Source organism: Halomonas sp. B23F22_10 (assembly GCF_043496975.1).
Lineage (GTDB): Bacteria > Pseudomonadota > Gammaproteobacteria > Pseudomonadales > Halomonadaceae > Halomonas > Halomonas smyrnensis.
This window is the reverse complement of the sequence record NZ_JBIEKF010000004.1, coordinates 55341-507867: the sequence shown is the minus strand read 5'-3', so window position 1 is coordinate 507867 and position 452527 is coordinate 55341. Positions and strand designations below refer to the sequence as shown.

The following is a 452527-nucleotide window of genomic DNA, read 5'->3' as shown; positions in this document are numbered from 1 at the left end:
CGCTGCAGCACCTGCAGATGGCCCGGCTGCGGGCGCTGGAGAACGGTCGTCCGGTGATCCGCGCCACCAGCAACGGCGTCACCGCGCTGATCGATGACCGGGGCCGGGTCATCAACCGTGCGCCGCAGTTCGAGGTCGCGACCCTGACCGGCGAGGTCACGCCGATGCAGGGCCTCACGCCCTTCTCGCGCCTCGGCAGCTGGCCGGTGTGGCTGCTCGGAGCGCTGCTGGTGCTGCCCGGCCTCAGGCGTCGCAAGGCGTAAGCTCGACGCCACCACGAAGCCCAGAACGACGACACCCCGCTGCCAGGCAGCGGGGTGTCGTCGTTTCGAGCGTCAGAAGGCGGCGGCGTCAGGCCTGGGGCTCGCCCAGCACCTCGGGGATGGTCATGCGCACGAAGCGCCCGGGCGCCGGCTCGAGGATGTCCAGCTCGCCGTCGCCCGGCTGTCGCGCCGGCACCATCTTCTCGGCGTCGGCGTAGCCGTTGTCGGTCATCCAGGCCTGCCAGTTCGGCCACCACGAGCCCTCGTGGGCCTCGGCCCCTTCCAGCCACTCCTCCGGGGTCGGCGGCAGCGCGTCGTTGGTCCAGAAGCCGTACTTGTTCTTGTGCGGCGGATTGACGATACCGGCGATATGGCCGGACCCGCCCAGCACGAACTTCACCGGCCCCTTGGGCAGCAGCGCCCCGTAGTAGGTGCTGTTCCACTTGGCGATGTGATCGTCGCGGGTGGAGACGAAGTAGCTCGGCACCGAGATCTTGCGCAGGTCGATCTTCACCCCATCGAGCTCGATGCCGCCGGGCTCGACCAGGCGGTTCTCGGCATAGAGATGGCGCAGATACCAGCCGTGGGTGGCCGCCGGCAGGTTGGTGCCGTCGGTGTTCCAGTACAGCAGGTCGAAGGGTGCCGGGATATCGCCCTTGAGGTAGTTGTTGATGTAGAAGGACCAGAACAGGTCGTTCTCGCGCAGCAGGTTGAAGGAGTAGGCCATGATGCGCCCGTCCAGGTAGCCGTCCTGCTCGAGCTTGGCCTCGATGCCGCTGAGCACCGGCTCGCCGAGGAAGACGCCGATCTCGCCGGGATCGCGGAAGTCCCACAGGCTGGTCATGTAGGTCGCCGACTTGACCTTGCGCCCACGCCGGGTGCTGGTCAGGTAGGCCACGGTGGAACCGGCCAGGGTGCCGCCGACGCAGTAGCTCAGCAGGTTGACCGACTTCTCGCCGGTGGCCTGCTCGATCGCCTCCATGGCGCTGATCGGGCCCAGCTGCATGTAGTCGGCCCAGGTCAGGTCACCCTGCTCGGGGCCGGGATTGCGCCACGAGATCAGGAACACGGTGTGGCCCTGGTCCACCAGCCACTTGACCAGCGAGTTGTCCTGGCGCAGGTCGAGGATGTAGTACTTGTTGATCCAGGGCGGCACGATCAAAAGCGGCGTCTTGAACGTCTGCTCGGTGGTCGGCGCGTACTGGATCAGCTGGATCAGCTCGTTCTCGTACACCACCGAGCCCGGCGTGACGGCGATGTTCTCGCCCACGGTGAAGGCGCTGCGGTCGGTCATGGTGACATTCAGCCCCTCGGCGGAGGCCAGCAGGTCCTGGCGCAGCCGGGCCAGCCCCTCGACCAGATTCTCGCCGCGGGTCTCGATGGTGCGGCGCATGACCTCGGGATTGGTGGAGACGAAGTTGGTCGGCGCCATGGCGTTGACCAGCTGGCGCGCGTAGAAGGCCAGGTTGCGCTTCTGCTCGGCGGACAGCCCGTCGAGGCGCTCGATCAGCTCCTCGACCCAGCGCGAGAACAGCAGGTACTGCTGCATGATGACGAGATAGTGCGGGTCGCTGGTCCAGGCCTCGTCCTGGAAGCGGCGATCGCCCCTGGCCGGGGTGATCAGCGGTTCCACGGACTCGCCGGCCAAGGCGCGCATGCCGTTCTGCCACAGCTGGAACTGGTCCTGCACCAGGCGCGCCTGGGTCTCCCACAGCAGGGTCGGATCCTGCATCAGCGATTCCGCCCCGGCCTGGAAGGCCTCGCGCATGTGGGCATAGACGGACTGGGCCGCGTCGTCCGGCACCATTCGCGGAATCAGGTCCTCCAGGAGGGCCTTGTACTCCTCGCCGATCGCCTGGATCTGGGTATGCCAGGCCTCCAGTTCGGCCTGCGAGAATGCTTCACTCCCTGGCTGCATTGACACCTCCTGTCGCGCTGCCATAAACGCACGACCACCGCCCCTCGCACCACGGGGCGGTGGCCATCACATAGCGGGTCGAACGATCAGCTGGCGCTACCGCCGCTGCCGCGCTTGCGCGTGGCCTGGCTCGTGGACTTGGCCGGCGCCGGCTTCTCGGCGGCGGGCTTCTCCGCCGCGGCAGGCTTCTCGGTTGCCGTGGGCTTGGCGGCCGCCGCGGCAGGCTTGGCCGCCTCGGCGGCCTGGCCGGCCTGCTCGGCAAAGGCCTGTCCGGATTCGGTGTAGAGCTGCTCGAGCTCGGCCTTGAACTTGAGGCTCATCTCGCCGAGCGTGCGGGCATCCTCCAGCATCTGCTGGGAGAGCGCGTTCATCATCTCGGCCTGGCGGGTGCCGAAGTCGCGCAGACTTTCGGCATCGTTGATCTCGGTGGCATCGCGCAGGCGCTCGGTCCCCATCTGGCTGTAGCGCTTGAGGGACTCCATCTGGTACTCGCTGACGCGCTCCATGTTCTGAAGCATCAGCGAGTTCAGCTTGCGCATGGGCTCGAAGAACTGGCGGGTCTGTTCGTTGAAGGCATCGAACGTCTTGTCCTGCATGGTCGCTCCTCCCGAGGGAATGCTGACGAAAGCCGTGCTGCACTGCACAAAGACTAGTCTTGCATGCCTGCCGTTGCAAGCGCATGACAGGCGTCAAGTTCCGCAGGAAAAACGCGCGAGCCGCGCGCGGCATCAGCCCTCGCGCTTGCTCCGGGAGCGGGCGCTGGCGGCCGAGGCTCCGCCGCCCGAGCCACCCTCGGCACCACCGCTCGGGTCACCCCCGGCGCCGCCGCCCTGCTCCCCGCCACGGTTTCCCGCGGCGGCCTTGCTGAGCATGTCGAGCATCATCTGCTGGTAGTTGCCGAAGCTGGCCAGTCCCTGGGACAGCCCCTGCTGGAAGCCGGGCTGCTGGAACATCGACTGCTGCAGGAAGGGCTGCATCAGGCTCATGGGGTCGTAGCCCTCGACGCCGGATTCCATCTGCTTCTGGATGCGCGCCAGCAGCTCCTGCTGGAAGGCCTCCACGTCGGGCAGGCCCAGGGCGCGGCGAAACTCGTCCGGGGTCAGGTCGAACTCGACGTTGATCTTCATATGACCGCCTTGTCGAAGATGGGTGGCTGTGCCGATCAGTGTAGCAGTCGTAGCCTCAGGACAGCCGCGGCGTGCTCACGCTGACGTCGGCGTTCTGGCCGCGATGGCGCAGCAGATGATCCAGCAGGGTCAGGGCCATCATGGCCTCGGCGATCGGCGTGGCGCGAATGCCCACGCAGGGATCGTGGCGCCCCTTGGTGACCACCTCCACCGGATTGCCGTCCAGATCGATGGACTGCCCCGGCGTGGTGATGCTGGAGGTCGGCTTGAGCGCCAGATGCGCGACGATCGCCTGGCCGCTGGAGATGCCGCCCAGCACACCGCCGGCATGGTTGGAGAGAAAGCCCTCCGGGGTCATCTCGTCGCGATGCTCGCTGCCGCGACTTGCCACCGCGGCGAAGCCGTCGCCGATCTCCACGCCCTTGACCGCGTTGATGCTCATCAGCCCGTGGGCCAGCTCGGCGTCCAGCCGGTCGAACACCGGCTCGCCGAGCCCCGGCGGCACGCCTTCGGCGACCACCGAGACCTTGGCCCCCACCGAGTCCTGATCGCGACGCAGCTGGTCCATGTAGGCCTCGAGCTCAGGCACCCGGTCCGGATCGGGGCAGAAGAAGGGGTTCTGCTCGACGGCCTCCCACTGCTTGAAGTCGATGGCGATGGGGCCGAGCTGGCTCATGTAGCCGCGGATGGTGATGCCCTGGCTCGCCAGGTACTTCTTGGCGATGGCCCCGGCCGCCACGCGCATGGCGGTCTCGCGGGCGCTGGAGCGTCCGCCGCCGCGATAGTCGCGGATACCGTACTTGTGCTGGTAGGTATAGTCGGCGTGGGCCGGGCGGAACTGGTTCTTGATCTTCGAGTAGTCCTTGGAGCGCTGGTCGGTGTTCTCGATCACAAGGCCGATCGAGGTGCCGGTGGTCACGCCCTCGAAGACGCCGGACAGGATGCGCACCCGGTCCGGCTCCTGACGCTGGGTGGTATGGCGCGACGAGCCGGGACGCCGACGGTCGAGGTCGCGCTGCAGGTCCTCCTCGGTCAGCGGCAGGCCCGGCGGGCAGCCGTCGACGATGGCGCCGAGCGCCGGGCCGTGGCTCTCGCCGAAGGTGGTGACGGTGAACAACTTGCCGAAGGTATTGCCGGACATGGGCGTGCCTCTTGACTGCTCAGCTGAAGGACGCCGCATGGGCGTCGAGTTCCGCGGCGGTGAGGGCAAACACGCCCTGGCCGCCGCGCTCGAATTCCAGCCACAGGAAGGGCACCTCGGGGAAGGCGGCCTCCAGGTGGCGATCGGAGTTGCCGACCTCGACGATCAGCACGCCGTCGTCGGTCAGATGGTCGCGGGCCTCGCGCAGGATGCGCCGCACGATGTCCAGGCCGTCGTCGCCGGCGCCCAGCGCCAGGCCCGGCTCGTGGCCGAACTCGGCGGGCATGGTGGCCAGGTCGCGCGCGTCCACGTAGGGCGGGTTGGAGACGATCAGGTCGTAGCGCTCGCCCTGGAGGCCGGCGAACAGGTCCGACTCGACGGCCCGCACCCGGTCGGCGACCTCATGGCGGGCGATGTTCTGCCGCGCCACCGCCAGCGCCTCGGGGCTGATGTCGGCCAGGTCGACCTCGCAGGTCGCCAGGTACAGGGCGGTGGCCAGGCCGATGCAGCCCGAGCCGGTGCACAGGTCGAGCACCCGCGCCGGCGGCTCCATCGGGAACCAGGCGCCGAAGCCGTGCTCGATCAGCTCGGCGATCGGCGAGCGCGGAATCAGCACCCGCTCGTCGACGCTGAACGGCAGGCCGGCGAAGAAGGCCTCGCCGAGCAGGTAAGGCAGCGGGCGACGGCTGGTGATGCGCTCGCGCACCAGGGCCACGATGCGCGCACGCTCCATGGGCAGCAGGCGGGCATCCTGCACCCCGGGATCGATGTCCCACGGCAGGTGCAGGGCGCCGAGCGTCAGCGCCACGGCCTCGTCCCAGGCGGAGCCGGTGCCGTGCCCGTAGTGCAGGCCGGCCAGGTGAAACTCGCTGGCGGTCCAGCGCAGGCAGTCCCTGAGCGTGATCAGCCCCTCGGCGAGGGCCTCATCGGAGAGCGTCAGGGTCGAAGCGGACGAGGAAGCGGAAGGTTCGGCCACGAGACATCCTGTGGTTGACGGTTGGAAAGCGGCAAGGCCCGTGATTGTAACCGCGGCGGCGGTTCACAGCCACGTCAGGGCCGGTATACTCGAGTCTCTCGCGACGCGCCCGCCGAGGCCGACGCGTCGTCATCGCCTCGTTTCCCCTGCCACCGCCAGAGAGCCTCGAGAGAGCCCCATGAGCCGACGCCGCCACCGCCCCGACGACGACGAGATCAGCGCCTTCCGCCAGGCCCTGAGCGACGCCGGCGTGCGTCCGCTCGCGAGCAACCGTGCCGACCCGGGGCGCCCCCGGCGCGCCGACGAGGCCGCCCGGGCGCGGCGCGAGGCGGCCACCTCGGCCAGCGAGGACGCCGCCAGCGGTCGCACCTCCGACGGCCGGGTGGAGGCGGTGCGCCCCTCGGAGTATCTGGATTTCTTCCTGCCGGACATGCCCTATCGCGACCGCCAGCAGCTCAAGCGCGGCCAGCTCGCCTGGGAGGCGGGGCTCGACCTGCACGGCTACACCCTGGAGGAAGCGCGCGCCGAGCTGGAGACCTTCCTCGCCGATGCCGCCGCCAACCGCGCCCGCTGCGTGCTGGTGGTGCATGGCAAGGCCTGGACCGGCCAGGCCGATTACCCGGTGATCAAGAGCCACGTCAACGCCTGGCTGCGCGAGTGGCCCAGCGTGCTGGCCTTCTGCTCGGCCACCGAGGCCGACGGCGGCACCGGCGCGGTCTACGTGATGCTGAGGCGCCAGCGCGACGGCCGCTGAGGCGCTATTCCTCCTCGCCGCGGTCGTCCGCGGACAGCGGCCGCGCCTCCACCATCTCCGGCCCGGAGACCCGGCCGAGCCCCTGCTCGCGGCGGTCGAGCGCCTCCCGGGCCAGATGCCGCCCCAGCGCGATCAGCGCCTCGGCACGATGGAATTCGTAGGCCCCGCACACGGTCTTCGGCACCTCAATCAGCACGTCCGGCGGATAGCCCGCCACCTTGTACTTGGCCAGCGCCGCCTGGGCGATGTCGAAGGACGCCAGGATCATGTCCAGCCGCCCCCAGGCGCGGCGCCCCGGCTCGGGCTCCACGGCATCGGCGGGCTCGCCCTCGCCGCCGTTGCCGAACAGACGCCGGGTGGCACCGCGCACGCCCTCCATCCAGCCGCCGAAGTCGACCGCGCCCTTGTCCCGCGCCACCTCGCGGGCCTGCTCCTCGGCCGCCTCCTCCGGCGGCAGCAGCGCCTCCAGGGTGACCGGCTGGGAGCTCTGGGCGGTGACGTTGACCGCCATTACCAGATCGGCGTGGGTGGACACGGTCGGCATGATCGGCAGCGGATTAAGCAGCCCGCCGTCGACCAGCACCTGGTCGCCGCGATGGACCGGGGTGATCACGCCGGGCACGGCGATGGAGGCGCGGATCGCCTCGAGCAGCGGGCCGTCCTGGAACCACACCTCGCGCTGACGGATCAGGTCGGTGGCCACGGTGGTCACCGGAATCGACAGGTCCTCCAGGCGGATATCGCCGATCAGCTCGTCGAGCTTGCTCATCACCTTGCTGGCCTTCATGGCCCCCATCGGGCTCCAGGAGACGTCCACCAGCCGCAGCACGTCGAAGTAGTCGAGCCGACACACCCATTCCTTGTAGCGATCGAGCTGCCCGGCCGCGTAGACGCCGGCGACCAGCGCGCCCATGGAGCACCCCGACAGCGCCACCACCTCGTAGCCGCGCGCCTCCAGCTCCTCGATCACGCCAATATGGGCATAGCCCCGGGCGCCGCCGCTGCCCAGCGTCAACGAGACCCGCCGACCCTCGCTTTGCCGTCTCGCGTTCATCGCTCGCCCCCCGTCACGCCTGGCCGGCCACGATCGCCTCGACCACCGCCGCCACCCGGTCCGGTTCCAGGTGCAGGTGATGCCCGCCCGGCAGCACGCGCCGCTGCAGGTCGCCCACCGCGGCGCGGGCCCGCTGCGCCCGTTCCCGCTCGCCGAGGATCCCCGCCTCCCCCTCCACGCAGAGCACCGGGCAGCGGATCGCCGCCAGCATGGCCGTCGCCTGCTCGGGCGTGAAGCGCACCGGCGACGCCCGCAGCAGGCGCGGGTCGGTGCGCAGACGCAGATGGCCATCGCCCTCCCCGGCCAGGTTGCGCCTCACCAGCGGGCGGGCGGTCTCGGCGTCGATCGGGGTGACGCCGCCGGCCACCCGGGCCGCCACGGCACTCTCTTCATCAGGATAGCGCGGCGCCCGCGACACCGGCCGCCGATGGGCCCGCAGCCCCTTGCGCAGCTGCATCGGCGCCTCATCGGCCTCGGTGGTCAGCACGCCGAGCCCGTCGATCAGGCGCAGCACCGCGACGCGCTCCGGCATGGCCGCGGCCAGCAGGCAGGCCACGCCGGCGCCCATGGAGTGGCCGAGCAGCGTGGTCCGCTCGAGGCCCAGGGCCTCCATGACATCGAGCACGTCGTGGCAGTAGTCCCAGAGCGCCACGTCGGCCGCGCCCGGCGGCGGCGACGAATGGCCGTGGCCGGCGAAGTCCAGCGCCACCAGGCGAATGCCCAGGCGCTCGACCAGCGGCGGGGCGAGCCGCGAGAAGCTGGCGGCGTTGTCGAGCCAGCCGTGCAGCGCCAGCCAGGTCGGCGCCGATGCGTCTCCCCAGGCCAGGGCGGCGAGGCGGCCGTCGGCCAGCCGCAGCGCTTCCGGCGCCGTCATGGCGAGGTCTCCAGCATCTCGTCGATCATCGTGATCAGGGCACGCCGGGTGGCGTCGGGATGCTCCATGGGGAACATGTGGCCGCCCGGCACCTCGGCCAGACGCACGTTGCGACGCTTCAGCCGCCGACAGCGGTGCGGCGTCAGCAGGTCGGACTCGCCGCCGGCCAGCACGCCCACCGGCACCCGCAGCAGATCGGGCAGCTCGTCCAGGTGGTCGGGCAGATGACGGAACACCGCCACCTCGATATCGGGGTCGAACAGCAGCACCACGCGGCCGTCGTCCAGGGTGCGGGTGCCGCCCTCCACGTAGTCGTCGAGGGCCTGGTCGGTGAAGTGCCGGAACAGCCGCCGACGGCGCAGATAGTCGCGCATCGCCTGGGGGCTCGACCAGCTGTCGCGGCGGCCGACAGTGCGGCCCGCCGGCGTGAAGCGGTCGGTCAGCCCCAGGCGCTTGACCGCCTTCATCGCCAGGGCATCGAAGCCCAGCATCAGCGGCGGGTCGAGCATCACCACGCAGCGGAAGCGCTCCGGCGCCTGCTCCGCGGCCATGGCCATCAGCACGCCGCCCATGGAGTGGCCGACGCCGATCACCGGCTCGTCGAATGCGGCGAGATGCTCGAGCAACTCGTCACGCAGCGCCAGCCAGTTGTGGCCGACCGGGAAGTCGGGATGGTGGCCGAGCCGGTCCAGGGGGTGGAGGTCGAAGCGCTCGGCCAGCGGCGCCAGCAGGCTGCGGTAGCTCTGGCCCGGGAAGCCGTTGGCGTGGGCGAAGACCAGCGGAAAAGGGGCATCGGGGGCGTGTCGGCGCATGGCATCATCCGTGTCGAGGCGCGGGGCGCGAGTGGCGATGGCAGGCTAACGAGAATACCATGGTCCGCCAAGTCGTCTTTCGGCCACCCCCTCCAACGGAGTCCCGCGTGAATCCCCACAAGCCGCCCCGCGATACCCGCCTGCGCAACCGCCTGTTCTTCGCCACCGTGATCGCCGCCATCGCCGTCGGCCTGTGGCTGGCGCGCTGAGGCGAGCCAGCCTCACACGCCCCTCCCCATATCTCGTCAGCTGTCGCGATAGCGGGCGTACATGTCGCGCGAGCGCTCCAGATGCTGCTGCATGGCCGCCCTGGCCGCCGGGCCGTCGCGCTCGAGGATGGCTTCCAGGATGCGCACGTGCTCCTCGTTCACCCGCTCGAGATAGCGCGCCGTGCCGCGCGGATCGATGTCGGCGCTGAGCAGCTTGGCCCGGGGGATCATGCTGTCGCTCAGCGGCTCGTAGAGGCGGTCGAAGCAGTCGTTGTGGGTCGCCTTGATGATCGCGTGATGGAAGGCGAAGTCCTCGCGGCGCGCCTGTGAATGCGCCGCCTGGGCGGCGACGAATTCGGCGTGGCGCCCCTCCAGCCGCCGACGATCCTCGTCGTCGTGGCGCAGGGCGGCCAGCTCGGCGGCCCGCGGCTCCAGCGTCAGGCGCAGCTCCAGCACCTGGAGGATATCCTCCACGGTACGCGGGCTGACATGCACCGCCGGGCGCGCCTCGGCCGCCTCGTTGCGCAGCACCGTGGTGCCGACGCCGCGCCGGGTCTCGACCAGCCCCAGCGACTTGAGATGCGTGATCGCCTCGCGAATCACCGTCCGGCTGACCCCGAAGGCGTCGCACAGCTCACTCTCGGTGGGCAGCTTGCTGCCCACCGGCGCCTCGCCGGAGACGATGCGACGTTCGAGCTGTTCCACGACCGCCTGGGACAGGCTGCCCGCTCGATTGACGCGCTGAACCTCCCAAGATCTCGTCATTGCTGCATCCTTTGTCATCGATCCTCAGGTACGTTGCCAGGCCGGGTTGCCACGGCGGCGAACGGCCGTGCCATTGATAATACATCATACCAAAATCCCCCTGCGCATCGCTCCCTGCTCAGCCCTCGGCGGCCTCTCGCAGTCGTGTCAGCTCTCGATACAGAGACGCCGAGATCGTCACGCCATGCTCCCGGCTACGCCGACGGGCCTCGTGACGACGCTGGGACGGAAGCCGGGCGCCCTGCGCCAGCACACCCTCGAACAGCGCCTCGGCATGCTGCAGCTGGCGCTCCATGTCGTCACCGAGCAGCCGGCGCGGATCGATCGCCACAATCAGCTCCCCGTGCCAGGGCCGCCCTGCCCCGTCATCGTCGGCCGGCCGCGTCTCGTGCCCCAGCAGATCGCCGATCAGCGGCCCGGCCAGCAGCTCGACCATGATCGACAGCGCCGATCCCTTGTGCCCCCCGAACGTCAGCATCGCCCCCTGAAGCGCACGGGCCGGATCGGTGGTGGCGCGTCCATCCGGATCGACCGCCCAGTCATCGGGGATCGCCGTCCCGGACCGGCGGCAGAGCTCGATCTCGCCACGCGCGACCCGGCTGGTGGCGAAGTCGAAGGTAAAGGGCGCCTTGCCCGGGCGCGGCCACGAGAAGGCGATGGGATTGGTGCCGAGCAGCGGTTGCTGCCCGCCCGCCGGCGCGACGAAGGCGTGGCTGGGGGTCATCGCCAGCGCCACCAGCCCCTCCTCCGCCAGGGACTCCACCTCGGGCCACAGCGCCGAGAAGTGAAAGGCGTTGTTGAGCGCCAGAAGTGCCACGCCGTGCGTGCGGGCCTTGTCGATGAGGACCGGACGGGCATGCTCGAAGGCCAGCAGTGAACAGCCCCTTCCGGCGTCGACGCGCACAACGCCGGACGAGGCCTCCGTGACTTCGGGCGTCGCATCGGGACTCACGCCGCCGCGACGCAGCGTCTCGACGCAGCCGATCAGGCGATAGACCCCGTGGGAGTGACACTCGTCGCGCTGTGCCGCCACCACGCTGCGGGTGATGGCAGCGGCATGCGCCTCGTCGAATCCGTGCCGGATCAGCAGCTCGAGGCTCAGCGTTTCCAGGGCGTCCAGCGACAGGGTGATGGTCTCGTCCATGAAAGGTTTCCCCCTCTTTCATTGTCGACTCGTTATCGGCTCGTTCGCGGCGCCCGGGCCTGATGCCCGAGCGCCGGCGGCTTTCCCGTGATAGCGCGAGCGCTCCTCAGGCCTCGCGTTTTCCGTCGACCAGGCGGCTGACGCCGGCCGGGTTGCCGTCGCGCAGGGCCTCGGGCAGCAGGCCCTGGGGCAGGTTCTGGTAGCACACCGGACGCAGGAAGCGATGGATCGCCGCGCTGCCCACCGAGGTGGTACGCGCGTCGGAGGTGGCCGGATAGGGCCCGCCGTGGACCATGGCGTGGCACACCTCGACGCCGGTCGGCCAGCCGTTGGCCATCACCCGGCCGGCGCGACGCTCCAGCGTCGGCAGCAGCTTGCGGGCCGCGTCCAGGTCGGCGTCGTCCATCTGCAGGGTGGCGGTGAGCTGGCCTTCCAGGGACTCGGCCACGCGCGTCACTTCGTCCAGGTCGGCGCACTCGACCACCAGCGAGGTGGCGCCGAAGACCTCGGCCTGCAGCGCCTCGTCGCTCATGAAGTCCTCGGCGGCGGCCACGAACAGCCCGGTCTGGCAGGCGTTGGGGCCGTCGCCGGCGGCGCCGCGGGCGACCTCGCGGGCCTTGCTGCTGGCGACCAGGCCGTCGACGCCCTGCACGTAGGCGTCATGGATGCCCGGCGTGAGCATGGTCTGGGCCGCGGAGCCCTTCACCGCCTCGGCGGCGGACGCCACGAAGGCGTCGAGCGCCTCGCCCTTCACGGCGATCACCAGGCCGGGGTTGGTGCAGAACTGGCCGGCGCCCATGTTCAGCGAGCCGATAAAGGCCTCGCCGAGTGCCTTGCCGCGCGCCTCGAGCGCTTCCGGCAGCAGGAATACCGGGTTGATCGAGCTCATCTCGGCGTAGACCGGGATCGGTTCGGGGCGCGACTGCGCCGCCTGCATCAGCGCGGTGCCACCCGAGCGAGAGCCGGTGAAGCCCACCGCCTTGATGCGCGGGTCGCGCACCAGCGCCTGGCCGAGCTCGCGGCCGGAGCCGTAGAGCAGCGAGAACACGCCCTCGGGTAGCTCGCAGCGGGCCACGGCGCGCTGCACGGCGCGGCCGACCAGCTCGGAGGTGCCGGGGTGGGCGGCGTGGGCCTTGACCACCACCGGGCAGCCGGCGGCCAAGCTTGAGGCGGTGTCGCCGCCGGCCACGGAGAACGCCAGCGGGAAGTTGGAGGCGCCGAACACGGCCACCGGGCCCAGGGCGATGTGGCGCTGGCGCAGGTCGACCCGCGGCATCGGCGCACGCTCCGGCAGGGCCGGATCGAGGCGCACGTCGAGCCACTCGCCGGCGCGGACGACCTTGGCGAACAGGCGCAGCTGGCCGCAGGTGCGGCCGCGCTCGCCCTCGAGGCGCGCCCGGGGCAGGCCGGACTCGGCCATGGCGCGAGTGATCAGGTCATCGCCGATGGCCTCGATCTCGTCGGCCACGGTCTCGAGGAACGCGGCGCGCTTTTCCAAGCCGGTCTCGCGGTAGGCGTCGAAGGCGGCCCAGGCCAGCGCGCAGGCCCGTTCCACCTCGGCCCGGCCGCCGGCGGGATAGCCCGGGGACAGGGTCTCGCCGGTGGCGGGATCGACGGCGTGGATCGCGGTGCCGTCGCTGGTCACGGCCTGCTGGCCGATCAGTTGCTTGCCTTCCAGGGTCATGTTGCCTCCTGTCATGGGGCGCCGGCTCGCGGCGCCGTTCAACTCGGGTGAAGCGATGGCGCCGCATCGCTCAGTCATCGGGATGGCCGAGGGCCACGAACTTGCCGCCCTGATAGACCACCGCGGGGTCGTCCGGATCGATCTCGCCGGCTTCGGCCTCGACCTCCGCGCGCCAGGGCTCGGAGCTGTCGCGGGGCGTCCAGCCAAGGAACGCCGCCTGGCTGTTGTCCCACCAGCGCTCGGCGTTGGCGGAGACGCCGTAGACCACCGTGTAGGCCAGCTTCGGCGCGGCGAAGGCACGCTCGAGCAGGGCCACGAAGTCCTCGACGCTCAGCCAGGTCGCCAGCATCCGGGTGTCTGCCGGCCTGGGAAAACAGGAGCCGATGCGCACGCTCAGCGTCTCGACGCCGAACTTGTCGTGGTAGAGGCTGGCCAGGTCCTCGCCGAAGCACTTCGAGACGCCGTAGAGGGAGTCGGGACGATGCGGCACCCGACCGTCGATGCGCGTGGTGCGCGGGTAGAAGCCGATGGTGTGGTTGGAGCTGGCGAACACGATGCGCGGCTTGCCCAGATTGCGCGCCGCCTCATAGAGGTTGTAGGCGCCGATGATGTTCGACTGGAGGATGCCCTCCCAGGGTTTCTCCACCGATACGCCGCCCAGGTGAATCACGCCGTCGCAGTCCGCCACCAGCGCATTGACCGCCGAGGCATCTGCCAGGTCGCAGGGCACGAGTTCCTCGTGCTCGGCCGCCTCACCCAGGTCGGCGACGTCCGACAGCCGCACCTTGTGGGCCAGGCGCGATAGATGGGGACGAATGGCCTTGCCCAGGCCGCCGGCGGCGCCGGTGACCAGAATTCGATTCAGCATCAGGTTGTCTCCTTCGCGTTCGCGTCGCTCCTGTCCCCGAAGGGCGGGAGCGAATGAATAAAACAGGGGCAGCGTCGAATATCGACGTCAGTCAACGCCGAAGTCGTACAGCGCGGCCGGGTTGTCGACCAGGATCCGGTGTCTCGCCTCGGGGCCCGCCCATTCCAGCAGCAGGTCGAGCTGCTCGGCATCGTCGGGATACTGCGCGCGCGACACGCCCACGTGCGGCCAGTTGCTGCCCCACAGGATGCGCTCCGGCGCATGGGCGATGACGCGCCGGGCGACGGCGCCGACATCGCCGTAGTGTGGCCCGCCTTCCAGGCTGGTCTCGTAGCCGGCGCAGATCTTGAACCAGGCGTTGCCGCGGTCGAGCAGCCGCAGGATCTCGTCGACGCGCCGGTCGTCCGCCGGCACCGGATCGATGAACTTGCCCAGGTGGTCGATGATGTAGTCGCTCTCGATGCGGCGCAGCGCCTCCCGGTAGTCATCGAGATGGCGGCCGTTGAACTGCACCATCAGATGCCAGCCCAGCGGCCGGATGAGCCGCTCGACAGCGGACATTTGCTCGATCGTCACGGCGCCGCCAGGCAGCTGCATGATGCGCGCGCCGCGCACGCCTCGCGCGTGCCAGGCCTCGAGCTCGCGGGGCGAGGTCTCCGGCGTCACCGCCGCCACCCCGCGCGCGCTTTCGGTGCCGAGCTCGCCGAGCGCCTCGAGCAGCGCCCCGTTGTCGTCCTGATAGGCGTTGGACTGGGTGACCACCACCCGGTCGAGTCCCAGGCGCCGCTGCACGCGGCGATAGTCGTCGACCGTGGCAAGCTCCGGGATCGCCGGTCCGCCGGGCCGGGCCGGATGGCCCGGCAGATAGAGGTGGATATGGCAGTCGGTGGCGCCGGGCGGCGTCTGCAGCCGGGGCGCCGGACCGTCGAGCGGCCGAGTGTTGGCGGCGACCTCGGTCATGCGCCCTCCTCCTCGAGCGCGAACCGCTGCAGGGCGTCACGGTCGATGGCGATCCCCAGCCCCGGCCCGTCGGGAATGCGCATCACGCCGTCCCGATGCTCCAGCGGGGTCTCGACCACGGCCTGACGGAAGGGGTTGGTGGTACGGTCGAATTCCATGATCGGCTCGATGGGGCGACGACGCGGCGGATTGGGCGGCAGCGCGGCCATGCACTGCAGGCTGGCGGCGATGCATACCGCCGTGCCCCAGACGTGCGGCACCAGGCGCACGCCGAACATCGCCGCCATGTCGGCCACGCGGCGCATCTCGCTGACGCCGCCGACGCCGCAGACGTCGGGCTGGACGATATCCACCGCCCGGGTCGACAGTGGCTCGAGCATGGCGTAGCGGCCGTGCCAGTTCTCGCCGCTGGCGACGGGGATCGGCTGGCCCTGGCGCACCGCGCGATAGGCGTCGAGCTGCTCTGGCAGTACCGGCTCCTCGAACCAGTCGATGCCGAAACGCTCGGCGCGCTTGCCGACCTCGATCGCCTCGAGCACGTCGTAGCCGTGGTTGGCATCGATCATCAGCCGCCGTTCGGGGCCGATGGCCTCACGCACGGCGGCGATGACGCGCAGGTCTTCCTCGACGTCGAAACCGATCTTGATCTTGACGCCATGGAAGCCCTCCCGGGCATGGCCGGCCACTTCCTCGGCGACGTCCTGCACCCGGTCCACCCCGTCGCGGCGGAACGAGCCGGTGGCATAGGCGCGGACTTCCTCGCGGAAGCGCCCGCCCAGCAGCTCGCTGACCGGCGCGCCGTAGCGCTTGCCCTTGATGTCCCACAGCGCGATGTCGATACCGCTCAGGGCCGTCATGGTCAGGCCGCGCTGCCCCTGGTCGCGCATCCGGTTATAGAGCTCGAGCCACAGCTTCTCGGTCTCGAGCGGATCGGCACCGATCATCGCGCCGGCATAGAGCCCGACGATGGTGGCATTGGCCCTGGCCGGGCCCAGGCACTCGCCCCAGCCCACGGTGCCATCGTCGCAGACGATCTCGACCAGGCAGTGCTGGCGTCGCTCGAAGCGCATCGAGGCGCTCTCGAAGGCCTGGTCGAGCTTGTAGTCGAGGATGTGCGTTTGCACGCGTTCGATCTTCATCAAGGCGTCCTTTCGAGTGCGAGAAGCGTTACTGGAAGAGAGAGGGCAGCAGCAGCGACACCGCCGGCACATAGGTCACCAGCATCAGCACCGCGAACAGCGCCAGATAGAAGGGCCAGATGGTGCGCACCGCCTGCTCGATCCGGATCTTGCCGATCACGCTGCCGACGAACAGGCAGGAGCCCACCGGCGGCGTGCACAGCCCGAGCCCCAGGTTGATCATCAGGATGATGCCGAACTGGATCGGATCCATGCCGAACTGGGTGGCGACCGGCAGGAAGATCGGCGTGCAGATCAGGATCAACGCGGCCATGTCCATGATCATGCCCAGCCCGAGCAGCAGCAGGTTGAGCATCAGCAGGATCACGTAGGGATTGTCGGAGATCGCCAGCAGCGCGTGACTCAGCATCTCCGGCACGCTGTACAGCGCCAGCAGGTAGGAAAACGCCGAGGCACAGCCCACCAGGATCATCACCAGCGAGGTCGTGCGCACCGACTGGTAGACGGCCTGCTTGAACGATTCCCAGCGCAGCTCGCGATAAACCAGGCCGGTGATCACGATGGCGTAGATAGCCCCGAAGGCGCCTGACTCGGTCACCGTGAGGATGCCGGACAGCACGCCGCCGACGATGATCACCGCCGTCAGCAGGCCGGGCAGCGCCGCGGCGAAGCTCACGGCCAGCGCCTGCCAGCCCGGGAAGGCCTCCCCGGCGTAGCCCCGCTTAACGGCCACCACGTAGGCCGCGACGGCCAGGGCCAGGCACATCAGGATGCCGGGGACGATGCCGGCGATGAACAGCTGGGTCACCGAGATGCCGCCCCCGGCGGCCACGGCATAGAGAATCATGTTGTGGCTGGGTGGAATCACCACCCCCGCCACCGACGAGGTCACGGTCACGTTGACCGCATAGTCGGCGTCGTAGCCCTTCTCCTTCATCACCGGCACCAGGATCGAACCCAGCGCCGAGGTATCGGCGACCGCCGACCCCGAGATGCCACCGAACAGCATCGACGACGAGACATTGACCATGCCCAGTCCACCGCGCATGCGACCCACGGCCGCCGAGGCCAGACGCACCAGCCGGTTGGAGATGCCGCCGTGGAGCATCAGCTCACCGGCGAAGATGAAGAAGGGGATCGCCAGCAGCGAGAACACCGAGATGCCGGAGAGAATGCGCTGAAAACCGACGAACAGCGGCAGCCCCTCGTAGAGGAAGGTGACGACCGATGCCAGGCCCACGGCGAAAGCCACCGGCGCACCGGCGATCAGCCCCAGAAAGAAGATGCCGAAGAGGATCGTGAGTCCCATGGATTACCTCCCGGTAGGCGCGACGAGGCGCTGGACGATGTTGACGACGGCGAACAGCATCATCAGCCCTCCGCTGATGACCAGCGGCAGCGCGCGCCAGCTCTCGGAGAGCCCGATCATGGGGATCGGCCGCTGGAGGTTGTCCAGCACCATGATGCCGCCCTGCCAGGCCATGGAGGCCCCGAACAGGACCACGAAGAGATCGGCCAGATGGCACATCAGTGCACGAGGCAGGGCCGGCAGCCCGTCGCGAATGAACTCGATGCTGAGATGGCTCTTGTTGCGCACCCCGGCGGCGGCGCCCAGGCAGGTCACGTACACCACGATCAGCAGCGACGACTGCTCCACCCAGGTGGGGGTGTCGTTGAGCACGTAGCGACCGAAGACCAGCCAGCCGAAGGACGCAATCAGGAAGACCAGCATCACCCCCGACACGACGATGCAGGCGTGGGCGATGCTATCCAGCCCGGCGTCGACCGCCGAGCGCGTGCCGGCGTCCTCCCCGGCCTCGCGCGTATGATCAGAGTAAGCGCTCACGTTGTCGGATCCTTGCGGGTAGCCCCGGCCTGACGCCGGGACCCTCGTGGGAGAGGACAGGATCATTCCTGCGCGCCCTGAATATCCTCGACCAGCGTCTCGAGGTCGGGATGCGATGCGACGAATTCATCGTAGATCGGCTGCATCTCGGCCTGGAACGCCGACTTGCCTGCCACCTCGTTGATCGCCACGCCGTCATCGAGCACCCGCTGGCGACTGGTCTCGGCACGTTCCTCCCACAGCCGGCGCTGCTCCACGGCCGCGTTCTGCGCCGCTTCACGCACGATGCCCCGATCCTGTTCGGACAGGTCGTCCCAGCTCGACTTCGCCACGCACAGGCATTCCGGCAGGATCAGGTGTTCGGTAAGTGAATAGTACTGCGCCACCTCGTAGTGGCCGCTGGACTCGAAGGAGGGGTAATTGTTCTCGGCGCCATCGATGACACCGGTCTTGAGCGACTGATAGACCTCGCTGTAGGCCATCGGCGTGGCGTTGCCGCCCATCTCGTCGATCATCTGCACGTAGAGGTCATTGTTCATGACCCGGACCTTGAGCCCCTCCACGTCCGCCGGCGTCTCGACCGGATGATCGGTGTTGTAGAGACTGCGCGCACCGGAACCGAACCATGACAGAGCCACCAGGTTCTTCTCTTCCAGCGCCTCGGCGAAGCGGTCGCCGATCTCGCCGTCCATCACCCGGTACATGTCGTCGGGGCTCTTGAAGATGAACGGCAACGACAGGATGTTGGTCGCCGGAACGATCGGCCCCATCGGCCCCATGTTGAAGTTGGCGAAATTCAGGGCCCCGTTGCGGGTCTGCTCGATGGCATCCGGCTGATCGCCCAGCACGGCATTGTGATAGACCTTGGGCTCGATCCGTCCGTCGGTCTTCTCGGCCACCTCATCGGCGAAGCTTTCCAGCGCCACGCTGTTCGGATAGGAAGGCGGATGGATGTTCCAGCCGCGCCACTGTTCGGCCAGGGCCGAGGTCGAAGCGGCCGATGCGGCCCCGACCAGGGCGACGAGTGTCAGGGTCTTGCTGAGATTGATGGTCTTGTTGGTCAGCATGACAAGCTCCTTGAGTGCAGGGTGAGGTGGCGTGTGGTGGTCAGGCGTCTTGCAGTCGGCGGGCGACGTGCACCAGCTTTTCCAGCTGTTCCTTTTCTTCCGGGGCGGGCATCTCGAGCGGCGCGCGCACGCTGCCGGCGGGACGCCCGATGATCTCGGCGCCGGCCTTGATCAGGCTGACGGCGTAGCCGGCCTTGTGGTCGCGCAGATCGACGAAGGGCAGGAAGAACTCGCGGGAGATGCGCCGCACGGTATCGGTGTCGCCGGCCCGCAGCGCCTTGTAGAAGGTCACCGCCATGTCCGGCACGAAGTTGAACACCGCACTGGAGTAAGTGTTCACCCCGATGGCCAGGTAGGCCTCGGCCATGATCTCGGCGGTCGGCACCCCGCCGACGTAGGCCAGGCGATCGCCGACGGTCTTGATGATCCGGTTCAGGGCCTGCATGTCGCCCTTGCCGTCCTTCAGCCCGATCAGGTTCGGGCAGGCATCGGCCAGGCGCTTCACCGCGTCCGGCTTCATGATGCCGTTGCCGCGGTTGTAGTAGATGACGCTGATGGAGGTCGAATCGCAGATCCGGCGCGCGTACTCCACCAGGCCATCCTGGGGGCACTCGGTCAGGTAGGGCGGCATCAGCAGGATGCCGTCGGCGCCCTCTTCCTCGGCGATACGGGCGAAGGCGCTGCCGGTCGCCACGCTCAGGCCGGCGCTGGCGATGACCGGGAGCTTGCCATCGACGACCTTCACCGCCAGGCGCACGATCTCGCGGAATTCGTCCTGGGACAGGTTGAAGAATTCCCCGGTGCCCCCGGCGACGAACACCGCCGAGATCTCGTGGCTGATGAACCACGCCAGGCGCTGTCGATAGCGCTCGGCATCGAAGTCCCCGTCGGCGTCGAAATCGGTGATCGGGAAGGACAGCAGCCCGTCACTGATCGCTTGTTTGACATCTTCGCGTGTAAAGGTCACCGGATCGCCCTCTTGTCAGTCTCGGAACGACATGAGGACGCCTCCACCCTCATGTCATACATCATACAAATGACAACCTAGCGGGCTGCCAACTGACTGACAACCGCCGCTATGGTAGATTTAGACCAAAGTTGCAGCCGCCAACCGCGGGCCCTCAACGGGTTCGCATCGCCACCCAAGGCGTCATGACGCCGCCCCGCCCCTTCCCGCCCTGGACGCAGCAATGTCATTGATCGACATCTTCCTCTCGACCCTGAACATCACCCTGCCGGTGTTCGCCATGGTCTTCATCGGCATCGGCCTGAAGCGCTTCCACTGGATCGATCAGGCCTTCGTCAACACGGCCTCCAAGCTGGTCTTCCGCGGCACCCTGCCGACCCTGCTGTTCTTCGGCATGGCCGGCGCCGACCTGGAGGCCACCCTCGATCCCTGGATGCTGGTGTTCTTCGCCCTGGCCACCCTGCTGAGCTTCGCCGGCAGCTGGGGCTGGGCGCTGCTGCGGGTGCGGCGGCCGCTGCGCGGCGTCTACGTCCAGGGCGCCTTCCGCGGCAACTGCGGCATCGTGGGGCTGGCCCTGGCGGCCGGCATGTACGGCGACGCCGGGCTGTCGCTGGCCGGCCTGCTGCTGGGCGTGGTGATCCTGACCTACAACGTGCTGTCGGTGATCGTGCTGGCCACCTACCAGCCCCGTGAGGAAGGCGGCAAGGGCGTCGACTGGACCAACATCGTGCGCAACATCGTCACCAACCCGCTGATTCTCGGCGTGCTGGCGGGCGTGCCCTTCACCATCCTCGAGGTGTCGCTGCCCGCCTGGCTGACCACCACCGGCGACTACTTCGCCTCGCTGACCCTGCCCCTGGCGCTGATCTGCATCGGCGCGACCCTGTCCACCCGCGCGCTCAAGAAGGGCTATCGCACCACCGTCAGCGCCAGCCTGGCCAAGATGGTGGTGGTACCCGCCGTGGCGACGCTGCTGGCGGTGCTGGCGGGCTTCTCGGGCCCGACCCTGGGCGTGCTGTTCCTGTTCTTCGCCAGCCCCACCGCGGCGGCCGCCTTCGTGATGGCCAAGGCCATGGGCAACGACGAGACCCTGACCGCCAATATCATCGCCATGACGACGCTGATGGCCAGCGTCACGGTGACGCTGGGGATCTTCAGCCTGCGCGCCACGGGCCTCATCTAGCGGATCGCGCGCTCGGCACAGCGGCAGAAACGACGACGGCGCCCCGCGGGGCGCCGTCGTCGTTTCCAGCGTCGGGAGCAGCGGATCAGCGGCAGGCGCCGGCCACGGTGCCCTCGACCACCTCGAACTGCTCGATCCCGCCGCCCTCGGCGGTGGCCTCCGCCGGCAGCGGGTTGGCATGGGCGCGCTTGAAGTCGTCGCTGCCCACCCAGGCGCGGAAGGCCGCCTGGCTCTCCCACTCGGTCTCCACCACGTAGGGGGCCTGGTTGCCCTGGGGGCGCAGCACGCGCATGGCGACGAACCCCGGCTGCTTGTCGATCTCGCCGGCGCGGGCCCGGAAGCGCGCCTCGAACTCGTCCTCGAAGCCCGGATTCACGTGGATGCGGTTGTTGACGATGTAGCTCATGGTTCGGCGCGTCCTTCTCTCAGGTGATGTCGGCGGGTGACGTGAAACGACGCAGCCGCGCGCAGCCGGCGGCCCGCACCTCGGCGTCGAGCTCGGCGACGGCGGCGGTGGGGAAGCCGAGGCCACGATCGCCGCGCCCCTCGACCAGCAGCCCGGTGAGCGCGCCGACCAGCGGCATGTGGCTGACCAGCAGCAGCGGGCAACCGTCGTCCTGCTCGAGCAGCCAGTCGACCACCGCCTGGGGCGGATCGTCCGGGGTGATGCAGGGCAGCGTCTCCACCGGCACGTCGAGCGCCTCGCCCACGCGCTCGGCGGTCTGCTGCGCCCGTCGATACGGACTCGCCGCCAGCCGCAGGCGCGCGAGATCGAGATCCTCACGCCCGGCCAGCCAGGTGCCCATGCGGGCGGCCTCGGCGAGGCCCCGAGCGGTCAGCTCACGGCAGGCATCGGGACTGCCCGCCCCCGCCTCGCCGTGGCGCATGATCAGCAGCGGCTCAGCCATGCGGGCCTCCGGTGTCGCGATGGTCCTGCTGGACGTTCTCGCGCGAGAGCACGAACTCCACGTCGCTGCTCTGCTCACCACGCATCAGCAGCCGCGCCATCTCACGCGCGGGCACGCCCTCGAACAGCACCTGGTAGAGCCCCTCGGCGATCGGCATGTAGACGCCCTCCGCGCGGGACTTGTCGCGCACCAGGCGCACGGTGTTGACGCCCTCGGCGACCTGGCCCAGCGCCTCGACGGCCTCGTCGAGGGTGCGCCCCTCGCCCAGCGCGAAGCCGACCCGGTAGTTGCGCGAGCGGCTGGAGGAGCAGGTGACGATCAGGTCGCCGACCCCGGCCAGGCCGAGGAAGGTCATGGGATTGGCGCCCTGGGACACGGCGAAGCGGCTCATCTCGGCCAGCGCCCGGGTCATCAGCATGCTGCGGGTGTTCTCGCCCATGCCCAGCGCCGCGGCCATGCCGGCGGCGATGGCATAGAGGTTCTTGAGCGCCCCGCCCAGCTCGACGCCGTAGCGGTCGTTGCTGGCATAGACGCGGAAGTAGTCGCAGCCCAGCGCCGTCTGCACCCGGGTGCGGGTCAGCGGATCATCGCTGGCGATCACCGTGGCGGTCAGCTGACGTTCGGCCACCTCGGTGGCGAGGTTGGGGCCGGAGAGCACGCCGATGTGCACGAAGCCGGTCTCTTCCTCGAGCAGCTGACTCATCAGCTTGAAGCCGTCCTCCTGGATGCCCTTGGTGGTGCTGACCAGTATCTGGGAGGGCGTCAGCCAGGGCAGCGCCTGACGGACCACCTGACGGAAGGCCTGTGACGGAATCGCCACCAGCACCAGGCCGGCACCGGGCAGCACGTCCTCGAAGGCGCTGGAGGCCTTCACGGCGGGATTGATGGCGTAGTCGGGCAGGTAGCGGCCGTTGCGATGCTCGCGGTTGATCTGCTCGACCAGCGCGGGGTCGCGCAGCCACTGGCGCACCTCGAAGCCGTTGTCGGCGGCGATGCTGGCGAGCGCGGTGCCGAAGCTGCCGCCACCGAGCACCGCCACCCGCTGACTGCGATCATCGCTGCTGCGATCAGGATTGCTGCGATCGTCGGACATGGTCGCCCCGGGAGTGGAAATGGTCCGGCGATTGTAACGAAAAACGCCCCCAGTGGGGGCGTCTTGGAACCTGGCGTCGGGCCGCCGGGGCGGCCCGAACGAGCCGATCAGTCGATCAGCGGCACCAGGGTGTCGATGCTCGACCGGGCATCGCCGTAGAGCATCCGCGTGTTCTCCTTGAAGAACAGCGGGTTCTCGATGCCGGAGTAGCCGGTGCCCTGGCCACGCTTGCAGACGAACACGTTCTTGGCTTCCCAGACCTTCAATACCGGCATGCCGGCGATCGGGCTGTTGGGGTCTTCCTGGGCGGCCGGATTGACGATGTCGTTGGAGCCGATGACGATCACCACGTCGGTGCTGGCGAAATCGTCGTTGATCTCATCCATCTCGAGCACGATGTCGTAGGGCACCTTGGCCTCGGCCAGCAGCACGTTCATGTGCCCCGGCAGGCGGCCGGCGACCGGGTGGATGCCGAAGCGCACTTCCTTGCCGGCGCTGCGCAGCTTGCGGGTCAGCTCGCTGACCGCGTTCTGCGCCTGGGCCACCGCCATGCCGTAGCCCGGCACGATGACCACGCTGTCGGCGTCGTTCAGCGCGCTGGCCACACCGGCGGTGTCGATGGCGACCTGCTCGCCCTCGATCTCCGCCGCCGGGCCCTGGCTGCCGCCGAAGCCGCCCAGGATCACGTTGACGAAGTTGCGGTTCATCGCCTTGCACATGATGTAGGAGAGGATCGCGCCCGAGGAGCCCACCAGGGCGCCGGTGACGATCAGCAGGTCATTGGACAGCGTGAAGCCGATGGCCGCCGCGGCCCAGCCGGAGTAGCTGTTCAGCATCGACACCACCACCGGCATGTCGGCGCCGCCGATGCCCATGATCAGGTGGTAGCCGATGAAGAACGCCAGCAGGGCCAGCAGCAGCAGGGTCCAGACGCCCGCTCCGTTGAGGTAGAGCACCGCCAGACCCACGGAGGCGGCCGCGGCAGCGGCGTTCAGCAGGTGGCCGCCGGGCAGCTGCTTCGGCTTGCCGTCGACCTTGCCGGCCAGCTTGCCGAAGGCGATCACCGAGCCGGTGAAGGTCACCGCGCCGATGAACACCCCGAGCACCACCTCGATCTGCAGGAAGGTGAGCTCCGCCGGCGTCTTGTGCGCCACCAGGGCGGCGAAGGCGGAGAAGCCCTCGGTACCCTGCTCGGCGAGCTGGGCGGCCAGCACCCGGCGCCGCTCCAGATCGGCATTGAAGCCGACGAACACCGCGGCCAGGCCGACGAAGCTGTGCAGGGCCGCGACCAGCTGCGGCATCTCGGTCATCTCGACCTTCTTGGCCAGATAGGCGCCGATGACGGCGCCGATGGCCATCATCGGCAGCATCCACCAGTAGCCGCCGATGCCCGGCCCGAGGCCGGTGAAGAAGACGGCCACGCCCATGCCGATGATGCCGTACCAGACGGCACGCTTGGCCTTCTCCTGGTTGCTCAAGCCCCCCAGCGAGAGGATGAACAGTACGCTTGCCGCGATCGAGGCGGCGGATACGAATCCTTGACTCAACATCTCTTGATCTCCGGCCTCAGGACTTCTGGAACATGGCGAGCATACGGCGCGTGACCTGGAAGCCCCCCACGATGTTGATGGTGGCGATCAGCACCGAGATGCCGGCGAGCAGGCTCACCAGGACACTCCCCGAGCCGATCTGCAGCACCGCCCCGAGCACGATGATCCCGGAGATGGCATTGGTCACGGCCATCAGCGGGGTATGCAGCGAGTGGCTGACGCCCCAGATCACCTGGAAGCCGACGAAGCAGGCCAGCACGAAGACGATGAAGTGCGACATGAACGACGCCGGCGCCACCTGGCCGAGCAGCAGCATCAGCGCGCCGCCGATGCCCAGCAGCGTCGCCTGACGCTTGGTCTGGGAGACGAAGGCGGCGTGTTCGGCGGCCTTCTTCTCCTCCGGCGTGGGCTCCGGCTCCTTCGGCTTGGGCTTGGCCGCGGCGATCGCCTGCACCTTGGGCGGCGGCGGCGGGAAGGTGATGTCGCCTTCATAGGCCACCGTGGCGCCGCGGATGACGTCGTCGTCCATGTTGTGATCGATGACGCCATCCTTCTCCGGCGTCAGGTCGGTCAGCATGTGGCGGATGTTGGTGGCGTAGAGCAGCGAGGCCTGGGTCGCCATGCGCGACGGGAAGTCGGTGTAGCCGACCACGATCACGCCGTTGTCGGTGACCACGCGCTCGTCGGGCACGGTCAGGTCGCAGTTGCCGCCCTTCTCGGCGGCCAGGTCGACGATCACCGAACCCGGCTTCATGGCCTTGACCATGTCCTCGAGCCACAGCTTGGGCGCGGGTCGACCGGGAATCAGCGCGGTGGTGATGACGATGTCGACGTCCGGGGCCTGCTCGCGGAACAGGGCCAGCTGCTTCTCGCGGAACTCGGGGCTCGACGGCGCCGCATAGCCGCCGCTGCCGGAGCCGTCCTGGCTGTCCTCGAAGTCGAGGAACAGGAACTCGGCGCCCATGGACTCGATCTGCTCGGCCACTTCGGGGCGCACGTCGAAGGCGCGCACCACCGCGCCCAGGCTGGTCGCGGTGCCGATGGCGGCGAGCCCCGCGACGCCGGCGCCGACGATCAGCACCTTGGCCGGCGGCACCTTGCCCGCGGCGGTCACCTGGCCGGTGAAGAAGCGCCCGAAATGGTTACCGGCCTCGATCACCGCGCGATAGCCGGCGATGTTGGCGGTGGAGGACAGGGCGTCCATCTTCTGGGCCCGCGAGATGCGCGGCACCATGTCCATGGCGATGACGTTGGCGCCGGTGTCGCGGCAGCGCTCGAGCAGCGGCTCGTTCTGGGCCGGCCAGAAGAACGAGATCAGGGTCTTGCCCTTCCCGAGGTAGCCGACCTCCTCCTCGACGGGCTCGCGGACCTTGACCACCACCTCGGCGGCGTTCCACAGGGCCTCGGCACCGTCGACGACGGTGACGCCGACCGACCGGTAGGCGTCGTCATCGAAACCGGCGGCCGCACCGGCGCCGCTCTCGATCAGGCATTCGTGTCCCAGCTTCTGGATCTGTTGCGCGCTTTCCGGGGTCAGGGCGACACGCGCCTCCCCGGAGGCATGCTCCTTGGGTGCACCAATCTTCACGTTGGATCTCCCGTTTTGGCGTTATTGAAACTTTCAAAACACCGCAGTCTTGCCCAGCCAGATCGGAATCTCAACCCGCATGACGGCCATGGGAGCATCGCTGTCGGAAACGATATGTCGTTGAAAATCGGCCGTTTCATAGTGACGTTGACGTAAAGGTCAAGTGACGAAGCGCGGCACGACGGCACCTCCCTCGGCCAGGGCTGATCGGACGCCAAGTAACAAGCAGGCGACGATCCACAACAGCCGGCATGCAGAAAAAAACGCGCCGACCACCTCGGAGGTGATCGGCGCGTGCAGGATGCCGCCCCGTCGGGCGGCACCGAGGCTTCGGGCTGCGCTATCAGGCGCTCAACAGGGCGTTGAGGCGCTTGACGTAGGCCGCCGGGTCGTCGAGGTGGCCGCCCTCGGCGATGATCGCCTGGTCGAGCAGGATCCGCGACAGATCGGCGAAGCCGTCGCCCTCGACGCCCTCGAGGCGCGCCACCAGGGCGTGCTCGGGGTTGAGCTCGAGGATCGGCTTGACCTCGGGCAGCGGCTGGCCGGCGGCTTCCATGATGCGGCGCATCTGGTAGCCCATCTCGTGCTCCGGCAGCACCACGCAGGCCGGGGAGTCGGTCAGGCGATGAGTCACCTTGACCTCCTGGACCTCGTCGCCGAGCGCTTCCTTGACCCGCTTGACCAGGTCTTCCTTGGCCTTGGCGGTCTCTTCCTGTGCCTTCTTCTCGTCCTCGTCCTCGACCTCGCCGAGGTCCAGGTCGCCCTTGGCCACGTCGACGAACTGCTTGCCCTCGAACTCGGTGAGGTGGCTCATCAGCCACTCGTCGATGCGGTCGTGGAGCAGCAGGACCTCGATGCCCTTCTTGCGGAAGATCTCCAGGTGCGGGCTGTTCTTGGTCGCGTTGAAGCCGTCGGCGACGATGTAGTAGATCTTCTCCTGCCCTTCCTTCATGCGCCCGATGTAGTCGGCCAGCGACTGGTCCTGGGTGGCGCTGTCGGTGTGGGTGCTGGAGAAGCGCAGCAGGCCGGCGATCTTCTCGCGGTTGGCGTGATCCTCCGCCGGGCCTTCCTTCAGCACGCTGCCGAAGGTGTTCCAGAAGGTCTGGTAGGCCTCGGGATCCTTGGCCAGCTTCTTGAGCATGTCGAGGGAACGCTTGGTCAGCGCGCTCTTGATCTTCTCGACCTGCGGGTCCTGCTGCAGCAGCTCGCGGGAGACGTTCAGCGACAGGTCGCGGGTATCCAGCACGCCCTTCACGAAGCGCAGGTAGAGCGGCAGGAACTGCTCGGCGTCGTCCATGATGAAGACGCGCTGAACGTAGAGCTTCACGCCGCGGGCGCCGTCACGCTCGTAGAGGTCGAACGGGGCGCGGCCCGGCACGTAGAGCAGGCTGGTGTACTCGAGCTTGCCCTCGACCTTGTTGTGGCTCCAGGTCAGCGGATCGCTGAAATCGTGGGCCACATGCTTGTAGAAGGCCTTGTACTCGTCGTCGGTGAGCTCGCTCTTGGGGCGCACCCACAGCGCGGTGGCCTCGTTGACGGTCTCCCAGCTGACGGTCTCGCTGCCCTCGATCTCGTTGCCGTCCTCGTCGCGGGCGGTCTCGACCTTGGGCATGCGCACCGGCACTTCGATGTGGTCGGAGTACTTGCGCACCAGGTTCTGCAGGCGGAAGTCGTCGGCGAACTCGCCGGCGTCTTCCTTGAGGTGCAGCACGATCTCGGTGCCGTGGACCTCGCGCTCGATGTCGGCGACGCTGAACTCGCCCTCGCCGCGGGAGTGCCACTCGACGCCTTCGCCCTGGTCGGTGCCCGCCTTGCGGGTGCGCACGGTGACCTCGTCGGCGACGATGAAGCCGGAATAGAAGCCGACGCCGAACTGGCCGATCAGGCGGGCGTCCTTCTGCTGCTCGCCGGAGAGCTGCTTGAGGAACTCGGCGGTGCCGCTGCGGGCGATGGTGCCGAGGTTCTCGATCACCTCGTCGCGATTCATGCCGATGCCGTTGTCGCGCACGGTCACGGTGCCGGCCTCGGCGTCGTGCTCGATCTCGATACGCAGCTCGCTGTCGCCCTCGTAGAGGGCGTCATTGTCCAGCGCGGCGTAGCGCAGCTTGTCGCAGGCGTCGGCGGCGTTGGAGATCAGCTCGCGCAGGAAGATCTCCCTGTTGGAATACAGGGAGTGGATCATCAGGTGCAGCAGTTGCTTGACCTCGGTCTGGAAGCCGAGAGTCTCTTCACGAGTAGCAGTGGTCATCTCTTGCGGACCCCTTGTCGACGGTTCGGCGGTGGCGAGGCCACCCATGGCTTGGATACCGTCGATATGGGGACCGGCGAAGGTTTTTCAACCGTCTTTCTCGCGCCAGGCGCGATAGTCCTCCAGCGCCCGGTCGACCCGGGTCAGCAGCCAGCCGACGATCATCGCATCATCGGCCAGCCCGACCACCAGCAGCACGTCCGGGATCAGATCCAGCGGCGAGACCAGGTAGATCAGGGCGACCAGCATCCACAGCAGCGCCGACCAGGGCACCGGCCGATAGCGCCCGCGCACCACGTCGGCCAGCATCGGCGGGAACCAGCGCAGGGCGCGGCGCATGCGCAGGAAGACGCCGGCGCGTCGCTTGATGCGCGTGAGCGGCGGGGAACCATCGGGGCGGGCCATGGGCGCTCTCCTTGCCGAGTCTCGGATTCACCACTACAGAATGAGGACAGTTCCGGCCGAATGCCAGCCGTCGGCCCCGAGCGACACTACTCAAGCGCCGCGCCATGGGCGACCATGGGAACCCGCTCAACGCACCCCCTTCGAGAGGCGACACGATGCCCAGCACCCCGTTCCGCATCCCCTGGAAGCCCCTGCTGACCGCCGCCCTGCTGTGCCTGCCGACCGCCGGCCAGGCCCAGTCCGGCGACGACGCCATGCGCGATGCCCTCCAGGCCGCGCGCGACAAGGACTGGCAGGCCATCGACCGGGCCGCCATCGCCGACCACGCGCTGGCCGGCTATGTCGATTATCACCGCCTCAAGGCACGACTGCCAGGCGCCACGACCCGCGAGGTGCAGGCCTTCATCGACGCCAACGCCGACTCGCCGCTGGCCGACTGGATGCGCGGTCAGGCCATCTCGGCCTACGGCGAGGCCGGCCGCTACCAGGACCTGCTGGCGGTGGCCGATGGCGAGCCCGGCGGCACCGCGCGCCAGTGCCACTACTATGCCGCCCTGCTCGGCAGCGATCCGGCCACCGCCGCCGAGGGCGGCCGCGCGCTGTGGCGGGCCGGCCACTCGCAGCCGGACGCCTGCGATCCGCTGTTCAACACCCTGCGCGCCCGCGGCGAGATCGGCCCGGAGCAGGTGTGGGAGCGTCTCACCCTGGCCTGGCAGGCCGGCGAAACCGGCATGGTCGGCTACCTCGGCCGCCAGCTGAGCGACGACTGGGCCGGTGCCCGCGCCGCCCTGGAACGCCTCGACGACGACCTGTCGGCGATCACCCGGGTGCCGAGCTGCATCGGACCGGACTGCCGCGGCAGCGGCGCGCTGTTCGCCGCCGCCATGCACGACTATACCCGCGCCGACACCGAGGCGGCACTCGCGGCCTGGCGCCGGCTGTCGCCGCAGCTCGGCATCGACGAGGCCCATCGCCACGAGATCGAGCATGACCTGGCCTTCTATTCGCTGGTGCGCGACGTCGGCCCCAACCGTGACTGGGTCGACGGCGTGCTGCCGCGCCTCGACGACACCGACCTCACCGTGCTGCGCATCCGGGTCGCCCTGGCCGACCGCGACTGGGGCGGCGTGCTGGCCTGGGCCGATCGCCTGCCCGCCGAAGAGGCCAGCGATGCCCGCTGGCAGTACTGGCAGGCCCGCGCCCTGGAACAGCTCGGCGACGACGACGGCGCAAACGCGGCCTACGCCCGCGCCGCCGAACAGCGCAGCTTCTATGGCTTCGCCGCCGCCGACCACCTCGACCAGCCCTACGCTCTGAACCGGGCCGACACCTCGGTCGACGAGGCCCGTCGCCAGGAAATCGCCGCCCTGCCGGCGGTCCAGCGCACCGAGGCGCTGCTGCGCATCGGCGAGCCGGGCCTGGCCAACAGCGAGTGGTATGCCGCCGCGGCTCGCGTCTCCCCCGACCGGGCCATGGCGATGGCCGACTACGCCTCGCGCCGCGACTGGCCCGCCCGGCTGGTCCAGACCACCATCGCCGCCCAGCTGTGGGACGCCCTGGAATGGCGCTTCCCCGAGGCCTATCGCGACGACTTCCTGCAGTGGGGCCGGCGCCACGACGTCGACCCCTATCTGCTGATGGGCATCGCCCGGCGCGAGAGCGCCTACAATCCGGAGGCCCTGTCGCCGGTCGGCGCCCGCGGCCTGATGCAGCTGATGCCGGGCACCGCCAGCCAGGTCAGCCGCAAGCTCGGCATGGCCGACCCGGGCCGCTTCGGAGTGCTCGAGCCCGCAGTCAACATTCGCCTCGGCAGCGCCTATATCGGCGAGATGATCGAGCGCTATCGCGGCAACCGCCTGGCCGCCACCGCCGCCTACAACGCCGGCCCCGGGCGGGTCGACCGCTGGCTGCGCGACGCCCCGCAGCAGTTCGACCTGTTCGTCGAGTCGATCCCCTTCCGCGAGACGCGCCGCTATGTGCAAGCGGTGCTGGCCTACCGGGTGATCTTCGAGAGCCTGGCCAACGACGGCGACACCCGCGGCGTGGCCATGCTGACGCCGGCGGAGCGCCAGGACGACTACGACGGCTCGCTGCTGGCACGCCGCTGAGCTTCCTGCCCGGCCCGTCATCGAGAAGGCCCGCCGAATGGCGGGCCTTCTCACTCAAGGGCGCGATGCCGAACCGGTGGGTCAGCGCTAGGCCGGCGCCCGGGTCAGCGCTATGTCGGCGCCCGGGTCAGCGCCAGCTTGGCCCCGAAGGCCACCAGCACGCCGCCGGTGAGACCGTTGAGCCAGCGCGCGAGCACGGGGCTCGCCAGCCAGCGGCCGGCCCGGCCGACCAGCAGCACCACGGCGATCTGCCAGACGTTGGCGATCACGAAGTGCACCCCGGCGAGCCACAGCGACTTGGCCAGGGCCGGATCGCCCGGGGCGATGAACTGCGGCAGGAAGGCCATGTAGAAGACCACCGTCTTGGGGTTGAGCACGTTGGACAGCAGCCCCTCGCGCAGCGGCCGCCAGGCCGGCACCCGCTGGCGCTCGCCGTCCACCGCCGCCACCGGCAGGCCCTGGCCGCGCCGCGCCTCGCCGAGGCTGGCGATCCCCAGCCAGACCAGATAGGCGGCGCCGGCCAGCTTGAGCGCGGAGAAGGCCCAGGCCGACTGCAGCAGGATCAGCGAGATCCCCAGCGCCGAGACGGTGGCATGCACGAACAGACCGGCGCAGATCGCCAGGCTGGTCAGCACGCCATCACGCACGCCGCCGCGGGCGGTATTGCGGATCACCAGCAGGGTGTCCACGCCGGGGGTGATGCTGAGCAGGGTGATGGCCACCAGGAAGGGCCAGAACTGGGCATCGAACCACATCAGGTCGCCCTCACCCACCGAACACGCCGCGCTTGGCGTGGCGCATGGAGATCTGGTCGTTGAGCGTCCAGAAGTCGTAGAGCACGCCCAGGCCGAACAGTCCCAGGGTGCACAGATAGATCAGCCCGCTGACCCACTTGCCCAGGTAGAAACGGTGCACGCCGAAGGCGCCGAGGAAGGTCAGCAGCAGCCAGGCCAGGGTGTAGTTGGTGGGCCCGGCCTGGAAGCGCAGGTCGGCCTGGCGATCCATGGACGGAATCAGGAACAGGTCGATCAGCCAGCCGATGCCGAGCAGCCCGAGGGTGAAGAACCAGATCGTGCCGGTAACCGGCTTGCCGTAATAGAAGCGGTGCGCACCGAGGAAGCCGAACAGCCAAAGCAGATAGCCGACCACCTTGCTGTGCGTATCCTGCGAAGCGATACGTGTGTGTTCCATGGAAAAGTCTCGTCGATGCCCTTGAGGTCGCTGGACGCCAGGGAACGGAGTGGCTACATTGACCTAGCGGGCGGAGGCACCAGTTTCACTGCGCCACGATGTTGACGCAACCCTGGTGCTGATGCACTATCCGCTGCGTAGGTTAGCAAGTAGAAAGTCGTCAGTTGTACTTCGATTCCTTCGATGCACCCGGTGCGCACTTCTTCTTTGTCTGCCCACGCAAGACGGGCTCGTGCCGTGGTCTCACGGCCAATACGACCCAGCATCAATATTTAGTTTGTTAAGGAAATCGACAATGGCAACTGGCACTGTCAAGTGGTTCAACGACACCAAGGGCTACGGCTTCATCTCTCCGGAAGACGGCGGTGATGACCTGTTTGTCCACTTCTCCGAGATTCAGGCTGAAGGCTTCAAGTCCCTGCAGGACGGCCAGAAGGTCTCCTTCGAAGTGACTCAGGGCAAGAAAGGCCTTCAGGCCTCCAACGTTCGCGTCGCCGAGTAACCTCGACCGACACGACGATCGAACCGCCGGTGTCGCCGGCGGTTCGACAAGAAAAAGGCCCGCCTTCCGGCGGGCCTTTTTCGTGGGCGCTCGCGACATCAGGGCGCGTCGCCGCCGGCGGTCTCGCCGTCCGGCGAGGCGACGCGCTCCTGCTCCGCGCGGGTCGACTCGCGGATCTCGCTCGGCACGCCCTGCTCGGCCTGCTCGAACTGCTCGTCGATCTGGCGGCTGGCTTCCTCGAAGCGGCGCTCGGTCTCCTCGAGGATCGCCTCGACCTCGGGATCGGAGGTCGGCGCGATGCCGTCCGTCGACATCGGCTCGGCGTCGAGGGCGTCGTCCAGCTCGCTCGCGTCCGTGGCGTCCATCTCCGGCAGCGACGCCTCGTCGGGCGTCTGCCGCGAGACCTCCTCGTACTGGCTGTCGATGTTCTGCTTGGCCTCCTCGAAGCGACGCTCGGTGTCCTTCAGGATCTGCTCGACCTCGGCCTCGGTTTCCTGCTCGGAGGGCGGCGCCATCTCGCCCGCGGGCACGGCGTCGGCGGTTTCGGGCTCGCCGGCCGGCGCGGCTTCCTCAGCCGTGGCCTCCGACATGGCGGCCTCGCCCTCGACGGACGCGTCGGCGTCGGCGCCGTCGGCCTGGCTCGGCATCGCGGTGTCGGCCTGGGAGGCACTCCCCTCCTCGACGGCAGGCGCGGGGTTCGTGGCGTCGCCGGCGGGCGCGGTCTCGTCGCTCGGCTCGCCCTCATCGTTGCCGCAGCCTGCCAGGGCAAGCGTGACCGCCAGAACGAGCGGTTTCCAGGGGATCATGGCCTTCCTTCTCTTCGATGGGTGTCACGTGTCATTGCACCAAAGGGGGCCCGGCGCCGCAAGGCGCGGCTCAGCGCGCGAACAGCTGGCCTTCGATGTCGCGGAACGCCTTGAACTCGATGGCATTGCCGCTGGGATCACGGAAGAACATGGTGGCCTGCTCGCCGGGCTCGCCGGCGAAGCGCACGTAGGGCTCGATCTCGAAGCGGATGCCGGCATGGGTCAGCCGGTCGACCAGCGCCTCCCAGTCGTCCATCTCCAGCACCACGCCGAAGTGCGGCACCGGCACGCCGTGCCCGTCGACCGGATTGCGATGCGTGTCCCTGGGCGACTCGCCGAGGGAGGGATCGAGATGGCAGACGAACTGATGACCGTAGAGGTCGAAGTCGATCCAGGTGTCGCTGCTGCGCCCCTCGGGGCAGCCCAGCAGATCGCCGTAGAAACGCCGCGCCTCTGCCAGATCGCGAACCGGCATGGCGAGATGAAAGGGAGTCAACATGCATGCACCTCCATGAGCCAGGATCATGTCATGATGCCCGGCCCGACGCCGGCTGACCAGTCACCGGCGTCGACAGCAGCGGACAGTCGTCCGGCAGCGCCAGCGACAGCGCTCCCGGCGCGACCTCGACCCGAAAGGCGCGGCGATGGCAGGGCTCGCCGTCGAGGGTCAGCGGCAGGTCGGTGTCCGCCTCGACGCTGAGCCAGGCGGTGCGGAAGGTCTCGACGAAGGTGCCTTCTCCGGGGCGGCGCTGCAGCTCGCGACGCATCCGCGCCATGTCGCCGAGCGAGGCGAAGTCGCGCAGGATCAGCACGTCGAGCAAGCCATCGTCGATGCGCGCCTCGGGGGTCAGATGCTGACCGCCGCCGGAGCGGGTGCCGTTGCCCAGCGCCAGCACGAACAGCGACGCCTCCCGCTCGCCCTCCGCCCAGCGCAGCCGCACCGGGTAGGGACGGTACTGCCAGGCCTTGAGGGCACCGATCAGCGAATAGGCCCCGCCGCCGAGCAGCCGCTTGAGGCTCTTGGGCGTCGAGGAACTGATCTCGGCACCGAAGCCGCCGGTGGCCATGTTGAGGAAGTGCTGGCCGTCGAGACTCGGCACGTCGACCGGCCGCAGCGGCAGCGACAGCGCCGCCTGCAGCGCCGCCGCCGGCTCCAGGGACAGCCCCAGGGCGCTGGCCAGGTCATTGGCGCTGCCCAGCGGCATCAGGCCGAGCCCCGGGCGATCCTCTGCCGGCAGGCGCATCAGGCCGTTGACCACCTCGTTGATCGAGCCGTCGCCGCCGCCGGCGATCACCCGGTCGATGCCATCGCGTCCGGCTTGCTCGGCCATGCGTTCGGCGTCCCCCGCCTCCCAGGTGACCTGTACCCGCAGCGCGGCGCCGGCCTCGCGGCAGGCGCTCACCGCCTGGCGCACGGCCGGCAGCTGCGCCGACTTGCCGTTCAGGATCAGCGTTGCCATGGTCTCGCGTTCCTTCTCCTTGATCGTCGTCATGGCCGCTTCACGCTCGGCGGGCATGCTCGATGGATGAGTCCCATTCACTCTATGACTTCCTTACACTGTCTGTCTTCCCGCCCCTTTCCTCGACCATCGCGATACAGGGAGTTGTCATGATCGCACCGGCCTTTCTCCTGGCGGCCTTTCTCGGCGGCCTCGCCGCCATGTGCCTGCGCCTGCCGCCCCTGGTGGGTTTCCTGGCCGGCGGCTTCGTGCTCAATGCGCTGGGCTTCACCCCCACCCCGCTGCTCGAGCTGGTGGCCGATGTCGGCGTCACCCTGCTGCTGTTCAGCATCGGCCTCAAGCTCGATATCCGCACCCTGCTGCGCCGCGACGTCTGGGGCGGGGCCACCCTGCACATGCTGATCTCCAGCCTGACCATGGTGGCGCTGCTCGGGCTGCTGAAATGGCTGAGCCTGCCGCTGCTGGCCGAGGCCGGCTGGTCGACCCTGGCCCTGCTGGGCTTCGCGCTGTCGTTCTCCAGCACGGTGTTCGTGGTCAAGGTGCTGGAAAAGCGCAGCGAGAGCCAGACCGCCTACGGCCGACTGGCCATCGGCGTGCTGATCATGCAGGACATCTTCGCCGTCGTCTTCCTCACCGCCTCCACCGGCAGCCTGCCGAGCCCCTGGGCGCTGGGCCTGCTGCTGCTGATTCCGCTCGCCCCGGCGCTGCGCGCCCTGCTGGACCGCCTCGGCCACGGCGAGATGCAGATGTTGTTCGGCATGCTGCTGGCGCTGGTGCTGGGCTATGCGCTGTTCTCGGCGGTGGGGCTCAAGGGCGACCTCGGCGCCCTGATCATCGGTCTGCTGCTGGCCCCCCACCCCGCCGCCCAGGCCCTGGCGCGGTCGATGTTCAGCCTCAAGGAACTGCTGCTGGTGGGCTTCTTCCTGAGCCTGGGCCTGACCGCCATGCCCAGCTGGGAGCTGCTCGGCACCGCGCTGCTGCTGGTGCTGGCACTGCCGCTCAAGGGCCTGCTCTATCAGCTGGTGTTCATGCGTTTCCGCATGCGCCACCGCACCTCGGTACTGACCGCCCTGAGCCTGACCAACTACTCGGAATTCGGGCTGATCGTCGGCGCCATCGCCACCGCCGAGGGCTGGCTGCCGGAGAGCTTCCTGGTGGTGCTGTCGCTGGCGGTGGCGCTGAGCTTCGCCGCCTCGGCGGTGGTCAACGGCTACGGCGAGCGCTTCTATCGCTGGCTGGAACCGCGCCTGCCCGAGATCGACGAGCACGAGCTGGCGCCCAGCGACCGTCCCATCGAGGTCGGCGACGCCGAGGCGGTGGTGCTGGGCATGGGCCGCATCGGCAAGGGCGTCTACCGGCGGCTGCAGAAGGAGTATGGCCTGCAGGTGCTGGGCATCGACAGCAACCCCAAGAGCATCGAACGGCTCACCGCCATGGGCTTCAACGCCCTGGAGGGCGACGCCGTGGACTCGGAGTTCTGGGACAAGCTGCTGATGTCGTCCGAGGTGCGCCTGGTGGTGCTGGCCATGCCGCACCACGCCGGTAACCTGGCCGCCCTGCGACAGCTGCGCTCGCGCCACTTCCCCGGACGCATCACCGCGGTGGTGGAATACCCCGAGGAGATCGAGCCGATCCGCGAGCTCGGTGCCAGCGCCGTCTTCCACGTCTACGACGAGGCCGGCCGCGCGCTGGCCGACAGCGCCGCCGAGGAGGCCGGGCTGACCTCACGCACCAGCCTGCTCGGCTAGACAGCCGGCAACCACCGCGCCCGCCCCGGCGGGCGTGCTACCATGACGCGCCATCCCCGATGCCCCTTCGTCTCGAGATCTCCCGCGCATGAACGACTTCCTCACCGCGATCGGCCAGTTCATCGGCCATGTCATCCGCTTCATCGTCGATGCGCTCAGCGCCGGCCTGAACGGCCTGGACGACGCCGCCAGCAGCCTGATCGGCGGCATCGCCGGGGGCCTCGGCATTCCCGCCAACCTGCTCAGCCTGCTGGTGCTGGTGCTCGGCCTGTGGCTGCTGTGGAAGGCCTTCTCGGCCCTGCGCCGGCGAGCCGTGGTCGCCACCCTGATCTGGGTGCTGCTGGGCGTCAGCGTGCTGGGCTGGCTGATCAACTAGACCATGCCAGAAAAGTGTCTGCGCTCGGCTATACGGCGTTAAAAATCAGCTCAAAGTCCTCATTTACAGCTCGTAAACTCCGGCTTCTCGCTGATTTTTGCCTTGTCTAGCCTTCGCTCGCCAACTTTTCGGACGAGGTCTCATGACGAGGCTTCGCTGCCGTTGCAGTTCGTCAAACAAAGACGCCGCCCTTCCGGGCGGCGTCTTGTCGTTCTCGCGAGCGAATGTCGCGATTACGCGAGGGCCTTCTCGATCACCTCATACACGTTCGGCGAGAGTTTTTCCTCGCGGATGCGTTCGAGCTCGCCCTTCATGAGTTCCTGGCGGGTCTCGTCGAAGCGACGCCAGCGGGTCAGCGGGGTCACCAGCCGCGAGGCGATCTCGGGGTTCAGGCGGTTGAGCTCGATGACCACGTCGGCCAGCAGCTTGTAGCCCTCGCCGTCGAGGCGGTGGAAGTTGACCCGGTTCTGGGCGAAGGCACCGATCAGCGCGCGGACCTTGTTGGGATTGGTCAGCGAGAAGGCCGGGTGGTCCATCAGGAACTTGACCCGCTCCAGGGCATCGGACTGCGGGCGCGAGACCTGGACGCTGAACCACTGGTCCATGACCAGCGGGTCGTGGGCCCACTTCTCGCCGAAGGCGCGCAGCGCCGGATCGGCCAGGTCGTCGCGGCTGGAGTGCACCAGCAGCGTCAGGGCGGTGCGCACGTCGGTCATGTTGTGGTCGGCCTCGAACTGACGGCGGGCCAGCTCGATGCCCTCCTCGTCCTCGATGCTGACCAGGTACGACAGCGCCACGTTCTTGAGGCTGCGCGCGGCGATCTGCTCGGGCTCCGGGGCGTAGGGGGCGTCGCTGACGTTCTCCTCGTAGAGGCGCCGGAAGTCGTCGCGCAGGGCCGTGGCCAGCGACTGCTTCACGAACCGGCGGGCGGCGTGAATGGCGTCCACGTCGACCAGCGGCTGCTGCTCGGCGATATAGGCCTCGGAGGGCAGGGTGAGCATCTCGGCCAGCACCGCCTTGTCGTCGGTCTGGCGCTTGAGCAGCTCGCGGAAGGCCTCCACCACCCGCGGATCCATGACCTTCTCGACGCCGTTGCGGTGGGCGGCGATGAGGTCGTCCAGCGCCAGCAGCGCCAGGCGCTGGCCGGCGTCCCAGCGGTTGAAGCCGTCGCTGTCATGGGTCTGCAGGAAGGCCAGATCCTCGCGGGAATAGGGGAAGTTGAGCTTGACCGGCGCCGAGAAGCCGCGCGCCAGCGACGGCACCGGGGCCTCCTCCACGTCGGTGAACAGGAACTCCTGCTCTTCCTCGCGCAGGTGGATCACGCCGTCGGTGCCGAGGGTCTCGCCGTCCAGGGTCAGGCGCAGGTCGCGCCCGCTCTTGGTGCCGACCAGGCCCAGGCGGATCGGGATGTGCTGCGGCGCCTTGTCGGGCTGGCCCGGCGTGGCCGGGGTGCGCTGGCGCAGCAGCAGGCGGTAGGCGCCGTTGGCATAGTCGTACTCGCCGTGGGCGTCGATCTCCGGGGTGCCGGCCTGGGAGTACCAGCGCATGAACTGGTCGAGATCCTGGCCGGAGGCCTCCGACATGCAGGCCACGAAGTCCTCGATGGTCACCGCCTGGCCGTCGAAGCGCGAGAAGTACAGGTCGCTGCCGCGGCGGAAGGCCTCGCCGCCCACCAGGTTGCGCAGCATGCGCACGATCTCGGCGCCCTTCTCGTAGATGGTCAGGGTGTAGAAGTTGCCGATCTCGATGTAGTGGTCCGGCCGCACGGGGTGGGCGGTGGGGCCGGCATCCTCGGCGAACTGGGCGGTGCGGAAGAAGGACACGTCCTCGATGCGCTTGACCGGCGCGGAGTTGGTGTCGGCGCTGAAGGTCTGGTCGCGGAAGACGGTGAAGCCCTCCTTCAGCGACAGCTGGAACCAGTCGCGGCAGGTCACGCGGTTGCCGGACCAGTTGTGGAAGTACTCGTGGGCGACGATGCCCTCGACACGCTGGAAGGCGGCATCGGTGGCGGTGTGCGGGTGAGTCAGCACCGCCGCCGAGTTGAAGATGTTGAGCCCCTTGTTCTCCATGGCGCCCATGTTGAAGTCGTTGACCGCCACGATCATGAACAGATCGAGATCGTACTCGCGGCCGTAGGCCTCCTCGTCCCAGCGCATGGCGCGCTTGAGCGAGGCCATGGCGTGATCGGTCTTGCCGAGGTTCTCCTCCTCGACCCAGATCTGCAGCGTCACCTCGCGGCCGCTCTGGGTGGTGAAGCGGTCCTCGACCTTCTCGAGGTCACCGGCCACCAGCGCGAACAGGTAGCAGGGCTTGGGGTGCGGGTCTTCCCAGGTCACGAAGTGACGACCGTTCGGCAGCTCGCCGCGCTCCACCGGGTTGCCGTTGGACAGCAGCACCGGCTCGCGGTCGGCGCGGCCGATCACGGTGGTGGAGAAGGTCGCCATGACGTCGGGGCGATCCGGGTAGAAGGTGATGCGCCGGAAGCCCTCGGCCTCGCACTGGGTGCAGAACATGCCGCCGGACTGGTAGAGCCCCTCCAGGGCGGTGTTGGCCTCGGGGGCGATCTCGACCTCGGTATCCAGCAGGAAGCGCTCCGGGGCCCGCTCGATGCGCAGGCCGCGCTCGGTCAGCGCGTACTCGTCGTCGCCCAGCGGCTGGCCGTCGATGGCGATGGCCTTCAGCGCCAGCTGCTCGCCGTCGAGCTCCAGCGGCTCGCCGGCCTCGCGCTCGGGATGGCGCTCCACGTGCAGGCGCGCCTTGACCCGAGTGGCCGCGGGATCGAGATCGAAGGTCAGCTCGGTGTGGGTGACGCGGTAGGCGGGGGGGCGATAATCGCTCAGGTAGATCGGCTGGGGTTCGGACATCGAGGATGGCTCCTGTGAAGATTGCCGACCATTGTACGGCCCTCTCTGCCTCGACCTCAAAGTGCCGCCCTCAACCCCGGGCGGTTCGGCGGCGCCGCAGCGGCTCAGGCGTCGGCGACCGGCTCCGGCCGGGTCAGTATCCAGCCGGTGAGGGCCCCCAGGCCGAGGATCAGCGCCAGCTTCAGCCACAGCACGCCGATGACGAAGGCCAGGATCACCATCGAGATCAGCAGCATGACGCCGGCGGTCCACTTGGCATGGCGAGGGATGGCCCGCTCGGACTCCCAGGCCACGATGGTGGCACCGAAGCGCGGGTGCGAGCGGATCCAGCCGGCGAAGCGCGGCGAGCCCTTGGACGCCGCCCACACCGCCACCAGCATGAAGCAGGTGGTGGGCATCAGCGGCAGGAAGGCGCCGATCACGCCCAGGGCGAAGCTGATCCCGGCGATGGTCAGGTAGACGATGCGGCGCGCATGGGACATCGAGCGCTCACTCCTTTGGCGACAGGGCACAGATACATTGAAGCCCAAGCCCTCTCCCGCTGCCAATCGCCATCGCCAATGGGGGCAACAGCAACGGGTGATGACAGCGAGCGGCGGGCTCAGTCGCGGAAGTTGTCGAACTGCAGCGCCAGGTCGGGGCCATCCTCGCCGCGCAGCAGGGCCATGACCTGCTGCAGGTCGTCGCGCTTCTTGCCGGTGACGCGCACCTTCTCGCCCTGGATCTGGGCCTGGACCTTGAGCTTGGTGTCCTTGATGCGCTTGACGATGTCCTTGACCTCCTTCTGTTCGAGGCCCTGCTTGAGGCGCACGGTCTGGCGGGCGCGCACGCCCGAGAGCTCGGGGTCGTCGACCTCCAGGCAGCGCGGATCGATGCCCCGGCCGATCAGCTTGTTGCGCAGCATGTCGAGCATCTGGCGCAGCTGGAAATCGACCTCGGCCTCGAGGGTCACGGTCTCGCCCTCGAGCGCGAAGGAGGCGGTCACGCCCTTGAAGTCGAAGCGGCTCTGCAGCTCGCGGTTGGCCTGATCGACGGCGTTGCTCGCCTCGTGCTTGTCGAACTCGGAGACGATATCGAAGGAGGGCATGGTGATTTCCCGATGATGAACGATGCCACCATTCTAAGCATCACAAGCCACGGCGCCTAGCCGGCCCGGGCCTCGGTGCCAACGGCGAGCGGCGTCAGCGCCTTGCTCATGCGCCAGGCCGCACAGCCGTCCTCGTAGTAGTCACCCATCCAGTCGCACGGCGCGAAGCCCGTGCCCCGGTAGAGCGCCAGCGCCGCCTGATTGTCGACCCGCACCTCGAGCACCAGCCAGTCACCGCCCCGCTCCCAGGCCTCGGCTTCCAGCCTTTCGAGCATGCGCCGCCCGAGCCCCTCGCCGCGCGCCTCGGGATGCACGCAGAACGAGTACAGCCGGGTACGCACGCTGTCCTGACGAAACAGCAGGGTGCCATAGCCGAGCAGCCGGCCCGCCGCGTCCTCGGCCAGCAGCGTCAGGGCGTTGGCCCGGTTGAGCAGGTGCCAGAGCTGGCGCCGGGTGAAGCGATCACCGCTGAAGGCCAGCTGCTCGAGGGCATGGAGGGCGGCGAGATCGGCGGCAACCGCCGGACGAAGGATCGCGGGCATGACGAGGCTTCCAGGGACACTACTCGAGGATTCTGGGCACCATGGATGACGCTGTCTTTGGCGTCAGCGATGAAATCTTTTCAGTCGGCGACCGCGACGCGCCATCGCCGGCTCAAGTGCACCGGCGCCGACGGCTGACGCCATCCGTCGCCTGGGGTAGGCTGCCCTTCCCACCACGACACGAGCAGGAACCGAGATGAGCGAACGCGACGAGCGCCACCGCAAGGCCATGCAGACCCTCAAGTCCCGCGTCGACGAGAAGGTCGCCGCCGCCGACGAGCGCCGCGGCCAGCTGCTGGTGTTCACCGGCAACGGCAAGGGCAAGACCACCGCCGCCTGGGGCACGGTGACCCGCGCGCTGGGCTACGGCTACCGCGTCGGCGTGGTGCAGTTCATCAAGGGCCAGTGGGAGTGCGGCGAGCGCGACCGGCTCGAGGACGATCCCAACCTCGAGGTGGCGATCATGGCCACCGGCTTCACCTGGGAGACTCAGAACCGCGAGAGCGACACCGAGGCCTGCCGCGAGGTGTGGGCCGAGGCCGAGCGGATGCTCGCCGACCCCGGGGTCTACCTGGTGGTGCTCGACGAGATCACCTACATGCTCAAGTTCGGCTACCTGGACATCGACACGGTCCGGCAGGCGCTACAGAACCGCCCCGCCGAGCAGACGGTGATCGTCACCGGACGCAACGCCCACCGCGAGCTGCAGGCCATGGCCGACACCATCACCGAGATGACGGAGGTGCGCCACGCCTTCAATGCCGGCCTGGAGGCGCGGCGCGGCATCGATTACTAACGACTCGCCGGTGCCCATGCCGCCTTAGCAGCTCCGCGGTCGCCAGTGTATCGGTCGGCGCAGGATGGCCGTGTTCAGGAAAGCGCGGCATCGCCGCCCACCAGGCCTAGCTCCAGATCGTGCCCACCGGGGTCTCGGGACTGTCGTGGTGGGCGATCTGCGCCTGCAGCAGCTCCGCGGTCGCCAGTGCATCGGTCAGCGCAGGATGGCCCTGTTCAGGAAAGCGCGGCATCGCCGCCCACCAGGCTTAGCTCCAGATCGTGCCCACCGGGGTCTCGGGACTGTCGTGGTGGGCGATCTGCGCCTGCAGCAGCTCCGCGGTCGCCAGTGCATCGGTCAGCGCAGGATGGCCCTGTTCAGAAAAGCGCGGCATCGCCGCCCACCAGGCCTAGCTCCAGATCGTGCCCACCGGGGTCTCGGGACTGTAGTGGTGGGCGATCTGCGCCTGCAGCAGCTCCGCGGTCGCCAGTGCATCGGTCAGCGCATGATGGCCCTGGTAGGGCGGCAGCCCGTAGCGGGCACGGCTGTCGAACAGCCGAATGGAGGCCGGCGGCCGACCGATCCAGCGCTTGAAGCGCGCCACCAGCGACTGCCGATGAATGCGCGCCTCGAGCGACATGGTGTCGATCATCGGATAGACCACGCCCTCCCCCAGCCGCGCCTTGACGGCCACGTCGAGGAAGGGACGCTCGATGTGCCGGTAGTGCACCACCGCCAGCCGGCCGGCCAGGGCATCGAGCAGGTCCTCCAGGATGTCGTCCAGCTCCGGCGCGTGGGCGATATCGGCATGGGTGATGTGGTGGAAGGTCACCGACTCGGCGTGGAGCGTGCGCCGCGGGCGCACGATCCAGTAGCGGCGCTCGGTCATGGCGATGCGCCCCAGGGTAAAGGGCACCAGGCCGATGCTGACGATGGAGTTGCGCCGGGCGTCGAGGCCGGTGGTCTCCATGTCCAGCGCCACCAGCGGGGCCTCGCCGATCGGCGTCTCCGCCGTCGGGGTCCCGGCGGCGAAGAAGCGTGCCAGTCGCGGATCCTGGGCCGCCTCGGCGCGACGCGCCAGGTAGTTCGCCCAGTCGGGAATCTGAGTCCTGCGTCGCATCAGCATCCGTGCACCTCGCTCATTTGGACCGCGAGGGCATCGGGTAGCGGAACTTGAGGAACTTCTGGGCGTGGCTCAGCGCCTGGAAGGCATCCTTGAGGTGATGACGCTCACTGCTCGAGACGTTCTCCGGCTCGATGTTGTTGTCCGGCGTCTGGTCGTGCTGGATGTCGATCACCTGGTGACGAATCCGCGACATCGACAGGAACTCCAGGGCGTAGCGCAGGCGATCGCTGACCCCCGGGGCCAGCAGCTGGGTGCGATCGATGTCGTCGAGCCGGTCGAAGCTGTTCTGGGCACTGGAGCCGCAGGCCAGCGCATGCACCCGGATCAGGTCGACCATCGGTGCGGTGCCGCGGCGCTTCAGGTTGATCGAGTTGTTGTGCTTGCCGTCCTTCTCCATCACGAAGGTGCGGAAGAACCCCAGCGGCGGCGTGCGATTCAGCGCGTTGCGGGCCATCGCCGCCAGGAAGCGCGGATGCCGCGCGGCCTGGTAGGCCACCAGGTCCTGAAGCTGCTCCACCAGCACGTTTTCCCCATAGACGGCGTCGAGATCGAAGAAGATCGAGCTGTGCAGCAGCCGCTCGGGATTGGGGTGCTCGATCCACTCGGTGAAATAGCGTTTCCAGACGGCCAGGGGCTGCCGCCAGCTCTGGTTGGTGGCCATGATGTCGCCCTTGCAGTAGGGATAACCGCAGGCGTCCAGGCCATCGCTGACGAACTGGGCCAGCTCGAGGAAGTAGGCGTCGTGCTGTTCGGGATCGAAGTCGTCGGACAGCACCAGGGCATTGTCCTGATCGGTGGCGATCGACTGCTCGTTGCGGGCCATGGAGCCCAGCGCCATGAAGCAGTAAGGCACCGGCGGCGGCCCCAGCCGTTCCTCGCCCAGTTCCAGCAGCCGACGGGTGAAGCTCCGCCCGATGGTCGACAGGGCACTGCCCACCATGCGCGAGTCGGCGCCCTCCTCGACCATGCGCACGAAGGCCGCACTGACGTCCGGCGCCAACCGCGCCAGACCCTCGGCGTTGGGCTGGTGGAAGATGTTGCTGACCAGGTAAAGGCTGCTCTGGGTCTCGTAGCGGATGATGTCCGAGAGGTGCACGATGCCCACCGGGCGGCGACGATACATCACCGGCAGGTGATGAATGTTATGGCGCAGCATGATCAGCATCGCTTCCTGCACCGACTCGTCGGACTGGATGGCGATGACGTTGCCGACCACCACCTCGCCGACCGGCGTGTCCGGCGACAGCCCCTCGGCCACCACCCGGGTGCGGAAGTCGCTGTCGGTGAGGATGCCGCGAAGCTGCCAGGCGCGCTCCTCGATGTCGCGGAAGGTATAGCGCGGGTTGTCGTCCTCGCCGGGGTCGTCGAGCACCAGCACCGCCGAGGCCTGAAAGTCGGTGATCTGGCGCGCGGCCTTTTGAACGGTGGTCGAGGCATCGACCATCAGCGGGTAGCGCGTGACCAGCTTGCGCACCCGGGTGATCATCATGTCGTTGTTCTTCTTCTGCTCCTCGACCACGCTCTCGAGGCGCGGGCGCAGCAGCTCGACGAAGTCGGCGAAGTCGTCGTCGGCCTGGCAGAGACGCTGGAAGACCGCCTCGGGGATGAAGTAGATCAGCGAGTCTTCCATCGCCCGCACGGGATAGCGGACCCGGTTGTTTCGCAGCAGGCTGAACTGGCCGAAGATCTCGCCCTCGCCTCGGCGGTTGTAGAGCTCGCCACCGCGACGGTAGACCTCCACCGCGCCGCTGCGGATGTAGCACAGCTCGTGGAGCTCCTGATCGAGGGTCAGGATATCGGTGTCGGCCTTGAAATAGGCCACCTCGACGTTGCTCGCCACCTCGTCGAGCAGTTCGTCGGACAGCGTCTCGAAGGGCGGGAAGCGCCCGAGATGCTGGCGGATTTCCAGCAGTTCCACATCCATGGCCCAGTGCCCGCTCGGTAGTTGAGGATAAGCCAAGTCTGAAAGGCGCCGGGGATGGTGTAAAGAGCCGTCATCTCGCCGGTCAAACGCAGAAAGGCCACCCCGAGGGGTGGCCTTTCATCGCACAGGGATGTGGCGGGATGACGGGATCAGGAAGCGGATTCACCGTTGCCCTGCGCCATGCCCTGGACGCGCTGCATCAGCTCGGGGTTCTGCTGGATCGCCTGGCCGATGGCGTTGAAGGTTTCTACCTCGAGGCCGCTGTCCTGGACCGCTTCGACCATCTGGTCGTTGGCTTCCTGGCGGACGTCCTGCTGGGCCTTCTCACCCTCGGCGTTCTGCAGCTGCTGGGTGTAATCCTGGGAGATCACCGCGATTTCCTCGGAGGCGTCAGCGAACTTCTGAAGCTGGGCGTCGGAGAAGTTCTGGGTCGCGGCCTGCGCCTGGCCCTGGCTGGCGGTGGCGTCGGCGCTGTCCTGTGCATACGCCATGGAGCTCATCATGCCGGCACTGAGCAGGGCGGCGGAGAACAGGGCGGTGATACGTTGCATAGATACCTCCGAAAACATTGTCATGCATGCGTGGGCTGCCCCCCTGTGACGATAATCATCGGCGAGGGTTCACCGCCATCGTGTAACAGTTTGAAAAGATGACGCCCCCGATCGGGGGCGTCGTCGCTGATGGCCTGCGCCGTCGCCTAGCCGTAGGCGAGATTCGGCAGCCAGGTCACCAGTGCCGGGAACATGATCACCAGGATCAGCCCCAGCGCCTGGATGCCCAGGAACGGGAAGGACGAACGGAAGATCTGGCCCATGGTGATGTGCGGCGGACACACCCCCTTGATGTAGAACAGGGCGTAGCCGAACGGCGGGCTGAGGAAGGACATCTGCATGTTCACCAGGTAGATGACCCCGAACCACAGCGACACGTCGGCGGGTGCCACGCCGGGCAGGCCGAACACCCCGTCGAAGGAGAGCCCCTTGATCAGCGGCACGAAGATCGGCACCGCCAGCAGCAGGATGCCGACCCAGTCCAGGAACATGCCCAGCGCCACCAGCAGCACCATCATCAGCGCCAGCACCGCGTAGGGGCCGAGGCCGGCGCCGGAGATCAGCTCCTGCACGAAGGTCTGGCCGCCCTGCAGGATATAGAAGCCGACGAAGATGCTGGCGCCGAAGATGATCCACATCACCATCGCCGAGGCGACCAGGGTGGTCATGCAGGCGGCATGCAGATTGGGCCAGGTCAGGCGCTTGTGCAGCGCCGCCACCACCAGCGCGCCGAAGGTGCCGATGCCGGCCGCCTCTACCGGGGTGGCGATACCGGTGAAGATGATGCCCAGCACCAGCACCACCAGCACGATGGGCGCCAGCATGTTGCGCAGCAGGCGCAGCTTCTCCTTCATGTCGACGCGGTCCTCCACCGGCATCGGCGGTGCCACCTTGATGTTCAGCGTGCCGCGCATCCAGCAGTAGAAGCCGTACATGAAGGCCAGCAGCAGGCCGGGAATCAGCGAACCGAGATACAGCTCGCCCACCGACTGCTGGGCGATGACGCCGTAGATGATCGCCAGGATCGACGGCGGAATCAGGATGCCCAGGGTGCCGCCGGCCATGATCGAGCCGATGGCGATCTCCGGATCGTAGTGGCGCTTGAGCATCGCCGGCAGGGCGATCAGGCCCATGGTCACCACCGCGGCGCCGATCACGCCGACCATGGCGGCGAGCAGCGTGGAGGCGATGATGGTGGCGATGGCCAGGCCCGCCTTAAGGCCGCCCATCCACTTGTAGACGACATCGAACAGCTCCTCGATGATCCCGGCCTTCTCCAGCACCGAGGCCATGAAGATGAACAGCGGGATGGCCGACAGCTGGTAGTTGGTCATCATCGGGAAGATGCGCGACGGCATCAGGTTGAGCATGTGCTGATCGCCCACCAGGTAGAGGAAGGCCACCCCCAGGCCGCCGGTGACGAAGGCCAGCGGCAGGCCCGCCACCAGCACCACCATCAGGGTGCCGAACATCACCAGGGTCAGGCCGCCGATGCCCAGCCCGCTGAGGATGTTCTCGAGGCTGCCGGCCAGGCTCTGGTAGTCGGTGACCGCGATGTTGACCATCTCGAACAGCGTCCAGGCGGCCAGCACCGCCCCCAGCGCCACCAGCAGGTGGGCGAAGCCGCGGCCGTGATGCTCGGCGGCACGATGATGGCGGAAGGCCTGGAAATCGCGGATCAGCTGGGCGATGCCCTGCAGCAGCAGCAGCAGCGCGCCGAAGAACAGCATGAACTTCACCGGATAGAACTGGATCGCCCATTCGGTGAAGGAGGTCTCGTTGGCGTAGCTCGAGCCGAAGAACAGCGTGTCGCTCACCGCCTGGGAGAAGAACTTCCAGCCGGTCACCAGCAGCGCGACAGTGAAGATGAAGAAGAAGACCGAGGTCACCAGATCGAGCGCCGCCTTGTTCACCGGCCTGGCCCGCTGATAGAGGATGTCGACGCGCACGTGCCCGCCTTCGCGCAGGGCGAAGGCCCCGGCGATCAGGTACTGCATGCCGAACATCAGGGTCATCGACTCGTGGGCCCAGTTGGTCGGCGAATTGAAGGCGTAGCGCATCAGCACTTCATAGGCGAACACGAAGGGCGCGATCAGCGCCCAGTAGGCCACGTAGCGGCCGAAGAACCCGGAAATGCGATCGATCACGGCGGTGAAGACGTTGCCCGGGGGCCGGTAGCTCTCCACCGGGGCCTCGCCGGGAATCTCTCCGGTGTCGCCGCCGCTGATGGTCCCGCCGCGCCGGAAGCTGCGGTCGACGAGCCACATCACCAGCAGCGGCAGGAAGAACAGGACCGACCAGTAGAGCCAGTGCGGCAGCACGAAATTGATCTCGAGATTCATGAAAACTCCTCCGCGATACCATCGCTTCCCGGCGATGGCGACGGATCATCTAGCCGACGGGATGCAGGATCAGGGCATGGTGACCCAGGCAGGCCGGGGGCTGCGGCGCTCGGCCCACAACCCCCGGCGGGTCGATCAGAGGGATCAGACGTTGAGCTCGAAGTCCTTGATGTCGTCCTCGGTGATCAGCGCCACCGCCGGATCCATCATGGTGTCGAGGTGGGCGCGGAACATGCGCGCGGCATCCGGGTCCTTGTTGGCCCACTTGAACCACAGCGGAATGGACACCTGGCGGAAGCGATCGGCGTCCTCCTCGGAGAGGTGGATGATCTCGACGCCCTTCTCGCGATACTTGGGCCAGGCCTCGGCGTTGGCCTTCTGGATCGCCGCATAGTGCTCGCGGGAATAGGCCGCCACCAGGTCGTGCATCAGATCCTGGGTCTGGGAGGACATGCGCTCATAGACGCGGCGGTTGACCGAGATGTCCATCAGGTCGACCGCCTGGTGCAGGCACGGCGTGGAGGGCGGGCCCATGATGATGTAGTCGGCCACCTGCCAGAAGCCGAGCTCGTAGTTGACCGCCGCCCCGGTGAAGTCGGCGGCGTCGATGGTGCCCTTCTCCAGCGCCGGATAGACCTCGGAGCCGGGCAGCAGCGTGGTCCGCGCCCCCATCTCGGCGAAGGTCTCGGCCACGATGCCGCCGGGCATGCGGATCTTGACCCCGTCGAAGTCGTCGAAGCTGCGCAGCGGGATCTTGGAGTGGATCAGGTTGAGGTCATGGTGGACATAGCCCAGCAGCTCCTGGCCCTGCTTGCGGTACAGCTCCTTGGCGATGCCGAAGCCGCCGTAGGCGCCGAACATCATGTCCCACTGGTGGGGCAGCGACAGGCCCATGGGGAAGGCGGTGAGGAAGACGCCGGCCGGCATCTTGCCGGGCCAGTAGACGGTGAACCAGTTCTGACCGTCGAGCACGCCGTTGCGCACCGCATCGGCGACCTCGAAGGCCCCGGCCACGGCGCCGGCCGGGAACGGCTCGATGCTGACCTCGCCGCTGGTGGCCTCGGCCACGCCGTTGGCCCAGGACTCGAAGGTACGATAGCCGACGGTCCCCGGCTGCCAGGAGGACTGCATGCGGATGCGGATGCCCTGCTGGGCCTGGACATTGCCGATCCAGGGGGCCGCGACCGCCGCCGCGGAGCCGATCGCGGCGGCCTTCAGGAAGTTGCGACGATTGCCGGCACCGCTGCCCGATGTCGCGACGCGATCGGACGAAGTGCGCTTGGGCTGCTGGTCGTCTTGCATGGCGAGGACTCCTCGTTGGTGTTGCGTCCGTCCCGCACGGCGCGATGACGGAGGGCTTGTTGTTGTCTGTTCTGGTTTGACCCCATGCCGCCGGCGCCCGAGGGACGCCGACGACATGGGCAACACGATCCATGTCTCTGGAAATACCTTCCGCATCAAAACGTAGTGTCCCCGGAGGCCGCGGCCAACAGCGACTTTCAACGTACATCGCTCAACGATACGCACCGATAACGGACTAAAACGCTGTTATATATAAGAATTGATGTTCAGAGGCGACGCAGACGTCGTCCCCGCCCTACGACTATTGAACGAGTGACGAGAGGCCAGGACGGGACAGAGCGGGAGGCGGTGGGGCAGGAAAAAGACGACGGCCATCGCCGGGGAAGCGATGGCCGTGAAAGGCCGCTCGGGCGAGCGGCCCTGAGATCACAGCGAACGATCAGCGCGAGAACACCACCATGCGGCGGCCGTGCAGGAACACCCGACGCGCCACGTGGGCGTCGACGGCGGGTGCGGCAGGCATCAGGGGCACTCGATCTGGCGCCCCTGCCCCCTTGGCCTGGTTAGCGCGAGAACACCACCGTGCGGCGGCCGTGCAGGAACACGCGGCGCGCCACGTGGGCGTCGACGGCGCGCGCCAGGGTCAGGCATTCGATGTCGCGGCCCTTGGCCACCAGGTCCTCGGGATCGTCGGCATGGCCGACCGGCTCCACGCCCTGGGTGATGATGGGCCCCTCGTCCAGATCGTCGTTGATGTAGTGCGCGGTGGCACCCACCAGCTTGACGCCCTTCTCGAAGGCCTGGTGATAGGGCTTGGCGCCCTTGAAGCCCGGCAGCAGCGAGTGATGGATGTTGATCGCGCGGCCGGAGAGCTTCTCGCACATGTCGCTGGAGAGCACCTGCATGTAGCGGGCCAGGATCACCAGCTCGGCGCCGGTCTCCTCGACCACCTCCCACACCCGGGCCTCCTGCTCGGCCTTGGTCTCGGCGGTGATCGGGAAGTGGTAGTACGGCAGCCCGTGCCAGTCGGCCAGCGGCTGGAGGTCCGGGTGGTTGGAGACCACCGCGCGAATCTCGATCGGCAGCTGGCCGGTGCGATAGCGATACAGCAGGTCGTTCAGGCAATGGTCCGCCTTGGACACCATGATCACCACCGGCATCCGCGCGTCCGGCGCGGTCAGCTCGAAGGCCATCTCGAACTCGGCGGCGCGGGCGGCGAAGGCGGCCTGGAAGGCCTCGGCATCGAAGTCCGGCTCCAGCGGTCGGAACTCGGTGCGGATGAAGAAGCGCTCGCCGTGATGGTCGTCGAAGGACTGCTGCTCGGTGATGTAGCAGCGGCTCTCCTTCAGGAAGCGGGTCACCACGTCGACGGTGCCCAGGCGGCTGGGGCACTGGGCAGTGAGAATCCAGGTATCGGCGCTCTTGCCGGCGCTGTGGCTCATGGGAGAATCTCCTGACGAAGCAGGCCGGGGAAGCCCCGGCCTGATAGCACAACGGGATGGCGGGGCGCTCAGCGCTCGACGCCGATGGCGTATTCCTCGCCGGCATCCAGCAGCCAGCGATAGGTGTAGTCGGCGAAGCTGCGGCGCACCACCAGCTCCCAGCGCTCCTCGCTCGGACGACGCAGCACCACGGTGGTCTTGGCGAAGATGGTGGTCACGCCCTTGCCGACCGGGAAGTGGCTCGGATGGACGTCATAGACCACCGACTTCATCAGCACCTCGCGGGCGGCCTCGCCCTCGAGCTCGACCAGGGTCTGGCCGCCGCTGACGTTGCTGATCGCGAAGTGGGCGTCGCCCAGCGCCGCGCGCAGGCGGTTCTCGAGCTCGAACTCCTCGCCGCCGGGCACGATCACCAGCCACTCGTCCGGGGAGACCCACTGGATCGAGCGCTTGCCCTCGTCGTCCTGGACCAGGCCCAGGGGCTCGCCGGGCAGGGAGATGCCGAGCACCGCACGCACCGCGCCGTCGAGCACCACGGCGCCGCCGCGCAGCACCAGGTGGCCGAGGAAGGCCCTCTCGCGCATCACCACCCGGCTCTTGGCGGTGGGGGCCGGAGCCCCCGAACGACGATAGCTGTAGGTGAGCGGCGATTCGACCGGGATCTTGGCCTCGGTGCGGGTATCGAAGGTCCTGACCGTTTCAACAGCAGTGTTAGACATTCTGACGCTCTCCCTTGGGGTCGAGGAAGATGGGGCTGACGATCTCGGCCTCGTGGACCTGGCCGTCGACCATGGGCAGATAGACGGTCTCGCCCATCTTCTGGTGACCGCCCTTGACCACGGCCAGGGCGAAGCCGGATGCCAGGGTCGGGCTGTAGTAGCTGGAGGTCACGTGACCCTCCATCGGCATCGGGATCGAGTGGTTCGGGTCGAGCACGATCTGCGCGCCCTCCTCCAGCACCACCGTCGGATCCTTCGGCTTGAGGCCGACCATCTGCTTGCGGTTCTCGCGCGAGGTGTCCGGCCGCGTCAGGGCACGCTTGCCGATCCAGGAGAACGGCTTGTCGTAGCCGATCGCCCAGTGCATGCCGAGGTCTTCCGGGGTCACCGAGCCGTCGGTGTCCTGACCGGCGATGATGAAGCCCTTCTCGGCGCGCAGCACGTGCATGGTCTCGGTGCCGTAAGGCGTCAGGCCGTACTGGTCGCCGTGGGCGAACAGCGTCTCCCAGACGTGCAGGGCGTAGCTGGCCTGGACGTTGATCTCGTAGGCCAGCTCACCGGTGAAGGAGATGCGGAAGATGCGCGCCGGCACCCCGGCCACCTTGCCTTCCTTCCAGTCCATGAACTTGAAGCTGTCCTTGTCGAGGTCGACCTCGGTGGTGACCTCTTCCATCAGCTTGCGCGCTTCCGGACCGGTGATGGTCATGGTCGCCCAGTGATCGGTCACGGAGTTGAAGTAGACGTCCAGCTCCGGCCACTCGGTCTGGTGCCAGATCTCGAGCCACTCGAGCACGGTGGCGGCGCCGCCGGTGCTGGTGGTCATCAGGAAGTGGTTGTCGCCGAGGCAGCTGGTGGTGCCGTCGTCGAACACCATGCCGTCGTCCTTGCACATCAGGCCGTAGCGGACGCGGCCGGGAGCCAGCTTGGCCCACTTGTTGGTGTAGACGCGCCCCAGGAACTCACGCGCGTCCGGGCCCTGGATGTCGATCTTGCCCAGGGTGGAGGCGTCGAGGATGCCGACCTTCTCGCGCACGGCCAGGCACTCGCGAGCCACCGCCTCGTGCATGGTCTCGGTCTTGCCGTTGATCTTGCGCGGGAAGTACCACGGACGCATCCACTGGCCGACTTCCTCGAACGCGGCGCCCTGCTCCACGTGCCACTGATGCATGGCGGTGTAGCGCTCGGGATCGAACAGCTCGCCGCAGTGGCGGCCGACGATGGCGCCGAAGGTCACCGGGGTGTAGTTCGGACGGAACACCGTGGTGCCGACCTCGGGGATCGAGCGACCCAGGACGCGGGCGGCGATGGCCATGCCGTTGATGTTGCCGAGCTTGCCCTGGTCGGTACCGAAGCCCATGGCGGTGTAGCGCTTGACGTGCTCGATGGACTCGAAGCCCTCGCGGGTGGCCACTTCGATGCCGGCCGCGGTGACGTCGTTCTGCAGGTCGACGAACTGCTTCGGCGCGCGCAGGGTCGCCTTCTCGTGGGGCACCTGATAGAGCGCCACGGCGGCGCCGTCACGGCGCTCGGCGACCCGGGGCAGGCCCACGGAGGCGGCGGAGAAGCCGGCCTCGGCGCCGTCGGCCAGCACCGCGCCGGTGGCATAGACGCCTCGCGCGCCCCCGGCGGCGGCGACGCCCTTCACGGTGTTCGGGACGAAGCCGAGCAGCTCCTCGTTCCAGGTCGGACGGCTGCCGGTGTGGGACGCCAGGTGGATGACCGGGCTGTAGCCGCCGGAGCTGGCGATGGTGTCGCAGCTCAGGGTCTCGGCGCTACCGACCACGCGGAAGCCCTGGAGGTCGACCTTGGCGATGCGGGCGGCGCTGACGCGGGCGTCGCCCTTGGCCTCGACGACCGCGGCGCCGGCGATGATGCGGATGCCCTTGGCGCGGGCCTGCTCGACCAGCTCGCCGTCCGGGTTGGCCCGGGCGTCGGCGATGGCGACCACGTCACGGCCGGCCTCGACCCAGTCCAGGGCGGCGCGGTAGGCGTGATCGTTGCTGACGGACAGCACCAGCTTGTTGCCCGGCACCACGCCGTAGCGGCGGATGTAGGTGGAGACGGCGCCGGCCAGCATGTTGCCCGGCACGTCGTTGTTGCCGTAGACCAGCGGACGCTCGTGGGCGCCGGTGGCCAGCACGACGCGGCCGGCACGCACGCGATGCAGGCGTGAACGAACCTGACGCAGGCCATCCTTGAGCGGCGCGGTGTCGGCCAGGTGCTCGGTGCGGCGCTCGTGCAGGGTCACGAAGTTGTGATCGTGATAGCCGTTGGCGGTGGTGCGCGGCAGCAGGGTCACGTTGTCCATGTTGGACAGCGCCTCGACGGTCTCGGCGACCCACTGCTCGGCCGGCTTGTCGTCGAGCAGCTCGCGGGAGTCGAGCAGCGTGCCGCCCATCTCTTCCTGCTCGTCGGCGACGATCACCCGCGCGCCGCTCCTGGCGGCGGCCAGGGCGGCGGCCAGGCCGGCCGGGCCGGCGCCGACCACCAGCACGTCACAGTGCTGGTGCATGTGATCGTAGATGTCCGGATCGCTTTCCAGCGGGCTGCGACCGAGGCCGGCGCCCTTGCGGATGACCTTCTCGTAGGTCATCCACATGGAGGCCGGCGCCATGAAGGTCTTGTAGTAGAAGCCCGGCGGCATGAAGCCACCGCCCAGCTTGCCGACCAGGCCCATCAGGTCGCGCTGGACGTTCGGCCAGCCGTTGGTGCTGCGCGCGGTCAGGCCGTCGTACAGCGCCTGCTGGGTGGCGCGCACGTTCGGCACCTGGCCGGCCTCGCTGACACCGAGCTGGACCAGCGCGTTCGGCTCCTCGGCGCCGGCGGCGAAGATGCCGCGGGGACGCGAGTACTTGAAGCTGCGGTTGACGATGTCGACGCCGTTGGCCAACAGGGCGGAGGCCAGGGTGTCACCGGCATGGCCCTGATACGTCTTGCCGTTGAAGGTGAAGCTCAGCCGACGGCTGCGGTCGATGCGGCCGCCCTGGGCGAGACGGTTCTCTTGAGCGTTGGGCTGGCTCATGCGCGGACTCCTTCACGAAGCGATGCCGTTTCGGCTTCAGCGGACGGCCGGCCCTCGGGGTGCTCGGCGGTGTACGTCGGCTGCTCGCCCATCTTGTAGGTCTCGAGGATCTCGTAGCTCACGGTGTTGCGCGTGATGTTGAAGAACTTGCGGCAGCCCACGGCGTGCACCCACAGCTCGTGGTGGATGCCACGGGGGTTGTCGCGGAAGAACAGGTAGTCGCCCCATTCGTCGTCGCTGCAGTTCTCCGGATCCGCCGGGCGGGCGATGTGCGCCTCACCCTTCGGATGGAATTCCTCTTCCTCGCGGTATTCGCCGCAGTAGGGGCAATGGATATAGAACATGTCGGCTCTCCTCTGCGGAAATCAGTGGGCCACGCCGGCGGCGCCGTGCTCGTCGATCAGCGCTCCGGTATTGAAGCGGTCGATGGAGAACGGGGCGGCGATCGGATGCATCTCGCCCTTGGCCAGGCTCGCCGCGAACACGTTGGCCGAGCCCGGCGTGGCCTTGAAGCCGCCGGTGCCCCAGCCGCAGTTGAAGTACAGGCCCTTGACCTTGGTCTTGGAGATGATCGGGCAGGCGTCCGGGCAGGTGTCGACGATGCCGCCCCACTGACGGTTCATGCGCACCCGCGAGAACATCGGGAACATCTCGACGATCGCCTGCAGGGTGTGCTCGATGGTCGGGTAGCTGCCGCGCTGGCCGTAGCCGTTGTAGCCGTCGATGCCGGCGCCGATGACCAGGTCGCCCTTGTCCGACTGGCTGACGTAGCCGTGCACGTGGTTGGACATGGTCACGGTGTTGAGCACCGGCTTGAGCGGCTCGGAGACCAGCGCCTGCAGCGGATGCGATTCCAGCGGCAGCTTGATGCCGGCCATCTTGGCCATCACGCCGGAGTTGCCGGCGGTCACGCAGCCGACGGTCTTGGCCTCGATGTCACCGCGGTTGGTGTGCACCCCGAAGATCTGGCCGTCGCGGATCTTGAAGCCGGTGACCTCGGTCTGCTGCAGGATGTCCACGCCCAGGGCGTCGGCACCGCGGGCGAAGCCCCAGGCCACGGCGTCGTGACGGGCCACGCCGCCGCGCGGCTGCCAGGAGGCGCCGAGGATCGGGTAGCGAGCGCGCTTGGAGGTGTCCAGCAGCGGCTCGATCTCCTTGATCTGCTCCGGGGTGACCACCTCGCCGTCGACGCCGTTCAGGCGGTTAGCGTTGACGCGGCGCTGGATGTCGCGCATGTCCTGCAGGGTGTGGCCCAGGTTGAGCACGCCGCGCTGGGAGAACATGACGTTGTAGTTGAGGTCCTGGGACAGGCCTTCCCACAGCTTCATGGAATGCTCGTAGAGCGCCGCCGCCTCGTCCCACAGATAGTTGGAACGCACGATGGTGGTGTTGCGCGCGGTGTTGCCGCCGCCCAGCCAGCCCTTCTCGATCACGGCGACGTTGGTGATGCCGTGCTGCTTGGCCAGGTAATAGGCCGTGGCCAGCCCGTGGCCGCCGCCGCCGACGATGATGACATCGTAGGACTTCTTGGGCGTCGGGTTGCGCCACTGGCGCTGCCAGTTCTCGTGGTGGCTCAGCGCGTGCTTGACCAGCCCGAAACCTGAATAACGTTGCATAGGGGTCTACTCCTCAAGGGCCCCGCCGGTTCACCGGCGGGGAACGGGCTCACGCGGTGGCGGTATCGGCCTGTTCGGCGACGGACTTTGCATAGACGGGGTGGCGGGCACACAGCTCGGCCACCTTGCCGCGGACTTCCGCCTCGATGGCGGAGGTGTCTTCCTGCGTCTCCAGCACGTCGAGGATGTCGCAGATCCAGCCGGCCAGGGCCTCGCAGTCGGCCTGGCTGAAGCCGCGGGTGGTCACGGCCGGCGTGCCGAGGCGCAGGCCGGAGGTGACGAACGGGCTCTGCGGGTCGCCCGGCACGGCGTTCTTGTTGACGGTGATGTGCGAACGGCCCAGGGCGGCGTCCGCGTCCTTGCCGGTCACGCCCTGCTTGATCAGCGAGACCAGGAACAGGTGATCGTCGGTGCCGCCGGAGACGACCTCGAAGCCGCGCTCGACGAACACGCTGGCCATGGCCCGGGCGTTGTCGATGACCTGGGCCTGGTAGCGCACGAAGTCCTGGCTCATGGCCTCGCGGAAGGCCACGGCCTTGGCGGCGATGACGTGCATCAGCGGGCCGCCCTGCTGACCCGGGAAGACCGCGCCGTTGAGCTTCTTGTACAGCGCCTCGTCGCCGCTGGCGGAGAGGATCAGGCCACCACGCGGACCGCGCAGGGTCTTGTGGGTGGTGGTGGTCACCACGTGGGCGTGGGGCAGCGGGCTCGGATAGTGGCCGGCGGCGACCAGACCGGCGACGTGGGCCATGTCGACCAGCAGGTAGGCGCCCACGGCGTCGGCGATGTCGCGGAAACGACGCCAGTTGACGACCCGCGAGTAGGCCGAGAAGCCGGCGATGATCAGCTTCGGCTGGTGCTCATGGGCCAGGCGCTCGACTTCCTCGTAGTCGATCTCGCCGGTCTCCGGGTTCAGGCCGTACTGCACGGCGTTGTAGTGCTTGCCGGAGAAGTTCGGCGCGGCGCCGTGGGTCAGGTGACCGCCGTGGGCCAGGCTCATGCCCAGCACGGTGTCGCCCGGGGCGACCATGGCCATGAAGGCCGCGGCGTTGGCCTGGGCGCCGGAGTGGGGCTGGACATTGGCGTAATCGGCGCCGAACAGCGCGCAGGCGCGCTCGATGGCCAGCTGCTCGACCACGTCGACGTGCTCGCAGCCGCCGTAGTAGCGCTTGCCCGGGTAGCCCTCGGCGTACTTGTTGGTCAGCTGACTGCCCTGAGCCGCCATCACCTGGGGGCTGGCGTAGTTCTCGGAGGCAATCAGCTCGATGTGGGCTTCCTGGCGCGCCACCTCGTCTCCGATGGCGGCAGCGATCTGGGGATCGGTCATTGTCAGGTTGTTGTCATTCATTCGTCATCACCCTGGGGTTAGCGTCACAACGTTAAAAGAAGGCGGCGATCGAGGCGTTCTGGAAACGACATCATCATCGTTGAACGAGACACCGCGGTCTCGCTCGTTTCACCTTGGGTACATTGATAGCCAAGCCCGCCGCTCAAAGATTGAATATATGCGACATATTTACCGACAAATTCCCGCCAGAATTTTCAAATAACTGATTTTTAATTATTTAATTTTTTGGCTGTTTTTGTATTTCTACATGCCCTATGCAAAGGGCCGGTGCAGATGCACCGGCCCCGTTGAATGGCCTCGTCGCCCCTGGCCGGCGACGCTGGAACCGACGCCATCGAGGGAACGACGCTCGCCCTCCTCGACCGCCATGATCGGCTCGCCGTCGGCGAGGAAGCGCCTATCCGCTCGCCCCCTCGCGGGAGGCGATATGCAGGAAGAACGGATCCACCGGCGTCTCGCCGCGCTGCGCGGCCTTGCGCAGGGCGGTGGGCGTATCGCCGAAGGCCTCGCGGAAGTGGCGCGAGAAATGGGCGGTGTCGGCGAAACCGCAGCGCTCGCCGATCTCGGTGACGCTCTTGGCGGTGTAGTGCAAGAGCCACAGGCCGTAGCGCAGGCGCAGGTCGCGGGCGAATTTCTGCGGCCCGATGCCCAGTTCCTCGCGAAACTTGCGCTCGATGTTGCGCCGCGACGAGCCCACCCGCCGCGCCAGCTCGTCCACCGTGATCGCCTCGCCCAGGTGCTGCTCGATGATGGTGATGGCGCGGCGCACCAGGCAATCCTCCACCTTGTCGAAGACCACCGGCTGGGGCTGGGGATGCTCGCCGCGTCGCGCCTCGTCGATCAGCATGATGTGCAGGCTCTTCATCGCCCAGGCCTTGCCCAGGTGGCGCTCGACCAGGTAGGCGGCCAGGTCCGCCGAGGCGATGCCGCCGGCGCAGGTCAGTCGGTCGCCGTCGTCGATGAACAGCCGATCCGCCACCGGCTCGATGTCGGGGAAGCGATGGGTCAGGTCGCCGTGGTGGTACCAGCTCACGCAGCAGCGTCGCCCGTTCATCAGCTCCGCCTGGATCAGCGCGAAGACGCCGGTACATACCCCCACCAGCGGCACGCCGGCCTCGGCCACGCCCTGAAGGTAATGGAGCGCCGCCTCGTCCACCGCGTCGTGCTCGTCCTGCACGCCGCCGATGACCACGATGTAGTCGAAGCCGCGAGGATCGCGAAACGGCGAGCAGGGCGTGATGGCGGCGCCGCAGCTGGACATGGCGTCGTGCCCGCCGCTGGTCATGAACACCCAGTGGCAGCGCAGCTGGCGCGAGCGGTCGCCCTCGTCGGCGGCCAGGCGCAGGCAGTCGACGAAGGCCGCGAAGGGCATCAGGGTGAAACGCCGCAGCAGCACGAAGCCGACGGACAGGGGCTCGCTGTCGTGGGAATGACGCATGGGACGGGGACTCTTCGCTCTCGCCGGATCGCCCCTAGTGTCCGGCACGGCGCGGCGCGGCGCAACGCGGGCCCGGCGCATCGGAGCCGGCTCGCTATACTCCCGGAAGACGACCGCTGCCCATGCAGGGAACCCCGGAGTGCCGACGCCCTCACTCGCCTGTTCCCCATCGACGGTGCTCGAAGCCCGTCATCTGACCCGCATCTTCCGCATGGGCACGGTGGAGGTGGCCGCGCTGCGCGGCGTCGATCGGGACCTCGCGGCCGGCGAGCTGGTGGTGCTGCTCGGCCCCTCGGGCAGCGGCAAGTCGACGCTGCTCAACCTGCTCTGCGGGCTGGATATCCCCACCGAAGGCGAGATCCGCTTCCACGGCAACCCGCTGATGGAGATCGGCGATCCGGCCGACCTGGAAGTGGTGGTCGACCTGCTCTCCGAGGACGCGGTGCGCGTCTCCCCGGGCCAGGCGGCCATCCTCGGCGGCTGGGGCGGGCCCGAGCTGGCGGCCAGGGTGCGCCGCATCGAGCCGCTGGGCGTGACCCGCGTCTCGGCGCTGGGCATCGAGGAGCAGCACGTCGACGTGGTGCTCGACCTGAGCGACCCGCCGGCACGCTGGGAGCGCCTCGGCCACGACTATCGGGTCGACGTCGGCATCGTGCTGTTCGAGGGCGAGGTACTGCAGGTGCCGCTCGGCGCGCTGTTCCGCGACGGTGACGACTGGGCGGTGTTCGTCGCCGATGACGGCGAGGCGCGGCGCCAGACGGTCACGATCGGCGCGCGCAACGATCTGGCGGTGCAGATCCGCGACGGCCTGGGAGCGGGCCAGCGGGTGATCGCTATCCCGGCGAGCGGGTCAGCGACGGCAGCGCCATCGTCGAGCGCTGACCGTCGCGACGTTGCCGACACGAATCTCATGGCGTTGCGTCAGCGACGAGCAAGCGCTGCGGTACGTCGCCGCCGTCGTCTCCATCGGACCATGGCCAGCAGCACGACGACGGCCACCACCGGAATGGCTACCAGCCAGCCACCCAGCGTGGCCAGGAGCGGCTTGTCGCCGCCGGCGCGAAGGGTAGCGACTCGCTGTGCGGTCACGTCCAGCGCCGGATTGCCGAAGCGGTCGGCGACGAAGTTGACGACCGCCGCCACCTGCTCATCAGAGTAGTCCCGACCGAAGGCCGGCATGGCGATCTCACCGTCGGCTCCCCGACGATCGATGCCTTTCAGCACCGTCATGACCAGGTTGTTAGGCGATGACGCAGCGGTGGCGGAGGAGTGGTATAGCGAGGGATAGTAGTGGTCCTCGGTTCCGGCACCATTCAACTGATGGCAGCTGGCACAGGAGCTCTCGTAGAGCAGCGCACCATCGGTCATTCCAGCGAAATCACTGCGATCGGCCATCACCTCTGGCAGTGCGCGGCGAGCCTGACGAACGGCGCGCTTGGTCTTATCGGCGCTATCGTCCTGGAACGCGTAGGGCTCGCCGGACGCGTCGCCGCCCCCCTCCTGCGGCGGCGTATGAGTCGAACCAGCGACCGCCGGCACGCTCTTGAGATAGTCCGCCATGGCATGGAGGTCGTCGTCGTCAAGGAAGCGGAAGCTGTTCTCGACCGCTTCGGCCATCGGCCCAGCCGCCACGCCCTTGCCCGTGACATGGCCATTCTTGAGGTAGTCGACCAGCTCTTGATCGCGCCAGCCCCCGATGCCGTTCGTTTCATCGGCCGTGATGTTGGGGGCATACCAGCCTCCCAGCGGCGCACCCGCCAGATACTCATCCTCCTCCGGCGCCATGAAAACGTTGCGCGGGGTGTGACAAGTCCCGCAGTGCGCAAGGTTGTCGACGAGATAGCGTCCTCGGGCCAAGACATGGCTCTCGCCCTCCCGGACAGCAAAGCGTTCATCGTCGGTAAACAGCAGGTTCCAGGCCGCCATCAACCAGCGCTGGTTGAACGGAAAGGCAAGATCGGTATGGCGCCGTGGCGCGCGATCGATCGGCGCCACGCCATCCATGAAATAGCCGTAGAGCGCCCGCATGTCCTCATCGGTGATGCCGGAATAAGCGTCGTATGGCATGGCGGGATAGAGATGGGTCCCTGCCGGCGTCACGCCCTCGCGAACGGCTCGGGCGAACTCGGCCTCGCTCCAGCCACCAATCCCGAACTGCTCGGAGGGCGTGATGTTGGAGGACACGATGTCGCCCAGCGGCGAGGCAATGACGTAGCCGCCGCCGAAGGCATCTTCCTCGTGGTCCGGCGGTGTATGGCAGGCCGCACAGTCGGCGGCCCGCGCCAAGTACTCGCCGCGCGACAGCGAGGCCTGCGATACTCCATCGGCTGCCTCGGCCTGTCCTGCCAGCATCGCCAGCAATAGCGCCAATCCACCGGGAACGAGCCGCCGGCGCAAAGAGAAAACGCTCGTCTCCATGCTCATAGCTCCCTGGCAATGATGTCGGCGGCACGCAGCGAGAGTGCGCACCCGGTCATCGTCGGATTATTGGCTGCGGCGGCCGGCATCACACCGGTCGTCGCCAGAAAAAGGTTGTCGTGATCGTGGGTGCGACACTCGCTGTTGACCACCGAGTCGCGCGGGTCGTCGCCCATGATCACCGTCCCCATCGGGTGATCACGGTTCTCGTACTCAGAGACATTCTTGGCGAAGATCTCGGCGCCCAGCAGGCGCTGGAAATGGTCGAAGTCCTGCTTGACCACCTCCGCCCCTGCCCGGACGTAGTCATTGATGTCGTAGTGGACGTTCATGGTCGGCAGGCCGAAGAAGTCCTTCCTCTCCCGACTGAGCGTGACGCGATTGGTGGGCTCGGGCAGCATCTCGATGTTGCTGGAGAAACCGATGATGCGCGACGACCAGTCGCGGATCTTCTGGTCGAGCTCGGGCCCGATCACCCCCTGACTCAGCAGCTTCTCGGTGATGGAAAAATTGGCCGTGTAGTTCCCGACTTCGTATCGAATGGCCGCATGCCGGGCGCGGAACGACCCATCCCGCCAGTTGAGGATATCGCCCTGCTGCACCGGCCCGCGCCCCGACCACAGCGGCTCGTCGGCCAGCAGCTGAAGCCCGAAGGCGTTGTGGTCCATCAGGTTGCGGCCGACCATGTCGGAACTATTCGCCACGTCCGACATCAGCAGCAGCCGTGGCGTCTCCAGCGCGTGGGCGGCGACGATCACGTAGCGCGACGTCAAGCGCACGCTCTCCTTATCGGGTGTGTAGTAGTGCACCGCGGCGATCTTCTTGCCATCGGAAGACGCCTCCAGCCGGTAGACGACGGCGTTGGGGATCAGCCTCGCACCTTCACGCTCGGCCTTGGTAGAGCTTCGATCGCCGGAATACTGTGCACCGATCGGGCAAATCGGCGAACAGTTGTTGTTGCCGACACAGGCAGGACGATCGCCATAGGGATCGGTCGCTCGACCGTTCGGCTGATAGGTGAAGTGATAGCCGCCCGCGGCAACACGTTCAGCGAGCCGGCGCGAGGCGTAGGACATCGCTTGAGGACGAATCGGATAAGGTTGCCCACGCGGCGGATACGGCTGACCACCCTGGCCAGAATAGTCGGCCTGATCGTCGCCGGAGACGCCCATCTCGACCTCGGCCTTGTAGTAGTAAGGCTCGAGGTCATCGTAGGAAATTGGCCAGTCGCGACCCACCCCATAGGTGGAGTGCAACTTGAAGTCATTGGGCAGATTGCGCCAGCAGGCCCCGCCCCAGTGCCAGGTCGTACCGCCGACCAGCCGCAGCATCCCCGGCACGTAGTTCACCGGCCCACTATTCTCGATATATCCCGGCGTGTAGGAGGTCGGTGCCCACGGTTCGTTGGGATACGGCACATTGCGATTGCCGCCGTTAGTGTAGACGTTGGCGTTGGTGCGGAAATTCTCGAGGATCTTCCAGCGTGGTACACGCGGGCCAGCCTCGAGCAGGATAACCGACTTGCCCTGACGGGCGAGCTCATGAGCGGCCAGACCGCCCATCGCGCCGGCACCCACGACGATCACATCGGCATCGAATTCTTGAGTTGCCATAAGATTCCCTGGAACAGAACGCACAAACGTCGTGCCACAGGGACATCCGGTAGGCAGCGTTCAGATGAATGGAGCGCTTCAGGAGCGCGGCGTGACACCGTGGGGCGGTTCAGCCCAGTGTCCGGGACCACCGCGCGCATAGGTGGGAATGACGGTGACATCGATGGTGGGACGCCACATCAGCGCATCGTGATAGGTCACCATCGTCGAGCTCGCATCGGAGAAGCCATCCACCCTGCCGACACGGCCGAGATACCAGGCACTGACGATATCGACGGCGGTAGCCTTGAGCCCGGGATCCAGCGCAATCGATGAATCGGGATAATCTTCGAAGCGCTCTAGCCCAGACCTTGCAGCGGCCTTGGAAAGAGCCGCAAAGCGCTCGGCAAATTTCTCGTTTCGCTGGCACAGCGCTGCCCAGGCGACATCGGCCAGCTCATCGGCAATATCACTATGGCCGGTCAACAGCCGTGAGAGCGACATGAAGTCACTGGGCGCCACCCGCTCGGTTTCCACGGCCGCATAGGACGATGTCAAAAAGCCGTTCTGCCCCATCAGCCATAGCGCCGGCATAGCGAACACCATGCCTTTCAGCAGGCGTCGGCGCGGCAGGACAGGGGTATCCTCTGAATCATCACCCAACTCTTTGTGCACTCTCACCCCCTGAGACTCCGTGGAACATCGTCTTGAGATCCATCCTGCCAACCTCACCTGCGGCATGATGACGCATGAAGTAAGCATCTCTAAGATATTAACGAAGCCTGATATATAGGTAAAGATCGCTGGCTAACAAAATAACGAAAGCACTATTCCAAGATCTCGAATAATGCGATTTACACACCTTTATTCAAAAACTTCATATAGATATTAAGTAAAACTCTTCCATCAAAAATAGTGATAAAGAATGGCCAGGAGGACAGGATGGACCCCATGGAAAAGCGCCTTTTTCTTATTCCAACCTCAGCCTTTCACGCCTACGCCGAGACGAAAAAGCCCCGGGCCGCTTGGCCAGGGGCTCTTCGTCACCTATCACACAGGATCGCGGGCGACGCTAGTAGTCCACGACCAGGTTGGTCTTGGGCGTGCTGCAGCAGGACAGGATGTAGCCCTCGGCCACGTCCTCGTCGGTGATGCCGCCGTTGTGCTCCATCTCGACCTCGCCCTCGGTCACGGCCACGCGGCAGGTGCCACAGATGCCCATGCCGCAGGCCTTCGGAATGTGCAGGCCCAGCTTGGCGGCGGCGGTGTGCACGGTCTCGCCCGGCTGGATGCGCACGCTCTTGCCGGTGGTGCTGAACTCGACGCTCAGCATGTCGGAAACGTCGAGCTCCTCGGCCTCGGCCTCGGCCTGCTCCACGTTCTCGATGACGTCTTCCTGCACGTCCTGCGGCGTGGCGCCGAAGGCCTCCTCGTGGTAGTGGCTCATGTCGAAGCCGTTTTCCTGAAGCAGGCGCTTGACCGCGTTCATATACGGCGTAGGGCCGCAGCAGAAGATCTCGCGGTCCATGAAGTCCGGCGCCATCAGCTCCAGCATCGCCTGGCTCAGGTAACCGCGGAAGCCGGACCAGGCTTCGCCCAGCTCGTCGCTGCGCTCGCAGACGATGTGCATCTTGAACTCGGGGATCCGCGAGAAGATGTGCTCCAGCTCGCGGTGGAAGATGATGTCCTGGGGCGTGCGCGAGCTGTGCACGAACTGCAGGTCCACCGTGGCGTTGGTGTCGAACAGCCAGCGCACCATCGACATCAGCGGGGTGATGCCCACGCCGCCGGACAGCATCAGCACCTTGTCGGCCGGATAGTCGATGATGTTGAACTTGCCGACCGGACCGTGCACGGCCAGCTCGTCGTTGACCTTGAGGTTGTCGTGCAGCCAGTTGGAGACCACGCCGCCCGGCATGCGCTTGACGGTGATCGAGAAGCTGTAGGGCACCGACGGGGAGCTGGAGATGGTGTAGGAGCGCATCACCTGCTCGCCGTCGATCTCCAGTTCCAGGGTCACGAACTGTCCCGGCTTGAAGAAGAACATCACCGGCTGCTCGGCCATGAAGCAGAAGGTGCGGGTATCCCAGGTCTCCTGGATCACCTTGACGCAACGCACCTGGTGGCGGCCGTTGGTCCAGGTCTGGGTGGTGACGGGATTGACGGGATTGAGATAATTCATTGTCATGATGGTATCGCCTGGGGTCGCCTGGGGCTGCAGCGTGAAGCGCTCGATCCGACGGCGGAGACACCGCCTGCCGTTGGCAGAATTCTGCGCACGCCTGCGCTCCCCCACTTGCCTGTCAGCGACATGGCCATACCCGACAGGTCCACCTGTGCGACATTTCTTCTCCCCCCTGGTCGCTGTTGCATCATCACGCGTCGCCGGTGGACAACCCCCCCCGCTGACGCTGTTTCAAACTCACCTCACCCGCCGCGGCCCCACCGGGGCGTGAATTCGCTAGACCTTGGCCCGCATTTCAACAATCCCGAGGCTGTCACAGCAGCCCAGCAATGAGGAAGCGTCCCACCATGGATTCACTGTCACCTGCCCGCCTGGATGACCCCCTGGCCCCGGCACGCGAGGCCACCGCCGAGATGCTGAAGGAGCGTCAGCACCATTATTCGCTGCCCCAGCCCTTCTACAACGACGAGCGGCTGTTCGCCCTCGACATGCAGGAAATCTTCGAGAAGGAGTGGCTGTTCGCGGGCATGACCTCCGAGATTCCCGCCAAGGGCAATTTCATGACCCTGGAGGTCGGGGACAACCCGGTGGTGATCGTGCGCGGCAACGACGGTGAAGTGCACGCCTTCCACAACGTCTGCCGCCACCGCGGCTCGCGCCTGTGCGTGGCCGACAAGGGCAAGGTCGCCAAGCTGGTCTGCCCCTACCATCAGTGGACCTACGAGCTGGACGGCCGCCTTTTGTTCGCCGGCACCGAGATGGGCCAGTCATTCAACCTCGCCGATCATGGCCTCAAGCCGGTTCACGTGCGCACCGGCGGCGGCTTCATCTTCGTCAGCCTGGCCGACGAGGCCCCGGCGATCGACGGTTTCCTCGAGACGCTGGACCACTACCTGGCGCCCTACGACATGGAAAACCTCAAGGTCGCCGTGGAATCCAGCATCGTCGAGCAGTGCAACTGGAAGCTGGTGCTCGAGAACAACCGCGAGTGCTACCACTGCAACGGCGCGCACCCGGAGCTGCTCAACTCCCTGCAGGAGTTCGACGACACCGACGATCCCCGCGCCACCCCGGCCTACAAGGACCTGGTCGCGCGCAAGCAGGCCGACTGGGAAGCCCAGTGCGTGCCCTACAAGCTGACCCGCCTGGATCGTCGCAACCGCCTGACTCGCACCCCGCTGCTGGACGGCGCGGAATCGATGACCATGGACGGCAAGCGCGCCTGCCAGAAGCTGATGGGCAACCTGCAGAGCGCCGACCTGGGCTCGCTGCGCATCCTGCACCTGCCGAACTCCTGGAACCATTTCATGGGCGACCATGCCCTCGTCTTCCGGGTCATGCCGATCGGCCCGCAGCAGACCGTGGTGACCACCAAGTGGCTGGTGCACAAGGATGCCGTGGAAGGCGTCGACTACCATCCCGAGCAGATGCGCAAGGTGTGGGACGCCACCAACGACCAGGACCGTCGCCTGGCCGAGGAAAACCAGCGCGGCATCAACTCCAAGAGCTACCAGCCGGGCCCGTACTCCGAGACCTACGAGTATGGCGTCATCGACTTCGTCAACTGGTACAGCGAGCGCATGCTGGAGAACCTGGGCCACAGCCGGCCCGACCTGCAGCTCGCCAACGGCTGATCTCGTCCCCGCTCGCGCCCGCCATCGCAAGGACCCGCCTCGGAGGGTCCCTTTCTATCGTCGCCGCGTCGGCGCCGACACGAGCGGCCAGACACCAAGACGCCCCGCCCGGACCTCCGGGCGGGGCGCGTTCGTTCGGCGGCTCGAGAGAGCGGCCGCGGCCCTCAGGCCGGTTCGCCGTCTCCGCTCGGCAGCTCCATCAGATGCTGCTCGATGGCCTCGCGCACCGCGGGCAGCATCACGTCGGTCTGGGCCATCAGCCCTCGCACCAGCGCCTCGAGCCCCGGCACACCGGCCTCGTCATGCTTGAGCCGTGCCAGACGGGCACAGGTCTCGGGGCAGGCATCCCTGGGGATATGAATGTCCAGCGCCACCAGGCGGTCGCGGAAGTCGTCCCCGTCGATCAGGTCGACGATCATCATGGTGGGTTCCCCCTGTTGTTGGTGTTCGGGCTCGGTGGTCTCCGCCGATCGTGACGATGCGGGGCTCGGCGCCCCCGGATAGCGCCAAGATTGGCACTCCGCGGCGACCGCCGCAATGCCGGCGAGCCTGCTGTCCGATGTCGCCTCGGGAGCGTCGCCGCCGCTCTCCCCACCTCTCCCCCCAACGCATGACGGCGCCCCGAGGGGCGCCGTCATGGAGAGAGCCTGACGCCCTCGTACCACGACATCCTATATCCCGGGCGTCTTACTCCCGGAGGTCCTATTCCCGAAGGTCTCAGGCGGCCACGCTGCCGTGCGGGTCGATGACGAATTTCTTGGCCGCACCACCATCGAAGTCGGCGTAGCCCTGCGGCGCCTGGTCCAGGGTGATCATCTGCACGTTGACCGCGTCGGCGATGTTGACCTTGCCGAACAGGATCGCCTGCATCAGCGGACGGTGATACTTCATCACCGGGCACTGGCCGGTGTGGAAGCTGTGCGACTTGGCCCAGCCGAGGCCGAAGCGCATGCTCAGGCTGCCCTGCTGGGCGGCGGCGTCGGCAGAGCCCGGGTCCTCGGTCACGTACAGGCCGGGGATGCCGATCTGACCGCCGGCGCGGGTCACCGACATGGCGGAGTTCAGCACCGCGGCCGGCGCTTCCTGGCCGTGGTTGCAGCCGCAGGCGTGGGCCTCGAAGCCGACGCAGTCGACGAAGGCATCGACTTCGCGCTCGCCGAGGATGACCTCGATCTTGTCGGCCATGTCGCCGTCTTCGGTCAGATCGATGGTCTCGCAGCCGAAGCTGCGGGCCTGGGCCAGGCGGTCCTCGATCATGTCGCCGACGATGACGCAGGCGGCACCCAGCAGCTGGGCGGAGACCGCGGCGGCCAGGCCGACCGGGCCGGCGCCGGCGATGTAGACGGTGGAGCCCGGGCCGACGCCGGCGGTGACGCAGCCGTGGAAGCCGGTCGGGAAGATGTCGGACAGAAGCGTCAGGTCCTTGATCTTCTCCATGGCCTGGTCGGCGTCCGGGAACTTCAGCAGGTTGAAGTCGGCGTAGGGGACCATGACGTATTCGGTCTGGCCGCCGACCCAGCCGCCCATGTCGACGTAGCCGTAGGCCGCGCCCGGACGCGACGGGTTGACGTTCAGGCAGATGCCGGTCTGGCCCGACTTGCAGTTGCGGCAGCGGCCGCAGGCGATGTTGAACGGCACCGACACCATGTCGCCCGGGCTCAGGAATTCAACGTCGCGGCCGCACTCGACCACGATGCCGGTGATCTCGTGACCCAGCACCAGACCTTCCGGGGCGGTGGTACGGCCCCGCACCATGTGCTGGTCGCTGCCACAGATGTTGGTGGTGACGACCTTGAGGATCACGCCGTGTTCGCACTTGCGATTGCCGAGGGCGAGTTCCGGGTAGGCGATGGACTCGACGGCGACCTCGCCCGGGCCCTTGTAGACGACTCCGCGGTTGTTAGAACTCATGTGGCTGGCTTCCTTCATGGTTTTTGTGGACTCACGGTACAAGACCGTCCTCCCGACCCTACCCCTCTCGCCTGGCCGGAACGCTCCTCGAGCGGCTTCGTCATGTCCATCCGCGACCCCCTGAGGCCACTTGCTGTCGACGCACAGCTACAGGTCGCTTTCACGACACTCCTCGAACCGGCCCGACGACAAGAATGGTCGGCGCCGCCCGGCGCGGCACACAACAACAACCGAGGAATACGCATGACTCACGATGACGACCCTGTCCTGTCGGCCGGACAGGACAACAAGCAGATGATGGGGCTGGACTTCCACAACCCCGTGTTCCCGCTGTCTGCGCTGGCCATTCTCGGCTTCATTCTCTACGCGCTGGTCTACCCCGACGCCGCCAACACCCAGCTGGGGGCGGCGCGCGGCTTCGCCATCGAGCACTTCGACTGGCTGTTCATGATCGCCGGCAACGCGTTCGTGGTGCTGTGCCTGGCGCTGATCGTGCTGCCGCTGGGCCGCATTCGCCTGGGCGGCCCCGGCGCCCGGCCGGATCATTCGCTGGTGTCCTGGTTCAGCATGCTGTTCGCCGCCGGCATGGGCATCGGCCTGATGTTCTGGAGCGTGGCCGAGCCGGTCGCCTACTACACCGACTGGTACGGCACCCCGCTCGACGTCGCCGCCCGCACCCCGGAAGGCGCCAGCGCCGCCATGGGCGCCACCATGTTCCACTGGGGCCTCCATCCCTGGGCGATCTACGGCGTGGTCGGGCTGTCGCTGGCCTTCTTCGCCTACAACCGCGGCCTGCCGCTGACCCTGCGTTCGGCCTTCACGCCGCTGCTCGGCGAGCGCACCCGCGGCTGGTTCGGCCATCTGGTGGACATCCTCGCGGTGCTGGCCACCATCTTCGGCCTGGCCACCTCGCTGGGCTTCGGCGCCTCCCAGGCCGCCGGCGGCCTCAACTACCTGTTCGACGTGCCCAACACCCTCGGCACCCAGCTCGCCATCATCGTGGCGGTCACCGCGGTGGCGCTGTTCTCCGTGTGGCGGGGCATCGACGGCGGGGTCAAGCTGTTCTCCAACATCAACATGGTGATCGCCCTGCTGCTGCTGGCGTTCGTGGTCATCACCGGTTCCACCCTGCTGTTCGTCAACGGCCTGTGGGACACCGGCGTGGCCTACCTGACGCACCTGGTGCCGCTGTCGAACTGGATCGGCCGCGAGGACGACACCTGGTTCCACGGCTGGACCGTGTTCTACTGGGCCTGGTGGATCTCCTGGTCGCCGTTCGTCGGCATGTTCATCGCCCGGGTCTCGCGCGGCCGCACGGTGCGGGAATTCCTGATGGCGGTGCTGCTGGTACCGACGCTGGTCACCGTCGTGTGGATGAGCGCCTTCGGCGGCAACGCCCTGGCCCAGTCCGCGAGCGGCGTCGGCGCGCTGGCCGACGGCATCGGCGAGGTGTCGCTGGCGATGTTCCAGATGCTCGAGCACCTGCCGCTGACCACCTTGACCTCGACCATGGCCATCGTGCTGGTGCTGGTGTTCTTCATCACCTCCTCGGACTCCGGCTCGCTGGTGATCGACAACATCACCGCCGGCGGCAAGGTCGACGCCCCGCGCACCCAGCGGGTGTTCTGGGCCACCCTGGAAGGCGTGATCGCCGGCGTGCTGCTCTATGGCGGCGGCGACAAGGCCCTCGGCGCCCTCCAGGCCGGCGCCGTGGCCACCGGCCTGCCCTTCACCCTGGTGCTGCTGCTGATGGCCGTGGGGCTGGTCAAGAGCCTGCGCGAGGAGCAGCGCGCCCTGGGCACCGCCCGGGCCGCCTGATCCGGCGATCCGCTCTCCTTCGACGCCCCCGGCCGGGACCTCCCGCCGGGGGCGTCGGCGTTATCGAGCCCCGTTCCGGCCCCCGCGGGGCTCGACCTCGCCGCCGGTTCCGGGCATGGTGGTAGCACCATGCCCGGGCACCGCTCGGCGCCCGGGGCCACGAGCGTCAAACCCGTCTCACACCGTCAGGAGAAAGAACCCCAATGTCCAAACGACTCGTGTCGGGCCTGATCGGCCTGCTGTGCCTGCTGCCGCTGGCCTCCTCGGCCCTCGCCCAGTCCAGCATGTCCGGCCAGGGCCAGGGCGGCAATTTCGAGAGCGAGCAGTACCAGAGCTGGGAAGTGCGCTGCCCCACCGACGGCCAGAACGCCCCGTGCAGCATGACCCAGCTGGTCACCAACCCGGATGACGACCAGCCGGTGATGCGCGTGATCATCGCCCAGCCGCCCCAGGCCGAGGCGCCGATCATGACCTTCCTGCTGCCGCTGGGCGTGCGCCTGGCGCCGGGCCTGCAGCTCAGCGTGGACGGCGGCGAAGGCGTGCCCTTCCCCTACCAGGTCTGCGACCAGCCGGGCTGCCGCGCCGACCTGCCGCTGGAGCCGTCGCTGATGCAGCAGCTGCGCGGGGGCAGCAACGCCACCCTGAGCCTGATCGGCCCGCGCGGCAATCGCCGCGACCTGAACATCTCGCTGATGGGCTTCACCAACGCCAGCCAGCAGATCTGAGTCGCGCGTCGCGCCACGAAAAAAGCCCCGGTCATCGACCGGGGCTTTTGCTTTGGTGCACTAAAACGGCTGGGGAAAACAAGGAATTATGTCGCGAGCGAAGAGAGGCTGGTCGCCGCTGGAGCACAGCCACCGGAGTGTAGCCTGCTACATGAGGATGGCGACGGTCCGACGCTTCGGCACCACCGGCGGCCAGGATATCGAGCGCAGCAATAAATCCTGTTTTCCCTCAGCGCAGCACGCCCTCTTCCTTCAACAGCTTGAGAATCGCCTCGGCGCCCTCTTCCGCGGTGACGTCGGTGAGCACCTGCCCCCCGCCGCCCTCGGCCTTGGCGGCCGCGGCCTTGAAGCGGTCGCGGGCCGAGGCGGCCTTGACGATCTTCAGGCGCTTGGGCCGCTTGCGGGCCGGCTGGGTCTCCCAGCTCGCCCAGGCCTCGTCCACGGTCACGCTGCCCGGCACCGCGGCCAGGTGGCCGCGACGGGCCGGGCCGTAGGCGCTCTGTCGCGGCGCCGGTGCCGCACCATCGACGGTGACGATGGCCGGCAGGCGCACCTTGAGCCGGCGACGCTGACCGCGGGGCAGCGCCTGCAGCAGGGTGGCGACGCCGTTCTCGACGCTTTCCACCGCCGCCAGGCCGCTGACCACCGGCCAGCCCAGGCGCTCGGCCAGCAGGTAGGGCAGCAGGCCGGAGCCTTCGCCCTGCTCGGCGCGCTCGCCGGTGATCACCAGCTGCGGCGGCGCCTCATTGAGGGCATCGGCGAGCGCGGGCAGCGCATCGGCGCCCTCGGGCTGCTCGACCAGGGTCAAGGCGTCGAAGCCCATGCCCAGGTAGCCGCGCAGGGCCGGCTCGCTGTCCGCTTCCTTGCCGCCGGCGTGCAGCAGCCGGACACTGGCGTCGGCCACGCCGCGGGCCAGCTCCACCGCCCGGGCGTCCTGGTCGGCGCGACGCGCGCGGCCGGTGACGGGATGGCGCCCCACGGAGACCAGTACGGTGATCTCCAGCGAGGCATCGACTCGGGCTTCAGGCCGCATCGCGCTTCTCCTCTCGTTGCTGCTTGACCATGGTCACCAGCGACGCGAGCACCTCGGCCGAGTCACCGATGACCGCCAGGTCGGCCCGCTTGATCATGTCGCAGCCGGGATCCATGTTGATCGCCACCACCTTGTCGCAGGTCTGGATCCCCTGCAGGTGCTGGATGGCGCCGCTGATGCCGACCGCCACGTAGACCCGGGCGGTGACCCAGGTGCCGGTGGCCCCGACCTGGCGATCGCGCGGCATGAAGCCGTCATCGACCGCCACGCGGGACGCGCCCTCGGTCGCGCCGAGCACCTCGGCGGCGGTGTGGTAGCCGTCCCAGTCGCGGATGCCGTTGCCCGCGGAGAGGATGAACTCGGCCTCGGCCAGCGCCACGCCCGCCGGATCGACGGGCACCTGGCCCAGGTCCTCGATGCGCGAGATCGGCGACGGCAGCTCCTGCGGCAGGCTCAGCGCCTCGGCCGCGTGACGGTTGTCGTCGACCGGCTCGGCGCACTCTTCGAGCGCGAGGGTGATGCGCGGCAGCGGCCGCTGGATGTCGAGGGTGGCCGCCGCCCCGCGGGCGGTGCACTGCCAGCCGAGCTCGGCAGTCGCGTCGGGCTCGAGCTGCCACACGCCGGTGGCCGGGCGCTCGCCGAGCCGCGCCGCCAGGCGGCGGCCCAGGTCGGCGCCGCCGAGCTTGGAGTCCGGCACCAGCCAGTGGCGCGGCGTCCAGGCCTCCTCCACCGCCAGCAGCGCGCCGAGGCGAGCCTCCGGGGCGAAGCCGTCGAAGCGGGGATCGTCGAGGGTCAGCAGGCGGTCGACGCCGGCCTCGCCGAAGCCGTGCTCTTTCAGCTCGCCGCCCCCCTCGCGGTTGTACCCGCCGAAGACCACCGCCAGCACCGCGCCCCGGGCGTTCGGATCGGCGTCGGCCAGCTGCCGGGCCAGGCCCAGCAGGTCGCGGTCGTGGCCGGAGAGGCGACCGCCGGCCATGTCCGGCACCACCGCCACCAGGAAGGCCGGCGATTCGATCTCGACCAGCGGCTTGCTCTGGGCGGCCGACTTGGCGGCCGCGCCGCCACCGGCGCCCTGCTGGACGCCGCTGCGGTCGATGCGCTTGATGCCGTTGGGGCCCATGAAGCCCACGGCATGCGGATTGCGGCGGACGATGCCCGCCGGTCCCATCCACTCGCTGGCCGCGCCCTGGCCGGCACTTTGTCCAAGCTCGGCCAGGACTTCCCGATGCTGCGGGTGCAGCCGGTTACGGGCGATCCACGCCTTGCGCGGATCACGACGGACGATATCGCTCATCACGCCACCTCCACGGCCTGGGGCCGGTTCGATGATTGCTGGGCCGCGCCGGCGGACGCCTCGGGCGCCTCGGTCAGGGCGTTGGCGACCAGTTCGGCGATGTCGCGCACCTCGGCGGTGGCATCGACCACGCCCTCGAGCATCGCGGTGCACTGCGGGCAACCCACGGCCACCAGCTCGGCGCCGGTCTCGCCCACGTCGCCCATGCGCATGTCGGGAATCCGGCGCTCGCCGGGGATATCGGTGATCGGCGCGCCGCCGCCACCGCCGCAGCAGCGGGAGCGGAAGCCGGAGCGCTCCATCTCTTTGAGCTCGATGCCGAGCGCCTTGAGCACGTTGCGAGGCGCCTCGTACTCGCCGTTGTAGCGGCCCAGGTAGCAGGGATCGTGATAGGTCACGCCGCCGCCCTTCCAGGGCTTGACGTGCAGGCGGCCGGCATCAAACAGCTCGGCGATGTAGGTGCTGTGGTGACTTACCTCGTACTGGGCCGGCATCCCGGGGCCGCCCAGCTCGCCGTACTCGTTGCCGAGCACGTGGAAGCTGTGCGGGTCACAGGTGACGATGCGCCGGAAGCGATACTTCGACAGGGTGGCGATGTTGCGCTTCGCCAGGCTCTGGAAGGTCGCTTCATCACCCAGACGACGGGCCACGTCGCCACTGTCGCGCTCCTCGTTGCCGAGCACCGCGAAGTCGACGTCGGCGGCGCGCAGCACCTTGACCAGCGAGCGCAGGGTGCGCTGGTTGCGCATGTCGTAGGCGCCGTCACCCAGCCACAGCAGCACCTCGGCCTCACCGCGATCCGCCATCAGCGGCAGCTCGAGGTCGGCAGCCCAGTGCATGCGGGCGTCGGGCGCGAAGCCGCCCGGGTTGTCGGTGGCGATCAGGTTGTCGAGCACCTCGGCGCCCTTGTTGGGGGTGTTGCCGTGCTCGAGGGTCAGGAAGCGACGCATGTCGACGATGGCATCGACGTGCTCGATCATCATCGGGCACTCCTCGACGCAGGCGCGGCAGGTGGTGCAGGACCACAGGGTCTCGGCGTCCACCAGGGCCTTGCCCTCGCGGGCCACGATCGGGCCCTGCGGGGTGCCTTGATGCTCGCCCACCGGCTGGCCCCCAAGTCCTTGTGAAGGGTGCGGGCTGCCGGCGTAGTGGGCGTCGCTGCCGCCGGCCATGCCGACCACCATGTCCTGGATCAGCTTCTTGGGGTTGAGCGGCTGGCCAGCGGCGAAGGCCGGGCACATGGCCTCGCAGCGGCCGCACTGCACGCAGGCGTCGAAGCCGAGCAGCTGGTTCCAGGTGAAGTCGCTGGGCTTCTCGACGCCCAGGGTGGCGTCCTGGTCGTCCAGGTTCAGGGCCTTGAGGCCGGTGGAGCGTTTGCCCTCGCCCCCACTCGTGGAGAAGCGCTCGGCGCGACGGTGGAAGGCCAGGTGCAGGGCGCCGGCGAAGGCGTGCTTCATCGGCCCGCCCCAGGCCATGCCGAAGACCATCTCGCCCAGGCCCCAGACCAGCACGGCGGACAGCGCCAGCGCCAGCACCCAGCTGACGCTCCCTTCGAAAAAGTTGTCGGGCAGCAGGCCCACGGCGGGCAGGGTGATGGCGAAGACGCTCAGCGAGAAAGCCATCAGGCTCTTGGGCAGGCGCATCCACGGGCCCCTGGAGAGCCGGGACGGCGGATTACGGCGACGGCGTGCCACGAAGCAGCTGCCGACGAACATGGTGGCACTGGCGGCCAGCAGCCCCCAGCCGAGCACGCCTTCGGCCAGGCCCAGGCCGTGCACCAGGACCATCAGCACGGCCGCGGCGACGAAGCCGCCGGCGGTGGCGACGTGGGTGTTGGACATGACCTTGTCGCGGGCGACCACGTGGTGCAGGTCGACCAGGTAGCGCCGCGGCACGGAGGCCAGCCCCTTGACCAGCGGCACGGGTGAGGGACGCCCCTGGCGCCACAGGCGCACGCGCCGGACGACGCCGATCGCCGCCAGGCCCAGCGCGGCGAAGATCAGGATCGGCAATAGGATATCGAGCATGACGCTCACCTCATCGGCGAGCCGGAAGCGGCAAGCCGGAAGCTGAAAGAAAGGGCGCAACGCGCGGGGATTCCTTCCAGCTTCAAGCTTCGGACTTCCAGCGAGGGGTTAAAAGTCCTTGCAGAGGCGCAGGGCGTCGTAGATCGCGGCATGGGTGTTACGCGGCGCGGTGCAGTCGCCCAGACGGAACAGCAGGAAGCCGTCGCCGTCCTCGCTCAGGCAGGGCTGCGGCTTGATGTCGTACAGCGCCTCGAGATCCACCTGGCCCTTGTTGCGCGACTCCTGCTTGAGCGCGAAGTAGAGCCCCTCGTCCGGGCGCACGCCGTTCTCGACCACGATCTGATCGACCACGCGCTCCTCCTGCTGGCCGGTGTACTCGTTCTCGAGCACCGCCACCAGGGAATCGCCCTCGCGATAGACCTTATGCAGCATCAGGTCGGAGGTCATGATCACCTCCTTCTCGTAGAGGCTGCGGTAGTAGGTCGGGAAGGTGGTGCCGCCGACCGCCGCACCGGGCTTGATGTCGTCGGTGACGATCTCGACCTTGGCGCCCTTGTCGGCCAGGTAGTCGGCCGCGGACATGCCGGCGAACTCGCACAGGGCGTCGTAGATCAGCACGTTCTTGCCCGGCTCGACCTTGCCGTTGAGCACGTCCCAGGTGCTGACGATCAGGCTCTCCTCGGGGTTCTCGGAGTAGCCCCACTCGGGATGCTGGTCCAGGTACGGCTTGCCGCCGGTGGCCAGCACCACGATGTCGGCCTTGAGGTCCTTGATGGTGGCCTCGTCGGCATAGGTGCCGAGGCGCTGGTCGACGTTGAGGCGGGCCAGCTCGAGCTGGTACCAGCGGGTGATGCCGGCGATCTGGTCGCGCTGCGGCGCCTTGGCGGCGGTGGTGATCTGCCCGCCGATGGCCTCGGCGGCCTCGAACAGGGTCACGTCATGGCCGCGCTCGGCGGCCACGCGGGCCGCTTCCATGCCGCCGGGGCCACCGCCGACCACCACGACCTTGCGCTTCCTGCCTTCGCTCGGCTCGATGATGTGCGGCAGGCCCATGTACTCGCGGGAGGTCGCGGCGTTCTGGATGCACAGCACGTCCAGCCCCTGGTACTGGCGGTCGATGCAGTAGTTGGCGCCGACGCACTGCCGGATCTGGTCGACCTGGTCCATCTTGATCTTGGTGATCAGGTGCGGGTCGGCGATGTGCGCGCGGGTCATGCCCACCAGGTCGACGTAGCCCCCCTCGAGGATGCGGCTGGCCTGGTTCGGGTCCTTGATGTTCTGGGCGTGGATCACCGGCTTGGAGACCACTTCCTTGATGCCCGCCGCCAGGTGCAGGAACGGCTCCGGCGGGAAGGACATGTTCGGGATGACGTTGGCCAGGGTGTCGTGGGTGTCGCAGCCCGAGCCGACCACGCCGAAGAAGTCCACCTGGCCGGTGGCATCGTAGTAGGCGGCGATCTGCTTCATGTCGTCGTGCGACAGGCCGTCCGGGTGGAACTCGTCGCCGCAGATGCGCAGGCCGACCGTGAAGTCGTCGCCGACCTCGGCGCGCACGGCCTTGAGCACTTCCATGCCGAAGCGCATGCGGTTCTCGAAGCTGCCGCCCCACTGGTCGGTGCGCTTGTTGACGCGCGGGCTCCAGAACTGGTCGATCAGGTGCTGGTGCACGGCGGACAGCTCGACGCCGTCCAGGCCGCCTTCCTTCGCCCGGCGCGCGGCCTGGGCGAAGTCACCGATGATGCGCCAGATCTCCTCCTCCTCGATGGTCTTGCAGGTGGAGCGGTGCACCGGCTCGCGGATGCCGGACGGCGACAGCAGGGTCGACCAGTTGAAGCCGTCCCAGCGCGAGCGCCGCCCCATGTGGGTGATCTGGATCATGATCTTGCCGCCGTGCTTGTGCACGGCGTCGGCCAGATTCTGGAAGTGCGGGATGATGCGGTCGGTGGACAGGTTCACCGAGCTCCACCAGGCCTGCGGGCTGTCGATGGAGACCACCGAGGAGCCGCCGCAGATGCACAGGCCGCAGCCGCCCTTGGCCTTCTCTTCGTAGTACTTGACGTAGCGGTCGGTGGTCATGCCGCCGTCGGTCGCGTAGACCTCGGCGTGGGCGGTGCTGACCACGCGGTTGCGAATGGTGAGGTTGCCGATCTCGATCGGCTGGAAGATCGCGTCGAATGCCATGGGTGATGCCTCCTCAGCCCTGCGCGTTGTTCGAGATGTCGGCGATCGGACGGGTCACGAAGACGCCGACGTCGCAGCCTTCTTCGGCGCCGCTCTGGGTCTGCTCGGCGACGGTGCGCAAGTCGCTGCCGCGGGCGGCGAGGATCTGGTCCATGGCGCCGGCGAACCAGCCGGTGAACATGTATTCGATCTTCCGGCCGACCTTGCCCATCTGATAGACGAAGGCGCTGTGCTCGAGGCGCACGCGGCAGGTGCCGGCGTCGAGATCGATGTCCTCGGTGATGAACAGCCCCCAGCCGCGCTGAGAGAGGCGCTTCATGTAGTGTTCGAAGACGTCGACGCCCTCGAGGCCGTGGCATTCGGCCTCCTTCTCGCACCAGTGCCAGGCGCTCTTGTAGCCGGCATCGTAGAGGATCTCGGCGTACTTCTCGGCCCCCAGGGCCTCTTCCACGGCGACGTGATTGTTGATGAAGAAGTGACGCGGCACGTAGAGCATCGGCAGGGCGTCGGTGGTCCAGATACCGGTGTCGGCATCCACTTCGATCGGCAGTTCAGGGGCCATCTTGGTCACGATCTTGTTCCTCGAATCTTGCTGATTATTATCGGGCTTCAATGGGCTCGCAGGAGCGGCTTCGGGCGTTGTTGGCTGTGCGTAAGCGGCTTCGAGCGGTGACGCGGTCGGGAGGGCGACGGGCCGCGACCCGTCGCACCGGGCTCACTCGCCCCAGACGTCCTTCAGGACATTGACCCAGTTCTCACCCATGATCTTGCGCACCTGGCGCTCGCTCATGCCGCGCTTCAGCAGCGCCTCGGTGAGGTTGGGGAATTCGCCGATGGTGCGAATGCCCTCGGGGTTGATGATCTTGCCGAAGTTGGTCAGGCGACGGGCGTAGCCCTTGTCGTGGGTCAGCCACTCGAAGAACTGCTTGTCGTGACCCTGGGTGAAGTCGGTGCCGATGCCGATGGCATCCTCGCCGACGATGTTCATGACGTACTCGATGGCCTCGACGTAGTCGTCGACGGTGGCGTCGACGCCGGCGCGCAGGAAGGGGGTGAACATGGTCACGCCGACGAAGCCGCCGTTGTCGGCGATGAACTTGAGTTCCTCGTCGGACTTGTTGCGGGGGTGTTCCTTGAGGCCGGACGGCAGGCAGTGGGAGTAGCACACCGGCTTCTCGGAGGCCTCGATCACCTCGCGGGAGGTGTGCTCGCCGACGTGGGAGAGGTCGCACATGATGCCGACGCGGTTCATCTCGGCGACGATCTCGCGACCGAAGCCGGACAGGCCGCCGTCGCGCTCGTAGCAGCCGGTGCCGACCAGGTTCTGGGTGTTGTAGCACATCTGCACGATGCCGACGCCGAGCTTCTTGAAGATCTCGACGTAGCCGATCTGGTCCTCGAAGGCATGGGCGTTCTGGAAGCCGTAGATGATGCCGGTCTTGCCCTCTTCCTTGGCCCGGGTGATGTCCGCGGTGGTGCGCACCGGACGCACCAGGTCGCTGGACTCGGCCATCAGGGCGTCGGTCTTGACGATGTTATCGACGGTGGCCTGGAAGCCTTCCCAGACGGACACGGTGCAGTTGGCGGCGGTGAGGCCGCCCTTGCGCATGTCCTCGAACAGCTCGCGGTTCCACTTGGCGATAACGAGACCATCGATGACGATGGCGTCCTGGTGCAGCTCGGCAGGGGTCATGGCTGGGGGCTCCGTAATAGCGCATGGTCACGCCGGCAGCATATCCCCCGCCCCGCGGGCCCCGGCGCCTGGAAACGACCGGAAAAATTCCAAAAGCGTCACGCCCGTCGCGATCGCGACACGCCGCGAATTCGGTGTCGCGTCAGAGACGTTCGAGGTAGGTGGCACCGCCGAGATTGCGCATCTGGCCGCGGATCCAGGCGCTGCGCTGCAGCACGTAGCCGCTGGGGCGCGAGGCGCTCCAGCCGCGGGGATTGGGCAGGATGGCGGCCAGTCGGCTGGCCTGGGCGTTGCTCAGACGCGACGCCGGAACACCGAAGTAGTGACGAGAGGCGGCCTCCAGGCCGAAGACCCCGTCGTCCCATTCGGCGATGTTGAGATAGACCTCGAGGATGCGCTCCTTGGGCCAGAGCGTCTCGATGAGCAGGGTGAACCAGGCCTCCAGGCCCTTGCGCACCCAGTTGCGACCGGTCCACAGGAAGAGATTCTTGGCGGTCTGCTGACTGAGGGTGCTGGCGCCGCGCAGGTCACCGCCGCTGAGGCTGGCCTCGACGGCGCGGCGCAGCTCGATCAGGTCGAAGCCGTGATGGTCGGGGAAGCGCTGATCCTCGGCGGCGATCACCGCCAGCTTGGCGCTGTCGGCCAGCTCGCCCCAGGGGCGCCAGTCCTGGCGGATCTCCAGTGCATCGCCGTCACGCCAGGCCTGCACCTTGCGCTCGAGCATCACCATGGAGCCACCCACCGGCACCACCCGGAACATCAGCACCACCAGTACGCTCAGCCCGATCCCGCCGAGCAGCGCGAGCCCCAGGGCCCGCGCTAGCCATCGCCATCCGTTTCCCATCGCTCCCTGCCCGGCACTCCGTCAGGGGCACACTCCCCGAGGATGGGGATGCGCCCTCCCGGCGCCAGGCGTTAGCTCAGCCTGACGCTGGCGTAGGTCGGCTCCCCTCGGGCCTGGTCCAGGGCGCTCATGGCCGCGGACACCGGCGTGTCGGGCACCGACTCGAAAGAGGCGGACTGTAGCATGACGGCGGCATCCTGGCCCAGCTGCACCGGCACCAGGTCGACGGCGCTGGAGCCCAGACGCTCGTCGCGGGGCGGGATGCCGAAGTATTCCCGATAGCACTTGGAGAAGTGCGGCGTGGAGACGAAGCCGCAGGCCGAGGCCACCTCGATGATCGACATCGGCGTCTGCTTGAGCAGCTGTCGGGCCCGGGTCAGGCGCAGCTTGAGGTAGTAGCGCGACGGCGAGCAGTGCAGGTTCTTCTGGAACAGCCGCTCCAGCTGGCGCCGCGACACGTTCACGTAGCCGGCCAGCTCGTCGAGGCTGATCGGCTCCTCGAGGTTGGCCTCCATCAGCGCCACGATCTCCAGCAGCCGCGGCTGGGTGGTGCCCAGCACGTGCTTGAGCGGCACCCGCTGCTGGTCCTGCTCGTTGCGCACGCGGTCGTAGATGAACATCTCCGAGATGCCGGCGGCCAGTTCGCGGCCGTGGTCGCGGCCGATCAGGGTCAGCATCATGTCCATCGGCGCCGTGCCGCCGGAGGCGGTGGCCCGGTCGCGGTCGATGGAGAACAGCCGGGTGGTCAGGGCGACCTTGGGGAAGGCCTCCTGCATGGCGGCCAGGCACTCCCAGTGCACGCTGGCCTCGAAGCCGTCGAGCAGCCCGGCGCGGGCCAGGGCCCAGGAACCGGTGCAGACGGCACCCAGGCGGCGCGAATGGCGCGCCTCGGACTGCAGCCAGGCGACGTGTTCACGCTGCACGCTGCGCTGCGGGCCCACGCCGCCGCAGACGATCACCATGTCCAGCGCCAGCGGCACGGTGGTGGAGGCATCCGGGGTGATCTGCAGGCCGTCGCTGGCGCGCACCGGGCCGCCATCCAGGGTCAGGGTGTACCAGCGGTAGAGCTCGCGCCCGGCCAGCTGATTGGCCATGCGCAGGGGTTCGATGGCCGAGGCCAGGGAGATGAGGGTGAAGTTGTCCAGCAACAGGAAACCGAGCGTCTGCGGCCCGGCGGCATGACGCGAGGTCTGAGGAGCGCTTGTCATCGTCCATACTCCAGCACGGTGGTGTTGTCATCGTTATTGTCGAGTCAGGCAAGGACATTGCCCTGGAGGCCCGCCTGTCGCGGACAGGCATGCACGCTTAGAAATTTACCGACTGTGTCGTTTTCTGGCATGTCAAATTTGCCTATCGGGAGGCGTTTTCCCGGTACAGCGCGACAATGAGTCGCCGATAGGCATGAAAGCGTCGCTGAGGAACGCGAGGGGGGAACGACAGGCGCCGCCTGCGAGGAGGCGGCGCGTCACGGGCCGCAGAGCGGCCCGACATGGAACCTCCCGGTGCGCCTCGCGGAGCCGCATCGGCGCACGGCTGGCGCGACTCAGTGCCTGGCGTGGAGGTGCTCGGCGTGGTAGCGCAGGTGATCGTCGATGAAGCTGGCGATGAAGAAGTAGCTGTGGTCATAGCCCGGCTGGCGACGCAGGGTCAGCGGATGGTCGTGCTCGGCGCACACCGCTTCCAGGCGCTCGGGGCAAAGCTGCTCCTCGAGGAAGTTGTCGGCCTCGCCCTGATCGATGAACAGCGGCTGACGGGAGGCGCCGCGCGCCACCAGCTCGCAGGCATCGTACTGGGTCCACTGGCTGACGTCCTCGCCCAGGTAGTTGCCGAAGGCCTTGCGGCCCCAGGGACACTGGCTCGGGTTGACCACCGGCGCGAAGGCCGACACCGAGCGGTAGTGCCCGGGGCGACGCAGGGCCAGGATCAGCGCGCCGTGACCGCCCATGGAGTGGCCGCTGATGGCCTCGCGGCCGTTGACCGGGAAGTGCTGACGCACCACCGAGGGCAGCTCCTCGGCCACGTAGTCGTACATCCGGTAGTGGTCCTTCCACGGCGCCTGGGTGGCGTTGACGTAGAAGCCCGCGCCGGTGCCGAAGTCGTAGCTGTCGTCCTCGCCCGGCAGGTTCAGCCCGCGGGGACTGGTGTCCGGGCAGACGATGGCGATGCCGAGCTCCGCGGCCAGGCGCTGGGCGCCGGCCTTCTGCATGAAGTTCTCGTCGGTGCAGGTCAGCCCCGACAGCCACCACAGCAGCGGCACCCGCTCGGTCTCCGCCTGGGGCGGCAGATAGATGGCGAAGGTCATCTCGCAGTCCAGCGCCCGGGAGCGATGGCGATAGCGCTTGTGCCAGCCGCCGAAGCTGCGGTTGGCCGACACCAGTTCGAGCTGTTCGGTCATGGTCATGAGCGACTCCTCATGGAATTCGAGAGCTGCCGGGCGTCGCATTCGCGACACCCGACATCGAAGGCGGATCGTTCACGCCCGCCGCGAGCGCGGCGGGCGCAAATCACCCGCGCGGCAACGGGCAGGTATCGAGTCCTGCGCAAGGGGTCGAGCGAGTATCCCCGCGCGGTCGGGCGCGTGCTAGCCCTGTGCGCGGGGTCGGACGCGTGTTAGCCCTGCGCGCGGGGTCGGGCGCGTGTTAGCCCTGCGCGCGGGGTCGGGCGCGTATCAATAGTGCAGCACGGTGCGGATGCTCTCGCCCTTGTGCAGCAGCTCGAAGGCCTCGTTGATCTGCTCGAACGGCATGTCGTGGGTGATGAAGTCGTCGATGTTCAGCTCGCCCTTCATGTAGCGATCGACGTAGCCCGGCAGTTCGGTGCGGCCCTTGACGCCGCCGAAGGCGGAGCCTTTCCAGACCCGGCCGGTGACCAGCTGGAACGGCCGGGTGGAGATCTCCTCGCCGGCGCCGGCGACGCCGATGATCACGGACTCGCCCCAGCCCTTGTGGCAGCACTCCAGGGCCGAACGCATGACGTTGACGTTGCCGATGCACTCGAAGGAGTAATCGACGCCGCCGTCGGTCATGTCGACGATGACCTGCTGGATGGAGTCGCTGTAGTCCTTCGGATTGACGAATTCGGTGGCGCCGAACTGCTTGGCCAGCTCGAACTTCTCCGGGTTCACGTCGATGGCGATGATGCGACTGGCCTTGGCCATCTGCGCGCCCTGGATCACGGCCAGGCCGATGGCGCCGAGGCCGAACACGGCCACGGTGGAGCCCGGCTCGACCTTGGCGGTGTTCATGACCGCGCCGATGCCGGTGGTCACGCCGCAGCCCAGCAGGCAGATCTTGTCCAGCGGCGCTTCCTTGGAGACCACGGCCAGGGACACCTCGGGCACCACGGTATACTCGCTGAAGGTGGAGCAGCCCATGTAGTGGTGCAGCTTCTGGCCGTCGAGGGAGAAGCGGCTGGTGCCGTCGGGCATCACGCCCTTGCCCTGGGTGGCGCGGACCGCCTGGCACAGGTTGGTCTTGCCGGACAGGCAGAACTTGCACTTGCCGCATTCGGCGGTATAAAGCGGTATGACGTGGTCTCCGGGCTTGAGGCCGGTGACCCCCTCGCCCACTTCCTCGACGACGCCGGCACCCTCGTGGCCCAGCACGGACGGGAACAGGCCCTCCGGATCGGCGCCGGACAGGGTAAAGGCATCGGTGTGGCAGACGCTGGTGGCGGCCATGCGTACCAGCACCTCACCGGCCTTCGGGCCCTCGACGTCGATCTCGGTCAGCTCGAGCGGCTTGCCCGCTTCCAGGGCAACGGCGGCGCGTGACTTCATGATTCACTCCTCTCAATGGGGTTGGCCTTCCCACAGTTTAGGCAAGACCGCATACTCGGATAAACTGCATTAAACGCATGACATTGTTGCCACCTGACAACAATCCAGCGTACCAGCCACCGGAGGACACCCCGCATGCAACGCTGGGACCGCGTCGAGGCCTTCATCGAAGTCGTGCGCCTGGGTACCTTCAAGGCCGCCGCCGAACGCCTCAAGGTCTCGAGTTCCCATGTCAGCCGGCTGGTCAGCCAGCTGGAGAATCAGCTGGGCACGACCCTGCTCTATCGCACCACCCGGCGGATTCGCCTCACCGAGGCGGGACAGCTCTACTACCAGCACTGTCAGCACCTGTTCGAGGGCTTCCGCGAGGCCGAGACCGCGGTCAAGGAACTGCAGGACACGCCCACCGGCCTGCTGAGCCTGACCTGCGCCACCACCTTCGGCGAACGCTTCATCGCGCCGCTGGTGCATGACTTCATGTGCGCCAACCCGCGGCTCGAGGCACGCATGCACTTCACCAATCGCCAGGTGGACATCATCGACGAGGGCTTCGACATCGCCATCCGCATGGGTCGGCTGAAGGACTCCTCGCTGATCGCCAGGCGCCTGTGCGAGCGGCGCGAATACGTGGTCGGCGCGCCCGCCTACTTCACCCGCATCGCCCAGCCCCACAGCCTCTCGGAGCTGTCGCATCACCGCTGTCTGGTCGGCTCGCGGGACTACTGGCGCTTCGACGTCGACGGCGTGCGCCGCGACATCCGCGTCGACGGCCCGCTGAACGGCAACTCCGGTCCGGCGCTGCTCGATGCCGCCCTGAAAGGCCTGGGGCTGGCCCAGCTCCCCGACTACTACGTCGAGGAGCACCTGGCCCGGGGCGAGCTGATCAGCGTGCTCGACGCCTATCGCCACGGCGACACCGCGGTGTGGGCCGTCTACCCCCAGCACCGCCACCGCTCGGCCAAGGTGCAACGCTTCCTCGACTATCTGGTCGCCCATCTCGGCGACACCCTGCCGGCGCGCCGCGGCTGAGCGGCCGCCTGACCGGCATCCGGAAAAAAAAGGCGCGCCACCCGAGTGGCACGCCGGCAAGGACGGCACCCGCCGCCCGACAAAGAGACGGGTTCAGCATTCGATGGCGTTGACCGCCAGGCCGCCCTTGGAGGTTTCCTTGTACTTCTCCTGCATATCGGCGCCGGTATCGCGCATGGTGCGGATCGCCTTGTCCAGCGAGATGAAGTGTTCGCCGTCGCCGCGCAGGGCCATCTGGGTGGCGTTGATCGCCTTCACCGAGGCGATGGCGTTGCGCTCGATGCAGGGCACCTGGACCAGGCCGCCGACCGGATCGCAGGTCAGGCCCAGGTTGTGCTCCAGGCCGATCTCGGCGGCGTTCTCCACCTGCCCCGGGGTGCCGCCCAGCACCTCGGTGAGGCCGGCGGCGGCCATGGCGCAGGCCGAGCCCACTTCGCCCTGGCAGCCAACCTCGGCGCCGGAGATGGAGGCGTTCTTCTTGCACAGGATGCCCACGGCTCCGGCGGTCAGCAGGAAGTCGACCACGCAGCGCTCGTCGGCGCTGGCCTGGAACTTCATGTAGTAGTGCAGCACCGCGGGGATGATGCCGGCCGCGCCGTTGGTCGGCGCGGTGACCATGCGCCCGCCGGCCGCGTTTTCCTCGTTGACCGCCAGGGCGAAGACGTTGACCCAGTCCATGGCGGAGAAGGTCGAGGCGATCAGGCTGCCGTCGTCTTCCATGGCCTCGAGGCGGCGATGCAGGGTGCCGGCGCGGCGCTTGACGTTGAGGCCGCCGGGCAGCACGCCCTCGCCCTCGAAGCCCTTCTGCACGCAGTCCTGCATGGCCTCCCAGATGCGCCACAGCCCGGCGCGGATCTCGGCCTCGCTGCGCCAGGCCTTCTCGTTCTCCAGCATCAGCTCGCTGATGCGCAGGCCATGCAGGCGACACAGCGCCAAAAGCTCGCCGGCGGAGTTGAAGTCGTAGGGCAGCGCGGTGGTATCGCTGTCCAGCTCGCCGCTGGCCGCCTGGGCCTCGTCGACCACGAAGCCGCCGCCCACGGAGTAGTAGATGTTGCGGTACAGCTCCTGGGAATGGCCGTGGGCCACCAGGGTCATGGCGTTGGGGTGATAGGGCAGGCTCTCGTCGTGCCACTGCAGGTCACGCGCCCACAGGAAGGGAATCGCCAGATGGCCGTCGAGCAGCAGGGTCTGGGACTCCAGCAGCTCCTCGATGCAGGGCGTGACGATGTCCGGGTTGATCGACTCGGGGCGCTCGCCCATCAGGCCCATGATGGTCGCCTGGTCGGTGCCATGACCCTGACCGGTGGACGACAGCGACCCGTGGAGATGCACCTCGACCCGCGCCACGCGCTCCAGCAGGTCCTGGCGACGCAGTTCCTGAACGAAGTCATAGGCTGCGCGCATCGGGCCGACGGTATGGGAGCTGGAAGGGCCGATGCCGATCTTGAACAAGTCGAAGACGCTGATGGACATGGGGAGAACCTCGGGCGGGGCCGGATCGTTCCGACGCCGTCTTGTTGTCAGTTACACTAAAGCCTGGTGGCCTTGGCTTGCCTTGGACCTTAATGTTGTCCGCACTGGGGCATGACGACAATCCAGAATATCTCGCCCACGATATAGAATGACTAAACCATGAGCCGACTCCTCAACGCCCAGACCCATGCCTGGCTGAAGGTCTTCGCGGTCAGCGCGCGCCACCTCTCCTTCACCCGCGCGGCGGAGGAGCTGCACGTCACCACCGGCGCCGTCAGCCAGCAGATCAAGCAGCTCGAGGAGCGCCTCGGGTTCAAGCTGTTCCGACGCCTGCCGCGTCGCCTGGCGCTGACCGAAGAGGGCCGGCGGCTGGCCTCGGTGGTCGACGAGGCCTATCAGGCGGTGGGCCTGGAGGTAAAGCGGCTGCGCAGCGGCGTGATGAGCGGCATCATCCGCATGCGCGTGGTGCCCTCCTTCCTCAACAAGTGGCTGATGCCGCGCCTGCCCCGCCTGCAGGCACGCTTTCCCGACATCGAACTGCACATCCTCTCCGAGGACAGCAACATCTCGCTGCGCGAAGGCGAGTTCGACCTGGCGCTGGATCTCAACGACGGCCACTACCCCGGCATGTCGATCACGCCGCTGATGGAGGAGACCATCTTCCCGGTCTGCGCGCCCTCGCTGATGCGCGGCCGGCCGCCGCTGCGCCGCCCCGAGGACCTGGCCTGGTATCCGCTGCTGCACGACGTCACCGCCTGGCGCGGCAGCCACGACTATGGCGAATGGGAACACTATCTGCAGGCCACCGAAGCGCCCTACATCAACGTTCGACGCGGCTACACTTTCAACCGCAACCACCTGACCATGGAGGCCGCGCTGGCCGGCATGGGCGTGGCCATCGCGCGCCAGACGCTGATCACCAGCGAGCTGGACACCGGCGCCCTGGTGGCGCCCTTCGAACAGCGCGTCGCCACCGGCATGCACTACGGCATCGTGCACGCCGCGGGCTCGCTGGACGACCGGCGGATCTGCGCGGTCCACGACTGGCTGCTGGAGGAAGCGCGGCGACAGCATCCCTCACGGCATCCGGTGGTGGCAGACAACGCCCCATCTTGAGACGTATAATTAGCCGCCTTAACATCTCTGCCGATAGAAGCCCCATCCATGCCCGAACATTCCGCCGACCGAATCGGCTTCCGACACCTTTGCCTGCGCGGCTTCGCCTACATGCTGCTGGTGGCCGCCCTGATGCAGGCCGTGCTCCTCGAAGCCACGTACATGCCCGACGTACGCTTCTCCGAAATCGGCCTCACCGAGTCGCTGCAGTCGCTGCTGCTGCTCGCCGGCACGATCCTGGCGATCGTCGCCCGCCGCCTGGACGACCGCCTGCCCCACCTCACCCTGCTGGTCATCGGCCTGCTCGGCGCCTCGCTGATCCGCGAGCAGGATGCCTGGCTCGACGAGTTCGTCTTCGACGGCGCCTGGCAGATCCTGGTGAGCCTGCTGGTGCTGCCGATCCTGTTCGTGGTGATCCGCAACGGCCGCGCCTTCGCCGCCGAGCTCGAGCGCTATGCCACGACCTTCTCCGGCGGCCTGTTCGCCGCGGGCTTCATCGGCACCTACGTGTTCTCGCGCCTCTACGGGCGCGGCGAGATGTGGGAGGCCGTCCTCGGCGAGCAGTACATCCGCGTGTTCAAGGACGCCGCCGAGGAGGTCACCGAGCTGTTCGGCTACACCCTGCTGTGCATCGCCATGATCGAGCTGCTGCTGCTGGCACGCCGCTGGCGGCAGCAGGGTCGAGGATAAGGCTCGGGCCGGGCCCGACCGGCAACCCAAACGACGACGCCCGCGGCCATGGCCGCGGGCGTCGTCGTTTCAGGCGGGGCATTTCAAGCAAGCCATGCCGGGGCCGGCGCACGGCCGACCCGGTCGACGATCACTCGTCGAGGAAGGAGCGCAGCGGCTCGGAGCGGGACGGATGACGCAGCTTACGCAGCGCCTTGGCCTCGATCTGACGGATCCGCTCACGGGTCACGTCGAACTGCTTGCCGACCTCCTCCAGGGTGTGGTCGGTGTTCATGTCGATGCCGAAGCGCATGCGCAGCACCTTCGCCTCGCGGGCGGTCAGTCCGCCGAGCACGTTGCGGGTGGCCTCGATCAGGCCTTCGCCGGTGGCCGAGTCGATCGGCAGCACCATGGTGCCGTCCTCGATGAAGTCGCCCAGGTGCGAATCGTCGTCGTCACCGATGGGCGTCTCCATGGAGATCGGCTCCTTGGCGATCTTCAGCACCTTGCGCACCTTGTCTTCCGGCATCTCGAGGCGCTCGCCCAGCTCTTCCGGGGTCGGCTCGCGACCCATCTCCTGCAGCATCTGGCGGGAGACGCGGTTGAGCTTGTTGATCGTCTCGATCATGTGCACCGGGATACGGATGGTGCGCGCCTGGTCGGCGATGGAGCGCGTGATCGCCTGACGGATCCACCAGGTGGCATAGGTCGAGAACTTGTAGCCGCGACGGTACTCGAACTTGTCCACCGCCTTCATCAGGCCGATGTTGCCTTCCTGGATCAGGTCCAGGAACTGCAGGCCGCGGTTGGTGTACTTCTTGGCGATCGAGATGACCAGACGCAGGTTGGCCTCGACCATCTCCTTCTTGGCGCGACGGGCCTTGGCCTCGCCGATGGAGAGCCGGCGGTTGACCTCCTTGATGTCGGTCACCGGCAGCTGGATCATCTCCTCCTCGAAGGCGATCTTGCGCTGGGAGCGCTGGATGTCACCCTTGAAGACGGCGAGCTTGTCGGCGTACTTGGTCTGCTCGGCCATGAAGTCGTCGAGCCAGTCCTGGCGCGACTCGTTGCCGGGGAAGGCCTTGATGAAGGTCTTGCGCGGCACCTTGGCCTTCTTGACGCACAGCTGCATCACGGCCTTTTCCTGGGCCCGGATCTGCTCGACGCTGATGCGCACCTGACCGACCAGACGCTCGAAGTGCTTGGGCACCAGCTTGATCGGCGAGAACAGCTCGGCGAGACGCGCCAGCTCGGCCTGGGCCTGGGCGGAGGCACGACCGTTGGCGTCGATGGCCTGACGCGCCGACTCGTTCTGCTCGCGGATCTGCTCGAAGCGGGCACGGGCCTCTTCCGGGTCCGGGCCGCCGCCGCTGTCGTCCTCGTCCTCGGCGTCCTCGTCATCCTCGCTGGCCTCGCCCTCGGCGACGACCGGCTCTTCGGGCACGTCCGCCTCGGCGACGCCGGGGATCCCCTCGTCGGGGTCGATGAAGCCGGAAAACAGGTCGGACAGGCGGCCCGGGGCCTCCTCGTCCTGGGTGGCATCGTAGGCCTCGAGGATGGAGTCCACGGCGCCCGGCAGATAGGCCAGGGCCGACATCACCTCGCGGGTGCCTTCCTCGATGCGCTTGGCGATCTCGATCTCGCCTTCGCGGGTCAGCAGCTCGACCGTGCCCATCTCGCGCATGTACATGCGCACCGGGTCGGTGGTGCGGCCCACGTCGCTCTCCACCGCCGCCAGGGCCGCCACGGCCTCCTCGGCAGCCGATTCATCGGTGGAGTGATCGGCCATCATCAGGGTATCTTCATCAGGCGCTTCCTCGACGACATTGATACCCATGTCGTTGATCATGCCGATGATGTCTTCCACCTGATCGGGGTCGGCGATATCCTCGGGAAGATGGTCGTTGACCTCGGCATAGGTCAGGAAGCCCTGTTCCTTGCCGCGCGCGATCAACTCCTTCAGACGTGACTGCTGCTGCGCATTTCCAGCCATAGAAACCCTATCTCGACGAAGAAGAATGAAGCACCTGAAGCACTGAAGCGGAGAAAACTCGATAAGCCGAACAGTATAGCGGGTAAGACCGCCGTTTTGCCAGTTCGGCGTATTTGCGCGGTCATTCAGGTGTGTTAGCGTGTCTGGTTGCGTTCCGCTCAGGGGACGCTATCTATATGGTGATGGTAGGCGGGATTTCAAGGCCGGCGCCAGTTGGCGACGCACCGCGAACCCTCATCCCTTCAGCTCGGTCAGCAGCACCATCAGCCGCTGGCGCTCCTCCTTGGACAGCCGCTCCCCGGCGCGCTCCCGCGCCAGCAGGGCGTCGTACTCCTGCTGCGGCGACTGCCGCTGCCGATGGCGCTGAAAGTAGGCCACCCAGTTATCCAGCTCGGTGCCACGCACTCCGCGCGGCATCTCCAGCGGCTTGCGCGCCAGGCCCGCCAGGCGCTCGCCCTCCGGCGTGCCGTGGAAGTGCGCCAGCAGCACCTGGGCACTGCGGTAGCCGCCGGCCCGAAGCAGGCGCACCACCTCGCGGCACAGCCCGGCGTCCGGATCGTTCTGGTCGCACCAGTCGTCATCCTCGGGCAGCCGCTCGACCAGCGTCGGCTCGTGCACCAGCAGCTGCAGCGCCCGGGCCATCTGGCCCAGCGACGCCTGAGCGCCGGCGGCCGATCGACCGCGCCCCGGCGCCTCACCCTGGGGCGGCGCCGAGTCCGCCCACTCCGGCGGCACTTCCGCGGGCGGCGCCTCGTCGACCACGGCCTCGTCGCGGGACATCAGCGATTCGAAGCTCGACTGGTCGACGCCGGTACGACGCGAGAGTTCCGTCAGCAGCAGCGACTTCATCACCCCGGCGGGCAGCCGGCCGATGGCGCCCAGCACCCGGCTGGCGAAGCGCTCGCGCTCCTCCAGCCGCTCCAGGTCGCGCCCTTCGGCGGCCTGCTCGAAGAGGAACTCCGACAGCGGACTGGCACAGGTGACGCGATCCTCGAAGGCCTCGGGCCCCTCGCGGCGCACCAGGGTATCCGGATCCTCGCCGTCGGGCAGGAACAGGAAGCGCGCCTGGCGGCCGTCGATCATCTGCGGCAGCACCGTTTCCAGCGCCCGGGTCGCCGCCTGGCGCCCGGCGCGGTCGCCGTCGAAGCAGAACACCACCTCGTCGACCATGCGGAACAGCCGTCCGAGATGATCCTCGGTGGTGGCCGTGCCCAGGGTGGCCACCGCATTGCGGATGCCGAACTGGGCCAGCGCCACCACGTCCATGTAGCCCTCGACGATCACCAGTCGCTCGAGGCGCGGATTGGCCTGACGCGCCTCGTAGAGGCCGTACAGCTCGCGCCCCTTGTGAAAGACCGGCGTCTCCGGGGAGTTAAGGTACTTGGGCTTGGCATCGCCCAGCACCCGTCCGCCGAAGGCGATGGTGCGTCCGCGAATATCGCGGATCGGAAACATCACCCGATCGCGGAAGCGATCATAGGTGCGCCCGCTGTCCTCGCGGTGCACCAGCAGGCCGTATTCGATCTGCACCGGCTCGGCGACGCCCTGCTCGCCGAGATGCCGCTTGAGCGACTCCCAGCCGCCCGGGGCATAGCCGATGCCGAAGTCGCGCACGACTTCCGGCGACAGCCCGCGCCGCTCGATGTACTCCCGCGCGCCCTGCCCTTCAGGCATCTTCAGGCGCTCGCGGAAGAAGCTCGCCGAGAGCTCGAGCAGGTTGACGCCTTCCTTGCGCTTGCGCTCGCGCGCCCGGGCCCGCGGATCGTCGGCGCCCTCGCGCGGCACCTCGAGCCCCAGCCGGGCGGCGAGATGCTCCACCGCCTCGGGGAAGCGCAGGTTGTCGTACTCCATCAGGAAGCGCAGCGCGTTACCGTGGGCACCGCAGCCGAAGCAGTGATAGAACTGCTTGTCGGCGCTGACGGTAAAGGACGGCGACTTTTCCTGGTGGAAGGGACAGAGACCGGAATGATTGCGTCCGGCCTTCTTGAGCTTGACCCGCTCGCCGACCACCTCGACCACGTCGACGCGAGCCAGCAGGTCATCGATGAAACGCTGCGGGATCTGACCGGCCATCAGGCAATCCAGTCGGGTTTGAAAGCCAGGCCCCTGAGAACGGGCGAAAAAACAAGCGGCCACCGAACGGCGGCCGCTTGGCGCTCCTCCCGAGCCGATCCGCTAGCCAGCGGACCGGCCCAAGTACGGATCAATAGAGCCGTTCGAAACGCTTGCGCTCACGCTGAAGCTTCTTGGCGTGACGCTTGACGGCGGCAGCCGCCTTGCGCTTGCGCTCTGCGGTCGGCTTCTCGTACTGCTCGCGGCGGCGAACCTCGGACAGAACACCGGCTTTTTCACAGGAACGCTTGAAGCGACGCAGTGCGACGTCAAACGGCTCGTTATCGCGTACTTTAACAGAAGGCATTAAGCACTCACCTACCTTGAAAAACTTGAGTTCGGTTTGAACGCACGCCTTCAGGGACGCTCGCCATGTCCCGCTGACGCCGACGACCACGCGAGGCGGGCCGAAACGATGGAAGGGAGAAACAGGGAGCCTGCCCCTGGGCGCACGACCCAGTCTTGCAGCGCACAGTATTCTAGTCGTCGTACCACGGCCATGCAAACCGTTTCGCGCTCCGCCCCTGCCGCGGAACGACCAAAAGGCGTAGAATGGCGCCCTTTCCGCTGTACCGAGCCATGACCATGCGTGTACTGGGCATCGAGACCTCCTGCGACGAGACCGGCGTCGCCCTCTATGACACCGAGCGTGGCCTCGCGGCCGACGCCCTCCACAGCCAGATCGCCATGCACGCCGAATACGGCGGCGTGGTGCCGGAGCTGGCCAGCCGCGACCACACCCGCCGCCTGCTGCCGCTGATCCAGACCGTACTCGATGAGGCCGGCGTGAGCCGCGGCGAACTGGACGCCATCGCCTACACCGCCGGGCCCGGCCTGGTGGGCGCGCTGATGGTCGGCGCCAGCACCGCCCACGGCATGGCCCGGGCGCTCGACATCCCGGTGCTCGGCGTGCACCACATGGAGGGCCATCTGCTGGCGCCGATGCTCGAGGATGCCCCGCCCGCCTTCCCCTTCGTGGCGCTGCTGGTCTCCGGCGGCCACACCCAGCTGGTCGAGGTCGAGGGCCTCGGCCGCTATCGCCTGCTCGGCGAATCGGTGGACGACGCCGCCGGCGAGGCCTTCGACAAGGCCGCCAAGATGCTTGGCCTGGACTACCCCGGCGGCCCCGCCGTGGCGCGCCTGGCCGAGACCGGCGATCCGTCGCGCTTTCGCTTCCCGCGGCCGATGACCGACCGCCCGGGGCTGAACTTCAGCTTCTCCGGGCTCAAGACCCACACCCTGACCGCGATCCGCAGGCTCGAGGCCGACGGCGAGCTCGATGACGCCGCCCGCGCCGACGTGGCCCGCGCCTTCGAGGAGGCCGTGGTCGACACCCTGGTGATCAAGTGCCGTCGCGCCCTCGACCAGACCGGCCTCAAGCGGCTGGTGGTGGCCGGCGGCGTCAGCGCCAACGCCCGCCTGCGCGAGCGCCTCGGCCTCGAGGCCGCCAAGCGCAGCGCCGAGGTCTTCTATCCGCGCGGGCGCTTCTGCACCGACAACGGGGCGATGATCGCCTATGTGGGAGCGCAGCGACTGCTGGCGGGAGAACGCGACGAGGTCGGCCGGATGCAGGCCGTGCCGCGCTGGCCGATGGACGGGCTCGAGCCGCCGGCCGGAGGCTGACGACCGGGAACCGCCCAACGAAAACCGCCCCCATGGCCAGCGCCTGGGGGCGGTTTTCTTCCAGCGTCCAGGCGCGAAGCGCCGCTCTTCGCGCTGACGACTTACAACCCTGGCTCGTCGCCCCGCCCCAGCTGGCGGATATTCAGCGCATGACGCCCCAGCACCAGCAGCGTGAAGCCGATCACCACCGGCACGTAGTCGGGCGCCAGCCAGATCGCGGCCAGCGGGGCCAGCGCGGCGCTGGCCAGCGACGCCACCGCCGCGGTGCGCACCCGCCAGGCCAGCAGGCACCACAGGGTCGCGCAGCACAGCGCCACCCAGGGGGTCAGCACCAGCATCACGCCGAAGGCGCTGGCCACCGCCTTGCCGCCGCGGAAGCGATACCAGGCCGGATAGCTGTGGCCGAGCAGCACGCCGAGTCCGACCAGCCCCTGGCCCCAGGGCGGCAGCGCCAGCAGCATGGCCAGCCACAGCACCGGCATGCCCTTGACCGCATCGACCAGCAGCGTGGCCAGGGCCAGCCGCGGCCCGTGCAGGCGCAGCACGTTGGAGAAACCGGGGTTGCCGGAGCCGGCCAGGCGCGGGTCCCCGCGGCCGGCCAGGCGACACACCGTGATCGCCCCCAGCCAGGTGCCACTGAGATAGCCCAGCGCCATCAGCGGCAGCACGAGTTCGAGTTGGCTCAGCACGGCCGACCCTCAAGCGGAAAGTGCCCCGATTCTGCCAGCCTCGATGCCGCAGGAACAGCGTCGGCGCTGTCGCCGACCGGTCGCCTCGCGTACAATCGCCGCCCAATCCGGCACTGCCGCCCCCCTTGCCACGGCTCGGAGAGCCCAAGATGGATCTCGTACTGATCGAAGCGCTGGAGGTCGACACCGTCATCGGCGTCTACGACTGGGAGCGCACCCTCACCCAGACCCTGGTTCTGGATCTGGAGCTGGCCACCGACATCCGCCCCGCGGCGGCCGATGACGATATCGCCCGGACCCTCGACTATGCCGCCATAAGCGAACGCATCGCCCGCTTCGGCGCCGAACACAGCTTCGAGCTGGTGGAAACCTTCGCCGAGCGCCTGGTCGACGCCCTGCGTCAGGAGTACGGCATCGCCTGGGTCCGCCTGACCCTGCGCAAGCCGGGCGCGGTGCCGGCCGCCAAGGCGGTCGGCGTGCGCATCGAGCGCGGCGAGCGGAGCGCGACCTGATGCCCCTGGTCACCGTCAGCATCGGCAGCAACATCGAGCGCGAGACGCACCTGACCGCCTGCCTCGACGCCCTGGCCGAATGCTTCGACGGCCTGCGCCTGTCGCGGGTCTACGAGAGCGAACCGGTGGGCTTCGAGGACGGCCGCAACTTCTACAACCTGGTGGCGGCCTTCGACAGCGACTGGTCGGTGGGCGAGCTTCAGGCCTGGTGCAAGCGGCTCGAGTTCGCCAACGGCCGCCGCGCCGACAGCCCCAAGTTCAGCCCCCGCACCCTGGACGTCGACCTGCTCACCGTCGGCGAACTGACCGGCGAGCACGACGGCGTCGCGCTGCCGCGGGCCGAGATCCGTCATCACGCCTTCGTGCTGAAGCCGCTGGCGGAGCTGCTGCCCGACGCCCGCCACCCCGAGGACGGCCGGCGCTACGCCGAGCTGTGGGCGGCCTTCGAGGCCGACGACCAGGCCCTGTGGCCGGCCGACTTCCCGTGGCGCGGGAAGTCCCTGCCGCTCGACGCCTGAGCCGCGCCGGCCCGGGACATCCGGGCCTCAGCCCGCCAGCACCTCATCGATGGCGGCCCGGCGCCGCCGGGCCAGCTCCTCGCCCAGCTCGCGGCCCTGATAGCCTTCCTCGACGAGCCCGCGGGGCAGGATCTGCCCCGCCAGGCGCCAGGCCACGGCCAGGTCCTCGGCCAGGCGCGCGTCTTCCATGCTCACCAGGCTGATCAGCGAGGCCACCCGCTCGCCCTGGCGCCAGGCATTGATGCCATCGAGCCAGGCCATCACCCGCGCCCCGTCCAGTTCGCCCGCCCGCGCCTCGGCGACCAGCGCTCGAGTCGCCGCCGCCTGATCGCCCAGCCGGCGCGGCGCCCGGGGCAGCTTCAGGCGCTCGGCCAGGCGCTCGCGGGCCTCGGCCTCGAGATGCTCGACCAGCCGCGCCCAGCGCCAGTGCGGCGCCTCCTCGTCGGCGATGTCCTCGGGCAGCCGCGCCAGCCGCCCCAGCGCCTCGTCCAGCGCCGCGGCGTCCGCCGCCAGCTCCGGCATCAGCGCCGCCAGGGCGCCGCAGTCGTGCAAGGCCTGGAAGTAGACGTCCGGCCAGGGCTCGCCCAGCGCCTTCTCGGTCTCGGCCCAGACGCGCTCGGCCACCAGGTGGCCGAGCTCCCCGCTCTCCGCCAGCCGGCGCATCAGCTCGCGGGTGGCCGGGGCGATCACGAAGCCGAGCCCGGCATAGCGGGCCAGGAAACGCGCCGTGCGCAGCACCCGCAGCGGGTCCTCGACGAAGGCCGGCGAGACGTGGCGCAGCACCCGGGCCTCGAGATCGTGAAGCCCGCCGTAGGGGTCGACCAGTTCGCCCTCGGGGGTCTCGGCCATGGCGTTGATGGTCAGGTCGCGGCGCACCAGGTCCTGCTCCAGGCTGACCTCGGGGCTGGCGTGCACCTCGAAGCCGGTGTAGCCGTGGCCGGCCTTGCGCTCGGTGCGCGCCAGGGCGAACTCTTCGTGGGTCTTCGGATGCAGGAACACCGGGAAGTCGCGACCCACGGCGCGGAAGCCGCGCCGGGTCATGGCCTCGGGCGTGGCACCGACCACCACCCAGTCGACGTCGGTGACCGGCCAGCCCAGCCGGGCGTCGCGCACGGCGCCGCCGACCCGATAGACGGTCAGGCCATCGAGGGTCGCCATGCTCAGGCCTCCACCCGCTCGGGCAGGCGGTGCTGCCAGTCGGTGAAGCCGCCGTCGAGGCTGTAGACCGTCTCGAAGCCCTGGCCGGCCAGCCAAACCGCGGCCTGCTGACTGGAGTGGCCGTGGTAGCAGACCACCACCAGTGGCGTCTCGCGGGGCGCCTCGGCCAGCAGGGCCGTGACGCTGTCGTTGTCCAGGTGGCGGCAGCCGGGGATATGGCCAGCGGCGAAGCTCGCCGGGTCGCGGATATCCACCAGGGTCAGCGGCGAGCCGGCGTCGAGCCACTCGGCCAGGGTCGGAATGTCCAGGTGCTGGAAGCTCATCGGATCTCCAGGGAACGAAAGAGGAAGGAAGGGCTAGGTTCAGTGGCGGCTGGGCACGCTGATGCGCTCGCCGCTTTCGAGGTCGAGGGCGGTCAGCGCCCCGCCCCAGACGCAGCCGGTATCCAGCGCCTCGGCCCGCACCCGGCTGCCCGGGGTCTCGCCCTCGAGCGCCGCCCAGTGGCCGAACAGCAGCCGCGGATCGTCGTCGCGGGGATACTGGAACCAGGGCGCGAAGCCCGGCGGCGCGCTGTCGAGCCCTTCCTTGGCACTGAAGTCCAGGCTGCCGTCGGCGGCGATGAAACGCATGCGGGTGAAGGTGTTGACGATCGCCCGCAGCCGATCGAGGCCGTCCAGGTCGTCACGCCAGCGAGCCGGCTCATTGCCGTACATCTGCTCGAGGAAGGCGCCGGCACGCTCGCCGCCGAGCCGCTCGGCCACCTCGGCGGCCAGCGGTTCGGCCCGCTCCAGCGCCCACTGGGGCGGCAGGCCGGCGTGGCTCATCAGGGTCTCGCCGTCGCGCACCACCAGCGGACAACTCTGCAGCCAGTCGAGCACGCCCTCGCGATCCGGCGCGGCGAGGATGGCGTCGAGAGTGTCCTTGCGCTTGATCCGTGCGCCGCCGCGGGCCACCGCCAGCAGGTGCAGGTCGTGATTGCCGAGCACCACCCGGGCGGCGTCGCCCAGGGCCATGACCTCGCGCAGACAGGCCAGCGAGCCGCGGCCGCGGTTGACCAGATCACCGGCCAGCCACAGCCGGTCGCGGCGCGGATCGAAGTCGAGGCGCTCGAGCAGGGCCACGAATTCCTCGTGACAGCCCTGGAGATCGCCGACGGCGTAGGTGGTCATGGCGCGTCCTCGCGGTCTCGTTGAAACATCGGGGTGAATCGGCGCTCGCCGAGCGCTTCAGTGCACCTGGTTGGGGCCGGCCAGCCGGAAGGGGGCGACGGCCACCTCGAAGGGGCGCTGGGTGGCGGTGTCGACGCAGGTGAAGGCGCCTTCCATCACGCCCACCGGGCCATCGAGGATCGCCCGGCTGGTGTAGCGGAAGGTCTGGCCGGGGCCGATCAGCGGCTGCTGGCCAACCACGCCCTTGCCGCGCACCTCCTGGGTCTCGCCGCTGCTCTGGGTGATCTTCCAGTGGCGCGCCAGGAGCTGCATGCTGTGGCCGGAGTGGTTGTGCACGGTGATGGTATAGCTGAACACGAAGCGCTCTTCCTCGGGGGCGGACTCGTCCGCCTGGAAGGCCGGCTCCACGTCCACGCGGATCTCGTCGCCCAGGGCCGTTGCCGTCATGCGCTGCCGCCCTCCTCGGCCAGGTGATTGGCGATGCGCACGAACTCCGCCACGCTCAGGGTCTGGGGGCGCCGGCTCGGCTCGATGCCGAGCGCCTCGAGGGCCGCGGCGTCGATCCGCCCCTTGAGGTTGTTGCGCAGCGTCTTGCGGCGCTGGGCGAAGGCCTCGCGCACCACCTCGAACAGCAGCGTCTCGTCGCGGGCGACGTCCGGCCGCTCGGCGCGGGGCGTCAGGCGCACGATGGCCGAGTCCACCTTGGGCCGCGGCACGAAGGACTCCGGCGGCACGATGAACAGCGACTCGACCGTGCAGTAGTACTGGGCCAGCACCGAGAGGCGACCGCGATCGCCGCCGCCGGGCGGCGCCGCCAGGCGGTCGACGACCTCCTTCTGCAGCATGAAGTGCATGTCGGCCACGGCGTCGCCGGCCTGAAGCAGATGGGAGATCAGCGGCGTGGAGATGTTGTAGGGCAGGTTGCCCACCACCCGCAGCGCCGGGCCCTCGCCGCGCAGCTCGCGGAAGTCGAACTTGAGCGCGTCGCCCTCGTGGATCACGAAGCCCGGCTGGTCGAAGAACTGCACGCGCAGCCCGGGAATCAGGTCGCGGTCGAGCTCGATGACCTCGAGATGGCCACCCGCCGCGTCCAGCAGCGGCTCGGTCAGGGCGCCCTGACCGGGACCGATCTCCACCAGTCGCTCGCCGGGGCGGGCGCCGATGGCGCGTACCAGCCGCGAGATGATGCCGGGGTCGCGCAGGAAGTTCTGGCCGAAGCGCTTGCGGGCGCGATGACCCTGGGGGCGGGATGCCATGCGGTCTGTCCTTCTGTTCGAATCGGGGATGCCGCGCTCAGTCACGAGCGGCGCGGCGGGCCATGTCGGCGGCCAGCGCCTCGGCCACCGCCAGGCTGCCGGGATCGGCGCGGCCGCTGCCGGCCAGGTCGAGGGCGGTGCCGTGGTCCACCGAGGTGCGCACCAGCGGCAGGCCCAGGGTGATGTTGGCGGCGCGGCCGAAGCCGGCATACTTGAGCACCGGCAGGCCCTGGTCATGATACATCGCCAGCACGGCGTCGGCCTCGGCCAGGTGGCGCGGGGTGAACAGGGTATCCGCCGGCAGCGGCCCGTCAAGGGCCAGGCCCTCGCGACGCAGCGCCTCGAGCGTCGGCGCGATCACCTCGAGCTCCTCGCGGCCGAGGTGGCCGCCCTCCCCGGCGTGGGGATTGAGGCCGCAGACGGCGATGCGCGGCGCGGCCAGGCCGAACCAGCGGCGCAGGTCGGCGTCGAGGAGGCGCAGGATGCGCGTCAGCCGCTCGGGCGTCACCGCGTCGCTCACCTCGCGCAGCGGCAGGTGGGTGGTGGCGAGCGCCACGCGCAGCGCCCGCGGGCCCTGCCAGTCGGCGCCGGCGGCGTGCAGGGCGCGGTCGGTGGCGAGCATCATCACCACCTCGTCGACGCCGCAGGCGTCGCGCAGGTATTCGGTGTGGCCGGTGAAGTCGGCGTGGCCGGCCTCGCGGATCACCGCCTTGTGCAACGGCGCGGTGACGATCCCCGCCGCCTCGCCCGCCCGGCAGCCGGCGACGGCGCGATCCAGGGTCTCGAGCACGTAGCCACCGTTGCGCACGTCGAGCCCCCCGGGCCGGCTGGGGGCGGCGAGCGCCACCGGCCACACGGGCAAGCGCCCGGGCCGGGTCTCGGGCACCGGCTCACCCGGTGCCAGCTCGACGATCTCGAGCGCCCGCCCCAGGGCCTCGGCCCGTTCGGCGAGCAGTCCGGGGTCGCCCACCGCCACCCGGCGCTGCCCCGGGGCCGCGCCGGTGGCGCCGTCGGTCGCCAGCATCACCGCGAGCTCGGGGCCGATGCCGGCCGGCTCGCCGGTGGTCAGGGCGATGACGGGCGCGTCGCTCATGCGTTCGGCTCGAGGCGCTCGTCGACGAAGGCGCCGCTGCGGATCTCCTGGACCCAGTCTTCCATCTCGTCGTTGGCCTTGCGCTGGAACAGCGCCTGGCGCGCCTGGTCGCGGCTCATGTTGCCGCCCTGCTGTTCGATGAAGCGGTCGACCTCGCGCTCGGAGAGGCTGACCCGGCCGCCGACGCGGCGCTGCTGGAGCTCGCGCATCAGCAGCTCGCGGCGGACCTGGTCGCGCACCACGCCGAGCGACAGGCCGTCGGCCTCCAGGGCATCGGCGAACTGGTCCAGCGTCATGTTGTTGCTCTGGGCGATGGCGCGCACCTGACGATTGAGCTCGGTGTCGTCGACGCTGAGATTGGCCTCGCGGGCCATCTGCAGCTGGATCTCCTCGACCACCAGGCGGTCGAGGATCTGCTGGCGCAGCACCCGGTCCGGCGGCAGGTCGACGCCCTGGGTATTCAGCTGGCGCTTGGTCTGGACGAAGCGATCCTCGAGCTGCGAGGCCATGATGGCGCCGTCGTTGACCACCGCCACGATACGGTCCAGGGGCTCACGCGCCTGGGCCAGCCCGGTCAGGGGCGCGGCCCCCAGCGTCAGGGCCAGCAGCAGGGTGGCGAAGTGTCGGCTGCGCATGTCGGTGTTTCCTCTCGTTCAATATCGAATGTCTCGTCGCGGCCGGCGAGCGGCCGCGACGGAGCGTCGGACAGGGATGTCGCCGCGGCTCAACGCACGCTGAAGTCGGTGCCGCGATAGCCCGGCACGGCGCCGTCGAAGTAGCTCGCCGCCTCGCCGCCGACGCCGCCAAGGCCCTTGAACACGAAGCGCAGGAAGAACCCGCGATCGGTGGTGTCGTCGTCGATGCGGTTCGCGGTGTCCTCGTCGTCGATCCACTCGCGCCACACCAGCTGCAGACCATAGCAGCAGTCGTTCCACTGCACACCCGCCATCTGCTCGAGGCTGCGATCGTTGGTATTGTCGTAGACGTAGCGGCCGATCAGGTCGAACTGCGGCCCGATCTTGAGCGCCCCGGAGACATCGAACTCCTCGCGGTTGTAGCCGAGCCTGTCTTCGGCGTCGTCCTCGGACACGTCGAAGCCCTCGATCTGCCAGCGATAGCCGAGGTTGAGCACGTGACCGGCGTCGGAGCGGTACTGCAGATCCCAGCTCGCGCTCTCGGTGCGCGAGCGGTGATCGTCGTAGAGCCACTGCCAGCGCGTGCTCCACTCGTCGCTCAGCCGCCAGTTCAGGCGCGTGACCAGCGGCGAGCGGTCGCGGGTGGCGGCGTAGTACTCGTAGGAATCCTCGTCCGACGGCAGGGTATCGGGATCGCCGTCCATGTCGATGTGGCGATCCTCGAAGTAGAACGCCTGGCCGAGGCCCAGCGACAGCCGCTCGCGGCCGCTCTCGTCTTCCAGCAGGCGGCTCTCGACGCCGTAGGACAGGCGATTGAGATCGCCCACCCGGTCGCCGCCGGAGAAGCGGTCCGGCGACCACAGCTGGTTCCAGGAGAAGTTGCGCTCGCCGGTGTCAAAATCCGGGAAGTCGGTCTGGTCCTCGGCCGGCACGTAGGCGTAGTTGAGCCGCGGCTCCAGGGTCTGGCGGTAGTCGCCGCCGCCGAGGCTCAGGTCGCGCTCGAACACCAGGCCGCCGTCGACGGAGGTCACCGGCACGGTCAGCGACGGCGTGTCGCCGCGATCGGTCTCGCGATTGTCGTAGTCCAGGTCGTAGGAGCGGTGGGCCAGCTCGACGCGGGGCTCGAGGTAGCCCCAGCTCTGGTCGAAGCGCCAGCCCACGGCAGGGTCCAGCCTGAGCCGGGTGCCGTTGGCCGCCTCGCGTTCCGGGATCTGCCGACGACCGTCCTTGAAGTCATACCCGCCGTCGTCGTCCGTATCCACGTCGCGCCAGAAGTAGGTCAGGTTGGAGCTCCACTCCTGATAGAAGCCGCCGTCCTGGGACCAGCTCGCCTGGGCATCGAGGCTCGGCAGGCGATAGAAGGGCTTGTCGTCCTGATCCAGCGGGTCGTCGAGCTTCTGGTAGCCCTGGGCCTTGGCCTGCAGCTGCCAGACGTCGCCACGATAGTCGAGCTGGGCCAGCCGCGACATGTGATCGGTGTCCTGCTCGGCGAAGTCGCGGCCGAAGTCGTCGAAGTAGGCGCCGTCACTGGCCGCGCCGTAGCGCAGCCGATAGTCGGTGCGCTCATCGAAACGGCCGGCATGGCGGAAGTCCAGGTACCAGCGTTCGTCGCCGTTCTCGAGGTCCGAATAGCCCGAGGCCTCGTCGCCGGCACTCTGGTCGTCGGCGATATAGGCACCCTCGATGGTGCCGGCGTCGGACGGGAAGAGATAGCGATACTGACCGCCCATCAGCAGGCCGCGATCGCTGATCCAGCGCGGGGTGATGGTCGCGTCCTGATCGGGGGCGATGTTCCAATAGAAGGGCTGGGAATAGTCGAGCCCGCTGCCGGTCGCACCGATCGTCGGCCACAGGAAGCCGGTCTGGCGGCGGTCATCGATGGGGAAGCGCACCCAGGGCCAGTAGAACACCGGCACATGACCGACCTCGAGGCGGGCGTGCTTGGCGGTGCCGAAGCCGCTCTCGCGGTCCAGCAGGATGTCGTTGCCGACCAGGCGCCACAGCTCGTTGCCGGGCTCGCAGGTGGTGAAGCTGGCCTCGCGCAGCCGGTAGCGGCCGTCCTCGAGCCGCGCCAGACGCACCGCATCGCCGCGCAGGCGCTGTTCGTGGGCCACGTAGTGGGCGGTATCGATACTCGCCGCATCGCTTTCCAGCGAGAATTCGGCGGCGTCGCCGCGCACCAGCAGGTTCCGGTCGCGCAGCGCCACCGGGCCTTCGGCCTGCACCCGGTCGCGGGACGCCGGCAGATTGACCCGCGGCGCCTCGAGCTGGGTATCGCCGCGGCGCAGCACCACCTCGCCGCTGAGCCGGGTCTCGCCCTCGGCGCCGTATTCGCCGCTGTCGGCCTCGCTGGAGACCTGCCCCTCGGGCGGCGGCGCGAGGCGATAATCGGGCATCACGTAGCGCCCGCGGCACACGGCGTCGGCCGGCCGGTCGGCGCCCCAGGGCTGCCAGTCCAGTTGATCGGCGGGCAGCGGCTCGGGGGGCGCCGCCAGCACGGGGACGGCAATGATCAGGCTCGAGGTCGCCAGACCTGCCAGGGCCGTCCGGGAGGGTCGATTGGCCATGTTCCACGATGTCCTTGGCGGAGTGAATCGGTATTATACAGGCCCCATGCGACCTGTCCCGCCGACGAGTCCCTGTCACGCCGACGCTGTCGGGCCTCAGCATGCGGCGACGCTTCCGGGCCGTCAACCGACGCCCCGCCACCGGACATCGAGAGGTGAAGATGCCAGAGGCCGATGCCCTCGCCCGCCAGACGCCGCTGCGCCGCTGGATCGCGCAGCGCCATGGACTCGACCCCCAGGCCCTGGACCTGCGTCTGGCCGCCGGCGACGCCAGCTTTCGCCGCTACTATCGGCTGACCCTGCCCGACGGCACCACGCGCATGCTGATGGACGCGCCGCCGGACCGCGAGGACAGCGCGCCCTTCGTGGCCATCGATCGGGCCTGGGAAGCCGCCGGCCTCCCGGTGCCGCACCTGCATGCCGTGGACCTCGATGCCGGCTTCCTGGAGCTCGACGATCTCGGCGACACGCCGCTGCAGACCCGCTTCGACGGCGAGAACGCGCCGGCCACCCTGGCCTGGCACGAGCGCGCCCTGGCGCTCATCCATGAGCTTCAGAACCGTGCCGCCCCGGACGCGCTGCCGGCCTACGACGCCGCCCTGCTCGGCCGCGAGCTCGACCTCTTCCCCGAGTGGTGCCTGTCGCGCTGGCTCGACGTCGCCCCGCCGCCCGGCTGGGACGCCCTGCGCGACGCGCTGATCGCCTCCGCGCTGGACCAGCCCGTGGTCACCGTGCATCGCGACTACGACGCCATGAACCTGATGGTGGTCGACGAGGGGCTCTACCTGATCGACTTCCAGGACGCCGTGGCGGGCCCCATCGGCTACGACCTGATCTCGCTGCTGCACGGGCGCTACTGCCGCTTCGACGCCGCGCGGCGCGCCGAGTGGATCGAGGCCTTCCGCGCTCGGGCCATCGCCGACGGCCGCCTCGGCGCCGAGGTCGAGCCGGCCGACTTCCACGCCCGGGTGGCCGCCATGGCCGCCCAGCGTGCGCTCAAGGTGCTGGGCATCTTCTGCCGCCTGACCCTGCGCGACCATCGCGACGGCTATCTCACCCGCCTGCCCCACTTCCTCGCCCATCTCGAGGACGCCCTGGCCGAGCTCGACGGCCACGACGCCGTCAAGGCCTGGCTCGCCGACGTCTTCCGCCCCGCCATGGCGGCGAAGCTGGACGAGGCCGGCATCGACCGGGAGGGCGCGGCATGAGGGCGATGATCCTGGCCGCCGGGCTCGGCACGCGCATGCGCCCGCTCACCGACCATTGCCCCAAGCCGCTGCTGCCGGTGGCCGGCAAGCCGCTGATCGTTCACCACCTCGAGCGCCTGGCCGCGGCCGGCATCCGCGAGGTGGTGATCAACGTCAGCTACCGGGCCGAGCAGATCATCGAGGCGCTGGGCGACGGCCGCGAGTTCGGCGTGACCATCGCCTGGAGCCGCGAGGAGGCCCCGCTGGAGACCGGCGGCGGCATCCGCCGCGCCCTGCCGCTGCTGGGCGAGGCGCCGTTCTGGCTGGTCAACGGCGACGTCTGGTGCGATGTGGCCCCCGACGCGCTGCCACCGCTCGGCGACGACCTGGCGCGCCTGGTGCTGGTGGACAACCCCGATCATCATCCCACCGGCGACTTCCACCTCGACGCCGCCGGTCGAGTGCATCCCGAGGGCGAGCCGCGGCTGACCTACGCCGGCCTGGCGCTGATCGACCCGGCGCTGGTCGCCGACCACGACGACGGCGCCTTCGCCCTGGCCCCGCTGCTGCGCGAGGCCATGGCGGACGGCCGGGTCGCCGGCCATCATCATCGCGGCGCCTGGGTCGATGTCGGCACCCCGGCCCGCCTCGAGGGCCTGGATCGGGCCCTGCGCGCTCGCTCGGGCTGAGCCGGGCGGTGCCAGCTGCTAAGCTGGCGCCACTCCACTCTCTTACTGCTCCCATCTCTCACTGGACCAAGGAAACACCGCACATGAAAGCCAGCGTCAAATGGACAGACGGCCGCCAGTTCGTTGCCGAGGCCGGCAGCGGCCACAGCGTGGTCATCGACGGCCCGCCCGACCACGGCGGCCGCAACACCGGCCCGCGCCCGATGGAAATGCTGCTGATGGGCATGGGCGCCTGCACCTCCTTCGACGTGCTGGAGATCCTCGAGAAGTCCCGGGCCCCGGTCGCCGACTGCGTGGCCAGCATCGAGGCCGAACGCGCCGACAGCGTGCCCAGCGTCTTCACCAAGATCCACATCCACTTCACGGTGAGCGGCCAGGGGCTCAAGGAGAAGCAGGTCAAGCGCGCCGTCGAGCTCTCCGCCGACAAGTACTGCAGCGCCTCGATCATGCTGGCCAAGGGCGGCGTGGAGGTGACCCACTCCTTCACCATCGTCGAGGAGTGAGCGATCCCTCACTCATGAGTCGCCCGTGCGGCGAGGAAAAAAACCGTGGCGGCGGGTGCGCCGCCACGGTGGGCTGTGCATAATACGGCGCTCGATTGCCAGGGGTTCCGGCGCCGTCCGTCGGGATGACAACATCTGCCACTTTTGGGAGGCGCGGACGTGACCGACAATCTCCGACTCCACGGGTTCAACAACCTGACCAGCTCCCTGAGCTTCAACATCTATGACATCTGTTACGCGAAGACAGAGGATCAGCGAAAGGCCTACATCGACTACATCGATGAACTCTACAACGCCGAGCGCCTGACCCAGATCCTCAAGGATGTCACCAACATCATCGGCGCCCACGTGCTCAATATCTCGCGCCAGGACTACGAGCCACACGGGGCCAGCGTGACCATCCTGATCGCCGAGCACGAGCTGGAAGAGGCCGCCCCCGAGCAGCTGGAGCCCGGCCCGGGCCCGCTGCCGGAGACCGTGGTGGCGCACCTCGACAAGAGCCACGTCACGGTGCACAGCTATCCCGAGTCGCATCCGGACAACGGCATCAGCACCTTCCGCCTGGACATCGACGTCTCCACCTGCGGTCATATCAGCCCGCTGAAGGCGCTCAACTACCTGATCCACAGCTTCGATTCCGACATCGTGACCATGGATTACCGGGTCCGCGGCTTCACCCGCGACGTGGACGGCAAGAAGCTGTTCATCGACCACGACATCACCTCGATCCAGGACTATCTGGCCGACGACACCAAGCAGGCCTACCAGATGGTGGACGTGAACGTGTATCAGGAGAACATGTTCCACACCAAGATGCTGCTCAAGGACTTCGAGCTGGACAACTACCTGTTCGGCATCACCCGCCGCGACGTCAGCTTCGAGGAGGCCCGCGACATCGAGGGCCGCCTGCGCAAGGAGATGCTGGAGATCTTCTACTCGCGCAACATGGACTGACCCGCCGCTGCAAGCTGCAAGCTGCAAGCTGCAAGCTGCAAGCCAGGAGCGTGAAATCGTCCGCCGCAAAAGAAAACCCCGAAGGTGGAAGCCTTCGGGGTTTTCTTGTAGCTCGGCGCTTGTAGCTCGGCGCTTAAAGCTTATAAACCGACCGGGTCATCACCTTGGACATCAGCGTCATGCCGGCCTTGACCGGCCCCGGGAAGCGGGCTCCGCCGGCCGCCAGCGCCTGCTCGGCGTGATGGGCCTCGTCGATGGCCATCTGGCGCAGCACCGCCCGGGAGCGATGATCGCCGCCCGGCAGCTCGTCCATATGGGCGTCGAGATGGCGCCCCACCTGCTCCTCGGTGGCGGCCACGAAACCGAGGCTGATGCGGTCACCGATCGCCCCGGCCAGCGCGCCCATGCCGAACGAGGCGGCATAGAACAGCGGATTGAGGCGGCTGGGGTGGCCGTCGAGCTCGTCGAGGCGCGACTGGCACCAGGCCAGGTGATCGATCTCCTCCTGGGCGGCCTCCTCCATCTGCTCGCGGATCTCGGGCAGCTTGGCGGTCAGGCCCTGGCCCTGGTAGAGCGCCTGGGCGCACACCTCGCCGGTATGGTTGATGCGCATCAGGCCCTCGGCGTGGCGGCGTTCCGCCTCGTCCATGGCATCGTCGCGCACCTCCGGGGTGGCGGGCGACGGGCGCGAGGGCTGGGCGGCGCCCGGCAGCAGGGTGCGCAGCACGGCATCGCCCTGGCGCACCAGTTGATCGGCACGGGAATACTGACGGTTCATGACACCCCCTGAATCGATGATGGCCCATTGTAACCGAGTCGCCCCGGGGCGGCAGTTCCCCGAACGCGACGACGCCGCCCGCGGGCGGCGTCGTGAGGAAACGGTATTGAGCGAGGCGAGCTGCACCTGATGCGTCGAACACCGCAAGCCGCGGCAGGCGCCGCGCGCCGACTACCCAGCCGGCCAGGTAAAGCGTCGACCGCCCATCAGGTGCATGTGAATATGATAGACGGTCTGGCCGCCCTGTTCATTGCAGTTCATCACCACCCGATAGCCGTCCTCGTCGAAGCCGGCCTGCCTGGCCAGCTTGGCGGCGGTGAACTGCAGCCGCCCCACCAGCGCCAGATCGTCTTCCTCGATGTCGTTGAGGGTGGCGATGTGGCGCTTGGGCACGATCAGCTGATGCGTCGGCGCCTTGGGGTCGATGTCGTTGAAGGCCAGCACCTCGTCGTCTTCATAGACGATGTCGGCGGGAATCTCGCGATTGATGATCTTGCAGAACAGGCAGTCCATGGCGGGCTCCTCGGCGGATGACGAACGGCGGATGCCGTCAGCGGGAAACGAAGCGAATCAGCGAAAGCGTCGCTGGGCCAGCAGGTGGCGCACCAGCGGCCCCAGGATCAGCTCCATGGCCAGCGGCATGCGCGAGCCCGGCACCACCAGGGTGTGCGGGCGGCTCATGAAGGCATCGGGGATCATCGCCAGCAGGTAGGGGAAGTCCACCGTGGCCGGATCGCGGAAGCGGATCACCACGAAGGACTCGGCGTCGGCGGGGATGTCCTGCACCTCGAAGGGGTTCGAGGTATCCACCGTCGGCACCCGCTGGAAGTTGATGTGGGTACGCGAGAACTGCGGCTGGATGTAGCGCACATAGTCGTCCATGCGCCCCAGGATGGTGTCGATCACCGCCTCTTGGGAGTAGCCGCGATAGCGCATGTCGCGATCGATCTTCTGGATCCACTCCAGGTTCATGGTCGGCGCCACTCCGACCAGCAGGTCGGCGTGGCGCGCGATGTCGTGCTCGGGCGTCACCAGGCCGCCGTGCAGCCCCTCGTAGAACAGCAGGTCGGTGCCGGTGGGCAGCGGCTGCCATTCGGTGAAGGTGCCGACCTGGTAGCCGGCCTCGATCATCGACTTGTCCTCGGCGTGGATGTAGTGCCGATAGGTGCCGGTGCCGTGCTCGCCGTACTCCTGGAACAGCGCCTCGAGCTCCTCGAGCAGGTTGGCCTCCACGGCGAAGTGCGACAGCTCGTCCTTGCGCTCGGGCTCCTCGCGGAAGATCCGCGCCAGCTCCTGACGGGTGTAGCGATGGAAGGCGTCGCCGTCGACGAAGGCGGCATGCAGGTCCTCGCGGGCGAACATGCGCTCGAAGGTACGCTTGACCGTGGTGGTGCCGGCCCCGGAGGAGCCGGTCACGGCGATGATCGGATACTCGCGCGACATCAACTCGCCCCCGCTAGACGCTCGTGCACGAGGTCGGGCACCGCCACCGGGCGGCCGGTGGCGGGGTCCACCAGCATCAGATTGATGCGCGCCGTGGCCACGGGGCGATCGTCGGCGAGCCGCCGGATGCGATGGTAGACGGCGATCGCGCGGCGCCCCGGCGCCGGAATGGCGGTGTCCACCTCCAGCGCCTCGGGCCAGCGCGACTCGGCCTGATACTGCACCGCCAGATCGGCCGCCACGCACGGAAAGCCGCCCATGTCGCCCTCGGCGAGCGAGCGGGCGGCCAGGGCATGGACGCGGGCCTCGTGCATCAGCGACACCACGGCGTCATGGCCGAGGTGCCGGCCGTAGTTCATGTCGGTGATGCGCACCGACAGCGGGTGCCGGTGCAGGATGTCCGCCTCGGGGAACTCCAGTTTCACGCGCTCCATGCCGCCTCCTGGTGGTGAATGTGCGACGTCGTGGGGGATCGGGCTCGCGGGCTCAGCCCTCGCCGCCTTCCCGGGCGATGGCGCGATGCGCGATGTCGCCGCGGTGGAAGGCGTCCTGCCAGCGGATCTCGGCCACGCCCCGGTAGGCCAGATCGCGGGCCGCGGAGACGCCCTCGCCCAGCGCGGTGACGCACAGCACGCGGCCGCCGGCGGTCAGCACCTCGCCGTCGTCGCCCGTGGCGGTGCCGGCGTGGAAGACCTTGCTGCCGGTGGCCTCGGCGGCGTCGAGCCCCTCGATGGCGTCGCCCTTGCGATAGCCGCCGGGATAGCCGCCGGCGGCCATCACCACGCCCACTGCGGCGCGGGAATCCCACTCGCAGGCGTGGCCGGCAAGCTCGCCGCGGGCGCCGGCCAGGCACAGCTCGGCCAGGTCGGACTGCAGGCGCATCATGATCGGCTGGGTCTCGGGGTCGCCGAAACGGCAGTTGTACTCGATCACCCGCGGGTTGCCCTCGGGATCGATCATCAGGCCGGCATACAGGAAACCGGTGTAGGGATGGCCTTCCTCGGCCATGCCGCGCACCGTGGGACGGATCACCCGTTCCATCACCCGCTCATGGACCTCGTCGGTGACCACCGGGGCCGGTGAGTAGGCGCCCATGCCGCCGGTGTTCGGGCCCTGGTCGTCGTCGTAGGCGCGCTTGTGGTCCTGGCTGGTGGCCATCGGCAGCACCGTCTCGCCGTCGACCATGACGATGAAGCTGGCCTCCTCGCCCTGCAGGAAGTCCTCGATCACCACCCGGGCGCCGGCGTCGCCGAAGGCGTTGTCCTCGAGCATGTCGTGGACCGCGGCCTCGGCCTCTTCCCGGGTCATGGCGACGATCACGCCCTTGCCGGCGGCCAGGCCGTCGGCCTTGATCACGATCGGCGCGCCCTTCTCGGCGAGGTACTCGAGCGCCGGCTCCACCGCCACGAAGGTGCGGTACTCGGCGGACGGAATGGCGTGACGGGCCAGGAAGTCCTTGGTGAAGGCCTTGGAGCCCTCGAGCTGGGCGGCGCCGGCGGTGGGGCCGAAGATCGCCAGGCCGGCCTCGCGGAAGCGGTCGACCACGCCGACCACCAGCGGCGCCTCGGGGCCGACGATGGTCAGGTCGATGGCCTGATCGCGGGCGAAGGCGACCAGCCCGTCCAGGTCATCGGCGCCGATCGCCACGTTCTCGAGCCCCGGCTCACGGGCGGTACCGGCGTTGCCCGGGGCCACGTGGACGGTCTCGACCTCGGGCGACTGGGCGACCTTCCAGGCCAGGGCATGTTCGCGGCCACCGCCGCCGATGATCAGAACCTTCATCCGCTGCTCTACCTCACTTACAGGGGGATAACACGGGAAAAACGTCGCCGCATTATGTCAGAAAGCGGCCGCCGGCGCCGCCTTCAGCTTCGATACGCCGACCTATCGAAGCGCCACGCGGGGCGCCGGGGACAGGTCGGAGAGGGGGTTTTTGCCATGGATGGCAAAAGTAGCGCCCAAGGAAGGGGTCACAGCGCCCCTCGGCGACCTGTCACCGGATCAGCCCCGAGAGCATCGATACGCCATCAGGACTCGTCGTCGTCCTTGCGGCCCTTGCCGCCGAGGTTCTGCTGCCAGAAGCGCATGTTCTCCTCGGCCAGCTCGCGCATCATCTCCATCGGCGTGTGGCGCATGGCCTGCTGCCACTGGTCCTGCAGGTGCTTCTGCTGCTCCATCATCAGCTGCGTGCCCTGCTCCAGGTAGCGCGCCAGCGGCAGCGGCTGGGCCATGTTGTAGACGCGAATGAACTGGGCCAGCAGGTCGTTGGAGAACACCTGGGCGTCGCCGTCGGCCTGCTCCTGCTCGATGATAATGGTCAGCAGGATGGTGCGGGTCAGGTCCTCGCCGCTCTTGGCATCCTCGACCCGGAAGGGCACCTCGTCGAGGATCAGCTTGCGCAGGTCCTCGAGGGTCACGTAGCGGCTCTGTTCGGTATCATAGAGCCTGCGGTTGGCATACTTGCGAATCACGCGCACGGCGCTCTCCTCGGTTCGAATCGGGTGGGCGGATGCCTCCTTATGCAGGTATTGTGCACCGCCCCACCCTTCATGCAAGGCATACCGGCACCACGAGGCCCCATGAACCTGATCCTGCTCTCGCCCGACGACATCGAGAACGACCGCCTGGCCCGGGTGCGCGACCCGCGAAGGCTCGCCCATCTGCGCGAGGTCCACCGGGCCCGCGAAGGCGACGCCATGACGCTGGGCATCGAGGGCGGCGCCCTGGGGCGCGGCGAGCTCTTGACCCTGAGCGACACGGAGGCGGTGTTCGACGTCTCCGGCCTCGACCAGGCCCCGCCGGCGCCGCTGCCGGTGCATCTGGTGCTGGCCCTGCCGCGGCCGCGGATGCTGGCGCGCACCCTGGAACACGTGACAGCGCTCGGCGTGAAGGAGCTGACGCTTCTGAACACCCAACGGGTGGAGAAGAGCTACTGGCAGTCGCCGGAGCTGTCCGAGGACAAGATCCGCCGCCATCTGGAGCTGGGCCTGGAGCAGGCCCGGGACACCCGCCCGCCGCGGGTGACCCTGGCCAAGGGCTTCCGCCCCTTCGTCGAGGACGACCTGCCGGGGCTCCTGGCCGGCCGCCGCGGGCTGCTGGCCCATCCCGGCATGTCGGACGCCTGCCCCCGCGGGGTCGAGGCGCCGACGCTGCTGGTGGTAGGCCCCGAGGGCGGCTTCATTCCGTGGGAAGTGGAGAAGCTGGTCGAGGCCGGCTGCCATGGCGTCCACATGGGCCCGCGCATCCTGCGCGTGGAGACCGCGGTCACCGCCCTGCTGGCACGGCTATTCTGACGCCGGCGCGTCCTCGGGCTCGGAGGCCGGCTCGACGGCCGATGACGACGACGCCTCAGCGCCGTCGGTCTTCCCCTTCTCCTCGTTCTCTCCGCTCGCCCCGTCATCGCCGGACGCGTCCTCGTCCGGCCGATGGGGCTTGCGCGGCGCATCGCCGTCGCAGCCGGGCTCGGTCAGATGGGTGCTGGCCACGTCCAGTCGCCCCAGGTGGCCGATGGTGCGGCGCCCCAGCAGGATCGGGTAGGTCATCTCCGAGCGGTCGCGCAGGCTGAACTCCTCCTCGTGGCGCACGCCGTCCACGCACACATCCATCAGCACCACCGGCCGATCGTCGGTGCCGCCGGCGCCGCGCACCGTCAGGCGCCGCACCCGCGGGCGCTCGAGGGTCATGGCGAAGGTCTCGCCCTTGTCCTCGTCATCGAACTGCAGCCGGAAGCGCACCCAGGATTCGCCGTCGCGCTCGAAGCGCTCGATGTCCCTCGCGTCCAGCGACGAGGTCAGCGCCCCGCTGTCCAGCTTGGCCTCGAAGGGCAGGTTCCAGGGCATCAGGGTCACCGACTCGACCCAGCCCACGGTGCGATCCGGCGCCTCGGCCAGGGCCAGCCCCGACCACAGCGCCGCCGCCAGACACCACGCCGCGCGCCTCATGAGCCCACCTCCCGCAGCCGCTCCAGCAGCCCCAGGGTGGCGAAGCCGTCCGGCGTCACGCCGATCTCGCGCTGGAAGGCCCGCAGGCCACGCCGGGTATTGGGCCCGAGGATGCCGTCGGCCTCGCCGACCTCGTGGCCGCGGGCGTTGAGTCGCCGCTGCAGCTCCAGCACCTGGGTGCGCTTGAGCGCCGGCTCCTCGCGGGGCCAGTCGCCCTGGACCGCGGGGCGCCCGTCGATGGCGTCGCCCAGCGTGGCCACCGCCAGCGCATAGCTGGTGGCGTTGTTGTAACGGCGAATGACGCGGAAGTTGTGGCCGACCAGGAAGGCCGGCCCCCGTGCCCCGGCCGGCGCGATCAGCGCGGCCTCGTCCAGTGCGGGCAGCGCCTCGCCGGCGCGCGGGCGCACGCCCCTCGTGGCCCAGTCGTCGGCGCTGCGGCGGGTGGTATCGCCCGTCAGCGAATAGTCGAAGTCGTCCGGCAGCGCGACCTCCAGGCCCCAGGGTTCGTCGGCGCGCCAGCCGGCCTCGGCGAGATAGGCGGCGATCGAGGTCAGGGCATCGGGGACGCTGCCCCAGATATCGCGGCGGCCGTCGCCGTCGCCGTCCACCGCGTGGGCCAGATAGCTCGACGGCAGGAACTGCGGATGGCCCATGGCGCCGGCCCAGGAGCCGACCATGCGCTCGGCGGGCACGTCACCGGCCTCGAGGATGCGCAGCGCCGCCAGCAGCTCGCCGCGGGCGAAGTCGCGGCGGCGGCCGTCATGGGCCAGGGTCGCCAGGGCATCGAGGGTCGAGACCTCGCCCTGATAGCCGCCGTAGCTGCTCTCGATGCCCCAGATCGCCACCAGCACCTCGGCCGGCACGCCGTAGCGATCCTCGGCGCATTCGGCCGTGCGGCGATGGGCCTCGAGCCGATCGCGGCCGGTGCTCACCCGGTTCGTCGACACCGCCCCGTCGAGGTACTCCCAGATCGGGCGCACGAACTCCGGCTGACGCCGATCCAGCTCGATGACCCGGGGCAGGTAGCGCAGCGCGTCGATGCGCGCCAGGGCGGCCTCGCCGAGGCCCTGGTCGCTCGCCAGGCGGCGGAAGTCGCGGCGCCAGTCGTCGAAGTCGCCCACGGCCCCGGGCCGCTCGGCGGACGCCGACTCGTCCGTCATCGCCGTGGCGGCGGCATCGGCCGTGGCAGACGTCTCGGGAGTGGCCGCGGAAGAGGCGGCTTCGGCGCGCGGCGGGGTGAGACCCTGGCAGCCGGCCAGGCCGGCACAGAGCAGCACGAGGAGCAGTAACGGGGGCAACATCGACGACGTTCCTTGACGAAAATGGCCCCCGATGATCGCGCAGAACGCCCGTTCAGGCCAGCAGCAGCAGCCTCGCGATCAGTGCCAAATGGCAGGCCGCCACGACGGCGGTCAGTCGAGTGCGAAGCCGCCGATAGTCGCCCGGCAGCCCCGCGGCGCCGGGGCCCGCCTCGTAGAGGCGCAGGGCGACGAAGCCGGCCAGCAGCGTCGCGGCGGCGGCCGGCGGCGCGAGCAGCAGCGCCGGCCAGGCGACCAGGCTCGGCAGCACGCCCACGACCAGGCGGCGGCCCGCGGGTTCGGGCCCGCCGGCGCCGGCCAGCGCCAGTCCCCAGTGCACCCCGCCGAGAAAGGACAGGATCACCGCGCCATAGGCGAGGAAGGCCTGGATGGCGAGGGTCTGCCCCGGCGGCGATGCCAGGTAGGCCGCCGTCAGGGTCACGACGAACGGCACCAGCCCGGCGACGCCGAGTCCGTTCATGCCGGGGAGGCGGGCGCCCCGCTCCGGGTCATCGCGATCGGCGTTCATGGCGCGACGTCCCGCCGAGCCGGCGTCGCCAGCGAGGGCGGCGGCAGGAAGACCGCGGGATCGTGCTGCCAGGGGCGATGGCGGGCGCTGCCGGGCGGCAGGTCGGCGAGCTCGGGGCACCAGCGGGCCACGTAGTCGCCCCGGGGATCGTAGCGCTCGGCCTGGTCCAGGACGTCGAAGCGATGCGCCCTGGCATGCCGGCCACGGCCGGCGATATAGCCCCAGTTGCCCCAGTTGCTGGCGACGTCATGATCGATCAGGCAGCGCTCGAACCAGGCCGCCCCCAGTCGCCAGTCGACGCCCAGGTCGTGAACGAGATGGCTGGCCACGTTCTGGCGGGCGCGGTTCGACAGCCAGCCGGTCTCGGCCAGCTCGCGCATCCCGGCGTCGACGAACGGCAGCCCGGTCTCGCCACGGCACCAGGCCGCGAACTCCTCGCCCCCGTCGGGCGCCGTGGCGCCGCCATAGAGTCGCCGGCCATCCTGCCACGCGGCCCAGTGGAAATACTCCCGCCACAGCAGTTCGAAGCGCAGCCAGCGGCTCGAGTCGCTGGCGCCGCGCTGCGCCTCCCAGCCGTCCAGGGCATCGTTGACCTGGGCGGCCGAGAGGCAGCCCAGTGCCAGCCAGGGCGACAGCCGGCTGGAAAAGTCGGCGCCGACCAGGCCGTTGCGAGTCTCGGCGTAGTGCGCCACCGCGCCGCTGCCCCACAGGTAATCGTCCAGCCGCGCCAGGCCGGCGCTCTCACCGCCGGCGAAGGAGAAGCCGCCGAGGGGCGAGGCGCTCCACTCGGCCGCCCGCACGTCGACCCAGCGCAGCGGCGGCAGCCCGCGCGAGGCATCGGGCGGCCAGGGCGGCAGCGTCACCGGCTCCGCGCCGGCGCCCTGGGGCGTGACGCCCTCGAGCCGACGCCGGAACCCCGAGAAGCCGGGCGGCAGCGCCGCGACCGGCCGCGGCAGGTCGTCCTCGGTGAACAGCATGCCCCCTTCTAGGCACTCGAGCTCGCACCCCGCGGCGAGGCGCGGCGCCAGCCGCTCGACGGCGCGGGTCTCCTCCCAGCCGGGATCGCGCCGCACCCTCACCCGCCGGGCGCCGAGCTCGGCACTCAGGGCGGCCACCTCCTCGGCCGGATCGCCGATCCGCACCAGCAGGTCGCTGCCCCGGGCGAGCAGGCGGCCGCGCAGCTCGATCAGGCTCTGCCACAGGAAGCCGAGGCGTGCCGGGCCGATGCGCCGCTCCTTCAGCCAGCGCTCATCCAGCACATAGACGCAGGCCAGGTGTTCTCCCAGCGGCGCGGCGAACAGCGGATTGTCGGCCAGGCGCAGGTCCTGGCGCAGCCAGACGAGATCGATGCTCATGACGGCCTCCTCATGCCCCGTCCTCGCCTCGTGAAAGGCGCCTGGCCTCGCGACGGCAGCGGTCGCTGCAATAGCGCACCTCCTCCCAGCAGCGCGCCCACTTGCGGCGCCACCGGAACGGACGGCCGCAGCACTGGCAGGGCTTGGAGGGAAGGTCGGCCTTGCGACGCATGGCTTCACCCGACATGGACAGGATAAAAAAATGGTACAACTTATGTACATGTTATATCCCATGATCGCGAACGCAAGCGGCACGGCCGACGCCGACAGGATTCACCCTGCGGGCCGGCAGGCGGGGGGAATGGGCCGAAGGCGGCGAGCGACTCGCCAACCTGGGGGCGTCGCGAGTCTCGGGGTGACACGCCCCGACGGGGCGAGGCGCGTCTTGCGGGCGGGGGAGTCAGTCGCGGTGGGGCGGCGCGGCGGGCGGCTCGTCGTCCTCTTCGCGCCCGCTGCGCAGGCGATGGGTCAGCGGATCGTAGTGGGGGCGCAGCTCGTCTTTGACGGTGCCGTCCCACAGCCGGGCGCCGACGAAGTAGCCGGCGCGGCCGATGATATGCGCCGCCACCGGTGCCGTCAGCAGGAGGAACAGGATGATCCCCAGGGCCCGGGCCACCACCGCCGTCTCGGCGAAGTGCACCGCCACCGACAGCATGATCAGCGACACGCCCAGCGTGGCCGCCTTGGTGGTCGCGTGCAGGCGGGTCAGCAGATCGGGCAGGCGCACCACCCCCAGGGCGGCCAGCAGCATGAAGGTGGAGCCGGTCAGCAGGCCGGCGGCGGTGAGCACCTCAGTCATCTCGCGGCCCTCCCCGCTCGAGGAACCGGGCGAAGCCGATGGTGGCCATGAAGGCCATCAGCGCCATGACGATGGCCACGTCGAGCAGGATCGCCACGTCGGTGGCGATGGCCACCACGCCGATGATGCCGACGAGGATCGAGGAGAATAGCTCCAGCGCCACGACCCGATCCGGCAGGCTCGGCCCCCGGAACAGGCGCGCGAACGCCAGGCACAGGGCCAGCGACATCACGGCCAGACTGAACAGGATCACGATCGACACGGGACAGGCCTCCCCTCGTCAGTGGAAGAGTTCCAGGGCACGCCGCTCGAGCTCGGCCAGGCTGCGGGTCAGCGCCGGCTCGTCGTCGAGGAACATGGCATGGATGTAGAGCACGCGGCGGTCGTCGGAGACGTCCAGGCTCAGCGTCCCCGGGGTCAGCGAGATCAGGTTGGCGACGAAGGCGATCTCGAATTCCGTGCGGGCCTTCAGCGGCATCGCGATTACCCCCGGCTTCATGTACCAGGGCGGCGTGACGATGTCGTAGGACACCCGCAGGTTGGAGACCACCAGCTCCTTGAGGAAGAAGCCGACGAAGCGGATCAGTCGCGGCAGCCGCTGGGCGTAACCGGCCAGCGCCGGCACCTGGGGCTGGATCAGCGCCAGCACCAGGTAGCCGAACACCAGACCGGCGAACAGGCTGCCGCCGCTGAAGTCGCCGGTCAGCACCACCCAGGCGACGCCGAGCATCAGGTTCCAGGCCGCGCCGATCATGGCTCCCCTCCCGGTACGCCGAGTACCGCCTCGATGTAACGCTCGGGCGCCAGCAGCTGCGCCGCGGAGGCCTCGGCCAGCGCATAGAGCGCGTCGGGCTGCAGCCCGATCGCCAGGGTGCACAGCGCCAGGCCGACCGCCGGCGCGCCCATCAGCCATAGTTCGCGCTGCCCGACCTCCCGGGCGGGCTCGCCCCCGGCCTCGTCATCGGGCGGCGCCTTCCAGAACGCTTCGTTCCAGATCTTGATCATCGAGTACAGGGTGAGAAGCCCCACCAGCAGCGCGATCGCCGTCACCCCGTAGGCCTCGGCCTCGAGGCCCGCCCGGATCACGATGAACTTGGCGAAGAAGCCCGACAGCGGCGGCATGCCGGCCAGCGACAGCGCCGATATCAGGAACAGCACCGCCAGCCAGGGGTGCTGGCGATAGACGCCGCCCAGCGTCTCGAGGCGATAGCTGCCGCGCAGCCGCTGGACGATGCCGCTGATCAGGAAGAGGTTGGTCTTCACGATGATGTGGTGGGCGATATAGAACACCCCGCCGAGGATCGCCAGAGGCGTGAACAGCGCCAGCCCCAGGATCATGTAGCCGATCTGGCTGACGATGTGGAACGACAGGATGCGACGGAACTCGAACTGCGCCGCCGCCCCCAGGACACCGGACAGCATGGTCAGGGCGGCTCCCCACAGCAGGATCTCGTGGGTATAGCCGGGGCTGTGATGGAAGATCAGCGTGAACACCCGGAACAGCGCATAGACCCCGACCTTGGTCAGCAGGCCGGCGAACAGCGCCGAGACCGCGACCGGCGGCGTGTGGTACGAGGCCGGCAGCCAGAAGAACAGCGGGAAGGCCGCCGCCTTGATGCCGAAGGCGACCATGAACATCATCGCCAGCACGTCGACCATGCCGGTATCGTCCAGGGTCGTCAGGCGGCGGGCGATGTCGGCCATGTTGAGGGTGCCCACCATGCCGTACAGCAGGCCCACGGCGACCAGGAACAGCACCGACGACACCAGATTGAGGGTCACGTACTTGATCGCCCCCTCCATCTGCGGCTTCTCGCTGCCCAGGATCAGCAGCGCGAAGGACGCCACCAGCATCACCTCGAACCACACGTAGAGGTTGAAGATGTCGCCGGTCAAGAAGGCCCCGGCCACGCCGGCCAGCAGCAGGTGCATCAGCGGGAAATAGCCGTAGTCCTGGTGCCCACGGCCGACCGAGGCCAGCGAGAAGAGCGCCACCGCCAGGCCGATGATGCCGGTCAGCACGACCATGAGCGCGCCCAGCAGGTCGGCGACCAGGCTGATGCCGAAGGGCGCCGGCCAGCCGCCCATCTGCATCACCTGGATGCCGTCGCGGCTCACCGTCATCAGCAGCCAGACGCCGGTGGCCAGCAGCCCGACGGTGCCGCCCACCGCGATCAGGCGCTGCATCGTGCGGGAGCGCCAGAACACCAGCGACAGGGCCCCGGCGAACAGCGGGATGAGGACGGGGAGCGCGATCTGCGGGGTCACGTGTCGGTATCCTTCATCCGGTCAAGGTCGTCGGCGCGCACGATCTCCCAGGCGCGCCGCACCAGCACCACCGCGAACGACAGCACGCCGAAGGCGATGACGATGGCGGTCAGCACCAGCGCCTGGGGCAGCGGATCGGCCACCGCCGACTCGGGGGCAGCGAGCCCCTCCGGCACCAGCGGCGGCGCCCCACGGCGCATGCCGGCGGTGGCGAAGATCAGCAGGTTGGCGGCGTTGGACAGCAGCATCAGCCCGATCACCAGCTTGACGATGGAGCGCCGCAGCATCATGTAGATGGCGGTGGCGAACAGCACGCCGATGGTCACGGCCATCAGGGGTTCCATAGGCTATCCCTCATCGTGTCGATCGGTGTCCACCAGGGCGGTGATGGCGGTGAGCACCACGCCCACGACCGCCAGGTAGACGCCGATATCGAAGATCAGCGGCGTCGAGGCCTTGAAGTCGATCACCGGGATCGTCCACCAGTGGGCGGTGAAGAAGGGCTCGCCGCTCCACCAGGCCGGCAGCGTCGAGCTCACGCCGAGCAGCAGCCCCACGCCCACCAGATCGCGCGGCGAGACCCGCAGCACTCGGCGCAGGGCGTGACGACCGAAGGCGAACAGGTAGAGCGCGAAGCCCCCTGCCGCCACCAGGCCGGCGATGAAGCCCCCGCCGGGCTCGTCGTGACCACGCAGCAGCAGGAACACCGAGAACAGCAGCTGCAGCGGCAGCAGCAGGCGGGCGGCGACGCTGAGGATCAGGGTGCCGGACTTAACCATCGGGCGGCCCTCCCGAGCGCCCGTCGTCGCGGGCCTCGTACTCGCCGGCGTGGAACCGCAGCATGGCGTAGACGCCCACGGCCGCCAGGGCCAGGACGAAGATCTCGCCCAGGGTGTCCAGGGCGCGGAAATCCACCAGGATGACGTTGACGATGTTGTGCCCGTGCGCCAGCGGCTGGCTGTTGGCGACCATCCAGTCGGAGATGCGCGGCAGGCGCTCCCCGGACAGCACCGAGAGCATCAGCAGCGTGATGAGCCCCCCGGTCAGGGTCGCCACCACCAGATCGCGCAGCCGCTCGAGCGGGGTCGACAGGGTCGCGAAGCGCGGCAGGCGGAACAGCACCAGCGCCAGCAGCACCACGGTGAGGGTCTCCACCAGCAGCTGGGTGATGGCCAGGTCCGGCGCGCTGAACAACACGAAGGTCAGGGCGATGGAGAAGCCCATCACCCCCACCGCCGCCACCGCCGCCAGCCGGGCGCGCATCACGCAGGCGGTCACCGCGCCGGCCACCATCAGCCCGGCGACCACCGCCTCGTGGAAGTGGACCGACAGGCCGAGCTCGATCGCCAGGCCGTGACGGACGAAGAAGGCATGCCCCACCAGCCCCAGCAGCACCAGCAGGGTCATCACCAGGTAGTTGCGCATGTAGCCGTTCTGCAGGAAGCGGGTCTGCCAGGCCGACAGCGACACCAGGCCCGCCATCAGCGCCGCATAGCCGGCCTCGGGGCCACGCGCCATCAGCGGGTCGAGCCGCCGCAGGGCGAGGCGCAGCCGATCCCAGTGGCGATACACCAGCCCCCCCAGCACCAGGCTGGCCACGGACAGCACCAGCGGCAGGTTGACCCCGTGCCACAGCGCCAGGTGCACGCCGGCGTCGGGCGCCCCGATGCCCGCCAGGATGGCGTTGGTCAGGCCGTCCAGCCCGCCCGGCGCCAGCCCCAGCCACAGCGACAGCGACGCCAGCAGCAGCGGGCCGGCGAGCATGGCGAAGGGCGGCTCGTGGGGCGTGCGGGGCGTCTCCCGCCGGGCACCGAAGAAGGGCCGCAGGGTGACGATCGCCGCCACCGCCAGGGTCAGGAAGGCGGCCGGGAAGGCCAGGGCCAGGAGCAGCCAGCGCCAGGCCGTGGCGTCCAGCACCGAGGCGAACATCAGCTCCTTGCCGACGAAGCCCAGCAGCGGCGGCAGCCCGGCCAGCGACAGCCCGGCGACCACGGCCAGGGTGGCGGTCAGCGGCATGACCCGACGCAGCCCGCCCATGGCGGTGACGTCCTTGGTGCCGGTCTCGTGGTCGAGGATGCCGGCGATCAGGAACAGCGCGCCCTTGTAGAGCGAGTGCGCCAGCAGGAAGACCACGAAGGCGCTCAAGGCCCCGGGCGTGCCGATGCCCAGCAGCAGGGTCAGGGTGCCCAGCGCCATCACCGTGGAATAGGCCAGCAGCTTCTTGATGCTGGTGTGATGGATCGCCAGGAAGGCCCCGGTGGCCATGGTCAGGGCGCCGACCAGCGACAGGGTGAGCGTCCAGGTCTCGCTGCCGCCCAACGCCGGATGCAGGCGCGCCAGCAGGTAGATCCCGGCCTTGACCATGGTCGCCGAGTGCAGATAGGCCGAGACCGGGGTCGGCGCCGCCATGGCATTGGGCAGCCAGAAGTGGAAGGGGAACTGGGCCGACTTGGTGAAGGCCCCGACCAGGATGCAGATCAGCAGCGGCGTATAGAGGTCGTGCTGGCGCAGCAGCTCGCCGCGCTCGACCAGGGCCGCCAGCGACCAGCTGTCGCCGGCCACGGCCAGCATGACGACGCCGGCCAGCAGCGCCAGCCCGCCGCCCACCGTCACCAGCAGGCCCTGCTGTGCGGCCTTGCGGGCCGTCGCATCGGTGTGATTGAAGCCGATCAGCAGGTAGGAGGTGACGCTGGTGAGCTCCCAGAACACGAACAGCGCCACCAGGTTGTCGGCCAGCACCAGGCCCAGCATCGACATCATGAAGGCGGTGATCACCACCAGGAAACGCGGCAGGTCGCGATGGCCACGCAGGTATTCGCCGCTGTAGGCCAGCACCAGGGCGCCGATCACGCTGATCAGCAGGGCGAACATCAGCGACAGGCCGTCGATCAGGAAGGTCAGGCTGATATCGAGCCCCGGGGCCCAGGCCCATTCCAGGCGCAGGGCCTCACCGGCGACGATCGCCGGCCACTGGGCCAGCAGCCAGGCGGCGATCCCCGCCGGCAGCGCCGCCATCAGCAGCGGGGTGCGCGAGCCGAACCAGCGATGCAGCAGCGGCGCCATCCCGGCGAGCAAGAAACCTCCCAACACCACCAGTTGCATCGAGCCTTCCTCCCTGGCGTCCGCGCGGGCCCACCGGATAAAACGTGACTCAACCTTAAAGAGCCCGATTTTGAAAGGCAAGGTGGCGCGAGCCGCCGCCCGATACGGTAAGGTATTGCGATTCAACTACTTCATGGGGCTCGATCGGCCCTGGGACGGAGGCGGCGCCTGACCTCTTGCGCGCGGCCGCCCTCTCGGCATGATGACGCTCCGACATAACGCAACCGAGCAGGATGACTGATCGATGACCTTGATGTGGATAGCGCTGCTACCCCTTCTCGGCGTGCTGGTGCCGGCCTTCGGCGCCGGACTGAGACGCCGGGAATGCTCCCTGGCCACCGCCGCCCTGCCCGCCCTGGCATTGCTGCTGATGCTGGCGGAAATCCCCGCCCTGCTCGACGGCGAGACGCTGCGTTTCGCCATCGACTGGATCCCCTCACTGGGCCTGGAGCTGGCCTTCAGGCTGGACGGCCTGTCGCTGCTGTTCAACCTGCTGATCCTGGGGATCGGCCTGCTGATCCTGCTCTACGCCCATTACTATCTGGATCCGGACGAACCCTACGGGCGCTTCTACGCCTATCTGATCCTGTTCATGGCTTCCATGGTCGGCATCGCGATGTCCGACAACCTGTTGCTGCTGTGGATCTTCTGGGAACTGACCAGCCTCTCGTCCTTCCTGCTGATCGGTTTCTGGTCGCACCGCAGCGATGCCCGCAAGGGCGCGCGCATGGCGCTGACGATCACTGGCGCCGGCGGCCTGGCGCTGCTGGCCGGTTTCCTGCTGATCGGCGATATCGTCGGCAGCTACGACCTGGACACCGTGCTGGCCAGCGGCGAGACCATCCTCGCCGATCCGCGCTACCCGCTGACCCTGGCGCTGGTGCTGCTCGGCGCCTTCGCCAAGTCGGCCCAGTTCCCCTTCCACTTCTGGCTGCCCCACGCCATGGCCGCGCCGACGCCGGTCTCGGCCTATCTGCACTCGGCGACCATGGTCAAGGCAGGCATCTTCCTGATGGCGCGCCTGCACCCGGCGCTGGCCGGCAGCGAGCTGTGGACCCTGACGGTCTCGCTGGTCGGCATGACCACCATGCTCTATGGCGCCTGGTTCGCGCTGATGAAGACCGACCTCAAGGGCATCCTGGCGTTCTCCACCGTCAGCCACCTGGGCCTGATCACGGTGCTGCTGGGCATCGGCAGCCCGATGGCGGTGCTGGCGGCGCTGTTCCACATCATCAACCACGCCACCTTCAAGGCGGCGCTGTTCATGGGGGCGGGCATCATCGACCACGAGACCGGCACCCGTGAGCTGTCGCACCTCGGCGGGCTGCGCCGCGCCATGCCGCTGACCGCCGTGCTGACCACGATCACCGGCGCGGCCATGGCCGGCGTGCCGCTGTTCAACGGCTTCCTGTCCAAGGAGATGCTGTTCGCCGAGACCCTGGACACCCCGGTCCTCGGCGGGCTGAGCGGGCTGATGCCGCTGCTGGCGACCGCCGGCGGCGTGCTCTCGGTGGCCTACTCGCTGCGCCTGGTGCACGCGGTGTTCTTCAAGACGCCGAAGCAGGCGCCGCCCAAGGCGCCCCATGAGCCGCCGCGACTGATGAGCGCCCCGATGGCGCTGCTGGCCATGCTGTGCGTGCTGGTCGGCCTGTTCCCCTCGGCGCTGGCCGGCGGCCTGCTCGACCTGGCCAGCCGCGCGGTGCTGCTCGCCCCGCTGGAATTCCACCTGGCGATCTGGCACGGCTTCAACCTGCCGCTGGCGATGAGCGCCGTGGCGCTGCTCGTCGGCGTGGGGCTCTATGCCGCCCACTCGCACCTGCGCCGCTTCCTGCGCGGCTTCAAGCCGGTGGACGCGCGACTGGTGTTCGAGGCCGCCGTGCAGCGCACGGCGAACCGCTCGGAGTCGCTGCTGTCACGCCTCGACAACGCCTCGCTGCAGCGCTACGTGGGCCTGCTGCTGCTGGTCTCGCTGGCGTTCATCGCGCTCGGCCTCGGCAAGATGCCGAGCCTGGCAGGCGACCGGCCCGAGCAGGCGGTGGACGGCATACTGATGACCGGCGCGGCGCTGCTGATCTTCAGCGGCCTGGCCACCGTGGTCACCCACCGCTACCGCCTGATCTCGCTGCTGATGCTGTCGATGGTGGGCCTGCTGGTCTCGCTGACCTTCGCCCGCTTCTCCGCCCCCGACCTGGCCCTGACCCAACTCTCGGTGGAGGTGGTGACCATCATCCTGCTGATGCTGGCGCTGTTCTTCCTGCCCCAGAAGACGCCGCGCGAGTCCTCGATGCCGCGCAACCTGCGCGACATCGCCCTGGCCGGCGCCCTGGGCATGACCATCGCCAGTCTCAACTACGCGGTGCTGACCCGCGACAACGCCAGCATCTCGGGCTTCTTCCTCGACAACAGCGTCTCCGGCGGCGGCGGCCACAACGTGGTCAACGTCATCCTGGTCGACTTCCGCGGCTTCGATACCCTGGGCGAGATCACCGTGCTGGCCATCGCCGGCCTGGCGATCTTCAAGCTGCTCAATCGCCTGCGCCTGTTCATGCCGCACAGTGATACCGAGGGCCGGCTGTGGTGCCCGGATCGCTACCCGATGATCCTGACCACCATCTCCCAGGCGCTGCTGCCGCTGGCGCTGCTGGTGTCCGCCTTCATCTTCCTGCGCGGCCACAACCTGCCCGGCGGTGGCTTCATCGCCGGCCTGATCACCGCCGTGGCGCTGATCCTGCTGCTGATCGCCCGCGGCGTGGAATGGGCCCAGGCGCGACTCGACTTCCCCTATCAGCCGGTGGCCATCGCCGGCGTCGGGCTGGCGACCCTGACGGGCGTGGGCAGCTGGCTGTTCGGCTACCCCTTCCTGACCTCGTCCTTCGGTCACTTCCATCTGCCGTTGATCGGCGACTTCGAGCTGGCCACGGCGATGATCTTCGACCTCGGCGTCTATCTGGCCGTGGTCGGGGCAACGCTGATGATCCTGGCCAACCTCGGCAAGGTCACCACGCTCCACCGGCCGGGCAAGGACGACGCGCCCTCCACCTCCAGCGGCAAGGAGAAACGCTGATGGAAAGCCTCTATGCCATCACCACCGGCGTGCTCAGCGCCTGTGGCCTCTATCTGATCCTGCGGGGCCGGACCTTCCCCGTGGTAGTGGGACTGACCCTGCTGTCCTACGCGGTCAACCTGTTCCTGTTCTCGATGGGCGGGCTGTCCACCCACGGCGCGGCCATCGTCGACGGCAAGACCACCTACGCCGATCCGCTGCCCCAGGCGCTGGTGCTGACCGCGATCGTCATCGGCTTCGCCATGACCGCCTTCGCGGTGATCCTGGCGATGCGCGCCCGGGGCGACATGGGTAACGACCACGTCGACGGCGGCCGCGGTCGCGACGATCGAGAGGAGAACCGTCGATGAGTCCCCACCTGATCGTGCTTCCCGTCGTGCTGCCGCTGATCGCCGGCGTGCTGCTGCTACGCACGCGCCACGGCAGCCCGCGCACCAAGCGCTGGCTCGGCGTCGGGGCCACCCTGGCGCTGGTCGCGGTCTCGGCGCTGCTGGTCGACCGGGCCGCCGGCGGAGAGATCGCCTACTACGCGCTGGGCGACTGGCAGCCGCCGTTCGGCATCGTGCTGGTGCTCGACCGCCTCTCGGCGCTGATGGTGATGCTGACCTCGGTGCTGGCCCTGGGCTGCGTGATCTTCGCCTGCGGCGGCGACGACGAGCAGGGCAGCAACTTCCACGGCCTCTTCCAGCTCCAGCTGATGGGCATCAACGGCGCCTTCCTGACCGGCGACCTGTTCAACCTGTTCGTGTTCTTCGAGGTGCTGCTGCTGGCCTCCTACGCCCTGCTGCTGCACGGCGGCGGCAAGTCGCGCACCCAGGCCGCCGTGCACTACGTGGTGCTCAACCTGGCCGGCTCGTCGCTGTTCCTGATCGCCGTCGGCACCCTCTACGGCGCCACCGGCACCCTGAACATGGCCGACATGGCGGCCCGCATCGCCGAGCTGCCCGCCGAGCGCAGCGGCCTGGTGACCGCCGGCGCCCTGCTGCTGCTGGTGGTGTTCGGCCTCAAGGCCGCCATCCTGCCGCTGTACTTCTGGCTGCCGCGGGCCTACGCGGCAGCGCCGGCCCCGGTGGCGGCGCTGTTCGCCATCATGACCAAGGTCGGCATCTACGCCATCCTGCGGGTCTATTCGCTGGTCTTCGGCGAGCAGGCCGGCAGCCTGGCCGCCCTGCAGCAGCCCTGGGTGTGGTGGCTGGCGCTGGCGACCCTGGCCGTGGCGACCCTCGGCGTGCTGGCCGCCCGCGACCTGCGCCTGCTGATGGCCTATCTGGTGCTGGTCTCGGTGGGCACCCTGCTGGCCGGCGTCGGCATGGGCACGGTCGAGGCCACGTCCTCGCTGCTCTACTACCTGGTCCACAGCACCCTGGTCACCGGCGGCCTGTTCCTGCTGGCCGAGATGATCGGCCTGCAGCGCGGCAAGGCCGGGACACGCATCGTCCGCGGCCGGCCGCTGACCCAGGGTGGCGCGCTCTCGATGCTGTTCCTGGCCGGTGCCGTGGCGGTGGCCGGCCTGCCACCGCTGTCCGGCGCCATCGGCAAGGCGCTGCTGCTGGACGCCGCCACCGCCGAGCAGCAGCCGTGGCTGTGGCCGCTGCTGCTGGCGAGCGGCCTGGGCGCCATCATCGCCCTGTCGCGGGCCGGCTCGACGCTGTTCTGGCGCAGCCAGAAGGGCGAGCGCGACGGCGAGCCGCTGCCCCGCCAGCACTGGATCGGCGTGTCCCTGCTGCTGGCCACCTCGCCGCTGCTGGTGGCGCTGGCCGGACCGGTCAGCGACTACACCCAGGCCGCCGCCGAGCAGCTGGCCGATCCCGATGCCATGGTTCGCACCCTGCTCCCCGACGCTGGAGACGCCTCATGATCCGTCCTCGTTCCTGGCTGCCGATCCCGATGCTGTCGCTGCTGCTGCTGGTGGTGTGGCTGCTGCTGGTGCGCAGCCTGGCCTTCGGTCAGTTCCTGCTGGGCGGCGCCCTGGCCATCGCCATCCCGCTGCTCACCTACCGCTTCTGGGACGTGCAGCCCAACGTCAAGCGCCCCGGGCTGCTGCTGCGCTACGTGCTGCGAGTGCTGGGCGACATCGTGGTCGCCAACTTCGAGGTCGCCTGGCTGATCCTCAACCCGCGTCAGCGTACGCACCCCCACTTCGTGGAGTATCCGCTGATGCTGGAGGAGCGCTTCACCATCACCCTGCTGGCCAGCACCATCAGCCTGACCCCGGGCACGGTGTCGGCCAACGTGCGCATGGACGGCAAGACGCTGCTGATCCACGCCCTGGACGCGGAGGATGACGAGGCGCTGATCGAACAGATCCGCGAACGCTACGAGCGCCCGCTCAAGGAGATCTACGAATGCTAGACATCGCGCTGAAGATCAGCCTGACGCTGGTGATGCTGGCCCTGCTGCTGAACACCTTCCGCCTGACGGTGGGGCCCAGCCTGCCCGACCGCATCCTGGCGCTGGATACCATGTACGTGAACTCCATCGCCCTGATCGTGCTGCTCGGCCTGTGGCTCGGCACCAAGACCTACTTCGAGGCGGCGGTGCTGATCGCCATGCTCGGTTTCATCAGTACCGTGGCGGTCTGCAAGTACCTGCTGCGCGGCGACATCATCGAATAGGAGGGTCCGGCATGACGTTCTACGTGATTCTCGAGGGAGTCATCTCGCTGTTCCTGATCGCCGGCGGGGCCTTCGCCTTCATCGGCTCGCTGGGCATGGCGCACCTGCGTGACTTCTACATGCGCCTGCACGGGCCGACCAAGGCCACCACCATGGGCATCGGCTGCACCCTGGTGGCCTCGATGCTCTACTTCGGCATCGCCGACAGCGAGCCGGTGGTGCAGGAAATCCTGATCGCCCTGTTCCTGTTCATCACCGCCCCGGTAAGCGCTCACTTGCTGGCCAAGACCGGCCTGCACCTGCAGCTCAAGTACGTCGACAAGACCCGCGGCCATCCCGTGGAGCTTCAGGAGGAAGAGGTCGGCCAGACGCCGGTGCCCCACGGCTCCCCCCCCGAGCGTGACCCCATCACCCTCGACAAGCGCCCGAACAGGCACTGAGACACGCCTCTCGGCAACGCGCCCTGCAACGAGAAAGGCGGCCCACCGGGCCGCCTTTCTCTTATGCGAATGTCACGAGGGCGCGAACGCCTCGAGGGGCGGCGCTACAGCCAGCCCGAGAGCTCCTGACGGGCGATGGCCTCCAGCGCATCGACGTGGTCCTCGCGGGCATTCAGGCACGGCACATAGGTAAAGGTCTCGCCGCCAGCCTCGAGGAAGGCGGCGCGGATCTCCTGCTGGACCTCCTCCAGGGTCTCCACGCAGTCGGCGGAGAAGGCCGGCGAGATCACCGCGATGTGCTTGCGCCCCTCGCGAGCCAGCTCGGCGACGCGCTCGACGGTGGCCGGCCCCACCCATTCCTCCGGCCCGAACTTGGACTGGAAGGTGGTCTCGATCGCCTCGTCGGACATCGCCAGCTGCTCCTGGAGCAGCCGGGTGGTCTGATGGCAGTGGCAGTAGTAGGGATCGCCATCGTCGAGGTAGCGCTTGGGCACGCCGTGATAAGAGGCCACCAGCACCTCCGGGGTCGACTCGGCGGCCTCATAGGCCTCGCGTACCGAGGCGGAAAGCGCCTCGAGATAGGCCGGATGCCGGTAATAGGCGGGCACGGTGCGGATCGCCGGCTGCCACTTGAGGCGCATCAGGGTGCGGAAGGCCTGGTCGTTGGCGGTGGCGGTGGTCGGCGAGCCGTACTGGGGGTAGAGCGGGAAGAACAGGATGCGCTCGCAGCCGCGCGCCTGGAGGCGGCGCAGCACGCTGTCGGTGGAGGGGTTGCCGTAGCGCATGCAGAAGTCCACCTCGACCCGGTCGCCATAGGCCGCCTCGAGCCGCTCCGACACCCGGGCGGTCTGTTCACGGGTGATGGTCAGCAGCGGGCTCTCGTCGAGCTCCTGGTTCCAGATGCTGCGGTAGGCCGCGCCGGAAATGAACGGCCGACGGGCGAGGATCACCAGCTGCAGCAGCGGCTGCCACAGCCAGCGCGAATAATCGACGACCCGGCGATCGGAGAGGAACTCGCCGAGGTAGCGGCGCATCGACCAGTAGTCGGTGGCATCCGGCGTGCCGAGGTTGACCAGCACCACGCCGACCTTCGCCCGAGGCAGCGTGGGATGATCGGCGGGCGCGTGCCGAAGCCGTCCCTCTCCCGGTGAGTCCTGCTCGGCATCGGATGAGTGCTCGAAGGCTGCCATGGCGCGCGTTCCCCGTGATCGACATGAGACGAAACTGATAGGCCTAGCCTACCACTGCGGGCATTCGGGCGAAATATGGTTATACTATTGAAGATATTTGTACAACTTATGGTGAACAATGTCCCGTCCCCTGATCCTGGTGCTCGGCGACCAGCTCAGCCATGACCTGCCGAGCCTGCGTGAGGCGCCCCCGGAGGCGGTCATCGCCCTGTGCGAGGTCGCCGAGGAAGGCCGCTACGTGCCCCATCACCCGCAGAAGATCGCCCTGATCCTGGCCGCCATGCGTCATTTCGCCGCCGACCTGCGCGACCGCGGCCTGCGCGTGCACTACAGCGCCCTGGACGACCCGGACAATGCCCAGACGCTGCTCGACGAGGCCGAGCGCCTGGCGCGGCTCTACGAGTGCGACGAGATCCGCGCCGTGCGCCCCGGCGAGTGGCGCCTGTGGCAGGCCATGGGTGAGCGCGCTCACGCCGCCCTGCCCTGGCGCCTGATGGAGGACGATCGCTTCTATGCCACGCCGGAGGATTTCGCCGCCTGGGAGAAGGGACGCAAATCGCCGCGGCTGGAGTATTTCTACCGCGAGATGCGCCGGCGCACCGGCCTGCTGATGGAGGGCGACGAGCCCGCCGGCGGCCGCTGGAACTACGACCACGACAACCGCGAGCCGCTGCCCGAACGCCTCGAGGTGCCCGCCCCACCGCGTCATCGTCGGGATGACGTCACCCGCGAGGTCATGACGCTGGTGGAGGAGCACTTCGGCGATCACTTCGGCGACCTCGCGGGCTTCCACTGGCCGGTGACCCGGCGCCAGGCGCTGGCCGATCTGCGCCACTTCCTCGCCGAGCTGCTGCCCGACTTCGGCCGCTGGCAGGACGCCATCAGCGACGAGGCCCCCTTCCTGTTCCACTCGCGGCTGTCGGCGGCGCTGAACCTCGGCCTGCTCTCGCCCCGGGAGGTGTGCGAGGGCGCCGAGCGCGAGTATCGCGAGGGGCGCGCGCCGCTCAACTCGGTGGAGGGCTTCATTCGCCAGATACTGGGCTGGCGGGAATACGTCCGCGGCCTCTACTGGACACGCATGCCCGACTACAAGCGCGCCAACGCCCTGGGGGCGAATCGCGGCCTGCCGGCCTTCTACTGGAGCGGCGACACCGAGCTTCGCTGCCTCCGGCGCGCCATCGAGATGACCCGCGACAACGCCTACGCGCATCACATCCAGCGGCTGATGGTCACCGGCAACTTCGCGCTGCTGTGCGACGTGGCCCCGTCGGCGCTGTGCGACTGGTACCTGGCGGTCTATGCCGACGCCTGCGAGTGGGTGGAGCTGCCCAACACCCTGGGCATGGTGCTGCACGGCGACGGCGGCCTGATGGGCTCCAAGCCCTACTGCGCCTCGGGCAAGTACATCGATCGCATGTCGGACCATTGCCGGCACTGCCGCTTCGACCCGAAGCGGGTCGTCGGCGACGACGCCTGCCCGCTCAACAGCCTCTACTGGCGCTTCCTCGAGACCCACCGCGACGCGCTGTCGGGCAATCATCGCATGAAGCTGATCTATGGCTCGCTGGATCGCATGTCGGACGACAAGCGCACGGCCATGCGGGCCCAGGCCGAGGCCTTCCTGGCCGGGCTCGAGACCGAACCGGCCTATGGTCGAGGCGTGCACCGGGCCGGCTACCACCCCGCCTGAGCCTCGGACGCACGGCCTTGCCCGGTTCCGCGGAGGCACTGCAGGTGCAACCCACGCGCCACCGACGCCACACGAGTCGGCCCAGGCCACTGGGGAAGGCACGACACACTAGCGATTCCTCAGGCAACGGCTTAGCCTGACGGTCATTGACTTGGCGATCTCACCAGAGGGGCCTCGCATAACCACGATGCTCTGTCGCTTGCGCCCCCCGTGAGTGGCTCACCCCATCCGCCCGTCACTCGGACACGTCCATGACCGCAACTCCAGACAACGATCACCGGACCAGGGAGCCGAGCGCTGCGCCTCGGCCCAACACCATTCCCAAATGGATCGGCGTGGGCCTGTTCATTTACCTGTCCATCTTCGCGCTCAGCTACTCGCAGATGTTCATCGTCCCCGTCGTACTGGCCTTCCTGCTGTCGATGGTATTCAGCCCGGTCAGGCGAGGGTTTGATCGATTCGGCATCTCGCAGGGCCTGTCGGCGATCCTCATCGTGAGCGCCTTGCTCGTCGGCCTGTTCGCGATCGCGGCCACTCTGGCGGTGCCGGTCAATGGCTGGATCAATGACGCCCCGCAGATCGAACGAAAAATAGAATATCGGATGAACGAGATATCGGGGCCGTTCAGTGACCTGTTTGCCGCCAAGGAGAGGCTCGACGATATTGCGGATTCCGACGCTTCGGATACTCAGAAGGTGGAGGTGGAATCGCAAGACAACAGGCTCAGCAACAGGCTCGCATCCCTCATCCCTACCCTTTTCACCCAGTTCATCTTTACCATGGTGCTACTGTTGTTCCTGCTCGCTTCGGGTGACATGTTTTACGAAAAGATCGTGCATGTCATGCCCACTCTGCGCGACAAGAAACGGGCGATTCGCATCGTCTACAAGATCGAGCGCAAGCTGTCCCGCTATCTGTTGACCATCACCATCATCAATGCCGGACTGGGGATCGCCGTGGGCATGGCGATGTGGCTGCTGGGCATGCCAAGCCCGCTGAGTTTCGGCATCATCGCCTTCGTCTTCAACTTCGTCCCCTATCTCGGCGCCCTGGCGGGGATCATCATCGCGGCGGTGGTCGCCTTGGTGTCTCTGGGCGGGGTCGGCTGGCTGGCCATCGTGGTCGGCACCTACTTCCTGCTGACCACCCTCGAGGGGCAGGTCGTCACCCCCTATTTCGTCGGCCGAAGCCTGCGCGTCAATACCGTCGTGGTCTTTCTTGCCATCTCCTTCTTCGCCTGGCTGTGGTCCGTCGTCGGCATGATCGTCGCCGTACCGTTGCTGGTCGCGATAAAGACGCTGAGCGAGCACATCGACGGCCTGGAAGCGCTGGGACATTTTCTCAGCGAGCGTTATGCGGAACGGGAAGGCCCCAACCACGGCTCCGGTCAGAAGGGATAAGCCACAGCAGGAAGACCCGCCGTGTTGTCTGGCATGCTATCGGCGGGAAGCAGAACGCCCCGAGGCATCAGGAACTCGATCTATTGACGGGGGCGCCGAGGAGAAGCGGGAATATCTTGGTAGCCGCCCAGGACAGGCCCAGGGGCACGGAACAAGGGCGCGATGCGTGGTCTTCAAAAGACCAGCGGCATGCGCGAGCTGAGCGCGTCTTGGTAGTGCGCATCGCGGCCGATCATCTCGTCGTGCGCCACGTACTGCACCAGGTAGGCGCGATGGATGCCGGCGCGCTTGAGCTCGAGATAGACGTCGTCGAGGGCGCGGAAGAGCATCGGCTTGCCGCGCTGGGTCAGCAGATGGCGCTGGCCCTCGATGTCTTCCAGCTCGACCTGATAGACGCGGCTGCCGGCATGACTGATCACGCGGATCTCGAAGTTGTCGTGATGGGCCACGAAGGCCTTGAGGTCAGTGAAGTCCATGGTCCCTCCATCGGGATCTTTCAGGGTGAATGCTGACACAGTCTCATGCGGTCAGATGACATGCTGATGACGTTGTCGTATCGCCCTGAGACCGGTGGAGGGCACCGTGGGTTCCGCCCGGCGAGGACCGCCCGGCGTGAACGCCCCGCCGTCCGGCGACGTTACTGGTAATCGGAGGGATCGATCGCCTTGCCCAGCGAATTGCGGTCGACCCACTTGCCGGCCTTGGTCTCCTTGTAGCGGAACACCACCCGGTCGCCGACCGCCACCGGCAGCTCCGAGTCCTCGGTCTGGTAGCTGTAGTCCTCGCCGTCCACCACCAGCTGATAGCGGTAGAGGTCCGGCATGCCCAGCCATTCCTTGAACGGCCCTTCGCGTTCCACGGACTGCAATTCGCCGCGCGCCTCGAGTTTCGGGGTGCGACGCCGGTTACCGCGCTGAAATCCGCCTGCCATGGTGCTTCTCCAGTGTGTGTCTGCTGTTCGAGGGGTGGGGATTATACGGCGCCGATCGCCCCGCTCAAGGGGGTCACTCGCCGAAGGTATCGCCGTAGCTGTCGGGCGCCAGGTCCTCGAAGCGGGTGTACTTGCCGATGAAGGCCATGTGGACCGTGCCGATCGGCCCGTTACGCTGCTTGCCGATGATGAATTCGGCCAGCCCCTGGTTGTCGGGGTTATCCGGATTGTAGACCTCGTCACGGTAGACGAAGCCGATCAGGTCGGCGTCCTGCTCGATGGCGCCAGACTCACGCAGGTCCGACATCACCGGGCGCTTGTTGGGTCGCTGCTCCAGCGAGCGGTTGAGCTGCGACAGCGCCACCACCGGGCAGCCGAATTCCTTGGCCAGGCCCTTGAGCGAGCGCGAGATCTCCGAGATCTCGCCGGTACGGTTCTCGGAGAAGCCCGGCACCTGCATCAGCTGAAGATAGTCGATCATGATCAGCGCCAGGTTGCCGTGTTCGCGCACGATCCGGCGCACCCGCGAGCGCATCTCGTTGGGCGACAGCGCCGCGGTGTCGTCGATGAACAGCTGCTTGTCCTTCAGCAGGTTAACCGCCGAGGTCAGCCGCGGCCAGTCCTCGTCCTCGAGCTGGCCGGTCCGCACCCGGGTCTGGTCGATGCGCCCCAGCGACGAGAGCATGCGCAGCATGATCGACTCGCCGGGCATCTCCATGGAGAACACCACCACCGGCTTGTCGCTCGAGATCACCGCGTGCTCGACCAGGTTCATGGCGAAGGTGGTCTTGCCCATCGAGGGGCGCCCGGCGACGATCACCAGGTCCGAAGGCTGCAGGCCGGAGGTCATGTCGTCCAGGTCGCGGAACCCGGTCGACAGGCCGGTCATCTCGCCCTGCATGTTGAACATCTCGTCGATGCGATCCACCGCCTTGGCCAGCAGGTCGCTCATGCCAACGGGGCCGCCCTCCTTGGGCCGCTCCTCGCTGATCTGGAACACCAGCCGCTCGGCCTCGTTGACCAGCTCGTCGGCGGGCCGCCCCTGCGGCGCGAAGGCGCTCTCGGCGACCTGGTTGGCGGCGTGGATCAGCTTGCGCAGGGTGGCCCGCTCGCGAACGATATCGGCATAGGCGCGGATATTGCTGGCCGACGGCGTGTTGCGCGCCAGCTCCGCCAGCGTGGCCAGGCCGCCCACGGTCTCGAGCTGATCGCGCCCCTCCAGCGCCTCGGACAGGGTCACCACGTCCAGCGGACGCGCCTCCTCGGCCAGCGTCGCCATGACGTTGAAGATCAGACGATGCTCGTAGCGATAGAAGTCGTTGGCCACCAGCCGGTCGGCCACGCTGTCCCAGGCCTGGTTGTCGAGCATCAGCCCGCCGAGCACCGATTGCTCGGCCTCCAGCGAGTGGGGCGGCACCTTCAGCGCCGCGGTTTCCTGATCGAGCTCGAGGGATTCGTTCATAGGGGCAGGCACCTCCGCAACATGGGCCGACACATTCTACCTCGAAGGACGCCTGACGCAGCAGGCGGAGTGACGTGCCGCAGGCAAGCAAAAAAGGGCGCGAGGATTTCTCCTCGCGCCCCTGGCGTCCGCGGGGGAGTCGGGCTTATTCGGCCACGACCACCACGCGCACGGTGGCGTCGACTTCGGCGTGCAGGTGCAGCGCGATGTCGTATTCGCCGGTCTGACGGATCGGACCTTCCGGCATGCGGACTTCGCTCTTCTCTACCTCGAAGCCAGCGGAAGTGATGGCGTCGGCCAGGTCGCGCGGACCGATGGAACCGAACAGCTTGCCTTCGTCGCCGGCCTTGGCGACCAGAGACAGCTCGATGTCGTTGAGCTGTTCGGCGCGGGCTTCGGCTTCGGCCTTGCGCTCGGCGGCCTGAGCTTCGAGCTCGGCACGCTGGGCCTCGAAGGCTTCGATGTTGTCCTTGGTGGCCGGCACGGCGAGGCCGTAGGGCACCAGGTAGTTGCGGCCATAACCGGGCTTGACGGTGACCTGGTCACCCAGACCGCCCAGCTTGCCAATCTTGTCGAGCAGAATGACTTCCATCTCGTAAACCTCTTGTCAGTCGCTGCGGCCGAGTCGTCCGCGAATATCCACGAACGCGTCGATAAGGGCCGCAAGCAGCACGATGAGAATCATGGGCCAGGTGGTGATCAGCAACACATAGAAGGCGACCAGCCACAGCCCGTTCATTCCCTTCAATCCGATAACACCATGCACCAGCGCGATACCGGCCACCAGCAGTGGCACCCAGAGCATCAGGCCGAGGCCGGGCAGCACCAGCAGCGTGCCGATGACGAGAAACGCCATCAGCACCAGCAGTTCGCGGGGAGCCAGGCGCAGGGCGTGGAACTCCTCGCGGAAGCCGCCGGGGTTGTAGAGCCCCGCCTGCCAGTTCCTGGCCAAGGCCAGGCAGGCCACCGAGGCCAGCAGCACGATGAGCCCGGTGACGCCACCGATCAGCATCTCGGCGAGCCGTTCGGTCTCGAGCCCCTGGCGCGAGAGCTCGTCGAGCATCGAGGCGAACTCCGGCGACCCCTGGCGCAGCTGCTCCAGCAGGGGCCCCGTGCCACCCGGCGGCAGGAAGATGCCCAGCTGGATCATCGCCGCCCCGGCGAGGGCGCCGATCACCAGCGTTTCGCTCCAGCGCATGCGCGAACGCAGCACCACCGCCATCAGCGTGACCAGCAGGGTGCAGGCCAGCGGGATGACGTCGCCCCGGGTCCACCACCAGCCCGCCGGCAAGGCGGCGGCGATGATCACCGGCGTGGCCGGCGCCAGGCCGCGGCGCAGCGTGACCAGTCCGGCGATCGCCGCGCCCAGCCAGAACAGCCAGGGGACCAGCGTGGCCGCGGCCGCCCCGGCGACTGCCTGGGGCGTACCGCGCATCATCCAGCGGGCGACGGGCAGCATCACGCTTGCGTCTTACTGGTGGCTATCGGTGTAGGGCAGCAGCGCCAGGTAGCGAGCCCGCTTGATGGCGGTGGACAGCTGACGCTGGTAACGGGCCTTGGTCCCGGTGATGCGGCTGGGGACGATCTTGCCGGTCTCGGTGATGTAGGCCTTGAGGGTGTCCAGATCCTTGTAATCGATCTGCTTCACGCCTTCAGCGGTGAAACGGCAGAACTTGCGGCGACGGAAAAAGCGTGCCATGGGAAAGACTCCTTAGCGTGCGATGTGTGGCTTAGGCGGACTGGGCGGGACGTGACGGCTTCTCGTCACGACGGGCGCGCTTCTCTTCCGCCGGCTTCATCATCGGGGAAGCCTCGGTGACGGCTTCCTTGCAGCGCACGACCAGGCTGCGGATGATGGCGTCGTTGAAGCGGAAGATGTTCTCGATTTCCTCGAGAGTCTCGCCGCGGCACTCGACGTTCATCAGCACGTAGTGAGCCTTGTGGATCTTGTTGATCGGGTAGGCCAGGTGACGGCGACCCCAATCTTCGAGGCGATGCACGGTACCGCCGTTCTCGGTGACGATGCTGGTATAGCGCTCGACCATCGCCGGAACCTGCTCGCTCTGGTCCGGGTGGACCATGAACACGACTTCGTAATGACGCATGGGTTCTCCTTGCGGTTTGACAGCTTCCAGAGAGGCGTGAGGCCCCAGGGGAAGCAAGGAGGTGATTATCGAAATACACGATGCCCGTTCGTCGGACGAACGGGCGCCAGTATTCTAAAGAGTGAACGCCAGGTGCGCAAGCGCCCGGCCATCGTTCGCGGCGTCTCCGGCGCCGCTCACGCCGACGAGGTGCTGCCGCCCCGCTGCCGCACCGCCTCGAACAGGCCGATGCCGGTGGCGACCGAGACGTTGAGGCTGGAAACGCTGCCGGCCATGGGCAGCTTGACCAGCTGGTCGCAGGCCTCGCGGGTCAGCCGGCGCATGCCCTTGCCCTCGGCGCCCATCACCAGCGCCGTGGACCCGGCCAGATCGGCCTCGAACAGGCTCGCCTCGGCCTCGCCGGCGGTGCCGGTGACCCACACGCCGAGCTCCTTGAGCTTGCCCAACGCCCGGGCCAGGTTGGTGACCTGATAGACCGGCACGCTCTCGGCGGCGCCGCAGGCGACCTTGCGCACCGTGGCGTTGAGCGGCGCCGACTTGTCCTTGGGCACCACCACGCCGTGGGCACCGGCGGCGTCGGCGCTGCGCAGGCAGGCGCCGAAGTTGTGCACGTCGGTGACGCCGTCGAGCACCAGCAGCAGCGGTGCCTCGGTGTTCGACCAGCCCTGCAGGCGATGCCACAGCGCGGCCTCGGCCTCGAAGGCCAGCGGCGGGCAGAAGGCCACGATGCCCTGGTGGGCGGCGCCCTGGGCGAGGCGATCCAGGTCGTCACGGGGATGGGCACTGACCCGCGCGCCGCGCGCCCGGGCCAGGTCGACCAGCTCGGCGAGACGGCCGCCGGCCTCCCCTTCCTGCAGCCACAGCTCGCGCGGGGCCTCGCCGCGATCGAGCAGTGCCCGCACCGCGTGCACGCCGTAGACGGCGTCCAGGCCGTTCGGCATCCTGGGCCCGCGGCGCGGCGCGGGCTTCTTCTTCGCTTTCATCGACATCTCGGCTTTTCTCGACATCCCGGCATCGGCCTCAGCGACGACGCTGGCCGCGGCGTCGACGCTTGTTGCCGCCGTTCTTATCGCCGTCGCCCGCGGACTGGCCCTGGGCGCCGCCCTGACCGCCGCCCTTGCCCTGCTGGCCACGCGACTTGCGCGCCTTGCGCTGCGGCTTGGGCTGGTCGTCGGCCAGCTCGAAGTCGATCTTGCGATCGTCCAGGTCGACCCGCGCCACCTGCACCGAGACCCCGTCGCCGAGGCGGTAGCTCATGCCGCTGCGCTCGCCCTTGAGGCGGTGTTTCTCGGCCTCGTAGTGGTAGTAGTCGGAGGGCAACGAGGTGACGTGCACCAGGCCCTCGACGAAGAACTCGTCGAGGCGCACGAAGATGCCGAACTGGGTCACCGAGGCGATGGTGCCGCTGTAAGTCTCGCCGAGCTTGTCGGACATGAACTCGCACTTCAGCCAGCTCTCGACGTCGCGGGTGGCGTCGTCGGCGCGGCGCTCGGTCATCGAGCAGTGCTCGCCCAGCTCGAGCATCTGCTCGAAGGTGTACGGGCACCACTTGCTCGGCGGCTCCACCGGCGCGCCCTCCTCGCGCAGCACGGTCGCGGTCTGGCGCGGCCCGCGGATCACCGAGCGGATCGCCCGGTGCACGATCAGGTCGGGGTAGCGACGGATCGGCGAGGTGAAGTGGGCGTAGGCCGGATAGGCCAGGCCGAAGTGGCCCTCGTTCTGCGGCGAGTAGACCGCCTGACTCATGGAGCGCAGCATCACCGTCTGGATGATGTCGGCGTCCTCGCGGCCGCGGATGGTCTCGGCCAGGGCCTGGTAGTCCTGCGGCGTCGGCTCGTCGCCGCCGGGCAGCGACAGGCCCAGCTCGTTGAGGAACAGCCGCAGCTTGTCGAGGCGCTCCGGCGAGGGCCGCTCGTGGATGCGGTACAGCGCCGGCAGATCGTGCTTGTCGAGGAAGCGGGCGGTGGCGACGTTGGCCGCCAGCATGCACTCCTCGATGATCTTGTGGGCATCGTTGCGCGAACGCGGCACGATCTTCTCGATCTTGCGCTCGTCGTTGAAGACGATCGCCGTCTCGGTGGTCTCGAAGTCGATGGCGCCACGCTCGTCGCGGGCACCGCGCAGCACCTTGTAGAGGGAGTTCAGGTCGTTCAGCGGCTTGACCAGCTCGCTGTACTGTTCACGCAGCGCATCGCCCTGCTCGTCGTCCTCGTCGAGGATCGAGGCGACCTTGTTGTAGGTCAGGCGCGCGTGGGAGCGGAACACCGCCTCGTAGAAGCGATAGCGGCTGATGGCGCCCTTCTGGGAGATGTTCATCTCGCAGACCATCGCCAGGCGGTCGACGTCCGGGTTCAGCGAGCACAGGCCGTTGGACAGCAGCTCCGGCAGCATCGGCACGACCTGGCCCGGGAAGTACACCGAGTTGCCGCGGCTGATCGCCTCCTGATCCAGCGGGCTGCCCGGACGCACGTAGTGGGAGACGTCGGCGATGGCCACCAGCAGCTTCCAGCTGCCGGACTTGGTCTGCCAGGCGCAGACGGCGTCGTCGAAGTCGCGGGCGGACTCGTCGTCGATGGTCACCAGCGGCAGGTGGCGCAGGTCGACGCGGTGCGCCTTGTCTTCCTCGGCGACCTCGGCGGACATGCCGGCGATCTGGTCCTGCACCTCCGGCGGAAACTCGGACGGGATCTCGTAGCTGCGGATGGCGATATCGATCTCCATCCCCGGATCCATCCGCTCGCCCATCACCTCGGTGACATGGCCCACCGGCTGCACGCGGGTGGCCGGCTGCTTGACGATGTCGGCCGAGATCACCTGGCCGTCGCGGGCCCCGCCGCTGGCGTTATGCGGAATGATGATTTCCTGGGCGATGCGCGGATTCTCGGGAATCAGCACGCCGAAATCGGGGGTGTTCTCGCGATAGACGCCGACGATGTTCTGGGTATTGCGCGCCAGCACCTCGACGATGGTGCCCTCGTCGCGGCCGCGGCGGTCGCGGCCGCTGATCCGCACCAGCACGTGGTCGTTATGGAACACGCGGCGCATCTGGCGTGGCGGCAGCACCAGGTCGGGCTTCTTGCCGTCGTCGCGCAGCAGGAAGCCAATGCCGTCACGGTGGCCGAGCACCCGGCCCTTGATCAGGTCGAGCTTGTCGATCAGCGCATAGGCGCCGCGACGATTGCGCAGCACCTGGCCGTCGCGCTCCATGGCCGACAGGCGGCGGCGCACGGCTTCCTGCAGATCCTCGTCCTCGAGGCCCAGCATGTCGCTCATGGCCTCATGGGTGATCGGCTTGCCGTATTCCTCGAGCCGCGCCAGCAGGTATTCGCGGCTGGGTGCCGGCTTGTCGTACTTGTGGGCCTCGCGGCTGGCGTGCAGATCGTCGCTGAGCGTCCAGTGATTCATGCGGAGAGCATCCTTGGCAGGGTCGGGAACGACGGAAGGAGAGTGGCGCTCACGCGCCGCGGGCATGCAGTGATGCAATAGGGGTCTCTTGTCATGGCCGCAGTATAGCGTCGCCAAGGGTCGCACCCAACCATGCGACGGCTTATAAGGAAGATGGATACGCAAAAAAAGCCGCTCGCCGCCCCGCGAGGGGTTGCATCACCGAAAATATACGGTAATATACGCGCCACTTGCCCAGATGGCGGAATTGGTAGACGCGCTAGCTTCAGGTGCTAGTGTCCTTACGGACGTGGAGGTTCAAGTCCTCTTCTGGGCACCAATTCGATACACTGTCAGCAGCATCGTCAGGTATCACGCTCTTTAAAAGCTCGATTCGCTCGTGTTTCGCCCAGGTGGCGGAATTGGTAGACGCGCTAGCTTCAGGTGCTAGTGTCCTTACGGACGTGGAGGTTCAAGTCCTCTCCTGGGCACCATTCATCGCTCAAGCGATGGCTCGGAACACGACGAATATGCATGACGCGCCCAGGTGGCGGAATTGGTAGACGCGCTAGCTTCAGGTGCTAGTGTCCTTACGGACGTGGAGGTTCAAGTCCTCTCCTGGGCACCATCGCGTTATGCAGACAGAGCAACACATCGAGGACAGCTCCTCGAGAAAGAGCACCCACATCGCTATATCGTTTCATATCTCCGGCCGCACACGTTGCGGTTTTTTTGCGTCTGTACCCACGACTCGCCCGCCGGCCCCTCGCCGGACCAGGCCTCCTCGACTCAGTCGAAGCGCCCCGGCAGATCGGCGACCGCCTCGAGCCCCCAGCCCCGGGGATTCGCCCGCCCTTCCAGCGCGCGCTCCACCGTCTCCGGCAGATTCGGGAAGAAATCCAGCCCGGTCAGCGCCTCGATGCGATCGATGCTGACCACGAAGCGATCCAGCGGCTCATCGCCGCGCACGTCCTGCGGCATCACGAAGGCCAGCGCCATGGGCCGCTCGCCCGGCACCACCAGGATCTTGTAGAACGCCTCGGGCACTTCCACCAGGCCGACCCGGCGCAGCATGCCCCGGGTGAAGTCCGCGTCGAAGACCGGCCCGTCGATCACCTGCAGGGTGCCGTGGCGCGGCACGAAACGATCGATCACCACTTCCTCCAGGCGCTGCCAGAGCCGACGATTCAGGTCCGGCCGCTGGGGCACCATGTTGCTCATCAGGAAGGTGTCGTACTGGGCGGCGGGGCCATGCACCCGTGCGATGGCATAGTTGGGTGCCAGATGGCCGCGATCGTAGCCGCTGCGCAAATAGCTGTCCGGCGTGACCGGCCACAGGGTGCGCCAGTCGCGACGAAAGCCCGGCCGGTCACCGACATCGGTCGCGCGATCGTCACTCAGCACGTAACTGGCCCACAGCGGACTGACGCGCACGTCCGACCAGCCCACCAGGAAGCCGTCGTTGCGCAGCACCCGATGCAGGCTAAGCGGCGTCAGCCGCTCCCAGGTCGGCACGCCCATCCAGCTGAGGCGCTCGCGCACCTCGCGCTCTTCCATGTACCAGAGCCCGCTGCCCACCGCCGCGAACAGCGCGGCGATGCCCAGGCGGCGCAGCGAACCGCGCCATGACGGCAGGCGAAAGAGACGTTGCAGCACCGGCGGGCCTTACCAGCCCAGCGCGAACATGGTCTCGAGGTCGTGGCGCGAATGCACCTGCAGCGCGTTGAGGGTCTCGGTCTCGCGGATGCCCTCGACGTCGTTGAGACGCCCGGTCACCAGCTCCGCCAGGCCCTCGAAGTCACGGGTCCGGGCGATGGCGACCAGATCGTAGCGTCCGCAGGTGGAGAACACCTCGCTGATGCCCTCCACCTCGGCCAGACGCTCGGCCACGGACTTCACCTGGCCCTTCTCGGTGTTGATCAGGATGACGGCATTCTGCATGGAGCAATCTCCCTCGAAAAGCGGTTCACGGCGGCGAGTATAACAGCGTCCCCGGCCGACGGGGGCCCGGCCGCTCGTCGCGCCCACCGGGCTCGGCTACGCTGAGGAGACCGACCCTCGCCGGATGCCCGCGCACCGCGGCGGGGTCGAGACGCCAAGAGCCGGACCACCGGCCGCCGAGCGACCTCAACCGTGACCCTCAGGAGGAGCCATCATGGCCAACCCTAGCCGTCGTGATTTCATGCGCCACAGCCTGCTGGGCCTCGCCGCCCTGCCGCTGGGCATCGGCGTGCTGTCGACGCGCAGCTTCGCCCAGGACCTGTCGCCCCTGGACCCCGAGAGCGATCAGGCCAAGGCGCTGAACTACGTCGAGACGGCCGCCGAGGCCAGCGACCATCCGGCCTATGCCGAGGGCGAGACCTGCGCCAACTGCATGTTCTACCAGGCCGACTCCCGGGGCTGCCAGCTGTTCCCGCAGAACAGCGTGGCCCCCGAAGGCTGGTGCCAGTCCTGGACCGCCAAGGCCTGATCCCGAGCCAGGAACCGGCCCTCCCAACGCAGGCGGCCCGCACCTCCCCGGTGCGGGCCGGGTCCTTGGGGGAGGCCGCTTACGCCTCCTTCTGCTCATCCTCCGGCAGCGGCCAGTGATAGCGACGCACGACCTCGTCGTCCTCCATCGACTCGAGCCTCACCGGGAAGCCCCACAGCTGGTGCAGGTGACGCATCACCGGGTAGACGCTGCGCGCCAGCGGGCGACGGCTGTCCTGGACGTGACGCAGGGTCAGCGAGCGGTCGCCGCGGATGTCCGCCGACCAGACCTGGATGTTGGGCTCGCGCACCGACAGCGCATACTGCACGGCCAGGCCGTCGCGAATGCGCTGATAGCCGCGATCGTCGTGGATGGCGGCCACCTCGAGCATCTCGTCGCGATCGTCGTCGAGCACCATGAACAACTTCAGGTCGCGAATCACCTTGGGCGACAGGTATTGCTGGATGAAGGACTCGTCCTTGAAGTTGCGCATGGCGAAGTGCAGCGTCTCGAGCCAGTCGCTGCCGGCGATATCCGGGAACCAGCGCCGATCCTCGTCGGTGGGATGCTCACAGATTCGCCGCAGGTCGGTGAACATGGCGAAGCCCAGGGCGTAGGGATTGATGCCGCTGTAGTGGGGGCTGTCGAAGGCCGGTTGATAGACCACCGAGGTGTGCGACTGCAGGAACTCCAGGATCAGTCCCTCGTCCACCAGGCCGTCGTCATACAGGCGGTTCATCAGGGTATAGTGCCAGAAGGTCGCCCAGCCCTCGTTCATCACCTGGGTCTGGCGCTGGGGATAGAAGTACTGCGCCAGCTTGCGCACGATGCGGACCACCTCGCGCTGCCAGGGTGCCAGCAGCGGCGCGTTCTTCTCGATGAAGTAGAGCAGGTTCTCCTGGGGCTCGGGGGGATAGCGGCCGCCGGCGTGCAGGCCGAGGGGGTCCTCCTCGTCGCCGACGTCCTGATGCCCCTCCTCGGGCGGACGCCCGGGAATGGTGCTCCACAGGGTATTGACCTGGGCCTGGAGATAGGCGGAGCGCTCCTGCTGGCGACGCGCCTCCTCCTCGGCGGAGATCGGCGAGGGACGCTTGTAGCGGTCGACCCCGTAGTTCTGCAGCGCATGACAGGCATCGAGCAGCTGTTCGACCGCGGTCACCCCGTGGCGCTCCTCGCACTCGGCCAGGTAGCGCCGGGCGAACAGCAGGTAGTCGACGATGGAGCTGGCATCGGTCCAGGTGCGGAACAGGTAGTTGCCCTTGAAGAAGGAGTTGTGGCCATAGCAGGCGTGGGCCATCACCAGCACCTGCATCATCAGGGTGTTCTCCTCCATCAGGTAGGCGATGCAGGGATCGGAGTTGATGACCAGCTCGTAGGCCAGCCCCATCTGGCCGCGCCGATAGGCCTGTTCCACGGCCAGGAACTGCTTGCCGAAGGACCAGTGATGATAGCCCACCGGCATGCCCACGCTGGCGTAGGCGTCCATCATCTGCTCGGTGGTGATGATCTCGATCTGGTTGGGATAGGTATCCAGCCGATACTCGTCGGCCAGCCGGGCGATCTCCGTCTCGAACCGCTCCAGGACCTCGAAGTTCCAGTCGGAGCCACTGGCGATGGGCTTGCGTTCGGTCATGCTGCCTCCTTGGCCTCGCCTCAGGACTGGACCGTGCGGCGCCGGAACAGGTCGCGGAACACCGGGTAGATGTCGCCGGCCTCGACGATCTGACGCATGGCGAAGCGCTCGGGATACTCGGCCTCGACCTTCTCGTACTCCTCCCACAGCGCCTGATGCGCGTGGGGCGTGATCTCCACGTAGGTGAAGTACTGCAGTCGCGGCATCAGGCCGTTGGCCAGCTGGTCGCGACAGGTCAGGGAGTCGTCGTCCCAGTTGTCGCCGTCCGAGGCCTGGGCCACGTAGAGGTTCCACTGGGTCGGCGGATAGCGGTCGGTGATGATCTCGTCGACCAGGGTCAGGGCGCTGGAGACGATGGTGCCGCCGGTCTCGCGGGAGTAGAAGAACTCCTCCTCGTCGACCTCCTTGGCGGCGGTGTGGTGACGCACGAAGACCAGCTCGACCTTCTCGTAGTTGCGTTCCAGGAACAGGTAGAGCAGCAGGAAGAAGCGCTTGGCGATGTCCTTGTGGGCCTGGGTCATGGAGCCGGAGACGTCCATCACGCAGAACATCACCGCCTTGCTCGACGGCTGTGGCTGGTTGACCAGGTTGTTGTAGCGCAGGTCGTAGGTATCGATGAAGGGCACCGACTCGAGGCGCTTCTCGAGCCGCTCGATCTCGACCTTCAGCTCGGCGATCCGCGCCGGATTGCGCAGCACCTGATCCTTGCGCTCCTCGGCCTCCAGCGCCTCCTGCGCCTCGCGCAGGGCCCGACGAATCGGCCCGCGCATGGCGATGCGCCGGGCATGGGCCTCGCGCATCGAGCGCACGATGTTGATCCTCGCCGGCACCCCGTCGCGGGTGAAGCCGGCCCGCACCGGACGCACCTCGTCGAGGTCGACCAGGTTCTTGCGCTCCAGGTGCGGCAGCTCCAGGCCATCGAAGACGAAGTCCAGGAACTCCTCGCGGGACAGGGTGAAGGCGAACTCGTCCATGCCCTCGCCCTGGTTGGAGGCGCTGCCCTCGCCGGATCCGCCGCCGCCTCCCCCGCCGGGACGCCGCAGGCGGTCGCCCTCGACGAACTCCTTGTTGCCGGGGGCGATGATCGAGCGCTGGCCGCCGGGCCCGTGCTGGAACACCGGCTCGGAGATGTCGCGGGCGGGAATCGACACCTTCTCGCCGCGCTCCATGTCGGTGATGGAGCGGCGGTTGACCGCTTCCTCGACGGACCGTTTGATATGGGTGCGATAGCGATCGAGGAAACGCTGGCGATTGACCGCACTCTTGTGCCTCGCATTGGCACGGCGGTCGATGAAGTAGGTCATGCGGACCTCCTGGGCTGCCCTGCGTCCATGCGAGGCGCCCTCCCTCGGCGCCCCGCGCGGACCTCGACGGCTACTGCGACTTGCGTACCCGCAGATACCACTCGGAGAGCAGGCGCACCTGCTTCTCGGTGTAGCCGCGGTCGACCATGCGGGCCACGAAATCCTCGTGCTTCTTCTGGTCCGCGGTGGAGGCCTTGGCGTTGAAGGAGATCACCGGCAGCAGCTCCTCGGTGTTGGCGAACATCTTGTGCTCGATCACCCCACGCAGCTTCTCGTAGGACTGCCAGCTCGGGTTCATGCCGTTGTTCTGGGCCCGGGCCCGCAGCACGAAGTTAACCACCTCGTGACGGAAGTCCTTGGGGTTGGAGATGCCCGCCGGCTTCTCGATCTTCTCCAGCTCCTCGTTGAGGGACTGACGGTCGAACAGCTCGCCGGTCTCCGGGTCGCGATACTCCTGATCCTGGATCCAGAAGTCGGCGTAGGTGACGTAGCGGTCGAAGATGTTCTGACCGTACTCGGAGTAGGACTCGAGATAGGCGGTCTGGATCTCCTTGCCGATGAAGTCCACGTAGCGCGGCGCCAGGAACTCCTTGATGAAGCGCAGGTAGCGCTCGAAGGTCTCCTTGGGCAGCTGCTCCTGCTCGAGGCGCTGCTCGAGCACGTAGAGCAGATGCACCGGGTTGGCCGCCACCTCGTGGTTGTCGAAGTTGAACACCTTGGACAGGATCTTGAAGGCGAAGCGCGTGGAGAGCCCGTCCATGCCCTCGTCGACCCCGGCGGCGTCACGGTACTCCTGGATCGACTTGGCCTTGGGATCGGTGTCCTTGAGGTTCTCGCCGTCGTAGACCCGCATCTTGGAATAGACGCTGGAGTTCTCCGACTCCTTGAGCCGCGAGAGCACCGAGAACTGGGCCAGCATGCGCAGGGTATCCGGCGCGCAGGGTGCCTGGTTGAGCGAGGAGTGCTCGAGCAGCTTCTTGTAGATGTTGATCTCTTCGCTCACCCGCAGACAGTAGGGCACCTTGACGATGTAGACCCGGTCGAGGAAGGCCTCGTTGTTGCGGTTGTTGCGGAAGGCCTGCCACTCGCTCTCGTTGGAATGCGCCAGCACGATGCCGTCGAACGGGATCGCCCCCATGCCCTCGGTGGGGTTGTAGTTGCCCTCCTGGGTGGCGGTCAGCAGCGGATGCAGCACCTTGATCGGCGCCTTGAACATCTCGACGAACTCCATCAGGCCCTGGTTGGCCCGGCACAGGCCGCCGGAGAAGCTGTAGGCGTCGGGATCGTCCTGGGAATAGAGCTCGAGCTGGCGGATATCCACCTTGCCGACCAGCGAGGAGATGTCCTGGTTGTTCTCGTCGCCGGGCTCCGTCTTGGCGATGGCGATCTGATTGAGCCGCGACGGATAGAGCCGCACCACCCGGAACTGGCTGATGTCACCGCCGGCCTCCTTGAGGCGCTTGGCGGCCCAGGGCGACATCACGCTCTTCAGGCAGCGCGGCGGGATACCGTATTCCTTCTCGAGCAGCTCGCCGTCGTGCTCGGGCGAGAACAGCGCCAGCGGAGATTCCTGCACCGGCGACCCCTTGATGGCGTAGAACGGCACGTGCTCCATCAGCAGCTTGAGGCGCTCGGCCAGCGACGACTTGCCGCCGCCGACCGGGCCGAGCAGGTAGAGGATCTGCTTCTTCTCCTCAAGCCCCTGGGCGGCATGTCGGAAGTAGGCGACGATCTGCTCGATCGCCTCCTCCATGCCGTAGAACTCGGAGAACGCCGGATAACGGCGGATGACCTTGTTGGAGAAGATACGCGACAGGCGAGGATCCTTGGCCGTGTCGATCACCTCGGGCTCGCCGATGGCTTCCAGCATTCGTTCGGCCGCACTGGCGTAGGCCGAGGGATCCTCACGGCAGAGTTCCAGGTACTCCTGCAGGCTCATTTCCTCCTGCAGGGTTCGTTCGAAGCGGTTCTGCACATGATCGAAGATGCTCATCGATGCCTCCTTAAAGCCCGGGACTCCGGCTTGGCGGTCCTCGCCCTGCTGGCCGGGTCGGTAGCTTCATCGTAGTCAGCTCGACCGGACGATGGTGCCCGGAACCTTCAACGCAGGGCTGCACTCCCTATGAGCCCGCGAACCCGAAGCGGTTCATCCCGAGAGGGACAGATTTTCAACGAACGCGGCCCACTCCCCTCCCTAGAGCGTGGCGGCCAGCCGCACGCCCTGGTCGATGGCGCGCCGGGCATCGAGCTCGGCAGCCTCGTCGGCGCCGCCGATGACGTGAACCGACACGCCGGCCGCTCGCAGCGGTTCGAGCATGTCGCGCACCGATTGCTGACCGGCGCACACCACCACGCTGTCGACCTCGAGCAGCCTCGGCTCACCGCCGACGCGGACATGCAGGCCGGCATCGTCGATGCCGACGTATTCGCAGCCGGCCAGCATCTCGACGCCGCGGTGACGCAGCGAGGCACGATGCACCCAGCCGGTGGTAGCGCCGAGCCCGCGACCGGGCTTCGACGCCTTGCGCTGCAGCAGGGTGACCCGCCGCGGCACCGTGGGCCTGGTCGGCGCCCGCAGCCCGCCCGGCGAGGCCACCGAGAGGTCCACGCCCCATTCGGCGCACCAGGCCTCGGCGTCCAGGGCGGGGTGGCCGGCATGGGTCAGCAGCTCCGCCACGTCGAAGCCGATGCCCCCGGCACCGATGATCGCCACCCTCGGCCCCACCCGCTCCGGCTGCTGAATCGCCAGCGGATAGGCCATCACCTTCGGGTGATCGATGCCCGGCAGCTCGAGGGCGCGCGGCCGCACGCCGGTGGCCAGCACCACCTCATCGAAGCCGCGAAGTTCGTGGAGCCCGGGCGCAACGCCGAGCCGCACGCTCACGCCATACCGGCCGAGCATGGTGCGGAAATAGCGCAGCGTCTCGTCGAACTCCTCCTTGCCGGGAATCCGCCGGGCATGGTTGAACTGCCCGCCCAGCTCGGCCTGGCGCTCGAACAGCGTGACCGCATGGCCGCGCTCGGCGGCGGTGACCGCCGCGGCGAGCCCGGCGGGACCGCCGCCCACCACGGCGATGCGCCTGACCGATTCGGCCGGCGCGATCGCAAGCTCGGTCTCGTGGCCGGCCCGCGGATTGACCAGGCACGAGGTCGTCTTGCCCTGGAAGGTGTGGTCGAGACAGGCCTGGTTGCAGGCGATGCAGGTGTTGATCTCGCCGCTCCGCCCCTCGCGGGCCTTGGCCACCCAGGCCGGATCGGCCAGGAAGGGGCGCGCCATGGAGACCATGTCCGCCACGCCGTCGGCCAGCAGCCGCTCGGCCACCTCGGGCATGTTGATGCGATTGGTGGCGATCAGCGGCACCGGCAACTCATCGCGCATGCGCCGCGAGACCTCGGCGAACAGCGCCCGCGGCACGCTGGTGACGATGGTCGGCACCCTTGCCTCGTGCCAGCCGATGCCGCCGTCGATGGCATCGGCGCCGGCCTCGGCCACCGCGCGCCCCAGGGCGACCACCTCGTCATGGGTGCTGCCCTCCTCCACCAGGTCGATCATCGACAGCCGGAACAGGATCAGCGCCTCGGGCCCCAGGGCCCGGCGAATCCGCCGCACCGCCTCCACCGGGAAGCGAATGCGGTTGGCGAAGCCACCGCCCCATTCGTCCTCGCGGTGATTGGTGCGGCGGCACACGAACTGATTGATCAGATAGCCCTCGGAGCCCATGACCTCGACACCGTCGTAGCCGGCCTCCCGGGCCAGCCGGGCGCATCGGACGTAGTCGTCCAGGGTGCGTTCGATCTCGTCGGCGCCGAGGGCACGCGGCTCGCGCGGATTGATCGGCGCCCGGATCGCCGAGGGCGCCACCGGCGCGTCCGTGTAGGCGTAGCGGCCGGCGTGCAGGATCTGCAGGCAGATATGGCCGCCCTCGGCGTGGACCGCCTCGACCAGGCGGCGGTGTTCGGCCACCTGTTCGGGCCGCTCCAGGGTCGCGCCGCCGGCGAAGACCGCCCCCTCGGCATTGGGCGCGATGCCGCCCCCGACGATCAGCGACACGCCCGCCCGGGCGCGCTCGGCATAGAAGGCGGCCAGGCGTTCGAAACCGCCGGGCATTTCTTCCAGGTTGGTGTGCATAGAGCCCATCACCACCCGATTGGGAAGGCGCAGCGGGCCCAGTGCGATGGGGCGAAAAAGATTCGGAAAGTCAGCCACGCTCGAGCACCCTCGGACCGTCGACAGAAATTAAAACAACTGTATGACAGACTCGCGGGCAGCGCAAAAATCGCGTCGGCTTTGTCAGGGGAAGGAGCGGTGAAAGGCGAAGCGTTGATGGCGAAAAATCGAGGCTTCAGACAACAGAAAAGCCCCGTGGCGTGAGCCACGGGGCCTTAGGAATTCTGAGCAGATGGCGGACCGGACGGGACTCGAACCCGCGACCTCCGGCGTGACAGGCCGGCATTCTAACCAACTGAACTACCGGTCCGCGTGGTGGGCGATACTGGACTCGAACCAGTGACCCCCAGCATGTGAGGCTGGTGCTCTAACCAACTGAGCTAATCGCCCACGCGGTACTGCTTAGATTGTGCGTCATCGTGGCGGACCGGACGGGACTCGAACCCGCGACCTCCGGCGTGACAGGCCGGCATTCTAACCAACTGAACTACCGGTCCGCAAGTGATGATGCGGTACAGAAAACGCTGGCGGACCGGACGGGACTCGAACCCGCGACCTCCGGCGTGACAGGCCGGCATTCTAACCAACTGAACTACCGGTCCGCACTCGTTTCTGCGATGCAATCGGCCACCGTCTTCGACGATGGTGGGTGGTACAGGGATCGAACCTGTGACCCCCAGCTTGTAAGGCTGGTGCTCTCCCAGCTGAGCTAACCACCCCCGGTCACATGGCGCTGCATTCTACGGAAACTGCGTTCATTGTCAACGCGTTTTTTTCATCTTCGTGTCGAACGGTCGGCGGATAACGCCAGGCCATTCATCCACTTGGCCGCTACCGATGGCCGACGGCCCGACGCTCCATGGCCGCGGCGATGGCCGTCGCGCCCTCCTCGATCAGGGCCGCCTGATCGCGCCCGGAGGCACGGCGCGGCTTCCAGTCATGATCGCCGTCCTCCAGCCAGTGCAGTTCGGCGCAGGCCGGCAGCGCATAGCCGGCCACCTGCTCGCGAGTGCCGAAGGGATCGCGGGTGCCCTGCACCACCAGGGTCGGGCAGTTCAGGCTCGGCCAGTGCTCGAGGCGCAGCGACTCGGGCTTGCGCGGCGGATGAAAGGGATAGCCGCAGAGCGCCAGGCCGTCGGCGGCGGCGCGGGCCGCCAGCAGGCTGGCCACTCGACCGCCCATGGACTTGCCGCCCAGCCACAGCGGCCCCGGCTCGCGCCGCTGCACCGCGTCGCGCCAGGCGGCGAACTCCTCGGTCAGGCGATCGACCCGCGGCGGCGGGCGCCGACGCCCTTCCTCGCGCATGCGCTGCATGTAGGCGAACTCGAAGGCCAGGGTCTGCACCCCGCGCTCGGCCAGCGCTCGCCGGAGGCGCTGCATGAAGTCGGCGTCCTGCCCGGCGCCGGCCCCGTGCGCCAGCAACAGGCGACCGATACGGGCCTCGCCGCGGATCGCCAGCGGCCCCAGCGCCTCGAGATGGAGAATATTTTCGCCTTCAGTCATTGTATACACTTATTGGATACATTTAATCTTTTCGCCTAACGTACAAGAAGACGCTTCCCGTCGGGCGCCTCACACTGGGCGCCCTGACCGCCCCCGACTTGACCGTCATCATCATGTGGGCAAAAGCCTTGGTCTAGACTGCTGCCCAAGCGCGACTCCCTCCACCGCGTTCGATGGAACCCGACATGAGCACAGCACTGGAACACCCCACCTACAACTACAAGGTCGTGCGACAGTTCGCGATCATGACCGTGGTATGGGGCATCGTGGGCATGGTCCTCGGTGTCACGATCGCCGCCCAGCTGGTCTGGCCGGAGCTGAACCTGGGACTGCCCTGGACCAGCTTCGGCCGGCTTCGCCCGCTGCACACCAACGCCGTGATCTTCGCCTTCGGCGGTTCGGCGCTGTTCGCCACCTCCTACTATGTGGTGCAGCGAACCTGCCAGACGCGGCTGATCTCGGACCGATTGGCCGCCTTCACCTTCTGGGGCTGGCAGGCGGTGATCGTCTCGGCGGTCATCACGCTGCCGCTGGGCTACACCGAGGTCAAGGAATACGCCGAACTGGAATGGCCGATCGACATCCTGCTCGCGGTGGTGTGGATCGCCTACGCCATCGTCTTCCTCGGCACCATCAAGCAGCGCCGCACCTCCCACATCTACGTGGCCAACTGGTTCTACGCCGCCTTCATCCTCACCGTGGCGGTGCTGCACATCGTCAACAGCGCGGCGCTGCCGGTCTCGGCCATGTACTCGATCTCGCTGTATTCCGGCGCCGTCGATGCCATGACCCAGTGGTGGTACGGCCACAACGCGGTGGGCTTCTTCCTGACCGCCGGCTTCCTGGGCATGATGTACTACTTCGTGCCCAAGCAGGCCGAGCGTCCGGTCTACTCCTACCGGCTGTCGATCGTCCATTTCTGGGCGCTGATCATGGTCTACATGTGGGCCGGCCCTCACCACCTGCACTATACCGCCCTGCCCAACTGGGCCCAGTCGCTGGGCATGGTGATGTCGATCATCCTACTGGCGCCCTCCTGGGGCGGCATGATCAACGGCATGATGACCCTCTCCGGCGCCTGGCATAAGCTGCGCACCGACCCCACCCTGCGCTTCCTGGTGGTGGCGCTGTCGTTCTACGGCATGTCGACCTTCGAGGGCCCGATGATGGCGGTGAAGACCGTCAACGCCCTCTCCCACTACACCGACTGGACCATCGGTCACGTCCACGCCGGCGCCCTGGGCTGGGTGGCGATGATCACCATCGGCTCCATGTACCACCTGATCCCGCGGCTCTACGGGCGCACCGAGATGTACTCGGTGTCGCTGATCGCCGTGCACTTCTGGCTGGCCACCGTCGGCACCGTGCTCTACATCGCCGCCATGTGGGTCAACGGCATCCTGCAGGGCCTGATGTGGCGCGCGGTGAACCCCGACGGCACCCTGATGTACACCTTCATCGAATCCGTCGAGGCCAGCGGCGCCGGCTACGTCGTGCGCACCGTGGGCGGGCTGTGCTGGGTGGTCGGCATGCTGATCATGGCCTTCAACGTCTTCATGACCGTGCGCCGCCAGCAGAGTCTGCAGCGGCCGCAGACCCAGGCCGCGGCCTGAGCCAACAGGGAACGAGAACACAGCCATGAGACACGAGATCGTCGAAAAGAACGTGGGCCTGCTCGCCGTGCTGGTGCTGGTGGTGATCAGCTTCGGCGGCCTGGCCGAGGTCGTGCCGCTGTTCTTCCAGAAGCAGACCACCGAGCCGGTGGAAGGGCTCGAGCCGCTCGGACCGCTGGAGCTCGCCGGGCGCGACATCTACCGCCGCGAGGGCTGCGTGGGCTGCCATTCGCAGATGATCCGCCCCTTCCGCGCCGAGACCGAGCGCTACGGCCACTACAGCGTGGCCGGCGAATCGGTCTACGAGCACAACTTCCTGTGGGGCTCCAAGCGCACCGGCCCGGACCTGGCCAGGGTCGGCGGCCGCTACAGCGACGACTGGCATCGCGCACACCTCTACAACCCGCGCGACGTGGTGCCGGAATCGATCATGCCGGCCTATCCCTGGCTGTTCGAGAACGTCCTCGACGGCGAGCACATCGCCGACCGCATGCGCGCCATGCGCACCCTGGGCGTGCCCTACACCGAGGAGCAGATCGCCGGCGCCCGCGACGAGGTCCGCGGCGAGCGCGAGATCACCGCCCTGGTGGCCTACCTGCAACAGCTCGGCACCGTGCTGAAGGACGCGCACTGACATGGACATGGGAACGCTACGCGGCATCATCACCGGCCTGCTGCTGATCGGCTTCATCGGCCTGGTCTGCTGGGCCTATTCGAAGCGGCGCAAGCCGGACTTCGACGAGGCGGCCAACCTGCCCTTCGCCGACGAGGACGAGCCGTCATCCCCCGGCACCGGCGCCGGTCAGGCACGCGCTCGACAAGAACAGGGAGACCGTGACACATGAGCTCACTATGGAATGACGTCCTGCCCGGCTTCTGGAGCGCCTGGATCATCGTCATCACGCTGGGCACCATCGTCATCAGCGCCTGGCTGCTGTTCGCCAACCGCAAGACCGACAAGGTCGCCGATGCCGAGGGCAACGTCGAGACCACCGGCCATGCGGCCGACGAGATCGAGGAATACGACAACCCGCTGCCCCGCTGGTGGTTCCAGCTCTACGTCGGCACGGTGATCTTCGCCCTGGGCTATCTGGTGCTCTATCCCGGCCTCGGCAACTACGCCGGGCTGCTGGGCTGGAGCCAGGAGAACCAGTGGGAGGCCGAGGTGGCCCGCGCCGAGGAGCACTACGCGCCGATCTTCGAGCAGTACCAGCAGGTGCCGATCCCGACGCTGGCCCAGGACGGCGAGGCCATGCGGGTCGCCGAACGGCTGTTTCTCAACAACTGCGCGATCTGTCACGGCGCCAACGCCCAGGGCGGCTACGGCTTCCCCGACCTGACCGACGACGCCTGGCTCTACGGCGGCACCCCCGAGGCCATCGTCGCGACCCTCACCAACGGGCGCAACGGCCTGATGCCGGCCTGGCAGCAGCTCGGCGAGGACAATATCGAGAACCTCACCCAGCACGTGCTGTCGCTGTCCGGACGGGCCGAGGACGCCCAGCGCGCCGAGCAGGGCGCGGCGGTGTTCGCCTCGGTATGCACGGCCTGCCACTCTCCCGACGGCACCGGCAACCAGGCCCTGGGAGCCCCCGACCTGACCGACGACGCCTGGCTGTATCGCCGGCCCGGCCAGCCGCTGGCGGCCTCCATCCGCCAGACCCTGCGCAACGGCCGCAACGGCCACATGCCGGCCCAGGCCGCCTATATCGGCGAGGACAAGGTCCACCTGGTGGCCGCCTACGTCTACGGCCTCAGCCGCCGCGACTGAGCCCCGGGCGGCGGGGCACCCCGCCCCGCCGCCATCCTCCCGCGCGAGGCCGCCTGCCGAGAGCCTGCCATGAGCGACAAGATTCCCCACCGCGACATCACCGACGCCGGCGACACCGTCAGCCAGGCGATGTACGCCCGCCGCCGCCACCTCTACGTGCGCGAGATCAAGGGCGTCTTCCAGCGCCTGCGGCGCAGCGCCAACTGGGCGCTGATGCTGGCCTACTTCCTGATCCCGTGGATTCCCTGGGGCGACCGCCCGGCGGTATGGTTCGACCTGCCCGGCCGCGAGTTCCACCTCTTCGCCGCCACCTTCTATCCCCAGGAGTTCATGCTGCTCTCCTGGCTGCTGATCATCTGCGCCTTCGGGCTGTTCTTCATCACCGTGTTCGCCGGCCGCGTGTGGTGCGGCTACACCTGCCCGCAGAGCGTCTGGACCTTCCTGTTCATCTGGGTCGAGCACCGCCTCGAGGGCCCGCGCAACCGCCGCATCAAGCTCGACAAGCGCGGCTGGGACGCCGACAAGCTGCGCCGCAAGCTCGGCAAGCACGTCGTCTGGCTGGCCATCGCCGCCGCCACCGGCCTGACCTTCGTCGGCTACTTCACGCCGATCCGCGAGCTGGCGGTGCAACTGCCGGCCCTCGAGGCCCACGGCTGGTCGTACTTCTGGGTCGGCTTCTTCACCCTGTTCACCTACCTCAACGCCGGCTGGCTGCGCGAGCAGGTGTGCATCTACATGTGCCCCTACGCCCGCTTCCAGTCGGTGATGTTCGACGCCAACACCCTGATCGTCTCCTACGACGCCGATCGCGGCGAGCCGCGCGGCCCGCGCAGCCGGCGCCTCGACCATGACGAGGCCCGCGAGGCCGGCCACGGCGACTGCATCGACTGCGAACTCTGCGTGCAGGTCTGCCCTACCGGCATCGACATCCGCGACGGCCTGCAGTACGAATGCATCACCTGCGCGGCCTGCATCGATGCCTGCGACGGCGTCATGGATCGCATGGGCTATCCCCGCGGGCTGATCCGCTATACCACCGAGAACGCCCTCGAGGGCAAGCCCTCGCACCTGCTGCGCCCGCGCCTGCTCGGCTATCTGGCCGTGCTGCTGGTGATGATCGGGCTGTTCGCCTGGGCGGTCGGCGACCGCACCCCGCTGGGCTTCGAGGTGGAGCGCGGCCGCCAGCAGCTGTTCCAGATGACCGACGACGGCAGAATCCGTAACGTCTACACCCTGACGGTGCGCAACCTGGACCGCGAGGACCACGCCTACCGCCTCGCGGCCTCGGGCCTCGAGGGCCTGGCCCTCGACACCGACCGGGTCAGCGTGCCCGCCGGCGAGTCGCGCCGGCTGGTGGTCGAGGTCACCGCACCGCGCGACGCCCTGGCACGCCCCAGCCACGAGATCCGGCTGCGCCTCGAGGCCATCGACGACCCCGATATCCGCCTCGAGCGCGACGGCCGCTTCATAGGAGAGACCCGCTGATGACGGCGGAACACGAGACCATCCCGCCCTGGTACAAGCAGTTCTGGCCCTGGTTCCTGATCGGCCTGCTGGGCGCCTCGGTGACCTTCAGCCTGGTCTACCTGGCGCTCTCGATTCACTACTTCGACGGCACCGTGGCGGAGGACTATTACAAGGAAGGCCTGGCCATCAACCAGCAGATCGCCAAGCAGGAAGAGGCCCGGGCGCTGGGGCTCTCGGCCGCCCTGCGCGCCGATCCGACCACCGGCGACCTGGTGATCGACCTGGCCGGCGAGGCCCGCCCGGAGCGGCTGACCCTGACGCTGATCTTCCCCACCGAGAGCCAGCGCGACCGCCGGCTGACCCTCGAGCACGTGCGCGCCGGGCGCTACGTCACCATGCTCGAGGCGCCCCTGCGGCATCGCTGGTATCTGCACCTGGAGCCCGACGACGGCGGCGAACCCGCCTGGCGGCTCACCGGCGAGGCCCGCTTCCCCGCCGACGGCGACATCGACCTGGCGCCCGGGGTCTGAGCGGCGCCATGACCGCGACCGTCCCGACCGCCGCCGAGGCCGAGACCGCCGCCTGCTACCACTGCGGCGCCAGTGTGCCCAAGGGCGCGCCCTGGACCCTGACCCTCGACGGCGCCGAGCACCCGCTGTGCTGTCCCGGCTGCGAGGCGGTGGCCCATGCCATCGTCGACGGCGGCCTGTCCGGCTACTACCGCTTTCGCAGCGAACTGCCCGCGCGCCCCGACGACCGTCGCGCCGCGGAGTCCGAGACCTGGGCGGTGTTCGACGACCCGGGCCTGCAGGCCCGCTTCGTGCACCAGGACGACGACGGCGTCCACGCCACCCTGGCGGTGGAGGGCATCACCTGCGCAGCCTGCGCCTGGCTGATCGAGCATCGCCTCAACGCCCTCGACGGCGTCCGCGCCAGCGCCGTGAACCTCGCCCATCATCGGGTCCGGATCGCCTGGGATCCGGCACGCATCGCCTTCTCGCGGCTGCTCGCCGAGCTGGCCGCCATCGGCTACCCGGCCCAGCCCTACGAGCCCGACGAGGCCCAGCGCCTCCTACAGCGCGAGGAGCGCCGCCAGATCCGCCGGCTGATCGTGGCCGCGGTGGGCATGATGCAGGTGGCGATGTTCTCGATCCCCTTCTACGTGTCCGGCGACGACGGCCTGGGCGGCGACTTCGATACCCTCTTCCACTGGCTGGCCTTCGCCCTGACCACGCCGGTGGTGCTCTACTCGGCCCAGCCGTTCTTCGGCGGCGCGTGGCGCGACCTGCGCCACCGCCGGCTGGGCATGGACGTGCCGGTGTCGCTGGCCATCGCCGGCGCCTATCTCGCCAGCAGCTGGGCGCTGCTGGTCGGCCACGGCGACGTCTACTTCGACTCCGCGGCCATGTTCACCTTCTTCCTGCTGGCCGGCCGCTTCCTGGAGGTCCGCGCCCGGCGACGCGGCGGGCGCCGCGGCAACGCCCTCGCCGGGATGCTGCCGCTGTCGGCGATCCGCCTCGACGAGGGCGGCGAGGAACGCCTCCTGCCCGCCAGCGAGCTGGCCGCCGGCGACCGGGTGCTGGTGAGGCCCGGCCACGGCGTGCCCGCCGACGGCGTGATCGAGCAGGGCGCCTCGAGCCTCGATGAATCGATGCTCAGCGGCGAGGCGCTGCCGGTGACCCGCGGCGTGGGCGACGCCGTGACCGGCGGCAGCCACAACGTCGAGAGCCCGCTGACGGTGCGCGTGACCCGTGCCGGCCCCGATGCCCGGGCGGCGCAGCTGCTCGACCTCACCGACCGCGCCTTCGCCGAGCGCCCGCGCATCGCGCGCCGGGCCGCCCGGCTGGCGCATCACTTCGTGCTCCAGGTACTGCTGATCGCCGCCGCCACCGGGCTCGCCTGGTCGTTCATCGACCCCGAGCGGGCCTTCTGGGTGACGCTCTCGGTGCTGGTGGTCAGCTGCCCCTGCGCCCTGGCGCTGGCCACGCCCACCGCCCTGACCGCCGCCCACGGCCGGCTCCACCGGCGCGGCGTGCTGCTGACCCGCGCCGACGCCCTGGAGACCCTGCCGCGCCTCGACCGGGTGATCTTCGACAAGACCGGTACCCTGACCCGCGGCGAGATGACCCTCGAGCGCACGATCGCGCTTTCCAGCGACGATCCCGAGCGCCTGACGGCGGTGGCCGCGGCCCTGGAGGCCCACTCCGAGCATCCCATCGCCCGCGCCTTCCGCCCCCATCGCCGCGCCGGCATCAGCGCCCATGATGTCATCGCCCGTCCCGGCCAGGGCCTCTCCGGCGTGATCGACGGCCGCCCCTGGCGGCTCGGCCGGCCCGACTTCGCGGCCCCGGACGCCCGGCCGATGAGTCCGGACGACGGCGCCGAGCACGGCCACTGGCTGCTGCTCGCCGAGGACGGCGAGCCACGGGCCTGGTTCGCCCTGGGCGACCGGCCCCGGGAGGACGCCGCCGCCACCGTCGCCGCGCTGGCGGCGCGGGGCATCGCGGTGGAACTGCTGTCCGGCGACGCCGAGGCGCCCACCCGGGCGCTGGCCGAGCGGCTGGGCATCGACGAGTGGCGCGCCGGCGCCAGCCCCGAGGACAAGCTCGCCCGGCTGCGCGAGTGCCAGGCCGACGGCCAGCGGGTGGCCATGGTCGGCGACGGCATCAACGACGTGCCGGTGCTGGCCGGGGCCGACCTCGCCATCGCCATGAACGGCGCCACCGACCTCGCCCGCACCCGGGCCGACGCCGTGCTGCTCGGCCCGCGCCTCGGGCGCCTGGTCGAGGCCGTCGACATCGGCCGCGCCACCCGCCGCAACATCCGCCAGAACCTGGGCTGGGCGCTGGCCTACAACCTGCTGGCCCTGCCGCCGGCGGCACTGGGCTGGGTGCCCCCCTGGCTGGCGGCGCTGGGCATGTCGGCGAGCTCGCTGGTGGTGGTCGCCAACGCCCTGCGCCTCACGCGCCGAAAACTGCCCGACATTCCCGTGGATTCCCCCTCCCAGGACGCCCCATGAGCATTCTCTACCTGCTGATCCCGCTGTCGCTGATCCTGCTCGGCCTGGCCGTCTGGGCCTTCTTCTGGGCCGTGCGCCACGACCAGTTCGAGGACCTGGAAGGCCCGGCCCATCGCATCCTGTTCGACGATGACGACCCGCCCGGGGAGGCGCCTCGCCGACACGACGACGCCGACGCGCCGACCGGGAAACACGACAAGGAAGCCTGAATGAATCCGTCTGGACTCGACCTGCCGCCGCTGGCCGCGGCCTTCGTCTTCGGCCTGCTCGGCGGCGCCCACTGCATCGGCATGTGCGGCGGCATCATGAGCGCCCTGAGCTTCGCCGTGCCGCCGAGCCTGCGCCATCCGGCGCGGCTCGGCGGGCTGCTGCTGGGCTACAACCTGGGGCGCATCGCCAGCTACATGGTCGCCGGCGCCCTGGCCGCCGGCCTCGGCACCCTGGTCGGCCTGGCCCCGGGGATCCGCCTGGCGCTCCAGGTCCTGGCCGCGGTGATGCTGATCCTGATGGCGCTCTACATCGCCGACTGGTGGAAGGGGCTGCTGCGGGTCGAGGCGCTCGGCAGGCGCCTATGGCGCCATCTGGAGCCGCTCGGACGGCGACTGATGCCGGTGGTGACGCTGCCCCAGGCCGTGACCCTGGGCGCGGTCTGGGGCTGGCTGCCCTGCGGGCTGGTCTACTCGATGCTGACCTGGAGCCTGGCCGGCGCCGATCCGCTGCGAGGCGCAGCGCTGATGGGCGCCTTCGGGCTCGGCACCCTGCCGGCGCTGCTCGCTACCGGCCTGGCCGCGCGACGGCTCGGCGCCCTGATCCGTCATCCGGCCACCCGCACCCTGGCGGCGCTGGCGATCATCGGCTTCGCCCTGTGGCAGCTGTGGGGCCTGTGGCCGGGCACGATGGAGATGGCCCACGACGCCGGGCACGCCGGGCACGCCGGGCATCATTGAGCCGCTAACGCCCGCACGTTTGACCCAGCGCAACACCCCTGGGGACCGCGAGCACTAGCCTGACGACATGAACGCTCGGAACTCCGCCATGTCCGTCACCCTTCCCGCCGACTTCGGCGCCGACGACTACGCCGCGGCGCTGTCCGCCAGCAATACCAAGGCCCGCCCGCTGTCGCTGCATCTGCGCCTGCCGCTTCGCCACGACGTGGATGCCCGCGGCGACGGCAAGGGCATGGATCCCTTCGAGGTCGATCTGGCCCGGCTCGACCGCGAGATGGTGCTGGTGCGACGCTGCCTGGCGCCGGAGCGATGCCTGGAGGCCCTGCACTGGGGAAGCGGCCTCCCGCCTTCGCTGACCCTGTCGCAGATGAGCGGCCTCGTCGACCGGCTGGCCTCCCGCTTCCCCTTCGATACGGGGCGTCCGCGCGACTTCACCGTCGAGCTCGACCCCCGCGCCACGGATCTGCTCACCCTGCGTCACCTGGAGGCCCTGGGCTTCAACCGGCTGAAGCTGATCATGCGCCTGCCCGCGGCCGGCCGCCTGGACGCCCTGCCCCGCCTGCAGTCACGCGTCGAGCCGCTGCTCGACGAGACCGTGCGCATGGGCTGGCACTCGCTGAACCTGGTGCTGATCGTGGCGCCGACGACCCCGCCGCGGGAGGCCGCCGCCGCGCTCGCCGCGCTGCTTCCCATGACGCCGCCGCGCCTCTCCCTGCGCCCGGAGCCCGCCTGGCAGGAGGGCGAATCGACGCTGCCGACGGCGCTGCTGGCCCGGGTCGACGAACGCCTAGCCGAGGCCGGCTACCGGGCACTGGGACACGGTTCCTACGCCCGTCGGGGCGCCGCCCTGGAGGATGCCCTCGCCCAGGCGCGTCGCGAACGGGCGCGCGACCGACTGGGGCTCGGCACCGGCGCCATCTCGCGGCTGCCCGACGCCGTGGCCTGCAACGCCACCTCGACCCGGGACTACGCGGCGGCACTGAACGACGGTCGGCTCGCCACCGCCTCGGGGCGCTGGCGGAATGCTCGCCCGTCCAGCGCCTGACTGGCCTGAGACTCGCCCAAGGGATGCTATGCCCGAACCGGGGCTATCCGCCATAATGGGGGAGGCAAGCCCCGATCAAGGAGGACAGCATGCCCGACACCGCAGCCGGCCGACGCCGTTCCCTGCTGCACGAGACCCGCTGCCGGACCTGCAGCCTGAGTTCCCTGTGTCTGCCCCTGGCCCTCGAACTGGAGGACCTCGACGAGTTCGATGCCATCATCCGACGCCGACCGCCGCTCAAGAAGGGCGAGTCGCTGTTCCGCCAGGGCAGCCCCTTCACCAGCGTCTACGCGGTGCGCTCCGGCAGTCTCAAGCAGGTCACCAGCGAAGGCGGCGGCACGGATCAGCTGACCAACTTCTATCTGCCCAGCGAACTGGTGGGGCTCGACGGCATCGACGAGTCGAGCTATCCGGGCTCGGTCATCGCGCTCGAGACCACCACCGTGTGCGAGATCCCGTTCGACCGCCTCGACGCCCTGTCCGAGCGCCTGCCGGAACTTCGTGCCCAGCTGTATCGCAGCATGAGCAAGGAGATGCGCGACGACCGCCGCATGATGCGCCTGCTGTCGCGCAAGACCGCCGACCAGCGCCTGGCCACCTTCTTCGCCAGCCTCTCCGATCGCTTCCGCCGCCGCGGCTACTCCGCCTACAGCTTCCGCCTCTCCATGTCCCGGGCCGACATCGGCAACTACCTGGGCCTGGCGGTGGAGACCGTCAGCCGCATCCTGGGGCGCTTCCAGCAGCAGGGCCTGGTGGCCGTGTCCGGCCGAGAGGTGAACATCCTCGACCTGGACGCCCTGGCCGAGCTGGCCGAGGAAGAGGGCTGCCGCTGACGGCGCCAAGCGCCAAGCGCCAAGCGCCAAGCGCCAAGCGCCAAGCGCCAAGCGCCAAGCGCCAAGCGCCAAGCGCCAAGCGCCAAGCGCCAAGCGCCAAGCGCCAAGCGCCAAGCGCCAAGCGCGGCAGGATGATGTCATGGCCATTCTTGACGTCAACGAAGAAACCCACAGGACTCTACGTCCCGTGGGTTTCTCATTGGCTTCCTCGACATCTGCCGCCCGCTACTGAGCAGCCGGGTGCTCGGCGCTTGCTGCTAGGCGCTACTCACTCGTTATGCAGGTCGATGCGATCGGCCTGCATCTTGGCCTGCTTGTCCTCCAGCCCGGCGAAGTCGAACAGCTCGCGGTCGGCCAGCTGCGAGGGCGCGACGTTGGTGACCGCCTTGAACATGCTCTCCAGGCGGCCGGGATGCTTGGCCTCCCACTCGGCAAGCATCTCCTTGACCACCTGACGCTGCAGGTTGGGCTGCGAGCCGCACAGGTTGCAGGGAATGATCGGGAAGGCCATGCGCTCGGAGAATTCGGCGATGTCGGCCTCGCGGCAGTAGGCCAGCGGGCGGATGACGATGTTCTTGCCGTCGTCGGAGAGCAGCTTGGGCGGCATCGACTTGAGGCTGCCGCCGAAGAACATGTTGAGGAACAGCGTCTCGAGGATGTCCTCGCGGTGGTGCCCGAGGGCGATCTTGGTGGCCCCGATCTCCTCGGCGTAGCCGTAGAGGGAGCCGCGGCGCAGCCGCGAGCAGAGCGCGCAGGTGGTCTTGCCTTCCGGGGTCTTCTCCTTGACCACCGAGTAGGTGTCGCGCTCGAGGATGTGGTAGTCCACGCCGAGGCCGTCCAGGTACTCGGGCAGCACGTGCTCGGGGAAACCGGGCTGCTTCTGGTCGAGGTTCACCGCCACCAGCGAGAAGTTCACCGGCGCGTTGCGCTGCAGGTTCCGGAGAATCTCCAGCATGGTGTAGCTGTCCTTGCCGCCGGACAGGCACACCATCACCTTGTCGCCCTCGCGGATCATGTCGAAGTCGATGATCGCATTGCCGACCTGGCGCCGCAGGCGCTTCTGCAGCTTGTTGAACTCACGCTTGGCCTGGGCGTCGGGCGCCTCGGCGGACGGGGTCGACGGCTCGGCCGAAGCGGCCTCATCGGCGGGACGGGGATCGAAGGTCACGGCATCTTGCATGGTCGGGGCGCTGCCAGGGCATCGGGGGAAAGGGAAAGGGCGCCTATCCTACCACCCTGCCGCGAGACTGGCGACGTGGTGACCGCTCAGCCGCTGCGACGCGCGAGCACCGCATCGCGGTCCAGCCGCAGGTGCATCAGGGCGGTGGTCACGGCGGTGCCCAGCACGCTGTGACGTCCCATCAGCGGCACCTCGAGCTGCTCGGCGACCCGCTCGAAGGCCGGCGCCACCTCGAGCCGCGAATGGTGGTGATAGCGCTGGTAGCGCTGCACCAGATCGATGCCGGCGTTGGGCAGCTCGAAGCCGAACCGGGCGCGCAGCTGGCGGTTGAGCAGCGCCAGATCGCGGTCCAGGCGCCAGCCCACCAGCGGCCGGTTGCCGACGAAGTCGAGCAGCCGCGCCAGCGCCTGGTCGATCGACACGCCGTCGTCGAGATCGATGCCGCGCAGGCCGTGGCGGCGCAGCGTCTCGGCGTCCACGCCTTCCGGGCGCGCCAGCCTGAGCTCCAGCGACTCGCTGGTCAGCACCCGGTCGCCGCGCAGCCGCACCGCGGCGATGGCCAGCGGCTCGGCGCCGCGCACGTCGCCGCCGGTAGACTGCACGGCCAGCGCCACCAGCTCCTCCCCGGTATAAGGACGGAACAGCCAGCCATACTGGCCATGGGCGTGGCGGTGACGGTCGACCAGGCGGCGCAGGGTCTTGAGCATGTCGATGTCCTTGTCGTGTCGTGAATCGCGGTCTTGTGAGAATTCGAAAAGTCGGCGAGCGAAGGCCTGGGCTAGGCCCTCTCCCGGCGGGCCAACGCACTTCCCAGCTCCCTGTGGGTCGCAAGGCAAAGATCGTCGAAGAAACGGAGTTAACCGGGTGTAAATGAGTATTCTGAGACGATTTTTAACGCCGTATAGCCGAGCGCAGCCACTTTTCAGCCACCTCAGGTGTATTCGAGGTGGTAACGATGGGAAATCCGCTGCTTGAAGTCCTTGACGATATGCAGCGCCTCCCGGAGCAGGTCGCGCTCCAGCGACGACAGCGACTGCACCACCACCCGGTCCGGCTCGCCGAAGTCTTCGTCATCGCCGTCGAGGCGCGCCAGCTGCTGCTCGAGACGCAGCTCGGTGAACAGCGACAGCGCCTCGCCCAGGTCCTCGGCGAAGCGCTCCTCGAGCCGGCCGTCGGCCGCCAGGGCGTCGAGGCGCTCCAGGGTCCCGGTGGCGAGGATGCCGCGCTCCAGCGCCATGACCCGCACGCCGTGCACGATGGGGAAGATGCCGCCCTTCTTGATGTCGATGCCGTGCTGGGGCTTCTTGAGCGAGCCGAACAGGGTCAGCGGCGTGGAAAAGCGCAGCACCGGACGGGCGAAATAGGAGAGCAGCAGTTCGTCCCTCGACGCCGCCTCGAACAGCGCCGCCCTCACCCGCTCGAGCAGCGCCGGATTGCCGGCCACGGCATGGGCATCGAGCATGATCGCCAGCTTCATCAGGCTGTCGCCGTCGCGGGCCTCCACCCAGCGCGCGATGCGCGCCTTCCACTGGCGCTCGGTGCCGACCCAGTCGGGGTTGGAGACCATGATGTTGCCCGGGCAGCGCGGATAGCCCAGGCGGACCAGGGTCTCGGTGAACTCGGCCATGCGCGCCATGCAGTCCGGCCAGTCGAGGGCATCGTCGAGGATCAGGCCGTTGTCCTGGTCGGTCTTGAGCATCTGCTCGCCGCGCCCCTCGCTGCCCATCACCATCAGGCAGCTGTCGCGCTGCCGCCGCTCGGGCATCGAGAAGCCCCAGGCCTTGTGGATGATGCGGCCGTTGAGCGCCGCGAGCAGGCCCATGGCGAAACGCAGCTTGACCCCCTGGGCCATCAGCGCGCCGGCCAGCTCGGCGGTGCGGCGGCTGGCGACGGCGAGCTGTTCCAGATCGCCGGCCTGCTCGACCTGCAGGCTCACCACGTGGCTGCGGCTGGAGAAGTAGCTGAGCACGTCGGTCAGCTCCACCACGCCCACCGGCGCCTCGTCCTCGACGATCACCACTCGCTCGATGCGATGCCGGGTCATCAGCACCAGCACCTCGAACAGGTACTGATCAGGGCGCGCGGTGATCAGCGAGCCCCGCGCCAGCGACGACAGCGGCGTCTGCTGGCCGAGCCCCTCGAGCACCAGGGCATCGAGCAGGTCGGTCTTGGTGACCATGCCCGGCCCGTCCTCGCCCTCCACCAGCAGGCTGTCGACGGCCTCGTCATGCAGCCGCCGCACCGCCTCGGCGATGGTCGTCTCGCCGGCCAGGCAGCGCGGCGAGCGCATGCAGTCCTCGGCGCGGGCCAGCATGAAACCGGACATGGTCACCCCGCCGGCCGCGCGCTGCTCGGTCAGCAGCCGCGCCTTGTCGGCGAGGCGCTGGCGGAAGAAGGCATCGAAGGCGGGATAGGCGGCGCACAGGTCGAGGAACAGCGCCCGGGGCAGCAGATAGCACAGCGATTCCTGCTCGGCCCGGAAGCGGTAGCGGCTCTGGCCGTTGAGGATGCTGATGGCGCCGAACAGGTCACCGCCGGTGTAGTGGCCGATGCGCTGACGCTCGCCGGGCTGGGTGGTGTCCAGCTCGGCGACCTCGCCCTTGTGGATGAGGAAGACGTTCTCGCCGGGCTGCCCGGCCTCGAGGATGATCTCGTCGCGATCGAAGTAGGCCAGATCGAGCCCGCCGCGCACGCGCGCACGCCCGGTCTCGTCGAGCAGGCTGAACGGCGCGTGGGAGAGATCGACGTCGACCATGGGAGCGGGTCCTCGTGCCAGGAATCGCCGCCGCCGGATCGTACGCATGAAGGCAGGCCTGGAGCGTGACGAACGAACCGGGAGCGACAGGGCTTTCACCCAGAGTAGCAACCCCCTTTCGCTACCAGAATCTAGACCATGGTGTTAGGCATTCGCCGCCACACTTCTCGCCTAACCTTCTTCTTATACCAAAGTCATGCTCCGCTCGATCGGCCCGATGAAGGCCCTGACGTTAGACCATGGTCATGGTCCTAGTCAGCATTCGGATGCATGGATAGACCATCGTCCAACCCCTGCCGGCCGGCGCCACCGCCTGGACACGCAATGCCGACATAAGAAATTGATTTGCATCAAAAAGGTGGTAACAACTTCGATCGCTTTACACTCATGATACGAAAGTCTGCGATGTTTTTTTCGGGATTGTTGACCAGCATTGTCGATGATCCCCGGGTGATGCCAATGCGTCGATAAGCGCTCCGTTCCTCGACAGGCACTTCATCATCCGACACGCCGCCGCGGTTCGGTCGACAGACCCCGGGAAGGCACCGTGGCGACACATGAACGCTGTGAGCGACTTCCCGAATCCAACAACAAGTGGAGAGCAACATCATGGCTGAAGAGACCCCCAATGCCGAAGCCTACTGGAAGGCCAACCTCCGATTGATCGCCGGCTGTCTGGTCGTCTGGGCAGCCGTCTCCTATGGCGGTGCCATCCTGCTGCGCCCGCTGCTCTCGGGCATTGCCGTGGGCGGCACCGACCTCGGCTTCTGGTTTGCCCAGCAAGGCTCCATCCTGACCTTCATCGGCCTGATCTTCTTCTACGCCTGGAAGATGAACCGGCTGGACAAGCAATTCGGGCTCGGGGAGTAACTCAGCATGAGTCAATTTGCCATCAACGTACTGTTCGTCGGTGCCTCCTTCGCCCTCTACATCGGCATCGCCATCTGGGCGAAGGCGGGGTCGACCAAGGACTTCTACGTCGCCGGCGGCGGGGTGCACCCGATCACCAACGGCATGGCCATCGGCGCCGACTGGATGTCCGCGGCCTCCTTCATCTCCATGGCCGGCCTGATCGCCGCCGGCGGCTACGCCAACTCCACCTTCCTGATGGGGTGGACCGGCGGTTACGTGCTGCTGGCCATGCTGCTGGCACCCTACCTGCGCAAGTTCGGCAAGTTCACGGTGCCGGAATTCATCGGCGATCGTTTCTACAGCAAGCAAGCCCGCATGGTCGCGGTGGTATGCCTGATCGTGGCCTCGGTGACCTACGTCATCGGCCAGATGGCCGGCGCCGGCGTGGCCTTCTCGCGCTTCCTGGAAGTCGACGCCACCACCGGCCTGATCATCGCTGCCGTGGTGATCTTCTTCTACTCGGTGCTGGGCGGCATGAAGGGCATCACCTATACCCAGGTGGCCCAGTACATCGTGCTGATCATCGCCTATACCATCCCGGCGGTGTTCATCTCACTGGAGCTGACCGGCAACCCGATTCCGGCGCTGGGCCTGTTCTCCGAGCACAGCGAATCCGGCATGCCGCTGCTGGCCAAGCTCAACGAGGTGGTCACAGCGCTCGGCTTCAACGAGTACACGGCGGACGTGGACAACAAGCTCAACATGGTGCTGTTCACCCTGTCGCTGATGATCGGTACCGCCGGTCTGCCCCACGTCATCATCCGCTTCTTCACCGTGCCGAAGGTCGCCGACGCGCGCTGGTCCGCCGGCTGGGCCCTGGTGTTCATCGGCCTGCTGTACCTGACCGCCCCGGCCGTGGCCTCCATGGCGCGCCTCAATATCGCCACCACCGTCTATCCCGACATGGGCGGCCAGGTCGAGAACGTCGCGGATGCCACCGCCAACCCGATCCTCTACGAGGAGCGCCCCGGATGGATCCGCACCTGGGAAGAGACCGGCCTGATCCAGTATGAGGACAAGAACAACGACGGCCGCATCCAGATCTACAACGACACCGAGGCCTTCGCCTCGACCGCCGAGCAGCGCGGCTGGAACGGCAACGAGCTGTCGGTCAACAACGATATCCTGGTGCTGGCCAACCCCGAGATCGCCAATCTGCCGGGCTGGGTCATCGGCCTGATCGCCGCCGGCGGTCTCGCGGCCGCGCTGTCGACCGCCGCGGGCCTGCTGCTGGCCATCTCCTCGGCGATCAGCCACGACCTGATCAAGGGCGCCATCAATCCTCGCATCAGCGAGAAGGGCGAGCTGATGGCGGCGCGGATCTCGATGACGGTCGCCATCATCGTGGCCACCTACCTGGGCGCCAACCCGCCGGGCTTCGCCGCCCAGGTGGTGGCACTGGCCTTCGGCATCGCCGCCGCCTCGCTGTTCCCGGCGCTGATGATGGGCATCTTCTCCAAGCGGGTGAACAACCACGGTGCCATCGCCGGCATGCTCACCGGCCTGGTCTTCACCCTGGCCTACATCTTCGTCTACAAGGGCTGGTTCTTCATCCCGGGCACCAACAACCTGGCGGACACCCCGGAGAACTGGGTGCTGGGCATCTCGCCGCTGTCCATCGGCGCGGTCGGTGCGATCATCAACTTCGCCGTGGCCTTCACCGTCTCCAAGGCGACCGCCGCGCCGCCCCAGGAGATCCAGGACCTGGTCGAGAGCGTGCGCTATCCCAAGGGCGCTGGCACCGCCGTCGACCACTGAGTCATAATCCTTCCGGCGCCCGCGGGGCGCCGGCCCACTCTTCCAGGTCGGGCTTCCTTCGGGAAGCCCGACGCATATCAGGACGACCTCGATGATTTGGCACTTGATCGCGGCGCTCGTCGCCGGACTCGGCGCGGCGGGCATCGCCCTGCTGCTGCGCACCCTGACCGCCAGACGGCTGCCGCGCTGGATCGTGCCGGCCTTCGCCGGCCTGGGCATGATCGCCTACCAGATCCACCACGAATATACCTGGTTCGACCACAAAAAGGCCCAGCTGCCCGACGACAGCCAGGTGGTGGCCAGCGAGCAGCGGCCGGCCTTCTGGCGCCCCTGGACCTATGTGGTGCCGCTGACCACGGCCTTCACGGTGATCGACGAGGACGGCCTGTCGCGCTCGCGGGCCGACGACCAGCCGCTGGTCGAGTTCATCCTCTACCGCTTCGAGATGGGCGCCGCCGACCGGCTGGTGCACCGCCCGCACCTGCTGAACTGTGCCTCCGGCGAGCTGGTGCCGCTCGACGACGCGAGCGGCCGCCCGCAGACCGAGGCCCTGCGCCGGCTCGACGACGGCGACCCGCTGCGCCGGGCCGTCTGCTCCGCCGCCTGAGACGTCCTTTCCCCGGCCAGCTGACCGCCGGCCTCCTCCATCGAACATGGACAGCCTTCCACCGGGCCTTAGAATGGGCGGGAACCCGAGGGAGATGACCATGTTCGCTGGCTGGCTGCTGATCGCCGTTTCACTGCTCTATATCGCCGTGCTGTTCGCCATCGCCTGGCGCGGCGACCGCATGGCCCGCCGCCACGGCGCCAGCCGCCGCCGGCCGGTGATCTACAGCCTGGCGCTGGCGATCTACTGCACCTCCTGGACCTTCCACGGCGCCGTCGGCCAGGCGGCCACCTCGGGCTGGTCGTTCGCCAGCATCTTCGTCGGGCCGATCCTCACGCTGCTGCTGTTCTGGCCGGTGCTGGCCAAGATGATCCGCGTCGCCAAGCACCAGAACGTCACCTCGATCGCCGATTTCATCGCCTCGCGCTACGGCAAGACCCAGTCGCTGGCGGCCTTCGCCAGCCTGGTGGCGCTGGTCGGCACCCTGCCCTACATCGTGCTGCAGCTGAAGGCGGTGTCGACCTCCTTCAGCATGATGACCGACGCCACGGACATCACCCGCGCGCCGCTGTTCGGCGACACGGCCTTCTACGTGGCGCTGGTGATGGCGGTATTCGCGATCCTCTTCGGCACCCGCCACACCGACGCCACCGAGCACCACGAGGGGCTGATCCACGCCGTGGCCTTCGAGTCGCTGGTCAAGCTGGTGGCGTTCTTGGTGCTCGGTGCCTATGTCACCTGGGGCATGTTCGACGGCCTCGGCGACCTGCTGGCCTTCGCCGACATCCAGCTCGAGCTGCAGCAACAGCTGGCCCAGCAGGACTTCGGCCAGAGCTTCTGGGCCCAGACCCTGCTGGCGATGCTGGCGATCCTGTGCCTGCCGCGCCAGTTCCACGTCGCGGTGGTGGAGAACATCCACCGCGACGACGCCGCCAAGGCCCGCTGGCTGTTCCCGCTCTATCTGGCGGCCTTCGCCTTCTTCGTGCTGCCGCTGGCCGCCGCCGGCCTGACCCTGTTCGCCGACGGCAGCGTGGCCCCGGACAGCTACGTGCTGGCCCTGCCGATGGCCGCGGGCAGCGAATGGCTGGCCCTGTTGACCTTCATCGGCGGCTTCTCGGCCGCCACCGGCATGGTGATCGTGGCCGCGGTGGCGGTGTCGATCATGATCTCCAACGAGATCGTCATCCCGGCGCTGTTCCGCCTGCGCTGGTTCGACACCAAGGCCCGCGACTACGGCCGGCTGGTGCTGCGCGCCCGGCGCATCACCATCGCCGCGATCCTGGCGCTGGCCTACGGCACCTATCACCTGATCGGCGACTTCAGCTCGCTGGCCTCCATCGGCATGCTGTCGTTTGCCGCCGCCGGCCAGTTCGCGCCGGCGCTGATCGGCGGGCTCTACTGGAAGCGCGGCAACCGCCTGGGCGTGATCGTCGGCATGAACGCCGGCTTCGCCATCTGGGCCTACAGCCTGCTGATGCCGGCGATGATCGGTGCCGGCGTGCTGCCCCAGGCCTGGCTCGACGGCGGCCCGCTGGGCATCGGCTGGCTGTCGCCCACCTCGCTGTTCGGCCTCAACGTCGGCGACGGCTTCACCCACGGCGTGATGCTGTCGCTGGGCGTCAATCTGGTCAGCTACATCTTCGTCTCCCAGATGACACCCCAGCGGGTGGTGGAGCGCATCCAGGCCTCGCTGTTCGTCGACAGCGTCGAGACCCGCCAGACCTCGGTCAACCGCCCCTGGACCGGCGCCACCACGGTGGGCGACCTCAAGGTGCTGTGCCAGCGCTTCCTCGGCGCCGACCAGGTCGACCGGGCCTTCGACGACTATGCCCGTCGCACCGGCACGCCGCTGGACGACCACGCCCGGGCCTCGATCGACGTCATCCAGTTCACCGAGCGCTTCCTGGCCTCGGTGCTCGGCGCCTCCTCGGCGCGCATCGTGGTCAACTCGGCGCTGCAGGGCCGCGGCATCGGCATCTCCGACGTGATCTCGATCGTCGACGAGGCCTCCCAGGTACTGGAGTTCAACCGCGCCCTGCTGCAGGCCACCATCGAGAACATCAACCAGGGCATCAGCGTGGTCGACCAGAACCTGCGGCTGGTGGTGTGGAACCAGCGCTATCTGGAGCTGTTCCGCTTCCCCGATCACCTGATCCGGGTCGGCGCGCCGATCGACCGCATCTTCCGCTACAACGCCCACAACGGCGAATACGGCCCCGGCGACCCCGAGGAGCACGTGCAGCTCTTGCTCGACAACATCCGCGAGGGCCAGCCGCACCGCTACGTGCGCTACCGCCAGGACGGCAGCGTGCTCGAGGTCCAGGGCAACCCCATGCCCGGCGGCGGCTTCGTCTACACCTACCAGGACATCACCCAGCAGAAGCGCACCGAGGAGGCGCTGATCCGCTCGGAGAACAACATCCGCATCTACACGGACAACGTGCCGGCGCTGATCGCCTACTTCGACAAGGACTGCCGCTACCTCTTCACCAACCGCGCCTACGAGCAGGCCTTCTCCATCGATCGCCACGCGGTGATCGGCCAGCCGCTCCACGAGGTGCTGCCGGAGGCCATGCATCGCGAGCGCGCGCCCTGGATCGAGCGCGCCCTGGACGGCGAACGGGTCAGCTTCGAGGTCTCGCTGTCGCTGGCCGAGGGCATCCGCTACATGCTGGTGACCTACACCCCGCACTTCGGCGACAGCGGCGCGATCCTGGGCTTCTTCGCCCTCTACCAGGACATCACCGAGCGCCGCCGCGCCGAGATCGCCCTGCAGGAGACCAACGAGACCCTGGAGGAACGCGTGCGCGAGCGCACCCAGGCGCTGTCCGAGGCCAACGCCGCCCTGCGCCAGGAGAACCGGGTGCGCGCCGAGGCCGAGCAGGCGCTGCGCCAGGCCAAGCAGGTCGCCGAGGACGCCAACGCCTCCAAGACCCGCTTCCTGGCCGCGGCCAGCCACGACCTGCTGCAGCCGCTCAACGCCGCGCGGCTGTTCACCTCGGCGCTTTCCCAGGAGATGCAGGCCGACGAGATGCGCCGCACCATCGGCCATATCGACAACTCGCTGCAGGCCGCCGAGGAACTGCTCGGCACCCTGCTCGACATCTCCAAGCTCGATGCCGGGGCGCTGACCCCGCGGCGCAGCCACTTCGCCCTGGCCGACGTCTTCCGTCCGCTGCGCGCCGAGTTCGAGGTGATGGCCGAGGAACGCGGCCTCGACCTGGTGGTGGTGCCCACCCGCCAGTGGGTCGACAGCGACGCCCAGATGCTGCGGCGCATCGTGCAGAACTTCCTCTCCAACGCCATCCGCTACACCCAGGAGGGCCGGGTGATGCTGGGCTGCCGGCGCCAGGGCGAGCGGCTGTCGATCGAGGTCTGGGACTCCGGTCCCGGCATCCCCGAGGCCAAGCAGGCCGAGATCTTCCAGGAGTTCCGTCGCCTCGATCAGACCTCGCGCCACAAGGAAAGCGAGAAGGGTCTGGGCCTGGGGCTCTCCATCGCCGATCGCATGGCCCGGGTGCTCGAGCACCCGATCCGGGTGCGTTCCTGGGAGGGCAGCGGCACCGTGTTCTCGGTCAGCGTGCCGACGGTGGCCGCCCGCGAGGAGGAGCAGCGCGAGGAGGCCAGGCCCAAGCGCGCCGGCAACAAGCTGGCCGGCAAGCGCATCCTGTGCATCGACAACGAGTCGCTGATCCTCGAGGGCATGAAGGCGATGCTGTCCGGCTGGGGCTGCGAGGTCTTCACCGCCACCTCGATCGGCGGCGCCAAGTCGGTGCTGCGCCACCTGGACGCCGATCCCGATGCGATCCTGGCCGACTACCACCTCGACAACGAGGTCACCGGCCTGATGGCCATGGAGGCGCTCGACGAGCGCCTCGAGGGCGCGGTGCCGGGCATCGTGATCACCGCCGACCGCACCGAGGAGGTCGCCGAGGAGATCAAGCGCGCCGGCTACCAGCTGTTGCTCAAGCCGGTGCGACCCGCCGCCCTGCGCGCGCTGCTGACCCGCACCCTGCAGGCCAGCCGCGCCGCCTCTCATCAGGGCTGAGCCACACGCCCGTCGAGGGCACGAAACAACGCCGGCGGGCCCGAATCAACGGGCCCACCGGCGTTTTTCGTCGCCTCGCTCGACGCTCCCGCCCCCTCGGTCCTTCGCGAGCGGGCCGCCGAGAGAGCCCTCGTCGGCGACCGGCTCCATCCAGGTGACCGAGCTGCCGTTCTCGGCTTCCTGTATCGCGACGTGCTGTATGGCGGGGGTGTCGGTGGCACCGTGCCAGTGACGACGACCGCAGTTGCAGTAGGTGATATCGCCCGGATGGGTCTCGGTCTTCGGGCCGCGCCTCGCGTGCGGCGAGCTCGAGGAGGTGCTTGGAGACGGGTCCGAGCCCTTCGAGGGCTATCATCTCTACTACCCCAGCCGGCGCCAGCAGACGGCGGCCTTCCGGGTAGTGATGGAGGCCCTGCGCCACGGCATCCGAGGCCCGGCCCCGCGGCACGATAGCCCATGACGATCGCCCCAGAGCAGAGACGCTATTGGGCGGGCGGCGGCGTCTGCCTTAACCTGAGGAACAGTTATTAACCTCGGTTAACAAGAGCCACGCCGATGCTTCCCGCCATTTCCAACGACACGGTTCGGGCCAAGGCGGCCCACGCCCTCAGCGGCCAGCGCCGCCGCTGGGGCTGGACGGCCTTCTTCGGGCCGGCGCTGATCGCCGCCGTGGCCTACGTCGACCCCGGCAACTTCGCCACCAACATCGAGGCAGGCTCGCGCTACGGCTATGCACTGCTGTGGGTGGTGCTGGGCGCCAATCTGATGGCGATGCTGATCCAGACCCTGTCGGCGCGGCTCGGGCTCGCCACCGGCCAGAACCTGGCCGAGGTGATCCGCGAGCGCTATCCGCGCCCGGTGGTGTGGGTCTACTGGGTCCAGGCGGAGATCGTCGCCATCGCCACCGACCTCGCCGAGTTCCTCGGCGCCGCCCTGGCCTTCAACCTGCTGTTCGGCCTGTCGCTGGTCGAAGGCGCGCTGCTGACTGGGGCGATCACCTATGCGGCGCTGCTGATGCACCGACACGGCTTCCGGCTGATGGAGATCGTCATCGGCGCCATGATCCTGGCCATCGCCAGCGGCTTCCTGCTGGAGATGATCCTCGCGCCCCCAGAGACCGCCCCGCTGCTCAAGGGCCTGCTGGTGCCCGGCTTCCCCGACGGCTATGCCCTCTATCTCGCCGCCGGCATCCTCGGCGCCACGGTGATGCCCCATGTCATCTATCTGCACTCGGCGCTGTCACAGAACCGCATCCAGACACGCAACGACGGCGAACGACGGCGGCTGATGCGCTACTACCGGCTCGACGTCATCGTCGGCATGGCCATCGCCGGGCTGGTCAACCTGAGCATGCTGGCGCTGGCCGCCTCGGTGTTCCACGCCCAGGGGCTGCTCGACGTCGCGACCATCAGCGACAGCTACCGGCTGCTCGCGCCGATGATGGGACAGGAGCTGGCCAGCCGCCTGTTCGGGCTTGCGCTGCTGCTCGCCGGGCTGTCCTCGTCGATCGTCGGCACCCTCTCGGGTCAGGTGATCATGCAGGGCTTCGTGCGCTTCACCATTCCGCTGTGGCTGCGCCGCCTGATCACCATGGGGCCGGCGCTGGCGGTGATCCTGTTGGGCATCTCCGAGCAGAAGGCGCTGGTGGCCAGCCAGGTGATCCTGAGCTTCGGCATCCCCTTCGCGCTGATCCCGCTGCTGTGCTTCACCGCCAACCGCCGACTGATGGGCAACCTGGTCAACAGCCGCACGGTGACCGTCGTCGGCGGCGCGATCTGCGCACTGATCATCGGCCTCAACGGCTATGTGCTGTTCTTCACCCTGTTTGGCGAGGGATAAGCCACCATGCCCGCACTGCCCAAGCATGCCGCCTTCGAACGCGTGCGCCAGGACCACCAGCGCGAACTGGTCGAGGACTACGTCGAGGAGATCGCCCACCTGCATGCGCGTCACGGCGAGGCCCGCGCCAGCGACCTGGCCGCCTGCTTCGGCGTCAGCGCCGCCGCCGTCTCCAAGGTAGTGGCCCGGCTACGCCGCGACGGCCTGGTGATCGCCCGGCCCTATCGCGGCATCTTCCTGACGCCGGACGGCGAGGCCATGGCCGAGCGGGTCGCCGCCCGCCACCGGGTGGTGCTGGCGACCCTGCGACGGCTGGGGGTGCCGGAGGAGGTCGCCCGCGCCGACTCGGAGGGCATCGAGCATCACTGCAGCGACGAGACGGTCGCCGCCATGCGCCGCTTCCTCGGCCAGGCCGCCGACGACTGACGCCACGCATGCGAGCCCCGAAACGACGCCGCCCCGCAATCAGCGGGGCGGCGTTTCGTCAGGACCGGGCCACGGAGGCGGCTCAGGACTGCTCGACCTTGGGCGGCTCGACCTCGAGCTTCTGGGCGGCGATCACCGCCTGGGTGCGGGAGTGCACGCCGAGCTTGCGCAGGATGGCGGTGACGTGGGCCTTGATGGTGGCCTCGGAGACGTTGAGCTCATAGGCGATCTGCTTGTTGAGCAGGCCCTCGGTGAGCATGTTGAGCACCCGGAACTGCTGGGGCGTCAGCGAGGCGATGGCCTCGGCGAAGCGCGCCTCTTCCTCGTCGGCCTCGCCCAGCGCCTCGGCCATCTCCTCGGGCAGCCATACCTCGCCGTCGAGGATCTCGCCCACCGCCTCGGCGATCAGCGCCAGCGACGACGACTTGGGAATGAAGCCGGAGGCGCCGTAGTCGATGGCACGGCGCACCACGTGCAGCTCGTCGCTGCCCGAGACCACCGCCACCGGGATGTCCGGCGTCTGGCCGCGCAGCTGGATCAGCCCGGAAAAGCCGTGGGCACCGGGCATGTGCAGGTCGAGCAGGATCAGATCGGCGTCCGGATGCCGGGTGACGACCTCGGTGGTGGCCTCCATGGTATCGGACTCGACGATCTCGGCCTGGGGGGCGACCTGGCGCAGCGCCTGGGTCAGGGCCGCGCGAAACAGCGGATGATCGTCGGCGACGATGAACTTCTGGGCAAAGGCCATGGATTCTCCTCCGGATCCGAGAGCAGCGGGGGCCGACCGCCGCCTGCGGGACGCAGTATTTATTAACGGCATGTTACCCCACGGAACGCGCGTTTAACAAAGCAGCCCACCATCGGGAGACCTACTGATGTTTCGCTCGGGGAACACGAGTATCGCACGGATTGCCCACCAATGAGTGAGCAATGCACACGTGAATGCTGACATCATCCTGCGGATGGATCAGGCCGCCCTTGCCGCAACGCGACTCGCCTGCCAGCCGGCCAGTGCCACTCCGGCAATCAGCAGGAAGCCAACGAGACTGGCGGCATCCGGCACTTCGCCCCAGATCGCCCAGCCGGCCAGAGCGGAAAACACGATGGTCAGATAGGAATAGATCGACACTTCCCCCGCGGGCGCCAGGCGATAGGCCTTGGTCATCAGTATCTGGCCACCGGCCGCGAAGATCCCGATACCCAGCAAGGCCAATGCCTGAGGCCCACTGGGCATCACCGGATTCATCAGCATCGGCACCAGGGTGGCGATGCTGGAGACCAGCGAGAAATGTAGCACGATGGTCGCAGACGCCTCACGCCCTCTCAGCGCCCGTATCAGCGTGTAGGCTCCGCCTGCCAGCATGGCGGACCCCAGCCCGACCAGCGCCGGCAGGAGCGCCTCCATTCCCCCTTCCGCGAACGCCAGCTGTGGCTTGATGACCAGCGCCGCCCCGACGAAGGCGATCAACATGCCCACCAGCCGCCATCTCCCCAGACGCTCGGCCAGGAAGAGGCCGGCAAACAGCGTCACGAAGAACGGCGAAAGCTTGTTCAGGATGGTCGCATCTGCCAGCAACAGATGCTCGATGGCATAGAAGAAGCTCATCACGCCGCCGAGCCCGATCAGTGAACGGGCCAGCAACAGCGGCTGATGATGCCAATGCCCCAACAGGCGCGCCCCGGCCAGGCGAACCATCACGATGGCGACGCCCAGGCTGACGAGGTTGCGCACGAAGACCTTCTCGAACAGCGGCAAGTCACCGCTCAGCTTGACCATCGCCCCCATCAGCGCGAAGGAGATCGCCGACAGGCACATCAGCACCACGGCGCGTGGACGATTCTCGCCCACGCCGGAGGCGGATGGTGACACCGGTGAGGAAGTGGCTGGCTGAGACTCTGAGAATGCATCCGACTTGCCTGCTGACATGGAGAACGGCCTTGATCATGAAAGGAATGACGACGCGCTCGAGGGTGCCCCGCGGCCCCCTGTCGCCCTGTGTCATCGCACCATTATCAAGGCAGCGTCTCATGGATAGCCACTCTTTCGGCTGCCGGCTGGCGGAAGAGCGACACACGAAAAAGCGCGGGAGCCGGGCCCCCGCGCTTCGCTGTCGCTGATGGTCTCATCCCACGAGTCCGGCGATCTGAACCGGGCTCAGCGGTTGGCGCGATGCTCGATCAGGTCGTCGACCACCGACGGATCGGCCAGGGTGCTGGTGTCGCCCAGGCCGTCGCACTCGTTGGCGGCGATCTTGCGCAGGATGCGGCGCATGATCTTGCCCGAGCGGGTCTTGGGCAGCCCCGGCGCCCACTGGATGACGTCCGGCGAGGCGATCGGCCCGATGTCCTTGCGCACCCACTGGGTGAGCGCCTTCTTGAGCTCGTCGCTGGGCTCCACGTCGTCGGCCAGGGTCACGTAGATGTAGATGCCCTGCCCCTTGATGTCATGGGGGAAGCCGACCACGGCGGCCTCGGCCACCGACTCGTGGGCCACCAGCGAGGACTCGATCTCGGCGGTGCCCATGCGGTGGCCGGAGACGTTCAACACGTCGTCGACGCGGCCGGTGATCCAGTAGTAGCCGTCCTCGTCGCGGCGGCAGCCGTCGCCGGTGAAGTACATGCCCTTGTAGGTGCTGAAATAGGTCTGCAGGAAGCGCTCGTGGTTGTTCCAGATCGAGCGCGCCTGCCCCGGCCAGGCGTCGAGCATCACCAGGTTACCCTCGGTGGCGCCCTCGAGGATGTTGCCCTCGTTGTCGACCAGGGCCGGCTGCACGCCGAAGAACGGCAGGGTGGCGGAGCCGGGCTTGAGGTCGGTGGCGCCGGGCAGCGGCGCGATCATGATGCCGCCGGTCTCGGTCTGCCACCAGGTGTCGACGATCGGACAGCGCTCGTTGCCGATCACCCGATGGAACCACTCCCAGGCCTCGGGATTGATCGGCTCGCCCACCGAGCCCAGCAGGCGCAGGCTGTCGCGCGAGCTGGAATCCATGACGTCGTCGCCGTGGGCCATCAGCGCACGCACCGCGGTGGGCGCGGTGTAGAGGATGTTGACCCGGTGCTTGTCGACGATCTCGCCCATGCGGCCGTTGGTCGGATAGCTCGGCACGCCCTCGAACATCAGGGTGGTGGCGCCGTTGGCCAGCGGGCCGTAGACGATGTAGCTGTGGCCGGTCACCCAGCCCACATCGGCGGTGCACCAGTAGATGTCGCCGTCGTGGTAGTCGAACACGTAGCGATGGGTCAGGGCCGCGTGCAGCAGGTAGCCACCGGTGGTGTGCTTGAGGCCCTTGGGCGCGCCGGTGGAGCCCGAGGTGTAGAGGATGAACAGCGGGTCCTCGGCGCCCATCTCCTCGGCCGGGCAGTCGGTGGACTGCGGATCGACCTGCTCGTGGAACCACAGGTCGCGGCCCTCGTGCCAGTCGATCTCGCCGCCGGTGCGCTGGACCACCAGCACCTTCTCGCAGACGTCGCTGCCCTCGCGGGTCAGGGCGGCGTCGACGTTGTCCTTGAGCGGCACCTGCTTGCCGCCGCGCACGGATTCGTCGGCGGTGATCACCACCCGGGAACCGGCGTCCTTGACCCGCTGGGCCAGGGCGTCCGGCGAGAAGCCGCCGAACACCACCGAGTGCACCGCGCCGATGCGGGCGCAGGCCAGCATGGCCATGGCGGCCTCGGGGATCATCGGCATGTAGAGAGTGACGGTATCGCCGCGCTTCACGCCCATGCCCTTGAGGGCATTGGCCAGCTGGCAGGTGCGCTCATGCAGCTGGCGATAGGTCAGGGTCTTGGAATCCTCGGGATCGTCGCCTTCCCAGATGATCGCCGTCTGGTCGCCGCGGGTCTCGAGGTGACGGTCCAGGCAGTTGCTGCTGACGTTGAGGCGGCCGTCCTCGAACCAGCGGATGTCGACGTCCTGGGGATCGAAGACGGTGTGCTTGATCTTGCTTGGCGCCTTGAACCAGTCGAGGCACTCGGCCTGTTCGGCCCAGAAGCCCTCCGGATCGTCCAGCGAACGCTGGTACATGGCCTGGTAGGTGGCCTTGTCGGCCCAGGCCTTGGCGGCGAAGTCATCGGGTACCGGATAGACGTGCGGTTGATCACTCATGGAGTTGCCTCTGTCCTCGGGGTGGTCCCTTCAGGTTGACGATGCCGATCGCGGCGACCGGCGCCATTAAGATGAATTCAGCATACTCTTCCGTCGAGGCGCCTTCCCCTTAGACATTGGTATGAACGTTTTTCTTTTTTATAACAGTACGTTAAGCCCGTTCATCCGGGTCAGCCCAGGCCCAGATAGACCAAGGTCTCGGCGCAGTGTCGACAGCGATAGGCGCGCCCGGCCCGCGCCAGCGCATGGCGCCGCGCGGTGAAGGCATGTTCTCGGCAGCCGCAGCGGTAGCGATGGGGCGCGGGGCTCGCGCGGCCGGTGTCGAAACGATGGGTGGTGCGGGGCGCGAGCCCGAACAGCCGGCGCATCACGGTGCGCCACTCGTGGCCGTGGGGCTTGGCCCGATGGCCGTCCTCCAGGTGATGCACCAGCCAGTGGGCCATCTCGTGGGGCACCACCTCGACCAGGAAGGCGTGGCGATTCTCGTCGAACAGCACCGGGTTGAAGCGCAGCCCGCCGCGGCCGAAATGCGCCTGGCCGGCCGAGCGGCCGCGCAGGTCCAGCCACACGACGGGCCGCGGCAGGCCCGGATGCACCTCGCGACACAGTACGTAGGCGGCCTCGACCCGCTCGCGCAGCGCCGCCCGGCCGGCCTCGGCATCGAGGCCGGCCAGCCAGTGCGGGTCGGGGTCGGGCAGCGCGGGCGTCGTCATGGGATGCTAGAATGGCGCTCCGTTTAGATGGCGTAAAGCCCCGCCGACACCAGCGAGTGAGAGACATGTCAGACGACAAGCCCCAGCCCCTGCCGCTCCTCGACGACGAGGCCCTGGACCGCCTGGACGACTTTCTCGAGTCGGACGGCGTCGACGCCGACGCCCTGGATCTGATCGGCGCCCACGGCTTCCTGGTCGCCCTGGCCGTCTCGCCCAGCGACGTGCCCCCGGCCACCTGGGTGGCGGAGCTCTTTCACGGCGAGCCGACCTTCGCCGACGACGCCGAGCGCGAGGAAGTGCTGGGGCTGCTGGAGCGGCTGCGCGCCACCGCCATTTCGGTGCTGGAGGGCGGCGGCCTGCCCGAGCTGCCGTTCGATCTCGAACTCGGCGGCGTGCCGCCCGAGGAGACGCCGATCGGCGACTGGTGCGCCGGCTTCATGGAGGGCGTGTTCCTCGACGAGCCGGCCTGGTTCGCCGAGGACGAGGAGGCCGCCGCCACCCTGCTGCTGCCCTTCATGCTGCTCTCGGGGCTGTTCGGCGACGAGCCGGACATGGCCGAGCTGGCCAAGGACGGCGACCGCCTCGAGAGCCTGACCGCCCAGCTGCCCGAGCTGGTGCTCGACCTCTACCTGCACTATCGCGTGCCGCCCGAGACGCCCAAGCCCAAGCCGCGCCGCAAGCAGCCCGCCGGCCAGAGCAAGGGGAAGGACAAGGGCAAGCCGAAGCGCAAGAAGTAAACGGCTCAGCGCAGCAAAGTAAGCCAGCCGTCGAGGGTCCCGTACAGCCATTCCCTGAGGCGCTGAAGCCGCGGCCGACGCGCCCAGGCCTCGGCGTCGATCTCGCGGCTGGCGGCGAAGTTGCGCCGAAACAGCTCGGCCACCTCGTCGGCCAGCCGTGGGTCCTCCACCTCCTGATTGGCCTCCAGGTTCCACTGCAGGCTCCAGTGATCGAAGTTGCACGAGCCCAGGCTGACCCAGTCGTCGGCCAGGGTGAACTTGGCGTGGATGAACGACGGCTGGAACTCGAAGATGCGCACCCCGGCGCGCAGCATGCGCCCGTAGAAGCGCTGGCCGGCGTAGCGCACGCCGGGATGATCATGGCTGGCGCCGGGCAGCAGCAGGCAGACCTCCACGCCGCGACGCGAGGCGCGCACCAGGCGTCGCCGCAGGCTCAGCGTCGGCACGAAATACGGCGTGCAGATCCAGATGCGCCGCTGCGCCCCGCTCACCCGCTGCTGAAGGGAATGGCGAATCGCCTGGTAGCGATAGCCCTGGCCCCAGACCACGCGTCCGCGCATGCCGTGATAGCCCTCGCTGGCGGAGCCGTCGTTGGCCAGGCCGTGCACCAGCGCCGGCGCGCCCGCGCCGCGGCTCATCGGCGAGTCCCACAGGCTCGAGAACAGCCGCACCCAGTCGGCCACTACCGGGCCGCGGATGCGCAGGGCCACCTCGTACCAGGCCTCGAGGAACTCGTCGACGACGCCGAAGCCCCCGGTGAAGGCGATCTCGCCGTCCACCACCACCAGCTTGCGATGGTCGCGGGTCAGGTTGCGGGCCAGCGAATGCCAGCCCAGCGGATTGAACCAGCGCAGCGCCACCCCGGCCGACTCGAGACGCCGGCGATCCTCGGCGTCGAGGCCCATGGCGCCATAGCCGTCGAGCAGCAGCAGCACCGTCACGCCGCGCGCCGCGGCGCGGCTCAGTGCCTCGATCACCGCACTGGCCAGGCGCCCGGACTCCATCAGGTAGAGCTCGACCAGCACCGAGTGGCGGGCGCCGTCCACGGCCTCGAACATGGCCGGCAGGAAGCGCGACGCCTCGGGCAGCAACTCGAACCGGTTTCCCTCTCGCCACATGCCGTGCATGACGCCTCCCTGGCCATGATGACAGGCGGCCATTGACGCACGTTTGCCGGGGCGGGAAAAGCCGGCGCCGCCAACGCCTGACCCGGCGCCGCCGGCATGCGTATACTGGCCGCACATGCGACCACACAGGCAACCGGATGGCCGACTCCCGCTGGCGCCCGCTGCGCCGACTGCTTAGCGCCTGGGTGCGGGTGCGGCGGCGCGAACCCGCTCCCGAGGCGCTGGGCCTCGATCCCGAGCTGCCGACCGTCTACGTGCTGCCCCGCCTGGCGCTCTCTGACCGCCTGCTGCTCGAGTGCCTGACCGAGCGCGACGGCCTGCCGCCCGCGGTGGTGCGTCGCGCCCGGGGCGATGACGCACCGCCTTCCCTGCTGGCCCTGCCCGATCCGCGACGGCGCCACCGCCGGCCGACCCCGCTGCGGCGGCTGATCGAATGCGGCGAGGACGTGCAGCTGGTGCCGGTGAGCGTGTTCTGGGGCCGCGCCCCGGGCAAGCGCTTCGGGATCTGGCAGCTGCTGGCCGCCGACGACTGGCGGCTGACCGGCCGGCTGCGCCGCCTGCTGGCGGTGCTGGTCAACGGCCGCGACCTGGAGGTGCAGCTGGGCGCCCCACTGCGCCTCTCCGAGCTGGCCGACGGCCGCGATCCCGCCCACATCGAGCGCAAGACCGCCCGCCTGCTGCGCGTCCACTTCCGACGCGTGCGCGAGCGGGTGCTGGGGCCGGACCTGTCCCATCGCCGCACCCTGATCGCCGGCGTGGCGGCGAGCCCCGCGGTCGAGGCCGAGATCGACGATCAGGCCGGCGACGACGAGGCCAGCCGTGGCCGGCTGCGCCGGCGCGCGCATCGCTACGGCCGCGAGATCGCCGCCAGCATGAGCTATCCGGCGCTGCGCTTCCTCGACGGCCTGCTCGGACGGCTGTGGCACCGGATCTATGACGGCATCGACCTGCGCGGCATCGAGCGCGTCAAGGCGCTGGCCGGGCATCACACCCTGGTCTACGTGCCCTGCCACCGCAGCCACATCGACTACCTGCTGCTGTCCTACGTGCTCTACGAACAGGGGCTGATGCCGCCGCACATCGCCGCCGGCCGCAACCTGAACATGCCGGTGATCGGCCCGCTGCTGCGCCGCGGCGGCGCCTTCTTCCTGCGTCGCAGCTTCCGCGGCCAGCCGCTCTACGCGCGGGTCTTCGACGAGTATCTGCACCGCCTGCTGTCACGCGGCCACAGCCTCGAGTACTTCATCGAGGGCGGGCGCTCGCGCAGCGGCCGGCTGCTGGCGCCGCGCCCCGGCATGCTGGCCATGACCCTGGGTTCCTTCCTGCGCCGCCCCGCGGATGGCCGCCCGCTGTCGTTCGTGCCGGTCTACATCGGCTACGAGCGCATCCTCGAGGAGGCCAGCTACCAGCGCGAGCTGGCCGGCGGCGCCAAGCGCAAGGAGACCCCGCTGGCGCTGCTCGGCGTGCTCGGCAGGCTGCGCGAGCCCTACGGGCGGGTCACGGTGAACGTCGGCGAGCCGCTGGCCCTCGACGCCTTCCTCGATGCCCACCAGCCCGGCTGGCGAGCGGACCTCGGCGAGCCGCGCCCGGCCTGGCGCGCCGACGCGGTCTCGCGGCTGGGCGAGACCCTGGCGCGGCGCATCAACGCCGCCGCCACGCTCAACCCGGTGAACCTGGTCGCCCTCGGGCTGCTGGCCACGCCCCACCGGGCCATCGAGGCCGAGCTGCTCGAACGCCAGCTGGCGCTGCTGGCCGAGCTCCGTCGCCCCCGCCCCGGCGACGAGAGCCATCCCCTGCCCGCCGGTGCGCCCCGCGACTGGATCGACCACGCCCGCGCCCTGGGCCTGCTCGACTACCGCCCTCACCCGCTGGGCGATCTGGTCACCGCCGACGAGCGCCAGGCCGGCCGCCTGGCCTGGTATCGCAACAACGTGCTGCACCTCTACGCGCTGGCCGGGCTCGTCGCCTTCGCCTTCCGCCATCAAGGCCGCCATCGCCGCGACGCCCTGGCGGCGCTGCTGGCGCCGGGCTGGCCGGTGCTGACGCACGAGCTGTCGATCGAGGCGCCGGCCGACTTCGAGGCGGCGCTGGACGCCACCCTCGCCCAGCTCGCCGAGGCCGGGCTGCTGATCGAGGAGGCACAGGGATGGCGACGCGCCGAGGGGCTGGCCGAGGCCGAACAGCTGCGCATGCTGGGACGGCTGATCCGCCCGACGCTGGAGCGCGGCTACCTGCTGGTCGCCGCCCTGCTCGGCGAGGCGCCGGGGCACTTCGACCACGCCGGCCTGGCGAATCACGCCCGCCAGCTCGCCGAGCGCCTGGCACGGCTCACCGGCCGCGACGCGCCGGAGTTCTTCGACGCGCGGCTGTTCGACGGCCTGGTGGAGAGCCTGGCACGCGAGGGCTGGCTGACGATCCGCGACGAACGCCTGTACTACGACGAGTCGATGCGCGAGGCGGCCCGGCGCGGCCGGACGCTGTTCGATCCGGCGCTGCGCCATCGGCTGGAAAGAGTCGCCGCCCGTGGCGGCGCCCCGGAAGAGAGCACGGGCGACTAGCGGGCGCTAGTCGCTGAGGGAGCGGTGAACGTAGAGATCATAACGGCTGGTCTTGCCCTCCAGCACGTGACGCGGCGGGGGACCCTCGATGGGCGGCGCCTTGCGCGGCCGCTTGACCACCACCCGGTGGGTGGCCACGTCCAGCGCCGCCTCCAGCAACCGCGGGGCGTCGGCGTCGTCGCCGGCCAGTTCGCGGAACAGCCGCATCTCCTTCTTCACCAGCGCCGACTTCTCGCGATGGGGAAACATCGGGTCCAGATGGACCACCTGGGGCGCGACGTCGGACGCCGCCACCAGGTCGGCGAGCTCGCGACTCGCATCGCCGTGAGCCAGCCGCAGGCGGGCGGCGATCTCGGCGGTGTCGGCCTCCGCCATGGCGCGCGCCAGGCCGTCCTCGAGCAGGGCGGCGATGGCCGCCACGCGCTCGACCATCAGCACCTCGGCGCCGAGGGTCGCCAGCACGAAGGCGTCGCGGCCGAGCCCGGCGGTGGCGTCCACCACCGAGGGCGTCACGCCCTTGCCGAGCCCGCAGGCCTTGGCGATCAGCTGGCCGCGGCCGCCGCCGAAGCGGCGCCGGTGGGCCGCCTTGCCCTCGACGAAGTCCACCGACAGCGGCTTGCCGTAGGCCTTCGCGTCGCCGGCCAGCACCAGCCGGTCGCCCTCGCGGCCGAGCGTGAGCGGCGGCGCCTCGCCCGACGCCAGTGCATCGGCGTCGGGCAGCCCCCAGCGCGCGGCCAGGGCCGCGTCGTCCGCCGCCACCGCGCTCATCGGCTCTTCTGCCAGGCGACCCGGTCGCGCAGGTAGACCGGCTGGACCTCGGCCGCCGGGCGACCCTCGCCGGCCTCGAAGGCGTCGGCGGCCAGGCGCACCATGTCCTCGGCGGCGGCCTCCTGGTCGGGCAGGCACAGGCTCATTCCGGCCTGCACGTCGGCCGGCATGGCATCCCACAGCGACCAGCCGGAGCCAACGCCGACCCAGTCATGATCGGCCTGGGCCTCGGGCAGACGCAGCCGTTCGGGCGGCAGCACCGCCTCTTCGGCCAGGCACTCGACGCGGCCGTCGAAGCACTGCCAGGCGGCGGCGTAGATCTCGCCCATGCGCGCATCCAGCGCGGTGATCAGGTAGCGATAGCGATGGCGGAGATGGGCGCCCAGGGCCAGCGCCTGCAGGGTCGAGACCCCGAGCAGCGGGCGGTCGAGGCCGAAGGCCAGCCCCTGGGCGGCGCCGGCGGCGATGCGCAGGCCGGTGAAGGAGCCCGGGCCGCGGCCATAGGCCACCGCGTCCAGCTCGGCCGGGGCGATGCCGGCCTCGGCCAGCACCTCGTCGACCATCGGCATCAGCCGGCGGGTATGGGCTCGGGGAGTGAGTTCGAAGCGGGAGATCACCTCGTCGTCGGCGCCCTCGCGACGCCGCAGCAGGGCGGCGGAGCAGGCGCTCGAGGAGGCATCCAGGGCCAGCAGGATCGGCATGGGTCTCTAACGATGCGGGAAGTGTCGGGGCATTATACGACAACGGCCCGCGCAATGCGGGCCGTGGTCATTCGATCGGCAACTCGTCTTGGTGCAGAGAGCGGGGCGCCGGTGACAGGTCGCAGAGGGGGTTTTTGGCCAGGGATGGCCAAAGTAGCGCCCAGGGAAGGGTTCACAGCGCCCCTCGAAGACCTGTCACCGGATCAGCCCCGCGTCCGCGATCACCAGGCGCGAGTGCCCCCTCGGCCCAAGACTCAGCTCTCGAGGGCGGCGATCACCTGCCCGGTGATGTCGTCGACGCTGCCCACGCCTTCCACCTTGTGGTAGGCCGGCGCGGCGTCGGGCTCCTGCTGGGCCCACTGCTGGTAGTAGTCGACCAGCGGCGCGGTCTGCTCGTGATAGACGGACAGGCGGTTGCGCACGGTGGCTTCGCTGTCGTCGTCGCGCTGGATCAGCGCCTCGCCGGTGACGTCGTCCTTGCCCTCTTCCTTCGGCGGGTTGTAGTCGACGTGGTAGACGCGGCCGGAGGCCGGGTGCACGCGGCGGCCGGCCAGGCGGTTGACGATTTCCTCGTCGGGCACGGCGATCTCGAGCACGTGATCGAGCTTCACGCCCGCTTCCTTCATGGCGTCGGCCTGGGGAATGGTGCGCGGGAAGCCGTCGAACAGGAAGCCGTTGACGCAGTCCGGCTGGGCGATGCGCTCCTTGACCAGGGCGATGATGATGTCGTCGGACACCAGGCCGCCGGTGGTCATGATCTCCTGGACCTTGAGGCCCAGCTCGCTGCCTTCCTTGACCGCGGCACGCAGCATGTCGCCGGTGGAAATCTGCGGAATGCCGTAGCGCTCGCAGATGAACTGGGCCTGGGTTCCCTTGCCGGCGCCCGGCGCGCCCAACAGGATCACTCGCATCGAACTGCTCCTTGGAAGTGTGATGGATTCAGAAAGGGGAGAAAATGAAGAATAGCGAACCATACCGGGGCGACCGACGTCACACAAGCGACACACGCCCGCGACGGCCCCGAGCGCGCCAGAAAACCCCGTGAGATCAAGGGACTGGCGAGACTAGCACTTTGGTATTTCCCGGTCCGGAAACGCCGACGGCGCCTTGCGGCGCCGTCGGTCGTGGCTCACTCGTCCTCGATCAGAGCAGCAGGCGACGGATGTCCGTCAGCACCTGGCCGAGGAAGGCGGTGAAGCGCGCCGCGTCGGCGCCGTTGACCGCCCGGTGGTCGTAGGAGAGCGACAGCGGCATGGTCAGCCGCGGCTGGAAGGCCGCGCCGTCCCAGACCGGCTTCATCGATGCCTTGGAAACGCCGAGGATGGCGACTTCCGGCGGGTTGACGATCGGCGTGAAGGCGGTGCCGCCGATGGAGCCCAGGCTGGAGATGGTGAAGCAGCCACCGGTCATCTCCTCGCGCTTGAGCTTCTTCGACTGCGCCTTCTTGGCCAGCTCCACGGACTCCTTGGCCAGGTCGACCAGCGACTTCTGGTCGGCGTCGCGGATCACCGGGACCATCAGGCCGTCCGGGGTGTCCACGGCGATGCCGATATGTACGTACTTCTTCTGCACCACGGTCTCGCCGTCGCTCTTCAGGCTGACGTTGAACTGCGGGAACTTCTGCAGCGCCACGGCACAGGCCTTGATCAGGAACGGCAGCGGCGTGAGCTTGGCACCCTGCGCCTCGGCCTCGGCCTTCATCGACTTGCGGAAGGCCTCGAGCTCGGTGATGTCGGCCTCGTCGAACTGGGTGACATGCGGGATGTTGACCCAGCTGCGATGAAGATTGGTGGCGCCCATCTTCATCAGGCGGCCCATCTTCTTCTCTTCCACCTCGCCGAACTGGCTGAAGTCCTGGTCCGGGATCGGCGGAATGCCGGAACCGCCCTCGGCCGCGGCCGGCGCGGCGGCCGGTGCCTTGGCCTGGCCCGACATCACCTGCTTGACGTAGGCCTGGACGTCTTCCTTGAGCACCCGCTCCTTGGGACCGCTGGGCTTGACCAGGGCGAGATCGACGCCGAACTCGCGGGCCAGCATGCGCACCGCCGGACCGGCGTGCACGCGCTTGCCGTCACGCGGCTTCTCGGCGCTAGCCGGGGCGCTTGCGGGCGCGGCGGCCTTGGCCGGCTGCTCCGACTTGGCCGGGGCCTCGGCCTTGGGCGCGCTCTGCTGCTGCGGGGCGGCCTTCGGCGCGGCGCCGGCGGTCTCGATGTAGCCGATCAGGTCGCCTTCGGAGACGGTGTCACCTTCCTTGACGGTCAGCTCGACCAGCTTGCCCTTGAACGGGCTCGGCACATCCATGGAGGCCTTGTCGGACTCCAGCGTGATCAGCGGGTCTTCCTCGGCCACCTCGTCGCCGACGCTGGCGGCGATCTCGATCACCGGCACGTCGCTGGCACCGGACAGGTCCGGCACGCGAACCTCGCGACGCTCGGGCTCGCCGCTGGCCGGGGCGGCCTCGGCGGCCGGGGCCGGCTGCTCGGCGGGTGCGGACTCGGCCTCGGCGTCCTCGGCCGGTGCCTCGTCACCGCCGCCGGCGATCTGAATGGTGCCGATCACGTCGCCCTCGGAGACGGTGTCGCCTTCCTTGACGGTGAAGCTGGCGATCTTGCCGGCGTGCGGGCTCGGCACGTCCATGGAGGCCTTGTCGGACTCCAGGGTGATCAGGGTGTCCTCGGCGGCCACCTCGTCGCCCTCGGACACCGCGACCTCGATGATCTCGACGTCGCTGGCGCCGCCCAGGTCGGGCACGGTGATGTCCACGGTCTGGCTGCCGCCGGACGCGGGCTTGGCGGCCGGTGCCGGCTTGGACTCCGCGGCCGGCTCGGCCGGCGCTTGCGAGGCGGCCTCGGCGGGCTGCTCGGGCTCGGCGTCGCCGCCGCCCTCGACCTCCAGCTCGACGATGTCGTCACCCTCGGAGACGGTGTCGCCTTCCTTGACCAGCACCTTGACGACCTTGCCGCCCTTGGGCGACGGCACGTCCATGGAAGCCTTGTCGGATTCCAGGGTGATCAGGGAGTCCTCGGCGGCGATGACGTCGCCGACCGCCACCGCGATCTCGATGATTTCCACATCGGTGTCGCCACCGATGTCGGGCACTTTGATGATTTCGCTACTCAAGGTCGCGCTCCTTCAAACTCTTCACGGGGCGGGCCTTTCGACAGGCCCGCCATGCCACCGGTCGGTCGACGCCTCAGACAGAGAGCGGGCTCGGCTTGCTGGGGTCAATACCGTACTTCTCGATGGCCTCGCCGACGACCTTGCGATCGATCTCGCCGCGGTCGGCCAGCGCCTTGAGCGCGGCCACGGTGACGAAGTAGCGGTTGACCTCGAAGAAGTGACGCAGCTTCTCGCGGGTATCGGAGCGGCCGAAACCGTCGGTACCGAGCACATGATAGTCGGTCGGCACCCAGGCGCGGACCTGGTCGGCGTACAGCTTCATGTAGTCGGTGGAGACGATGGCCGGACCCTCACGGCCTTCCAGGCAGCGCGTGACGTGCGGCTTGCCCGGCTCGTCGGCCGGATGCAGGAACGCCTGACGGTCGACTTCCAGGGCCTCGCGACGCAGCTCGTTGAAGCTGGTGACGCTCCAGATGTCGGCGCCCACGCCCCACTCCTCGGCGAGCATCTCGGCGGCGGCCTCGACCTCGCGCAGGATGGTGCCGGAGCCCATCAGCTGGACGCGCTTGTCGCCCTGGGTCTCGCGCAGCAGGTACATGCCCTTGATGATGTCGTCGGCAGGGACCTCCTCGAGGGCCGGATGCTCGTAGTTCTCGTTCATCACCGTCAGGTAGTAGAAGCAGTTCTCCTTGTCGGCGAACATGCGCTTCAGGCCGTCCTGCACGATGACCGCGACCTCGTGGGCGTAGGTCGGGTCGTAGCTGCGGCAGTTGGGGATGGTCGAGGCCTGGATCAGGCTGTGACCGTCCTGGTGCTGCAGGCCCTCGCCATTGAGGGTGGTACGACCGGCGGTGCCGCCGACCAGGAAGCCGCGCGCCTGCATGTCGCCGGCGGCCCAGGCCAGGTCACCGATGCGCTGGAAGCCGAACATCGAGTAGTAGATGTAGAACGGCAGCAGCGGCAGCCCGTGGTTGCTGTAGGAGGTGGCGGCGGCGATCCAGGAGGACATGGCGCCGGCCTCGGTGATGCCCTCTTCGAGCACCTGGCCGGCCTTGTCCTCGCGATAGAACATCAGCTGGCCCTTGTCCATGGGCTCGTACTTCTGGCCCTCGGAGGTGTAGATGCCGAGCTGACGGAACATGCCTTCCATGCCGAAGGTACGCGCCTCGTCGGGCACGATCGGCACGACCTGCTTGCCGAAGCCCTTGTGCTTGACCAGGCCGTTCAGGATGCGCACGAAGGCCATGGTGGTGGAGACCTCACGGCCCTTGGAGCCGCCGGTCTGCGACGAGAAGATCTTGTCGTCGAGCCCCGGGATGTCGAGCGCCTCGAAGTCCGGGTTACGCGCCGGCAGGTAGCCGCCCAGGCGTTCGCGCTGGAGATGCATGTACTTCATCTCCGGGCTGTCGTCGCCCGGCTTGTAGTACGGCATCTCGTTCTCGATGGCCTCGTCGGACACCGGGATGCCGAAGCGGTCGCGGAAGCTCTTGAGCACGTCCTGATCGTCGATGGACTTGATCTGGTGCGCTTCCATGTCGGCTTCGCCGCCGGCGGCACCCAGGCCGTAGCCCTTGACGGTGTGCGCCAGGATCACGGTGGGACGACCGCTGTCGTTGTGGAAGGCCTCGTGGTAGGCCGCGTAGACCTTGAACGGGTCGTGGCCGCCGCGGTTGAGCTTCCAGATGTCCTCGTCGGACATGTCCTTGACCATCTCGGCGGTTTCCGGGTACTTGCCGAAGAAGTGCTCCCGGGTATAGGCGCCACCGTTGGCCTTGCAGTTCTGGTACTCACCGTCGACGGTCTCGTCCATCAGCTTCTGCAGGACGCCCTTCTTGTCCTTCTCGAACAGGGTGTCCCAGTGGCGACCCCAGACGACCTTGATGACGTTCCAGCCGGCACCGCGGAACACGCCCTCGAGCTCGTCCATGATGCGGGAGTTGCCGCGTACCGGACCGTCGAGACGCTGCAGGTTGCAGTTGATGACGAAGTTGAGGTTGTCGAGCTTCTCGCGGCTGGCCAGGTGGATCGCGCCCAGGGTCTCCGGCTCGTCGCATTCGCCGTCGCCCAGGAAGGCCCAGACCTTGCGGTCCTGCATCGGCTGCAGGCCACGCTGGTCCAGGTACTTCATGACATGGGCCTGGTAGATGGCCATGATCGGGCCGAGGCCCATGGACACGGTCGGCAGCTGCCAGTAGTCCGGCATCAGCCAGGGGTGCGGATAGGAGGACAGGCCATCGCCGTCGACTTCCTGGCGGAACTTGTCCATCTGCGCCTCGGTGAGGCGCCCTTCCAGGAAGGAGCGCGCGTAGATGCCCGGCGCACTGTGGCCCTGGATGAACACCAGGTCGCCCTTGAAGTCGCCGTTGGCCGCGCGGAAGAAGTGGTTGAAGCCCACGTCATAGAGGGTCGCCGAGGACATGAAGCTGGCCAGGTGGCCGCCGATGCCCTTGTTGGCCTTGTTGGCCCGGGTCACCATCGCTGCCATGTTCCAGCGGATCAGCGAGCGGATTCGACGTTCCATGAAGAGATCGCCGGGCATCGGCGCCTCGCGGTGCACCGGAATGGTGTTGCGGTGCGGCGTCGTGACCGAGAAAGGCACCTGCATGCCGTCATGGCGGTAGCGATCCGCCAGGCGGGTCATCAGATACCGGGCACGTTCCTCGCCCTCGCGATCCAGTACCGATTCCAGGGAATCCAACCATTCCGCGGTTTCGACCGGATCGAGATCTTCTCTTGTCTCAAGACTCATAGACGTCTCTCCGAATGACGTTGGGGGCAACAGCCCCCAGCAAGGGGGTGTGGCGCATGATGACGGTCATGGAAGGATCACCTCCATGCCGGAAGTTTCTGTTGTAGTCGTTTTACAAGTCAGCACGACTAAAGTCGGCGGGTGCGCCGACCATACCGCAAACGCTGGCGGCTGCCAATTGAAGCAGACATGGAAAGCCTTTTCAAAATATTGAAACTTGGCTCCACACACCGTTTCCTGCTGAATCGAGCCAGATCGACGGTGATCTAGGTCTCCTGCCCCGCTTCATCGACACGTTCCTCCGGTTCACCACAGGCTCTGCGAAATGTTTTATTACGAGAAAACGTCCATCGCGGCCAGGCGCTGGCGAAAGAAGGCCCAGTCGAAGGCCGGCCCGGGGTCGGTCTTGCGTAGCGGCGCGACACGGGCATGGCTGGTGATCCGTGAGGCCGACATCGCCGGATAGCTCGCCAGCAGCGCCCGGGTCGCCCTGGCCAGCGCCGCGTACTGGGCGGCCGTGTAGGGCGAGACCTCGTCGCCCTCGAGCTCGATGCCCACCGAGAAGTCGTTCAGCCCCTCGCGCTCGACCTCGCCGTCCCGCCAGCGCGAGCGGCCGGCGTGCCAGGCCCGCTCGTGGAAGGGCACGAACTGCACGCACTCGCCGTCGCGGCGGATCAGCAGATGCGCCGAGACCCGAAGCCCGGCGATCCCGGCGAAGAACGGATGCCGGTCCGGGTCCAGGCGATTGGTGAACAGCCGCTCGATATCATCGCCGCCGAAATCGCCCGGCGGCAGGCTGATGGAATGTAGCACCAGCAGCGAGACCTCGCCCTCCGGTCGCGCGTTGTGATTGGGTGACGGCACCCGGCGGGCCCCGGTCAGCCAGCCCTCGTGAATCGGCATCTTTCCCCCTGACGTCGGTCCTGACCTTTCCCCTATAATGGACGGCCCGAGCTTCCCAGCACAGAGATCACGCCACCATGCACTATCAGGATGCCCTCGCCGAAGAGATCCGCAACAGCGCCGCCCGGCTGCTGGCCGAGGACGTCGGTCCCGGTGACATCACCGCCGAGCTGATCCCCGAGAAGGAATGGGCCCGGGCCCGGGTGATCACCCGCGAGCCGACGGTGCTGTGCGGCGTGGCCTGGGTCGACGAGCTGTTCCGCCGCCTCGACGCACGGGTGGCGCTGCGCTGGCAGGCCGCCGACGGCGACCGCCTCGAGGCCGGCGCGCCGCTGCTCGAGCTGGAGGGGCCGGCGCGCAGCCTGCTCACCGGCGAGCGCGCGGCGCTGAACCTGCTGCAGACGCTGTCCGCCACCGCCACCCGCACCCGGCACTACGTCGACCTGCTGGACGGCACCGGCGTCGGCATCCTCGACACCCGCAAGACCCTGCCCGGCATGCGCCTGGCGCAGAAGTATGCCGTGACCTGCGGCGGCGGCATCAACCACCGCATCGGCCTCCATGATGCCTTCCTGATCAAGGAGAACCACATCTCGGCCTGCGGCGGCATCGCGGCGGCGGTCGAGGCCGCGCGGCGCATCGCCCGCGACCTGCCGGTGGAGGTAGAGGTGGAGACCTTCGAGGAGCTCGACCAGGCGCTGGCCGCCCGGGCCGACATCATCATGCTCGACAATTTCTCGCTCGATGACATGCGCGAGGCGGTGCGCCGCAACGACGGGCGCGCCATCCTCGAGGCCTCGGGCAACGTCGACGAGACGACCCTCAAGGTGATCGCCGAGACCGGCGTCGACCGCATCTCCAGCGGCGCCCTGACCAAGGACGTCAAGGCGATCGACCTGTCGATGCGCTTCCTCGAGCAGGCCTGAGGCTCAGGCGGGCTGCGGCGCCAGCGGCTTCTCCAGACGCCGGCGCGGCAGCCGCTCGCCGCCGCGCTCGACCCACTCCTCGCGCACCCGACGCCAGCCGCTGCGCTCCAGTCCATCGGCCATCACCAGGCTGGCATCGATGCTCAGCCGCTCTGCGCCCCGCTCGCGCACCAGGCGCTCGGCATGGCCCAGCAGGGCGCTGCCGATGCCGCGGCGAGCCAGCGACGGCCAGACGTAGAGCGACTCCACGTGCCCCGCGGCCGCGTCCAGCTCCAGGAAGGCCACACAGCGACCGTCACAGGCCGCCACCAGGGTGGTGTAGAGGGCGTGACGGGCGACCCAGGCGCTGGCCTCGCGGGGCAGCACCGCCGCCCAGGCCTCCCGGGCGGCCAGCGTGTAGTGGCTCATGGCGCCCTGCATGACGGCGTGATGGAAGACCTCGGCCTGATCGGCGCCGTCCTGGGCGCGGGCCTCACGATAGACAAGACGCGGCGCCGTAGCGCGCGGGGTATCGAACTGACCCATGAAGGGCATCCTGCGACGATGAAGACGCCACGAGACTACCGAAGCGATGCCGCCACGCCAATGCCCCCCGACCAGGACGGCGGCGCATCGCGGCGGCGACCAGCGGAAGCGCCCATGAACGACACTCCCGAGACCTTCGCCCTGACGCCCATCGGGCGCATCGAGAGCGACTACCCCGACAAGTTCGGCATCCCCCGCCAGCCGGGGCTGGCCGACGCCGCCCGGGCCAGCCTGGTGCTGACGCCGCCCCACGACGACCCGCTGGCGGTGCGCGGCCTGGAGGCCTTCAGCCACCTGTGGGTGACCTTCGTCTTCCACCTGAGCCCCGAGCGCTGGACGCCGCTGGTGCGCCCGCCGCGCCTGGGCGGCAACGCGAAGGTCGGCGTGTTCGCCAGCCGCAGCACCCACCGCCCCAACCGCCTGGGGCTGTCGCTGGTCGAGCTCGAGGGCATCGACGTCGAGAACGGCGTGCGCCTGCGGCTGCGCGGAGCCGACCTGGTCGACGGCACCCCGGTGCTCGACATCAAGCCCTACCTGCCCTGGGCGGAATCACGCCCCGAGGCCAGGGCCGGCTTCGCCCCCGAGGCGCCGACCGCCCTGCCCGTGCGCCTGACGCCGATGGCCGAGGCGGCGCTGGCCGCGCGTCCCGACGGCGCCTCGCTGCTCGCGCTGATCCAGCAGGTGCTGGCCCAGGACCCGCGCCCCGCCTATCGCAAGGGGGCGGAGGAGCGTATCTACGGCGTGCGGCTGCGCGACGTGGACGTGCGCTTCCGGGCACTGGCCGGTGAGACCGGCGAGACAGCGCTGGAGGTCGTCGAGATCGTGGCGGCGTAAGGCCAGCTGATGCGCTTTGCCGGCGTCAAGGCGTCGCAAGGGCGCTATGAACCCATCCCTGGGCGCTAACTTTTGCCATCCATGGCAAAAACCCCTCGCGCCACCTTGCCCCGGCGCGCATCTCGCCTATGCCGAGTGACGGATGTCAGAAACGACAAAGGGCCCCGCAGGGCCCTTCGTTCGGCATGGCAGTCGTCTTAGCTGAAGTCGACGCCGATCCGCTTGCCCACCTCTTCGTAGGCCTCGATCACGCCGCCCAGCCCCTGGCGGAAGCGGTCCTTGTCCAGCTTCTCGCGGGTCTCGGCGTCCCACAGGCGGCAGCCGTCCGGGGAGAACTCGTCGCCCAGCACGATCTGCCCCTGGAACAGGCCGAACTCGAGCTTGTAGTCCACCAGCAGCAGGTCGCCGGCGGCGAACAGCTGCTTGAGCACCTCATTGACGCGGAAGGTCAGCGCCTTCATCTCGGCCAGCTGCTCCGGGGTCGCCCAGCCGAAGGTCTCGGCCAGCGACTCGTTGATCATCGGGTCATGCAGGGCGTCGTTCTTGAGGAACAGCTCGAAGGTCGGCGGATTGAGCTCGCTGCCCTCTTCCACGCCGAGGCGCTTGACCAGGCCGCCGGCGGCGATGTTGCGCACCACGCACTCGACCGGAAGCATGTCCATGTTCTTGACCACGCACTCGTTGTCGCCGAGCAGGCCCTCGAAGTGCGTCGGGATGCCCGCTTCCTCGAGCTTGCCCATGATGAAGGCATTGAAGCGGTTGTTGACCTTGCCCTTGCGCTCCAGCGACTCCATGCGCTCGCCGTCGAAGGCGCTGGTGTCGTCGCGGAAGTGCAGGATCAGGCGATCCGGGTCATCGGTGGCGAAGACGGACTTGGCCTTGCCGGCATAGAGTTCTTGACGCTTTTCCATGGGAGCCTCCACAGGCAACAGTCAGATGGAATTCTGGAATCTCAGGTGATCGCCTGCCAGTCCAGCCCCTGATCCTGGGCCGCCACCGTCAGGCGCGATTCGTCGCCGTCGAGCAGTGGCACCAGGGCCTCCAGGGCCAGCTCGGGGCGATTGTTGTGTTCGGAAAGGTGCGAGCAGACGATGCGCTGCAGGCCGTCCAGCCCCAGCCGCTGCAGCAGCCAGGCGGACTGGGCGTTGGCCAGGTGCCCCCACTGGCCGCCGACCCGGCGCTTGAGGCTCGGCGGATAGGGGCCAACCTCCAGCAGGTGGACGTCGTGGTTGCACTCCAGCACCAGGGCGTCGCAGCCGCGGAAGGCCTCGACCACGTGCTCGCTGGGATGGCCCAGGTCGGTGAGCAGGCCGAGCCGTCGGCCGGCGGCGCTCAGGCGGAACTGCACCGGCTCGCGGGCATCGTGAGGCACCGTGACCGGGTCGATCTCGATACCCTTCACGGCGAAGCGCGCCTGGGGCGTGATCCAGTGCCGGTGCGGCACCTCGCCGAGCTTGCCCGACAGCCAGGTCCCGGGCGTGAGGTAGACCGGCACCTTGTGTCGCCGCGCCAGCGGGCCGACCCCGCGGATGTGGTCGCCGTGCTCGTGGGTGACCAGCACGGCGTCGAGCTGGCGAGGATGGAGGTCGAAGCGCGCCAGACGGCGTTCGGTCTCCTTGAGACCGAAGCCGCAGTCGATCAGCAACCGCGTCTCGCCGTCGCTGACCAGGGTGGCATTGCCCTTGCTGCCGCTGCCGAGCGAAGCGAAGTGCAGCCGCCGCGTCGCGACCTCCGTCATCAGCCCAGCAGGCCGGCCAGCCGCTCGAGCAGCTCGCGACGATCCTCGTCGGAGAGCTCGCGGTCATCGGCGGAATCGGCCTTGAGCACGGTGCTCTCGGGGCCCGAGGCCTCGAGCGACAGGCGAATGCGCCGGGGGCCCGCCCCGCCGAAGCTGGTCAGGGTGTCCCAGATGCCCGCGCTGCGGGCGCTGAGCGTCAGGTAATCGACCAGGAAGGTGCCGGCCTCGGCGTCCTGCTCGAGCAGCTCGCGACGCTCATCCACCGCGAAGTCCGCCTCGAGCTGATAGCTCAGTTCGGCCCAGGTGCGGTCCGCCGCGTAGGGCACCTCGAGGTGCCACTCGCCGCCGGACTGGGTCAGCAGCGGGCTGGCCTGATCCTCGGGACGCTGGACCGCCAGCGAGGACGCGCTGGCGGTGGCACCGCGCTCCTCGAAATGCCGCTGCAGGGCGCGCAGGCAGCGCTGCTGGGTCGCCCCGCCCTGCTCGCAGCGCAGCTCGCTGGCCCCCTGCTGCAGGCCGGGGCGAACGCTGAGGCTCGCCTGATCGGTGACCAGCAGGCCGCGATTGGCATCGCGCTGGACCACCGTCAGGCCACGCTCGGCGACGAAGTCCTCGAGCTCCGACCACACGACGCTGGGCGCCGCACCGATCACCAGCCAGCGCTGACCGGCGGCCTCGCGCAGCGCCACGCCGCCGGCCTGCACGCCACCGCCGGCGCCCAGGGCGCGGGGTGGCGGCACGCGGAAGTCCTCGCCCTGGGAGACGAAGGTGCCCTGCGCCTCGGGAACCGGCATCGCATCGCCGTAGCGACGGGTATCGCGGCCGTCGGGCAGTACCAGCGGCGCGCTCGGCTCGGCCTCGACGTAGTCGGCGGCACGGTCGTCGTAGTAGCCGTCGCGGGCACAGCCGGCCAGGGCCAGCGCCGCCACCAGCGGCATCCATTTCAGCGCAGAGCTCATGCGTCCACCTTGCTCAAGTTGTCCAGGTCGCGGCGTATCGCGCCGCGTCAGTCGTCACTCTCGGTTCGTCGACCTCAGTCGTCGATCACGCCGGCCAGCTGCAGGGCCTCGCTGACGGTGGAGTGGTACTTCTCGGAGAGCCAGGTCAGCGGCAGGCGGATGCCCGCTTCCGCCAGGCCCATGCGATTCAGTGCCCACTTGACGGGAATCGGATTGGCCTCGATGCCGAGATTGGTGTGCAGCGGCATCAGGCGGGTGTTGATCTGGTGCGCCTTCTCGGAGTCGCCGGCCACCGCCGCGGCGCACAGGTCGTGCATGGCGCGCGGGGCGACGTTGGCGGTCACCGAGATGTCACCGTGGCCGCCCATCAGCATGAAGTCACAGGCGGTGCCGTCGTCGCCGGAGTAGAGCATGAAGTCGCTGCCCTTGAGGCGCGCGATCAGGTCCTCGGCGCGCTCCAGGTTGCCGGTGGCATCCTTGAGGCCGACGATGTTGTCCACTTCGGCCAGGCGCAGCACGGTCTCGTTGTAGAGATCGGAGCAGGTGCGACCCGGCACGTTATAGAGGATCACCGGCAGGTTGCTGCCTTCGGCGACGGCCTTGAAGTGCTGGTAGAGGCCTTCCTGGGTCGGCTTGTTGTAGTAGGGGCACACGGACAGGCAGTAGTCCGCCCCCACCTCGCTGGCATAGCGCGCCAGCTCGACCGCCTCGGAGGTGGCGTTGGCGCCGGTGCCGGCGATGACCGGCACCCGGCCGCCGACTTCTTCCACCACCGTGCGGATCACGTCGAAGTGCTCGGCGAACGACATGGTGGTCGGCTCGCCGGTGGTGCCCGCCGCGACGATGGCGTCGGTGCCATTGTCCAGATGGAAGTGGACCAGGGCCCGCAGGGCTTCCCAGTCGATATCGCCGTTGACCTTCATCGGTGTCGCCAGCGCGACGATGCTACCCGTGATCATCCTCGTCTTGTCCTCTCGCAGCCTGCCGGCGACCGCAGGGCTCGGTCGCCATGAAAAACCCGCCCTCGCCCGTGGGCGCGATGCCAGGGGCCAAATGGTACTCAGGGCTCGAGAGCCTGTACAGCGGCGACTTTACAGTCGCCGGCGGGTTGCGTGTAATCATGACGTTCATTCCCCGATTGGAGACCCGTCATGAGCGTCAGCCTCGGCCAGCCGGTGCCCGACTTCACCGCCACCGCCACCGGCGATACCACCCTGAGCCTCTCGGAGCTGCGCGGCCGCCAGGTGGTGATCTACTTCTACCCCAAGGCCAGCACCCCGGGCTGCACCACCGAGGGCGGCGACTTCCGCGACCACAAGGACGCCTTCGACGCCGCCAACACCGTGATCGTCGGCGTCTCCCGCGACGGCATCCGCGCCCAGGAGAACTTCAAGGCCAAGCAGGACTTCAACTTCACGCTGCTGTCCGACAAGGACGAGGCGGTGTGCCGGCTGTTCGACGTGATCAAGCTCAAGAAGCTCTACGGCAAGGAGCATCTCGGGATCGAGCGCAGCACCTTCCTGATCGACGCCGAGGGCACGCTGGCCCGGGAGTGGCGCAAGGTGAAGGTCAAGGGCCACGTGGACGAGGTGCTACAGGCCGCCCAGGCCCTTCACGCCGGCGAACCGATGCCCGGCGCGTAAACCGCGGCGAGCGCGCCGGCCCGGCCGGGCCGGCGCGATGGTGTCGTCAGGCCTCGTCGGCGCCGTCCGGGGCGCGGTGGGCGGCCTCTTCCTGGCGATGCTGCTGGATGCCCCGCGGCCAGGCATAGACCAGCGCCTTGAGCAGGGTCGCCAGCGGGATGGCGAAGAAGATGCCCCAGAAGCCCCAGATGCCGCCGAAGAACAGCACCGCCAGGATGATCGACACCGGATGCAGGTTGACCGCCTCGGAGAACAGCACCGGCACCAGCACGTTGCCGTCCAGCGCCTGGATCACCCCGTAGGCGACCAGCACGTAGAGGAACTGGTCGCCGACGCCGAAGTGAAAGCCGGCCACCGCCGCCACCGGCACCGTCGCCACGGCGGCGCCGATGTAGGGCACCAGCACCGAGAGCCCCACCAGCACGCCGAGCAGCGCCGAATAGGGCAGCCCGAAGAAGGCGAAGGTGAAGAAGGACACGGTGCCGACGATCACGATCTCGGTGACCTTGCCACGCACGTAGTTGGCGATCTGGGCGTCCATTTCCTGCCACACCCGGGTCATCAGCCCGCGGCGGCGCGGCAACAGCGAGACCGTGAAGCCCACCAGCAGGTCTCGATCCTTGAGCATGAAGAACACCAGGATCGGCACCAGCACCAGGTAGACGATCAGCCCCACCACGTTGCCCAGCGAGGCCAGCGACAGCGACAGCGCCCGCTGGCCGAGCTGCGTCACCTCGCGACCGGCCATGCCCACCCAGTCCTGGATCTGGGCCGGCGTCACCAGATCGGGATAGCGCGCCTGGAGATCGGCCAGCAGCTGCTGGCCGCTGGCGAACATGCGCGGCGCCTCCTGCAGCAGATTGACCAGCTGGGTCCAGATCAGCGGCAGCAGTACCAGCGCCATGGCCAGCACCACGCCGACGAAGGCCAGGTAGACCAGCATCACCGCCAGGAAGTGCGGCACCCGTCGCCGGGTCAGGGCATTCACCCCGCCCTGCAGCAGAAAGGCGATGACCAGCGCGGTGAGGAAGGGGGCCAGCATCTGGCCCAGCCAGATCACCACCGCGAAGCCCAGCACCAGGACCACCAGCAGGATCACCGCCTCTTCGTCGGAGAGATAGTGATCGACCCAGCCGCGAAGCAGCGAACGCAGCGTCATGAGCCGACCTCCCCACCCTTGCGGATCCAGTAGTGATAGACCTCGCCCCGCTCCTCGCGGGCCGGCATCTCGTGGGCACTCTGGGCGATGAAGGTCTCGAAGTCGCGCCAGGAACCGGCATCGGTGGCCATCACTTCCAGCACCTGGTCGGGGGCCAGGCGCGACAGCGCCTGCTTGGCCTTGAGCAGAGGCAACGGACAGGAAAGCCCTCTGGCATCGAGGACGTCGTCGGGTTGCACAGCCATGTCGTCTCCCGCGAGAATGCCTGAAGCCGTCGCGCTCATCGTCGCGAACGGCATGAATGCCTGCGATTTAAAGGCACTTTCCCCGCTGAATCAATGTCGGAGGGAACAGCCCCGCGCGCCCGAGCGTGCGCCCGACGACCGAGGATGGCCATGCTGCGTCGCCCCCTGCCCCGCCTGACCGCGTTCGCCCTGAGCCTGGCACTGAGCGCCCCGGCCGCCGGCCAGACGCTGTCGCTCGAGCTGCCGGACCGGGCCACCACCCCCTCGACCCTCGACGAATCGCCGACCTTCGAGCTGCCGAGCCTGACCCAACGCGACACTCAGGCGGTCAGCGGCGAGGAAACGCGGCTCGGCCGCGCCTGGCTGCGCCAGTTCCGCGCCCACGCCCCGCTGTGGCAGGATCCGCTCGCCGAGCACTACCTGGCCTCGCTGGTGGCACGCCTGCTGCCCTACAGCCGGGTCGGCGGCGTCGACCCGGTCATCACCCTGGTGGCCAGCGAGCGGCTCAACGCCTTCGCCGTGCCCGGCGGGGTGATCGGCGTCAATGCCGGGCTGTTCGCCTTCGCCCAGGGCGAGGGGCCGCTGGCCTCGGTGCTGGCCCACGAGCTCGGCCATCTCTCGCAGAACCACTACGCCCGCGGCCAGCGGCGCGCCGAGCAGACCCGCCTGCCGGCCATGGCCGCCATGCTCGCCGGCATGCTGCTCGCCGCCGGCGGCGGCGGTGACGCCGGCATCGCCGCCGCCATGGGTTCCCAGGCCGCCCTGTTCCAGGACCAGCTCGCCTACTCGCGACGCTTCGAACGCGAGGCCGACCGCCTGGGCCTGCAGACGCTGGCCAACGCGGGCTACGATCCGCAGGCCATGGTGGAGATGTTCCGCTCCATGCAGCAAATGGCCGCCCTGCAGGGCGGCCATCCGCCGGAATTCCTGCTCACGCACCCGGTCTCCGAGTCACGCATCAGCGACGCACAGGCGCGGGTCGCCCAGCTGCCGGCCGGGGACAACCGCCGCGATGACACCGAATACCAGATGGTCCGCGCCCGGGCCCTGCTCGCCATCCACGACCAGGCGCCTCGACAGGCGCTGACGCGGCTGCAGCGTGACGACGCGCCACGCGCGGCCCGGCGCTACGTCACGGCGCTGATCGACGCCCAGGAAGGCAGGACCGACGCGGCACTCTCCACCCTAGAGGCCCTGGCCGCGCAGCTGCCGGACCTGGCACTGCTGCCGGCCACGGCCGCCCAGGTCGCCCTCGACGCGGGCCGGATCGACGATGCCATCCGCCGCAGCCGCCACCAGCTGCGGCTGATGCCCGGCTACGCGCCGGCAAGCCTGCTGCTGGGCGAGGCGCTGCTGCAGCGCGACCCCGGCGAGGCCTATCGCGTGCTGCGCGAACTGGCCGCCCGCCAGCCGGAGAATCCCCAGGTCTTCACCCTGCTGGCCGAGGCCGCCGGACGCAGCGGCCACCGCGCCTGGGGGCATCTCGCCCGGGCCGAGCAGCTGCAGCTGACCGGCCGCATCGACCGCGGCATCGAACAGCTGGAGGTCGCGAGCGACATCGCCAAGAACGAGGGCGACCCGAATACCCTGGCGCGCATCGAGCAGCGCCGCGAGGCCTTCGTCCGCTACCGGGAGACGATGGAGACGTTTCGCTAGGCCGGGGCCTGGCGATGCCTCCATCGATGAGGCGGAAGGTCTTACGGGGAAGGCCACCGTCGAACCGGCGGCCAAGGGTTCATGCCCTGTCAGGCCGGTGCGTGCCGAGCCTGGCCGCCGAGCAGGGCCTTGAGCATGGAGACGCACATCAGCAGCATCAATGCCGAAAAGGGCAACGACGCGATCAGCATGGCCTTCTGGATCGCCGACAGGCCACCCGCCAGGAGCAAGGAGCCGACCACCAGCGTCATCAGCACGCCCCAGATCACCCGATGGCGCGGTGCCGGCTCGCTGTCTCCTCCCGCCATGATGGTGTTGAGCACCAGCACACCGGAATCGGCAGACGTCACCAGGTAGGTGATGATCAGCAGCACGGACATGATCACGATCGCGGTTTCGAGCCCCCAAAGGTTCAGGAAGTCGATGGTGACGAACAGCACCGAGGCGATATTGTTGTTGACGGCTTCGATCACTTGCCCGCCGGCCACCCCGGAGACCTCGAGCTGCAGGCTGGTCCCGCCCAGGAAGAGGATCCAGACGAAGCACATCAGGCTCGGCACCACGACGCAGCCCAGCACGAATTCACGCAGGGTCCTGCCTCGCGAAATGCGCGCCAGGAACAGGCCGACGAACGGCGCGAAGGCGATGAACCAGGCTCGCTGGAGGATGGTCCAGTCCACCTGCCATTGGCCGAGATCGGATGACACCGGCCATATCTCGACGCTCATCTCGGGGAGCGCTGCCAGATAGTCGAACAGGCTCTCCCCCATCAGGTGGAAGGCGAAGCCGGTGGCACCGAACGCCACGAACACCGCCAGCAAGACCATGGAGAGCGCCATGTTGAACTGACTGAGCCAGTTGACACCCCGCTTGACGCCGGTGACCGCCGACAGCGTCGACAGGCTCATCACCACCAGCAGGGTGATCATCAAGGGGAGGGCTCCCGGGGCCCCGTCCGGGCCGACCAGGCTGTCGATGCCGGTCACGAATTCGACCCCGGACACCAGCTGGCTCACGCCGGCCCCCATGGTCGTGGCGATGCCCAGCGTGGTGGCCACGACGGCAATGATGTCGATCAGGTGCCCCAGCACACCATTGAGGCGATCGCCGAACAGCGGCGACAGCGTCGAGCGAATCGTCAACGGCAGCCCCATGCGGTAGGCGAAGAAGGCCATGGCGAGCCCGGCCGTGGTGTAGATCGCCCAACCATGCAGCCCCCAATGGAGGAAGGTATAGCGAATGGAGCTCAATACGGCTTCGGCACTCTGCGGGGCAATGCCCTCCTCGATCAGCGCCGGATTCTGCTGGAAATGCGACAGCGGCTCGCCGATGGAGTAGAACAAGAGCCCGATGCCCATGCCGGCCCCGAACATCATCGAAAACCAGGCAAAGCGAGAAAATTCAGGGCGATCTTCCGGTGCCCCCAGGCGAATGCTTCCCCAAGGCCCGAAGCCTACGATCAGGCAGAACAAGAGCATCAGCCCGACGGCATAGATATAGTAGGCATTGAAAGACGACAGCATCGCCGCATTGATGGAGCCAAGGACGCCGACGGCCTGGTCGGGAAATGCCACGGCGAAAACGACCAGGGCGGCAACCACGAGCTTGCTGATCAGGGTCACCGGCAGATTCAATCCACGATAGATGCCCTCGGGGCATCTATCGATGATGATAGTGGGTTTCATGCAAAGAACCTCGTTATGTCATGGGCAGGATTAGCGCGAAGAATAAGCAGCCTCCTCTCAGGCCAAACGAGTGGCCTTATTCGCCAAGCAACGCTTCTTCGAAGGGGAATTGCGTCAAAAGCTCGATACCCGAGTTTGTCACGACGACCTGCTCTTCGAGCTTGACGCCTTCGTGACCGCCTTCGGCACCGATGTAACTCTCGACACAAAGGACCATCCCGGGCTCGATGACACCGTCATAGCCGGCATCTTGATAGTCGTGATGGTGATACAGATAGGGGAACTCCCCCGTCATGCCGCAGCCGTGGGCCGACAGGTAATAGCGGTTGGCATGATACTTGGCGGGAATGTTCCAGGCTTTCTCGGAGTATTCACGGAACGTCATGCCGGGCTCGAGGATGCCGAGGTTGTGGTGTACCTGCTCATGGGCCAGCCGATACAGCTCGCGCTGCGCCGCACTGGGACGGTCCGGGCCGACGTGGAAGGTGCGGGAGAAATCGGAATAGTAGCCGTGACACCCCACCACGTCGGTATCCAGAGCGACCAGCTCGTTGGCTGCCAGCCGCTTGGTCGCCGTCTCCTGGAACCAGGGGTTTGTGCGCGCCCCGGAATTCAGCAGCCGTGTCTCGCAATAGTCACCGTTTTCCTCGATCACCGACTGATGCAGCACCGACCACAGGGCGTTTTCGGTGATCCCCGGACGGATGGCATCACGCAGCTTGTGCACCGCCCGCTCCGTGGCGCGAAGCGAGGCGACCACACACTTGAGCTCTTCCGACGACTTGATGGCGCGGGCCCGCTCCAGGGGTTGCTGGGCATCGACCACCTCGACGCCCTGCCGCGACATGGCGATGGCCGTTCCGGCATTCATGCGCTCCATGCCCACCCGCGGCGAAGCTCCCACCAGGCGGCGAATCTCACCGGCCATCATCGTCGCCCACCGCACCTCACGAGACGCGATGTCGTCACCCGCGGCGACGAAGCTCGCGGTCATCGCCGGGCGCACCTCATCGATGGTCTCCAGGCCGGCGGCCAGATGCTCGCAGCCGGTGAATTCGAAGAGGATGGAACGATCCTGGGTCAACAGCAGGTACCGAGCCGGCGTATTGCGCGCCGAAAACACCTGCATGTTGCGTGCACCGGTGGCGTAGCGGATATTGACGGGATCGGACACGATCAAGGCATCGACCCGATGCCGAGCCATCTGCTCACGCACACGCTGGAGGCGATACAGGCGCACTTCCTTCAGCTTGATGCCCTGACTTTCCGGGGCGGCGTCCAGCAGTTCCAGAGGCTCGAGGCCCTGCCGTTCGGCATGCCAATCGATGTCTGCCATGGGAATATCTCTCGTCGAGGAAGGGGGAATTCGAACGAGAAAGAGTCTAGGAACCTCCCCTGATCCTGTATATGCCGTCCTTTTTCACCCTTTTTGACAACCTGAGGTTATGAAGAGCTTTCGACACCGCCTCCCTCCGCTGAACGGCCTCCTGATCTTCGAAGCCGCCGCCCGGCATCTGAACTTCACCCTGGCGGCCCAGGAACTGCACGTCACCCAGGCCGCCGTCAGCAAGCAGATCAAGGAGCTGGAGCACCACCTCGGCGTGTCGCTGTTCGTGCGCAACGGCCGTCGGGTCGCCCTCACCGGTGACGGCCACTACCTGCAGACCAAGGTCGGGGCCTCCCTGCAGTTCCTCTGCGAGGCCGTCGAGGCGGTCAGCGCCGCCACGCCGCCTCGGGGCATCGTGCTGTCGGCCAACACGGCCATGTCTCAGCTGTGGCTGGGGCCCGCGATGCGCCGCTTCGACCGGGCACACGACGACCCGGGCGGCAACATCCGGCTGCTCACCTCGGACATCACCTCGGAGCTGCTCGGCGACGAGGTCGACCTGGCCGTGCTGTATGACGTGCGGGAGCATGACGGTTGGCAGCTGACGCCGCTGTTCGCCGAGGAGCTCTTCCCGGTGGCCTCCCCGGGCTATCTGGACCTCCACGGCCGCAGGCTCGATAGCGTGTCGGCGCTGCGCGATCATGCCTTGCTGGACTTCGATCGCATCGAACCGAACTGGGTGGACTGGCGACGCTGGCTGGAGGGGCTGGGGGCCGACACCGACTGGTTGACGCCTAGTGCGCATTACAGCCACTACGCCGCACTGATCGAGGCCGCCGAACAGGGACAGGGCGTCGCGCTGGGCACCCGTCATCAGATCGATGCCCGGCTCGGGGAGGGGCGCCTCGAGCGCCTCGGTGAGATCGGCCTGCGCACGGGACGCCACTACTGGCTGGGGCTCAACCTGAACCACGCGCCGACCCAGCCGGTGGCCAGGCTGCACGACTGGCTGCTGGACACCCGCGAGTGACGCCTCCCCCTCAAACGCGAAGAGCCCGCGACACGGTCGCGGGCTCTTGGGTGCCACACAGATCGGGCCCGGTCAGGCGTTGAACTCGAGCATCCGCGTCAGCGGCTTGAGCGCGGCCCGGCGCAGCTCGTCGCCGACCTGGATCTCGCCCGTGCCCTCGCGCAGCGCGCCGGCCAGGTTGTCCAGGGCGTTCATCGCCATCCACGGGCAGTGGGCGCAGCTGCGACAGGTGGCGCCGTTGCCGGCGGTGGGCGCCTCGAACAGGGTCTTCTCGGGCACCGCCTGCTGCATCTTGAAGAAGATGCCGCGGTCGGTGGCCACGATCAGCTCCTCGTTGGGCAGCTCCTTGGCGGCCTTGATCAGCTGGGAGGTGGAGCCCGCCACGTCGGCCAGCTCGACCACCGTGGACGGCGACTCGGGGTGCACCAGCACCGCGGCGTCCGGGTACAGGCCCTTGAGGTCCTCGACGCCCTTGGCCTTGAACTCCTCGTGGACGATGCAGGCACCGTCCCACAGCAGCATGTCGGCGCCGGTCTGCTTCTGGATGTAGCCGCCGAGATGCTTGTCCGGCGCCCACAGGATCTTCTCGCCGCGGGCCTGGAGATGCTCGATCACCTCGACCGCGATCGACGAGGTCACCACCCAGTCGGCACGGGCCTTCACCGCCGCCGAGGTGTTGGCGTAGACCACCACGGTGCGATCGGGATGCTGGTCGCAGAAGGCGCTGAACTCGTCGGCCGGGCAACCCACGTCCAGCGAGCAGGTCGCCTCGAGCGTCGGCATCAGCACGCGTTTCTCCGGCGACAGGATCTTGGCCGTCTCGCCCATGAAGCGCACGCCGGCCACCACCAGGGTGTCGGCCGGATGGCGGGCGCCGAAGCGAGCCATCTCGAGGGAATCCGCCACGCAGCCGCCGGTTTCCTCGGCCAGCTGCTGGATGGCGTCATCGGTGTAGTAGTGGGCCACCAGGACGGCGTTGTTGGCCTCGAGCAGACGCTTGATCTCCTCGATGCGGGCCTCGTCCTCGGCGGGAATGCGCGTGGGGCAATAGGTACGCGCCAGCTGCTCACGCAGCTCGGCACGGGAAGTCATGATCGTCATCGTGTCTACCACTGTGACCGGCAGGGGCTCCCCCTGCATTGCACCAGGTGCCGACACGCGTGCGCTCCGCACGCCGCGACACACCGTGGGCCAGCCGCGGCGTCTTCCGCCCTGGCCAACCCGCTTTCATTCTAGCCGGAAACCGCGCCGAACACGCGTCCTGCAAGACGAAAGAACAAGCGTGGAGCATGACGTCGTCCCGTCCCGCTTGCAAGCGGCACCGATTTCCGGGCGCGCACAAAAAACGCCACTGCCTCGGGGAGGCAGGGGCGTCGAATCTGGTGGGTCGTGTAGGATTCGAACCTACGACCAATTGGTTAAAAGCCAACTGCTCTACCAACTGAGCTAACGACCCGTTGATGCATGGCGGCTCAGTCGCCATGAATCCAGGTTCGGTTGGTGGGTCGTGTAGGATTCGAACCTACGACCAATTGGTTAAAAGCCAACTGCTCTACCAACTGAGCTAACGACCCTTCCGAACGGGTGCAGATAATACGGATATGCCCCCGACATGGCAAGCGCTTTTTCACCTTCAGGCGAATTTTCTCGCCTGCCGACTCGGGAAGGCCCGCGGCGCCGTTCGCCGGCGAGCCTTCCTCGTTATGCGCGCCTTACTGACGACGCGACTTGGGCTTGCGCATCGCCTGCACCGGACGACGCTTGTGCTTGTCGCGGCTCCAGCGATTCTTCTCGTCCGGCGTCAGCTCCGGCACCTTGCGCGCCGGCAGGCCGGCCATGCCGGCGAGGTCGTCGATCTCCTCCTGGGAAAGCTCGACCCACTCGCTGGCCTTGGCCCGCTTGTCGAGGAAGATGTTGCCGTAGCGCACGCGCTTGAGGCGGCTGACGGTCAGCCCCTGGGATTCCCACAGGCGGCGCACCTCGCGGTTGCGGCCCTCCATGATCACCACGTGGAACCAGGTGTTGATGCCCTCGCCGCCGAACTCCTGCACGTCGGTGAAGCGTGCCGGTCCGTCGTCGAGCATCACGCCCTCGGCCATCGCCGTGACGTGGGACTGCTGCACGTCGCCCATCACGCGCACGGCGTACTCGCGCTCGATCTGGGTCGAGGGATGCATCAGCCGGTTGGCCAGCTCGCCGTCGGTGGTGAACAGCAGCAGGCCGCTGGTGTTGATGTCGAGGCGGCCGATGGCGATCCAGCGCTCGCCCTTGAGGCGCGGCAGGCGGTCGAACACGGTGCGCCGCCCTTCCGGATCCTTGCGGGTGCACAGCTCGCCTTCCGGCTTGTTGTACATGATCACGCGCCGCGGCACCTCCTCGGCGGCGCGCAGGGTGACCGGACGATCATCGAGGGCGACCTTGTCGCGGGGCTCGATGCGATCGCCCAGGGTCGCCACCTGGCCGTTGACCTTGACCCGGCCGTCGGCGATGGCCGCTTCCATCTCGCGGCGCGAGCCCATGCCGGCCCGGGCCAGGACCTTCTGCAGTTTCTCGGTGGTGGTACTCATCAGTCGTCTGTCTCGCTGGTAGTGGATTCCGCCCCCGGGGCAGCATCATCGTCGACGCGGCCCCGGGCACGTTCGGACAGGCGGGCCTCGAGATCGGCGAAGCTCAGGCCTGTCCGCTCGGACGCCGTCCCGGCGTGGTCATCGTCGGCCGTCCCGGCCGTCGTCTCGCCGGCCGCAGGCGCGGTGGCCTCGGCGGCGGTCGTCTCTTCATGGGTGTCGTCGCGGGGGGCAGTGTCGGACCGATCGTCCGTTTCCGCCACCTCCTCGTGGGGTTTTTCCCGTTCGTCGCCCTCGTCGACGGGCTCGTCCGCCTGGGCCAGCAGGTCGTGCTGGGGCGGCGGCGGCGTGTCCTCGAGGGTCTGCTCCGCCTCCTCGAAGCCCTTGAGCTCGTGCATCGGCGGCAGCTCGTCGAGGGTCTTGAGGCCGAAGTCGTCGAGGAAGCTGCGGGTGGTGGCATAGACCGCCGGGCGCCCCGGCACGTCACGATGGCCCACCACCCGCACCCAGCCGCGCTCGACCAGGGTGCGCATGATCTGGCCGCTGACGGTGACGCCGCGCACCTCCTCGATGTCGCCGCGGGTCACCGGCTGGCGATAGGCGATCAGCGCCAGGGTCTCGAGCAGCGCCCGGGAGTAGCGCTGCGGGCGCTCGTCCCACAGCCGCGAGACCCAGCTCGAGAGCCGCGGCCGGATGCGCAGCCGGTAGCCCGAGGCCGTTTCCAGCAGCTCCATGGCGCCGCGCTGGTGGCGCGTCTCGAGGCGCCCCAGGGCCTCGCGCAGGGCGCGCCGGGGCGGCAGCTCGTGGTCGTCGAACAGGTTCTCCAGCCGCTCCAGCGAGAGCGGCTCGCCGGCGGCGAGCAGCGCGGCCTCGAGGATCTCGTCCAGGGCATCGGGAATTTCCATGGCGGTCATGGCGACTCGCTCCCTCGGTCGTCGTCATCCGCGAAGGGGCTCTCCCCTTCTGGCTCGTCGTCAGCGTAGGCGTCCTGCGCCTCGTCGTCCTGCGGGCCGCCCCGGGCGCGCACGTGGATCGGCGACAGCGGGGCGTTCTGCACGATCTCGATCATCGACTCCTTGGCCAGCTCGAGGATCGCCATGAAGGTCACCACCACGCCGGCGCGGCCTTCCTCGAGGGTGAACAGCGCCTCGAAGGCGGTGTAGCGCTCGAAGTCGAGCAGCTCCATGATCGCCAGCATGCGCTCCCGGGTGGAGAGCGTCTCGCGGCTGACCTGGTGCGCCTGGTTGAGCTCGGCGCGGCGCAGGATGCCGGCCAGGGCGCCGAGCAGCTCGTCGAGCTCGACGTCGGGATGCACCACCCGGCTCTCCAGCGGCGGCAGCGCCGCCCGGGCCGGGAACCAGTCGCGGCCCAGCCGCGGCAGCTCGGCCAGCGCCTCGGCGGCGTTCTTGAGCCGCTCGTACTCCTGCAGGCGGCGGATCAGCTCGGCGCGCGGATCCTCCTCCTCCTCGTCCCCCCCTTCCTTCGGCGGCTTGGGCAGCAGGGTGCGCGACTTGATCTCGGCCAGCATCGCCGCCATCAGCAGGTACTCGCCGGCCAGCTCGATCTCCATGGCCTTCATCAGCTCCACGTACTCGATGTACTGGTGGGTGATGGCGGCCACGTCGATGGCCAGGATGTCCAGGTTCTGGCGCCGGATCAGGTACAGCAGCAGGTCGAGCGGCCCCTCGAAGGCCTCGAGGAAGACCTTGAGCGCCTCCGGCGGGATATACAGATCCTCCGGCAGCTCGGTGATCGGCTCGTCGAACAGCCGGCCCAGCACCGCGGCGCTCTGAGTGATCGCCTGCTGCTCGGCGTCGCCCGCCCCGGCGCCCTCGGCGACGGTCGGGTCGGCGGGGGACCCCGGGGCGTCGTCGGGTGTCTCGGTGGACGGGGGCGTCTCGCTCACGCGGGGCAGGCCTCCGGTAGCTGGTGGGGCGGCGAATGATCGACCGCACAGTCTACCAAGCGGCGAGGATCAGGGTAAGCCGTGACTCATCCCGCCTCGGCGGCGAGGCGATAGCGGCCGGTGTAGTCGAACAGCTTGCGCCGCACCTGCCAGTGGCGGCCGGCCTTGCGGCCGATCACGAAGTCCGGGGCGCGCAGCCGGTGCTGCTCGGCGACCACCTCCTCCGGCGTGGTCGGCGACCAGCGCGTGCCGGGGGCACGCAGGTGCTCGCGCAGGAAGGCCGCAGCGAAGGCGCCGCGCTGGGCCGGCGTCTCCAGGGCGAACCATTCGGCCAGGGTGGCGCCGTCCTCGTCGTGATAGACGACCTTGAGCCGCGGCAGGCCACGGCCGTTGACGGTGGCCTCGAGCTGCATGCCCGAGACGCGCAGCACCCGGGCATCGCGCAGCTTCAGCGCCTCGCGCAGCTTGTCGTCGGCGTCCACCAGCAGCGCCTCGCAGCCGTGGCAGCGCCGCGCCGCGGTGTCGTTCTCGGCGCCGCACTGATCGCAGACCTTGAAGCGGAAGCGGAAGCTGCACTGCCGCCTCTTGCCGGCGCCCGACGCCGCGCCATCCCCACGCTCTTTCTCCACCAGCCCCTGGCAGCGGCGACCGAAGTGCTCGATGACGATCTCGCCGTCGAGCCGGCCCCAGAACAGGTTGGCGTGGCCACACTGCGGGCACTCGACCTGCACCGGCTCGGTGTCGCCGGCCGGCTTGGGGCTGCCGACCTCGGGGGCATAGAGATCCCAGGGATTGCCGGCGTAGTCGAGGATCAGGCAGTCGCGCTTGCCCGGCGCCAGGCGCAGGCCGCGCCCGACGATCTGCTGATAGAGCCCCACCGACTCGGTGGGCCGCAGGATCGCGATCAGGTCCACGTGGGGCGCGTCGAAGCCGGTGGTCAGCACCGCCACGTTGACCAGGTACTTGAGCGCGCGGGCCTTGAAGGCCTGGATGATCGCCTCGCGCTCGGCGGCCGGCGTGACGCCGGTGATCAGCGCCGCTTCGTCGGCGGGCAGATAGCCGAGGACCTCCTCGGCGTGGGCCACGCTGGCGGCGAACAGCATCACCCCGGCGCGCTCGGCGGCGTGGCCGATCACCTCCTCGAGGATCGCCGGCGTCGCCCGATTGCCGGCCGCCACCCGGTTCAGCTCCGCCTCCTGGAACAGGCCGCCGCTGCCGGGCTCGAGGGCCGAGAAGTCGTAGCGCTCGACGGCGGCATCGACCAGCCGCGGCTCGGCCAGGTAGCCCTGCTTGACCATCAGCCGCAGCGGCTGCTCGAACACGCAGTCGCGGAAGAAGCAGTCGTCGCCGCCGCGCACCATGCCGTGATAGTGGCGGTGATAGAGGAAGCCCTGGCCCAGCCGGTACGGCGTGGCGGTCAGGCCCAGCACCTTGAGCCGCGGATTGCGCTCGCGCAGGTGGGCGATGACCCGCCGATAGCTGGAATCCTCGTCCAGCGATACCCGGTGGCACTCGTCGATCACCAGCAGCGTGAAGGCATCGTCGTCGAAGCCGTCCAGGTTCCTCACCACCGACTGTACCGAGCCGAACACCACCTGGCGCGCGGTTTCCTTGCGCCCCAGGCCGGCGCTGAAGATATCGGCCTCGAGCCCATAGGCCTGGTACTTGGCGTGGTTCTGCTCGACCAGCTCACGCACGTGGGCCAGCACCAGCACCCGGCCGCGGGCCAGGCGGGCCAGCTCGGCGATCACCAGCGACTTGCCGCTGCCGGTGGGCAGCACCACCACGGCGGGATCGTCGCCGGCGCGGAAGTGCTCGACCACGCGGCTGACCGCCTGCCGCTGGTAGGGGCGAAGCTGAGGAGGCGACATGGCCCGGGAGGGTGCTGACATGAGAAATCACCATCGGAATGCTGGCGCATGATACCCATACCAGAACCATCGCCCAAACCGCCTCGGGCTATTGCGGATAAGGCATCCAGCCATCCCCCTGCAGCCGGATATAGGGCACGCCGCCATACGGCATCATCACCACCGCCTCGTTTTCCGAGATCGAGGGCGTGACCGGCAGATCGGCCAGCAGCGTCGACCAGTCGGGCGACGCCGCCCCGAATACATCGCTGCCGACCAGCCTGGCGGTCAATTCCGACAGGGCCAGGTAGCTGCTCGGCTCGGATACATGCCGTGGCTCGCCCTGACGCGGCGTCTCCAGGCCGATCAGCTTGACGCCCACCGGCACATGGGTGATCAAGGGATTGGGTACCTCACGCATGCCCGCAAACTGCATCCGGTCCCCGCGCAGGGCGGCCCCATGCTCCGGCACCATGAAGACGGCGACCCGGCGCCCCTCGGCTTCGAGCTGTTTCAGGAACGCCAGCAGATCATCAAACAGCTGACGCAGTCGCACGTCGTACTCGGCGAAGCCACGCTGGCCGACGTAGCGATTGCCATCGTGAAGGGTGACCGTGTTGTAGAACATCACCTCGGGCCCTTCGGACTGCTGCGCCTCCCATTCCCGCAGCATGGTCAGATCGCGAAACACCGGCGAGTCATCGAAGGCTACCATCGGCACGTCCATTCCGGCGGTGGACATCGCCGGCACATCCAGCCCGCCCTCACGCTGCAACAGGGTCAGGTAATCATCGAAATGGCCGTCATGGTTGAGCACCATCGACGACTCGAAACCCAGCTCGGCCAGGTTGTCGAACAGATAACAGCGCGCCGGAACATCGCCATAGAGCGCCTCGTGGGACGGCTGGCCGCAACTGGCCTGAAGCAGGCGCAGACCCGCCGGGCCGCTGTAGGAGGTCGCCGAATTGAAGTTATCGAAGACCACGTCCAGGTAATCGAGCAGCGGGTGGTCCTCGAGACCGGCCACGGCGATATCGTCCCACGATAGCGAACAGACATTGAGGAACAGGATATCGAAGGGCGCCGCCCCGCTCGGCCGCTCGGTAAAGGCCGTATAGCGCTGCCGCTCGTCGGCGTAGAAGGCCTCGAGGCGATCATCGAGCACGCTGTCGCTGGCTTCCTCGGCCGGTGCGGGGACGGGCGCCGCGCCGCGCCCCGTGACACCATTCGCCTGGGCAGGCGAGCCGGGCGACACCGTCTGGGCGGGACGCACCGGCCCCGATATGCCGCCGGGAACCAGCGGCGCCACGCCCAGCCAGACGAGCGCCAGCACCACCGGGACGGTCACCCGCAGCCAGGGCGCCACGAACCCGTACCCCACCGCCAGCACGAAGAATGCCCCGACCCAGTGCCAGCTGACAATACGACTGGCCAGCTCGAGCAGGTACGCCGGGCTCATGGCGCCGACCTGGGACGATTGCGCCAGCAGGCGCTCGAACGGCGGCAGCCAGGTGTCCTGGTAGAACAGCACCACACCGATCGGTATCGCGACCAGATGGCGCAAGCTATGCAGCCAAAGAGGCGGCAGCGGAACCAGCAGAAAGGCGGCGAACACCAGGTTGGACAAGGCATCGAAATCGATTGCCCCCTGCCAGTAGAGCCCCAGCTTGCAGAGAAAGTACAGGTTCCACAGCCCCAGCCCACGCCAGTAGCGACTGACCGGGAAGGGCGAGGTAGCGGCGATCGATTCAGTTTGGCTCATGCCGTGACGTATCCTTGTCGGCCAAAGCACGACGCCTTACCCCCTGACGCGACAGGAGGCGCGGGCGTCGTGAAGAAAGTCGGGTGACGGACCGCCAGCACGGCCTCGCGATCAGCCCCACAGCGATTCCTGTCAGGCCCACCAGTATGCAGTGTTCACTCATGGGCTGAGTCCTCCTGTGCAGGGTCGTTACGCAGACGCAGCGCGCAGGGGCGCGGTATCGCGACAGGCTCGTGGGCAACGTTGGTGAACAGGTCTGGTGACGCCGGCGATACCGGGGCGGCCGCCTGCTGGTTCACGGCATCCCACCCCACCTCGACCCTGCGGCGCACCTCCAGCGCCACCGACTCGGGCGTATCGAAGTATTCCCGCGACTCGAACAGTGCCGCGGCGGGCAGCCCGAACAGGCGCTTCAAGGCGGCATCCAGATCGATCGCGCGGCAGCCGAACAGGAACAGATGAAGCCTGCCCTCCATGACCGTCGCCATGTCACCGTGCCGATGCAGTCGACACTGTTCCAGCGCCTGGTCGGCAGACAATCCCCCGGACGGCTGCAGGACCACCATCAGACTACCAACGGCCTCGCTCGATGCGCTATCCAGCCACCGTTCGACCCGTTCGAGAAAGCTCGTCGGCGACACCACGCCTCCCGACGTGACCGGCTTCAAGGAGTCAACGATGGCGTCGAAATCGGGGCCGACCTGGCGCGTGAAGCGTTGCCCCTGAATGCCCTCGAGGCGACTCAGGAACTGCGGCAGGGTCAGCGAGGCACCGGCCACCAGCGTCACCCCGCACGCCCACAGCAGGCGCTCGTCGCGGTAGCGCAGACAAGGCGACAGCTCGCGAACGACCAGCTTGATGGCATTCCCCCGCTGGGCCCTCAGGCCGTGCATCCAGCGAGCCGTCGCCTCGATATCATCGGCCTGCCCCACGCCCAGCACGACCGTCGAGGCCTGGGCATTGACCGCCTGGGCCACTACCTCCCGTGGTGAATCATGCACATGCCAGTGCTCGGACAACGCTGGCGCACCTTGCAGCACCTCGCGCTGCACCAGATATTCATGATCGTCACTGCCCGCGATCTCGTCCTGGGTCAACGAGGTCAGCAGGCGCCATCCTGACGCCGCACGCGCCAGGGTCAGATCACGCCCTCCACAGACGCGCAGGTCACTGCGCCAATGGACGACGAGGAAACGCCCCTCGTCCCCCATGGGTTGCAGATGCGCCAGCCCATCCAGCGCATCGTTGTAAGGATGCAGGCGGCCACGCATCGCCAGCCCCCGCGCACCATGACTGACGATCACGACGCAGGCGAGATGCGCATCGGCCCAATCGCGCCATCGCCGACACCATCGAGCGAGTTCATCGCTCTCATGAAGCGCGCCGTCGATCGCCGAGGCCTCGATCTCGAGGATGACCAGCCGCGATGCCGTGCGCCTCCCTCGGCGCGCTCGCGCAAGATCGTCGGGCAGACGCATCCAGGCCTCGGCCGTCATCTTCTCGGGCAACGCCAGGAAACTCAGGAGTCCCGGCCCCGCGTGGGGAGGCAGGCCCTCGGCGGACTGCCGAGCGTGATCGGCGGCGGCGATCCAGTCGACGCGCGACTCGGCCGTGGCGCCAGCCAACATGCCGAGAATCAAGGCATCCGCCTGGGCCGGCCGGTCAGCCAGCAGCCAGTACAGGCCAGGACAGCGCAAGGCATCGAACTCGGGCCACAGCCCCTCGATGCCCAACGAATAATGATGGCGCTCCGAACGCATCAACACCGGATCCGACGACAACGGCATAAGTCATTCCTTGGACATGGCGAATCAATTCCCTACCTTCCGGCTCCCGCGCGATCAACCGCCCTCTTGGTCAATAACTCAGGGGGCTTGGTCTGCCATTCTTTCATCGCCTCGATCGGCGACTGATGGTGCAGTGCCTTCTGCGGAATGTGGTGATTGTACAGCCACCTATATCGCTTCAGCATCTGCTCCAGGTCTTCGCCCGAGGGGTTCGCCAGCACGTCGCTGATATGGCCGTTGAAACGCTCCACCATGCCCTTCGCCTGGGGTCCACCCGGCTTGATCAGACAGTGCTCGATGCCATGGACTTGGCATTCTTGGTCGGACGCATGGTCTCCGCTGGGTCTTCGCTTCAATTGGACCACTTCAGATCGGCCCGTGTGACGCGATCGGTGAAGCATTTGGCATTGTGAGCATCGTTAAGGTACCGCCAGCGCCGTATGGTTGCGGTGGCGAGGCCGTACTGGCGGGCCAACTCGCTATCCGTGTTGCTGCAGGACGCTGCCTGGATCTCGGCTCGGATAGCCGGTGTGGTGGTCGCTTGCTCATGCAGCTTGATATCCATGAGCCTGCTCCCGGCTGCGTAGCTCAAGAAGACCGCTGGCGGCTCGCAGAGAATAACTTCTATTAGCGACCTGATCATCCGGTCCCCATGCCAAGCCACACCGCAGGGCTGAGTCGGCGACCGTGCAGGCTTGCCAGATGCAAAAATCATCCTGAAATGGTACTAATTGCTTAGCTGTTATCAGGCTACCTGCCCCACCGTCCGACCATCGATCATCGAGGTGATGCATGTCGATCCATGACCTGATCATTCCCCATCATGCCCCTGCCTCGCCGCGCTACGATGACGATACCCGTGCGTTGCTTCACAAGGCGGGGCTGCCCGACTTTCCCTACCACAACATCGCCGAACAGGAACGCTTGTCGGCCGATCTGGCACGCTGGCCACTGCTGGCCGAAACGGTGCTTTCCCGTGCGGGGCGCACCACGTGAAGGTCATTGCCGTGCAGGGCCTGCGGGGCGGCACCGGCGCCAGCTCGGTGGCGGCCGGCCTGGCCGAGGCCTTGTCCCAGGCCGGGGATGCGGTGCTGTGTCTCGACCTGGACCCACGCAACCTGCTGCGGCTTCACTTCAACCACGCCTGGGACGACCCCCGAGGCTGGGCACAGGCCCCGCATGAGGGCCGTGCCTGGCATGAAGCCGCCTACGTGCAGGGCGCCCAGCTGCATTTCCTGCCTTATGGCCACTGCGACGAGGCCGGACATACTGGGAACGAGCCCCACGACGACCCGGAACTCTGGCAACGGCGACTGGCCACGCTCGAGGCCGATGCCTATCGCTGGGTGGTGATCGACGTACCGGCTCATGACCGGCTGGCACAGCGTCAGGCGCGTCGCGTGGCGGATACCTGGCTACTGGTCAGCCAGGCCGACGCCGCCTGCCATGCCCTGCTCGAGGCCCATACCATCAGCGTCGGCGAGTATCTGCTGATCAATCGGCTGTCGGCCCGCAGCTCTCTGCAGAGTGACCTGCATGTCCTGTGGCAGCAGCGGCATGGCGACTGGCTGGTGCCCCTCAGCATCCATCGCGACGAGGCCATGTTCGAGGCCCTGGCCCACAAGCGTGGCGTGGTCAGCCATCGGCCCGACAGTCTCGCCAGCCAGGATCTCCATCGCCTGGCGGCCTGGCTGCTGGCCCGGCATGGAGCCTCGCCGACATGACCCTGTTGCTGCGCCGCCGCCTGATGGCTCCCCTGTCGCGCTATTATCGCGCCCTGCGCGACAAGCGCGGCGCGGGTCCGCTGACCGCCCTTCTTCTGACCCTGTGCTGGTTGTTCGGCTGGACCCTGTGGCGCTTCGAATCACCGGCCTGGCGAGCGTTTTTCGCCCGCCATGGACATGCCTTTGGCCACCTCCGGCGCCGCCGGCCGGGCCTGGCCGACCCCCTGCGCTACCTGCTTCAGATCGTCTGGTTGATCATGCTGCGCCCTAAACGCCACCGGGCATCGACCGGCCAAACACGGCCACCCTCACGCCGGGCGAGGGCCCGTGAGAGGTATCGACAGATACTGGCGTCCCTGCCTCAACGCCTGGCCCCTGCCGTCCGGCGCCCCGTTCCCGAGACAGACGACGCGTCCTCCTGGCCACTGCTGGCCATGGGCCTGTTGGCGGCCATGCTGATGCTGCTGGTGATCACCCAGCCCTTCTCGCTCACGGCGCAGGCCGTGTTCGTGGTGCTGCTGTGGGGCATCGCCATGATCGTGAAGAACATCCCCGGCCGGCTGGCGACCCTGGTCCTGATCGTGCTGTCGATCACCGTCTCGTGCCGCTACCTGTGGTGGCGCTATACCTCGACGCTGAACTGGGACGACCCGCTGGACATGACCTGCGGCCTGCTGCTGCTCGGCGCCGAAACCTATACCTGGCTGATCCTGATCCTCGGCTACGTGCAGACCATCTGGCCGCTCAATCGTCGCCCCGTGGCACTGCCGGAGGATACGACACGCTGGCCGACGGTCGACCTGATGATCCCCACCTACGACGAGTCACTCGATGTCGTGCGCCCCACGGTACTGGCCGCCCTGGGTATCGACTGGCCGCGCAGCAAGCTGCGCATCCACCTGCTCGACGACGGGCGCCGCGAGGAAATGCGCGAGTTCGCCGCCTCGGTCGGCATCAACTACATCACGCGTCGCGACAATCGCCATGCCAAGGCAGGCAACCTCAACCATGCGATGACCGTCACCGATGGCGAATTCCTGGCCACCTTCGACTGCGATCACGTGCCACAGCGTTCCTTCCTGCAGATGACGATGGGCTGGTTCCTGAAGGACTCACGCCTGGGCATACTGCAGACGCCGCACCACTTCTTCTCTCCGGATCCTTTCGAGCGCAATCTCGGGCGTTTCCGCGAGATGCCCAACGAGGGCACGCTGTTCTACGGGCTGGTACAGGACGGCAACGACCTGTGGGATGCCTCCTTCTTCTGTGGCTCCTGTGCCGTGCTCCGGCGCAGCGCCCTGGAGGACATCGGCGGTTTCGCCGTGGAAACGGTCACCGAGGATGCCCACACCTCGCTGCGCCTGCACCGCCACGGCTATACCTCGGCCTATCTGCGCCTGCCCCAGGCGGCCGGCCTGGCCACCGAGAGCCTGTCGGCGCATATCGGCCAGCGTATCCGCTGGGCACGTGGCATGGTGCAGATTTTCCGCCTCGACAACCCCCTGCTGGGGCGCGGCCTGTCGCTGGGCCAACGGCTGTGCTATGTCAACGCCATGCTGCATTTCCTGGCCGGCATTCCACGCCTGATCTTCCTCACGGCCCCCTTGGCCTTCCTGCTCCTGCATGCCTACATCATCTATGCGCCGGCCGCGGCCATCCTGCTCTATGTCGCCCCTCACATGTTCCACTCGGGGCTGACCAACTCCCGCATCCAGGGGCGACACCGGCACAGCTTCTGGAGCGAGATCTACGACGCCGTGCTCGCCTGGTATATCGCCCGCCCCACCACGATGGCCCTGATCAACCCCCGCAAGGGCAAGTTCAATGTCACCGCCAAGGGGGGGCTGGTCGCCCGGCGCTATTTCGACTGGGGGATTTCGCGCCCCTATCTGCTGTTGATCCTGCTTAATCTCACCGGGGTCGTGGCGGCCGGCTGGCGCCTCTACGTCGGGCCAACGAACGAGATCCCCACCGTGCTGGTGAGCCTCGTCTGGACGCTCTACAACCTGATGATCCTGGGGGGAGCGATCGCCGTGGCCGCAGAGGCCCGCCAGGTACGCTTCCATCATCGTGTGCGGGTCAACCAGGATGCCGCCGTGGTGCGAGAAGACGGCCATGCCTTCCCCTGTATTCTCCACGACTATGCCGAGTCGGGGGTCGGCCTCCGCCTGCCCCGGAGCGATATGCTCGAGCCAGACGAGACGGTCACGCTGCTGTTGTTCCGCGGACGCCACGAGCATGCCTTCGAGGCCCGCGTGGTCCATCGCCATGATGACCAGGCCGGTCTGATGCTGGCGCCGATGTCGCTACCGCAGCACATTGCCTATATCCAGTGCACCTTCGCCCGCGCCGACACCTGGTCACTGTGGCGTGATGATATCGCCGAGGATCGCCCCATGCAGAGCCTGCGCGACGTCATGGGGCTCGGCCTCGAGGGCTATCGCCGCCTGTTCCTGCACGCCCCGCCGTCGGTGCGCCATTCGCTGGGCTGGCTGGGTTCGTTCTTCCCGCGCCGGCCGACCAGCGCCCCCGCCGGATAACAACCCATACTGCTAGACAAGGATCGTGTTCGATGCGCTATCGCTGGCTTCTGTCACTGCTGCTTGCCATTGCCCTGCCCGCTCAGGCCCAGACGACACCGCTGGAGGAAGCCTCACTCTACCGGGCCGCGAGCGCCGACGATGCCGCTCCGGTCACCGAGCGTCAGCTCCGCCTGGGGGAAAGCGCCGGCGGCGAGCTGGAACTGAGCGGCCTGACCCCTGCACGCCAGCTCGAGTTCGGCATCCGCGGTGACCGCCTGGTCACCCAGGCGACCCTCGACCTGCGCTATACCCCCTCGCCGTCTCTGCTGGGCGAGGTCTCGCATCTCAAGGTCTACCTCAACGACGACCTGATGGGCACACTGCCGCTGCAGGCCGACGCGCCCGGCAAGTCCCAGCGGGCCCAGCTCGACCTCGATCCGCGCCTGATCCGCGACTTCAACCGTCTGCGCCTGGAACTCGTCGGTCACTACACCAACATCTGCGAGGATCCCTCTCATACCAGCATCTGGGTCGCCATCAACGGGGCCAGCACGCTGACGCTGCGTGAACAGGCATTGCCTCTGGGCAACGATCTCTCGCGGCTCCCCCGGCCGTTCTTCTATCCGCGCGACAACGCCGCGCTGGACATCCCCTTCGTGATGCCCGCCGAACCGAGCCCCGACATGCAGCGGGCCGGCGGCATCGTGGCCTCCTGGTTCGGTACCCACGCCGACTGGCGTGGGCAACACTTCCCGGTGGCCTTCGATGCCCCGCCGAAGCAGCACTCGGTGGTGCTCGCCAGCAACGACCAGCGCCCCGACTTCCTCGCCGACTACCCCGAGGTCGATGGCCCGACCATCGAGTTGATCGGCCATCCCGACTCCCCCTATGCCAAGCTGCTGCTGATCCTCGGCCGCGATGCGGACGACCTGGTCGAGGCCGCTCGTGCCCTGGCACTGGGCGAGGTCCTGCTGCGCGGACAGAGTGCCAGCGTCGAGGCCGTCGATACCCTGGAACCACGCTTTCCCTATGATGCACCGGCCTGGATTCCCACCGACCGCCCCGTGAGTTTTGCCGAGCTGATCGACTACCCGACGCAGCTGCAGGCCGATGGCATGGAACCCCGCCCGCTGAACCTCGACCTGCGGATCCCACCGGATCTGTTCGTCTGGAGCGACGACCAAGTCGACCTGGAACTCGGCTATCGCTACACCCCACCCTCCGTGGACGCCGGTTCACGACTCGACGTGAGCATCAATAACCAGTACCTGCAGTCGTTCCCGCTCACCGCCGAGGGCGACAACGCCAGGAGCAACGGCTTCCAGGTCCCCGTGCTGCAGGACTGGCTGGGCCGGCAACCCCGTGTCGACATTCCCGCGCTCAAGCTGGGCGCCCTCAACCAGCTGCGTTTCGATTTCGCCTATGCCAACCGCGTGGGCGGCGCCTCGCCCGAGGAATGTCGCACCGTGGTGCCGGTCCCCCACCGGGTCAGCATCGACGAACAGTCGACCATCGACTTGTCGGGCTTCCCCCACTATCTGGCGATGCCGGCACTGCGTACCTTCACCAATGCCGGCTTCCCGTTCAGCCGCCTCGCCGACCTGTCACAGACTCTTGTTGTGACCCCCGAGACACCGTCGGCCAGCGAGCTGTCGACCCTGTTCGACAGCCTGGGCCGCATCGGTGCCCAGACCGGCTATCCCGGCGTGGCGGTCCGCCTGACCGATGACTGGAGCGACGCCCGCGACATCGATGCCGACGTACTGGCCCTCGGCGGCCTGCCCGACAGCCTCGCCGACCACGAGTCCGTCCTGGCGCTCGGGGACGACGCGCGGAGTCGCCTGCGCATCGCCAGCTCAGGGTCCCCGCGCCCCGGCGACCTCGGCAGCGAGGCGAACCCCGCCGACCGCGAGGTCACCGTGAGTGCCCACGGCAGCCTGGCGGCGCTGGTCGGCATGCCCTCGCCGTACCACGACGAACGCAGCGTGGTCGCCATGCTCGCGCCTCGGCCTGCCGACCAGCGCCTGCTCAACGACACCCTGAATGACCCGGCGCGGGTCGCACAGATTCACGGCTCGGTCAGCCTATTCCGCGACTCGGGCGTGACCAGCCAGCGGGTCGGCGAGCGCTACTATGTCGGCCACCTGTCGTGGCACCAGTGGCTGTGGTACCACCTGTCCGCCTACCCCGGGTGGATCGCGGTCATCGCCGGGCTCGCCGTGCTGCTGGCGGCCTTCCTGCTATGGCGCATCCTGCGCCGTATCGCCGCGCGTCGCCTGGACGCCGGCAAGGAGTAGAGCATGCTGCGCGCCGTGCTACTGGCCCTGGCCCTGCAGGTCGTGGCCCTTCCGCTGCAGGCGGCCGACCACGACTGGCCCGCCTGGGCGCGATTCAAGGACAACCTGATCGACGACAGCGGCCGCGTCATCGACCCCTCCGACCCGCGTCGGATCACCACCTCGGAGGGGCAGAGCTACGCCCTGTTCTTCGCCCTGGTCGCCGACGACCGCGACACCTTCCAGCGGATACTCGACTGGACGCAGGAGCATCTGGCCAAGGGCGACATGGGCACGACGCTGCCCGCCTGGCTCTGGGGGCGGCGCGACGACGACCGCTGGGGCGTGATCGATGCCAACAGCGCCGCCGACTCTGACCTGTGGCTCGCCTATACCCTTCTGGAGGCCGGCCGCCTGTGGCAGCGCCGCGATTACCGGGTGCTGGGGCAACGCCTGGCCGGGCGGATCGCCCAACAGGAAGTCGTCGACCTGCCCGGCTTCGGCAAGATGCTGCTGCCGGGTCGCCTGGGCTTCACGGGCGACACCCTGTGGCGGCTTAACCCCAGCTATATGCCGCCGCAGCTCATGGCCCGCCTGAGCGACCTTGGCGAGCCCTGGCCGGGGATCGCACGCCGGGTACCGACCCTGCTCATCGACAGCGCCCCACGAGGGTTGGCGCCGGACTGGGCCGCCTGGCGCCCGGACCAGGGCTGGCGGCCGGATCCCCGACATGGTTCGGCCGGCGACTACGATGCCATTCGCGTCTACCTGTGGCTGGGCATGCTCGCCGACGACGCCCCCCACCGCGAAGCGCTGCTCACGCATTTCCTGCCCATGCGCGACCTCACCATCGAGCGTGGCGTCCCCCCGGAACGCATCGATGCCCAAAGCGGCGAGCCCCGGGGCGATGCCAATGTCAGCTTCTCCGCCGCCCTGCTGCCGTTCCTGGTGGCGACCGCCGGCGACGACTCCGCCGCCATGCGTCAGCGCCAGCGGATCGCCAGGAACCCCGTCGATGCCGAGGCGTACTACGGCCAGGTACTGACGCTGTTTGGCGTCGGCTGGGACCAGGGGCGCTACCGCTTCGCCGCCGACGGCACCCTACACCCGGCCTGGGATGCCCCATGAGAGATACCCGCCTGCTGTCCACGACCGCCCTTTGTGCCCTGCTGAGCGCCATGACCTCCCCCTTGCTCGCCCAGCCGCTGCCCGACGACGTGCCTCATGAAACCCGCGTCTCGCCCACCGCCTGGCTGCTCGAACAGGTACGGCTGGGCGAAGCCCGGCACAACGAGGCGATCGTCGCCCAGGCGCTGGACCGGCTGAGCGCCATCGCTCCGGACGACCCACGCCTCCTCGCCGCCAAGGCCCGGCAGGCCCTGCGCCGCGGTGATGTCGACCAGGCCGAACGACTGGTCGAGCGCCTGGGCCGGCTGGCAGCGGACAGCGACGCCTACCGGCTGGCACGCCTCAACCTGTCGCTGGCGGATGGCGAGTCCAGCAATGCCCTTGGACGGGCCCGCCTGCTGGCCACCGCGGGACGGCTCGAGGCGGCCAAGGAGGCATACGACACGCTGTTCGCCGATGGCCTGCCCACCCTGCCCCTGGCGCTCGAATACTGGCAGCTGGCCGCACGCCTGCCCGGCGGCAGCGAACGCGCCATCGAGGCGCTGCGAGACTGGGAGACGCGCTACCCCCAGAGCCCCGAGCTCGGCTTCGCCCTGGCACGCCTGCTGCTTGGCGAGGACCGCCAGGCCGAGGCCGAACGCTACCTGTCACGCCTCTCCGAGGACTCGGGCTCGCGCCTCGCCGCGGCCCGCCTATGGCGCGACATGCTGCGCGAGGCGCCGGCCAGCGAGGCCAGCGTGGCCGCCTGGGAACGCTTCCTGCGACGCTTCGACACGACCGAGTATGCCGAGGAGGCCCGGCGGACCCTGGCCGAGCAGCGGAGTCTGCTGGCCGACCCCGCCTATCGGGCACGCCAACGCGGCCTGGCCCGGCTGACCCAGCAACAGGGCACCGACGCCGAGAGCGACATCCTGCGCGCGCTGGAGGCCTACCCCGAAGACGTCGAACTGATCGGCGCGCTGGGCGTCATTCGCCTGCGCCAGGGGCGCCACGAGGCCGCCCTGGCGCGATTCGAGCGCGCCCAGGCGCTGGACACCAGCGGCCTCAGCGGCGACAAGTGGGCCACTTTGATCGCCACCGCGCGTTACTGGCAACAGATACGACAGGGCGATGACGCCCTGGCCGAGGGTGCCCTCGAGCAAGCCGAGCGGGCCTACCGCATCGCCAGCCGACTGCAGGACGACGCTCCCCGGGGCTGGCTGGGGCTGGGCGACGTGGCACGACAACGCGGTGAAGCGGGGAACGCCGAACGCGCCTACCGTCAGGCCCTCGCGCGGTCGCCCGGCTCGGCCACGGCACTGACACGGCTGACCGAGCTGTATGCCGCGCAATCCCCGCAACGCGCCCTGGCCTTCATCGACGGCCTCCCGGCGGCACAGCAGCGCCTGCTGGCCGAGACCCGGACCGCATTGCGCCTCGACACCCTGAGACGCGAAGGCGAGCGCCTGGTCGAAGAGGGCCGCTGGGACGCGGCGGCGCAGCGCTTCGATGAGGCCCGCACGCTGGCACCCGACGATGTGTGGCTGACCTACGCCCTGGCCCAGGCACTGCAACGCCAGGCCCGGACGACGCGCGCCGATGCCGCCTTCGCGGACCTGCTGTCGCGGCTCGCGACACCGGAGGCGCTCGCCCAGGGGCGCTATGCCCAGGCGCTCTACCTGTCCAGCGGCGATCGCGACCAGGCGGCGCTGGATAGCCTGGATCGCATCCCGCCGGATCAGCACGACGACGATATCCGCGCCCTGCGACGGCGCCTCGAGCTCGGCCACCTCCTGACCCGTGCCGAGCGGCTGCGCGAGGCCGGCCAGGCCGAACAGGCCAGGCGATTGCTCATGGCCCAGGGCAACCATGCCGACCTCGAGCAACGCCTGGGCGACTGGGCGCTGGCCGATGGCGCCCCCACCCTCGCCGCGCATCATTATCGGCGCGCGCTGCGCCTGGCCCCCGACAGCGTCGACGCCCGCCTCGGGCTGGTGGATGCGGCGCTGGCCGGGGGGGACGACGAGACTGCCCTGCGGACCCTCGCCGCCTTCACGCCGCCCGAGGATGATCTCAATGCACAGCGCCGCACGGCCAATGCCTGGTCGGCGCTCGGCGAACCGGCGCGGGCACAGCGCCTGGCCGATGCCTTCGTCGCCCCCCCCGCGGCGAGCGACGATGCCTTGCTGTGGCGCGACGCGGCACGCATCGCCGGCACGGCGGGAGACTCGACCACGGCCCTGACACGCTATCGACGCGCGCTGGCCATCGTCGAGTCGAGCGACCCGGCCATGCTGGACGACGATGCGGCGTTCACCCGCGCCCTGCGCACCCGGAGCGACGACGGCTGGCTGGCCGCCAGCGTGCGTGCCGACGCCTCCGACCTCTACCGGGCTGACCGCACGGAAGTCCGCATCGACCGCCTCGTCCAGAACGAAAGCGGCACGGAGGGCACCTCGTCCCTCAGCACCACCACCGACATGCTCGAAGTGGACACCCCGCTCGGGAGCGGACGCGGCGTCCTGCGGATCGACCGGGTCACACTGGATGCCGGGCGACTGGAACGCGATGCCGACGGCCTGAACCGCGACGTCTTCGGCACCTGCGCCGCCACGGGCTGCCGGCGCGACCTCGACCAGCAGGACAGCGGCGTCAGCATCGGCCTGGGCTGGTACGACGAGACCTGGCGCGTCGATGTCGGCACCACGCCGATCGGCTTCACCGAGACCGACTGGGTCGGCGGCATCGAGTACGACGGCGAGCTCGGCCCGCTGTGGGCCACCGCCGACCTCTCCCGCCGCCCGATCACCAACTCCCTGCTCAGCTATGCCGGCGCCCGGGACCCCAACACGGGCAAGACCTGGGGTGGTGTTCGCGCCACCGGCGTCGACCTCGGCCTCGGCTACGACCAGGGCGGCCCCAACGGCGTCTGGTCGAGCCTCGGCGTGCACCATCTGGACGGCGAGAACGTGCCGGACAACCAGCGCCTGCGGCTGATGGGCGGCGTCTACCACAAGCTGGTGAACCGCCCCAACGAGCGCCTCAGCATCGGGGTCAATGCCCTGGCCATGCGTTACCGCGAGAACCTTGGCGGCTACTCGTTCGGCCAGGGCGGCTATTACAGTCCGCGGCGTTACCTGTCACTCAGCCTGCCGGTCGGCTATCGGCACCGCACCTCCGACTGGAGCTACTCGCTGGAGGCCGCCGTCTCCCACTCCTGGACGGAAACCGGCTCCCGCGAGCGCTACCCACTGGGCGATGCCTTGTCGGCCTCGCTGCCCGACGCCACGGCCCGGGAGGCGAGCAGCCACGGAGGAGGCATCGGCTTTTCCGCCGCGGCCACCCTCGAGCGGCGCCTCACCGCACACTGGCGGGCCGGCCTGGCCGTCGACGCCCAGCATTCGGAGGGCTACTCGCCGAATGCCCTACAGTTCTATCTGCGTTTCTCTCCCGCGCCGTGGCAGGGCGATCTCGACTCGCCGCCGACACCGCTGACGCCCTATGCCGATGACTTCTGAGCGCACCTCCCCATATCGACACAAAGCGTCGTTGCAGCGTGAGACTTGACCACGCCGGGCTCTGCCATGCTATCTAGAAGATATCGCCATCGCCTTCGTCGACACAGGAGAGTCGCCCATGCAAGTGAAGACCAGCCCCGAGTGCCCGAAGTGCGGCAGCCGCGTCAAGCGCCTGCCCCCGGGGCGTCAGGACCAGTATCACGTCTACTGCGACGACTGCGGCCACGACTTCGGCCGCTATGACTACCTGCAGGCCCAGTTCCGCCACCTGCTCGACGACGTGGAGGCGCACCTGAAGGAGCACGAGGAGTCGGACGACAAGCCGTCCTGACGCGGTATCTCGCCTGGAAATGAAGACGCCCGGGCCAGAGGCCCGGGCGTCTTGCGTCTCGCGGAGGGAATCAGCCCAGCCAGCGACGGGCGTTGCGGAACAGGCGCATCCAGGCGCCGTCCTGGGTCCACTCGGCCGGGCGCCAGGAGTTGGTCACCGCGCGCACCACGCGCTCCGGGTGCGGCATCATGGCGGTGACGCGGCCGTCGGGCGTGGTCAGGCCGGTGATGCCCGAGGGCGAGCCGTTGGGGTTGGCCGGATAGCGAGTGGTCACCTGGCCGTAGTTGTCCACGTAGCGCAGCGCCACCTGGCTGGAACCCTGCATGCCGCGCAGGTGCGCGCTGTCGCGGAACTCGGCGCGGCCCTCGCCGTGGGCCACGGCGATCGGCAGCAGCGAGCCTTCCATGCCGGAGAGCAGGATCGACGGGCTCTCCTCGACGCGCACCATGGCCACGCGGGCCTCGAACTGTTCGGACTCGTTGCGCACGAAGCGCGGCCAGGCCTCGGCGCCGGGGATCATCTCCTTGAGCTGGGACAGCATCTGGCAGCCGTTGCACACGCCCAGGGCGAAGCTGTCGTCGCGGCCGAAGAAGCCGGCGAACTGCTCGCGGGCACGCTCGTTGAACAGCACCGACTTGGCCCAGCCGCCGCCGGCGCCCAGCACGTCGCCGTAGGAGAAGCCGCCGCAGGCCACCAGGCCCTTGAACTCCTCGAGGCCGATGCGACCCTCGAGGATATCGCTCATGTGCACGTCGACGGCCTCGAAGCCGGCGTTGTCGAACGACCAGGCCATCTCCAAGTGGCCGTTGACGCCCTGCTCGCGCAACACCGCCACCGCCGGCTTGGCGGTATTCACGAACGGCGCAGCGATGTCCTCGTCGACATCGAAGCTCGGCTGGGCGGAGAGGCCCGGATCGCGGCCGTCGAGCAGGCCGTCGAACTCGCTCTTGGCGCACTCGGCGTTGTCGCGCAGCGCCTGCATGCGATAGCTGGTCTCGCTCCAGGTGCGCTGGGCCAGCAGTCGAGTGGTCTCGAGCAGCGGCTCCTCGAACAGGGTCACGCGGACCTGGTCGTCGTAGCGCGGCCGGGCGATCACGCCGCAGCTCTCGAGGCCGGCGCCGGCGAACTGCGCCAGCACTTCCTCGGTGTGCTCGCGCGGCACCTGGATCACCGCGCCGAGCTCCTCGGCGAACAGCGCGTTGAAGGCATCGGCGGGCTCGTCGATCAGCCAGTCGAGCTTGATCTCGAGGCCGGCGTGGGCGGCGAAGGCCATCTCCAGCAGGGTCACCAGCAGGCCGCCATCGCTGCGGTCGTGGTAGGCCAAGAGCTTGCCGTCGGCGTTGAGGCCCTGGATCACGGTGAAGAACGCCTTGAGGTCCTCGGGGTCGTCCAGGTCCGGGCACTCGTCGCCGACCTGGCCGTAGACCTGGGCCAGCGCCGAGCCGCCGAGGCGGTTCTGGCCGCCGCCGAGATCGATCAGGATCAGGTCGGACTCGTCCTGGGTCAGGTCGATCTGCGGGGTCAGCGTCTTCATGGCGTCGGTGACCGGGGCGAAGCCGGTGCTCACCAGGGTCAGCGGCGAGGTGATGCTCTTCTCCTCGCCCTCCTCGTCCTGCCAGGCGGTGCGCATGGACATGGAGTCCTTGCCCACCGGCACGGCGATGCCCAGCGCCGGGCACAGCTCCATGCCCACGGCGTGAACGGCGTCATACAGCGCCTGGTTCTCGCCCGGGTGGCTGGCCGCACTCATCCAGTTGGCGGAGAGCTTGATGTCGCCGAGCTTGGCGATCGGCGCGGCGGCCAGGTTGGTGATGGTCTCGGCCACCGCCAGGCGGGCACTGGCCGCCGGATCGATCAGCGCCACCGGCGGACGCTCGCCCATGGCCATGGCTTCGCCGGCATGGGTATCGAAGGTGGCGGTGGTCACCGCCACGTCGGCGACCGGCACCTGCCACGGGCCGACCATCTGGTCGCGGGCCACCTGGCCGGTGATCGAGCGGTCGCCGATGGTGATCAGGAAGTTCTTGGAGGCCACGGTGGGCAGGCGCAGCACCCGGTCCATGGCCTCGCGCAGGTCGAGGTTGTCGAGCATGATGCCCGGCATCTCGCGGCTCTCGCGGCGGAACTCGCGGGTCATCTTGGGCGGCTTGCCGAACAGCACGCTCATCGGCAGGTCGACCGGCCTGGTGTCGAAGTGGCCGTCGCGGACCTCCAGATGATGCGCCTCGGTGGCCTCGCCGACCACGGCGTAGGGGCAGCGCTCGCGCTGGCACAGGGCATCGAAGGCGGCGAGGTTCTCCGGGGCCACGGCGAGCACGTAGCGCTCCTGGGCCTCGTTGCACCAGATCTCCAGCGGGCTCATGCCCGGCTCGGCGTTGGGCACCTCGCGCAGCTCGAAGCGGCCGCCGCGGTCGCCGTCCTTGACCAGCTCCGGCAGGGCGTTGGACAGGCCGCCGGCGCCCACGTCATGGATGAAGCAGATCGGGTTGTCGTCGCCCAGCGACCAGCAGCGGTCGATCACTTCCTGCACGCGGCGCTCGATCTCGGGGTTGTCACGCTGCACGGAGGCGAAGTCCAGGTCGGCGCTGGAGGAACCGGAGGCCATGGAGGAGGCCGCGCCGCCGCCCAGGCCGATCAGCATCGACGGCCCCCCCATCACGATCAGCTTGCCGCCGACCGGGATCTCGCCCTTCTGGACGTGGTCCTCGCGGATGTTGCCGTAGCCACCGGCGATCATGATCGGCTTGTGGAAGCCGCGACGCTCGACGCCGTTGGCGCCCATGGCGTCCTGCTCGTAGCTGCGGAAGTAGCCGGTCAGGTTGGGGCGGCCGAACTCGTTGTTGAAGGCGGCGCCGCCGATCGGCCCCTCGAGCATGATCTCGAGGGCGTTGACGATGCGCTCGGGCTTGCCGTAATCGAAGGCCTCCCAGGGCTGCACGAACTCGGGGATGCGCAGGTTGGAGACGGTGAAGCCGGTCAGGCCCGCCTTGGGCTTGCCGCCGATGCCGGTGGCGCCCTCGTCGCGGATCTCGCCGCCGGCGCCGGTGGCCGCGCCCGGGTGCGGCGCGATGGCCGTCGGGTGGTTGTGGGTCTCCACCTTCATCAGGATGTTGACCGGCTCCTGATGGGCGGCGTAAACGGCGCGCTCGGCGGCGTCGCCGGTCAGCGGCGCGGCGAAGAAGCGGCCGGCCCGGCTGCCGCGGATCACCGCGGCGTTGTCGCTGTAGGCCGAGAGGATGTCGTCCGGCGAGGCTTCAAAGGTGTTCTTGATCATCTTAAACAGCGAGCGCGGCTGCGCCTCGCCGTCCACCACCCAGTCGGCGTTGAAGATCTTGTGGCGGCAGTGCTCGGAGTTGGCCTGGGCGAACATCATCAGCTCGACGTCGGCCGGGTTGCGGCCCAGGCCCTCGAAGGCCTCGCACAGGTAGTCGATCTCGTCCTCGGCCAGCGCCAGGCCCAGTTCGACGTTGGCCTCCTCCAGCGCCGGGCGGCCGCCGCCGAGGAGGTCCACCTGACCGAGCGGCGCCGGCTCGTGGTGAGCGAACAGCCTGGCGGCATCGGAGGCGTCGAACAGCACCGTCTCGGTCATGCGGTCGTGGAGCGCCGCGAGCACCGCCTCATAGGCCTCCTCGGAGAGCTCGCCGGCGAAGCGCACCCGGTAGGCGATGCCGCGCTCGAGGCGACGGATCTGGCTCAGGCCGCAGTTGCGGGCGATGTCGGTGGCCTTCGAGGACCAGGGCGACTGGGTGCCGATGCGGGGTACCACCAGGAACAGGCGCCCCTCGCCAAGGGCGCCGCTATCGTGGGCCGGGCCGTAGTCGAGCAGGCGCTCGAGCAGGCGGCGGTCGTCGCCCTCCAGCTCGCCGTCGTGGTCGACGAAGTGCACGTAGTCGGCGCCGAGCGCCTCGACCTGTGGAGCCACGGCGTGCAGCGCTTCGAGCAGCTTGGCATGACGGAAGGCGGAGAGGGCGGGCGCGCCACGCAGTTCGAGCATATCCTGGGGCCTCTGAAACAAGCAGAATGCAGTAAAGACGGGGCCGCGGCCGGCGGCAATGAGCGCACATGATACTGGAAAGCGCGGGCGGCGAGAAATCGGCGTGGATGACAGCTTCCGAGGCGCTGGGTAAGGTGACATCACCCATCGCATCCCGACATCACTATGCTGGCATCCTTGCTCGACCATCTGCGCCGGCGGCGGCGCCACTACGCGACCCTGTGCGCGCTGCTGGGGCTCGGCCTGATCACCGATCGTCCCCACCGCGCCTCCGAGGCTCAGCTCGAGGACGTGCGGGCGCGTGACTTCCTCAACATCCAGACCCGCAACACCCCCACGACCTACTACGAGGGCCGTCAGGGGCCGACCGGCTTCGAATACGAGCTGATGCGCCGCTTCGCCGACTATCTGGGCGTCAGCCTCAACCTGGACGCCGATCACAACATCGCCGAGGCGCTCGAGGCGGTGCGCCGCGAGGGCGATCTCGGCGCCGCCGCCCTGCCGCTGGATCCGACCCGCGACGGGCTGATGTACAGCCGACCGATCATGCCGCTGCAGCCGCTGCTGGTGTATCGGCGCGGCCTGCCGCCGCCCGCCGAGATCGCCGACCTCGAGGGGCTTTCGATCGGCACCCTGAGCAATACCGGCACCGATCGGGTGATGCACGAACTGCAGGCCGAGCACCCCTGGCTGAGCTGGCAGGAGGCCGATGATATCGAGGTCTCGGCGCTGCTCGGCCGGGTGAGCGACGGCACCCTGGACGCCGCCGTGGTCTTCGAGCGCCAGTTCCGTCTCAATCGGCTGTTCTTCCCCGAGGTGGAGGACGGATTCCGGCTGGGGCGCCCGCTGTCGCTGGCCTGGGCCTTCCCCAGCGAGCGCGGGCTAGGCCTGCTGCGCGAGGCCAACCGTTTCCTCGCGACGCTGCAGGACAGCGGCCTGCTGGCCCGCCTCGAGACCCGCTACCTGGGCCGCGACGACTATCTGGAGTACGTCGGCGCACGGACCTTCATCGGCCATGTCCACGAACGGCTGCCCGAGTACGACACGCTGTTCCGCGAGGCCGCCCGGCAAAGCGGCTTCGACTGGAAGCTGCTGGCCGCGGTGGGCTACCAGGAATCCCACTGGCGCCCTCAGGCCACCTCCCCCACCGGGGTGCGCGGCCTGATGATGCTGACCAACGCCACCGCCGCCGAGATGAACGTGTCGAACCGGCTCGACCCGGCTCAGAGCATCGACGGCGGCGCGCGCTACCTGCGCTCGCTAAAGGATCGGCTGCCCGAGTCGATCACCGGGGAGGACCGCTTGTTCATGGCCCTGGCCGCCTACAACGTGGGCCTGGGCCACCTCTACGACGCCCGTCGCATCGCCGAGATGCGCGGCGGCGACCCCGATGCCTGGGAAGACGTGCGCGATGCCCTGCCCCTGCTGCAGGAACGCGAATGGTTCAGCAAGACCCGCTACGGCTATGCCAGGGGCGGCGAGCCGGTCATCTACGTTCGCAACATTCGCCGCTACCACGAGATCCTCGCCTATGTGGACCGTAGCCGGCAGCAGTTCCATCGCCTCAGCGCCCGCCAGCCCCTGCCCGCGGACGACACCCGCTTTAACCGCGTGCCGCCGAGCGGCTGAGGGCCGTTCATGAAACACGCCCCGTCGAGCTGACGCCCCGCGGGCTCAGCGATCGTCGGAGGCGGCCGAGCGACGCTCGGCGAAGAAGGCCTTCAGCAGCTTCGAGACCCGGGCGGCCAGCACGCCGCCCTCCACCGCCACCCGGTGGTTGTACCAGGGCTGGGCGAACAGGTTGGCCTTCGATTCGACCATGCCGGTGCGCGGTTCGGCGGCGCCGTAGACCACCCGCGCCAGCCGCGCGTGGATGATCGCCCCGGTACACATCAGGCAGGGTTCCAGGGTCACGAACAGGGTGCAGCCGTCGAGACGGTAGTTGCCGAGGCGCGCCCCGGCATCGCGCAGGGCGCGGATCTCGGCGTGGGCGCTGGGATCGTGGCCGGCCACCGGCGCGTTGTAGCCACGGCCCACGATCTCGCCTTCGGCGTCCACCACCACCGCGCCCACCGGCACCTCGCCGGCCTCCCCGGCCAGCCGCGCCTGCTCGAGGGCGCGATGCATGTAGAACTCGTCACTGCGCATGGCCGCCGACTCCCGTAGACTACTGACAATGAAACATTCGTATGACTGCCCGGCATGTGCGGATGCCGTGGCCCATGGAGGATACCCGGAATGAGCGACACCCTGAACGATCTGGTCGACCTGCTGCGCCTCGAGCCCCTGGAAGAAAACCTGTTCCGCGGCCGCAGCCAGGACCTGGGCCTGCCCCAGCTGTTCGGCGGCCAGGTCCTCGGCCAGGCGCTCTCCGCCGCCACCCACACGGTGGATGACAGCCGGCGGGTGCACTCGCTGCACGGCTATTTCCTGCGCCCCGGCGACGCCAGCCGCCCGGTGGTCTATCAGGTCGACGCGGTGCGCGACGGCCGCAGCTTCACCACCCGCCGTATCACCGCCATCCAGAAGGGCCGGCCGATCTTCTTCTGCAGCGCCTCCTTCCACGGCCAGGATCACGGCCTCGACCACCAGCCGACGATGCCCGAGGTGCCCTCTCCGGAAACGCTCGACCGGGCCAACCTGCACGAGCGCTTTCCCGGCCATCCCATCGAGTTCTGCCACGTCGAGGAGGACGCCGTTCCCGGTCGCCCGGCGCGCAAGCGACTGTGGTTCCGCCTCGCCGGCGAGCTGCCGGACGATCCGGCACTGCACCGCTACCTGCTCGCCTACAGCTCGGACTTCCACCTGCTGACCACCGCGCTGGTGCCCCACGGCAAGCGCTTCGGCGACCCCGACCTGCGCATCGCCAGCCTCGACCACTCGCTGTGGTTCCATCACGACGTCAGGGTCAACGACTGGCTGCTCTACGACATGGACAGCCCCTGGGCCGGCGGCGCCCGCGCCTTCACTCGCGGCAGCATCTACGACCGCCAGGGCCGCCTGGTCGCCTCCAGCACTCAGGAAGGCCTGACCCGGCTGGATGAGTGAAGACATCGACCATCTCGGCTTCAGCGCTCTAGCTCGAGAATGTTCTATGCATCCCCGAAGCCGGGTTCCTCCTTCACGGGGTCCATATCATACTCAGGGTGTCTGTCCGCTTTTTCAGGCCATCATATGATCTTACCCAGCACTGGTGGACACCGGTCTAAGCGATCATTCGAGCCTCGAAGGCATCTACAGTGACGACCAACAAGCCAGGACCCGCTTCATCCTGCGCCCGCTTCAGTACGACCTGCTCGACAGCAACTCTAGCCGCATGCCTCATGCAGCGCTGGAGATCGGCCGCACCGAAATCGATCTCGCCTCAGGAACATCCAAGCTACACGAACTCGAACTTTTCAACGTCACCAATCTGCTGGCCCGTCGGATTCCCCTGCCTTCCCTGCCGGATATGGCCTGGCATGCATCCAGCGGTTTTGCGTCCTCTCGACTGGATTGCAGCCACTGCCTAGACGGGCACGCCACGTTTCTGGCCGGAAAGTCTTTCCGTCTCGGCCACCGGTCTCTTCCCTTCATCATGACAGGAGGCCAGCTCCGCAGTGAGCGCCATCAGGAAGGACCGGCAGCCCCCATGCTTCAGCTGGGCTTGCTTTATGACTGGGAACCCGGGCAACGCAGCCTGCTGCAAATCACCCATGCCGATGGCCTGAAAGGAGAAGAAAGTCGACGCACACAATGGCTTCTCGAGCACCGCATGGCGGTGGGGCAGCAGCTGGATCTGAGAGCGAGGTGGGAAGGTGACGACAATGCCCAAGAGTTGGGGCTGGGAGTTTCGTGGTATTTCTGATGGCATTTACCGCCCTAGCCATTCGCCAGCGCCCCGCAGCAGGCTACAGCTGACTCCATCACGATAAACGGCCACTGCGAATCGTCGCAAGCGGCCGTTTTTCATGGTTTTTCTGGTGCCGGCGAGTGGACTCGAACCACCGACCTACGCATTACGAGTGCGTTGCTCTACCAGCTGAGCTACGCCGGCGTGCCGAGCATCATACGGCCCGGCACGCCGCGCTGCCAAGAGGCCTCAGCGCCCGACAGGCAGGCCAGCAGGCGTGCGCCGCGTCGACGGCCACTCCGGGTTTCACGATCGTTCATCTGACTGGCATCCCTCACGGCACGAATCGCCCTTCCCTAACGCGTCGGAAGGTTATCGGCCAGGATGGGAGAGGCTTGAGCGGGGCACCGCGTCCGGGGGAGTCCCTGTCGCCGGGAGAGACGTTCGGCGAAATGCGGGAGAAGGAAAGCAGAAAAAGAAGAGGTGGCCGGCACGCGGCGTCCGCGAGGTCGCGGACCGCCAGGATCAGGTGCCGGTCGGGCCGTGCGCCTTAGATGTAGGCGTAGGCCATGCGGCTTTGGAAGTTGCGATAGGCGTTCTCGGTCATCACTTCCAGTACGCGGTAGGCACGCTTGCCGAAGCGCTTGGCCAGGGAAGGACGGGCAGTGGCAGTCGTCATGAGGTGACCCTTGCATCGGTGAGTGTGGAATGGATTATACCTTAGTCTAACGACTTTGGTCTAATCCGCCACTGCACCTCCCTCGACGCCTCTCATCTACCACTCCTCTCCTGCCATCCCTCTCTGCCCCCTTAATGCCCGATGGTCAGGCCGATGGCACCGCCGCCTCATCGGCCATCGCCGCAGACCAGCCCATACGACGCCGCGCCTCCGCCGCGTCGTCGCGCGGATCGTGATGCCAGAGCCAGCCGAAGCGCCGCTCCAGTTCCGCGACCAGGCTCGGCTCGTCGGCACCGATGCCGGGGCCGGCGTACTCGTAGAGGTCGCCCGCCTCGCGTGACGTGGCCTGCACGCGGCAGGTACGCGCATGCCGCACCGCCTCGAAGGCCGCCAGCACCGCGGTGACGTTGCCGCGACGGCACTCCGGGTCGCCCAGCAGGCTGGCCAGCACGTAGGCATCCTCCAGCGCCTGGCCGGCGCCGGCACCCTGATGCGGCAGCATGGCGTGGGCGGCATCGCCGGCGATCAGCACTCGGCCGCGGACATATCGCGGCAGTTCGGGTAGCTCGTGCAGCGCCCAGCGGGTCGGCTGATCGATGCAGCCGAGGATCGCCCTGGAAGCGGCGCCCCAGCCAGGGAAGTCGCCGAGCATCGCCTGGCGGTCGACCTCCGCCACCCAGGGCGCGCCCTCGGGCAGCCGCGGCTCAGGCGAGGAGCGGTCGGTGACGAAGGCCACCACGTTGATCAGCGTCGCCTGCTTCACCGGAAAGGTCAGGAGATGGCGGTCCTCGCCCAGATACATCTGCGGCACCACGGCTAGCCGCTCGTCAACGCCGGCCTCGCGCATCACCTGGCGCAGTCGCTCGACGGGCACCAGCCCGCGATAGGCCTGGGTGCCGCTCCAGCGCGGCGCGAAGGCACCAAATTCCTCGACCGGCAGCACGTGCTCGCGCACCGACGACTTGATGCCGTCGTAGCCGATCAGGATATCGCCCAGAAAGGTGCTGCCGTCCTCGAAGCGCACGCTGACGCCCTCGGCGTCCTGCGTCACCTCCTGACAGCGCTTGCCGAAGTGGGCGATACCCTCGGGCAGATGGGCGACGATGGCATCCAGGAAGTCGGCACGATGGACCGAGGACTGGCCGACACCGGGCGCCAGCGAGGCGGTCAGGTAGGCGTCGTCGCGCCCGCGACGCCACTCGAACCAGACGTCCTCGAAGGGCGCCGGCGAGGCATCGGCGATGTGCCGATAGGCGTCTTCCAGGCCGAGCAGCGAGATCGCCCGCACCGCATTGGGCCCGAACGAGACCCCGGCGCCGATCTCCGAGAAGCGCTCGGCAGCCTCGAACAGATGCACCTCTAGGTCGGGATGCCGAGCGAGGGCAACGGCGAGGGCAACGCCCCCGATGCCGCCGCCGACGATGCCGATGCGAAGGCGCGATGCCGGGGAACGCGGGGTGATGTTCATTGTTGTCATGGTCGCTTCCTGTCAGGGACGAGGGATGTCGCCTCACGCTAGGCCGCCACACTGCAAGTCACCACGAAGCGCGCTTCATGGTGGACATAAACGCCACTAATATTCTTTTTTAACAAGAAGTTAACGCCCGCATGGCGAACCGACACGGGACCTTTGTCTAGGTCGCAAAATGCCGCCATCCGTGGCTTTCTCCACGGGACACGACATCCCCGGACACGGCCCATATGCGCAAGCTCTCACAGATCGATACCAACCTGCTGGTGGTATTCGACCTGCTCTATCGGCACCGCAACACCCAGCGTGTCGCCGAGCATCTCGGCCTGACCCAGCCCGCGGTCAGCCATGCCCTGAAGCGCCTTCGCACGCTGCTCGACGACGAGCTCTTCGAGCGTACCTCCCGTGGCCTGATGCCGACGCCCTACGCCACGCAGCTCCACGAGCCGGTCGAACAGGGCCTGGCCCACCTGCAGGAGGCGCTCACCCTCACCCACGACTTCGACCCGACCACCAGCCAGCGCACCTTTCACATCGCCATGAGTGACATCGGCGAGATCTACTTCCTGCCCCGGCTGATGTCGCGGCTGGCCGAGCTGGCCCCGGGCGTCTCGCTCGAAAGCGTACGCAGCGATCTTCACGACATGAAGCAGGACATGGAGGAAGGTCGGGTCGACCTGGCGGTGGGGCTGATTCCGCAGCTGGGCGCCGGCTTCTATCAGCAGCGGCTGTTCGTGCAGCGCTACGTCTGCCTGATGCGCGAGGATCATCCCCTCGCCGCAGGCGACTTCTCGCGGGACGACTTCGTCTCGGCCCGGCACCTGGTGGTGGAAGCCAGAGGCACCGGACACGGCCGGGTCGAGGAGTGGCTGGTCAAGGGCGGCATCACCCGCCCGGTGCGGCTGCGGCTGCCGCACTTCGTCGCCATGCCCTACATCGTCAGCGACACCGACCTGGTGGTGACCGTGACCGACAAGCTGGCCGAGGCCACCGCCGCTCGCTTCGGCCTGCGCGCCATGCCGCATCCGCTGTCGCTGCCCGAAGTGCCGATCAACCTGTTCTGGCACCGCCGCTTCCACCGCGATGCCGGCAATCGCTGGCTGCGCCGCCTGATCCACGAGATGTTCGCGGAGGACTGACGGCCCGGCGGCCCGGCGATCCGACCGCCGGCCGCCCTCTCCGCTCGGTTCACGCTCAGTTCGCGCTGTCGGACGCCTGCTCCGTTTCCTCGCGCCGCGCGAAGCGGCGATGCAGGACATTGTAAGCGATGGCGCCGATCACCACGCCCCAGAAGGCCGAGCCGAGACCCAGGAAGCTGACGCCGGAGGCCGTGGCCAGGAAGGTGATCACCGAGGCCTCGAGATGCTCCTTGCGCGCGGCGAAGGCGCTGACGTTGCTGGCGATGGCGCCGATCAGCGCCAACCCGGCCAGCACCGCCACGAACTCCCCGGGCAGCGAGGTGAACAGCAGCACGATGGTGCCGGCGAAGGTGCCGCCGATCAGGTAGAACAGGCCGTTGGCGATCCCCGCCACGTAGCGCTTGTCGCGGTCCGGGTGCGCCTCCTCGCCGGTGCAGATCGCCGCGGTGATCGCCGCGATCACCGTGGTGATGCCGCCGAAGCAGGCGGTGGCAAGCGACGTCAGGCTGGCCACGGTGACGATCGGCCTGGCCGGCGTGTTGTAACCGGAGGTACGCAGGATCGCCATGCCCGGCAGGAACTGCCCGGTCAGGCTGACCAGCACCAGCGGGATGGCCAGGCCGAGGGTGCCCTGCCAGGTCCACTCGGGCGCGATGAAGGTCGGCGAGGCCAGCTGCACGCTGACGCCGTCCAGGCTCGCGCCCTCCAGGGCCACGGCCAGGCCGATGCCGACGATCAGCAGCCACACCAGGCAATAGCGCGGCGTCAGGCGCTTGAACACCAGATAGGCCAGCAGCATGCCGATCATCAGCGCCGGCACCGTGGCCAGCGACTCGAACACGCCGACCCCGAACTGGAACAGGATGCCGGCCATCATGGCGCTGGCGATGCCGGGCGGAATCAGCTGGATGATGCGATCGAAGGAGCCGCTCACGCCGATCACGAAGATCACCGCCGCCGCGGTGAGATAGGCCCCCACCGCCTCGTTGAGCGAGAGCTCCGGAAACAGCGTCACCAGCAGCGCCGTGCCCGGCGCCGACCAGGCGGTCACCACCGGCACCTTGAGCCACAGGCTGAGGCCGATGCCGGAGACGGCGGCGCCGATCGAGATCGCCCACACCCAGGAGGTCATCATGGCCGGGGAGATATCGGCGCTCTGGGCGGCCTGGAAGAAGATGGCCAGCGGGCCGGCATAGGAGATCAGTACCGCCACGAAGCCGGCGGTGACGGCGGGAATCGACCAGTCCTTGAAGCGTCGCATGGCGAGTTCCTTGGCATGAACCGGGCGGAGACGCCGAGCCGGCGCCACCGCGAGAGAAAAAAGGCCCGTGCGCTGCCAGGCAGCCACGGGCCAACGGAGAAGACGGTATCGCGAAGCGGGCCCGGTGTCAGGCGCCGGGCTCGTGGGCGGCCCGGCGAATGAACTCGAAGTCCTTGGTCTCGAACACCAGCGAGATGAACACGCCCAGCACCAGGGCCCAGAAGGAGGCGCCGATGCCGAGGATCTGCAGCCCCGAGGCGGCGATCAGGAAGGCGAACAGCCCGCCCATCTCGTGCTTGCCACCGGCGAAGGTCATGTACATCGCCGAGGTGATCACCTTGAGCAGCGCCAGGCCGGCGACGATGGCGACGAAGTAGGACGGCATCGCCTCGATCAGGCTGATCACGTAGCCGTAGAACGGCGCGCCCACCACGAAGATGGCCCCGGCGATCACCGCCGCCACCCAGCGCTTGTCCAGCTTGCCGGCCTCCGGCGAGGAGCAGATGCCGGTCATCGGCGCCGCGATGCAGGTGCTGTGCAGGTTGAAGAAGGACGAGATCATGGTCGCGAAGCCGCCCACCGCGGTGATGGCGTTGGCCGGCACTTCCTTGTAGCCCATGCCCTTGACCAGCCCCACGCCGGCCGGCGTTTCCATGCCGACCAGGATCAGCGCCAGCGGCAGGCCGTAGGCCAGGAAGGCCTCCAGGGTGAAGGTCGGCACGATGAACTCGGGGAAGGTCACCGAGAACTCGACGCCGGAGAAGTCGATGCCGGCGTAGGCCATGTAGGCGATGCCGGCCAGCATGGCCACGATCAGCGGCGGCACCCGGCGCAGGAAGCGCGCCGACAGGAAGAAGGCCAGGATCATGATCGCCGCCGGCACGATGGCGTGCTCGAGCGGTGCGACCATGTTGAGGCCGAACTTGAGCAGCACGCCGCCGACCATGCCCATCACGATCGGCATGGGAATCAGCTTCATGACGATGCCCATCACCCCGGCAAGCCCGGCCACCAGCGCGATGGCCCCGGCGATCAGCGAGGCGCCGAGGGCCGCTTCCACCCCGACCACCGGGATGATGGCGGCAAACAGTAGCGCGCCGGGAATGGAGTTGGCCATCGGCAGCGGCAGCCGATAGTAGGCGGGCATGATCAGGCCGAACAGGCCGTTGATCAGCAGGTAGGCGATGACCCAGAGCATGATGAACTGCGGGTCGAGCCCGGCGGCGGTGCCGGCGCCGACGTGGATCACGCTGGCGCTGATGCCGAAGAGCCCTGCCACGATCCCCGCGCTGACGTTGTCGACGTTGAGGTCGCGGATGAAGTCAGCCGGCGCATGCCGCAGGCTGACGCCTTTCTCGAGATGTTTCATGCTGTGCTCCGAAGATTGTTGTCATTGGTATCAGGGGCTGGCCGTCGGAGGCCGCCCCTGGCGGGGCGGCTTTGGCTGGCGTTTGGCGCTACCCGAGGTCTCCCCCGGCCACCGGCAACACACTGCCGGTGATGTAGCTCGCTTCATCGGAGGCCATGAACAGGATCGGCGCGGCCATCTCGTCCAGGGTGCCGTAGCGGCCGAACAGGCAGCTCTGCCGGGTCTGGTCGATATGGGCCTGGAACCAGGCCTGCTCGGTCTCGTTGCGCGGTTCCGGGGTGCCGCGCGAGATGCGTCGCGGCGGCGCCTCGGTGCCGCCGGGCGCCGTGGCCACCACGCGGATGCCGTGCTCGGCGTACTCGAAGGCCAGCGACGCGGTCATGGCGTTGACCCCACCCTTGGCCGCCGAGTACGGAATGCGATGAATGCCGCGGGTCGCCGCCGAGGAGACGTTGACGATCACGCCGCCGCCCTGCTCCACCATGGCCGGCAGCACCGCCCGACAGCACCACAGCGTCGGCATCAGCGAGCGGGTGATCTCGGCCGAGATTTCGTCGGCGCTGAACTCGGTGAACGGCTTGAAGTTGATCGCCCCGCCCACGTTGTTGATCAGGATGTCGATGCGGCCGAAGTGCGCCAGGGCCTCGCGCATGGCACCTTCGGCTCCCTCGAAGGTCTCCAGGTCGGCCAGCAGAGCGATGGCATCGACGCTCTGTTCGGTCAGCTCGGCGGCCACGTCACGGACGATCTCGGCGCGATCGACCAGCGCCAGCCGGGCGCCCTCGGCGGCCGCCTGCTCGGCGACACGCCGACCGATGCCCTGGGCGGCGCCGGTGATCACCATCACCCGGCCCTGGAAGCGTGCTCGGCTCATGCGGCCTCCCCGGGCGCCTGGTTGGGCGTGAACTTCTCGTAGTGGAAGCTCTGCGGCGCGATGCCCTGCTCGTCGAAGTGCTTGAGCACGGCGTCGACCATCGGCGGCGGCCCGCACAGGTAGACGTCGACGTCGCCGTCGTGCAGCACCTCGGCCTCCATGTGATGGGTGACGTAGCCCTTGCGCGGATGCTCGCTGGCCTCGTCCACCACCACGGTGGCGTAGGTGAAGCTCGGCAGCCGCTGCCGGATCGCGTCCAGGGCATCGGTCTTGACCAGATGGTCGTCCTTGTTGACGCCGTAGATCAGATGGATCGGCTGGTCGCATCCCTTCTCCACCAGCTGCTCGAGCATGGAGAGGAACGGCGCCAGGCCGGTGCCGCCGGCCAGCATCAGCACCGGGCGGGTGATCTCGCGCAGGTAGAAGCTGCCCATCGGCCCGGTCAGCTCGAGGCGTTCGCCCGGCTTGCACTGATCGGTGAGATAGCCGCTCATCAGCCCGCCTGGCACGTTGCGGATCAGGAAGGTGGTCCGCGTCTCGCCCGGCCTGGAGCTGAAGGAGTAGGAGCGATGCGCGTCGGTGCCCGGCACGCCGATATGGAGGTACTGGCCGGGCAGGAAGGCCAGCTCGGCGCCGTCATCCAGGTCGATGGCCAGCTCGATGCTGTCCTCGGAGAGCTGCTCGACCTCGGCCACGGTGCCCTCGAGCCTGCCGACCGCGGTCTTGCACAGGGTCGAGGCCACCGGCACCTGGATGACGCAGTCGGTCGACGGCACCATCTGGCAGGTCAGCACCTGGCCCTCGGCGGCCTCCTCGTCGGACAGCGCCTCGTCCAGGTACTCGTCGCCCAGGTCGAAGGTGCCCTGCTCGCAGTGGCCCTTGCAGGTGCCGCAGACGCCGTCGGAGCAGTCCATGGGCAGGTTGACCTTCTGCCGGTAGGCGGCGTCGAGCACGGTCTCGCCTTCCTTGCAGCCGATGAAGCGGGTGACCCCGTCTTCGAAGTTGAGCGCGATGGTATAACTCATGGTCGTTCTCCTCACCCGGTCCGGGCGACGCGATCAGATGTGATAGACGTCGATGACCTGGTGGATGTAGTCGTTGTTCAGGATCACCTTCTTGCGGGTGATCAGCGGCACCTCGCCCGACACGTCCAGGGTGTAGAAGGAGGTACCGAAGAACTGGTTGGTCTGCTGGTAGCGGTGGCTCAGGGTGTGCCAGTTGAAGCGCAGCTCCACCGTGTCGCCCTCCTGCTTCAGCACCTCAAGGTTGCTGATCAGGTGGGTGGTGCGTGGCTCGGGAATGCTGGTCGCGCCGCTGCGCTCGGTCTTGATGCGGTAGACCCGGTCCTCCAGCCCCTCGCGGTTGGGGTAGTAGATCAGCGAGATCTCGGACTGCGGGTCCACGGTCAGCTCGTCGTCGTCGTCCCAGGCCGGCATCCAGAACTCCGCGTCCTGGCGGTAGCAGGCCAGCCACTCGTCCCACTGGCGGTCGTCGAGCAGACGGGCCTCGCGATGCACGAAGGCCTGAATATCGAGATAGTTCATGCGGAAGCCTCCTCGTTGGCGCCGACCGTGGCGATAAACTGGCTGCGTTCCTTGTCGATGGCGCGCAGCATCTCCTCGACCCAGTGCTGGTGGTGCAGCACGTAGAGCCCCTCGTCTTCCGGCGATGCCCCGCTCAGCAGGGGCTTCATGTCGATCGCCCGGGCGTTGTCATCGGCGCCCTCGATCCACTGCTTGGCGCCGCGGCTGAGGTCGTTCCACTCGGCGTCCTCGCCGGCATAGCCGGTCTGGCAGGCGCGGAACTCTTCCAGATCGTCCGGCGTGCCCATGCCCGAGACGTTGAAGAAGTCCTCGTACTGGCGGATGCGCAGCGCGCGGTTCTCGGCCGACTCGCCCTTGGGCGCGAAGCAGTAGATGGTCACCTCGCTCTTGTCCACGGACAGCGGACGGATCACCCGGATCTGGGTCGAGAACTGGTCCATCAGGTAGACGTTGGGGTACAGGCAGAGGTTGCGGGTCTGGTTGACGATGGAGTCGGCCCGGGCCTCGCCCAGCTCGGCCTCGATCTCGTCCTTGCGGGTATAGACCGGACGCACCTCGGGGTTGAGCAGCCGGGTCCACAGCATCATGTGGCCGTGATCAAAGGAGTAGAAGCCGCCCTGGCTCTTCGACCAGCCGTCGGCGTCCACCGCCTTGGTGCCGCCGGCGTCGTAGTTGCGGCGGTCCATGGTCGAGGCGTAGTTCCAGTGCACGGTGCTGACGTGGTAGCCGTCGGCGCCGTTCTCCGCGCCCAGCTTCCAGTTGCCGTTGAAGGTGTACGAGGAGGTGCCGCGCAGGATCTCCAGGCCTTCCGGCGCCTGGTCGACGATGTTGTCGATGATCTTGGTGGTCTCGCCCAGGTACTCCTCGAGCGGCTTCACGTCGGTGCTCAGGCTGCCGAACAGGAAGCCCTTGTAGTTCTCGAACACCGGCACCCGCGTGAGATCGTGGGAGCCCTCGCTCTTGAAGGCGTCCGGGTAGGCGCCGGTCTTCTCGTTCTTGGCCTTGAGCAGCTTGCCGTCGTTCTTGAAGGTCCAGCCGTGGAACGGGCAGGTAAAGGTGCCCTTGTTGCCGCGCTTCTTGCGGCACAGGGTGGCGCCGCGGTGGGCGCAGGCGTTGATCAGGGCATGCAGCTCGCCCTGCTTGTCACGGGTGATAACCACCGGCTGGCGACCCATGGTGACGGTCATGTAGTCGCCGGGCTCGGCGATCTGGCTCTCGTGGGCCAGGAACAGCCAGTTGCCCTCGAAGACGTGCTTCATCTCGAGCTCGAAGAACTCGGGGTCGGTGAAGATGCTGCGATGCACGCGGAAGGTACCGGCCTCGGCGTCGTCGACGACGGCACCGCGGACGCGTTGTTCGAGACGATCAAGCTTGCGGGTCATGATCAGGCTCCTCAGGGATGGTAAAGGGTCAGGGAAGAAGGGACTCGTCGACGCTTGCCAGGGATCAGACCTGGGCGGCGCCCGCCTGCTGGCTGGCCTGGTCCTGCTCGTCTTCCTTGGCCCGCGGACGCTTGTGGCGCACCTGAAGCTCGGTAGCGTCGGTCGGCGACAGCGCGACGTCGAACACCACCTCGGTGAAGGGTCCCTCGAAGCCGCGTGCCTCGATGGCGGCGGCATCCTCGATCCGCTGGCCCTCAACCACTAGCTCCTCGCGGGTGGCGAAGGCGAAGTCGTCGAAGGTGTAGGGGTCGCCGGCCAGGTTGATCTGGGTGGTCAGGTGCTGGTGACCCGGCGCCGAGATGAAGTAGTGGATGTGTGCCGGGCGCTGGCCGTGGCGACCCAAGGCCTTGAGCACCTGATCGGTAGGTGCGCCTTCCGGCACGCCATAGCCGGAGGGAACGATGCTGCGCACCGCGTAGCGGCCGTCGGCGTCGGTGATGATCGAGCGGCGCAGGTTGTACTCGGCCTGGGACGGGTCGAAGAAGGAATAGCCGCCCTTGGAGTCGGCGTGCCATACCTCGACCTTGGCCCCGGCAACCGGGTTGCCGTCGGTGTCGCGCACCTGGCCGGTCAGCCACATCGCCTCGCCGTCGGTGTCGGTGCCGTCGTCCATGCGGCCGCTGCCCTGGATCTCGGGCGCGCCGGCCACGTAGAGCGGCCCCTCGATGGTGCGCGGCGTGCCGCCGGTGCGGCCGGCCTCGGCGTCGGCCGCGTCCATGCGCATGTCGAGGTAGTGATCGAAACCGAGCCCCGGGGCCAGCAGGCCGAACTGGGTGCCCTGGCCGAGCGCGTTGAGCACGCTCACGGAGGACCAGAACTCCTCGGGGGTGACATCGAAATCGTCGATCAGCCGGTACAGATCGGAGAGCAGGCGATGCAGGATCTGCTTGGCGCGCTCGTCGCCGCCTTCCTGGTCGAAGCCGCTGACGGCCTTGAGAAAGTCCTGAACCTCGGGAGTATCGAAAATCTTCACGGTCATGCTGGCGTCCTCATATCGTTGTTATATCGCGTCGTCTTCGATGAGCGACGGGATCAGCTGTCGTCGTCACGCACGGAGGAGGGGTGGCGGCACAGCGGCTTGACGGCGATCTCCATGTAAGGGAACAGCGGCAGGTGGGAAACCAGTTCCTGCAGCTCGGCGTTGTCCTCGACGTCGAAGATGCTGACGTTGGAGTAGCTGCCGGCCACCCGCCACAGATGGCGCCACTTGCCGGCGCGCTGCAGCTCCTGGGAGTAGGCCTTCTCCGTCGCCTTGATCTCGGCGGCCTGCTCGGCCGGCATCTCCGGCGGCAGCTTCACGGTCATTTCTACCTGGAACAGCATGGTCGTCTCCTTCTCTGAAACAGTGTCAGCGCCCGGGATTACTTGCGCGAATAGTGCTTGAGCTTGTCGTCGTCGAGGGCGATGCCGAGGCCGGGGCCGGCCGGCAGGTCGACGCCGAAGTCGTGGTAGCGCAGCGGCTCGGCGACGATGTCGTCCTTGAGCAGCAGCGGCCCGAACATCTCGGTGCCCCAGGCCATCTCGGGCAGGGTCGCCCAGGCGTGCAGCGAGGCGGCGGTGCCGATGGTGCCCTCGAGCATGGTGCCGCCGTAGAGGCCGATGCCGGCGGTCTGGGCCAGCGCCGCCAGCTCGAGCGCCGGACGCGGACCGCCGGCCTTGGCGATCTTCAGCGCGAAGGCGCCGTTGAAGCCGCCACCGACCAGGTCCAGGCCATCGCGGGCATCGGCCACGGCCTCATCGGCCAGCATCGGCACCTCGAAGCGATCGGCCAGGCGAATCAGTCCGGCCTGCTCGCGGGCCGGGATGGCCTGCTCGATCAGCGCGATGCCGGCGTCCTGCAGGGCGGCGATGCCGCGCACCGCGGTGGCCTCGTCCCAGGCCTGGTTGACGTCGACCCTGACGCTTGCCCGCTCGCCCAGCGCCGCCTTGATGTCGGCCACGTGGTGCACGTCCCGGTCCAGGGCGTTGGCGCCGATCTTGAGCTTGAAGTCGCAGTGGCGGCCGTCGTCGAGGCGCTGGAAGGCCTCGTCGATGTCCTTGCGGGTATCGCCGGAGGCCAGGGTCCACAGCACCGGCAGATGGATCTGACGGGCGCCGCCCAGCAGCTCGGCCACCGACAGCCCCAGGCGCTTGCCCTGGGCGTCCAGCAGCGCGGTCTCCAGCGCCGACTTGGCGATGGGATTGCCACGCACGTGGCGATTCAGCCGCGCCATGAGGACGTTGAGGTTGCTCGAGGACTGGCCGACCAGCAGCGGTGCCAGATAGGCGTCGATGTTGCGCTTGATGCTCTCCGGGCTTTCCGGGCCATAGCTCAGGCCACCGATGGTGGTGCCCTCGCCCAGGCCCTCGATGCCGTCGCTGTGACGCATGCGCACGATGACCATCGTCTGGCAGGCCATGGTGGCCATGGAAAGCTTGTGGGGACGGATGGTCGGCAGGTCGACCAGCAGCGTCTCGATGGACTCGATCACGGCGGACATGAAGGCTCCTGGGCTACGCACTGAGGAAGTGTTGGCAGTGTGCTTGCCGCGGTGACCGCCAACCAATATGGTTTGAGTCCGTAGCCATACCCAGGAGGTATCATGGAGCTGCGCCATCTTCGCTACTTCTGCGTCGCCGCCAGGGAGCTGAACATGACTCGAGCGGCCGCCAAACTGCACATGGCACAACCACCTTTAACTAGACAAATCAATAATTTGGAAAAGGAGCTTGGCGTCAGGCTGTTCGACCGAGGATCTCGCGGCCTGGCCCTGACGGCGGCGGGGCACTTCTTCTATGAACATACCCTGCAGATACTGGAGAAGGTGGACACCACGGTCACCGACACTCGGCGCATCGCCCGCAGCCACCGCCAGCTGTTCAGCGTCGGCTTCGTTCCGTCGGTGTTCTACGGCCAGCTGCCGCTGCTGGTACGCGAGTTGCGACAAAAGGATGACGTGGAGCTGACGCTGGTCGAACTGACGTCGGTGCAGCAGATCCAGGCGCTAAAGGCGGGCCGCATCGATATCGGCTTCGGCCGGCTGCGGCTCGACGACCCGGAGGTCGAGCAGGAGGTGCTGTTCGAGGAGCCGCTGATGGCGGCACTGCCCAAGGGGCATCCGCTGGAGGGCACCACGCCGAGCATGGCGCAGCTGGCCGAGTACCCGCTGATCCTGTTCCCGGCCACGCCGCGGCCGAGCATGGCGGACACCGTGCTCGGCATGTTCCGGCGCCGCGGGCTCAAGATCACGGTCGCCCAGGAGGCCAACGAGGTGCAGACCGCGCTGGGCCTGGTGGCCTCGGAGATGGGCATCACCCTGGTGCCGGAACAGGTCAAGCGCGTCCAGCGCGACGGCATCAGCTTCGTCTACCTGGCCGAATCGCACATCACCATTCCGATCCTGTGCAGCCGACGCCGCGACGAGCCGCCCTCACCGGTGATGCGCGAGGCCAACGCCATCCTCGAGGTGCTGGTGGAAAACCGCCGCAGCGGCCGCTATCCGTGAGAGGCTTCAGCGCACCTTGACCCTCATCAGCTCGTTCCATCGGGTGGTGTAGCGCGCGGTACGGTGCTCGCAGCGCAGCGGCCAGGCGGCGTGCTCGCCGGGCACGCCGAAGCGCACGGTATCGCGGCCCATGCGGGCGTTCAGGCGATCGAGGGTGGTCATCAGCGCCTCGCCGCGCCGCCGCTCGGGGCCATCGCCGGCCTGCAGCAGCGACAGCTGATGACGCTCGGCGTCGACCAGGTCGAGCAGCATCACCCCGCACTTCTGATAGCGCACGCCGTCGAGGAAGATCGCCGCCAGGCCGCGCTGGGCGGCGGCGATCAGCTCCCGGGTGTCGTCGCTGGGGCCGGGCAGTGCCACCACCTGGCCGTTACGGTACTGGCGCTCGCCGAGCCGGTGCGGATCGCTGCGCACGAACACCAGTACCGCGCAGGCGCGGCTGCCCTGGCGGCGCAGCTTCTCGGCGGCCCGGGCGCCGTGCTGGCGAATCGCCGCCCGTAGTTCGGCCTGCTCGCCGGTCAACCGGCCGAAGGAGCGCGACACCATGATCCGCTGGCGCGGCTCGGTAACGTCCTCCAGGGCGATGGCCGGCCGGCCGCGCAGCTCCCAGACCAGCCGCTCCATCACCACCGAGAAGGTGCGTCGGATCTGCTTGGGATCGGCCTGGCGCAGCTGCCAGGCGGTGTGGATATCCTGCAGCGCCAGCCGCTCGGCGCTGCGCCGGGCGATGCCCCACAGCGCGTGCACCGGCAGCGCCTCGAGCACGCGCCGGGTCTCGGGCGTGTCGGCCTCGAGGCGGCAGACGCCGCCCAGTGCGGGGTGCGTCTTGGCGACGCGATTGGCGGTCTTGGCCAGCACCCGGGTCGGCGCCAGCCCCACGCAGGTCGGGATGCCGGTGTCGCGCAGCACCCGCCCGCGCACCCGATGCCCCCAGGCCTCGAGGTCGTCGGGCTCATGGCCGTCGAGGCCGACGAAGCTCTCGTCGATGGAATAGGTCTCGATCTCCGGCGAAAACTCGCTCAGCACCCGGTTCACGCGCCGGCTCATGTCGCCGTAGAGGGCGTAGTTGCTGGACAGCAGCGTCATCCGCCGGCGCTGCGCGGGCGGAATCTGGTGCGCCGGCATGCCCATCGCCACGCCCAGCGCCTTGAGCTCCGCCGAGCGCGCCACCACACAGCCGTCGTTGTTGGAGAGCACGCCCACCGCCCGGCCCTCCAGGCGCGGGTCGAAGACCCGCTCGCAGCTGACGTAGAAGTTGTTGCTGTCGACCAGGGCGATCACGGTGCCGCCCCCGGCAGGGCGTGCAGCACATGGGTGACCACCCCCCACACGTGGCACTCGCGGCCGGCCAGCGGGATCGGCGCGTAGCGCGGATTGCTGGCCTCCAGCACCAGGGCGTCGCCGCGCCGAACCAGCCGCTTGACCGTGGGCTCGCCATCCACGGCGATGATCACCACCCGCCCGGGCCGCGGCTCCAGGCTGCGGTCCACCACCAGCAGGTCGCGATCATGAATGCCGTCGCCCTGCATCGAGTCGCCCTCGGCGCGCACGAAGAAGGTCGACGCCGGGCGGCGCACCACGTGGGCGTGCAGGTCGAGCTCCACGTCCAGATGATCGTCGGCGGGGCTCGGGAAACCGGCTCGCACCCGGCATCCCAGTAACGGCTGCGCCGATCCGGCACGGCCTTTCCCGACGGCGATCGACGCTCCTGATAGCGGCATGGCAGCCTCCCTTGGACACTGTATTTATAAACAGTATCAGGCGACACCCTCGAGGTGGCAAGCCGAATGCCCCGTTTCCGAGACGCCACTTGACGCCCGTGCGGCTACCTACCTATACCCAGATATCCCCAGGCGTCCCGTCGAGCCCCCTCGGCCTCCGCCCCGGCGGCCTCGCCCGGGCACGGCTGCGGACGAAGCCTCACCGCCCAGGACGAGGCCCACAAGGAGTCAGCGCATGGCCCATACCGACGCTCCCAGCGAATCGCCCCGCGATCGCATCAATCCCGTGGTGTTCTACGGCTCGGCCATCGGCATCGTTGCCTTCGCGCTGTGGACCATGTTCTTCACCGAGGCAGCCGGCGGCGTCATCAATGCCGTGCTGGCCTGGATCTCGGACAGCTTCGGCTGGTTCTACTTCCTCGCGGTGGTGGCCTACCTGGTCTTCGTGATCGGCATCGGACTCTCCCGCTACGGCAAGCTGCGCCTGGGCCCGGCGCACTCGACGCCGGACTTCAACGTCATCACCTGGGCCGCGATGCTGTTCTCCGCCGGCATCGGCATCGACCTGCTGTTCTTCTGCATCGCCGAGCCGGTGACCCAGTTCCTCGCCCCGCCGGTCGGCGAGGGCGGCACCCAGCAGGCTGCCCGCCACGCCATGGAGCTGACCTTCCTGCACTGGGGGCTATCGGGCTGGGGCATCTACACCCTGGTCGGCATGTCGCTGGCCTTCTTCAGCTATCGCCACGGCCTGCCGCTGACCATCCGCTCGGCGCTCTACCCGCTCTTCGGGCGCCGCATTCACGGCCCCATCGGCCACACCGTGGACATCGCCGCGGTGCTGGGCACCGTGTTCGGCATCGCCACCAGCCTCGGCATCGGCATCATCCAGCTCAACTTCGGCCTCCACTACATGTTCGGCCTGCCGGAGAACACCGTCACCCAGGCGGCGCTGGCGGTGCTGATCGTGGTCTTCTCGGCGATCTCGGCGGTGACCGGGGTCGACAAGGGCATCCGCCGGCTGTCCGAGTTCAACATGCTGCTGGCGGTGCTGCTGATGCTGTTCGTGCTGTTCACCGGCCAGACGCTGTTCCTGCTCAATGCCCTGGTGATGAACGTCGGCGACTACCTGGCCCACTTCGTCCGGCTGTCGTTCGACACCTACGCCTTCGACCCGCCCGCCGACTGGCTCAATGCCTGGACGGTGTTCTTCTGGGCCTGGTGGATCGCCTGGGGCCCCTTCGTCGGGCTGTTCCTGGCCCGCATCTCCCGGGGCCGCACCATCCGCCAGTTCGTCGCCGGCACCCTGATCCTGCCGCTGACCTTCATGATGGCGTGGATGTCGATCATGGGTAACAGCGCCATCGATCTGGTGATGGCCGGCAGCGCCAGCATCGCCGACTTCGGCGAGCAGGCCATGAACAATCCCGGCTCGTCGATCTACCTGTTCCTGCAGAACTACCCCTGGATCTGGCTGACCACCGGCGTCACCACGGTGCTGGCCATCGTGTTCTTCGTCACCTCCGGGGATTCCGGCTCGCTGGTGCTCTCCAACCTGACCTCGGTGCTCACCGACCCCAACCACGACGCGCCCTCCTGGATGCGCATCCTGTGGGCGGCGATCATCGGCATCCTGACCCTGGCGCTGCTGATGGCCGGCGGCCTGGGCGCCCTGCAGAGCGCCGTGGTGATCACCGGCCTGCCCTTCGCCTTCGTGCTGTTCCTGATGATGATCGGCCTGTTCAAGGCGCTGAAGGTCGAGGGCCTCAAGGAGGACAGCCTGCGCGGCAGCATGGCCGGCCACCTGTCGGGCCGCCTGCCCGGCGAAGCCGCGGGACACTCCTGGCGCCGGCGCCTCTCGCGGGCCATGAACTTCCCCAATCACGAGCAGGCCCGACGCTTCCTCAACGAGGCGGTCCGGCCGGCCATGGAGGAGATCCGCGAGGTGCTCGGCGATCAGGGCGTCAGCGCGGCCCTGGTCGCAGGCGAGGGAGCGGAGGAACACCTCGAGTTCAACGTCGACCTCGGCGACGAGCCGAGCTTCACCTACCAGGTCTGGCCGCATCGCTGCGCCATGCCCGCCTTCTCGATCCGCGCCACCCATGCCGGGACCCACTACTACCGGATGCAGGTGCACATCGGCGAGGGCGGCCAGGGCTACGACATCTACGGCTACACCAAGGAGCAGGTGATCGCCGACATCCTCGACCAGTACGAACGCCACCTGTTCTTCCTGCACACCCAGCGGGAGCTTCCCGGCGGTGAGGCCCCCATGCCCGACGCCCCCTCCGCCAGCGGCGACTGATGACGCGACGAGGAACGACGCCATGAACGATGAGACCTTCGACCGGATCGTGGACTACGTGATCGTCGGCTCGGGCTCGGCCGGTTCGGTGCTGGCCGACCGGCTGAGCGCCGATGGCCAGCACCAGGTGCTGGTACTGGAATTCGGCGGCAAGGACGACTCCATCTACATCCAGATGCCCATCGCCTTCTCGATCCCGCTCAACAAGCCCCGCTTCGACTGGGAGTTCCACACCGAGCCGGAACCCGGCCTCGGCGGGCGGCGCATTCACCAGGCGCGAGGCAAGGTGATCGGCGGCTCGTCCTCGATCAACGGCATGGCCTACGTGCGCGGCTGCGCCGGCGACTTCGACGAGTGGGTGGAGCGCGGCGCCGTGGGCTGGAGCTATGCCGAGGTGCTGCCCTACTTCAAGCGCGCCGAGGACTGCCTCTACGGCGCCGATCCCTATCGCGCCAGCGGCGGCCCGCTCGGCGTCTGCAACGGCAACAACATGGCCAACCCGCTCTACCGCGCCTTCATCGAGGCCGGCCGCCAGGCCGGCTATGGCGAGACGGAAGACTACAACGGCTATCGCCAGGAAGGCTTCTGCCGCATGGACATGACGGTGCGTGACGGCGTGCGCTGCTCCACCGCCAACGCCTACCTCAAGCCGGCGCTGTCACGCGACAACCTGTCGCTCGAGATGCACGCCCTGACCACCCGGGTACTGATGGACGGCAAGCGCGCCGTGGGCGTCGAATACCGCCAGCGCGGCAAGACGCTTCGCGTGCGGGCGCGGCGCGAGGTGATCCTCTCGGCCAGCGCCCTCAATTCGCCCAAGCTGCTGATGCTGTCCGGCATCGGCCCCGCCGATCACCTCCGCGAGCACGGCATCGAGGTGGTCCACGATCTGCCCGGGGTGGGCGAGAACCTCCACGACCACCTCGAGGTCTGGGTGCAGCAGAGCTGTACCCGGAAGATCACCCTCAACGGCTGGCTCAACCCGCTGGCGCGGGCCTTGATCGGCGCCCGCTGGTTCTTCTTCAAGACCGGGCTCGGCGCCAGCAACCAGTTCGAGTCCAACGGCTACATCCGCAGCCGCGAGGGGCTGCGCTACCCGGACATCCAGTACCACTTCCTGGCCGGCGCCATCGCCTACGACGGCTCCAGCGCCGCCGAGGGCCACGGCTTCCAGGTCCACCTGGGCGCCAACAAGCCTCGCAGCCGCGGGCGCGTACGGCTGGCCTGTGCCGACCCCGAGGCCCCGCCCTCGATGTTCTTCAACTACCTGAACGACGAGGAAGACCGGGCCGACTACCGCCGCGCCCTGCGGCTGACTCGCGAGATCTTCGCCCAGCCCGCCTTCGACCCCTATCGCGGCGAGGAACTCTCCCCCGGCCCCGGGGTGCAGAGCGATGCCGAGATCGACGCCTGGGTCGCCGAGACCGCCGAGACCGCCTATCACCCCTGCGGCTCCTGCCGCATGGGCACCGACGCCATGGCGGTGGTCGACCCCGAGTGCCGCGTCCACGGCATCGAGGCCCTCAGGGTGATCGACTCCTCGATCATGCCCAGCGTCACCAACGGCAACATCAATGCACCGACCATCATGATCGGCGAGAAGGGCGCCGACCACGTCCTCGGCCGCGAGCCGCTGCCGCCATCCACGGCGCCGGCCTTCTCGCTGGAGGCCTGGCAGGTCAAGCAGCGCGAGGCCCCACCGCAGCGCCAGGCGGACTGAGCCGCCGGTCATCGCGGCCGCCACGCCCCGTATCGCGATACCGCGATCCGCCTACATCGCCACTTCGGCCGGCTTCACCAGGTCCTCGAACACGCCGAAGGCCAGCTGCATCACCTCGTGGTGGCTGCCGGCGCTGAAGGCGATCAGATCGGCCTCGGCCAGGTGCGGCGAGACGAACACCTCCATCTCGAACAGGTTGCCGAAGGGCGGCATCGCCCCCGGCTCGCAGTCGGGAAAGCGGTCCTGGAAGTCCGCTTCCCTGGCCAGCTCGACGCGGCTGGCGCCGACGGCCCGGGCGAAGCGCTGCAGGTCGACCCGGTCGGTGGCCGGCAGCACTGCCAGCGCCAATCGGCCGTCGATCTCGACCATCACGCTCTTGGCGAAGTGGCGGCCGGGCACGTGGGCCGCCTCGGCGACCTCCTGGGCGGTGTAGGCCGTCGAGTGCTGATGAATGACATACTTCACGCCGTTCTCGTCGAGAAAGCGTTTGACGCGCTCCATGGGCATGACAATTCCCTCCGCTATGGCATGAAAGAGCCGCTGCGCCGCCACCGGACGGCTCGAGGGTCACCTCATTTGCGGTATAGCCCATCCTCTTGCGCTCGGCGAGCTCGTCACCCGGTGTCCGTCAAGGCCTGAGCATCGACGACCAAGGCACCGGGCCAACGCGAGCGGACCGGCGCCACCGCCTATGCTGGAAACAGGCTCGATCGCATGCAGGAGTGCCGCATGGAAGAGGTCACCCAGCAGTTTCTCGCCGGGCACGACGCCGCCATCCGGCTGGCCGTGGCCCTGCTGCTCGGCGCCCTGATCGGCATCGAGCGCGGCTGGGTGGCGCGCGAACAAAAGGCCGGCGAACGCATCGCCGGGGTGCGCACCCATGCCCTGGTCGGCCTGCTCGGCGGCCTCGCCGCCCTGCTCGCCGAGGCCGTCACCGAATGGGCCTTTCCGCTGCTGCTGGTCGTCGTCGCCGCGCTGGCCGGCAGCGCCTATCGCGCGCGGCTGCCGCAGAGTCGGGACTACAGCATCACCGGCCTGGTCGGCCTGCTGCTGACCTTCTGCTTCGGCGCCGTGGCGGTGGCCGTGGACCTGGCGCTGGCCGCGGCCTGCGCGGTGGTGACCGCGCTGATCCTCGACAACAAGCGCGAGATCCACGGCCTGCTGAATCGCCTGCAGGCCCACGAGCTGGACGCAGGCCTGAAGCTGTTGCTGATCACGGTGGTGATGCTGCCGCTGCTGCCCGACCGCGGCCTGGGCCCCGGCGAGGCGCTCAATCCGCGCGAACTGTGGTGGATGGTGGTGATGATCGCCGGCATCTCCTTCATCGGCTACTTCGCCATGCGCCTCGGCGGCGCCGCCAAGGGCATCCTGTTCACCAGCCTGTTCGCCGGGCTCAGCTCTTCTACCGCCCTGACCCTGCACTTCAGCCGCCTGTCGCGCCAGCAGGCGACCCTCGCGCCGCTGCTGGCGGCCGGGGTGCTGATCGCCTGCGGCACCATGTTCCCGCGCATCCTGCTCTACTGCCTGGTGATCCATCCGGCGCTGCTGCCGCGCCTGATCCTGCCGGTGGCGCTGATGACCCTGCTGCTCTATCTGCCGGCCCTGGTGCTGTGGCGCCGCCATCGCCAGGGGGCGCGCATCGAGCGCCCCGAGCGACACCAGAACCCGCTGGAGCTGCGCATGGCGCTGCTGTTCGGCGTGCTGCTGGCGGCGATCATGCTGCTCGGCCAGTGGCTCCAGGCCTGGCTCGGCGATGCCGGCATCTACCTGCTGGCGGCGGCCTCCGGCGTGGCCGACGTGGACGCCATCACCCTGTCGCTGACCCGCCTCTCGCGGGACGCCATCCCGCCCTCGACCGCGGTGCTCGGCATCATCCTGGCCGCCTCGATCAACAACCTGATCAAGGCCGGCATGGCCGCCGGGCTCGGCAGCGCGGCGCTGGGCAAGCGGGTCGCACCGCCGATGCTGCTGTCGCTGCTGGTCGGGCTGGGCGTGGCCTGGTGGCAGTGACCCCGCTCACTCGGGAAACCGGCGCGCACGAAGGGGCCTGCGTCCAGGTGCGGCTCGCCGTCCTGGCGGAAGTCGCGATGGATGCTCACGGTGAGCAGCAGCCCGAAGGCGGCGTGGTCGGTGTCAGGATTCGGCTGGACACGCTCGAGGGAACCGCCAAGCTGGGCCAGCACCGCTCGCGGGAAGATCGGGCCGGCGTGCTGGCCGGGCTGGGCGCCAGCGACGATCCGCTGGCTCGACGGCTCGGCCGCTATGCCGAGTGCCATGCCCAGGGCATGTGCGAGACGGAATGAGAGCGCGGCCGCCGGGACCCGGGCGCGGCGCCGATCCCACGCATGGCCCCGGCTCGCCTCTTCCCCTGACACGGCGCAGACCGGCGCGAGATCGCCTCCTAGCCGCGCAGGTCGCGGAAGGCCTCGATCACCCGTGTCGCCAATGCCTCGCCGGCCTCGCCGAGGCCATCCCGACGCACCAGCGCCAGCTGGTAGTCGCCCAGCGGTGGCAGGACGCCGCTGTCGAGGCGACGCAGCGGCGGACGGATCAAGGACAGGGGAAAGGGCGACACCGCCAGGTCGGCGAGCATGGCCGCCTCCTGCCCGGTGCAGTGCTCACAGGTATAGGCGACCCGGTAACTCAGGCCGGCGCGTTCCAGGACGTCCAGCGCCGTCTGGCGCCACGGGCAGCCGTGGTTGGCCAGCGCCACCGGCAGCGGCGATCGCCGGACGGCCACGCCGCCCTCGCATCCCGTCCAGACCAGGGGCTCTCGGTGCACCACCTCATCCCGCGCCGATCGCCCTTGCAGGCCCACGATGACCAGGATCAGGTCCAGCTCGCCGGTCTCCAGGCGCTGGCGCATGGTGGCGGTGGTGCCCACCACCACATCGACCTGTACCGCCGGGTGAGAGCGGGCGAACAGCGCCAGCACGCCGGGCAGGATATGGGTACCGACATCGTCGGTGATGCCGAAGCCCACCCGCCCCTCCAGCGACGGCGCCAGGAACTGGGTCACCGCCTCCTCGTTGAGCTTGAGCAACCGACGCCCGTACCCCAGCAGCAGCTCGCCCTCCGGCGTGAGCCTGACGCGGCGCGCCTCGCGCACGAACAGCGACTGTCCCAGGGTCTCCTCCAGGCGCTTGATCTGCATGCTCAGCGCCGAAGGCGTGCGACACACCTGACGGGCGGCGCGGGTGAAGCTGCCGTTTTCGGCGATGGCGACGAAGGTACGCAGCACCTCGGTGTCCAGCAGCGGCGGCGAGGCCTGCCCGGCCTCGGGCATCCGGTTCATGGCCGTGACCCTTCAGAAAATCTGAAAAGCCAATGTAGTTCTTTTCGTTGGATTGATCAAAAGCCCCCCTCCATGCTGTCCACGAGGTCGCGACACTGCCCGGCCCCAAACCGCTTCGGCGGCCGCTGGTGCGGTTCGCCACAGGGAGGTCCCCATGCGTCATGTCGAATCATCGTATGTCGAGTCCCGGCCGCAAAAGCCGCCGGTTTCCACCATGCCGGAGCTCTATCTGCCGGCCATGCCGCCGTTGGAGGTGCTCCAGGGCCTGGCCCAGTGGTGGCATCACCTTCGCCATCGCTAGGTCCCCGGATAGACGAGCGCCCCTCGCTCACCGCTCCGAGGTCGAAGCGGACAGGTCCGCCTCGGCCTCGCCGTCGCATTCGAGCCCCAGGAAGCCGCCGGACTGGCGCCGCCACAGCGCCGCATAGAGGCCGTCGCGGGCCAGCAGCTCACGGTGGCTGCCGACCTCGACGATGCGCCCCTCGTCGACCACCACCAGCCGGTCGAGCATGGCGATGGTCGACAGCCGGTGGGCGATGGCGATCACCGTCTTTCCCGCCATCAGCGCGTAGAGCTGCTCCTGAATGGCGGCCTCGACCTCGGAATCCAGCGCCGAGGTGGCCTCGTCGAGCACCAGCAGCGGCGCGTTCTTGAGCAGCACCCGGGCGATGGCGATGCGCTGGCGCTGGCCGCCGGAGAGCTTCACCCCGCGTTCGCCGACGTGGGCGTCCAGGCCGCGCCGGCCCCTGGGATCGACCAGCTCGTCGAGGAAGCTGTCGGCGTGGGCCTGGCGCACCGCGCGCATGATCGCCTTGTCGTCGGCCTCCGGGCAGCCGTAGCGGATGTTGTCGCGCACAGAGCGGTGCAGCAGCGAGGTGTCCTGGGTGACCATGCCGATGTGCCGGCGCAGCGATTCCTGGGTGACGCCGGCGATGTCCTGATCGTCGATCAGGATGCGCCCGCCCTGCAGGTCGTAGAAGCGCAGCAACAGGTGGGCGAGGGTCGACTTGCCGGCGCCGGAGCGGCCGATCAGCCCGACCTTCTCGCCCGGGGCGATGGTCAGGTCGAAGCCGTCGAACACCGGCCGTTCCAGCGCCGCCCCGGGGCGCTCGTAGCCGAAGCGCAGCGCCTCGAAGCGGATCCCGCCGCGGCTCACGGAAAGCTCACGCGCGTCCGGCGCGTCCTGCACCGCCGGCGTGCGGGCGATGGTGTTGATGCCGTCCTGCACGGTGCCGATGTTCTCGAACAGGCTCGCCACCTCCCACAGGATCCAGTCGGACATGAAGCGGATGCGCATCACCAGGGCGATGGCCACCGCGATCACCCCCAGCGACACCATCTCCAGGTACCAGGCGCCGATGGCCAGCGTCGCCACCGAGGCCAGCAGCAGCGAGTTGAGCGCGGTCAGCGACACCGACAGCCAGGTGGCCAGGCGCATCTGGCCGTGCACCGTGGTCATGAAGCCCTCCATGGCGTCGCGGGCGTAGGCCTCCTCGCGGCGACGGTCGGCGAACAGCTTGATGGTCTGGATGTTGCTGTAGCTGTCGACGATGCGACCGGTCATGCGCGCCCGGGCGTCGGCCTGGGCCATGGACACCGTGCGCAGCCGCGGCACGAAGATCCGCATCAGGCCGACATAGCCGGCCAGCCACAGCACCAGCGGCGCCACCAGCCAGGGCTCGGCGCTGCCCAGCAGCCACATGGCGCCGACGAAGTAGACGGCCACGTAGACCAGCAGGTCCATCAGCTTCATGACCGTCTCGCGGATCGCCAGCGCCGTCTGCATCACCTTCTGCGAGACGCGGCCGGCGAACTCGTCCTGGAAGAAGGCCATGCTCTGGGCCAGCATCTGGCGGTGCGAGAGCCAGCGGCCGAGCATCGGATAGTTGCCGAAGATGCCCTGATGGGTGAGCAGCGAGCGCAGCAGCACCAGCAGCGGCAGGCCCACCAGCACCAGCGCCGCCAGCCCCGCCAGGCGCCAGCCGTGGGCGGCGAAGAAGCCCTCGCGCTCGGCGCTGGAGAGCCAGTCGACCAGCTGGCCCATGCTGTGGAAGAACACCAGCTCCACCGCCGAGACCAGCCCCGCGACCACCGACATGGCCACCAGCAGCCCCGCCACCGGGCGCGAATAGAAGCGGATGAAGGCGAACAGCCCGCGCGGCGGCACGCCCATCTCGCGCTCGGGATAGGGATCGACCAGGGTCTCGAAGAAGCGGAACATCGGCGCCTCCGGGCAGCGGGCATGTCCACAGAATGCGCGCGCCGCCGACACCCGGCAAGGGCGCGGCGGCGCGATGGGGCTACCCGCGGCTTTCAGGCGGGGGGATCACCAGGTCAGGCAGATCTTGCCGAAGTGGCGGCCGGTTTCCTGGTGGCGGAAGGCGTCGGCGATCTCGCCGAGCGGGAACTCGCGATCGATCACCGGCATCATGCCGTTGGCCTCGATGGCGCGGACCATCTCCTGCTGCTGGGTGCGGCTGCCGACGATCAGCCCCTGCAGGCGGGCCTGCTTGGCCATCAGCTTGGCCGTGGGCACCTCACCGCCGACGCCGGTCAGCACGCCGATCAGCGAGATGTGGCCGCCGATGCGCACCGCCTCGATGGACTGCGCCAGGGTGCCCGGGCCGCCCACCTCGATCACGTGGTCGACGCCCTTGCCGCCGGTCAGCTCCTTCACCTTGCGGCCCCACTCGGGGTCCTCGCGGTAGTTGACCACATGCTCGGCGCCCAGCTCGCGCAGCCGCTGCATCTTGGCCTCGGACGACGAGGTGGCGATCACCCGGGCGCCCATCATGCGGGCGAACTGCAGGGCGAAGATCGACACGCCGCCGGTGCCCAGCACCAGCACGGTATCGCCGGCCTTGAGGCCGCCATCGCCCACCAGCGCACGCCAGGCGGTCAGGCCGGCGGTGGTCAGGGTCGCCGATTGGGCGTGGGACCAGCCCTCCGGCTGGCGGGTGAAGCCGGTCGCCGGACGCACCACCGACTCGCGGGCGTAGCCGTCGATGCCGTCCCCCGGCACGGTGGCGAAGTCGCCGTGGCGCGCCGGGCCGTCCAGCCACTCGGGGAAGAAGGTGGACACCACCGCGTCACCGACGGCGAACTCGCTCACGCCCTCGCCGACCGCCTCGACCACGCCGGCGCCGTCCGACATCGGGATGCGGCCGTCCTCGGCGGGCGACGCGCCGGTCACCACCAGGTAGTCGTGGAAGTTGAGCGAGCTGGCGTGCAGGCGCACACGGATCTCGCCGGGGCCGGGCTCGCCGGGGGCCGGCTGCTCGCCGAGTTCGAGCCGATCGAGCCCGCCCGGGGCCTTGAGATTGACGACCTGCATGCTGCCTCCTGATTCGTTTAATAGCTTGCTAACGTGAAACACAATGGGGGCATCCGCGCGACCTTCAAGGCCGCTCGTGCAACTGCCAGTCATTGTCGGTGAGCGGCTCGCCCCCGCTCGGGGTGACGCGCACGGTATCGCTCACGCCGATGCCGAAGCGCCCCGGCAGGCGCAGGCACAGCGGCAGGTGAAAGACCATGTCCGCCTCGAGCTCGCGTTCCTGGCCGCGGGCGAGATAGCCGGTGCCCTCGACCCAGCTGGGCGGAAACTGGGCGCCCACCGAGTAGCCGAAGACGCCGGAGAAGAAGGCCCGCTCGGCGATCCCGGCGTTCAAGCCGGCGATGGCCACCTCGCCGGCCCGGGCCGCGTCGTCGAAGGTGTTGCCCGGCCGCATCGCCGCGCACAGCGCCTCGAAGGCGGCCCGGCAGGCGTCGCGCAGCGCCCGCATCTCGTCGTCGGCGCGGCCGGCCACGGCGGTGCTCATCATCGGCGCCGTGTAGCGCTCGAAGGCCGAGCCGAACTCCAGGAACACCGGCTCACCGGCGCCGATGGTGTGCCGCTTGTGATTGACGTGGATGGTGCCGGAACGCGGCCCGACGGTGACGATGGGCTGCAGGCTCATGAACTCGCTGCCCGCCGCCAGCATCGCCCGGGCGCCCTCCGCCGCCACCGCGTTGTCGGTGACGCCGGGGGCGATGACCTCGCGGGCGGCGCGGATGCCGAGCCCGGTGATCCGCGCGCTCTCGCGCAGGCAGTCAAGCTCCCACGGGCTCTTCACCAGCCGCAGCGCATCGACCAGCGCCCCGCCGTCGTCGCTGAAGCGCCCGGCGCCGAGCCGCTCCTGAAGCGGCGCCAGCACGCCGTGACGCAGCCCGGCACTCAGCGGGTCGAGGCCGATGGCGCGATGGGGGGCCAGCGTCTCGGCCAGCGGCGCGACCACCTCCTCCGGGCTCTCCCAACGATAGCCGAGCACCTCGTCGACCCGGGCGGTGACCACCGCCGGACCGGTCTCGATGGACGGCACCTGCAGCACCAGGCGCGCGGCATCGACCACCAGGCAGGCGTGCACCGAGACCTCGAAGGTGTGATAGCCGGTGAGATAGTAGAGATCGGCGGGATCGGTGAGCAGCAGCGCGTCCAGGCCGGCCGCGGCCATGGCCTCGCGCAGGCGCCGGCAGCGGGCATCGAGCTCGGCTTCGGGCGTCGGCAGTTCGCTGCCGGCCAGGCGTTCGGCGAGGGCGTGGCGATAGGCGTGATGATCCATGCGGCGGACTCCAGCGGGGGGCCTTGGGCCAGTGTAGACGCCAGACGCCAGGGCGGCGGCGGGAAAATCAGGGCTGTCACCCTCGCCCGCTGTCTCGTAGAATCCAGTGCCGAGAACAGTCGCAACAGGAAAACGCAATGGGCAGGGCCTTCCAGAACCGCAAGGAATCCATGGCCAAGACGGCCGCCGCCAAGACCAAGGTCTACAGCAAGTACGGCCGCGAGATCTACGTCTGCGCCAAGCAGGGCGGCGTCGACCCCCACGGCAACCTGGCGCTGCGCGGCCTGATCGAGCGCGCCAAGAAGGACCAGGTGCCGTCCCACGTGATCGACAAGGCCCTGGACAAGGCCAGCGGCGCCGGCGGCGAGGACTTCGAGCCGGCGCGCTACGAGGGCTTCGGCCCGGGCAACGCCATGGTCATCGTCGAGTGCCTGACCGACAACCCGAACCGCACCATCGGCGACGTGCGCACCTGCTTCACCAAGACCAAGAGCAAGCTGGGCACCCCGGGCAGCGTCAGCCACATGTTCGACCACTGCGCCATCCTGGCCTTCCAGGGCAGCGACGAGGAGGCCGTGCTCGAGGCGCTGATGGAGGCCGACGTCGACGTCACCGACCTCGAGAACGAGGACGGCCACATCACCGTCTTCGCGCCGCACACCGAGTACGCCAAGGCCAAGCAGGCGCTGATCGACGCCTTCGGCGAGCTGGACTTCGAGACCGACGAGATCCAGTTCCTGCCCCAGGTCACCACCCCGGTGGAAGGCGACGACGTGGCGCTGTTCGAGAAGCTGCTGGACATGCTCAACGACGTGGACGACGTCCAGAACGTCTACCACAGCGCCGAGCTGCCCTGAGCCTCCCTGGCCCCAGGGCCAACAACGACAGCGCAGGAACGACAGCGGCCGGCCTCCCTCGGGAGCCGGCCGCTGGTCGTTGATGACGCGGATCACGTCGGCATCAGGTCAGATGGCGCACCTCGAAGCGGGCGATCACCTCGCCCTCGGCGTCGAGCATGGCGAGCCGGAATATGAGACGGCTCGTCAGGTCAGATGGCGCACCTCGAAGCGCGCCAGCACCTCGCCTTCGGCGTCGAGCGGCTCGAGCCGGTCGGCCCGCACCCGATAGCCGGCCACGTGTTCGAGCATGGCGAGCCGGAATATGAGACGGCTCGTCAGGTCAGATGGCGCACCTCGAAGCGCGCCAGCACATCGCCTTCGGCGTCGAGCAGCTCGAGCCGGTCGGCCCGCACCCGATAGCCGGCCACGTGTTCGAGCATGGCGAGGAAACGCGGCTCGAGATCGTTGCCCGGCACGCAGGCCATGCGCGTGCTCGCCACGGTGCCGATGCTCAGGCCGTCGCCCTCGCGATGGTACTCCCCGGTCAGCCGGTTGCAGCCGCCGAAGCCGGCCAGCCGCCCCCGCTCGCCGTGGAAGACCAGATGCGGTTCGCGCGAGCCCTCGGCCACGTCGACGGGCTCGCCGCCCAGCCCGATCAGCTTCCAGTAGCTGTCCTCGAGGGTCTCGCTGACGAACTGCCCGGTGCGCTGCACGCGGTAGTTGAGCGAGGAATCGATCGCGTTGCCCTCGAGGTCGAGCATCTCCAGGCTGTCGGCGCCCTCGACGACCCGCCACTGGCGCGGCCCCGCGTCGCCGCCCGCCAGCGTCAGGGTCTCGCCGCTGGCATCCAGCGACCACTCGCCCTGCTCATGGAAGCGGCGACCGTCGTCGTCGCCCAGATAGACCGACGAGAGGGTGTAGACGCCGTCGGGGAACAGCGAGATCTGGTAGCGAATCCCCGCACAGTCGGCACAGGGCAGCTCGCCACGATAGCTGGCCGGCAGCTCGCCGAGTGCCGCCTCGGCCTGGGGAGAACGCTCGACGGCCGCACATCCTGCCAGCCACAGCGCCACAATCAGAAAATAGAAGAAGTGAAAGAGTCGTTTCATGGGCCATCATCCTGTTGATGAGTCAAAAAGCGTGCTTTCGACCGGCGTGATGACCCAAGGTTCGCCGTCAGGCCATCAACCGCTGATGCGGCGGGCGCGGAAGGTGCGTCCCTTCAGGCGGCCGCCGTTCAGCTGCGCCAGGGCGGGCTCGGCCAGCTCGCGCTCGACGGCGACATAGGTGCTGCGCGCGAGCACCTTGATCTTGCCGATCCGCGCCCCGTCGAGGCCGCCCTCGCCGGTGAGGGCGCCGAGGATGTCGCCGGGGCGGATCTTCTGCTGCTTGCCGGCGCCGAGCTGCAGGGTCGCCATCGGCGCCCTCAGCGGCATCGGCTCGCCCTTCAGGCGCGGCAGCGCCTCGGTCTCGAGGGTCTGGCCGAGGAAGGCCTCGAGCCGTTCCAGTCGATGCGTCTCGTTCTCGCCGACCAGGGTGAAGGCCACGCCCTGGTGGCCGGCCCGGCCGGTGCGCCCGACCCGGTGCACGTGCACCTCGAGCTCCCGGGCGATGCGGTAGTTGAACACCGCGTCGAGCGCCGCGATGTCCAGCCCCCGGGCCGCCACGTCGGTGGCCACCAGCACCGAGGCGCTGCGGTTGGCGAACAGCACCAGCAGCCGGTCGCGGTCCTTCTGCTCCAGGTCGCCGTGGAGCGCCAGCGCACTGATGCCCGCGTCGTCCAGGGCGGCGGCGAGCTCGCGGGTCTCCTGCTTGGTGTTGCAGAACACCACGCTGGTGGTCGGGCGCCGGTGCAGCAGCAGCAGGCGCAGGGCCTCGAAGCGCGCCGCGTCGTCCGCCACCCGGTAGAAGTGCTCGCGGATGGTGTCCTCGTCGTGGGGCTCCTCGATCGAGATCGCGACCGGGTCACGGGTGCGCTCCTCGGCCAGCGGGCGCACGCCGTCGCCGTAGGTGGCGCTGAACAGCCAGGTCCGGCGGCTCTCCGGGGTCGCGGCGATGATCGCCTCCAGGGTCGCCTGGAAGCCCATGTCGAGCATGCGGTCGGCCTCGTCCAGCACCAGGGTGTCGAGGTCCGACAGCGCCAGGCTGCCCTTGCGCAGGTGCTCCTCCACCCGACCCGGGGTACCGACGACGAGATGGGCGCCGTGGGCCAGCGAGGCCAGCTGCGGCCCCAGGGGCGCGCCGCCGCACAGCGTCAGCACCTTGATGTTGGGCAGGCCCCGCGCCAGCCGGCGCAGCTCCTCGGCGACCTGATCGGCGAGTTCCCGGGTCGGGCACAGCACCAGCCCCTGCACCCGGAAGCTGGCCGGCACGAGCCGCGACAGCAGGCCCAGCCCGAAGGCCGCGGTCTTGCCCGAGCCGGTCCGGGCCTGGGCGATCACGTCGCGTCCGTCGAGCATCGCCGGCAGGCTCTCGGCCTGGACCGGGGTCATCTGCCGGTAGCCCAGCGAATCGAGGTTGGCGAGCAGCTCGGCGGAAAGCGGCAGGCGAGAGAAGGCGCCGAGGGCGGCGTCCTGGGAAGGGGCATCAGTCACGGAGGGAGACCTGTCTGGAACGGCATGAAAGCGGGAGGGCGACGCTACCCAGTTGCCGGCTTCGGGGCAAGGGAAAAAGTGGCCGGCCCCGGGGCAAGGGAAAAAGTGCCCGGCCCCGGGGCAAGCGGAAGAGCCGCCGGCCCCGAGGCCAGTGAAGAAGGGTCGCGCGCGCCCTCGCCGCCGCCTACTCCACGTGAATGGTGATGGGCTCGGAGGCCACGACCGGCTCGAAGCTCAGGTGGCGATAGTCGAGAAACAGCAGCTGCAGGGTGTGCTCGCCGGGCGAGAGCTCCAGCGTGGTCTGGGTCTGGCCGCCGCCGAAGTGGCGGGTCTGCTCGGTGGCAGGCATCGGCGCAGTGAGATCCACCTCGTCGAGGGGCGTGTCGATCAGCAGGTGGTGGTGGCCGGTGTTCTCCACCTCGTTGCCGGCCGGGGCGACGCCCATGCCCTCGAGCCCCATGCGCACGGTGACGGGGCCCTCGACGGTGGCGCCGTCCTCGGGCGTGATGAAGTAGACCTCGGCGTCGGACGGCGCCGCGATGGGCTCCATCTGGGCCAGGGCGGCGGCCGGCAGCGCGGCGGCCAGCGAGACGATGCATCCTGCAAACCAATGACGCATGGCGATACCTCGATAGAAGAAGGCTGAAGTGTCAGGACGGTCCTTCGCCCGATGTCTGCCGGGCGGCCATCCGCGAGCGTGACAGTTTCAGTGTAACAACCATGAGGCATCGGGCCGACCACCGACACGCACGCGGGCCGGTGCTAGCCCTCGTCGGACGGCTCGCTCAAACGAAAGGCGCGCCGCTTCAGCTCGTCGATGCGCTCGGGCGGCGTGTCGCGCGTCACCAGCGCGATATCGCCGGCGAAGATCGCCGGCACCCGGGCCTGCTGATCGAGCATCACCAGGCGCATCGCCTCGGCCATGGCCACGCCGTTGTCGTCGTTGATGCGCATGGCGGTGACGTCCAGGCCACCGTCCTCCAGCGCCTCCAGCTCGGCCGCGCCGCCGCCCCAGCCGTTGAGCAGCACGTCCATGCGATCGGTCTCGCGCAGCGCCCGCAGCGCCGCCAGCGCCAGGTCGGTGGAGCCGGCGAAGATCATCTTCAGGTCGGGATGCTCCTGCAGGGTCTGCAGGGTGGCCCGATAGGCCTTCTCCGGGTCGCCGTCGGTGTCGTAGCTCTCCACCTCCTCCAGTTCGGGGTAGCGGGCGGCCATGGCGTTGAAGGTACCGTCGCGCATGCGGCTGACATAGCCGGACGAGAAGTGCAGCGTCATGTACTTGCCCCGGTAGCCGGCCCGCTCGAGCATCCAGTCGGCGATCAGCCGCGTGCCCTGCACGTGGTCGAAGCCGACATAGAGAAAGGGCTGATCGTCCTCCCAGTCGGCCAGCGGCGTGGTGATGTTCTGCAGGATCAGCCGCGGCCGGCCGAGCGCCAGCACGCGCTCGATCATGCGCAGATGCGGCACGGTATCGAGGGTGAAGATCAGGTAGTCCGGACGCCACTGCAGGGCCGTGTTCAGCTGCCGGGCCTGCAGGTCCACGTCCACCGTCGGCCGCGACAGGTAGATCTTCAGCTGGTAGGGAAGGCGCAGCGCGCGCAGCCTGGCCTCCATCGACGCCAGGCTGCGCCGCCAGTAGTCCGAGGCCTGCAGGGCGGGATAGATGACGGCGATGCGGATCTCGCGCCGGGGCGGCGCGGTCAGCGGCAGGGCCGGCGCCTGGACCCGCGCGTTGAAGTCCGCCATCAGCGCCTGCTGCTCGGGATGGCGCTGCAGGTAGTCATCGATGCGCATGAAGTCGTTCGCCGCTCGCGCCGACTCCCCTGGCATCACCACCATCCATAGCACGACCAGCTGCACGGCGAACCGGGCGATCGATTGGCATCCGGCCATCTTCGACCCCTTGTCATGTTACCGCCCCGCCCGCGACTCCGATCGGGGCACCAGGGGGCACTGTAGCGCATGACACGGGCCGTGGCGACGCGCCGGAACCCGCGCAACGTCGCCGAACCGGCCGCCATCATCTAATAAGATAACGCTTATATAATGTGTGCCAGCACGAGCCGGGACAGCGCGGCGGCGTCAGGCCATGGCCGCGGGCGGGGCGATGACCAGCTGCAGGGCGATGGCGGCCATCATCAGGCCGATGGCGCCGTCGATGCAGCGCCACGCCAGCGGCCGCGACAGCCACGGCGAGAGCAGCGCCCCGCCCCAGGCCAGCAGGCTGAACCACAGGATCGAGGCGCTGCCGGCGCCGACCACGAACGCCACGGCGCTGTCCTGCTGGGCGCCGATCGAGGGAATCAGCAGCAGGGTATCGAGATAGACCTGGGGATTGAGCACCGTCACCGCCAGCGTCGCCAGCAGCACCCGGGCGATGCCGGTGTCGCGAGCCTGCTCCACCGCCAGCCCGGCGCGACCGACGGCGGCGCGATACAGCGCCTGGACGGCCAGCCAGCCGAGGAAGGCCACGCCCAGCCAGCGCAGCGCCGCCAGGGTGCCGGGGAACGCCAGCAGCAGCGCGCTCATGCCGAACATGCCCGCGGTCAGCAGCAGCAGGTCGGTGCTCATGCACAGACCCGCCGACCACCAGTGATAGCGGCGCCGCACGGCAAGCCCCAGCACGTAGGCGTTCTGTGCACCGATGGCGACGATGATCCCGCCGCACACCACCAGTCCGGCCAGATAACTCTCCAGCATCGATCCTCCCGATCGTCCCGATGAACATGGCACGGCAGCGGGCATTCCCGGGCCGTCGTGAGCGCCAGACTAGCCGCGGGGCGTTATACTGAAAAATCATCTTCCTAATACTGCATCAGTTCTTCTTATGATCGACTACAAGCTGCTCGAGGCGCTGGCCACGGTGATCGAGACCGGCGGCTTCGAGCGCGCCGGCGAGACGCTGGGGCTGTCCCAGTCGGCGGTCTCGCAGCGCATCAAGGCGCTGGAGATCCGCCTCGGCCAGCCGGTGCTGATCCGCCATCCGCAGCTGGCTCCCACCCCGGCGGGCCGGCGGCTGCTCAACCACTATCAGCAGGTGCAGCTGCTGGAGCGCGACCTGCGCACCGCCCTGCCGACCCTGGACGCCGCCTCGCCGCGGCTGCGCATCGCCATCAACGCCGACAGCCTGGCCACCTGGTGGGCCGAGACCGTCGCCGAGCTGTGCCGCGAGGAAGGGCTGCTGCTCGACCTGGTCATCGAGGATCAGGACGTGGGCCTCAAGCGGCTGCGCGACGGCGAGGTGGCGGCCTGCCTGTGCGCCAGCGACCAGCCCATCGCCGGGGCCCGCTGCGTGCCGCTGGGCACCATGGTCTATCATCCCTTCGCCACGCCGGCCTACATCGCCCGCCATTTCCCCGACGGCCCCACCGAGGCGGCCTTCCGCCACGCGCCGGCGATCGTCTACGGCCCCCACGACCAGCTGCAGCACCGTTTCCTCGCCCAGTGCGGCTATCACGGCGCCTTTCCCTATCACCTCTGCCCCTCGTCGGAGGGCTTCGTGCGCCTGGCCACCGCCGGCATCGGCTACGGCATGATGCCGCGGCGCCAGGTGGCCGAGCTGGAGGACGCCGGCCGGCTCGCCAGCCTGGCCCCGTCGCACTGCCTCGAGGTGCCGCTCTATTGGCATTTCTGGCGCCACAGCGGCGCGCTGCTGGAACGACTGACGAGCGCGCTGGGCGAGGTGCAACTAACCTGAGCAGACGGTGCCAGGCCCCGAGCCGGCCGCTGTGTTCTTCTTCCGACGGAGCCTGCCCCACGATCGATCATTCATTCCAAGCCAAAGCCGATAAGGAGGTTCGCATGAAGGTCTACAAGCCCGAATGGCGCTGCACCCTGAGCGTGACCGAAGGCGCGGAAGCATCGGCCAGCTGGAAGACCCGCCTCGCCTGGCGGCTGAGACGGCTCGCCGACCGCCTGGAAGGCGGTGGAAGGACGATCAGGCTCCACTGTCATACCGAGCCGACCGTGGCCCGGGAAGACATCGACGACTGCCTCGGCAAGGGCTTCCTCCTGGCCCAGGGGCTGCTCACCGAGCTCACCCAGCAGGCCGCCTGCGAGGACATCATGCGCGATGCCAAGGCGGAGCTCTTCGAGCGGGCCGCCACCGATCCCAAACCCTGACCGCGATCCGCCGCCCTGCCATGGGCGGGGCGGCGACGGTCATCGAATCGCCATGCTGCACTGCAACAAAACGAGCTACACTGACGGTATCTCCCCCGAGAGGACCGCCATCATGCCGTCCACCACCGCGATCTTCGACAGCTATGTCCTGAAATGCTGGGCCGACACCGCCCGGCTCCAGACCCTCGCCCTGAAGGCCCTGGCCGACTTTCTCGACGCACCGGATTCGCCCCGGCAAGACACCGATCACAACTGAGTGGCGGCCTGCCTCCCTGCCCCGTTCGGGCGATGTCGTCCAGGCGCCGAATTTGACACAGCCTATGGCCGCGCCCACCGGCACTATCAGATGTTGATCGTCGGAACCCTTCCATTGGGCGGAATCCGCCCGACAGCAGGCTCTCGCCATGGGGCGGCCATCGCAGTCGACCTCGAATGAGGTCCGCCGCCCCGCGATGCGACCGAGCGGTCGCCGTCAGGTCAGAGAGTGCAATAATCTTCCGCCTTGTAGCGCCCTGCGATCTCATAGTCGGTGCGAGGCGCCAGCATGAACTCACTGACACCATGAGGCGACTCACCCTCCTCGACGCCCCAGTCATAGGTCCAGCCCTCACGCGTCCAGGGCGCGCCCTCGGCACTGTAGGCGTTCCCCACGTTATCGGCGAACCAGGCGGCATAGGACTCACGCGTCAGATCCGGCACGGAGAGGTCCTCGGGGAATTCGGCGCGACATGCATGGCCCTCGGTCCCCGGATCGGCACAGGGTCTCAGCAGGCGCTCCGGCTCGACCCACAGGGTGACGAAGCGATCGTTCAACGCATAGGGAGGCAGGCCGAGGTGCTGGGAGATCCGCTGGTAGCCAGCCGCCCGATGCGACGGGTCGTCGGAAGACCAGTCGAGTCTCGAGCACCACTGCCTCAGTTCGGGAGCCAGGGTGACCCAGACCACGGGCCTTTCGGGCGGCGTGGTACCGGACGCCTCGGAGTAGAAGCGCTCGGCGGTGGTCCTGTTCGTCCACATGGCGACCCGAATCTGATCACCTCGGTTCACCACCTCCTCGGCATCATGGGGAGTGCGCAGGACAGGCTCCGGCTCGCGATCGTCATCGGTTACCGCCGCCCCGCGCAGGGCATCGGCGTAATCCCGCCCGAGGCTTTCACACTCTGCTGTGATGCTGGCCGCCAGGGCTTTCCCACCGGACGTCTCCGGCTGAGCCTCGGAGAGGCGTTGTCGAGTCACATCACAGACCTCAGCGGCGAGCGGGTCGTCCTGTGCGTCTGAGGAGGGCATCTCCGCGTAGGCGACAGACCACAGGGGCAGCGCGGTCAAACCGACGATGGCAAAGCTTCGTTTCATCCTTGAAGTCTCCTCTTCGTATTTGCGGTCTTGAGGTCAAGTTCCCGCTGGCATGAGCGCCCTCCGCCCGGACACTCGGTAACGACCAGGGACCCTCAGTGTACAGACAAAGGCCCCTTTACATTAGCAATGATGGATATTACGGCAAGGCCATCGGCGTCATCGCCCCGCCCTCCTTCTCACCCCCGACGGCGGACAGGCCATCCCCCGGACTGCTGTCTTACGACTTCGTACTGGACGAAGCGCGGACCGTGACAGCCGCCCGCATCCCGCCGACAATGCCGGGCTGCGCCCATCGTCCACGTGGAGTCTTCCATGCCGCTCGCCGTCAGCCTCATCGCCCCATCGTCCTTCACCGCCCCCGACGCCATCGATGCCGGCATTCGCGGCCTGGAGGCACTGGGCGTGGAGGTTCACGTCGAGGCACCGCTGCAGGCCCCCGAACGCTACCTGGCCGGCAGCCGCGAGCATCGCCTGACCCGGCTGCATGCCGCCTTCGATGCCCCCGAGACCCGGGCGGTGTGGGCGGTGCGCGGCGGCTACGGCGCCGCCCAGCTGGTCGACGGCATCGACTGGGCGCGCCTGGCGCGGTCGAACAAGCCGCTGATCGGCTACTCCGACGTCACCGTGCTGCTGGACCACTGCCACCGCCACGGCGTGCCGGCGATCCATGGCCCGGTAGCCAAGGCCGCCGGCGGCCTGCTCGAGAGTGACGGAACAGGCCAGGCCGACGAGCGCGACATCGTGCGCCGCCAGCTCGAGGAGACCCTGGCGCTGATCGCCGGGCCGACCGTCCTCGACTACCCCATCACCCCCTGGGCGAACGCGCCGACCAGACTCGAAGGGCCGGTCACCGGCGGCAACCTCGCCACCATCGCCAGCCTGATCGGCACGCCCGCCGGCTTTTGCGCCCCGGCCGGCTCGCTGGTGATCCTCGAGGACGTAGGCGAGCCCTACTACCGCCTGGAGCGCGCGCTGTGGCAGCTGGTGCACGGCGGCGCCCTGGAGCACGCCGCCGCGGTGTGCCTGGGCACCTTCGAGGGCTGCCGGCCCTACGGCGACACGCCGCTCGAGGCCATCGTCGCCGAGACCCTGGCCCCGCTGGGCCTGCCGCTCTACACCGGCCTGCCCAGCGGCCACGGCCTGCGCAACCGCCCCTGGCGCTACGGCGCCACCGGCCGCATCGCCGATGGCAGGCTGGTCATCGCATCCTGAGCCCGACCGACGGCATGCTCCAGGCACGCGGAGAAAATAATCGTCGAAAGTCTTTGACCTGAGCGGGCCAGCATGACACTGTATCGGCAGTTGGTGAGCAAGCAGCATGGTTCCAGAAGCAATCGATCTCTTTCGACCGCCTGTAATTGTATTTCTTGTTGTACCCGCTACTGATCCTGGGTAATACCAGAAACTTTACTAGGCGCTTAGCGCGAGAGGATTTATACATGGCTACTGGTACCGTCAAGTGGTTCAACGATTCCAAGGGTTTCGGCTTCATTTCTCCGTCCGACGGCAGCGATGACGTGTTCGCCCACTTCTCCGAAATTCAGGCTGAAGGCTTCAAGTCCCTGCAGGAAGGCCAACAGGTCTCCTTCGACGTGACTCAGGGCAAGAAGGGCCTCCAGGCCTCTAACATCAAGGCCATCGACTGATCCCCGGATCACGATGACCCGGTGAACCTTCCGGTTCACCAGAAAGGGGCCCGCTTCGGCGGGCCCTTTTCGTTTCTGGCGTTTCCGTTCCGTTCGAGCGCCCTCGCCTCGCTTTCGCCATGCAGGCCCCGGACGATGAGTGACGCCGCATGAGAAAACCCGCCGAATGGCGGGTTTTCTCGTCTCAGCGACTCGTCTCGGCAGCGTGCCGTGACACCCCGCTCACGCGCGGGCGCCTTCCGTGGCCGCCTCGTCGTCCTCGACGGGCCGCTCGCTCAGGCGTTCGCCCTCGCTGCGGCCGATCACGGCGGTGCCGACCAGGTCACCGGTGACGTTCAGCGCCGTGCAGCCCATGCCGACCAGGGCATCGATGGCGGTCAACAGCGCCACGGCCTCGATCGGCAGGCCGACCTGGGAGAACACCGTGGCGATCATCACGATGCCCGCACCGGGCACCCCGGCGGTGCCCACCGAGATCAGCGTGCCGACCACCACGACCTGCGCCATGCTGGCCAGATCCAGCGGCGCGCCCGCCACGTTGGCGGCGAACACCGCCGAGATGGCGATGCGGATCGCCGCGCCGTCCATGTTCAGGGTCGCGCCCAGCGGCAGGCTGAAGCCATAGAGCCCGCGGGACAGCCCCAGCCGGCGCGCGGCGTCCAGGGTCAGCGGCAGGGTGCCGGAGCTGCTCTGGGTGGCGAAGGCGGTGGCCATGGGCGTGCGCGCCTCGCGGAAGAAGTGGCGCGCCTTCACCCCGAAGCCCTTGAGCAGGCCGAGATAGACCAGCAGCTGCACGCCCAGCGCCACGTAGAGCACCACCACCATGTCGCCCAGCGACAGCAGCGTGCCGACGCCCTGCTTCGCCACGGTGCCGGCGACGATGGCGAACACGCCCACCGGCACCACGTGCAGGATGCCGCTCATCACCTTGAGGGTCGCGGCGTTGAGCGCCTCGATCAGGCCATGCAGGCGCTCGCCCAGCTCGGCATGAGTCTCGGACTGGCGCAGCCTGGCCACGGCCAGGCCGAACACCAGGGCGGTGAAGATGATGCCGAGCAGGTTCTGCTCGGCGAAGGCTCCGACGATGTTGGTCGGCACGATGCCGAGCAGCACCGAGAGGATGCCGGGATTCTCCGGCACCGACACCGAGCCGGCGCCCTCGAGCGTCATGCCCTCCCCCGGCGACAGCAGGCTCGCCACCGCCAGGCCGACGACGATCGCCAGCGCCGAGGTCACCAGGTAGTAGAGGAACACCTTGCGCCCGATGCGCCCCAGGCTGCCGTCGCGGCCCTGGTTGACGCCGGACATCAGGGTGAACAGCACGATCGGCAGGATGATGAACTTCAACAGCCGCATCAGCAGCTCGCCGAGCGGGGCCAGCGCCTGGCCGACGGCCGGGCCGCCGATCAGGCCGACCACGGCGCCCAGCACCAGGGCGATGGTGACGCGCAGGATCAGCGAGCTGTCGCGATAGCCGCGCCACAGGGGAAACAGGAGAGTGGACATCTTGACCTCTTCGGAAACGATAAGCGCCGCGGACCTTAGGCCCGCGGCGCCTTGTGTGCAAAGACCAGATGGTTAGGAGCTTATAACGTCCTGCGTCTTGTACTGGAAGTCGCTGGCGTCGTGACGCTCGTGCAGCTGCGTCTCCGGCTCGCCGAAGGTGCGGTTGACCATGCGGCCGCGCTGCACCGCCGGACGGGCATCGATCTCCTTGGCCCAGCGCACCACGTGCTCGTACTCGTGCACGCTCAGGAACTCGGCGGCATCGTACAGGCGGCCCAGCACCAGCTGGCCGTACCACGACCACACGGCCATGTCGGCGATGGTGTACGCGTCGCCGGCCAGATAGGGCGACTCGGCCAGGCGGCGGTTCAGCACGTCGAGCTGGCGCTTGGTCTCCATGGCATAGCGATCGATCGGGTATTCCAGCTTCTCCGGCGCATAGGCGTAGAAGTGGCCGAACCCGCCGCCGAGGAAGGGCGCGCTGCCCATCTGCCAGAACAGCCAGTTCATGGTCTCGGTGCGCCCCTCGAGGTCGCCCGGCAGGAACTCGCCGAAGCGCTCGGCCAGGTAGAGCATGATCGAGCCGGACTCGAACACCCGGATCGGCTCGTCCGGGCCATGATCGACCAGCGCCGGGATCTTCGAGTTCGGGTTGATATCGACGAAGCCGCTGCCGAACTGGTCACCGTCGCCGATGCGGATCAGCCAGGCATCGTACTCGGCGTCCTGATAGCCCAGCTCGAGCAGCTCCTCGAACAGCACCGTGACCTTCACCCCGTTGGGCGTACCCATGGAGTAGAGCTGGAACGGGTGCTTCCCGACCGGCAGCGCCTTGTCGTGGGTCGGCCCGGCGATGGGGCGATTGACGCTGGCGAAGGTACCGCCGCTGGCCTTCTCCCAGCTCCATACCTTCGGTGGGGTGTATTCGTTGCCTTGACTCATGACGCCTCCTCGATGGCGGGTGATGTCGCACACCCTAGCATGTGGGGGCACGTTAGCATCCTATCAAACCGAAAGCGCGAGTCTATCGGTCGTCGACGATGCCAGCCACGCACACAAAAAAACCACCGCCCTCTCGGACGGTGGTCGTCATCGTCTCCACGACAGAGCGTGGCGCTGGCCGGGCCTTACTTCCCCGCCAGCCACTCCGCCACCTGCTTGGTGTAGTAGCTGACGATCAGGTCGGCACCGGCGCGCTTGAAGCCGACCAGGGTCTCGAACACCACCTGCTGTTCGTCCAGCGCACCGGCCATGGCGGCGTACTTGATGCCGGCGTATTCGCCGCCGACCTGGTAGGAGGCCAGCGGCAGGTCGGTGCGCTGGCGCAGGTTGGCCAACACGTCGAGGTAGGGCGTGCCCGGCTTGACCATCAGGATGTCGGCGCCCTCGTCCTCGTCCAGCAGCGCCTCGACCAGCGCCTGGCGGCCGTTGGCGATGTCGAGCTGGTAGCCCTTGCGGTCGCCCTGGAGCTCGCTGTCCACCGCGGTGCGGAAGGGGCCGTAGAACGCCGAGGAGAACTTCGCCGAGTGGGCGAGGATCGCCACCTGCTCGAAGCCGGCGGCGTCCAGGCCCTCGCGCATGGCGCGCACCTGGCCGTCCATCATCGCCGAGGGCGCGAGCATGTCGGCGCCGGCGCGGGCGGCGGCGACGCTCTGCTTGACCAGGTTCTCCACCGTGGCGTCGTTGCAGACGTGGCCGTCCTCAACCACGCCGCAGTGGCCGTGGCTGGTGTATTCGCAGAAGCAGATGTCCGGGATGACCACCATCTCCGGGCAGGCCTGCTTGATGGTGCGGATCATGCGGGCCAGCAGGCCCTCGTCGTTCCAGGTGTCGCTGCCCAGCTCGTCCTTGTGGCGGGAGATGCCGAACGGCATCACGTAGCGCACGCCCAGCGCGGCCAGTTCCTTGATCTCGGCCTCGACCATGGCCTCCGGGTAGCGGACGATGCCCGGCATGGCGGACACCTCCTTGGGTTCGTCGATGCCTTCCTCGATGAAGATCGGATGCACCAGATCGTTGAGGGAGAAGTCGTGCTCCCGAACCAGATCACGCATGGCCGGCGACTGACGCAGCCGGCGGGGACGACGCAGGGGTGACGCTTCGAGTTGGCTCATGTTCATGGTTCCGCTTGTCGGCCCCTCGCGGCGCGCTTGGGCGCCGCGCCAGGGCCTGGGGATGTGGGGTCAGACGCCTACGCTAACATGGCGCCCGGTTAGCGCCCTATCCACTGCGACCCTTCGCCCCACCGGGGGTGTGCGCCGGCGGTCGGCCGGATCGCCCTAGGTTCGCACCAGCCGCGTCAGCCGCACGTCCACGGTGAGGCTGAGCGAGGTCAGCGCCGCGGCCCTCTCGCGCCCCTCGGCGCTGGCGCGATGCAGGTGCGGCGTCATCGCCAGCAGGTCGGCGATGGGCTCGGCGCCCTCGAGTGCGATGGGATAGCGCAGCGCCTCGGCGGGCCGCCGCGTGAAGCCCTCGGGCGCGGCCTCGTCGTCCTCGCGGGGCGGCTTCAGGCTGGGGTAGATGATCTCGCGAAGCTCGCGCAGGTGGTCCGGCCCGGCCTCGACCAGCAGCAGCTCGCCGCCCGGCTTCAGCACCCGGGCGAACTCCGGGTAGACGGGGAAGCCGAACAGGCACAGCACGCGGTCGAGGCTCTCTGCCTGCACCGGCAGCTGGGCGTTGGTGCCCACCACCCAGGTGGCGGCCTTCTCGCGCTTGGCGGCGGCCAGCACCGCCCACTTGGAGATATCCACGCCCAGCAGCGACAGCGTGCTCGCCCCGCCCTGCGCTGTCTCGCTCTCGGCCGCCACACCGGCAAGCTCGCGCAGGGCTCGTAGATAAAAGCCCTCGCCGCAGCCGGCATCCAGGCAGCTCAGCGTGCCGCCGGCGGGCGCTTCCGCCAGCACCGCGCGGCCGACCGCCTCGGCGATGGGCCGATAGTGGCCGGCCTCGAGGAAGCGCCGCCGCGCCGCCACCATCGCCTTGCTGTCGCCGGGATCGCGGGAGCGCTTGTTCTGCACCGGCAGCAGGTGCACGTAGCCCTGGCGGGCGATATCGAAGCTGTGCCCGGCCGGGCAGCGCCAGGCGCCGTCGCGACGCTCCAGCGGGTCGCCGTCCAGCGGGCAGGCCAGCGCCTCGAACGATGTGGTGCTCATGGGTCGCCGATCCCCTTCCTTTGCTGGGTTCCTTCCGCGCGGCATGACGCGCTCATGCCGCGGCGTGTTCACGGTCGCGCCATCGGGCCCCGCCCGATGGCGCGCTGGGCGACATTATACGCGGGCGGCCAGCCTTCCGACGGCGGCGATGGTCTCGTCGCGCTCGGCGCCGATCGCATCGGGCATGAAGGTATAGGCGACGGCGATCACCGCGCCGGTGGCCACATTCATCAGCGCCACGCCCACGCGGTCGTCGGCCTAACGCTCCAGCTCGCCCAACTGCCGCTCGAGATCGGCCGCACCGGCGGACGTGGTGAACACGCTAGCAAATGCCGGCTGACCCGCGGCGAGCAGAGTCGCCGGGCGGTCTGGCGCGAGGCAAAAAACTGATCCCGCCGTTGAGTGACGTGCCCCTACAGAGCTGCACCGTTCCTGAGGGAGAATCAGGCGCCGCCGGCCAACGCCAGGTCAACCGAGGCCTCGCAGCGCCGAAGGGCCGGGCGCTCGCGCAGGCCGGCCCAGTAGGCCTCAAACTCGGGCCGGCGCGGCAGGGTGCCGAACTGCATGCCCCAGCCGATGTGCGAGCCCACGTAGACATCCGCCGCGCTGAAGGCGTCACCGGCGATGAAGGGCCTGTTCGCCACGGCGCCGGCCAGGGTCTCCATGAGGGACCAGTAGTCGCCGCAGCCCAAGCGCATTGCCTGCTCCGGGGTGGGCGTAACGCCCAGAGTGTTGAGGGCGATGGCGCTCTCCAGCGGACCGGCGGCGAGGAACAGCCAGCGGTAGTAGTCACCCCTCGCGGCCGGCGGCGGAGCCAGCCCCGCCTCTGGGAAGGCATCGGCCAGGTAGGCGCAGATGGCCGCGGCCTCGGTCACCACGGTGTCACCGTGGCGGATGGCGGGTACCTTGCCCAACGGGTTGATGGCGATGTACTCCGACGACTTCATGGCGGCGCCGTACTCCAGCGTCACCGTGCGATAATTGACGCCGAGCTCCTCCAGCATCCAGTGCACGATGCCGCCACGGGAGAGAGGATTGGTATAGAAGACCAGCTCGGCGGGTGCGGGTGCTGGCTCGGGCAAGGCACCATCGCCCTGCCCAGCCGCCTCGGGCTCCGCCAGGGCCGGCGGCGGCAGCGTGACCTCGGGCGGCAGCACATAACCCTGGCCGGGCTCGTTGACTACCTCGATCCCCACCGCGCGCAGCACGGCGATCTCCTGGTAGAGGGTGCGCAGCGAGCAGCCCAGCGCCTCGGCAAGTGCGAGGCCGGGCATGGGCTCCTGGCGATGGCGCAGGAGACGGATGAGCTCCTGCAGGCGAGTGGTACGAGTCATACTGGCCTCCCGGCGCCGTGGGCGCACGTCGATACACCGTGTATGCCACGCATGGTGCCTGCCCTTCCCCACCGGCACCAGCAGGCTCACGAATGAGCAAGGCGGCAAGATTGTCCTGCCACCCAACGATTACTCTCGTTCAAGAGAGTACCATCAGATCTCGAAGCCGAGTCCGAACGGCTCCCATCAGCGGCTCGGTGCCAGCCTCGATGGGGGCCTTATGGGCGCGGATGCGAAGATAAATTAGGGTCCGTATCCGATTGGTTCAGGCAGCTCAGCGTGGCGCCGGTCGGCGCTTCCGCCAGCACGGGGCGGCCGACCGCCTCGGCGATGGCCGATAGTGGCCGGCCTCGAGGAAGCGCCGTCCAGCGGGCAGGCCAACGCCTCGAACGATGTGATGCTCATGGGTCGCCCATCCCCTTTTGTTGCTGCGTTCATGGCGCGCGGCATGACGCGCTCATGCCCCGGCGGTGTTCACGGTCGCGCCCTCGCCCCCTGCCCGATGGCACGCCGGGCGACATTATACCCGGGCGGCCAGCCGTCCGACGGCGGCGATGGTCTCGTCGCGCTCGGCGCCGGTCGCGTTGGGCATGAAGGTATAGGCGACGGCGATCACCGCGCCGCGATCGCCCGGCCAGGCGATGCCGATATCGCTGGCGTTGCCCACGCCGTTGGTGCCGGTCTTCTCGCCCACCAGCCACGACGACGGCATGCCGGCGCGCAGCCGGGCGTCACCGACCTTGCCCTCGATCATCCAGGACGCGAGCTGGTGCCGCGACGAGGGCGACAGGGCATCGCCCAGCAGCAGGGTGCGCAGCGTCGCCATCATCGCCAGCGGCGTGGTGGTGTCGCGCTCGTCGCCCGGGTGGTCGTGGGTGTTCAGCGCGGGCTCGACGCGATCCAGTCGGGTGGTGTCGTCGCCGATGGCGCGCAGGAAGGCGGTGACCGCCTCCGGCCCGCCGACGCTCTCGATCAGCGCGTTGGCCGCCGCGTTGTCGCTCCAGGCCACCGCCGCCTGGCATAGCTCGGCCACGGTCAGGCCGGGCGCTCCCAGCCGCTTCTCGGTGATCGGCGTCCACCCAGTGAGATCGCCCTCCTCGATCACGATGCGGCGATCCAGCGTCTCGCGGCCCTCGTCCACCCGGGCCAGCACCGCCGCGGCGATGAAGCACTTGCCGGTGCTGTTGAACAGGAACCGCTCGTCGCCGCGATGGCTCGCCACCGCGCCGGTGGCGACGTTCATCAGCGCCACGCCCACCCGGTCGTCGGCCGAACGCTCCAGCTCGCCCAACTGCCGCTCCAAATCACTCGCCTCGGAGGATGTAGTGGACGCACTAGCGAACGCCGGCTGGCCCGCGGCGAGCATGGCGCCGGCGGCGCTTATCGTCCCGAGGACCTGGCGGCGTGAGAGGGTCGGCATGGTGGGGCTCCTGGGGAATCGACGGAAAGAGAGCGAGCAGAGTAGCCGGGGCACAGGCGCGAGGCAAAAAAGAACCCGCCGGGGGCGGGTTCCATTGGTGTTTATCTCAGGACACGCAGCAACGATTGCCGTCAGAGCTGTTCCTTGGCCTGCTCGAGGACGCGCTTCTGGCGGGCAATGGCGTTGCTGATCACCTTGTTACGCACCGCCTGTTTCTGCTCAGCAGTCGCGTGGCGAGAAAAATGGGTCAAGGGGGTCGACTTGGCGACGTGTTCTTTCATGCTCAACCCTCACCTTCAGTCAGATGTCCACCAATTCGATAGCAGCTCGGCCTGCCGGAGAATCAGCTCCGAATTAATTGGGGTCTGTCCCCGATTGGTTCGCTCAGTCCTCACCTACGAGCAGGCGTTCCAGCTGCTCACCGAATTAATTGGGGTCTGTCCCCGATTGGTTCTTGGGTTCTTGGACGAGCACTTCCGCATCCAGGGGCGCACCAAGTGGTACGAGGCCCTGGAAGAGATGCAGCAAGACCTGGACGATTATCTGATCGTCTACAACACGAAACGGCCGCATCAGGGCCGCAACATGAAGGGGACGACGCCCTATGCCGTCTTCAAGAAAGGACTCCCCAAGGGGGCAAAGAAGGAGCCCAGGAAAACGGCAGAAAACACTGCTTAACTATGGGGAGCCCACGGGGGCATGTGTCAGGCGAACACCATCACTGTACAGTTAATTGGGGCCTGCCCACGATTTCCGATCCGATTAATTAGTACCTGTCCCTCATTCCTTTTCCCTCATTTTTTATGTCCCGGCTTGCATAACGCTTTTGTTTACCGGCGACTACGGAGCGCAGCGTAGTAGGCGTCAGTGGAGGACCGCAAGCCCGGAACAAACCACAACAACTGGTTAAGAAATATGGCCTAATAGCGCTCCGTAAATAACGATCAATACGCCAAATACCTGCTGCTTTAATCCACCAAGGGTGGTGTTATCCAGTTTACCCTCGACACCTCTAATATCAGCTTGATTTTCAGCGACTTTAGATAAAAGCTCATTTTTCACATCAGATACTAGGCCTTTGACAGACTCTTCCCTCTGGTACATCTCCTTGTAGGCTTCATCAACTTGACGCTCAAGCTCCTCGACTCTCTCCTCCAAGGTAATCGCTCTACGCTTTACTCGACCGCTACCTGAAGCAGAAACACCAATTTCGGCTTTCAAGAAAACTTGGACGGTTTTCGGCTTACTCCAAAGAGGACAGTTTCGAAACCACCGTCCAATTAGCAACCAAATATTTTGACCACGTAATGCATCGAGGTTTCTGTCAATCGAGTAGAGAATCATCAATCCGCCGATAATTTGAAGCCCCAATGAAAAAACCGTGTTCGTTTCTTCTACTTTTTGTGGAAATGCCTGCAATGACACCCGGTGTGCTCCAACGATCAATACCGCTGCCCAAATGGGCCAAGCATCCATAAACCATCGGCAAAACCGCTTCATACACGTTCCCTGATATTCTTAACGCGAAGCTTTGCGGCAATTTTGGAGCTGCAAAGCGGTATGAAAATTGTCCAACAACAGCAATTTTTTAGCGCATTAATTGGGGTCTGTCCCCGATTGGCCTGCTAATTTCCACATTACGCATTAATTGGGGTCTGTCCCCGATTGGCCGTGCCTGCGTTTGTTAGCTGCCGTACAGGTTGGCCTGGATGTCAATGTCATTATTCTCAATGTACTCAACAAGCTTACGGTATGAGTTAAGTAGCATAGGCCTGTTACCCCAGTTATTCCCTTCGTCGCCAACTCTTGGATTGATAAATGTGCCGGACGGAGATATGAAATATTCAGGGCTCTCAAGACACGACTTAGTATGCTCCCAATCCATGTCGAATATTACGTAATATGCTGACAAAAACTCGGAAATAAGACGAAACAGATCTTTATACGCTTGGAAGCCACCGGACTTCTGGATAGCCAAAGCTCGCGATAGATCTAACACCTCCTCCAGTAGCTCCCGGTCTGACCGAAGGTCCGTTGCGGTACCATCCCCGCCTCCAGTTGCTTCGATTATCCCATTGATCCTCGATTCAAGCTCTGGCCAAAACTTCTCGAAAACTGTGTTTAGAACACCCTCTTCCAATACATTTGATGTATTGGCCTTATTTAGGTCTGACACGAGTCGCCTGAAGTCAGACTTTTCAAACAACGTTGTCTGGAACTGGGTGAGCGGACCGCTGATGTCGGAGTTCTCTAGTCCAATTAAAATGGGGCAAACCAACGATTGCTCCACCTTCTTTGATATAGCTCCAGCCTCGAACATAAGCCACTGACTGTTGAGATTTTGGCTCGTGACACAAAATATGCCGGCCATTGAGTCATCAAGCTCTTGTGCGATATCAGACGACCAGCGCGTACCCTTTTCAATGTCGCTTGGCGTAAAATAAGGCTTAACTGTCTGCAATACCGTCGGGAGCCATTCGCGAATAGCCTCTGCTACCTTGTTGCTGGTCTCCCCTGACCAACTGATGAAAACTTTCATGTTTCTCCTGTGTATCAACGGACATTTTCTAGATAGCTAACGCCTGACTCACGCGCCGGTTTGGAGCCGCGAAGCGACGGAAAACCGGTCACCGTGCAGCAGATTGTTAGCTCTTATCTTTTCTGTCGATCATAATAGAGCTAGGAGCAAACGTCTCGCAAAAGACTTCTGCACCAAACTTGATCGCCAGTGCGGCCGCACTGGCAGCGACCATTGCTACAGTGATGCTGGCAGAGTTGAATGCCGCCACTATGGCTCCGGCGATATACTTTTTATCGTAGACAACCGATAATCCTTGGCTCCACGCTTTGTAAATATCACTATCGGAACTACACACAGCTCTCCAGGCAACCCGCTTTAAGGCAGAACTTGCACGTTTTCCGAGTGCCTCCTTGTTTTCCTCTGTTATAGGAGGTGGAAGCATTTCCCTGTCAGGGCCTGAAAGCCGAAAAGTATAGGTATTTCTGACATCCTTAAGCAGATCAACTGATCGTTGCGGAACGGCCCGCCCCATTTCGAGATATATTTGCTCCTCGGATTTCGTCATCACAATCTGAACTGACTGATAATCAATTTCATCCAGATCAAGCTTCTCTCCTGATTCCTCCTTCAAACCTACTAGGATGCTTTCTTCTTCGAGCCTCTCAATTAGGCGCCTGTGGAACTGCTTCCTTCTATCTGGAGACTTAATGTTGCTGATGTTCTTTACGGCTCTGACAATCATGTCTCGAGACTTTTCCAGGTTGCCCTCTCGCAGATAGCAAATTGCTAGAAGAGAGGTCGCTTCAAGGTTTAGCCGTGTTCTCGAGCTGCTTTTCTTTATTGCTCCCTCAAACCCCATTTTGGCGAACGTCAAGCTGCCGGCTTCCATTGCAGTCTCATAAAGCCAGTTTTTAGCTTGGAGAATGCGAGTTTCATGACCAGTTGGCCGCAACAATTCTTGGATTTGGGCTGTTATCTTCTTGGCTCGATTCAGATTAGCGGCTCCCACACACGACCTCAGCTGTGGCTCAAGTTTCGCCAGCCTTTCTTTCTGCGCTTTTGATAGCGGTTGATTTTAAGTCAGAAATCTATATGTCCAAAGGAGGGGCTAACAGGTATTAGATAGCCGGCACGTTTATCCACTTGAACGTGCCGGCACGTTCATTCGTGTTATACCACACGCCAATGAAAGCCTAACCCGCTGATTTCCCTACAAACTAATCATACCTAGGCGTCATAACACCAATCATCGTGCCGGCGGTATAACACGGGTAGAAAGGAGGACACGCTACCGCCCGGGGATCACATCCTTTCCCTGCGACTCCTTTCGCATTGTGCTTTCCTGATCCGTTTTATCGGCCACAGCCTGGGCCACTGAAGCCTAGTTAATCTTAGCTGGGTTACGTTTGGCAACAAAAAAGCCTGCCGATAACGGCAGGCTTTCGTATGACACGGGTGCTGCTTAGGGCTAGGCGGCGCTCGGCCGCCCTGCCCTGGCGATCACTCCCACTCGATCGTCGCGGGCGGCTTGCTGCTCACGTCGTAGGTGACGCGGGAGACGCCGGAGAGCTCGTTGATGATGCGATTGGAGACCTTCTCCAGCAGCTCGTAGGGCAGGTGCGCCCAGCGGGCGGTCATGAAGTCGATGGTCTCCACGGCGCGCAGGGCGATGACCCACTCGTAGCGGCGGCCGTCGCCGACCACGCCCACCGACTTCACCGGCAGGAAGACGGCGAAGGCCTGGCTGGTCTTGTGGTACCAGCCGGCGTTGTGCAGCTCCTCGATGAAGATGGCGTCGGCCTCGCGCAGGATGTCGGCGTATTCCTTCTTCACCTCGCCGAGGATGCGCACGCCCAGGCCCGGCCCCGGGAAGGGGTGGCGGTAGACCATGTCGTAGGGCAGGCCGAGCTCGACGCCGAGCTTGCGCACCTCGTCCTTGAACAGCTCGCGCAGCGGCTCGACCAGCTTGAGCTTCATGGTCTCGGGCAGGCCGCCGACGTTGTGGTGCGACTTGATGACGTGGGCCTTGCCGGTCTTTGAGGCGGCGGACTCGATCACGTCCGGGTAGATGGTGCCCTGGGCGAGGAAGTCCACGCCTTCGATCTTGGCGGCCTGCTCGTCGAACACGTCGATGAAGGTGTTGCCGATGATCTTGCGCTTCTCTTCCGGGTCGGCCACGCCCTCGAGCTTGCCGAGGAACAGGTCTTCGGCGTCGGAGCGGATCACGCGCACGCCCATGTGCTGGGAGAAGGTCTCCATCACCTGGTTGCCTTCGTCCTTGCGCAGCAGGCCGTTGTCGACGAACACGCAGGTGAGCTGGTCGCCGATGGCCTTGTGCAGCAGCGCCGCGACCACGGAGGAGTCCACGCCGCCGGAGAGGCCCAGCAGCACGTGGCGGTCGCCGACCTGCTCGCGCACGCGGGCGATCTGGTCCTCGATGATCTGGGCCGGGGTCCAGTTGCGCTCGCTCTGGCAGATATCCAGCACGAAGTGCTCGAGGATGCGCTGGCCCTGCAGGGTGTGGGTCACCTCGGGGTGGAACTGCACGCCGTAGAAGCGCTTCTCTTCCCAGGCCATGGCGGCGATCGGGCAGCTCGGGGTGGAGGCGATCACGCTGAACGCGTCCGGCACCTGGGCGACCTTGTCCCCGTGGCTCATCCACACGTCGAGCAGGCTCTTGCCGGTCTCGGAGTCGATGTGGTCGGCCATGTCCTTGAACAGCGCGGTCTCGACGTCGAGGCGCACCTGGGCGTAGCCGAACTCGCGCTTGTTGGAGCCTTCCACGGCGCCGCCGAGCTGCTCGGCCATGGTCTGCATGCCGTAGCAGATGCCGAGCACCGGCAGGCCCATCTCGAACACGCACTGGGGGGCGCGGGGCGAGCCCAGCTCGGTGACGGATTCCGGGCCGCCGGCGAGGATGATGCCGTTGGGGGCGTACTCGCGGATCTCTTCCTCGGTGATGTCGAAGGCGCGGATCTCGGAGTAGACGCCGATCTCGCGGACCCGGCGGGCGATCAGCTGGGTGTACTGGGAGCCGAAGTCGAGGATCAGGATCTTGTGGGCGTGAATGTCGGTCATCTGGCCATTCCTATACGAGGCGGGCAAAACGGGGAGCAAATTTCGCGGGCCGGAAGCGAAAAGCTGGAAGCCGCCCGGCGGCGCGCTTCCAGCTCATCGTTCTACGGCGTCAGGCTGGCATCAGCCGGCACGATAGTTCGGGGCTTCCTTGGTGATCTGCACGTCGTGGACGTGGGACTCGTTGAAGCCGGCGCCGGTGATCTTCACGAACTCCGGCTTGGTGCGCATCTCGTCGATGCTGGCGCAGCCGGTGTAGCCCATGGAGGCGCGCAGGCCGCCCATCATCTGGTGGACGATGGCGCCCATCACGCCCTTGTAGGGCACGCGGCCTTCGATGCCTTCCGGCACCAGCTTCTCGACGCCGGCGTCCTTGTCCTGGAAGTAGCGGTCGCTGGAGCCCTGGGTCTGGGACATGGCGCCCATGGAACCCATGCCGCGGTAGGCCTTGTAGGTGCGGCCCTGGTAGAGCTCGACCTCGCCCGGGGCCTCCTCGGTGCCGGCCAGCAGGCCGCCGACCATCACCGCGCTGGCGCCGGCCGCGATGGCCTTGGCCAGGTCGCCGGAGAAGCGGATGCCGCCGTCGGCGATCAGCGGGATGTCGTAGGGCTTGAGCGCCGCGGCGACGTTGGAGACGGCGGTGATCTGCGGCACGCCGACGCCGGCGACGACGCGGGTGGTGCAGATGGAGCCGGGGCCGATGCCGACCTTGACGCCGTCGGCGCCGGCCTCGGCCAGCGCCTTGGCCGCCTCGGCGGTGGCGATGTTGCCGCCGATCACCTGGATCTTCGGGAAGTGCTCCTTGACCCAGGCGACGCGGTCGATCACGCCGCGGGAGTGGCCGTGGGCGGTATCGACGATGATGGCGTCGACGCCGGCCTCGGCCAGGGCGGCGATGCGGTCAGGCGTCTCGGGGCCGGTGCCGACGGCGGCGCCGACCAGCAGGCGGCCGTCCTCATCCTTGGCGGCATTGGGGAAGGTGCGGGCCTTCTCGATGTCCTGGAAGGTGACCAGGCCGCGCAGGCGGAACTCGTCGTCCACCACCAGCATCTTCTCGACGCGGTGCTCCTGCATCTTGCCCTTGATCACGGAGAGTTCGGTGCCCTCGGCCACGGTGACCAGCTTCTCGCGCGGGGTCATGATGTCGGCCACGCTGTCGCCGTGGTTGGGCTGGAAGCGCATGTCACGCTCGGTGACGATGCCCACCAGGGTCTCGCCTTCCACCACCGGGAAGCCGGAGAAGCCGTGCTCGCGGGCCATGGCCAGCAGGTCGGCCAGCTTGGCCTTGGCGCCGACGGTGACCGGATCCTTCACGATCACGCTCTCGTGCTTCTTGACCTTGCGCACCTCGGCGGCCTGCTGGGTGATGGTCATGCTCTTGTGGATGATGCCGATGCCCCCTTCCTGCGCCATCGCGATGGCCAGGCGAGCCTCGGTCACGGTGTCCATGGCGGCGGAGAGGAGCGGGATGTTGAGGTATAGGTCGCGGGTCAGGCGTGTCCGGAGGCTGACGTCCTTGGGCAGGACCTCCGAATAGCCGGGAACGAGTAATACGTCATCGAACGTAAGAGCTTCTTGGGCCATACGTAGCATAGTCGGCAACACCCAGTGCGCTGGTGGAGGGAGGGCGATGAAGTTAATCGACCATTATAACGCCGCGGGCCGCTTTCCGGCAATCCGGGGAGCGATTCGCCCTCAGTCGTCGCGCCGGAACTCTCGGCGCCAGCGGGCCAGGAAGGCGTCGCGGCGCTGGGGGATTCACGCCCGCCCGAGGCGGATCACAGCCCCTGTCGCCCGACTCGGCGCTCGCCGGTATACTGTTTAGCCTTCTCATGAACTTACCGCTCTCCTGAAGGATATCGCTTGCCCTCCACCCTTGCCGCCCTGCTGCGCTTCCTGCCCACCCTCTTCCTCGGCATCGCCGGCGGGGCGCTGGCCTTCGCCGTCAACCTGCCGCTGCCGTGGCTGCTCGGCGCCATGATCGCCACCACCGTGACGAGCCTGGCCGGGGTGCGGCTGCGCTCGCCGGGCCGCGGCCGCAAGGGCGTGCTGGTGGTGATCGGGGTGATGCTGGGCTCGGCCTTCACGCCGCAGCTGTCCGGCGACCTGGGCCTGTGGAACCTGAGCCTGGCGGTGATGCTGGTGGCCACGGCGGTGATGATGGCCTTCTCGGTGTGGTTCTCGCAGCGCGTGGCCGGCCACACGCGGGAGACGTCGCTGTACGCCGGCGTGCCGGGCGGGGTCTCCACGGTCACGGTGATGGCCATGGCCTCCGGCGCCGACCTGCGGGTGGTGGGCATGACCCATGCGGTGCGCATCCTGGTGCTGCTGGTGGCGATCCCCCCGGTGCTGCAGGCGATCGGCCACGTCGACCTGGCCGGCGCCACGCCGGACCTCGCACAGTGGCTGTGGCTGCCCGCCCCCATCGATGCCGCCTGGCTCGTGGCCGCCGGCCTCGGCGGCATCTGGCTGGCGCGCCTGCTGCGCCTGCCCAACGCGCTGCTGTTCGGCCCGGCGCTGGTGTCGGCGGCACTGCACCTCTCCGGCGTCACCCACGCCGCGGTGCCGCCGACGCTGCTGGCCCTGGCCCAGGTGCTGATCGGCATCTCGGTGGGCGTGCGCTTCGCCGGCACCTCGCTGGCCCGGGTCGGCCATACGCTGGTGATGGCCGTCGGCCAGGCCCTGGTGCTGCTGGCGATCGCCGTGCTGGCCGCCTGGATCGGCCATCTGCTGACCGGCTATTCTCCCGCCGCCGCCCTGCTCGCCTACATGCCGGGCGGCGCCCCGGAGCTGAGCCTGGTGGCGCTGACGCTGGGCATCGACCCGGCCTTCGTGACCACCCACCACCTGCTGCGCATCAGCGTGCTGGTGCTGGTCCTGCCGGCGCTGCTGAAGCGCCTGGCGCCGCCGCCCGCCTAGCGGCGAGTCTCGGGCATCCGCTACAGTACGAGGCGCCGGCGCTCTGCCACCGCCCCTTTCCCACTCAGGATGCCCATGCCCCCCAGCGACGACACCGCCCTCTCGGTCAGCGAACTCAACCGCCGCGCCCGCCAGGCGCTGGAACAGGATGTCGGCGACGTCTGGGTCGAGGGCGAGCTGTCCGGCGTATCGCGGCCCTCGTCGGGCCACGTCTACTTCACCCTCAAGGACGAGCGGGCCCAGCTGCGCTGCGCGCTGTTCCGCACACGCGCGCGCTTCGTCGCCGCGCCGATGCGCGACGGCGACCGGGTCAAGGTGCGCGGCCGGGTGTCGCTGTTCGAGCCGCGTGGCGACTACCAGCTGATCGCCGAGGCGGTACAGGCGACGGGCGAAGGCGAACTGCTGGCGGCCTATGAGCGCCTCAAGGCCAGGCTCGACGCCGAGGGGGTGTTCGCCAACACCCGCGCCCTGCCCTATCCGCCACGCCACCTGCTGGTGCTCTCCTCGCCCACCGGGGCGGCGATCCGCGACGTGCTGGCGGTGCTGGCGGCGCGCTGGCCGCTGGCCCAGGTGACGCTGATTCCGGTGCCGGTGCAGGGCCGCGAGGCGACGCCGGCGATGATCGCCGCGCTGGGCCTGCTCAACCGTCAGTCGGCGCTGGACCCGGCGCGCGATGCCATCCTGATCACCCGCGGCGGCGGCAGCCTCGAGGACCTGTGGGCCTTCAACGACGAGCACCTGGCCCGGGCGATCTTCCATTCGCGGCTGCCGGTGATGTCGGCGGTGGGCCACGAGGTCGACACGACGCTGGCCGACTTCGCCGCCGACCGCCGCGCGCCCACGCCCTCGGCGGCGGCGGAGCAGCTGGTGCCCGATGCCCGCGAACTCACACAGCGCCTGCGGGCGCTCGAGCAGCGACTGACCCGCGCCCAGCGCGCCCGGCTCGATACCGAGGCCCAGCGGCTCGATCACCTGGGCGCACGGCTGCGCCACCCCGGCGAGGTGCTGGCCTTCCGGCGGCGTCAGCTGGAGCAGCTGGAGGGGCGTTTACGGCGGGCCATGCAGGCACGGCTGGCGGCCGCCCGCCGCCACCAGGCGCAACTCGGGCGGCGCCTGGCGCTGCGCTCGCCCGAGCGCCGCCTCGAGCAGGAGACCCGGCGCCTGACGCAGGCCCGTCAGCGCCTGCACCAGGCCATGCCCCGGGCGCTGGCCCATCACCGCGAACGGCTGGGTGCCGTCGCCCGCGAGCTGCAGGCGGTCAGCCCGCTGGCGGTGCTGGGCCGCGGCTATGCCATCCTCGAGAACGACGAAGGCCGGGTGATCCGCCATGCGGCGGATACCCGGCCCGGGGAGCGCCTGGCGGCGCGGCTCGGCGAGGGCCGACTGGCCCTCGAGGTGCTGCCCGACGAGGACGCCGACTGACGCTTTCGCCTCAGGACGCCTCGCTCTGCGCGGTGCCCGGCTTGAAGGTCGAGGGCTCCAGCTCGTGGCGCGCCAGCAGCTTGTAGAAGTCGGTGCGATTGCGCCCGGCGATGCGTGCGGCCTGGGTCACGTTGCCCTCGGTGATCTTGAGCACCTTGATCAGGTAGCTGCGCTCGAAGCCGGCGCGGGCATCGCTGAAGGTGGGCAGCGCATTGTCCTCGGCGGCCAGCGCCTGGGCGACCAGCGCCTCGGGGATCATCGGCGCGCTGGTCAGGGCCACGCACTGCTCGACCACGTTGACCAGCTGGCGCACGTTGCCGGGCCAGGCGCAGCCCGCCAGCAGGTTGAGGGCCTCGCGCGAGAAGCCCTTCACGAACGGCTTGTGACGCTCGGCGGCCTGGGCCACCAGGTGCTTGGCCAGCAGCGGCACGTCCTCGGCGCGCTCCTTGAGCGGCGGCAGCTTGAGGTTGACCACGTTGAGGCGGTAGAAGAGGTCCTCGCGGAACTCGCCGTCGTGCATCGCCTGGCCCAGGTCGCGATGGGTGGCCGAGATCAGCCGCACGTCGATCGGCACCGAGGTGGTGGAGCCCAGCGGGCGGATCTGGCGCTCCTGCAGGGCGCGCAGCAGCTTGACCTGCAGCGGCAGCGGCATGTCGCCGATCTCGTCGAGGAACAGGGTGCCGCCGTCGGCCGCCTGGAACAGGCCCTTGTGCTCGCTGATCGCGCCGGTGAAGGCACCCTTGGCGTGGCCGAACAGCTCGCTCTCCAGCAGCTGCTCGGGCAGCGCGCCACAGTTGATGGCGACGAACGGCTTGTCGGCGCGGGGGCTGGCCTTGTGGATCGCCTCGGCCATCAGCTCCTTGCCCGAGCCGGAGGGGCCGGTGACCAGCACGCTGACGTCGGAGGTGGCCACCATCCGCGCCTGCTCGAGCAGCCGCTCCATCTCGGGGCTGCGGGTGATGATCGCCTCGCGCCAGCGATCGTCGCCGTCGCTGCCGCCGGCGGCGCTGGACTGGCTCAGCGCCTCGTCGATGGTGGTGAACAGCTCCTCGCGATCCACCGGCTTGGTCAGGAAGCCGAACACGCCCTGACGGGTCGCGCTCACGGCGTCGGGAATCGAGCCGTGGGCGGTGAGGATGATCACCGGCAGGCCGGGCAGCCGGCGCTGGATCTCCTGGAACAGCGCCAGGCCGTCCATCTCGTCCATGCGCATGTCGGAGAGCACCAGGTCCGGGCTGCCGGCGTCCAGGTGCTTGAGGGCCGCGCGTCCGCTCTCGGCGGTGGTCACCCGATAGCCACGGCTTTCCAGGCGCATGCCCAGCAGCTTGAGGAGGCTGGGGTCGTCATCCACCAGCAGGATGTTGGCTCCCTGATTCGGAGCTTGAGGGCTTCCGCTTGGCATCATGTTCGTGTCTCCCGCTTACTCGGTCTGCTGTCGCGAGTTGATGTTTCGCTCGATATCGGTGAGAGCGTCCAGCTTCTCGTCCAGCGCGGCCTTCTCTTCCTCCACCGCCAGGCGTTCCTGACGGCTCTCTTCCAGGCGCTGGCCCAGGGCGCGACGCCCTTCCAGCTCGTTGAGCCAGTAGCGCAGCAGCGGCTGCAGCCGCGAGGGGGCCGTGTGGAGGTCGGCCTTGAACAGTTCGGAGGCCTGGGTCCACTCACGCTCGTTGCCCCAGGCCATCACCACGGCCCGGGCCAGGCGCTGATCGTGCGAGTCGCCGGAGACGCGCATGAGCGTGACATCGCGCCATTCACGGTCGCCACGCTGGGAGGCGAGGCCCAGGGCCACCCACTCTTCCAGCAGGCAGGCCGGCTCGCCGAAGTCGGGGATCTCGGCGTAGCAGCCGGCATGTTCCTCTACCGCGGGCTCGCGGGGCTGTCCCGACAGCTGCGCGGGCAGCCACTGACAGCCGGTCAGTCCGGCCGATAGCAGGCACAGCAGCAGGGGGCGTGGGATCATCATGAATCGTTCCTTGCGTCGGCTTATTCCGCCGGAGCGGCTAGCGTTTTCTGTTGATCGGCTTCCGGGGCCGGACGCGGCAGCGACAGGCGGAAACACACCGCCAGGCGGTCGTCTTCCACCAGCGTCAGCTGGCCGTGCTGCAGCCGTGCGCAGTCGGCAGCCACCGACAGCCCGATACCGGAGCCCTTGAGCGCGCCCTTGCGGCGAATGCGCCCTTGATAGAAGGCCTCGAACAGCCGGCTCCGATCTTCTTTGGGAATCGGTTCACCGCTGTTGGCCACCTCGACGATCAGCCAGTCCTGGGTGGCACGGGCGCGAATCTCCAGCTCTCCGCCGTCCTCGCCGTAGGCGATGGCGTTGGAGATCAGGTTGTCGAGGACGCGGGCCGTGGCCGTGCGATCGAGTCGCCAGGTCCGCGGACCGTCGAAACAGTGCACCGCCATGCCCTTCTGCTGCAGCGCCAGATGGTGCTTGGCCAGCACCTCCTTGACCACGGTGGCGACGTCGAGCCGCTCGAGCTCGAGACGCTGACTGTGCTGCAGCAGGTTGTAGTCGAGCAGCTGCTCGATCAGCTGCTGCAGTTCGCTGCCGCTGGCGTCGATCAGCTCCAGGATCTCGCGCTGATGGCGGGTGAGCTCACCGGCCACGCCGTCGGCCAGCAGGGCCGAGCCTTCACGAACGCTGGCCAGCGGCGTCTTGAGCTCGTGTGACATGTGGCGCAGGAACTGCTGTTTCTGCTCCTCCAGCTCGCCGAGCCGCGAGGACAGCCAGTCGAGCCGCTCGTCGAGGCTGACCAGTTCGGCGGGCCCCTGCACAAGCGTCGGCCGGGCCGTCTTGCCGGTGCTGCCGATACTCAGGATGCGCCGCTCGAGCTGGCGCACCGGCCGCACGATCAGACGCGTGAACAGCAGCATCAGGATCAGGCTGGCCGAGACCAGCGCCGCGGTCTGCCACCACAGGCGATGCTGTACGGTCTCGGCGCGCTCGCGGATCACGTCCAGGCGGTCGTCGATGCGCCGGTTGGTGGCGTGACGCATCGCCTCGGTATGCTCGGCGAAGGGCAGGAAGTCCGTCAGCCGCCGCTGGAACGCCTCCAGCGGCAGCTCCGGCAGCTCGGCGAGACGGTCGAGCTGTCCGGACAGCGCCTCGACGTCGGGGTCATCGGGCAGCAGCTCGCGCTGCTTGGCCAGCAGGCGGCGATATTCCGCCAGGCGATCGTCGAAGATCTCGAGCAGGCTCTCCTGCTCGAGCACGGCATACTGCCGGGCGCCACGCTCCATCTCGAGCGCCAGGGCGCCCAGCGTGCGGGCGCGGCGAGTCTCGTCCACGGCCTGTCGCGCGCTCTGATCGGCCAGGCGCGAGAGTTCGGAGAGCGCCTGTCCGGCCTGAAACATCAGCACGGCCAGCGGCAGCATCACCATCAGAAAGGCGAGCAGCACCAGCTGAAGCAGCGAGCGCGGCCGCCAGCGGCGTGAAACGGCAGATGTCATGGCCAGCGTTCGGAAAAGGAGTGAGTCGGCAACCACTATCGTTTACCCGAGAATACCAGAGTTCGGCCTGTCACCCGTGCTTCAGTGGGGCCGGAAAGGCAAAAAAAAGGCCGGCATAGCCGGCCCAATACGCAGGGAACTGAAGGGGTGGGAAACCGTTCGACCGACGACTGGGCGTCGTTCGATCATTTCCCGGAGCCCGAAGGCCCATGAAGCGGCGGAATCCCCATTCAGTCAGGGAGGATTCCTGAGGCGGCTCACCGCCTCGCTTCCTCTGACGGCCCCGCCGGGGCGCGGCCGTGCAATTCGTCCCCCTATCGGGGGGAGGCATCCTTGCCAGGGCATCCTTGCCCTATCGGTACCCATCCATGACGAGGTCGTCGGTACCGTCTCATCGCAACCTAAAGTCACACATCGCTGGAGCAGACGTTGGTCGCCGTGAGGCCAGGGCACAGGGCAGTGTCGTCATCTGCCTCCCGGCGACCGGAAAGCGGTTCGAGCCGTTTGAACCGCCTTCCGCTTGCTCGCCCTGAGTATTGCCAAACCCATGCCAAAAAACCAGCAGTCCATAAAAATCATAAAGTTATAGAAATACCAAGACTGGCACGCCCGACGGGGCCTCCTCCACGGCGGCATCAGACGGGCATTTTCGTTGCCTTATGGCGACGCCATTTCCCTGGAAAACAAAAAGCACTGTCGAAACAGTGCTTTATATCGTCTCTATCTGGAGACATTCGGCGACCGGCGTGATGGCATCGGGCGACACCAAGGGCCGAATAGCGTTCAGATGAGCGACTTGATCAGGATCTTGGACTGGCGAGCCTGGTTATAGGCCTCGCGCTTGAGAGGCGGCAGGTCGTCGATGCCGGCCAGGGCGAAGCCGTGCTCGAAGAACCAGTGCGCGGTATGCGTGGTCAGCGCGAACAGCGCCTCGATGCCGCGCGAGCGGGCCAGCCGCTCGACCTCGCCGAGCAGCAGGTCGCCCCGGGCGCCGCCGCGGTAGTCGCCGTGCACCGCGACGCAGGCCAGCTCGCCCATGCGCGCCTCGGCAAAGGCGTGCAGCGCGGCACAGCCGATCACCATGCCGTCGCGCTCGATGACCACGTAGTCGTCGATTTCATACTCCAGGCGCTCCCGCGAGCGCGGCACCAGCATGCCGCGTCGCTCCAGCGGCTCGAGCAGCTCCAGCAGGCCACCGATGTCGTCGATCCCGGCGCGACGCAGCTGTTCGTAGCGATGCTGGGTGATCATGGTGCCCACGCCATCGCGGGTGAACAGCTCGCCGAGCAGGGCGTCGTGATCCTGCCACGACAGCAGATGCGTGCGCGCCACGCCGTGGCGGGCGGCGCCGATGGCCGCGCCCAGATGGCGGGCCAGCTCGCTGCCGGCCTCGGCGGCCGCCAGCTGCGGCTCGGCCTCGACCGGTGCCAGCTGGCGGCGCAGCTGGCCGCCCTCGTCGCACAGGCCGCTGGCCTCACCGAGCAGGATCAGCTTGTCCGCGGACAGCGCCGTGGCGGTATGGCGCGCGACCTCGGCGGCATCCAGGTCGAAGACCTCGCCGGTGCTGGAATACCCCAGCGGCGGCAGCAACACCAGCGAACGCTGGTCCAGCAGGCCGCGGATCGCCTCGTGGCGAACGCCACGCACCTCGCCGCTGCGATCGAAGTCGATGCCGTCGCGCACGCCCAGCGGCTTGGCCATCACCAGATTGCCCGAGACCACCGTCATCTCCACGCCGTGCAGCGGGGTATTGGGCAGCCCCAGCGACAGCCGTGACTCCAGCCACAGACGCTGCTCGGCGGCCACTCGCTCGACCCGGGCCATGATCGCCTCGTCGGCCACCCAGCGCCCGTCATGACGCCGCGGCGTGATGCCGCCCTCGGTCAGGGCCCGTTCCACCTGGGGGCGGATGCCCAGCACCACCACCAGGCGCACGCCCAGGGTATGCAGCAGCGCCAGGTCCTGGATCAGCTGCTCGCCTCGGCCCTGCGCCACGGCCTCGCCCTCGATCAGGATGACGAAGGTACATCCTCGGTGCGCGTTGATATACGGCGAGGAATTGCGGAACCAGTCGACGAAGGGAAAACGAGTGTCCAAGGGCCGCGCTCCGGCAGCAGATGAGGGGAAATGAGAGCCTTGACTATACCAGACGCAAAAAAACGGCGGCACCTTGCGGTGCCGCCGTCCATCGCCAATCAGACACGCTAAGCGCGAAGGATTGGCGTCGCGAGCGAAGATAGGCTGGCCGCCACCGGAACGCAGGAACCGCAGTTTACTTGATCGTAAATGAGGATCCCGAGTACCGCTGGCGGCCAGGATATCGAGCGCAGCAGCCAATCGCCGCGCTTAGCCGAACATGCCCTTGAACATGAAGAAAAACATGATCGCCAGGATCGCGCCGGCCGGCAGGGTGATCAACCACGACATCACGATGGTGCCGATCACGCGCAGGTTGAGCGCCGCCATGCCGCGGGCCAGGCCCACGCCCAGCACCGCACCGACCAGGGTGTGGGTGGTGGAGATCGGCAGGCCGGTGCCGGAGGCCAGCACCACGGTGGTGGCGGCCGCGAGCGTGGCGGCAAAGCCGCGGCTCGGGGTCAGCTCGGTGATGCCGGTACCGACGGTGGCGATGACCTTGTGGCCGTAGGTCACCAGGCCGACGACGATGCCGCCGCCGCCGAGCACCAGCACCCACCAGGGGATCAACGAATCGCCGCCGATCACGCCATCGCTGTAGATCACGCCGATCACCGCGGCCAGCGGGCCGACGGCGTTGGCCACGTCGTTGGAGCCGTGGGCGAAGGCCATGGCACAGGCGGTGAACAGCATCAGCACGCCGAACACGCGCTCCACGCCGTCGAAGCCGAAGGCGTCGCCCTTGCGCTTCTCGGCGCCCACGCGGCGCTCGAGCAGGCCGCCGAGCAGCATCACCACGATGCCCAACAGGACCGCATAGAACAGGCTCTCGCCGAAGCCGAGCTCGAGACCGACGTGCTTGAGCCCCTTGGTCAGGGTCACCATGGCGACGATGAAGCCGACCAGGAACACGTACATCGGCACGAAGCGCTTGGCCGCCGCGAAGGGATCACGGTTCTCGAAGATCAGGTGCTGCACGGACTTGAACAGCATGAAGGCGATCGAGCCCGACATCAGCGGCGACACCACCCAGCTGGCGGCGATCTGGCCGACCTTGGCCCAGCCCACGGCCTCCATGCCGAGACCGGCCATGGCGAAGCCGACGATGGCGCCGACGATGGAGTGGGTGGTGGACACCGGCCAGCCGCGCATGGAGGCGATCAGCAGCCAGGTCGCGGCCGCCAGTAGCGAGGCCAGCATGCCGTAGACCAGCAACTGCGGATCGTTCTCGAGCAGGGCCGGATCGATGATGCCCTTGCGGATGGTCTGAGTAACCTCGCCACCGGCCAGCCAGGCGCCGAGGAACTCGAAGATCACGGCGATGATGATCGCCTGCTTGATGGTGATGGCCTTGGAACCGACGGAGGTGCCCATGGCGTTGGCCACGTCGTTGGCACCGACGCCCCAGGCCATGAAGAAACCGAAGGCACAGGCGAGAATGATGAAGATGTCGCCGTATTGCGCGATGATCGACATAGGACGGAAACCTTGTATCGGGTCAGAAGGTGGCGGTTGTCGCTGCGGGAGGATCCCGCTCAGTTGGCCGTCATGATCTGAAGGCGACTGCCGACGCGCTCGGCGCGATCGGACAGTTCACCGACCCAGTCGATGATCTTGTAGAGGAACATCACGTCCACCGGCGGCAGCTCGCTCTCGAGCGTGAAGAGCTGGCGGCGGATGGCGACCTGCTGCTCGTCGGTCTGCTGCTCCAGGGTGTGCAGCTCGCGGATCAGCGTCTGCATCACATCGGAGGCATTGCGACCGAAGCCGGATTCGAGCAGGTCCTTGAGCTCTTCCAGGGCTTCGCGGGCCTGGGCCACGCAGGCCACCGAGGTGCGGATGTAGTCGCGCATCGGCTGCGCGAGCACCTCGGGCACCTGCATGCTGCGACCCAGCATGATGCCGGTGATGTCGCGCGCCTTGTTGGCGATCTGATCCTGGACGCTGATCAGGTCCAGCAGGTCGGAGCGCGACACCGGCAGGAACATGGTATTGGGCAGATTGAGGCGCAGCTCGGTCTTGAGCTCGTCGGCCTCATGCTCGAGCCGAGTGATCGACTCGCGCTGTCGGGCGGCTTCCTGCCAGTCTCCCGTGAGCGTAGCCTCGAAGAACGGCAGCAGGGCTTCCGAACAGTCGCTGACCTTGACGATATGAGCCAGCAGCGGCTGGAATGGCGAGCGACCGAACATCGCGGAGAAGGGATTGGATGTCACCATGGGGCATCTAGGCACTTGGAAATGGCGGCGTCAGTATAGTGACTGCCTAAGCCGGCGTCATGAGAAAATCATCTAATCTTCACGAACATGCAAATAAGGCAGTCCTTCGATGGCAAAAGAGATCGAACTGAAACTCGCCCTGGCCCCGTCGGGCCCGGAAGCGCTGCGCCGGCATCCGCGACTGGCCGGCCTCGAACCCCGCACCACGCGCCTCGGCAACACCTACTTCGACACCCCCGACGGGCGCCTGGAAGCCGAGCGCATGGCGCTGCGGCTGCGTCACGCCGACGGCCGTATCCTGCAGACGCTGAAGACCAGCGGCCAGGGCAGCGGCGGCCTCTCGACCCGAGGCGAATGGGAGTGGGAAGTGATGGGACCGGGGCTCGACCTGGCCCGGCTGGCCGACCTGCCGCCGATCGAGGCGCTCGGTGAAGGCGTGCTGGGCGAGCTCGTGCCGCGCTTCGCCACCGATTTCGCACGCGAGACCTGGTGGTGGGAGCGCGACGGCACCAGCGTCGAGATCGCCCTCGACCTCGGCGAGATCAAGAGCGACGACCGCACCGCCCCGATCCGCGAACTGGAGCTCGAGCTCAAGGCCGGCGAGCCCGCGGCACTGCTCGAGCTCGCCGAGTCCCTGGCCGAAAACGTGCCGCTGCGCCCCTCGGACACCAGCAAGGCCGCCCGCGGCGGCGCCCTGCTCGCCGGCGGCTGGACGCTGCCCGAGGGCGGCTCGGCGCCCGCCTGGCTGCACCGCGCCGTGGTGGCGCTGGACGCCCACGCCGACACCGGCGACGAGGCCTTCCGCGAGGCCGCCCGCGAGGCACTCCGGCGGCTGGCCGACGCGCTCGGCGACACCCGCGAGGAGGGCCGGCTCGCCGGCCGGCTGGCCGCGGCGCTGAGCCACGATGACTGGCTGACCGCCGACACCGGCAGTCAGCTGCTTGCCCTGTCGCGACGCCTGCCCGAGGCGGTCGCGCTGGGCTGACCCCGGGCCAGGGACGCCGCCCGTCGCGGGCGAACAGCACGAGGGAACGCCGTGAATCACGATCGCTTCAAGCCCGCCGCGGGCGGCCTGCGCACCCGGGTGTTCCAGATCATCTTCGAGTCCGACACACCGCAGGCCAAGGGCTTCGACATCGCCCTGATCGGCGTCATCCTGGCCAGCGTGCTGGTGGTGATGCTGGAGAGCGTGGCGCAGCTGGATGCCGACTACGGCGTGTGGTTCCGGCGCTTCGAGTGGGGCTTCACGCTGCTGTTCACCGCCGAGCTGATCATCCGCCTCTATTGCCTCGAGCGGCCCTGGCAGTATCTCAAGAGCTTCTACGGCGTCATCGACCTCGTCGCCATCCTGCCCACCTGGCTGGCGCTGGTGGTGCCCGGCGCCCAGTCGCTGGTGGTGGTGCGCCTGCTGCGCACCCTGCGCATCTTCCGGGTCCTGCGGCTGATGGAGTTCGTCGGCGAGGGGCGGCTGCTGATCGGCGCGCTGGTGCGCAGCAGCCATCAGATCTTCCTGTTCCTGTTCACCGTGCTGATGCTGGTGACCATCTTCGCCTCGCTGATCTACCTGATCGAGCCACCGGAGGCCGGCTTCACCAGCATTCCCACCGCCATCTACTGGGCCGTGGTCACCCTGACCACGGTGGGCTACGGCGACATCACCCCGGTCACCCCGCTGGGCCAGGCCATCTCGATGATGGTGATGCTGATCGGCTACGCGATCATCGCCGTGCCCACCGGGGTCTTCTCCGCCGAGGTGATCCGCTCGATCCGCGCCGACCGCTACTCCGACGAGGCCTGCCCAGGCTGCGGCCACGACCGCCACGAGAAGAAGGCCCGCTACTGCCTCAAGTGCGGCACCTGGCTCGACGAGAACACCCCCGACCCACGCGAAGAGGCCCACGACGAGCCCTCCGACGACGAGACTCCGAACGACGCCCCCCCGGACACAAAGACGCCCCGGGAGTGATCCCGGGGCGTCTCGCGGGCGCGTTCTCGTCGCGGCCGACTCACTCGGTCTCCAGCGGCGCCTCCCAGGCGTCCAGCTCGGCCTCGCTCCAGTCACCGTAACCGGCGTTGGGGAACACGATCCAGTCCTGACCGAAGCGCTCGGCGTTCTGCTCGACGAGAGCCTGCTGAGCGTCGAGATCGGCATCGGCGAACTCGCCGGAAAAGTCGTGCAGGGAGTCCCCGAGCTGCATCACCAGGGTATGCCCCTCTTCCACCTTGGCGCGACGCTCGGCCTTGGGCGGCCCCAGCAGCATGACGCTGTCCTCGGACACCTGGGGCAGGCCCAGGGCCTCCAGGGTCGCGATGGTGTCGGCCTCGTTCTCCTGGTAGCGGTCGGAGACGTAGTAGATGGCCACGCCGTGCTCGTCGGCATAGTCCAGGAAGCCCTCGGCGCCGGGGATCAGGCGCGGCTCGCCCTCACGCTCCCAGTGCTTCCAGGTGTCCCAGGTGGTGAAGTCGTGGCACTCGCCCATGTCACGGGCCAGCAGCGCGCTGTTGTCCAGCACCGTCTCGTCGAGGTCGGTGATGATCGCCGGGGCGGCATCCTCGCCCAGCGCCTCGAGGCGGTCCTCGAGGCGATAGCGGGCGAGCGCGAAGCCCTGGCGCTGCAGCGCCGCCACCTCGGCGGACTGCTGCTGGTAGCGCAGGCCCATCGCATAGGCCGCCTGGGCGCAGACCATGGAATCATCGGCGGCCACCGGTGCGGCCAGCGGCAGGGCCATCAGGCCGGCCAGGACGGCGGCACCGCCGGCACGATGGTAAGCGGACATCGGCATGGAGTTCTCCTTGTCGTCGGCGCGCTCGGACACGACATCGACTCGCACCCGATTACGCCTTGTTATCGAAGAAAATCGATTCGATCATATTTTATTTTAATCAACTGTTCAAATAATCCCCGGAGGCGCCACTGCCGGCGCCCCCGGCACCGGCGGCCATAAAAAACCGGCTCGGCCAGAAGGCCGAGCCGGTACGAGTGCGGCAGCGAGGCTTGCCCTGTCCTGAAAGGTCGGTCCTGAAAGGTCAGTCCTGGAAGGGGGCGACGTCGCCACGCCCCTCGCGCACCACGGTGGGCGGCAGATCGCGCAGGTCGATCACGCTGGTCGGCTCCAGGTGGCAGGCGCCGCCGTCGATCACCAGCGACAGATGCGCACCGAAGCGGTCGCGGATCTCCTCGGCGTCGGTCATCGGCAGTTCCTCGCCCTCGGGAATCAGCGTCACGCTCATCAGCGGCTCGCCGAGGGCATCGAGCAGCGCCCGGGTGATGTGGTGATCGGGCACCCGCACGCCGATCGAGCGCCGCTTGGGGTGGAGCAGCAGGCGCGGCACCTCGGTGGTGGCGTTGAGGATGAAGGTGTAGGCCCCCGGAGTATGGGCCTTGAGCAGCCGGAAGACGGCGTTGTCGACCTTGGCGTAGGTGCCGATCTCGGAAAGATCGGAGCACACCAGGGTGAAGTTGTGCTTGTCGTCCAGCGAACGCAGCCACTTGATGCGTTCGATGGCCTTCTTGTCGCCCAGATGACAGCCCAGGGCATAGCCGGAATCGGTGGGATAGGCGATCACGCCGCCCTTGCGGATGATCTCGACCGCCTGGTCGACGAGGCGCTTCTGAGGATTGTCCGGGTGGACCTGGAAGAACTGGCTCATGGGCACTCCCTGTTCTCGTGGAAATCGGACGGCGAAACGGCGGATCAGGCGGCGGCCGACGCTCGCTCGATCCAGGCCGCCAGCCGCGGATGGGTCCAGACCGGCGCCACCGAGGTGCGTGGCGTCGGGCTCATGCTGCCCGGGGCCAGGTGGCCGCCGGGGAAGTGGAAGTCGCTGCCCAGCGAGGCCATCAGGTCGCGCTCGTGCAGCTGGCGCGCCAGGTCGCGGGTGACGTCGGCATTCTGGAAGCCGCTGATCAGCTCGGCGGCGCGTCCTCCGGCCTCGCGGAAATCGTCCAGCAGCAGGCCGCGCTTGCGCCGCGTCAGCTTGTGGCGCAGCGGATGCGCCAGCACCGCCACCCCGCCGGACTCGAGGATCCAGCGCACGCCCTCGGCGAGATGCGGCCACAGCGCCTTGATGTCGCCGGCCTTGCCGTTGCCCAGATGCCTGGCAAAGGCGGTGGACATGTCCGGCACCAGGCCCGCGGCGACCAGGGCTTTGGCGAAATCCGGCCGCCCCAGCGGGCGGTCGGAGCCGGCCTGCTCGCGGGCCCGGGCCAGGGCGTCGTCGAGGCCGATCTTCTCCATGCGCTCGGCGATGGTCACCGCGCGACGCTCGCGGGCCTCGGCCTGGGCGACGAGCCCATCGGCCAGCGCGCCGCTGGCGCCCTCGGGCAGCAGCCCCACCACGTGCAGGTTGATGCCGCGCCACTGGGTCGAGAGCTCGGTGGCCGGCAGCACGGCCAGCCCCGCGTCCGCGCCGGCGCTCACCGCCTCGTCCACGCCGGCCACGGTATCGTGGTCGCTCAGGGCGATATGGGTGAGGCCGCGCTCGACGCACAGCGCCACCAGATCGGTGGGCGACAGGGCGCCGTCCGAGGCGGTGGAATGCATGTGCAGATCGATGGTGAGGGCATCGCTTCCCTCGAAGCGCGCGGGAAGTGCGGGGTTCGGCATGACGCGGGCAGGTGTCTTTGACAGAATAGACGCCCATGGTGCTCGCCCGACCCACCCCGGTCAACCGAGCCACTCGCTCCCGCGGCGCGAGCCGCTCAGCCGAGGATATTCCGAGATGCTCTACGCCATCATCAGTGAAGATGTGAACGACAGCCTGGAACGGCGCCTGGCCGCCCGCCCCGATCATCTGGCTCGCCTCGAGCAGCTGCGCGACGAGGGCCGCCTGGTACTGGCCGGTCCCCATCCCGCCATGGACAGCGAAGACCCGGGCGAAGCCGGCTTCAGCGGCAGCCTGGTGGTCGCCGAGTTCGACGACCTGGACAGCGCCCAGGCCTGGGCCGACGCCGATCCCTACATCATCGCCGGCGTCTACGCCCAGGTGACGGTGAAGCCCTTCAAGAAAGCCCTGCCCTAGGGCGAACCGCCTTGACCACGAAGCGAGCCGGCGGCAGCTGTCGCCGGCTCGCTTTTTGTGTCCCCGGGAAACGGCCGCGAAGCCACTTGTCAACAGGGGCTTTCCCCACAGCTTCTGTGGATAACATTGTTGAAACGCCGCGGAGTCCTTGCGCCAGCCCGGTCGTAAAGGCGCCGCGGCGAAATCGATCATTTTTTGACCAGCCGATTCACGTCCGGAGCCGATCTTGACCGCCGCCCCCGATCATCTGCCGCCGCTGGCCGGCCTGGAGAGTGCCCGCCTCGACTGGCGCCAGGACGACAGCGGCGAGAGCGCCCCTCACTCCAGCGCCTTCGACGACGTCTATTTCTCGCGCCATGACGGCCGCGCCGAGACCGAGCACGTCTTCCTGGCCGCCAATCGCCTGCCCGAGCGCTTCCGGGAGTGGCAGGCGACGCGCCCCTTCGTCATCGGCGAAACCGGCTTCGGCACCGGGCTCAACATGCTCTGCGCCTGGGCCTGCTTCGACGCCCACGCCCCGGCCGGCGCCCGGCTCCACCTGGTCTCCACCGAGAAGTTTCCGCTCGACCGCGATGACCTGGCCCGGGCGCTCGCCGCCTGGCCGGACCTGGCCGAGCGCGCCGCCGCGCTGGTGGCCCAGTGGCCGGAGCCGGTGGCCGGCGTGCATCGCCTGTGGCTCGACCGGCGCGTGACCCTGGACCTGCACTTCGGCGACACCACCGAGCGCCTGGCGCTGCTCGACGGCGCCGTGGACGCCTGGTTCCTGGACGGCTTCGCGCCGTCGAAGAATCCCGAGATGTGGCACGACGCGCTGTTCGCCGCCATGGCCGCGCGCTCGCGCCCGGGCGCCACCTTCGCCACCTTCACCTGCGCCGGGGTGGTCAAGCGCGGCCTCAGGGCCGCCGGCTTCGCCTGGCGCAAGGTGCCGGGCTTCGGCCGCAAGCGCGAGATGCTGGCCGGCGAGATCGAGACGCCCCCGGCGGACGAACGCCGCCGCGCCACGCCCTGGTTCACGCCGCCCGCGGCCCGACCGGCCCGCCGCGTGGCGGTGATCGGCGCCGGGCTCGCCGGCACCACCGTGGCCGCCGCCCTGGCCCGTCGCGGCGTGGCGGTGACGCTGATCGACCGCGAGGGCCCCGGCGCCGGCGCCTCGGGCAACGCCCAGGGCGCGCTCTACGTGAAGCTCGCCGCCGACACCAACCTGCAGAGCCGCGCCTACCTGGCCGGGCTGCTGCATGCCCGACGCTGGCTCGAGGCGCTGGACCCGGACCAGACGCTGTGGTCGCCCGGCGGCGTGCTGCAGCTGGCCACCGGCGAGCGCGAGGCGCGCCGCCAGGCCCGTTTCCTGGCCAACCATCCGCTGCCGGCGAGCGTGGTGCGCGGCGTCGACGCCGAGGAAGCCGGCCGGCTCGCCGGGCTCGAGCTGCCCCACGGCGGGCTCGGCCTATCCCACGGCGGGCTCGACTATCCCTTGGCCGGCTGGGTGCGTCCGGATGCGCTGTGCCGCCGGCTGGCGGCGAGCGACGGCGTGAGCGCCGTCCGGGGCGAGGTGCGCGGGCTCTCGCCCATCGCGGGGGACGACGAGAACGGCGGCTGGCGGCTGACGCTGTCAGGCGACGATGGCGGGGGTAAAAACGAAGAGCACACGCTTGAGGTCGATCAGGTGGTGATCGCCGCGGCGACCGCCTCCAACGGCTTCGATCAGACCGCCGCCCTGCCCCTGCAGCCGGTGCGCGGGCAGATCTCGCGGCTGACGCTGCCGCCAGGCGCCCCCGCGCCGGCGCGGGTGGTGTGCGCCGGCGGCTACGCCATGCCGCCGCTGAACGGCCAACTGACCTTCGGCGCCAGCTTCGCGCCCAACGACGCCGACGCCACCGCCCGCGAGGCCGATCACGCCTTCAACCTCGAGGAGCTCGAGCGCACCCTGCCCGGCTATCCCGCCGCGCTGGCCGAGGCCGGCGCCGATCTCTCGCCGGCGGCGCTGGGCGGGCGCGCCGCGGTGCGCGCGGCGAGCCCCGACAAGTCGCCCTACGCCGGCCCGGTGCCCGACGCCGAGGCCTGGCGCCACGACTATGCCGCCATGGCCAAGGACGCCACCCGGATCCCGGCGACGCCGGGCCGCCATCACCCGGGGCTGTGGATCAGCACCGCCCATGGCTCCCGCGGCCTTTCCAGCGCGCCGCTCACCGCCGAGCTGATCGCCTCGCGCCTCTGCGACGAACCGCTGCCGCTGGAGGCACCGCTGGCCGACCATCTGCATCCCGGGCGACGCGTGATCCGCGACCTGATCAGGGGCCAGGGGCGCTGACACGGTGGCGCCCGCCGCGGCCTGGCGCCGCGGTCACGCCAGGGCAAGGCGTGCGGCCTAGGCCGGCTCGCGGCGCTCGATCTCCGCGGTCACCCAGCGAATGATCTCGCCGATCAGGGCGCTGTGGGCATAGCGGGTGCGCAGGATATAGCCGTGGCTCTCGCGGCGGATCGGCGGCGCCAGCGGGATCAGGCTACCGTCTCCGAGCGCCTCCTCGACCAGCAGATCCCAGCCAAGCGCGATGCCCTTGCCGGCCTGGGCCGCATTGATCAGCAGCGGATAGTTGTTGTAGCGGAACACCGCCCCCTCTTCCTCGAACGGCACCCCCGCCAGCGCACACCACTCGCGCCAGTCGATCCAGCGCGAATTGCGCTCGTCCATGTGCAGCAGCGGCAGCGCCATCCAGCGTTCCGGGCCATCCCCCGCCTCGATCCCGTGCGCGGCGGCGAAGGCGGGGCTGCAGACCGGAAACACCTCCTCGGGGGTGAAGAGATCGCCCGGCTCGCTCTCGCGATCGCAGTGGATGGCGATATCGGCCAGGTGATCCTGATCGTCCCGGTCGACCGCCAGCACCTCGATGTCCACCCGGGGGAAGGCCGCCTCGAGCCGGGCGAGCCTGGGCAGCAGCCACAGGTGGGCGAAGCCGAAGTTGGCGGCGATCAGCACCCGGGGCCGGGTCGAGCGCGCCCGCGCCCGCAGCTCGCGGGTGGCGCCGGTGAGGCGCTTGAGCGCCGGCGCGATCTCGTCGTAGTAGCGCAGCGCCTCCCGGGTCGGCGCCAGGCCGGCGCCGCTGCGTTCGAAGAGCACCAGCCCCACCTGGCCCTCGAGGCCGCGGATGCGCTGGGAGATCGCCGGCTGGGTGGCGCCCAGGGCCCTGGCCGCCGCGGTCAGCGAGCCGAGGCGCAGGGTGGTTTCGAAGGCGATCAACGCCTTGAGGCTGGGCAGTGCGTCGTCGGTGTCGGCCATAAGGCAACTCTATGGGAGGCATAAGATGGGCGCGCCTACCTGGCGCCTGGCCGATGCGTAGAATGCCGGCCCACACGTTTCGTCAGGGCCAAGATGATGTCAGACCCCATGTTTCACGTCCAAGAATCCCCCGCCAAGGTCTTCGCCACCGATGCCTCCGGCACCCGCACCGAGCTGCCGGCCCTGTGGCTTCGCGAGCGCTGCCAGGAACCGGAGAGCCTCGACGGCCCCACCCAGCAGCGGCTGTTCAACCCGCACCGGCTCGACCCGGAGCTGACCCTGGTGGCGGCCGAGCACCTCGGCGGCCACTGGGCGCGGCTGACCTTCAGCGACGGCCACAGCGGGCGCTATGACCTGCGCCACTTCGCCGACGACTTCGATCACGAGGACGGCCTGCCCACCCCGCGGCCCTGGACCAGCGACATCGACTTCGCCTCCATCACCCGCGACTGGCAGACGCTCTCGGATCGCGACGCCTTCCGCGAGGCGCTCGAGACCTACCTGCGCCACGGGGTGATCATCCTCAGGAACGTGCCCACCGACGGCGCGCGCCTGGTCGAGGTCGGCGAGACCTTCGGCCACGTGCGCTCGACCAACTTCGGCAAGTACTTTGAGGTCTGCTCGCGCCCCGAGTCCAACGACCTGGCCTATCGCAGCGTGCCGCTGGCGCCGCATACCGACAATCCCTATCGCGACCCGGTCCCCGGTATCCAGCTGCTGCACTGCCTGACCAACGAGACCACCGGAGGCCTGTCGACGCTGGTCGACAGCCTGGCCGTCGCCGAGCGGCTGCGCGCCGAGGACCCGGAGGGCTATCGCCTGCTGGCCACCGTGCCGGTGCGCTTCCGCTTCATCGACGACGGGGTCGAGCTGATCGAGCGCCGGCCGATGATCCACCTCGATGCCATGGGCAAGATGGACGGCGTGCACTACAGTCCGCGCCTGGACTACCTGCCGCTGATGGACGAGCACAGCACCAAGGCGTTTCACCGCGCCCGCCGCCGCCTCGGCGAGCTGTTCTCCCACCCGGACTACGAGATCCAGTTCCCGCTGGGCGACGGCGAGCTGATGATGTTCGACAACAACCGGGTGCTGCACGGCCGCACCTCCTACGACCAGAACGAGGGCTTCCGCCACCTGCAGGGCTGCTACATCGACCGTGACGGCCCCACCGGCCACTACCGGGCGATCGTCAAGCAGGAGCGCGCCCAACAAGCCACCGCGACCAACGAGAGCGTGACCGCCGCATGACTACCGTATCGTTCACCCAGATGAAGGACGGCACCAAGGCCGACTACGAGCTGCTCGGCGAGCTCGAGGAACGCTTCGTCGAGGCGCTGCCCGAACGCATCCTCGAGGCCCTCAAGGCGCTGGAGAACACCCTCTCAGGCTACCGGGTCTCGCGGCTCGAGCACGTGCTGCAGTCCGCCACCCGCGCCGAGGACGACGGCGAGGACGAGGAGATGATCGTGGCGGCGCTGATCCACGACCTCGGCGACGACCTGGCGCCCCACAACCACTCCCAGTACGCCGCCTCGATCATCCGCCCCTACGTGCGGGCCGAGGTGACCTGGATCATCGAGCACCACGGGCTGTTCCAGAACTACTACTACATCCACCACTTCGGCGGCGACCCGCTGGAGCGGGACCGCTACGAGGGCCATCCCTGGTACCAGCGCTGCGTCGACTTCTGCGAGCGCTGGGATCAGGCCTCCTTCGATCCGGACTACCCGACCCGGTCGCTCGAGCACTTCGCGCCCATGGTGCGGCGCATCTTCAGCCGCCCGGCCTTCGACCCGTCGGTCGTCGGCGACGAGAGCGCCCGCCACCACCTGTGAGGCGAGACGCTCGCCGCCGTCATTCGCCCCTCAGGCCTCGATCCGCCGCAGCAGGAACACCAGCGGCACGCTGAGCAGGTAGATCGCGCCCATCCACAGGAAGATGTCGTTGAAGGCCAGCACCTGGGCCTGCTCCATCACCCGCCGCGACAGCATGCCGATCGCGGCCTGGTGGGCATCGGGCACCGAGCCGGCGAGCATCGCCTCGTAGCGGGCGATCTCGGCGATCACCACCTCGCGACCGGTGTCGATGGCCGGGATCAGCTGGTTCCAGTGGAAGTCCTCGCGCACGTCGCGCACGGTGTCGATCAGCGCCAGCCCGATGGCGCCGCCGAGGTTGCGCATCACGTTGAACAGCCCGCTGGCGTTGCCCACCTCGGCGGGCGGCAGGGTGCCGAGCGCGATGCGCGAGGCCGGGATGATGCACAGGATCAGCCCCATGCCGCGCACCACCTGGGGCAGGAAGAACTGCCAGAAGCCCGACTCCACGGTCAGGTTGGCGTTCATCATGGTGCCGATGCCGACCAGCAGCAGGCCGAGAAACAGCAGCCCGCGCAGGTCGAGGTGGTTGGAGAGCTGGCCGGCCACCGGCGCGCACAGGAACATCGTCAGCCCGGTGACGAACATCACCTGGCCGATCTGCAGGCTCGAGAAGTGGCGCACGTAGCCGAAGAACAGCGGCATCAGATAGACCAGCCCGTAGAGCGCGATGCCGAGGATGAAGCCCATGCCGGCGCCGATGGCGAAGTTGCGGTTGGCGAAGGCGCGCAGGTCGACGATCGGATGGTCGCTTCGCAGCGTGCGGGCGAAGAACCACACCCCAGCCGCGGCGCAGATCAGCGACATGGCCAGGATCAGGTCGCTGGCCCACCAGTCGTCGCCCGGCCCTTCCTCGAGCACGAACTCCAACGAGCCCAGAAACACCGCGATCAGCACCAGGCCGATCAAATCCAGGCGCTTCGCCAGCGCGTGGTTGGCGCGGTCGATGTCGAGGAAGGTCCAGGCCGCCCAGCACACCAGCACGCCGGGCACCACGTTGGCCAGGAACAGCCAGTGCCAGCTCAGCGACTCGGTGACGAAGCCGCCCACCGTGGGCCCGATCGAGGGCGCCATGGTCACCACCATGCCGATCACCGCCTGCACGCTGCCCATCACCCGGCGCGGGAAGATCGAGAAGCTCACCGCCTGGGTGATCGGGATCATCGCCCCGCCGGCGAAGCCCTGGATGGCGCGCAGCACGATCAGCTGCTCGATGGAGCCCGCCAGCGCGCAGCCGAGGCTCGCCAGGGTGAAGCCGGCGCAGGAGAGCGTGAAGGCGACCCGGGTCGAGAGGATGCGCATCAGCAGGCCCGACAGCGGGATCATCACGATCTCGGCGATCAGGTAGGAGGTCTGCACCCAGGAGATCTGGTCCTCGCTGGCCGAGAGCCCCGACTGGATCTCGTTGAGCGAGCTGGCGACGATCTGGATGTCGAGGATCGCCATGAACATGCCGAACACCGCGGCGATGAAGCCGATCCGCTGCGGCCAGGGCGGCAGGTCATCGGGGCGCGCCTCGGCGCCGGCCGCCACCTCGCTCACGAGCCGCTCCCGGCCTGGGCCACCTCGCTGGCATCGGCGACTCGCGGCTCGCGTTCAGCCCGCTGGGCAGGCTCGGGATCAAGCTCGCGGGTATCGACGCCGGGCACCGCCGAGAGGCCGGCGCGCAGCCGCGGCAGCGCGTCCTCGGGGCCGACGACGCGAATCTTCACCGGCACCCGCTGGACGATCTTGTTGAAGTTGCCGGTGGCGTTGTCCTGGGGCAGCAGGCTGAACTCGGTGCCGGTGGCCGGCGCCAGGCTGTCGACCACGCCCTCATAGGTCACGTCCGGATAGGCGTCGAGGCCCACCTCGACCGGCTGGCCGACGCGCATCCGCGCAAGCTGCGTCTCCTTGAAGTTGGCGATCACGTAGGCCGACTCGATCGGCACCAGCTGCAGCAGCGTCAGCGACGGCTGCGCCAGGGTGCCGGCCTCCACGGTGAGGTTGCCGACCACGCCGGCGCGGGGCGCGCGCAGGAGGGTCTTGTCGAGCTGATGGCGGGCATAGGCGAGGTCCGCGGCCGCGGCGTCGCGGTTGGCCTCGGCCTGACCGACCTCGGATTCCGCCACCGCCAGCTGGCGACGCGCCGACACCAGCGCCGCCTCGCTCTCGGCGAGATTGGCGCGGGCGACGCGCAGCGCGGCCTGGTCGTCCTCGCGCTGCTGACGGGAGCCGTACTGGCTGGCCGCCAGCGACGAGGAGCGCTCGAGGTGCTGGCGGGCCTGGTCGACGTCGGCCTCGGCCGCGTCGCGCTGCGCCCGGGCCTGGTCGATGGCGGCCTGCTGCAGCTCTACCTTACGTTGCGCCTGGGTCAGCGAGGCCACCGCCACGGCCTGCTGGGCCTCGGCCTGATGCACCCGATCCCGATGGCTCTCGTCGTCCAGGCGCACCAGCAGCTCGCCCCGCTCGACGTGCTGGTTGTCGTCCACCAGCACCTCGGCGACCCGCGCCGAGAGCTCGGCGCGCACCGCCACGCTGTCGGTGCGCACGTAGGCGTTATCGGTCTCCTCGACGAAGCGCCCGACCTGCCACCAGCCGATCGCCCACCAGATCAGCGCCGCCAGCGCGACGAGCGCTACCAGCCCGGCCACGACCCGCCCCCGCGAGCGGCGCGCGCCGCCGCCCTCGCTGCCGGCCTCGCCGGCGTTCGCGACCTGCTTGTCCTCGGCTGCCATGACGCCTCCTGATGGGTGGGCAAATCGCAAGTGTAATGAATGCTACACTACATGACCACCAGCGCCGTGCATCACGGCTGCGATACCATGCGCCCGTCTCCCCGACACTCGTTCCGGAGTCACGATGTCCCGCCACGCACCCGACAACGCCGATACCTCCCTCACGCCACGCGGCGTGGCCCGTCGCGAACGGCTGCTCGACGCCGCCCGCGACGTCTTCCTCGAGCAGGGCTATGCCGCGGCCAGCGTCAACGAGGTGGTGACGCGGGCCGGCGGCTCGCTGGCCACGCTGTACAAGCAGTTCGGCAACAAGGAGGGGCTGTTCACCGCGGCCATGGAGCGCCACATCGCCACCGCCTGGGAGGTGCTGGAGGCCGGGCAGCGCGACCGTCAGGCCCCGGAAGAGGTGCTGTTCGAACTCGGCCGGCGCATGCTGACGCTGGTGCTGCAGCCCGGCGTGATCCGCCTGGTGCGGGGGCTGGCCTTCGAGGCCGAGCGGGTGCCCGAGCTCGGCGAACTGTTCCTGACCCGCGGCCCCGACCGTACCCGCGCGACGCTGGCCGACTACCTGGCCGACCAGGTCGCACGCGGCCGGCTGACCCTCGAGGACCCGCGCGAGGCGGCCGGCCTGTTCATGGGCATGCTGCTCGGCGAGTGGCACTTCGACGCCCTGCTCGGGCGTCCGATGGCGCTCGATGCATCGCAGCGCGAGGCCCGCGCGCGCCGCTGCGTGGAGGTCTTCCTGGCCGGGACCTCGGCCTGAACCGTCAGGCCGAGGCGGCCAGCGCCTGCAGCGCGCCCCGGTCGAGGCAGCGGTAGGTGAAGGACGGGCGACCCACCTGGCCGTAGTGGAAGGACTCGTCGAGCAGCTCGACCTCGGCCAGATACTTCAGGTACTTGCGCACCGAGACCCGCGACATGGCGGTGGCGGGCAGCAGCGCCTCGGTGCTGAAGGTTTCCTCGTCCAGGGCCAGGATCGCCGCGGCCACCCGGGCCAGCGTCGGCACGGTCAGGCCCTTGGGCAGGTCGCCCGGGCGGCGTGGCGTGGCCGGCGTCACGGGCTGGAACAGCTTGTCGATATCGCGCTGTTCCACCTCGCCGGGCAGCTCGGCCAGCGCATCGCGGGCCTGGCGACAGGCCAGCACGGCGTCGCGGAAGCGCTCGAAGGCGAACGGCTTGACCAGGTAGTCGCTGACGCCCAGCCGCCACGCCTCGCGCACCGTGTCGAGCTCCGAGGCGGCGGTGATCAGCACCACCCCCGCGTCGCGGCCGCTGCGCTGCAGGTAGCGGGCCACCTCCAGGCCGCTACGGTTGCGCAGGTAGACGTCGAGCAGCACCAGGTCCACGTCTTCGCGCTCGAGCACCTCCAGCGCCGCCGGCACGCTCTCGCACTGGGCGACCAGCCGCATGTCGTCCAGCCGGTTGAGGTACTCGACGTTGAGGCGCATGACCATGGGGTCATCCTCGACGATCAGCACGCGCATCATGTCTCTCCCTCGCCACTCTTGCCCATCATTCGCTTTCCGCATCGCTCTCGTGTTGCTGCCCGAGGGGCAGTTCGACCTCGAACAGGGTGCCACGCCCCGCCTCGCTGTAGACCGCCAGGCGGCCGCCGGCGGCCTCGACCCGCTCACGCACCGCGGCGAGCCCCAGGCCGCGCCGCTCGCCCTTGGTGGACACGCCGGCCTCGAACACCCGCTCGCGGATGTCCGGGTCGATGCCGCCGCCGGTGTCCTGGACGTGCAGGGCGACCAGCGCCTCGTCCGCCTCGACGGTCAGCGTCACTCGCCGCTCGTCGCGCCCCTCGACCGCATCGAAGGCGTTCTCCAGCAGGTTGCCGAGCACCGTGACCAGGGTGTGGGCCAGCGTCGCCCCGCCGAGCTCGGGCATCGGCGTCTCGAGACGCACCTCGAGTCCCACGCCCCGCTCCCGGGCCTCGCTGCGCTTGCCGAGCAGGAAGCCGGCCATCACCGGATCGGCCACGTCTTCCACCACGGCCATGCCCGGCGCCAGGCGATGATCGGCCAGTTCGTCCAGGTAGCCGCGCAGACTATCGAGATCGCCCATCTGCGCCAAGCCCAGCATCACGTGACGCTGGTTCTTGAACTCGTGAGTGGCGGCGCGCAGCGCCTCGGCGTAGCGGCTGACCCCGGTGAGCTGCTCGGCCAGGGCGTTGACCTCGCTCTTGTCGCGAAAGGTGGCGATGGCGCCGATCGTCCGTCCGCGATGGCGGATCGGCAGGCGATTGGCGAGCACCACCTGGCCGTTGAGGTTGAGATCGAGCTCACGGTCGAGCGCCTGCCCCTCGTGCTCGCCGCCATCCAGCACCTCGGGCAGGCCGCTGTGCGGCAGGTAGTCGACCACCGACGCCCCCGGCGTCGGCTCGCCCAGCCCGGCCTCGGCCAGTAGCCGCCGGGCGGCCGGATTGACCAGGGTGATGCGCGCCTCCCGGTCCACCGCCAGGATGCCCTCGTGCACCGACGCCAGCATCGCCTGACGCTCCTCGACCAGCCGCGCGATCTGGTGCGGTTCGAGGCCCAGCAGCACGCGCTTGATGGTGCGTGACAGCCAGCGCGCCGCCAGCCCACCGATGATCATCAGCGCCAGCACGCCGAGGATCACGCCGCGTCGGTTGTCGGCCAGCAGCGGCGCCAGCGAGGTCAGGGTCACGCCCACCGAGACCGCACCGACCACCTCGCCGTCGCCGGCCGTCACCGGGGCGAAGCCGCGGATGCTGGTGCCCAGGGTGCCCACGGCCCGGGAGTGATAGGTCTCGCCGGCCAGCGCCCGCCCCTCGTCGCCGCCCTGGAAGTACCGGCCGATGCGCGCGGGGTCCGGATGGGTCAGGCGGATCGCGCCGGCATCCATCACCACGATGAAATCGACGCCGAGCTCGCGCCTCAGGCCGTCGATGCGCGCCTGCAGGGCGCCATCGTCGACGGGCGCCCCGAGGCGTTCGTGGAGTGCCGTCTGCACCTCCGGATCGGCGGCGAGCGTCCGCGCCAGATCGGTGACCCGAGTGGCCTGGGCCTCCTCCAGGGTATCGCGCAGCTGGACGGTGAACAGCCACAAGGCGAGCCCCAGCGAGAGCACCACCATCACCGCGACCAGCAGCGAGATCCAGGTATTCAGGCGCAGACGAAGACGAGGCATGGCGGGGGGCTCCAGAGACATCGGGCGAAGGGAATGGTTGGCCGGGATTCGACCTTGGTGGCATTCCCTACACGGCGCCGGTGTGCCGTCAAGAAGGCCGTCGTTTTCAATAGTTTCAGAACGCTTTAACAACTTGCGCAAGCTTGGCGCCAGAGATAGCGCGCCTATGCTCGTCGCCAGCCCTGCGTCCTGGCGACCGAGCCGCCCGGGCGAGATTCGAACAACGCTGTCCCGCGCGGCTCGCGCGAGGCCGTTCCCCAAGGTGAGCTCCCATGAGTCAATCTCTGACGGACACCGTCGCGACACCGTCCGCGTCGCCCAGCGCCTGGCTCGCCCAGCGCATCTTCGGCATGCCGCTGCCGTTCTTCGCCCTCGCCCTGGCGGTGATGGCGGCGGCGATCGCCACCGACAGCCTGCCCACCGGCATGATCGGCGCCCTGCTGGTGATGATGCTGCTCGGCGAGCTGATGGGCTTCATCGGCGACCGCCTGCCGGTCGTCAAGACCTACCTCGGCGGCGGCGCCATCCTGGCGATCTTCGGCGCGGCCGCGATGGTCTACCTGGAGTGGCTGCCCGCCCCGGTGGTCGACAACGTCACCGCCTTCATGAAGGGCGGCGGCTTCCTCAACTTCTACATCGCCGCGCTGATCACCGGCAGCATCCTCGGCATGGACTCCAGGGTGCTGATCAAGGTCGGCTCGCGCTACGCGCTGCCGCTGTGCTGCGCGGTGCTCGGCGCCTCCCTGTTCGCCGTGGCCATGGGCGCGCTGCTCGGCTTCTCCGCCCAGGACGCGGTGGTCGTCATCGCCATGCCGATCCTCGGCGGCGGCATGGGCGCCGGCGCGGTGCCGATGAGCCAGATCTACGAGCAGCTGCTGGGCCAGCCGGCCAGCTACTATATCTCGATCCTGGTGCCGGCCCTGGCGCTGGGCAACGTCTTCGCGATCATCATCGCCGGCCTGCTCAACGGCCTGGGCAAGCGCTTCCCGGGGCTGACCGGCAATGGCCAGATGATGCCCGGCGTCGACGTCGAGGAGCCCGAGCACACTCTGGACCTCGGCAAGCTGGGCGTGGGCATCGTCGCCGCCCTGATGCTGTTCACCGCCGGCCAGATCCTCGGCACCGTCATCCCGCTGCACCCCTACGCGCTGATGATCGTGCTGGTCGCGACCCTCAAGGTGCTCGACGTGCTGCCGGAATCGATCAACGAATCGGCCGCCCAGTGGTTCCAGTTCGTCGCCCGCAACTGGACCTTCGCCCTGCTGTTCGGCATCGGCATCGCCTACACCGACCTCGGCCAGGTGATCGACGCCATCTCCGTGACCTACGTGCTGATCGTGTTCGCCGTGGTCGCCGGAGCGGCCTTCGGCGCCGGCCTGGTCGGCAAGCTGGTGGGCTTCTACCCCATCGAGTCGGCGATCACCGCCGGCCTGTGCATGGCCAACATGGGTGGCACCGGTGACGTGGCGGTGCTGTCCGCGGCGCGCCGCATGTCGCTGATGCCGTTCGCGCAGATCTCTTCGCGGCTGGGCGGCGCCTTGATCCTGCTGATCTCGAGCGTCGTCGTGCCGCTGCTGTTCGCCTGAGGCGAGCCCGCCACCGACGCAAACGGCGCCCCTCGGGGCGCCGTTTCTGTTTCGAGGCCATGTTCGAAACGTCGGCGAGCGCGGGCAGCGTCTATCCGGCCTAGCCCTCTTCCTCATCGTCGGCCAGATCCCGCCCGAAGGCCCGCCACTGGGCCAGGGTCATCACCTCGGTGGTCTCGGTGCGCAGGTCATGGGCGATGATCAGCTCGCCGCGCTCCAGCTGGCGGCGCAGCTCGCCGACCCAGCCGCTCATGCCCTCGCCGGTGTCGGTGGTGTCGTAGCCCTGGCGCGTGACGAAGGCCTCCAGCAGGCCGTCCAGGGTCTCCCCCGGCAGCATGCGATAGGGCACTTCGACGAAACGGTCTCCGCTCATGCGTCGTTCTCCTGCGTGTCCTGTGGTGTCTGGCCGCTTTCCCAGCTCGCGAGGCGCTCGATGAAGGTCGCCTCGTCGATCACCTCGACGCCGAGCTGCTCGGCCTTGGTCAGCTTGCTGCCGGCGGCCTCGCCGGCCACCAGGCAGGCGGTCTTCTTCGACACGCTGCCCGATACCTTGGCCCCCAGCGCCTGCAGGCGCGCCTTGCCCTGGTCGCGGGTCATGGCCTCCATGGTGCCGGTGAGCACCCAGGTCTGGCCCTCCAGCGGCGTGGGGCCGGCCTCGACCTCGGCCTCCTCCCAGTGCAGCCCGGCGTCCAGCAGCGCCTGGATCGTCTCGCGATTGTGCGGCTGCTGGAAGAAGGTGTGCACGTGGGCGGCGACGATGGGACCGACGTCGTCCACCGCCTCCAGCGCCTCGCGACCGGCAGCCATCAGCGCCTCGAGGGTGCCGAAGTGGCGCGCCAGGTTGGCGGCGGTGGCCTCGCCCACCTCGCGGATACCGAGCGCGTAGATGAAGCGCGCAAGCGTGGTCGCCTTGGCCTTCTCCAGCGCCGCCACCAGGTTCTCGGAGGACTTCTCTCCCATGCGCGGCAGCGTGGCCAGGCGCTCGGCCTCGAGGCCGAACAGGTCCGCCGGCGTCTTCACCCAGTCGCGCTCCACCAGCCCGTCGATCAGCTTCTCGCCGAGGCCCTCGATGTCCAGCGCCCGGCGGCTGGCGAAGTGCTTGAGCGCCTCCTTGCGCTGGGCGGCGCAGTAGAGCCCGCCCGAGCAGCGCGCCACGGCCTCGTCCTCGAGGCGCTCGACCTGCGAATCGCACACCGGGCAGCGCTCGGGGAAGACGATCTCGCGGGCGTCCTCGGGGCGCTCGTCGAGCTGGACGCGCACCACCTGGGGAATGACGTCGCCGGCCCGGCGCACGGCCACGGTGTCGCCGATCATCACCCCGAGGCGCGCGATCTCGTCGGCGTTGTGCAGGGTGGCGTTGGAGACCGTGACGCCGGCCACCGAGACCGGCGCCAGGCGCGCCACCGGGGTGATGGCGCCGGTGCGGCCGACCTGGAACTCGACGTCGTTGAGCCGCGTGATCTGCTCCTGGGCGGGGAACTTGAAGGCGATCGCCCAGCGCGGCGCCCGGGCCACGAAGCCCAGCTCGCGTTGCAGGCGCAGGTCGTCGACCTTGATCACCGCGCCGTCGATGTCGTAACCGAGGCCATCGCGCTTCTCGCCGAGGCGGCGGCAGTAGTCGATGATGCCCGCCGCGCCCTGCACCACCTCGAGCTCGGCGCTGGTGCGAAAGCCGAGCCCGGCGAGGCGTGCCATCAGCTGGCTGTGGCTGGCATCACCGGCATCGGGCTCGATGCGCGCCACCTGGTAGGCGCTGAACTCCAGCGGGCGGGTCGCGGTGACGCGCGGGTCGAGCTGGCGCAGGCTGCCGGCGGCGGCGTTGCGCGGGTTGGCGAAGACCTTGGTGTCCTCGGCGCGGGCCCGCTCGTTCATGGCCTCGAAGGCGTCGTGGCGCATGGTGACCTCGCCGCGCACCTCGAGCAGCTCGGGCCCGGCCTCGCCGCGCAGCTTCAGCGGGACCGACCTCAGGGTCCGCAGGTTGGAGGTGATGCCCTCGCCGGAGCGGCCGTCGCCCCGGGTCACGCCGGCGGAAAGCTCGCCGTTCTCATAGACCAGCGACACGGCGGCGCCGTCGAGCTTGGGCTCGCAGCAGAAGGCCAGGCTGTCGGGGTCGGTCTCCAGGCGATCGGCGACCCGCCTGGCGAAGGCCGAAAGCTCGTCCTCGTCGAAGGCGTTGTCCAGCGACAGCATCGGCACCGCGTGCGAGATCTCGGGAAAGCCCTCCGCGGGCGCGGCACCGACCCGCTGGGTCGGCGAGTCCGGCGTCACCAGTTCGGGATGCTCGGCCTCGATCTCCTGCAGGCGGCGCAGCCGACGATCGTAGTCGGCGTCGGTCATGCGCGGCTCGTCGAGCACGTAGTAGCGATAGTTGGCGTCCTCGAGCTCGGCGCGCAGACGCGCCGCCTCGTCCTGAATCGCGGGGTCGGGCTGGGTCATGGGAATGTCTGGTTCTCGATCGATAGCGAGGGCCTCGTCGCGCGAGGCCGGGTGGCGCTAGCTTACCAAAGCAACGCCCCCCGACGGGATACCGTCGGGGGGCGTCTGGGGGCCGCGTGGCAGGCGAGGGTCAGTTGACCTGGCGATGCAGGCGATGACGCCGCTCGAACTCCTGCACCCGCTGGCGGGCGAACTCGACGGTCTGAGCGGTCATCACGCTCATGTTCTCGTCCTTCAGCTCGCCGCCGAGGTGGCGGACGATGACCATGGCGGTCTCGACCATGGCCTCGAAGGCCGCCGAGGTGTCGGTGGCGCTCGGCAGCGGCATCAGCAGGGTGACGCCCGGCGTGGAGAACTCGTCCATGGCCTCGAGGGGGAAGGTGCCCGGCTTGACCACGTTGACCATCGAGAACTGCAGCGCGCTGCCCGGCTCCTCGGTCTCGAAGCGATGGAAGATGTTCATGTCACGGCCGTAGCGCAGGCCACAGGCCATCATCAGCTCGAGCAGGGTGCTGCCGGCGAAGCCGCCCTCGTCGCGGGCCATCACGCTGATCACGATCAGCTCCTCGGCGTCGCCGAGGGCGTCGCGGGCGTGGGCGTCCTGAACGTCGTGACGCAGCGCCTTCTCGAGCACCGGGTGCGTGCGCACCACGTCGTCCCGGGGCGCCTGTTCGGCGGCGTCCTCGGACCACTCGGCCTCGTGACGGGGCGCGAACAGCGGGTCGTTGTCGTCGGCCGCGGCCGCCTGGCGACGCTCGGCCTCCAGGGCCTCCGCCTCGCGCTGACGGCGGGCCGCCTCGTCGGACTCCTGCTGCTGGCGGGCGGCCTGCTCGCGGCGTGCCTGCTCGGCCTTTTCGGCTTTCTCGGCCTTCTCGGCCCTCTCCTGCTCGCGGCGCGCCTTCTTCTGGTCGCGCCGCTCGGAGATGCCCTTCTGCAGCGAGGCGCCGAAGCGCTGCACCGAGGAGCCGACCCGCCGGGAGCCGCTCTTCAGCGAATCGCCCATGCCCTCGAGGTCGACCAGGCGATAGTGCTCCTCGTCGTAGCCGTCGTGGTCGGCCGGATCGGCGACCAGTGGCTCGGCGGCCGCTTCCTGCCGGTCGGCGTCACCGAGGGAAGGCTCGCGGCGCTCGGGCTCGGCGCTCGCTGCCGGCTCGGGCCGACGCGAAGAAGAAGCGGGCGCCGCCTCCGTCGGCTCGGGCGACGACGCCTCGCCCTGCTGGCGGCGGAATTCCGACAGCACGCGGGACGGGCCGGGATGGTCCTGGCGTTCGAGCTTGGGCTTGGCTTTCACGCCCTGCTCTTCCGCAGGCCTGATGACGCGCGCCCCTCCATTAGGCAGTTCCCAGTTGAGTTCCGCCTCCCGTGCCGCCGCCTCGGGATCGTCTTCGACGTTCTCAACCGTCGGGGCATCCTGTCCGGCCTGGTCAAGGCGCGGCACGCTGCGCTGGCGCTGCAGGCGACGCACGCCGTCGATGACGATGAGCGTCACCAGTGCCAGTCCCAGTATGATCAGCCACTCTCTAAGTTCCATGGGTCGTCATGCCTTTTTGCTAAGGCGCCATGCCTGATGGTTTCCGTGAACAGCATAGCGCGATTGCCCAAAAAAGGACCAACAATTTTGATTGTCAAGCCGGCTTTTTTGTGGCCGGACTTGCATCGGTCCTGTGCAATCGCCCTTCAAGAATCCCTTCGTCACCATGCGGTGCTATCTCGCTTTTGTTCCTTGTTAACCCGTTTGCCCATGGCGTTCAAGTCTGTCATGCCTCGGCCAGGGCCGCTGCCTCATCGACCCCGACCGCTACCAGGCGTGACACCCCGGGCTCCTGCATGGTCACCCCCATGAGACGTTCGGAGGCTTCCATGGCGATCTTGTTGTGGGTGATGTAGATGAACTGCACCGACTCCGACATCTCCTTCACCAGCTTGGCATATCGTCCGACATTCGCATCATCGAGTGGTGCATCGACCTCGTCGAGCATGCAAAAGGGGGCCGGATTGAGCTGGAAGATCGCGAATACCATGGACAACGCGGTCAGCGCCTTTTCTCCCCCGGAGAGCAGATGAATGGTGCTGTTCTTCTTGCCGGGGGGGCGCGCCATGATGGCCACCCCGGTCTCCAGCAAATCGTCGCCGGTCAGGGTCAACCATGCGGTTCCGCCACCGAAGACCTTGGGGAAAAGCGTCTGCAGACCGGTGTTGACCCGCTCGAAGGTGTCGCGGAAGCGGGTCCGCGTTTCCTGATCGATGCGCCGGATCGCCCGGTCGAGGGTCTCCAGCGCCTCGCTGAGCTCGCGGTGCTGGGCCTCCAGATAGTCGCGCCGCTCGGCCTGCTGGTCGTACTCCTCGATGGCCGCCAGGTTGATGGCGCCCAGCCGACGGATACGCTCGCCGACCTCCTCGAGGCGGGTCTGCCAGGCCGATTCGGTGGCGTTGGGATCGAGCCCCTCGGTCAGCGCCTCGGCGTCGTGGCCCAGTTCCTTGAGCTGCTCGTCCTGGGTCTCGGCCTTGAGCGCCAGCGCCTGGACCTGCATCCGCGCCTCCTGCAGCCGTTCGCGGATGCCCTCGAGCTGGCGCTCGTGGCCCTGGCGCGCCTGCTCGTCCTCGCGCAGCCGCTCCACCAGCTCGGCGGCCCGTGAGCGTGCCGCGTTGAGCTCACGCTCCTCGCGCTCGCGGCGGTGCAGCAGCTCCTCGAGGCGTTCGCGGCGCTCCTCGTCGGGCTCGTGCAGCCCCTCGCGGGCCTCCTCTAGCTCGGCGCAGCGCAGCTCGAGGCGCTCCCGGGCCTCGCCGGCGCGGCCCTGCTGCTCGGCCAGGCCGGCCCGCTCGGTGGTCAGCCGCTGATGCTCCAGCGCCAGCCGCTGCGACTGCTCGGCCAGCGGCCGCTGCTGGCTGCGCAGCTGGGTCAGCCGCTCGCGGGCCTCGTGACGCGCCCGCTCCAGACGCTCGCGGGTCTCGGCGCCGCGCTCCAGGCGCTCCATGGCCGCCTGCCAGTGCTCGCGGGTCTCCTCGATGGCCAGCCGCGTCTCCTCGGCCGACTCGGCCAGCCCCTCGAGCTCCTCGGCGAGCTCGCCGGCCCGCCCCTGGAGATGCTCGAGACGGCTGGCCAGGCCGCTGTCCTGCACCGCCAGCTGCTGGCGCTGCTGATCGAGGTCGCGCTCCTCGAGCCGCACCGCCTCGAGGCGCTCCTCGGCCTTGTCCACTCGCTCGCTGGCCTCGGCCAGACGCGTTTCCTGGGCCTCGAGGCGCTCCTCCACGGCGGCGAGCTCCTCGCGCACCTCGGCCTCGCGGCGACGGCTGACCAGCAGCGCATCCGGACCCTCGTCCTGGCCGCGGTGGCGCGCCCAGCCGTCGCCGACCCACAGCCCGCAGGCGGTGATCAGGCTCTCACCGGCCCTCAGGCCATCGCGCTCGGCCCAGGCCTGCTCGCGGCTGTCCACGCAACGCACGCCGGCGAGCCACTGGGCCGCGGCGCCGGCGCCGCTGACCCGGGCGGCCAGGCTGCCGGCCGGTGCCTCGCGCTCGGCGTCCTCGAGCAGCCCCAGCTCCGGGGCCAGCTCGGAAGACAGCACGCTATCGCCCTCGGACAGCGGCGCCAGACGGGCGCGCAGCCAGGGCGCCAGCACCCAGGACACGACGTCTTCCCAGCCGCCCTCGACCTCGAGGCGCTCGCCGAGGCGCGGCGCCTCGGCCAGGCCCCGGGCCGCCAGGTGCGCATCGAGGGTCTCGTCGTGATCGGCCAGGGCGGCCTGGATCAGCGCCTCGAGCGAGGCCAGCTCGCCCTGCAGGGTGCTGCGCCGCTGGCGGTCGGTCTCGCGGGCGGCCTCGGCCTCGCGCACCGCCTCCCGGGCGGTGTCGCGCTCGGCCTGCCACTGCTCGCGCTGCGCCTCGCGCCCGGCCAGGCGCTCCTCGAGCTCGGCCAGGCGCTCGGCGACCTCGCCGCGCTGGGCCTCGAGGCCGGCGATGTCGGGCAGCTCCTCGCGCTGCTGGCGGCGCTTGCGGGCGTCGCCCTCGAGGCGCTCCAGGGTCGCCTCCTGCTCGCGCAGGCGGTCCTGGGCGCGCTCGGCCTCGCGGGTATCGGCCTGCCAGGTCTCGCCGAAGGCCTCCCAGTCGGCGTCGGCCTGCTCGGCCAGCGGCTCGGCCTCCTCGAGGGCAGCCTCCAGCTCGGCCAGGCGCTCGGCGACCTCTTCCTGTTCAGGCCCCAGAGTCTCGAGGCGCTCGTCGAGGCGCATCAGGCGCTCGCCGTCGTCCTCGCCGAGGCGGTCGAGGTCGGCCAGCTCGCGGCGGGCGGCCTCCAGGTCCTGGGCCAGCTGCTGGTCCCGGGAGCGGGTGTGCTCCAGGTCCTGCTCGAGCCGGGCGATGGCGGTGGTCGTCTCGTGGAAGCGGTTCTGGTAGCCCTCGAGCTCCGAGGCCAGGCGATCGTGCTCGGCGCGGGCCTCCTCGAGGCGCGTCTCGCACTGCCTGAGGCCCAGCACCTCGCGCTCCACCGAGGTCTCGAGCTCGCGCACGCGGCTCTCCTCCTCGCCCTGGCTGGCGCGCAGGGCGCGGCCTCGCAGCAGCGCCAGCTCGCCCTTGAGCCGGTACTCCTCCTGCTTGAGGGTCTGGTAGCGGCGCGCCGCGTCGGCCTGGCGCTTGAGGCGCTCGAGCTGCTTGTCGAGCTCCTCGCGGATGTCCTCCAGGCGCTCCAGATTCTCCTGGGTGCGGCGCATGCGGTTCTCGGTCTCGCGGCGGCGCTCCTTGTACTTGGAGATGCCGGCGGCCTCCTCGAGGGTGGCGCGCAGCTCCTCGGGGCGCGACTCGATCAACCGCGAGATCATGCCCTGGCCGATGATGGCGTAGGAGCGTGGCCCCAGGCCGGTGCCGAGGAACAGGTCGGAGATGTCCCGGCGGCGACACTTCTGGCCGTTGAAGAAGTAGGTGGACTGGGCCTCGCGGGTGACCTGGCGCTTGACCGAGATCTCCGCGTACTGGGCGTAGGGGCCGCCCATGGTGCCGTCGCGGTTGTCGAACAGCAGCTCGATGGAGGCCTGGCCCACCGGCTTGCGGCCGGTGGAGCCGTTGAAGATGACGTCGGTCATCGACTCGCCGCGCAGGGTCTTGGCGGAGGATTCCCCCATGACCCAGCGCACGGCGTCGATGATGTTGGACTTGCCACAGCCATTGGGCCCGACGACGGCGGTCATGTTGCCGTCGAAGGGCACGGTGATGGGGTCGACGAACGACTTGAAGCCCACCAGGCGTATCGACTTCAGTCGCATGCGTTATTCCACGATGGTGTCGATGATCAGTTCTACCGGGTCGCCGCCGTTCTCGCCGACCGCCGCCGGGGCGCGTCGGCCGACGAGATCGCCGGGCCGCGGATCGGCCCGGCCGCTGGCCGAGACCCGTGCCACCAGGCGCACCTCCTCGACCTGGGACAGCCGGGCCATGGGCGCCATGGCGTCGCCGTCGTCGAGGGTCAGGGTGGTCGGCAGCGCGCCCAGCGTGGTACGCGCCACCGCCAGGGGCGGCAGTTCGCCGGCGGTGTCACGGGCCACCACGAACACCGCGGTGTCCGGGGACAGACGATCGGCCAGCTCGGGCGCCAGGCTCAAGCGCACGCGGATGCCCGGTCCCTCGGCGGCCTCGGGCGTCTGCCCCAGGCGGCGCTGGGCGGTGCGGATGCCCTGGCGCAGCGCCTCGGCGGACTCGGCGTCGTTCATGCCGGCGATGGCCCGGCGCCAGCGCTCGATGGCGGTCTCGTAGTCGGCGTTCTCGAAGGCCTCGATGCCGAGCAGGCCGAGCACCGTCGGCTGGGCCGGATCGGCGGCCAGGGCCTCGTCGACCAGCGCCTGCACGTTCGGGGTCAGCTCGCGGCCGGCGGCAAAATACCGCAACTGAGCGAGTTCGGCCAGCAGCCAGGGGCGACGCCCCTCGAGGTCGAGCAGCCGGGTCAGGGCGTGATCGGCCCGATCGACGCGGCCGCTGTCGCGATACAGCGGAAACAGCGAGCGCCAGACGTTGGGGTTGTCGGGCTGGCGCGCGGCCTCGGCCTCCAGGCGCTGGAGCAGTCGGGGCAGCGAGGCCTCGGGGTCGGCCATCACCTGCTGCTGGAGGCGATACAGCGCCAGGTCGCCCTCGGCGCTCTCCCAGCGATACCAGCTGGCGCTGGCCACCACCAGGGCGACCATCGCCAGCGGCACCAGCCAGCGCCCGGCGCGGGCGGGCTTCAGCGGCGAGCGGGCCGAGGTCGCGGTGTCGTCGAGCAGGCTGCGCTCGAGCTCGAGGCGGTCCTCGTCGAAGCGCGCCGCATCGATCTCGCCGCGGTCGCGGGCGGCCTCCAGGGAGGCCAGGCGACGGCGGTAGACGGCGACGTTCTGCCGCTCGGTGCGATCGCTGGCCTCGTCATCGGCCAGGGCACAGGCCACCGCGCCGGCGCGCCGCAGCGGCAGCACCAGCAGCCACAGCGCCGGCACCAGCAGCAGGGCGAAGGCGATCCACAGCGCGATCATCGGTCATCCTCCCGCTCGAGCAGGGCGTCCAGCCGGGCGCGTTCCTCGTCGGAGAGCCGGCCGGCCGAGGCGCGCCGGCGCGCGCGAACCAGCAGCGCCACCAGCAGGCCGCCGCCCAGCACCAGGGCCGCGGGCAGCCCCCACAGCAGCAGGGTGCGGCCCTCGAGGCGCGGGTTGTAGAGCACGTAGTCGCCGAAGCGGCGCACCATGAAGTCGAGGATCTCCTTGTCGGAGCGCCCCGCCTGCAGCTGTTCATGGACGCGCTCGCGCATGTCGCCGGCGATCGGCGAGTCGGAGTCGCCGATGGCCTGGTTCTGGCACTTGGGGCAGCGCAGGGTCGCGGTCAGCGACTCGAAGCGCTCGCGCATCACCGGGTCGTCGAAGTCGCGCACCTCGATGGCGGCCTGCGCCAGGGCCGGCGCCAGCAGCGCCAGCATCAGCAGCGCACGGATCAGTCCTGCCATGTCGCCACCTCCGGCAGGATCACCCGCTCGACGTCCTGGGGCGTGATGTAGCCGGTGTGGTGATAGCGGATCACGCCCTCGGCGTCGACCAGGAAGGTCTCCGGCGCGCCGTAGACGCCGAGGTCGAAGCCCAGGCTGCCCTCGGGATCGAACAGGTTGACCTCGAAGGGGTTGCCGAACTCGGACAGGAACTCGCGGCCCTTCTCGCGGGTGTCCTTGTAGTCGACCCCGACCAGGCGCACGCCGCGGTCGGCCAGCTCGAGCAACTGGGGCATCTCCTGCTTGCAGGTCGGGCACCACTCGCCCCACACGTTGACCAGGGTGACCCGCCCCTTCAGCAGCGATTCATCGAGGGTCCGCTCGGGATCGCTCAGGGCGGTGAGCGTGAAGGCCGGGAAGGGCTCGGCCATCAGCGCCGAGTCGCGCTCGGCGGGATCGATCGACAGTCCGCGGTAGAGGAACACCGCCAGCACCAGGAAGCCGGCCAGCGGCAGCAGCAGCAACAGACGGCGCGTCATGCGTTCACCTCCCGGGCGTGGCGTTCGGGGTCGGGCGCGGTGGCCGCGCGCCGGTAGCGTCGGTCGACCACCGCCAGCACGCCGCCCAGCGCCATCAGCAGCGCGCCCAGCCACAGCCAGCGCACGAAGGGCTTGACCTGGATGCGCAGCGCCCAGCTGCCGTCGCCCAGGTCCTCGCCCATGGCCACGTAGAGATCGCGGAATAACCCGGGGCGCAGCGCCACATCGGTCATCGGCATGCCGCGGGCGATGTAGACGCGCTTCTCCGGGGTCATGGCGAAGCCGCGCTCGCTGTCGCCGCGACGCACCTCGAGGCGCGCCGTGTCGGCGACGAAGTTCGGCCCGCGGCGATGGCCGAGGTCGGTCATGGCGAAGGTGTAGCCGCCCACCTCGACGCTGTCGCCCACCGCCATGCGCACGTTGCGCTCCACGGCGTAGTTCGACACCACGGTGACGCCGACGATGGTCACCGCCAGGCCCAGGTGGCCCAGCACCATGCCCCAGTGGGCCAGCGACAGCCGCCGCAGGCCGGCCAGGCGCCCCTCGCTGTCGCGGCTCTTCGTCCACAGGTCGCGCACCAGCGGCAGCACCACCCACAGCGCCGCCACCAGTCCCAGCGTGACCTTGAGGTTCCACTCGCCGCCGTGGAGCAGCGGCGCCAGCAGGCCGATGACCAGCGCCACGCCGCCGGCGAGCCACACCCGGCGGACCAGCTCGCGGGGCCGGGTGCGCTTCCAGTTGGCCAGCGGGCCGATGCCCATGAACAGGCACAGGATCACCGTCAGCGGCACGAACAGGGCGTTGAAGTAGGGCGGGCCGACGCTGATCTTGCCCAGGTCCAGGGCGTCGAGCAGCAGCGGATAGACGGTGCCGAGCAGCACGGTGACCGTCATGATCACCAGCAGGATGTTGTTGACCAGCAGCAGGGCGTCGCGGGACAGCCAGGTGAAGCCGGCCCGCTGGCTGACCCGGGGGGCGCGCAGCGCGAACAGCAGCAGCGAGGCGCCCACGGTGATGCCCAGCAGCGCCAGGATGAACAGCCCGCGGGAGGGGTCGTTGGCGAAGGCGTGCACCGAGGTCAGCACCCCGGAGCGCACCAGGAAGGTGCCCAGCAGCGACAGCGAGAAGGTGGAGATCGCCAGCAGCACCGTCCAGCTCTTGAAGGCGCCGCGCTTCTCGGTCACCGCCAGCGAGTGGATCAGCGCGGTGCCGGCCAGCCACGGCAGCAGCGAGGCGTTCTCCACCGGGTCCCAGAACCACCAGCCGCCCCAGCCCAGCTCGTAGTAGGCCCACCAGCTGCCCAGCGCGATGCCCACCGAGAGGAAGGCCCAGGCGACGTTGGTCCAGGGCCGCGCCCAGCGGGTCCAGGCGGCGTCCAGGCGGCCGCCGAGCAGCGCCGCGATGGCGAAGGCAAACACCACCGAGAAGCCCACGTAGCCCATGTAGAGCATCGGCGGGTGGATGATCAGGCCGATGTCCTGCAGCAGCGGATTCAGGTCGGCGCCGTCGGCAGGCGGGTTGGGCAGCAGCCGCGCGAAGGGGTTGGAGGTCACCAGCACGAAGGTCAAAAAGCCGGTGGAGACCAGCCCCATCACGCCCAGCACCCGGGCCAGCATGTCGCGGGGCAGCTCGCGGGAGAAGCGGCTGACGGCGAAGGTCCAGACGCCGAGAATCAGGCTCCACAGCAGCACCGAGCCCTCGTGGTTGCCCCACACCGCGCTGGCCTTGTAGTACCAGGGCAGCAGCGAGTTGGAGTTCTCGGCCACGGTGGACACGCTGAAGTCGTCGAGCAGAAAGCTCGCGGTCAGGCAGGCGTAGGCGACGACCAGGAACAGGCACTGGCCGGCGGCCATGGGCCGGGCATAGGCCATCCACAGTGGCCGACGCGTCGCCGCCCCGGCCAGCGGCACGCTGGCCTGCAGGGCGGCCATCAGCAGCGCGATGATCAGCGCGAAGTGGCCGATTTCGGGGATCAGCGGGGTCAGCATGGCGTCTCCGGGTCAGTCCTCGGCCTCGAGCCGTTGCCCCATCTCGGCGGCCTTGTCCTGGTAGTCCTCCGGCGCATAGCCGGCGTCTTCCAGGGCCTGGGCGACCTCGGGGGGCATGTAGTTCTCGTCGTGCTTGGCCAGCACCTTGTCGGCCCGCAGCCAGCCTGCCGGCTGCAGCTCGCCCACCACCACCACGCCCTGCCCCTCGCGGAACAGGTCGGGCAGGATGCCGCTGTAGCGCACCTCGAGGTCCTCGACATAGTCGGTGACGGTGAAGGCGACGTCGAGGCTGTCCGGGTCCCGGGCCACGCTGCCTGCCTTGACCATGCCGCCGGCGCGGATCGAGCGCTCCAGCGGGGCCTGGCCCTCGGCGATCTGCACCGGGCTGAAGAACAGGTTGATGTTGCTGCGCAGGGCGTAGAGCGTCAGGCCCACGGCGATGGCGGCCAGCGCGACCAGCCCCAGGATCGCGTAGAGTCTCTGCTTGCGCTTGGCTCTCATCGAGACACCCTCTCATCGTGGGAAGCGTTGGCCGCCTCGGCCTGGCGCCGCTCGCGGCGGGCCCGGCGCTCGAGGTCGCGCCGCACCCGGCGGCGCTCGGCCCGGGCGTGCCAGCCCACGCCCAGCAGCAGCGCGGCGGTGGCGCCGTAGGCGCTCCAGACATAGGGCGCGTGACCGCCCATGGCGAGCAATGCGGACAGCGACTCGAAGGCCATCAGCGCCCCTCCTCGACCAGCGCGCGCACCCAGCGCTTGGACGACTCGCGGCGCAGGATCTCGCTGCGGGTGCGGGTCAGGGTCACGGCGATGAAGAACGCGTAGAAGCCCAGCACCATCAGCAGCAGCGGCAGCCACATCTCGGCCGGCATGGCCGGCTTCTCGGTGATCGAGAAGCTGGCCGGCTGGTGGAGGGTGTACCACCAGTCCACCGAGAACTTGATGATCGGGATGTTGATCACCCCCACCATGGCCAGCACCGAGGCCGCCCGGGCGCCGCCGTCGCGGCTGACGAAGGCGCCGCGCAGGGCGATCACGCCGATATAGAGGAAGAACAGGATCAGCATCGAGGTCAGCCGGGCGTCCCACTGCCACCAGGTGCCCCAGGTGGGCACGCCCCACACGGCCCCGGAGAACAGCGCCACGAAGGTCATGCCGGCGCCCAGCGGCGCCATCATCGCCGCCGCCATGTCGGCCAGCTTGATCTTCCAGACCATGAACACCAGCCCGGCCGCGGCCATGGCGACGAAGATCGACTGGGCGAGGAAGGCCGCCGGCACGTGGACGTAGATGATGCGGAAGCTGTTGCCCTGCTGGTAGTCGGCGGGGGCGAAGGCCAGCCCCCAGAGCCCGCCGCCCAGGATCAGCGCCACCGCCGCCAGCCACAGCGGCGTGAGCCAGCGCGCGGTGATGGCGTAGAACCCCTTGGGGGAGCCGAGCTTGTGAAGGAAGGCCCACATGGCAGTCGATTCCTCAACCGTTGAGACTGATGCGCAGCGCCGCCGCGATCGCGAAGGGCGCGAAGATCAGCGACGCCGCCAGCAGGGCGCCGAGAATGGCCAGATGGGCCGCCACGCCGCCGCCGAGGATCGCCGACTGCACGGCGCCGGCGCCGAAGATCAGCACCGGGATGTAGAACGGCAGCACCAGCAGCGAGAGCAGCACCCCGCCGCGGGCCACGCCCACGGTGAGCGCGGCGCCGATGGCCCCGATCAGGCTCAGGCTGGCGCTGCCCAGCGCCAGCGACAGCGCCAGCACGCCGTAGCTGCCCGCCGGCAGCGACAGCATCACGCCCAGCAGCGGCGCCATCAGCGCCAGCGGCAGGCCGGTCAGCAGCCAGTGCGCCGCCACCTTGGCCAGCGCCAGCAGCGGCAGCGGCTGGGGCGACAGCAGCAGCTGTTCCAGGCTGCCGTCCTCGGCATCGTCGCGGAACACGCCGTCCAGCGACAGCAGCGCCGCCAGCAGCGCCGCCACCCACAGCAGGCCCGGGGCGATGGTCGCCAGCAGCGGGGCCTCCGGCGAGATGCCGATCGGAAACAGGGTGATCACCAGGGCGAAGAACGCCAGCGGGTTCAGCACCTCGCCGGGGCGGCGCAGCCGCAGCACCAGGTCGCGATGCAGCGTCGCCCGCCAGGCGACCGCGAGCCCGCCGGCCGGTTCCCCGGCCCCGGGCAACGGCGTCGACCGCGAGTCAGCGCGCGACATCGCCGCCTCCCTCGCCCAGCGTCAGGCGGCGCAGGCGCGTCGAGGCCCGCAGCGCGTGGTGCGTGGTGACCAGCACGCTGCCGCCGCGGGCGGTGTGCGCCTCGAGGCGCGCCTCGAGGGCGGCCACGCCGTCGCGATCGATGGCCGTGAAGGGCTCGTCGAGCACCCACAGCGGGCGCGGCGTCAGCTCCAGCCGCGCCAGGGCCACGCGACGCTGCTGCCCCGCGGACAGCTGCGCGGCGGGCAGGTCCTCGAAGCCGGCCAGGCCGACCCGTTCGAGCGCCGCCAGGCGCGCTGCCTCATCGCCGTGCTCGCCGGCCAGCGCCTGATACCAGGCGAGGTTCTCCAGCGGCGTCAGCGCCGTTTTCACCCCCGGGGCATGGCCCAGATACAGCAGGCTGGCGAGGAAGTCGCGCCGCGCCCGGCGCAGCGGGATGCCGTTCCACAGCACCTCGCCCTCGTGATCCATCAGCTGGCCGGAGAGGATCTTGAGCAGAGTGGTCTTGCCGCTGCCGTTGGGGCCCTCGACGCGCAGGATCTCGCCGGCGCGGATCTCCAGATCGAGATCGCGAAACAGCCAGCGGTCGTCACGTTCACAGGCCAGCCGGCGGGCGTTCAGGCGCAGGCTCAAGGCACTCTCCAGGCGCGGATCACATGGCCGGCACTCTACACGGAAAGGGTTTTCATCGCCAGCCGACGCCCGGGCCACGGCCGGTGCGCCTGACCTGCATCACGGCCGCGTGGAAAGGTCGCCCTTGCCAGATATCGACCGCCTGCTATGCTGGCCAAGTACTGTATGTATCAACAGTCACCGCCGACGGGAGATGCCGCGCATGTCACTCGCCCCCCAGTACCTGCTCCGCCAGCCCAATCTGCCCATCGCCGAATCCTGGGCTCCGCTCGATGACCGCGACCTGGTGGAGGTGCCGCTGCTGGGCAGCGTCGCCGCCGGCGTGCCCATCGACGCCTGCATCGATGCCGGCAGCGTCGAGGTGCCGAGGCGCATGGTCAAGCGCAACACCTATGCGCTGCGCGTGCGCGGCAACTCGATGATCGATTGCAACATCTTCGACGGGGATGTGATCATCATCGAACGTCGCGAGAGCGCCGAGAACGGCGAGACCGCGGTGGTGATGATCAATAACCAGGAGGTCACCCTGAAGAAGCTCTACATCGAGAAGTCCGGCGTGCGCCTGCAGCCGGCCAACGAGGCCATGCCGCCCATCCACCTGAAGAACAGCGACATCCAGGTGCTGGGGCTGGTGATGGGCGTGGTGCGCCAGACGGATCTGGCCGCCTGATGCGCTACCCCGTTCCCGACCTGCCCGCCGGCGAGTGGCGCGAGACCGAACTCGAGGTGGAGAGGAGCCGCTTCATCGCCTGGGTCTGCCATGCCCCGGATACCGCCGCCTTCGAGGCGCTGCTGGCCGAGGCCCGGCGCGCGCATCCCAACGCCAGCCACCACTGCAGCGCCTTCATCGCCGGCCCGCCCGGCGAACAGAACGCCATCGGCTTCTCCGACGACGGCGAGCCCGGCGGAACCGCCGGCCGGCCGATGTATCAGGTGCTGGAAGGCGCCGGCATCGGCCAGGCGGGCTGCGTGGTGACCCGCTACTTCGGCGGCACCAAGCTCGGCACCGGCGGCCTGGCCCGCGCCTACGGCCAGGCGGTGAACGAGGCGCTGGAGACCCTGCCGACCCGCGAGGTCACCGAGCGCGACCCGCTGCGGCTGAAGGTCGACTTCGCCGGCGAGGCCCAGGCCCGGGCCTGGTGCGCCGAGCGCGACATCCCGGTGGACGCCGCCGACTACGGCGCCGACGGCGTGGTGCTGACGCTCGGCTGGCCCCGGGATACCGAGCGTGACCTCTCAGCGCTCACCTCCCGCCTCAAGGGACGCCTCGAGACCCTCGACCCCGACGCCGCCTGAGGCCGCCCGCCCGGCGCTGCCCGCCTCGCCCTCCGCGCCGATATAGCGCGCCCGCTTCTCCGGCTTCAGGCGCGCCAGGTCCACCGCCACCAGGCCGTCGGTGCAGTAGCCGAAGGCGGTATCCACACCGAAGGCCAGAAAACGCGTGCCGCCGGGCTCGGTGACCTCCGTGTACTGCTTGTAGAGGGCCGGCACGCCGGCCCCCAGCGCCTGCAGCCCGTGGCGCAGGCGCTGGAAGTCCTCCTTGGCATCGTCACCGCGAAACAGCCGCGCCGCCTCCTGCTCCCCGGCCGGCGAGAGCCGCCAGGGCGCCCGCGGCCGTATCCGGCTGTCGCCGTCCCCGTGGTAGTGGCGGTAGTAGCTCACCAGCAGCTCCTTGGCCAGGAGCGGCAGATGGTTGGGCAGGGTCACCGGCCCGAACAGCCAGCGCACCTCAGGATGGCGACGCAGGTAGGCCCCGAGGCCGACCCACAGATAGTCCAGGCTGCGCCGCCCCCAGTAGCGCGGCTGGACGAAGCTGCGCCCGAGCTCCAGGCCGTGGCGCCACTGCGCCCAGGGCGCACGGTCCAGATGGAAGATGGTCGCGCTGTAGAGCCCCTCGATGCCGTGGCGCTCGAGGATCCGCCCCACCTCGCCAAGCCGGTAGGCGCCGGCGATCTCCAGGTCGCGGTCGTCCCACAGCACCAGGTGGCGGTAATAGGCATCGAACTCGTCCAGGTCGCGCTTGCGGCCGCTGCCCTCCCCCACGCGGCGGAAGGCGACCTCACGCAGCCGGCCGATCTCGCGCATCACCGCCGAGTCGGGATGGCTGTCGACCAGCAGGATGCGCTTGCCGTCGGCCGTCTCGCCCAGCGACTCGGCGTCGCGCAGCTCCTCGCGCAGCGCCTGACGCGGCTCGGGGCGGGCGATGCCGGTCTCGCCGACGAACACGCCGCGCTTGCCGCGCCCCAGCCGATAGACGTGCTTGCGCAGCAGCCTGAGCTTGACCGGCGTGGCCAGGTCGTCGCGATCGAACTGCGCCAGCGGAATCGGCCCGCCGGCCCGCAGGGCGATGTGCCGGCCGCGCTGGCGGAACATCTCCCCGGGCAGCAGCAGCGTGCCGATGTCGCTGCGCAGCGAGGTCAGGGCATAGAAGCGCGAGGAGTTGCGGCCGCGAACGTGGACCGGCAGCAGCGGCGCGTTGGTGCGACGGGCGGCGTGCAGGAAGCCCGAGTGCCACCTGCCGTCGCGCACCCCGCGCGGCCCGGCCCGGGAGACCTCGCCGGCGGGAAAGACGATCACCGCCCGCTCCGCCTCCAGCGCCTCGGTCATGCGCGCGAGGCTGCGGCGCAGCCCGCGCCGCGAGAGGTTGTCCACCGGCACGATCACGTCCGACAGCGGCGCCAGCTGCAGCAGCAGATCGTTGGCCAGGATGCTGACGTCGGGACGCACCTCGGCCACCATGCGCAGCAGCGCCAGGCCGTCCAGGGCGCCGAGCGGGTGATTGGCGACCACTACCACCCGCCCGGTCTCGGGGATCTGCTCGCGGTCCTTCGACGACAGCGTGTAGCCGACGTCGAGATGCTCGAACACCCGGTCGATGAACTCGCACCAGCCGAGCTCGCCGTGCCGGGACAGGAAGTCGTTGATCTCGCGTTCGTGTACCAGGCGCCGCAGCCCCGCCACCAGCGGCCCGAACAGCCAAGGCGGCCGGGCCGCCAGCCTCGGGGCCTTGTCACGCAGGGCCCGCTCGATATCGATCATGCCGTCCCCTCCTCGCCGAACGCCGTCGCGGCGCCGTTGCGCTCAGGCTAGGGCCGGCAGGTGACAGGAAGATGGCGCCCCGAAACGCGACACGGCGCCCCGAGGGGCGCCGTGTGGCGGGCTCATGGCGAAACGGGCTCAGCCGAGATACTTGATCATCACGCCCGCGGCTACCGCCGAGCCGATGACGCCGGCCACGTTGGGCCCCATGGCGTGCATCAGCAGGAAGTTGTGGGGGTTGGACTCCAGCCCCACCTTGTTCGACACCCGCGCCGCCATGGGCACCGCCGAGACCCCGGCGGAGCCGATCAGCGGGTTGATCGGCGTCTTGCTGACCGCGTTGAGCAGCTTGGCCATCAGCACGCCGCAGGCGGTGCCGATGGCGAAGGCCACCATGCCGAGCCCGAGGATCCCCAGGGTCTCCACGGCCAGGAAGCGGTCGGCCATCAGCTTGGAGCCCACCGAGAGGCCGAGGAAGATGGTCACGGTGTTGATCAGCGCGTGCTGGGCGGTATCGGAGAGCCGCTCCACCACGCCGCACTCGCGCATCAGGTTGCCGAAGCAGAACATCCCCAGCAGCGGCGCCGCATCCGGCAGGAACAGCACCACCAGGATCAGCAGGCTGAGCGGGAAGACGATCTTCTCGCGCTTGGACACCGGCCGCAGCTGGGTCATGGCGATCTCGCGCTCGCCCTTGGACGTCAGGGCGCGCATGATCGGCGGCTGGATCAGCGGCACCAGCGCCATGTAGGAGTAGGATGCCACCGCGATGGCCCCCAGCAGCTCCGGCGCCAGGATGCTCGAGACGTAGATCGAGGTGGGGCCGTCGGCGCCGCCGATGATGCCGATGGCGGCGGCCTGGTTGAGCGTGAAGTCCATCACGCCCATGGCGGTCAGCCCCACCGCGCCGATCAGGGTCGCGAAGATGCCGAACTGCGCCGCGGCGCCGAGGAACAGGGTACGCGGATTGGCCAGCAGCGGCCCGAAGTCGGTCATGGCGCCGACGCCCATGAAGATCACCAGCGGCGCGATGCCGGAGGCGATGGCCACGCTGTAGAACTGATACAGCATGCCGTGGGCGAAGCCGGCGCCCAGGGCCACGTCGTTGGCGGCGCGGATCAGCTCCGGCGCGGTATCGCCGTGCAGCACCTCCTCGAGGCCGTGGCGCCAGGCCTCGACGTCGCCGCCCGGGGCCAGGGTCATCTGCAGCGACGCCGCCAGCTCGCGAAGCAGCTCCGGGTGCCCCAGATGGGCCGCCTGCTCGGCGGCGGACAGCGCCAGCCCCGCCTCGGGGATGTTGGCCAGGATGCCGCCGAAGCCGATCGGCACCAGCAGCAGCGGTTCGAACTTCTTGGCCATGGCCAGCCACAGCAGCAGCAGGCAGACGGCGATCATCGCCGCCTGGCCGAGGCTCAGGTTGTAGAGCCCCGAGCCGGTCCACAGGGTCAGAATCTTGTCGATCATGGGTCCGTCCTCTAGAGCACGACGAGGGCGTCGCCCACGGCCACGCTGTCGCCTTCGCCGACGTTCACCGCCGACACGGTGCCGGCGCTGGCCGCGCGCACTTCGGTTTCCATCTTCATGGCCTCGAGGATGATCACCACGTCGCCCTCGGCGACCCGGTCACCCGGCTTGACGTTGACCTTGAAGATGTTGCCGGCGAGCGGCGCGCTGATGGTCTCGCCGGGCGACGCTGCACCCGAGGAGGCCGCCGGCGCCGCGGAGGCGGTCGAAACGGCGCCGCCGCCCTGCTCCTGGATGTGCTCGATCTCGCCGCCCTCGGCGACCTCGACCACGTAGGACTTGCCGTTGACGGTGACGGTGTAGGTCTCGGGGCCACCGGCGGGCGCCTGGGCCGAGGACGCGGCGGACCGGGCCGCCGGGGCGCTCGGCGCCGGCTCGAAGGCGTCGGGGTCGTCGCGATGCTTGAGGAACTTGAGGCCGATCTGGGGGAACAGCGCATAGGTCAGCACGTCGTCGATCTCGCGCTCGCCCTCGGCGAGGCGGATGCCCTCGGCCCCGGCCTTCTCCTTGAGCTCGGCGGACAGCCGGTCCATCTCCGGGGAGAGGCGATCTGCCGGGCGGCAGGTGATCGGCTCGCCGCCTTCCAGCACGCGGGCCTGGAGCTCGGCGTTGTAGGGCGCCGGCGCGGCGCCGTACTCGCCCCTGAGCAGCGCCTGGACCTCCTTGGAGATCGACTTGTAGCGCTCACCCATCATCACGTTCATCACCGCCTGGGTGCCGACGATCTGCGAGGTCGGCGTGACCAGCGGGATGTAGCCGAGATCCTCGCGCACCCGCGGGATCTCCTGCAGCACGTCGTCGAGGCGGTCGCCGGCGCCCTGCTCCTTGAGCTGGTTCTCCATGTTGGTGAGCATGCCGCCCGGCACCTGGGCCACCAGGATGCGCGAGTCGATGCCCTTGAGCGAGCCCTCGAAGGCGGCGTACTTCTTGCGCACCTCGCGGAAGTAGCCGGCGATGTCCTCCAGCGCCTCGAGGTCGAGGCCGGTGTCGCGCTCGGTGCCCTGCAGCATCGCCACCAGCGATTCGGTGGGGCTATGGCCGTAGGTCATCGACATCGAGGAGATGGCGGCGTCGACGTTGTCGATGCCGGCCTCGATGGCCTTCAGCGCGGTGGCGGTGGAGAGCCCGGTGGTGGCGTGGCACTGCATGTGGATCGGGATGTCCACGGCCTGCTTCAGGCGCGAGACCAGCTCGTAGGCGTCGTAGGGCTTGAGCAGGCCGGCCATGTCCTTGATCGCCAGGGAATCGGCGCCCATGGCGGCGATGCGCTCGCCGAGCTCGACCCAGCCGTCGAGGGTGTGCACGGGGCTCAGGGTATAGGACAGCGTGCCCTGGGCGTGGCCCTCGTTGGCGCGCACCGCCTGGATGGCGCGCTCCAGGTTGCGCGGGTCGTTCATGGCGTCGAAGACGCGGAACACATCGACGCCGTTGGTGCGGGCGCGCTCGACGAAGCGGTCGACCACGTCGTCGGCATAGTGGCGATAGCCGAGCAGGTTCTGGGCGCGCAGCAGCATCTGCTGGCGGGTGTTGGGCATGGCCGCCTTCAGCGCGCGAATCCGCTCCCAGGGATCCTCGCCCAGGTAGCGGATGCAGGCGTCGAAGGTCGCCCCACCCCAGGATTCCAGCGACCAGAAACCGATCCGGTCGAGCTTCTCGGCGATCGGCAGCATGTCGTCGAGACGCATCCTGGTGGCGAACAGGGACTGGTGGGCGTCTCGTAGCACCACATCGGTGATGCCCAGCGGGCGAGCGTTCTCCGTCATGGGAGTTCCTTGTCGTTGTCGTTGATGGAGTGAGAGGGTGTCGGGGCTAGCGGCGATGCTCGCGGCGATAGCGGTGGACCGCGGCGCTGATCACGGCCGTCAGGTCCTCATCCGGCGTGGCCGGCGCGCGCGTGGCGGCGGCCGGCGTGGCATCGGCCGCGGGCTCGGGGAAGAAGCGCCCGATCACGCGCGACATCAGGGTGGTGACGAACACCAGCACGGTCAGAAAGACGAACACGAACCCCATGCCGAGGCCCATCAGGGCCAGGCCCTCGTTCAATAGCTGCGAATCCTGCATGGTTGACCTCCTCGCGCGCCCCGGCACGCCCCGCCGATGGGGCGCGCGAGTTGCGCATGAACGCTGAGCGTATAAGCTGCCACACTCCCAAAGGATCGCGATGGCACCATGGTGGAAGCTGACGTTGTTAAATTACTACATTCCGGCCGCATCGGCCTAGCCCCCATGGAGGGGGTGATCGATGCCGTCACTCGCGAGATGCTGACGCGGGCGCCGGGATTCGACTGGACGGTCACCGAGTTCGTGCGCGTGGTCGACGCGCGGCTGCCGCCGCGGGTCTTCCATCGCCACTGCCCGGAGCTGGCCGACCGCCATCCGGCGACGCCGACCGGCGTGCCGGTGCACCTGCAGCTGCTGGGCTCCGACCCGGCGGCGCTGGCCGCCAATGCCCGCCAGGCGCTGAAGCTCGGCGTCGGCAGCCTGGACCTGAACTTCGGCTGCCCGGCCAAGCTGGTGAACCGTCACGACGGCGGCGCCTCGCTGCTGCGCGACCCGCGCCGGGTACATGCCGCCGTGGCCGCCGTGCATGAGGCGGTGGGCGACGCCATTCCGGTGACCGCCAAGATCCGCCTGGGCTTCGACGACCGCCGCCTGGCGCTGGCCTGCAGCCACGCCGCCGAGGACGCCGGCGCCCGCCAGCTGGTGGTGCACGCGCGCACCCGCCGCGAAGGCTACCGCCCGCCGGCCCACTGGGAGTGGATCGGCCGCATCCGCGCCCGGCTGTCGATTCCGGTGATCGCCAACGGCGACATCTGGACGCTGGAGGACTATTGGAAGGCGCGCACCCTCTCCGGCTGCCAGGACGTGATGCTCGGCCGCGGCGCCCTCGCCGATCCCGGCCTGGCGCCGCGCATCCGCCACTGGCAGGCCACCGGCGAGCGCCTGCCGGCAACGCGCTGGAGCGAGCGCGCCCGCGTCCTGTGCGACTATGCTGCGTCGCAGCGAACCATGTTACCCAGCAAGATCGTGGTCTCGCTACTCAAGCAATGGTTGAACCACATGCGGAGTCGCGACGCCGAAGCCGCGCGACGCTTTCAGGCACTGCGCCGGGTCACCGACCTGGACGACTTCCTCGCGGGACTGTCGGCCGAGGACGCCGTGCCGAGCGACAGGCTCGACGTCGCCAGCGCCTGAAGGCGCCACGCGGCGAGAAACCAGGAAGAGAGATAGAGAAGGGACAAGTCGCAAAGCAAAAAAAAGGCGCACGTCGCATTGCGACGGCGCCTTAACGATCACGGACACCGACCCCTCTGTGGGCAGGGTGTCCGGCTAGCAAAAAGCGGGGTACAAAAGACAGAAGACCCGCCCTCACGAGGAGAGCGGGTCCGGAATCTGGCGCGCCCGGGAGGATTCGAACCTCCGACCACCTGATTCGTAGTCAGGTACTCTATCCAGCTGAGCTACGGGCGCTTTCGGCAATGAGCGGACTCATCGCGGGATGATGAAATCATCATCCGGAGGAAGATGGCGCGCCCGGGAGGATTCGAACCTCCGACCACCTGATTCGTAGTCAGGTACTCTATCCAGCTGAGCTACGGGCGCTTGTCTTCCATCTGCCGATGCTGGCGGAGAGGGAGGGATTCGAACCCTCGAAGAGGCTATAAACCCCTTACTCCCTTAGCAGGGGAGCGCCTTCAGCCACTCGGCCACCTCTCCCTCATCGACAGGTGCGTATCCTACCGATCCGATTGGGGTTTGTCCATAGGGGCAGGCAATTTTTCTCCCCTTCCGGACTCACCGACGGATCGCGGGCGCGTCACTCCCTCGCCTCGCCGTCGTCATCCTCGTCGGTTCTCTCGCGCTGGATGCGCTGATAGATCTCCTCGCGATGCACGGCAACGTCCTTGGGGGCGTTGACGCCGATACGGACCTGGTTTCCCTTGACGCCCAGCACGGTCACGGTGATGTCATCACCGATCATCAGGGTTTCGCCGACACGGCGGGTCAGAATGAGCATGACTGATCTCCTTCTCAGACTTCTGACTGCGGGATGCGCTTGTGCGATGCAGGGGGCCGGCGCTCACCCGCCCCCTGCCCGCAAGCATGGCCCATGACACCCCAGAAGCTTCGTTGAATGGAAGCGCGATTCAGACGCTGCCACGGGCTCTCCTACAAGCGTAGAAGCTGACGGCAGGCTGCGAGGCCTTATTCGCTTTCGATGTCGTCCTTGTCCAGACCGAAGGCCTGGTGCAGGGCACGAACCGCCAGCTCCATGTGTTTCTCGTCGACCACCACCGAGATCTTGATCTCGGACGTGGAAACCATGCGGATGTTGATGTTCTCCTCGGACAGCACGCGGAACATCTTCGATGCCACACCGGCGTGGGAGCGCATGCCGACCCCGACCAGCGAGACCTTGGCGATCTTGTCGTCGCCCTTCACCTCGCCCTCGCCCAGGGCGGGCAGCACCTGCTCCTCGAGGATCTTCAGGGTCTGCTTGTAGTCGCCCTTGGCGACGGTGAAGGTGAAGTCGGTGTAGTCGCCGGCCGGGGCCACGTTCTGCACGATCATGTCGATCTCGATGTTGGCATCGGCGATCGGGCCGAGAATCTTGGAGGCCACGCCCGGCACGTCCGGCGTGTTGAGCAGGGTCAGCTTGGCCTCGTTGGCGGTGAAGGCGATACCGGAGATCAGCGGTTCTTCCATGGAGTCCTCGTCTTTGTCGGAGTCTGCAACGATCAGGGTGCCGGGGCCGTCCTGGAAACTGGACAGCACGCGCAGCGGGACGTTGTACTTGCCGGCGAATTCGACGGCGCGAATCTGCAGCACCTTGGAGCCGAGGCTGGCCAGCTCCAGCATTTCTTCCACGGTAATGGAGTCCAGGCGCTGGGCGCGGGAGCAGACGCGCGGGTCGGTGGTGTAGACGCCGTCGACGTCGGTGTAGATCTGGCACTCGTCGGCGTTCAGGGCCGCTGCCAGGGCCACGCCGGTGGTGTCGGAGCCGCCGCGACCGAGGGTGGTGATGTTGCCCTCCTCGTCGACGCCCTGGAAACCGGCGACCACGGCCACCTGGCCGTCGTCCAGGTCCTGGCGCATGTCGTCGGTCTCGATGCGCTGGATGCGCGCCTTGGTGTGGGCGCTGTCGGTCATGATGCCGACCTGAGAACCGGTGTAGGAGGTGGCCGGCACGCCGAGCTTGTGCAGGGCCATGGTCAGCAGCGAGATGGTCACCTGCTCGCCGGTGGAGACCAGCATGTCCATTTCGCGTGGGGTCGGCTCGTCGTTGATGTCGTTGGCCAGGCCGATCAGGCGGTTGGTCTCGCCGCTCATGGCGGAGACCACGACCACGACCTGATGGCCGGCGTCACGGAAGCCCTTGACCTTCTCGGCCACGGCCTTGATGCGCTCCACGGAGCCCACCGAGGTACCGCCGAACTTCTGTACGTATAGTGCCATGCGTCGTTGTCCCTCTGTCGATTTAGCATTGGAATGAATGAAAGGTAAGCGAGGCCGGATACACGAGGGGCCGAAGACGCTGCCGTCTTCGGCCCCGTGACGCCTAGAGCGCGCTCTCGACCCAGGCCGGAACGCTCTCCAGCGCCGCCGGCAGGGCCGCGGCGTCGCTGCCGCCGGCCTGCGCCATGTCGGGTCGGCCGCCACCCTTGCCGCCGACCTGACCGGCCACGTGGTTGACCAGCGCCCCGGCCTTGACCCTGGCGGTGAGGTCATCGGTGACGCCGGCGATCAGGCTGACCTTGCCGGCCGCCTCATCGGCCACGCCGAGCACCACGATGCCGGAGCCCAGCTTGTTCTTGAGCTGGTCGAGCATGCCGCGCAGCTCCTTGCCGGAGACGCCTTCCAGGCGCTTGGCCAGGACCTTGACGCCCTTGATCTCGCGGGCCTCGTCGAGCAGGTCGTTGCCGGCGGCGCTGGCCAGCTTGGCCTTGAGCCGCTCGAGCTCCTTCTCCAGGCCGCGGTTGCGCTCGACCAGCGACTCGACGCGCTCCTCGACCTGCTCGGGCTTGGCCTTGAGGCGCTCGCCGATGCGCTCGACGCGGGCTTCCTGCTCGCGGAAGTAGCTCAGCGCCGCCTCGCCGGTGATCGCCTCGATGCGGCGCACGCCGGAGGCCACGCCGGCCTCGCTGACGATATGGAAGCAGCCGATGTCGCCGCTGCGGCGCACGTGGGTGCCGCCACACAGCTCGATCGAGAAGTCGTCGGCGCCGATGGTCAGGACCCGCACGCTGTCGGCGTACTTGGCCTCGAACAGCGCCGCGGCGCCCTTCTCCTTGGCCTGGTCCAGGGTCATGTGCTCGATCACGGTATCGGCGTTGGCCAGCACCTGCTCGTTGACCAGGCGCTCGACCTCGGCCAGCTGCTCGGCGGTCATCGGCTCGAAGTGGCTGAAGTCGAAGCGCAGGCGCTCCGGCGTCACCAGCGAGCCCTTCTGCTCGACGTGCTCGCCGAGCACCATGCGCAGCGCCTGGTGCATCAGGTGAGTGGCCGAGTGGTTGCGCACGCTGGCCGCGCGCAGGCCGGCGTCGACCCGCGGCGTCACCGCGTCGCCGACCGCCAGCGCCCCCTCGAGCAGCACGCCGTGGTGCAGGTGGTGGCCGCCCTGCTTCTGGGTATCGGTGACCAGGAAGCGGCCGCCCTCGAATGCCAGATAGCCGGTGTCGCCCACCTGGCCGCCGGACTCGGCGTAGAAGGGCGTGCGATCCAGCACCACCATGCCGCGCTGCTCGACCTCGAGGCCCTCCAGCGGGTTGCCCTCGCGGTCGACGAGGGCGGTGACGGCGGCCCGATCCTCGAGGCGCTCGTAGCCGGTGAAGTCGGTCTCGCCTTCCAGGTCGAGCGACGCCTCGTAGGCGGCGCCGAACTGGCTGGCCGCCCGGGCGCGCTCGCGCTGGGCCTCCAGCTCGCGCTCGAAGCCGGCCTCGTCGAGGGTCACGCCGCGCTCGCGGCAGACGTCGGCGGTCAGGTCGTAGGGGAAGCCGTAGGTATCGTAGAGCTTGAACACCGTCTCGCCCGACAGGGTGTCGCCCTCGAGGCCGGCCAGCGCCTCCTCGAGCAGGCCCATGCCGTGATCGAGGGTGCGGGCGAACTGCTCCTCTTCCTTCAGCAGCACGCGCTCGATCTGAGGGCGTGCCTCGCGCAGCTCCGGATAGGCCCCGCCCATCTCGGCGTCCAGCGCGCCCACCAGCTGGTGGAAGAAGTTGCCCTTGGCCCCCAGCTTGTGGCCGTGGCGCACCGCGCGGCGGATGATCCGGCGCAGCACGTAGCCGCGCCCCTCGTTGGAGGGCAGCACGCCGTCGGTGATCAAAAAGGCGCAGGAGCGGATATGGTCGGCGATCACGCGCAGCGAGGGCGTGGCGGTGTCGTCATGACCGGTGGCCCGAGCCGCCGCCTCGAGCAGGTTCTGGAACAGGTCGATCTCGTAGTTGGAGTGCACGCCCTGCATCACCGCGGCGATGCGCTCCAGGCCCATGCCGGTGTCGATGGACGGCTTGGGCAGCGGATGCATCTCGCCGGCCGCGTCGCGATCGAACTGCATGAACACCAGGTTCCAGATCTCGATGTAGCGGTCGCCGTCCTCCTCGGGGCTGCCGGGAGGGCCACCCCAGACCTCGGCGCCGTGATCGAAGAAGATCTCGGAGCTGGGGCCGCAGGGGCCGGTGTCGCCCATCTGCCAGAAGTTGTCCTCGTCGAGCTTGGAGAAGCGCTCCGGGTCGACGCCGATCTCGTCCTTCCAGATGCGCTCGGCCTCGTCGTCGCTGACGTGGACGGTGACCCACAGCTTCTCCTTCGGCAGGCCCAGCACCTCGGTGAGGAAGGTCCAGGCGAAGCCGATGGCGTCGCGCTTGAAGTAGTCGCCGAAGCTGAAGTTGCCCAGCATCTCGAAGAAGGTGTGATGGCGGGCGGTGTAGCCGACGTTGTCGAGATCGTTGTGCTTGCCGCCGGCGCGCACGCAGCGCTGGGCCGAGGTGGCGCGGACGTAGGGACGCGGATCGCGGCCGAGGAAGACGTCCTTGAACGGCACCATCCCGGCGTTGGTGAACAGCAGCGTCGGGTCGTTGCCCGGCACCAGGGAGCTGGACGGCACGATGGTATGCCCCTGCTCCTCGAAGTAACTCAGAAAGGCCTGTCTGATGTCTGCGCTTTTCATGGGGTATCCGTGGCGATAGGCATGGTGGCCCGCAGGACGGGCACGGCAGCCATCATCGGACTGCCACCCGGGGCACTGGAAAACACTGCACAAATCAATGAGCTGGCTCAAGCGAACGGCGCAGCGAGGCGGCAAAAAAATGCCTTGGCGGCGACCGTCCTGGCGTGCAAGCGCCGCGACGCGCGGTGATCGAACCGCGCCGGCATTCAGGCAGTGTCTTCTCCGCAAAGGGAGCCATTATAGCGCAGTGGTCGGACGACTAAAGGGGGCGGGAGATCAGGGGTCGTCCCAGGCATGGGTCATGGCATGCCGCAGCTGGTCGAAATCGAAGCCGCGGCCGGCCAGGAAGCGTTCGCGCCGGGCCCGCTCGCGGGGCTCCTTCCCGGGGCCGGAGAAGCGCCGGGCGAGGGTCGCGGCGGCGAGCCCGAACCAGTCGACCTCGCCGCCGGCCTCGTCGAAGGCCCCGCGGGTGGTGGCGTCATCGACGCCGCGCCGGGAGAGCTCGGCGCGGATGCGCACCGGGCCCTGACCGCGAGCGACCCGGGAGCGCAGGAAGCTCTCGGCGAAGCGCGCATCGGACTGCAGCCCCTGCTCGATCAGCTCGTCGAGGCAGGCCTCGACCGCCTCGGGCGCGTGGCCCTTGGTGGCCAGGCGGTCGCGCAGCTCGGCCCGGGCATACTCTCGCCGGGCCAGCAGGCGGATGGCGTCGTCACGGGGCGTGGCGTCCTCCGATCGCACGGGGCCCACCATGGATCAGGACGACTCGCCGCCCGCGTCGGTGCTCGCCTCGGCCTCGGCGTCCTCTTCCTTGGGCTCCGGCGTGGACAGCAGCTGGGCGCGGATCTGGCTCTCGATCTCTTCCATGATCGCCGGGTTGTCCTCGAGGAACTGGGCGGCGTTGGCCTTGCCCTGGCCGATCTTGCTGCCCTGGTAGCTGTACCAGGCGCCGGCCTTGTCGACCAGGCCGCACTGCACGCCCAGGTCGACCACCTCGCCGGCGTGGTAGATGCCCTTGCCGTAGAGGATCTGGAACTCGGCCTGGCGGAACGGCGGCGAGACCTTGTTCTTGACCACCTTGACGCGGGTCTCGTTGCCGGTGACCTCGTCGCCCTGCTTGACCGAGCCGGTGCGGCGGATGTCGAGGCGCACGCTGGAGTAGAACTTGAGCGCGTTGCCGCCGGTGGTGGTCTCGGGGCTGCCGAACATCACGCCGATCTTCATGCGGATCTGGTTGATGAACACCACCATGCAGTTGGCGTTCTTGATGTTGCCGGTGATCTTGCGCAGCGCCTGGGACATCAGGCGGGCCTGCAGGCCGACGTGGGAGTCGCCCATCTCGCCCTCGATCTCGGCGCGCGGGGTCAGCGCCGCCACCGAGTCGATGATGATCACGTCGACGCCGCCGGAGCGCACCAGCATGTCGCAGATCTCGAGGGCCTGCTCACCGGTGTCCGGCTGGGAGACCAGCAGGTCGTCGAGGTTGACGCCGAGCTTCTCGGCGTAGCTCGGGTCCAGGGCGTGCTCGGCGTCGATGAAGGCGCAGGTCTTGCCCTGCTTCTGGGCCTGGGCGATCACCGACAGGGTCAGGGTGGTCTTGCCCGAGGATTCCGGGCCGAAGATCTCGACCACGCGGCCGTAGGGCAGACCACCGATGCCCAGGGCGATGTCCAGCCCCAAAGAACCGGTGGACACCGACGGCATCACCACGCGCGGGGTATCGCCCAGGCGCATCACGGTGCCCTTGCCGAACTGGCGCTCGATCTGGGAAAGCGCGGCGTTGAGCGCCTTGGAACGATTGTCGTCCTGAGCCATGAGGGTCTCCTAAGCGATCGCCGTGACGCACGGCGATGACGAAACATTGGCGGAATGACGGCGCAGCGGCCGCCGAAAGCACTGTATGACTGCACAGTAGTATGACGAAAAAGCGGCCGCTCGGCCACCCCGAACCACCCCCGTCGACCGAGGCCGGACTAGCCGTCTTCCAGCTCGGCGATCAGCCCCTGGAGGGCCACGTTCACGGCCTGATCGCGCACCGCATCGCGCTCGCCGGCGAAGTGGCGACGCTCGGTGCGCACCCGCCCCGGGGCGCCCCAGGCCAGCCACACCGTGCCCACCGGCTTGTCGGCGCTGCCGCCGCCGGGGCCGGCCACGCCGCTGATGGCCACGGCCAGATCGGCACCGCTCTCGGTGCAGGCGCCGGCCACCATGGCCTCGACCACCTCGTGGCTGACCGCGCCGCAGCGCTCGAGCAGTGGCTCGGGCACGCCCAGCAGGCGCGTCTTGGCGGCGTTGGAATAGGTCACGTAGCCGGTCTCGAAGTAGTCCGAGCTGCCGGCGATCTCGGTGATGGCATTCGCCACCCCGCCGCCGGTGCAGGACTCGGCGGTGGCGACGCTCGCGCCGCGCTCGCGGCACAGCGCGCCGAGGCGCTCGGCGAGACGGCGCGTCTCGGGCGATACGGACATCGGCTTCTCTCCAATTCTCGCATGCGGCCGGTCGCCACGGATCACGATGCGCGTGCGCGGGCGCCGGGGACAGATCGCCGCAACGACGGCAACGCTGGCTCCGAGGTTGTCTTGATGGCCCTGACGAAGGCCATCCTTGGGCGTAGAATACTGGCTTTGTCCGCGAGATGCATGGCACCTCACGCCATCTCGACATCCGCGTTTCTCACCGTCTCCACCGCCAGCCAGGGAAGCCCATGTCACAGGCCAGCACCAAGCCGCACACGCCGATGATGGCCCAGTATCTGAAGATCAAGCGCGAGCACCCCCAGGTGCTGCTGTTCTACCGCATGGGCGACTTCTACGAACTCTTCTTCGACGACGCCAAGCGCGCCGCGGCGCTGCTGGACATCACCCTGACCCAGCGCGGCCAGTCGGCCGGGCAGCCGATTCCCATGGCCGGCGTGCCCTATCACAGCGCCGAGGGCTACCTGGCGCGCCTGGTCGCCGCCGGCGAGTCGGTGGCCATCTGCGAGCAGATGGGCGACCCGGCCGCCGCCAAGGGCCCGGTGGAGCGCAAGGTGGTGCGCATCGTCACGCCCGGCACCCTCTACGACGAGGCGCTGCTCGACGCCCGCCGCGACAACCTGGTGGTGGCGATCCACCCGACCGGCGAGCGCTGGGGACTGGCCTGGCTGGAGCTCTCCAGCGGGCGCTTCAGCGTGCTCGAGGTGGAAGGCGAGTCCGAGATGCTGGCCGAGCTGACCCGCCTCGATCCGGCCGAGCTGCTGGTGGCCGACGGCCTGAGCCTGCCGCCGTCGCTCGAGGAGCGTCGCGGCCTGCGCCGCCAGAGCGACTGGCTGTTCGATCTGGAATCGGCCACCCGCACCCTGTGCGACCAGTTCACCGTGCAGGACCTGCGCGGCTTCGGCTGCGCCCACCTGGAGGCCGCGCTCACCGCCGCCGGGGTGCTGATCGACTACGCCCGCGACACCCAGCGCTCGCAGCTGCCCCACGTCACCGCCATCGGCGTGGAGAGCCGCGACGACGCCGTGGTGATCGACGCCGCCAGCCGCCGTAACCTGGAGATCGACATCAACCTGGGCGGCGGCAGCGACAACACCCTGGCCAGCGTGCTCGACACCACCGCCACCGCCATGGGCTCGCGGCTGCTCAAGCGCTGGCTCAACCGCCCGCTGCGCGACCGCGACCAGGTCGGCGCCCGCCAGGCCGCCGTGGCCGCCCTGCTCGACCGCGACGGCTACCTGCCGCTGGGCGAGACGCTCAAGGCGATCGGCGACGTGGAGCGCATCCTGGCCCGGGTGGCGCTGTACAGCGCCCGCCCCCGCGACCTCGCCCGGCTGCGCGACGCCCTGGCGGCGCTGCCCGACCTCGAGGCCGAGCTCGCCGAGTACGACGACGGCACCGCGCTGGACGAGCTCAAGCGCCATATCCGCCCCTATCCCGCGCTCGCCGATACCCTGAGCCGCGCGCTGGTCGAGAACCCGCCGGTGGTGATCCGCGACGGCGGCGTGATCGCCGAGGGCTTCGACGCCGAGCTCGACGAGCATCGCGGCCTGGCCGAGCACGCCGGCGACTACCTGGTGCAGCTCGAGACCCGCGAGCGCGAGCGCACCGGGCTCTCCGGCCTCAAGGTCGGCTACAACCGTGTCCACGGCTACTACATCGAGATCCCCCGCGCCCAGGCCCGCGAGGCGCCGGTGGACTACATCCGCCGCCAGACGCTGAAGAACGCCGAGCGCTTCATCATCCCCGAGCTCAAGGAGTTCGAGGACAAGGCGCTGTCGGCCAAGTCCCGCGCCCTGGCCCGGGAGAAGCTGCTCTACGACGGCCTGCTCGACGACCTCAACGCCGAGCTGGCGCCACTGCAGGCCACCGGCCGCTCGCTGGCCGCGCTGGACGTGCTGGCCGCGCTGGCCGAACGCGCCCGCTCGCTGGACCTGGTCCGCCCGGCGCTGCCGGAGGCGCCGGGCCTCGACATCCGCGGCGGCCGCCACCCGGTGGTCGAGCGGGTCAGCGAGGCGCCCTTCGTGCCCAACGACATGGTGATGGACGACGAGCGGCGCATGCTGGTGATCACCGGCCCCAACATGGGCGGCAAGTCCACCTACATGCGCCAGGCGGCGCTGATCACCCTGCTCGCCCACACCGGCAGCTTCGTGCCGGCCGACAGCGCGAGCATCGGCCCGGTGGATCGCATCTTCACCCGCATCGGCTCCTCCGACGACCTGGCCGGCGGCCGCTCGACCTTCATGGTGGAGATGACCGAGACCGCCAACATCCTGCACAACGCCACCGACCACAGCCTGGTGCTGATGGACGAGATCGGCCGCGGCACCAGCACCTTCGACGGCCTGTCGCTGGCCTGGGCCAGCGCCGAGCACCTGACCCGCACCCGTGCCTTCACGCTGTTCGCCACCCACTATTTCGAGATGACCGCGCTGCCCGAGCAGGCCGCCGGGGTGGCCAACGTGCACCTGACGGCGGCGGAGCATCGCGACGGCATCGTCTTCATGCACCGGGTGGAAGACGGCCCGGCCAGCCAGAGCTACGGCCTGCAGGTCGCCCAGCTGGCCGGCGTGCCCCAGGGCGTGATCGCCCGGGCCCGGGAGAAGCTCGCCACCCTGGAGCAGCAGGAGGTCGACCAGGGCCAGCGCACGCCGAGCGCATCGAACGACGCCGACACCGCGCCCCAGCAGAACGACCTGTTCGCCAGCGCGCCGCATCCGGTGGTGGAGAGCCTCTCGGGGCTGGCGCTGGACGAGCTGAGCCCGCGCCAGGCGCTGGAATGGCTGTATCAGTGGCAGCAGAGCCTGTAGGGCGGGACGCCGACGGCGAGCAAGTGCGATCGTCATCGACTTGACACGCCATGGCTTGCGGGCAGCATGGCGGGCCGACTAAAATGGTCCGATCAAGTTCCACTTATTATAAAAGCAAAAGTTTTTATAACCTAATTCGACATTCAAGACCGACTGGCCGCGGCGCGCCCCGGCCGAGGAAGGGAGACTGGCATGACATTCGTCGTCACCGAGAACTGCATCAAGTGCAAGTACACCGACTGTGTCGAGGTCTGCCCGGTGGACTGCTTCTACGAGGGGCCCAACTTCCTGGTGATTCACCCGGACGAGTGCATCGACTGCGCGCTGTGCGAGCCCGAGTGCCCGGCCGAGGCGATCTTCTCCGAGGATGAGCTGCCGGAAGGACAGGAACAGTTCATCGAGATCAACGCCGAACTGGCGGAGACGTGGCCGAACATCGCCGAGAAGAAGGACCCGCTGACCGACGCCGAGGAATGGGACGGCAAGCCCGGCAAGGCCGAGCTGCTGGAGCGCTGAGCCTCGGACGCCGCGTCCAGATAGCGCGCACGAAACGACGACGCCGAATGTCTCTCGACATTCGGCGTCGTCGTTTCGTGCTGCGATGAAGGAGAACATCCAGACAAAAGAAGGCGGCCCGAAGACCGCCCGCTCCTAGCCATCCTTGAGCGGCTCCCTCCGCTCGAACTCCTAGCCTTCCCTGCCCGGAAACCGCATCCTGCGACACCGGGCTCGGCTTGAGACTGCATCCCGTGGCGTCCTGCCGGGAGAGACTCCGCTCTCCCTTGTCCCGCTGCCCATTCTGTCAGCCCTGAAGGAGTTCTCAACCACCCCCTCTCGCTCCGGGCACTATCCTCTCGCGCACAAACAGGAAAAGTTTCCTTCAATAACAATGACATAAAAAAACCGGCGCCCGATGGGCGCCGGTATTCCCGAGCAAAATGTCACGAATCTCGTCAGCGCCGTGTAGGCGATCTCCTACACGAAGGCCACCGACGAGCGCCGCTCACTGCCCCTTGATGGCGCTCAGGCCCGGGTAGTCGACGCGCTCACCGAGCTCCTGCTCGATCACCAGCAGACGGTTGTACTTGGCGACGCGATCGGAGCGGCACAGCGAGCCGGTCTTGATCTGACCGGCGGCGGTGCCCACGGCCAGGTCGGCGATGGTGGTGTCCTCGGTCTCGCCGCTGCGGTGGGAGATCACCGCGGTGAAGCCGGCGTCCTGAGCCATCCTGATCGCGTCCAGGGTCTCGGACAGCGAACCGATCTGGTTGAACTTGATCAGGATCGAGTTGCCGATCTGCTCGTCGATGCCGCGCTTGAGGATGCGGGTATTGGTGACGAAGAGATCGTCACCGACCAACTGGACCTTGTCGCCGATCTTGTCGGTCAGCGCCTTCCAGCCCTCCCAGTCGGACTCGTCCATGCCGTCCTCGATGGAGACGATCGGGTACTGCTCGCTGAGGTCGGCCAGGTAGTCGGCGAAGCCGGCGGCGTCGTACTGCTTGCCCTCGCCGGAGAGGTCGTAGACGCCGTCCTTGTAGAACTCGGAGGAGGCGCAGTCCAGCGCCAGGGTGATGTCACGACCCAGCTCGTAGCCGGCGTCGGACACCGCCTGCTTGATCACCGCCAGGGCCTCGGCGTTGGACGCCAGGTTCGGCGCGAAGCCGCCCTCGTCGCCCACGGAGGTGGACAGGCCGCGGCCGGCGAGGACCTTCTTCAGGGCGTGGAAGATCTCGGCGCCCATGCGCAGGCCTTCGCGGAAGCTCGGCGCGCCCACCGGCTGGATCATGAACTCCTGGATGTCGACGTTGTTGTCGGCATGCTCGCCGCCGTTGAGGATGTTCATCATCGGCACCGGCATGCGGAACCGGCTCGGCTGACCGTAGAGCTCGGCGATGTGGGCGTAGAGCGGCGTGCCCTTGGCGTTGGCCGCGGCCTTGGCGGCGGCCAGCGACACCGCGAGGATGGCGTTGGCGCCCAGGGTGGCCTTGTTGTCGGTGCCGTCGAGCTCGAGCATGGCCTCGTCCAGGGCACGCTGGTCACGCGCGTCCATGCCGACCAGACGCTCGCGGATGACGCCGTTGGCGGCCTCCACGGCCTTCAACACACCCTTGCCCAGATAGCGGGACTTGTCGCCATCACGCAGCTCGAGGGCCTCGCGGGAACCGGTGGAGGCTCCGCTGGGGGCACAGGCCGTGCCCACGGCACCGCTCTCCAGCCGCACCTCGGCCTGAACGGTGGGATTGCCGCGGGAATCGAGCACCTCGAGGGCGCGAACATCGACGATCTTGGTCATGTTGTCTCGTCCTTATGAGTCAGCGTGAGTGAGTCAGCGTTGGGGTCAGGAAATCTCGAGCGGCGCGAAGCCCTTGACCAGCTCGTCGAGCGCCTTGAGCTGGGACAGGAAGGGCTCGAGACGATCGAGCGGCAGGGCGCAGGGGCCGTCGCACTTGGCGTTGTCCGGGTCCGGGTGGGACTCCAGGAACACCCCGGCGAGCCCCACGGCCACGCCGGCACGGGCCAGCTCGGCGACCTGGGCGCGACGCCCGTCGGCACTGTCGGAGCGACCACCCGGGCGCTGCAGGGCGTGGGTGACGTCGAACAGCAGCGGGTAGCCGGTCTCCTTCATCTCGCCGAAGCCGAGCATGTCGACCACCAGGTTGTTGTAGCCGAAGCTGGTGCCGCGCTCGCACAGGATCAGCCGGTCGTTGCCGGCCTCCTCGCACTTGCGCAGGATGTGGCGCATCTCGTGAGGCGCCAGGAACTGGGGCTTCTTGATGTTGATCGCCGCGTCGGTCTCGGCCATCGCCACCACCAGATCGGTCTGGCGGGCAAGGAAGGCCGGCAGCTGGATGACGTCGGCCACTTCGGCGGCGGGGGCCGCCTGCCAGGGCTCGTGCACGTCGGTGATGATCGGCACGCCGAAGCGTTCCTTCACCTCGGCGAGGATCTCGAGCCCCCGGTCGAGACCGGGGCCGCGGAAGGAATGGATGGAGCTGCGGTTGGCCTTGTCGAAGCTGGCCTTGAACACGTACGGCATGCCGAGCCGGCCGGTGACCTCGACGTAGGCCTCGGCCACCTCGAGGGCCAGCTCGCGGGATTCCAGCACGTTCATGCCGCCAAACAGCGTCAGCGGCTGGTCATTGCCGACCCGGAGGCCGGCAATGTCGATCAGGCGTTCCGGGACGGACATGACGCTCACTCCTGTGGGGTGCTCTGGGCGCGGGTGCGCGCCGCCTTCTGTTCCAGCGCCGCGTTCACGAAGCCGGTGAACAGCGGATGGCCGTCACGCGGCGTGGAGGTGAACTCCGGATGGAACTGGCAGGCCACGAACCAGGGATGATCGGGCAGCTCGACCATCTCCACCAGCGAACGGTCGACGCTGCGACCGGAGACCACCAGGCCGGCCTGCTCGAGGTCGGCGACGAACTGGTCGTTGACCTCGTAGCGGTGACGGTGACGCTCGACGATTTCCTCGTTGCCATAGGCCTCGCGAGCCCTGGAGCCGGCCGCCAGATGGCAGACCTGACCGCCCAGGCGCATGGTGCCGCCCAGATCGGAGGCCTCGTCACGCAGCTCGATCTTGCCTTCCGGGCTCAGCCACTCGGTGATCAGGCCCACCACCGGGTGCTGGGTGTCGTGGGTGAACTCGGTGGAGTTGGCGTCGCTCCAGCCGGCCACGTGGCGGGCGAACTCGATCACCGCGACCTGCATGCCGAGGCAGATGCCGAGATACGGGATGTCGTTCTCGCGGGCGAAGCGGGCCGTTTCGATCTTGCCTTCCACGCCGCGCTCGCCGAAGCCGCCGGGCACCAGGATGGCGTCCTTGCCGGCCAGGCGCTCCGGGCCATGACGCTCGATGTCCTCGGAGTCGATGTAGTCGATGTTGACCTTCACGCGGCTCTGGATGCCGGCGTGCACCAGCGCCTCGTTGAGCGACTTGTAGGCGTCGAGCAGCTCCATGTACTTGCCGACCATGGCGATGTTGATCGACTTGAGCGGATTGAGCTTGGCGTCGAGCACGCGGATCCACTCGGTCAGGTCGGCCTCGCCGGCCTCCAGGCGCAGCTTGTCGCAGACGAACTCGTCGAGGCCATGCTCGTGGAGCATCAGCGGAATGCGATAGATGGTATCGGCGTCCTGCAGCGGAATGACCGCCCGCTCCTCGACGTTGGTGAACAGCGCGATCTTGCGGCGCTCGGTCTCCTCGAGCTCGACCTCACTGCGGCAGATCAGGATATCCGGCTGGATACCGATCGAGCGCAGCTCCTTGACGCTGTGCTGGGTCGGCTTGGTCTTGGTCTCGCCGGCGGTCTGGATGTAGGGCACCAGGGTCAGGTGCATGAAGATCGCCCGGCTCGCGCCCAGCTCGCTGCGAATCTGACGGATCGATTCGAGGAACGGCAGCGACTCGATGTCGCCCACGGTGCCACCGATCTCGACCAGCGCCACGTCGGCGTCCTTGCCGCCTTCATAGACGCGGTGCTTGATCTCGTCGGTGATGTGCGGAATCACCTGCACGGTGCCGCCCAGGTAGTCGCCGCGGCGCTCCTTGCGCAGCACGTGCTCGTAGACGCGCCCGGTGGTGAAGTTGTTGGCCTGGCTCATCTTCGTGCGGATGAAACGCTCGTAGTGGCCGAGGTCCAGGTCGGTTTCCGCCCCATCCTCGGTGACGAACACCTCGCCATGCTGGAAGGGACTCATGGTGCCCGGATCCACATTGATGTAGGGATCGAGCTTGAGCATGGTGACCTTGAGGCCCCGTGCCTCGAGAATCGCCGCCAGCGAGGCCGACGCGATGCCCTTGCCGAGAGAGGACACAACGCCGCCGGTCACGAAGATATATCGTGTCATGGAGAACCTGTCGAAACGTGATCGGTAGGCCCGGCAGGAAGCCGCGCCAGGATGGGACGACAGGATAGCAGAGAGCGTTCCCCGGCTCAATTTGGGCTGCGCGCCGGCCGCCTCCCGCCCCACCGGCAACGAAAAACCCCGAGGCCGGCGCCTCGGGGTTGGCCGATCGAGCGTCGCTCGGCGCCTAGACGTCCAGGTAGTCGAGGATGCCCTCGCCGGCCTGGCGCCCCTCGTACACGGCGGTGACCACCAGGTCGGAGCCGCGCACCATGTCACCACCGGCGAAGATCTTCTCGTTGGTGGTCTGGAAGGCGTAGGCCCCCTGCTCCGGCGCCTTGACCCGCCCCTTCTCGTCGACCTGGATGCCCACGGTCTCGAACCAGGGCGCCGGGCTCGGCTGGAAGCCGAAGGCGATGACCACGGCGTCGGCCGGCACCACTTCCTCGGAGCCCGGCACCACCTCGGGACGCTGGCGACCGTTCTCGTCGGGCTCGCCGAGGCGAGTGCGCACGACCTTCACGCCCTCGACCCTGTCCTCGCCGACCACCGCCACCGGCTGGCGGTTGAACAGGAACTCGACGCCTTCCTCGCGGGCGTTGGCCACTTCCTTGCGCGACCCGGGCATGTTGTCCTCGTCGCGACGATAGGCACAGGTCACCGCCTCGGCGCCCTGGCGGATGGCGGTGCGGTTGCAGTCCATGGCGGTATCGCCGCCGCCGAGGACCACGACCTTCTGGCCTTCCAGCGAGACGTAGTCCGCCGGATCCTTCTCGAAGCCCAGGCAATGGTTCACGTTGGCGATCAGGTAGTCGAGCGCCTTGTGCACGCCCGGCAGATCCTCGCCCGGGAAGCCGCCTTCCATATACTTGTAGGTGCCCATGCCGAGGAACACCGCGTCGTACTCGGCGAGCAGCCTGTCGAACGGCATGTCCTGGCCGATCTCCACGCCCAGGCAGAACTCGACGCCCATCTCCTCGAAGACGGCGCGACGACGCTCCATGACGGTCTTCTCGAGCTTGAACTCGGGGATGCCGAAGGTCAGCAGGCCGCCGATCTCGGGATTCTTGTCGAACACCACCGGCTTGACGCCGTTGCGCACCAGGATGTCCGCGCAGCCGAGGCCGGCCGGGCCGGCGCCGATGATCGCCACCTTCTTGTCGGTCCAGGTGACCCGGGACATGTCCGGGCGCCAGCCCATGGCGAAGGCGGTGTCGGTGATGTACTTCTCCACCGAACCGATGGTCACCGCGCCGAAGCCGTCATTGAGGGTGCAGTCGCCCTCGCACAGGCGATCCTGCGGGCACACCCGGCCGCACACCTCGGGCAGCGAGTTGGTGCGGTGGGAGAGCTCGGCGGCCTCCAGGATGTTGCCCTCGCTGACCAGCTGCAGCCAGTTGGGAATGTAGTTGTGAACCGGGCACTTCCACTCGCAGTAGGGATTGCCGCAGTGCAGGCACCGATGTGCCTGGGTCGCGGCGTCCTGCGGCTGGAACGGCTCGTAGATCTCGGCGAACTGCTTCGCCCGCGTCGACGCCGCCTTCTTCTCGGGGTCCTGGCGACCCACGTCGATGAACTGGAAGTCGTTGTTCAAACGGTTGGCCATGTTACTCGCTCCTCTCTCCAGGCTTACTCGGGACGCCGACGGGATTCATCCAGCAGGCTGGCGAGACTCGCCGCCTTGGGCTTCACCAGCCAGAAATGGCGGATGAAGTCGCTGAAGTCCTCGAGGATGTCGTGACCGCGCCGGGAGCCGGTCTCCGCGACGTATTCCTCGATGATTTCCCTCAGGTGTCGCCGATGGGCCTCCATGGCCTCGGTGTTGACGCGGTGGATTTCCACCAGTTCATGGTTGTACTTGTCGACGAAGCTGCGGTCCTCGTCCAGCACGTAGGCGAAGCCGCCGGTCATGCCGGCACCGAAGTTGACGCCGACCTCGCCGAGCACGGTGACCAGGCCGCCGGTCATGTACTCGCAGCAGTGGTCGCCGGCACCCTCGATCACCGCCCGGGCGCCGGAATTACGCACCCCGAAGCGCTCGCCGGCGGTCCCCGCGGCGTACAGCGTGCCGCCGGTGGCCCCGTACAGGCAGGTGTTGCCGATGATCGCCGTCTTGTGGCTCTCGAAGCCGCTGTCGCGGGGCGGCACGATGACCACCTTGCCGCCGTTCATGCCCTTGCCGACGTAGTCGTTGGCGTCGCCCTCGAGGTAGAGGTTGAGGCCGCGGGCGTTCCACACGCCGAAGCTCTGGCCGGCCACGCCGTTGAAGCGCACGGTCAGCGGCGCATCCTCGAGGCCCGCCTCACCGTGCTGCTTGGCGATGGTGCCGGAGATCAGCGCGCCGACGGAGCGGTCGCAGTTGGTGATCGTGAAGTCGAACTCACCGCCGGACTTGTGCTCGATGGCCGACTCGAGCGCCTCGAGCACCTCCTGGTTCTTGGCGCCCGGATCGTGGGGCACGTTGCGGCTGACCTGACAGAACTGCGGCGCCTCGGCGGGCACGAAGTCGTTGGTCATCAGCGGCGACAGGTCCAGACGACGCTGAGAGTCCGTCACGCCCTCGATCGCCTCGAGCAGATCGGTGCGGCCGATCAGCTCGGTGAGCTGACGCACGCCCAGCAGGGCCATCAGCTCGCGTACCTCCTCGGCGATGAAGCGGAAGTAGTGCTTGACCATGTCGACGGTGCCGCGGAAGTGCTCGTCGCGCAGGGCCTGATGCTGGGTGGCCACGCCGGTCGCGCAGTTGTTGAGGTGGCAGATTCGAAGATACTTGCAGCCCAGGGCGACCATCGGGGCGGTACCGAAGCCGAAGCTCTCGGCGCCGAGGATCGCCGCCTTGATCACGTCGAGGCCGGTCTTCAGGCCGCCGTCGGTCTGCAGGCGGATCTTGTCGCGCAGCCCGTTGATGCGCAGCGCCTGATGGACCTCGGGCAGGCCGAGCTCCCAGGGGCTGCCGGCGTGCTTGATGGAAGTCAGCGGGCTGGCCGCGGTGCCGCCGTCATAGCCGGACACCGTGATCAGGTCGGCATAGGCCTTGGCCACGCCGGTGGCGATGGTGCCGATACCGGGCTCGGAGACCAGCTTCACCGACACCTGGGCGCTCGGATTGACCTGCTTGAGGTCGAAGATGAGCTGCGCCAGGTCCTCGATGGAGTAGATGTCGTGGTGCGGCGGCGGCGAGATCAGGGTCACGCCGGGCACCGCGTAGCGCAGCCGGGCGATCAGGCCGTTGACCTTGCCACCGGGCAGCTGGCCGCCCTCGCCGGGCTTGGCGCCCTGGGCCACCTTGATCTGCAGCACCTCGGCGTTGGCCAGATAGGCCGGCGTGACGCCGAAGCGACCGGAGGCGATCTGCTTGATCTTGGAGCTGCGGACGGTGCCGTAGCGCGCCGGATCCTCGCCGCCCTCGCCGGAGTTGGAGCGACCGCCGGCCTCGTTCATCGCCTGCGCCAGGGCCTCGTGGGCCTCCGGCGACAGGGCGCCCAGCGACATGCCGGCACTGTCGAAGCGTGGCAGCAGGTCCTCGACCGGCTCGATCTCGTCCAGCGGCAGCGCCGTCTCGGCGGGCTTGAGGCGCAGCAGGTCGCGGATGGTGGCCGGCTCGCGGTCGTTGACCAGGCCCGCGAATGTCTTCCATTTGGCGTAATCGCCCTCCTGCACCGCTTCCTGCAGGGCCTTGACCACGTCCGGATTGTAGGCGTGGTACTCGTGGCCGTGGACGTACTTCATCAGGCCGCCGTGGGAGATGCTCTTGCGCGGCGACCAGGCGTCCTTGGCCCTCAGCTCCTGCTGCAGCTGCAGCTCGGCGAAGCCGGTGCCCTCGATGCGTGAGGCCATACCGGTGAAGCACAGGTCCATGACCTCGGAGGCCAGGCCCACCGCCTCGAACAGCTGGGAGCCGCGATAGGAGGCCAGGGTCGAGATGCCCATCTTGGACAGGATCTTGAACAGCCCCTTCTGCAGCCCCTTGCGATAGTTCTCGCGGGCGTCGGCCGGGTTGCCGACCAGCTCGCCGGTGCGATGCATGTCGGCCATGACCTGATAGGCCAGCCACGGATAGACCGCGGTGGCGCCGACGCCGAACAGCACCGCCATCTGGTGGGCGTCGCGGGCATAGCCGGTCTCGACGATCAGGTTGACTCGCGGGCGCAGCGCCAGCCGGCCGAGATGATGGTGCACGGCACCGACCGCCAGGGCGGCGTGAATCGGCAGCTGGCCCTTCGCCACCTCGGCGTCGGACAGCACCAGCAGCACCTTGCCGTCGCGGGCGGCCTGGGCGGCCTCGTCGCACAGCGCCTGCAGCGCCCCCTTGAGCCCGATGGTCTCGGGATCGTAGGCCAGCGACAGCGTGTGGCTGTTGAAGGCCGGGTCTTCATGGTTCACCAGGGCGGTGAACTTGCGCGGCGACAGCACCGGGGTGGTCAGCACCAGACGGTGGGCGTGATCCGGAGTCGCCTCGAAGACATTGAGCTCGGCGCCGATGCAGCTCTCCAGCGACATCACGATCGACTCGCGCAGCGGGTCGATGGCCGGGTTGGTGACCTGGGCGAACTTCTGCCGGAAGTAGTCGGTCAGCAGGCGCTGCTTGCCGGACAGCACCGCCATGGGGGTGTCGTCGCCCATGGAGCCGACCGCCTCCTGGCCGCTCTCGGCCAGCGGACGCAGCACCTGGTCACGCTCCTCGAAGCTGACCTGGAACATCTTCTGGCGCACCGCCAGGGTCTCGGCATTCATGTTCTGGAAGCGGGCCAGCTCGGTCAGCGCCGACTCCAGATAGTTGGCTTCCTGCTTCAGCCAGCGCTTGTAGGGATAGGCCGACTTGAGACGCGAGTCGATGTCCTGGGTGTGCAGGACCTCGCCGGTCTGGGTATCCACGGCCAGGATCTGGCCCGGGCCGACGCGCCCCTTGGCCACCACGTCCTCCGGCTTGTAGTCGTAGGTGCCGATCTCGGAGGCCAGGGTGATATAGCCGTTCTTGGTGATCACCCAGCGCGCCGGACGCAGGCCGTTGCGGTCTAGCATGCAGACCGCCTGACGGCCATCGGTCATCACCACGCCGGCCGGGCCATCCCAAGGCTCCATGTGCATGGAGTTGTATTCGTAGAAGGCGCGCAGGTCGCCGTCCATGATCTCGACGTTCTGCCAGGCCGGCGGCACCATCATGCGCACCGCGCGATGCAGCTCCATGCCGCCGGTCAGCAGCACTTCCAGCATGTTGTCCATGCTCGAGGAGTCGGAGCCGGTGGTATTGACGATCTCGTCGAGCTCGGCGATGTCGGGCAGGCGCTCGCTGACGAAGTTCTCCTTGCGGGAGTTCGCCCAGCCGCGGTTGGCCTCGATGGTGTTGATCTCGCCGTTGTGGGCCATCAGGCGGAACGGCTGGGCCAGCGGCCAGCGCGGCGCGGTGTTGGTGGAGAAGCGCTGGTGGAAGACGCAGATGGCGGTCTCCAGTCGCTCGTCACCCAGGTCGCGGTAGAAGGCCGGCAGGTCGACCGGCATCACCAGGCCCTTGTAGGAGACGACCTCGGAGGACAGCGAACTGACGTAGAAGTCCTCGTCGTCGCGCAGCGCCTGCTCGGCGCGGCGACGGGCCATGAAGAGCTCGACGTCGAAGGTGTCCGCGGCGGTGTCGCCGGGCTCGACGAACAGCTGGCGGATGCGCGGCAGGCAGTCCAGCGCCATGGGGCCGCAGACGCTCGGATCGACCGGCACGTCGCGCCAGCCCTGAACGGTCAGGCCACGGGCCTCGAGCTCACGCTCGAGGGTCGCGCGGGCGGCGGCCTCACGGGCGTCGTCGTCGGGCAGGAAGATCGACCCCACCGCGAAGCGACTGCCCAGCTCGACGCCGAGCGATTCCTTGGCCACGGCGCGCATGAAGCCCTCGGGCATCTTCAGCAGCAGGCCGCAGCCGTCGCCGGTCTTGCCGTCGGCGGCGATGCCGCCGCGGTGGGTCATGCAGGTCAGCGACTCGATGGCCGTCTGCAGCAGATCGTGACTGGCCTGCCCCTCCATGTGGGCGATCAGACCGAACCCGCAGTTGTCACGAAACTCGCCGGGTTGATGAAGACCTCTGTTCATGGGCGTGCCTCAGGTATCGAAAGAGTTTTATTCGCAGTTTTTTATGGTATGATTGAAGGTTTTTCTTTTTATTTGATGCCCGATTCGCGGCATCGAAACTGCGCGGCAAAAGGTTCCACAGAATAGCCACCCCCCCTCGGCCGCGCAATGCCACGCCATCCTCAGGGCGCCAAAAACCTTCGACAAATCCGCGACTTGTCGCAACCCTCAACGAAAAAACCACGCTAACTCAACGAGTTGCACACGACCGACCCAACGCATTATCACCGCGACCCATGCATTAGACTTTAGTCTAAAATGGCGCTTGAGCCCCATACCGATACTGCATACCGCATACAGATTCACGCATTTCACCCGCGAAGGCATCACCCACACCCTCGGAAACGACAACGCCCGCTGCCGGAAGCAGCGGGCGTTGATCGTGTGACATGACCAGAGCGAGCGATCACTGCCGGGGAAAGGCCTCCAGCAGGGCCGCCAGGGTCTCGGGCGGCGTCTCGTCATGGATGCAGGCGTCGCCGAGTCGCCGCAACAGGATCAGCCGCAGCCGGTCGTCGAGATTCTTCTTGTCGAGACGCATGATCGACAGGAAGTCGTCGACGCCCATGTCCGCCGGCGCCGCCAGCGGCAGCTCGGCCGCCGCCAGCACGCCCCGGGTCCGCGCCACCTCCTCGCCGGACAGCCAGCCCAGCCGCTGCGACAGCTCGGCGGCCAGCAGCATGCCGGTACCGACGGCCTCGCCGTGCAGCCAGCGACCATAGCCCTGATGCGTCTCGATGGCGTGCCCGAAGGTATGCCCCAGGTTGAGCAGCGCCCTCACGCCCTGCTCGGTCTCGTCCTCGGCGACGATCTCGGCCTTGAGGCCGCAGCTGCGCTCGATGGCCCAGGCCAGGGCCTCGGCATCGAGCGTGCGCAGCGCCGCCATGCTCGCCTCCAGCCAGGCCAGGAAGTCGGCGTCGCGGATCAGCCCGTACTTGATGACCTCGGCGAGGCCGGCGGACAGCTCGCGGGGCGGCAGGGTCGAGAGGGTGTCGGTATCGATCAGCACCGCCCGGGGCTGCCAGAAGGCACCGATCATGTTCTTGCCGCGGGGATGGTTGACGCCGGTCTTGCCGCCCACCGAGGAATCCACCTGGGACAGCAGCGTGGTCGGCACCTGCACGAAGGCCACGCCGCGCTGGTAGCAGGCCGCGGCGTAACCCGCCATGTCGCCGATCACGCCACCGCCCAGCGCCACCAGAGTGCAGCGCCGGTTGAAGCCGGCCTCGAGCAGGGCATCCCAGATGCGCTCGACGCTGGCCAGGGTCTTGGTCGCCTCGCCGTCCGGCAGCACCACCTCGCGCACCGTCAGGTCGTCGTCCAGGCCGGCCTTGAGCCGCTCCAGATAGAGCGGGGCCACCGTCTCGTTGGTAACGATCATCACCTGGCGGCCGGCGAGATGCGGCCGCAGCCAGTGCGGATCGCCCAGCAGCCCGGGGCCGATATGAATGGGATAGCTGCGCTCGCCCAGGGACACCGTCAGGGTGCGCCGGGCATCGTTGGATCGCGTCATGTTCATGCCTTGCAGTGCAGGGGGTCGATCAGGCGCTCCACGCGGCGCACGATCTCGTTGACCACGGCGCGCGGGCCGCGACGATCGGTGCGCACCACCACATCGGCGGTGGCCCGGTACAGCGGATCGCGCTGCGCGAACATCTGCTCCAGCAGCTCGGCCTTGTCATCGCGCTGCAGCAGCGGACGATTGCGATCCTTGGCGGTGCGCCGCAGCTGCTGCTCGACGGTGGTGTAGAGATAGATCACCGTGCCGCTGTCGCGCAGCATGCGCCGGTTCTCCTCGCGCAGCACCGCGCCGCCGCCGGTGGCGATGACCACGCCCTCCAGCGCCGACAGCTCATCGATCATCTGGGTCTCGCGCTCGCGGAAGCCCGCCTCGCCCTCGACGTCGAAGATCCACGGGATATCGGCGCCGCAGCGATCCTGAATCTCATGATCGCTGTCGTGGAAGTCTCGGGACAGCTCGGCCGCCAGAAGGCGGCCGATGGTGCTCTTTCCGGCCCCCATGGGGCCGATCAAAATCAGATTGGGTAGTGCCGGCATCAGCGAATGGCCAGGTTGTCATCCAGTATTCGGGGCGTGATGAATACCAGCAACTCTACCTTATCGTTGGAGTCCTCGGTATAGCGGAAGAGGTTTCCGAGCACCGGGATGTCGCCCAGGAAGGGCGTCTTGAACAGGCTGCGCACCTGTTCGGTGGTCAGGATGCCGCCGAGCACCACGGTTTCGCCGTTGTCCACCAGCACCTGGGTCATGATCTCGTTGGTGTCGATGGCCGGGGCGCCATTGAAGGACTGATCGGCGACGGTGTCATTGTTGATCGCCAGATCCATGATGATGCGGTTGTCCGGCGTGATCTGCGGCGTCACCTCCAGCGACAGCACCGCCTCCTTGAACTCGGTATCGGTCGCCCCGCTCGAGGTCGACTCCTGATAGGGAATCTCGGTGCCCTGCTTGATGATCGCGGTGCTCTGGTTGGCGGTGATCACCCGCGGCTGGGAGATGGTCTGGCTCTTGCCTTCGCTCTCCAGCGCGCGCAGCTCCAGATCGAGCAGCACGTCGCCGGAGAGATAGCCGAAGCTGAAGGCCGTGGACGGATTCAGCTCGTCCCCCAGATCCACGGACAGCCCGCCGTTGTCGGCGACCCCGGACGAGGCGCCGCCGGCGTTGAGACCGTTGGGCGAGCCACCCTCATTGTTGGACAGCCCCCAGCTGACCCCCAGCTCGCGGGTGGCGCTGTCTCGGGCGATCACGATCCGCGCCTCGATCTGCACCTGACGCACCGCCACGTCGAGGCGCTCCAGGGTATCCATGATGTTGCTGATCTGGTCGGCGGTATCCTGCAGCAGCAGGGTGTTGGTGCGCGGATCCACGGCGACGCGGCCGCGCTCGGTCAAAAGCCCGAAGCCGCCCTCGCCGCGCAGCAGCTGCGCCAGATCGTCGGCCTTGGCGTACTTGACCTGGATGTACTCGGTCTCCAGCGGCGCCAGCGTTTCCAGCTGCTCGCGGGTCTGCAGCTCCAGCTGCTCCCGGGCCGCCAGCTCCTCGGCCGGCGCCACCACGATGACGTTACCCTCCTGCCGACTGGCCAGGCCGTGACTCTTGAGCACCAGATCCAGCGCCTGATCCCAGGGCACGTCCTGCAGATTGAGGGTGACGCGGCCGGTGACGCTGTCGCTGGCCACCAGGTTCAACCCGGTGAAGTCGGCGATGATCGCCAGCACCGAACGCACCTCGATGTCCTGGAAGTTGAGGGTGATGCGATCGCCGGTGTAGGAAAACTGCTCGCGCGCCTGTTGCTCGCGCTGCTGCGGCGTGACCGGCTGGGCCGAGATCGTCAGCCGACGGCCACTCTGGGTCGACAGCATGGCGAAGTCGCCGCTGCCCTGGATGTCGAGCGTGACGCCGTCACGGCCGGCCCGCGGCGTGATGCGGCGCAGCGGCGTGCCGAAATCGGTGACGTCATAGACCTGGTCGAGGGAGGCCGGCAGGCGCACACCGCTCAGCCGCGCGACGATGTCGGAGCGCCCGCTCTCGCTGACGCGCGCATCCACGCCGCCGCGATCGAAGGACACCACCACGCGTCCGGCGCCGTCCTCGCCGCGCCGGAAGTCGATGTCGGTGATGCTCGGGCCGGCCACGGCCGCCGTCGACGCGGAGACGGACGAGCCCGCGGCCGAGCCGCCGGCGGCCTCGGGCGCGGACGACGCGACGCTGCCGCCGATCGACAGCCGCAGGCGATCGCCCTGCTGGACGGTGTCGTAGGGCAGCGGCCCTTCCAGGTCGAACACCAGGCGCGTGCGGCTGCCCGCCTCCAGGGCCGTGACCCGCTCGACACCCCCGACGCCCAGCTCCTGGCGACGGCGCTCCAGGGCGCTGCGGGTCTCGATCAGATCGATGGTCAGCCGCGCCGGCTCATCGAGGCGATAGCCGCGCACCTCGGGCACGCCGCCGTCGAAGGACAGGTCGACCACCAGGGCACCGCCGGCCCCCTGACGGTAGTCCAGGCCGGTCAGCGTCGAGGCCGCCATGACCGAGGTGGACACCACCAGCATGGCCAGGGCCGCGAGAGCTCGCATCGTCGTTTTCATGGTTCCCTTTCCCCTCCAGGCCCCGCCGTCTCCGGGCGGGCTTGCGCGTGTTGTCTAGCCGTCCAGCGCTAGCTGGGTGCTGCGTTCGATCCAGCCGCCGCGTCCGGTGGGCACGATCTCCACCAGCTGCACCGAGGCGGCGGTGATGTCGACGATGCGTCCGAAATCCGAGCCCATGTGGTCGCCGACGCGAAGCCGATGCACGTTGCCGTCCGGCGCCCGCACCAGCGCCGAGGGGGCGCCGCCCACGGTGAGCGTGCCCACCAGGTCCAGCTGGCCGAGATCATAGGCCTCCAGCGGCTCCCGCGGCCGCGACGCGTCCGGCGCCAGGTCGACGTCGCCCTCCGGCAGGGTGCGACTCTCCGGCAGCCGCACCTGAAAGGGACTGCGCTGGTCGGCGAAGCGGTAGTCCACGGAGTGATAGACCGGCATCGGCGGCAGCGGCTCGAGCGCCAGCTCGCCGGGATCGGCCCGCAGCGAGGCCAGTTGCTGCTCGAGATCGCCGGTATCGGCGTCCCGGCAGGCGCCGAGCGACAGCACCATCCCCAGCAGCGCCAGGCCATGCCCCCAGCTCTTCATGGCGCCTCCTCCTCGTCGGAGGCCGCTTCCGGCGGCCGATAGCTGTAGGTCCGCGCCAGCATCGACAGCTCGAGCCGCCCGCCCTCGGTCGGCTCGAGCGTGAAGTCGTGCTGGGTCACGATGCGTGGCAGATCGGCGACGGCGGCGAGGAAGGAGCCGATGCGGTGGTAATCGCCGCGGACCTGGATATCGAACGGGTGCTCGACGTAGAACTCCCGCTCGACGGAGGTGCGCAGGCGAATGGCGTCGATGACCAGCTGACTATCGATGGCCGACTCGCTGATGTCGTCGATCAGCGACGGAATCTCGGGGCCGCTCGGCAGCATGCCCACCAGCACGTCCAGGCGCCCGTCCAGCGTCTCCACCTGCTCGCGCAGCATCGGCAGGTGGGCCGCCTGAGCCGCCTTGCTGCGATAGTCCCGCAGCAGGCGCGTCTCTTCCTGCCGCGCGCCCTCCAGCTCCTGGGCCTTGGGCGCCGCCAGATACCAGTAGAGACCGGCGAAGGTCAGCCCGACCATCAGCAGGCAGCAGATCAGCTGCAGCAGGAAGGGCCAGCCGCCGGCCTCCTTGATGTCCAGCTCGCCCGGCTCCACGTCCTTCAGGCGCCGCCATTCGGTCGCGAGGTTCATGGCGCCACCTCCTTGTTCCCGGTGTCGCTCCCGGTGTCGTTCGCGGTGCCCGGCATGTGCTGGCCGACGCTGAGATCGAAGCGGCGCGCGCCCTCCTCGGCCTCCACCTCGGAGAGCACCGGCACGTCGAGCACCGGCGAGGCCTCGAGGGCCCGCAGCTGGGCCGAGACGCGGCGATTGTCCTCGGCCAGGCCGGTCAGGCGCAGGCGGTCGCCCTGGCGCTGGAGGTCGGCGTAGTACACGCCCTCCTCGAGGCTGGCCGTCAGGGCATTGAAGACATGCACGGTCTGGGGACGCTCGGCCTGCAGTTCCTGCAGCACCGCGATGCGTCGTTCCAGGGTCTCGAGCCGCGCCTCGTATTCGCTGACGGTGCGAATATCGCGATCCAGCTCCGCGGTGCGCTGGCGGATCAGCGCGTGTCGCTGCTGCTGGGTCGTCAGCTGCTGCGCGTAGTACCCGGTCACGGCGTAGCCACTGCCCAGGCCGACCAGGGCGACCAGCCCCAGGGCCAGGTAGAAGCGCTTGCTGCGCCGCTGGCGCCGCGCCTCGCGCCAGGGCAGAAGATTGATCTCGATGGTCATCCGCGCGCCCTCATCGCCAGCCCACAGGCCGTCAGCATGGCCGGCGCATCGCCGGACAGGGTCTGCACGTCGACCCGCGAGCTCATCTTCATGCGCCGGAAGGGATTGGCGATCACCACCTTCATCCCGGTTTCCGCCGCCAGGCGGTCGGCGAGCCCCGGCAGCACGCCGGTGCCGCCGGCCAGGATCATGCGATGCACCTCCTGCTTGCGGCCGGCCGTGTAGTAGAGCTGCAGCGAGCGCCCGATCTGTTGCACCAGGGTATCGAGGAAGGGATCGAGCACGCTGCGGCGGTAGTCGTCCGGCAGCCCGCCGCGCTTCTTGGCCAGGCCGGCCTCCTCGAGGCTCAGCCCGTAGCGGTTGCGGATCTCCTCGGTCAGCGCCCGACCGCCGAAGACGGTGTCGCGGCTGTAGGTGATCCGCCCGTCGCGCAGCACGTGGAAGGCGTTCATGTTGGCCCCGATATCCACCAGGGCCACGCCGCCATCCTCGGCGCCGCCGGCCGGCAGCTGGGTCGCCAGCTCGGTGTAGGCGCGTTCCATGGCGAAGGTCTCGACGTCCACCATGGACGGCGTCAGCCCCACCTGGCTGACCGCCTCGGTCAGCTGGCTGACATCCTGCTGACGACAGGCGACGAGCAGCACGTCCTGCTGATCGCCGTAGCGATCGTTGAGGCCGAGCCGCTGGAAGTCGAAGGCCACTTCACTGAACGGAAAGGGAATGTGCTTGTCGGAGTCGAGCTGGATGCGAGTCTCGATCTCGTCGTCGGAGAGCGTCGCCGGCAGCATTAGCGTCTTGGTGATCGCCGCGCTGGCCGGCACGGCCACCGAGACGCGCCGACTGGTCGGCTTGGCGTGGTCCACCACGCGCTTGAGCGCATCGACCACCGCATCCATGTCGCGGATACGCCGCTCCACCACGGCGCCTTCGCGCAGCGGACGCACGGCGTAGCTCTCGATGCGATAGGTCCCGCCGACCCACTTGAGTTCGATCAGCTTGACGGTGGCCGACGTGATATCGACCCCGATGAGCCCCTTGCCGGTTGCCCCGATTCGCATCTAGGTCATGCTCCCGACTGAATACCTGCGTTAAACCGCTCATAATAGTATGGCGCCGGCATCAGCAACTGATACCAGCTGTCATCATGCTTATCCTGTAATTCGAGGCTACATGAATTTTCCTGATCTCACACGAACGGGTGTCGCCAGACGTCAACGCTGGTGGTCGCGCTGACGGCTTCCTATAATGGCCGGCGCATCTGTACCCTCGTTCGCCCCCGCCGCTTCGCACTCGTTCACAGCATGGATACCGCGTTTTCATGAAGTTCATCAGAACCCTGACCTTTTCGGCATTCTGGCTGCTGGTCTCGCTGTCCACCGCCTCGGTGCTGGCCGTGGCGGGGGCCGCCCTCTACTTCGCCCCCGGGCTGCCCGATGTCCGGCAGCTGCAGGATTTCGAACTGCAGACGCCGCTGCGCATCTTCACCCGTGACGGCAAGCTGATCGGCGAGTACGGCGAGGAGCGTCGTCAGCCGGTGGACTTCGAGGAGATCCCGCAGGGCATGATCGATGCGCTGATGGCCGCCGAGGACGCCTCCTACTTCGACCACCACGGCGTCGACCCCAAGGGCCTGGCCCGCGCCGCGGTGGAACTGGTCGGCAGCGGCGGCAACATCCAGTCCGGTGGCTCCACCATCACCATGCAGGTGGCGCGCAACTATCTGCTCACCCTGGACCAGACCTTCACCCGCAAGATCCGCGAGATCCTGCTGGCGCTGCAGATGGAGCAGATCCTCAGCAAGCAGGAGATCCTCGAGCTCTACGTCAACAAGATCTTCCTCGGCCATCGCGCCTACGGCATCGCCGCCGCCGCCGAGGTCTACTACGACAAGCCGCTCGACGAGCTGAGCCTGGCCCAGCAGGCGATGATCGCCGGCCTGCCCAAGGCCCCCTCCGCCTTCAACCCGCTGGCCAACGCCGAACGCGCGCTGATCCGCCGCAACTGGATCCTGTTCCGCATGCGCGACCTCGGCTACATCGACCAGGCCGCCTACGACGAGGCCGTCCAGGCGCCGATCACCGCCAGCCGCCATCAGACCAAGGCCGAGGTCACCGCCGACTATGTGGCCGAGATGGCCCGCCAGTACGCCGTCGACCGCTTCGACGACGCCTACACCGGCGGCTATCGCATCACCACCACCCTGGACAGCGAGCTGCAGCCCCAGGCGCGCCAGGCGCTGGCCAGCGGCCTGATCGCCTACGACACCCGCCACGGCTGGCGCGGCGCCGAGCAGAGCGACATTCCGCGCAGCCTGGCGGAAGCCCAGGAGAACACCGACCCCGAGGGGCTCGAGGAAGAGCTGGCCGAGTCTCCCGAGGTGATGAGCACCGCCCGCCAGGCCGCCGAGCGCAGCCAGACCGAGGTCGAGGGCATCGACGGCGACGTCAGCAACTGGCTACAGGTGCTGGAGCGCACGCCGGTGCTGGGCCCGCTGGAGCCGGCCATCGTCGCCTCCACCGAGGGCCGCGAGATGCGCGTGCTGGCCCGCGGCGGCGAGGTCCGCACCATTGCCTGGGACGGCCTCGACTGGGCCCAGCCCTATCGCAACGCCCGCTATCGCGGCGCGGCGCCGGACTCCGCCGCCGACATCGCCAGCCCCGGCGATCTGGTCCGCGTGCTGCAGCGCGAGGACGGCAGCTGGCGCCTCTCCCAGCAGCCCGATGCCCAGGGCTCGCTGGTGGTGCTCGATCCCGACACCGGCGCCATCCTGGCCCTGCAGGGCGGCTTCGACTATGACGCCAGCAAGTTCAATCGCGCGCTCCAGGCGCGCCGCCAGGCGGGCTCGATCTTCAAGCCCTTCATCTACCTGGCCGGCCTGAACAGCGGCGAGGTGAATCCCGCCACCATCATCAACGACGCCCCGGTGGTGATGGAGGACGGCAGCAGCGAACTGTGGCGCCCCAACAACTCCAGCGGCGACTTCCTCGGCCCGACCCGCCTGCGCGTCGGCCTCGCCCGCTCGCGCAACCTGGTCACCATCCGCCTGCTGCAGACCCTGGGGCTCGACCGCACCATCGGCTTCCTCGAGAACTTCGGTTTCCACCCCGAGCGACTGCCCCATGGCCTGTCGCTGGCGCTCGGCACCACCAGCCTGACGCCGCTGGAGATGACCCGCGGCTACGCGGTGCTGTCCAACGGCGGCTTCGCCATCGAACCCTGGCTGATCGAGAAGATCACCAGCGGCGAGGCGCAGACCGTGGTGCAGGAAGCCGATCCCATCGTGGCCTGCCGCGAGTGCGCCGCCGACCAGGAGACCGTCGAGCGTGACGGCAAGACCTATCGGGTCGCGCCGCGCGTGGTCGAGGCGGAGGCCGCCTACCTGATCCGCGACATGCTGCGCGACGTGGTCGAGCGCGGCACCGCTCGCCGCGCCCTGGCCCTCAACCGCAGCGACATCGTCGGCAAGACCGGCACCACCAACGAGCAGCGCGACGCCTGGTTCGCCGGCTTCAACACCGAGCTCGCCGCCACCGTGTGGGTCGGCAAGGACGACAACAGCTCGACCGCGGAATACGGCTCGCAGGCCGCCCTGCCGATCTGGGTCGACTTCATGGGCAAGGCCCTGGACGGGACCCCGGAGCACTGGCCCGAGCGCCCGGAGGGCGTGGTCAGCCGCCGGGTCGACCCGGATTCCGGCCGCCTGCTGCACGACGACCAGTCCGGCGGCATCGAGGAGATCTTCCGCGCCGACCATCTGCCCAGCTACCAGCCCCGGCGCGTCGATCAGGCCGTCGAGCAGGAAAGCGGCTCCGAGGGCACCGGCGCCTACGAAGCCATCTTCTAGATCGCCCCTTCGCCGGTGCGGCGGCCCGCCGCCGCACCGGCCTTCCTTGACACTCACCCCCGAACCGACCGCGAGAAAGCACCATGCGCTCCAAGGTGATGTTCGCCTGCGGGCTCGGCCTGCTGATGCTGGCCGGCGATGCCACGGCCTCCCCCTTCTATGCCCCGCCCGAGCCGACGGGCGATGCCCCGCCGCTGACCGGCGAGGCCGAGCTCGGCTTCACCCATCTGCAGGGCAACACCAACAGCCAGACCCTGATCGCCAAGGGCCGCCTGGTATGGCTGGATGACGCCTTCACCCACAGCCTGCGCGGCGAGGCCCGCCACGTCACCCAGGACGAGGAGACCAGCGCCGAGCAGTACCTGCTGGCGGCCCGCGAACGCTACGACATCGAAGGCCCGCACTATCTGTTTGGCTTCGCCCGCTGGGAGGACGACCGCTTCAGCGGCTACGACTATCAGGCCACCGTGATCGGCGGCTACGGCCGCCAGGTGCTGGATAACGACCGCCATGTGTTGTCGCTGGAGGCCGGGCCCGGCTACCGGGTCGACAGCGTGACCGACGAGCGCGTCCAGCGCCTCGGCGTGGTCTACGGCGCCATGGACTACCGCTGGCACCTCTCCGACACCGCCTCCTTCGCCCAGGAGCTGTCGCTGGAAGGCACCGATCGCAACCTGACCGCCCGCTCGCTCTCGAGCCTGACCTCGCGCCTCAACGAGCACCTGGCGCTCAAGCTCTCCTACGAGATCAAGCACAACACCCGCCCGCCCGACACCGCCGAGGCGCGCACCGATCGCATCACCAACGTCTCGCTGCTCTACGACTGGTAGGCCATCGAGGCGCTCTTTCCTGCGCCCCTACAGACGCAACGACGCCGGCCCGAGGGCCGGCGTCGTCGTTCACGCACCGCCTTGGCGATCAACCCCCGTAGACGTCGTCCACGGTCTTGAGCGGATAGTGCGAGGGATAGGGCTTGCGCGCCACGCCGGAGTCCACCGCCGCCTGGGCCACCGCCGAGGAGACCCGCTCGAGCAGCCGCACGTCCACCGGCGTGGGCAGGATGTAGTCGCGCCCGAAGCTCATGCTCTCCGCCTCGTAGGCCTCCAGCACCGCCCGGGGCACCGGCTCGCGGGCCAGGTCCTTGAGCGCGTGCACCGCGGCGACCTTCATCTCCTCGTTGATGCGCGTCGCCCGCACGTCCAGCGCGCCGCGGAAGATGAACGGGAAGCCCAGCACGTTGTTGACCTGGTTCGGGTAGTCCGAGCGCCCGGTGGCCATGATCACGTCGGGACGCGTCTCGCGGGCCAGGTCCGGGTGAATCTCCGGATCCGGGTTGGTGCAGGCGAACACCACCGGATTGTCGGCCATCTTGCGGATGTGGTCGGCGCTCATCAGGCCGGGGCCGGACAGGCCGATGAAGACGTCGGCACCGTCGATGGCGTCGTCCAGGGTGCGCTTGTCGGTGTCGACCGCGAACATCGCCTTGTACTGGTTGAGATCCTCGCGGCCGCTGTGGATCACGCCCTTGCGGTCCAGCATCACCAGGTTCTCGGCGCGGGCGCCGCAGGACACCAGCAGCTTCATGCAGGCGATCGCCGCCGCCCCGGCGCCGAGGCAGACGATCTTCGCCTCCTCGAGGGACTTGCCGGCGATATCCAGGGCATTGAGCATGCCCGCCGCGGTGACGATGGCGGTGCCGTGCTGGTCGTCGTGGAACACCGGGATGCTGCACTGCTCGACCAGCGCGCGCTCGATCTCGAAGCACTCCGGCGCCTTGATGTCCTCGAGGTTGATGCCGCCCCAGGTATCGGCGATGCGCGCCACGGTGTCGATGAAGGCCTGCGGGCTCTCGGCGTTGACCTCCACGTCGGTGGAGTTGATGCCGGCGAAGCGCTTGAACAGCACGCCCTTGCCCTCCATGACCGGCTTACTGGCCAGCGCGCCCAGGTTGCCGAGCCCCAGGATGGCGCTGCCGTCGGAGATCACCGCCACCAGGTTGCCCTTGCCGGTATAGAGATAGGCGTTCTCCGGATCCTGAGCGATCTCGCGCACCGGCTCGGCCACGCCCGGACTGTAGGCCAGGGCGAGATCCCTGGAGGTCGCGGTGGGCTTGGTCAGCTCCACCGACAGCTTCCCGGGAATGGGCTTCGCGTGATAGTCCAGTGCCGCCTGTTTCTTCGCGTCTGTCATGCTCAGGATCCGGTTCGAGTGGTGGTGAGGGCCAGCGAGGTTATAAAAAAAACTTCCACTTCTCAACTTAGTAAAGTTACACAATCTAGCAATCGCTTTCGCAGACGATCAACACCATTTATCGCAACTTATACTTGGCCGTCCTACCATAAAGAATCCCTTATCGAGGCGACGGCGCCGTGTGTCGGGCACGAAAAAAACCCGCCACGAGGGCGGGTTCTTTCGGATGCTGCCGAAGCCGGCGCCGGGCGCCGGCGACGCATCAACGCTTGACGGCGGCACCGAAGCGCTTGTTGAAGCGCTCGACGCGACCACCGGTGGTCGCCTGCTTCTGCTTGCCAGTGTAGAACGGGTGGCACTGAGAGCAGACGTCCAGGGACAGGTCCTGATCGCTGGTGGTGCCGACCTGGAAGGTGGCGCCGCAGGAGCAGGTGGCGTTGACCGTCTTGTAATTCGGGTGGATACCTTGTTTCATCTTGAGCCTCGCTACGCTGTATGCCGCCACCTGATCTCATGCCAGGCACCGCATACGGGTTGTCTGAACGTTCAAACCGGGCGCCGCCCCACCTAGGGTGACGCGGCGGCCGAGCATTCTAGCAGAGCCGCCTCCGGAGGCCAATTGTCCGTTTCCTCCCCCGCCGTGCTGGGCATCGCCGTCCCCTCCCCGCTTCGCCGACTGTTCGACTATCGCCCCGCCGGCGCCCCGCCGGAAGGCGGCTGGCAGCCGGGGCTGCGCGTGCGAGTGCCCTTCGGCCCGCGCCGGGTGGTCGGCGTGGTGGTGGAGTGCCGCGACGACAGCGACCTGCCGCTGGACAGGCTCAAGCCGATCGAGGACCGCCTCGACGACGCCCCCCTGCCGGCGGACTGGCTGTGGCTGTGCCGTTTCACCGCCCGCTACTACCAGCATGCGCCCGGCGACACCCTGCATCATGCGCTGCCCGCGCTGCTGCGCCAGGGACGCGCCCTGGAGGCCCGCACCCGGGAGCGCTGGCAGGTCACCGAGACCGGCGCCGGCGAGACGCCGGAGAGCCTCGGCCGGGCGCCGCGCCAGGCCGAGCTGCTGACCATGCTGTGCCAGCATCCTCACGGGCTGCTCGCCCAGGCCATCCTCGCCCAGTCGTTCACCCGCCCCCAGCTGCAGGCCCTGGAGAAGAAGGGGCTGGTCACGCGGCGCGAGGAGCCGCGCACCGGCCCCGCCGAGGCCGGCGGCCCGCTGCTGGCCGAGCCGGTGCTGCCGCTCAACCGCGAGCAGGCCGCCGCCCTGGCCACGCTTCACGAGGGCCTCGACGCCTATCATCCCTGCCTGCTGCACGGCGTCACCGGCAGCGGCAAGACCGAGGTCTACCTGCAGCTGATCGAGGCGGTGGTCGGCCGCGGCCGCCAGGCCCTGGTGCTGGTACCCGAGATCGGCCTGACGCCGCAGACCCTGGCGCGCTTCAAGCGCCGCTTCCGGGTGCCGGTGGTGGCGCTGCACTCGGGGCTCACCGATCACGAGCGGCTCGACGCCTGGGAAGCCGCGGCCAGCGGCCGGGCGCCGATCGTCATCGGCACCCGCTCGGCGATCTTCACGCCCTTGGCCACCCCCGGCGCGATCATCGTCGACGAGGAGCACGACGGCTCCTTCAAGCAGCAGGAGGGGCTGCGCTACCACGCCCGCGACCTGGCCGTGGCCCGCGCCCATCATCACGGCATCCCGCTGGTGCTGGGCAGCGCCACGCCGTCGCTGGAGACCCTGCACCGGGCCCAGAACGGCGACTACCGCCACCTGCGCCTGACCCAGCGCGCCAGCCGCCACGCGCCGGCGCGCCTGGAACTGGTCGATCTGCGCGGCCGCACCCGCCGCGGCGGGCTGATTCCGCCGGTGCTCGAGGCCGTCGAAGAGACCCTGGCCGCCGGCCATCAGGTACTGGTGTTCATCAACCGCCGCGGCTTCGCCCCGACGCTCAGCTGCCACGCCTGCGGCTGGCTCGCCGAGTGCGACCACTGCGACGCCCGCCTGACCCTGCATCGCCAGCCGCCGCTGCTGGCCTGTCACCACTGCGACCAGCGCCGCGCCCTGCCCGACGCCTGCCCCGACTGCGGCAGCGCCGACCTGCGCCCCCTGGGCAGCGGCACCGAGCGCACCGAGGAGACGCTGGCCGAGCGCTTCCCCGACGTGCCGGTGCACCGCATCGACCGCGACAGCACCCGGCGCCGAGACGCCCTGGAACAGACCCTGACCGAGGTGCGCCGCGGCGAGCCCTGCCTGCTGGTCGGCACCCAGATGCTGGCCAAGGGCCATCACCTGCCCCACGTCACCCTGGTGGTGGTGGTCAACGCCGACGCCGGCCTCTATGCCAGCGACTTCCGCGCCCTGGAACACAGCGCCCAGCTGCTCGAGCAGGTGGCCGGCCGCGCCGGGCGCGCCGCCCATCCGGGCCGCGTGCTGGTGCAGACCATGCACGCCGACGACCCGCACCTGCGCCTGCTCTCGGCCCGCGGCTACGACGCCCTGGCCGAGCAGCTGCTGGAGGAACGCCGCGTCGCCGCCCTGCCGCCGTTCCGCTTCCTGGCGCTGCTGCGCCTGGAGGGCGCCCAGGAGGCGGCGGTCACCGAGCTCGGCGGCCGCGCCGCCGAGGCGCTGCGCGAGCACCTCGAGGCGCGCGAGCTGGACGTGGACTGCCTGGGCCCGGTGCCGGCGCCCATGGAACGCCGCCAGAACCGCTATCACCTGCAGCTGATGCTCTCCGCCGAGAAGCGCAGCCGGCTCCACGAGGCCGGCGCCTGGCTGGCCGCCTGGCTGGAGGCCGAACCGGCGGCGCGGCGGGTGCGCTGGTCGCTGGACATCGACCCCCAGACGCTGAGCTGACGGCATCTAAGGCCCGTGGCGCGCCGGCGCCGCGGCCGGCCCGGGGTTTAAAGCCCGCGCGCAATTGTCGATAATGTGCGGCCAAATGCCCGCCGACGGGCGTTCGACCCGCCCGCGCCACAGGACATCAGATTCCCCATGAAAGACACCATCATCTCCCTGCTGGAGGGCGCCCTGGACGAACTCAAGCGCCAGGACGTCCTGCCCTCCGAGCTCGCCCCGACCATCAAGGTCGACCCGACCAAGGACAAGGCCCACGGCGACTACGCCACCAACCTGGCGCTGATGCTGGCAAAGCCCGCCGGTAGGAAGCCCCGCGAGCTGGCCGAGGCCCTGGTCGAAGCGCTGCCGGCAAGCGACGCCGTGTCGAGGGTCGAGATCGCAGGCCCCGGCTTCGTCAACTTCTTCGCCGCCACCGACGCCGCGGCCCAGGTCATCCGACAGGTGCTGGACCAAGGCGACACCTTCGGCCGCAGCCTCAGCGGCCAGGGCCAGAAGGTGCAGGTGGAGTTCGTCTCCGCCAACCCCACCGGCCCGCTGCACGTCGGCCACGGCCGCGGCGCGGCCATCGGCGACAGCATCTGCCGCCTGCTCGAGGCGGTGGGCTATGACGTCACCCGCGAGTTCTACTACAACGACGCCGGCGCCCAGATCTCCAACCTGGCGCTCTCGGTGCAGGCCCGCGTAAAAGGCCTCGACCCCGAGGACGACGGCTGGCCGGCCGACGGCTATCGCGGCGGCTACATCATCGACGTGGCCAACGGCTACCTGGCCGGCGACACCATCCACGCCGACGATCGCCACGTCACCGGCGCCGCCGACCCGGACGACCTGGACGCCATCCGCGAGTTCGCCGTGGCCTACCTGCGCCGCGAGCAGGACCTCGACCTGCGCGCCTTCGGCGTCGAGTTCGACGTCTACTTCCTCGAGTCCTCGCTGTACCGCGACGGCAAGGTGGCGGCCACCGCCGAGCGCCTCGCCGAGAAGGGCCACACCTACGAGCAGGACGGCGCCACCTGGCTGCGCACCACCGACTTCGGTGACGACAAGGACCGGGTGATGCGCAAGCAGGACGGCCACTACACCTACTTCCTGCCCGACGTCGCCTATCACCTCGACAAGTGGCAGCGCGGCTTCACCACCGTGATCAACGAGCAGGGCGCCGACCACCACTCCACCGTGACCCGCGTGCGCGCCGGGCTGCAGGCGCTGGAGGCCGACATCCCCCAGGGCTGGCCCGACTACGTGCTGCACCAGATGGTGATGGTCACCCGCTCCGGCGTGGAGGTGAAGCTCTCCAAGCGCGCCGGCAGCTATGTCACCGTGCGCGACCTGATCGACGAGGTCGGCCGCGACGCCACGCGCTTCTTCCTCGCCGCACGCCGCGCCGACTCCCAGCTGACCTTCGACATCGACCTGGCCCGCTCGCAGTCCAACGACAACCCGGTCTACTACGTGCAGTACGCCCACGCCCGCGTGTGCAGCATGCTGCGCAAGGCCGAGTCGCTCGAGCAGCCGTTCGACCACGGCCAGGCCATGGACCACCTGGCGCGCCTCGAGGCCGAGCAGGAGAAGGCGCTGATGAACCGCCTGGCCCGCTACCCGGAGGTGGTGGCCCACGCCGCCGCCAGCCGCGAGCCGCAGCAGATCGCCCAGTACCTGCTCGATCTCGCCGCCGAGTTCCACACCTGCTACAACGCCGTCAAGGTAATGGTCGAGGACGATACCCTGCGCAACGCCCGCATGGCGCTGTTCCTGGCCGCCCGCCAGGTGCTGCGCAACGGCCTGGACCTGATGGGCGTCGGCGCCCCCGAGGAGATGTAAGCCATGGCCAGCCGCAAGCCCGCCGACAACAGCCGCAAGCGAGGCGCCACCAGCTCCCGGAAGCGCCCCGCCAAGGCACCGGCGCCGCGGCGTGGCGTGCCCGGCTGGCTATGGGGCCTGACCGGCCTGGTGGCCGGCTTTTTGATCTCGCAGCACCAGCACGGCACCGCCCCCTGGCAGGACGGCCCGGCCTCGCCGGCGCCGCTGACCGCCGGCGAGCCCCAGGGCCAGTCCGGCGGCCAGGCGCCGGCGGACGACGAGCCGCCGATGCCGACCTTCGAGTTCTACACCCTGCTGCCGGAATCCGAGGTCATCGCCCCAGGCGAGCAGGCGGCCTCCTCCACGGCCACGCCGCCCCCGCGGCCCGCCGAGGACGATGACGAGGAGGACGATTCGAGCACCGAGTCCGTCTCGGCCGACGACCCCATCGCCCAGGTGATCGCCGCCAACAGCGCACCGGCCGAGGACACGACGCGCAACGCCGAGGACGGCAAGCGCTATGTGCTGCAGGCGGCCTCCTTCCGCCAGGCCGGCGACGCCCGGCAGCTGGCCGGCCGGCTCAAGGACTTCGGCCTGCTGGCCAACATCAGCGAGGTCCAGACCGGCAACGGCGCGACCTGGCACCGCGTCCAGGTCGGCCCCTACCAGGACCGTCGCGAGCTGTCCCGGGCCCGCGACCTGATGTCCACCCAGGGCATCGAGCCGCTGCTCATCCAACTGCAGTGACGCGCCACGCTTGAATTCCGGCCCCGGCGCCCACACCTCCCCAGTAGCTCATGCACGGCGCCGCCTCTCGCGGCGCCGCAGGGGAATCGCCGGCACGAACCGGCGAGCGGTGCGACATGCCTCGCCCGCGCCCCTTGTTCCGCCATTCCAAAGTCATCGGGAGCCGAACGCTCCCACAAGGAGAGTCCCCTCCATGACCACGATCGTATCCGTGCGTCGCGGCGACCAGGTGGCGCTGGCCGGCGACGGCCAGGTGTCGCTGGGCAACACCGTGATGAAGGGCAACGCCAGCAAGGTGCGTCGCCTCTACCGCGGCCAGGTGCTGGCCGGTTTCGCCGGCGGCACCGCCGACGCCTTCACCCTCTTCGAGCGCTTCGAGGCCCAGCTCGAGAAATACCAGGGCCATCTGACCAAGGCCGCCGTGGAGCTGGCCAAGGAATGGCGCACCGACCGCGCCCTGCGCCGCCTCGAGGCGCTGCTGGCCGTGGCCGACAAGAACGCCTCGCTGATCATCACCGGCAACGGCGACGTGGTGGAGCCCGAACGCGGCATCATCGCCATCGGCTCCGGCGGCAACTTCGCCCTGTCCGCGGCCCGCGCCCTGCTCGAGAACACCGAGCTGTCGCCCCGCGAGATCACCGAGAAATCGCTGGAGATCGCCGGCGACATCTGCGTGTTCACCAACCACAACGTCACGCTGGAAGAGCTCTGATCATGACCCAGATGACCCCGCGCGAGATCGTCCACGCCCTGGACCAGTACATCATCGGCCAGCAGGACGCCAAGCGCGCCGTGGCCGTGGCGCTGCGCAACCGCTGGCGCCGCATGCAGCTCGACGACGAGCTGCGCCAGGAGGTCACGCCCAAGAACATCCTGATGATCGGCCCCACCGGCGTGGGCAAGACCGAGATCGCCCGCCGCCTGGCCAAGCTGGCCCGCGCGCCCTTCATCAAGGTCGAGGCCACCAAGTTCACCGAGGTGGGCTACGTCGGCCGCGACGTCGAGTCGATCATCCGCGATCTCACCGAGGCCGCCATCAAGCTGGTGCGCGAGCAGGCCAAGGAAGAGGTCGGCCATCGCGCCGAGGACGCCGCCGAGGACCGCATCCTCGACGCCCTGCTGCCGCCGCCCCGCGGCCAGGAGAACGAGCCGCGCACCGAGAACGCCACCCGCCAGTCGTTCCGCAAGAAGCTGCGCGAGGGTCAGCTCGACGACAAGGAAATCGATATCCAGGTCACGCCCCAGGGCCAGGGCATGGACATCAACACCCCGCCGGGCATGGAAGAGATGACCAGCCAGCTGCAGAACCTGTTCTCCAGCATGGGCAAGCAGCAGACCGAGACCCGCCGGGTGGCCGTGAAGGACGCCTTCGCGCTGCTGCGCGACGAGGAGGCCGGCAAGCTGGTCAACGAGGACGACATCAAGAGCCGCGCCATCGAGGCGGTCGAGCAGCACGGCATCGTGTTCCTCGATGAGCTCGACAAGGTCGCCAAGGGCAGCGCCAACTCCAGCGGCGGCGAGGTCTCCCGCGAGGGCGTGCAGCGCGACCTGCTGCCGCTGATCGAGGGCTCCAGCGTGTCCACCAAGTACGGCATGGTGAAGACCGACCACATCCTGTTCATCGCCTCCGGCGCCTTCCACCTGGCGCGCCCGTCGGACCTGATCCCCGAACTGCAGGGCCGCCTGCCGATCCGCGTCGAGCTCGACGCCCTGACGCCGGACGACTTCAAGCGCATCCTCACCGAGCCGTCCGCGGCGCTGACGCGCCAGTACCGGGCGCTGATGGCCACCGAAGGCCTGGACGTGACCTTCACCGACGACGGCATCGCACGCATCGCCGAGATCGCCTGGAAGGTCAACGAAGGCACCGAGAACATCGGCGCCCGTCGCCTGCATACCGTGATGGAGCGCCTGCTCGAGGAGGCCTCCTACCAGGGCGGCGACCTGGGCAGCCCGCTGACCATCGACGCCGCCTACGTCGACGCCCAGCTCGGCGAGCTGGCGCTGGACGAGGACCTGTCGCGCTACATCCTCTAAGCGCGACGCGAAAAGGCGATCGCATGGGGAGGGAGACCCGACCTCCCTCCCCCTCGCGCCACGCATCCCTCGGACATTTCACCGGAGGTGCCCATGTCCGCCCCGATTCCCACCCGAGTGCACTACCACAAGCAGGCCCGCGAGCTGGAGCTGACCTATGAAGGCGGCGAGAGCCACCGGCTGTCGGTGGAGTACCTGCGCGTCTTCTCCCCTTCCGCCGAAGTGCGCGGCCACGGTCAGGGTCAGGAGACCCTGCAGGTCGGCAAGAAGCACGTCGGCCTGGCCAACATCACCCAGGCCGGCCGCTACGCGCTCAAGCTGCACTTCGACGACGGCCACGACAGCGGCCTCTACAGCTGGGACTACCTGCACGAGCTGATCGAGCACCGGGAGGCCAACTGGGCCGACTACCTGCAGCGACTCGAAGACGCCGGGGCCTCGCGGGAAGCGCTAGGCATCGAGATCAAGCAACTCTAAGTGTCGGCACGGCTCCAGGGGCATCCCAAGATAGTCGGGGCTGACCCGCCGAAAGGGCCTTCGAGGGGCGCTATGAACCCATCCCTGGGCGCTACTTTGGCCCTGCTTCGCTCCCTCATCCCGCTACGCTTGCAGGACCGGTGCTGGCCCTCCATGGCCAGCCCGTTCGGCGAATTCGCCTCACCCATGGCCAAAAACCCCCTCTACGCCCCTTTCGCGGCGCCCCTCTGTGCAGCGTCACCGAGCGGATCGGCACTCTGCCAACCGCCTCCGCCGTCAAGACAAGGCCCCCCGGGGGGCGCTACAATGCGGCCCAACACGCGGGGCCGTCGGCCTCGCCCCCATTGTGCAGCTGACCCGGGAGCCTCCCTCGCATGACCCCCAGCGACAAGCGCACCACACACTTCGGTTACCAGGAAGTTCCGGTCGATGAGAAGGCCTCCCGCGTGGCCGACGTCTTCCACTCGGTGGCCGCCCGCTACGACGTGATGAACGACCTGATGTCGTTCGGCATCCATCGGGTGTGGAAGCGCCTGACCATCGAACGCGCCGGCGTCCGCCCGGGTCACAGCGTGCTCGACATCGCCGGCGGCACCGGCGACCTGACGCTGAAGTTCTCGCGACTGGTCGGTCCCCGAGGGCGCGTGGTGCTGGCCGACATCAACGAATCGATGCTGCGGGTCGGCCGCGACAAGCTGCTCGATCGGGGCGTCGGCGGCAACGTCGAGTACGTCCAGGCCAACGCCGAGACCCTGCCCTTCCCGGACAACACCTTCGACTGCATCACCATCGCCTTCGGCCTGCGCAACGTCACCGACAAGGACGCCGCGCTGCGCTCCATGGCGCGGGTGCTCAAGCCCGGCGGCCGGCTGCTGGTGCTGGAGTTCTCCAAGCCCGACAACGCGCTGCTGAGCCAGGCCTACGACCAGTATTCCTTCCGCCTGCTGCCGCGCATGGGCGAGCTGGTGGCCGGCGATGCCGAGAGCTACCGCTACCTCGCCGAGTCGATCCGCATGCACCCCGATCAGGAGACCCTGAAGGGCATGATGGAGGCCGCCGGCCTGGAGCGGGTCGAGTACACCAATCTCACCGGCGGCATCGTCGCCCTGCACCGCGGCATCAAGCTGTGAGGACGAGATGGCGCTAACACCGACCCTGCTGCTGGGCGGCCTCGAACGCAGCCTCAACGCCCTGCTGGCCCGCGACCCCGCCGCGCCCGCGAGGCTCTCCCGCCTCGCCGGCCAGCGCCTGCTGGTGCGTCTCGAGGGCTCGCCGCTGGCCGTGGCCATGGCCTACCACACCCAGGGCGTGGACCTGATGCGCCCGGACGACGAGCCAGAGAACGCCTTCGACGCCGTCGTCGAACTCGACCCCGAGACCCTGGGCGAGCTGCTCGGCGGCGCCTCGGTGGAGCGGCTGATGTTCCAGGGCAAGCTCGCGGTGCGCGGGCATATCCCGCTGCTCGAGGCGACCCGCGACCTGCTGCTCGACCTCGACCTGGACTGGGAGGGCGAGCTGGCCCATTGGCTCGGCGACGTGCCGGCCCACAGCCTGGCCGAGGGCATGCGCAGCCTCGGCCGCTGGGGCCTGCGCACCCGCCAGGAGCTGTGCGCCGACGTCTCCGAGTACGTCTTCGAGGAGGCCCGCCTGCTGCCCGGCCGCCATCAGTTCGAGGGGCTGCGCGATCACCTCACCGAGCTGGAGATCGCCACCGACCGCCTCGAGGCGCGCCTGGACCGCCTGCGCCGCCGCCTCATCTCGGCGGGAGACGGCGCATGATCCGGCGGCTCGCGCGCATCGCCTGGGTGGTCACCCGCTATCGCCTGGATACCCTGATTCCCCACGAGCGGCTACCCTGGTGGCTGCGCGGCCTGCTCGCCCTGTCGCCGCTGCGGCTGGTGCCGGTGGGCCAGCGTCCGCGCGGCGAGCGGCTGCGCCTGGCGCTGGAGAGCCTGGGGCCGATCTACGTCAAGTTCGGCCAGGTGCTGTCGACCCGCCGCGACCTGTTCCCCGACGACATCGGCAACGAGCTGCGCCGGCTGCAGGATCAGGTGCCGCCCTTCCCCGGCCACCTGGCCCGCGGGCTGGTCGAGGAAGAGCTCGGCATGTCGCTGGACGAGGCCTTCTCGGAGTTCTCGTCCGAGCCGCTGGCCTCGGCCTCGGTGGCTCAGGTCCACGCCGCCCGGCTGCCCGACGGCGAGCAGGTGGTGGTCAAGATCATCCGCCCCGGCATCGAACGCGTGATGCGCCAGGACATGGCGCTGATGTACCGGCTGGCCGCGGGCCTGGCGCGCATCCCCGAGGCCCGCCGGCTGCGCCCGGTGGAGGTCGTCCGCGACTACGAGTCGACCCTGTTCGACGAGCTCGACCTGACCAAGGAAGCCGCCAACACCTCCCAGCTCAAGCGCAACTTCAAGGGCTCGCCGCTGCTGTTCGTGCCGACCATCCACTGGGCGCTGACCCGCCGCCGGGTGATGGTCCAGGAGCGCATCCACGGCATCCCGGTGGCCGATCTCGAGGCCCTCGAGGCCCAGGGCACCGACCTGCGCCGGCTGGCCGAGCGCGGCGTGGAGATCTTCTTCACCCAGGTGTTCCGCGACAACTTCTTCCACGCCGACATGCACCCGGGCAACATCTTCGTGTCCCGCGAGACGCCCTGGAACCCGCAGTACATCGCCATCGACTGCGGTATCGTCGGCAGCCTGACCCGCGAGGACCAGGACTACCTGGCGCGCAACCTGCTGGCCTTCTTCCATCAGGACTACTACGAGGTGGCGGCGCTGCACATCGAGTCGGGCTGGGTCAGCGAGGACACCCGGGCCAACGAGTTCGCCGCCGCGGTGCGCACCGTGTGCGAGCCGATCCTCGAGAAGCCGCTCAAGGACATCTCCTTCGGCCAGGTGCTGCTGGGCCTGTTCCAGACCGCCCGGCGCTTCAACATGGAGGTCCAGCCGCAGCTGGTGCTGTTGCAGAAGACCCTGCTCAACATCGAGGGCCTGGGGCGCCAGCTGTACCCGGACCTCGACCTCTGGGCCACCGCCAAGCCCTACCTGGAGGACTGGATGAAGGAGCGCGCCGGCACCCGCGGGCTCTGGGAGTCCATGAAGCGTCAGGCCCCCGAGCTCTCGCGACAGCTGCCGGAGCTGCCGGTGCTCGCGCACCAGGCCCTGGCCCGGGCCGAACACGGCCATCAGCAGCGCCAGCGCCAGAGCGAGGCCATCGGTGCCATCCAGCGCCGCCTCGAGGGTCAGGGCAGGCGCCAGCGCCGCCTGCGCCTGGGGCTCGTGATCGTGGCGGTGGCACTCGCCTGGCAGCCGCTGGTCCAATGGGCAGACGGCCAGCCCTGGCCGGTGCTGGGGGCGGTGGCCATCGGCGCGGCGCTGCTGGCCTGGAACTGATTCACCCACTGCAACGGAAACGTCTCATATGAGCGATATTCTCGACCGCCTCGACGAGGTCCTGACCAGCCGCCGCCAGGCCGCTCCCGACGACTCTTACGTGGCCAGCTTGCATCACAAGGGCCTGAACAAGATACTCGAGAAAGTCGGCGAGGAAGCCACCGAGACGCTGCTGGCGGCCAAGGACGCCGAACAGGGCGACGAGGCGGCGCGCCAGGCGCTGGTTGCCGAGACGACCGACCTGTGGTTCCACAGCCTGGTGATGCTGTCGCACATGGGGCTGAGCCATCGCGAGGTCCTCGACGAGCTGTCCCGACGCTTCGGTCTGTCCGGCCACGACGAAAAGGCCGCGCGGCCCCGATAAGACAACGACGCCGATCTCCGGCGCAGCAACCTGAGGTATACCCTATGTTAGGCGGCATCAGTATCTGGCAACTCCTGATCGTCCTCGGCATCATCATCCTGATCTTCGGCACCAAGAAGCTGCGCAACGTCGGCGGTGACCTCGGCGGCGCGGTCAAGGGCTTCAAGAAGGCCATGGGCGAGGAAGAGAAAAGCGACGAGAGCGACAAGCCCCAGGCCCAGGTGCGCCACGACGACGAAGGCCGGACCTACGACGTCCATGCCGAGCGCAAGGCCGAGGAATCGGAAGAGCGCAAGTAAGCCGCCATGTTCGACATCGGCTTTCTCGAACTCCTGTTCATCGGCGTGGTCGCCCTGCTGGTGCTGGGCCCCGAGCGTCTGCCCAGGGCCGCCCGCACCGCCGGGATGTGGATCGGTCGTATCAAGCGCACGGTCTCCGGCATGCAGCGCGAGATCAACGCCCAGCTCGAGGCGGAGGAGCTGCGCCAGAAGCTCAACGAGCAGCAGAAGAAGCTCGACGAGGGCCTCGACCGGGTCAAGCGCGACGTCGAACGCTCGGTGGAGACGCCCGGCGAGCGCGGCACCGGCGCCGCCCCCCGGGAACGCGCCGAGGCCACGCCCGAGCGTCGCCTCGACGATGCCCTGGGTCGCGCCCGCCGTCAGACCGATGACTCCGACGCCGACGCCCACGAGGACGCCTCTTCCCGATGAGCCAAACCGACGACTCCCAGGGGCCGGGCCATGCCCCGCTGATCGAGCATCTGGTCGAGCTGCGCTCGCGGCTGCTGCGCGCGGTGATCGCGATACTCGTGATCTTCCTCGGCCTCTACGCCTTCGCCAACGACATCTACGCCTTCGTCGCCGAGCCGCTGATGGCACTGCTGCCGGAAGGCTCGCGGATGATCGCCACCGAGGTGGCCTCGCCGTTCCTGGCGCCCTTCAAGCTGACCCTGGTGGTGGCGGTGTTCATCGCCGTGCCCTTCGTGCTGCATCAGGCCTGGGCCTTCATCGCCCCGGGGCTGTACGACAACGAGAAGGCGCTGGCGCTGCCGCTGCTGGCCTCCAGCGTGGCGCTGTTCTACGCCGGGGCCGCCTTCGCCTACTACGTGGTCTTCCCGCTGCTGTTCCAGTTCTTCACCCAGACCGGGCCGGAGGACGTGGCGGTGATGACCGACATCAACCAATACCTCAACTTCGTGCTCAAGCTGTTCTTCGCCTTCGGCGTGGCCTTCGAGATCCCGATCGCCACCTTCCTGCTGATCCTGAGCGGGGCGACCACGGTGGAGAGCCTGTCGAAGAAGCGCCCCTACGTGGTGCTGGGCTGCTTCGTGGTGGGCATGCTGATGACCCCGCCGGACGTGGTCTCCCAGAGCCTGCTGGCGGTGCCGATGTACCTGCTCTACGAGGTCGGCCTGCTGTTCGGCCGGTTGGTGCGTCGCAGGCGCGACCGGGACGCCGCCGACGAGGAATAAGCCGCGAGCCGCACATCGCCCGGAGCAAAAGAAACCCCGAAGGCCTGGGCCTTCGGGGTTTCTTGTCGCCCGGCACTCGTAGCTCGGCGCTTACAGATCCATCATCTCGTCGATGCGATCCACCAGCTTGAAGATGCCGGTCGCCGCCTCGCCGAGGCGGGTGGCCAGCATGTAGGCCGGGGTGGTGACCACGCGGTTGTCGAAGTCGACCACGATGTCCTCCACGCCGCAGCTGCGATGCAGCCCCCCCATGCTGCTGATGGCGCCCGCCACGCCCGGGTCGTGACCGATGGTCACGGCGATGCCCGGCCCCAGCAGGCGCGGCACCATCACCGGCGCGATGCACATCAGGCCGATCGGCTTGCGCTCCTCGTGGAACTCGGCCATGGCCTCCACCAGCCCCTCGTGAATCACCATGTCGGCGCCGGCCACGGCGAAGTTGGAGAGATTCTTGGCCGCCCCGAAGCCGCCGGGCAGGATCACGGCATCGAACTCGTCGGCCTCCAGCTCGGCCAGCGGAGAGATCTCGCCGCGCGCCAGGCGCGCCGACTCGACCAGCACGTTGCGGCGCTCCCCGGCCGCCTCGCCGCTGCGGTGATCGACCACGTCATGCTGGTCGATGTCCGGGGCGAAGCAGCGATAGCCGATGCCCAGCTGATCCAGGCGCAACAGGGTCAGGGTGGTCTCGTAGATCTCAGAGCCATCCTGGACACCGCATCCCGACAGAATGACCGCCACCTGCTTGCTCATTATGCGTCTCCTTGTGCGCCCCCCGCCGGTCGTCGACGGGGCCGATGAACATGAAGCCACCACTTTAGAGAGTCCCCGTAAGCGCGACAAGGCGCGTCTTTCGGCGTCGAAGCGTGCTGATATACTCAGGACATCGCCCCCCGGCGGAGGGCTGTCATCATTCTGTCATTTATGGGCACCAGACTTGCCACGGCGGCCGAGCCCGGCCCCGCCTGCCCCTGATCGTCTCCCGCAACAGGCGATGCATGACGCCTCCCGGCGCCACGGGCAGGACGGCATCATGAACGATAACGCCCGGCGAGCGACGCGGCCGCCCGCGGGCCGACGACAGGGTACTTCCATGGACGACTCACGTAGCCCCGACACCTCGATTACCTCCGAGCCCGCCGCGACAGGCGAGCCCCAGAGCGAGATGCCCGCCCCGCGCATCAACCAGACGCGCACGGGGATCAAGCCCAAGGCGCTGCCGGACCCCGAGGCCGACCTCGCAGATCCCGGGCTCTACTTCAACCGCGAGCTCTCGCACCTGCAGTTCAACGTGCGGGTGCTGGAACAGGCCCTGGACGAGGCGCACCCGCTGCTCAACCGGCTGATGTTCCTGCTGATCTTCTCCTCGAACATGGACGAGTTCTTCGAGATCCGCGTGGCCGGCCTGAAGAACCAGATCATGGTCGGCGACGCCTCCTCAGGCGCCGACGGCCGCTCGCCGCGCTCGGTGCTGAGCGAGATCTCGCAGATCGCCCACGAGCAGGTCGATCGCCAGTACCGCATCCTCAACGACACCCTGCTGCCCGCCCTCGAGGGCCAGGGCCTGCGCTTCCGCCGCCGCGGCGACTGGAGCGAGGCCCAGCGCACCTGGGTCAAGGCGTACTTCGAGAGCGAGATCATGCCGGTGATCAGTCCCATCGGCCTCGATCCCTCGCACCCCTTCCCGCGCCTGGTCAACAAGAGCCTCAACTTCATCGTCGAGCTCGAGGGCAAGGACGCCTTCGGCCGCGAGGGCGGCCTGGCCATCCTGCCCGCCCCGCGCTCGCTGCCTCGGGTGATCGCCCTGCCCGACGAGCTCTGCGAGGGAGGCTTCACCGAGTACGTCTTCCTGTCGTCGATGATGCACGCCCACGCCGAGGAAGTGTTCCCCGGCATGAAGGTGAACGGCTGCTACCAGTTCCGCCTGACCCGCAACGCCGACCTCTCGATGGACCCCGATGACGTCTCCGACCTGGCCTCGGCGCTGCGCGGCGAGCTGCTCTCGCGCCGCTACGGCAGCGGCGTGCGCCTCGAGGTCGCCAACAACTGCCCGGAAGAGCTGACCGAGTTCCTGCTCAAGCTGTTCAAGCTCGAGGGGGCCGACCTCTACCGGGTCAACGGCCCGGTGAACCTGACCCGCATGATGTCGGTGCTGGGCGAGGTGGAGCGCCCGGAGCTGTGCTACCGCGCCTTCACCCCCGGCCTGCCCAAGGCGCTGCGCAAGCGCGACAGCGTGCTGCAGGCCATGGCCGAGCAGGACATCCTGCTGCACCACCCCTTCCACTCCTTCTCACCGGTGGAGGAGATGTTGCGCGAGGCCGCCCGCGACCCCGAGGTGCTGGCCATCAAGCAGACCCTCTACCGCACCGGCGCCGACTCCCCCATCGTCAATGCCCTGGTGGAGGCCGCCGGCAACGGCAAGGAAGTCACGGTGGTGATCGAGCTGCGGGCGCGCTTCGACGAGGCCGACAACCTGGCCCTGGCCTCGCGGCTGCAGGAGGCCGGCGCCATCGTCATCTACGGCGTGATGGCCTACAAGACCCACGCCAAGATGATGCACATCGTGCGCCGAGAGAAGGGCCAGCTGCGCCACTATGCCCACCTGGGCACCGGCAACTACCACTCCAAGACCGCCAAGCTCTACACCGACTACAGCCTGCTGACCGCCAACCCGGTGCTGTGCGCCGACGTGCACAAGGTCTTCCAGCAGCTCTCGGGCATGGGCCGGGCGCGCCAGATCGAGAAGCTGCTGCACGCGCCCTTCACTCTTCACGAGCGACTGGTGGCGATGATCGATCGCGAGGCCGAATTCGCCCGCAAGGGCAAGCGCGCCCACCTGATCATCAAGTGCAACTCGCTGACCGAGCCCAAGCTGATCCAGGCCCTCTACCGGGCCTCCCAGGCCGGCGTGGAGTGCGACCTGATCATCCGCGGCATGTGCTGCCTGCGCCCCGGCCTGCCCGGCATCTCCGAGACCATCCGGGTGCGCTCGATCATCGGCCGCTTCCTGGAGCACACCCGGGTGTTCCACTTCCACAACGACGGCAAGCCCGAGGCCTGGGGCTCCAGCGCCGACTTCATGGCCCGCAACATGTTCCACCGGGTCGAGACCTGCTTCCCGCTGCTCGACAAGAAGCTGGCGGCCCAGGTGCGCAAGGACCTGGAGACCTACCTGGTCGACAACTGCCAGAGCTGGCTGCTGCAGCCCGACGGCACCTACATCAAGCAGGCCCCCGGCGACGCCGCGCCGATCAGCGCCCAGGAGACGCTGCTCTACGCCTACGCCGCCCACGCCTGACGCGATCGATCGAGGCGACAATGCAAAGCGCCTCCCCGGTCCGCCGGGGGAGGCGCTTTTGCGTGCGCGCGTGTCGCGTCGGGCTCAGGCGTCGCGCAGGCGCTCCGCGGCCGTGGTCAGCAGATGCTCGGTGGTGTCCCAGCCGATGCAGGCATCGGTGACCGAGACGCCGTGGCGCAGCGCGCCCGGCACCAGCGGCTGCTTGCCCTCGTGGAGATGGCTCTCCAGCATCAGCCCCGCCAGCGAGGCATCGCCGGCCAGCCGCTGGTTGAGGACGTCGAGCATCACCTCCCTCTGGCGGCGATGATCCTTCTGCGCATTGGCATGGCTGCAGTCGACCATCAGCCGCGGGTTCTGGCCGGCGTCCTCCAGGGTCCGGCGCGCCGCCGCCACCTGGGGCGCGCGGAAGTTGGGCTCGCCGTGGCCGCCGCGCAGTACCGCATGGGTATGCGGATTGCCGGGGGTCTCGCACATCTCGGGCCGGCCGTCGGGGCCCATGGCGAAGTGCTGGTGCGGATGGGCGGCGGCGCGCATGGCATCCACCGCCACCTGCAGGTCGCCGCTGGTGGCGTTCTTGAAGCCGACCACCGCTTCCAGGCCGCTGGCCAGCTCGCGATGCAGCTGGGACTCGGTGGTGCGGGCGCCGATCGCCACCCAGCTCAGCAGGTCGTCGAGGTAGGGCGCCAGCATCGGCTGCAGCAGTTCGGTGGCCACCGGCAGGCCGAGGCCGGCGATCTCGCGCATCAGCGAGCGGGAGAGCTCGAGGCCGCGGGCCAGGTCGCCACTGCCGTCCAGATCCGGGTCGTAGGCCAGGCCCTTCCAGCCGACGGTGGTGCGCGGCTTCTCGACGTAGACGCGCATCACCGGGAGCAGGCGATCCTCGACCCGCGGCGCCAGCTCGGCCAGGCGGCGAGCGTACTCGAGGGCGGACTCGGGGTCGTGGATCGAACAGGGCCCGACCACCACCAGCAGGCGGTCATCGCGGCCGGCGAGAATGTCGCGAATGCCCTGGCGCTGGCCCTCGATGCGGCGGGCCAGGGCCGGCTCGAGCGGCAGGGCGTGGTGGAGCTCGGCCGGCGTGGGCAGCGCGCGGGCGCCGCGGCGGGAGACGGATTCAGCGGTGGTGGCGAGGGAAACGGGGGCATTCATGAGCATCAACTCCGTGAGCGTGAGGGTCGGGACAGGGTCATGCCACCGGCAAGCCCACGGTCGGAGGTGGCGCACTGAGCCGACCGCACGTCGATAAATCGCCAGCCATAGCCATAATAGTCCCGGCCCAGGGTACGGAACTCGGCGTGGTGGCGATCGAATGCGGTCATGAGTGTCTCCTCGAATCTCGAATGCAGCGTGTCAGGCCAGAAACGCAGAACCCCCGGGCGGGGTTGCCGTCCGGGGGTTCTGAGTGTCGGAGGCAACCCTTGGCGGGCGTGCCTCGCGGCGTCGTCCTGTGCGATCAGGACACGGCCGCCGGCACGCCGGCGCTAAACCAGTAGCCCTGCCAATAATAGGCGTCACCGACGACGGCCTCGTGACCACGGGCCATCGCCGCCGGGAAGGCGGTCATCGGGCGGCGCGGGGTCAGGGACGGGCTCGGTGTCATGGGGCGCTCGGTATTTCGCGACGGTTCGCGTGAGGGTGATCCTGAATGTCAGGCTCCATCCTGCCCGCTCCCGGGCCGGATGGCAAGGCTCAGCCGGTGGCGAACCGGATCCAGGCGATGGTGGCCGGCAGGCCGCTCATGCCGACCAGCACCGCCAGCCCCAGGAAGACGGCCAGCAGCCCGCTGTCGTCCTTGACGTCATCGTCATGCTCGGACATGGCACCCTCCTCGCCTCGTCGGGAATACCGCCAGTCTAGGCGGAATGCCGTGCGACGGCGAGCCCTCCCCCGACGCTAGCGGAGATGGCGCCCGCCATCGACCGGCAGGGTGATGCCGGTCACGTAGCGGTTGTCGAGCAGGTAGCGCAGGCTCTGGTGGATCACGCCCGGCCCGGGGATCAGCCCCATGGCCGACTTGGCCCGGGCCTTCTCGGCATAGGCCTCGTCGTCGTCCTCGTTGAGCATGATCATCGCCGGCGCGATGGCGTTGACCTGGATCGACGGCGCGTACATGGCGGCGAACGACAGCGTCAGGTTCTCGAGCCCGGCCTTGGAGGCGGCGTAGGCGGCGTGCTTGCGCGAGCCCTTGGCGGCCACGAAGTCGGTCATGTGCACGATGTCGCGCATCGGCTCGCTGCAGGCCTCGAGCAGCTCGCGGGCGCCGAGGTTGATCAGGTAAGGCGCCAGCATGTGCACCCGGAACAGCCGCTCGAAGTTCTCGCCGGCCTCGGGCCCGGCGACGTCCGGCGCCCAGTCGCTGGCGTTGTGGACGATGGCGCGCAGCGAGGACGTCTCGGCCCTGAGGCGCTCGAGGAAGTCCTCGATACCCGCCTGGCTGTCGAAGTCGGCCTGCAGGGTGACGACGCCGCGGCGCCGCAGCGCCTCGAGGGCCTCGCGCTCGCGGCGGTAGCTGACGATCACCGGATGGCCCTCGTCGACCAGCCGCTCGGCACAGTGACGCCCCAGGCGCTGGGCGCCGCCGGTGATCAGGATCGGCGAGGCGCTCATGCCCGGCCTTCCCTCACCAGGCTGCCCACGGTGGGCACCAGCGGGTCGCGCGGCGCGTAGGCGAAGACGTCGGAGAACACCCGCGACGGCTCGAGCCCCAGCGACGCCAGCACGTCGACGCAGGCATAGACCATGCCCGGCGAGCCGGAGAGATAGACGTCATGGCCGGAGACGTCGACGTCGTCGAGCGCCGCGCCCAGCGCCGCGTCGATGCGTCCGGCATGGCCCTGGACGCGCTCGTCGCCGAAATCGTCGCCCATGCCCTGCTCGCTGACGCCGTGGAAGGTCAGGTTCGGGTGCTGGGACGCCCACTCCCGGGCCAGGCTCTCGAGGTAGAACTCGCGACGCTCCTTGGCCGCCCACCACAGGGCGATCTCGCGCGCCGGGTCGGCGTGGAGTGCCGCCTCGACGATCGCCTTCAGCTGGGCGAAGCCGGTGCCGGCGGCGACCAGCAGCAGCGGGCGGGTGCTGTCCGGGTCGAACACGCAGTCGCCGCTCGGCAGCCGCAGGGTCAGGTGCTGCGCCTCCACCAGCAGCTCGCGCAGCCGCGCCGAGTTGGAGCGCTCCGGCCAGTGCTGGATGTGCAGCTCCAGCCGGCCGTCGCCCTCATGGGCATTGGCGATGGAGAACGGCACCCAGGTCTCGGGGTCGAGCTCCATCTCCAGATACTGGCCGGGCGCGTGGGCCATGGCCTCGGCGCGGCCTTCCAGGCGCACCCGGAAGACGTCGGGGGTGAGGTCCTCGACCTCGACGACCTGGCAGGTCAGGGTCCTTGCCGTCATGAATGCCTCTTGTGGTAATCAGGGGTATCGATGCCCAGCTCGTCCCAGCGCTCGCTGACGCGGGCCTTGACGGCCTCGTCCATGACGATGGGCGTGCCCCACTCGCGATCGGTCTCGCCGGGCCACTTGTCGGTGGCATCCAGGCCCATCTTGGAGCCCAGCCCCGCCACCGGCGAGGCGAAGTCCAGATAGTCGATGGGGGTGTTCTCCACCATCACCGTGTCCCGCGCCGGGTCCATGCGGGTGGTGATGGCCCAGATCACGTCCTGCCAGTCGCGGGCGCTGACGTCGTCGTCGAGGACCACCACGAACTTGGTGTACATGAACTGGCGCAGGAAGCTCCACACGCCCATCATCACCCGCTTGGCGTGGCCGGGATACTGCTTCTTCATGGTCACCACCGCCATGCGGTAGGAGCAGCCTTCCGGAGGCAGGTAGAAGTCGACGATCTCGGGGAACTGGCGGCGCAGGATCGGCACGAACACCTCGTTCAGCGCCAGCCCCAGCACCGCGGGCTCGTCCGGCGGACGGCCGGTGTAGGTGGAGTGATAGATCGCGTCGCGGCGCATGGTCATGCGCGTGACCGTGAACACCGGGAAGGTCTCCACCTCGTTGTAGTAGCCGGTGTGGTCGCCGTAGGGGCCTTCGGGGGCGGTGTCGTCCGGGTAGAGGAAGCCCTCGAGGATGATCTCGGCGGAGGCCGGCACCTCGAGGTCGGCGTGGCCGCACTTGACCAGCTCGGTGCGCGAACCTCTCAAGAGCCCGGCGAAGGCGTACTCGGAGAGCGAGTCCGGCACCGGCGTCACGGCGCCGAGAATGGTCGCCGGGTCGGCGCCCAGCGCCACCGCCACGGGGAAGGGCTCGCCGGGATGCTCGCGACACCATTCCTGGAAGTCCAGGGCGCCGCCGCGATGGGACAGCCAGCGCATGATCAGACGATTGCGCGAGAGCTTCTGCTGGCGGTAGATGCCGAGGTTCTGGCGCGTCTTGTGCGGCCCCTTGGTGATCACCAGCGGCCAGGTGACCAGCGGCGCGGCGTCGCCGGGCCAGCAGTGCTGGATCGGCAGGCGGTCGAGGTCGACGTCGTCGCCCTCCAGCACCACCTCCTGCACCGGCGCGCGCTTGAGCCGCTTGGGGCCCATGCTCATCACCTGCTTGTAGACCGGCAGCTTGTCGAGAGCATCGCGGAAGCCCTTGGGCGGCTCCGGCTCCTTGAGGAAGGCCAGCAGCTCGCCGACCTCGCGCAGCGCGGTGACGGACTCCTGGCCCATGCCCAGGGCGACCCGCTTCGGCGTGCCGAACAGGTTGCCGAGCAGCGGCATGTCGTGGCCCTTGACGTTCTCGAACAGCAGCGCCGGTCCGCCGGCCCGCAGGGTGCGGTCGCAGATCTCGGTGATCTCCAGATAGGTATCCACCTCGGCGGTGATGCGCTTAAGCTCGCCCTGCTCTTCCAGCGCGGCGATGAACTCGCGCAGGTCCTTGTACTTCATGCGGCCTTCCCGTTATCCCGAACGACGCAAAAGGGGCAGCATAGCATGCTGCCCCTTCGGGATGCTGCGCCTGAACCCCCACCCCGGCCGAACGAATCGAAGACGGGAAAGAGCGGCGAGGACCGACGCGCAAGCCCTTAGCCGAGCGCTGATGCAGAGTGAAGCGGCGCGCGGCGCTCGCCAAGGATGGCGAGCGAGCGGTACCCGTGAGGGATTATGTTGTACCGCGACGCGCAGGCCGCAAACGACGCATCAGGGTTTCGCTCGGCGTGGCGCCGGCGGCGGTCCTCGTCGCCCATCAAGGCGGCGTAGCGTCAACGCCGCTTCATGGCCTCGAAGAACTCGAGGTTGGTCTTGGTATCCTTCAGGCGATCGATCAGGAACTCGGTGGCCGCGGTATCGTCCATCGGGTTGAGCAGCTTGCGCAGGATCCACATGCGCTGCATCTCGTCCTCGGAGGCGATCAGGTCCTCGCGGCGGGTGCCGGAGCGACGGATGTTGAGGGCCGGATAGACGCGCTTCTCGGCCAGCTTGCGGTCCAGGTGGGCCTCCATGTTGCCGGTGCCCTTGAACTCCTCGAAGATCACCTCGTCCATCTTGGAGCCGGTGTCGACCAGCGCCGTGGCGATGATGGTCAGGCTGCCGCCTTCCTCGATGTTGCGCGCCGCGCCGAAGAAGCGCTTGGGCTTCTCGAGGGCGTGGGCGTCGACGCCGCCGGTCAGCACCTTGCCGGAGGACGGCACCACGGTGTTGTAGGCGCGCGCCAGACGAGTGATGGAGTCGAGCAGGATCACCACGTCCTTCTTGTGCTCGACCAGGCGCTTGGCCTTCTCGATCACCATCTCGGCGACCTGCACGTGGCGGGCCGGCGGCTCGTCGAAGGTCGAGGCCACCACCTCACCGCGCACGGTGCGCGACATCTCGGTGACCTCCTCGGGCCGCTCGTCGATCAGCAGCACGATCATGTGACACTCGGGATTGTTGCGCGTGATCGAGGTGGCGATGTTCTGCAGCATCAGCGTCTTGCCCGCCTTGGGCGGCGAGACGAGCAGGCCGCGCTGGCCCTTGCCGATGGGGGCGGTCAGATCGATGATCCGCGCGGTGAGATCCTCGGTGGAGCCGTTGCCGATCTCCATGCGCAGCCGTTCCTGGGGGAACAGCGGCGTGAGGTTCTCGAAGAGGATCTTGTGCTTGGCGTTCTCGGGCTTGTCGAAGTTGATCTCGCTGACCTTCAACAGCGCGAAGTAACGCTCCCCTTCCTTGGGCGGACGAATCTTGCCGGAGATGGAGTCGCCCTTGCGCAGGTTGAAGCGCCGGATCTGTGAAGGCGACACATAGATGTCATCGGGGCCGGCCATGTAGGATGAGTCGGCACTGCGCAGGAAGCCGAACCCGTCCTGCAGGATTTCCAGCACGCCGTCGCCGTAGATGGCCTCGCCGCTCTTGGCGTGCTTCTTGAGGATGGCGAAGATGATGTCCTGCTTGCGGGAACGTGCCAGGTTGTCGATGCCCATCTCACGGGCGATCTCCAGGAGTTCCGGCACGGGCTTTTGCTTGAGTTCGGTAAGATTCATCGGTGTGTTCAGAAGTTGCTCGTGAAAGCCGGGCAGTCGTGCGCCGTATGGGAAAAGAGGCGAGACATTAACGCCGCGTGGATGCGTTCAGAGCCCGGACAGGCTGCCTCTCGTCGAATGCGGGTCATGGCCACGGGCGGGCAACCGCTGAGGATGCCGGGCCAGTCTCGGGAGCGAGGGAGCAGGTTCGTTTTCGCCTGAAATCAGCGCAACAGGCCATGGGCCGGGAAGAGGGCTGATTGCAGAGGGCTATCTGACGACTTGGATAACATGACCGTGGCGTGGTTGCCATGCGCGGTCGGGAAGCATTCGGAACAGGCGAACGCCCCGATACTAGTCAAGGGTGACGGGAAACGCAATACCCGCGCCGGCCCCGCCCCGACGCGATTGACAAGCCCGATGGACGACCGCAACCTTTTGGCCAGTCTCCCTGAAGGACCCGCCATGACCGCGCCTACGGACCGGCACGACGCCGATGCCAGCGAGCCCGAGCTCGCTCCCCGCCGACTCGCCGCCATCGATCTCGGCTCGAACAGCTTTCACCTGCTGGTGGCCAACTATCGGGACGACCGCCTGCAGGTCGTCGCCCGCCAGGGCGACAAGGTCCAGCTGGCCGCGGGCCTCGGCGACGACGGCTGCCTCACCGAGGAGGCCATGACCCGGGCGCTGGACTGCCTGGCCCGCTTCGCCCCCTTCCTCGAGGGCATCGCCCCACAGGACCTGCGGGTGGTCGGCACCAACGCCCTGCGCGACGCCGACAACAGCCAGGCATTCATCGATCGCGCCGAGGCCCTGCTCGGCACCCGCATCGAGATCATCGCCGGCCGCGAGGAGGCCCGCCTGGTCTATCTCGGCGCCGCCCACGCCGTGGCCGAGGACGGCCGGCGGCTGATCGTCGACATCGGCGGCGGCTCCACCGAGTTCATCATCGGCGAACACTTCGAGCCCCAGGCCCTGGAGAGCCTGAGCATGGGCTGCGTGACCTTCACGCGGCGCTTCTTCGACGGCGGCGAGATCACCGAGAAGCGCATGCGCCGCGCCGAGCTGGCCGCGCTGTCCGAGCTCGCCAACATCAAGAAGCCCTTCCAGAAGCTCGGCTGGAGCGACCCGGTCGGCTCCAGCGGCACCGTCAAGGCCGCCGCGGCGGTGATCGCCGCCGCCGGCAAGTCGCCCGAGGGCGTGATCACCCGCCAGGGCCTCGCCGACCTGCGCAAGCGGCTGCTCAAGTGCAAGCGCCTGGACAAGGTCGCCATGGACGGCCTCAAGGACGACCGCGCCCGGGTCTTCCCCGCCGGCATCGCCATCCTCGGCGCGATCTTCGAGGCCTTCGACCTGCAGGAGATGCGCTATTCCGACGGTGCCCTGCGCGAGGGCGTGCTCTACGACCTGGCCGGCCGCAACAGTCCCGAGGACTCGCGGCTCAAGACGCTGACCAACCTCCAGCGCATCTACGGCGTCGACGCCCGTCAGGCCGATAACGTCGCCGCCACGGCGCTGGCGCTGTTCGCGCAGGTGCGCGAGGCCTGGCGGCTGGACGAGGATCAGGCGCGCTTCCTGGAGTGGGCCAGCCGGCTCCACGAGGTCGGCCTAGCGATCTCCCACAGCCAGTTCCATCGCCACGGCGCCTACCTGCTGGAGAACTCCGACCTGGCCGGCTTCTCGCGCCCCGACCAGCGCCAGCTGGCCTTCCTGGTCCGCGCCCACCGTCGCAAGTTCCCGCTCAAGGAGTGGCAGGCGCTGCCCGCCACCGAGCGTCCCGCCATGTCGCGGCTGGCCCGGCTGCTGCGCCTGGCGGTGATCCTCAACCACTCGCGTCCGGAACAGCCGCCCGACACGCCGACGCTGGCGGCCGACGACGAGGCCACGCTGCGGCTCGGCCTGGTGGAGGAACAGGAACCCAGCCTGCTGCTCGCCGATCTGGAGCAGGAGGTCGGCTACCAGCAGGCCGCCGACCTGACGCTGATTCTCGACGCCGACTGACCCTGGACGCCGGCCGAGCCCGCTCAGCCGCTGCGCCAGCCCTCGGCGCAGGCCAGCCAGCCCGAGGGCCGCCCCACCGCGACCACGTCATCGCCACGCCAGGCGACGATCAGCCCGCCCCGCTCCCAGGGCGGCAACCCCCACTCCTGCAGCAGGCGCTTGAGATCGCGGCGTCCCCGGCCCGTCAGGCGCAGCCGCTCGCCGCCCAGCCGCGGCGCCAGCGTCAGCCTGACCGGCTCCCCGTCCTCGCGAAGCAGCCCGCTCGCCAGCGGCCCCAGCGGCGTGGACAACGGCACGCGGCCGTCCCAGGCGGCCCGCCATTCGGCCGGCAGCGACACGACCGGCGCCAGCAGATACAGGCTCCCGCGCCAGACCCGCGCCTCGGCGCCCGCCCAGACGATGCGCACCTCGGCGTCGCCGCGCGCGCCGAGCTGCTCGAGCAGCGTCGCCAGCCGGGCGGCCGGCGGCCGCGGCAGCCCCTGTCGCTCGAGGCAGTGGCGGATCAGCAGCCGACGGCGCGGGATAGAGAGCCCGAGCAGGGTCTCGCAGGAAAGACGCGCGGGGTCGCCGCCGAGTCGCGCCAGGTCCTCGGCGGCGAATTCCTCGAGCAGGCCGTCGGCCTCGCCGGCGAGCGCCGCACTGCGCGAGAGCGCCGCCGCGGCGTCCGGCCAGCGCTCGGCCAGCCGCGGTAACGCCCGATGGCGCAGGAAGTTGCGGTCCAGGGCGGTGTCGGCGTTGCTCGGATCCTCGACCCAGGCGAGGGCCAGGCGTCCGGCCTCGGCCTCCAGCGCCGGGCGGGAAGCGTCGAGCAGCGGGCGGACGAGGCGACGCCCGTCGAGGTCGCGCATCGGCGGCATGGCCGCGAGGCCGCGGGGGCCGGCGCCCCTAAGCGCGGCCAGCAGGAAGGTCTCGGCCTGATCGTCGCGATGCTGGGCCAGCCACAGGGTCTCGCCGGCACCGACGCGGCGGGCGAAGGCCGCATGGCGCGCGGCCCGCGCCTCGCCCTCGAGCCCCCGCCCCGCCGAGGCATCGACCGCGACACGCTCGACGAACAGCGGCACCCCGAGCCGCGCGCACAGCCGCCGGCAGTGGCACTCGAAGTCGTCGGCGGCGGCCTGCAGGCCGTGATGCACGTGCAGCGCCCGCAGCGGGCGCGGATGACGCCGGCAGGCGTCGGCGGCCAGGGTCAGCAGCAGCGCGGAATCGAGCCCGCCGGAGAGCGCCACCCAGACGCCGCGCCCCGGCAGGGTCTGGGCCAGGGCGCTGTCGATCGTGGCTTGCAGGGAAGAAGGCGCGAGGCTCATGGGCAGATAGACCGCTCAGGCATGTTGAAGGGGAAGCTTCCCCACGCCAGATACCGGCAGCGGATCCCCCAAAGCCAGCGCCCTCTTCGAGCGAAGGCCAGACAAGGCAAAAATCGGCAAGAAAGCGCAGTTTACTCGTCGGTAAATGAGCATTTCGCGCCGATTTTTAACGCCGTATGGCCGAGCGCAGAAAGGGCTTTACACCGGGGCGCCGTAGCTCATCAGGCGCTTGTACCGCCGCTCGAGCAGGTCGTCGGTCTCCATGCCCTCGAGGCGCTCGAGGCTCTCGGTCAGCGCGGTGCGGATGCGCTCGGCGGTGTCCGCCGGCTTGCGATGCGCGCCGCCCAGCGGCTCGGGGATCAGGGTATCGACGAAGCCCAGCTCCTTGAGGCGCTCGGCGGTGATACCCATGGCCTGGGCGGCCTCGGAGGCCTTCTCGGCGCTCTTCCACAGGATGGAGGCGCAGCCCTCGGGCGAGATCACCGAGTAGGTGGAGTACTGCAGCATGGCCAGCTCGTCGCACACGCCGATGGCCAGCGCGCCGCCGGAGCCGCCCTCGCCCACCACGGTGGAGACGATCGGGGTCTTGAGCCGCGACATCACCGCCAGGTTGTAGGCGATGGCCTCGGACTGGCCGCGTTCCTCAGCGTCGATGCCCGGGTAGGCGCCCGGGGTGTCGATGAAGGTCAGCACCGGCATCCTGAAGCGCTCGGCCATCTCCATCAGGCGGCAGGCCTTGCGGTAGCCCTCGGGGCGCGGCATGCCGAAGTTGCGACGCACCTTCTCCTTGACGTCACGGCCCTTCTGGTGGCCGATGACCATCACCGGCTTGTCGTTCAGCCGCGCCACGCCGCCGACCAGGGCGGCGTCGTCGGCGAAGTTGCGATCACCGTGCAGCTCGTCGAAGTCGGTGAAGACGTGCTCGAGGTAGTCGAGCGTGTAGGGGCGCTGCGGATGGCGCGACAGCTGCGACACCTGCCAGGCGGTCAGATCCTTGAAGATCGACTCGGTGAGCTTGCGACTCTTCTCCTCGAGCCGACCGATCTCGTCGCTCAGGTTGACCTGGCTGTCGTTGCCGACCAGGCGCAGCTCCTCGATCTTGGCCTGAAGCTCGGCGATGGGCTGTTCGAAATCTAGGTAGTTGGGGTTCATGGGATAGCCTTGTCTCGTCGGCCGAAGGGGCGACCGGGGGGAAGCGTCAAACGGCGTTCATTATCGCACCCTGACACGCCCACGCAAGGCGAGCCAGGGTGCCTGCACATTGTCGGAGCGGCGCGAATCAACGGTAGCGCAGGCGCACGCCGTCCTGGCCCTCGACCTCGCGCAGGGCGATCAGCAGCTCGTCGGAGGGCGTGACCCGCCACTCCTCGGCCAGCTCCAGCCAGCCGCTGGCCGCGGCGCTGCGGTAGCGCAGCCGCACCGGCAGGCCCTCGTCGCTGCGATAGGGGGCAAGGCTGTCGCGCAGGCTGTCCACCAGCCGGCCGTTGGCGCGCTCGCCGTCCAGCGCCAGCTCCACCGCCTGGCCGTAGCGAGTGCGAGCGTCGACCATCGGCGTGATCTCCTTGCCGCGCAGGCGCAGGCCACCCGAGTAGTCGTCGCTCTGTACCTCGCCCTCGACGATCAGCACCTGATCGGTGTCCAGGCGGCTGCGCACCTGATCGAACAGCTCGCCGAACAGCGAGGCCTCGATGCGGCCGGTGCGGTCGTCCAGGGTGACGAAGGCCATGGTGTCGCCGCGCTTGGACTTCATGGTGCGCATGCCGACCACCAGCCCGGCGATGCGCTGGGGCTCGCGCGACGGCTTGAGATCGCCGATGCGGGTGGAGACGAAGCGCTCGAGCTCCTTCTCGTACTCGTCGATGGGGTGGCCGGTCAGATACAGCCCGAGGGTGTCCTTCTCGCCGCCCAGGCGTTCCTTGTCGGTCCAGTCGCGGGCGCCACGATAGTCGGCATAGACGTCGGTGTCGTCCTCTTCATCGGAGGCGGCGAAGGCCTCGCCGAACATGTCCATCATGCCCAGGTTCTGGTTGGCCTGGTTCTGGGCCGCGGCCTTGAGCGCGGCTTCCAGCGAGGCGGCCATCACCGCGCGGCTCGGCCCCAGGTTGTCCAGCGCCCCGGAGCGGATCAGCGCTTCCAGGGTGCGCTTGTTCATGCGCTTGGGATCGACCCGCTTGCAGAAATCGAACAGGTCGCTGAAGGCGCCGCCCTCCTCCCGGGCCTCGACGATGGCGCCGATGGGGCCCTCGCCGACGCCGCGGATGGCGCCCAGGCCGTAGACCACCCGGCCCTCGTCATCGACGGTGAACTTGTAGCCACCGACGTTGACGTCCGGCGGCGTCACCGTGAGCCCGATGTGGCGGCACTCCTCGATCAGCGGCACCACCTTGTCGAGGTTGTCCATCTCGGTGGACATCACCGCCGCCATGAAGGGCCCGGGATAGTGCGCCTTGAGCCAGGCGGTCTGGTAGGACACCAGGCCGTAGGCCGCCGAGTGCGACTTGTTGAAGCCGTAGCCGGCGAACTTCTCCACCAGGTCGAAGATGTTGCCGGCGAGGTCCTTGTCGATACCGTTCTCGGCGCAGCCCTCCATGAAGCCGGCGCGCTGCTTGGCCATCTCCTCGGGCTTCTTCTTGCCCATGGCGCGGCGCAGCATGTCGGCCTGACCCAGGCTGTAGCCGGCCATCACCTGGGCGATCTGCATCACCTGCTCCTGATACAGGATGATGCCGTAGGTGGGCTCGAGCACCGGCTTGAGCAGCTCGTGCTGGTAGTCCGGGTGCGGGTAGGCGACCTCGGCCCGGCCGTGCTTGCGGTTGATGAAGTCGTCGACCATACCCGACTGCAGGGGCCCCGGCCGGAACAGCGCCACCAGGGCAATCATGTCCTCCAGCGAGTCCGGCAGCAGGCGCTTGATCAGCTCCTTCATGCCGCGGGATTCGAGCTGGAACACCGCCGTGGTCTCGGCCTTCTTGAGCATCTCGAAGGTCGGCTTGTCGTCCAGCGGGATGGCGTCGATGTTGAGCGCCCCCAGTCCTTCCTTGACGCGCACCTTGTCGACCATCTCCAGCGCCCAGTCGATGATGGTCAGGGTACGCAGCCCCAGGAAGTCGAACTTGACCAGCCCGGCGTCCTCGATGTCGTTCTTGTCGTACTGCACGCGCAGGCCGCTGCCGTCCTCGTCGCAGATCAGCGGCGAGAAGTCGGTGAGCTTGGTCGGCGCGATCACCACGCCGCCGGCGTGCTTGCCGGTACCGCGGGTGATGCCCTCGAGCTTCACCGCCATGTCCCAGATCTCCTGGGCCTCCTCGTCGGCGTCGAGGAACTCCTTGAGCTGGGGCTCGTCCTCGATGGCCTTGGCCAGCGTCATGCCGACCTCGAAGGGAATCAGCTTGGAGAGCTTGTCGCCCAGCGAGTAGGGCTTGCCCTGGGCGCGGGCCACGTCGCGCACGACGGCCTTGGCGGCCATGGTGCCGAAGGTGACGATCTGCGAGACGGCGTCGCGGCCGTAGCGCTCGGCCACGTAGTCGATCACCCGGTCGCGCTTCTCCATGCAGAAGTCGACATCGAAGTCGGGCATCGAGACACGCTCGGGGTTGAGGAAGCGCTCGAACAGCAGGTCGTACTCGAGCGGGTCCAGGTCGGTGATCTTCTGCGCGTAGGCCACCAGCGAGCCGGCACCGGAGCCCCGCCCCGGGCCGACGGGGACGTCGTTGTCCTTGGCCCACTGGATGAAGTCCATCACGATCAGGAAGTAGCCCGGGAAGCCCATCTGCAGAATGATGTTGAGCTCGAAGTCGAGCCGCTGGCGGTAGCGGGCATCGATCTCGGCGTACTCGTCACCGTCGCGGGGATACCTTTCCACCGGGTAGAGGAAGTCCAGGCGCTCGGTCAGGCCGTCGTGGGAGATCTTGCGGAAGAACTCGTCCTGGGTCATGCCCTCGGGGATGCCGTATTCCGGCAGGAAGATCTCGCCCAGGCGCACGTCGACGTTGCAGCGCGCGGCGATCATCACGCTGTTTTCCAGCGCCTCGGGGAGGTCCGAGAACAGCTCGGCCATCTCCTCGGGGCTCTTGAAGTACTGCTCCTCGGTGTAGCGACGCTCGCGGCGCGGGTCGTCCAGCGCCTTGCCCTCGCCGATCGAGACCCGGGTCTCGTGGGCCCAGAAGTCCTCGCGCGCGAGGAAGCGCACGTCGTTGGTGGCCACCACCGGGGTGCCGGTCTCGACGGCCAGATCCACCGAGAGGTGCACGCACTCCTCCTCCAGCGGCCGGCCGGTGCGGGTCAGCTCCAGGTAGTAGCGCCCGGGGAAGGCGGCCTGCCATTCGTCGAGCAGGACCCGGGCCTCGGCGTGGTGATCGGTCAGCAGGTGACGGCCGACGTCGCCCTCACGCCCGCCGGACAGGGCGATCAGCCCCTCGCTCTGCTCGAGCACCCAGTTCCGCTCCAGCAGCGCCATGCCGTCCTTCTGTCCCTCGACCCAGCCCCGCGAGATCAGCTCGGTGAGGTTGCGATAGCCCACATCGTTCATGGCCAGCAGCGTCAGGCGATAGGGATGGGCCTCATCGTGGGGGTTGGCGAGCCAGAAGTCGCCGCCGATGATCGGCTTGAGGCCGGCCCCCTGGGCGCCGCCGTAGAACTTGACCAGGGCGAAGAGGTTGGCCTCGTCGGTGAGCGCCAGCGCCGGCACGCCCTGGCTGCCCGCCGCCTTGATCAGCGGCTTGAGACGCACCAGGCCATCGACCAGGGAGAATTCGCTGTGCACACGGAGATGAACGAAGGGAGCGGTCATGGCGGACTCGGGCTTGATGATGGGAAATGGGTCGACGCTGTCACGGGAGCGGAGACCGGCCGGCACGGCCCGTCTCGACGCCCCGTCCAACAGGCTAGATGATCTAGAGCAGGTTCAGCTGGCGCTTGACGGGCGCAAAGGAGCGACGGTGCTCGGGCAGCGCGCCGAGGCGCGTCAGAGCGGCCAGGTGCTCGGGCGTCGGGTAGCCCTTGTGGCGGGCGAAGCCATAGTCGGGATGGCGCGCGTCCAGCGCCAACATGTCGGCGTCGCGGGCCACCTTGGCCAGTATCGAGGCCGCGGCGATCGCCGGATGACGCGCATCGCCCTTCACCACCGCCTGGCCCGGCACATGATGCCCGGGGAGCCGATTACCGTCCACCAGCAGATATTCCGCGGCCGGCGACAGCGCATCGATGGCGCGTCGCATGGCCAGGTGCGTGGCGTGATAGATGTTCAGGCTATCGATCTCGTCGGGGCTGGCCTCGGCCACGGCGAAGGCCAGCGCCCGCTCGCGGATCCGGGCATCCAGCGCCTCGCGGCGTTTGGCGGTCAGCTTCTTGGAGTCGGTCAGCCCGTCGATCGGCGCGGCCGGATCGAGGATCACCGCGGCGGCCATCACCGGGCCGACCAGCGGGCCGCGCCCGACCTCGTCGACCCCGGCCAGGTGCGTGCCGCGATAGTCGACGACCAGCGGCGGGAAGTCCTCGGCCTTCATGCGCCCTCCTCCAGCGCCTCGGGCGCCACCGAGGCCGGCAGCGCGCGGCGCGCCACCAGTGCCTCGACGGCGTCCACCGCACGGCGGCTGGCGTCGCGCTGCAGGCCTTGATGCATGGCCGCGAAGCGCGCCTCGAGGGCGTGGCGCGCCTCGGCGTCATCGAGCAGTGAGGCGAGCTCGGCGGCGATGCCCTCGGGGCTGGCGTCGTCCTGGATCAGCTCCGGCACCAGCGCCTCCCGGGCGATCAGGTTGGGCAGCGAGATCCATTCGGTCTTGACCAGCCGCTTGGCCAGCCAGTGGGTCATCGGCGCCATGCGGTAGGCCACCACCATGGCCCGGTGGCACAGCATCGCCTCCAGCGCCGCGGTGCCGGAGGCCAGCAGCACGGCGTCGGCGGCCACCATGGCCTCGCGGGACTGGCCATCGACCAGCGTCACCCGCTCGCGCAGCGTCTCGCGGCCCTCGAGCAGCGACTCCAGCTCGGCGCGGCGCGCCGGGGTCGCGGCGGGAATCACCACCCGCAGCGCCTCGCGCTCGCGGCACAGCCGCTCGGCGGTATCGAGGAAGGTCGCGCCCAGAAAGCGGATCTCGTTGGCCCGGGACCCGGGCAGCACGGCCAGCAGCGGCGCCGCGTCGGACACACCCCGGGCGGGCAGGCCGAGCGCTTCCCGAGCCTCGCCGCGGTCGTTGACCAGCGGCAGCTCGTCGGCCAGCGGATGGCCGACGAAGGCCACCGGCACCCGGTGACGGGCGTAGAAGGCGGCCTCGAAGGGCAGGAAGGTCAGCATGGCATCCACCGCGCGGGCGATGCCCTTGACCCGGCCCTGGCGCCAGGCCCACACGGAGGGGCTGACGTAGTGGGCGGTGGTCAGGCCGGCCTCGCGCAGCTGGCGCTCGAGCCCGAGGTTGAAGTCCGGCGCGTCGATGCCGATCACGATGTCGGGCCGCCAGTCGAAGGCGTCCTGGCGCAGGGTACGGCGCACGCGCACCAGGCCCGGCAGGTGCTTGAGCACCTCGACCAGCCCCATCACCGAAAGGGTCTCGAGCGGGAAGCGACTGTCGATGCCCTGCTCGATCATGCGCGGCCCACCGATGCCCCGGAACTCGACGCCCGGATGGCGGGCCTTGAGCTCGCGCATCAGGCCGGCGCCGAGGATGTCGCCGGAGAGCTCGCCGGCCACCAGGTAGACGCGCGCGATCGTCATGGCGTCAGCGCACGATGCCGCGGGTCGAGGCCTCGATGGAGGCGACGAACGCCTCGGTTTCCGGCAGCGCGTACTGGGTGCGGATCTCGGTCAGCGCCTGCTCCACGGTCAGGCCCTGGCGATAGACCAGCTTGTAGGCCTCGCCCAGGGCGCGGATCGCCTCGTTGGAGAAGCCGCGGCGGCGCAGGCCGATCAGGTTGAGGCCGTGGGCCGCGGCGGGGTTGCCGTTGATCATCACGTAGGCCGGCGTGTCCTTGGTGATGATCGAGCCGCCGCCGGCCATGGCATGGTCGCCGAAGTGGCAGAACTGGTGGATCGCCGACAGGCCGCCGATGATCGCGAAGTCGCCCAGCTTGACGTGGCCGGCCAGGGTCACCTGGTTGGCCAGGATGCAGTCGTCACCGAGCACGCAGTCGTGGCCGACGTGGACGTAGGCCATGAACAGGTTGCGCGAGCCGATGGTGGTCTCGCCGCGATCCTGGACGGTGCCGCGGTGCAGGGTCACGCCCTCGCGCACGACGTTGTCGTCGCCCATCACCAGGCGGGTGGGCTCGCCGGCGTACTTCTTGTCCTGGCACTCCTCGCCGACCGAGGCGAACTGGAAGATCCGGTTGCGCTCGCCGATCAGCGTCGGGCCCTGGATCACCACATGGGGGCCGATGCGCGAGCCGGCGCCGATCTCGACGTCGGCGCCGATCACGCTGAAGGGGCCGACCTCGACGTCATCGGCCAGGCGCGCGGCCGGATCTACGATGGCGGTGGGATGAATCAAGCGACCTTCCTCTCGGCACAGGTGATCTCGGCCTCGCAGGCGACCTCGCCGGCCACGCTGGCCTTGCACTGGAACTTCCAGATACCGCGCTTCTCGCGGATCACGTCGGCGCGCAGTTCCAGCTGGTCGCCGGGCATCACCGGGCGCTTGAAGCGGACGTTGTCGCTGCCCACGAGGTAGTAGACGTAACCGTCGGCGGGCAGCTTGTTGACCGTCTTGAAGCCGAGGATGCCGCAGGCCTGGGCCAGCGCTTCCACCACCAGCACGCCCGGCATGATCGGGTGATGCGGGAAGTGGCCATTGAAGAACGGCTCGTTGATGCTGACATTCTTGTAGGCAACGATGGATTCGCCGTGGGTAAGCTCCGTCACCCGGTCCACCAGCAGGAAGGGATACCGGTGGGGCAGATACTCACGAATCTCGTTAATGTCCATTACCATCGTAGCAACCTCTGAAATGACAGAATGCCCCGCATCGCGGGCGCGACCGTCGCCGCGCGCGTGGCGACGGACGGGCGGGATTATACCGCCCGAGGGGGCGGCCTCAAGCATCGCGCCCGGCTTTTTCCAGGCGATTCAGCCGGCGGGCGATGTCATCGAGCTGCTTGAAACGCACCGCACTGCGACGCCACTGGGCATTCTCCATGGCACCGGTCCCGGAAGAGTAGACCCCCGGCTCGTGAATCGAGTTGGTGACCAGGCTCATGCCGGTGACCTGGACGCCATCGCACACCGTCAGGTGGCCGGAAAGCCCCACGCCGCCGCCCAGCATGCAGTGCCGCCCGACCCGGGTCGAGCCGGCGATGCCGACGCAGCCGGCCAGCGCGCTGTGGGCGCCGACCTGCACGTTGTGGGCGATCTGCACCTGGCTGTCGATCTTCACATCCTCGCCGATCACGGTGTCGCCCAGGGCGCCGCGGTCGATGCTCGAGCAGCTGCCGACCTCGACGTCATCGCCCAGCACCACCCCGCCGAGCTGGGCGATCTTGTGCCAGCCGGCCCCGTCATGGGCGAAGCCGAAGCCGTCGCCGCCGATCACGCAGCCGCTGTGCAGGATCACCCGCGCGCCGATGCTGACTCCATGGTAGACGGTCACGTTGGCATGCAGCCGCGACTCGGCGCCGATCCGGGTGTCGGCGCCGACCACGCAGCCGGGCCCGATCACCACGCCGTCGCCGAGCTCGACGCCGGCCTCGATCACCGCCTGGGGGCCGATCACCACGCCCTCGCCCAGCCGGGCATCCTCGGCGACCGTCGCCGCGGGATGCACGCCCGATGCCTCGCGGCCGGCCAGCGGGTCGAACAGCCGCGACAGCTGGGCATAGCCCAGATAAGGATTGTCGAGGGTCAGGCAGGGCACGGGGGATTCCCCGGCATGGCTAGGGTGCAGCAGCACCGCCGCGGCGCGGGTCTCGGGCAGGTCCTTGAGGTAGGCGCGGTTGGCCAGGAAGGCGATCTGATCGGGCCCGGCATCGCGCAGCGTGGCCAGGCCACGCACGCGGCGCTCGCCGTCACCCTGGAGGCCGGCCCCCAGCTGCGTGGCGATCTCGGCCAGCGTCAGGGAAGGAGAGTCTTGTGTCATGGGAACCCGATGTCGGTTGGGAAAACACTCTGCGCTGGCGACGGCCGCCGCGCCGGTTCGATATCGATGGGCCCCGACGGCGTCGATGACGCGAGTCGAGGCCCCGGAGCCGTGGCATGGGCCGCCTCTCCCGTTCCGGACGAGGCGGCCCGCCGGCGGCCGGTCTAGAAGGTCTGACCCAGCGAGAACTGGAAGAACTGGGTATCGTCGTCGCTCTTGTCGTTGAGCGGCTCGGCGATGCTGAAGGTCAGCGGGCCCACCGGGGTCAGCCAGGAGACGCCGAGGCCCACGCTGTAGCGCAGCTCGCCCAGGTCGACGCCGGAGCTGCAGTTCGACTGGCCGGCCTCCTCGTCGCGCACCTCGTAGCAGTCGGTGAGGAAGGTGTTGCCGGCGTCCACGAACACCGAGGGCTGCACCGAGCGCTTGTCCTCGACGAAGGGCATCGGGAAGATCAGCTCGGCGCCGCCCTCGATCAGCACGTTGCCGCCCAGGGTGCGGTCCTCGTCGTCGCTGCTGTCCACCGGAGGCGTGGTGTTCGGCCCCAGGGTGTTGCTGGTGAAGCCGCGCACCGAGCCCAGGCCGCCGGTGTAGAAGTTCTCGTAGAACGGATAGGGGCCGTCACCGATGCTGTCGGCATAGCCCACCTCGCCGCGCAGCTTGAACGACCAGGTCTGTTCCTCGTTCATCGGGAAGAACTGCCGGGCGCGGGCGCGCAGCTTGTAGTACTCGGAATCGCTGCCGGGCACCGCGGTCTCCAGCGACAGGCGCTGGTAGTTGCCGGCGGTGGGCATGATGCCTCGGTTCAGGTCGTTGCGGGTCCAGCTGGCGGTCAGCTTGAAGGCCTGGGCGTTGTCGCCCTCCTCGTCGACGTAGCGCTGGATTTCCGAGGCCGTGTCGTCGTAGGTCTCGATGGTCAGGTCCTCGACGTCGGCCCCGAAGTTGAGCCGGGTCAGCTCGTTGATCGGATAGCCGAAGTTGATGCCGCCGCCGTAGGCATCCGTCGAGTAGGTCGAGATGTCGGAGTCCTCGTAGTCGGTCTCGCGGTAGAACAGGTTGTAGCCGCGGGAGATGCCGTCGAGGGTCCAGTAGGGATCGGTAAAGCCGAAGTTCAGGTTGGTGTAGGTGTCACTGCGCTGGGCGCCGATGTTGACCCGGTTGCCGGTGCCCAGGAAGTTGTTCTGGGACAGCGAGGCGCCGTAGATCACGCCGGCGCTCTGGGAGAAGCCGATGCTGGCGGAGATCGAGCCGGACGGCTGCTCCTCGACGTTGTAGGTCACGTCGAGCTGGTCGTCGGAGCCGGCCACCGGCTCGGTCTGCACCTCGACCTGCTTGAAGAAGCCCAGCCGCTCCAGGCGCTCGCGGGACTGGCTGATCGACTCGGTGGAGGCCGGCGCGCCCTCCATCTGGATCATCTCGCGGCGCAGCACCTCGTCCTGGGTGGTGGTGTTGCCGACGAACTCGATGCGGCGCACGTAGGCGCGGTTGCCCGGCTGAATGCGGAAGGTCAGGTCGACGGTGCCGTCGCTGCGCGTCTCGGGGATGCCGTCGACGTTGGCGAAGGCGAAGCCTTCGGCACCGAGCCGCGAGCGCAGCGCCTCGGAAGAGGCGGTCACGTCGCTGCGCGAGAAGACCTCGCCGCTCTGCACCTCGAGCAGCTCCCGGGCCTCGCGCTCGGCAATGCGCAGGTCGCCGGCGAAGTCGATGTCGCCGAGGCGGTAGCGCTCGCCCTCGCTGACGTTGATGGTGATGAAGATCTTCGACTTGTCGGGGCCGATGGAGACCTGGGTCGACTCGATGGCGAAGTTGACGTAGCCGCGATCGAGGTAATAGGAGCGCAGTCGCTCCAGGTCGCCGGACAGCGCCTGGCGCGAATATTCGTCGCTGGAGAACCAGCCGAAGAACCAGCCCGGCTTGTCCTCGAGCTCGAGCACGTCGCGCAGGGTCTCGTCGTCGATGTCCCGGTTGCCGACGATGTTGATCTGGCGGATCTTGGCCACCGCCCCTTCATCGATGTCGATGTTGACCTGAACGCGGCCCTGGCCCAGCTCCTGGACCTCGGTGTCGATGCTGGCGCTGTAGCGGCCCTGGGCCTGATAGACCCCGGACAGCTCGCGCTGGATCTCTTCCAGGGTGGAGAGCTGCAGCACCTGTCCCTCGTCGAGGCCGGCCTCGCGCAGGCCGTCACGCAGATCCTGCTCGGGAATCTGGCTGTTGCCCTCGATGTTGAGGCTGGTGATGGTCGGGCGCTCTTCCACCTCGATGATCAGCACGTCGCCGTCGCGGGCCAGCTGGATGTCCTCGAACAGGCCGGTGGCGAACAGCTGTCGGGCCGCCTCGGCCAGCTCTCGGTCGTCGACGGTGTCCGGGGCATTGACAGGAAAGGCATTGAAGACGGAGGCCGCCGATACGCGCTGCAGCCCCTCCACTCGTATGTCCTTTACGTCGAAGGTTTCCGCCTGTGCCGTGCCGCTGCCGGCACCGGCGAGCAGCAGCGCCGCCAGTCCGATGGTCTTGATCTTCATGCAGTCGATTCGCTCGCGTTGATCTGCCTACCTGTCCAGACAGGCACCTTATACATTTGCACGGGTAACTGACAAGCCAGGGGCCGGCTACCAGAGCCGCATCAGGTCGAAATACAGCGCCATCAGCATCAGGGTCCCGACCAGCGTCAGGCCGACGCGCAGGCCGATCGCCTGGGTCCGCTCGGACACCGGCCGCCCCCGGGCCGCCTCCACCAGGTAATACAGCAGGTGGCCACCATCGAGCACCGGGATCGGCAGCAGGTTGAGCACGCCGAGGCTGATCGACAGGTAGGCCAGGAAACTGATGAAGCTCTCCAGCCCCGAACGGGCGGAATCACCGGCGATGCGGGCGATGGTGATGGGCCCGGAGAGGTTGGACGGCGAGATCAGCCCGACCAGCATCTTGCGGATCGAGTCCAGCGTCAGCACGGTCATCTCGCCGGTACGCGACACCGCCTGCCCCACGGCGGCCAGCGGCCCATAGCGGATCTCGCGGCGATACTCTTCCGGCCACGAGACCGACGCGACGCCGGCGCCCACGTGGCCGACGGTGGAGCCATCATCGAGGGTCCGGGGTCGCGGCGTCAGCGACAGCGAACGCCGCTCGCCGTCGCGGTCCACGCTCAGCGACAGGGTGTCGCCGGGGCGGCCGCGGACGCGCTGGACGAAGTCGCTCCATTCGGCCACGGGCTCGCCGTCGATGGCCAGGATCTCGTCGCCGGCCGCGAGGCCGGCCTCGGCGGCCGGTTCGCCCTCGACCACCTGGCCGAGCACCGCGGGAAGGGTCGGCCGCCAGGGGGTCACGCCGAGGGTCTGCAGCGGCCGCGGCGGGTCCTGGCGCACCAGCCAGTCCTGCACCGGCAGGCGATGCTCGCTGGCCCGACTGTCGCCCTCGTCGCGGGCCTTGACCGTCAGCTCGCCGCTGGCGCCGATGGCCGCGACCAGCTCGAGATTGATGTCTTCCCAGGAGTTGACCGCCTCGCCTCGCACCGCGGTGATCTCCTGGCCGGCGACCAGGCCGCCGCGGGCGGCCGGCGAGTCGGGCGCGACCTCGCCGATCACCGGCACCACGGTGGTGGTACCGGCCACGAACAGCAGCCAGTAGGCGACCAGCGCCAGCAGGAAGTTGGCCACCGGGCCGGCGGCGACGATGGCGATGCGCTGCCACACGCCCTTGTGGTTGAAGGCCAGGTGACGCTCGTCGTCGGGGACCGGCGCCTCGCGCTCGTCGAGCATCTTGACGTAGCCGCCCAGTGGGATGGCCGCCACGGCGAATTCGGTGCCGTGGCGGTCGACCCGCGACCACAGCGGCTTGCCGAAGCCCACGGAGAAGCGCAGCACCTTGACGCCACAGCGCCGGGCGACCCAGAAGTGGCCGAACTCATGGAAGGTGATCAGCAGGCCAAGCACCACGATCACGGCCAGCACGTTCTGGATCAGACCCATGGCTATCTCCGGTAAAGTTGACGAAAGAAGGCGCTAGCGGCGCCCCAGCCAGGCCTCGGCCTCACGGCGCGCCCGGGCATCGGCGGCGAGAATCCCTTCCAGCGCATCGGCGGGCTCGAGGGGGCAGGCCTCGCGCACCCGCGCCACCAGCTCGCCGATCCCGGCGAAGCCCAGCCGGCCGTCGAGGAAGGCCGCCACGGCCACCTCGTTGGCGGCGTTGAGCACCGCCGGCGCCGTGCCGCCGTCCGCCATGGCCTCGCGGGCCAGCCGCAGGCAGGGGAAGGCGGCCTCGTCGGCGGGCTCGAAGTCGAGCCGCGCGATCTGGAACAGATCGAGCGCCTCCACGCCGGCATCGATGCGCTCCGGCCACGACAGCCCGTAGGCGATCGGGGTACGCATGTCCGGGTTGCCCAGCTGGGCCAGCACCGAGCCATCGGCATAGGCGGCCATCGAGTGGATCACGCTCTGCGGGTGCACCACCACCTGAATCTGCGACGGCCGGGCATCGAACAGCCAGCAGGCCTCGATCAGCTCGAGGCCCTTGTTCATCAGGGTGGCGCTGTCCACCGAGATCTTGCGCCCCATCGACCAGTTGGGATGGGCGCAGGCCTGCTCGGGGGTGACCCCGGCCAGCGCCTCGGCCGACCAGCCGCGGAAGGGGCCGCCGGAGGCGGTCAGCAGCAGCTGGGTGACGCCGTGGCGCGCGAGCCCGCCGCGATGCTCGAGGGGTAGACACTGATAGATGGCGTTATGTTCGGAATCGATCGGCAGCAGGGTCGCGCCGTGACGGTCCACGGCGTCCATGAACAGCGACCCGGACATCACCAGCGCTTCCTTGTTGGCCAGCAGCACCCGCTTGCCGGCGCGCACCGCGGCGAGGGTCGGCAGCAGCCCGGCGGCGCCGACGATGGCCGCCATGACCACCTCGACCTCCGACGCCTCGCTGACCTCGACCAGCGCCTCGGGGCCGCAGCGCACCTCGGTGGCGAGCCCCGCCTCGCACAGCCGCTCGCGCAGCCAGGCGGCGTCTTCCTCGCGGTCGAGCACGGCCAGCGCCGGGGCATGGGTCCGGCACTGCGCGAGCAGCGCCTCGCGGGAACGGTGGGCGGTCAGGGCATGGACGCGATAGCGTTCGGGATGCCGCGCCAGCACGTCCAGGGTGCTGGCGCCGATCGAACCGGTGGCGCCGAGAACGGTGACGGCCTGGGGCTGGCTCATGCGCCGAACCCTCCGACCTGCAGCAGCGCGAACAGCGGCACCGCGGCGCACAGGCTGTCGATGCGATCCAGCACCCCGCCGTGACCGGGGAGCAGCTGGCTGGAGTCCTTGATGCCGCGGTGACGCTTGAGCATGCTCTCGAGCAGGTCGCCGACCACCGAGGCCAGGGTGACCACGGCGGTCGCCGCCAGCAGCGCCAGGGTCGCGCCGAACGACAGGGCCTGCCAGTCGGCGAACACCAGCGCCAGCAGCTCGGTCACCACCAGCCCGCCGATCACGCCCTCGCGGGTCTTGCCGGGGCTCACGCGGGGCGCCAGCTTGCGCTTGCCGAGCGACTTGCCGACGAAGTAGGCGCCGACATCGGCGCCCCACACCAGCAGCAGCACGAACAGCAGCCACACGCCGCCGGCCTCGCGCAGCGCGTTGAAGCCGACCCAGGCCGGCAGCAGCACCCACAGCCCCATGGCCAGGCGCCTGCCGGTGGAGCCCCACTGCTCGAGGCGCGACGGATAGCCGACCACCCAGCGCAGGTTGAGCAGCCAGCCCAGGGCGCCGAGCCACAGCACCCAGCTCGCCTGGTGCTGGCCGGTCAGGCCCAGCAGCGCCATCAGGACGGCGAGCCCCAGCACCGGCTTCAGCCGGCGGGCGCCGGCCTCGAGGCCGGCCAGATTGGCCCATTCCCAGGCCCCGAGCAGCACGATGGCCGCGGTGAACAGCGCGAAGGCGACGCCGTCGAGCCCGAACAGCCCGACCAGCGCCAGCGGCGCCAGCCAGGCGGCGGTGAGAATGCGTTGTTTAAGCACCTTGCTGAGCCTCGACCTGGTCGTCGGTCATGCCGAAGCGGCGCTTGCGCCCGGCGAAGTCGGCCAGGGCCGCGTCGAAGGCGTCGCCGTCGAAGTCAGGCCACAGCAGCGGAGAGAAATAGAGCTCGGCGTAGGCCAGCTGCCAGAGCAGGAAGTTGGAGATGCGCTTCTCGTCGCTGGTGCGGATGCACAGGTCCACCGGGGCGGTGAGACTCAGCTCGGCCCCGATCGCCGCCTCGTCGATCGCCTCGGGGGCCAGCTCGCCCGCGGCCACCCGCTCCCCCAGCCGCCGGGCCGCCTGGGCGATGTCCCACTGGCCACCGTAGTTGGCGGCGATCACCAGATGCAGCCCACGGTTGTCGCCGGTCAGCGCCTCGGCCTGCTCGATGTGCTTCTGGATGGAGGACGAGAAACCGCTGCGATCGCCGATCACCGAGAGGCGGATGTCGTGCTGATGCAGCTTCTTGACCTCACGCTTGAGCGCGATCAGGAACAGCTCCATCAGGGCGTTGACCTCGACGGCGGGCCGCTTCCAGTTCTCGCTGGAGAAGGCGAACAGCGTCAGGGTCTCGATGCCGCGCTCGGCGGCCCGGCGGATCACCGCACGCACGGCCTCGACGCCGGCATGATGGCCGCGCACGCCGGACATGCCGCGGGCCTTGGCCCAGCGGTTGTTGCCATCCATGATGATGGCGACGTGATGCGGCAGGCGGTCCCCGTCGGCTCGGGGCTGGGGAGACTGGGGTGACGTCATGATGTCTCGCATGGCGGGTGGGACGGGGCATTCCATGAACGACGGCACCCTGGGGTGCCGTCGGCCCGTCCGTCAGACCTGCATCAGGTCGTGTTCCTTGGTTTCCAGGGTCTTGTCGATCTCGGCGACGACCTTGTCGGTCAGCTTCTGGATGGCATCCTCACCCTGACGCGCCTCGTCCTCGGTGATGTCCTTGTCCTTCAGCAGCGCCTTGATGTCGCCGTTGGCGTCGCGGCGCACGTTGCGCACCGCCACCCGGGCGTTCTCCGCTTCCTGACGCGCCTGCTTGATGTAGCCCTTGCGAGTCTCCTCGGTGAGCATCGGCATCGGCACGCGGATCACGTTGCCGGCGCTCGCCGGGTTGAGGCCCAGCTCGGCGGTCATGATGGCCTTCTCGACCTTCGGCACCATCTGCTGCTCCCAGGGCACCACGGTCAGGGTCCGGGCGTCCTCGATGTTGACCGAGGCCACCTGATTGATCGGCACCTGGCCGCCGTAGTAATCGACGGTCACCGCCTCCAGGATGCTGGGATGCGCCCGGCCGGTGCGGATCTTGTTGAAGTTGTGATGAAGAGAGTCGAGGCTCTTCTTCATGCGACTTTCTGCGTCCTTCTGGATCTCGTCAATCACGTTCTCACCCTCTGTCAATCAGCGTGCCTTCCCGGCCGCCTACCACCAGGTTCAGCAGCGCCCCCGGCTTGTTCATGTTGAACACGCGTACCGGCATGTCATGGTCCCGCACCAGGCAGATGGCGGTCAAATCCATGACCCCGAGCTTCTGGTCGATGGCGTCATCGTAGGACAGCTGCTCATACTTGACCGCATCGGGATACTTGACCGGGTCCTTGTCGTACACCCCGTCCACCTTGGTGGCCTTGACCACCACGTCGGCGTCGATCTCGATGCCGCGCAGGCAGGCCGCGGAGTCGGTGGTGAAGAAGGGGTTGCCGGTTCCCGCGGAGAACATCACCACGTCGCCGGAGGTCAGGTAGCGGATCGCCGTGCGGCGGTCGTAGTGCTCGACCACGCCGCTCATGGGAATCGCCGACATCACCCGCGAACGGATGTTGGAGCGCTCCAGGGCGTCACGCATCGCCAGGGCGTTCATCACCGTGGCCAGCATGCCCATGTGGTCGCCGGTGACCCTTTCCATGCCCGCCTCGTGCAGTGCGGCGCCGCGGAACAGGTTGCCGCCGCCGACCACGATGCCGACCTGAACGCCGATGCCGACCAGCTGGCCGATCTCCAGCGCCATGCGGTCGAGCACCTTGGGGTCGATGCCGAATTCGGCGTCGCCGGTCAGGGCCTCCCCGGACAGCTTGAGCAGGATGCGCTTGTACTTAGAGACCTCGGCGCGAGGCTTGTCGGTCTTGGTGGAAAGTGGCTCGGCACTGCTCATGGCATGTCTCCCGGAAACTCGAGGAATCTGGATGGCCGGATGCACCGGCCGGATACGCGAAGGCGTGCGCTCTCGCGCACGCCATCTTCATGCTGGAACCGGCTGGCGCCTTAGCTGCGCTGCGCCTGTTCCATGACTTCCTTGGCGAAGTCGACCTCTTCCTTCTCGATGCCCTCGCCCACTTCGAAGCGGGTGAAGCCAATGACCTCGCCACCGGCGGCCTTGACGTACTCGGCCACGGTCTGGTTCGGGTCCTTGACGAAGGCCTGCTCGGTCAGGCTGTTCTCGGCCAGGTACTTCTTCAGGCGGCCCTGGACCATCTTTTCGGCGATCTGCTCCGGCTTGCCGGCCATGTCCGGCTGGGCCAGGATGATCGCCTTCTCGGCGTCCAGCTTGTCCTGCGGCATGTTTTCCGGCAGCGCGACGGCCGGGTTGATGGCGGCCACGTGCATGGACACGTCCTTGGCGGCCTCGGCGGAGCCACCCTTGAGGGTGGTCAGCACGCCGATGCGGCCGCCGTGGACGTAGGCGCCCACCAGACCGCCTTCCGGTGCATCGACGACGACGCTGCGGCGCACGCCGATGTTCTCGCCGATCTTCTGCACCAGCTGCTCGCGGGCTTCTTCCAGCTCGCCTTCCATGATGGCGGCGACGTCTTCGCTCTTGGCGGCGAAGAAGGCATCGGCCACACGGTCGGCGAAGGCGGTGAAGTTGTCGTCGCGGGCGACGAAGTCGGTCTCGGAGTTGATCTCGACCATCACGCCGTAGCTGCCGTCTTCGGCAACGCGGGTGACGACGGCGCCTTCGGCGGCGGTACGGCCGGCCTTCTTGGCGGCCTTGAGACCGGAGTTCTTGCGCAGGTTCTCGATCGCGGTGTCGATGTCACCGCCGGCCTCGGTGAGGGCCTTCTTGCACTCCATCATGCCGAGCCCGGTGCGCTCGCGAAGTTCCTTGACCTGAGAGGCGCTGATAGCTGCCATGGTAGTGTCCTCTGAATGGTTCGACCTGAAATAATAGCGGGGAAGAAGAGAGAAAAGGGGGCCTGAGCCCCCTTGCGCCTGCTCGGCGAGCCGTCACCGAAGTGACGGCAGTCGGGCCGACCCAGGCGGGCCGACGATCACTCGGCGGCGTCGCTCTGGCTCTCTTCGGCTTCGGTCACCTCGACGAACTCGTCCGGACGACCTTCCTTCGCACGACCGCAAGCGTCGGCGATGGCCTTGACGTAGATCTGGATGGCGCGGATGGAGTCATCGTTGCCCGGGATCACGTAGTCGACGCCATCGGGGTTGGAGTTGGTATCCACCACGCCGATAACCGGAATGCCCAGCTTGTTCGCTTCGTTGATGGCGATGCGCTCGTGATCGACGTCGATCACGAACAGGGCATCGGGCAGGCCGCCCATTTCCTTGATACCGCCCACGGACCGCTCGAGCTTGTCCTGCTCGCGGGTCGCCATCAGCACTTCTTTCTTGGTCAGCTTCTCGAAGGTGCCATCCTCGTGCATGGCCTCGAGTTCGCGCAGACGCTTGATGGAAACGCGAATGGTCTTGTAGTTGGTCAGCATGCCGCCGAGCCAGCGGTGGTTGACGAACGGCTGACCGACGCGGTTGGCCTCTTCCTTGATGATCTTGCTCGCGCTGCGCTTGGTGCCGACGAACATGATCTTGTTGTTGGCCGCTGCCATCTTCTCGACCACGTCGATCGCCTCGTTGAGGGCCGGCAGGGTGTGCTCGAGGTTGATGATGTGAATCTTGTTGCGAGCGCCGAAGATGAACTTGCTCATCTTCGGGTTCCAGTACTTGGTCTGGTGACCGAAGTGAGCGCCTGCTTTGAGCAGGTCACGCATATTGACGTGTGCCATGGATGACTCCTGAAAAATCGGGTTAGGCCTCCACGCACCCCATGGATCCGACCGCCGCGTCATCGAGGATGGCCACGACAGCACCCGGGACCATGTGCCGGTGCATGTGTGTTTTCAAGGCATTGCGTTGATTGACGTACTCCCCTGTGGTTCGCCGAGGTGCCGAGGACTCGGTAAGGCTCCGCGATTGCAGGAAAGCGCGCAGCTTTATACCATGGATCACTCCCAAGATGAAGTCGCCCGACGCCTCCCGCGCCCTCGAGCCCGGCGACACCACCTCCGATTCCGAGATTCCATGAACGTACCCATCAAAACGCCCGACGAGATCGAGAAGATGCGTGAAGCGGGCCGCCAGGCCGCCAGCGTGCTCGAGATGATCGCCCCTTACGTCCAGGCCGGCGTCAGCACCGGCGAGATCGATCGGCGCTGCCACGACTACATCGTCGACGAGCTCGGCTCCACACCCGCCCCGCTCAACTATCACGGCTTCCCCAAGTCCGTGTGCACCTCGATCAATCACGTGGTCTGCCATGGCATCCCCGACGACGGCAAGAAGCTGAAGAAGGGCGACATCATGAATCTGGACATCACGGTGAAGACCCCGGACGGCTATCACGGCGACTCCAGCGTGATGTTCATCGTCGGCGAGAGCATCCAGGGCAGCCGCCTGTGCCGCGTCACCCAGGAATGCCTCTACAGGAGCATCGCCCTGGTGCGTCCCGGCGTGCACCTTTCGGAGCTGGCCCGCGCCATCCAGCAGCACGCCGAGGCCAGCGGCTACTCGGTGGTGCGCGACTTCTGCGGTCACGGCATCGGCGCCGGCTTCCACGAGGACCCGCAGGTGCTGCACTACGACGGCTACGCGTCGGAGGCGGACATCGCCCTCGAGGAAGGCATGTGCTTCACCATCGAACCGATGATCAACGTGGGCGACCACCGCACCAAGGTGCTGCGCGACGGCTGGACCGCGGTCACCAAGGACAAGGGCCTCACCGCCCAGTGGGAACACACCCTGCTGGTCACCGCCAGCGGCGTGGAGGTGCTGACCGCGCGCAGCGACGAAGACCTCTCCTTCCTCGCCCACTGAGCCGGCCGCCATGCTGCTGCACCACTACGCCTTCACGCCCGACGAGAGCCTGTTCGACGTCGAGGACTTCCGCGCCGAGCTGACCGGCAGCCGATCGCCGATCGCGCCGTTCAAGGCGGCCCTGGCCACGATCCAGGCGCGCCTCGACGAACGCTTCCACGCCGGTGCCGACATCCGCGACCTGGTGCACGGCCGTGCCTGGTGCCTCGACCGCCTGCTGGCGCTCGCCTGGCAGCAGCATGACTGGCCCGACGGCATCGCCCTGCTCGCCGTGGGCGGCTACGGCCGGGGCGAGCTGCATCCCCGCTCCGACATCGACCTGCTGCTGCTGCTCGAGCACGATGACGACGAGCCGTTCCGCGAACCGCTGACCGCCTTCATCACCTTCCTGTGGGACATCGGCCTGGAGATCGGCCACAGCGTGCGCTCGCTCTCCGACTGCGAGCGCGAGGCCGCCGCCGACGTCACGGTGATCACCAACCTGCTCGAGTCGCGCACCCTGGCCGGTCCCGAGCGGCTGCGCGAGGCCATGCAGGCGCGCATCGCCACCGACCGACTATGGCCGGCGGACCGCTTCTTCGAGGCCAAGTGGCAGGAGCAGATCGCCCGCCACTACCGCTTCAACAACTCCGAGTATCACCTCGAGCCCAACATCAAGAGCTCGCCCGGCGGGCTGCGCGACATCCAGATGATCGGCTGGGTCGCCAAGCGACACTTCGCCACCGAGCGCTACGAGGACATCGTCGACATCGGCTTCATGAACGACGCCGAGCTGCGCATCCTCAGCCAGGGCCAGGCCTTCCTGTGGCAGGTCCGCTATGCCCTGCACATGCTCACCGGGCGCGCCGAGGACCGCCTGCTGTTCGACCACCAGGCCACCATCGCCGAGCTGTTCGGCTATCAGGACACCCCGGAGCGCCTCGCCGTCGAGCAGTTCATGAAGCGCTACTACCGGCATGTGACGGCGCTCGCCGGGCTCAACGACATGCTGCTGCAGCACTTCGACGAGGCCATCCTGCGCGACGGCGAAGAACTCGAGACGGTGCCGCTCAACGCCCGTTTCGAGATCACCGGCGGCTACATCCAGGCCCGCTCGCGGACGGTGTTCCGCGAGGCGCCCTCGGCGCTGCTCGAACTGTTCCTGCTGATGGCCGAGCACCCCGAGATCGAGGGCGTGCGCGCCGACACCATCCGCCTGATCCGCGATCATCGCCACCTGATCGACGACCGCTACCGCGAGGACCCGCGCCACCAGCGGCTGTTCATGGCCCTGCTGCGCTCCAGCGGCAACGTCGCCCGCCAGCTCAGGCGCATGAACCGCTACGGCGTGCTCGGCAAGTACCTGCCGGTGTTCGGCCAGGCCGTGGGGCTGATGCAGCACGACCTGTTCCACATCTACACCGTGGACGCCCACACCCTGCGCCTGCTCAAGTCCTTCCACAACTTCCGCAAGGCCGAGGCCCGCGAGACCTACCCGGTGGCCGCGGTGCTGATCCAGCAGCTGCCCAAGCTGGAGCTTCTGTGGATCGCCGGACTGTTCCACGACATCGGCAAGGGCCGCGGCGGCGACCACTCGATGATCGGCGCCCGCGACGTGGAGGCGTTCGCCGCCCTGCACGGCCTCTCCGTCCGCGACACCCGGCTGGTGGCCTGGCTGGTGGAGCATCATCTGCTGATGTCGATGGTCGCCCAGAAGCGCGACATCAGCGACCCGGAAGTGATCAGCGAGTTCGCCCGCGAGGTCGGCGACGAGACCCGCCTCGACTATCTCTACGTGTTGACCGTGGCCGACATCACCGCCACCAACCCCACGCTGTGGAACGGCTGGCGTGCCTCGCTGCTGCGCCAGCTCCACGCCGAGACCAAGCGCGCGCTGCGCCGCGGGCTCGAGAACCCGATGGAGCGCGACGACTCGGTGCGCGAGACCCGCGACGAGGCGCACTCGCTGCTGGCCACGGTGGGCGCCGACATGGACCGGGTCGACCGGCTGTGGGAGTCGCTGGGCGAGGACTACTTCCTGCAGTACGCCCCCAGCGAGATTGCCTGGCAGACCCAGGGCATCCTCGACCACCAGGGCAGCGAGCTGCCGCTGGTGATGATCAGCGCCCCCACCGCCGACATGGCCGAGGGCGGCACCAAGGTGTTCATCCATACCCGCTCGGTGGACAACCTCTTCGCCGCCACCTCGGCGGCCATGGAGCAGCTCGGGCTGTCGATCCACGACGCCCGCATCGCCACCTCGAGCAACGACTGGACGCTCAACACCTTCATCGTGCTCGACGACGACAACCTGGCGATCCGCGAACCGGCGCGACTGGAGGAGATCCGTCGCCACCTGGTGGAAGAGCTCGACGACCCGGACGACTACCCGCAGATCGTCAGCCGTCACACCCCGCGCCAGCTCAAGCACTTCCGGGTGCCGACCCAGGTCATCATCGAGCAGGACCCGACCGGCGGCCGCACCCTGCTGGAGCTCACCGCCCCGGACCGTCCCGGCCTGCTGGCCCGGGTCGGGCGCATCTTCATGGAGCAGGACATCGCCCTCTCGGCGGCCAAGATCGCCACCCTGGGCGAGCGGGTCGAGGACGTGTTCTTCATCACCGACCGGGCCGGCGACCCGATCACCGACCCCGAGCGCCAGCAGCGCCTGCGCGAGCGGCTGATCGAGACGCTCGACATCCGCGGCTGAGCGGCGCGGGCACCGGGTCAGCCTGCGCAGTGTCTCGCGTTTGAGGCCCCACCGGGGGTTCCCTATAATCGGCGTCTTGCCCAGCGCTCGATCGAACCACCAGCATCATAACGACGCCGATAACGGCCCCACTGGACGCGCCATGAACCCCGATCTCGACGCCCTGCAGCCCTACCCCTTCGAGAAGCTCGCCGCTCTCAAGGCCGACGTGAAGACGCCGGAGGACCTGACGCACCTCCCGCTGACCATCGGCGAGCCGCGCCACGCCCCCTATGCCGGCGCTCTTGAAGCGCTGACCGCGCACATCGGCGACATGGCCCGCTATCCGGCCACCCCCGGCATGCCCGAGCTGCGCGGCGCCATCGCCGACTGGGCACGGCAACGCTTCGCCCTCGAGGGCCTCGACGCCGGCACTCAGGTGCTGCCGGTCAACGGCACCCGCGAAGCGATCTTCGCCTTCGTCCAGGCGGCCCTGGACCGCAGCCGCCCGGCGCGAGTCGCGGTGCCCAACCCCTTCTACCAGATCTACGAGGGCGCCACCCTGCTGGCCGGCGGCACACCGCTCTACCTCGACTGCCGCGCCGAGCACGGCTTTCGCCCCGATCTCGACGCCGTGCCGGCCGAGGCCTGGCGCGACGTGCAGATCGTCTTCACCTGCTCGCCGGGCAACCCCACCGGCGCGGTGACACCGCTCGACGAGCTCAAGAAACTGATCGCCCTGGCCGACGAGCACGACTTCATCGTCGCCGCCGACGAGTGCTATTCGGAGCTCTACCTGGACGAGGCCGCCCCACCCCCGGGCCTGTTGACGGCCTGCGCCGAGCTCGGCCGCCACGACTACCGGCGCTGCCTGGTGTTCCATTCGCTGTCCAAGCGCTCCAACCTGCCGGGGCTGCGCTCGGGCTTCGTGGCCGGCGACGCCGCGCTGCTGGCGGCCTTCCGCCGCTACCGCACCTATCACGGCTGCGCCATGTCGCTGCCGCTGCAACACGCCTCGATCGCCGCCTGGAACGACGAGGCCCACGTGCGTGCCAACCGCGACGCCTATCGCGAGAAGTTCGCCGCGGTGACCGAGATCCTCGCCCCGGTGATGGATTTCCCCGCGCCCGAGGCCAGCTTCTACCTGTGGCCGGCGGTGCCCGGCGGCGACGACGAGGCCTTCACCCGCTCGCTGTTCGCCGAGCAGCACGTCAGCGTGCTGCCGGGCAGCTACATGGGCCGCCCCGGCGCCAACGGCGTGAACCCCGGCGCCGGCCGCATCCGGCTGGCGCTGGTGGACGAGCTCGACGCCACCGTCGAGGCCGCCCGCCGCCTGCGTCGCCACGTCGAACGACACGCCTGATCAGGAGAAACCGCCATGATGACGCTGTTCGGGATCAAGAACTGCGACACCTGCCGCAAGGCGCGCAAGGCCCTGGAAGGCCAGGGGCAACCCTTTCAGTTCCACGACCTGCGCGAGGACGGCCTGTCCGCCCCGCTGCTCGAGGACATCCTCGAGCGGGTGCCGGTGCTGACCCTGCTCAACAAGCGCAGCACCACCTGGCGCCAGCTGCCCGACGAGGACAAGGCCGACATCGACGGCGACAAGGCCCGCCGGCTGATGATGGCCAACCCCACCCTGATCAAGCGCCCGCTGCTCGACACCGGCGACGACATCCTCGTCGGCTTCCGCGACGGCGACTACGACAATCTCTAGGCGGCCAAGCGGCCGACCTGCCCCCCATCGAGAGGACCCCACATGCTCAGCTTTGCACTCGGAATCGGCACCCAGAACACCCAGGGCGACTGGCTGGAGATCTACTACCCGGCGCCGCTGCTGAACCCGGACGCCGCCCTGGTCGAGGCCGCCGCCAAGGTGCTCGACGCCCCCGCCGGCAACGCCGCCGTCAGCTTTCTGCCCGAGCAGTGCACCGCGCTCGCCGAGGCCCTGAAGGCCGCCGGCCACGCCGACCAGGCCGAGCTCGCCGAGGTCATGGCCGCCAGCCGGCGCCCGCTGGTGGCGACCTTCATCGCCGAGGACCTGCCGCCGCAGAGCGCCCCGGAGGTCTACCTCAAGCTGCACCTGCTGTCGCACCGCCTGGTCAAGCCCCACGGCACCGACCTGACCGGCATGTTCGGCTTGCTGCGCAACATCGCCTGGTCCAGCGAAGGCCCGATCGACATCGAGGAGCTGCCGGCCCGCCGTCTCAAGGCGCGCCTGGAAGGCCGCACCCTGTCGGTGGACTGCGTCGACAAGTTCCCCAAGATGACCGACTACGTGGTGCCGACCGGCGTGCGCATCGGCGACACCGCCCGCGTGCGCCTGGGCGCCTACCTCGGCGAGGGCTCCACCGTGATGCACGAGGGCTTCGTCAACTTCAACGCCGGCGCCGAAGGCCCGGGCATGATCGAGGGCCGCATCTCCGCCGGTGTGATGGTCGGCAAGGGCTCCGACCTGGGCGGCGGCTGCTCCACCATGGGCACCCTGTCCGGCGGCGGCAACATCATCATCAAGGTCGGCGAAGGCTGCCTGATCGGCGCCAACGCCGGCATCGGCATCCCGCTGGGCGACCGCTGCACCGTCGAAGCCGGCCTCTACATCACCGCCGGCGCCAAGGTCGCCGTGCTCGATGACCAGGGCCAGGAAGCCGAGGTCGTGGCCGCCCGCGAGCTGGCCGGCCAGGACGACCTGCTGCTGCGCCGCAACTCCCAGAACGGCCGCATCGAGTGCCTGACCAACAAGAGTGCCATCGCACTCAACGAAGCCCTGCACGCCCACAACTGAGCCCTGCCCCGGCGCCTCACGGCGCCGGGGTGCGGCCCGCCGGAATCCCGCATGACCTCGACCAGCTCCGACCCCACGCTCTCCCCGACCCTCGAGCTCGCCATGGCGCTGATGCGCCGCCCCTCCGTGACCCCCGACGACCTGGGCTGCCAGGACATGATGATCGAACGCCTGGAACGCCTGGGCTTCGCCATCGAGCACCTGCCGTTCGGCGACGTCGAGAACTTCTGGGCGGTGCGCGGCCATCACGGCCCGGTGCTGGCCTTCGCCGGCCACACCGACGTGGTGCCGAGCGGCCCCGAGGTCAACTGGGAGCACCCGCCCTTCGCGCCCTGCATCGATGACGACGGCATGCTGTGCGGCCGTGGCGCCGCCGACATGAAGGGCAGCCTGGCCGCCATGGTCACCGCCGTGGAGCGCTTCGTGACCGCCCACCCCGATCACCCGGGGCGCCTGGCCTTCTTGATCACCTCCGACGAGGAAGGTCCGGCGGTAGACGGCACCCGCGCCGTGGTCGAGCACCTGCGCGAGTCCCACGACCGCCTCGACTACTGCATCGTCGGCGAGCCCTCCTCCACCGACCGGCTCGGCGACGTGATCAAGAACGGCCGGCGCGGCTCGCTGGGCGGCGTGCTGCACGTCAGGGGCGTGCAGGGCCACGTGGCCTACCCGCACATGGCGCGCAACCCGATCCACGAGGTCGCCCCGGCGCTGGACGCCCTGGTGCGCGAGCACTGGGACGGCGGCAACGCCTTCTTCCCGGCGACCAGCTTCCAGGTCTCCAACATCCGCTCCGGCACCGGCGCCACCAACGTGATTCCGGGCGAGGTGGAGGTGGTGTTCAACTTCCGCTACTCCACCGCCCTGACCCACGAGACGCTGCGCCAGCGCACAGAGGCGATCCTCGAGGCCCACGGCCTGGACTTCCACATCGACTGGACGCTCAACGGCGAGCCCTTCCTGACCTCGGAAGGCGCGCTGGTGGAGGCCGCGGTCGGCGGCGTCGAGGACGTGATGGGCCATCGCCCCGAGCTGTCCACCGCCGGCGGCACCTCCGACGGCCGCTTCATCGCCACCCTGGGCAGCCAGGTGGTCGAGCTCGGCCCGCGCAACGACACCATCCACAAGGTCAACGAACGGGTCCGCGCCGCCGACCTGGACGACCTCAGCCGGGTCTATGAAGCGATCATGACCCGGCTGTTCGTCGACGGCACGTCACGCCCCTGAGGACACCATGGAACGCTATCCCGACATCGAGATCTATCTGGCCCGCGTCGAGCCCGACGCCCTGAACGCCTGGCTCGGCGAGACCCTCGACGCCGCGCCGCTGAAGCCGGCCGGCAAGCACCGCTGGCGCACCCAGGGCCGCCACGACGGGGCCGAGATCCCGGTGCTGCTGGTCGAGAAGGCCGCCGACGGCTTCGCCAGCCTGTGGCTGGACAGCGCCGAATCGCCCTGGCCCACCGACGGCGACCTCGCCCGCGCCGCCGCCGCGCGACTCGGCTGCGAGGTGCGCTGCTCGCTGGGCGGCTGGCAGCCCGGCGACGACCCGGACCGCTTCCTGCAGGTGCTGCCCGACGGCGCCGAGGCCACCATCGACTGGCCCGATTCGGGGCAGTGATAGCTCGACGGCTGATGAGCGCCGGTGACAAGGCGGAGCGAGGGGTTTTTGCCATGGGTGAGGCGATTCTCGACGAACGGGCTGGCCATGGATGGCCAGCACCGGTCCTGCAAGCGAAGCAGGATGCGAGACCGCTGCAGGGCAAAAGGTGCGCCCAAGGACGGGTTTACAGCGCCCTCGCGCAGGCTTGTGACCGGATCAGCTCATCATGCGGCTAGAACGGCGACTCTTGAAACGACATCGCCCCGCGGATGCGGGGCGATGTCGTTGGCGGGGGCTAAAGCCTGACGCTCTTCACGTGATGACCGTTACGTCGTCGGCCTGCAAACCTCTGTCATTGCGCGAGACGTGATACTTCACCTTCTGACCCTCGGCCAGGGTGCGATGACCGCGGCCGCGGATGGCACGGAAATGGACGAAGACATCCTCGCCGCTGTCGCGGGTGATGAAGCCATAGCCCTTGTTGACGTTGAACCACTTGACCTCGCCGATCTCGCGGCCGTCGTCCTCGACCTCGGCGATGTTGGACAGCTGGGGCGTCAGGGCGTTGATCGCCAGGGTGGCCACCAGCATCAGCAGGAAGACCGCCAGGGCCGCCGCGACATAGACCACCGCCAGGCCGCCGACCTCGAGGCTGGCAAACAGCTCGCGGGACAGCTCACCACCGGTGAGATGGACGAACAGCGCGATCAGCAGCGGCGCCGGCGCGGCCAGCAGCAGACTGACGATACTGCAACGAAACACGACCTTTCGATTCATAAACCTCGGATGCTCTCTTGTCGTAGGGAACGGATGTGATGGGGGCGAGGCACCGAACGGCACGAAGGCCGCCCTCGCCCCGACTGCGTCGGCACCATGCGAACCATCGGTGAACGCCAACGATGCGGACAGGCCACGGCAGGCCGCGCCAGGATGAGCTTGACACGGCATAAGGAGTCTATCATGCACGACGACGACACGCCCTCCGACGCGGCGGCGCGACTGGAGGCCCTGGAGAGCCGGCTGGCCTACCAGGAACACTGGCTGGATACGCTGGACCGCACGGTGGCCGCCCAGGAAAGGCGCCTGATGCAGCTGGAGCGCCTCAACGAGCTGATGCAGCACAAGCTGCGCGAACAGCGTCAGGCGCTCCAGGAGGCGGATACAGCGACACCCCGCCCGGAGGACGAGGTGCCGCCGCATTACTAGCGATGGCTCGGGCCCGCCAGGCGGGCCCAGGCTCAAAGCGTTTCCAGATAGCGCTCGGCGTCCAGGGCCGCCATGCAGCCGGTGCCGGCGGAGGTCACCGCTTGGCGGTAGACGTGGTCCATGACGTCGCCGGCGGCGAACACGCCCGGCACGCTGGTAGCGGTGGCGTTGCCCTCGAGGCCGGACTGCACCTTGATGTAGCCGTTGGCCATGTCCAGCTGGCCCTCGAAGATGCCGGTGTTGGGGCTGTGGCCGATGGCGATGAACACGCCCGGCGCGCCGATCTCGCGCGTGCTGCCGTCCTCAGTGGACTTCAGCCGCGCCCCGGTGACGCCGGTGTTGTCGCCCAGCACCTCGTCCAGGGTGTGGTTCCAGATCAGCTCGACGTTGCCGTTCTCGGCCTTCTCGAACAGCTTGTCCTGGAGAATCTTCTCGGCGCGCAGGCTGTCACGGCGATGGACCAGGGTGACCTTGGAGGCGATGTTGGAGAGATACAGCGCCTCTTCCACGGCGGTGTTGCCGCCGCCGACCACCACCACTTCCTGCTGGCGATAGAAGAAGCCGTCGCAGGTGGCGCAGGCGGACACGCCTTGGCCCATGAACCGCTGCTCGGAGTCCAGCCCCAGGTAACGGGCGCTGGCGCCGGTGGCGATGATCAGCGCGTCGCAGGTGTAGGTGCCGTTGTCGCCCTTCAGGGTGTAGGGCTTCTCGCGCAGCTCGACCTCGTGGATATGGTCGAACAGCACCTCGGTCTCGAAGCGCTCGGCATGGCGCTTCATGCGCTCCATCAGCTCGGGGCCCTGCACGCCGGTGTCATCGCCCGGCCAGTTGTCCACGTCGGTGGTGGTGGTCAGCTGGCCGCCGGCCTGCATGCCGGTGATCAGCAGCGGCTTCAGGTTGGCGCGGGCCGCGTAGACGGCAGCGGTGTAGCCGGCCGGACCGGAGCCGAGGATGATCAGGCGTTCGTGGCGTGCTTCGCTCATGGGAAACCTCGCAATTCTCGAAAGGGGTGGAGCAACGGGCTTGGCGATGGCGGCGAGCCGTCGGCATCGCGAAGGCCGCTATCGGGGACGCGAGGGGCGGCCCGCAGGCCGCCCCCAGGGACATCACACGGGCTTAGAGGGCGCCGGCGTGGTTGCCCAGGTAGCTCGCGACACCTTCGGCGGTGTCCTTCATGCCTTCCTGGCCTTCGTCCCAGCCGGCCGGGCAGACTTCGCCGTTCTTCTGGTGGAACTGCAGGGCCTTGACCATGCGCAGCATCTCGTCGACGTTGCGGCCCAGCGGCAGGTTGTTGACGACCTGGTGCTGGACGACGCCGTTCTCGTCGATCAGGAAGGAGCCGCGCATGGCGACGCCGGCTTCCGGATGCTCGATGCCGTAGGCCTGGGTGATCTCGTGCTTGACGTCGGCCACGATCGGGAAGCCGACTTCACCGATGCCGCCCTTCTCCGGCGAGGTCAGGCGCCAGGCGTGGTGGGTGAACTGGGAATCGATGGAGACACCGATCACCTCGACGCCGAGCTCCTTGAACTGCGCCAGACGGTTGTCGTGGGCGATGATCTCGGACGGGCACACGAAGGTGAAGTCCAGCGGCCAGAAGAACAGCACGCGGAGCTTGCCGTTGCTGTCGGACAGCTTGAAGTTGTCGACGATCTCGCCGTTGCCGAGGACGGCGGCGGCTTCGAAATCGGGTGCTTGACGTCCAACCAGTACGCTCATGCAGATCTCCTTGGAGTGAGTGATGACATTCGTCGGGGGTAGAAGCGGAATGCCTACGCTAGGTCAGGCATCCTCGCCGCACCACTGAAGCGAGTCAATGGCACGGATAGTCAAAATCGATGGCCGGCATCGGGGCGGCCCATGCGCGGCATGGCGGCTCACGGCACCGGTTTTACAGCACCTCGTCGTCGCGCCCCAGGGTCAGCGACTCGAGCTCGCCGCTGAGAAGCGACACCTCGATGCGCATCTGGATCGGCGAACAGCACTGCGGGCAGTCCTCCCAGGTCGTGTGGCTGCCCTGGGAAAGATCGACCAGCAGCTCGAAGCCGGTGTCGCAGTAGGGGCAGCGCACCGCGTGGCTGTCCAGAGCTTCCTCGTGCACGATGTCCTCCCCGGCCGGATCACTGCCCCGTTAGATGGGGCGCCGCGGCCGTCTTTTCAAGGGCGCCGGGGCCAGCGTCGGCGCGATGGTTGAAAAGGCCATCTATCATGACCATGTAATCTATAGCGGACCAGGATGGTTCGATCTTACCCGCCGTGACAGGAGGACCCCATGAGCACTTCGTCCCTACCGGAGACGCTGCAGACCCTCGACGCCGCCGGCACCACCTTCCACTACCATAGCCTGCCCAAGGCCGCCGAGACGCTGGGCGACATCGAGCGCCTGCCGATGACGCTGAAGATCCTGCTCGAGAACCAGCTGCGCTTCGCCGATCAGGAAGGCGTCGAGCGCGAGGACATGCAGGCGCTGGTCGACTGGCAGAAGACCGCCTCGTCCGATCGCGAGATCGGCTACCGCCCGGCCCGGGTGCTGATGCAGGACTTCACCGGCGTGCCCGGCGTGGTCGACCTGGCCTCGATGCGCGCCGCGGTCGAGACCCTCGGCGAGCAGCCCTCGCGCATCAACCCTCTGTCGCCGGTGGACCTGGTGATCGACCACTCGGTGATGGTCGACCACTTCGGCGATCCCAGCGCCTTCAAGGACAACGTCGCCATCGAGATGGAGCGCAACCGCGAACGCTACGAGTTCCTGCGCTGGGGCCAGCAGGCCTTCGACAACTTCCGCGTGGTGCCGCCGGGCACCGGCATCTGTCACCAGGTCAACCTCGAGTACCTGGGCAAGACGGTGTGGACCAAGGAGGAGGATGGCAAGACCTTCGCCTACCCCGACACCCTGGTCGGCACCGACTCCCACACCACCATGATCAATGGCCTGGGCGTGCTCGGCTGGGGCGTCGGCGGCATCGAGGCCGAGGCCGCCATGCTCGGCCAGCCGGTGTCGATGCTGATCCCCGAGGTGGTGGGCTTCAAGCTCACCGGCAAGCTGCGCGAGGGCATCACCGCCACCGACCTGGTGCTGACGGTGACCCAGATGCTGCGCAGCCGCGGCGTGGTCGGCAAGTTCGTCGAGTTCTACGGCGACGGCCTCAAGGACCTGCCGCTGGCCGACCGCGCCACCATTGCCAACATGGCCCCGGAATACGGCGCCACCTGCGGCTTCTTCCCGGTCGACGACGAGACCCTCACCTACATGCGCCTGACCGGCCGCGACGAGGAGCAGATCGCCCTGGTCGAGGCCTACTGCAAGGCCCAGGGCCTGTGGCGCGAACCCGGCGCCGAGCCGGTCTTCAGCGATACCCTCGAGCTCGACATGGGCGACGTCGAGGCCAGCCTGGCCGGCCCCAAGCGGCCTCAGGACCGCGTCAACCTGGCCGACATGCCGACGGCCTTCGCCAAGGTGATGGAAGACGACGGCAAGCCGCTCGAGGCGCCCTCCGAGAAGGGCAAGCTGATGTCCGAGGGCGGCCAGACCGCGGTCGGCGTCGAGGAGAGCTACGAGCACCACGACAGCAAGCAGGTCGACCTCGAGGGCGAGACCTTCCGCCTCGACCCCGGCGCGGTGGTGATCGCCGCCATCACCTCCTGCACCAACACCTCCAACCCCAGCGTGATGATGGCCGCCGGCCTGCTGGCGGGTAACGCGCGGGAGCGCGGCCTCGACACCAAGCCCTGGGTCAAGACCTCGCTGGCCCCCGGCTCCAAGGTGGTCACCGACTACCTGGCCGCCGGCGGCGTGCAGGACGACCTCGACGCCCTGGGCTTCCACCTGGTCGGCTACGGCTGCACCACCTGCATCGGCAACTCCGGCCCGCTGCCCGGCCCGATCGAGCAGGCCATCACCGACGGCGACCTGACCGTGGCCTCGGTGCTGTCCGGCAACCGCAACTTCGAGGGCCGCGTCCATCCGCAGGTGAAGACCAACTGGCTGGCCTCGCCGCCCCTGGTGGTGGCCTATGCCCTGGCCGGCAACGTGCGAAAGGACCTGGCCCGCGACCCGCTGGGCATCGACCGCGACGGCAAGCCGGTCTACCTGCAGGACATCTGGCCCTCCCAGGCCGAGATCGCCGAGGCGGTGGAGAAGGTCCGCACCGAGATGTACCGCAAGGAGTACGCCGAGGTGTTCGAGGGCGACGAGGTGTGGAAAGCCATCGACGTCCCCGAGAGCGAGGTGTATCAGTGGGACGAGGCTTCCACCTACATCCAGCACCCGCCGTTCTTCGACGGCATGGGCCGCGACCCCGCCCCCACCGAGGACGTCCACCGCGCCCACGTGCTGGCCATGCTCGGCGACTCGGTGACCACCGACCACATCTCGCCGGCCGGCGCCATCAAGCCCGACAGCCCGGCGGGCCGCTATCTGCAGGAGCGCGGCGTCAAACCGGTGGACTTCAACTCCTACGGTTCGCGGCGCGGCAACCACGAGATCATGATGCGCGGCACCTTCGCCAACGTACGCATCAAGAACGAGATGCTCGACGGCGTGGTCGGGGGCGAGACCCGCCACGTGCCCTCCGGCCAGCAGATGGCCATCTATGACGCGGCCATGCAGTACCAGCAGGAAGGCACGCCGCTGGTGGTGATCGCCGGCAAGGAATACGGCACCGGCTCCTCCCGCGACTGGGCCGCCAAGGGCACCCGGCTGCTCGGCGTGCGCGCCGTGCTGGCGGAGTCCTACGAGCGCATCCACCGCTCCAACCTGATCGGCATGGGCGTGGTGCCGCTGCAGTTCCCCGAGGGCGAAACCCGCGAGACCCTGGGCCTGACCGGCGACGAGCGCGTCTCCATCAAGGGCCTCGACGCTCTCACCCCGGGCGGCAGGGTCGAGGTGGCCATCGAGAGCGACAAGGGCGAGCAGACGCTCGAGGCGCTGTGCCGCATCGACACCGCCAACGAGCTGGAGTACTACCGCCACGGCGGCATCCTGCACTACGTGCTGCGCAAGATGATCGGTTCAGCCTGACGGGGCCGCCTAGGCGGTTCGGCCTGATTCCACAGCACCATGAAAAAGCCCCCGCCGGTGACCCGGCGGGGGCTTTCTCGTCAATGGCTTGCCTTCAAGCCATCATCATTTTCCAGGGAGCGCAGCAATAAATCCGCGTTTCCTCAGAAGGAGCGGCGGCGATAGGCGCGATACTTCGGCGTCCAGAAGTTGCGCTCGATGGCATGGCGCAGGGTCTGTTCGTCGGACTTCAGCGCCACGCCCTCGCGCTGGGCCTCGGCCCCCACCTCGAAGGCGATCGCCTTGGACAGCTCGCGGATGTCGGCCAGCGCCGGCAGCACCGCGCCCTCACCGGTCCTGGCGACCGGCGCCGCGTCGGCCAGCGCCCGGGAGGCGGCCATCAGCATGGTGTCGGTGATGCGCTTGGCGCCGGACGCCACCACGCCGAGGCCGATGCCGGGGAAGATGTAGGCGTTGTTGCACTGGGCGATCGGGTAGGAGCGGCCGTCGTGCTCCACCGGGGCGAAGGGGCTGCCGGTGGCGACCATGGCCTGGCCGTCGGTCCAGCGGATCACGTCTGCCGGCACCGCTTCGGCGCGGGAGGTCGGGTTGGACAGCGGCATCACCAGCGGCGAGGCGCAGCCGGCGTGCATGTTGCGGATCACCTCTTCGGTGAAGATGCCCTGCTGGCCGCTGACGCCGAGCAGCACGGTCGGCTTGACCCGCTTGACCACCTCCAGCAGCGACTGGCCGTCCCAGTCGGCGACCAGCGTCACTTCCTGGGCCAGGCGACGCTGGAAGTCGCGCAGCCAGTCCTGGTCGCCGGTCACCAGGCCCTCGCGGTCGACCATGTAGATGCGCTCGCGGGCCTCGGCCTCGGACAGGCCCTCGGTCTGCATGGCCACGACGATCTGCTCGGCGATGCCGCAGCCGGCCGAACCGGCACCGACCACCGCCACGCGCTGGTCGCTGACGGTCTCGCCGCGGGCCTTGCAGGCCGCCATCAGGGTGCCGACACAGACGGAGGCGGTGCCCTGGATGTCGTCGTTGAAGCAGCACAGCTCGTCGCGGTAGCGGTCGAGCAGCGGCAGGGCATTGGCCTGGGCGAAGTCCTCGAACTGCAGCAGCACGTTCGGCCAGCGACGCTTCACGGCGGTGATGAACTCGGCCATGAAGGCGTTGTACTCCTCCTGGGAGATACGCGGATGGCGCCAGCCCATGTACATGGGATCGTCGAGCAGGGTCTGGTTGTTGGTGCCCACGTCGATCTGGATCGGCAGGGTGTAGGCCGGGCTGATGCCGCCGCAGGCGGTATACAGCGACAGCTTGCCGATCGGGATGCCCATGCCGCCGATGCCCTGGTCACCGAGGCCGAGGATGCGCTCGCCGTCGGTGACCACGATCACCTTGACGTTGTCCTTGGTCGCGCTGCGCAGGATGTCGTCCATGCGGTCGCGGTCGGGGTAGGACACGAACAGGCCGCGGTGATTGCGGTAGATGTTGGAGAACTCTTCGCAGGCCTGACCGACCGTCGGCGTATAGATGATCGGCAGCATCTCCTCGAGATGCTCGGAGACCAGGCGGAAATACAGGGTCTCGTTGTCGTCCTGGATGGCGCGCAGGTAGATGTGGCGATCCAGGTCGGTCTGGCACTGACGATACTGGCGATAGGCCCGCTCCGCCTGCTCCTCGATGGTCTCGACGTTCTGCGGCAGCAGGCCGACGAGGTTGAACTCGAAGCGCTCCTCCCGGGTGAAGGCGCTGCCCTTGTTGAGCAGGGGCATTTCGAGCAGAGGCGGCCCGGCGTAGGGCACATAGAGGGGGCGCTTGGCTTCGCTGGTCATCAAGTTCTCTCTTTCCATGTCGGGAATGCGGGCCGTGGCGCTCTGCGGCGCCTTGGGGCGTACTCTACCACAACGGCGCCCCCGACCAGGGTCGGAGGCGCCGTTGTGGATCTCAACCTTGGGGCACCGTGGCTAGACGAACTGGCCCAGGCCGGCCGCCTTGCGCAGGCGGTCCATGAAGGGCGCGGCCTCGGCCCGGGCGCGCTCGGCGCCCTGCTTCAGCACGGCCTCGATGTGGCCGGGGTCTTCCAGCAGCGCCTGGTAGCGCTCGCGGGGCTCGCGCAGGTGGGCATTCAGGTACTCGAAGACGCGGTTCTTGGCGTCGCCCCAGCCGATGCCGTTCTCGTACTCGGTGCGCATGGCCGCGGTCTCCTCGACGCTGGCGAAGGCCGAGTAGATCTGGAACAGGGTGCAGGTATCCGGGTCCTTGGGCTCGCCGGGCTCCAGCGAGTTGGTCTTGATCTTGCGCACCAGCTTCTGCAGCTTCTTCTCGGAGACGAACAGCGGAATGGTGTTCTCGTAGCTCTTGGACATCTTGCGACCGTCCAGGCCATTGAGCACCTGGACCCGCTCGTCCACCACCGCCTCGGGCTGGGTGAAGTACTGACCCTTGAACAGGTGGTTGAAGCGCCCGCCCATGTCACGCGCCATCTCGATGTGCTGGATCTGGTCGCGGCCGACCGGCACCTTGTTGGCGTTGAACATCAGGATGTCCGCCGCCATCAGCACCGGGTAGCCGAACAGGCCCATGGTGATGCCGCGGTCGGGATCGGGGCTTCCTGCCTCCTCGTTCTCCGCCACCGCCGCCTTGTAGGCGTGGGCACGGTTCATCAGGCCCTTGGCGCAGACGCAGGACAGCATCCAGTTCAGCTCGCCGATCTCGGGGATGTCCGACTGGCGATAGAAGATGGCGTTGTCGGTATCGAGCCCCAGCGCCAGCCAGGTGGCGGCGATCTCCAGGCGCGACTGCTGGACCCGCTTGGGGTCCTGGCACTTGATCAGCGCGTGCAGGTCGGCGAGGAAGTAGTAGGACTGGACGCTCGGGTCCTGGCTCGCCGCGATGGCGGGCTTGATGGCCCCGACGTAGTTGCCGAGGTGGGGCGTGCCGGTGGTGGTGATACCCGTCAGCACACGGGTCTTGTCGGACGATGCGGTCATGAAAGCGGGACTCAGCTGACTCTCGAATGCCCGCTATGGTAACGCGGCGCCCCGGCCAAGGCGACCTGCCGGAAAAGCACGAGAGGGGCCGGGCTCCCACAGAGGAGTTCCGGCCCTCAGTGCCAGGCGTGTGACCACCCTAGCCAATCAACCGATCGACCTCCACGTAGTCGAGCCCGAAGGCCTCGGCCACGGCGCGATAGGTCAGCTGGCCGTCGTGGACGTTGAGCCCCGCGGCGAAGTGGGCGTCGTCGGCCAGCGCCTGCTGCCAGCCCTTGTCGGCCAGGGCGACGACGAACGGCAGGGTGGCGTTGGTCAGCGCCTGGGTCGAGGTGCGCGCCACCGCGCCGGGCATATTGGCCACGCAGTAGTGCACCACGCCGTCGACCACGTAGGTCGGCTCGGCGTGAGTCGTCGGTCGGCTGGTCTCGAAGCAGCCGCCCTGGTCGATGGCCACGTCCACCAGCACGCTGCCCGGCTTCATCTCCGCCAGCATGGCACGGGTGATCAGCTTGGGCGCGGCGGCGCCGGGCACCAGCACGGCACCGATGATCAGGTCGGAGTCGCGCACCGCCTCCTCGAGGGCGTCGGCGGTGGAGAACACGGTCTTCATGCGACCCTGGTAGCGGTCGTCCAGGGTCTCGAGGCGCGGGATGGACTTGTCCAGCACCGTCACCTCGGCGCCCAGCCCCAGCGCCATGCGCGCGGCGTTCTCGCCGACCACGCCGCCGCCGATCACGGTAACCCGCGCCGGCGCCACGCCGGGCACGCCCGGCAGCAGCACGCCGGCGCCGCCCTGGGCCTTCTCCAGGCTGTGGGCGCCGGCCTGCACCGCCATGCGGCCCGCCACGGTGCTCATCGGCGCCAGCAGCGGCAGCCCGCCGTCGGCCGCGGTGATGGTCTCGTAGGCGAGGCAGGTGGCCCCGCTCTCCATCAGCCCGCGGGTCAGCTCTTGCTCGGCGGCCAGGTGCAGATAGGTGAACAGCGTCTGCCCCTTCGAGAGCCGCGCGACCTCCTCCGGCTGGGGCTCCTTGACCTTGAGGATCAGCTCGGCCTCGGCCCACAGCCTGGCCACGTCGGGCTCGAGGCGAGCGCCGGCGGCCTCGAAATCGGCATCGGGAAAGCCCGCGCCCTCGCCGGCGCCGGCCTGCACGACTACCGCGTGGCCGCGGCCGATCAGCTCGCGGGCGCCGCTGGGGGTCAGGGCGACGCGGTATTCGTGGTTCTTGATTTCCTTCGGAACGGCGATCTGCATGGATGATCCTCCGCGGTTGGCCGATGGATGAGAATGGCTCACCACCTCATTACAGCACAGCAGAACAATCACGCAGACGGGCGCGCTTCAAAAGACAGGATTTTCAGGAAAGTGCCGAGCGGCACAGGACGTCGTTCTGCCAGAAGGGCTTCACGCCACAATTCCCTCGACGACCAGGCCTCGGCCCGAGGCGCCCGGTATCAGGGCCGAGAGCCGCCACAGTTCCAGCAGGCGTCGAACGCGCCTTCCAGCCGCTCGCCACAGCCGGGGCAGGTCCAGGCCGGGCGGTCTTCGCGACCGTCGAGGGCCTCGTGGATCAATGCCTCGGCCCGGGCCCGATTGTGAGGGGCGACCCAGACCTCGGGCTCGCACTCCCCCGGCGGCAGCTCGCCGGCGCCGCCGCCCAGGGTCAGGTTGCGCCGCTCGACGGGGATGCCGGCGACCTCCAGCAGGTTGGCCACGTGGCCGACCAGCAGCGGATTGGCGTGGGAGAAGACGCGGACGAAGGCGAAGTCGTTCATGGGCACTCGCGGTCAGGAAAAACGGGGCGCGCCGGATGGCGCGCCCCGTTTCATCGGGCCTCGATCAATCGCGGAAGACGCGCACGCCGAGGGCCTTGAGGTAGGAGGTCTCGGGGATCGCCGGGTGCACCGGGTGATCCGGGCCCTGGTGGCCCTGGAACAGGATCTGGGCGTGGCGATCCTGGTGGCGGGCGGCGCCGCGCACGGTGTCCACCAGGCGCTCCGGCGCCAGATGCATCGAGCAGGAGGCCGAGAGCAGCAGGCCGTCGCGGCCCAGCAGGCGCATGGCCTCACGGTTGAGCTTGCCGTAGGCGCGCTCGCCGGCGGTGGTGTCCTTGCGCTTCTTGATGAAGGCGGGCGGATCCAGGATCACCACGTCGAACTGTTCGCCGTCGGCCTTGAGCGCGGCCATGGCCTCGAAGGCATCGCCCTCGCCCACCGCCACCTGCTCGTGCAGGCCGTTGAGGGCGGCGTTATCGGCGACCCGCTCCAGCGCCGGGGCACTGGCGTCCACGCACAGCACCTCGCTGGCACCGCTGGCGGCGGCCTGCACGCCCCAGCCGCCGATGTAGCTGAACAGGTCGAGCACGCGCTTGCCGGCCACCTGCTGGTTGAGCCAGGCGCGGTTGACGCGGTGGTCGTAGAACCAGCCGGTCTTCTGGCCGTCGAGCACCGGGGCGACGAAGCGCACGCCGTTCTCCTCGAGCTCCACCGCCTCCGGCAGCGTGCCCTTGACCACCTCGATCCGGCTCTCGAGGCCTTCCAGACGGCGACCGGAGGTGTCGTTGCGCAGCACCACGGCGCTCGGGGAGACGACCTTGTCCAGGGCGTCGAGCAGCGGCTCGAGCTGGGCCTCCATGCCGGCGGTGTTGAGCTGCACCACCAGCACGTCGCCGAAGCGGTCGATGATCAGCCCCGGCAGCAGGTCGCCCTCGCCGTGCACCAGGCGATAGAACGGCTTGTCGAACATGCGCTGGCGCAGGGCCAGGGCCTGGTTCAGGCGATGGACCAACAGCGAGCGGTCGAGCTGCATGCCCGGATCGCGGGACACCAGGCGCGCGCAGATCAGCGAGTGGGCGTTGACGTAGGCCACGCCCAGCGCCTTGCCGTTGGCGGCCTCGACCTGGGCCTGCTCGCCGGGGGCGAAGTCCTTGAGCGGCGTGGCCCGGGTGTCGATCTCGTTGGAGTACAGCCAGAGATGTCCCGCCTTGAGGCGGCGATCGGCGTTCTTCTTCAGGCGCAGTGAGCGTAGGGCGGTCATGTCGTGGCTCTCATCATGGAGGTCGTGGGCGTCGCTTCGTGGGCGTCGCAGAGACGTTCGGGGGATGCCGGCCTCGGGCCCGGGCATCGGAATCGGGTGGCGGCGCTCAGGTCTGGCACTCGCCGCAGAAGACGCTGGCCCGCTGGCCCAGGGTCACCAGGCGCAGCTCGGCGCCGCAGCGCCGGCAGGGTTCGCCGTCGCGGCCGTAGACGTTGAGCCGCTGGGCGAAGTAGCCCGGCTCGCCGGTGCCGCTGACGAAGTCTCGCAGGGTGGTGCCGCCCTGGGTGATGGCGGCGGCCAGCACCTCGCTGACCGCGGCCGCCAGGCGGTCGTAGCGCTCGCGCGAGATGCGCCCGGCGGCGCGCCGGGGGTCGATGCCGGCCAGGAACAGCGCCTCGGCGGCGTAGATGTTGCCGACGCCGACGACCACGGCATTGTCCATCAGGAAGGGCTTCACGGCCATGCGCCGCCGGCGCGACAGCTCGTACAGCCGTCCGCCGTCGAAGGCCTCGGAGAGCGGTTCCGGGCCCAGCTTCGCGAGACGCGCGTCGTGCTCGGCGTCGCCGGCCAGCCAGTCGACGAACCCGAAGCGCCGCGGGTCGTGGTAACGCAGCACCGCGCCGTCGTCGAGCACCAGGTCGACGTGGTCGTGCTTCTTGGGCAGCTCGCCGACCCGGGCGACGCGCAGGCTGCCGGACATGCCGAGATGCCAGAGCAGCGTGCCGCCGTCGCCTTCCACGGGGATCAGCAGGTACTTGGCACGACGCGAAAGCGGACCGATGCGCGCGCCCACCAGGCGGTCGACCAGGTCGTCCGGCACCGGCACCCGCAGGCGGGGCTGGCGCACGATCACCTCGGTGATCTCGCGGCCTTCCACGTGCGGGGCAATGCCGCGCCGGGTGGTCTCGACTTCGGGCAACTCGGGCATGGAACGACCTGCTATCGACGGCGTGCGGCGATCACACGCAAGAACCCGACCATCGGGCCGGGTTCTTGAGGACAGGCCGAGGCCTGCGGCGGAAGCGATCTCGGGAACCGCGGGGATCCCGACTTACTTGATCTTGGCTTCCTTGTACATCACGTGCTTGCGAACAACCGGATCGAATTTCTTCATCTCCATCTTGTCAGGAGTGTTCCGCTTGTTCTTGTCGGTGGTGTAGAAGTGGCCGGTACCGGCGCTGGACACCAGACGAATCTTGTCACGCATGAGTCTTCTCCCTTATGGAAACGCTTAGACGGTTTCGCCGCGCTTGCGAATGTCGCCGAGCACCGCTTCGATGCCCTTCTTGTCGATGATGCGCATGCCTTTGGAGGAGACGCGCAGCTTGACGAAGCGCTTCTCGGACTCCACCCAGAAACGGTGGCTGTGCAGGTTCGGCACGAAACGACGACGCGTCTTGCGCTGGGAGTGTGAAACGTTGTTACCAGTCACCGGGCGCTTGCCGGTAACCTGACATACTTTGGACATGAGAGCCTCCAACCGCTTGGCCAGGTACGAATACCTGATTGTTCAAAACCTGTCGGGCAAAACCGGGACGACCCCGCTGTCATTTGACCCAAGGGAATTCAAAGGCTGCACTTTATACCAGAGTCAACGTTGCCAGACAAGCGACGTGCAGAAATGTGCAGCGACATCGCCGGCCAACGTGGCCTCGGGGCCAGTCTCGGGCGAGCACGACTGCGTCTGCGGATTTTGATCGCGGCGGATTATAGCAGCCCTCGCTCGGCGAATGACACCACCTCGCCGTCGCCGACCACGAAATGATCCAGCACCCGGATCTCGAACAGCCCGAGCGCCTCCTTGAGACGCTCGGTGATGCGCCGGTCGGCATCGCTGGGCTCGGCCACCCCGGAGGGGTGGTTGTGGGCGAAGATGATCGCCCCGGCGCCCAGCTCCAGAGCGCGGCGCGCCACCTCGCGGGGATACACCGAGGCGCTGTCGAGGGTGCCACGGAACAGCGACTCGAAGCGGATCACCCGATGCTGGCTGTCGAGGAACAGCGCCGCGAACTCCTCGTGGCCGAGATGGCGCAGCCGCGAGGCCAGATAGGCACGCACCAGCGACGGCGAGGTCAGCGCGTCCTCCCGCGCCAGCTGGCTGGCCAGGTGGCGCCGTGACAGCTCCAGCGTGGCCTGCAGCTGCACGAACTTGGCCTCGCCCAGCCCGCGCTCGGTGCAGAAGCGCCTGCGATCGGCTTCCAGCAGCGGCCGCAGGCCGCCGAAGGCCGACAGCAGGTCGCGGGCCAGGTCCACCGCCGAGCGCCCGGTCACGCCCACGCGCAGAAAGATTGCCAGCAGCTCGGCGTCGGAGAGCGCCTCCGAGCCCAGCGCCAGCAGCTTCTCCCGGGGGCGCTCGCCCTCCGGCCAGTCACGAATCGACATCCCGGTCTCCCTGCCCGCCTGTTCATCCTCAGGATAGTGTAGTCCCGGGATCGGCAGGCGATATCCCAGCGGGAGCCCCCAGGGCGACGCCAAGGAGCGCGGCTACGCAAGGGTGCGGCCGAATGGTAAGGTAGACGGCCGGATTCACCCGCGGATACGACCATGTCGACAGCCCTTCCACGCCGCGTTCTGCTCGGCATCAGCGCCGGCATTGCCGCCTACAAGAGCGCCCAGCTCGCCCGCCTGCTCAAGCAGGCCGGCTGCGAGGTGCGCGTCGTGATGACCGACGGCGCCCAGGCCTTCATCACCCCGCTGACGCTGCAGGCGCTGACCGGCGAGCCGGTGCGCACCTCGCTGCTCGACCCCGAGGCCGAGGCCGGCATGGGGCACATCGAGCTGGCCCGCTGGGCCGACCTGATCCTGATCGCCCCGGCCACCGCCGACCTGATGGCGCGACTGGCCAACGGCCACGCCGACGACCTGCTCACCACCCTGTGCCTGGCGAGCGACGCCGACAAGGCCATGGCCCCGGCCATGAACCAGGCCATGTGGCGCCAGCCGGCCACCGCCCGCAACGCCCGCCGGCTGGCCGACGACGGCTGGACACTGCTGGGCCCGGACAGCGGCGATCAGGCCTGCGGCGACGTGGGCCCCGGCCGCATGCTCGAGCCCGACGCCATCCTCGCCGCCCTGAGCGCGCCCGCCGACCGCCCCGCCGAGGGCCTGCACGTGGTGATCACCGCCGGCCCCACCCGCGAGCCGCTGGACCCGGTGCGCTACCTCTCCAACCACAGCTCCGGCAAGATGGGCTACGCCCTGGCCACCGCCGCCGCCGCTCTCGGCGCCCGGGTGACGCTGATCAGCGGCCCGGTGGCGCTGCCCGCCCCGGCGGGCGCGACGCGCATCGACGTGGAAAGCGCCCGGGAGATGCACGACGCCGCCCAGCGCCTGGCCGGCGACTGCGACCTGTTCATCGGCTGCGCCGCGGTGGCGGACTACCGCGCCGAGGCGCCGGCCGAGCACAAGCTCAAGAAGCAGGACGGCGAGGACACCCTCACCCTGCGCCTGGTCAAGAACCCCGACATCATCGCCGCCGTCGCCGCGCGCGCCGACCGCCCCTTCGTCGTCGGCTTCGCCGCCGAGACCCGGGACCTCGCCGCCTACGCCCACGACAAGCTCGCGCGAAAGGGGCTCGACATGGTGGTGGCCAACGACGTCTCCCGCGCCGGGCTCGGCTTCGGCGCCGACGACAACGCCGCCCTGCTGCTGTGGCGCGAGGGCGACACCACCGGCCAGGCCGACCTGCCGCCCCAGCCCAAGGCCGAGCTCGCCGAGGCCGTGATCCGCCGCGCGCTGGAACGCCTGGCCTCGTCGGCCGGCGACGCCGACTGATCCCCGACGCCGTTCGTCTTTTACCGTTCTATATTTCTGGAAGCCACACCATGCCGACCTCCGCCGACCGCCCCCGCCTCGCCGTCAAGCTGCTCGACGAGCGGATGCGCGACCACCTGCCCCACTACGCCACCCAGGGCTCCGCCGGCATGGACCTGCGCGCCCTGCTCGACGAGCCCCTGGTCATCGAGCCCGGCGACTGCCAGCTGGTGCGCACCGGCCTGGCCATCCACATCGCCGATCCAGGCCTGGCCGGCATGATCCTTCCCCGCTCCGGGCTCGGCCACAAGCACGGCATCGTGCTCGGCAACCTGGTCGGGCTGATCGACTCCGACTACCAGGGCGAGCTGATGATCTCGGTGTGGAACCGCGGCAGCACCACCTTCACCCTCGAGCCCTTCGAGCGCCTGGCCCAGTACGTGCTGGTGCCGGTGGTGCAGGCCGAGCTCGAGCTGGTCGACGACTTCGACGAGAGCCTGCGCGGCGACGGCGGCTTCGGCAGCTCCGGTCGCCACTGACGTTTCGGGCCGCCACTGACGCCGCCCTTTCCCCTCACCAGGATGACGAGCGACATGACACAGGACAGCACTCGCCAGGCCCCGGCCTCGATCTTCCGCGCCTACGACATCCGCGGCATCGTCGATGACACCCTCACCGAGGCCGGCGTCGAGGGCATCGGCCAGGCCATCGGCAGCGCTGCCCTCACCCGCGGCGAGCACCGGGTGGTAGTGGCCCGCGACGGCCGCCTCTCCGGCCCGCGGCTCAAGGACGCCCTGACCCGCGGCCTGACCGCCAGCGGCTGCGACGTGATCGACATCGGCATGGTGCCGACCCCGGTGCTCTACTTCGCCACCCACGTGCTGGACGGCACCGCCTCCGGCGTGATGGTCACCGGCAGCCACAATCCGCCGGACTACAACGGCTTCAAGATCGTGCTCGGCGGCGAAACGCTGTCCGGCGAGGCGATCACCGACCTGCATCGCCGCATCGAGCAAGGCGACCTGGCCGAGGGCGCCGGCGAGGTGCACCAGGAAGACGTGCGCAAGGCCTATCTCGAGCGCATCCTCGGCGACGTGAGCCTGGCCCGCCCGCTCAAGGCGGTGGTGGACTGCGGCAACGGCGTGGCCGGCGAACTCGGTCCCGAGCTGGTCGAGCGCCTGGGCGCCGAGACGATCCCGCTGTTCGCCGAGATCGACGGCACCTTCCCCCACCATCATCCGGACCCGGGCAAGCCCGAGAACCTCGAGGACCTGATCCGCGCCGTGCGCGAACATGAGGCCGACATCGGCCTGGCCTTCGACGGCGACGGCGACCGCCTGGGCGTGATCACGCCCCGGGGCCGGCTGATCTACCCCGATCACCTGATGATGGCCTTCGCCGAGGACATGCTCGAGCGCAACCCCGGCGCGCGGGTGATCTTCGACGTCAAGTGCACCGGCAACCTGGCCCGCGTCATCGATGAAGCCGGCGGCACCCCGGAGATGTGGCGTACCGGCCACTCGCTGATCAAGGCGCGCATGAAGGAGACCGGCGCACAGCTGGCCGGCGAGATGAGCGGCCATATCTTCTTCAAGGAGCGCTGGTACGGCTTCGACGACGGCCTCTACGGCGCCGCCCGGCTGCTGGAGGTGCTGTCGCGTCATGCAGAAGACGCCGACGCCTTCTTCGACCGCTACCCGCAGGACATCGGCACCCCGGAGATCAACGTCGCCGTCACCGACGAGACCAAGTTCGAGCTGGTGGCGCGACTGGCCCGGGAAGGCGACTTCGGCGACGATGGCATCAAGACCACCCTCGACGGCATCCGCGTCGACTATCCGGACGGCTGGGGCCTGTGCCGCGCCTCCAACACCACGCCGGTGCTGGTGCTGCGCTTCGAGGGCAAGAGCGACGCGGCGCTCGAGCGCATCCGCGCCCGCTTCGCCGACGCCCTCGCCCAGGTGGCCCCGGACCTCGAGCTGGCGCTGTGAACCACGACAAAGACACGACCAGGAAGGAAGACATGAGCGAACAGAACCGCGACCCGCGCCAGGTAGTGGAGGTGCTCTCGGAGGCCCTGCCCTACATCCAGCGCTTCTCCGGCAAGACCGTGGTGGTCAAGTACGGCGGCAACGCCATGACCGAGGACACCCTGATCGACTCCTTCGCCCGCGACATGGTGCTGATGAAGGAGGTCGGCATCAATCCGGTGGTCGTCCACGGCGGTGGCCCGCAGATCGGCGACCTGCTCGGCAAGCTCAAGATCGAGTCGCGCTTCGTCAACGGCATGCGGGTCACCGACGCCGAGACCATGGACGTGGTCGAGATGGTGCTGGGCGGGCTGGTCAACAAGGGCATCGTCAACCTGATCAACCAGAGCGGCGGCAAGGCCATCGGCCTGACCGGCAAGGACGGCGGCCAGATCCGCGCCCGCCAGCTCCGGGTCGAGCAGCAGACGCCGGACATGGCGGCCTCCGAGATCATCGACATCGGCCACGTCGGCGAGGTGGAGCATATCTCCACCGACCTGATCGAGATGCTCGCCGAGCGCGATTTCATTCCGGTGATCGCGCCGATCGGCGTCGACGAGGACGGGCGCAGCTACAATATCAATGCCGACCTGGTGGCCGGCAAGGTGGCCGAGGCGCTGGACGCCGAGAAGCTGATGCTGCTGACCAACGTCTCCGGGCTGATGAACGCCGAGGGCGAGGTGCTTACCGGGCTGACCACCGCTCAAGTCGACGCCCTGATCGCCGATGGGACCATTCATGGCGGCATGCTGCCGAAGATCCGCTGCGCGCTGGACGCCGTGAAGGGCGGCGTGGCAAGCGCTCACATCGTCGACGGCCGGGTGCCCCATGCGACCCTGCTGGAGATCTTCACCAACGCGGGAGTGGGCACGTTGATCACCAACGCGAACCGATGATGACGCCGGGGTCTCGGCCCCGGCTGCCCCTCTTATCAAGGACCGACAAGAAAAGAACATCATGACGCAGGCAACTCACACTCCCAGCCGCCGGGAGCAGATCCTCCAGGGGCTGGCGCTGATGCTGGAGGAAGACAGCGGCAAGCGCATCACCATCGCCGCCCTGGCGCGACAGGTCGGCGTCTCCGAAGCCGCCCTCTACCGCCACTTCCCCAGCAAGGCACGCATGTTCGAGGGGCTCATCGAGTTCATCGAACAGACGCTGTTCGAACGCATCGGCCGCATCCTCGAGGAGGTGCCCGAGGCGCTGCCTCGCTGCGGCCAGATCCTCACCCTGGTGCTGGCCTTCGCCGAGAAGAACCCGGGCCTGTCGCGGCTGCTCGGCGGCGACGCCCTGACCGGCGAGACGGCGCGGCTGCGCCAGCGCATCCACCAGCTGTTCGAACGCCTCGAGACCCAGCTCAAGCAGGTGCTGCGGGAGGCGGAACTGCGCGAGGGGCGTCGCCCGTCGCTGCCGATTCCGGCCGCCGCCAACCTGCTGGTCGCCCAGGTCGAGGGGCGCATCGCCCAGTACGTGCGCAGCGACTTCCGCCACCGGCCCACCGCGCACTGGGACGACCAGTGGCCGGTGCTGTCGGCAGGGCTGCTGCGCGAGGCGGTACAGACCGCCTGACGCCGCCCGAACCAGACGGCAACAAAAAACCCCGAAGGCCTGGCCTTCGGGGTTTTCTTCGTTTGGCGCGGCGGCCCGTGCCGTCAGGCCGCGAGCGTCTCGCCGATCTGCTGCTTGATCTTCTTCATGGCGTTCTTCTCGAGCTGACGGATGCGCTCGGCGGACACGCCGTAGACGTCGGCCAGCTCGTGCAGGGTCGACTTGTCGTCGCTCAGCCAGCGCTGCTGGAGGATGTCGCGGGAGCGCTCGTCGAGCCCCTCCAGCGCCATCTGCAGGCGGCGGGTGGCGTCGGCCTCCCAGTCGCTGTCCTCGAGCTGGGTCGCCGGATCCTGGCTGGCGTCGTCCAGATAGTGGACCGGCGCCTGGTAGGCGGTCTCCTCGTCCTCGCCCGGGGCGGCGTCGAAGCCGGCATCGTGGGCGGACAGGCGGCCCTCCATCTCGCGCACGACCTCGGGCTTGACGTCGAGGTCCTTGGCGATGGCCTCGACCTCGTCGGTGTTCAGCCAGGCCAGGCGCTTCTTGGCGCTGCGCAGGTTGAAGAACAGCTTGCGCTGGGCCTTGGTGGTGGCGATCTTGACGATCCGCCAGTTGCGCAGCACGAACTCGTGAATCTCGGCCTTGATCCAGTGCACGGCGAAGGACACCAGGCGCACGCCCTGGCGCGGGTCGAAGCGCTTGACCGCCTTCATCAGGCCGACGTTGCCTTCCTGGATCAGATCGGACTGAGCCAGGCCATAACCGGAATAGCTGCGCGCGATGTGTACGACGAAGCGCAGATGCGACATTACCAGACGGCGAGCCGCCTCGAGGTCGCCTTCGTCGTGCAGACGGAAGGCCAGGTCACGCTCCTCGTCGACGGTCAGCATGGGAATGCCGTTCACCGCCTGGATATAGCCGTTGAGGTCGTGGCCCGGGGAAAGGTGGCCCACCGGCAGAAGACTGGTGCTCATGTGCAAAATGTCTCCGTTGAAGCCCGTGTGTGGAATCCCTCGTATGGAAACCCGTACTTGGAACCCGAGTCGCCGCATTGGATAGCGGCTTACCGATTTGGTTCCGCAGTATTCCCGATTCGAAAATGCTTCGCTAGCGGGGCCGGATCTGCGCCAGGTGACGACTCACGGCGATCCAGGCGCCCAGCCAGCCCAGCAGTGTACTACAGCCGAGCAGGATTGCCGACCCCGCGAACCCCAGCCCCGGCAGCGTGAACCCCGCACCGTAGCTGGCCGCCAGCGCGGCGATCGGCGTGGCCAGCCAGTTGCCGCCGAGGGTCAGCAGCAGGCAGGCGAGCGCCCCGCCGCCCAGCCCGTACCAGGCCCCGCTGTAGAGGAAGGGACGGCGCACGAAGGCGTGGGTGGCGCCGATCAGGGTCACCACCTCGATCTCCTGACGCCGATTCTCCACCGCCAGGCGAACGGTGTTGCCGACCACCAGCAGCACCCCCAGGCCGAACAGCACCGCGAGCCCCAGGCCGACCCGGCGGCCCAGCTCGGCCAGCTGGCCGAGCCGCTCCAGCCACGCCAGGTCCAGGCGCACCTCCTCGACCCCGGCCATGTCCTCCAGGCCGCCCGCCAGGCGCTTGACCGCGTCCGGCGACGGATCGTCGGGGCGAATCACCACGCTGGCCGGCAGCGGATTGCCCGGCAGCCGCGCCAGGGCATCCTCCAGCCCCAGCGCCTGCTGGAACTCGGCCATGCCCTCGTCGGCGGTGATCAGTCGCGTGTCGGCCACGCCGTCATGGGCGGCCAGGGCCTCGACGATGCGCCCCGCCTCGGCATCGCCGACGCGCTCTTGCAGATAGACGGTGAGGGTCGCGCTCTCGTCGAGCTCGGCGTCGAGCAGCCGCGCGCCGTCCAGGGTCAGCCACAGTCCGGCCGGCAGCACCAGGGCGATGGCGATGGCCAGCATGGTCAGCAGGCTGCTCAGGGAGTGGCGCAGCAGCCGGCGAGCGCTGTCCAGCGCCATGGCGCGATGGTGGCGCAGCCAGCCGCGCCAGCGGCCGCCGGAGGAAGGGCGCTGGGCACGGGCGCCGCGGCGCGTGGACATGTCACGGCTCATGAGGCCTCCTCGTCGGCGACCAGGCGCCCCTCGCTGAGGCGCAGGGTACGGTGGCGCAGCCGGGCGATCAGCGCCAGATCGTGGCTGGCGATCATCACCGTGGTGCCGATGCGGTGGAAGTCCTCGAACAGCCGCATGATGTCCGCCGACAGCTGGGGGTCCAGGTTGCCGGTGGGCTCGTCGGCGAGCAGCAGGGACGGCTTGTTGACCACCGCCCGGGCGATGCCCACGCGCTGCTGTTCACCGCCGGAGAGCTCGATGGGCAGCGCCTTCTCGCGATGCAGCAGCCCGACCTTGTCCAGCGCCGCGCGCACCCGGCGGGCCGCCTCGCGCGGCTCGGCGCCCTGGATCTCCAGCGGCAGCGCCACGTTGTGATAGATCGAGCGGTCGAACAGCAGCTGGTGATCCTGGAACACCACGCCGATCTGGCGCCGGTAGAACGGCACCTGGCTGTGATGCAGGCGGTCGATGTCATGGCCGGCGACCAGGATGCGCCCGCGGCTGGGCCGCTCCAGGCGCATCAGCAGCCGCAGCAGCGAGCTCTTGCCGGCCCCGGAGTGGCCGGTGAGAAACACCATCTCGCCGCGGCGCACGCGGAAGTCGAGATTGGCGAGCGCCTCGAAGCGCCCGCCGTAGCGCTTGCCGACGTGCTCGAAGGCGATCATGCCGAGGCGTCGTCGCGGTCGAACAGGGCGTCGACGAACTCCCGGGCATCGAAGGGACGCAGATCGTCCAGGGTCTCGCCGACGCCGATGAAGCGGATCGGCGTGCCCAGCTGCTGGGCCAGGGCGAAGATGACGCCGCCCTTGGCGGTGCCGTCGAGCTTGGTCAGGGTGATGCCGGAGACCGGCACCGCCTCGTTGAAGGTGGACGCCTGGGACAGCGCGTTCTGGCCGGTGCCGGCATCCAGCACCAGCATCACCTCGTGGGGGGCCTGCTGGTCGAGCTTGGCCATCACCCGGCGCACCTTCTTGAGCTCTTCCATCAGGTGGGCCTTGTTGTGCAACCGGCCGGCGGTATCGGCGATCAGCACGTCGACGCCGCGGGAGCGGGCCGCGGCCAGGGCATCGTAGACCACCGAGGCGCTGTCGGCGCCGGTGTGCTGCGCCACCACCGGCACGTCGTTGCGCTCGCCCCAGACCTTGAGCTGCTCCACCGCGGCGGCGCGGAAGGTATCGCCGGCGGCCAGCATCACGCTGCGGCCCTCGCGCTGGAAGCGCTGGGTCAGCTTGCCGATGGTGGTGGTCTTGCCGACGCCATTGACGCCGACCACCAGGATCACGAACGGGCCCTCGCCCTTGGGCGGCAGCGCCAGCGGCGCGGTGACGCCGTCGAGCAGGGTCGCCAGCTCCTCCTGCAGCGCCTGGTAGAGCGCCTCGGGATCCTTGAGTTCCTTGCGCGAGACGCGGTCGGTGAGCCGGTCGATGATCTCGGTGGTGGCCTCGATGCCCACGTCCGCCATCAGCAGCTGGGTCTCGAGCTCTTCCATCAGATCGTCGTCGATCTGCTTGCGGCCCATGAACAGGCCGGCGAGCCCCTCGGTCAGGTTGGCGCGGGTCTTGCCCAGCCCCTCGCGCATGCGCGCGAACAGGCCCTTCTTCTTGCCCTGGGGCTTCTCGCGGGTCTCGGCCCTGGGCTTCTCCACCGGTGCAGGAGCGGGTTCGGGCTCCGGCTCAACCGCAGGCTCGGGCGCGGCGGCCTGTTCGGGTTCGGGCTCGGGTTCGGGCTCGGGTTCGGGCTCGGATGCCGGCTCGGCTGGCGACGGGACGGGTTCTGCCTCGGGCTCCGCGGCCGGCTCGGCGTCCGCCGCCTCGGGAGTCTCGGGAGTCTCGGGTGTCTCGGACGCGGACGCCTCGGGTTCGACGTCGGCGGCCCGGGGCGCTTCAGGCGCCTCGACGAGCGCGGGTTCGGCGTCTGCCGCAGGGGGCTCGGGCTCCTCGGCCGGCTCGGGCGCGGTGGACGCTGCGGTTTCATCGTCGCGCTCGGCGACGGGGGCGGACTCGGTCGCCGGGGCGGGCTGCGCCTCGCTCGGCGTCTCGGCCTCCGGCTCGGCCGTCGCGGCATCCGGCGCCTCCTCCTGCTCGACCTCGGGGGCCTGCCGGGGCTCCTGCTGCTCTTGCTGCTTCTTCTTGCGCTTGAAAAAACCGAACATGGGGGGATTCAGCCTCGCGGGTGAACGAATCGCCACATCCTACCATCGCGCACCATGACTGTGGACAAGGCGCCCGCTACAATCGGCGCCCATGAGCCGACGACGCCCCTCCTCCCGATCCTCGACGCCTGCCCGCGGCCGCGGCAAGCAGGCGACCTCCCGCCCCGCCGGGCAGCTGCGCATCATCGGCGGCGAGCATCGCCGCCGCCGGCTGCCGGTGCTGGACAGCCCGGGCCTGCGCCCCACGCCGGACCGCGTCCGCGAGACGCTGTTCAACTGGCTGGGCATGACCACGCCCGGCGCCCGGGTGCTGGACCTGTTCGCCGGCACCGGCGCGCTGGGCCTGGAGGCCCTCTCCCGCGGCGCCGCCGAGGCGACGCTGGTGGAGCGCGACGCGCGGGTCGCCCGGGTGCTGTCCGACAACCTGGCCACGCTTGGCATCGCGTCCGCCGAGGTCAGCGTCGCCGACGCGCTCGGCTATCTCGAGGCGGGGCTCGCCGAGGCGCGATCGCCCTTCTCGCTGGTGTTCCTCGATCCGCCCTTCCGCCAGGGCCTCGCCGCGCCCTGCTGCCGGGCCCTCGAGGCCGGCTGGCTGGCGGCGGACGCCTGGATCTACGTGGAGACGGAGTCGGAGCTCGCGCCGGAGGTGCCGGACGGCTGGCGGCTGCATCGCGAGGTGCGGGCCGGCGACAGCACCGGGCGGCTGTATCACCGCCCGGGCGCGGCCGACGCGCTGCCCGACGAAGACGCTTGCTGAGCCCCGTCCACGGCGTTAGTCTGCCGCTGCAGGACGCCAATCACGGGCCCAGCCCCGCCGACATCGTCAGGAGAAACGGATGAGCATCGAACTCTTCAACCAGCTCGAACAGAAGGTCGCCAGCGCCGTCGAGGCACTGGAGTTGATGAAACTGGAAGCCGAGGAGCTGCGCGAGGAAAACGCCCGCCTCAAGCAGGAGCGCGAGGAGTGGGAACGCCGCCTGTCCGCGCTGCTGGGCAAGTTCGACGATGTCGAGACCGACAGCACCGCCGAGCAGCAGGCCGGCTGACGAGCCGAGCGTCGCCGCCCCTGGCCGCCCCGTCGTGCGTCAGGCCAGGGGGCGGGACATCAGCAGCGCGTCCTCGCGTTCGGTGCCGGCCAGCGGCGGATAGTAGCCGCGCCGGCGCCCGTCCTCCGCGAATCCCGCCCGCATGTACAGCGCGATCGCCGGGGCATTCCCCGCCCGCACCTCCAGCAGCAGCCGCTCGGCGCCCCTTGCGCGGGCGCGCTCGACGACCGCGGTCAGCAGCCTTCCCGCCAGCCCCTCGCCGCGCCGCTCCGGTGCGATGAGAATGCTCTCGAGCTCGGCGTCGAAGGGCTGACGCGACACCACCGCGTGGCCGATCAGCCCCGCCGCGTCCTCCAGCCCCAGCACCGCGTACTCCTCCGCCGCCAGCGCCTGCTCGAGCCGCGTCGCCGACCAGGGATGCGCCTGGCCGCCTGTCTCCAGCGCGACCAGCGCCTCCAGATCGGCGCCGCCGAGCTCCCGCAGGCGAGGCTCAGGCATCGCCTTTCGCCTCACCCTTTGCCTCACCATGCCACTCACGGCGCCAGTCGAGCAGCCGCGGCCAGAGGTCGCGCTTGGCCTCGGCGCTTCCCGCCAGGGTCTCCAGCGCGGGCCCCTGCCAGGCCGGCAGGTCCAGCGCCGTCGAGCGCCCGTCGTCGATGGCCAGCACCCGCGCCAGGGTGGCCTCGTCGCCGAACACCAGCAGCCGCTCCGGGGCCCAGCCGCGCCGCGCGCGGCCGGCGAGGAAGGCGCCGAGCCCCTGGCGCGCCTCGTCCAGCGGCGCCTGCACGTCCAGCCCCTCGATCTGGGGCCAGTGGAAGGCCTCGAAGGCCGGCGGATGCTCCGGCGTGACGCCGGCGGCCCGCAGCAGGTTGGCCAGCAGCCGCTGCGCCAGCGGCGAGGGCGCCGCCTGGCCGGGCTGCACCACCAGCCAGCGCCCGTCCAGGCAGGCCACCTGCAGGGCGAAGCGCAGCGCCTCCCGGGGCTCGTCCGACTCGACGCTCCTGGCCGGCTCAGGCGCCGCGCCCGGGGCGGCCTCTTCGCTGGCCGCCTCGGGCACCAGGCCGCCGAGCAGCGCGCGCGCCTTGCGCTCGCCCGCCGGCGGACGCTCGCGGGGCTCCGCCGCGGGGGCGGCCGGCGCCGGGACAGACGGCTCGGCCGGCGCGTCCAGCAGCGCATGAAGGCGCTCGCCGGGGGCCTGGCGAGCGCCGTCGTCCGGCACGGGCAGCTCCCACTCGCAGGCCTCGGTCGGCCGGGCGTTGGGCATCCGATAGCGCGCCGTCCAGGCCGTCAGGCCCATGGCCTCCAGATACTGCAGCCGCTGGGGCTCGGTGGTCACGAGTTGCCGCCGCCCCGACAGTTCGGGGAGTCCGGACGCGCTTCACCGCGGGCCTGCCACTCCTCGGGGGTGTAGGGATGCAGCGCCAGGGCGTGCACGGGGCCGGCCAGCTCGTCGGTCAGCAGGGCGTAGATCTGCTGGTGACGCTTGACCGGCATGATGCCGGCGAAGCGCGGCGACACCACGGTCACCTTGAAGTGGGTCTCGGAGTTGGGCGGCACGTGATGCATGTGGCTCTCGTTCTCCACCTTGAGGAAGGTGGGCTCGAGGGCCTGGAGCTTTTGCTCGATGGTCGACTGGATGCTCATCTCGGCGTTCCGCTGGTGAGTGTCGGGGTCATTGTACGCGTTCGACCGCGGCGCGACGACGGGCACGCTGCGCCTCGCCGGCCAGCGAGACGCGCCCGAGGCTGGCCATCAGCGACAGCCCGGTGGCGATCACCCCGGCCCACAGCGCCACCTGCACCGGGGCCCCGGCGGCCAGGCAGGCGCCGACCAGCGCCACGCCCAGCGACTGCCCCACGGTGCGCGTGGTGCTCATCACGCCGGAGGCATTGGCACTCTTCTCGGCCGGCACGCTGCCCATCAGCTCGCGATTGTTGGGCGGCTGGAAGAAGCCGAAGCCGAGCCCGCACAGCGCGGTGCGCCACAGGCAGTCGATCACCTCGGCATCGGCCTCGAGCCTCGCCAGGCTGCCGAGG

General features: G+C 68.6%; 404 protein-coding genes, 14 tRNA genes and 4 pseudogenes (2 of these 422 only partly in view). 131 read left to right on the top strand and 291 right to left on the bottom strand.

What is annotated here, in order from left to right; all coding sequences use genetic code 11:
* Positions 1 to 263, top strand: partial view of an apolipoprotein N-acyltransferase gene (gene lnt / locus ACGTNF_RS12145; RefSeq protein ID WP_394601926.1) — the end only. 1195 nt of this gene lie to the left of the window's left edge; 263 of the gene's 1458 nt are visible here — the last part of the coding sequence; its start codon lies off the left edge, out of view; its stop codon occupies positions 261 to 263.
* A gap of 88 nt (positions 264 to 351) precedes the next feature.
* Here lnt and phaC read toward each other — a convergent pair whose 3' ends face one another.
* The 5 genes from phaC to prmB all read right to left on the bottom strand — a co-directional run bounded on the left by phaC (position 352) and on the right by prmB (position 5425).
* Positions 352 to 2181, bottom strand: coding sequence for a class I poly(R)-hydroxyalkanoic acid synthase (phaC, locus tag ACGTNF_RS12140; RefSeq protein ID WP_394601925.1), 1830 nt, complete (start codon positions 2179 to 2181; stop codon positions 352 to 354).
* A gap of 86 nt (positions 2182 to 2267) precedes the next feature.
* Positions 2268 to 2777, bottom strand: a complete 510-nt coding sequence (locus ACGTNF_RS12135; protein ID WP_394601924.1) for a phasin family protein — start codon at positions 2775 to 2777, stop codon at positions 2268 to 2270.
* A gap of 132 nt (positions 2778 to 2909) precedes the next feature.
* Entirely contained in the window at positions 2910 to 3308 is a 399-nt protein-coding gene (locus tag ACGTNF_RS12130; RefSeq protein WP_394601923.1) for a DUF6489 family protein, read from the bottom strand.
* 55 nt (positions 3309 to 3363) lie between these two features.
* Positions 3364 to 4449, bottom strand: coding sequence for a chorismate synthase (aroC, locus tag ACGTNF_RS12125; protein WP_394601922.1), 1086 nt, complete (start codon positions 4447 to 4449; stop codon positions 3364 to 3366).
* Positions 4450 to 4468: 19 nt separating this feature from the next.
* On the bottom strand, positions 4469 to 5425 hold the full coding sequence (gene prmB, locus ACGTNF_RS12120) for a 50S ribosomal protein L3 N(5)-glutamine methyltransferase (protein ID WP_394601921.1): 957 nt from the start codon (positions 5423 to 5425) through the stop codon (positions 4469 to 4471).
* Positions 5426 to 5603: 178 nt separating this feature from the next.
* Here prmB and ACGTNF_RS12115 point away from each other — a divergent pair, with 178 nt between their 5' ends.
* Complete coding sequence (locus ACGTNF_RS12115; protein WP_016853781.1) at positions 5604 to 6179, top strand: Smr/MutS family protein; 576 nt, start codon at positions 5604 to 5606, stop codon at positions 6177 to 6179.
* A 4-nt stretch (positions 6180 to 6183) separates the two neighbouring features.
* Here the strand turns inward: ACGTNF_RS12115 and ACGTNF_RS12110 are convergent, their stop codons facing one another.
* From ACGTNF_RS12110 to kdgD, 13 genes are all read right to left on the bottom strand, one after another.
* A complete protein-coding gene (locus tag ACGTNF_RS12110) occupies positions 6184 to 7233 on the bottom strand; it encodes a patatin-like phospholipase family protein (protein WP_394601920.1) in 1050 nt (349 codons plus the stop codon).
* 13 nt (positions 7234 to 7246) lie between these two features.
* Positions 7247 to 8107 (bottom strand): alpha/beta fold hydrolase, encoded by an 861-nt coding sequence (locus ACGTNF_RS12105; RefSeq protein ID WP_394601919.1) that lies wholly within the window; start codon positions 8105 to 8107, stop codon positions 7247 to 7249.
* Entirely contained in the window at positions 8104 to 8919 is an 816-nt protein-coding gene (locus ACGTNF_RS12100; protein ID WP_394601918.1) for an alpha/beta fold hydrolase, read from the bottom strand. Before ACGTNF_RS12100 ends, ACGTNF_RS12105 begins: the two co-directional genes overlap by 4 nt.
* Before the next feature lie 245 nt (positions 8920 to 9164).
* The gene (locus ACGTNF_RS12095; RefSeq protein WP_394601917.1) at positions 9165 to 9893 is read right to left on the bottom strand and encodes a FadR/GntR family transcriptional regulator; all 729 of its coding nucleotides are present in this window, start codon (positions 9891 to 9893) and stop codon (positions 9165 to 9167) included.
* A gap of 118 nt (positions 9894 to 10011) precedes the next feature.
* The gene (locus ACGTNF_RS12090) at positions 10012 to 11037 is read right to left on the bottom strand and encodes an Ldh family oxidoreductase (protein ID WP_394601916.1); all 1026 of its coding nucleotides are present in this window, start codon (positions 11035 to 11037) and stop codon (positions 10012 to 10014) included.
* A 106-nt stretch (positions 11038 to 11143) separates the two neighbouring features.
* On the bottom strand, positions 11144 to 12721 hold the full coding sequence (locus ACGTNF_RS12085) for an aldehyde dehydrogenase (NADP(+)) (protein WP_394601915.1): 1578 nt from the start codon (positions 12719 to 12721) through the stop codon (positions 11144 to 11146).
* Positions 12722 to 12791: 70 nt separating this feature from the next.
* Positions 12792 to 13589: an NAD-dependent epimerase/dehydratase family protein gene (locus tag ACGTNF_RS12080; protein WP_394601914.1), complete on the bottom strand. Its 798-nt coding sequence runs from the start codon at positions 13587 to 13589 to the stop codon at positions 12792 to 12794.
* 87 nt (positions 13590 to 13676) lie between these two features.
* Positions 13677 to 14549, bottom strand: a complete 873-nt coding sequence (locus ACGTNF_RS12075) for an amidohydrolase family protein (protein ID WP_394601913.1) — start codon at positions 14547 to 14549, stop codon at positions 13677 to 13679.
* Positions 14546 to 15688 (bottom strand): mandelate racemase/muconate lactonizing enzyme family protein, encoded by a 1143-nt coding sequence (locus ACGTNF_RS12070; protein WP_394601912.1) that lies wholly within the window; start codon positions 15686 to 15688, stop codon positions 14546 to 14548. Before ACGTNF_RS12070 ends, ACGTNF_RS12075 begins: the two co-directional genes overlap by 4 nt.
* Before the next feature lie 28 nt (positions 15689 to 15716).
* Complete coding sequence (locus tag ACGTNF_RS12065; protein WP_394601911.1) at positions 15717 to 16997, bottom strand: TRAP transporter large permease; 1281 nt, start codon at positions 16995 to 16997, stop codon at positions 15717 to 15719.
* 3 nt (positions 16998 to 17000) lie between these two features.
* Positions 17001 to 17534 carry a TRAP transporter small permease gene (locus tag ACGTNF_RS12060; protein WP_394601910.1) on the bottom strand — a complete coding sequence of 178 codons (534 nt, stop codon included), beginning with the start codon at positions 17532 to 17534 and terminating at the stop codon, positions 17001 to 17003.
* 62 nt (positions 17535 to 17596) lie between these two features.
* A complete protein-coding gene (locus ACGTNF_RS12055; RefSeq protein ID WP_394601909.1) occupies positions 17597 to 18601 on the bottom strand; it encodes a TRAP transporter substrate-binding protein in 1005 nt (334 codons plus the stop codon).
* A gap of 40 nt (positions 18602 to 18641) precedes the next feature.
* Positions 18642 to 19568 carry a 5-dehydro-4-deoxyglucarate dehydratase gene (gene kdgD / locus ACGTNF_RS12050; RefSeq protein ID WP_394601908.1) on the bottom strand — a complete coding sequence of 309 codons (927 nt, stop codon included), beginning with the start codon at positions 19566 to 19568 and terminating at the stop codon, positions 18642 to 18644.
* Positions 19569 to 19791: 223 nt separating this feature from the next.
* On the opposite strand from kdgD, the gene ACGTNF_RS12045 reads away from it, so the two are divergent.
* A complete protein-coding gene (locus tag ACGTNF_RS12045) occupies positions 19792 to 20751 on the top strand; it encodes an AEC family transporter (protein ID WP_394601907.1) in 960 nt (319 codons plus the stop codon).
* Between the two features lie 85 nt (positions 20752 to 20836).
* Here ACGTNF_RS12045 and ACGTNF_RS12040 read toward each other — a convergent pair whose 3' ends face one another.
* From ACGTNF_RS12040 to ACGTNF_RS12010, 7 genes are all read right to left on the bottom strand, one after another.
* Entirely contained in the window at positions 20837 to 21157 is a 321-nt protein-coding gene (locus ACGTNF_RS12040) for an antibiotic biosynthesis monooxygenase family protein (RefSeq protein ID WP_394601906.1), read from the bottom strand.
* A gap of 19 nt (positions 21158 to 21176) precedes the next feature.
* Complete coding sequence (gene sixA / locus ACGTNF_RS12035; RefSeq protein ID WP_394601905.1) at positions 21177 to 21659, bottom strand: phosphohistidine phosphatase SixA; 483 nt, start codon at positions 21657 to 21659, stop codon at positions 21177 to 21179.
* Positions 21652 to 22752 carry an NAD(P)H-dependent glycerol-3-phosphate dehydrogenase gene (locus ACGTNF_RS12030; protein WP_394601904.1) on the bottom strand — a complete coding sequence of 367 codons (1101 nt, stop codon included), beginning with the start codon at positions 22750 to 22752 and terminating at the stop codon, positions 21652 to 21654. Before ACGTNF_RS12030 ends, sixA begins: the two co-directional genes overlap by 8 nt.
* A gap of 107 nt (positions 22753 to 22859) precedes the next feature.
* A complete protein-coding gene (locus ACGTNF_RS12025) occupies positions 22860 to 24302 on the bottom strand; it encodes an NAD(P)(+) transhydrogenase (Re/Si-specific) subunit beta (protein WP_016853772.1) in 1443 nt (480 codons plus the stop codon).
* A gap of 16 nt (positions 24303 to 24318) precedes the next feature.
* Positions 24319 to 25890, bottom strand: a complete 1572-nt coding sequence (locus ACGTNF_RS12020) for a Re/Si-specific NAD(P)(+) transhydrogenase subunit alpha (RefSeq protein WP_394601903.1) — start codon at positions 25888 to 25890, stop codon at positions 24319 to 24321.
* A 343-nt stretch (positions 25891 to 26233) separates the two neighbouring features.
* Entirely contained in the window at positions 26234 to 28138 is a 1905-nt protein-coding gene (gene htpG / locus ACGTNF_RS12015) for a molecular chaperone HtpG (protein WP_152479565.1), read from the bottom strand.
* Between the two features lie 87 nt (positions 28139 to 28225).
* A complete protein-coding gene (locus ACGTNF_RS12010; protein WP_016853769.1) occupies positions 28226 to 28543 on the bottom strand; it encodes a YkvA family protein in 318 nt (105 codons plus the stop codon).
* Between the two features lie 155 nt (positions 28544 to 28698).
* Between ACGTNF_RS12010 and ACGTNF_RS12005 the strand changes: the two genes are divergently transcribed.
* Positions 28699 to 30651, top strand: a complete 1953-nt coding sequence (locus ACGTNF_RS12005) for a transglycosylase SLT domain-containing protein (RefSeq protein ID WP_394601902.1) — start codon at positions 28699 to 28701, stop codon at positions 30649 to 30651.
* A 110-nt stretch (positions 30652 to 30761) separates the two neighbouring features.
* Here ACGTNF_RS12005 and ACGTNF_RS12000 read toward each other — a convergent pair whose 3' ends face one another.
* Both ACGTNF_RS12000 and ACGTNF_RS11995 read right to left on the bottom strand, forming a co-directional pair.
* A complete protein-coding gene (locus ACGTNF_RS12000; RefSeq protein ID WP_394601901.1) occupies positions 30762 to 31406 on the bottom strand; it encodes a LysE family translocator in 645 nt (214 codons plus the stop codon).
* A 10-nt stretch (positions 31407 to 31416) separates the two neighbouring features.
* On the bottom strand, positions 31417 to 31842 hold the full coding sequence (locus ACGTNF_RS11995; protein ID WP_016853766.1) for an NINE protein: 426 nt from the start codon (positions 31840 to 31842) through the stop codon (positions 31417 to 31419).
* Positions 31843 to 32137: 295 nt separating this feature from the next.
* On the opposite strand from ACGTNF_RS11995, the gene ACGTNF_RS11990 reads away from it, so the two are divergent.
* On the top strand, positions 32138 to 32344 hold the full coding sequence (locus ACGTNF_RS11990) for a cold-shock protein (protein WP_016853765.1): 207 nt from the start codon (positions 32138 to 32140) through the stop codon (positions 32342 to 32344).
* A gap of 98 nt (positions 32345 to 32442) precedes the next feature.
* Here the strand turns inward: ACGTNF_RS11990 and ACGTNF_RS11985 are convergent, their stop codons facing one another.
* From ACGTNF_RS11985 to yegS, 3 genes are all read right to left on the bottom strand, one after another.
* Positions 32443 to 33150, bottom strand: coding sequence for a hypothetical protein (locus ACGTNF_RS11985; protein WP_394601900.1), 708 nt, complete (start codon positions 33148 to 33150; stop codon positions 32443 to 32445).
* Positions 33151 to 33220: 70 nt separating this feature from the next.
* Positions 33221 to 33649, bottom strand: a complete 429-nt coding sequence (locus ACGTNF_RS11980; RefSeq protein WP_016853763.1) for a VOC family protein — start codon at positions 33647 to 33649, stop codon at positions 33221 to 33223.
* 28 nt (positions 33650 to 33677) lie between these two features.
* Positions 33678 to 34643, bottom strand: a complete 966-nt coding sequence (gene yegS / locus ACGTNF_RS11975; RefSeq protein WP_394601899.1) for a lipid kinase YegS — start codon at positions 34641 to 34643, stop codon at positions 33678 to 33680.
* Positions 34644 to 34759: 116 nt separating this feature from the next.
* On the opposite strand from yegS, the gene ACGTNF_RS11970 reads away from it, so the two are divergent.
* Positions 34760 to 36358 (top strand): cation:proton antiporter domain-containing protein, encoded by a 1599-nt coding sequence (locus ACGTNF_RS11970; RefSeq protein ID WP_394601898.1) that lies wholly within the window; start codon positions 34760 to 34762, stop codon positions 36356 to 36358.
* Positions 36359 to 36446: 88 nt separating this feature from the next.
* Positions 36447 to 36734, top strand: coding sequence for a hypothetical protein (locus ACGTNF_RS11965; protein WP_152479569.1), 288 nt, complete (start codon positions 36447 to 36449; stop codon positions 36732 to 36734).
* A 233-nt stretch (positions 36735 to 36967) separates the two neighbouring features.
* On the opposite strand, the gene pepN is transcribed toward ACGTNF_RS11965, so the two are convergent.
* The 4 genes from pepN to ACGTNF_RS11945 all read right to left on the bottom strand — a co-directional run bounded on the left by pepN (position 36968) and on the right by ACGTNF_RS11945 (position 41227).
* Positions 36968 to 39598 (bottom strand): aminopeptidase N, encoded by a 2631-nt coding sequence (gene pepN / locus ACGTNF_RS11960; protein ID WP_394601897.1) that lies wholly within the window; start codon positions 39596 to 39598, stop codon positions 36968 to 36970.
* Positions 39599 to 39702: 104 nt separating this feature from the next.
* Entirely contained in the window at positions 39703 to 40080 is a 378-nt protein-coding gene (locus ACGTNF_RS11955; RefSeq protein ID WP_016853758.1) for a YbaN family protein, read from the bottom strand.
* Positions 40081 to 40199: 119 nt separating this feature from the next.
* Entirely contained in the window at positions 40200 to 40685 is a 486-nt protein-coding gene (locus ACGTNF_RS11950) for a YajQ family cyclic di-GMP-binding protein (protein WP_394601896.1), read from the bottom strand.
* A gap of 56 nt (positions 40686 to 40741) precedes the next feature.
* The gene (locus tag ACGTNF_RS11945) at positions 40742 to 41227 is read right to left on the bottom strand and encodes a GNAT family N-acetyltransferase (protein WP_016853756.1); all 486 of its coding nucleotides are present in this window, start codon (positions 41225 to 41227) and stop codon (positions 40742 to 40744) included.
* A gap of 196 nt (positions 41228 to 41423) precedes the next feature.
* On the opposite strand from ACGTNF_RS11945, the gene cobO reads away from it, so the two are divergent.
* Positions 41424 to 42023: a cob(I)yrinic acid a,c-diamide adenosyltransferase gene (cobO, locus tag ACGTNF_RS11940; protein ID WP_016853755.1), complete on the top strand. Its 600-nt coding sequence runs from the start codon at positions 41424 to 41426 to the stop codon at positions 42021 to 42023.
* Between the two features lie 106 nt (positions 42024 to 42129).
* On the opposite strand, the pseudogene ACGTNF_RS11935 reads toward cobO, so the two are convergent.
* From ACGTNF_RS11935 to ACGTNF_RS11870, 14 genes and pseudogenes are all read right to left on the bottom strand, one after another.
* Positions 42130 to 42237, bottom strand: a pseudogene (locus tag ACGTNF_RS11935) (3'-5' exonuclease); the annotation flags it as partial.
* A gap of 33 nt (positions 42238 to 42270) precedes the next feature.
* Positions 42271 to 42396: a hypothetical protein gene (locus ACGTNF_RS11930; RefSeq protein WP_394601895.1), complete on the bottom strand. Its 126-nt coding sequence runs from the start codon at positions 42394 to 42396 to the stop codon at positions 42271 to 42273.
* A 15-nt stretch (positions 42397 to 42411) separates the two neighbouring features.
* Positions 42412 to 43128 carry a 3'-5' exonuclease gene (locus tag ACGTNF_RS11925; RefSeq protein ID WP_394601894.1) on the bottom strand — a complete coding sequence of 239 codons (717 nt, stop codon included), beginning with the start codon at positions 43126 to 43128 and terminating at the stop codon, positions 42412 to 42414.
* Between the two features lie 13 nt (positions 43129 to 43141).
* A complete protein-coding gene (locus ACGTNF_RS11920; protein WP_394601893.1) occupies positions 43142 to 45052 on the bottom strand; it encodes a DUF294 nucleotidyltransferase-like domain-containing protein in 1911 nt (636 codons plus the stop codon).
* A 149-nt stretch (positions 45053 to 45201) separates the two neighbouring features.
* The gene (locus ACGTNF_RS11915; RefSeq protein WP_016853750.1) at positions 45202 to 45603 is read right to left on the bottom strand and encodes a DUF4168 domain-containing protein; all 402 of its coding nucleotides are present in this window, start codon (positions 45601 to 45603) and stop codon (positions 45202 to 45204) included.
* 146 nt (positions 45604 to 45749) lie between these two features.
* Entirely contained in the window at positions 45750 to 47945 is a 2196-nt protein-coding gene (locus tag ACGTNF_RS11910) for a TRAP transporter large permease subunit (RefSeq protein ID WP_394601892.1), read from the bottom strand.
* 144 nt (positions 47946 to 48089) lie between these two features.
* Positions 48090 to 49247 carry a TRAP transporter substrate-binding protein DctP gene (gene dctP / locus ACGTNF_RS11905; RefSeq protein ID WP_016853748.1) on the bottom strand — a complete coding sequence of 386 codons (1158 nt, stop codon included), beginning with the start codon at positions 49245 to 49247 and terminating at the stop codon, positions 48090 to 48092.
* A 563-nt stretch (positions 49248 to 49810) separates the two neighbouring features.
* Positions 49811 to 50689, bottom strand: coding sequence for a formyltetrahydrofolate deformylase (gene purU / locus ACGTNF_RS11900; protein ID WP_016853747.1), 879 nt, complete (start codon positions 50687 to 50689; stop codon positions 49811 to 49813).
* 68 nt (positions 50690 to 50757) lie between these two features.
* The gene (locus ACGTNF_RS11895; RefSeq protein WP_394601891.1) at positions 50758 to 51408 is read right to left on the bottom strand and encodes a sarcosine oxidase subunit gamma; all 651 of its coding nucleotides are present in this window, start codon (positions 51406 to 51408) and stop codon (positions 50758 to 50760) included.
* Positions 51401 to 54430 (bottom strand): sarcosine oxidase subunit alpha family protein, encoded by a 3030-nt coding sequence (locus ACGTNF_RS11890; RefSeq protein WP_394601890.1) that lies wholly within the window; start codon positions 54428 to 54430, stop codon positions 51401 to 51403. The genes ACGTNF_RS11895 and ACGTNF_RS11890 overlap by 8 nt, the downstream gene beginning before the upstream one ends.
* Positions 54427 to 54774 (bottom strand): sarcosine oxidase subunit delta, encoded by a 348-nt coding sequence (locus tag ACGTNF_RS11885; RefSeq protein ID WP_016853744.1) that lies wholly within the window; start codon positions 54772 to 54774, stop codon positions 54427 to 54429. Before ACGTNF_RS11885 ends, ACGTNF_RS11890 begins: the two co-directional genes overlap by 4 nt.
* Positions 54775 to 54795: 21 nt before the next feature.
* Positions 54796 to 56046 carry a sarcosine oxidase subunit beta family protein gene (locus ACGTNF_RS11880; protein WP_016853743.1) on the bottom strand — a complete coding sequence of 417 codons (1251 nt, stop codon included), beginning with the start codon at positions 56044 to 56046 and terminating at the stop codon, positions 54796 to 54798.
* A 49-nt stretch (positions 56047 to 56095) separates the two neighbouring features.
* Positions 56096 to 57394 (bottom strand): serine hydroxymethyltransferase, encoded by a 1299-nt coding sequence (gene glyA / locus ACGTNF_RS11875; protein ID WP_394601889.1) that lies wholly within the window; start codon positions 57392 to 57394, stop codon positions 56096 to 56098.
* 397 nt (positions 57395 to 57791) lie between these two features.
* Positions 57792 to 58832 carry a GlxA family transcriptional regulator gene (locus ACGTNF_RS11870; protein ID WP_394601888.1) on the bottom strand — a complete coding sequence of 347 codons (1041 nt, stop codon included), beginning with the start codon at positions 58830 to 58832 and terminating at the stop codon, positions 57792 to 57794.
* On the opposite strand from ACGTNF_RS11870, the pseudogene ACGTNF_RS16300 reads away from it, so the two are divergent.
* Positions 58831 to 59664, top strand: a pseudogene (locus ACGTNF_RS16300) (efflux RND transporter periplasmic adaptor subunit); the annotation flags it as partial. The gene ACGTNF_RS11870 and the pseudogene ACGTNF_RS16300 sit on opposite strands and share 2 nt — an antisense overlap.
* An 89-nt stretch (positions 59665 to 59753) precedes the next feature.
* Here ACGTNF_RS16300 and ACGTNF_RS11860 read toward each other — a convergent pair.
* The 4 genes from ACGTNF_RS11860 to gbcB form a co-directional block, all read right to left on the bottom strand.
* Complete coding sequence (locus ACGTNF_RS11860) at positions 59754 to 61250, bottom strand: c-type cytochrome (RefSeq protein ID WP_394601887.1); 1497 nt, start codon at positions 61248 to 61250, stop codon at positions 59754 to 59756.
* 2 nt (positions 61251 to 61252) lie between these two features.
* A complete protein-coding gene (locus ACGTNF_RS11855; RefSeq protein ID WP_394601886.1) occupies positions 61253 to 62863 on the bottom strand; it encodes a GMC family oxidoreductase in 1611 nt (536 codons plus the stop codon).
* A gap of 78 nt (positions 62864 to 62941) precedes the next feature.
* Complete coding sequence (locus ACGTNF_RS11850; RefSeq protein ID WP_394601885.1) at positions 62942 to 63523, bottom strand: sugar dehydrogenase complex small subunit; 582 nt, start codon at positions 63521 to 63523, stop codon at positions 62942 to 62944.
* 391 nt (positions 63524 to 63914) lie between these two features.
* Positions 63915 to 65030, bottom strand: a complete 1116-nt coding sequence (gbcB, locus tag ACGTNF_RS11845; RefSeq protein WP_026068277.1) for a glycine betaine monooxygenase reductase subunit — start codon at positions 65028 to 65030, stop codon at positions 63915 to 63917.
* A 344-nt stretch (positions 65031 to 65374) separates the two neighbouring features.
* Here gbcB and gbca point away from each other — a divergent pair, with 344 nt between their 5' ends.
* On the top strand, positions 65375 to 66661 hold the full coding sequence (gene gbca / locus ACGTNF_RS11840) for a glycine betaine monooxygenase oxygenase subunit (protein WP_394601884.1): 1287 nt from the start codon (positions 65375 to 65377) through the stop codon (positions 66659 to 66661).
* Positions 66662 to 66825: 164 nt separating this feature from the next.
* Here gbca and ACGTNF_RS11835 read toward each other — a convergent pair whose 3' ends face one another.
* Complete coding sequence (locus tag ACGTNF_RS11835) at positions 66826 to 67083, bottom strand: hypothetical protein (RefSeq protein WP_394601883.1); 258 nt, start codon at positions 67081 to 67083, stop codon at positions 66826 to 66828.
* A gap of 295 nt (positions 67084 to 67378) precedes the next feature.
* Positions 67379 to 68572 (bottom strand): formaldehyde dehydrogenase, glutathione-independent, encoded by a 1194-nt coding sequence (gene fdhA / locus ACGTNF_RS11830; protein WP_016853735.1) that lies wholly within the window; start codon positions 68570 to 68572, stop codon positions 67379 to 67381.
* Between the two features lie 243 nt (positions 68573 to 68815).
* Between fdhA and ACGTNF_RS11825 the strand changes: the two genes are divergently transcribed.
* Both ACGTNF_RS11825 and ACGTNF_RS11820 read left to right on the top strand, forming a co-directional pair.
* Positions 68816 to 70390 (top strand): BCCT family transporter, encoded by a 1575-nt coding sequence (locus ACGTNF_RS11825; RefSeq protein WP_394601882.1) that lies wholly within the window; start codon positions 68816 to 68818, stop codon positions 70388 to 70390.
* 203 nt (positions 70391 to 70593) lie between these two features.
* Positions 70594 to 71115, top strand: coding sequence for an invasion associated locus B family protein (locus tag ACGTNF_RS11820; protein WP_394601881.1), 522 nt, complete (start codon positions 70594 to 70596; stop codon positions 71113 to 71115).
* 229 nt (positions 71116 to 71344) lie between these two features.
* Here ACGTNF_RS11820 and etfB read toward each other — a convergent pair whose 3' ends face one another.
* From etfB to ACGTNF_RS11770, 10 genes are all read right to left on the bottom strand, one after another.
* On the bottom strand, positions 71345 to 72148 hold the full coding sequence (etfB, locus tag ACGTNF_RS11815; protein ID WP_152479581.1) for an electron transfer flavoprotein subunit beta: 804 nt from the start codon (positions 72146 to 72148) through the stop codon (positions 71345 to 71347).
* Positions 72138 to 73442 (bottom strand): electron transfer flavoprotein subunit alpha, encoded by a 1305-nt coding sequence (gene etfA, locus ACGTNF_RS11810; protein WP_394601880.1) that lies wholly within the window; start codon positions 73440 to 73442, stop codon positions 72138 to 72140. The genes etfB and etfA overlap by 11 nt, the downstream gene beginning before the upstream one ends.
* Positions 73442 to 75469 carry a (Fe-S)-binding protein gene (locus ACGTNF_RS11805; RefSeq protein WP_394601879.1) on the bottom strand — a complete coding sequence of 676 codons (2028 nt, stop codon included), beginning with the start codon at positions 75467 to 75469 and terminating at the stop codon, positions 73442 to 73444. The genes etfA and ACGTNF_RS11805 overlap by 1 nt, the downstream gene beginning before the upstream one ends.
* Before the next feature lie 108 nt (positions 75470 to 75577).
* A complete protein-coding gene (gene dgcA, locus ACGTNF_RS11800) occupies positions 75578 to 77650 on the bottom strand; it encodes a dimethylglycine demethylation protein DgcA (protein WP_394601878.1) in 2073 nt (690 codons plus the stop codon).
* A gap of 13 nt (positions 77651 to 77663) precedes the next feature.
* Positions 77664 to 78221 (bottom strand): DUF5943 domain-containing protein, encoded by a 558-nt coding sequence (locus tag ACGTNF_RS11795; RefSeq protein WP_016853728.1) that lies wholly within the window; start codon positions 78219 to 78221, stop codon positions 77664 to 77666.
* 144 nt (positions 78222 to 78365) lie between these two features.
* Positions 78366 to 79343: a dipeptidase gene (locus tag ACGTNF_RS11790; protein WP_016853727.1), complete on the bottom strand. Its 978-nt coding sequence runs from the start codon at positions 79341 to 79343 to the stop codon at positions 78366 to 78368.
* 142 nt (positions 79344 to 79485) lie between these two features.
* The gene (mtgA, locus tag ACGTNF_RS11785) at positions 79486 to 80187 is read right to left on the bottom strand and encodes a monofunctional biosynthetic peptidoglycan transglycosylase (protein ID WP_394601877.1); all 702 of its coding nucleotides are present in this window, start codon (positions 80185 to 80187) and stop codon (positions 79486 to 79488) included.
* 71 nt (positions 80188 to 80258) lie between these two features.
* Positions 80259 to 81395 carry a choline metabolism transcriptional regulator GbdR gene (gene gbdR / locus ACGTNF_RS11780; protein ID WP_016853725.1) on the bottom strand — a complete coding sequence of 379 codons (1137 nt, stop codon included), beginning with the start codon at positions 81393 to 81395 and terminating at the stop codon, positions 80259 to 80261.
* A gap of 335 nt (positions 81396 to 81730) precedes the next feature.
* Positions 81731 to 82588, bottom strand: a complete 858-nt coding sequence (gene fghA / locus ACGTNF_RS11775) for an S-formylglutathione hydrolase (RefSeq protein WP_394601876.1) — start codon at positions 82586 to 82588, stop codon at positions 81731 to 81733.
* Positions 82589 to 82855: 267 nt separating this feature from the next.
* The gene (locus tag ACGTNF_RS11770; RefSeq protein WP_394601875.1) at positions 82856 to 83965 is read right to left on the bottom strand and encodes an S-(hydroxymethyl)glutathione dehydrogenase/class III alcohol dehydrogenase; all 1110 of its coding nucleotides are present in this window, start codon (positions 83963 to 83965) and stop codon (positions 82856 to 82858) included.
* Between the two features lie 135 nt (positions 83966 to 84100).
* Here ACGTNF_RS11770 and ACGTNF_RS11765 point away from each other — a divergent pair, with 135 nt between their 5' ends.
* Positions 84101 to 84994, top strand: a complete 894-nt coding sequence (locus ACGTNF_RS11765) for a LysR family transcriptional regulator (protein ID WP_394601874.1) — start codon at positions 84101 to 84103, stop codon at positions 84992 to 84994.
* Between the two features lie 93 nt (positions 84995 to 85087).
* On the opposite strand, the gene ACGTNF_RS11760 is transcribed toward ACGTNF_RS11765, so the two are convergent.
* The gene (locus ACGTNF_RS11760; protein ID WP_394601873.1) at positions 85088 to 86467 is read right to left on the bottom strand and encodes an L-serine ammonia-lyase; all 1380 of its coding nucleotides are present in this window, start codon (positions 86465 to 86467) and stop codon (positions 85088 to 85090) included.
* 159 nt (positions 86468 to 86626) lie between these two features.
* On the opposite strand from ACGTNF_RS11760, the gene ACGTNF_RS11755 reads away from it, so the two are divergent.
* A complete protein-coding gene (locus tag ACGTNF_RS11755) occupies positions 86627 to 87583 on the top strand; it encodes a LysR substrate-binding domain-containing protein (RefSeq protein WP_394601872.1) in 957 nt (318 codons plus the stop codon).
* A gap of 48 nt (positions 87584 to 87631) precedes the next feature.
* On the top strand, positions 87632 to 88273 hold the full coding sequence (locus ACGTNF_RS11750; RefSeq protein ID WP_394601871.1) for a hypothetical protein: 642 nt from the start codon (positions 87632 to 87634) through the stop codon (positions 88271 to 88273).
* Positions 88274 to 88403: 130 nt separating this feature from the next.
* On the opposite strand, the gene rpoD is transcribed toward ACGTNF_RS11750, so the two are convergent.
* The 3 genes from rpoD to rpsU form a co-directional block, all read right to left on the bottom strand.
* Complete coding sequence (gene rpoD, locus ACGTNF_RS11745; protein ID WP_026068275.1) at positions 88404 to 90245, bottom strand: RNA polymerase sigma factor RpoD; 1842 nt, start codon at positions 90243 to 90245, stop codon at positions 88404 to 88406.
* A gap of 234 nt (positions 90246 to 90479) precedes the next feature.
* On the bottom strand, positions 90480 to 92318 hold the full coding sequence (dnaG, locus tag ACGTNF_RS11740; RefSeq protein ID WP_394601870.1) for a DNA primase: 1839 nt from the start codon (positions 92316 to 92318) through the stop codon (positions 90480 to 90482).
* A 130-nt stretch (positions 92319 to 92448) separates the two neighbouring features.
* Positions 92449 to 92664 (bottom strand): 30S ribosomal protein S21, encoded by a 216-nt coding sequence (gene rpsU, locus ACGTNF_RS11735; protein WP_013333229.1) that lies wholly within the window; start codon positions 92662 to 92664, stop codon positions 92449 to 92451.
* 278 nt (positions 92665 to 92942) lie between these two features.
* Between rpsU and tsaD the strand changes: the two genes are divergently transcribed.
* Positions 92943 to 93980, top strand: a complete 1038-nt coding sequence (gene tsaD / locus ACGTNF_RS11730) for a tRNA (adenosine(37)-N6)-threonylcarbamoyltransferase complex transferase subunit TsaD (protein ID WP_394601869.1) — start codon at positions 92943 to 92945, stop codon at positions 93978 to 93980.
* Positions 93981 to 94081: 101 nt separating this feature from the next.
* Here tsaD and plsY read toward each other — a convergent pair whose 3' ends face one another.
* On the bottom strand, positions 94082 to 94669 hold the full coding sequence (gene plsY / locus ACGTNF_RS11725) for a glycerol-3-phosphate 1-O-acyltransferase PlsY (protein ID WP_016853715.1): 588 nt from the start codon (positions 94667 to 94669) through the stop codon (positions 94082 to 94084).
* A 149-nt stretch (positions 94670 to 94818) separates the two neighbouring features.
* Here plsY and folB point away from each other — a divergent pair, with 149 nt between their 5' ends.
* On the top strand, positions 94819 to 95181 hold the full coding sequence (folB, locus tag ACGTNF_RS11720) for a dihydroneopterin aldolase (protein ID WP_394601868.1): 363 nt from the start codon (positions 94819 to 94821) through the stop codon (positions 95179 to 95181).
* A complete protein-coding gene (gene folK / locus ACGTNF_RS11715) occupies positions 95181 to 95699 on the top strand; it encodes a 2-amino-4-hydroxy-6-hydroxymethyldihydropteridine diphosphokinase (protein WP_394601867.1) in 519 nt (172 codons plus the stop codon). The genes folB and folK overlap by 1 nt, the downstream gene beginning before the upstream one ends.
* Before the next feature lie 27 nt (positions 95700 to 95726).
* Here the strand turns inward: folK and ACGTNF_RS11710 are convergent, their stop codons facing one another.
* The 8 genes from ACGTNF_RS11710 to ACGTNF_RS11675 form a co-directional block, all read right to left on the bottom strand.
* Positions 95727 to 96857 carry a tRNA nucleotidyltransferase/poly(A) polymerase-related protein gene (locus ACGTNF_RS11710; protein ID WP_394601866.1) on the bottom strand — a complete coding sequence of 377 codons (1131 nt, stop codon included), beginning with the start codon at positions 96855 to 96857 and terminating at the stop codon, positions 95727 to 95729.
* Between the two features lie 2 nt (positions 96858 to 96859).
* Positions 96860 to 97180: a thiosulfate sulfurtransferase GlpE gene (glpE, locus tag ACGTNF_RS11705; protein WP_394601865.1), complete on the bottom strand. Its 321-nt coding sequence runs from the start codon at positions 97178 to 97180 to the stop codon at positions 96860 to 96862.
* A gap of 39 nt (positions 97181 to 97219) precedes the next feature.
* Positions 97220 to 98026, bottom strand: coding sequence for a symmetrical bis(5'-nucleosyl)-tetraphosphatase (locus tag ACGTNF_RS11700; RefSeq protein WP_394601864.1), 807 nt, complete (start codon positions 98024 to 98026; stop codon positions 97220 to 97222).
* Between the two features lie 57 nt (positions 98027 to 98083).
* The gene (apaG, locus tag ACGTNF_RS11695) at positions 98084 to 98473 is read right to left on the bottom strand and encodes a Co2+/Mg2+ efflux facilitator ApaG/CorD (RefSeq protein ID WP_016853709.1); all 390 of its coding nucleotides are present in this window, start codon (positions 98471 to 98473) and stop codon (positions 98084 to 98086) included.
* The gene (rsmA, locus tag ACGTNF_RS11690; protein WP_016853708.1) at positions 98470 to 99282 is read right to left on the bottom strand and encodes a 16S rRNA (adenine(1518)-N(6)/adenine(1519)-N(6))-dimethyltransferase RsmA; all 813 of its coding nucleotides are present in this window, start codon (positions 99280 to 99282) and stop codon (positions 98470 to 98472) included. Before rsmA ends, apaG begins: the two co-directional genes overlap by 4 nt.
* A gap of 37 nt (positions 99283 to 99319) precedes the next feature.
* A complete protein-coding gene (gene pdxA, locus ACGTNF_RS11685) occupies positions 99320 to 100375 on the bottom strand; it encodes a 4-hydroxythreonine-4-phosphate dehydrogenase PdxA (RefSeq protein ID WP_394601863.1) in 1056 nt (351 codons plus the stop codon).
* Positions 100372 to 101010: a SurA N-terminal domain-containing protein gene (locus ACGTNF_RS11680; RefSeq protein WP_394601862.1), complete on the bottom strand. Its 639-nt coding sequence runs from the start codon at positions 101008 to 101010 to the stop codon at positions 100372 to 100374. Before ACGTNF_RS11680 ends, pdxA begins: the two co-directional genes overlap by 4 nt.
* A gap of 89 nt (positions 101011 to 101099) precedes the next feature.
* Positions 101100 to 103577 (bottom strand): LPS-assembly protein LptD, encoded by a 2478-nt coding sequence (locus ACGTNF_RS11675; RefSeq protein ID WP_394601861.1) that lies wholly within the window; start codon positions 103575 to 103577, stop codon positions 101100 to 101102.
* Between the two features lie 161 nt (positions 103578 to 103738).
* Between ACGTNF_RS11675 and ACGTNF_RS11670 the strand changes: the two genes are divergently transcribed.
* The 4 genes from ACGTNF_RS11670 (at position 103739) to speD (ending at position 106910) form a co-directional block, all read left to right on the top strand.
* Positions 103739 to 104785, top strand: a complete 1047-nt coding sequence (locus tag ACGTNF_RS11670; RefSeq protein ID WP_394601860.1) for an aminoglycoside phosphotransferase family protein — start codon at positions 103739 to 103741, stop codon at positions 104783 to 104785.
* Positions 104782 to 105453, top strand: coding sequence for an N-acetylmuramate alpha-1-phosphate uridylyltransferase MurU (murU, locus tag ACGTNF_RS11665; RefSeq protein ID WP_394601859.1), 672 nt, complete (start codon positions 104782 to 104784; stop codon positions 105451 to 105453). The genes ACGTNF_RS11670 and murU overlap by 4 nt, the downstream gene beginning before the upstream one ends.
* 83 nt (positions 105454 to 105536) lie before the next feature.
* Complete coding sequence (locus ACGTNF_RS11660) at positions 105537 to 105956, top strand: OsmC family protein (RefSeq protein ID WP_016853702.1); 420 nt, start codon at positions 105537 to 105539, stop codon at positions 105954 to 105956.
* Positions 105957 to 106115: 159 nt separating this feature from the next.
* A complete protein-coding gene (speD, locus tag ACGTNF_RS11655; RefSeq protein WP_016853701.1) occupies positions 106116 to 106910 on the top strand; it encodes an adenosylmethionine decarboxylase in 795 nt (264 codons plus the stop codon).
* A 133-nt stretch (positions 106911 to 107043) separates the two neighbouring features.
* On the opposite strand, the gene coq7 is transcribed toward speD, so the two are convergent.
* The 6 genes from coq7 to phaR form a co-directional block, all read right to left on the bottom strand.
* Entirely contained in the window at positions 107044 to 107688 is a 645-nt protein-coding gene (coq7, locus tag ACGTNF_RS11650; RefSeq protein ID WP_394601858.1) for a 2-polyprenyl-3-methyl-6-methoxy-1,4-benzoquinone monooxygenase, read from the bottom strand.
* A gap of 171 nt (positions 107689 to 107859) precedes the next feature.
* Positions 107860 to 108201 carry a histidine triad nucleotide-binding protein gene (locus ACGTNF_RS11645; RefSeq protein WP_016853699.1) on the bottom strand — a complete coding sequence of 114 codons (342 nt, stop codon included), beginning with the start codon at positions 108199 to 108201 and terminating at the stop codon, positions 107860 to 107862.
* 57 nt (positions 108202 to 108258) lie between these two features.
* Positions 108259 to 109131, bottom strand: coding sequence for a phosphoribulokinase (locus ACGTNF_RS11640; RefSeq protein WP_152479598.1), 873 nt, complete (start codon positions 109129 to 109131; stop codon positions 108259 to 108261).
* A complete protein-coding gene (locus tag ACGTNF_RS11635; protein WP_394601857.1) occupies positions 109131 to 109565 on the bottom strand; it encodes an acyl-CoA thioesterase in 435 nt (144 codons plus the stop codon). The genes ACGTNF_RS11640 and ACGTNF_RS11635 overlap by 1 nt, the downstream gene beginning before the upstream one ends.
* Positions 109566 to 109617: 52 nt before the next feature.
* Positions 109618 to 110913 carry a phosphoribosylamine--glycine ligase gene (gene purD / locus ACGTNF_RS11630; RefSeq protein ID WP_394601856.1) on the bottom strand — a complete coding sequence of 432 codons (1296 nt, stop codon included), beginning with the start codon at positions 110911 to 110913 and terminating at the stop codon, positions 109618 to 109620.
* A 245-nt stretch (positions 110914 to 111158) separates the two neighbouring features.
* Positions 111159 to 111608, bottom strand: coding sequence for a polyhydroxyalkanoate synthesis repressor PhaR (phaR, locus tag ACGTNF_RS11625; RefSeq protein WP_016853695.1), 450 nt, complete (start codon positions 111606 to 111608; stop codon positions 111159 to 111161).
* A gap of 102 nt (positions 111609 to 111710) precedes the next feature.
* Here phaR and ACGTNF_RS11620 point away from each other — a divergent pair, with 102 nt between their 5' ends.
* Positions 111711 to 112424 carry a 16S rRNA (uracil(1498)-N(3))-methyltransferase gene (locus ACGTNF_RS11620; RefSeq protein ID WP_394601855.1) on the top strand — a complete coding sequence of 238 codons (714 nt, stop codon included), beginning with the start codon at positions 111711 to 111713 and terminating at the stop codon, positions 112422 to 112424.
* On the opposite strand, the gene rloA3 is transcribed toward ACGTNF_RS11620, so the two are convergent.
* The 12 genes from rloA3 to ACGTNF_RS11560 form a co-directional block, all read right to left on the bottom strand.
* Positions 112416 to 113072, bottom strand: coding sequence for a retropepsin-like aspartic peptidase RloA3 (gene rloA3 / locus ACGTNF_RS11615; protein WP_394601854.1), 657 nt, complete (start codon positions 113070 to 113072; stop codon positions 112416 to 112418). The genes ACGTNF_RS11620 and rloA3 overlap by 9 nt on opposite strands.
* Positions 113069 to 114373, bottom strand: coding sequence for a lytic murein transglycosylase (locus ACGTNF_RS11610; protein ID WP_394601853.1), 1305 nt, complete (start codon positions 114371 to 114373; stop codon positions 113069 to 113071). The genes rloA3 and ACGTNF_RS11610 overlap by 4 nt, the downstream gene beginning before the upstream one ends.
* A gap of 52 nt (positions 114374 to 114425) precedes the next feature.
* Complete coding sequence (locus tag ACGTNF_RS11605) at positions 114426 to 114899, bottom strand: DUF3429 domain-containing protein (RefSeq protein ID WP_394601852.1); 474 nt, start codon at positions 114897 to 114899, stop codon at positions 114426 to 114428.
* Complete coding sequence (locus ACGTNF_RS11600; protein WP_394601851.1) at positions 114896 to 116254, bottom strand: DASH family cryptochrome; 1359 nt, start codon at positions 116252 to 116254, stop codon at positions 114896 to 114898. The genes ACGTNF_RS11605 and ACGTNF_RS11600 overlap by 4 nt, the downstream gene beginning before the upstream one ends.
* A gap of 10 nt (positions 116255 to 116264) precedes the next feature.
* Entirely contained in the window at positions 116265 to 116426 is a 162-nt protein-coding gene (locus tag ACGTNF_RS11595; protein ID WP_394601850.1) for a DUF2256 domain-containing protein, read from the bottom strand.
* A 228-nt stretch (positions 116427 to 116654) separates the two neighbouring features.
* Entirely contained in the window at positions 116655 to 117053 is a 399-nt protein-coding gene (gene mnhG, locus ACGTNF_RS11590) for a monovalent cation/H(+) antiporter subunit G (RefSeq protein WP_394601849.1), read from the bottom strand.
* Positions 117046 to 117315, bottom strand: a complete 270-nt coding sequence (locus tag ACGTNF_RS11585; protein WP_016853688.1) for a monovalent cation/H+ antiporter complex subunit F — start codon at positions 117313 to 117315, stop codon at positions 117046 to 117048. Before ACGTNF_RS11585 ends, mnhG begins: the two co-directional genes overlap by 8 nt.
* 18 nt (positions 117316 to 117333) lie before the next feature.
* Positions 117334 to 117807, bottom strand: a complete 474-nt coding sequence (locus ACGTNF_RS11580; RefSeq protein WP_046078215.1) for a Na+/H+ antiporter subunit E — start codon at positions 117805 to 117807, stop codon at positions 117334 to 117336.
* The gene (locus tag ACGTNF_RS11575; RefSeq protein WP_152479606.1) at positions 117804 to 119321 is read right to left on the bottom strand and encodes a Na+/H+ antiporter subunit D; all 1518 of its coding nucleotides are present in this window, start codon (positions 119319 to 119321) and stop codon (positions 117804 to 117806) included. The genes ACGTNF_RS11580 and ACGTNF_RS11575 overlap by 4 nt, the downstream gene beginning before the upstream one ends.
* Entirely contained in the window at positions 119318 to 119665 is a 348-nt protein-coding gene (locus tag ACGTNF_RS11570) for a Na+/H+ antiporter subunit C (RefSeq protein ID WP_016853685.1), read from the bottom strand. The genes ACGTNF_RS11575 and ACGTNF_RS11570 overlap by 4 nt, the downstream gene beginning before the upstream one ends.
* Before the next feature lie 3 nt (positions 119666 to 119668).
* Positions 119669 to 120100 carry a Na+/H+ antiporter subunit B gene (locus ACGTNF_RS11565; RefSeq protein WP_016853684.1) on the bottom strand — a complete coding sequence of 144 codons (432 nt, stop codon included), beginning with the start codon at positions 120098 to 120100 and terminating at the stop codon, positions 119669 to 119671.
* Positions 120093 to 122423: a putative monovalent cation/H+ antiporter subunit A gene (locus ACGTNF_RS11560; RefSeq protein WP_394601848.1), complete on the bottom strand. Its 2331-nt coding sequence runs from the start codon at positions 122421 to 122423 to the stop codon at positions 120093 to 120095. Before ACGTNF_RS11560 ends, ACGTNF_RS11565 begins: the two co-directional genes overlap by 8 nt.
* A 244-nt stretch (positions 122424 to 122667) precedes the next feature.
* Between ACGTNF_RS11560 and ACGTNF_RS11555 the strand changes: the two genes are divergently transcribed.
* From ACGTNF_RS11555 to ACGTNF_RS11530, 6 genes are read left to right on the top strand one after another with little or no spacing between them, the layout of a single operon-like run.
* The gene (locus tag ACGTNF_RS11555; RefSeq protein ID WP_394601847.1) at positions 122668 to 125487 is read left to right on the top strand and encodes a monovalent cation/H+ antiporter subunit A; all 2820 of its coding nucleotides are present in this window, start codon (positions 122668 to 122670) and stop codon (positions 125485 to 125487) included.
* Positions 125487 to 125837: a Na+/H+ antiporter subunit C gene (locus tag ACGTNF_RS11550; RefSeq protein WP_394601846.1), complete on the top strand. Its 351-nt coding sequence runs from the start codon at positions 125487 to 125489 to the stop codon at positions 125835 to 125837. Before ACGTNF_RS11555 ends, ACGTNF_RS11550 begins: the two co-directional genes overlap by 1 nt.
* Positions 125834 to 127345, top strand: a complete 1512-nt coding sequence (locus ACGTNF_RS11545; RefSeq protein ID WP_394601845.1) for a monovalent cation/H+ antiporter subunit D — start codon at positions 125834 to 125836, stop codon at positions 127343 to 127345. The genes ACGTNF_RS11550 and ACGTNF_RS11545 overlap by 4 nt, the downstream gene beginning before the upstream one ends.
* Complete coding sequence (locus tag ACGTNF_RS11540) at positions 127342 to 127839, top strand: Na+/H+ antiporter subunit E (protein ID WP_394601844.1); 498 nt, start codon at positions 127342 to 127344, stop codon at positions 127837 to 127839. Before ACGTNF_RS11545 ends, ACGTNF_RS11540 begins: the two co-directional genes overlap by 4 nt.
* On the top strand, positions 127833 to 128102 hold the full coding sequence (locus ACGTNF_RS11535; protein ID WP_016853678.1) for a K+/H+ antiporter subunit F: 270 nt from the start codon (positions 127833 to 127835) through the stop codon (positions 128100 to 128102). The genes ACGTNF_RS11540 and ACGTNF_RS11535 overlap by 7 nt, the downstream gene beginning before the upstream one ends.
* 11 nt (positions 128103 to 128113) lie before the next feature.
* The gene (locus ACGTNF_RS11530; protein ID WP_394601843.1) at positions 128114 to 128542 is read left to right on the top strand and encodes a Na+/H+ antiporter subunit G; all 429 of its coding nucleotides are present in this window, start codon (positions 128114 to 128116) and stop codon (positions 128540 to 128542) included.
* Between the two features lie 104 nt (positions 128543 to 128646).
* On the opposite strand, the gene hemH is transcribed toward ACGTNF_RS11530, so the two are convergent.
* Positions 128647 to 129732 (bottom strand): ferrochelatase, encoded by a 1086-nt coding sequence (gene hemH, locus ACGTNF_RS11525; protein WP_394601842.1) that lies wholly within the window; start codon positions 129730 to 129732, stop codon positions 128647 to 128649.
* A gap of 118 nt (positions 129733 to 129850) precedes the next feature.
* Between hemH and ACGTNF_RS11520 the strand changes: the two genes are divergently transcribed.
* Both ACGTNF_RS11520 and ACGTNF_RS11515 read left to right on the top strand, forming a co-directional pair.
* On the top strand, positions 129851 to 131422 hold the full coding sequence (locus ACGTNF_RS11520) for a cryptochrome/photolyase family protein (RefSeq protein ID WP_394601841.1): 1572 nt from the start codon (positions 129851 to 129853) through the stop codon (positions 131420 to 131422).
* A 251-nt stretch (positions 131423 to 131673) separates the two neighbouring features.
* The gene (locus tag ACGTNF_RS11515) at positions 131674 to 132822 is read left to right on the top strand and encodes an AI-2E family transporter (RefSeq protein WP_394601840.1); all 1149 of its coding nucleotides are present in this window, start codon (positions 131674 to 131676) and stop codon (positions 132820 to 132822) included.
* A gap of 173 nt (positions 132823 to 132995) precedes the next feature.
* On the opposite strand, the gene ACGTNF_RS11510 is transcribed toward ACGTNF_RS11515, so the two are convergent.
* From ACGTNF_RS11510 to rnr, 9 genes are all read right to left on the bottom strand, one after another.
* A complete protein-coding gene (locus ACGTNF_RS11510) occupies positions 132996 to 133298 on the bottom strand; it encodes a DUF6482 family protein (RefSeq protein WP_394601839.1) in 303 nt (100 codons plus the stop codon).
* A gap of 161 nt (positions 133299 to 133459) precedes the next feature.
* Complete coding sequence (locus ACGTNF_RS11505; RefSeq protein ID WP_026068270.1) at positions 133460 to 133753, bottom strand: hypothetical protein; 294 nt, start codon at positions 133751 to 133753, stop codon at positions 133460 to 133462.
* 73 nt (positions 133754 to 133826) lie between these two features.
* The gene (dnaB, locus tag ACGTNF_RS11500; RefSeq protein ID WP_016853671.1) at positions 133827 to 135215 is read right to left on the bottom strand and encodes a replicative DNA helicase; all 1389 of its coding nucleotides are present in this window, start codon (positions 135213 to 135215) and stop codon (positions 133827 to 133829) included.
* A gap of 145 nt (positions 135216 to 135360) precedes the next feature.
* Positions 135361 to 135807 carry a 50S ribosomal protein L9 gene (rplI, locus tag ACGTNF_RS11495; protein ID WP_016853670.1) on the bottom strand — a complete coding sequence of 149 codons (447 nt, stop codon included), beginning with the start codon at positions 135805 to 135807 and terminating at the stop codon, positions 135361 to 135363.
* Between the two features lie 15 nt (positions 135808 to 135822).
* Positions 135823 to 136674, bottom strand: a complete 852-nt coding sequence (locus ACGTNF_RS11490) for a YybS family protein (protein WP_394601940.1) — start codon at positions 136672 to 136674, stop codon at positions 135823 to 135825.
* A 12-nt stretch (positions 136675 to 136686) separates the two neighbouring features.
* The gene (gene rpsR / locus ACGTNF_RS11485; RefSeq protein WP_016853668.1) at positions 136687 to 136914 is read right to left on the bottom strand and encodes a 30S ribosomal protein S18; all 228 of its coding nucleotides are present in this window, start codon (positions 136912 to 136914) and stop codon (positions 136687 to 136689) included.
* A gap of 31 nt (positions 136915 to 136945) precedes the next feature.
* Complete coding sequence (gene rpsF, locus ACGTNF_RS11480; RefSeq protein ID WP_016853667.1) at positions 136946 to 137320, bottom strand: 30S ribosomal protein S6; 375 nt, start codon at positions 137318 to 137320, stop codon at positions 136946 to 136948.
* Positions 137321 to 137496: 176 nt separating this feature from the next.
* The gene (gene rlmB, locus ACGTNF_RS11475) at positions 137497 to 138303 is read right to left on the bottom strand and encodes a 23S rRNA (guanosine(2251)-2'-O)-methyltransferase RlmB (RefSeq protein WP_394601838.1); all 807 of its coding nucleotides are present in this window, start codon (positions 138301 to 138303) and stop codon (positions 137497 to 137499) included.
* Positions 138304 to 138340: 37 nt separating this feature from the next.
* Entirely contained in the window at positions 138341 to 140725 is a 2385-nt protein-coding gene (gene rnr, locus ACGTNF_RS11470; protein ID WP_394601837.1) for a ribonuclease R, read from the bottom strand.
* A 232-nt stretch (positions 140726 to 140957) separates the two neighbouring features.
* Here rnr and ACGTNF_RS11465 point away from each other — a divergent pair.
* The 3 genes from ACGTNF_RS11465 to ACGTNF_RS11455 all read left to right on the top strand — a co-directional run bounded on the left by ACGTNF_RS11465 (position 140958) and on the right by ACGTNF_RS11455 (position 141332).
* A tRNA-Leu gene (locus ACGTNF_RS11465) sits at positions 140958 to 141044 on the top strand.
* Positions 141045 to 141111: 67 nt separating this feature from the next.
* Positions 141112 to 141198: transfer RNA gene (locus ACGTNF_RS11460), tRNA-Leu, on the top strand.
* Positions 141199 to 141245: 47 nt separating this feature from the next.
* Positions 141246 to 141332 (top strand) — tRNA-Leu (locus tag ACGTNF_RS11455).
* 161 nt (positions 141333 to 141493) lie between these two features.
* Here ACGTNF_RS11455 and ACGTNF_RS11450 read toward each other — a convergent pair.
* Together ACGTNF_RS11450 and ACGTNF_RS11445 are read right to left on the bottom strand one after the other, a co-directional pair.
* The gene (locus ACGTNF_RS11450; RefSeq protein WP_394601939.1) at positions 141494 to 142318 is read right to left on the bottom strand and encodes a DNA/RNA non-specific endonuclease; all 825 of its coding nucleotides are present in this window, start codon (positions 142316 to 142318) and stop codon (positions 141494 to 141496) included.
* 51 nt (positions 142319 to 142369) lie between these two features.
* Complete coding sequence (locus ACGTNF_RS11445) at positions 142370 to 142645, bottom strand: Lrp/AsnC family transcriptional regulator (RefSeq protein ID WP_016853663.1); 276 nt, start codon at positions 142643 to 142645, stop codon at positions 142370 to 142372.
* Positions 142646 to 142859: 214 nt separating this feature from the next.
* Here ACGTNF_RS11445 and ACGTNF_RS11440 point away from each other — a divergent pair, with 214 nt between their 5' ends.
* Positions 142860 to 143174 (top strand): high-potential iron-sulfur protein, encoded by a 315-nt coding sequence (locus ACGTNF_RS11440; protein ID WP_016853662.1) that lies wholly within the window; start codon positions 142860 to 142862, stop codon positions 143172 to 143174.
* Positions 143175 to 143253: 79 nt separating this feature from the next.
* On the opposite strand, the gene ACGTNF_RS11435 is transcribed toward ACGTNF_RS11440, so the two are convergent.
* The 10 genes from ACGTNF_RS11435 to ACGTNF_RS11390 all read right to left on the bottom strand — a co-directional run bounded on the left by ACGTNF_RS11435 (position 143254) and on the right by ACGTNF_RS11390 (position 151782).
* Positions 143254 to 144807: a SpoVR family protein gene (locus ACGTNF_RS11435; RefSeq protein ID WP_016853661.1), complete on the bottom strand. Its 1554-nt coding sequence runs from the start codon at positions 144805 to 144807 to the stop codon at positions 143254 to 143256.
* A gap of 20 nt (positions 144808 to 144827) precedes the next feature.
* The gene (locus tag ACGTNF_RS11430; protein WP_394601836.1) at positions 144828 to 146111 is read right to left on the bottom strand and encodes a YeaH/YhbH family protein; all 1284 of its coding nucleotides are present in this window, start codon (positions 146109 to 146111) and stop codon (positions 144828 to 144830) included.
* Between the two features lie 70 nt (positions 146112 to 146181).
* Positions 146182 to 148104, bottom strand: coding sequence for a PrkA family serine protein kinase (locus ACGTNF_RS11425; protein ID WP_394601835.1), 1923 nt, complete (start codon positions 148102 to 148104; stop codon positions 146182 to 146184).
* 201 nt (positions 148105 to 148305) lie between these two features.
* Complete coding sequence (locus ACGTNF_RS11420) at positions 148306 to 150318, bottom strand: FAD-dependent oxidoreductase (RefSeq protein ID WP_394601834.1); 2013 nt, start codon at positions 150316 to 150318, stop codon at positions 148306 to 148308.
* Between the two features lie 194 nt (positions 150319 to 150512).
* A tRNA-Asp gene (locus ACGTNF_RS11415) sits at positions 150513 to 150589 on the bottom strand.
* 3 nt (positions 150590 to 150592) lie between these two features.
* A tRNA-Val gene (locus tag ACGTNF_RS11410) sits at positions 150593 to 150669 on the bottom strand.
* 30 nt (positions 150670 to 150699) lie between these two features.
* Positions 150700 to 150776, bottom strand: a tRNA-Asp gene (locus ACGTNF_RS11405).
* A gap of 28 nt (positions 150777 to 150804) precedes the next feature.
* Positions 150805 to 150881 (bottom strand) — tRNA-Asp (locus tag ACGTNF_RS11400).
* A 41-nt stretch (positions 150882 to 150922) separates the two neighbouring features.
* Positions 150923 to 150998: transfer RNA gene (locus tag ACGTNF_RS11395), tRNA-Val, on the bottom strand.
* 112 nt (positions 150999 to 151110) lie between these two features.
* Positions 151111 to 151782 (bottom strand): alpha/beta family hydrolase, encoded by a 672-nt coding sequence (locus ACGTNF_RS11390; protein ID WP_016853657.1) that lies wholly within the window; start codon positions 151780 to 151782, stop codon positions 151111 to 151113.
* Between the two features lie 185 nt (positions 151783 to 151967).
* On the opposite strand from ACGTNF_RS11390, the gene ccoN reads away from it, so the two are divergent.
* The 11 genes from ccoN to fnr all read left to right on the top strand — a co-directional run bounded on the left by ccoN (position 151968) and on the right by fnr (position 162477).
* Positions 151968 to 153395: a cytochrome-c oxidase, cbb3-type subunit I gene (ccoN, locus tag ACGTNF_RS11385; protein ID WP_016853656.1), complete on the top strand. Its 1428-nt coding sequence runs from the start codon at positions 151968 to 151970 to the stop codon at positions 153393 to 153395.
* 25 nt (positions 153396 to 153420) lie between these two features.
* Positions 153421 to 154029: a cytochrome-c oxidase, cbb3-type subunit II gene (gene ccoO, locus ACGTNF_RS11380; protein WP_394601833.1), complete on the top strand. Its 609-nt coding sequence runs from the start codon at positions 153421 to 153423 to the stop codon at positions 154027 to 154029.
* Position 154030: 1 nt separating this feature from the next.
* Entirely contained in the window at positions 154031 to 154240 is a 210-nt protein-coding gene (locus tag ACGTNF_RS11375) for a cbb3-type cytochrome oxidase subunit 3 (RefSeq protein ID WP_152479622.1), read from the top strand.
* Positions 154237 to 155166: a cytochrome-c oxidase, cbb3-type subunit III gene (gene ccoP, locus ACGTNF_RS11370; RefSeq protein ID WP_394601832.1), complete on the top strand. Its 930-nt coding sequence runs from the start codon at positions 154237 to 154239 to the stop codon at positions 155164 to 155166. The genes ACGTNF_RS11375 and ccoP overlap by 4 nt, the downstream gene beginning before the upstream one ends.
* A 69-nt stretch (positions 155167 to 155235) precedes the next feature.
* Entirely contained in the window at positions 155236 to 156651 is a 1416-nt protein-coding gene (gene ccoG, locus ACGTNF_RS11365; protein WP_394601831.1) for a cytochrome c oxidase accessory protein CcoG, read from the top strand.
* Entirely contained in the window at positions 156651 to 157163 is a 513-nt protein-coding gene (locus tag ACGTNF_RS11360; RefSeq protein WP_016853651.1) for a FixH family protein, read from the top strand. The genes ccoG and ACGTNF_RS11360 overlap by 1 nt, the downstream gene beginning before the upstream one ends.
* Positions 157164 to 157171: 8 nt before the next feature.
* A complete protein-coding gene (locus ACGTNF_RS11355) occupies positions 157172 to 159652 on the top strand; it encodes a heavy metal translocating P-type ATPase (protein ID WP_394601830.1) in 2481 nt (826 codons plus the stop codon).
* On the top strand, positions 159649 to 159861 hold the full coding sequence (ccoS, locus tag ACGTNF_RS11350; protein WP_016853649.1) for a cbb3-type cytochrome oxidase assembly protein CcoS: 213 nt from the start codon (positions 159649 to 159651) through the stop codon (positions 159859 to 159861). The genes ACGTNF_RS11355 and ccoS overlap by 4 nt, the downstream gene beginning before the upstream one ends.
* Positions 159862 to 160599, top strand: a complete 738-nt coding sequence (locus ACGTNF_RS11345; RefSeq protein ID WP_394601829.1) for a sulfite exporter TauE/SafE family protein — start codon at positions 159862 to 159864, stop codon at positions 160597 to 160599.
* Between the two features lie 88 nt (positions 160600 to 160687).
* Positions 160688 to 161644 carry an oxygen-independent coproporphyrinogen III oxidase gene (locus ACGTNF_RS11340; RefSeq protein ID WP_394601828.1) on the top strand — a complete coding sequence of 319 codons (957 nt, stop codon included), beginning with the start codon at positions 160688 to 160690 and terminating at the stop codon, positions 161642 to 161644.
* Positions 161645 to 161733: 89 nt separating this feature from the next.
* On the top strand, positions 161734 to 162477 hold the full coding sequence (gene fnr / locus ACGTNF_RS11335) for a fumarate/nitrate reduction transcriptional regulator Fnr (protein ID WP_016853646.1): 744 nt from the start codon (positions 161734 to 161736) through the stop codon (positions 162475 to 162477).
* A 268-nt stretch (positions 162478 to 162745) separates the two neighbouring features.
* On the opposite strand, the gene ttcA is transcribed toward fnr, so the two are convergent.
* The 3 genes from ttcA to ACGTNF_RS11320 all read right to left on the bottom strand — a co-directional run bounded on the left by ttcA (position 162746) and on the right by ACGTNF_RS11320 (position 166412).
* The gene (ttcA, locus tag ACGTNF_RS11330; protein ID WP_394601827.1) at positions 162746 to 163657 is read right to left on the bottom strand and encodes a tRNA 2-thiocytidine(32) synthetase TtcA; all 912 of its coding nucleotides are present in this window, start codon (positions 163655 to 163657) and stop codon (positions 162746 to 162748) included.
* An 86-nt stretch (positions 163658 to 163743) separates the two neighbouring features.
* Positions 163744 to 164364 carry a 3'-5' exonuclease family protein gene (locus ACGTNF_RS11325; protein ID WP_394601826.1) on the bottom strand — a complete coding sequence of 207 codons (621 nt, stop codon included), beginning with the start codon at positions 164362 to 164364 and terminating at the stop codon, positions 163744 to 163746.
* A gap of 224 nt (positions 164365 to 164588) precedes the next feature.
* The gene (locus ACGTNF_RS11320) at positions 164589 to 166412 is read right to left on the bottom strand and encodes a putative nucleotidyltransferase substrate binding domain-containing protein (protein ID WP_394601825.1); all 1824 of its coding nucleotides are present in this window, start codon (positions 166410 to 166412) and stop codon (positions 164589 to 164591) included.
* A 609-nt stretch (positions 166413 to 167021) separates the two neighbouring features.
* Between ACGTNF_RS11320 and ACGTNF_RS11315 the strand changes: the two genes are divergently transcribed.
* The 6 genes from ACGTNF_RS11315 to mntR all read left to right on the top strand — a co-directional run bounded on the left by ACGTNF_RS11315 (position 167022) and on the right by mntR (position 176002).
* Positions 167022 to 167282 carry a DUF4212 domain-containing protein gene (locus tag ACGTNF_RS11315; RefSeq protein ID WP_016853642.1) on the top strand — a complete coding sequence of 87 codons (261 nt, stop codon included), beginning with the start codon at positions 167022 to 167024 and terminating at the stop codon, positions 167280 to 167282.
* 6 nt (positions 167283 to 167288) lie between these two features.
* A complete protein-coding gene (locus tag ACGTNF_RS11310) occupies positions 167289 to 169082 on the top strand; it encodes a sodium:solute symporter family protein (protein ID WP_016853641.1) in 1794 nt (597 codons plus the stop codon).
* Positions 169083 to 169173: 91 nt separating this feature from the next.
* Positions 169174 to 169689 carry a hypothetical protein gene (locus ACGTNF_RS11305; RefSeq protein ID WP_394601824.1) on the top strand — a complete coding sequence of 172 codons (516 nt, stop codon included), beginning with the start codon at positions 169174 to 169176 and terminating at the stop codon, positions 169687 to 169689.
* 100 nt (positions 169690 to 169789) lie between these two features.
* Complete coding sequence (locus ACGTNF_RS11300; RefSeq protein WP_394601823.1) at positions 169790 to 173737, top strand: hybrid sensor histidine kinase/response regulator; 3948 nt, start codon at positions 169790 to 169792, stop codon at positions 173735 to 173737.
* Between the two features lie 555 nt (positions 173738 to 174292).
* The gene (locus tag ACGTNF_RS11295) at positions 174293 to 175576 is read left to right on the top strand and encodes an Nramp family divalent metal transporter (protein WP_394601822.1); all 1284 of its coding nucleotides are present in this window, start codon (positions 174293 to 174295) and stop codon (positions 175574 to 175576) included.
* Positions 175577 to 175582: 6 nt separating this feature from the next.
* The gene (mntR, locus tag ACGTNF_RS11290; RefSeq protein WP_394601821.1) at positions 175583 to 176002 is read left to right on the top strand and encodes a manganese-binding transcriptional regulator MntR; all 420 of its coding nucleotides are present in this window, start codon (positions 175583 to 175585) and stop codon (positions 176000 to 176002) included.
* An 82-nt stretch (positions 176003 to 176084) separates the two neighbouring features.
* Here the strand turns inward: mntR and ACGTNF_RS11285 are convergent, their stop codons facing one another.
* The 4 genes from ACGTNF_RS11285 to ACGTNF_RS11270 form a co-directional block, all read right to left on the bottom strand.
* A complete protein-coding gene (locus tag ACGTNF_RS11285; protein WP_016853635.1) occupies positions 176085 to 176750 on the bottom strand; it encodes a LuxR C-terminal-related transcriptional regulator in 666 nt (221 codons plus the stop codon).
* Between the two features lie 219 nt (positions 176751 to 176969).
* Positions 176970 to 177929, bottom strand: a complete 960-nt coding sequence (locus tag ACGTNF_RS11280; protein WP_394601820.1) for a DMT family transporter — start codon at positions 177927 to 177929, stop codon at positions 176970 to 176972.
* A gap of 228 nt (positions 177930 to 178157) precedes the next feature.
* The gene (gene acs, locus ACGTNF_RS11275) at positions 178158 to 180107 is read right to left on the bottom strand and encodes an acetate--CoA ligase (protein ID WP_016853633.1); all 1950 of its coding nucleotides are present in this window, start codon (positions 180105 to 180107) and stop codon (positions 178158 to 178160) included.
* 170 nt (positions 180108 to 180277) lie between these two features.
* On the bottom strand, positions 180278 to 180820 hold the full coding sequence (locus tag ACGTNF_RS11270) for a SprT family zinc-dependent metalloprotease (protein ID WP_394601819.1): 543 nt from the start codon (positions 180818 to 180820) through the stop codon (positions 180278 to 180280).
* 65 nt (positions 180821 to 180885) lie between these two features.
* On the opposite strand from ACGTNF_RS11270, the gene ACGTNF_RS11265 reads away from it, so the two are divergent.
* A complete protein-coding gene (locus ACGTNF_RS11265) occupies positions 180886 to 181557 on the top strand; it encodes a YecA/YgfB family protein (protein ID WP_016853631.1) in 672 nt (223 codons plus the stop codon).
* A gap of 5 nt (positions 181558 to 181562) precedes the next feature.
* On the opposite strand, the gene ACGTNF_RS11260 is transcribed toward ACGTNF_RS11265, so the two are convergent.
* Positions 181563 to 182684: a phospholipase D-like domain-containing protein gene (locus tag ACGTNF_RS11260; RefSeq protein WP_394601818.1), complete on the bottom strand. Its 1122-nt coding sequence runs from the start codon at positions 182682 to 182684 to the stop codon at positions 181563 to 181565.
* Positions 182685 to 182821: 137 nt separating this feature from the next.
* On the opposite strand from ACGTNF_RS11260, the gene plsB reads away from it, so the two are divergent.
* Positions 182822 to 185242: a glycerol-3-phosphate 1-O-acyltransferase PlsB gene (gene plsB, locus ACGTNF_RS11255; RefSeq protein WP_394601817.1), complete on the top strand. Its 2421-nt coding sequence runs from the start codon at positions 182822 to 182824 to the stop codon at positions 185240 to 185242.
* Positions 185243 to 185248: 6 nt separating this feature from the next.
* Here the strand turns inward: plsB and ACGTNF_RS11250 are convergent, their stop codons facing one another.
* The 6 genes from ACGTNF_RS11250 to ampD form a co-directional block, all read right to left on the bottom strand.
* On the bottom strand, positions 185249 to 186010 hold the full coding sequence (locus ACGTNF_RS11250; RefSeq protein ID WP_394601815.1) for a class I SAM-dependent methyltransferase: 762 nt from the start codon (positions 186008 to 186010) through the stop codon (positions 185249 to 185251).
* Positions 186007 to 186711 (bottom strand): tRNA (adenosine(37)-N6)-threonylcarbamoyltransferase complex dimerization subunit type 1 TsaB, encoded by a 705-nt coding sequence (gene tsaB, locus ACGTNF_RS11245; RefSeq protein WP_394601813.1) that lies wholly within the window; start codon positions 186709 to 186711, stop codon positions 186007 to 186009. The genes ACGTNF_RS11250 and tsaB overlap by 4 nt, the downstream gene beginning before the upstream one ends.
* Positions 186712 to 186965: 254 nt before the next feature.
* Positions 186966 to 187622: an adenylate kinase gene (gene adk, locus ACGTNF_RS11240; protein ID WP_394601811.1), complete on the bottom strand. Its 657-nt coding sequence runs from the start codon at positions 187620 to 187622 to the stop codon at positions 186966 to 186968.
* A 232-nt stretch (positions 187623 to 187854) separates the two neighbouring features.
* Positions 187855 to 189831 carry a pyruvate dehydrogenase complex dihydrolipoyllysine-residue acetyltransferase gene (gene aceF / locus ACGTNF_RS11235; RefSeq protein ID WP_394601809.1) on the bottom strand — a complete coding sequence of 659 codons (1977 nt, stop codon included), beginning with the start codon at positions 189829 to 189831 and terminating at the stop codon, positions 187855 to 187857.
* Between the two features lie 73 nt (positions 189832 to 189904).
* A complete protein-coding gene (aceE, locus tag ACGTNF_RS11230; RefSeq protein WP_026068268.1) occupies positions 189905 to 192580 on the bottom strand; it encodes a pyruvate dehydrogenase (acetyl-transferring), homodimeric type in 2676 nt (891 codons plus the stop codon).
* A 333-nt stretch (positions 192581 to 192913) separates the two neighbouring features.
* A complete protein-coding gene (ampD, locus tag ACGTNF_RS11225) occupies positions 192914 to 193483 on the bottom strand; it encodes a 1,6-anhydro-N-acetylmuramyl-L-alanine amidase AmpD (RefSeq protein WP_394601807.1) in 570 nt (189 codons plus the stop codon).
* Between the two features lie 77 nt (positions 193484 to 193560).
* On the opposite strand from ampD, the gene nadC reads away from it, so the two are divergent.
* The gene (nadC, locus tag ACGTNF_RS11220; RefSeq protein ID WP_394601806.1) at positions 193561 to 194409 is read left to right on the top strand and encodes a carboxylating nicotinate-nucleotide diphosphorylase; all 849 of its coding nucleotides are present in this window, start codon (positions 193561 to 193563) and stop codon (positions 194407 to 194409) included.
* 3 nt (positions 194410 to 194412) lie between these two features.
* On the opposite strand, the gene ACGTNF_RS11215 is transcribed toward nadC, so the two are convergent.
* On the bottom strand, positions 194413 to 194934 hold the full coding sequence (locus ACGTNF_RS11215; protein WP_394601804.1) for a GNAT family N-acetyltransferase: 522 nt from the start codon (positions 194932 to 194934) through the stop codon (positions 194413 to 194415).
* 114 nt (positions 194935 to 195048) lie between these two features.
* Between ACGTNF_RS11215 and tsaA the strand changes: the two genes are divergently transcribed.
* Positions 195049 to 195768 carry a tRNA (N6-threonylcarbamoyladenosine(37)-N6)-methyltransferase TrmO gene (tsaA, locus tag ACGTNF_RS11210; protein ID WP_394601802.1) on the top strand — a complete coding sequence of 240 codons (720 nt, stop codon included), beginning with the start codon at positions 195049 to 195051 and terminating at the stop codon, positions 195766 to 195768.
* 197 nt (positions 195769 to 195965) lie between these two features.
* Here tsaA and purC read toward each other — a convergent pair whose 3' ends face one another.
* The 4 genes from purC to dapA all read right to left on the bottom strand — a co-directional run bounded on the left by purC (position 195966) and on the right by dapA (position 199424).
* Complete coding sequence (gene purC / locus ACGTNF_RS11205; RefSeq protein ID WP_152479647.1) at positions 195966 to 196679, bottom strand: phosphoribosylaminoimidazolesuccinocarboxamide synthase; 714 nt, start codon at positions 196677 to 196679, stop codon at positions 195966 to 195968.
* A 41-nt stretch (positions 196680 to 196720) separates the two neighbouring features.
* Entirely contained in the window at positions 196721 to 197506 is a 786-nt protein-coding gene (locus ACGTNF_RS11200; protein WP_016853618.1) for an MBL fold metallo-hydrolase, read from the bottom strand.
* On the bottom strand, positions 197506 to 198465 hold the full coding sequence (locus ACGTNF_RS11195; protein WP_394601799.1) for an outer membrane protein assembly factor BamC: 960 nt from the start codon (positions 198463 to 198465) through the stop codon (positions 197506 to 197508). Before ACGTNF_RS11195 ends, ACGTNF_RS11200 begins: the two co-directional genes overlap by 1 nt.
* A 74-nt stretch (positions 198466 to 198539) precedes the next feature.
* A complete protein-coding gene (gene dapA, locus ACGTNF_RS11190) occupies positions 198540 to 199424 on the bottom strand; it encodes a 4-hydroxy-tetrahydrodipicolinate synthase (protein WP_016853616.1) in 885 nt (294 codons plus the stop codon).
* Positions 199425 to 199616: 192 nt separating this feature from the next.
* On the opposite strand from dapA, the gene ACGTNF_RS11185 reads away from it, so the two are divergent.
* A complete protein-coding gene (locus ACGTNF_RS11185; protein ID WP_016853615.1) occupies positions 199617 to 200108 on the top strand; it encodes a peroxiredoxin in 492 nt (163 codons plus the stop codon).
* A gap of 46 nt (positions 200109 to 200154) precedes the next feature.
* On the opposite strand, the gene ACGTNF_RS11180 is transcribed toward ACGTNF_RS11185, so the two are convergent.
* The gene (locus ACGTNF_RS11180; RefSeq protein WP_016853614.1) at positions 200155 to 201267 is read right to left on the bottom strand and encodes an AI-2E family transporter; all 1113 of its coding nucleotides are present in this window, start codon (positions 201265 to 201267) and stop codon (positions 200155 to 200157) included.
* On the bottom strand, positions 201264 to 201512 hold the full coding sequence (locus ACGTNF_RS11175) for a sulfurtransferase TusA family protein (RefSeq protein WP_394601797.1): 249 nt from the start codon (positions 201510 to 201512) through the stop codon (positions 201264 to 201266). The genes ACGTNF_RS11180 and ACGTNF_RS11175 overlap by 4 nt, the downstream gene beginning before the upstream one ends.
* Before the next feature lie 144 nt (positions 201513 to 201656).
* Here ACGTNF_RS11175 and ACGTNF_RS11170 point away from each other — a divergent pair, with 144 nt between their 5' ends.
* Positions 201657 to 203168: a M48 family metalloprotease gene (locus tag ACGTNF_RS11170; protein ID WP_394601796.1), complete on the top strand. Its 1512-nt coding sequence runs from the start codon at positions 201657 to 201659 to the stop codon at positions 203166 to 203168.
* 89 nt (positions 203169 to 203257) lie between these two features.
* Here ACGTNF_RS11170 and ACGTNF_RS11165 read toward each other — a convergent pair whose 3' ends face one another.
* Complete coding sequence (locus tag ACGTNF_RS11165; RefSeq protein WP_394601794.1) at positions 203258 to 204853, bottom strand: BCCT family transporter; 1596 nt, start codon at positions 204851 to 204853, stop codon at positions 203258 to 203260.
* A gap of 76 nt (positions 204854 to 204929) precedes the next feature.
* Positions 204930 to 206189: a M24 family metallopeptidase gene (locus ACGTNF_RS11160; RefSeq protein WP_394601793.1), complete on the bottom strand. Its 1260-nt coding sequence runs from the start codon at positions 206187 to 206189 to the stop codon at positions 204930 to 204932.
* Between the two features lie 109 nt (positions 206190 to 206298).
* On the opposite strand from ACGTNF_RS11160, the gene ACGTNF_RS11155 reads away from it, so the two are divergent.
* Positions 206299 to 207210, top strand: coding sequence for a LysR substrate-binding domain-containing protein (locus tag ACGTNF_RS11155; RefSeq protein WP_152479651.1), 912 nt, complete (start codon positions 206299 to 206301; stop codon positions 207208 to 207210).
* 72 nt (positions 207211 to 207282) lie between these two features.
* Here the strand turns inward: ACGTNF_RS11155 and nadA are convergent, their stop codons facing one another.
* The 10 genes and pseudogenes from nadA to ACGTNF_RS11105 all read right to left on the bottom strand — a co-directional run bounded on the left by nadA (position 207283) and on the right by ACGTNF_RS11105 (position 217644).
* Entirely contained in the window at positions 207283 to 208311 is a 1029-nt protein-coding gene (gene nadA / locus ACGTNF_RS11150; RefSeq protein WP_026068263.1) for a quinolinate synthase NadA, read from the bottom strand.
* Between the two features lie 279 nt (positions 208312 to 208590).
* Positions 208591 to 208666: transfer RNA gene (locus ACGTNF_RS11145), tRNA-Lys, on the bottom strand.
* Positions 208667 to 208708: 42 nt separating this feature from the next.
* Positions 208709 to 208784 (bottom strand) — tRNA-Lys (locus tag ACGTNF_RS11140).
* Positions 208785 to 208922: 138 nt separating this feature from the next.
* Positions 208923 to 209777 carry a 23S rRNA pseudouridine(2605) synthase RluB gene (gene rluB / locus ACGTNF_RS11135; protein ID WP_394601790.1) on the bottom strand — a complete coding sequence of 285 codons (855 nt, stop codon included), beginning with the start codon at positions 209775 to 209777 and terminating at the stop codon, positions 208923 to 208925.
* Complete coding sequence (gene scpB / locus ACGTNF_RS11130; protein WP_394601789.1) at positions 209777 to 210688, bottom strand: SMC-Scp complex subunit ScpB; 912 nt, start codon at positions 210686 to 210688, stop codon at positions 209777 to 209779. Before scpB ends, rluB begins: the two co-directional genes overlap by 1 nt.
* Positions 210685 to 211680, bottom strand: a complete 996-nt coding sequence (locus ACGTNF_RS11125; protein WP_394601788.1) for a segregation and condensation protein A — start codon at positions 211678 to 211680, stop codon at positions 210685 to 210687. The genes scpB and ACGTNF_RS11125 overlap by 4 nt, the downstream gene beginning before the upstream one ends.
* Positions 211681 to 211766: 86 nt before the next feature.
* Positions 211767 to 213572 carry a DNA repair helicase RadD gene (gene radD, locus ACGTNF_RS11120; protein WP_394601787.1) on the bottom strand — a complete coding sequence of 602 codons (1806 nt, stop codon included), beginning with the start codon at positions 213570 to 213572 and terminating at the stop codon, positions 211767 to 211769.
* Between the two features lie 67 nt (positions 213573 to 213639).
* Positions 213640 to 215322: a cellulose biosynthesis protein BcsG gene (gene bcsG, locus ACGTNF_RS11115; RefSeq protein WP_394601786.1), complete on the bottom strand. Its 1683-nt coding sequence runs from the start codon at positions 215320 to 215322 to the stop codon at positions 213640 to 213642.
* Positions 215323 to 215447: 125 nt separating this feature from the next.
* Positions 215448 to 217079 carry a BcsE family c-di-GMP-binding protein gene (locus tag ACGTNF_RS11110; protein WP_394601784.1) on the bottom strand — a complete coding sequence of 544 codons (1632 nt, stop codon included), beginning with the start codon at positions 217077 to 217079 and terminating at the stop codon, positions 215448 to 215450.
* Between the two features lie 32 nt (positions 217080 to 217111).
* Positions 217112 to 217644: pseudogene (locus ACGTNF_RS11105) on the bottom strand (integrase core domain-containing protein).
* 227 nt (positions 217645 to 217871) lie between these two features.
* Between ACGTNF_RS11105 and bcsR the strand changes: the two are divergent.
* The 7 genes from bcsR (at position 217872) to ACGTNF_RS11070 (ending at position 228557) form a co-directional block, all read left to right on the top strand.
* Complete coding sequence (bcsR, locus tag ACGTNF_RS11100; protein WP_394601783.1) at positions 217872 to 218075, top strand: cellulose biosynthesis protein BcsR; 204 nt, start codon at positions 217872 to 217874, stop codon at positions 218073 to 218075.
* Positions 218072 to 218803, top strand: a complete 732-nt coding sequence (gene bcsQ, locus ACGTNF_RS11095) for a cellulose biosynthesis protein BcsQ (protein ID WP_394601781.1) — start codon at positions 218072 to 218074, stop codon at positions 218801 to 218803. The genes bcsR and bcsQ overlap by 4 nt, the downstream gene beginning before the upstream one ends.
* The gene (gene bcsA / locus ACGTNF_RS11090) at positions 218800 to 221343 is read left to right on the top strand and encodes a UDP-forming cellulose synthase catalytic subunit (protein WP_394601780.1); all 2544 of its coding nucleotides are present in this window, start codon (positions 218800 to 218802) and stop codon (positions 221341 to 221343) included. Before bcsQ ends, bcsA begins: the two co-directional genes overlap by 4 nt.
* Before the next feature lie 32 nt (positions 221344 to 221375).
* Positions 221376 to 223622 carry a cellulose biosynthesis cyclic di-GMP-binding regulatory protein BcsB gene (gene bcsB / locus ACGTNF_RS11085; RefSeq protein WP_394601779.1) on the top strand — a complete coding sequence of 749 codons (2247 nt, stop codon included), beginning with the start codon at positions 221376 to 221378 and terminating at the stop codon, positions 223620 to 223622.
* 3 nt (positions 223623 to 223625) lie between these two features.
* A complete protein-coding gene (gene bcsZ, locus ACGTNF_RS11080; RefSeq protein ID WP_394601778.1) occupies positions 223626 to 224729 on the top strand; it encodes a cellulose synthase complex periplasmic endoglucanase BcsZ in 1104 nt (367 codons plus the stop codon).
* Complete coding sequence (bcsC, locus tag ACGTNF_RS11075) at positions 224726 to 228226, top strand: cellulose synthase complex outer membrane protein BcsC (RefSeq protein WP_394601776.1); 3501 nt, start codon at positions 224726 to 224728, stop codon at positions 228224 to 228226. Before bcsZ ends, bcsC begins: the two co-directional genes overlap by 4 nt.
* Before the next feature lie 118 nt (positions 228227 to 228344).
* Entirely contained in the window at positions 228345 to 228557 is a 213-nt protein-coding gene (locus ACGTNF_RS11070; protein WP_394601775.1) for a hypothetical protein, read from the top strand.
* Between the two features lie 70 nt (positions 228558 to 228627).
* On the opposite strand, the gene purL is transcribed toward ACGTNF_RS11070, so the two are convergent.
* Entirely contained in the window at positions 228628 to 232551 is a 3924-nt protein-coding gene (purL, locus tag ACGTNF_RS11065; RefSeq protein ID WP_394601774.1) for a phosphoribosylformylglycinamidine synthase, read from the bottom strand.
* A 165-nt stretch (positions 232552 to 232716) separates the two neighbouring features.
* On the opposite strand from purL, the gene mltF reads away from it, so the two are divergent.
* Positions 232717 to 234180 (top strand): membrane-bound lytic murein transglycosylase MltF, encoded by a 1464-nt coding sequence (mltF, locus tag ACGTNF_RS11060; protein WP_394601773.1) that lies wholly within the window; start codon positions 232717 to 232719, stop codon positions 234178 to 234180.
* A gap of 45 nt (positions 234181 to 234225) precedes the next feature.
* On the opposite strand, the gene tadA is transcribed toward mltF, so the two are convergent.
* Positions 234226 to 234699: a tRNA adenosine(34) deaminase TadA gene (gene tadA, locus ACGTNF_RS11055; protein ID WP_016853599.1), complete on the bottom strand. Its 474-nt coding sequence runs from the start codon at positions 234697 to 234699 to the stop codon at positions 234226 to 234228.
* 90 nt (positions 234700 to 234789) lie between these two features.
* Here tadA and ACGTNF_RS11050 point away from each other — a divergent pair, with 90 nt between their 5' ends.
* Both ACGTNF_RS11050 and ACGTNF_RS11045 read left to right on the top strand, forming a co-directional pair.
* A complete protein-coding gene (locus ACGTNF_RS11050; RefSeq protein ID WP_394601772.1) occupies positions 234790 to 235599 on the top strand; it encodes an acyl-CoA thioesterase in 810 nt (269 codons plus the stop codon).
* Positions 235600 to 235744: 145 nt separating this feature from the next.
* Positions 235745 to 236398: a DUF7840 domain-containing protein gene (locus ACGTNF_RS11045; RefSeq protein WP_394601771.1), complete on the top strand. Its 654-nt coding sequence runs from the start codon at positions 235745 to 235747 to the stop codon at positions 236396 to 236398.
* 113 nt (positions 236399 to 236511) lie between these two features.
* Here ACGTNF_RS11045 and ACGTNF_RS11040 read toward each other — a convergent pair.
* The 3 genes from ACGTNF_RS11040 to salA form a co-directional block, all read right to left on the bottom strand.
* Positions 236512 to 236587, bottom strand: a tRNA-Thr gene (locus ACGTNF_RS11040).
* A gap of 346 nt (positions 236588 to 236933) precedes the next feature.
* Positions 236934 to 237062, bottom strand: coding sequence for a hypothetical protein (locus ACGTNF_RS11035; protein ID WP_394601770.1), 129 nt, complete (start codon positions 237060 to 237062; stop codon positions 236934 to 236936).
* Between the two features lie 145 nt (positions 237063 to 237207).
* Positions 237208 to 238539 (bottom strand): salicylate 1-monooxygenase, encoded by a 1332-nt coding sequence (gene salA / locus ACGTNF_RS11030; protein ID WP_394601769.1) that lies wholly within the window; start codon positions 238537 to 238539, stop codon positions 237208 to 237210.
* 224 nt (positions 238540 to 238763) lie between these two features.
* Between salA and ACGTNF_RS11025 the strand changes: the two genes are divergently transcribed.
* A complete protein-coding gene (locus ACGTNF_RS11025) occupies positions 238764 to 239672 on the top strand; it encodes a LysR family transcriptional regulator (RefSeq protein WP_394601768.1) in 909 nt (302 codons plus the stop codon).
* 55 nt (positions 239673 to 239727) lie between these two features.
* Here the strand turns inward: ACGTNF_RS11025 and ACGTNF_RS11020 are convergent, their stop codons facing one another.
* The 9 genes from ACGTNF_RS11020 to ACGTNF_RS10980 all read right to left on the bottom strand — a co-directional run bounded on the left by ACGTNF_RS11020 (position 239728) and on the right by ACGTNF_RS10980 (position 248642).
* Positions 239728 to 240933 (bottom strand): benzoate/H(+) symporter BenE family transporter, encoded by a 1206-nt coding sequence (locus tag ACGTNF_RS11020; RefSeq protein ID WP_394601767.1) that lies wholly within the window; start codon positions 240931 to 240933, stop codon positions 239728 to 239730.
* 127 nt (positions 240934 to 241060) lie between these two features.
* Entirely contained in the window at positions 241061 to 242302 is a 1242-nt protein-coding gene (locus tag ACGTNF_RS11015; RefSeq protein WP_394601766.1) for a benzoate/H(+) symporter BenE family transporter, read from the bottom strand.
* An 88-nt stretch (positions 242303 to 242390) separates the two neighbouring features.
* Positions 242391 to 243176 carry a benzoate diol dehydrogenase BenD gene (benD, locus tag ACGTNF_RS11010; protein ID WP_394601765.1) on the bottom strand — a complete coding sequence of 262 codons (786 nt, stop codon included), beginning with the start codon at positions 243174 to 243176 and terminating at the stop codon, positions 242391 to 242393.
* The gene (benC, locus tag ACGTNF_RS11005; RefSeq protein ID WP_394601764.1) at positions 243173 to 244201 is read right to left on the bottom strand and encodes a benzoate 1,2-dioxygenase electron transfer component BenC; all 1029 of its coding nucleotides are present in this window, start codon (positions 244199 to 244201) and stop codon (positions 243173 to 243175) included. The genes benD and benC overlap by 4 nt, the downstream gene beginning before the upstream one ends.
* 33 nt (positions 244202 to 244234) lie before the next feature.
* Positions 244235 to 244720: a benzoate 1,2-dioxygenase small subunit gene (gene benB, locus ACGTNF_RS11000; protein ID WP_394601763.1), complete on the bottom strand. Its 486-nt coding sequence runs from the start codon at positions 244718 to 244720 to the stop codon at positions 244235 to 244237.
* Positions 244717 to 246102, bottom strand: coding sequence for a Rieske 2Fe-2S domain-containing protein (locus tag ACGTNF_RS10995; RefSeq protein WP_394601762.1), 1386 nt, complete (start codon positions 246100 to 246102; stop codon positions 244717 to 244719). Before ACGTNF_RS10995 ends, benB begins: the two co-directional genes overlap by 4 nt.
* Positions 246103 to 246166: 64 nt before the next feature.
* Complete coding sequence (gene catA / locus ACGTNF_RS10990) at positions 246167 to 247141, bottom strand: catechol 1,2-dioxygenase (RefSeq protein WP_394601761.1); 975 nt, start codon at positions 247139 to 247141, stop codon at positions 246167 to 246169.
* A 53-nt stretch (positions 247142 to 247194) separates the two neighbouring features.
* On the bottom strand, positions 247195 to 247485 hold the full coding sequence (gene catC / locus ACGTNF_RS10985) for a muconolactone Delta-isomerase (RefSeq protein WP_247854186.1): 291 nt from the start codon (positions 247483 to 247485) through the stop codon (positions 247195 to 247197).
* A gap of 38 nt (positions 247486 to 247523) precedes the next feature.
* Positions 247524 to 248642: a muconate cycloisomerase family protein gene (locus tag ACGTNF_RS10980; protein ID WP_394601760.1), complete on the bottom strand. Its 1119-nt coding sequence runs from the start codon at positions 248640 to 248642 to the stop codon at positions 247524 to 247526.
* Positions 248643 to 248744: 102 nt separating this feature from the next.
* On the opposite strand from ACGTNF_RS10980, the gene ACGTNF_RS10975 reads away from it, so the two are divergent.
* Entirely contained in the window at positions 248745 to 249647 is a 903-nt protein-coding gene (locus ACGTNF_RS10975) for a LysR family transcriptional regulator (protein WP_394601759.1), read from the top strand.
* 6 nt (positions 249648 to 249653) lie between these two features.
* On the opposite strand, the gene ACGTNF_RS10970 is transcribed toward ACGTNF_RS10975, so the two are convergent.
* Both ACGTNF_RS10970 and ACGTNF_RS10965 read right to left on the bottom strand, forming a co-directional pair.
* Positions 249654 to 250928 carry a Y-family DNA polymerase gene (locus ACGTNF_RS10970; protein ID WP_394601758.1) on the bottom strand — a complete coding sequence of 425 codons (1275 nt, stop codon included), beginning with the start codon at positions 250926 to 250928 and terminating at the stop codon, positions 249654 to 249656.
* The gene (locus ACGTNF_RS10965) at positions 250925 to 251368 is read right to left on the bottom strand and encodes a LexA family protein (protein ID WP_394601757.1); all 444 of its coding nucleotides are present in this window, start codon (positions 251366 to 251368) and stop codon (positions 250925 to 250927) included. The genes ACGTNF_RS10970 and ACGTNF_RS10965 overlap by 4 nt, the downstream gene beginning before the upstream one ends.
* A gap of 235 nt (positions 251369 to 251603) precedes the next feature.
* On the opposite strand from ACGTNF_RS10965, the gene betT reads away from it, so the two are divergent.
* Both betT and betA read left to right on the top strand, forming a co-directional pair.
* Positions 251604 to 253670 carry a choline BCCT transporter BetT gene (gene betT / locus ACGTNF_RS10960; RefSeq protein WP_394601756.1) on the top strand — a complete coding sequence of 689 codons (2067 nt, stop codon included), beginning with the start codon at positions 251604 to 251606 and terminating at the stop codon, positions 253668 to 253670.
* Positions 253671 to 253692: 22 nt separating this feature from the next.
* Positions 253693 to 255390, top strand: coding sequence for a choline dehydrogenase (betA, locus tag ACGTNF_RS10955; protein WP_394601755.1), 1698 nt, complete (start codon positions 253693 to 253695; stop codon positions 255388 to 255390).
* 51 nt (positions 255391 to 255441) lie between these two features.
* Here the strand turns inward: betA and ACGTNF_RS10950 are convergent, their stop codons facing one another.
* Positions 255442 to 255897, bottom strand: a complete 456-nt coding sequence (locus tag ACGTNF_RS10950; protein ID WP_394601753.1) for an aminoacyl-tRNA deacylase — start codon at positions 255895 to 255897, stop codon at positions 255442 to 255444.
* Positions 255898 to 256119: 222 nt separating this feature from the next.
* Between ACGTNF_RS10950 and ACGTNF_RS10945 the strand changes: the two genes are divergently transcribed.
* Both ACGTNF_RS10945 and ACGTNF_RS10940 read left to right on the top strand, forming a co-directional pair.
* The gene (locus ACGTNF_RS10945) at positions 256120 to 257400 is read left to right on the top strand and encodes an MgtC/SapB family protein (RefSeq protein WP_152479665.1); all 1281 of its coding nucleotides are present in this window, start codon (positions 256120 to 256122) and stop codon (positions 257398 to 257400) included.
* 77 nt (positions 257401 to 257477) lie between these two features.
* Positions 257478 to 257693, top strand: coding sequence for a hypothetical protein (locus tag ACGTNF_RS10940; protein WP_394601752.1), 216 nt, complete (start codon positions 257478 to 257480; stop codon positions 257691 to 257693).
* A gap of 98 nt (positions 257694 to 257791) precedes the next feature.
* On the opposite strand, the gene ACGTNF_RS10935 is transcribed toward ACGTNF_RS10940, so the two are convergent.
* Positions 257792 to 258685 carry a LysR family transcriptional regulator gene (locus ACGTNF_RS10935; protein ID WP_394601751.1) on the bottom strand — a complete coding sequence of 298 codons (894 nt, stop codon included), beginning with the start codon at positions 258683 to 258685 and terminating at the stop codon, positions 257792 to 257794.
* Between the two features lie 154 nt (positions 258686 to 258839).
* On the opposite strand from ACGTNF_RS10935, the gene ACGTNF_RS10930 reads away from it, so the two are divergent.
* Entirely contained in the window at positions 258840 to 258986 is a 147-nt protein-coding gene (locus ACGTNF_RS10930) for a hypothetical protein (protein ID WP_394601750.1), read from the top strand.
* Positions 258987 to 259013: 27 nt separating this feature from the next.
* Here the strand turns inward: ACGTNF_RS10930 and ACGTNF_RS10925 are convergent, their stop codons facing one another.
* The 3 genes from ACGTNF_RS10925 to ACGTNF_RS10915 all read right to left on the bottom strand — a co-directional run bounded on the left by ACGTNF_RS10925 (position 259014) and on the right by ACGTNF_RS10915 (position 263283).
* The gene (locus ACGTNF_RS10925; RefSeq protein WP_394601749.1) at positions 259014 to 260906 is read right to left on the bottom strand and encodes an ABC transporter ATP-binding protein; all 1893 of its coding nucleotides are present in this window, start codon (positions 260904 to 260906) and stop codon (positions 259014 to 259016) included.
* A 105-nt stretch (positions 260907 to 261011) separates the two neighbouring features.
* Positions 261012 to 262019: a zinc-dependent alcohol dehydrogenase family protein gene (locus ACGTNF_RS10920; protein ID WP_152479668.1), complete on the bottom strand. Its 1008-nt coding sequence runs from the start codon at positions 262017 to 262019 to the stop codon at positions 261012 to 261014.
* A gap of 64 nt (positions 262020 to 262083) precedes the next feature.
* Positions 262084 to 263283: a M24 family metallopeptidase gene (locus ACGTNF_RS10915; RefSeq protein WP_394601748.1), complete on the bottom strand. Its 1200-nt coding sequence runs from the start codon at positions 263281 to 263283 to the stop codon at positions 262084 to 262086.
* Positions 263284 to 263420: 137 nt separating this feature from the next.
* Between ACGTNF_RS10915 and ACGTNF_RS10910 the strand changes: the two genes are divergently transcribed.
* Positions 263421 to 264140, top strand: a complete 720-nt coding sequence (locus ACGTNF_RS10910) for a YebC/PmpR family DNA-binding transcriptional regulator (protein WP_152479670.1) — start codon at positions 263421 to 263423, stop codon at positions 264138 to 264140.
* Between the two features lie 317 nt (positions 264141 to 264457).
* Here the strand turns inward: ACGTNF_RS10910 and ACGTNF_RS10905 are convergent, their stop codons facing one another.
* The 5 genes from ACGTNF_RS10905 to ACGTNF_RS10885 all read right to left on the bottom strand — a co-directional run bounded on the left by ACGTNF_RS10905 (position 264458) and on the right by ACGTNF_RS10885 (position 269416).
* On the bottom strand, positions 264458 to 265231 hold the full coding sequence (locus ACGTNF_RS10905; RefSeq protein ID WP_394601747.1) for an META domain-containing protein: 774 nt from the start codon (positions 265229 to 265231) through the stop codon (positions 264458 to 264460).
* A gap of 75 nt (positions 265232 to 265306) precedes the next feature.
* Positions 265307 to 266716, bottom strand: a complete 1410-nt coding sequence (dbpA, locus tag ACGTNF_RS10900) for an ATP-dependent RNA helicase DbpA (protein WP_394601746.1) — start codon at positions 266714 to 266716, stop codon at positions 265307 to 265309.
* Positions 266717 to 266900: 184 nt separating this feature from the next.
* Positions 266901 to 267335 (bottom strand): DUF4399 domain-containing protein, encoded by a 435-nt coding sequence (locus ACGTNF_RS10895; RefSeq protein ID WP_016853574.1) that lies wholly within the window; start codon positions 267333 to 267335, stop codon positions 266901 to 266903.
* Between the two features lie 143 nt (positions 267336 to 267478).
* Complete coding sequence (locus tag ACGTNF_RS10890) at positions 267479 to 268609, bottom strand: substrate-binding domain-containing protein (protein WP_394601744.1); 1131 nt, start codon at positions 268607 to 268609, stop codon at positions 267479 to 267481.
* Between the two features lie 189 nt (positions 268610 to 268798).
* Entirely contained in the window at positions 268799 to 269416 is a 618-nt protein-coding gene (locus ACGTNF_RS10885) for a LysE/ArgO family amino acid transporter (RefSeq protein WP_016853572.1), read from the bottom strand.
* 127 nt (positions 269417 to 269543) lie between these two features.
* Here ACGTNF_RS10885 and ACGTNF_RS10880 point away from each other — a divergent pair, with 127 nt between their 5' ends.
* The 3 genes from ACGTNF_RS10880 (at position 269544) to ACGTNF_RS10870 (ending at position 271094) form a co-directional block, all read left to right on the top strand.
* Positions 269544 to 270413, top strand: coding sequence for a LysR family transcriptional regulator ArgP (locus ACGTNF_RS10880; protein WP_152479675.1), 870 nt, complete (start codon positions 269544 to 269546; stop codon positions 270411 to 270413).
* Positions 270414 to 270517: 104 nt separating this feature from the next.
* Positions 270518 to 270838, top strand: a complete 321-nt coding sequence (locus ACGTNF_RS10875; protein WP_394601742.1) for a hypothetical protein — start codon at positions 270518 to 270520, stop codon at positions 270836 to 270838.
* Between the two features lie 112 nt (positions 270839 to 270950).
* Positions 270951 to 271094 carry a hypothetical protein gene (locus ACGTNF_RS10870; RefSeq protein WP_394601741.1) on the top strand — a complete coding sequence of 48 codons (144 nt, stop codon included), beginning with the start codon at positions 270951 to 270953 and terminating at the stop codon, positions 271092 to 271094.
* Between the two features lie 221 nt (positions 271095 to 271315).
* Here ACGTNF_RS10870 and ACGTNF_RS10865 read toward each other — a convergent pair whose 3' ends face one another.
* Complete coding sequence (locus tag ACGTNF_RS10865; protein WP_394601739.1) at positions 271316 to 272191, bottom strand: hypothetical protein; 876 nt, start codon at positions 272189 to 272191, stop codon at positions 271316 to 271318.
* 315 nt (positions 272192 to 272506) lie between these two features.
* Between ACGTNF_RS10865 and ACGTNF_RS10860 the strand changes: the two genes are divergently transcribed.
* Both ACGTNF_RS10860 and ACGTNF_RS10855 read left to right on the top strand, forming a co-directional pair.
* Positions 272507 to 273406 carry a S66 peptidase family protein gene (locus ACGTNF_RS10860; RefSeq protein ID WP_394601738.1) on the top strand — a complete coding sequence of 300 codons (900 nt, stop codon included), beginning with the start codon at positions 272507 to 272509 and terminating at the stop codon, positions 273404 to 273406.
* 227 nt (positions 273407 to 273633) lie between these two features.
* Complete coding sequence (locus tag ACGTNF_RS10855) at positions 273634 to 273840, top strand: cold-shock protein (protein ID WP_016853567.1); 207 nt, start codon at positions 273634 to 273636, stop codon at positions 273838 to 273840.
* A gap of 222 nt (positions 273841 to 274062) precedes the next feature.
* Here ACGTNF_RS10855 and ACGTNF_RS10850 read toward each other — a convergent pair whose 3' ends face one another.
* The 8 genes from ACGTNF_RS10850 to ACGTNF_RS10815 all read right to left on the bottom strand — a co-directional run bounded on the left by ACGTNF_RS10850 (position 274063) and on the right by ACGTNF_RS10815 (position 281533).
* The gene (locus tag ACGTNF_RS10850; protein ID WP_394601737.1) at positions 274063 to 275346 is read right to left on the bottom strand and encodes a dicarboxylate/amino acid:cation symporter; all 1284 of its coding nucleotides are present in this window, start codon (positions 275344 to 275346) and stop codon (positions 274063 to 274065) included.
* 72 nt (positions 275347 to 275418) lie between these two features.
* Complete coding sequence (yghU, locus tag ACGTNF_RS10845) at positions 275419 to 276288, bottom strand: glutathione-dependent disulfide-bond oxidoreductase (RefSeq protein ID WP_394601735.1); 870 nt, start codon at positions 276286 to 276288, stop codon at positions 275419 to 275421.
* Positions 276289 to 276473: 185 nt separating this feature from the next.
* On the bottom strand, positions 276474 to 277460 hold the full coding sequence (hemB, locus tag ACGTNF_RS10840) for a porphobilinogen synthase (RefSeq protein ID WP_394601734.1): 987 nt from the start codon (positions 277458 to 277460) through the stop codon (positions 276474 to 276476).
* A 165-nt stretch (positions 277461 to 277625) separates the two neighbouring features.
* Entirely contained in the window at positions 277626 to 278498 is an 873-nt protein-coding gene (locus ACGTNF_RS10835; protein ID WP_394601733.1) for a putative RNA methyltransferase, read from the bottom strand.
* A 114-nt stretch (positions 278499 to 278612) separates the two neighbouring features.
* Positions 278613 to 278738, bottom strand: a complete 126-nt coding sequence (locus ACGTNF_RS10830) for a hypothetical protein (RefSeq protein ID WP_272943079.1) — start codon at positions 278736 to 278738, stop codon at positions 278613 to 278615.
* Between the two features lie 203 nt (positions 278739 to 278941).
* Positions 278942 to 279832, bottom strand: coding sequence for an HTH domain-containing protein (locus tag ACGTNF_RS10825; RefSeq protein ID WP_394601731.1), 891 nt, complete (start codon positions 279830 to 279832; stop codon positions 278942 to 278944).
* 520 nt (positions 279833 to 280352) lie between these two features.
* Positions 280353 to 281252, bottom strand: coding sequence for a class A beta-lactamase (bla, locus tag ACGTNF_RS10820; RefSeq protein ID WP_394601729.1), 900 nt, complete (start codon positions 281250 to 281252; stop codon positions 280353 to 280355).
* A 131-nt stretch (positions 281253 to 281383) separates the two neighbouring features.
* A complete protein-coding gene (locus tag ACGTNF_RS10815; RefSeq protein WP_394601728.1) occupies positions 281384 to 281533 on the bottom strand; it encodes a hypothetical protein in 150 nt (49 codons plus the stop codon).
* A 172-nt stretch (positions 281534 to 281705) separates the two neighbouring features.
* On the opposite strand from ACGTNF_RS10815, the pseudogene ACGTNF_RS16285 reads away from it, so the two are divergent.
* Positions 281706 to 281930 (top strand): annotated as a pseudogene (locus tag ACGTNF_RS16285) (IS3 family transposase); the annotation flags it as partial.
* Positions 281931 to 282158: 228 nt separating this feature from the next.
* Here the strand turns inward: ACGTNF_RS16285 and ACGTNF_RS10805 are convergent.
* The 5 genes from ACGTNF_RS10805 to guaB form a co-directional block, all read right to left on the bottom strand.
* Positions 282159 to 282752: a hypothetical protein gene (locus ACGTNF_RS10805; protein WP_394601725.1), complete on the bottom strand. Its 594-nt coding sequence runs from the start codon at positions 282750 to 282752 to the stop codon at positions 282159 to 282161.
* A 184-nt stretch (positions 282753 to 282936) separates the two neighbouring features.
* Positions 282937 to 283791, bottom strand: a complete 855-nt coding sequence (locus tag ACGTNF_RS10800; protein WP_394601724.1) for a TIR domain-containing protein — start codon at positions 283789 to 283791, stop codon at positions 282937 to 282939.
* Positions 283792 to 283897: 106 nt separating this feature from the next.
* A complete protein-coding gene (locus ACGTNF_RS10795) occupies positions 283898 to 284662 on the bottom strand; it encodes a hypothetical protein (protein ID WP_394601723.1) in 765 nt (254 codons plus the stop codon).
* 611 nt (positions 284663 to 285273) lie between these two features.
* Entirely contained in the window at positions 285274 to 286851 is a 1578-nt protein-coding gene (gene guaA / locus ACGTNF_RS10790) for a glutamine-hydrolyzing GMP synthase (RefSeq protein ID WP_394601722.1), read from the bottom strand.
* 120 nt (positions 286852 to 286971) lie between these two features.
* Entirely contained in the window at positions 286972 to 288441 is a 1470-nt protein-coding gene (gene guaB / locus ACGTNF_RS10785) for an IMP dehydrogenase (protein WP_026068255.1), read from the bottom strand.
* Positions 288442 to 288711: 270 nt separating this feature from the next.
* On the opposite strand from guaB, the gene ACGTNF_RS10780 reads away from it, so the two are divergent.
* Both ACGTNF_RS10780 and xseA read left to right on the top strand, forming a co-directional pair.
* Positions 288712 to 289767, top strand: coding sequence for an AbrB family transcriptional regulator (locus tag ACGTNF_RS10780; RefSeq protein WP_394601720.1), 1056 nt, complete (start codon positions 288712 to 288714; stop codon positions 289765 to 289767).
* Between the two features lie 75 nt (positions 289768 to 289842).
* Positions 289843 to 291189 carry an exodeoxyribonuclease VII large subunit gene (xseA, locus tag ACGTNF_RS10775; RefSeq protein WP_394601719.1) on the top strand — a complete coding sequence of 449 codons (1347 nt, stop codon included), beginning with the start codon at positions 289843 to 289845 and terminating at the stop codon, positions 291187 to 291189.
* Positions 291190 to 291199: 10 nt separating this feature from the next.
* On the opposite strand, the gene glrR is transcribed toward xseA, so the two are convergent.
* The 6 genes from glrR to ACGTNF_RS10745 form a co-directional block, all read right to left on the bottom strand.
* Positions 291200 to 292594, bottom strand: coding sequence for a two-component system response regulator GlrR (gene glrR, locus ACGTNF_RS10770; protein ID WP_026068254.1), 1395 nt, complete (start codon positions 292592 to 292594; stop codon positions 291200 to 291202).
* Positions 292595 to 292609: 15 nt separating this feature from the next.
* On the bottom strand, positions 292610 to 293152 hold the full coding sequence (locus ACGTNF_RS10765) for a hypothetical protein (RefSeq protein WP_016853552.1): 543 nt from the start codon (positions 293150 to 293152) through the stop codon (positions 292610 to 292612).
* 20 nt (positions 293153 to 293172) lie between these two features.
* A complete protein-coding gene (locus ACGTNF_RS10760) occupies positions 293173 to 294642 on the bottom strand; it encodes a sensor histidine kinase (RefSeq protein ID WP_394601717.1) in 1470 nt (489 codons plus the stop codon).
* 783 nt (positions 294643 to 295425) lie between these two features.
* Entirely contained in the window at positions 295426 to 296739 is a 1314-nt protein-coding gene (gene argA / locus ACGTNF_RS10755; protein ID WP_394601716.1) for an amino-acid N-acetyltransferase, read from the bottom strand.
* A 249-nt stretch (positions 296740 to 296988) separates the two neighbouring features.
* Positions 296989 to 298254: an inorganic phosphate transporter gene (locus ACGTNF_RS10750; protein ID WP_394601715.1), complete on the bottom strand. Its 1266-nt coding sequence runs from the start codon at positions 298252 to 298254 to the stop codon at positions 296989 to 296991.
* Positions 298255 to 298313: 59 nt separating this feature from the next.
* The gene (locus ACGTNF_RS10745) at positions 298314 to 298994 is read right to left on the bottom strand and encodes a TIGR00153 family protein (protein ID WP_016853548.1); all 681 of its coding nucleotides are present in this window, start codon (positions 298992 to 298994) and stop codon (positions 298314 to 298316) included.
* Positions 298995 to 299103: 109 nt separating this feature from the next.
* Here ACGTNF_RS10745 and ACGTNF_RS10740 point away from each other — a divergent pair, with 109 nt between their 5' ends.
* A complete protein-coding gene (locus ACGTNF_RS10740; RefSeq protein WP_394601714.1) occupies positions 299104 to 299979 on the top strand; it encodes a CYTH domain-containing protein in 876 nt (291 codons plus the stop codon).
* Positions 299980 to 300030: 51 nt separating this feature from the next.
* Entirely contained in the window at positions 300031 to 300960 is a 930-nt protein-coding gene (locus ACGTNF_RS10735) for an ion transporter (protein WP_394601712.1), read from the top strand.
* A gap of 40 nt (positions 300961 to 301000) precedes the next feature.
* On the opposite strand, the gene ACGTNF_RS10730 is transcribed toward ACGTNF_RS10735, so the two are convergent.
* From ACGTNF_RS10730 to ACGTNF_RS10720, 3 genes are all read right to left on the bottom strand, one after another.
* Entirely contained in the window at positions 301001 to 301777 is a 777-nt protein-coding gene (locus ACGTNF_RS10730; RefSeq protein WP_394601711.1) for an HAD family acid phosphatase, read from the bottom strand.
* Positions 301778 to 302021: 244 nt separating this feature from the next.
* Complete coding sequence (locus tag ACGTNF_RS10725; protein ID WP_394601710.1) at positions 302022 to 302645, bottom strand: L-threonylcarbamoyladenylate synthase; 624 nt, start codon at positions 302643 to 302645, stop codon at positions 302022 to 302024.
* Positions 302646 to 302689: 44 nt separating this feature from the next.
* Positions 302690 to 303601 carry a PHP domain-containing protein gene (locus ACGTNF_RS10720; protein ID WP_394601709.1) on the bottom strand — a complete coding sequence of 304 codons (912 nt, stop codon included), beginning with the start codon at positions 303599 to 303601 and terminating at the stop codon, positions 302690 to 302692.
* A 115-nt stretch (positions 303602 to 303716) separates the two neighbouring features.
* On the opposite strand from ACGTNF_RS10720, the gene ACGTNF_RS10715 reads away from it, so the two are divergent.
* Positions 303717 to 304016 carry a YciI family protein gene (locus ACGTNF_RS10715; protein ID WP_394601708.1) on the top strand — a complete coding sequence of 100 codons (300 nt, stop codon included), beginning with the start codon at positions 303717 to 303719 and terminating at the stop codon, positions 304014 to 304016.
* 226 nt (positions 304017 to 304242) lie between these two features.
* The gene (mnmC, locus tag ACGTNF_RS10710) at positions 304243 to 306324 is read left to right on the top strand and encodes a bifunctional tRNA (5-methylaminomethyl-2-thiouridine)(34)-methyltransferase MnmC2/FAD-dependent 5-carboxymethylaminomethyl-2-thiouridine(34) oxidoreductase MnmC1 (RefSeq protein ID WP_394601707.1); all 2082 of its coding nucleotides are present in this window, start codon (positions 304243 to 304245) and stop codon (positions 306322 to 306324) included.
* Between the two features lie 57 nt (positions 306325 to 306381).
* On the opposite strand, the gene ACGTNF_RS10705 is transcribed toward mnmC, so the two are convergent.
* Positions 306382 to 307290, bottom strand: a complete 909-nt coding sequence (locus ACGTNF_RS10705; protein WP_016853540.1) for a LysR substrate-binding domain-containing protein — start codon at positions 307288 to 307290, stop codon at positions 306382 to 306384.
* A gap of 108 nt (positions 307291 to 307398) precedes the next feature.
* Between ACGTNF_RS10705 and ACGTNF_RS10700 the strand changes: the two genes are divergently transcribed.
* Positions 307399 to 308541, top strand: coding sequence for a TauD/TfdA family dioxygenase (locus ACGTNF_RS10700; RefSeq protein ID WP_394601706.1), 1143 nt, complete (start codon positions 307399 to 307401; stop codon positions 308539 to 308541).
* Positions 308538 to 309128 carry an HD domain-containing protein gene (locus tag ACGTNF_RS10695; protein WP_394601705.1) on the top strand — a complete coding sequence of 197 codons (591 nt, stop codon included), beginning with the start codon at positions 308538 to 308540 and terminating at the stop codon, positions 309126 to 309128. The genes ACGTNF_RS10700 and ACGTNF_RS10695 overlap by 4 nt, the downstream gene beginning before the upstream one ends.
* A 30-nt stretch (positions 309129 to 309158) precedes the next feature.
* Here the strand turns inward: ACGTNF_RS10695 and ACGTNF_RS10690 are convergent, their stop codons facing one another.
* Positions 309159 to 310709, bottom strand: coding sequence for a DHA2 family efflux MFS transporter permease subunit (locus ACGTNF_RS10690; RefSeq protein WP_394601704.1), 1551 nt, complete (start codon positions 310707 to 310709; stop codon positions 309159 to 309161).
* Complete coding sequence (locus ACGTNF_RS10685; RefSeq protein WP_394601703.1) at positions 310706 to 311884, bottom strand: HlyD family secretion protein; 1179 nt, start codon at positions 311882 to 311884, stop codon at positions 310706 to 310708. The genes ACGTNF_RS10690 and ACGTNF_RS10685 overlap by 4 nt, the downstream gene beginning before the upstream one ends.
* Positions 311885 to 312008: 124 nt before the next feature.
* Between ACGTNF_RS10685 and ACGTNF_RS10680 the strand changes: the two genes are divergently transcribed.
* Positions 312009 to 312647, top strand: coding sequence for a TetR/AcrR family transcriptional regulator (locus tag ACGTNF_RS10680; protein ID WP_394601702.1), 639 nt, complete (start codon positions 312009 to 312011; stop codon positions 312645 to 312647).
* Positions 312648 to 312651: 4 nt separating this feature from the next.
* Here ACGTNF_RS10680 and ACGTNF_RS10675 read toward each other — a convergent pair whose 3' ends face one another.
* Together ACGTNF_RS10675 and ACGTNF_RS10670 are read right to left on the bottom strand one after the other, a co-directional pair.
* The gene (locus ACGTNF_RS10675) at positions 312652 to 313371 is read right to left on the bottom strand and encodes a response regulator (protein WP_394601701.1); all 720 of its coding nucleotides are present in this window, start codon (positions 313369 to 313371) and stop codon (positions 312652 to 312654) included.
* 25 nt (positions 313372 to 313396) lie between these two features.
* Entirely contained in the window at positions 313397 to 315037 is a 1641-nt protein-coding gene (locus ACGTNF_RS10670) for an ATP-binding protein (protein ID WP_394601699.1), read from the bottom strand.
* Between the two features lie 272 nt (positions 315038 to 315309).
* Between ACGTNF_RS10670 and ACGTNF_RS10665 the strand changes: the two genes are divergently transcribed.
* Positions 315310 to 316623 carry a 2-hydroxycarboxylate transporter family protein gene (locus ACGTNF_RS10665; RefSeq protein ID WP_394601698.1) on the top strand — a complete coding sequence of 438 codons (1314 nt, stop codon included), beginning with the start codon at positions 315310 to 315312 and terminating at the stop codon, positions 316621 to 316623.
* A 100-nt stretch (positions 316624 to 316723) separates the two neighbouring features.
* On the opposite strand, the gene ACGTNF_RS10660 is transcribed toward ACGTNF_RS10665, so the two are convergent.
* From ACGTNF_RS10660 to ccmA, 13 genes are all read right to left on the bottom strand, one after another.
* Positions 316724 to 316996, bottom strand: coding sequence for a YheU family protein (locus ACGTNF_RS10660; RefSeq protein ID WP_016853531.1), 273 nt, complete (start codon positions 316994 to 316996; stop codon positions 316724 to 316726).
* Entirely contained in the window at positions 316993 to 319059 is a 2067-nt protein-coding gene (gene ligA / locus ACGTNF_RS10655; protein ID WP_394601697.1) for an NAD-dependent DNA ligase LigA, read from the bottom strand. Before ligA ends, ACGTNF_RS10660 begins: the two co-directional genes overlap by 4 nt.
* A 130-nt stretch (positions 319060 to 319189) precedes the next feature.
* On the bottom strand, positions 319190 to 320590 hold the full coding sequence (gene zipA / locus ACGTNF_RS10650; protein ID WP_394601696.1) for a cell division protein ZipA: 1401 nt from the start codon (positions 320588 to 320590) through the stop codon (positions 319190 to 319192).
* Between the two features lie 226 nt (positions 320591 to 320816).
* Positions 320817 to 324311: a chromosome segregation protein SMC gene (gene smc / locus ACGTNF_RS10645; protein ID WP_394601695.1), complete on the bottom strand. Its 3495-nt coding sequence runs from the start codon at positions 324309 to 324311 to the stop codon at positions 320817 to 320819.
* 3 nt (positions 324312 to 324314) lie between these two features.
* Positions 324315 to 325544 (bottom strand): c-type cytochrome biogenesis protein CcmI, encoded by a 1230-nt coding sequence (ccmI, locus tag ACGTNF_RS10640; RefSeq protein ID WP_394601693.1) that lies wholly within the window; start codon positions 325542 to 325544, stop codon positions 324315 to 324317.
* Positions 325541 to 326008 (bottom strand): cytochrome c-type biogenesis protein, encoded by a 468-nt coding sequence (locus tag ACGTNF_RS10635; protein WP_016853526.1) that lies wholly within the window; start codon positions 326006 to 326008, stop codon positions 325541 to 325543. Before ACGTNF_RS10635 ends, ccmI begins: the two co-directional genes overlap by 4 nt.
* Positions 325996 to 326526, bottom strand: coding sequence for a DsbE family thiol:disulfide interchange protein (locus tag ACGTNF_RS10630; protein WP_394601692.1), 531 nt, complete (start codon positions 326524 to 326526; stop codon positions 325996 to 325998). Before ACGTNF_RS10630 ends, ACGTNF_RS10635 begins: the two co-directional genes overlap by 13 nt.
* Positions 326523 to 328514 carry a heme lyase CcmF/NrfE family subunit gene (locus ACGTNF_RS10625; RefSeq protein WP_394601691.1) on the bottom strand — a complete coding sequence of 664 codons (1992 nt, stop codon included), beginning with the start codon at positions 328512 to 328514 and terminating at the stop codon, positions 326523 to 326525. Before ACGTNF_RS10625 ends, ACGTNF_RS10630 begins: the two co-directional genes overlap by 4 nt.
* Before the next feature lie 12 nt (positions 328515 to 328526).
* The gene (gene ccmE, locus ACGTNF_RS10620; RefSeq protein ID WP_394601690.1) at positions 328527 to 329015 is read right to left on the bottom strand and encodes a cytochrome c maturation protein CcmE; all 489 of its coding nucleotides are present in this window, start codon (positions 329013 to 329015) and stop codon (positions 328527 to 328529) included.
* The gene (gene ccmD, locus ACGTNF_RS10615; RefSeq protein ID WP_394601689.1) at positions 329012 to 329230 is read right to left on the bottom strand and encodes a heme exporter protein CcmD; all 219 of its coding nucleotides are present in this window, start codon (positions 329228 to 329230) and stop codon (positions 329012 to 329014) included. Before ccmD ends, ccmE begins: the two co-directional genes overlap by 4 nt.
* Positions 329230 to 329970: a heme ABC transporter permease gene (locus ACGTNF_RS10610; RefSeq protein WP_394601688.1), complete on the bottom strand. Its 741-nt coding sequence runs from the start codon at positions 329968 to 329970 to the stop codon at positions 329230 to 329232. The genes ccmD and ACGTNF_RS10610 overlap by 1 nt, the downstream gene beginning before the upstream one ends.
* A 13-nt stretch (positions 329971 to 329983) precedes the next feature.
* Positions 329984 to 330715, bottom strand: a complete 732-nt coding sequence (gene ccmB, locus ACGTNF_RS10605) for a heme exporter protein CcmB (protein ID WP_394601686.1) — start codon at positions 330713 to 330715, stop codon at positions 329984 to 329986.
* Positions 330702 to 331346, bottom strand: a complete 645-nt coding sequence (gene ccmA / locus ACGTNF_RS10600) for a cytochrome c biogenesis heme-transporting ATPase CcmA (RefSeq protein WP_394601684.1) — start codon at positions 331344 to 331346, stop codon at positions 330702 to 330704. The genes ccmB and ccmA overlap by 14 nt, the downstream gene beginning before the upstream one ends.
* Positions 331347 to 331548: 202 nt before the next feature.
* Here ccmA and lexA point away from each other — a divergent pair, with 202 nt between their 5' ends.
* On the top strand, positions 331549 to 332016 hold the full coding sequence (lexA, locus tag ACGTNF_RS10595) for a transcriptional repressor LexA (RefSeq protein WP_394601683.1): 468 nt from the start codon (positions 331549 to 331551) through the stop codon (positions 332014 to 332016).
* The gene (locus ACGTNF_RS10590) at positions 332016 to 332642 is read left to right on the top strand and encodes an IMPACT family protein (RefSeq protein WP_394601682.1); all 627 of its coding nucleotides are present in this window, start codon (positions 332016 to 332018) and stop codon (positions 332640 to 332642) included. The genes lexA and ACGTNF_RS10590 overlap by 1 nt, the downstream gene beginning before the upstream one ends.
* Here the strand turns inward: ACGTNF_RS10590 and olsF are convergent.
* The 4 genes from olsF to ACGTNF_RS10570 all read right to left on the bottom strand — a co-directional run bounded on the left by olsF (position 332583) and on the right by ACGTNF_RS10570 (position 337970).
* Positions 332583 to 334385, bottom strand: coding sequence for a bifunctional ornithine lipid synthase OlsF (gene olsF / locus ACGTNF_RS10585; protein WP_394601680.1), 1803 nt, complete (start codon positions 334383 to 334385; stop codon positions 332583 to 332585). The genes ACGTNF_RS10590 and olsF overlap by 60 nt on opposite strands.
* A gap of 138 nt (positions 334386 to 334523) precedes the next feature.
* Positions 334524 to 335846 carry a sodium ion-translocating decarboxylase subunit beta gene (locus ACGTNF_RS10580; protein ID WP_394601938.1) on the bottom strand — a complete coding sequence of 441 codons (1323 nt, stop codon included), beginning with the start codon at positions 335844 to 335846 and terminating at the stop codon, positions 334524 to 334526.
* A 14-nt stretch (positions 335847 to 335860) separates the two neighbouring features.
* Positions 335861 to 337672, bottom strand: coding sequence for a sodium-extruding oxaloacetate decarboxylase subunit alpha (oadA, locus tag ACGTNF_RS10575; RefSeq protein WP_394601679.1), 1812 nt, complete (start codon positions 337670 to 337672; stop codon positions 335861 to 335863).
* A gap of 46 nt (positions 337673 to 337718) precedes the next feature.
* Positions 337719 to 337970 (bottom strand): OadG family protein, encoded by a 252-nt coding sequence (locus ACGTNF_RS10570; protein ID WP_016853513.1) that lies wholly within the window; start codon positions 337968 to 337970, stop codon positions 337719 to 337721.
* A gap of 165 nt (positions 337971 to 338135) precedes the next feature.
* On the opposite strand from ACGTNF_RS10570, the gene ACGTNF_RS10565 reads away from it, so the two are divergent.
* On the top strand, positions 338136 to 339104 hold the full coding sequence (locus ACGTNF_RS10565) for a tRNA dihydrouridine synthase (RefSeq protein WP_394601937.1): 969 nt from the start codon (positions 338136 to 338138) through the stop codon (positions 339102 to 339104).
* 199 nt (positions 339105 to 339303) lie between these two features.
* Here the strand turns inward: ACGTNF_RS10565 and ACGTNF_RS10560 are convergent.
* The 9 genes from ACGTNF_RS10560 to ACGTNF_RS10520 all read right to left on the bottom strand — a co-directional run bounded on the left by ACGTNF_RS10560 (position 339304) and on the right by ACGTNF_RS10520 (position 346541).
* Positions 339304 to 339380: transfer RNA gene (locus tag ACGTNF_RS10560), tRNA-Arg, on the bottom strand.
* 55 nt (positions 339381 to 339435) lie between these two features.
* A tRNA-Arg gene (locus tag ACGTNF_RS10555) sits at positions 339436 to 339512 on the bottom strand.
* Positions 339513 to 339533: 21 nt separating this feature from the next.
* Positions 339534 to 339626 (bottom strand) — tRNA-Ser (locus tag ACGTNF_RS10550).
* Positions 339627 to 339726: 100 nt separating this feature from the next.
* Positions 339727 to 339927, bottom strand: coding sequence for a carbon storage regulator CsrA (csrA, locus tag ACGTNF_RS10545; RefSeq protein WP_016853511.1), 201 nt, complete (start codon positions 339925 to 339927; stop codon positions 339727 to 339729).
* A 188-nt stretch (positions 339928 to 340115) separates the two neighbouring features.
* Positions 340116 to 341366: an aspartate kinase gene (locus ACGTNF_RS10540; protein WP_016853510.1), complete on the bottom strand. Its 1251-nt coding sequence runs from the start codon at positions 341364 to 341366 to the stop codon at positions 340116 to 340118.
* A 103-nt stretch (positions 341367 to 341469) separates the two neighbouring features.
* Complete coding sequence (alaS, locus tag ACGTNF_RS10535; protein WP_394601678.1) at positions 341470 to 344076, bottom strand: alanine--tRNA ligase; 2607 nt, start codon at positions 344074 to 344076, stop codon at positions 341470 to 341472.
* Between the two features lie 276 nt (positions 344077 to 344352).
* Entirely contained in the window at positions 344353 to 344826 is a 474-nt protein-coding gene (locus ACGTNF_RS10530; RefSeq protein ID WP_394601677.1) for a regulatory protein RecX, read from the bottom strand.
* 3 nt (positions 344827 to 344829) lie between these two features.
* The gene (gene recA, locus ACGTNF_RS10525) at positions 344830 to 345888 is read right to left on the bottom strand and encodes a recombinase RecA (RefSeq protein ID WP_016853507.1); all 1059 of its coding nucleotides are present in this window, start codon (positions 345886 to 345888) and stop codon (positions 344830 to 344832) included.
* A 158-nt stretch (positions 345889 to 346046) separates the two neighbouring features.
* Positions 346047 to 346541: a CinA family protein gene (locus ACGTNF_RS10520; protein WP_394601675.1), complete on the bottom strand. Its 495-nt coding sequence runs from the start codon at positions 346539 to 346541 to the stop codon at positions 346047 to 346049.
* Positions 346542 to 346777: 236 nt separating this feature from the next.
* On the opposite strand from ACGTNF_RS10520, the gene mutS reads away from it, so the two are divergent.
* Both mutS and fdxA read left to right on the top strand, forming a co-directional pair.
* A complete protein-coding gene (gene mutS / locus ACGTNF_RS10515) occupies positions 346778 to 349360 on the top strand; it encodes a DNA mismatch repair protein MutS (RefSeq protein ID WP_394601672.1) in 2583 nt (860 codons plus the stop codon).
* 192 nt (positions 349361 to 349552) lie between these two features.
* A complete protein-coding gene (gene fdxA, locus ACGTNF_RS10510) occupies positions 349553 to 349876 on the top strand; it encodes a ferredoxin FdxA (RefSeq protein ID WP_394601671.1) in 324 nt (107 codons plus the stop codon).
* Positions 349877 to 350363: 487 nt separating this feature from the next.
* Here the strand turns inward: fdxA and eno are convergent, their stop codons facing one another.
* The 12 genes from eno to pilM all read right to left on the bottom strand — a co-directional run bounded on the left by eno (position 350364) and on the right by pilM (position 367281).
* Positions 350364 to 351656, bottom strand: coding sequence for a phosphopyruvate hydratase (gene eno / locus ACGTNF_RS10505; protein ID WP_394601670.1), 1293 nt, complete (start codon positions 351654 to 351656; stop codon positions 350364 to 350366).
* Positions 351657 to 351701: 45 nt separating this feature from the next.
* Positions 351702 to 352553, bottom strand: coding sequence for a 3-deoxy-8-phosphooctulonate synthase (gene kdsA / locus ACGTNF_RS10500; RefSeq protein ID WP_016853502.1), 852 nt, complete (start codon positions 352551 to 352553; stop codon positions 351702 to 351704).
* Positions 352554 to 352558: 5 nt separating this feature from the next.
* On the bottom strand, positions 352559 to 354214 hold the full coding sequence (pyrG, locus tag ACGTNF_RS10495; protein ID WP_394601669.1) for a CTP synthase: 1656 nt from the start codon (positions 354212 to 354214) through the stop codon (positions 352559 to 352561).
* Between the two features lie 184 nt (positions 354215 to 354398).
* On the bottom strand, positions 354399 to 355817 hold the full coding sequence (locus ACGTNF_RS10490; protein ID WP_394601668.1) for a glutamate synthase small subunit GltD family protein: 1419 nt from the start codon (positions 355815 to 355817) through the stop codon (positions 354399 to 354401).
* Between the two features lie 23 nt (positions 355818 to 355840).
* Positions 355841 to 360289 (bottom strand): glutamate synthase large subunit, encoded by a 4449-nt coding sequence (gene gltB / locus ACGTNF_RS10485; protein WP_394601667.1) that lies wholly within the window; start codon positions 360287 to 360289, stop codon positions 355841 to 355843.
* Positions 360290 to 360734: 445 nt separating this feature from the next.
* Complete coding sequence (gene aroB, locus ACGTNF_RS10480; protein ID WP_394601666.1) at positions 360735 to 361841, bottom strand: 3-dehydroquinate synthase; 1107 nt, start codon at positions 361839 to 361841, stop codon at positions 360735 to 360737.
* Between the two features lie 2 nt (positions 361842 to 361843).
* The gene (gene aroK, locus ACGTNF_RS10475; protein WP_026068246.1) at positions 361844 to 362386 is read right to left on the bottom strand and encodes a shikimate kinase AroK; all 543 of its coding nucleotides are present in this window, start codon (positions 362384 to 362386) and stop codon (positions 361844 to 361846) included.
* Positions 362386 to 364422 carry a type IV pilus secretin PilQ gene (locus ACGTNF_RS10470; protein WP_394601664.1) on the bottom strand — a complete coding sequence of 679 codons (2037 nt, stop codon included), beginning with the start codon at positions 364420 to 364422 and terminating at the stop codon, positions 362386 to 362388. The genes aroK and ACGTNF_RS10470 overlap by 1 nt, the downstream gene beginning before the upstream one ends.
* Positions 364423 to 364488: 66 nt before the next feature.
* Positions 364489 to 365013: a pilus assembly protein PilP gene (locus tag ACGTNF_RS10465; protein WP_394601662.1), complete on the bottom strand. Its 525-nt coding sequence runs from the start codon at positions 365011 to 365013 to the stop codon at positions 364489 to 364491.
* Positions 365010 to 365642: a type IV pilus inner membrane component PilO gene (locus ACGTNF_RS10460; RefSeq protein WP_394601661.1), complete on the bottom strand. Its 633-nt coding sequence runs from the start codon at positions 365640 to 365642 to the stop codon at positions 365010 to 365012. The genes ACGTNF_RS10465 and ACGTNF_RS10460 overlap by 4 nt, the downstream gene beginning before the upstream one ends.
* Positions 365639 to 366223: a PilN domain-containing protein gene (locus ACGTNF_RS10455; RefSeq protein WP_394601659.1), complete on the bottom strand. Its 585-nt coding sequence runs from the start codon at positions 366221 to 366223 to the stop codon at positions 365639 to 365641. Before ACGTNF_RS10455 ends, ACGTNF_RS10460 begins: the two co-directional genes overlap by 4 nt.
* A complete protein-coding gene (gene pilM / locus ACGTNF_RS10450) occupies positions 366220 to 367281 on the bottom strand; it encodes a type IV pilus assembly protein PilM (RefSeq protein WP_394601658.1) in 1062 nt (353 codons plus the stop codon). Before pilM ends, ACGTNF_RS10455 begins: the two co-directional genes overlap by 4 nt.
* Before the next feature lie 260 nt (positions 367282 to 367541).
* Here pilM and ACGTNF_RS10445 point away from each other — a divergent pair, with 260 nt between their 5' ends.
* Together ACGTNF_RS10445 and ACGTNF_RS10440 are read left to right on the top strand one after the other, a co-directional pair.
* Complete coding sequence (locus tag ACGTNF_RS10445) at positions 367542 to 370067, top strand: penicillin-binding protein 1A (protein ID WP_394601657.1); 2526 nt, start codon at positions 367542 to 367544, stop codon at positions 370065 to 370067.
* An 83-nt stretch (positions 370068 to 370150) separates the two neighbouring features.
* Positions 370151 to 370897: a DUF481 domain-containing protein gene (locus ACGTNF_RS10440; protein WP_394601655.1), complete on the top strand. Its 747-nt coding sequence runs from the start codon at positions 370151 to 370153 to the stop codon at positions 370895 to 370897.
* 88 nt (positions 370898 to 370985) lie between these two features.
* Here ACGTNF_RS10440 and ACGTNF_RS10435 read toward each other — a convergent pair whose 3' ends face one another.
* Together ACGTNF_RS10435 and rpmE are read right to left on the bottom strand one after the other, a co-directional pair.
* On the bottom strand, positions 370986 to 372257 hold the full coding sequence (locus ACGTNF_RS10435) for a malic enzyme-like NAD(P)-binding protein (protein ID WP_394601654.1): 1272 nt from the start codon (positions 372255 to 372257) through the stop codon (positions 370986 to 370988).
* Positions 372258 to 372519: 262 nt separating this feature from the next.
* Positions 372520 to 372732 carry a 50S ribosomal protein L31 gene (rpmE, locus tag ACGTNF_RS10430; RefSeq protein ID WP_016853488.1) on the bottom strand — a complete coding sequence of 71 codons (213 nt, stop codon included), beginning with the start codon at positions 372730 to 372732 and terminating at the stop codon, positions 372520 to 372522.
* A gap of 144 nt (positions 372733 to 372876) precedes the next feature.
* Between rpmE and ACGTNF_RS10425 the strand changes: the two genes are divergently transcribed.
* The 13 genes from ACGTNF_RS10425 to tatC all read left to right on the top strand — a co-directional run bounded on the left by ACGTNF_RS10425 (position 372877) and on the right by tatC (position 385402).
* Entirely contained in the window at positions 372877 to 375105 is a 2229-nt protein-coding gene (locus ACGTNF_RS10425; protein WP_394601653.1) for a primosomal protein N', read from the top strand.
* A 138-nt stretch (positions 375106 to 375243) separates the two neighbouring features.
* Positions 375244 to 376929 carry an arginine--tRNA ligase gene (argS, locus tag ACGTNF_RS10420; protein ID WP_394601652.1) on the top strand — a complete coding sequence of 562 codons (1686 nt, stop codon included), beginning with the start codon at positions 375244 to 375246 and terminating at the stop codon, positions 376927 to 376929.
* 3 nt (positions 376930 to 376932) lie between these two features.
* Positions 376933 to 377655 carry an SPOR domain-containing protein gene (locus ACGTNF_RS10415; RefSeq protein WP_394601650.1) on the top strand — a complete coding sequence of 241 codons (723 nt, stop codon included), beginning with the start codon at positions 376933 to 376935 and terminating at the stop codon, positions 377653 to 377655.
* A gap of 193 nt (positions 377656 to 377848) precedes the next feature.
* Complete coding sequence (hslV, locus tag ACGTNF_RS10410; protein WP_016853485.1) at positions 377849 to 378367, top strand: ATP-dependent protease subunit HslV; 519 nt, start codon at positions 377849 to 377851, stop codon at positions 378365 to 378367.
* A 2-nt stretch (positions 378368 to 378369) separates the two neighbouring features.
* Entirely contained in the window at positions 378370 to 379692 is a 1323-nt protein-coding gene (gene hslU, locus ACGTNF_RS10405) for an ATP-dependent protease ATPase subunit HslU (protein ID WP_394601649.1), read from the top strand.
* Positions 379693 to 379785: 93 nt separating this feature from the next.
* A complete protein-coding gene (locus ACGTNF_RS10400) occupies positions 379786 to 380169 on the top strand; it encodes a gamma-butyrobetaine hydroxylase family protein (RefSeq protein WP_016853483.1) in 384 nt (127 codons plus the stop codon).
* 374 nt (positions 380170 to 380543) lie between these two features.
* Positions 380544 to 381299, top strand: coding sequence for a bifunctional demethylmenaquinone methyltransferase/2-methoxy-6-polyprenyl-1,4-benzoquinol methylase UbiE (gene ubiE, locus ACGTNF_RS10395; protein WP_016853482.1), 756 nt, complete (start codon positions 380544 to 380546; stop codon positions 381297 to 381299).
* 7 nt (positions 381300 to 381306) lie between these two features.
* Complete coding sequence (locus tag ACGTNF_RS10390; RefSeq protein WP_394601647.1) at positions 381307 to 381948, top strand: ubiquinone biosynthesis accessory factor UbiJ; 642 nt, start codon at positions 381307 to 381309, stop codon at positions 381946 to 381948.
* Positions 381945 to 383567, top strand: coding sequence for a ubiquinone biosynthesis regulatory protein kinase UbiB (gene ubiB, locus ACGTNF_RS10385; RefSeq protein ID WP_394601645.1), 1623 nt, complete (start codon positions 381945 to 381947; stop codon positions 383565 to 383567). Before ACGTNF_RS10390 ends, ubiB begins: the two co-directional genes overlap by 4 nt.
* A 28-nt stretch (positions 383568 to 383595) precedes the next feature.
* Positions 383596 to 383931, top strand: coding sequence for a phosphoribosyl-ATP diphosphatase (locus ACGTNF_RS10380; protein WP_016853479.1), 336 nt, complete (start codon positions 383596 to 383598; stop codon positions 383929 to 383931).
* A 44-nt stretch (positions 383932 to 383975) separates the two neighbouring features.
* Positions 383976 to 384230 (top strand): Sec-independent protein translocase subunit TatA, encoded by a 255-nt coding sequence (gene tatA, locus ACGTNF_RS10375; protein ID WP_394601644.1) that lies wholly within the window; start codon positions 383976 to 383978, stop codon positions 384228 to 384230.
* Positions 384231 to 384236: 6 nt separating this feature from the next.
* Complete coding sequence (tatB, locus tag ACGTNF_RS10370; protein WP_152479745.1) at positions 384237 to 384641, top strand: Sec-independent protein translocase protein TatB; 405 nt, start codon at positions 384237 to 384239, stop codon at positions 384639 to 384641.
* Entirely contained in the window at positions 384638 to 385402 is a 765-nt protein-coding gene (gene tatC / locus ACGTNF_RS10365; RefSeq protein WP_394601643.1) for a twin-arginine translocase subunit TatC, read from the top strand. The genes tatB and tatC overlap by 4 nt, the downstream gene beginning before the upstream one ends.
* A 90-nt stretch (positions 385403 to 385492) precedes the next feature.
* Here the strand turns inward: tatC and elbB are convergent, their stop codons facing one another.
* Complete coding sequence (gene elbB / locus ACGTNF_RS10360; protein WP_394601642.1) at positions 385493 to 386152, bottom strand: isoprenoid biosynthesis glyoxalase ElbB; 660 nt, start codon at positions 386150 to 386152, stop codon at positions 385493 to 385495.
* 340 nt (positions 386153 to 386492) lie between these two features.
* Here elbB and ppk1 point away from each other — a divergent pair, with 340 nt between their 5' ends.
* Positions 386493 to 388697 carry a polyphosphate kinase 1 gene (gene ppk1, locus ACGTNF_RS10355; RefSeq protein ID WP_394601640.1) on the top strand — a complete coding sequence of 735 codons (2205 nt, stop codon included), beginning with the start codon at positions 386493 to 386495 and terminating at the stop codon, positions 388695 to 388697.
* 84 nt (positions 388698 to 388781) lie between these two features.
* On the opposite strand, the gene ACGTNF_RS10350 is transcribed toward ppk1, so the two are convergent.
* From ACGTNF_RS10350 to rho, 8 genes are all read right to left on the bottom strand, one after another.
* Positions 388782 to 389846 (bottom strand): 3-deoxy-7-phosphoheptulonate synthase, encoded by a 1065-nt coding sequence (locus ACGTNF_RS10350; RefSeq protein WP_394601639.1) that lies wholly within the window; start codon positions 389844 to 389846, stop codon positions 388782 to 388784.
* Positions 389847 to 389851: 5 nt separating this feature from the next.
* Positions 389852 to 390016: a hypothetical protein gene (locus ACGTNF_RS10345; RefSeq protein WP_394601638.1), complete on the bottom strand. Its 165-nt coding sequence runs from the start codon at positions 390014 to 390016 to the stop codon at positions 389852 to 389854.
* A 134-nt stretch (positions 390017 to 390150) separates the two neighbouring features.
* The gene (locus ACGTNF_RS10340) at positions 390151 to 390297 is read right to left on the bottom strand and encodes a hypothetical protein (RefSeq protein WP_394601637.1); all 147 of its coding nucleotides are present in this window, start codon (positions 390295 to 390297) and stop codon (positions 390151 to 390153) included.
* 89 nt (positions 390298 to 390386) lie between these two features.
* Positions 390387 to 390515: a hypothetical protein gene (locus ACGTNF_RS10335; protein WP_016853471.1), complete on the bottom strand. Its 129-nt coding sequence runs from the start codon at positions 390513 to 390515 to the stop codon at positions 390387 to 390389.
* Positions 390516 to 390590: 75 nt separating this feature from the next.
* Positions 390591 to 391304, bottom strand: a complete 714-nt coding sequence (gene folM, locus ACGTNF_RS10330; RefSeq protein WP_152479748.1) for a dihydromonapterin reductase — start codon at positions 391302 to 391304, stop codon at positions 390591 to 390593.
* The gene (locus ACGTNF_RS10325) at positions 391301 to 392086 is read right to left on the bottom strand and encodes an FAD-binding oxidoreductase (protein ID WP_394601635.1); all 786 of its coding nucleotides are present in this window, start codon (positions 392084 to 392086) and stop codon (positions 391301 to 391303) included. The genes folM and ACGTNF_RS10325 overlap by 4 nt, the downstream gene beginning before the upstream one ends.
* Positions 392083 to 393576, bottom strand: a complete 1494-nt coding sequence (ubiD, locus tag ACGTNF_RS10320; RefSeq protein WP_394601633.1) for a 4-hydroxy-3-polyprenylbenzoate decarboxylase — start codon at positions 393574 to 393576, stop codon at positions 392083 to 392085. Before ubiD ends, ACGTNF_RS10325 begins: the two co-directional genes overlap by 4 nt.
* A gap of 314 nt (positions 393577 to 393890) precedes the next feature.
* A complete protein-coding gene (gene rho / locus ACGTNF_RS10315) occupies positions 393891 to 395150 on the bottom strand; it encodes a transcription termination factor Rho (protein WP_394601632.1) in 1260 nt (419 codons plus the stop codon).
* A gap of 444 nt (positions 395151 to 395594) precedes the next feature.
* Here rho and ppx point away from each other — a divergent pair, with 444 nt between their 5' ends.
* Positions 395595 to 397130 (top strand): exopolyphosphatase, encoded by a 1536-nt coding sequence (ppx, locus tag ACGTNF_RS10310; protein ID WP_394601631.1) that lies wholly within the window; start codon positions 395595 to 395597, stop codon positions 397128 to 397130.
* Between the two features lie 23 nt (positions 397131 to 397153).
* Here the strand turns inward: ppx and tilS are convergent, their stop codons facing one another.
* The 17 genes from tilS to rpsB all read right to left on the bottom strand — a co-directional run bounded on the left by tilS (position 397154) and on the right by rpsB (position 417499).
* A complete protein-coding gene (gene tilS / locus ACGTNF_RS10305) occupies positions 397154 to 398434 on the bottom strand; it encodes a tRNA lysidine(34) synthetase TilS (protein WP_394601630.1) in 1281 nt (426 codons plus the stop codon).
* A gap of 198 nt (positions 398435 to 398632) precedes the next feature.
* Positions 398633 to 399586, bottom strand: a complete 954-nt coding sequence (locus tag ACGTNF_RS10300; RefSeq protein ID WP_394601629.1) for an acetyl-CoA carboxylase carboxyltransferase subunit alpha — start codon at positions 399584 to 399586, stop codon at positions 398633 to 398635.
* Positions 399587 to 399713: 127 nt separating this feature from the next.
* Positions 399714 to 403223, bottom strand: coding sequence for a DNA polymerase III subunit alpha (gene dnaE / locus ACGTNF_RS10295; protein WP_394601627.1), 3510 nt, complete (start codon positions 403221 to 403223; stop codon positions 399714 to 399716).
* Positions 403224 to 403326: 103 nt separating this feature from the next.
* Complete coding sequence (gene rnhB / locus ACGTNF_RS10290; protein WP_394601626.1) at positions 403327 to 403938, bottom strand: ribonuclease HII; 612 nt, start codon at positions 403936 to 403938, stop codon at positions 403327 to 403329.
* Positions 403935 to 405143 carry a lipid-A-disaccharide synthase gene (lpxB, locus tag ACGTNF_RS10285; RefSeq protein WP_394601625.1) on the bottom strand — a complete coding sequence of 403 codons (1209 nt, stop codon included), beginning with the start codon at positions 405141 to 405143 and terminating at the stop codon, positions 403935 to 403937. The genes rnhB and lpxB overlap by 4 nt, the downstream gene beginning before the upstream one ends.
* 4 nt (positions 405144 to 405147) lie before the next feature.
* Positions 405148 to 405915, bottom strand: coding sequence for an acyl-ACP--UDP-N-acetylglucosamine O-acyltransferase (lpxA, locus tag ACGTNF_RS10280; RefSeq protein WP_394601624.1), 768 nt, complete (start codon positions 405913 to 405915; stop codon positions 405148 to 405150).
* Positions 405912 to 406355, bottom strand: coding sequence for a 3-hydroxyacyl-ACP dehydratase FabZ (gene fabZ, locus ACGTNF_RS10275; protein WP_026068244.1), 444 nt, complete (start codon positions 406353 to 406355; stop codon positions 405912 to 405914). The genes lpxA and fabZ overlap by 4 nt, the downstream gene beginning before the upstream one ends.
* A gap of 103 nt (positions 406356 to 406458) precedes the next feature.
* The gene (gene lpxD, locus ACGTNF_RS10270; protein ID WP_394601623.1) at positions 406459 to 407496 is read right to left on the bottom strand and encodes a UDP-3-O-(3-hydroxymyristoyl)glucosamine N-acyltransferase; all 1038 of its coding nucleotides are present in this window, start codon (positions 407494 to 407496) and stop codon (positions 406459 to 406461) included.
* 164 nt (positions 407497 to 407660) lie between these two features.
* Positions 407661 to 410018: an outer membrane protein assembly factor BamA gene (gene bamA / locus ACGTNF_RS10265; RefSeq protein WP_394601622.1), complete on the bottom strand. Its 2358-nt coding sequence runs from the start codon at positions 410016 to 410018 to the stop codon at positions 407661 to 407663.
* An 87-nt stretch (positions 410019 to 410105) separates the two neighbouring features.
* Positions 410106 to 411464 carry a sigma E protease regulator RseP gene (gene rseP / locus ACGTNF_RS10260; protein ID WP_394601621.1) on the bottom strand — a complete coding sequence of 453 codons (1359 nt, stop codon included), beginning with the start codon at positions 411462 to 411464 and terminating at the stop codon, positions 410106 to 410108.
* A 33-nt stretch (positions 411465 to 411497) separates the two neighbouring features.
* Positions 411498 to 412682: a 1-deoxy-D-xylulose-5-phosphate reductoisomerase gene (gene ispC / locus ACGTNF_RS10255; RefSeq protein WP_394601619.1), complete on the bottom strand. Its 1185-nt coding sequence runs from the start codon at positions 412680 to 412682 to the stop codon at positions 411498 to 411500.
* Positions 412679 to 413485, bottom strand: a complete 807-nt coding sequence (locus tag ACGTNF_RS10250) for a phosphatidate cytidylyltransferase (protein WP_394601618.1) — start codon at positions 413483 to 413485, stop codon at positions 412679 to 412681. Before ACGTNF_RS10250 ends, ispC begins: the two co-directional genes overlap by 4 nt.
* Positions 413478 to 414239 (bottom strand): polyprenyl diphosphate synthase, encoded by a 762-nt coding sequence (uppS, locus tag ACGTNF_RS10245; protein ID WP_394601617.1) that lies wholly within the window; start codon positions 414237 to 414239, stop codon positions 413478 to 413480. The genes ACGTNF_RS10250 and uppS overlap by 8 nt, the downstream gene beginning before the upstream one ends.
* Positions 414240 to 414311: 72 nt before the next feature.
* Entirely contained in the window at positions 414312 to 414869 is a 558-nt protein-coding gene (frr, locus tag ACGTNF_RS10240) for a ribosome recycling factor (RefSeq protein WP_026068241.1), read from the bottom strand.
* Between the two features lie 4 nt (positions 414870 to 414873).
* Positions 414874 to 415638, bottom strand: coding sequence for a UMP kinase (pyrH, locus tag ACGTNF_RS10235; RefSeq protein ID WP_016853451.1), 765 nt, complete (start codon positions 415636 to 415638; stop codon positions 414874 to 414876).
* A 110-nt stretch (positions 415639 to 415748) separates the two neighbouring features.
* Complete coding sequence (gene tsf, locus ACGTNF_RS10230; RefSeq protein ID WP_394601616.1) at positions 415749 to 416618, bottom strand: translation elongation factor Ts; 870 nt, start codon at positions 416616 to 416618, stop codon at positions 415749 to 415751.
* A gap of 137 nt (positions 416619 to 416755) precedes the next feature.
* Complete coding sequence (gene rpsB, locus ACGTNF_RS10225) at positions 416756 to 417499, bottom strand: 30S ribosomal protein S2 (protein WP_394601615.1); 744 nt, start codon at positions 417497 to 417499, stop codon at positions 416756 to 416758.
* Between the two features lie 295 nt (positions 417500 to 417794).
* Here rpsB and map point away from each other — a divergent pair, with 295 nt between their 5' ends.
* The 7 genes from map (at position 417795) to ACGTNF_RS10190 (ending at position 425660) form a co-directional block, all read left to right on the top strand.
* Positions 417795 to 418586, top strand: coding sequence for a type I methionyl aminopeptidase (gene map / locus ACGTNF_RS10220; protein ID WP_394601614.1), 792 nt, complete (start codon positions 417795 to 417797; stop codon positions 418584 to 418586).
* Positions 418587 to 418596: 10 nt separating this feature from the next.
* A complete protein-coding gene (locus tag ACGTNF_RS10215) occupies positions 418597 to 421275 on the top strand; it encodes a [protein-PII] uridylyltransferase (RefSeq protein WP_394601612.1) in 2679 nt (892 codons plus the stop codon).
* Positions 421276 to 421417: 142 nt separating this feature from the next.
* Entirely contained in the window at positions 421418 to 422617 is a 1200-nt protein-coding gene (gene dapC / locus ACGTNF_RS10210; protein ID WP_394601611.1) for a succinyldiaminopimelate transaminase, read from the top strand.
* Positions 422618 to 422632: 15 nt separating this feature from the next.
* On the top strand, positions 422633 to 422971 hold the full coding sequence (locus tag ACGTNF_RS10205) for an arsenate reductase (RefSeq protein WP_016853444.1): 339 nt from the start codon (positions 422633 to 422635) through the stop codon (positions 422969 to 422971).
* 42 nt (positions 422972 to 423013) lie between these two features.
* A complete protein-coding gene (gene dapD / locus ACGTNF_RS10200; protein WP_394601609.1) occupies positions 423014 to 424039 on the top strand; it encodes a 2,3,4,5-tetrahydropyridine-2,6-dicarboxylate N-succinyltransferase in 1026 nt (341 codons plus the stop codon).
* A gap of 51 nt (positions 424040 to 424090) precedes the next feature.
* Positions 424091 to 425266 (top strand): succinyl-diaminopimelate desuccinylase, encoded by a 1176-nt coding sequence (dapE, locus tag ACGTNF_RS10195; protein ID WP_394601608.1) that lies wholly within the window; start codon positions 424091 to 424093, stop codon positions 425264 to 425266.
* Between the two features lie 7 nt (positions 425267 to 425273).
* Positions 425274 to 425660 (top strand): hypothetical protein, encoded by a 387-nt coding sequence (locus ACGTNF_RS10190; protein ID WP_394601607.1) that lies wholly within the window; start codon positions 425274 to 425276, stop codon positions 425658 to 425660.
* Between the two features lie 294 nt (positions 425661 to 425954).
* On the opposite strand, the gene ACGTNF_RS10185 is transcribed toward ACGTNF_RS10190, so the two are convergent.
* On the bottom strand, positions 425955 to 426419 hold the full coding sequence (locus tag ACGTNF_RS10185; RefSeq protein WP_016853440.1) for a cold-shock protein: 465 nt from the start codon (positions 426417 to 426419) through the stop codon (positions 425955 to 425957).
* 183 nt (positions 426420 to 426602) lie between these two features.
* Here ACGTNF_RS10185 and ACGTNF_RS10180 point away from each other — a divergent pair, with 183 nt between their 5' ends.
* Positions 426603 to 426848 (top strand): SlyX family protein, encoded by a 246-nt coding sequence (locus tag ACGTNF_RS10180; RefSeq protein ID WP_016853439.1) that lies wholly within the window; start codon positions 426603 to 426605, stop codon positions 426846 to 426848.
* A gap of 32 nt (positions 426849 to 426880) precedes the next feature.
* On the opposite strand, the gene trxB is transcribed toward ACGTNF_RS10180, so the two are convergent.
* From trxB to ACGTNF_RS10165, 3 genes are all read right to left on the bottom strand, one after another.
* Complete coding sequence (gene trxB, locus ACGTNF_RS10175; protein ID WP_016853438.1) at positions 426881 to 427831, bottom strand: thioredoxin-disulfide reductase; 951 nt, start codon at positions 427829 to 427831, stop codon at positions 426881 to 426883.
* A 133-nt stretch (positions 427832 to 427964) separates the two neighbouring features.
* Positions 427965 to 428567, bottom strand: coding sequence for a peroxiredoxin (locus tag ACGTNF_RS10170; protein ID WP_016853437.1), 603 nt, complete (start codon positions 428565 to 428567; stop codon positions 427965 to 427967).
* A 172-nt stretch (positions 428568 to 428739) separates the two neighbouring features.
* Positions 428740 to 428949 carry a zinc ribbon domain-containing protein gene (locus ACGTNF_RS10165; RefSeq protein WP_394601603.1) on the bottom strand — a complete coding sequence of 70 codons (210 nt, stop codon included), beginning with the start codon at positions 428947 to 428949 and terminating at the stop codon, positions 428740 to 428742.
* 171 nt (positions 428950 to 429120) lie between these two features.
* On the opposite strand from ACGTNF_RS10165, the gene acnA reads away from it, so the two are divergent.
* Positions 429121 to 431868 carry an aconitate hydratase AcnA gene (gene acnA / locus ACGTNF_RS10160; RefSeq protein ID WP_394601602.1) on the top strand — a complete coding sequence of 916 codons (2748 nt, stop codon included), beginning with the start codon at positions 429121 to 429123 and terminating at the stop codon, positions 431866 to 431868.
* A 143-nt stretch (positions 431869 to 432011) separates the two neighbouring features.
* On the opposite strand, the gene ACGTNF_RS10155 is transcribed toward acnA, so the two are convergent.
* The 9 genes from ACGTNF_RS10155 to radC form a co-directional block, all read right to left on the bottom strand.
* A complete protein-coding gene (locus ACGTNF_RS10155) occupies positions 432012 to 433691 on the bottom strand; it encodes an NAD-dependent malic enzyme (RefSeq protein WP_394601601.1) in 1680 nt (559 codons plus the stop codon).
* A gap of 132 nt (positions 433692 to 433823) precedes the next feature.
* Positions 433824 to 434849 carry a tryptophan--tRNA ligase gene (trpS, locus tag ACGTNF_RS10150; protein ID WP_394601600.1) on the bottom strand — a complete coding sequence of 342 codons (1026 nt, stop codon included), beginning with the start codon at positions 434847 to 434849 and terminating at the stop codon, positions 433824 to 433826.
* Between the two features lie 139 nt (positions 434850 to 434988).
* Entirely contained in the window at positions 434989 to 436104 is a 1116-nt protein-coding gene (gene ald / locus ACGTNF_RS10145; RefSeq protein WP_394601599.1) for an alanine dehydrogenase, read from the bottom strand.
* 200 nt (positions 436105 to 436304) lie between these two features.
* Positions 436305 to 436625, bottom strand: a complete 321-nt coding sequence (locus ACGTNF_RS10140; protein WP_394601598.1) for a putative signal transducing protein — start codon at positions 436623 to 436625, stop codon at positions 436305 to 436307.
* A 64-nt stretch (positions 436626 to 436689) separates the two neighbouring features.
* Positions 436690 to 437886, bottom strand: coding sequence for a class I SAM-dependent rRNA methyltransferase (locus ACGTNF_RS10135; protein WP_394601597.1), 1197 nt, complete (start codon positions 437884 to 437886; stop codon positions 436690 to 436692).
* Positions 437887 to 437992: 106 nt separating this feature from the next.
* Entirely contained in the window at positions 437993 to 438814 is an 822-nt protein-coding gene (gene mutM, locus ACGTNF_RS10130) for a bifunctional DNA-formamidopyrimidine glycosylase/DNA-(apurinic or apyrimidinic site) lyase (RefSeq protein ID WP_394601596.1), read from the bottom strand.
* Positions 438815 to 438937: 123 nt separating this feature from the next.
* Positions 438938 to 439093 (bottom strand): 50S ribosomal protein L33, encoded by a 156-nt coding sequence (rpmG, locus tag ACGTNF_RS10125; RefSeq protein ID WP_016856547.1) that lies wholly within the window; start codon positions 439091 to 439093, stop codon positions 438938 to 438940.
* Positions 439094 to 439117: 24 nt separating this feature from the next.
* Positions 439118 to 439354 carry a 50S ribosomal protein L28 gene (rpmB, locus tag ACGTNF_RS10120; RefSeq protein WP_035592734.1) on the bottom strand — a complete coding sequence of 79 codons (237 nt, stop codon included), beginning with the start codon at positions 439352 to 439354 and terminating at the stop codon, positions 439118 to 439120.
* A gap of 239 nt (positions 439355 to 439593) precedes the next feature.
* Positions 439594 to 440268 (bottom strand): RadC family protein, encoded by a 675-nt coding sequence (radC, locus tag ACGTNF_RS10115; protein ID WP_394601595.1) that lies wholly within the window; start codon positions 440266 to 440268, stop codon positions 439594 to 439596.
* A gap of 162 nt (positions 440269 to 440430) precedes the next feature.
* On the opposite strand from radC, the gene coaBC reads away from it, so the two are divergent.
* The 5 genes from coaBC to slmA all read left to right on the top strand — a co-directional run bounded on the left by coaBC (position 440431) and on the right by slmA (position 445238).
* Positions 440431 to 441660 carry a bifunctional phosphopantothenoylcysteine decarboxylase/phosphopantothenate--cysteine ligase CoaBC gene (gene coaBC / locus ACGTNF_RS10110; RefSeq protein ID WP_394601594.1) on the top strand — a complete coding sequence of 410 codons (1230 nt, stop codon included), beginning with the start codon at positions 440431 to 440433 and terminating at the stop codon, positions 441658 to 441660.
* 50 nt (positions 441661 to 441710) lie between these two features.
* Positions 441711 to 442178 (top strand): dUTP diphosphatase, encoded by a 468-nt coding sequence (gene dut, locus ACGTNF_RS10105; protein ID WP_394601593.1) that lies wholly within the window; start codon positions 441711 to 441713, stop codon positions 442176 to 442178.
* Positions 442179 to 442232: 54 nt separating this feature from the next.
* The gene (locus ACGTNF_RS10100) at positions 442233 to 443630 is read left to right on the top strand and encodes a phosphomannomutase/phosphoglucomutase (protein ID WP_394601592.1); all 1398 of its coding nucleotides are present in this window, start codon (positions 442233 to 442235) and stop codon (positions 443628 to 443630) included.
* A 32-nt stretch (positions 443631 to 443662) separates the two neighbouring features.
* Positions 443663 to 444565: an acetylglutamate kinase gene (gene argB, locus ACGTNF_RS10095; protein WP_016856553.1), complete on the top strand. Its 903-nt coding sequence runs from the start codon at positions 443663 to 443665 to the stop codon at positions 444563 to 444565.
* 61 nt (positions 444566 to 444626) lie between these two features.
* The gene (gene slmA, locus ACGTNF_RS10090) at positions 444627 to 445238 is read left to right on the top strand and encodes a nucleoid occlusion factor SlmA (protein WP_394601591.1); all 612 of its coding nucleotides are present in this window, start codon (positions 444627 to 444629) and stop codon (positions 445236 to 445238) included.
* An 83-nt stretch (positions 445239 to 445321) separates the two neighbouring features.
* Here slmA and rpoH read toward each other — a convergent pair whose 3' ends face one another.
* The 4 genes from rpoH to ftsY form a co-directional block, all read right to left on the bottom strand.
* The gene (gene rpoH / locus ACGTNF_RS10085; RefSeq protein WP_016856555.1) at positions 445322 to 446188 is read right to left on the bottom strand and encodes an RNA polymerase sigma factor RpoH; all 867 of its coding nucleotides are present in this window, start codon (positions 446186 to 446188) and stop codon (positions 445322 to 445324) included.
* Positions 446189 to 446321: 133 nt separating this feature from the next.
* Positions 446322 to 447293: a permease-like cell division protein FtsX gene (ftsX, locus tag ACGTNF_RS10080; RefSeq protein ID WP_394601590.1), complete on the bottom strand. Its 972-nt coding sequence runs from the start codon at positions 447291 to 447293 to the stop codon at positions 446322 to 446324.
* A complete protein-coding gene (gene ftsE, locus ACGTNF_RS10075) occupies positions 447290 to 447958 on the bottom strand; it encodes a cell division ATP-binding protein FtsE (protein ID WP_016856557.1) in 669 nt (222 codons plus the stop codon). Before ftsE ends, ftsX begins: the two co-directional genes overlap by 4 nt.
* Entirely contained in the window at positions 447955 to 449445 is a 1491-nt protein-coding gene (ftsY, locus tag ACGTNF_RS10070; RefSeq protein WP_394601589.1) for a signal recognition particle-docking protein FtsY, read from the bottom strand. The genes ftsE and ftsY overlap by 4 nt, the downstream gene beginning before the upstream one ends.
* 91 nt (positions 449446 to 449536) lie before the next feature.
* Between ftsY and rsmD the strand changes: the two genes are divergently transcribed.
* Both rsmD and ACGTNF_RS10060 read left to right on the top strand, forming a co-directional pair.
* Positions 449537 to 450202: a 16S rRNA (guanine(966)-N(2))-methyltransferase RsmD gene (gene rsmD, locus ACGTNF_RS10065; RefSeq protein WP_394601588.1), complete on the top strand. Its 666-nt coding sequence runs from the start codon at positions 449537 to 449539 to the stop codon at positions 450200 to 450202.
* A 79-nt stretch (positions 450203 to 450281) separates the two neighbouring features.
* Entirely contained in the window at positions 450282 to 450491 is a 210-nt protein-coding gene (locus tag ACGTNF_RS10060) for a cell division protein ZapB (protein ID WP_016856560.1), read from the top strand.
* 39 nt (positions 450492 to 450530) lie between these two features.
* Here the strand turns inward: ACGTNF_RS10060 and rimI are convergent, their stop codons facing one another.
* The 4 genes in view from rimI to ACGTNF_RS10040 are tightly spaced (at most 28 nt apart) and all read right to left on the bottom strand, a layout consistent with a single transcriptional unit that may run on beyond the window.
* Positions 450531 to 450989: a ribosomal protein S18-alanine N-acetyltransferase gene (gene rimI, locus ACGTNF_RS10055; RefSeq protein ID WP_394601587.1), complete on the bottom strand. Its 459-nt coding sequence runs from the start codon at positions 450987 to 450989 to the stop codon at positions 450531 to 450533.
* Entirely contained in the window at positions 450982 to 451827 is an 846-nt protein-coding gene (locus ACGTNF_RS10050; protein ID WP_394601586.1) for a hypothetical protein, read from the bottom strand. Before ACGTNF_RS10050 ends, rimI begins: the two co-directional genes overlap by 8 nt.
* Positions 451824 to 452135, bottom strand: coding sequence for a BolA family protein (locus ACGTNF_RS10045; protein ID WP_152479776.1), 312 nt, complete (start codon positions 452133 to 452135; stop codon positions 451824 to 451826). The genes ACGTNF_RS10050 and ACGTNF_RS10045 overlap by 4 nt, the downstream gene beginning before the upstream one ends.
* 28 nt (positions 452136 to 452163) lie before the next feature.
* Positions 452164 to 452527: the end of an MFS transporter gene (locus tag ACGTNF_RS10040; RefSeq protein WP_394601585.1), read on the bottom strand. Its footprint extends 1049 nt past the window's final position; only the last 364 of its 1413 coding nucleotides appear in the window; its start codon lies beyond the right edge, outside the window; its stop codon occupies positions 452164 to 452166.

Coding starts and splice junctions, on each gene's coding strand:
- ACGTNF_RS10765 (WP_016853552.1), bottom strand. CDS start 293,152: ATGATGATCCCACGCCCCCTGCTGCTGTGCCTGCTATCGGCCGGACTG.
- ACGTNF_RS10670 (WP_394601699.1), bottom strand. CDS start 315,037: ATGCCTCGTCTTCGTCTGCGCCTGAATACCTGGATCTCGCTGCTGGTC.
- ACGTNF_RS11635 (WP_394601857.1), bottom strand. CDS start 109,565: ATGGAGCGCGTGAAACTGGAGTTCCCCGAGGCGGACATCCTGCACCGG.
- ACGTNF_RS11280 (WP_394601820.1), bottom strand. CDS start 177,929: ATGTCAGCAGGCAAGTCGGATGCATTCTCAGAGTCTCAGCCAGCCACT.
- lexA (WP_394601683.1), top strand. CDS start 331,549: ATGTCACTCGCCCCCCAGTACCTGCTCCGCCAGCCCAATCTGCCCATC.
- ACGTNF_RS11540 (WP_394601844.1), top strand. CDS start 127,342: ATGATCCGTCCTCGTTCCTGGCTGCCGATCCCGATGCTGTCGCTGCTG.
- ACGTNF_RS10730 (WP_394601711.1), bottom strand. CDS start 301,777: ATGCCGATGTCCGCTTACCATCGTGCCGGCGGTGCCGCCGTCCTGGCC.
- ACGTNF_RS10415 (WP_394601650.1), top strand. CDS start 376,933: ATGGCCAGCCGCAAGCCCGCCGACAACAGCCGCAAGCGAGGCGCCACC.
- mntR (WP_394601821.1), top strand. CDS start 175,583: ATGCCCGCACTGCCCAAGCATGCCGCCTTCGAACGCGTGCGCCAGGAC.
- scpB (WP_394601789.1), bottom strand. CDS start 210,688: ATGACCGCCATGGAAATTCCCGATGCCCTGGACGAGATCCTCGAGGCC.
- ACGTNF_RS12105 (WP_394601919.1), bottom strand. CDS start 8,107: ATGACGGCGCCGGAAGCGCTGCGGCTGGCCGACGGCCGCCTCGCCGCC.
- ACGTNF_RS10725 (WP_394601710.1), bottom strand. CDS start 302,645: ATGAGCCAGTTCTTCCAGGTCCACCCGGACAATCCTCAGAAGCGCCTC.
- ACGTNF_RS10805 (WP_394601725.1), bottom strand. CDS start 282,752: ATGAAGCGGTTTTGCCGATGGTTTATGGATGCTTGGCCCATTTGGGCA.
- ACGTNF_RS10945 (WP_152479665.1), top strand. CDS start 256,120: ATGGAAGAGGTCACCCAGCAGTTTCTCGCCGGGCACGACGCCGCCATC.
- ACGTNF_RS11260 (WP_394601818.1), bottom strand. CDS start 182,684: ATGCACGGCATGTGGCGAGAGGGAAACCGGTTCGAGTTGCTGCCCGAG.
- ACGTNF_RS10340 (WP_394601637.1), bottom strand. CDS start 390,297: ATGACACCGAGCCCGTCCCTGACCCCGCGCCGCCCGATGACCGCCTTC.
- dapD (WP_394601609.1), top strand. CDS start 423,014: ATGCTCAGCTTTGCACTCGGAATCGGCACCCAGAACACCCAGGGCGAC.
- ACGTNF_RS10190 (WP_394601607.1), top strand. CDS start 425,274: ATGGAACGCTATCCCGACATCGAGATCTATCTGGCCCGCGTCGAGCCC.
- ACGTNF_RS11490 (WP_394601940.1), bottom strand. CDS start 136,674: ATGCTGCCCGTCGCCCGCTGGATGATGCGCGGTACGCCCCAGGCAGTC.
- dapE (WP_394601608.1), top strand. CDS start 424,091: ATGACCTCGACCAGCTCCGACCCCACGCTCTCCCCGACCCTCGAGCTC.
- ACGTNF_RS11310 (WP_016853641.1), top strand. CDS start 167,289: ATGAGTCAATTTGCCATCAACGTACTGTTCGTCGGTGCCTCCTTCGCC.
- recA (WP_016853507.1), bottom strand. CDS start 345,888: ATGGCTCAGGACGACAATCGTTCCAAGGCGCTCAACGCCGCGCTTTCC.
- ACGTNF_RS10965 (WP_394601757.1), bottom strand. CDS start 251,368: ATGCCGCTATCAGGAGCGTCGATCGCCGTCGGGAAAGGCCGTGCCGGA.
- aroB (WP_394601666.1), bottom strand. CDS start 361,841: ATGACGCGATCCAACGATGCCCGGCGCACCCTGACGGTGTCCCTGGGC.
- rluB (WP_394601790.1), bottom strand. CDS start 209,777: ATGAGTACCACCACCGAGAAACTGCAGAAGGTCCTGGCCCGGGCCGGC.
- ACGTNF_RS11355 (WP_394601830.1), top strand. CDS start 157,172: ATGACCGCGACCGTCCCGACCGCCGCCGAGGCCGAGACCGCCGCCTGC.
- pyrG (WP_394601669.1), bottom strand. CDS start 354,214: ATGACACGATATATCTTCGTGACCGGCGGCGTTGTGTCCTCTCTCGGC.
- ACGTNF_RS10540 (WP_016853510.1), bottom strand. CDS start 341,366: ATGGCACTATACGTACAGAAGTTCGGCGGTACCTCGGTGGGCTCCGTG.
- ACGTNF_RS11325 (WP_394601826.1), bottom strand. CDS start 164,364: ATGCTCAAGACCCTGCGCCGCCTGGTCGACCGTCACCGCCACGCCCAT.
- ACGTNF_RS11250 (WP_394601815.1), bottom strand. CDS start 186,010: ATGAGCGCGGTGGCGGCGGACGACGCGGCCCTGGCCGCGCGCTGGGGG.
- ACGTNF_RS12025 (WP_016853772.1), bottom strand. CDS start 24,302: ATGTTGAGTCAAGGATTCGTATCCGCCGCCTCGATCGCGGCAAGCGTA.
- ACGTNF_RS11895 (WP_394601891.1), bottom strand. CDS start 51,408: ATGTCTAACACTGCTGTTGAAACGGTCAGGACCTTCGATACCCGCACC.
- ACGTNF_RS11910 (WP_394601892.1), bottom strand. CDS start 47,945: ATGAATCTCGAGATCAATTTCGTGCTGCCGCACTGGCTCTACTGGTCG.
- aroC (WP_394601922.1), bottom strand. CDS start 4,449: ATGTCCGGCAATACCTTCGGCAAGTTGTTCACCGTCACCACCTTCGGC.
- ACGTNF_RS11700 (WP_394601864.1), bottom strand. CDS start 98,026: ATGACCACCTACGCCGTCGGCGATCTCCAGGGCTGTCACGAGGAATTC.
- ACGTNF_RS10345 (WP_394601638.1), bottom strand. CDS start 390,016: ATGACCGCATTCGATCGCCACCACGCCGAGTTCCGTACCCTGGGCCGG.
- ACGTNF_RS12070 (WP_394601912.1), bottom strand. CDS start 15,688: ATGAAGATCGAACGCGTGCAAACGCACATCCTCGACTACAAGCTCGAC.
- ACGTNF_RS10835 (WP_394601733.1), bottom strand. CDS start 278,498: ATGAGCACCACATCGTTCGAGGCGCTGGCCTGCCCGCTGGACGGCGAC.
- fghA (WP_394601876.1), bottom strand. CDS start 82,588: ATGACCATGACCGAACAGCTCGAACTGGTGTCGGCCAACCGCAGCTTC.
- ACGTNF_RS10520 (WP_394601675.1), bottom strand. CDS start 346,541: ATGTCCGTATCGCCCGAGACGCGCCGTCTCGCCGAGCGCCTCGGCGCG.
- ACGTNF_RS10630 (WP_394601692.1), bottom strand. CDS start 326,526: ATGACGCGCCGTCTGTTGCTGCTGCTGCCGCTGGCCGGCTTCCTGGTG.
- dapC (WP_394601611.1), top strand. CDS start 421,418: ATGAACCCCGATCTCGACGCCCTGCAGCCCTACCCCTTCGAGAAGCTC.
- ACGTNF_RS11175 (WP_394601797.1), bottom strand. CDS start 201,512: ATGGCTGTGCAACCCGACGACGTCCTCGATGCCAGAGGGCTTTCCTGT.
- ACGTNF_RS10950 (WP_394601753.1), bottom strand. CDS start 255,897: ATGCCCATGGAGCGCGTCAAACGCTTTCTCGACGAGAACGGCGTGAAG.
- ACGTNF_RS10570 (WP_016853513.1), bottom strand. CDS start 337,970: ATGCAGGATTCGCAGCTATTGAACGAGGGCCTGGCCCTGATGGGCCTC.
- ACGTNF_RS10915 (WP_394601748.1), bottom strand. CDS start 263,283: ATGGATCATCACGCCTATCGCCACGCCCTCGCCGAACGCCTGGCCGGC.
- pdxA (WP_394601863.1), bottom strand. CDS start 100,375: ATGAGCGACGCGCCCGTCATCGCCCTGACCACCGGCGAGCCGGCCGGC.
- ACGTNF_RS11375 (WP_152479622.1), top strand. CDS start 154,031: ATGGACATGGGAACGCTACGCGGCATCATCACCGGCCTGCTGCTGATC.
- dgcA (WP_394601878.1), bottom strand. CDS start 77,650: ATGGCATTCGACGCGATCTTCCAGCCGATCGAGATCGGCAACCTCACC.
- coq7 (WP_394601858.1), bottom strand. CDS start 107,688: ATGAACCGTCAGTATTCCCGTGCCGATCAACTGGTGCGCCAGGGCGAT.
- ACGTNF_RS10100 (WP_394601592.1), top strand. CDS start 442,233: ATGACACAGGACAGCACTCGCCAGGCCCCGGCCTCGATCTTCCGCGCC.
- mutS (WP_394601672.1), top strand. CDS start 346,778: ATGTCACAGGCCAGCACCAAGCCGCACACGCCGATGATGGCCCAGTAT.
- ACGTNF_RS11965 (WP_152479569.1), top strand. CDS start 36,447: ATGAACGACTTCCTCACCGCGATCGGCCAGTTCATCGGCCATGTCATC.
- ccmE (WP_394601690.1), bottom strand. CDS start 329,015: ATGAGAGCCAAGCGCAAGCAGAGACTCTACGCGATCCTGGGGCTGGTC.
- ACGTNF_RS11825 (WP_394601882.1), top strand. CDS start 68,816: ATGACTCACGATGACGACCCTGTCCTGTCGGCCGGACAGGACAACAAG.
- ACGTNF_RS12115 (WP_016853781.1), top strand. CDS start 5,604: ATGAGCCGACGCCGCCACCGCCCCGACGACGACGAGATCAGCGCCTTC.
- coaBC (WP_394601594.1), top strand. CDS start 440,431: ATGTCGACAGCCCTTCCACGCCGCGTTCTGCTCGGCATCAGCGCCGGC.
- radC (WP_394601595.1), bottom strand. CDS start 440,268: ATGTCGATTCGTGACTGGCCGGAGGGCGAGCGCCCCCGGGAGAAGCTG.
- ACGTNF_RS11435 (WP_016853661.1), bottom strand. CDS start 144,807: ATGACCGAACGCAAGCCCATCGCCAGTGGCTCCGACTGGAACTTCGAG.
- cobO (WP_016853755.1), top strand. CDS start 41,424: ATGAGCGAACGCGACGAGCGCCACCGCAAGGCCATGCAGACCCTCAAG.
- ACGTNF_RS11345 (WP_394601829.1), top strand. CDS start 159,862: ATGAATCCGTCTGGACTCGACCTGCCGCCGCTGGCCGCGGCCTTCGTC.
- rpmG (WP_016856547.1), bottom strand. CDS start 439,093: ATGCGTGACAAGATTCGTCTGGTGTCCAGCGCCGGTACCGGCCACTTC.
- mutM (WP_394601596.1), bottom strand. CDS start 438,814: ATGCCCGAGTTGCCCGAAGTCGAGACCACCCGGCGCGGCATTGCCCCG.
- ACGTNF_RS10610 (WP_394601688.1), bottom strand. CDS start 329,970: ATGTGGGCCTTCCTTCACAAGCTCGGCTCCCCCAAGGGGTTCTACGCC.
- ACGTNF_RS11440 (WP_016853662.1), top strand. CDS start 142,860: ATGGCCAACCCTAGCCGTCGTGATTTCATGCGCCACAGCCTGCTGGGC.
- ACGTNF_RS11600 (WP_394601851.1), bottom strand. CDS start 116,254: ATGAGCATCGATCTCGTCTGGCTGCGCCAGGACCTGCGCCTGGCCGAC.
- ACGTNF_RS10530 (WP_394601677.1), bottom strand. CDS start 344,826: ATGGTGGGCCCCGTGCGATCGGAGGACGCCACGCCCCGTGACGACGCC.
- ACGTNF_RS11265 (WP_016853631.1), top strand. CDS start 180,886: ATGTCAGACGACAAGCCCCAGCCCCTGCCGCTCCTCGACGACGAGGCC.
- ACGTNF_RS11770 (WP_394601875.1), bottom strand. CDS start 83,965: ATGAAGTCACGCGCCGCCGTTGCCCTGGAAGCGGGCAAGCCGCTCGAG.
- ACGTNF_RS10045 (WP_152479776.1), bottom strand. CDS start 452,135: ATGAGCATCCAGTCGACCATCGAGCAAAAGCTCCAGGCCCTCGAGCCC.
- lpxB (WP_394601625.1), bottom strand. CDS start 405,143: ATGACGATCGCGCGCGTCTACCTGGTGGCCGGCGAGCTCTCCGGCGAC.
- tatA (WP_394601644.1), top strand. CDS start 383,976: ATGTTAGGCGGCATCAGTATCTGGCAACTCCTGATCGTCCTCGGCATC.
- dnaG (WP_394601870.1), bottom strand. CDS start 92,318: ATGGCCGGTCAGATCCCGCAGCGTTTCATCGATGACCTGCTGGCTCGC.
- ACGTNF_RS11855 (WP_394601886.1), bottom strand. CDS start 62,863: ATGGCAACTCAAGAATTCGATGCCGATGTGATCGTCGTGGGTGCCGGC.
- ACGTNF_RS10460 (WP_394601661.1), bottom strand. CDS start 365,642: ATGAACCTCGCGACCGAATGGCGGCGCCTGAAGGACGTGGAGCCGGGC.
- ACGTNF_RS12075 (WP_394601913.1), bottom strand. CDS start 14,549: ATGACCGAGGTCGCCGCCAACACTCGGCCGCTCGACGGTCCGGCGCCC.
- oadA (WP_394601679.1), bottom strand. CDS start 337,672: ATGACGGAGAACGCTCGCCCGCTGGGCATCACCGATGTGGTGCTACGA.
- ald (WP_394601599.1), bottom strand. CDS start 436,104: ATGCAGATCGCCGTTCCGAAGGAAATCAAGAACCACGAATACCGCGTC.
- guaB (WP_026068255.1), bottom strand. CDS start 288,441: ATGCTACGTATGGCCCAAGAAGCTCTTACGTTCGATGACGTATTACTC.
- nadC (WP_394601806.1), top strand. CDS start 193,561: ATGCACTATCAGGATGCCCTCGCCGAAGAGATCCGCAACAGCGCCGCC.
- slmA (WP_394601591.1), top strand. CDS start 444,627: ATGACGCAGGCAACTCACACTCCCAGCCGCCGGGAGCAGATCCTCCAG.
- ACGTNF_RS11535 (WP_016853678.1), top strand. CDS start 127,833: ATGCTAGACATCGCGCTGAAGATCAGCCTGACGCTGGTGATGCTGGCC.
- ACGTNF_RS11165 (WP_394601794.1), bottom strand. CDS start 204,853: ATGAAACCCACTATCATCATCGATAGATGCCCCGAGGGCATCTATCGT.
- ACGTNF_RS10975 (WP_394601759.1), top strand. CDS start 248,745: ATGGAGCTGCGCCATCTTCGCTACTTCTGCGTCGCCGCCAGGGAGCTG.
- ACGTNF_RS11430 (WP_394601836.1), bottom strand. CDS start 146,111: ATGACCTACTTCATCGACCGCCGTGCCAATGCGAGGCACAAGAGTGCG.
- purU (WP_016853747.1), bottom strand. CDS start 50,689: ATGAGCCACAGCGCCGGCAAGAGCGCCGATACCTGGATTCTCACTGCC.
- elbB (WP_394601642.1), bottom strand. CDS start 386,152: ATGAGCAAGCAGGTGGCGGTCATTCTGTCGGGATGCGGTGTCCAGGAT.
- ccoN (WP_016853656.1), top strand. CDS start 151,968: ATGAGCACAGCACTGGAACACCCCACCTACAACTACAAGGTCGTGCGA.
- ACGTNF_RS11765 (WP_394601874.1), top strand. CDS start 84,101: ATGCAACGCTGGGACCGCGTCGAGGCCTTCATCGAAGTCGTGCGCCTG.
- ACGTNF_RS11645 (WP_016853699.1), bottom strand. CDS start 108,201: ATGGACTGCCTGTTCTGCAAGATCATCAATCGCGAGATTCCCGCCGAC.
- ACGTNF_RS12005 (WP_394601902.1), top strand. CDS start 28,699: ATGCCCAGCACCCCGTTCCGCATCCCCTGGAAGCCCCTGCTGACCGCC.
- rnhB (WP_394601626.1), bottom strand. CDS start 403,938: ATGAAGGCCGAGGACTTCCCGCCGCTGGTCGTCGACTATCGCGGCACG.
- rpsF (WP_016853667.1), bottom strand. CDS start 137,320: ATGCGTCATTACGAAGTCGTGTTCATGGTCCACCCGGACCAGAGCGAG.
- bcsZ (WP_394601778.1), top strand. CDS start 223,626: ATGCTGCGCGCCGTGCTACTGGCCCTGGCCCTGCAGGTCGTGGCCCTT.
- ACGTNF_RS10825 (WP_394601731.1), bottom strand. CDS start 279,832: ATGACTCGTACCACTCGCCTGCAGGAGCTCATCCGTCTCCTGCGCCAT.
- ACGTNF_RS11890 (WP_394601890.1), bottom strand. CDS start 54,430: ATGAGCCAGCCCAACGCTCAAGAGAACCGTCTCGCCCAGGGCGGCCGC.
- ACGTNF_RS10205 (WP_016853444.1), top strand. CDS start 422,633: ATGATGACGCTGTTCGGGATCAAGAACTGCGACACCTGCCGCAAGGCG.
- acnA (WP_394601602.1), top strand. CDS start 429,121: ATGAGCACTTCGTCCCTACCGGAGACGCTGCAGACCCTCGACGCCGCC.
- glrR (WP_026068254.1), bottom strand. CDS start 292,594: ATGATGCCAAGCGGAAGCCCTCAAGCTCCGAATCAGGGAGCCAACATC.
- ACGTNF_RS10215 (WP_394601612.1), top strand. CDS start 418,597: ATGCTGCTGCACCACTACGCCTTCACGCCCGACGAGAGCCTGTTCGAC.
- tadA (WP_016853599.1), bottom strand. CDS start 234,699: ATGCGCAGTGACGAGTTCTACATGCATCGCGCCCTCGAGCAGGCGCGG.
- glpE (WP_394601865.1), bottom strand. CDS start 97,180: ATGAGCTTCCAGCACCTGGACATTCCGACCCTGGCCGAGTGGCTCGAC.
- ACGTNF_RS10185 (WP_016853440.1), bottom strand. CDS start 426,419: ATGAATCGAAAGGTCGTGTTTCGTTGCAGTATCGTCAGTCTGCTGCTG.
- ACGTNF_RS11390 (WP_016853657.1), bottom strand. CDS start 151,782: ATGACTGAAGGCGAAAATATTCTCCATCTCGAGGCGCTGGGGCCGCTG.
- ACGTNF_RS11620 (WP_394601855.1), top strand. CDS start 111,711: ATGAACCTGATCCTGCTCTCGCCCGACGACATCGAGAACGACCGCCTG.
- ACGTNF_RS11790 (WP_016853727.1), bottom strand. CDS start 79,343: ATGACCCCTGCCGAGCTGCACCAGGACGCCATCGTCATCGATGGTCTC.
- xseA (WP_394601719.1), top strand. CDS start 289,843: ATGCCCCCCAGCGACGACACCGCCCTCTCGGTCAGCGAACTCAACCGC.
- uppS (WP_394601617.1), bottom strand. CDS start 414,239: ATGACGTCACCCCAGTCTCCCCAGCCCCGAGCCGACGGGGACCGCCTG.
- eno (WP_394601670.1), bottom strand. CDS start 351,656: ATGACCAAGATCGTCGATGTTCGCGCCCTCGAGGTGCTCGATTCCCGC.
- ACGTNF_RS10695 (WP_394601705.1), top strand. CDS start 308,538: ATGACTACCGTATCGTTCACCCAGATGAAGGACGGCACCAAGGCCGAC.
- betT (WP_394601756.1), top strand. CDS start 251,604: ATGGCCCATACCGACGCTCCCAGCGAATCGCCCCGCGATCGCATCAAT.
- tatC (WP_394601643.1), top strand. CDS start 384,638: ATGAGCCAAACCGACGACTCCCAGGGGCCGGGCCATGCCCCGCTGATC.
- trxB (WP_016853438.1), bottom strand. CDS start 427,831: ATGAGCGAAGCACGCCACGAACGCCTGATCATCCTCGGCTCCGGTCCG.
- ACGTNF_RS11020 (WP_394601767.1), bottom strand. CDS start 240,933: ATGCGACGCTTCAAGGACTGGTCGATTCCCGCCGTCACCGCCGGCTTC.
- ACGTNF_RS11570 (WP_016853685.1), bottom strand. CDS start 119,665: ATGGAACCCCTGATGGCCGTGACCATCGGCGTGCTGTTCGCCACCGCC.
- rplI (WP_016853670.1), bottom strand. CDS start 135,807: ATGGAAGTCATTCTGCTCGACAAGATTGGCAAGCTGGGCGGTCTGGGT.
- ACGTNF_RS11185 (WP_016853615.1), top strand. CDS start 199,617: ATGAGCGTCAGCCTCGGCCAGCCGGTGCCCGACTTCACCGCCACCGCC.
- ACGTNF_RS11860 (WP_394601887.1), bottom strand. CDS start 61,250: ATGGAGACGAGCGTTTTCTCTTTGCGCCGGCGGCTCGTTCCCGGTGGA.
- ACGTNF_RS10490 (WP_394601668.1), bottom strand. CDS start 355,817: ATGGCCAACCGTTTGAACAACGACTTCCAGTTCATCGACGTGGGTCGC.
- ACGTNF_RS11425 (WP_394601835.1), bottom strand. CDS start 148,104: ATGAGCATCTTCGATCATGTGCAGAACCGCTTCGAACGAACCCTGCAG.
- ACGTNF_RS10880 (WP_152479675.1), top strand. CDS start 269,544: ATGATCGACTACAAGCTGCTCGAGGCGCTGGCCACGGTGATCGAGACC.
- ACGTNF_RS11750 (WP_394601871.1), top strand. CDS start 87,632: ATGCCCGAACATTCCGCCGACCGAATCGGCTTCCGACACCTTTGCCTG.
- yegS (WP_394601899.1), bottom strand. CDS start 34,643: ATGACGACGATCAAGGAGAAGGAACGCGAGACCATGGCAACGCTGATC.
- ACGTNF_RS10885 (WP_016853572.1), bottom strand. CDS start 269,416: ATGCTGGAGAGTTATCTGGCCGGACTGGTGGTGTGCGGCGGGATCATC.
- zipA (WP_394601696.1), bottom strand. CDS start 320,590: ATGGAACTTAGAGAGTGGCTGATCATACTGGGACTGGCACTGGTGACG.
- rloA3 (WP_394601854.1), bottom strand. CDS start 113,072: ATGAGGCGCGCGGCGTGGTGTCTGGCGGCGGCGCTGTGGTCGGGGCTG.
- hslU (WP_394601649.1), top strand. CDS start 378,370: ATGACCCAGATGACCCCGCGCGAGATCGTCCACGCCCTGGACCAGTAC.
- tsf (WP_394601616.1), bottom strand. CDS start 416,618: ATGGCAGCTATCAGCGCCTCTCAGGTCAAGGAACTTCGCGAGCGCACC.
- ACGTNF_RS10870 (WP_394601741.1), top strand. CDS start 270,951: ATGCCGTCCACCACCGCGATCTTCGACAGCTATGTCCTGAAATGCTGG.
- ACGTNF_RS10980 (WP_394601760.1), bottom strand. CDS start 248,642: ATGTCCGCCGTGATCGAGTCCATCGAGACGCTGCTGGTCGACCTGCCG.
- ACGTNF_RS10865 (WP_394601739.1), bottom strand. CDS start 272,191: ATGAAACGAAGCTTTGCCATCGTCGGTTTGACCGCGCTGCCCCTGTGG.
- ACGTNF_RS10440 (WP_394601655.1), top strand. CDS start 370,151: ATGCGCTCCAAGGTGATGTTCGCCTGCGGGCTCGGCCTGCTGATGCTG.
- ftsX (WP_394601590.1), bottom strand. CDS start 447,293: ATGAGCCGTGACATGTCCACGCGCCGCGGCGCCCGTGCCCAGCGCCCT.
- ACGTNF_RS10685 (WP_394601703.1), bottom strand. CDS start 311,884: ATGGCAGCCGAGGACAAGCAGGTCGCGAACGCCGGCGAGGCCGGCAGC.
- ACGTNF_RS12110 (WP_394601920.1), bottom strand. CDS start 7,233: ATGAACGCGAGACGGCAAAGCGAGGGTCGGCGGGTCTCGTTGACGCTG.
- ACGTNF_RS10875 (WP_394601742.1), top strand. CDS start 270,518: ATGAAGGTCTACAAGCCCGAATGGCGCTGCACCCTGAGCGTGACCGAA.
- ACGTNF_RS11285 (WP_016853635.1), bottom strand. CDS start 176,750: ATGGCCTTTGCCCAGAAGTTCATCGTCGCCGACGATCATCCGCTGTTT.
- fabZ (WP_026068244.1), bottom strand. CDS start 406,355: ATGGTAATGGACATTAACGAGATTCGTGAGTATCTGCCCCACCGGTAT.
- ppx (WP_394601631.1), top strand. CDS start 395,595: ATGACCGCGCCTACGGACCGGCACGACGCCGATGCCAGCGAGCCCGAG.
- ACGTNF_RS11550 (WP_394601846.1), top strand. CDS start 125,487: ATGGAAAGCCTCTATGCCATCACCACCGGCGTGCTCAGCGCCTGTGGC.
- ACGTNF_RS10435 (WP_394601654.1), bottom strand. CDS start 372,257: ATGACAGACGCGAAGAAACAGGCGGCACTGGACTATCACGCGAAGCCC.
- ACGTNF_RS10855 (WP_016853567.1), top strand. CDS start 273,634: ATGGCTACTGGTACCGTCAAGTGGTTCAACGATTCCAAGGGTTTCGGC.
- argB (WP_016856553.1), top strand. CDS start 443,663: ATGAGCGAACAGAACCGCGACCCGCGCCAGGTAGTGGAGGTGCTCTCG.
- pepN (WP_394601897.1), bottom strand. CDS start 39,598: ATGTCCGAACCCCAGCCGATCTACCTGAGCGATTATCGCCCCCCCGCC.
- plsB (WP_394601817.1), top strand. CDS start 182,822: ATGGCCGACTCCCGCTGGCGCCCGCTGCGCCGACTGCTTAGCGCCTGG.
- ACGTNF_RS11990 (WP_016853765.1), top strand. CDS start 32,138: ATGGCAACTGGCACTGTCAAGTGGTTCAACGACACCAAGGGCTACGGC.
- ACGTNF_RS10140 (WP_394601598.1), bottom strand. CDS start 436,625: ATGAACGACTTCGCCTTCGTCCGCGTCTTCTCCCACGCCAATCCGCTG.
- ACGTNF_RS11885 (WP_016853744.1), bottom strand. CDS start 54,774: ATGTTCTATATCCATTGCCCCTACTGCGGCGAATACCGCGAGGAAGAG.
- catC (WP_247854186.1), bottom strand. CDS start 247,485: ATGCTGTTCCAGGTAGAAATGACCGTGAAGCTGCCGCCGGAGATGCCG.
- ACGTNF_RS11980 (WP_016853763.1), bottom strand. CDS start 33,649: ATGTTGACTCCCTTTCATCTCGCCATGCCGGTTCGCGATCTGGCAGAG.
- rho (WP_394601632.1), bottom strand. CDS start 395,150: ATGAATCTTACCGAACTCAAGCAAAAGCCCGTGCCGGAACTCCTGGAG.
- ACGTNF_RS11755 (WP_394601872.1), top strand. CDS start 86,627: ATGAGCCGACTCCTCAACGCCCAGACCCATGCCTGGCTGAAGGTCTTC.
- ACGTNF_RS11560 (WP_394601848.1), bottom strand. CDS start 122,423: ATGCAACTGGTGGTGTTGGGAGGTTTCTTGCTCGCCGGGATGGCGCCG.
- trpS (WP_394601600.1), bottom strand. CDS start 434,849: ATGACCGCATCGTCCGACAAGACCCGTGTGCTGACGGGTATCACCACC.
- benD (WP_394601765.1), bottom strand. CDS start 243,176: ATGAGCCGAGCACGCTTCCAGGGCCGGGTGATGGTGATCACCGGCGCC.
- mnhG (WP_394601849.1), bottom strand. CDS start 117,053: ATGACTGAGGTGCTCACCGCCGCCGGCCTGCTGACCGGCTCCACCTTC.
- alaS (WP_394601678.1), bottom strand. CDS start 344,076: ATGAAAAGCGCAGACATCAGACAGGCCTTTCTGAGTTACTTCGAGGAG.
- ACGTNF_RS10465 (WP_394601662.1), bottom strand. CDS start 365,013: ATGAAGAGCTGGGGGCATGGCCTGGCGCTGCTGGGGATGGTGCTGTCG.
- ACGTNF_RS11305 (WP_394601824.1), top strand. CDS start 169,174: ATGATTTGGCACTTGATCGCGGCGCTCGTCGCCGGACTCGGCGCGGCG.
- catA (WP_394601761.1), bottom strand. CDS start 247,141: ATGACCGTGAAGATTTTCGATACTCCCGAGGTTCAGGACTTTCTCAAG.
- hslV (WP_016853485.1), top strand. CDS start 377,849: ATGACCACGATCGTATCCGTGCGTCGCGGCGACCAGGTGGCGCTGGCC.
- bcsB (WP_394601779.1), top strand. CDS start 221,376: ATGCGCTATCGCTGGCTTCTGTCACTGCTGCTTGCCATTGCCCTGCCC.
- folK (WP_394601867.1), top strand. CDS start 95,181: ATGCCCCTGGTCACCGTCAGCATCGGCAGCAACATCGAGCGCGAGACG.
- argS (WP_394601652.1), top strand. CDS start 375,244: ATGAAAGACACCATCATCTCCCTGCTGGAGGGCGCCCTGGACGAACTC.
- phaC (WP_394601925.1), bottom strand. CDS start 2,181: ATGCAGCCAGGGAGTGAAGCATTCTCGCAGGCCGAACTGGAGGCCTGG.
- rpmB (WP_035592734.1), bottom strand. CDS start 439,354: ATGTCCAAAGTATGTCAGGTTACCGGCAAGCGCCCGGTGACTGGTAAC.
- ccoP (WP_394601832.1), top strand. CDS start 154,237: ATGAGCTCACTATGGAATGACGTCCTGCCCGGCTTCTGGAGCGCCTGG.
- ACGTNF_RS10390 (WP_394601647.1), top strand. CDS start 381,307: ATGGCGCTAACACCGACCCTGCTGCTGGGCGGCCTCGAACGCAGCCTC.
- ccmB (WP_394601686.1), bottom strand. CDS start 330,715: ATGTCGCGCGCTGACTCGCGGTCGACGCCGTTGCCCGGGGCCGGGGAA.
- murU (WP_394601859.1), top strand. CDS start 104,782: ATGAGGGCGATGATCCTGGCCGCCGGGCTCGGCACGCGCATGCGCCCG.
- rsmD (WP_394601588.1), top strand. CDS start 449,537: ATGAGCCGACGACGCCCCTCCTCCCGATCCTCGACGCCTGCCCGCGGC.
- rseP (WP_394601621.1), bottom strand. CDS start 411,464: ATGGGTCTGATCCAGAACGTGCTGGCCGTGATCGTGGTGCTTGGCCTG.
- tsaD (WP_394601869.1), top strand. CDS start 92,943: ATGCGTGTACTGGGCATCGAGACCTCCTGCGACGAGACCGGCGTCGCC.
- ACGTNF_RS11050 (WP_394601772.1), top strand. CDS start 234,790: ATGAGCGACACCCTGAACGATCTGGTCGACCTGCTGCGCCTCGAGCCC.
- ACGTNF_RS11360 (WP_016853651.1), top strand. CDS start 156,651: ATGACGGCGGAACACGAGACCATCCCGCCCTGGTACAAGCAGTTCTGG.
- benB (WP_394601763.1), bottom strand. CDS start 244,720: ATGAACTATCTCGATATTCAGGCCTTCGTGCATCGCGAGGCCCGTCTG.
- fdxA (WP_394601671.1), top strand. CDS start 349,553: ATGACATTCGTCGTCACCGAGAACTGCATCAAGTGCAAGTACACCGAC.
- htpG (WP_152479565.1), bottom strand. CDS start 28,138: ATGACCACTGCTACTCGTGAAGAGACTCTCGGCTTCCAGACCGAGGTC.
- ACGTNF_RS10995 (WP_394601762.1), bottom strand. CDS start 246,102: ATGACCCGCAAGCTTGATCGTCTCGAACAACGCGTCCGCGGTGCCGTC.
- ACGTNF_RS10635 (WP_016853526.1), bottom strand. CDS start 326,008: ATGGCAGGACTGATCCGTGCGCTGCTGATGCTGGCGCTGCTGGCGCCG.
- rsmA (WP_016853708.1), bottom strand. CDS start 99,282: ATGGCATCCCGCCCCCAGGGTCATCGCGCCCGCAAGCGCTTCGGCCAG.
- ACGTNF_RS10300 (WP_394601629.1), bottom strand. CDS start 399,586: ATGAACCCCAACTACCTAGATTTCGAACAGCCCATCGCCGAGCTTCAG.
- ACGTNF_RS10700 (WP_394601706.1), top strand. CDS start 307,399: ATGTTTCACGTCCAAGAATCCCCCGCCAAGGTCTTCGCCACCGATGCC.
- ACGTNF_RS10890 (WP_394601744.1), bottom strand. CDS start 268,609: ATGGCCGGATGCCAATCGATCGCCCGGTTCGCCGTGCAGCTGGTCGTG.
- ACGTNF_RS10800 (WP_394601724.1), bottom strand. CDS start 283,791: ATGAAAGTTTTCATCAGTTGGTCAGGGGAGACCAGCAACAAGGTAGCA.
- ACGTNF_RS10590 (WP_394601682.1), top strand. CDS start 332,016: ATGCGCTACCCCGTTCCCGACCTGCCCGCCGGCGAGTGGCGCGAGACC.
- folM (WP_152479748.1), bottom strand. CDS start 391,304: ATGAGCGCCTCGCCGATCCTGATCACCGGCGGCGCCCAGCGCCTGGGG.
- adk (WP_394601811.1), bottom strand. CDS start 187,622: ATGCGAGTGATCCTGTTGGGCGCGCCGGGCGCCGGCAAGGGAACCCAG.
- yghU (WP_394601735.1), bottom strand. CDS start 276,288: ATGAGTCAAGGCAACGAATACACCCCACCGAAGGTATGGAGCTGGGAG.
- ACGTNF_RS11680 (WP_394601862.1), bottom strand. CDS start 101,010: ATGCGCAGCCGACACTTCGCCACCCTGCTGCTGGCCCTGACGCTGGGG.
- rnr (WP_394601837.1), bottom strand. CDS start 140,725: ATGAATCACTGGACGCTCAGCGACGATCTGCACGCCAGCCGCGAGGCC.
- dnaE (WP_394601627.1), bottom strand. CDS start 403,223: ATGACCGCTCCCTTCGTTCATCTCCGTGTGCACAGCGAATTCTCCCTG.
- ligA (WP_394601697.1), bottom strand. CDS start 319,059: ATGACCCAGCCCGACCCCGCGATTCAGGACGAGGCGGCGCGTCTGCGC.
- ACGTNF_RS11950 (WP_394601896.1), bottom strand. CDS start 40,685: ATGCCCTCCTTCGATATCGTCTCCGAGTTCGACAAGCACGAGGCGAGC.
- ACGTNF_RS11270 (WP_394601819.1), bottom strand. CDS start 180,820: ATGACGACGCCCGCGCTGCCCGACCCCGACCCGCACTGGCTGGCCGGC.
- kdsA (WP_016853502.1), bottom strand. CDS start 352,553: ATGTCCGTCCCGGAACGCCTGATCGACATTGCCGGCCTCCGGGTCGGC.
- ACGTNF_RS12010 (WP_016853769.1), bottom strand. CDS start 28,543: ATGGCCCGCCCCGATGGTTCCCCGCCGCTCACGCGCATCAAGCGACGC.
- acs (WP_016853633.1), bottom strand. CDS start 180,107: ATGAGTGATCAACCGCACGTCTATCCGGTACCCGATGACTTCGCCGCC.
- ACGTNF_RS12065 (WP_394601911.1), bottom strand. CDS start 16,997: ATGGGACTCACGATCCTCTTCGGCATCTTCTTTCTGGGGCTGATCGCC.
- ACGTNF_RS11760 (WP_394601873.1), bottom strand. CDS start 86,467: ATGTCCATCAGCGTCTTCGACTTGTTCAAGATCGGCATCGGCCCTTCC.
- ACGTNF_RS11200 (WP_016853618.1), bottom strand. CDS start 197,506: ATGACGGAGGTCGCGACGCGGCGGCTGCACTTCGCTTCGCTCGGCAGC.
- ACGTNF_RS11870 (WP_394601888.1), bottom strand. CDS start 58,832: ATGCGTCATTCCCACGACAGCGAGCCCCTGTCCGTCGGCTTCGTGCTG.
- ACGTNF_RS10135 (WP_394601597.1), bottom strand. CDS start 437,886: ATGACCGCCCTACGCTCACTGCGCCTGAAGAAGAACGCCGATCGCCGC.
- fnr (WP_016853646.1), top strand. CDS start 161,734: ATGCCCGACACCGCAGCCGGCCGACGCCGTTCCCTGCTGCACGAGACC.
- bamA (WP_394601622.1), bottom strand. CDS start 410,018: ATGAAGATCAAGACCATCGGACTGGCGGCGCTGCTGCTCGCCGGTGCC.
- ACGTNF_RS12045 (WP_394601907.1), top strand. CDS start 19,792: ATGTCATTGATCGACATCTTCCTCTCGACCCTGAACATCACCCTGCCG.
- ACGTNF_RS10455 (WP_394601659.1), bottom strand. CDS start 366,223: ATGACCATCGAGATCAATCTTCTGCCCTGGCGCGAGGCGCGGCGCCAG.
- ACGTNF_RS11320 (WP_394601825.1), bottom strand. CDS start 166,412: ATGGTCGACGTCGATCTCTCCCACGCGCCGTTCAGCCTGCTCGACGAG.
- ACGTNF_RS10350 (WP_394601639.1), bottom strand. CDS start 389,846: ATGAATGCCCCCGTTTCCCTCGCCACCACCGCTGAATCCGTCTCCCGC.
- ACGTNF_RS12095 (WP_394601917.1), bottom strand. CDS start 9,893: ATGACGAGATCTTGGGAGGTTCAGCGCGTCAATCGAGCGGGCAGCCTG.
- ACGTNF_RS11920 (WP_394601893.1), bottom strand. CDS start 45,052: ATGGATGTGGAACTGCTGGAAATCCGCCAGCATCTCGGGCGCTTCCCG.
- ubiE (WP_016853482.1), top strand. CDS start 380,544: ATGACCCCCAGCGACAAGCGCACCACACACTTCGGTTACCAGGAAGTT.
- ACGTNF_RS11155 (WP_152479651.1), top strand. CDS start 206,299: ATGAAGAGCTTTCGACACCGCCTCCCTCCGCTGAACGGCCTCCTGATC.
- rpsB (WP_394601615.1), bottom strand. CDS start 417,499: ATGGCACACGTCAATATGCGTGACCTGCTCAAAGCAGGCGCTCACTTC.
- hemH (WP_394601842.1), bottom strand. CDS start 129,732: ATGGCAGCCTTCGAGCACTCATCCGATGCCGAGCAGGACTCACCGGGA.
- salA (WP_394601769.1), bottom strand. CDS start 238,539: ATGACAACAATGAACATCACCCCGCGTTCCCCGGCATCGCGCCTTCGC.
- ACGTNF_RS10815 (WP_394601728.1), bottom strand. CDS start 281,533: ATGAAAGAACACGTCGCCAAGTCGACCCCCTTGACCCATTTTTCTCGC.
- ACGTNF_RS10380 (WP_016853479.1), top strand. CDS start 383,596: ATGAGCGATATTCTCGACCGCCTCGACGAGGTCCTGACCAGCCGCCGC.
- ACGTNF_RS10180 (WP_016853439.1), top strand. CDS start 426,603: ATGCACGACGACGACACGCCCTCCGACGCGGCGGCGCGACTGGAGGCC.
- ACGTNF_RS11915 (WP_016853750.1), bottom strand. CDS start 45,603: ATGCAACGTATCACCGCCCTGTTCTCCGCCGCCCTGCTCAGTGCCGGC.
- ftsE (WP_016856557.1), bottom strand. CDS start 447,958: ATGATCGCCTTCGAGCACGTCGGCAAGCGCTACGGCGGGCGCTTCGAG.
- mltF (WP_394601773.1), top strand. CDS start 232,717: ATGCTGGCATCCTTGCTCGACCATCTGCGCCGGCGGCGGCGCCACTAC.
- bcsA (WP_394601780.1), top strand. CDS start 218,800: ATGACCCTGTTGCTGCGCCGCCGCCTGATGGCTCCCCTGTCGCGCTAT.
- guaA (WP_394601722.1), bottom strand. CDS start 286,851: ATGACCGACATTCACGCCCACAAGATCCTGATCCTCGACTTCGGCTCC.
- dctP (WP_016853748.1), bottom strand. CDS start 49,247: ATGCAAGACGACCAGCAGCCCAAGCGCACTTCGTCCGATCGCGTCGCG.
- ACGTNF_RS11110 (WP_394601784.1), bottom strand. CDS start 217,079: ATGCCGTTGTCGTCGGATCCGGTGTTGATGCGTTCGGAGCGCCATCAT.
- ccmI (WP_394601693.1), bottom strand. CDS start 325,544: ATGATCGCGCTGTGGATCGCCTTCGCCCTGCTGCTGGTGCCGGCGCTG.
- csrA (WP_016853511.1), bottom strand. CDS start 339,927: ATGCTCATTCTGACCCGCCGTGTCGGCGAAACCCTGATGATCGGTGAT.
- sixA (WP_394601905.1), bottom strand. CDS start 21,659: ATGGCTGAGCCGCTGCTGATCATGCGCCACGGCGAGGCGGGGGCGGGC.
- rpsU (WP_013333229.1), bottom strand. CDS start 92,664: ATGCCTTCTGTTAAAGTACGCGATAACGAGCCGTTTGACGTCGCACTG.
- olsF (WP_394601680.1), bottom strand. CDS start 334,385: ATGATCGATATCGAGCGGGCCCTGCGTGACAAGGCCCCGAGGCTGGCG.
- ACGTNF_RS12085 (WP_394601915.1), bottom strand. CDS start 12,721: ATGACCCTGGAAGGCAAGCAACTGATCGGCCAGCAGGCCGTGACCAGC.
- ACGTNF_RS10565 (WP_394601937.1), top strand. CDS start 338,136: ATGGAGGGGGTGATCGATGCCGTCACTCGCGAGATGCTGACGCGGGCG.
- ACGTNF_RS11545 (WP_394601845.1), top strand. CDS start 125,834: ATGAGTCCCCACCTGATCGTGCTTCCCGTCGTGCTGCCGCTGATCGCC.
- ACGTNF_RS10705 (WP_016853540.1), bottom strand. CDS start 307,290: ATGGCCGACACCGACGACGCACTGCCCAGCCTCAAGGCGTTGATCGCC.
- ACGTNF_RS10720 (WP_394601709.1), bottom strand. CDS start 303,601: ATGCCGAACCCCGCACTTCCCGCGCGCTTCGAGGGAAGCGATGCCCTC.
- ACGTNF_RS12100 (WP_394601918.1), bottom strand. CDS start 8,919: ATGCGCCGACACGCCCCCGATGCCCCTTTTCCGCTGGTCTTCGCCCAC.
- lpxD (WP_394601623.1), bottom strand. CDS start 407,496: ATGACACAAGACTCTCCTTCCCTGACGCTGGCCGAGATCGCCACGCAG.
- dut (WP_394601593.1), top strand. CDS start 441,711: ATGCCGACCTCCGCCGACCGCCCCCGCCTCGCCGTCAAGCTGCTCGAC.
- dnaB (WP_016853671.1), bottom strand. CDS start 135,215: ATGAACGAATCCCTCGAGCTCGATCAGGAAACCGCGGCGCTGAAGGTG.
- ACGTNF_RS10400 (WP_016853483.1), top strand. CDS start 379,786: ATGTCCGCCCCGATTCCCACCCGAGTGCACTACCACAAGCAGGCCCGC.
- ACGTNF_RS11805 (WP_394601879.1), bottom strand. CDS start 75,469: ATGCTCGATATCCTATTGCCGATCCTGATCTTCGCCGCGCTGGGCCTG.
- dapA (WP_016853616.1), bottom strand. CDS start 199,424: ATGATCACGGGTAGCATCGTCGCGCTGGCGACACCGATGAAGGTCAAC.
- etfB (WP_152479581.1), bottom strand. CDS start 72,148: ATGCGGCCTGAAGCCCGAGTCGATGCCTCGCTGGAGATCACCGTACTG.
- bla (WP_394601729.1), bottom strand. CDS start 281,252: ATGCCGACCCTCTCACGCCGCCAGGTCCTCGGGACGATAAGCGCCGCC.
- ACGTNF_RS10470 (WP_394601664.1), bottom strand. CDS start 364,422: ATGCGAGCTCTCGCGGCCCTGGCCATGCTGGTGGTGTCCACCTCGGTC.
- ccoG (WP_394601831.1), top strand. CDS start 155,236: ATGAGCGACAAGATTCCCCACCGCGACATCACCGACGCCGGCGACACC.
- ccmD (WP_394601689.1), bottom strand. CDS start 329,230: ATGGCCTTCGAGTCGCTGTCCGCATTGCTCGCCATGGGCGGTCACGCG.
- nadA (WP_026068263.1), bottom strand. CDS start 208,311: ATGACGATCATGACTTCCCGTGCCGAGCTGCGTGAGCAGCTGGCGCGT.
- ACGTNF_RS10850 (WP_394601737.1), bottom strand. CDS start 275,346: ATGTCCACTCTCCTGTTTCCCCTGTGGCGCGGCTATCGCGACAGCTCG.
- ACGTNF_RS11015 (WP_394601766.1), bottom strand. CDS start 242,302: ATGAAACATCTCGAGAAAGGCGTCAGCCTGCGGCATGCGCCGGCTGAC.
- rpsR (WP_016853668.1), bottom strand. CDS start 136,914: ATGGCACGCTTTTTCCGTCGCCGCAAGTTCTGCCGTTTCACCGCTGAA.
- ACGTNF_RS11595 (WP_394601850.1), bottom strand. CDS start 116,426: ATGCGTCGCAAGGCCGACCTTCCCTCCAAGCCCTGCCAGTGCTGCGGC.
- ACGTNF_RS11925 (WP_394601894.1), bottom strand. CDS start 43,128: ATGCTGATGCGACGCAGGACTCAGATTCCCGACTGGGCGAACTACCTG.
- ACGTNF_RS11675 (WP_394601861.1), bottom strand. CDS start 103,577: ATGGCCAATCGACCCTCCCGGACGGCCCTGGCAGGTCTGGCGACCTCG.
- ACGTNF_RS11180 (WP_016853614.1), bottom strand. CDS start 201,267: ATGACGCTGCGTTCGCTGCTTCGCGGCTGGGTCGATCACTATCTCTCC.
- ACGTNF_RS10860 (WP_394601738.1), top strand. CDS start 272,507: ATGCCGCTCGCCGTCAGCCTCATCGCCCCATCGTCCTTCACCGCCCCC.
- etfA (WP_394601880.1), bottom strand. CDS start 73,442: ATGAGCGATATCGTCCGTCGTGATCCGCGCAAGGCGTGGATCGCCCGT.
- ACGTNF_RS11640 (WP_152479598.1), bottom strand. CDS start 109,131: ATGTCGCGCGAGTATCCGATCATCGCCGTGACCGGCTCCTCCGGGGCC.
- purD (WP_394601856.1), bottom strand. CDS start 110,913: ATGAAGGTTCTGATCATCGGCGGCGGTGGCCGCGAACATGCCCTGGCC.
- bcsR (WP_394601783.1), top strand. CDS start 217,872: ATGTCGATCCATGACCTGATCATTCCCCATCATGCCCCTGCCTCGCCG.
- fdhA (WP_016853735.1), bottom strand. CDS start 68,572: ATGAGTTCTAACAACCGCGGAGTCGTCTACAAGGGCCCGGGCGAGGTC.
- ACGTNF_RS10665 (WP_394601698.1), top strand. CDS start 315,310: ATGAGTCAATCTCTGACGGACACCGTCGCGACACCGTCCGCGTCGCCC.
- ACGTNF_RS11025 (WP_394601768.1), top strand. CDS start 238,764: ATGCGCAAGCTCTCACAGATCGATACCAACCTGCTGGTGGTATTCGAC.
- ACGTNF_RS11880 (WP_016853743.1), bottom strand. CDS start 56,046: ATGCAACGTTATTCAGGTTTCGGGCTGGTCAAGCACGCGCTGAGCCAC.
- ACGTNF_RS10740 (WP_394601714.1), top strand. CDS start 299,104: ATGGCAAAAGAGATCGAACTGAAACTCGCCCTGGCCCCGTCGGGCCCG.
- ACGTNF_RS11505 (WP_026068270.1), bottom strand. CDS start 133,753: ATGGCAGGCGGATTTCAGCGCGGTAACCGGCGTCGCACCCCGAAACTC.
- ACGTNF_RS11670 (WP_394601860.1), top strand. CDS start 103,739: ATGCCAGAGGCCGATGCCCTCGCCCGCCAGACGCCGCTGCGCCGCTGG.
- pilM (WP_394601658.1), bottom strand. CDS start 367,281: ATGCGAATCGGGGCAACCGGCAAGGGGCTCATCGGGGTCGATATCACG.
- ACGTNF_RS11515 (WP_394601840.1), top strand. CDS start 131,674: ATGACCGCAACTCCAGACAACGATCACCGGACCAGGGAGCCGAGCGCT.
- ACGTNF_RS11820 (WP_394601881.1), top strand. CDS start 70,594: ATGTCCAAACGACTCGTGTCGGGCCTGATCGGCCTGCTGTGCCTGCTG.
- purL (WP_394601774.1), bottom strand. CDS start 232,551: ATGCTCGAACTGCGTGGCGCGCCCGCCCTCTCCGCCTTCCGTCATGCC.
- ACGTNF_RS11295 (WP_394601822.1), top strand. CDS start 174,293: ATGCTTCCCGCCATTTCCAACGACACGGTTCGGGCCAAGGCGGCCCAC.
- ppk1 (WP_394601640.1), top strand. CDS start 386,493: ATGGACGACTCACGTAGCCCCGACACCTCGATTACCTCCGAGCCCGCC.
- bcsC (WP_394601776.1), top strand. CDS start 224,726: ATGAGAGATACCCGCCTGCTGTCCACGACCGCCCTTTGTGCCCTGCTG.
- ACGTNF_RS11510 (WP_394601839.1), bottom strand. CDS start 133,298: ATGGACTTCACTGACCTCAAGGCCTTCGTGGCCCATCACGACAACTTC.
- ACGTNF_RS10155 (WP_394601601.1), bottom strand. CDS start 433,691: ATGACCAGCGAAGCCAAGCGCCCCCTCTATGTGCCCTACGCCGGGCCG.
- ACGTNF_RS12090 (WP_394601916.1), bottom strand. CDS start 11,037: ATGGACGAGACCATCACCCTGTCGCTGGACGCCCTGGAAACGCTGAGC.
- ACGTNF_RS11340 (WP_394601828.1), top strand. CDS start 160,688: ATGTCCGTCACCCTTCCCGCCGACTTCGGCGCCGACGACTACGCCGCG.
- ccoS (WP_016853649.1), top strand. CDS start 159,649: ATGAGCATTCTCTACCTGCTGATCCCGCTGTCGCTGATCCTGCTCGGC.
- glyA (WP_394601889.1), bottom strand. CDS start 57,394: ATGAATGACAACAACCTGACAATGACCGATCCCCAGATCGCTGCCGCC.
- apaG (WP_016853709.1), bottom strand. CDS start 98,473: ATGACGGCAACGGCCCTGGGCGACGAGATCCGCGTGGACGTGGAGCCG.
- ACGTNF_RS11520 (WP_394601841.1), top strand. CDS start 129,851: ATGTCCCGTCCCCTGATCCTGGTGCTCGGCGACCAGCTCAGCCATGAC.
- ACGTNF_RS10940 (WP_394601752.1), top strand. CDS start 257,478: ATGGATGCTCACGGTGAGCAGCAGCCCGAAGGCGGCGTGGTCGGTGTC.
- ACGTNF_RS10170 (WP_016853437.1), bottom strand. CDS start 428,567: ATGAGCGTACTGGTTGGACGTCAAGCACCCGATTTCGAAGCCGCCGCC.
- ACGTNF_RS10750 (WP_394601715.1), bottom strand. CDS start 298,254: ATGTCGATCATCGCGCAATACGGCGACATCTTCATCATTCTCGCCTGT.
- ACGTNF_RS10745 (WP_016853548.1), bottom strand. CDS start 298,994: ATGGTGACATCCAATCCCTTCTCCGCGATGTTCGGTCGCTCGCCATTC.
- ACGTNF_RS10935 (WP_394601751.1), bottom strand. CDS start 258,685: ATGAACCGGATGCCCGAGGCCGGGCAGGCCTCGCCGCCGCTGCTGGAC.
- ACGTNF_RS11565 (WP_016853684.1), bottom strand. CDS start 120,100: ATGGTTAAGTCCGGCACCCTGATCCTCAGCGTCGCCGCCCGCCTGCTG.
- ACGTNF_RS10625 (WP_394601691.1), bottom strand. CDS start 328,514: ATGCTGACCCCGCTGATCCCCGAAATCGGCCACTTCGCGCTGATCATC.
- ACGTNF_RS11160 (WP_394601793.1), bottom strand. CDS start 206,189: ATGGCAGACATCGATTGGCATGCCGAACGGCAGGGCCTCGAGCCTCTG.
- ACGTNF_RS11530 (WP_394601843.1), top strand. CDS start 128,114: ATGACGTTCTACGTGATTCTCGAGGGAGTCATCTCGCTGTTCCTGATC.
- ACGTNF_RS11660 (WP_016853702.1), top strand. CDS start 105,537: ATGAAAGCCAGCGTCAAATGGACAGACGGCCGCCAGTTCGTTGCCGAG.
- ACGTNF_RS11170 (WP_394601796.1), top strand. CDS start 201,657: ATGGCCATGCTGCGTCGCCCCCTGCCCCGCCTGACCGCGTTCGCCCTG.
- ACGTNF_RS11945 (WP_016853756.1), bottom strand. CDS start 41,227: ATGCCCGCGATCCTTCGTCCGGCGGTTGCCGCCGATCTCGCCGCCCTC.
- ACGTNF_RS11300 (WP_394601823.1), top strand. CDS start 169,790: ATGTTCGCTGGCTGGCTGCTGATCGCCGTTTCACTGCTCTATATCGCC.
- ACGTNF_RS11610 (WP_394601853.1), bottom strand. CDS start 114,373: ATGTTGCCCCCGTTACTGCTCCTCGTGCTGCTCTGTGCCGGCCTGGCC.
- ubiB (WP_394601645.1), top strand. CDS start 381,945: ATGATCCGGCGGCTCGCGCGCATCGCCTGGGTGGTCACCCGCTATCGC.
- hemB (WP_394601734.1), bottom strand. CDS start 277,460: ATGAGCCAACTCGAAGCGTCACCCCTGCGTCGTCCCCGCCGGCTGCGT.
- ACGTNF_RS10930 (WP_394601750.1), top strand. CDS start 258,840: ATGCGTCATGTCGAATCATCGTATGTCGAGTCCCGGCCGCAAAAGCCG.
- gbdR (WP_016853725.1), bottom strand. CDS start 81,395: ATGACAAGCGCTCCTCAGACCTCGCGTCATGCCGCCGGGCCGCAGACG.
- ACGTNF_RS10925 (WP_394601749.1), bottom strand. CDS start 260,906: ATGTTCCGCTTCTTCGAGACCCTGGTCGATCCCTATCCCGAGCGCGAG.
- ACGTNF_RS10905 (WP_394601747.1), bottom strand. CDS start 265,231: ATGAAACGACTCTTTCACTTCTTCTATTTTCTGATTGTGGCGCTGTGG.
- mtgA (WP_394601877.1), bottom strand. CDS start 80,187: ATGGGAAACGGATGGCGATGGCTAGCGCGGGCCCTGGGGCTCGCGCTG.
- ACGTNF_RS11710 (WP_394601866.1), bottom strand. CDS start 96,857: ATGGCGACCCTCGATGGCCTGACCGTCTATCGGGTCGGCGGCGCCGTG.
- rpmE (WP_016853488.1), bottom strand. CDS start 372,732: ATGAAACAAGGTATCCACCCGAATTACAAGACGGTCAACGCCACCTGC.
- aroK (WP_026068246.1), bottom strand. CDS start 362,386: ATGCCGGCACTACCCAATCTGATTTTGATCGGCCCCATGGGGGCCGGA.
- benC (WP_394601764.1), bottom strand. CDS start 244,201: ATGAGTTATACCATCGCGCTCAACTTCGAAGACGGGGTCACCCGCTTC.
- ACGTNF_RS11930 (WP_394601895.1), bottom strand. CDS start 42,396: ATGCCGCGCTTTTCTGAACAGGGCCATCCTGCGCTGACCGATGCACTG.
- rimI (WP_394601587.1), bottom strand. CDS start 450,989: ATGCCTGAGCCTCGCCTGCGGGAGCTCGGCGGCGCCGATCTGGAGGCG.
- ACGTNF_RS12040 (WP_394601906.1), bottom strand. CDS start 21,157: ATGAGCTACATCGTCAACAACCGCATCCACGTGAATCCGGGCTTCGAG.
- ACGTNF_RS10760 (WP_394601717.1), bottom strand. CDS start 294,642: ATGACATCTGCCGTTTCACGCCGCTGGCGGCCGCGCTCGCTGCTTCAG.
- rpoD (WP_026068275.1), bottom strand. CDS start 90,245: ATGGCTGGAAATGCGCAGCAGCAGTCACGTCTGAAGGAGTTGATCGCG.
- pyrH (WP_016853451.1), bottom strand. CDS start 415,638: ATGAGCAGTGCCGAGCCACTTTCCACCAAGACCGACAAGCCTCGCGCC.
- map (WP_394601614.1), top strand. CDS start 417,795: ATGAACGTACCCATCAAAACGCCCGACGAGATCGAGAAGATGCGTGAA.
- ACGTNF_RS11955 (WP_016853758.1), bottom strand. CDS start 40,080: ATGTCCCATGCGCGCCGCATCGTCTACCTGACCATCGCCGGGATCAGC.
- ACGTNF_RS11035 (WP_394601770.1), bottom strand. CDS start 237,062: ATGACGACTGCCACTGCCCGTCCTTCCCTGGCCAAGCGCTTCGGCAAG.
- tsaA (WP_394601802.1), top strand. CDS start 195,049: ATGAACGACACTCCCGAGACCTTCGCCCTGACGCCCATCGGGCGCATC.
- ACGTNF_RS10445 (WP_394601657.1), top strand. CDS start 367,542: ATGAAGTTCATCAGAACCCTGACCTTTTCGGCATTCTGGCTGCTGGTC.
- betA (WP_394601755.1), top strand. CDS start 253,693: ATGAACGATGAGACCTTCGACCGGATCGTGGACTACGTGATCGTCGGC.
- ampD (WP_394601807.1), bottom strand. CDS start 193,483: ATGCCGATTCACGAGGGCTGGCTGACCGGGGCCCGCCGGGTGCCGTCA.
- ispC (WP_394601619.1), bottom strand. CDS start 412,682: ATGAGCCAGCCCCAGGCCGTCACCGTTCTCGGCGCCACCGGTTCGATC.
- ACGTNF_RS10715 (WP_394601708.1), top strand. CDS start 303,717: ATGCTCTACGCCATCATCAGTGAAGATGTGAACGACAGCCTGGAACGG.
- folB (WP_394601868.1), top strand. CDS start 94,819: ATGGATCTCGTACTGATCGAAGCGCTGGAGGTCGACACCGTCATCGGC.
- ACGTNF_RS12055 (WP_394601909.1), bottom strand. CDS start 18,601: ATGCTGACCAACAAGACCATCAATCTCAGCAAGACCCTGACACTCGTC.
- gbcB (WP_026068277.1), bottom strand. CDS start 65,030: ATGACAATGAATTATCTCAATCCCGTCAATCCCGTCACCACCCAGACC.
- ACGTNF_RS11580 (WP_046078215.1), bottom strand. CDS start 117,807: ATGATCGGCGCGGCCTGGAACCTGATGCTCGGCGTCGCCTGGGTGGTG.
- ACGTNF_RS10795 (WP_394601723.1), bottom strand. CDS start 284,662: ATGGAAGCCGGCAGCTTGACGTTCGCCAAAATGGGGTTTGAGGGAGCA.
- ACGTNF_RS10895 (WP_016853574.1), bottom strand. CDS start 267,335: ATGCGTCATTGGTTTGCAGGATGCATCGTCTCGCTGGCCGCCGCGCTG.
- ttcA (WP_394601827.1), bottom strand. CDS start 163,657: ATGCAAGATGCCGTGACCTTCGATCCCCGTCCCGCCGATGAGGCCGCT.
- ACGTNF_RS10660 (WP_016853531.1), bottom strand. CDS start 316,996: ATGAGCGGAGACCGTTTCGTCGAAGTGCCCTATCGCATGCTGCCGGGG.
- rlmB (WP_394601838.1), bottom strand. CDS start 138,303: ATGAAAGCGAAGAAGAAGCCCGCGCCGCGCCGCGGGCCCAGGATGCCG.
- gbca (WP_394601884.1), top strand. CDS start 65,375: ATGGATTCACTGTCACCTGCCCGCCTGGATGACCCCCTGGCCCCGGCA.
- ACGTNF_RS10335 (WP_016853471.1), bottom strand. CDS start 390,515: ATGTCCGAGCATGACGATGACGTCAAGGACGACAGCGGGCTGCTGGCC.
- ACGTNF_RS10060 (WP_016856560.1), top strand. CDS start 450,282: ATGAGCATCGAACTCTTCAACCAGCTCGAACAGAAGGTCGCCAGCGCC.
- ACGTNF_RS11995 (WP_016853766.1), bottom strand. CDS start 31,842: ATGGAACACACACGTATCGCTTCGCAGGATACGCACAGCAAGGTGGTC.
- ACGTNF_RS11555 (WP_394601847.1), top strand. CDS start 122,668: ATGACCTTGATGTGGATAGCGCTGCTACCCCTTCTCGGCGTGCTGGTG.
- ACGTNF_RS12130 (WP_394601923.1), bottom strand. CDS start 3,308: ATGAAGATCAACGTCGAGTTCGACCTGACCCCGGACGAGTTTCGCCGC.
- ftsY (WP_394601589.1), bottom strand. CDS start 449,445: ATGTTCGGTTTTTTCAAGCGCAAGAAGAAGCAGCAAGAGCAGCAGGAG.
- gltB (WP_394601667.1), bottom strand. CDS start 360,289: ATGAACAGAGGTCTTCATCAACCCGGCGAGTTTCGTGACAACTGCGGG.
- ACGTNF_RS11605 (WP_394601852.1), bottom strand. CDS start 114,899: ATGAACGCCGATCGCGATGACCCGGAGCGGGGCGCCCGCCTCCCCGGC.
- tilS (WP_394601630.1), bottom strand. CDS start 398,434: ATGAGCCTCGCGCCTTCTTCCCTGCAAGCCACGATCGACAGCGCCCTG.
- ACGTNF_RS10325 (WP_394601635.1), bottom strand. CDS start 392,086: ATGACGGCAAGGACCCTGACCTGCCAGGTCGTCGAGGTCGAGGACCTC.
- ACGTNF_RS12030 (WP_394601904.1), bottom strand. CDS start 22,752: ATGTCCGACGATCGCAGCAATCCTGATCGCAGCAGCGATGATCGCAGT.
- ACGTNF_RS11985 (WP_394601900.1), bottom strand. CDS start 33,150: ATGATCCCCTGGAAACCGCTCGTTCTGGCGGTCACGCTTGCCCTGGCA.
- radD (WP_394601787.1), bottom strand. CDS start 213,572: ATGTCAGCACCCTCCCGGGCCATGTCGCCTCCTCAGCTTCGCCCCTAC.
- ACGTNF_RS11215 (WP_394601804.1), bottom strand. CDS start 194,934: ATGGGTCAGTTCGATACCCCGCGCGCTACGGCGCCGCGTCTTGTCTAT.
- ACGTNF_RS11195 (WP_394601799.1), bottom strand. CDS start 198,465: ATGAGCTCTGCGCTGAAATGGATGCCGCTGGTGGCGGCGCTGGCCCTG.
- ACGTNF_RS10920 (WP_152479668.1), bottom strand. CDS start 262,019: ATGCAGGTCGTCAATCTCAAGGCCCCGGGCGGGCTCGATCGGCTCGAA.
- rpoH (WP_016856555.1), bottom strand. CDS start 446,188: ATGAGCACCAGTCTTCTGCCGGTGGGCCACCTTTCCCCGGGCCACGAC.
- ACGTNF_RS11970 (WP_394601898.1), top strand. CDS start 34,760: ATGATCGCACCGGCCTTTCTCCTGGCGGCCTTTCTCGGCGGCCTCGCC.
- ACGTNF_RS10675 (WP_394601701.1), bottom strand. CDS start 313,371: ATGATGCGCGTGCTGATCGTCGAGGATGACCCCATGGTCATGCGCCTC.
- ACGTNF_RS11315 (WP_016853642.1), top strand. CDS start 167,022: ATGGCTGAAGAGACCCCCAATGCCGAAGCCTACTGGAAGGCCAACCTC.
- purC (WP_152479647.1), bottom strand. CDS start 196,679: ATGGAAAAGCGTCAAGAACTCTATGCCGGCAAGGCCAAGTCCGTCTTC.
- tsaB (WP_394601813.1), bottom strand. CDS start 186,711: ATGCCGATCCTGCTGGCCCTGGATGCCTCCTCGAGCGCCTGCTCCGCC.
- ACGTNF_RS11070 (WP_394601775.1), top strand. CDS start 228,345: ATGCAAGTGAAGACCAGCCCCGAGTGCCCGAAGTGCGGCAGCCGCGTC.
- ACGTNF_RS12080 (WP_394601914.1), bottom strand. CDS start 13,589: ATGCTGAATCGAATTCTGGTCACCGGCGCCGCCGGCGGCCTGGGCAAG.
- ccoO (WP_394601833.1), top strand. CDS start 153,421: ATGAGACACGAGATCGTCGAAAAGAACGTGGGCCTGCTCGCCGTGCTG.
- ACGTNF_RS11835 (WP_394601883.1), bottom strand. CDS start 67,083: ATGATGATCGTCGACCTGATCGACGGGGACGACTTCCGCGACCGCCTG.
- ubiD (WP_394601633.1), bottom strand. CDS start 393,576: ATGAAGTACAAGGACCTGCGCGAGTTCATCGCCGCGCTGGAAGAGCAG.
- ACGTNF_RS12135 (WP_394601924.1), bottom strand. CDS start 2,777: ATGCAGGACAAGACGTTCGATGCCTTCAACGAACAGACCCGCCAGTTC.
- smc (WP_394601695.1), bottom strand. CDS start 324,311: ATGCGACTGAAGTCGATACGCCTGGTGGGCTTCAAGTCGTTCGTCGAC.
- ACGTNF_RS10680 (WP_394601702.1), top strand. CDS start 312,009: ATGTCCCGCCACGCACCCGACAACGCCGATACCTCCCTCACGCCACGC.
- ACGTNF_RS11445 (WP_016853663.1), bottom strand. CDS start 142,645: ATGCAGAATGCCGTCATCCTGATCAACACCGAGAAGGGCCAGGTGAAG.
- tatB (WP_152479745.1), top strand. CDS start 384,237: ATGTTCGACATCGGCTTTCTCGAACTCCTGTTCATCGGCGTGGTCGCC.
- ACGTNF_RS10910 (WP_152479670.1), top strand. CDS start 263,421: ATGGGCAGGGCCTTCCAGAACCGCAAGGAATCCATGGCCAAGACGGCC.
- ACGTNF_RS12000 (WP_394601901.1), bottom strand. CDS start 31,406: ATGTGGTTCGATGCCCAGTTCTGGCCCTTCCTGGTGGCCATCACCCTG.
- aceE (WP_026068268.1), bottom strand. CDS start 192,580: ATGAGTCTTGAGACAAGAGAAGATCTCGATCCGGTCGAAACCGCGGAA.